This is a genomic window from Trichormus variabilis 0441 (assembly GCF_009856605.1).
GTDB classification, from domain to species: domain Bacteria; phylum Cyanobacteriota; class Cyanobacteriia; order Cyanobacteriales; family Nostocaceae; genus Trichormus; species Trichormus variabilis.
On record NZ_CP047242.1, the window covers coordinates 1,927,128 to 2,297,500 of the forward strand.

The following is a 370,373-nucleotide window of genomic DNA, read 5'->3' on the forward strand; positions in this document are numbered from 1 at the left end:
TCAAGTGATTCTAAATTATTTTTCTCTAAGAAGTTTTCTCCAAAAAGTAAGCTTAAATCTTCTGTATTATTTATAGTTTTCTCGGACTCTTCTTTATCTTCTTCCAGTGATAGAAAATCAGCAAGATCACTATCAATTGCTTCATCAGTACTTTCGCTGACATCCACACCTAAATTACTAGCATTATTAATATCAATAATTTCTTCTTGTTGCCATGTTTCATCGAGTTCTGGTGTCTCACCTTCAAACAAGTCAGCAAGAGTATTTAACTCAGCTAATCCTACTTCTGGCCCGTGGGTATGAATTTTATTAGTAGTATAGGTTGTTTGGTCTTCATGATCAAATGCAATATCCGTGTTCGCAATGCTTTCTGCTATGGCACTTTGAGGAGAAAGTTGGTCAGATATTTCAGTGAAACTAGTTACACTGTCTGTTGGTGATTCAATTAAAGGCGCACTAATTTCGTTATTAGTAATTGTCGGTTCAGATGTGGGGGTTATTGGTGTTATGAATGATTGACTAACAGCAGTGGGAACATCACCCAGTAAATTTTGTGCTACTTCTAACAAGGGCATTTCTGGAAAACCCCAGAGTGCTTCCAGTCGGTGACTAATTGTAATCTCAGATTCCCTACTTCGCAGAACTAATTCTTGAGCTTGTTTAATTTCTGTAATGACAATTTTAGCTAAAGTCAGATAGGTATTTTCTTGATTAGCGATCGCATTAGCTGCAGCTTTGCATAGATTACACCAGTTAGGCAAATTCCATGTTTTTCCGAGTTTGACTAACTGATTGCAGCAGTCTTGTAAATTTTGCCGAGATGCTGGTGTTGCTGGTTGCTTAAATAGTTGCAACATCTCCCTGAGAGTTTGTAAAACCTGGGCTTGAAACTCGCTCCACTGATCGCTATCTGTAGCAACAATGGGAGAATAGGTTGGTAAAACTGGAGAAGTTTTGGGGGTTGCTTCTGCTGGAGTTGCAACATCTTGGCGAAAGAATATTTCTGTGAGTGTACCCACACTATCTGCTGTGTTTGGCTTACTTACTGCATGATCACCAATTTCAGCAGTGCCACCTTTTTGTACCAGTTGTTCCAAATGCTCATGTAGCCATTGAAAAACTGGCTCAGTTTCCGACATCAAAGTATTAGCAACTTCTTCCGATAAACCGAACGGCCCGCTTAACTGTTCTAATAGCGCCTTTAGGGTATCAGAAACCCCAAGAAATAAGGACTCTAGTTTTTGGTCAACCTGAACCGGATTGTCTTTAAGAATTTTGAAACAATCTTCTAAACGATGGGAAGTGTGCTGAATGCTAGTTAAACCAAGCATTGCTGCTCCTCCTTTAATGGAGTGAGCCGCCCGGAAAACTTCGTTGATCATTTCCGGGTCGTTTAAGGTACTCTCAAGATTGAGCAACCCCTGTTCGATTGTATTCAGGTGGTCTCTCGCCTCTTCAATAAAGTAACCTAAAATCCTCTGTTGTTGTTCCGGCAGCATAGTTTTTTAGCCAATAGTCAATAGTCAATAGTCAACAGTCAACAGTCATTAGTCATTAGTCGTTAGTCAATTAAGTAAACTTTGGACTTTGGACTTTGGACTAGTGACTAATTACCTTGTTTCCATTGTTTCTACACGGAAACGTTCCACGGAAGAAATCAAATCACGGGACACACCAACCAGATTTTGCAGTGCGCCGGAAACTCTTTGTGCTTCTTGAGAAGTTTCTTGAGCCGTCAGTTCCACCGATTGCATTACCTGAGCCACAGCACGGGATGTTTCCGTCTGTTCTACGGTATCGCTGGTAATTGAGCGCACCAAAATATCGATGCGATTCGCTACTTGAATAATATTTTCGAGCGATCGCTTGGCTTCTTCCGCTAGTTTTGTGCCTTTAATTACCTGTTGTGTGCCTTCTTCCATTGCGGTCATTACTGAGCCTGTTTCGCTCTGGATTTGCATCACAATTTGTTCGATTTCCTTTAAGGATTTGGCTGATTTATCCGCTAATTGGCGGACTTCATCTGCCACAATTGCAAACCCCCGTCCGGCTTCTCCCGCCCTCGCTGCTTCAATACTGGCGTTGAGTGCGAGTAAGTTGGTACGGGAAGCAATTTGCGAAATCAAGGCGACAATCTTAGAAATTTCTTGGGAAGATTCTGCCAAGCGTTTTACCTTCCGGGTAGTTTCCGCGACAGTTTCCCGAATTTCCAAAATCCCCGCCACTGTGTTTTCCACTGCTTCCCCACCTTTGAGAGCGATCGTACTAGCATCACGCGCCACTTTCTCGGCTTCTCGCGCTGCTTCCGCCACCCGTTGAATAGAGTCAGTCATCACCTGTACAGAATTTAAGGTAACTCCCAACTCTTCTGCTTGGCGCAAAGCATCACTCGATAAGGCTCTAGCAAAGGTTTCCGAATTGGTTGCACCTTTGGTTACTTCCTTCGCTGCAACTTTTACCTGTTGTACGATGTCCCGCAGGTTTTGAATTGTCAGGTTAAAGGCATCGGCAACGGCTCCCAACACGTCGGCTGTCACTTCCGCTTGTACTGTCAAATCCCCTCTGGCTGCGCCTTCCACATCATCTAGGAGGCGAATTACTTGGCGTTGTAGATTTTCTTTGGCTTCTTCTTGTTCATCAGCTTTGCGTTGGGCTTCATTGGTGGTGGTGAAAATTACCCGCGCCATTTCGTTAAAGCCAGCCGATAACTGTCCTAGTTCATCGTTGGAATAGACTGTAGCTTGCACATTTAAGCTACCTTGACGGACAGCATCAAATTGCGCTTGCAAATCCTTGGTGGTGCGGCGGACTTGTTTGATAGTCACACTCCCCATGAATGCGGCTGTGGCAAAACCCGTCATCCCTGCTGCCAAAGACATCGCCCAACTTGTGTACCGCAATGATTCCCGTTGTTGGGGAGGAGCAATGTTAGTAGCGGTAAAGCTAACTGTTGCCACAACCAAAGCGGAGAAGACACCTACAACCCCACCAACCAACCAAGGTTTTGTGTCTAGGGAAGCGTTTTCTAATGGTGCTAACCAACCTTGCTCGACATTGATATTAGCTTCTACCTTGGGGACATCTGTTTGACTAAAGATTGGTACTGCTTCTTGGGAACCAGTAATGCTAAATAGCTCCTCATCGCGTTCTGTAGCATTGTTTGCAGTTTCTGCCGCTTTACCTCTAGGGATACTATTAATGTCTGTAGAACTGGAAAGCATCACATCACTAAAGCTGGAATCTGCTTCTGCCAGATCAAACCCAGGAATATTACCTAAATCATCAAATTCATCAAAGTCGTCTAAAAATTCGATATTACTTTTAGAGTTTTCTTTATTGAAGATAATGCTGGTATCTTCATCATTGGTTATACTTTCTGTTCCGAAAGCTGATTCAAATGCTTCAAAATCAAAACTCTCATCAACGTCAAAGTTATTCATCTCCTCTTTGAGGATATCTGGAGATGGTGATTTCATAGTAAAACCACTATTAACAGACGCGGGTGACTCTAATATTTCCTCTTGAGAAGCTATTTCCTGTAACCAGTTATTTGATTCTGGATGAGCAATATCATCTAGACTATCATCAGGCAAATTCTCTAGGGGTATGAAGCCATTCACAAGTTCTTCTTTATTTGGTGAAGAATTTTCTGGTTCTGGCTTGCTTTTATTTATGTCTAATTCATCTGTAGTATCTTCTTGACCATTTTCTATTAAGAATTCAGCTACAGAAGCTTGCCCAATAAAACTGTTTGTTGTGTCGAATTCGGCAAAAGGTGAATCGATATTACTTTGGTGATGGCCGACGACAGAATCTGGGTTATCGGTTGGCTCTTCTGTGCCAATCTCCAATAAATTATCAGTCTGCGGCTCTTCCAGGCTATCTTCCTGCCAGAACATCGGTAACTCTAGTTCCACTTGTTCTTGATGCGAGTTTGTCTTTTGCTCTTCTTCTTGCTCAAGGTTCAACGCAAAAGGATCATCACTAAAAGCTGGTATAGATTCTATAGATTCTGGGTTTTTATTAAAAGAAATACTATCTGTAGGTGTTTCAAAAGGATTATCTAAAGATAAATCCTCTGTGGTTACCAATGATTGTTGTGTTTCTAAAGCATTTAAATCGAAGTTATTGCTGTCAAAATCTTCAATAGACCCCAAATCTTCTAATTCTAATTCTGCTGATTCTTTAAAGGTAAATACACCCAAATCTATGGATTCGTTGTTGTGAAGATTCGCTGACTGCTCAGCGATTGATTTTGATTGTTGATATTGGCTAATATTTTCCAGACCACTTTGAGCAAATCCAATAAGTTCAAAGTCATCGGTTAACTGTATGACCTGTTCGTATTCTGCTGTTGCCACATCGTACTGCTGCAAAACATAGTAGATGTGACCCCGCAACAAATGAGAATTAGGGTCGTCTGGTACATTCTGCACAACCTGATCAACTAAACTGGCGGCAACTTCATATTTTTGTTCCGCGTAGGCTGTACAAGCCTGCTGATACTTTTCGAGGTATTCTTCTATACTTGCTGCCATTTGCTCCCCTCCCAATTTCATCCTGCCCACCTCGCACTCCGCAAAATTGCCATTTGGTCGAGTAGTCTTAGAGATTGGTTGTTTTTAGGCTCTAATAACCACTCTCCCCGCAAAAATGGAGCCATAGTATCCGGTATGCTTGTAGGTGGCATGAGATTTTGTACATCTAGCCAGTCCATACCGCCGATCGCATCCACAGCTAAACCCACAGTTGTGTCTTGCTCCTGAACTGCAATCACCGGAATTTCTGCTCTGTCTGTGTTTAAGGGAGTTGCTTCCCCTAGAAATTGACCCAAGTCTGCCACCCAAATTACTCGACCTCGTAAATTTAGAGTACCCAAAAGTAAAGGAGAAGCATTAGGAATCGGGGTGATTCTATCGGGACTTAGTTCCATCACCTCTCTAATACCAGTTGCGGGTAGTGCAAACTCCTGATGCGAGGGAATATAAAACCGTAGATGTAACTCACCTTCAGGACTTTCTACTTGTAATTCTGGGCGGAAATGGTCTTGACCACCGCCGTTTAAAAAGTCCGGTTTGCTGACCATATTGTTTTCATCCTTATCCTCGCAGTAGTTGTTTGACTGTTCCCACCAATTCGGTTGGTTGAAACGGTTTTGCTATGTAAGCATCCGCACCCTGTTTCATACCCCAGTAGCGGTCAAATTCTTCTCCTTTAGAAGAACACATCACTACCGGGACATTTTGGGTTTTGGGATCTGACTTTAATCGACGGCAAACTTCGTAGCCATTCATTTTGGGCATGACAATATCTAGGACTACGAGATCGGGAGGTTCTTCTTTGATTGCCTCTAATGCTTCTAATCCGTCAGTTGCATGGGTAACTGTTAAGCCACTGGCTTTCAGGAGGTCTGTAATCATCTCCCTCTGTGCAAGACTGTCTTCCACAATCAGAACTGTACTCATAAATGGCTATCTACCTCCTGATGTAGACGTTCCTGTTTGGAACATTCCCTGATCTCCCCACAAAAATTACTGTATAAATTAATTCTATTGTTTGGTTAATTGTCTTGATAATACTTTGTCTCGGAGTAGGTTGATTCTGTGATAACATCTTTTACCCCATATTTTACGGAATCAACAAGTCTAAATAGGGTATAGAGATGAGAGGAAAGGTGTCCCGCCACTTTGGTAATAGATAATTACGAATGGGTAATAGGCCTATTACCTATTACCCATTACCCATTACCAAATTCCCATCCCTTGGTGGGCGAGGATTTTAAGTATTTTTCTACAAGCATGAGTAATTCATCATCATTAAAAGGTTTTATGAGGTAATCTGTTGCCCCGGCCATCCTAGCTCTGATTTGATCTATAAATTTATCTTTACTACTCAACATAATCATCGGTATATACCGAAATACTTGAGATTGACGCAGCATGGCACAAATCTCATAACCATTTAGTTCGGGGGAAGAAATGTCACAGAAAACTAAATTTGGTCGGAGTTGAAAAATTAGACCTAAAGCTTCTAGGGGATTGGTTAACACGATTACTTCCGGTATAGTGTAACCCGTCGCTTCATATCCTCGTGTTTGCAGAATAGACTCTACAGTTTCACAAATACTTTTTGTATCGTCAATACAGAGGATTTTCGCTTTCTTTTGGTTTCCTGGCGTGTGGATGTTGATCGGACAATTATTTGCTTCTGGATGGGTTAGTTTTAACCAACCTTGTTGTACATATGGATAGATAACCTTGGCGACTGTCAAAATGTCTCGATTGAGATAACGTGCTAGTTGACGTAAGGTAGTTTTTCCATCAGCCCATTGCTGAAGTTTATTCATTGTGGCTTCTGGGAGTGATGAGTTTAAATGAACTCTGTCAGCTAATATTGGCAATTGTTCTGGTGACTGAATATAGGGATATAGCTCGTGCCATTGTTGTAATTGTTGGGTGGCTTGAGTGACTAATGGCGAAATCTCCCAGGTGCTTAATCGGGGAGCGATCGCTGTATCCTGACAAAACATAAACCTACCTTGGTGTAAACTCAATAAGTCAAATAATGTCTCACCAACCAAACGGTAGATAATATTTTCAGCTATTTGAGAATTAATAATATTCCGCTCTAATAACAGCCAAAGATATTCATATTCTGAGGAATTTAGTTTACCTAAGCTAGTCAGATATTGTTCGTCTAGACCCATTTCTACGCGATAATAACGCAAATAGCCGTCAATCCGCGAAAAATTAATATCTCCTTCTTGACAATAAATTATTTGCCCATTCAAAAAATATATCAGCCAATATTGTTGTTGGTAATTCCTAAAATAATCTGGCTCTTCTGCATCTTCTTTAGCATTTTGATGAGGCTTGTACAAGCTAGGTGCTTCAATCAAAAGTTGCCCAGTTCGCTGTCCCAATTCAATCAATTGCAGGATACTGCGAATATCGATTTCATGTAAACTTCCCTGCATTTAGTTTAGTCCAGAGTCAATAGTCAGTTGTCAGTTGTCAGTTGTCATGCACTATTAGTATTCTTCTTTTCCCCCTGCTCCCTTCCTGCTACTCTCCATTCCCTATATGTTTCTTTCACAACCAGTCTTAATCAGGTAATACATTTACTTATAAACTGTAAATTTTCTTAATAGAATTGAGATAAAGTTAGTGATAACACGGAAGTCATCATAACTGCCATCAGTACAAAATATTAGAGACAACAATCAATTCGCTGTTCTCAATATCGAAACGCTATATTTCGCTCCTATAAATAGTTTTGTTCGTCTGATTCTCCTCAATTTAGGTGAAATTAAGACAATTTAGCAGAATTATATAAGGTATATCTCAAAACATTGGCATCAAGTACACAAGAGGAAGAACGGTGTGCTGTATTTAGCAGAAGTACAAAAGCAGAAAGGTGGCTTACTGAGTGGTAGTTCCAAAACCGAATTAAAACTGCTAGCTTGTCAGCGAACCGACCAGAATTGGAGTACTGTGTCGGAAGAGGTAATTGCAGCAGAGGAAGCCAGCAAGTTAAACGATGGCGCACTGGTTTTGGTGGAACTCACACCAAATCGCCAAGTGCAAAGGATTCAGGAGGCTGGTAGGCCGCTCGTCAATATTTTGCAGAACTTTTCCCGACAGTTGGAAAAATATAAGCTTAAGGAAGACGAAATAGACCAGTGGAAAGAGTCGCTGACATTTCAGGCACAGGAGTTGAATCGCCGAGAAATGGATATGGAAGTGCGACTGGAACAATTACATGAAATGGAAGATGAGTTCCAACGCCTGGAAGCACAAAAACAGGAGGTGGACACATCCCGTGAACAAATTGAGCAATTACAAGCTGAAGTTGAACGCAATCGCCAAGAATTGGAAGGTGCTTGGGAGCATTTGCGGGGTGAGCAGCGCCGTTTAGAGGAACGCCTGCAAGAGGGGAATGTATTGGATGCAACTCAAAGTCAGGCGATGAGTGAGTTACTCGATCGCTTGTCTAGTCGCATTGCGCCCACAGAAACCGTCAGGGAACACCTACGTGTGGCTGTGGAATTAATCGAAAAACAGCAAGCTACTCTGAATCCTCACTGGCAAAATTTGGAACAACAAAAAACTTTAGTTCATCAAAAGCAAGAAGAAGCTGATAAATTGGCGCAAACATATAGCGATCGCCAAAACTCATGCAAACAAGCACAGGATTCTTTACAACAGCAAACTGCTCAATTAAAAGTTAATACAAACTCACTTATAGCCAAAGAAGAACATATTCGCTTTGTAAAAGAGCAGTTACAATCTCAAGATACTTTATATCAACAGGTTAATTTTTTGGCTGCTTCTTCTGGTAATGCGGTTCCCAGCCAGAAATTAGATGTGCAAGCTCTGGAGAATATGCCCTTAGATGAACTACAAAAGATAGTTCAAGATTTAATAGATAAATTGGGAATAGATTCTAGCTTTGTTCATGACCAAGAACAAGAACTGACATATAAACAACAAACCATAGAAGAACTGCAACAAAAAATTAACCAAGCATCTGGTCAGGATTTAGTTAATTTGCAACTTGAGTTGTCAGATGAACGAGACTTGTATCAGATGCTCAATCAAACTTTGGTTGGACAAAGACGTAATTTGTTAGCCAGGCAAAAGTTGATTCAGCAACACCAAAACGTACTACTACGGCGACAAGGACAACCTGTTCCCACCACAGAAGACGATAACAGCGTTGATTTTTCCCCAATTCTGCAACAAATCGAAACTCAAAGGCAAAAACAATCCCAGGAATTACAACAACTGGAACGAGAAATTGAACAAATGCGTTCTGCTATTGAGCTAGACCAAGGGATGATTGACAATCAAGCTCATGACCTCCAAGAAAAGCAGCAGGAACTGAAAACGATAGAATCTGATTTATTATCATTAAAAACAGCAACTGCTGAATGCTGGGGTCGGATAAATCTCTATCAAGAAGCTCTACAACCCATCCAGGATTGTGTAGATGAGTTAAGGCACAAACTACAAGGAATTGGAGAATCTTTGGCGCAAATCCAAGAAACAGGTGATTATCAACTCCAAACTATTACCGAGATTCGTCAGACTATCAGTAGTTTTATCTCTCAGCCTGAGTTGTTGGCATCATAAAAGGCAGGAGGCAGAATTAATTGTTGCGCCTTTCCCCATTTCTGAATAATATCCAATTGTCTTGGACTTGAGCGATCGCACCACCAGGGAAAGGATCTGTTTGCGAACGGTTGGGTGCTGTGATTAAGGCTGTTAATTTCTCGATATGCTCAAAATTAGGCGCATCAGCAAGTATTTCTTGTAATACCTGCCGCATCACCCGGCGTTGCAGTGCTAAGGGTGCTTTTTGCAATACCTGACGGTTAAGCCGTAATAGAAAGGGTGAAGGAGATGAGGGAGATAAAAATTCTTCCCCTACTTCCCATTCCATCGCCTTTTCCTTCAACTGCTGGGCGGTGCGTTCTAGATACTCAACGTCTGCTTGTAGCAGTTCGGCGGTTTGGGCTATGGCTAATTCGGCTTGGGGGTTAAAATTGGCTTGTAAGTAGGGAATTAATTCTTGACGGATGCGATTACGAGCATATTTTAAGTCTTGATTGGTGGAATCTTCCCAGATTGGTAGCTGAAACTCTTGACAAAATTGCTCTGTTTGTTTGCGAGTAATTTCTAATAATGGACGTACTAATAAAATATTTTCAGTTAGTGGGCGCTGCCAAGTCAAAGCTTGTAAGCCATCCGCACCAGTACCGCGCATTAAATTGTAAAGTAAGGTTTCAGCGCGATCGCTAGCTGTGTGACCTGTGACTATATATTCGTAATTGTATGCTTGAGCGATCGCACTTAAAGTCTCATAGCGCCACTCACGAGCTGTAGCTTCACTATTTATAGGTTTACTGGCTGTTTCTAAATAAAAAGACACACCCCAAGTTTCAGATAAATTTTTGACATGATCAGCATTAGCTTGAGAGTCAACACGCCAACGATGATCACAATGGGCAATACCTAACTCCCATCCCCATTTCAGTTGTAAATCTAACAATAATTTGATTAAACACAGAGAATCTTGTCCACCGGAAACTGCGACTAATAGCCTTTGATTGCGCTCAAATAAGTGACGCGATCGGATAGTACGATGTATCTTTGCATGAAGCTTAGTCCATACCATGTTGGTGTTGTCATGGAAGTGCCAATATTACAACATCATAGAATGTCGAACTGTGTTAATTTTTCGCTAATTTCTTCTAGTGGTGATTCGGGTTCATCAGGAGAAAATTCTAAAGCCAGTCTCACTTTGCCTTTCTTCCATCCTTGAGCCGTAAATTTTAATACTTCACAATTTATACCTAGAGTATATAAATTAGCTTCAGGTGTGCCATCTGCTCCAATATATTCTTTAATCGCCGTAATCAAATCACGAACTTTAAAAGTTTTAGCAATATCTAATTTATTAAATGTATCCGGTTCTATAGATACTACTTCATCATGGTTTAGTCTTTCAAATCCATCTCCCATAAGAAACTCCTGTGGCTAAATCTATAGTTCCTTTCCACAGATATAATGCTTTATCCGCAATAAATCATGATTTTGTAGATTTAGTGACAACTAATATAAATATTTATACTCAGTTATTTAATCAGATAGATTCTCCTCTCCAAGAACGAAGAGGAGAACAACGGATAAGTTGTTTAAAAAAACCACCCGTAGGAATGTAAACCTTTGCCCAAAAGATTGACACCAAGGTAACAAATCCAGACAACAACAAAGCCACTAGCAGCTAAAATTGCTGGACGACGACCTTGCCAACCACGGGTAATTCTGGCGTGGAGATAGGCAGCGAATACTAACCAAGTAATCAACGCCCAAGTTTCTTTAGGGTCCCAACTCCAGTAAGAACCCCAGGCTTCGTTTGCCCAAACTGCACCAGCAATAATCCCAATTGTCAACAGGGGAAATCCTAAACCAATGATGCGATAGCTGATGTTGTCTAGGGTTTCGGCTAGGCTGAGGCGTTGGGGCGAGAGGGTTTCGGTAGGTGTTAAGGTTGTTGCTTGAGGGGTAGTAGCTAAATTCAATACGGCTGTGTTACCGTTGCCGTTATTTTGGCTTTCCAAACGAGCAAAACCATTATTTTCTACTGGTGGTGTTGCTGGTTGAGAAACTAGTTCACCAGCTTTCATCAAGCGATAGCCGTTGGTACGATAGCCACCGTTACCGACAGAACTACCTTGTAACTGTATATTGTTACCACGAGTAATCACCAAGAAAGCGATCGCCAATAATGAACCTACCATCAAGGCCGAGTAACTCAACATCATAACGCTGACGTGCATCATCAGCCAGTTTGACTTCAGTGCAGGTACTAAGGGTTCTGATACCTGCATATCTGATGGCAATGTTAAGGTAGCAAAAGCCACAATTCCCATAGCCACAGGGGTAGTAAACACACCTACTAAACGACTGCGGCTAGAATTTTCAGCAATCAGATGAACAGTTGTAATTCCCCAAGAAAGGAAGAACAGCGACTCATACAAATTACTTAAAGGGAAATAACCAGCTTCGATCCAGCGTGCGCCCAGCAGGGTTGCTATGGACAAATTAGCGATCGCCATCCCAGCTGTTCCTAAAGCATTAATCGCTGGTAAACCCGGAAACGCTGCACCTATCCAATAAAGCAGCATTGTAAGGAATAAGACGGCAAAGGACGCGTTATCTAACCAGTTCTGGAGTGAAACCAGATTCATAAAATGTTCTCCGCAGTGGATTTTTGAAAATCATTTATCCTGACTTTTCTGATCCTATCTGCTCTAGGGAGTTCAAAATTCAAAATTCAAAATTCAAAATTAGAAATTTTTAGGCCTTAGGTATCTAGCATGGATTATGAAACCTAGTATTTTGCACTCTATACCTTGACTACGGATTGGTTACAGCAGCAGAATTATCAGCTTTTTTGAGTGTGAGAAAAATATCGTAGCGGGTGCTGCGATTATCGCTAACAGCAGTCGTCACACCGATGGAACGCGTTGCAGCTAACAAGGTTTGTTGCTTAGGTATCAGTCTTGGTAGGGGGAAGTTTTTTGCTGTCTGTTCCACATCCAAGTAAAACTGACCGTTGGTGGGATTCGGTTCTACTGGTACTGTTTGTTGAAATGCCAAACTATTAGCAAGGGTGTTATTGGGTTTGGGAACAATTTTATCGGTAATGGGAGCGCCTATTGATAGGAAGAAAACGTTTCCATCCAACCAACCGTGGGTAGCCGTGAGAGTTCCATAGGGGCTAATCCAATTAGTGATGGGTTTACCTGCTACGGTTGCGGGTTGAATTTGGAATTGGTATTGATTTTTCATCACCTCATCTAGCTGTTTAATGGCTGTTTCAGCTAGTTTGCGTCGGCTTTGACCATCGGAGGTATCATTTGCTTGGATCATTAACACCAAAGCCGCGCGAAAATCTTCCTGTGAACTTGGCTTGGGAGTACCTTGAATTAAAGATACAGCAAACTCTCCTCTCATCCACTTGAGTAAATCTCTTTCTAAGTCGAGATTCGTTAGTGATTTAACTCCACTCCGCAGTTGTTCTGGTGTCACTGGCGCAAGAGGATTACCTTGAGATGTTAAAACGTAGTCACTCCATAAGCGTTGTAAATCTCCCCCAGACAGCATCATAATGGTTTCTGCTGGTACACGATTTTGCATATTGCCAGCTTTATTTGTTACTGCCAATACACGCTGACTACGAGGATTGAGCCATGAAACTCCTTTGATGCGTATCCCTTCTGGCTCTAAAGTTACAGTCCCGGCTAAACCTTGGTTATTTTGCAGTTGTGCTAAAACTTGTGCTGGTAAGCGACGATTAGGAGCAATGGCGGCTATTTTTGCAGCGTTGGGGACATTTACATAAAACTGAGCCAAAGGCTGATAACTAGCTACTTTTGGGAAGTTTTCTGCAAAACCGCCTGTTGTTGCTAAGGTTGTCTTATTTCTATAAGCATCAATTGTTTTTTCTGTGACTTTAATATTGTCGGTAATGACAAGAAAACGCTCGTCTATTAAAGCTGCGGAGAAGTTTTCCCCCCTTGATCCTTCACTTTGTTTGATAGTAATCCCTTGATAGGTGCTATCTTTCCACTGGGCTTGATTGGGGTTTTTTGGTTGAGCGAAAATACTTTTGGCTTTTTGTGGGTTTCTTACTGGTAAAACCATAACCATCGACTGTTGGCTACTTGTTACCTCTGTATTGGTCGATACTGGTTTAATTGCTGATTTAACTACCTCAGGAGCTAAAATTGCTAAGGTCACTTCATCCCCTACCCAAGGTTGAATATCTTGCTCGAAGTTGTAACCTTGATTAGTCAGAAAGCGATCGCGTAATTGTAACAAATTTTGATTAACTATAGCTTGGCTTTCCTTTGTGCCAAATTTCTGCAATTTCTGCCATTGTTTAGGGTCTGTACTCAGAGAAACCGCAAATAAGGCATCTTGCGGAATAATATTTGCCCCTACTAACAAATTTCTCGAAAATGCTTCTCTCTGGCTAAATAACCAGTATCCTGCTGCACCACCACCAACTAATAACCCGGCTGCGGAAAGTGTCAGCACTAAAGATGGTTTGTTTCTTTTATTCATGGGAACAGACAAAATAGGCGGTGTCACGTCGCTTTGCTCCGAGTTCAAACTTCGTCCTGGAAAGTTCTGATCGCCTATGGCGGGGCGTACACTATTGATGGAAACATCCGCCCAAACTTTCCGCAAAATGCAAAATTAATAAATCATCCTGTAAATGAAATTAAAGGCTTATAAGTAATTCCAAATGAAAGGTATTTATCACACCAAGCATCCTGGCTTTTAGGTTTATCAGCTTTAGAAGCGTTTTAGTTTATCTTTTTTGCATCGTTAATTAAACCCTACACCTCTTACTTGCAAATGAGTTACTAGCCCAGTTATAACTTCACCGCTACAGCACGGTATCAACAAAATACTCAGTTCTAATCAACAGAAGTAAAATCAACATTTTCTATATTTTAAGCACAGTCAATTAGAGTAACATCTTTGTATAAAATTTTCCAAAAATTATCCTCAAATGTTCTTCTATGTTAGTGAAGCTCCTAGTGAAAAATTGGTTTTTTTAGGCACTCTTTAGAATATAACTAACAGCCAAAAGCCGCAAGCAATCAGTATCTTGTTTGACATTTAATGTCTATAACCAGATGCAAATTATATATTGTATTGAATTTTAATTAATTTTTAAATTTAATAACTACAAATTCCCCAGTAATGTCAAAGCTTTTATACCTTGACATTTATAGAACTTAGTTGCATCGGCCCCAAGTATTTTGTTAAATACGGAGAAAAAACTTCATAAATTAAGGTTAAAGGTTGACCGTGATGCCAAAACAGGTAATGGCGACCCCAAAAAGGGCCATCCACTCCAAAACCTGATTGCAGGGCCTGTGAATTTCCGTAATAAATTCCCCGCACATCTCGATACAACTCCGTGCGAAGACGAGCTAGACTTGCCCAAATAGGTAATGAACGGTTTTGCAAATACTCGTCTACATGACTGGCTTCCCACCATGACGTTGCATAGGCCAGTCGTTGGCCAGAGGCTGTACGTAGCCATACCTGTCGCCTCAGTCTTGGCGCTGGAACCGATTGGATTAAATCCGGCGCACTATCTAAATCCAGACCAATCAATGACATATCAATGACATCGACTTCTGTTGGCTCACCAGTGAGTAATTCTAAATGCCTTGTGGGTGAGCCATCACCTAAAAGTAGTAGTTGCCACGCTGGAGCCAGCTGAGTGTGAGGCAAACTATGTTTAATTACTTCTTCCCCACCTTGCCAAATTGGAGTGAGGCGATGCCATCCGGCTGGCAATGTTGAGTTGTTGCTTGGAGTAAAAGTAGCAGTCAATGTTCTTTACAAAAGTTCACCTATTTATATAAAAGCACAAAAAATTAATTAGTTGTTAGTTATCCGTTGTTAGTTGTCCGTTGTCCGTTGTTAGTAGGGGCGGGTTTACAAATATCTTCGCTCTTGGGCGATGATCTTCATAAACCCGCCCCTACAGTTGCCCCTCTTCCTCTCCTCCAGCCAATAATTAGAAAGGTCAGTAGTCAAAAATTTATCACTTTTGACCACTGACCTTTCTAAGATTGACTATAGTCACTAAAAAATGCGGATGGCGAGACTCGAACTCGCAAGGCAAAGCCACACGCACCTCAAGCGTGCGCGTATACCAATTCCGCCACATCCGCACGGGTTGTACAAGAAGATATACTAGCACAAAAAAATTGCATAAAACAAGGTAAAACTATATTTGCCAAACTTTATGGAAAATTTATTCTGCTAAATATACAAATTTCCCGAAGGAGGATACGAGACTAACAGAAATGTAGTATCGCCACAAGTGATATTAAAGGGGGTATGGGGGTTTTCTTCCCTTACACCCTTAAACCCTCACACCCCACCTCTATGAAAAATCTTGTTGGTAAGTTCGTTTCCTGCAATTTATTTAAAGATGAGCCTGGGGTATCTCCTGTCATAATTTGAGATGAAGCGATGCCTAAGGCGGGCTACGCCTAAGCGCTAAAAGCAACTTGGATGGGAGACAATTTCTATCTACTGGTACTGATACTGATATCGAAAACTAGAAAATGAAGTTTGACAAAATATTAATTGCCAATCGGGGAGAAATAGCGCTTCGCATTCTCCGCGCCTGTGAGGAAATGGGGATTGCGACGATCGCAGTTCACTCGACTGTTGACCGGAATGCTCTTCATGTCCAACTTGCTGACGAAGCGGTTTGTATTGGCGAACCTGCTAGCGCTAAAAGTTATTTGAATATTCCCAATATTATTGCTGCGGCTTTAACGCGCAATGCCAGTGCTATTCATCCTGGGTATGGCTTTTTATCTGAAAATGCCAAATTTGCGGAAATCTGTGCCGACCACCACATTGCGTTTATCGGCCCTACCCCAGAAGCTATCCGCTTGATGGGGGACAAATCCACAGCCAAGGAAACCATGCAAAAGGCTGGTGTACCTACAGTACCGGGTAGTGAGGGTTTGGTAGAGACGGAGCAAGAAGGATTAGAACTGGCGAAAGATATCGGCTACCCAGTAATGATCAAAGCCACAGCTGGTGGTGGCGGCCGGGGTATGCGACTGGTGCGATCGCCAGATGAATTTGTCAAACTTTTCTTAGCCGCCCAAGGTGAAGCAGGTGCAGCCTTTGGTAATGCTGGCGTTTATATTGAAAAATTTATTGAACGTCCGCGCCACATTGAATTTCAAATTTTGGCTGATAGTTACGGCAATGTCATTCACTTGGGTGAGCGGGATTGCTCAATTCAGCGCCGTAACCAAAAGTTACTAGAAGAAGCCCCCAGTCCAGCCCTGGACTCAGACCTACGGGAGAAAATGGGACAAGCTGCGGTGAAAGCGGCTCAGTTTATTAATTACACCGGGGCAGGTACTATCGAGTTTCTTCTAGATAGATCCGGTCAGTTTTACTTTATGGAGATGAACACCCGGATTCAGGTAGAACATCCCGTAACTGAGATGGTTACTGGAGTGGATTTATTAGTTGAGCAAATCAGAATTGCCCAAGGGGAAAGACTTAGACTAACTCAAGACCAAGTAGTTTTACGCGGTCATGCGATCGAATGTCGCATCAATGCCGAAGACCCAGACCACGATTTCCGCCCAGCTCCCGGACGCATTAGCGGTTATCTTCCCCCTGGTGGTCCTGGTGTGCGGATTGACTCCCACGTTTACACCGATTACCAAATTCCGCCCTACTACGATTCCCTAATTGGTAAGTTGATCGTTTGGGGACCTGATCGCGCTACTGCCATTAACCGCATGAAACGCGCCCTCAGAGAATGCGCCATCACCGGATTACCTACAACAATTGGGTTTCATCAAAGAATTATGGAAAATACCCAATTTTTACAAGGTAACGTGTCTACTAGCTTTGTGCAGGAGATGAATAAATAGGGTAATGGGTAATAGGGTTTTAATCACCCTCCGGGTGAAGCTCCTCACGTCGCTACCCTTCGGGTTCGGCAGTTCGCAACCGACGGAAACCGCCAGGACTGCGACTGCCTCACCGCTACGCTAACACCAGTTCTCTACGGTACTCCTCCGGAGAAGCTAGTTACGGGTCAGCGTCTCGTCAGTGAGGGAAACCATCCTACAGGACTGGAATCACCAATTATCAATACCCTAACTCATCCGCGCCAACATCGTCAGTAATCCTTGCTGGCCTAGAAGAACTTCTCGCAGCAGGCTAAAAATACCAACACATACAATGGGGGTGATATCAACACCGCCGATAGGTGGGATGATTTTTCGCAAGGGTATGAGAAATGGTTCAGTGGGCCAAGCAATTAAGTTGAAGGGCAAACGGTTCAGATCGACTTGCGGATACCAGGTCAGAATGATACGGAAAATAAACAGAAATGTCATCACTCCCAACACAGGGCCAAGAATCCAAACGCTCAGGTTAACACCAGTCATCGGTCTAAGCTACTATTTTGTGAATTTACAAAAAACTGCAACCAAAAGCTGAAAATTTTAAGCTTTGTAAAGCATTTTCTCTCCAATTCTAACTAAATGCGGCCACTTAATGACTGTGCATCAAAAGCAATTAGGCAAGAGGCAGGAGGCAGGAGAAGTAACTAATGACAACTGACAACTGACAACCGACTATTAACTATAGGCTTCTCAAGGAAGTAATACACCATTAGAATTATGATGAAGAGTGTAAAAAAAGGTTTAGATCCATGACGCCTTCTTTATCAAATTTTCTTTGGAGTTTGGCTTGGGGTACTTTAATTGTCGTTATCCCTGCTACTGTTGGTTTGATTTTCATCAGCCAAAAAGATAAAATCCAGCGTTCATAGTATTTGGGGAGTTGTTTAGACTCTCACAACTGTTTGTCTGTCAGCAGTCCCCATTCCACCGCAGGCGAAAACCCCTGCTATTGGAAGCAAGGTATACTAAGCTGGCAGACCCAAGCTTTTTTAGCTTTGGTTAAAAATCTCCACTCACAAAGAGATAAAGATTTTGTCAGTGATCTGTAATCAGTGGTCAAAAATGTTTTAAGAGCGCCAACAAGGAAGGTTTTAAAGCAGAATCAAAAGTAACTAGCAACTGACAAGTAACAACTGACACGCGTAGCGCAGTAAATAGCTTCAGAGCTTCTGGGTCAGATGCTTTGAAGCTTAAATATTATATTGTGATTGTTTAGAGTAGTGATTTTAAGTGTGACTCGCTAACATAGATTTGATATTGGGAAAAGAACAATGCTAAATTTTGGGCTGAACTCAGCCAGTGTTCTGGCTCAGGTGAATTTTGGAACGAACTCAGCCAGTATTCTAGGAATTTTCCTGGCTGTGGCTGGGGCAGCGCTGTATTTTCTCCGCACTGTGCGTCCGGAACTGTCAAGAGATCAGGATATATTTTTTGCAGCAGTGGGCTTATTGTGTGGTTTCATTCTTATTTTCCAAGGATGGCGGTTAGACCCGATTTTGCAATTTGGTCAGCTGCTTTTAGTCGGTACAACTGTATTTTTTGCGGTTGAAAGTATTCGTCTGCGGAGTATAGCGACTCAACAAGCGAAACGTAACACCCCGATTGTGGATGATGAACGACCAGTCAGCAAAAATTATTCTTACAACCGACGGAAATATGAGGCTGAGGTAGAAGACGATTATGCTCCTTTACCTTATGAAGATGAGGAAGAGGAAGAACGTCCAGTACGTGCCAGAATTCGTCCCAGTAGAGAAGACCGTTCCTCTCGTGATAACTATTATGAGGAACAACCGCCCCGCAAGGAACGCCGTAACACCACTGATAGACAGGAACCAACGGATAAACCACGCCGCCGTCCTACCAATCGCCCAACAACTAGAACGTCAGAAAGCTATGAACAAGAAGATTGGGGTTCTGCTTCCAGGCAAGTTGATGATTGGGAAAGTTCTAGTAGTGAAGTGAGAAGACCTTCTCGCCGGGGCAATAATAATCCCCGCCCAGAAGTAGATGAGGATGTGCAACCCAGACCGAGAAAGCGTCGTCCACCGGCGGATACAAGTTCTTCCCGTAGAGAACCTCAAGATGATGAAGCTATCCCAACTGATTACGTACCGTACAAACCCATAGATCAGTCAGATGAAGATTCAGAGAACTCGACAAATTTTGATGATATCTAAAGCACTCTGGATGGATGTAAGCTTATAGGCGACGGAAACCAGTAAAGATTTGAGGTGAAAAAATTTACTTCTCAGTTCTGGCTCCAAAGACCAATTCATTGGAGCCTAGTTTTTGGCTTGGCGAGTTTGCTTGGCTCTTGTGGTTCTGGTGATATCCCCCTTGGGCCTACTTCCCTCAATAGTCGCTACACAGAAGAGCAACCAGCCTTAAGTGGCAATGGTCGTTTTTTAGCATTTATTTCTAATAGGAATGGTGTTCATCAGTTACTTGTGTATGATTTACAACAACAAAGTTTTATTCGGACACCAGGATTAAACCGACCGGAGACAATTACCGAAAGTCCCAGTTTGAGCTACACCGGGCGGTACATTGTTTACATGACTAGTGACCAAGGTAGACCTGTTGTAGCTCTTTACGATCGCGCCATTCAACAATCACAAATCATTACCCCCACCTATCGCGGTTGGGTAAGGAATCCGGGTATTAGTCCAGATGGACGTTATGTTGTCTTTGAAACTGCCGCCCGTGGACAATGGGATATCGAAGTCTTAGACAGGGGGCCGAATATTGAGTTAGATATTCCGAATGGAGCAACAGTGAATCAGCCATCATAAGAGGGGGAGCAAAGGCGAAAGAAACTGATAATCCTGATCCTGGCTCAAAATTGAATCATTGAAGTTTTATTATTCCCTGAATTTTCAAGCTGTGATCTGAAAATTAAATTTGGGAAAGATGAAACTAGGTGTTTCATTTTTCTCAATATCTATGATAAGAAACTCTTATGAGCCGCCCAACCCTTCAGATTTGCCAGATTGTCACAACCAGCTACGCCTGACAGCACAGTATCAGAAAATATTGGTGAGAATTCTGGCTAAAATTCGCTCATCGGTAAACATAGAATCTTTGTGCCGGACTTCTTGTCAAGATATTTGTGGGCAATTGCAGATTGAGCGATTAGCTATTTACCGCTTCAACAGTGATTGGAGCGGTAGTTTTATCAATCGTTTTGGCTTTGCAGAACCACCTTGGGATAAACTCACTGCTTTTGGACAGGACTTGGTGTGGCAAGATTCCCATTTGCAAGAAACTCAAGGGGGGCGATATCGCAAAAATGAGCCGTTTGCTACGGCTGATATTTACGATGCAGGACACTCTCGTTGTCATATTGAGGTGTTAGAACAATTTCAGATTCGAGCATATGCGATCGCTCCGATTGTCGTTGGTGCAAAACTGTGGGGTCTACTAGCGGCCTATCAGCACTCTGCGCCTCGACAATGGCATCAAAACGAGGTGGAATTTATAGCCCAAGCCGCTAGCTATTTGGGTGTAGCAATGCAGCAGGAAGAAATCATCAAGGAAGCCAAACAACGTACAGTAGAATTGCAAGATGCTATTGCCAGGCAACGAGCTTTGATGGAAGTTGTAGGCAATATTCGCTCATCTATCAATACGGAAATTATTTTAAACACAGCTTGCCAAGAATTGTGCAAACTTCTGAAGCTAGAACGGGCAGCAGTTTATCGCTTTAATGAAGATTGGAGCGGTGAATTTGTCAGTCAATTTGGGATGGTAGAAACACAGTGGCACAGAATCAGCCCCTTTGGCAAAAATCTGGTTTGGGATGATACCTACCTCCAAGAAACCAAAGGTGGGCGTTACCGCCATAACGAAACTTTTGCGGTTAATGATATCTATGAGGCTGGACATACACGCTGTCATATTGACATTCTTGAGCAATTCAAGATTTATGCCTATGCTTTAGCACCAATTTTCATCGGTAAAAAACTGTGGGGACTCATAGCAGCTTATCAACACACTGGCCCACGAGAATGGGCAAATTATGAAGTGGAGTTTCTCGGACAGGTGGGCGCGCAATTAGGGGTGGCAATTCAGCAAGCGGAGAATTTAGCCCAATCGAAACAACAGGCTGATGCTCTGCAAAATGCGATCGCTCGGCAACGCGCCCTCACAGAAGTAGTGGGAAAAATCCGCTCTTCCCTAGATATTAATTTAATCTTGAAAACCACCTGCCAAGAAGTATGTAAAATGCTACGAATTGAGCGGGTAGGAGTTTATCGCTTTAATCCTGACTGGAGTGGTGAATTCGTCAGTAATTTCGGTATGGTGGAGGCGCAATGGGACAGCATTAACCCCTTTGGCCAAAATCTGGTTTGGGAGGACACCCACCTCCAAGAAACCAAAGGGGGACGCTATCGCAACAACGAAAATTTTGCAGTCAACGACATTTACCAAGTCGGACACTCACGCTGTCACTTAGATATTCTGGAGCAGTTTAAGATTCGAGCTTATGCCTTAACCCCAATTTTTGTCGGACGGAATCTGTGGGGACTGCTGGCCGCCTATCAACATTCTGCACCGCGCCAGTGGGATATTGTAGAAGTAGAATTTTTGGGACAAGTAGCTAGTCAACTGGGAGTGGCGTTGCAAAGTTCTCAAATGATGAGCCAAATTCAAACCCGTGCTGATGAACTGCAAAAATCGGCTGAACAGCGCCGAATTTTATTTGATTTGGTTGTCAAAATCCGAGAATCTTTGGATTTAGAGGCAATTTTGAAAAATACTGTGCAGGAAGTGAGGCGATCGCTGCAAGCAGACCGAGTCGGCATCTTTCGCTTTGATTCTGATCAGGGTTTTTGTAGTGGTGAATTTATTGCTGAAGATGTGTTACCCAAGTTTGATTCTGCTCTAGCTGTGAAGGTGCAAGACTATTGCTTCGGTGACCATTATGCACCTCAATATCGCCAAGGGCAAGTACAAGTAATTTCCGATGTCAACAGTGTTGGCTCTAAGGTACCCCATCTGGATGTGATTGAGCAATTCCAAGTCAAAGCTCAGATTATTGTGCCATTGATGGAAGGTGATAATCTGTGGGGATTATTATGTATTCACCAATGCACTCATCCACGTCATTGGGAAGAAGACGAATTGGAATTTGTCACTCAAATAGCAGCTCAACTCAGTGTGGCACTACATCAAGCTAACTTGTTCCAACAATCGAGCTTGCTTGGTGAGACTCGTGCAGAAGCAAATCAACTTGCCCAAACACTGAAGGAACTCCGCACTGCCCAAATGCAAATTATCCACGCTGAAAAAATGGCCAGTTTGGGGCAGTTGGTAGCAGGAGTTGCCCACGAGATTAATAATCCAATTAATTTTATTCACGGCAATTTAGAACACGCCCATCAATATACCCAAGAGTTGCTGCGTTATGTGAAACTTTATCAGCACTATCACCCCAATGCAGCTCCGGAAATACAAGAGTTTTTCCAGCAAGCCGAAATCGAGTTTTTATTTGAGGACTTACCTAACTTATTCCAGTCAATGCAGGTAGGTACTCAGCGCATTCAGGAAATTGTCACCTCTTTACGTAGCTTCTCACGCCTAGACGAAGCTGACTTCAAAACAGCAAATATTCATGAATGTATCGACAGCACTTTGATGATTTTACAACATCGCTTAAAGCCCTCCGCTGATAGCCACGCCATTCATGTGACCAAGGACTATGATGATTTACCTCTCATAGAGTGCTATCCCGGTCAATTAAACCAGGTATTTATGAATTTGCTGTCTAATGCCATTGATGCCTTAGAAGAACGGGAAGCCAAGCTATCTCCTGAAGTAATTGCCGCACATCCCAGCGAAATCCGCATTTATACATCTCTACTCAATCAAGACTGGATGAGTATTCGGATTACCGATAATGGACTCGGCATTGATGAGCAGATAATCCCCAGATTGTTCGATCCATTTTTTACTACTAAGATGGTCGGTAAAGGTACTGGACTGGGACTTTCGATCAGCTATCAGATTGTCACAGATAAACACAAAGGCAAGATTTACTGCCAATCAGAACTTGGTAAAGGTACAGAGTTTGTCGTCGAATTACCAATTCTTCAGGCAAAAATTAATCCATCAATAACGAAAGTCTGAGAATGTCTTGAATTTTGAATTGTTAACACTGGAGTTTAGACTAAAGACAAGCGATAGGAAAATAATACGCGTGACGAATGATTAAACGTATTTTTATATTTGCTTGTACAACCTTATTGGGTGGATGCTTTGGCTATCCTCGGTTGGTAAGTTACCCTTTCGATCCTGGGGGAAGGAGTATTAATAGTCTTGCTTCAGAACTTAATCCTCAAATTTCGGGGCGATATATTGTGTTTACAAGCGATCGCCGGGGTAGCCAAGATGTATATATGTTTGATACGCTGACTCAAAATTTGGTAGATTTGCCTGGGTTAAATGCTTTAGATACGATCGCCTCTCATCCCAGTGCTTCGGCAGATGGTCGTTATGTAGTATTTGCTGCTAGTCGCCAAGGACGATCAGCTATTTTTATTTATGACAGAGAAACACGGCAATTACGGAATTTGACAAATAATTTACAAGCAGAAGTCCGCAACCCCACCATTAGCGCTGATGGGAATGCGATCGCTTTTGAGTCTAGCAATAATGGCCAGTGGGATGTTTTAGTTTATAACCGTTCTGGGCAACCCGTGAATGTGCCTCAAGATCCCCGATGAAATGAGGGAGTTGTGAGTGGTGAAAAAAAATCCCTACTCCCTATGTTTTTTGAGGGTGTAGGGGTGTAGGGGTGTAGGGGAGAAATTTTTGAATTTTGAATTTTGTAGCTTTAGCTTCCCGTAGGGTATTTTGAATTGATTACTCCTTTTGTATCGATTCGATGAGCGATCGCACTTGGGCTGTCCCTTCAGATGCTTCAAAGGATAGAGGAAATTTACCTTTGGCAATCATTCGTAAACCCAGGGGAGCGAGGCTGAGTAATCCTCTGAGGTCTTTTAAATAGTTACCGACTACTTGTAAGCCAAATTGCCGTTCGTCAATCCATCCGCCTTCTTTGACTAGCTCTACTAATACCTTGCGGTGGCGAATTGAGCGGCTATCGCTGGCTTGTTTTTGGCTGAGTATTTCTTGCTTGATTTTGGTAATTTGCTCTAATGGGGCTACTTCCATTGGGCAAACTGAATCGCAGTAAAGACAACGGGTACAACCCCAAACACCTTTAGTGCCTTCGTTGTAACTTTCTAAGCGTTCGGCTGTGCTAGTATCGCGGGAGTCTGCAACCATGCGGTAGGCTTTAGCTAAGGCGTGGGGGCCGACGAAGTCGGGGTTGACTTCACGGGCATTGCATTCTGAGTAGCACGCACCGCACATAATACAATTACCAGTTTGATCGAGGCGCGATCGCTCATCTGGTGTTTGTAAAAATTCCCGTTCTGGTACTTGTCTGGCTGCTGTACTTACATAGGGAGCAACAGCTTCTAGATTATTCCAGAAACTATTCATATCTACGACCAAATCCTTAATTACTGGCATATTGCCTAAAGGAGCGATCGTAATTTCTGGAATGTTAGTTGCTTGATTAGCTGAAGATGATATTTTTTCTAATCTAGCTAGTTCACTACCTACATTTTCTTTACAAGCTAGAGCCGAACGGCCATTAATTCGCATGGCACAGCTACCACAAATAGTATTGCGGCAATTTTTACGAAATGCTAGTGTTCCGTCTTGCTCCCACTTAATACGATTAAGACAATCTAAGATAGTATTACCAGGGTCTGTCTCCATAAGGTAATTCTGCACAATAGGAGCAGAATTTTGTTGTTGACGAATGATTTTAAATAGAACTTCCATTGCTACCAACCAAAGTCTTAAAATTATCTCACCAACCTCGAAAATTTTGAGTCGGGGCTGGTGTTTGCAAAAATAGCCTAGTGTTAAGAGCTAGTCAGTCAACGAGCGACTGATTCTAGTTCCAGCATAACCATTAAAATTTTAATTGCAGCAACGCCATAGATGAGATTTGTGAGGTGGTCGCGGTTTGAATGCAAAAAAGTTAATTATATGCCCCTAATTGAATTTGCTGACTTTTTCAAATCCTCAGGCCGTTTCACAGCAAATGAGCTTCAGCTTCATCTAGCTTGAAAGAGGGTGTAGGGGTGTCAGGGTATATGGGTGTAGGGGAAAGATATCTTTCATCTATGACTGTGAAATTTTTTCATTGGGACTGCTTTATCCATAAAATATCCAAAGTTAAGGCTTTAATGATTCTTGATAATTCTTGATGTCAAGATATGCAAGAGCGATAAATGAAAAAATCTTAACTTAAAATAGCCATAATGAAGTACGTACACGAGAATAGTTAAAGTTTCCTTACCCGATTGAGGGACTTTTACTAAGCACTAGTAGGCATCATCCAGTATTTTTAACTTAGTCATACATGAATTTAGTAGATAGCTAAGGAGCAAAATCCCTCTTCCCTAGACCCTAACCTCTAACTTCTTTTCCACCAATAGGAAGCTGATTTGATTGGTGAAAAGATTTAAGCATCGTAGGGTGGACGATGTCTACCAAAACCATGCTACTGTGGGCAATGCCCACACCGCATAAATTTCAAAAATCAAGTGTAAATCCTATAGATCCCTATTTTGATTAGCTTGTACAACAAAGCAGAAAAATTTTTGCTTACTCCCTACTGGTTACTACCGACTTTCATAATCCTCACTAAAAGTTCATTTTTTGTTTGTATATACGCGTTAGAGCTGAGAATACACATCTAGTAGTGGCAAGAAAATGCTAGATAGATGTGGAGAGATTTATTCTTCCCATAGACAGACGTACAGAAAACACAATAATTTTTGTCTGGTGAGAATAAACTAGGACTTTCATTGTCTTGGCTTTTAGTCTCATCTCAATCAAGTGAATCTCAGGATATAACTCACTCGTCAAAACTACTCATCTAAATTTAGATTAATTTTTATAAGAGCCATAGTGCAATCATCACTCTAGCTTATAAAGCAGAAAGAAAATCGTCCCTGCTTTCTATTTTCATTAGCTTGGGCTTTTAGCTAAAAATTTATCTGCAAGTTAGATTTAAAAATAAACAACTATTTTGCTATTATTAGTCCATGCTAGTATTTAATATAAAATTACGAAGTCACAAAACCAGAATCAACAGCTGTATAACTGCTGCTACTACTGCTTGGTTTCTTCGTAATGTAGAGACATGAAATTTCTCGTCTCTACAAACAGGACACAGCAAAAAAGGGTGTATGTCCAGACCATATTCAAATACCATGCTGTCTGAAGCTGAAGAGGAAACATAGGGAAAACCTTACAACTCAAAAGCAACAAAGGCAAGCACTAAAAGTGGAGAACCTGCAATTTCTTTGGTCTACGACTAGTTTGTAGTAGAACCTGCACAATTTGTTAAAGTGGCGCAAATTTACACCACTACAGTAGTGCCAAAAGAGAAAAAAACTGCATTTCCAATGGCGAATCATGGTTAAAATTGCCGTAAAATCACTGAAATTAGTGCCTGTGAAACTCATAACCTCCTAATCTGTTGTGCTTAAACACAATAGAGGTATTTGAGGCTAATATCAGCAGGAATTCACCCTTGATTTTTAAAGTCTCCAGTAACTTTATGCAGATGCTAAAAAGTCAAATACTGGCATGAGACAACATAATTCATCAGTTTGGAGAGAGTAAGGAAATTTTGAGCGTAATGACTGAAACTGCAACCGCGCCTTTAACTGGAAAAGCACTGCTAGCTAAGGTAAAAGAACTTTCTACACTACCACGACGAGAAAGAGCTAAACAGTGCGGTTACTATACCGTTACTAAGAATAACCAAGTCCGGGTTAATCTCACAGATTTCTATGATGCTTTGCTATCGGCTAGAGGTATTCCTCTTAGCCCAGAAGCACCAAAAGATGGTCGTGGTCGTGAACCGACATACCGAGTTAGCGTTCATCAAAATGGTCAAATTGTCATTGGTGCTACTTACACCAAAGCAATGGGGTTAAAACCAGGTGATGAATTTGAAATTAGATTGGGATACAAGCACATTCACTTGATTCAACTCGGTGAAAGCGATAAAAAGCTCTCCCCAGATTTAGATATCGACGAATCTGATGAAGATTTGGATGATGAAGAGTAAATTCTCTGAGGGGGGATAAGTTAAAGTGATGACTTTTAACGTGTCCCCAATACCATAACAACCTGCTAAGCTGTCAGGCATTTAACTTGCACATACTTTCGTGTCGGCTGTTGAAAGTTGACGGTTAACTGTCAGCCGTCAACTGTCAACAAACTATACAAGTGACTATGTGATTTAAAGGTGTAATAGCTTATCACTGATTAAATAATTTTATCTAACGCAAAAATACGATTTATTCCTTGCAGAAGTGACTACTCTTAGTAGAGGCTTGATTCATAATACAAGAATTTATTCTGCAAATAGTCTACCGTGATTTTTGTGTTGAATTTGACAATTATCTTTACGCCATTCATTAACAATCTGCTGGCATTTATGAAAGATGCCCCGGCAATAACTGTTGTGATGGCGTTTTTTATCGCTTGGCTGGTGTGCTGGTTACCAATTGCAGCAGTGTCATTGAAATTACTTAATTGGCAACCGATAAAACCGTTGCAACCAGAGCAGAAATTACCATTAATGATATCGCTCTACTTATTAGCGCCTCTGGTGCTTTGGGGCGTGATTTGGTTAACTAATAGCTCTTTTGCAAATTATGGGATTGTCGGTAATTTTGCCCTATTGAGTTCCTTAGCACTAGGCTTTGGCTTAGGAGTTTTAAGTATAGTTATTTTGTTTACCTGTCAATTGTGGTTGGGTTGGTGCTATTTTAAAGAATCAAATATCAAGCAAATAGCATCTATTTCACTACCTATTTTATTGATAGCGTTATTGGTGGGAGGTATAGAAGAATTAGTTTTTCGTGGTTTCCTCTTAACAGAATTAGAAAGAGACTATTCTGTATGGGTAGCAGGAATACTTTCTAGCCTAATTTTTGCTGTTTTACACCTAGTTTGGGAGCAACGGGAAACTTTACCCCAGCTACCGGGGCTGTGGTTACTGGGAATGATGTTGGTGTTGGCAAGGATAAGCGATCGCGGTAACTTGGGTATAGCTTGGGGACTACATTCGGCTTTGGTATGGGCGATCGCTACTATAGATACAGCCCAATTAGTTACTTACACAGGTAAAGTCTCCGAATGGTGGACTGGGAAAAATAAAAAACCCCTAGCTGGGGTAACAGGAATTATATGCGTTTTGGGAACAACGTTAATTTTGTGGTTAGTGTGTGACAGTATATCTTTAATCTTGTTTTGAACCACACAGACACCTTTGTGGGTCGGAAAAATTATGAGATTTTTGAGTTTTTGAAAATACGATCGCGCCACAATATAGTACCAGCGCGATCGCTTCATGATCCATGTTTTAGCTAATGAGATGCAACTGATTGATAACAGCGTTGATTAGATGATGAGTGAGGGGAAGACTATCAATTACCATTCCCAGACACAACAGCATCATATAGGAAATAGAGTAGAGGAACAATTCTCTAGCTGTAGGGCGATCCTCTGGATTATGCAGCAAACGCCAGGATTTGCGGATAAATACTGCTCCTAGAGATATAGCGATCGCTGCATAAACAATACCACTAGAGTGGAGAGGATAAACCAGCAATAGGGTAGCGACGACTGTAATTAGTGTGTAATACCAAATTTGCTTAACTGTTGCGGCATTGCCTTCAACTACGGGGAGCATGGGGATACCGACTTTGGCATAGTCGTCACGAATCATCAAAGCCAGCGCCCAGAAGTGGGGGGGTGTCCACAAAAAGACGATAGCGAAGATTAACCATGCACTCCAGCTTAATGTGCCTGTGACAGCTGCCCAACCAACCAAGGCGGGAATTGCCCCAGCCGCGCCACCGATAACAATATTTTGGGTGCTATGACGTTTTAACCAGTGAGTATAGATTAAAACGTAAAAAATAATACCAGATAATGCTAATGAAGCGGCGAGGAGGTTGGCGAATACTGTTAGTAGGGTAAAAGAAAGTACGGCTAGAGCGATCGCAAAAATTAGCGCATCACGCACCTGTACTTTACCCGATGGCATAGGACGATGACGCGTCCGTTCCATGTCATAGTCAATATCCCGGTCATAAATGCAGTTAATTGTCTGGGCGCTAGCAGCTGCCAAAGTACCACCAGCCATAGTGACTAACAATAACACAGGGTCTACCTGTCCCTGTGCCGCAATCCACATACTCCCGGCTGTAGTAATCAACAACAAAGGAATAATACGGGGTTTAGTTAGTTGGTAATAGCTTTGAATTACCTGGAGAAAACTTTCGTGGTGGCGACGAGAGACATTAGTCTCAATCATTTTGAGTTTAATTCCTTATTTTCAACAACTTAATTGCAGCCCCAGTTGATATGGTGTTGCGTGAGGAGATTGGGCTAGGGCTAATTCATCAATGAAGGCATGGGAAGGATGAGTAAGAATTTCTTACTTCCCAATCCCCAGTCCCCAATCCCCAATCCCTCATCTCATTTGGGTATTTGTGGCAGTTGCTGTTAAACCAACCGTAGCCCAGTCGCGTAGTGCTAGGACGGTAAAAGCTACTAAAGTACCGAGCAGAGTAGCTCCTATCGCTTGGTGAGAGACTGTTAGAGGTTCGACTTGGAGATGTAGGCGGAAGGTGGCAAATCCCAAGAGGATTTGTAAAATTAACAATCCTCCTGCCATATTAGCTAATCGTCGCAAAGCAGGATGTAACGCTGGTGTCCGCCAGGAAATCAAAACCACTGCTAGGGTTGCTACTGTTGGCGGTACTAAACCAAAAATATGGCTGTACATCACATTGCAAAGTTGGGAACCACCAAAGCATTGGTGTAAAGCCCAACGAGAGCCGACTAAAGCGCCTAAGAGACTTTGTACGTAAACTAAAATGGCGGCTACTAAGCCCACCCAAGGCAGCTTACCAACGTTGCCTGTACCCTGATAGGGAGTGAGGGCTATGCCAATGATTAGTAGACTAGTGAAAAATAACAGCGCGGTTCCCATGTGGGCGGTGACGATATCAAACCGCAATAACTCGGTGACTGTTAGTCCTCCCAGAATGCCTTGAAAGACAATTAAGAAGAGGGCAAAAGTTGATGCCCAAGGTAGCCAGGAGGGTAAAGCACGGCGATGCCACCAGGATAAACCAAACAGAGCGATCGCGCTCAGGCCGATCAAACTCGCATCTAGTCGGTGGAACCACTCCAAGAACACTTGGAGATTCATTTGCTTGGCTGGGACTAATTCGCCATAACAGAGAGGCCAATCTGGGCAAGCTAGGCCAGCATTCATCACACGGGTGGCAGAGCCTATTGCCATCAAAATCAAGGTGGCTATAGACATTTTCCACACCAAGCGACGAATCATATCCTTGGGCTTTTGTTGCTCTGCTGCCGTTTCATTTTGTTGTTCTAGGACAAATTCGTTCATGAACGATACCTTCTGCCCGCCCTTGGTGAGCTGTTTAAAATTTTCTATTTTCATTACCTACCCATCTCCACCCTAGCGTATATAACCGGGTTTATTGATGAGCTTTTACTTATTACTTTGAACTACTCCAGGGCTTACTAGCCTGAAGCTTTAGGTATTTTTTAAGTTCTCGGAAATTGATTAATGTTCATGAATTTTCAATTGCTAAATTTTCCTTAAATTTTTCTAATTTTTGGCATCTACTCTTAGTCGTATCTAATAAATCTCTTTTACTCAAGATTATTAATGTAGTCGAAAAAATTAATAAAGATTTCAGACCATTAGGCTCAATATTTAATAGCCTAGATTACCTTAGTAAGTGAGATGCTTCGAGATAACGTAATCAATTCAATTAAGTGAGCCGTGAAAATTCCAAGTTCAATCTGGACATTACTAATAGGCATCGGGCTAACCCTGGCAAGCCTTTGGTACGGTCAAAATCATGGACTAATGCCAGTTGCCGCCTCCGATGAAGCGGATTTAGTGGATGGTCTTTTTAATACAATGATGACCGTTTCCGCAGGTATATTTTTAATTGTTGAAGGTGTATTAGTTTACTGTGTTGTAAAATATCGTCGGCGCGCTGGTGATCATGAAGACGGCCCGCCAGTTGAAGGTAATGTACCATTAGAAATACTTTGGACAGCGATCCCCGCAATTATAGTTATCGGTATTTCTGTCTATAGCTTTGAAGTTTATAATGACATCGGTGGTTTTGATCCCCACGCGGGTCATCAAGCGCCAATAACTCAGAGTTCTATGACAATGCCTGGGTCGGCGATCGCCGCCACGCTCAATGATACTCCTAACCTCAACCAAGAGAAATCTGATGAGGCGATGCAAGACCCAGCCACAGCAGCAGTCCGCAACGCCGACCAAATCCCCCAAAAACAGGATGCTCCTGGTTTAGGTATTGTGGCTCCAGGCATTGGCTCCAGTCCAGAGAAAGCTGGAAAACCACCAGAATTAGTAGTCAACGTCACCGGGTTACAATACGCTTGGATTTTCACCTATCCTGAATCAGGTATTACCACTGGTGAGTTACACGTTCCCATTGGGCGCGAAGTGCAAATCAATATGACAGCTAACGATGTCATTCATGCCTTTTGGGTTCCCGAATTTCGCTTGAAACAAGATGCGATCCCCGGTAGACAAACCGAGATGCGTTTCACACCGAAAACAGCAGGTGACTATACTCTTATCTGTGCGGAACTGTGCGGCCCCTACCACGGCGCAATGCGGACACAGGTAGTAGTTGAACCGGAAGAAGCATTTAAAAAATGGACACAAGAACAGCTAGCGGCTAACAGTGACACGCTCAATCAAGCTGTTGCGGTCAACCCTACAGACTTAACCCCAGAAGAATTTCTCGCTCCTTATACTAAGGAAATGGGAATTCAACCAGAGATGTTACATCACATTCACAAGTAGTCAAAAGTCCATAGTCCACAGTCAACAGTCCACAGCTATAGCTACTGACCAATGACTAAGCGCAAAGTCGAGCCACTGCGTTCCTGTCGCTCTGCGTCGGAAAGCAAGTGGCGTTGAGCGGAGGTTTCCTCCGAACAGAACTTTGTAAGAGATGACCAATGACTAATGACCAATGACAAATAACTATGACACAAGCTCAGTTGCAAGAAACTGCCAATATCCCGGCTCGTATTGAAGAACCAGGGGAAAGACATTGGCGAGATTACTTTGGTTTTAATACCGACCATAAGGTGATTGGGTTACAATACCTAGTCACTTCCTTCATTTTTTACTGCATTGGCGGCGTAATGGCTGACTTGGTGCGGACAGAACTACGCACCCCTGAAGTAGATTTTGTCAGCCCAGAAGTCTACAACAGTCTATTTACACTGCACGCCACAATCATGATTTTCTTGTGGATTGTGCCGGCAGGTGCAGGGTTTGCTAACTATCTGATTCCCCTGATGATTGGGGCCAGAGATATGGCATTCCCCAGATTGAATGCTGTGGCATTTTGGATGATTCCTCCGGCAGGATTGTTGCTGATTGCCAGTTTGGTTGTGGGTGATGCACCCGATGCCGGTTGGACTTCCTACCCTCCCTTGAGCTTGGTAACAGGACAAGTAGGCGAAGGTATTTGGATTATTAGTGTCCTGCTGTTGGGTACATCTTCAATTTTGGGGGCGATTAATTTTCTCGTCACCCTTCTGAAGATGCGTATCCCTAGTATGGGCTTCCATCAAATGCCTTTGTTCTGTTGGGCGATGTTCGCCACTTCAGCATTAGTTTTACTGTCAACGCCAGTACTCGCAGCCGGTTTGATTCTGCTGGCTTTTGATCTCATCGCCGGCACCACATTTTTCAACCCTACAGGTGGTGGTGATCCGGTGGTATACCAGCATATGTTCTGGTTTTACTCCCACCCGGCGGTATACATCATGATTTTGCCCTTTTTTGGCGCAATTTCTGAGATTATCCCCATACATTCGCGTAAACCAATTTTCGGTTATAAAGCGATCGCCTATTCATCCTTAGCCATCAGTTTCTTAGGGCTAATTGTCTGGGCGCACCATATGTTTACCAGTGGTATTCCCGGCTGGTTGCGGATGTTCTTCATGATCACTACGATGATCATTGCCGTACCTACAGGGATCAAAATTTTCAGCTGGTTGGCTACAATGTGGGGCGGCAAAATCCAGTTCAACAGTGCCATGCTATTTGCCGCCGGCTTTGTCGGAACCTTCGTGATTGGTGGTGTCAGTGGTGTCATGTTGGCAGCCGTGCCTTTTGATATTCACGTCCACGATACTTATTTTGTGGTGGCTCACCTCCACTACGTTTTGTTTGGTGGTAGTGTGTTGGGTATTTTCGCCGCCATTTATCATTGGTTCCCGAAAATGACGGGACGTATGATCAACGAATTTTGGGGTAAGGTTCACTTTGCCTTAACTATTGTGGGTTTAAATATGACCTTCCTACCCATGCACAAGCTGGGTTTGATGGGTATGAACCGCCGTATTGCCCAATATGACCCCAAATTTACCTTATTAAACGAAATCTGCACTTATGGTTCTTACATCCTTGCAGTTTCCACGTTCCCCTTCATTTTCAATGCAATTTGGAGTTGGTTATACGGCGAGAAAGCGGGTAACAATCCTTGGCGCGCTCTTACCTTGGAGTGGATGACTACCTCGCCACCAGCCATTGAGAATTTTGACAAACTCCCAGTACTAGCTACAGGGCCTTACGACTACGGTTTGGAAAAGGCTAGCGAAGGTGTACCCTTATCCGACCCTAATCCAGTTCTATCGGCTGGCCCCAACTCTGTTCTCAGAGCTGAGCCTGATGAGCCATATCCAACAATTGAGTCGTAGAGGGTAGGGGTGTAAGGGTGTAGAGGTTGATGAAACTATAGTTGAGTCATTCGTTTTACATTGCTCCCAATCCCCAATCCCCAGTCCCCAGTCCCCAGTCCCCAGTCCCTAATTTTTAAGATTCATGCAAAGTCAAACTATTGACCCAGCGAAAACGGAACTAAATCATCACCACACAGCCGAGGCGGTTGGTCATCACGAAGAACATCCTGATCATCGGCTATTTGGGTTATTTGTCTTCCTGGTTGCTGAAGGAATGATATTTTTAGGTTTGTTCGGAGCCTATTTGGCTTTCCGTTCAACTTTGCCTGTATGGCCGCCAGCAGGTACACCAGAGTTAGAACTTTTACTTCCTGGTGTCAATACTGTCAATCTAATTGCTAGCAGCTTTGTTATGCACAATGCTGACACTGCTATTAAGAAGAATGATACTAAGGGTATGCGTACTTGGTTGGCAATAACTGCAGCAATGGGTGCGATTTTCTTGGTCGGGCAAGTTTACGAATACACCCATTTAGAATTTGGGTTAACCACTAATTTGTTTGCTAGTGCGTTTTACGTGTTGACTGGTTTTCACGGACTGCACGTAACTATCGGCGTTTTGGCAATTGTAGCTGTGTTGTGGCGATCGCGCACTCAAGGTCACTACAGTAGTGAAAAACACTTTGGTATTGAAGCTGCGGAAATATACTGGCACTTTGTAGATGTAATCTGGATTATTCTGTTCGGATTACTGTACTTACTGTAAGTATTAATTATTTAGTTGTTCACTCCACGCGGACAACATAGAATTTAGCCCCCCCTCTGGGGGTTTTTTTATTGGTGCAGTACTTTTTTGAAGACTTGGTCAAATTTTAGCTTGTTTAACGCAGAGTGACGCTGCGGTTAGCGCTGAGGCACGCAGAGATTTTATTGCTAACGTTGGAGTCTACAAGTAATATTTTCTTAGGGTTTGCTGTTGATTTTTTAGATAAATGGAATCTCAAATACAAATAGAACAGGTCATTAAAACTCTGCAACAGGATTTACCGACACTGTTTGAGCAAGATATATCTTACGATATTTATACGCCAGATATTTACTTTCAAGACCCAGTAAACAAATTTAAAGGCAAATTTAACTACAGGATTATTTTTTGGACTTTACGGTTTCATGCCTGGTTATTTTTTACCGAAATATATTTTGATTTACACGAAGTAGGACAGTTGGATAAAGATACAATTTTAGCCAAGTGGACGGTGCGGGGGAGGTTGCGGGTTCCCTGGCGATCGCAGATTTTTTTTAATGGTTACTCAACTTACAAATTGAGGCAAAATAATTTAATTTATGAACATATAGATACTTGGGATCGCAAGCCAGGAGAGATTTTGCGGCAGTTTTGGATAAAGGGGTAAGGTAGGTAATTGGGTTTTAAATCTTGAATTTATTAGCCTGTCTCATCTAAAGGTAGAACATCGTGAAAATATTTATAGTCGATGTAGCGATGTCCATCAGATGTATGGTGAAAAATATCAACGAAGCGACTGTTCCATAAAATATTACTAGCCGTATAAGTATGACGGGCATGAACTACTTGGGCTACTGTTTCATCAATACCACTGACTGAAATCACTAGATTTGTGTTTGTTTGCATTAGCGACTCTGCTGACATTCCATATAAAGGGCTGAACTCATCTATGGGATGCAGTGCTAGCCAGCTTAATGTAAAACTAGGTGTCTGATTTCTTAATAGTTTTAAATCGTGGAAACGCCGAATAAATCCTCCTTCTGCTGTGATTTCATCACGCATTAAGTAAACTCGCATCTGGGCTTCTAAAATTAAATTGCGTCGCTGGTTAGCAGTGCGAAACATCAGCGTTGGTACACCATTGTACGGTGTGATGACTGCAACACGGCTAAATATGACACGGGCGGAAGGACGAGAAAAACGAGCAAATGCAAGTCCTGTCATAACAGCAATTCCCACCAAACCAATCATGGCTTCAATGGTGACAATAGTATTGGCATATAGTGTTTTAGGATACATTGCACCATAGCCAATGGATGCGAGTGTCTGCACGCTGAAGAAAAATAAATCCAAAAAAGAACCAGGTTTAGCATTGGCTATACAATCTCCTCCCAGCCAATAAGCTAGGGCGAATATGAGATTAATTGCTAGATAAGAAATACAAATTAGTAATAAAAAGCCAGTCCAAGGAATAGTTAGCAGTAAATGATAAGGATCTCGCCAGTAAGAATGCCATACACCCATGCCAATAATCTCAAATTGTCCGTTCTGAACTTTAATTTGGACTCTATCTGGTTGTTTCTTTGCAAGTCTCTTCAGTCGAAATTTCATCGGAAGTAGCCACAAGAACGGCAAATATTAGTATTATTACTAAATTACCGTTAATAGTCATGGTAAATTTTTTCTAGTCTGGTCAAGTAGTAAATGGGTAATTGGGAATGGGTAATGGGTAATTGATTTTAGCAATTACACCAATTTGAAAAAAGAATCGAACAGATACATAAGGACATACCCTTATTTTGCTTGGCTTTCCTAACGTGCGAATTTTGTTGGCGCAGCCTTGTTGTAGGCTAGGAGTAAATTTTGAATTGGTATTACCTATCAGCCATTACTCATTACCAATTCCCATTGCTACAACTTTAATCAGCAAATACACGTCCTAAAAATTCTACTATTTCCGCCCAAGCAGAGGTAGTCGCAGCAGAATCGTAGCGATAACCGTCATCGCGCATGAAGGTATGTTCTGCTTCATATAAAACTACTTTGTGAGGTACTTTAGCATCTTCAATGGCTTTAATTAAAATTTGGCGATCGCTTTCTGGTATGTGAGGATCAAGTGTACCCAGTACTAGCAATATTTCCCCTGTGATTTCCTTGACTCTGTGGATAGTATCCGCTACTCCTTTACCCAACTTACCACTGGGAATCCCTGTAGGGTAGCAGCAGGCGGAGGCTTTAACTTCGGTTTCAAAAGCTGCACGAAAGGCTAAGTGTCCACCTATACAAAAACCAAGGGTACCAATTTTATCGGCATTAACAGTGCTTTCCGCTTTGAGAAAATCAATTACAGCACGAGAATCTGCATCATATTCAGCGATCGCAGTTCGTCGCGCATTATCATTACCCCGCATTCTCCCAAGATCATCCGGTTCAATTACTAGTCCAATTGGCTCAAGACGATGAAAAATCTCTGGTGCTGCTACTACGTAACCAAATCCAGCTAAGTAGTTAGCTAGACGAATTATTGGGCTACCTAACTGATAAATATCACTATAAAATACAATACCTGGATAAACTCCTGCTGGTTTTGGAGATGCGACATAAACACGCATTAAACTGTCATCTACTCTCAACTCCACATTGCGCTTAGTGATTTGCACTGTTTTAGCTCCGTGTTATGTTTGCTTTCATTAGCTTTTACACCAGGGAATAATAAAATCTGGATTTCTGCATAACTTCCCATAACGTACTTGATGTATATATAAACAATTTGTCAATTATTTTTAATTATCAATTTAAAAGAAAATTCTGTTTGCTACTATTAATAACTAGACTTAAGGTAAAGTTAAGCACTTTGTATAAGCAATATAATATCTAAAGTCATGAAAAATATTAATTCTGTACAAAAACCACTCGGTGAAACAACAGATGTAGAAGTTTGGCTGAGTAGAGCCGGCTTAAAATTTGCAGACTTGGGTCATGATGATGCTAGTAAAGCGATTCGTAAGCAGTGGCGAGAGTATCAAGCAGCCGTACAGAAATGCTGCGTTACGCTGCATCAGCCACCAGAATGCGTTCAACTAAGTGGTGATTATGCCAAACTGAGAATACCCGGTAATAAATTAATCGCCAATGATGAAAGTGTCCTCAATTCATAGATAAGCTGTGGCACATTTAACTAGCACATCTTTTTGTGTTAACTGTTAGGTAAGTTGCGTGGTGGGATAATTCGCCCTTCGTAAAACTGCTTTTCGAGTTTGCTTAATCCCCGCCATATAACTGCAAAAGTAATTGGTGTGACTGTCTCAATGAGGATAGCCGGAATTGATGACGCGTCAAAAAATAGTGTGATTAAGGGAGTGCTTACCAATGAGATAACTGTAATTACTCCACTCCATAATCGTAGTTTCTGGATTTTAGCTAAAGCATTTCTACAACTGGCACATTTTATTGTGTGTGAATAGTATCTTTCTAAGAGTTGTTCTTTGGGTATGGCCTGCGAAAAAGCTTGTCCTGGAAATGGTTCAGCGTTGTAATTGTTCACCCACTGGCGCAGTTCAAACACAAAACTGTCAGCTTTGGTTGGTAGGTAAAACGCTTTTGTAAAGTTAGGACTACCCCCTTTGGCTTGGAGATATCTTTCTTGATAGTGGAGAAAAATTTGGTCGTCTTCTAAAACACCATTTTGTCCCAGATGATAGTACCAACGTGGTCTTAATTTAATAAAAATCCCTGGTAGTTTGGAAGGAAACTTAAAAGGAAACCGAGCAAATAAACGACACTCACCTTTACGAATAGGTGTAGCATAGACAACAGTTAAGATGCGTCCTCGTTCGCTGTTGATATCATGCCACATTAAAGCTGGTGCAACGAAAGTTGTAGATAATTCTGATTGTCCGGCTTTGATGCTTTGATGCCAAACACCTTTGAAACCATGTTTTCCAGATACAACTACCTCTAGTTCTAAGGGAGCAGCATTTTTCCGATTTCCTACAGTTTTGTGATGGGTGTAGGCTAAATGACTGGGGTCGAGTATGTTTTCTAAAAGTGTGAGGGCATCATAAGGCACATCTCTAAACGTATTTATGATGACCCAACCATCAGGAGATTCTTCTAATGGTTCAACTACAGGAATTTTAGTTTTGGCTGCGTTTTCTGGGTTGCCTATGTAAACAAATAACATTCCTTGGCGTTCTGTGGTCAGCCAAGATGTTACACAGGCGCGCTGGGAAGTCTCAGCTTGTCCGCCTTCTGGTTGTTGAGGTATGCGCTGACAACTGCCATCTCCAGCGAAACTCCAACCGTGATAGGGACACTCTAACAGTCCTTCCTCATTAATTCTGCCTTCAGAAAGTGGTGCTAAACGGTGAGGACATTGATCTTCAAACGCTTGCCAAGTCTGAGATTGCTGATCCCACCAAATGACAATATCTTTACCTAATAAGGTAAAAGCTGTGGGTTTCGATTTATCTAAATCTTCTAAGTAGTGGACTGGATACCAAGCTTCATGCCAATCAAAACTATGAGGGTCACTACCGCCTGGCAATATCTGTTCTAAAGTTGGGTTAGTGTTAACCATGAGTGTTAATTTATAAATATTCAATATTATTTACAAAATAGTACATTAAACTACAAATTTACGTGAATATTGTCTTGAGTGACACGATGTACTGTGTAGGATATGTACGCCGATATTGGCTCAATTATAAAGAAAAAATTAATATTTGTTCGTGCGTGTGAGCGATCGCCTTCGATGGCGTGAATCATTTCTACTTACTACTGGCTTCTTCCTGGGGTGAGATATTGGGATAGCTAAGTTAAACTTTCATAACCGTAGCGATCGCTTTTTTGGGAAAATTTACTGCACAATGATGACAGTGATCCGTTTTCAGTTGTCATTGGCCATTAGAGGCGACTTTTGTCCATAATTATTAGTTCTGCCTCCCTATCTGCACCCAAACCCTACAACCTGTTCCCATCTTCTAGCATTGGCAACTTCTCTCTTGAGTCCCATCTCTGCTTGACGATACTTTCATATATTACGAGATGGACATTTATAGCAATTTTAAGCTAAAGTTGTAATGAGTTTGTTTTAGAGTAAGGTGTGACGGAACAACCTATCAAGAAGCAGAAAAATTATTACCTCAAACTGTGATTACCGCACTACACAAAAGCCACAACACAGTTAGAGGTAAGGCATTGTTATTTAATATTTTCACATATATACAACAGCAATAACCATCAAACTGGGAAAGATCCCCAATAGTAAATAGACATAAATATGCAGCAACAGGCAATATCGACAAAACCAATTCGTTCTCTAGAAGATGCTCTTGAGCGTTGTCAGCTGTTGGGTATGCGCGTCAGTCGTCAGCGCCGTTTTATTCTGGAACTGCTGTGGCAAGCAAATGAGCATCTTTCTGCTAGAGAAATTTATGATCGCCTCAACCAACAAGGCAAAGACATTGGCCATACATCTGTATATCAAAACCTAGAAGCATTATCAACTCAAGGCATTATTGAGAGTATCGAACGTTGTGACGGGCGCTTATACGGTAATATTAGTGACTCTCACAGTCATGTTAATTGCCTAGATACTAACCAAATTTTGGATGTGCATATTCAACTTCCAGAGGCATTTATCCAAGAAGTTGAACAAAGAACGGGAGTGAAGATTACAGATTATAGTATCAACTTCTATGGATATCGGCATCCTCAAGAGGAAGAGTAGGGAGGCTGGGAGAAAATTGTACAGACGCGATTAATCGCGTCTCTTATAACTCACTTTTACCAAAAACCGTCTCATCATAGGTCTCGTGATCTAAAATTGTAGGCATAATTACTTCACCTTCCAAGCTTTCAATTAAGCCGGTATCGAGACTATTTTGATTCCAAAACTTAGTTTTCTCTTTGGTACTAGAAATACTAAGGTAATATTGCTTGGATAATAAACTTTTCACTACTTGAAATTGTTCTAGAGAAAATAATGCGCCGTGGAATTGGGCAATTTCTCTTTCAGCCTCCGTGAGGGGAACATCACATAAACAAGCATTGGTAAGATTGACGGTTTCCAAGCTGACATCGGTGAGATTTGCGCCGGCTAAGTTAGCACCAGCTAAATTTGCGTTATTTAAGTTAGCACCAGCTAAATTTGCATTCACCAATACAGCATCGCATAAATTTGCTTGTTCAAGATTTGCGCCAGTCAGGACGACTGACGATAAAAAAGCCCCTGAAAGGTTGATTTTAGCTAAAGATTGGGAACAGATGCGCTTTATGAGAGTGTTACTTCCAGAAAAAGAGGCTTTAGCTAACAACATCATCATTGTTTGGGGGTAAAACTCACTGACATTTGCTGGATTACCACAAGGACTAAAAGCAACTTGAATGTCTCGACAAATTGCAGCTAGCAATAAAAATACATTTATTCCCACATTTGTATTCACCTGCTCAACATTCACAAGATTTTGTAAGCTGTGAAAATAGGGTAGTGCTGTGTGGGCAATGCTTTCATCTAACCAACGTCCTTGACACCAACCACGCCAAAAAGATTCTAGTCGTCGTAATAAAATAGGTTTTTGCTGGGTTTGTAATGCGGCGATGACTAATCCCTCAATTTCTGGTGTAATAATGCCGTAGCCTAGTAAATTGTAGAGATGCTGGGCAACACTGCTAGGAGTATTGAAAATAAACGTTTCTGTTCCGTAAACATCTTCTTGGCACTGGGTTAGCCTTTGCAGTTGGGTTGCTACAGCTTCAGCACAGAGATATTCACCGATTTGTGAGTGGGAAAACTCTACTTTAACTGTTAGTTGTGCTTTGTCATTAGCTTGTGGCAACTGACTGCTAACACAATAACGGAAATATAAAGCCGGGAGAGTGTTTGTATTGAATTCTCCAGTTAAGGTAACTTGATGACGATCGCCATGTAAAATTTTGAGAGCGATCGCCTGCATTTGTGCAATCAGGTCTTGGGGATGGTATTCTCCTAGTAAATTGGTGATTGCTTCTGGTGTACGGTGAATATGAGCAGTTCCCGGACGTAATAGCATTGTCCTCATTCCCGCAGTCAACGGATACCCCAGCAACCATCGTTTTAGGCGAGAGTAAATTTCCCAATGGAGAGAAAACTTGGCATTTTTTTGCAATATTTCATCATCTAATAGTCCGTCGCGGTGGAAAACACCCAATAAATGCAACATTAATGGTTGACGTACTAAATGAGATAGTTCAGATAAGTGAGACTTATTAGCAAATAATCCTGCTTGTTTTAAGAATGTAAAAAAGTTTTGGGAAATGGGTAACGACTGGAATAATGCCCATTGTTGAAACCATTGTTTTAACTGGTTTACTTCTAAAGGTTGAATTTTAATAGTCCGCCATTGGAGGGGGATTTCTGAAGTAATTTCCTCTACTGTGTGAGAGCAACTAGTCAAGACAATTTTATGTTGTTCTTGGGATTGAAATTGGAGTAACTGTTGAATAAAAATTTGTTTATCTCTATTTCCCTGATGAGAAGAGGGAAGTTCATCTAATCCATCTAGTAATAAAACACACCGATTATTTGTTTGCTCTAACCAAGCGGATAAGTTGATATGAACATTGAATGTAAAACCAGAATTGAGGGTTTCCAGTAAACTTTTACCATATTTAATATCCCGCAACCGAATCAGTATGGGCAGCCAATGAGGATAAAGCTTTAATGCTACTTCTGCCGCCCAAATCTGACAAAAACTAGTTTTACCATAACCAGGTTCTGATTCAATTACAGCAATAGTTTCTAAATCAATAAGTTGTTTTTCTACCCATATTTTTAAATCAATAGACTGTCCATCATTAGGTTCTTGAGGTACACCAGATAAAGGGACATAAATATTCTTCAGGGCAAAATATTCCATCAATAATGGTGTACTGAGAGTTTGCAGCAAACTAGCGCGATACTTCTCTTTATATAAGTCAATATTTAAAACATCTTCTAAAGTTCCTATCCGGAAAAATTTTTGTAGCTGAGCTAAAGGTGCAGGGTTTTGAGCAATGATTTTTATCAGGTATCCGGGGAGAGAATTATCTAAACGCTGAGTTAATAATTTAGCTTCTAACTCCTCCGCACCATTGGCCATTAACCAGGCTACAGTAGCATGATTCATTTGTTGTACTAGTAATGAATCTGCCACGGAAATCAGCGCTTGTTCGGCTTGAGTATCAGTTAATTTACCAGGGGAGAGAGTTTTTAATAATCCTTGGAGTTGAGGATCTGAGATAATTATTGTGGCTAGTGCAGGTATTTTGGCACGATTTAGCCAAGGTCTTTTTAATTGTTCTTCTTGGAGTAAAACTTGTTCTAACGCCAATAGGTAAGCAATTTGGAATGCTAACCAAGTACCTTCATTACGTTTGAGGGCTTTTTTTTGGCTGAGGTGACGGAGAAGATGTTCGCTTAAAGAAGCAAGCACAGAAATTTCTTCCTCGACTGTGCCTAATGGTAATTGCAGCACTTCTGCTAACGTACAAATATCCAACGGCATCAGGCTTTTAAGTTCCATATCCTGAACGATACGATAGGCAATACCTGCCAGTTGCCCAGAAGCAAATGTTTTTATATCGCTGATTTCTATCTGGCGTTCTGCCAACCATTGCCGGAGACTGAGGTTCATTTAATTACATGGGTAATTGATGCTTATGGTAATTATCTTTCATTTATCAGTGGACGAAAACAGGTGACAATGAGGAGGGATTGCACTTTTTACGAGTTGTAACCAAGACAGTGCTGGTGTATTTGAGCAGACTATGAGCGATCGCCCTTTAAAGTTATTATTAGTTGATCAAGACCCCATTTTCCGCCTGGGACTACGGGTAGCATTGGAAGCCATGCCTAACATAGAGGTGGTATCGGAAGCACCAACAGATACAGCAGCCTTACAAATACTTGCGGAACTGGCCCAAATTAACCCCAATCAAGTGGACTTGGTAATTTTAGAATTAGGGAATAGTCGCTCAGTTGATAGTCAACAGCAAGGGTTACAACTTTGCCAGCAACTCAAAGCTACATACCCCACACTACCAACTTTGCTCCTGAGTGCGATTCCAGATGCAGGACTAATCATGGCAGCGAGGGCTGCTGGTGTACGCGGTTACTGCCCTAAAGGTACTCCCATTTCGCAATTAGTCACCGTTATAGAAGCAGTTGCGGCTGGTAATTCCTACTGGTTGACTGAAACAGTAAACCCAGAAATTACTCCCTCTATTGCTGCGGTTGCGCCTCGTTTACCCTTGGCTAAGTGGCGGCAAAATTTACATATATCAAGTGTGAATTATATTGATCATGCGCTGCAAGAAGTCACAGCACAATTACAAATTCCTGGTTTACCAATATTAGATCGGGCAGTTCTAGCCGGGAAGCGAAGAGAACTTTTAGCAAGTCGCTGGTTGCTCAATCAGGTACTAATTTTACCTCAGGAAAAACAACAGCTACCGTTAACTTCCTCAGTTGCCAAATCTCTGCCCATAGTACCCCCAGCAATACCTACAATTAGCGCCTCAAACTCACAACAAACATCACCATCACCCCCGCTTCTGAGTCCCAGAGCCTTACAAACCAATTTATTTGCATCCTGTATTAATAAACTGCAATTTCCTTTAAACAATGTTTCAGATTCAGTTTTAGAAATTGATATCTTTCGGGAAGATAAAAAACGAGAACTTTTATATCTAATTCTGCAAAAACTCGCTCAACAATTAGATGCTTTGCGTAATGCCCAAATTACAGTTAATCAGTTGGGGGAATTACAGCCTATAATCTTGCATGATTTATGGCAAGCAGTAATTACAGAATTTTTTGGCAAGTTTTCTAGAGTGCAAGTAGGCAAGCGTAATTTAGAAATTGTCACGGTATTATTACAGAATCCCGAAGTTGTACAAACAGCAATTCTGAATAAAATTCCTTTAGGATTAGAATTATTTTCTTATCTATTATTGCAAACAGATTTAAGAATAGATCATCATACTTATCCAGCAGGTAGCTCTGAAGCCAACTCCCATGCAGAAATATTACTAGAAAATTTGATAATTCAGGTAGCTAATGCTGTAGTCCAACCACTATTAAATTATTTGGCAGACATAGAAGAAATTAAGCAAAATTTCTATGTTAAGTCTTTAATGTCTACACGAGAACTGGAACGTTTTAGAAATGATTTATCCTGGAAATATCGATTAAATAACTATGTAACTGAAGCCAAAGCAATTTTTGAAAGCCGCTACGAACTACTTGTGTTTGCACCCCGTGGTATTGCTCAGATTTCCATTTATGCTCCCCGTAACGACGAACTAGCACAATTGTCTGGAGTACCTTTAGTAGTCACGTTAGGTTTGGAATTTCGAGATGCGATCGCTCCTCGTTTACAATCATTATTATCTGTCTTAGGCAGTGGCATTGTCTTTGTGCTAACCCAAATCATTGGTCGAGGTTTAGGCTTAATTGGGCGGGGAATTTTGCAAGGTATTGGTAGCGTATCTTTTGACAAAAATTTTAAACGTGATAGTGAACGACCGAAGTAGTTAACGCAATGTGCGACTTATTCTTAAAACCCCTCTCCAAACCTCTCCCCTGCAAGGATACTGTTGGCGAATTGATAGAGGGCAAAACCAATCATCACAAAATAGAAAATCAGGAATACTATGAGGCAGTGGGAGCAATTCGAGCAAAGTGAGAAACGCGAGTCTGACTGCGTGGGACATGTTGCCACCAATCCCACATCCGACTGAAGTTGATAGCAGCAGCAGTAATGACATGCTGCAAGAGAGTTTTGGCAAGACCAATGTAGCGACAACGGCGTAATTGGTAGCGACCAGTAGCTTGGGAAATCAAGCCTTCAACGCCAGCACGTTGGTGATAAATTTGTTGAAAAGATTCAGTTTTTTGGCGAATGCGAGCATCATGTAATGCAAGATGTAGTTCCTGTGGTTTGAGGGTCAGAAGACGCGGTAGTTTTTTGGAGCGAGTGCATTTTGAGCGACTTGAACAAAGCGAACAATCGGATTTGTCAAATTGTATTTTGACTACTGGATTGTCATGGCTATCGACAGTTGTACGCCAGGACTTACTTTGTTTACCCATTGGGCAATCAACACGCATCAAATCCCAATGAATAGTGAAGCAATTTTGCTCAAAGCCGGATTGTGCTGTTGCTTGCCAACTAGTTCCGGGGGGAACTTTTCCTACTAAATCAACATGAAAATGGGATTGACTATCGACTAAGTTTTGAGCATTGACATAGCCAGTATCGACAACATGTTCTTGTGGCAAAAGATTGTTCTGGTTTAAACGAGAATGAATTACTGGTGTCATCTCAACATCCGCACTTGTGGCCACGGACGTTTCCACATTGATAATTAAGTTTGGCAGTATGGGGTGACAAATTTCTGTCAGATGCAGATTATAACCAGTCCAGTTGATTTCTCGCTTGCTGGAATTGCGTGCATCAACATCGTAAGGAGATTCAATCTGTAGTCTATTTGGTGGTAAGTTATCTTGTTCTCGCCAATAGACTTGTTGCAATTGAATATAGTATTGTTGCACCCAAACTATACGTAATGTTTCCACTGATGGAATCTGCCACAGCCAATTACAAGTTGAGTCTGCATACAAAGCGGATAGCAAATGATGACCATCCTCACCAATTTTTCGCCTCAATTTCTCACGTTCGGCTTTTGATTTGGGCAAGCGGTATTGCTCAAATCTCAGGGAGTAACGTTCAAACCAATCAACGTCAACTCTCGATTTGAGCCAATCAGGGGCAAAATAAGCCAAGTCATTTAAGGTATGACGTAAAGTTTCTCCCACTAATTCCAAACGATTTAACTGTCGTACTGCGGCTAATACGTGAGTTGAATCAGTTCTGACACGGCCGCGATTTTTGAGCCAACCTAGTTCTTGGAAACGAGCTAGCATTTGGTTGAGTAACTCTCGCTCTCGTCCTGCTTTGATTAATCGCTGACGAAATTCTGAAAGTACTGAATAATCAAACCCTGGGTCATTTAATTCCAACGATAGTGCGTATTTCCAATCAATATGACCCCTCACTGCATCCGCCGCTTGTCTATCCGTTAAACCTTCGATAAATTGCATTACTGTCACTAATGCCAGTTGTCCTGCTGATATTCCACTTTGACCACAATCTGCGCGGTAAAGTTTGACAAAATCCTCATCCTTATATAACACTCCTATTTCATCCCGCATCTTCATATATATGTTCCCTTTGGGAAATGAATTCCGGGCTACTTGCGCTGTTGTTTCAGGAATCTGCGACATATCACGCGGGTGCAGGGTCATAATCTTTGTAGATGCTACGCTCAATATACTTATTCTCTTTTTTCCACTGTTCCAAACTCTTGAGGGGCTTAACCCCTCAATAATTCGCCAACAGTATCCTGCAAGGAGAGAGGCTTTAAAACCTTCATTTTTCTTTGAGCTTCCAAGATATTTAAGCCCCTCTCCGTGTCGGAGAGGGGTTTGGGGAGAGGTCATCGAACTCACCTTGAATTACAGCTAAATCTTCCGGTGTGTTGCAGTTGAATAATATCTCTGGGGTTGGTAGGGCTAAAACTTGTACAGAATGATGTTGTAACCACTGTTGAAAAGAGCGCCCACCTTGATGGATAAACTCTAATAACGGCGGTGAACAGCGACGGCGATAGAAACCACATAAAGGTTCCCAGCCTTTGGCGTGATGGGGCAATGTGGCGATCGCTTCCTCTGGTACACTATCAAGATTAGCAGCCCATTCTTGCAAAACCTCAACCCGTAATTTAGGTAAATCGCAAGCTAAAAGTAATACCCACTCAGATTTTACCTGAGCTAACCCTTGAGCAAAGCCAATCAAAGGCCCCTGAGTCCCCGCTTCTGGAATGAATTGACAACGCGGTAAAACTAAATGCTCATAGCGTTCCGGCCAAGGAGTGACAATATAAACAATTTCAGCACAACTGGCCGCAATGTTACAGACAAATTGCAACAACGGCACACCTTGAACAGTTATCAAAGCTTTATCCTGTCCCATACGGGAACTTTGACCACCTGCAAGAACAATAGCAGTTAAGTTATTCATGAATTGAGTCGTTTGTTATATCAATTCTCTATAAAATTGCGTCAAATAAACCATCCGTAGAGACGCGATTTATCGCGTCTTCTTCACCCAATTTTTGACCTCTCCCCCAACCCCTCTCCGACGCGGAGAGGGGAGCAAAGACAATAAAAGATTAGTATTAATTATCAAAAAAATAAAATTAGTGACGAAATTTATTTTTTTAATTATCAAAAACTCAGTTTCGTGACCAAATCAATTGCATTTGCCACCACACGAATTAGTTTCGTGACCAAATCAATTGTATTCGCCACCACACGAATTAGTTTCGTGACCAAATCAATTGTATTCGCCACCACACGAATTAGTTTCGTGACCAAATCAATTGTATTTGCCACCACACGAATTAGTTTCGTGACCAAATCAATTGCATTTGCCACCACAGGAATTGAAATCACCACCAAACAACTCTGATCGTCAAGAAATCAACACGAGCAAAAGCTGACAGAATTGACACTCAGCAAGAATCCTCATCTTTCCGTCATAATGGGATTGTGTTATGTGATACTTGCACCTGCTCATGAACGAACAGCGTTTACAGGCTTATTATCAGCTAATTCAAACCCTGCTAGATTGCCCTAGTGGGGAAGAACCAGAGATATTAGCAGCGAATACAGAATTGCTAGATGCTGACTTTGTGCAGGTGGTAGGATTAGCAGCAGAGCATTTTGCCCAGCAGGGAGAAGAAAATAGAGCCAATTGGTTGAGAAACTTAGCAACATATCTCACCACCCCAGAAACGCCCCCCATCACCGAAGCAGATATAGAGACTTACTCGCCATTTATCTTAGAAGTATTGCGAGCAACAGCAGAAAGTAACGGCAATCCTGAAGTAATTTACCTGTTGCTGGCAGCTAATACCGATAAACTAAATCGTATCTTTGCAGAATTACTGCGCCGTTGGGCAACAAATACCTTAGCAGAAGCAGAACCAGATACAGCAACATCCATCGCTAATGTGATTGGTAACTTTAGTAATCTGATTCAGCAATTTCCCTTGGGTAGCAAAGCCAACAACATGGAAATTGCCATTACTGGCTACGAAATCATCCAAACTATTTACACTCGCCCAGCCTATCCTGAAAAATGGGCAACGACGCAAAATAATCTGGCGACTGCTTACTCTGACAGAATATTAGGAAACAGAGGGGAGAATCTGGAGGAGGCGATCGCTGCTTATTCTGCGGCTCTGGAAGTTTATACCCGCACTGATTTTCCTGTAGATTGGGCTGGAACGCAAAATAATCTGGCGATTGCTTACCGTAACAGAATATTAGGAAACAGAGGGGAGAATCTGGAGAAGGCGATCGCTGCTTATTCTGCGGCTCTGGAAGTTTATACCCGCACTGATTTTCCTGAAAAATGGGCAACTATACAAAATAATCTGGCGACTGCTTACTTATACAGAATATTAGGAAACAGAGGGGAGAATCTGGAGAAGGCCATCGCTGTTTATTCTGCGGCTCTGGAAGTTTATACCCGCACTGATTTTCCTGAAAAATGGGCAATGACGCAAAATAATCTGGCGATTGCTTACTCTGACAGAATATTAGGAAACAGAGGGGAGAATCTGGAGCAGGCGATCGCTGCTTATTCTGCGGCTCTGGAAGTTTATACCCGCACTGATTTTCCTCAAAAATGGGCAATGACGCAAAATAATCTGGGGAATGCTTACCGTAACAGAATATTAGGAAACAGAGGGGAGAATCTGGAGCAGGCGATCGCTGCTTATTCTGCGGCTCTGGAAGTTTATACCCGCACTGATTTTCCTCAAAATCATGCAGAAACTTTGTTTAATCTCGGCATACTATACCAAGAAGAGAAACAATTTAACTTAGCTTACGATACCTTTGCCCAAGCAATAGCAACCGTCGAAGCTTTACGGGGTGAAATTAATGCAGGTGATAATTTAGGTGAAGAAGGCAAGCGCAAACAAGCAGAAGAATGGAATAAACTTTATAGACGCATGATAGAAGTTTGCCTAGCATTGGGCAAAGACACTGAAGCGATAGAATATATTGAACGCAGCAAAACCCGCTATTTAGTAGAACTATTAAGCAAAGCAGACTCAATCAATCAAAAAAATCTCCCTGATATAGACAGCAAAATCCGTTTTGCAGAAATTCAAAATCTTTTAGACGATGAAACAGTTATTATCCAATGGTATATATTTACTGATTGTTTTCGTGCCTTCATCATCACTAAAAACCATCAACCAATCATTTGGCAATCAGCCTCAGAAAATTTAGATAATTTAGAAGAATGGACTGATAATTATCTGCAAATCTACGGTGAAGATAAACAAAAATGGCGATATCAGCTAAACGAGCAACTAACCAAACTCACTCAAATCCTTCACCTCAATGAGATAATTTCTCTCATCTCCTCCCAATACAAAAAACTGATTGTCATTCCCCATCGTTATTTACATTTATTCCCACTCCATGCTGTACCCCTAGCTAATAAACACTCATCACAACCAGAATATTTATTTGATAGATTTCCTCATGGCGTAAGTTATGCACCAAGTAATCAACTTTTACGATTTACTCAACGGCGATTGCAAAAATTAGCCAACTTAGAATTAAATCCCTTCAGTAATTTATTTGCCATTCAAAACCCCACTAACGATTTAGCCTTCACCGATATTGAAGTGGAAACCATAGCCGCAGATTTTCAACCCCAACAAATCCTCAAACATCACCAAGCCACCAAAGCCGCATTAACAGCAACACCAACTAATGAAACCCTCAGCAATTCCCAATGGCTGCATTTCTCTTGTCACGGTTACTTTAACTTCCGTTCCCCCTTAAAATCTGGTTTACAGTTAGCCGATGCAGTAACCTCTAACATTCCCAGCACCATCAACTCATCACGCTACCTGAGAATTGACAACGAAACAGCAATAGATTTAGATAAATGCCTCACCCTAGAAGATATCTTTCAATTAAACTTAAATAACTGTCGCCTCGTCTGTCTGTCCGCTTGCGAAACTGGTTTTATTGACTATACAAATAGCAGCGATGAATATATAGGCTTGGCAAGTGGTTTTATTCGTGCTGGTGCAACTAACATGATTAGTAGTTTATGGGCAGTTAGCGACTTTCACACAGCTTTATTAATGATTAAATTTTATGAAAACTTACCACTTTATCAATATAATGTGTCCTTAGCCTTGAACCATACCCAAACATGGTTACGCCGAGCAACGCAATCACAAATTATAGACTGGGTGCAAAGTAAAACCAATATGCAAAACACACAACAGCAAAAAATCATTGGCTTTTTACAACAATATAAACCTGAACAACAACCATTTAAAAGACCAGAATTTTGGGCTGCTTTTTCTGCTATTTCTCCAGTTTAGTTTTTATCTTCTCAATAGAATAAAGATTAAATTAGTAGCAAATTAAACGCAGACAAACGTAGATTTTTACCCCTTCCTAACCTTCCCCTTGTAAAGGGTACGGTGTACACACAAGTCTTATAAAGTTGCCCAAAAACGTTTTGATCCCCCCTAACCCCCCTTAAAAAAGGGGGAACAAGAATCAAAGTCCCCCTTTTGAAGGGGGATTTAGGGGGATCAAACCACATTTTGCACCCAGCACAAAGAAGTGGGTAATAGATAGCTTTACAAGGGGGGGACTAATGTAATTAAAATCACAGTTAATCACTTTTGAAACATCCTCTTATATAAAATTTGGTATAACTTGTAAAATATCCTCAACAATTAACCAACTCAAAAACAAAAGCTATGGAACCAGATAAACTCATTCAAGCATTTACCCAAGTGGTGAGAAAGCAAGATTATGTTTTCTCGCCAGAAGCTATTGTAGCCATCCCCGAATTACTAAACAAACTTGCTCAATTAGAAACCCAACCACCAGATTTATTTGCAGAAGCTATTCGCCAATGGTATCTCGACTATGAAGATGTGAGAGACGCTGTATTAATTGAAGAAAGAGAAATTGAGAAAATCAGCAAAAGTAAGCCAGAAATCCAAGAAAATACTCAAGAAAATCGCTATCGAGTAGTACAAGATGAACTCAAGAAACTAGAAGAGAGAAAAACAAGCAATAGCCAAACCAAGCAACCATGAAAATTTATGCACCGAATATTCATTTATTCGCTTTTCAATTGTACAAAAGTGCCAGTAGTGACATAAACAATTCATCACCAGATAAAGACTTTCTTTGGCATCAGGCTAACGCTATAGCCAGCGCAACTTTACACCAATATCTACAACTCCATCAACGTCTTGATGTCAATAAAAACCCAGATAACCCCCGTGTCGATTTACTAAAAGACTCAGAAGTAATCGATGATAACTACGCTGTGGATTTGCAGGGTAACATTTCTCTCAACCAAACCCAAGACTTATTAATTAAAGGCTTTGCTCATCCCTTAAGAATATATGATAGTTACAGTTTATGGCTAAATCTCCGCCGTCCCGAAAAGGAAAATAACAATCAGACAGATGATGTAGACATTACTTTTTTACGTCAATTAAATCAAAATAATTGCTTCATAGTTCCCGCAAATCCTTTATTTCTTGGTCAAACTCTGCTAATTACTGGCTGGTTAACAGGCGCAAAAGACAGACAAATTATCCAGCAAATAGCCAATGAGTGTTTAAAATCTTTCTTACCTGATAACTATCCTCTACCACCATTCAACCGCCAAGGCGAGTTATTTGGTAGTCCAATTTTTGAATACGGTTTATTTAGCCAATTAACTAATTATCAACACGTTCTAATATGGTTATTTACTGACGAACAAGCAGGCGATAAATTCAATCAATGTTATCAAGAATTACTAGATTTATTTTTCTTCCGCACCAAAGCAGTTAAAGCTTATAAAGATAGTCGTCAAATATATCAAGAACTAGATTCAGCCTATAGAAAAGTCGAAGATACAATTGATAAAGTTCCCAAATTAGATGATACTCAATATGATAATAAAATCAACTTAAGTAACTTGAAAAACCAGTTAAAAGCTTTACCCCAAATATCATTAACATACACACGCTTACTACGAAACTTAGAAGAATATCAAAATACCATCGCTATCAATACTTATAATTATAACGAGAGACTACAACAAATTAAAAGCATCTTCGCCAATGAAGATATCAGCTTTCTAGAAACATTTAGCCAAAAAAACTGCGCTTATTTCCAACAACAAATTAATGGCGACTTGGGTTATTTTCGCCACGGCTCAGAATTGTTAGGTAAAGCCATAGACACAATTCGCGGTATTGTGGAAATAGAACAAGCAGAGCGCGATGTAGAACAAGCAAAACGCGATCGCACTCTAGAAACCACAATCCAAATAATAGGTATCGGCTTTGGTGGCGGCGCAATAGCTTCCGGTGTCATTGTTTCCCACATCGACAAAATCAAGCAACCCTTAGCCGCATTATCTCCTGATAACCAACCCCATCCCTTTTTCGCCTCGTCAATTCTCAGTATTCTCGCAGTCTTACTCTTTAGCGGCGTAGGCTGGTTCATAAGCTGGTTAATAACGAAATGGCGAAACTAGTCATTTACACCCTTTCTCCCCTATCCCCTATTTTGACTTTGCTGCACTTGCTGTAATAACTGTTCCACACTATTAGCCGATGGTAAACACTTCAAGCCTTGGCAAACTAAGCCCACACTATTGTCAGGTAAACTAGATACTACAGAGAATGCAACTGTGGGTAAGTATTGGGGAGTTAGAGAATTAATCTGCTCAATTGTGCTACGAATCAAAGTAGAGTTACGATACCAATCTAAAGCCGTGAACAAACTAGGACAAGCTTGCGGTGCGCTAGACATGACAGTTTTAAAAGCTTTTAACCCAGCCTCAGCTAAATCGAGATAGTGTAAATCATCGGTGAGTAATGACAGACGCACGAGATTAGCGATCGCCACACCGTTAGCTGAGGGTGTAGCATTATCCATATAGCTACGTTCTCGTATAATCAAATCTTGACTAGCATCACTCGCTGTATTAAAGTAACCACCAAGCTCTATACTCCAGAGAAACTCATCGAATTGTTGTTGTAGTGCGATCGCTTTTTCTAACCAAAATCTATTTTCAGGTGTGGCTGCGTGTAAATCTAGCAGCGCTTTAATAAATAAAGCATAATCTTCCGACTGAGCCAACACAGCCGCTTCCCCTCGATAGTTGAGTCTGTAGAACCGCCCATCAACAAATTGATTTTCTAAAATAAAGTTCGCCGCCTTAGCTGCTAGTTCCCCAGCCAAAGGTTGCTGAAATACCGCAGCAGCCCTAGCCAAACCAGAAATCATCAAACTATTCCAAGCCACAATCATCTTAGTATCCGTCACCGAAGGGATACGTCCTGGCCAGTGAGTAGTTTTTGCTTCCTGGTTGTCCTGTGCTGGTGGAAAAGTCTCTAGGGTATCCGCAGCACTACCATAACGAGCCACAAACAATTTTCCTAATGCAGTTTCTATAGTTGCGCTCAATTCCCATTGGTGTCGGCGTTGCAGTACGTTCTTACCTTCAAAGTTACCCTGAGGACTGACTGTAAATTGCTGTTGTAATTCCGTTAATTCTGTTGGTGTTAACAGTTGTTCTAACTCAGCATAACTCCAGACGTAAAAAGCACCTTCCTCTGGTTCTGTGTCCGTGGGAGTTGTGAAACTATCAGCATCTTGAGCCGCGTAAAAATAACCTGCCGGTGCAGTCATTTCCCTTTGCAGCCATGCCACAGTTCCAGTCACAGCCCTTGCAAAAGATGGCTCTTGGACTCCCGCACTCCATAAATTTGCTAGATACTCGACAATTTGCCCATTGTCATAAAGCATCTTTTCAAAGTGGGGAACAGTCCAAGTAGGGTCAACAGTGTAACGGTGGAATCCCCCAGCCACATGGTCATAAATCCCACCTAAAGCCAAATCTAGACCCCGTTGAGTCGAAATTTGCTCTCCCTCATATCGAGACGCAAAATTAAATCGAGTTCCCCGCAATGCTAATTCAGCATAAGGAATCATCGGAAAACTATTACCGTATTCGTTGCGAGTAATTACCCCTGTGTTAGTTTCCCAACCACTCCTTAATAATTCGCTTTCTTCAGCTTCTTGGGTAGCTTCCCCTTTTAATACCGCAGAGGTGAGGAGCGATTCCACAATCAAGGCTTTCCGTTGGCGCAAATCCTCTTTTTCCGTATCGTAATAGCGGCGTAGTGCTTCTAGTACTTGTAAAAAACCTGGACGATTGTACTTTGGTTCCAAAGGAAAATAAGTACCAGCGTAAAACGGGACTAAATCTTCTGGTGAAAGAAAGACATTTAAAGGCCAGCCTCCCTGACCACTCATCATCTGCAAAGCCTGCATATAAATGCTGTCGATATCTGGTCTTTCTTCCCTATCTACTTTGATAGGCAAAAAATTAGCATTCATATATTCGGCTATAGCTTGGTCAGAAAAAGCCTCACCTTCCATCACAGTACACCAGTGACAACTGGAGTAACCAATCGACAAAAAAATTGGTTTATCTTGTGATTTAGCAGTAGCAAGAGCTTCGTCACACCAAGGCCACCAATCAATCGGGTTTTCGGCGTGTTTGCGGAGGTAGAGACTCTTGGTTTGGGCAAGGCGATTAGTCATGATGCAGATGGTGGTAGTTGCCTTATTTGCCCAGTCTAGCTTGAATGAGTGATGAGTACTGAATTTATTCGCCCTCATCCCCTCAATGTAGGGAACGGAAAAAACTCACCAGAGATGCAGGGACTTCTGGCGTGGGTGTAACTGTTCTTGTTTGGATTTTACTATTTGGGTTAATTCCTGCTATCAGGTGGAGCAAGAAAGTGATGATGGCGGCTTGCACAAGTTTTTCTAGCATGGCAGGTCTCCCTCGGTTGATAGCATTACTCGTGAAATTAGTTAGTCTAACTACACCCCGTTATCTTGGTTTAACGGATTTCCATTAAATATCCAGTATCCTGGCTGATGAAAAAGCTAAAGAAATATTGAATATTGAGGATGCAGAACTGATTTAGGTCAAGATGGTGTTTTGTCCACCGTAGGCGATCGCCAAGCTACATAATGTGAGTAGCAAGCCTGAAAATCAGGTGGGCAATTGCCAACAAAGGTTGATTTTTCTTCCTCTAACGAGAAGAGCCACCTCTCTAGACGCATCTCACTATCAAAAGTGCCAAGAGGATGATGTGCATCTGCACTAGGAGTTAGGTACAGGGAACTGGGGACTAGGAGGAGCAGGGGAAGTAGGGGAAGCAGGGGAAGCAGGGAGTAAATGTCATCCCCAATCCCCAATCCCCAATCCCCAGTACCCAATTGATAAGATGGATGTAAATTAGCTACAAGCACGCTGCATGACTATTCCTATCGTTATTGAACAATCGGGTCGAGGCGAACGCGCTTTTGATATTTACTCACGGCTATTACGTGAGCGGATTATCTTTTTGGGTCAACAAGTTGACAGCAACTTGGCTAACTTAATCGTTGCTCAGTTACTGTTTCTGGACGCAGAAGACCCAGAAAAAGATATTTACTTGTATATAAATTCTCCTGGTGGTTCTGTAACTGCTGGTATGGGAATTTTTGACACTATGAAGCACATCCGCCCTGATGTCTGTACCATCTGTACAGGATTAGCGGCAAGTATGGGTGCTTTTCTCCTGAGTGCTGGGACTAAAGGTAAGCGGATGAGTCTACCCCACTCGCGGATTATGATTCACCAACCTCTAGGGGGCGCTCAAGGTCAAGCAACTGATATTGAAATTCAGGCGCGGGAAATTCTCTACCACAAGCGGCGGTTAAATGATTACTTAGCCGAACACACTGGTCAACCCATTGAGCGCATTGCTGAAGATACCGAACGTGACTTTTTCATGTCGCCCGATGAAGCCAGAGATTACGGCTTAATTGACCAAGTAATTGACCGTCACGCTGCTGGTAGTCGTCCAGTGGCGATGGTTAATCAGTAATCATTGGTCAATAGTCAATAGTCAATAGTCAATTTACTTGCTAACTATGGACTATTGACTTTGGACTATTGACTAATTTAGAACCCGGCAATTGGGTCTGGTTGAGATTCTAAGTGTTTGAGGAAGCTGTGTAATTCGTCTTCTGTTAACAAAGTACGTCCCCGCTTACCGTAGGTTTTGATTAAATATTCTCTTCCTTGTTCTGGTGTCCAACCCAAACGCTGCAATTCGACATCAGTTTTAGCAATTACATCTGATAAATCTACAGGCTCGGCTTTTTTCTTTTTCTTCCCCGTGCCGCCTGATATGCTGGTTACGTTCTCTTGCGGACTGTAGTTTCGGGGCGTGAATGGGGTGACATTACTATTAGCTATTTCCGTGATGGTAGGAATTTCTGGCTGTTGTGCTGTCAATGGAGGTAGGTCTTCAATTGGCGGTTCCAGTTCTGGTTCGTAATAGTTAATATCAGGTAATTTCTGGGGTAAATCGGGAATTGGGTTCTCAGTTTTACTACTTTTAGATGTTGTTGTTTTAACTGAAGTATTATTCAGTACCTCTTTGCTTTGATCGTTATTGTTAGCAATTGACCAATTATTTTTGCCAAAATCCTCATTTTGAATCGAAGTATAAGTAGACTCATGGGAGATAGGATTGGCCTGTACTTGAGATATGAGTTTTGGGGAAGGCGTTATTGATGCCTGTGGTGTATCTGTGATACCCAAAACGGTCAGCGCTCTAGTTCTTGCTTGGTCTTCGGCGGCTTCCACAGTTTCTGCTGCTGCCATACCAGTTGCGCGAGTGATACCTTCAATTTGAACGCTTGCCCGAACGATATATTTTCCCTGAAAAATTTGGACTAATTCAGAAATTAAACTGCCGTTGGGGTACAAGCTCTGGAATTGAGCCAACATAATACTGCCACCAAATCTAAATCTATTGAATAATGGGGTTGATGCTACCTGTTTACCCCAGCCACTGGTTACACTTTGGAGATTTTTGATCCTACCGAAGTTATCAACAAACTTTTGTGGGATGAGAAATCTTGGTAAATGTGACTAACTTTTTCCTTTAAGGTTTCTCTCTGGATATATTTTAATTTACATCCACTTACCTCGTATGTGGGTGAAAATATCCGTTGTCTTGAGCAAGAGCAAAGAATGTAACCACAAATTACGAATTATTACAATAGCTGAGTGTAGAGGTAATTTTTTGTTTTTCCTGACTAACTCTAAGTGAGTTGGCTATTAATGCTATACTGTTTACCCAATTCAATGTCCAGAACTATTTTCTGGAAGTGCGCTCTAAATCTACAATAATGGAGATAAGGTTCGCCCTCATTGCTTATTAAGCTGCTACCTAATTGTTACCGATTCTACATATGGGCAAATTGGGTGATTCAGCAGTTTCTCCTAGTAAAAATCAGAGTATCATGGCGTAAAAGTACCTTCAAGCTAGACAATCAAACACCTGTATTTTCCCTTACATAACGCTTTTGGTCAGTGTGGAGAGTAAATCTTAAAACCAGCCTCTCAAAACCAGCCGCGTAATTACCTGATGGGGCAAAATGTAAATCAGGCGTAGTCTCTGAGTTTGGTTAGATGAAGGAACCTAAGCGCAAGCTAACTCTGAGTTTGTCGTGCAGTGAGAAGTTCTTCAGAAGTTTACTCCTGCAAAGAAGTAACCTTACACGGAGCGACTTGTGAAGAAGCAACTTACTTTTCAATTGGGTTAGTTTCCTTTGTGGGGACTTCGGGAACCCAACTTGAGGGTAATTCGTGTCCAGCTAGTATCCGTAAGCCGTGAGGGTATACGGTAAAGAACCAAATTCAAGCAAAAATGATGTTTTGACCAAAGGTCGGTTCACTGCATGGAATTTTCAATCGCTACACTCCTTGCCAATTTCACCGATGATAAATTGGTGGCTCGCAAAGTTTTGGAAAAGAAACTGGGATGCGAGGACGAAGACAGTTTAGAAAAGCTCCACATCGCCCTGGAAGTGTTGGAGAGAATTGGGGTTTTGGCAAAAGAACGCGGGAAGTATCGCCGTATTTCCGAGGAAGGAATGATCGAAGCAAAGCTACGTTGTTCTAGTAAGGGCTTTTGCTTTGCCATTCAAGATGTGGAAGGGGCTGAGGATATTTATATTCGTGAAAGTCATCTGAGTAATGCTTGGAATGGCGATCGCGTATTGGTACGTGTTCTCAAGGAAGGCAGTCGTCGCCGTTCTCCTGAAGGAGAAGTTAAGCTGATTTTGGAACGTTCCAATCACACTTTACTGGCACGGATTAAGCAAGTAGAAGGCGGTTTTCGTGCTGTCCCTCTAGATGATCGGCTGCTGTTTGAGTTGAAAATTCAAGCCAACAAACTCAAACTAGAAGAGGCCATTGATCACCTCGCTCACGTCGAAGTACTGCGTTATCCTCTAGCCCAGTATCCGCCAGTGGGTCGTGTAGTCCAAATTTTGGGCAGCGATGCGGAAGCGGCGGCGGATATAGATTTAGTTACCTGTAAACATGATTTATCACGTAATTTCCCTGAGTCAATATTAGATGCAGCCGCTAAGTTACCCAAAAGGCTACTTAAAGCAGACCTAAAAAATAAACTAGATTTACGCAATCTATTTACCTTTACTATTACTGGCATCAATAGCGACACGAAGGTAATAGAAAATGCCATTAGTTTAGAGAAAACAATAGCTGGCAATTGGCAATTAGGTTTTCATATTGCTGATGTATCTCACTACGTCCAACCAGATGAACCTTTAGACAGGGAAGCAATCAAACGGGGTCGGTCGGTGTATTTGGGAGAATTGGTATTGTCCATGCTACCGGATACTGTAGCCGATCGCGCTTCCCTCGTAACTGGGAGCGATCGCCTAGCACTGTCTTTTTTAATTACGATTTCTTCCCAATCTGGAGAAGTTTTGGAATGGGAAATTCAGCCCAGTGTCATTAACGTAGATAGCAACATCAGTAAACAGCAAGCAGAAGCGATTCTCCAAGGTGCAGCCACGAAAAAAGACTCGCCACAGGTTATAGAACGGCTACAAAACTTAACTACGATCGGGCAAGCCATCAAGGAATCCCGTCTAGCCCGTGGTAGCTTACAGCTAAATCTGCCGTCGAATCACAACCCCTACTATGATGAGGGTAGTTTAGGAGCTGTACTGGTGAATGATTCCCCAGTGCGATCGCTACTGATGGAATTGGTGTTACTAGTTAATGAATTAATCGCTACCCATTTGAGTGCTTTAGGTGTCCCCGCTATCTGGCGCACTCAAGGCACACCAGATTCGGAAGATGTCCAAGAAATGCTGAAACTGGCAATTAATTTAGGGGTAGAACTAGCACTAGAACCAGATGTAGATATTGAACCCTTAGATTATCAACAGTTAACCAAGGCTTTTGCTGAGTCTCCCTCAGAGCAGGTGTTAACTTATCTTTTGCAAGATACCCTCAAGCCTGCGGTGTACAGTACTACCAAAGCCACCCACTTTGGTTTGGCACTACCACAATACACCCACTTCACAGCCCCTCTACGCCGTTATCCAGACTTGCTGATGCAGAGGGTGTATTATCAGTTACTAGAACACGGACGCGATCGCCGTAATACTAGAGTCAAAGAACGGGTTAACCTGCGCCACTCCTCCAGCCACTCCGAGATTAACTGGAATGTGTTAGCCCCAGAGTTGCAGCAGGAAATGCAAAGCGACTTGACCAGGGTGATTATCCAAATCAACGACAGGGAAAAAGAAGTCCAAGAAGCTGAAGCCGATTTAGCTGGACTGCAAAAAGCCCAACTGATGAAACAGCGTATTGGTCAAGTATTCCAAGGCGTAATTACTGGCGTACAATCCTACGGTTTCTTTGTAGAAATCGAAGTCCCAGCCGCCGAAGCTGCAACCAATCCGGGTGTACCTTTGCGCGTGGAAGGGTTAGTACACGTCAGTTCTCTCAAGGATGACTGGTATGAATACCGCGCCAGACAACAGGCACTCTTTGGCAGAAAAAATCGTGCTTCTTATAGATTAGGCGATCGGGTTTCCGTACAAGTCAAGAGTGTCGATTACTATCGCCAGCAAATCGATTTAGTCACTGTTGGTAGTGATGGTTTAGTTAAAAATTTAGGTGTCGGTAATGTCAATGGTGATATTTCCGATATTTACTTACCAAACGACCTGGAATCTGATGATTTAGACTCTTATGCAGATGAAGAATAAATTTTGTTAAGTATCTGGTGTCACAACATAACAAACCTCTGATTATCGGCGTATCAGGAGCATCTGGACTGATTTACGCCGTCCGCGCCCTTAAATATCTGCTCACCGCCGACTATGAAATTGAATTAGTTGCCTCTAAATCAACTTACATGGTTTGGCAAGCAGAACAGGAAACTCGGATGCCATCAGAACCAAAACAACAAGAGCAATTCTGGCGAGAACAAGCCGGGGTTGCTCTCTCTGGCAAACTGCGTTGCCATCCTTGGAGCGATGTAGGAGCCAATATCGCCAGTGGTTCCTTCCGCACCTCAGGCATGATTGTGATTCCTTGTAGTATGAGTACAGTAGCCAAGCTAGCGGGTGGTTTGAGTTCTGACTTACTAGAACGGGCGGCTGATGTGCATCTCAAAGAAGGACGTAAATTAGTTATCGTTCCCAGAGAAACCCCTTTTAGCTTGATTCACCTACGCAACTTAACCACCTTAGCTGAAACTGGAGTCCGCATTGTCCCCGCCATCCCTGCTTGGTATCACAACCCACAAACCATTGAGGACTTAGTTGATTTTGTTGTTGCTCGTACTCTAGACCAACTTGATATCGATTGCGTACCTCTAAAACGATGGGAGGGAGGTAAAGTGTAATTTATTGCGCTTAAGTGTGGGACGCTCCGCGAACGAGAGACGCGATTAATCGCGTCTGTACAATTGTTGAAAGGATCTGGTCTAATACCCCAACCTGCACAACGGTTGGGGTATAGGGATATAATTGAAAACCGCGTAGGCGAAGCCTCACCGCAGGCTATTACGAATTATTTTTATGGCTGTAATTCGCTTAACTTTATTAGTAACAGTACTAGGTGGACTAACACTTTTGTTAGTGCAGAATTGGTCGCCAGTTTTACCTCTGGTGTTTTTGGGGATGCGAAGCCAGCCGTTACCATTGGCTCTGTGGATACTGTTTAGTACAGTTGCTGGTGCTGCCACATCTTTATTAATAATTAGCTTATTTAAATTATCCAATTATTTTGGGGGGCAACCACGTCAAGTCCCGCCTAAATCAACCACAACCTCTAGCCGTAGTACAGCGAACCGCAAAGAAGAATTTACACCTCCCCCATCTAGCCAAGCACCGCCAAATAAAACTAACTACGCGGCTCGTGATGAATTTGATGATTGGGAAAGTAACGGTGCAGATGATGACTGGGATTTTGCAGAAAAGCCAGGGAATACACCAAGTACCAATTCTCAAGCTGATTCATTTCCAGATTCTTCAACTTATGAGCGTCCACAAAAACCTAAAAGCGCCTCTCAGTCAGGTTCTACATATTCCTACAGTTACCGAGAACCAAAAAACACCGCAGCAGGTAAGAGCGAATCTGTTTATGATGCTGATTACCGAGTTATTATTCCTCCATATCAGCCACCCAATAAAGAGGTAGCCAATGATGATGAGGATGATTGGGGTTTTGATGATGATGAATGAAAGTGCTATAAGTGCTGATTTGTGTTGGTTATAGCCGGATGTACAGCCAGATGTAATTCTCCCTGACACAGGCCAGAGTGCTTCTCTACAAGACGCTATTGCGAACGAGTCAGGAAACCTCCCTACTTTTACTTAACACCACATCGTTCACGAGATTCCTGCTTTACTTTTCCGTTCATAGCAGCTTCTTGCAAACTCATGAACGCGTTTAAATCTTCCGAATCATAATGAGTAGTCAGTAAGTAACGTAGCTGGTTTTCTGCTTCAACTGTGAGATAACCTGTTGTTAAAGCTTGTTGCACAACATCACGAATTCGAGTCATGGTTGATGCCTCATTACACACCACATTAATTAATTTGAGCTAACGACCTGAGAATATGCAGTATTGTTTATACCTAAACTGTCAATTTTGGTAAAGCTGTTTGATGCTCTTTTAACAGTAGTGTCGTCATTTTTTACACCTTTGTCTTTAAAAAATATTGATTAAAGCAAGTTAAATCTAAAGGTAAAAATATCGTTCATGTGCTGTATAAAACACCGTATTATGTCCAACTGAAGTGGCTCCGTAAAGGATAAAGTAAGGCTTGTTTATATTGACTGAACTTGGTTGATTAAAGTTTCAAAAAAGTTTTATTAAATTTCCTTTAAACCTAACCATACCTAATACATTACTACGAAGCCACCCCATGAAAGTTATTAAATTAGTTATAAATTTACCTGCAATCTATTTTGACTGTATGCAATAACTGTCAACAAATTTACCAAGTTATATTGAATACATATTTAATAGTAAAAATAACAGTTAGTATCGATGGCTAGATTAATTTATAGGGATTATAAACAGTTTAGAGTCAAAAAATTATACATATATATTAGTATCTAATAAAGGAAAGCCTCGGATATAATTAGAAAAAATTCTCAAGGAATAAGTATTCGCATAATTTTATCCCAGCAGAACTTATGAATATTCTTAATCAAAGTTTTAGCAGTATTGCTATAGAACACCTTTGTGATTCTTGAAATATATCTAGAGGAAGCACTGCACCTGTAAACTTTTCCTGTCCTTAAGGAGGTAGTAGATTGTGTTCCTTCTGTTACATAAACTGAAAATACTTTGATCCTTTTTCATGCGTTCTGGTGTATGCAGTTTATGATGGCTACTTATAAATTGTTAATGGCTTTTTCAACCAATTAAGGTCAAGAGACTTAAAAACGACCTGATTATATTACCTGGCGATCGCTAGTTTTTGCACCTACCCTAAAGCAGATATTAGATAAACTCATACGGGGATGGGTAAGGCTGATTGTATTATGGTTTCTTGGGCATCACTCATTCTACTGGGGTTGTTTTCAATCATCACACCAGATTCTGATACACAAAAACAAGTCGTCGCAAAATGGAGAATTAAGCAAGAATGAGTAGTTTATTGCAGGGAGTTAACCTATACTTAATCGGTATGATGGGCGCTGGTAAGACTACAGTAGGACATTTACTCGCCCAGGAATTGGGTTATGGCTTTTTAGATACTGATAATGTTATTGCCCAAGCTGCTAAAAAATCTATCAACGAGATATTTGCCGAAGCAGGGGAAGCGGGATTTCGCCAGATAGAAAGCGATGTGCTAGCGCAGGTTTGTTCCTATACTAAGTTGACTGTAGCGACAGGTGGGGGTATTGTGTTGCGACGAGAAAACTGGAGTTACCTACACCACGGTTTAATTGTGTGGCTAGATGTCTCAGTAGATATACTCTATGCACGTTTAGCGGCAGATACAACAAGACCACTTTTACAGGATGATGACCCTAAAGGCAAATTGCGATCGCTTCTAGAACAACGAACACCGCTTTATTCGCAAGCAGATTTACGCATCTGTGTCAATGCAGAAGAAACACCAGAACAAATTGCCAATAAAATTATGCAGGTCATTCCCAGCGTCCTGAAACAAACTACTGCTAATTAGTAATTCGTAATTTGTCATTCGCAATGAAAGCAACAATTACGAATTATACTGACTGCATAAATATATAAGTATCCACGGCTCCTCAATGATGGTCAACGATATTGAGTATATCAGGCAAGCTGAAGCTACTCGTGTGCAGGTACTAAGCGAAGCACTACCTTATATTCAACAATTTGCCGGTCGCACCGTTGTTGTTAAATATGGTGGTGCGGCTATGAAAGATAGCCACCTCAAAGACCAAGTTATCCGCGATATTGTTTTTTTATCCTGCGTTGGGTTGCGACCAATCTTAGTACATGGTGGCGGCCCGGAAATTAACAGTTGGTTAGATAAGCTGGGAATTGAAGCACAGTTTAAGAACGGTCTACGAGTCACCGATGCTCCCACAATGGATGTTGTGGAAATGGTGTTGGTAGGTCGAGTTAATAAAGAAATTGTCTCCCTAATTAACCAAGCTGGCGGCTTGGCAGTAGGACTTTGTGGCAAAGATGGTAACCTAATTACTGCCCGTCCCCAAGGCCAAGAGGGTATTGGCTTTGTCGGGGAAGTGAGTAACGTTAACATCAAAATTTTGGAAACTTTGGCGAGTAACGGTTATATTCCCGTCGTTTCTAGCGTTGCTGCCGATGACTCAGGACAGGCTTACAATATTAACGCCGATACTGTAGCTGGTGAAATTGCTGCTGCCTTAGGGGCAGAAAAACTGATTTTATTAACGGACACCAGAGGTATTTTAAAAGATTATAAAGACCCTGGAACATTGATTCCCAAAGTAGATATTCGGGAAGCCCGCGAATTAATTAATGGTGGTGTTGTTAGCGGTGGGATGATCCCCAAAGTTACTTGTTGTGTGCGATCGCTCGCTCAAGGAGTCAGAGCCGCACACATCATAGACGGCCGTATTCCCCACGCCTTACTACTGGAAATCTTTACTGATGTGGGTATTGGGACAATGATTCTCGGTTCTCAGTATAGTTAATTTGTAGGGGTATGGGTAATTGGTGAGTCCAGCCCTGTAGGCGGTGAATCCAGTGCTGTAGGAGGGTTTCCCTCCGTAGGCAACTGGTGAACCCGGAGGGGTTTCCCGCCGTAGGGGACTGGCGTTAGCGTAGCGGTAGCGACGTAAGGAGCGTCACCCGGAGGGTAAGTTGGTAATGGGGGCTAATCTTTCCCCCTACCCCCCACTCCCTATTTTCCAGTTAGTGCTGATCGGTGGGCAAAAGTGAGTACAGAAAGTTTAGAACTGGCTAAAACTCGATATCAAGCGGGTAAATTTGCTTTTGAAAATGGGCAATATCGAGAAGCGGTAGAAAATCTTGAAAAAGCCAGCGCCTTAGTCGCGCGTAACTCCCGCCTTGGGGGTGAAGTAGAAATTTGGTTAGTTACAGCCTATGAAGCGGCTGGACGTACTGAAGATGCGATCGCCCTTTGTCAGCAACTTCGTCGTCATCCCCACTCAGAAACTAGCCAACAAGCCCGACGTTTGCTTTATATCCTGCAAGCACCAAGATTGAAAAGACCCAGCAATTGGATGACAGAGATTCCTGATTTAGGCGCACTGTCTGACAATGAAGCCAAAACGCGTGTTATGGCCAAGCCACGTAAACCTACAGAAAAAAAAGCACCTGCTGAAGTTGAATTTGTTGATCTTTCTCAGGTAAATACCAAAGATAATCGCTTCATCTGGCTGGCCTTAATTATGATTGGTTTAACTATTTCATATCTGGTTTGGCTGGGTTTTTAGGAGCCAGGAAGTAGAAAACTATTGGCAACTGACAACTGATACACCAAGTGCCGTAACTTTTGAGGAGGGATATAGTAATGAATTATGTTAATGTTGGCAAAATTTTCCGGAAATTAAGCAAACAGCATAAGTTTTTTCTGCCAAACTTAAGTGCTAAAAATAAACTTCGTAAACCCATTTTTTTATTAGTGCTGTTAACATCACTCCTATTAACTGGCTGTGTGCAGTACGATGTGGGGGTGAATTTTGATAATTCTAATCATGGTCAACTGGTGCAGCATATCAAATTGGCAGATAGGCTGACTAGTTTTAGTGGTGATTATGTATACGAATGGTTAACTAGCATAGAACGCCGCGCCCGGAAACTAGAAGGCAATGCCAAACGCATTTCGCCAGAAGAAATCATTGTGACGATTCCTTTTAGTAATGGTCAGGAATTACAAACGAAATTCAACGAATTTTTTAATTCCCGCACCCATCAAACAAATGACACTGAAGCAGGTGGAGAAAATTCCGAATTTCCTAAGGTAGAGTCTAATTTGTTATTGGCACAAAATAACTTTCTTTTGGTAGTCAGAAATCAATTAATTTATGACTTAGATTTGCGATCGCTCTCTTTAATCGCCAATAAAGGTAATGTTTTAACAGATACTGGTTCCATTCTTGATTTAAAATTCGCCTTAAAAACACCTTGGGGAGCCAAAAGCATTGAAAGAACAGAAACGGCCGTTCCACCAGAAAAGCAAAGTGGACAGCTGGTATGGCAATTGCAACCCGGTGAACTCAACCATATAGAAGTAGTCTTTTGGCTACCCAGTCCTTTGGGTATTGGTGCTTTGTTAATTGTCCTGTTTGTTTGGGGTGGATTTTACCTGAGGTATAAATTTATGCCAGACCCCAAACTGCAATTAGCTAGCAAATCCGCCGTAGCAGAATAGGTGATGAGTGTTGAGTAGTTAGCGCACCATCTTATATTTTTGGTGGTACTCTACTCAGCATTCGCAACTAAGTAGAACGACTGGAAAAAACAAACCTATGTTAAGTGATGTAAAAATACTAGGTTTCAGTTCGTAGTCAGGATTTTAGCCCTTGTTTGAGAACTGAAGTTCTCACTACAAACCTTTAATTATTTACTCTTTTCTACTTATATTAAGGAGATAATCGGTGAATTTCCCAACTGTCATCATTTAAAAGAGTATAAAGCAGGCGATCGTGTAGGCGGCTAGAGCGTCCTTGCCAAAACTCTATCTGTGAGGGGATCACTCGCAAACCCCCCCAGTGGGAAGGTCTAGGAATCTCCTGATTTTCATATTTATGTTGAAATTCCTGCATCCTTTGCTCTAGAACTTCTCGACTGGCGATGATTTCGCTTTGATTTGATACCCATGCACCCAGTCGGCTATTAGCAGGACGACTGTAGAAGTAGTAGTCTGATTCGCTTTCTGAAACCTTCTCTACCCTACCTGAAATTCTGACTTGGCGTTCTAATTCTGCCCACCAAAAGACCAAAGCTGCTTGGGGATTTTCAGCTAGTTCTTGACCTTTCCGACTATTATAGTTGGTAAAAAAGACAAAACCCCGTTCATCAAAGTCTTTGAGCAGTACCATTCTCGCGGAAGGTTGACCATCTGGTGTACTTGTAGCGATAGTCATAGCATTGGGTTCTGGAAGTTGAGCTGCTAAAGCCTGCTCAAACCACCTTTTAAATTGTCTGAAAGGATTAGTATCAACTTCTACTTCACTTAAAGCCTCTAGGGTATAATCCTTGCGGAGGTCAGCTATGGTTCTATCCATAATGATTTAGTTCCTTTGCATCAATGCGCCGTTCTTCATCCCTTCAAAGTTTACTCATTTATGGTCTGAGCGGCCCGGTTATCGCTCTGAATGTCTGGCTATTGTCCGTACTTTTTCGGTATTTTCAAAGCCCTTTTACAATTCTGAGTCTGGCGGCGATTTTAGCTTTCTTACTAAATTATCCAGTAAAATTTTTTGAACGGGCGAGAATTACCCGTACTCAAGCTGTTGTTATTGTTCTGCTGGTCACCTTAACTTTATTCGGCATTCTGGCAGTTACTTTAGTGCCGATGCTGATTGACCAAACAGTCCAACTATTAAATAAGATTCCTGATTGGTTAACAGCTAGTCAAGCAAACTTAGAGCATTTTGAGAGATTTGCCAAGCAGCGACGTTTACCCCTTGATTTGCGGGTTGTGAGTAATCAAATAAACGCTAGCATTCAAAGTGTAGTGCAGCAACTGGCTTCTGGTGCGGTGGGATTAGCTGGAACATTGCTCTCAGGATTACTCAATTTTATATTAGTGGTAGTGCTGGCATTTTATATGCTGATATATGGCGATCGCGTCTGGTATGGTCTGATGAATCTACTACCATCTAAAATCAGACTCCCTTTAACCAAATCTTTGCAGTTAAACTTCCAAAACTTTTTCCTCAGCCAGTTATTGCTGGGGTTATTCATGATTGTCGCGCTTACCCCGATTTTCCTCATCCTCAAAGTACCCTTTGCTTTGTTATTTGCCATACTCATTGGAATTTCCGAACTTATTCCTTTTATTGGCGCAACTTTAGGTATTGGGTTAGTAACAATTTTGGTACTTTTGCAAAACTGGTGGTTAGCAGTGCAAGTGGCGATCGCCGCAATTATCATGCAGCAGATCAAAGACAATCTCTTAGGCCCCAAGTTACTGGGTAACTTTATTGGACTTAATCCTATTTGGATTTTTGTAGCAATTTTGATGGGATATGAAATAGCAGGTTTATTAGGAACACTAGTTGCTGTTCCTATTGCCGGCACCATTAAAGGAACTTTCGATACTCTTAAGGGTGGCAAGTCAGATGACTTTATGTCAACAGTCACTATTGACCATGACTCACCTAATAATGAATAGTTAATAGTCAATATTAGTATTCTGCACGCCCCGATCTTCTCCCTATCGGATTATTTCGCTGCATCACAAAACCTAAAGATACTCGTTTCATTATTAAGTACAAAACTAAAAGGATCACAAAACTAGCAGTAATAATAATCAAAGGCTGCTTTCCTAAAAGTTCTTCTATACCCCTAGTCAATACAGCATCTGGTTGAGTAATAAAATCCCAACTATTAAATCGCAGAAATCTACCCCAATAAATGCCGATCGCACACAACGCATGAGTGATTAATTCAACCTTTAAAATCCATTCGCTTTTCTCAATGCGGTGTAAATAATAACCTAAATTGATTAAAGATATAACATAAGCTTCAAATCCTGCTAAGATCACCAGCAAATAAACAGGAATTAGTACTAAGGTAATCATCCATACCGATTCAATGGTGCGAATATCGTGTATTAAATGAATTACATCAGTTAATAAATAAGGTGCGTTAGGTAAAAAAGCATAGAAAACTAAAAATCCTAGCCACCATAGCCAAGAGCGTCCGCTTCTGGTGCGGAACAGCCAAACACTCAAAAGCAAAGGTATAAAAGCCAAAAATAAATTCCAAGTCATCCAACGCATATTTATACTCAAGACTTGCAATACTCTGGCTAATAATTCTTCTTTCATAGCTGTTCGCTCTCAAAAGGTATAATTAGTCTGAATTTTATTTACTAGATAATTGTGTATTTTTATACACTTAAAAACACATAACAGTTCCCAGATGAATGAGAATATAAACTAATCACAAAATCGTGATCCAACGAAATTTTCCACCCTATAGTCTCTTTTCATAACTAATGCTTTAAATTGGTTTCAATTTCTTAGTTTATATTTGTTTTTGTGTGAGCAACATAGATGAATCCTGACAAGCCACAGTATAGCGATAAAATTATTAGTGGTAAAGCTCTTCTTGTAAAATAGTTATCAAGAGTTGTAGTACAAAATACTAAAAACTACGTAAAAGTAACGTCTAACAACCTCTCTTTATTTTGCTTCCAGGTTAATTACAATCTGCTAGTTTAAAATTCCTGAATTATCTGTGAAAAATTCATGATTCACCGTAATTAAAAGGGAAATTGAACAAAAGTAAGTGGTTTTATCAGTCACCTACTCAGGCTGATTGCAGTATTTATTTAATTCCTTAACTAAGGTATCTGCTTCTTTGCCAGTAGTATTTGCTACTTTTGTGAGAGCCGTATCAATTTCTGTTCTAGCCTTTTTGAGTTTTTCCTTACCTGTGGGTGATTCTTCCGCTAATTTAGCTGCACCAAGGGCCTTACCTGCTGTGGCGATCGCCTGACTAATATTTTGGAACACCTTGATGAAACCAGTTTGAAATTCCTTCAGATTTGGGTCTGTGAAACTAAGTTCTGCTAAAGAGGTTGTAATTGCTTCTAAATCCTTCGATAATTGTAAGCTTGTAATGACTTGTTGTCCTTTGTTTTGCTCAATCAGGGAATTTCCCGCATTCACCACCTGAATCAGTCGCTGACATTGGGTGGTTTTATCTTCAAAACAACCAGTAAGCAATACAGAGATAATTATACCAATAGGAATAATAAGATTATATTTGCGCCAAGCCGACATACATTCTCCCAATGACAATCGAATCTCGACAATCATAGCTAATAAAAAAACCCAGTTGTTGGCTCATCTGGGTTTTTCTAATTATCAAAATTATGAGGTAGTAGTAATTTCTGGCACAAGTTCGGTCACTAACTAACTTTAATCCGCGCCGAAATATCTATGAACCTGATGTTTTGAGCCAGTTTTGTTTGCGTTGCGACAATAAACCAAGACCAGCTATTAAACCAAGTCCTAGTACAGTAGAGGACTCAGGTACTGTTTTTGCTTCCTCGTATTCGTAGGTGACTGTGACACTAGCTTTGGCTAAAGTTTCTATACCACTGCTGATGTTACCAGAGCCGGTAACAACTGAATTAGCCAAAGCTGAGAATAAAAAGTCTATATTGCCAGTGCCAGTAAATGCTTGCAAAAACTGGGTATCAGTAAAGACTGAGGTTGTAGATTTTGTCGCAGCTAGAGTATTAATCTTCCTACCTGAAGCCCCAGCCTTATCGTCCGTACCGTCATAGGCTGCAACTTGGTAAGTATAAAGATTTTCTGGATCAAGCAACAACGGAGTTTGTGGTACAAGATCCGGTTGTGATAAAGAGAGGTTAGCATTTAGCTTTACTGTTATTGTAGAAGCGTTTCTGCTTTTGTTTTCAAACTCTGCATTTCCAGTTAAGTCGCCGACAAAATTTAGAGTTACTTTTTGGAGAGTACCAAGAGAAGAGTTAAACTTTTGTACCCCAAGAATAGAATTCTCGATATCTGTAGTCTCGAAAGCTGTAGAACTTGTGTAGCTGAGTGAGGCTGCACTAGCAGATCCAGCAGTAGCAATAATTCCAGCGAGGGTTGTAGCAGCACCTAGTGTTTTAAACAGTGTTGTTGTCATGGGTAAATAAGTTAGCTAAAAAAGAATTGCAATGATGACTAACTTATTTTTAACGCTGGAATCTTGTTTACCGGGTTGATAAATATACTTAAGTTTTTGTGAAGCTTTATCAACCTGTCAAATTGTTAGAATACATCCGGGTGATTCTTGCCTGGTAAACATTTCGCTTCTATCTTCACTAAGAATGTCTGCTAGTAAATTCTCGTAATCTGGCTATTTTATCAGTGTATTTGTATTTACTTATTGATCAATTTATAAGATATACGTAGTATCACGGTTTTGCTGGGAAATGCCTATTCCAGCACATCCAATTTTTTATTTAATAATTGATTCACGCGAAATTGTAATCGTTGTTGGAATTGTTTAGTACGTTGATAAACTAACTTACGTTCCTGACTGGAAACGCAATCAAATACTTTGTCATTTAATTTTTCCACAGGCTCAACAAAGTAATGTAAGCGAGTTCTCATAGCCCAAACACCCATTGAAGGGAAAACAATTAAAGCGAATATTAAAGGTGATATCGGTAAAAACGGTAGTTTAAACAGTTTGCGTAATTTTTTTAAATTAATCGTCCAAGGATGTAAAGATTCGCTACCGATACAGACCACAGGGAGAATGGGGATATGATAGCGATCGCTCAACTGTACAAAACTCAAATCAAACTTCTGTAGTTGGTAACGTTGTCGCCAGCCTTTACAAGGCCCCCGTATTCCTTCGGGCGCATATAACAGAATTTTACCCTGTGCTACGGCTGCCTCAAAATCACTCAAATCAGCCCGGACTGCACCCAAAACCTGCGACCATTTGGGAGGTAGCCACCACACCATCCAAGGATGTTCAAATAATGACCCCTCTGCTATTGGTTGGGCTACCCAACCTCTTGTTTGACCTAATAAATAACCCAAACTAATAAAATCCCAAGGGAAACACATCCCTGCATGATTCATCGCCACAATCATCGGGCCTGTTGATGGTAAATTCTCAACTTGATGCAATTCCCCACGGAAATAATGCTGCACAATTGGGGCTAAAATCTCTTCCCGAAAAGCCTGTTGATAATTGGGGTTAAATTCCTCAGCCTCTGTTCTGGGAGAACGACAACCCAGACGCAACCATCTACTGAACAATGCTACATAAAATCCGCAAGGAATTAAAAACAGCAGATATTCTAACCAATTCCATCCATCTGGGTCTTGATGATAATGTTGCCAGTGACGGTTAAATAAAATCAACCAGCCAGGAGGATACCACAAACAAAGCCAATCAAACCAGCTAAATTTATACCCCCGGTTGATATTCTGCTCTAAGTGAGTATTTATCAAACTTTCAGATGGTTGATTAATCACAAATACTTAATATTCAAGGATAAAAGTTTTATCAGGAAAACATCCTAGCCTGAAAAATTTATCATTTGTATCCGACCATAGACGTAAAATTTACTACATTTTACAGAAAATCAGGGTTTATGGATTATTGAATACTCCTATTACCAATTACCAATTACCCAACTCATACTTCCTCTTCCCAAGTACGCAATTGTAAATACACAAGAACCAAAGCCATAGCTAACAGTACTGTTGCGGCGGCGGCAGCGTAACCAAAATCGAATTGTCCGAAAGCTTCTTGGTAAATGTAGTAAACCAGTAAGTTGGTTGTATTTAAGGGGCCTCCACCGGTCATTACGTAAACTTGCTCAAAACTCCGCAATGTGAAAATAGCCGTGGTGACAGTGGCAAAGATTAAAGTAGGTCTTAATCCTGGTAGGGTGATATGCCAAAATTGTCGCCAACCATTGGCACCATCTAATTCTGCGGCTTCGTAGCGACTGGGGGGAATGGCTTGCAATCCTGCCAAGAACACCACCATATTAAACCCTAGTTGTTTCCAAATACTTAAAATAATTAGTACAGGCATTGCCCAAAATGTATCGCCTAACCAAGAAATTGCTGGGATGCCAAATATATTTAAAAATGCGTTTACCGGGCCAGAGGTTTGAAACAACCAACGAAAGCCTAACCCAGCAGCAACCAGAGAAATAATTGATGGCAGAAAATAGGCACTACGTAGCACCCCCCGCAAGGCCATAGAACGGTTCAATAAAACTGCCAGCCCCAAGGGAATCACTAAGCTGGGGATTACAGAAGCTACGGTAAAGTAGACGGTGTTGCCAATAACTTGCCAAAAATCAGGGTTAAGTAACAATCGCCAGTAGTTCTTGAAACCTACCCAATATGTACCTGTGGAAGTGAAACTACCAGCAGTAAAGCTTAGATAAAACAGATAGGCAATAGGCCACAGGACAAATAAACCCAACAAAATTACAGCCGGGGCAAGAAAAGTCCAAGCGGCGAATGTATCATTGTCTAACCATGACTTAGTGGATATTTTTGGCATTATAATTTTCCTCTCAGCTGTCTTGAAAATGGGTGTAAGAGCGTGTTTGAAAATTGGTTTATTGTGATTTTAGACACTTGTTGATCCCCCCTCACCCCCCTTAAAAAGGGGGGAACTAAAATCAAAGTCCCCCTTTTTAAGGGGGATTTAGGGGGATCTAAAATATTTGGCTACACCAATAGGGATTTTTCAAACATCCTCTAAGGGTGTAGGTAAAAGAAATTTACTCATGAGTAGCTAGCTTGAAAGTGCTGAGTGTATATTCTTTCCCCGTCTCCAGTCCCCATTCCCTAATTTTGAATTTTGAATTGTTTATGACCCTCCGCTCTGATTCTACCTTTAGCCTTGTTTCTCCCAGCATTAATACACACCAATTTTCTCATGGCGCTCCTGTGAAACTGGGGGTAATGGCTTCTGGTAGTGGTAGCAATTTTGAGGCAGTTGCTCAAGCTATTGAAGACCAGCAACTCAATGCCCAAATCCAAGTTTTAATTTACAATAATCCCACGGCTAAAGCAGCAACTAGAGCAGCTAATAGAGGAATAGAAACGGTTTTGTTAAACCACCGGGAATACAAAAATCGGGAAGTTCTTGATCAAAAAATTGTTGAAACTCTACGGCAATATGATGTGGAATGGATAGTTTTAGCTGGTTGGATGCGTGTGGTGACATCGGTTTTAATTGATGCCTTTCCCCGGAAGATTATTAATATTCACCCTAGTTTGTTACCTAGTTTTAAAGGCATTCACGCTGTGGAACAAGCTTTAGAGGCTCAGGTAAAAATTACAGGCTGCACTGTGCATTTAGTTTCTCTAGAAGTGGATAGCGGGCCGATTTTGATGCAGGCGGCCGTGCCAATATTAACCGATGACACAGCAGAAACACTCCACGCCAGAATTCAGATTCAGGAACACCGTATATTACCACAGGCGATCGCTCTGGCGACTCAAAATAATAGGACTTACGCATGAAAGCTAAAGATCAAGGGTTTGGAGAAGGGTATAGGGGTGTAGGGTATAGGGGTATAGGGGTATAGGGGTATAAATGTTTGAAACCCTTACACCCTTACACCCGGTCTCAACAGACAACCTGTGTGCGTAAGTCCTAGCTAATTTAGCGGAAGTGTTGTGTTCTAAGACTGGCGTAGTTTCCACAAACAACTAGAAACCAAATTGGTCATGATATGAGCCACAATTGGCACTAGCAAGTTACCACTCCACAAGGCACTATACCCCAGTATGACCCCAACAATGGTTGCCCAAATGACGTAAGGCCATTGTTGGGAACCACTCAGGTGCAGAATTCCAAAGCATAAACTAGAACCAATAACGGCGAAATGATCTAAGCCTAAAGCGGGTAACATAACACCGCGAAATAATAATTCTTCACTTAATCCTGGTAGTAACCCCAACCAAATTAAGTCAGGCCAAGCTAAGGGTTTCAGCACTAATTCTAAATAATAGTCGGCGCTTCTGCGGTATGCCTTCCAAAAACTATAAGCTAGCCCACTTAAAACAGTAATAATTAACCCTACACCAAGCCCCAGCAAAAAATCTCTTGGGTACCAATGCCATTCAAATAACAAAAAGTTCCCAAAGCGTAACCATAGTTTAGCAACTGTCCACAACAAGACGGCAGTTACACCCATCGCCACTAGCACTTGGGTACGTGTTAAGTATGGAATTTCTGGTTCTTGTTTTTGTTGTTCAACCACGGGTGTTTTAGGGGATTGGGGATTGGGGACTGGGGATTGGGGATTGGGGAGGAAGAAAATTGACTATTGACTATTGACTATTGACTACTGACAAAGAGACTTTGGATTAATGCCTGCTTTGTGAGCTACTATTAAGCCGACTGCTTCTAAATAAGATTTTACTTGTGTGGATTTAATTCCTAAGGCTTGGGCAGGGACTTGAATTTGGGTTTGATTTTCCTCTACAGTGATAATCTGGCATTGCTTTTGGCTTAGGCTGAGTAAGGCGCTGCTACCGCAGGCTGTTGCTGGCATGATAATAGCATCCACCTGCTCTGCCCAAATGTCTTCTAGGTGAGATTGGCTTAACTCTTTCTTTAATATAAATTGTGGTGCGCGGCTTAAACCTACGAGTACGCTCGGTAAGAAAGTATAACCTAGTTCTTCTGCCGCAGAACGGGGTGATAAGCCTGGATATGGGGGTTCTGGCGCTAAAGCGGGGGAATGGGCGCAAGGAATGTGAAAGTTTCTGACTACTAAATGGCTAATGACTGCTTCTGCACCAGCTATGGGGTCTACGCCTTTACCGTGGCGGTAGTTTTGTGCTGCTTCCTCATTCATATCATCAGGGAAACGGGCGACAATGGCGATCGCTTCTGCCCCATTTTTATTAATTAATATTTCCGCCGCTCGTAATAAACTATCGGGGTTGCCAATTGTCCCCCAACTTGCCCCTGATGGTGCAGTCCGTAATTCTACATTCAAGGGCGCATCTGTAATTACATGGTCTGTGATGGTTAAGCCTAAAGTTGCGCGCGCTGCATCGGCGGCTTGGAGGTGTCGTAGTCTTAAATCTGGCTCAATGCCTTGGTCTAAAAGTAACCCAATTTTATTATTGCGTACCGGACGCAAACCCCAGTATCCAGAGGCGAATTTATCAAGCCCATAACCTTCCACATAGAAAGAGTTAGGGATATTCCAGTATAAACTAGCACCGTTAATAACGTTGGGGTGAGTGATCAGGCGATCGCAAACCTGTGCTATTAATCTAGCAATAGGTAAAGCATCCCCCGCATATCCCCCAATCGCTGCACCAATACCAGTAGGTACAATCAAGATAGCAGTGTAAGGACGATTCATATTCAGTGCTGAGTTAATGTAGCTTAAAAATTATTGCGGATGGATGGGTTAATTTCCAATTGGAGACACTTTAACCCACAATATTTATCAATACTCAGCACTTAGGGACTTCCAGATAAAAAAATGTCCAAAATGTAGGGTGCGTCAGTGCGAAAAAACTTAGCTGTGACAAGAAATTATTCATGCTGACGCACCCTACTAACCTTCAATTTGGAATAATTTATTTTTTGGTGTTCCCTGAAAACTCCCTACTCAGCACTAGCAGTAGTAACCACAGCTTCTACTGTCGCCTTTTGCTGTTCATCATCTACAGCAGTAATCGCCCAACGCAGAGGTTCACCTTGCTTTTGCAACTCAGCCTCAATTGCTTGTTGCAACTCTGTGGGTGTTTCTTGGATGTCGATTTCTGCACTGATAAAATGAGTTGTCATCGCTGTCAATCCAGTTGATTTGTAGCTTCTAGAATAACCGATTTCAGCCGTATGCAAATACTGAGTTGATTTTATAGTTGGTGTAAACGGTAATGGGTAATAGCGAATAGGTAATTGTTTTTTACTATTACCTATTACCCATTACCAATTACCAAAATTATCTTACTTACCGAATTGCTTTTGATAAACAGTGTCTTCTTTTTCGGTTTCAATTTTCAAATCGGAACGAGGATAAGCTACACAAAGTAATGCGTAACCTTGTTGTTGTAGTTCTGGGCTAACCCCCATACCATCAGTTTGATCTACAGTTCCGGTAATAATTTGACCAGCACAAGTTGTACAAACACCAGCATGGCAAGAACTAGGTAAATCTAGCCCTTGTTCATCTGCAACTGATAAAATGGTTTTGTCTTCAGGAACTTGTAAAGTGTGGGTTTTGCCTTGGTGGAGAATCTCAACGGTGTATGTTTTAGACATATACAAAATCAGAGTGAAGCAAATGACAAATGAAATATCTTATCTTATAAATAGGTAGCCAATCAAATAGTGCAAGGGCAACACAAGAATTATTTGCAAATAGCTTTAACTCCGAAAGTAGCTATACAGTAATAATTATAAGTCCTTGCCAGACAAAAAAATAAAGTAAGGAATTTCACTTTCTTTTAGTTCTGCCGGGAAAGACTGATAAGGTGATATTCTCCTGCAACCTAGAGAGTGATTATAAAATTTGCCAACAGTTAAACCAAACATCTTGGAGTAAACAATGCTGGAATCATACCGTCAACACGTTGCCGAAAGAGCAGCACTAGGCATTCCGCCCTTACCGTTGGATGCAAAACAAACTTCAGAATTATGTGAATTGCTGAAGAATCCACCAAAGGGTGAAGAAGATACATTATTACATTTATTGCGCGATCGCGTTTCCCCTGGTGTTGATCCGGCGGCTTACGTCAAAGCTGGATTTCTCACCGCCATTGCCAAACAAGAAGTCAAAAGTCCCATCATTTCGTCCATAGACGCGGTGCAGTTGTTGGGAACAATGGTAGGCGGCTATAATGTGCAATCCTTAATCGAGTTGCTGCAATTCGCCACAGTATCCGTCTCTGACTCTTCCGAAACACCCTTAGTTATGGGTGGAGAAGGCAAAGAACCCATAGCAGCCTACGCCGCCGCCGCCCTCAGCAAAACCTTGCTGGTGTATGATGCTTTTCACGATATTGTGGAACTAGCAAAAACCAACCCCTACGCTAAACGGGTAGTTGATTCTTGGGCAGCAGCCGAGTGGTTTACATCTCGCCCCCAACTGCCAGAATATATTAACGTCACAGTCTTTAAAGTACCAGGGGAAACCAACACCGACGATTTATCCCCCGCTACCCACGCCACCACTCGCCCAGATATTCCCTTACACGCCCTAGCAATGCTAGAGTCAAGGCAACCTGGAAGCTTAGAAACTATTACTGAATTGAAGAAAAAAGGACATCCCGTTGCTTACGTCGGCGATGTAGTCGGTACTGGTTCTTCTCGCAAATCGGCGATTAACTCAGTTTTGTGGCATACAGGCGAAGATATTCCATTTGTACCCAACAAACGCGCTGGGGGGTATATTTTAGGTGGGGCGATCGCTCCCATCTTTTTCAACACTGCTGAAGATGCCGGTGCTTTGCCTATCCAGTGCGATGTCACCAAGTTAGAAACTGGTATGGTGATTACCATCTATCCCTACAAAGGCGAAATCACCAACGAAGACGGCGAAGTTATTTCTACCTTCACCCTCAAACCAGACACCATCCTCGATGAAGTCCGCGCCGGTGGACGCATCCCCCTACTAATCGGCCGTACCCTCACCGACAAAACCCGTCAAGCCCTTGGTTTAGAACCCAGCACTTTATTTATCCGTCCCCAGCCACCAGCAGACACAGGTAAAGGCTACACCCTAGCCCAGAAAATGGTAGGTAAAGCCTGCGGTTTACCAGGTGTCCGTCCCGGTACATCTTGCGAACCCATCATGACTACCGTTGGTTCCCAGGATACCACCGGCCCCATGACCCGCGACGAATTAAAAGAACTGGCTTGTTTAGGTTTCAGTGCTGATTTAGTCCTGCAAACCTTCTGTCATACCGCCGCCTATCCCAAACCCGTAGACATCAAAACTCACCACGAACTACCAGATTTCTTCTCTTCCCGCGCGGGTGTCGCCTTACGTCCCGGTGATGGTATCATTCACTCTTGGCTCAACCGGATGCTGTTACCCGACACCGTCGGTACAGGTGGCGACTCTCATACCCGCTTCCCCTTGGGTATTTCCTTCCCCGCAGGTTCCGGGTTAGTCGCCTTTGCTGGTGCGTTGGGTGTGATGCCCTTGGATATGCCAGAATCAGTTTTGGTACGATTCAAAGGCGAATTGCAACCAGGAATTACCTTGCGAGATATTGTCAACGCCATTCCCTACGTCGCCATTCAACAAGGTTTACTCACAGTCGAGAAGGAGAACAAGAAAAATATCTTCTCTGGACGCATCATGGAAATTGAAGGCTTACCAGACTTAAAAGTCGAACAAGCCTTTGAACTTACCGATGCTACCGCCGAACGTTCTTGCGCCGGTTCCACCATTAAACTGAGTGTTGAAACAGTCGCCGAATATCTGCGTTCCAACGTAGCCTTACTGAAGAACATGATTGCACGGGGTTATCAAGACTCCCGCACCCTCCTACGCCGTATCGCCAAAATGGAAGAATGGTTAGCCAACCCAGTGTTATTAGAAGGCGATGCAGATGCGGAATATGCAGCCATAATTGAAATTGATTTAAACGACATCAAAGAACCAATTGTCGCTGCTCCCAACGACCCCGATAATGTTAAGTTATTATCAGAAGTTGCTAATGACCCAGTACAAGAAGTATTCCTTGGTTCTTGTATGACAAACATTGGTCATTATCGCGCCACAGCCAAAGTTTTGGAAGGTGCAGGAGAAGTCAAAACTCGCCTGTGGATAGCACCACCAACCCGCATGGATGAACACCAATTAAAAGAGGAAGGTGTATACAGCATTTTTGGTGCGGCTGGTGCAAGAACAGAAATGCCTGGATGCAGTTTATGTATGGGAAATCAGGCGCGAGTTGCTGACGGAACCACAGTATTTTCTACCTCTACCCGCAACTTTAATAACCGCATGGGTAAAGGTGCGCGAGTGTATTTAGGTTCTGCTGAATTAGCAGCAGTTTGCGCGTTATTAGGTCGCATCCCCACAGTACAAGAATATCTTGATATTGTGGCAAGTAAGATTCATCCTTTTGCTGATAACTTATATCGGTATTTGAACTTTGATCAAATAGTCGGTTTTGAGGATGAAGGGCGGGTGATTTCTAAGGAGGAGCAAGCTTTGTTGCTATAGTTTAACTAGGGTGAGTCTTCATGGCTCACCTCTAATTAGATAAATTTCTTCCGGCTTATTAAGTTTACAAAGGAAGAGTTCCTTGTTTATCCGTTATTGCTTTTTGCCTCTCTTTTGAAAGATTTTTATTTGTGATTCCCATTTCTGTCAAAATAAAATCAGTCCAAGATTCTTGTTTACAGATTTTTTCGTAGTCTGGTGAGATAGATTTAAAATTTTGCTGACTGTATTTTTGAGCAAAACTAATTAATTTATTATTAGCTTCAACAAAGATTTTTTCTGATTCTTCAGTTTTATCAAGAATACGAAGTAATTCATTACAATATCTTTCAATTTCTTTTTTGTTTTTACAACTTACACAATCACCAGGAATAGCAAGATATTTAAAAATCATTAACAAATAATACTTAACCACTGTTGAGGTATCTTTCTTATTATAATTTCTATTAAATGATGGTTTTTTATACAGAGAGTTCAACTGATAAAACGCCCATGAACTTGTGTAATATGCTATTGGATAATGATCCTTGTGAAAAATATCACTTCCAATTCTATCAATTAACTTTTGATCAAAATATTTGACTTTATGAGGCTCATCTAAAAACATTGCGGTAAAACTTTTGATCTGAGGTTGGATCTTAATAATCCTAGTTTTAATAACGCTTTGATTAAAAAACTGTCCTGGTCTTCTTTCATAGTAAAGATATTTACTATGTCTCGGTTCTTGACTTTCATAACATTCTTCTAATTTTTTATTAAAATCAGATAAAGCTGCAAGTAATTCTTTTTTAACTTCTGTTTGGGAATTTGTTGCTTTTATTATTTTATTTCTGATATTGTCATCATCTGTTTCAATGATTCTAACAGGTATTATTATATCATCTATGTTAGGAAAGTCTTTACACATATCTAAAACATGACTGGTTTGACAACCATTAACAACCTGATAATCAATTAATTGGTATTTATCATCATCTATGATATTTAAATTGTGCGTAATAATTGTTATTCCATTATTTAGCAGTGGGAAAAGATTTACTTCTTCTGTTGATTTTAGAGTTTCTTTTATGGCTTCATTTATTGAATTATCTTCTCCTACTCCTAAAAAACCTCTAATATTATCATAAAAAATAACATCTCTAATATTTTTATCTTCATCCAAAATTATATTTTTAAACTGTTCAAAAGATACTGCTGTTATATAAGCTCTTTTTACTCCTGGAACTTTTAAAGTAAAATACTTACTGACTCTAATTGTAGCTTCGACTTGACGCTTGGTTTGTCTATATAGTTTTTCAATTTTGTCAGATCCCCATAGGTAAAAATTAATTCCTGACAAAAACCTTAATTTTTCTTCTAGTTCTTTAACAAGTCTTGCTTGTTTAAGTTTAATTGTAGAATCAGCATCTTTATGAGAAATACAAATATAGTATATATGACACTCTGGTTTCTTGTCTCGTGTATTTATAATATACTTTTTAAGTAAATAAGATGCTAGAGCAGCTTTTTCTTTAACCTGCTCACTTCTTGAATATATAGGTTGTATATCCCTATAATCAGCAAAGAAATCTTGTACTGCATCAATAGTTTTTTTAACAACTTCAAATTCAAAGCTATTTTTTAGTTTTGCTTGAACAAAAATGAATTTTAATTTCAAAGTTCTATTCTTGTTATCGCCAATAATCTGTTCTGCATCTTCTTCAGAATTAACTAAAACATCATCAATAAAAATACCTATACCATCTAATCCTGTGTCTTTAGTTTGTCCTGTGTGGACTTTAGTGACATCAAAGTCTTCTGTTCTACGATTGAAAGATGAAAACACACAATAATTAGCGAATAACTCAAAATCTGTGTATTCACCCTCTGATTCTATTTCATATTCTGTTAGGTATTGTTGAACGAAACTATTTATTACTGGGTCTATCATACCTTTGAACCTCAATATCTATACAAAAATACTTATAATTATCTATATCATACTTATAATATGCTTTTTGTTTTGAGGGGTATAAAAATGAATCTATCCTTATGTTAATGTACAATGTACAACATTTGACAGAGCGATCACATTCCTCCAACATCCCAAACCGACCTAACCCCCCGACCCCCTTCCCTACAAGGGAAGGGGGAGAAATTTAGCTCCCCTCTCCGCGTCGGAGAGGGGTTGGGGGAGAGGTCAGCCATAATGTATGAATCAACACCAGCCTCCATAATTCATACATGAATAATCCAACACCGAAAAAAGACCAAACTAACAATATAGTTATCGGACAAAGAATAAACCCAAATAAAATGCAGCTTGCTAAAGAATTTCGTCGCCAAATGACACCAGCAGAAAAAATTCTTTGGCAACATCTTCGCAGTAATCGTCTCAATGGTTTACACTTTCGTCGTCAGCAAATTATTGATGGTTTTATTGCAGATTTTTACTGTCACGCCGCTAGATTAGTGATAGAGGTGGATGGAAAAATTCATGAATTACAAGCTGAATATGATGCAGAACGTGACAGGGTTTTGTTAGCTAGAGGATTGCGTTTGTTGAGGATTAGAAATGAGGAAGTTGTACAGGAAATTGATCGAGTTTTGATGCTGATTGCTCAGGTTTGTGATGAAGAGACCTAACCCCCTAACCCCCTTCCCTACGAGGGAAGGGGGAAAAACTGCTGTCTTTTTCATGTTGAAGATTTAGGCGATCGCACTCAATTATAGATAAAATTCGTAAACTTAAATCCATTCCACCCCAAACTAATTTAACTCAACTGTGCCACCAGTTGATTTTCTAGCAAAGTATCATTAGTCAATAAATCTTCAACGGTGATACGTAAAAAGCGCTGTTCATCAACTTGAAACAAGATTTTAATACGATCGCTCCCCGGAAATCCTGGGGGTGTGAGTTGGGCTATGGTTCTTGCGCCTTCTTTGTCGTTGAGGGGTTTAACACTGGTGACACCAGTATCTAGGCGGCGGGTAATTAAGCGATCGCCATCAAAATATACTTCTGTTCCACCTGTCTCTGTACCTAACTCACCCAAGATTAATTCAATACTTGGTTGATTCTCCAAAGAAGCGCCTAAGACCAATTCTACTGGCTGAGTCATGGGGTAGCCTTGCCCAGCCTTAATAATTGAATGCCAACTGTGGCGTTGATTACGACGATCCCAATAGCGCACACCGTAGCTATGATAGAGAAAATCTTTGATTTCTACGCCTTGAGATAGTTGCAATGCACCTTGAGCGATCGCCTCAAATGGTTTTTCGCAACGGATTTTATCTGGCTGAAAATATTGCTTTACCCATGTCTGCACTGCGGGGAGTTGTACTGTACCGCCAACTAATAACACTGCGTTAATATCTGCTAATTCTATTCCTTGGCGGCGTGCTTGTTGTAATAAATTAGCCATTGCATCATCTAACTGCTCAAAAAAACTGTGTTCTTTGAGGATGCTTTCTAGAGTATCCCGATTTAATTCCAATTCGTAACTTTCAAAGTTTTCATCATCAAAATAAACTTCGCTGGCTTGGTTTTGGGTTGATAGTTGAATTTTTATCCTTTCTGCTAGTCGCGTTGTTAAAGGACTTACCGCCAATCCTTGAGTTTTGGTAAAGTAATCTACTAACCAATTATCAATATCTGTACCCCCTAAATTCTGCCCGGCTTTCGCCAATACACGGGCAGTTTTGGTTTTTTGTTTAGATTCTTCTGCTAGGGATTTATTACCCCATTTGAGTAAGAATCCTACAGGTTTAGTATTTGTTTGGGCGCTTTTATTTAACTGGACGAGGGATAAATCTAATGTCCCGCCACCAAAGTCAACTACTAAGAGAATTTCTTGGTCTGCTAAACCATAACCCAAAGCGGCGGCTGTGGGTTCATCTAACATCCGCACTTGTTCCACAGGTAGGGCTTGGCAGACTTGACCTAACCAATAACGATAAGCTTCAAAGCTATCAACGGGGACGGTTAATACTAGGGAATCTAAGCCGCCTTCTAGGGGTGCTAGTTGTTGAATAACTTCGGTGAGGAACCATTGTCCGACTTGTTCAAAGGTGACAATTTGCCCGTCTAGTTCTGGTAAAAAGCCTTGGATATCTGCCCCAATTCCTCGTTTGAAGCTGCGAAAGAATCGAGTATCACCTTTGAGGTCAAGACCGCGATCGCGTACTTGTTGCCCTATTAAGATTTTAGCTTGGTTGGCATCTTCTACATAAACCAAGCTGGGAATTAATGGGGGATTAAGGCTTTGCTGGATGGATAAGCCAGGTAAGGTGATGGTTTCTGGTTGTTGGGTGACGGGGTTCCAACGAGCAATTACAGTGTTACTTGTACCAAAGTCAATCGCGATCGCCATATTCTTTTATTATGTTCGCGCAAAGGCGCAAAGTCACAAAGTGCTTTTATATCAAAGAACTATTGTCCCATAAGCCACCATGAGCGCAAATGGTTGATCGCTACTTCTTTGTGTTTGGCTTCGACTTCTATCCACGGGGCTTGTCTATAGATGTTGGGCATATTGGTGATGAGATTGCTGTGTTTGCGATCATTGAAAGCTTGTTCGCCGTTGGAAATATGGACTAGTTGCCATTCTGGGTTTGTCCAGGTTTCTCTGGCGGCGGACAACATGGCGGCGACGCTGGGATGGTCGTAGCTATCTAGGTTTTCGTGGCAAATATGATGATGGGCATCAAAGACCATTGGTATTTGAGCTTTTTGGCACACGTTGAAGATTTCTTCAGCGCTGTAAGCGTATTCGTCGTTTTCTAAGGTCAATCGGTTTTTGATGTTTTCTGGCAGGTTGGCGATGACTTTGATCAGTTGTTCACTACGTTGAGATTTACCGCCATGAATGTTCATTAATGACCAAGGAGAACGAGGTAAGCCTAATAAGTCGAAAGTCCGGGCGTGTCGTTCTAAGATTTTGATACTAGTTTGGACGATTTCGGGAGAGTCGGAACTGAGGACTACATATTGATCTGGATGTAGTACCATTCTGATATTAAGAGCTTGCGATCGCTCACCAATTTTCCCTAAATCAGTGCTGATTTCTTCTAATATATTTGCCCCAATTTGGTCTTCCATATCGCTGAGGGGAAATAAAGCCGAGGAAATGCGATATAGGCGAAGATCATTTTCCTGACAAAATGTGAGGGCATCATGTAAGCACTGTAAGTTATGCAGATATATTTCTCTTAAGCTGCTTTCACGTTGAGCAAGAGAAAGTTGTAAATAACGTGTGCGCGTCATTGTCCGAAATCGCACTTTTTTATCAAATGTAATGCAAACCAGTCCTAACTCTGGTTGAGCGTTTTTTCGTAGCTGCGCCGTCTGAGGCAGGTTGTTTAACTGGGTTGCAGTCATTGAATTATCTATGGTTACCACTGTTTTATTAAACTTATTTTTTTCAATGCGTGGATAGTATCTAAAGCCTCAGGTTGGAGAGGCTATGAGATATAAATTTTGTACTCCCACAGTAAAAACATCTAACTGTTGGTAGAAAGCGTTTATAGCACTTCCTAATCTACTGAGGTACTGAGTAAACCGTTAATAAAATTTAGATGTATTTTTTAGTAATCCTGTCAAGCTTGTGAAATATTTATTAATATAAGTGTATCACCTAAAATAACCTGTACACAGCAGCATTTTTGTCAACAGTCACAAACTGTACCAGCAAAATAATAGGGTAATATGAAAGACCAACAACAGTCTGACTCTAAAGAATTTGTAGGTAACCTCAAGAATGGAATCTGGCTGTTTGGCCTCTCCTCTTGGGTATTTGGCATTACTGACCGCAGTATTGCTTCCTTTGCCGATGGTTATCTATCTGCATTGGATTTAACGCAACTTTTTACGGCTGCTACATTCTTCGTCGCCTGGCTATTTTTGAAGCCAACTTCTAAGGTTTAATCAGCTTGGAGTGCTTCACAGGTAGAACTGGTATGAAAAAATTCATTTATAAAAAAGGTAACTCTGAAAACTCAGAGTTACCTTTTTTTGGCTTTGAATCAAAAACAGAAATTAGGCAAACGCGGCTGTTTTTACATCGTTATTTGCCAAAATTTCTTGTAACTCATCGGCATCTACTGTTTCTTTATCAACCAGCATTTGCGCGATTTGGTCGAGGATGTGGCGGTTATTTACCAACACATCTTTAGCACGGGTATATGCTGTTTCTACTAGTTTGTGAACTTCTTCATCAATAGCAGCAGCAGTCTCTTCCGAGAAGTCACGCTCTGACATGATGTCACGACCGAGGAACATATTGCCTTGCTGACGACCGAGGGCGACAGGGCCGAGTTTATCGCTCATGCCAAATCGGGTAATCATCTGACGGGCTACACGGGCTACTTGTTGTAAGTCGTTGGAAGCACCTGTAGTAACTTCTTCATCACCAAAGATAATTTCTTCAGCAATCCGACCACCCAAAGCTACAGCCATCTGGTTTTCCAGATAAGCGCGGCTGTATAAACCTGTATCCATGCGGTCTTCGCTGGGGGTGAACCAAGTCAAACCACCGGCACGTCCGCGAGGAATAATGCTGATTTTTTGTACTGGGTCATAGTCGGGCATCAATGCACCAACTAAAGCGTGACCAGCTTCGTGATAAGCTACCAGGACTTTGCGTTTTTCGCTCATTACGCGGTCTTTCTTTTCTGGCCCAGCCAACACGCGGTCAATCGCGTCGTTGATTTCGTCCATCGAAATTTCGGTCAGGTTGCGCCGTGCTGCTAAGATTGCGGCTTCGTTTAGCAGGTTGGATAAATCTGCACCGGTAAATCCGGGGGTACGACGAGCGATTTTATCCAAGTCCACATCCTTAGCCAAGGTTTTACCACGGGCGTGAACTTTGAGAATTTCGCTACGTCCGCCGTAGTCGGGACGGTCAACAACAACTTGACGGTCAAAGCGACCAGGACGCAACAAGGCGGCATCGAGTACGTCGGGACGGTTGGTAGCAGCGATAATGATGATGCCAGTGTTACCTTCAAAACCATCCATTTCGGTGAGTAACTGGTTAAGGGTTTGTTCCCGTTCATCGTTACCACCACCTAAACCAGCACCCCGTTGACGACCGACAGCGTCGATTTCATCGATGAAGACGATACAAGGAGCGTTGGACTTAGCTTGTTCAAATAAATCGCGGACGCGGGACGCACCCACACCAACGAACATTTCTACAAACTCAGAACCAGAGATGGAGAAGAAAGGTACGCCTGCTTCCCCGGCTACTGCACGAGCTAGGAGGGTTTTACCTGTACCTGGAGGCCCTACTAACAAAACACCTTTAGGAATTTTCGCACCGACAGCAGTAAAGCGATCGGCGTTTTTAAGAAAGTCTACGACTTCGTTTAGTTCTAATTTTGCTTGGTCAATCCCCGCAACATCACCAAAGGTAACTTGGGTTTGTGGCTCCATTTGCACTCTGGCTTTGGATTTGCCAAAGTTCATGGCTTGGCTACCAGGGCCACTTTGGGCGCGACGGAGTAAGAAGAATAAGCCCACCAGAAGTAATACAGGGAAAAATAAGCTGCTTAATGCTTTAAACCAAAATCCTTCATCGGTTTGTGGCAAAACAGTAATATCAACGCCTCTTGCAGTCAGAGTATTAATTAATTCTGGATCGTTGACTAAAGTAACAAGTTTTTTACTAGGGTCATATTTGGGTGTGACTAGTGCCGTGGAACGGTCTGCACTCAAACTAACTCTTTCTACTCTGCCTTTTTCAACTTCTTGAATAAACTGGCTATAGCGCCATGATTCCCGACTTTGGGGTTGTTTTTCAAAAAAAGCTGTGCCAAGCGCAATTACAACAATAAATAGCAGCGCGTACAGCCCCGCATTTCTCCATCTTTTATTCACCGAGGTTTATCCTCCCGTATTTTTGTGCGTAGGGCATTATTAGAATTATGTTAACTTATCTTAACGTATACCAAAATGATACATCTGTCATGCTAAGAATAGTTCCCTAAGTTTTTGCAAGCGTGGATGGTAGGGATCATATTGTAACGATTCTGTGGGCTGGTAAACGGTATGTATGGGAATAACTTCCACCACACTATTAGTGTAGGCGATCGCTTCAAAACCGTTGACTAGCTCAGATGTCCAAGGCTCCTCCCGCACCGTTTGTTGATGAGTTTGCAGCCAGTGGATTAGCTGCTGTCGTCCAATCCCCGGTAAAATTCCCTCTGTTAAAGGTGGTGTCCACCAACTCCCATTTTGCCATCCCCAAAGGTTGCCTGTGGTGGTTTCTAGCCAATTTCCGGCTGTATTCACTAAAATTGCTTCTTGGGAGTTTAACTTTGCCGCATAAGTTTTAGCCATCCACGCACTCAGATAGTTACCAGTTTTATGAGAAGGCAAACTACGATATATTTCTGGTTCAGCAATGGTGCAAGATACGCCATATTTTTGGATTTCTAATAAATTCTGGGGTAAATACCTGCCAATTATCCATTCCCTACCATCAGGAAAAATAGTGATTCTGAGAACGGGGAAATGAGTTAACAGTATTTCTGCACCTTGGCGGATACGGTTCCAGTCTGGTTGTTCCCAAGCGAAAGATCGAATGGAAGTGTGGAGGCGATCGCAGTGTGCCTGCCAACTAGTTAAACTATGATCGAGAGAATGCCCATAAATTCGCAGTGTGGTAAAAATAGTTGCCCCATAAAGTAACCCAGGATCATAAATATCTAACTCCAAGGTTTGGGAATTAATTAGCTTACCGTTGTACCAGAACATTTTGGGGATTGAGGGAGTAGGGGGAGCAGGGGGAGCAGGGGGAGCAGGGGAAGCAGGGGGAGCAGGGGAGCAGGGGAAGCAGGGGAAGCAAAGAAGAATTACTATTGACTATTGACTATTGACCAATGACAACTGACAACTGTACAGACGCGATTAATCGCGTCTCTGACTAATCTTTTGGTGGAAACATAATCCTAGTAACCCCTTCAGGGGTAGTGATGAATTTTCCTCCTAACTTTTCAATTTCACTAATCGCTCTTTTACGTGTTGTGTCATCTACTTGATTATTTAATATCATTGCCCAAGTAGAAATTTGTGCATACTTACTGTTAGGATTTTGTTTAAGAAAATTAGCTGTCCTCAAAGATGTGAGGGCTATATGTTTGCTTTCTTCATCTGTATAGTTACTAGCCCAGCTTGCGGCGGTGGCAAAAGAATGTTGAGCAGCTTGAGCGTTTCCTAGAAAAAGTAACTCATCAATTCCTTTAAAGCGCCATACGTGATATGACTTTTCAGGAAGCTGAGGTTTTAGAGATTTTAAGCCTTTTTCCATCAATGCAATGGAGCGTTCTGGCATAGCAGCATAAAGAGAAATACTAGTGGAAAGGCTAATATAAACGTCTAAAAATCTTGGGTCACGCTCTATAATTACTTCAAAATATTCTGGACTGAGGCTGTAACCTGTTTTAGCTCTGATTTCTTCGTCGCCAAAATATTGTAAAAAATTTAAATATACCCAATTAGCCATTAAGTTATCGTAGCCAAAACTGGGTGTTTTTTTGAGTAAATTGAGTCTCAGTTTCTCTGCTTGAATATCTTTTTCCAGTGTTGCTAGAGAAGTGTCTTGTTGATTCTTCAGTACCTTTTGTAATCGCGGAGATTGTATCCAGCTAATGGTTAACGCACATAAGCAGACTACACAAGGAGCAAGAATAGATTGACGAGACAGTATCATGATATTTCTAGTTTTCTTTCCTATAAGTAGTTTGCCCGTAAAAACATTTAACTTTATATCAGTTTGAAAAAAGAATACAAACAATCTAGGACTTACGTATGAAAACGAAAGATCAAGGGTTTGGAGAAGGGTATAGGGGTATAAATGTGTGAAACCCTTACACCCTTACACCTGGTCTCAACAGATAACCCTTGTACGTAAGCCCTACAGTATATTTATTAGGGAACGGTCGTCAGCCTCTACAGTCATCTGGATGTTACAAAAATTAGGGAAAATTAGTATTATTTTTAGCTTGCTGTACGCTTAGTTCAGCAGGCGCTAATGCTTGGCTACGCTAATGGCACTCACCACGAGCTTGATCCCAAGATACCAATCCAAGATAGGATGGACGTTGATTTACGTATTCTTTTACATAATGCTTATGAAGCGCTATTGGTCACGTCTGCTTGCCCTTGTCCTAGTTGTAGCTATTGGTTTAGTAGGCTGCGGTAGTCCAGATAGTTTGACAGGTGATTATCGCCAAGATACTTTGGCTGTCGTCAATACGTTGAGACAAGCTCTAGAGATAACAGAAGATTCACCAGACAAAGCTGCACTCCAAGCAGAGGCTCGGCAAAAAATAAATGATTTTTCTGCTCGCTATCAAAGGGTTAACTCTGTTTCTGGTCTGAATTCCTTTACAACTATGCGAACAGCTCTCAATTCCCTAGCTGGACACTACAGTTCTTATCCGAATCGACCTGTACCACAAAAGCTTAAGAGTCGTTTAGAGCAAGAGTTCAAGCAGGTAGAGTCAGCACTAAAACGGGGTGCTTAACTATCTACTATCTTAGTTTGCACAGTCAAGAGTCAAAACTAGCGGCTCTTGACTAGAGTAATTAAAAATTCTAAATTTCTCAAATATTTACAATATTTATATGACTTACGCACCCAGATTTTCTGTTGAGGACGGGTGTAAAGGTAGGGGTGTAAGGGTGTAAGGGTTTAAAACATCTATTTTGAATTGATTTATACCTCTATACCCCTAATTTATTGCTGATTAGACCAACAAATATCCCATTGGTAGGATGTTGTTGCTTAGGTAGTTTTAATAATTTAACAGAATACAACATTTGATTACATAAACATAGGTTTTAGTATTCAAGCGGCAAAAGTTTTTTTTGGCGCATAAAATTTGATACATATTCATCCCAGTTACTTAAATTGGGATGAAGTTTGATTTGTCCTTTTGATGTCCAATATGTCTAACCGTCCCTTGAATCATGTAAGAATAAGATTACTTTACCGACAGCTAGTAACAGCAATTTTCACTAGCAGCCTTTTGCTTCCCTATTTGGGGATAGAACCAGTCCAGGCACAGGTAACAGAATTTTGCCAGATATCATCAACAGCAGCACAAACAAAAGAAAAGCTACGTTTATCGGCGCTCAAAGGCAATCAAGATGCGCGAAAACGCTATCAAGGACTAATCAAACAACAGGCTCAGGAATTACAAAAATGTCGTAGTCGCACATGGCCGAACATCCAAGCCGTATGGTTACGTTTATATCCTTGCGATATGAAACCAGGGGCTATAGACCAAATTATGGATCGGATGGTTAATCGTGGCTATAACGAAGTTTATCTAGAGGTATTCTACGATGGGCGAGTGTTGTTACCCGCATCTGCTAACCCGACAGTTTGGCCGTCTGTGATTCGCACAAAGGGCGCAGAAAAAGTTGATTTACTAGCTACAGCAATTCAAAAAGGACGACAACGGGGCTTAAAAGTCTACGGTTGGTTGTATACGAATAATTTTGGTTATAATTATGCACTGCGGCGAGATAGGGAAGGTGCGATCGCTCGCAATGGTAAAGGTCAAACTAGTTTATACGTTGTCGATAATGGGTCTCAAGTCTTCATTGACCCATACAACGAACAAGCCAAACGCGACTACTATCGCATGGTTCAAGAAATAGTCCGCCGTCGTCCAGATGGTTTGTTGTTTGACTATGTGCGTTACCCACGCCAAGCAGGTAGTAATTCTATTGCTACTAAAGTTGCAGATTTGTGGTTGTATACGGAGGCTACCCAAGCAGCTTTATTTCGTCGCGCCCAGAATAAGAAGGGGTTGGAGTTAATTCGTCGCTTTTTGAGCCAAGGTTATGTCACCCCAGCAGATATCAACGATGTTGATCAACTTTATCCTCAAGAGGGTGAACCTATGTGGCAAGGTCGCATTGTACCACCACAGCAGAAGTCATTAATGACACCCACAGCTAGACAACCAATTTTACAAATGGATTTGTGGCTATTGGCGATCGCTCATTCTATGCAGGGTATTATAGATTTTGTCTCTTTAGCTACCCACCCAGCCAAACAAATCAATATTCCTACTGGTGTTGTCTTTTTCCCTGATGGCAATCAAACAGTAGGACAAGGTTATGATTCTCGCTTGCAACCTTGGGATAAATTCCCTAATTCCTTACAATGGCATCCCATGTCTTATGCTACCTGCGGCAATGTCAATTGTATTGTGGAGCAAGTACAGCGAGTCTTAAGCATGGCTCAACCAGGGACAAAGATTATTCCGGCGTTAGCGGGGAACTGGGGAGAATCAGTCAGTAATCGTCCTCCCCTAGAAGTACAAATGCAGGCGCTACGACCATTTGCATCTAAACTCAAGGGTGTAAGCCATTTTGCTTATTCTTGGCAGTATCCAGAACATGATAGCGATCGCAAATCTTGCCGTAATTAATCATTTGTAATTGTGATAGATTTACCCACACCAATCACCTAGCTGTGTCGCTAAGAAATAGCGTACATGATCGACAAAGGAAACTCCTGATTGTCTGGTTCCATGTCCCATACCAGGGACGACATAACAATCACCATCGGGGAATTTTTGCGCGCAAGCACGAGCATCTTTTATTTTGACAATGGAATCATTAGCACCTACTAAAAAGCGGACTCGACGGTGTGAATCGACTTGTTGAATATAGTTCATGGGGTTGCAATCCCAAGCATATTCATCTTGATATTTAAGATTTTTCGTTAATCGTAAAAGCTGGAATAAAGGGGCTAAATCTGGCTGTAATCGTTGCAATAGTGATTCTGCTAATCCACCCAAGGGAGAGGCTGCTAAGTCTGGTAAAAATGGACGACCCCAACTTTTAGCGAAGGATGGGAGGTCTGCATGACCAATGGTTCCGAGTAATCTATCCCCTAAACTATTAGCGGTGAAAGCGTATGCAGACAGCAATACCCCCATACTCACTCCAAATAATGCCAGTCGTGAGTCAGTGAGTCCGTAGCGATCGCCACAAAATTCTCTGATTTTGCTAATATCACGGGCGGTTGTGCGAAAAATAGACAAAAATAGCGCCGTATCAAAGGGAATACCTCTGTCTATTAATGGCTTAATTTCGTTCTGTACTAAGGTTGTGGAGGTACGTACTAAGCTACGTTCCCCTGATAATGGTGGATCAAATAAAGCTACAGCAATCCCCATTTCTGTGAGTGTAGGGACAATGAAAGCATTCCAACCATAGGGCGCACACATCCCTTGCAAACCAATAACTAGGGGTGTTTCTTGTCGCGGTCGATGATGGGGAAGAAACACCGCCACAGGGAAGCCACTCAAGCGCTCATCAATATCACCTACTCCAGTATAAGGAAAAGGTTCATCGAACCAATAGCGATCGCCATTCACACCATTAAAATTAATCGTATCCGGGCTATAAATGGTCATAAGTAAATAACAGTAGTAATAACTAAAACTACTTAACTCAGGAAATACCAAAATATAAATTATCCAAAATTGATGGTTTGGTAGGGTGCGTCAGTATGAATACTTTCTAAGTATAGTTAGGTTCTATCACACTGACGCACCCTACACTCCTACAACCAATTACCAATTACCCATCACTTCGTTTCCATCCAGTTTTCCCCTGCACGTACATCAACCACTAACGGCACACTTAACTTAACTGCATTTTCCATCACTGATTTAATTTGTGGTTGTAATTCTGCCCATTCTTGGGGAGGAACTTCAAAGACTAATTCATCGTGGACTTGTAACAGTAACCGCGCTTGATATTTCTTGAGAACTTCATGAATCTGCACCATTGCGATTTTGATAATATCAGCACTAGAACCTTGAATAGGGGCATTAGCAGCAGACCGCAATAAACCAGCATCTTTAGCACCTAAATTTTTCAATTTGCTTAAATCAATATCTTCTGGGTTGCTACCTTTTAAGTTAAGCAAACTTGTGCTATCAAAATTAAAATACCGCCGCCGACCGAGTATCGTCTCAACATAACCAAGAGATATCGCTTGTTTTTTCACTCCTTCCAAATAAGCAAAGATTTTGGCGTAGCGTTCGTTAAATCTTTTAATAAATTCGTTCGCTACATTTTTATCTATTCCCGTTGAACGAGAAAATTTTAAAGAACCCATACCATAAATCACACCAAAGTTAATAGTTTTGGCTATTCTGCGCTCATCTGAATTGATATCATCTTTTTCAAAAACTAATTTGGCGGTGACTGTATGAATATCTTCATTCTGCTGATAGGCTTGCACTAATAACGGTTCTTGACTCAAATGAGCCAAAATTCGTAACTCAATTTGTGAGTAATCAGCCGCCGCCATTAACCAACCTGATTTTGGTAAAAATGCCTTGCGAATTTGCCGACTAAAAGCCGTACGAATGGGGATGTTTTGTAAATTAGGATTAGATGAAGATAGCCTACCAGTTGACGTTGCTGTTTGATTAAAATCTGTATGTACTCGTTGAGTGTCTGGACGTACCAATGCTGGCAAAGCATCTACATAAGTAGATTTTAATTTCGATAAAGTACGATACTCAGTAATGGCATTAACAAAGCCTGTTTCATCAACTTCTTGGAGTTTCTCTAAAGTTGCTGCATCTGTAGAGTAACCAGTCTGAATCTTCCGTGAATATTTAGTACTTAATCCCAATTTTTCAAACAATATATAACTCAATTGTTTGGGAGAACCTAAATTAAATTTTTCCCCAGCTAGTTCAGTTGCTTGTTCCTGTAATTTAGCTAAATCTATTTCTAATTGTTGGGATAATTCATGTAGATAAGCTGAATCAATCCGGACACCAGTATATTCTACTGTTGCTAAAACGGATTCTAGCGGCTGTTCTACTTCCCTAAGCAATTTATCCAAATTAGGAGTTTTGGCTAGTTCTTCCCGCAATTTAGCTACAAGTTGGAATGTGGCATAAACTTGTAAACAGCAATAATTAGCTACAGCAGAGATATTTATATCCGCGATAGTTTTACCTTTAGGAACTAAATCTACATAATTTTGAATTGTTAACCCCAAATAACGCTGAGTTAGGTCAGTTAAATTATGGCTAGTATCTGGATTTAAAACATAACTAGCCAACATCGGATCAAATACAACGCCAGTTAAATTAATTCCTTGAACTAGAAAAACTAAACGGTCAAATTTAGCATTTTGAAAAGTCTTCGGATAATCAGCACTTTCTAAAATCGGACGCAGCGCCGTAAGGACAATATCCTGACTTAAATTTTCCCCTTTTGTGTGAGCCAGGGGAATATAAGCACTAGCATCGGCTTCAGTTCCCCAGCAGCAGCCAATCCCTACCAAAGCCGCGTCCCGTGGTTCTAAGCCGCTAGTTTCCGTGTCCCAAGCAACGGGAGTTTCTGGGTTGGTGAATTGTTGTAATATCTGCACCAACTCTATGAGTTTGGCTTCAGTATTAATAATCCGTGGTTGAATTGGTGAAGCTGGTTGATTTTGTTGAATTGCTTGTGTTTCTTCAGCAGTGTAAAAAGCAATATCATCATCTTCAAATTTGGTGGTTTCTATCGCCGCTACTTCAGTTTTTTCTACTTCTACAACTGTGCCACCAAAGCGTCGCTGTAGGTCGTTGATTTGGGATAAGAAACGAGTAAATTCTAGTTTTTCTAAAATAGGAATGAGCAGGCTTTCATCAAATCCTACTAATTTACAATCTTCTAAATTAACTTCTAAGGGTACATCTACAACTATCTTTGCCAAAAATTGCGACTTAGCCGCATCTTCTTTTCCTTCTGCTAGTTTCTTCTGAGTCGCGCCTTTAATTTCATTTAATGCTTTGTACACTCCATCAAGGGAACCATAGGTACTAAGTAACTGAACTGCGGTTTTTTCCCCGATACCTCTCACACCGGGAATATTATCTGATTTATCGCCACAGAGGGCTTTAAAATCAACAACCTGAGTAGGTAAGACACCTAATCTTTCTTTAACTTGTTCAGTGCTAACTTCCGTAATGCTGTTGGTAGAACGTTTGAGCGCATCAGGACTGAAGTTTAAGACAGTGATTTCTTTTTCGGGATCTACTAATTGAAACAAATCGCGATCGCCTGTCAAAATTTTTACCTTATACCCCTCGGCGGTGGCTTTTTGTGCCAAGGTTCCTAAAACATCATCAGCTTCATAACCGGGGGCTGTATAAATTGGTAGGTTGAAGCCTTCCAGTAATTCATGGAGGTTTTTTAAATCAGGGACAAAATCCTCTGGCGTTCCGGGGCGATCAGCTTTATAGGTATCGTCGGCTTCGTGGCGGAAAGTTGGTAAACCCAAATCAAAAGCGATCGCCATTGCTTGCGGTTGTTGTGTAGCCATAACTTCCAGTAAAGACTTTAGAAAGCCAAAGCAAACACTGGTAGGAATACCTGTCTTAGTACGCAGCCCACCATCCCGTCCTTTAGCAAAGGCAAAGTATGAACGGAAAGCCAGGGAGTGTCCATCTACAAGGATGAACGTGGGGCGTGTAGTAGTTGTAGTTACAGAAGGAGAGTTTTCAGACATAGCCTTATTTTAGCCAAAAGCTTTACGCAAAAAGCAATACAAAAACTTGGATTAATATTTATCAAAGCTTCTCAACGCAAGATATAGTGCTTCTCGTTTGTATGGGATGCACTCTAACCTCTCTCCTCGCGTTGGCTGAGGTGTACACACAAGCACTATCTGTAATGCTTTTAAGCGTTATAGACCGCTTAACTTTCAGTAAATCCGACTAATTTAAGTAAAAATACAGAGGTTGAGCATAATTATAAAGCATAAATTATTAAGAGTAATAACACTTGTAAGCTAATACAAGAATGTAACTGAGTTATTAAAAAATACTGAGTCAAATCTCATATACGTGCATCCTAGTGTTTCTTTAACTACCGTAATTTATACATTTTTTAAATACTTAACAGAATCTCCCCTGACTAACAAAGTTATCTTTAACAAGGTTAGATCAGGGTGGATTACTTGCGTATTTATACATAATTAAGGTTGGGTAAACAATATTAAAATTACAAGCATATTGAGATTGATAACTGTATTAGCTTAATTTTTCTCATTACCAAGCATCTAACACCAAAAGTTATGAACCTAAAATTATATACTCAAACTAGCTCAAATCCAGCAGCAATCACCTCAAGCATTGTCTTTATTGATACGGCAGTTACAGACTACGAAAGTTTAATTGCTGGTGTTAAACCAGGTAATCAGGTCTTCATTCTTGACCCCAACATTGATGGGGTGGAACAAATCACCAGAGCTTTGCAAGGTTGGGAATATAACTCAGTTCACATTGTCTCCCACGGTAGCCAAGCCAGCTTACAACTAGGCTCAACTAGGCTGAATGCCGCTAACTTGCATACCTACACCACCCAATTACAACACTGGCGAGAAAGTTTATCCACAAATGCCGAAATTTTGCTTTACGGTTGCCAAGTGGCATCTGGGGAACAGGGGATGGAGTTTGTTAGACAACTACACCAGCTCACAGGTGCAAATGTTGCTGCTTCCACAGATAAAGTAGGCAGTAGCCAACAGGGGGGAAGTTGGGAATTAGATATCAATGTTGGGCATATATCTACAACATCAGCCATCACAACCGCAGTCCAAATAACTTATCCATCAGTATTAGTATCTTTTGACCCTGCTACTAACTTTGGTGTTGGCTCTGCTCCATTTATACCGACGGTAGGGGACTTCAATAATGATGGCAAGCTGGACTTGGCTGTTTCCAACTTTAATAGTAATAATGTCAGTGTTTTGCTAGGGCAAGGTAATGGCAGTTTCAGTCCAGCCACCAACTTTGGTGTTGCTCTTAATCCCATCTCAGTGAGAATAGGGGACTTCAATAATGATGGCAATTTGGACTTGGCTGTTGTCAATTTTAATAGTAGTAATGTCAGTATTCTGCTAGGGCAAGGTAATGGCAGCTTTGGTACAGCTACCAACTTTGCTGTTGGTTCTGCTCCCCAAGGATTGGCGCTGCAAGACTTGAATAACGATGGCAATCTGGATTTGGTTAGTGCTAATTCTGGCGGTAACAATGTGAGTGTGTTGTTAGGACAAGGCAATGGCAGCTTTGGAGCAGCTACTAACTTTGCTGTTGGTTCTTTTCCTCGTTCAGTAGTAATAAGAGACTTCAATAAAGATGGCAAGTTAGATTTGGCTGTTAGTAACGATAGTAGCAATACCATAAGTATATTGATAGGGGAAGGTAATGGCAGCTTTGGTACAGCTACCAACTTTGCTGTTGGTTCTCTGCCATTGACACTGGGAGTAGGAGACTTTAATGGTGATAACAATCTGGACTTAGTTGTTGCTAACCGAGGTAGCAATAATGTCAGTGTGCTACTAGGACAAGGTAATGGCAGCTTTGGTGCGGCTACCAACTTTGCCGTTGGCGCTAATCCTCGGTCAGTAGTAGTGGCAGACTTCAATGGTGATGGTAAGCAAGACTTGGCTGTTAGTAATCAAAGTAACAATAATGTCAGTATTCTGCTAGGGCAAGGTAATGGCAGTTTTGATACAGCCACCAACTTTGCTGTTGGTTCTGGTCCTTATTCATTAGCATTCGGAGACTTCAATAGTGATGGTAAGCCGGACTTGGCTGTTACTAACCAAAATAGCAATAATGTCAGCATACTACTGAATACTACTAGTTTTTCTTTTCCCCCCACAGTCGCCAACCCCATAACCAACCAAACAGGAACAACAGGCACTGCATTTAACTTCCAAATCCCAGCCAATACATTCAGTGACCCAGGAGACACCCTCACCTACACCGCCACTCTTGGCAATGGTGAACCCCTACCCAGTTGGTTGTCATTCAATCCCGCCACAGGTACATTCACTGGCAACCCCACCAAGAACAATGTGGGTAGCCTCACCATCAAAGTCACAGCTACAGACACCACAAACCTGAGCGTTGAGACTACATTTAATCTCTCAGTTGGTCTACCAGACAACATCATCAACGGTAACGGCAGCAACAACACATTCATTGCCACCACCGCCAAAGACGTATTTACTGGTGACGCTGGCTACGATAACTTTATTACCAACTTTGCCAACTTCCAACAAAATGACTCATTTGACGGCGGAGATGGCAGAGATGCCATTCTCATTCAAGGTGGTGCAAACACCGACACCATCACCTTTAATTTAACTAATCCCAGCAACCAACTAGCCAGCATCCCTGGCACAACTATCACCAACATAGAAACCTTTGACCTAAGAACCTTTGTTGGCACAGTCACTTTTATAGGTGGTAGTGGCAACGATACAATCTATGGTGGCGCTGGTGATGATAACCTCAATGGTGATGCTGGTGATGATAACCTCAATGGAGGTGCTGGTGATGATACCCTCATTGGTGGTGATGGTAATGATATCCTCACAGGTGGTAGTGGTACAAACACCCTGACTGGTGGTGCAGGCAATGACCGATATTACATAGATAACGCCAGCGACGTGATCACTGAAGATATCAATGGTGGTCAAGATGAAGTGTTTGCCACAGTCAGCTACACCTTGGCTGCTAACGTTGAGGCTTTAACCCTCAAAGGTACTGCTGTAAACGGCACAGGCAATGCGAGTAATAACAACATCCGTGGCAATAATCAGGACAATTTACTCGAAGGGTTAGATGGCAATGACAATCTTACGGGTAATGCTGGCAATGATGTGTTGATTGGTGGCAACGGCAATGATACCCTCAATGGCGGTATTGGCAATGATGTGTTGATTGGTGGCGCTGGTAGCGATCGCTTATTCGGTGGTGATGGTGCTGATACATTCGGTTTTGGTACTGGAAACGCCTTTAGTAGTGCTGGTTTTGGCATCGATACCATTGCTGATTTTGCCGTAGGTGTGGATGCCATTGAGTTAGATAAGGCAAGTTTCTCTGCCCTTACTAGTGTAGTTGGTGATGGTTTTAGTGTAGGTAGTGAGTTTGCTAGTGTCAGTAACGATACCTTAGTTGCTACTAGCAATGCGTTGATTGTTTACAGTTTGGGTAGCGGTCGCTTGTTCTATAACCAGAATGGTACTGCTGCGGGTTTGGGTTCTGGCGCTCATTTTGCCACTCTCTCCGGCGCTCCCGCCCTAAATGCTAGTGATTTTGTGATTTTTGAGTCTGGTAATTAACCACAGGTTTAGCGACGCTTTGAAAACCTGATTTTTTCCTAGAAAGCGAGGAAGATTTTTGCCCCTCTCCCCGACCCCCGACGCGGAGAGGTTCATCAAACTCACGTTAAGTCAGCATTATTTTCTTTTTTTTGCGATGAGGAGGGTTAAAAGCCCTCCTTCAATATCTGCGTTAGATCAATTATTGTTCTCAAAACATAAGAATCACAAAAATTATGGCTAACACCGCGCCTCTACTGAACAATACAGGTAATCTCACCTTATCTTTTATTACTGAAGATATTCCTGTTACTAGTAACACTGGTACTCTAGTGTCTGAAATCATCGGTAACTCTATAAGTGACCCAGATGCTAGTGCGCTAAAAGGCATTGCCGTTACCTTCGTTGATAACAGTAACGGTGTTTGGGAATATACCTTGAATAATGGAACTAGTTGGAATGCCTTTGGAACACCATTGCTAAATGCAGCACGGTTACTACCATCAAATGCAAATACTAAAATCCGCTTTCGCCCCAATGCTAACTTTAGTGGCTCTGCTGATATTAACTTTTACGCTTGGGATCAAACAACAGGTACATCAGGTAACACAGCGAATATTTTGGCTGGTAAAGGTGGAACAACTGCCTTCAGTACGGACTATGAAGGAGCCTCCATTACTGTTACCTCTGTTAACGACACAGCACCAACCCTCAACGCCGGGACTCTCACTCTAGCAACTATTAATGAGGATACACCTCTTGTGAGTAACCGGGGTAGTTTACTTGCTGACCTAGTGAGAGGATTAATTAGCGATAGCGACGCAAACCCCCAAGGAATTGCTGTCACAGGAGCAGATAATAGCAACGGTAGTTGGCAATATTCTCTTGATGGCGGTGCTAATTGGCTCAACTTTGGTGCTGTTTCTGATAGCTCAGCTACAGTACTACTTCCTAGTATCAGACTCTATGATGGTTCATTGATTGGCTCACCAACTTCTCAAGGCTGGCTCAAATTTGGTGCTTCGCCTGCTATTACTCTTCCTATACTAGGAAATGTGCTTGGGGTTGGTGGTACTCAGTCTCAGATTAGTGGTGGAACTCAATTAAATAGTAATACTACACCTGCTTCATCACTAGCTGGATTTACAGCCTCAACTGGGACATCCGGTTACAGTAATTACAATGGTTACGCCCCAGTTCTATTTAACCAGTCGTTTCCTGCACTTGACCCCGTAAAAGGCTTCACTATTAGTTTTGATGTGAAAATTAACAGTGAAACCCACACCAGTGATGATAATGGTGATGGCATTCAAGACCGCGCTGGCTTTAGCGTCATTGTTGTTACTAGTGACAAAACCAAAGCAATTGAGTTAGGTTTCTGGACAGATGAAATTTGGGCGCAGAATGCTAGCCCGTTATTTACCCACAGCACCACAGAACGGGCATTTAGAAACACAAGCACAGCAGTTACCCACTATAATTTGGTAGTTGAAAATAATACTTACAAGCTGTTTGCGCCGGATTCATCTACGCCGATTTTAAGTGGCAATCTCCGCGATTACACGGCATTCAACCACACCACTGCTGCACCTTCCCCAATCAATTCTTTACCTTTTGACCCTTACGAAACACCCAATTTCCTTTTCCTCGGTGACAATACAACCTCCGCTAGGTCTTCTATTGACCTCACACGGGTGGAACTGCAAACAAATACGAGAGTTCGCTTTGTCCCCAATGCTGACTATAATGGCCAAGCTAATCTCACCTTCCGCGCCTGGGATGGTTCTAATGGTGTAGCCAGTGGTACTACAGGAGTAAACGCTTCAGTTAATGGCAATGCCACAGCTTTTAGTAGCAATACTCAGACTGTCGGTATCACTATTAATTCTGTTAATGATGCACCGATAGTAGCCAATAGTATTTCTAACCAAACAGCTATAACAGGCACAGCATTTAACTTTCAAATCGCCGCTAACACATTTGCTGATGCAGACTCAGGCGACACCCTCACGTATTCAGCTACCCGCAGCGATGGTAGCCCTCTACCCAGTTGGTTATCTTTTGATGCCGATACGGGCAGATTTACTGGTACTCCTACCACGGATAATTTAGGTAGCATTAGCCTGAGAGTTACTGCTACAGATACAACCAACCTCAGTGTTAACACTATATTTAACCTAGAAATCAGACGGCCAGACAATATCATCAACGGCACCGCCAACAATAATACAATCATAGCTACCAGTGCCAAAGATATATTTGATGGTGGAGATGGAGGTGATATCTTCATTACCAACATCGCCAACCTCAGCCAAAATGACATTCTCAATGGTGGAAATGGACAAGACACAATCATTATTCAAGGTGGCATAAATACGGACACCATCAGCTTTGACTTAAGTAATGTCAACAATCAACTAGCCAGCATTCTTGGCACAACCATCACCAATGTTGAAACCTTTGACCTGAGAAGCTTTGCCGGCACAGTCACTTTTACAGGTGGTAGTGGCAACGATGTAGTCTATGGTGGCGTTGGTAACGATACCCTGACTGGTGGCGCTGGTGATGATAACCTCAATGGAGGTGCTGGTGATGATACCCTCATCGGTGGTGATGGTAATGATATCCTCACAGGTGGTAGTGGTACAAACACCCTGACTGGTGGTGCAGGTAATGACCGTTACTACATAGATAACGCCAGCGATGTTATTCAAGAGGGGGCGGGTGCTGGTCAAGATGAGGTTTTTGCCACAGTCAGCTACACCTTAGCTGCTAATGTCGAGGCTCTGACCCTCAGAGGTACTGCCATACAAGGTACGGGCAATAGCAGTAACAATAACATTAGAGGTAATAATGCTAACAACATTCTGTCTGGTGAAGATGGCAATGACAATCTTACAGGTAATGCTGGCAATGATGTATTGATTGGTGGTCGTGGTAATGATACCCTCAATGGCGGTATTGGCAATGATGAGTTGATTGGTGGCGCTGGTAGCGATCGCTTATTCGGTGGTGCTGGTGCTGATTACTTCAGTTTTGGTAGTCAGGGTAATCCCTTCAACAGTGGTGATTTTGGCATAGATACCATTGCTGATTTTGCAGTTGGCGTGGATGACATTAAGTTAGATAAGGTCAGCTTCTCTGCTCTAACTAGTGTGGTTGGCAATGGTTTTAGTGTAAGTAGTGAGTTTGCTAGTGTAAGTAACGATACCTTAGCGGCAACTAGCAATGGGTTGATTGTTTACAGTTTAGGTAGTGGTCGCTTGTTCTATAACCAAAATGGCAGCGCTGCTGGTTTTGGCACAGGCGCGCAGTTTGCGACTCTCTCCGGTACTCCTATTCTGAGTGCTGATGATTTCTTCATTTTCCAGTCTGTTCAGGAACCTGCTAAAAAAATAGCGTAAGTCCGATGATTACCAAAGAAGGGTTTAACGAACTTCTTAATTTTGGCAAATTTCTCTATTCACACTCCCGTTTTGTGACATAGTGGCGGTAGCGGAACATGGCTTCAAGTTGTGCTTGTATTAGCCAACCGCCAATAAATTCTATTGTCTCGCCACCGGGCATAACGTAGGAAACATCATCAATCAGCCTGGTTTTTCCATTTTCTGGCTGAAATTGATGGCGATGTATCCAAGATTCAAAAGGCCCGGATATTTGGGTGTCGGTAAACAAGCGATATTTGTCGCATTCAGTGTGACGCGCTAACCAAGTTAAAGGTACAGGGCCAAGAAATAATTTAAATTCTGTGATTGCGCCTACTTCTAATCCTCCCTCTCGGCGAACGACTCGTACTGGTTGCCAAGGTGGAGTCAGCAGTTGCAAAATATCCGGTCTTTCATGGAATTTCCAAACTACTTCTGGTGGCGCATTAATGACTGAGGTATGTTGAAAGTGCAGCATGGAAAGAAAAACCTAATATTCAACCTTCGTATTCTGTATCAATTTCGATGTCTAGGGTATCTTCGTCAACCCGCACATATAAGATATTGGGGCGACAACAAACCTGACAATCTTCAATATAAGATTGCTGTCCGCCAGCACTCAAGTCAATAAAGGTTAAGTTTGGTTCCCCACAATAAGCACAGTAAAATTCAGCTGTATTTTGCATTAATTTGTCAGTTGTCAGTTGTCAGTTGTCGGTGGTTTTGGGACTTGGTTTCGTACCTTGCTTATGAACTTACTACCTTGCTTTTTCAAAGTGCAGCAAATAATAATGTTCAAATATTCTTACTACTGACTACCAACCACTGACCACTGACCAGAACTAATTTAATGGCTGTAGTTCTTTGTGAAAATGGCTTGTGGCTTCAGCCAGATGTTTTAGTAGTGTAGACTGTGGCAAAGGCCCTTGCAAGTGGCTCCAAGGTAATATTTGCTCGGTTGACCAATCACTATGGACGTAAAATTCTAAATCGGGGATTTGTCCTTTGAGTTGCTTAAATGCGCGTTTGTAACTACCCAAGGAGTCGCCAAAGTCGCGGGTGAGTTCCAGAAGTTGAGAGATGCGGCGATCGCCTCTGGAGATTAAAGCCTGTATGATAGACCAGTTATAGCTTTCTGGGCGAAAATCTATCCCTTGGGGTTTTAACTGTTTCTGCAAAGATTGTAACCGCTTTTCTGCTTGCCGATTGACCCCATACCATTGAAATGGTGTATGGGCTTTTGGCACAAAGGTACTACAACCCAGTGTTAAGCGCAGTCCTGGTGCAGCTTTTTTTATACTACGCATCATGGTTACAGTTGCGTCTAAGTCTTCTGGTGTTTCCCCTGGTAGTCCCACCATGCCGTAGAGTTTCAAGGCTGTCAAACCGCCGGCTTTAGCATTGATGGCGGCTTGGATAATTTCGTCGTTATGTAGCTTTTTGTTGATGATTTGGCGGATTTTTTCTGAACCACTTTCTACTGCTATGGTAAGCGATCGCGTATCTCGTTTGGCTAAAGTTTTGGCTAACTGTTCTGTTACCGTATTCGTCCGCACCGAAGCGATACTCAGCCGTACATCGTCATACTTTGGCTGACTGATATAATCTAGCAACGTCTCAAATTCTGGATGCTGAGTTACAGATGCACCCAATAACCCCAACCGATTTGTAACTTGTAAACCTTTCTCAATCGCTGGAATTAAGGAATCTGTCAAACTAGCAGTCCTAAAAGGTAAGGTTAGATAACTTGCCATACAAAAGCGGCACATTTCTGGACAACTCCGCACCACCTCCACCATGAAGATATTTTCCCAAGCAGCTTTTTCTGTTACTACAGTCGAAGCTGACAGTGTATTTCCTCGATAAGTCTGCTTCTGTACCACTGGGGGAACTTCCAAGGAAATTGGCTTAATCGAACTTATGACCCCATCTGCTGCTTCATACTCAACCACATACAAACTTGGAACATAAATTCCAGGTACTTGTGCGAGTGCTTGCAGTTGATTTTGCCTAGAAGCATTCCTGACTTCCTTATAAGCCTCAATCAAATTACCCAGCAGATTTTCCCCATCACCCAGCAAAATTACATCAAAAAATTCGGCAAAAGGTTCCGGGTTCGCAGTGAGAACAGGGCCACCACCAAAAACGATGGGATGGGAATCATCACGCAAACTGGCGCGAATAGGAATTTGTAAAGATTCCAGGAGATTTAAAATATTGACATAATCCAACTCCCAAGAAATAGAAAAGCCGACAATTTCTGGTTCTCTAGGAAGTGGTTCGTAAGTATCGGTAAATAAACGACTCACCTGCACATCGCTACGCATTGCCAAAGTCGCCCATACTACCTGATAGCCCAAACTAGTGATACCCACTGTGTACTCATTTGGGAAGGAAAATATCAGTGGTATGGCGTTGGTTTCTGGTGTAGCAGGGGTAAATAACAGGCGTTCAGCGCTAAATAAAGAAGATGTCACAGGAGTTTTATCAAAATATATCTATCTATATTTAATTTTAAGCCATAGAATTATCATGTTAAAAACTAATGTAGTAGCATTGGCAAAGATCACAGGTAATTGTTGCAAAATAATTCCATAGATTAGCCATAAGAAAATACCAGTATTAAAGAATATCAGCATAATGAAAGATACATCTTTAGCTGATTTACTTTGCCATGTTTTAATCATCTGTGGCAAAAAAGAAAAAGTAGTTAATAAAGCGGCAGCGAAACCCAGAACTGTCACAAAATCCATGTAATATAACTCGATAAAATAGTGCTTTATTTTAGGCAAATTTGCCCTTATTCTCAACCATCCTACATTAGGAGACCACAAAATTACAATTTTTGCAGACAATCGCCTCATATAACGTGGGTAATAAGGCAAGAAAAACCCCCCTAACGTAGGGTGGGCATTGCCCACCAAAACCTGTATACAATGGAAACTTTTAAAGTGTCGTGAATAAATCTAGTAACCTATGCAGATAGACAGTATAGCAATGCAACCCAGGTTCTTTACAATTACCGTGAGACTTTGATGAGATAAGATTTAGCCCAAGAATAGCGTCTTGCATCTTTCCGTAGTAAATATTCTGCGGCTTCATGCCGTTTTATCTCATCTCTTGTACCGCGTAATACTCGTTTTATTTCATCATCGATATCTTCAGTTTTAGCACCACGTTGTATGGCTTGTTCAAACCAATAATCACCTTGGGAATAATCGTGACGATCATAAAAAATTGCTCCCATTAAAGTATAGGGTTGATAACTATCAGGATGATACTCCATAGCTTTTCTGGCACAATTTTCAGCATCGCCCAATTTGCTCATATCTCGAAATGCACCACCCCTAGTAACTAAAATTGCTGACTTTAGTTTGCTTTCTTTGATTTTGTCTAAACTCAAATCAGTCACTTTTAAAGACTGTTTTGGCTCATCTGCTTTGCGCCAATAACTGCTAGCTGTGGGAATATGCCATTTATTTCCAGTGCGTTGTAATTCTTGTTCATAAAACTCTGCTTCAAGCTTATAATGCGCAATAGCTATTTTTCCATGACGAGATAACTTTTCTTCTTCTTGCAGCTTAATTACTAACAAAGGATCTAATCTTTCTCCTTTCTCTAGTTTGAGCATAATTGTATAAAATGGTTCAATTGGCAGCAAGGGATCTACTAATCCATATGTTCTTTTCAGTTCTGCAAAGTGTTGTTGTTGAGCCAAATTAATGATATCGTCACGCCCATGACTCTTCAGCCATATAATTTCTAAATCATTAAGTAACTCTCCCAAATTTATCTTTAATTTCAGAGTAGAGATATATTTTTCATCTGCAATTTGTATAGTCTCAGTCAGCTTGCGTTTTTTCAGGAAGTTGATATCCTGATCAGATAGATAGTTCCCTCCCTCAATTATTTTTAAGACTTTATACAGATGACTTTTAGGCGAGGAATCACTATATTGATTGGCTTTATATTTAACTTTCAAGATAGCAAATTCTTGTGCTTGTTCCAACTCTTGAAGAATAGCAATTGTTTCGATGAATCCTTGCTGTTTTAACCACTTAATTTCTTGATCAATTAGCTTACCCTGAGCCTCAATTTTCAGGAGAATTTTATATAGAGTATCGGATAGAGATTTATCTTGATATTTACTAGCTTGATACTTAGATTTGAGCGCAGAAAATTCAGCTTCTTTTGCTGACTCTTGTTGTTTAAAAATTTCTACTGTCTCCCAAAGCTGGTGATTGATTAGCCAGTTATACTCATCATCATTTAACCTTTCAGATAAATCTAATTTTTTGAGTATTTTATATAATGTGTCATGAGGATATACGTTTTGATATTGATGGGCTTTGTATTTATATTTAAGATGGGTAAATTGTTTTATTTCTTGAGCAATGGTGTCTGTATCGGCGAGACCATTTACTCTCAACCATTGACTTTCTGAATCAGTAAGCAGATTTCCTGATTCCAGTTTTAAAACTATACAATATAGATTACTAGATTGCCAAGGAAGATTATGTTTTTTAGCTTTGTATTTAGACTTTAGCTGAGAAAATTCGACCTCTAAATTTATCAATTCTTGTTGTCTACGTTGCTGTTCTTTCTGGATAAATTTTAACGTTGTATCTAACTTAGATTCCCTCAACCAATTAAATTCTAAATCACTGAGTTCAATACCCAAGTCAGTTTTTCGTAAGATACAATACAATGGGCTACAGGAAGACGAATCTTGATATTCAGTCGCTGCGTATTTAGATTTTAGTGCAGCAAAGTGTTTTAAGCGATTTTGAGAATCTGGTTTCATTTTTATAGTACGTAGTAACGCAATTGCTTATGCGTATTTTTTAATACTATTAATTTACCCAGAAAAAAGGGCGAGTCAGACACCCACCCAGTAAAAAAGTACTATTTAAAATTGCAAAGGAATTGTCATAGCACCTTACACTGTCCGTGATGGCGTAACAAATGATCGCACAATACCAGCGCTACCATTGCTTCCACCATCGGGACTGCACGGGGTAGGACACAGGGATCATGTCTGCCTTTGGCGGCTAATAGGGTTTCTTCGCCTTCACGAGTAACTGTTTTTTGCTCTTTTCTAATTGTGGCTGTGGGTTTAAAAGCAACTCGCAAAATGATATTCTCGCCGTTGGCAATACCGCCTTGAATGCCACCAGAACGGTTGGTTACTGTGCGAATCTCACCGTTTTCATCAATATAATATTCGTCGTTATGCTCAAATCCTGTGAGTAGAGTACCAGCAAAACCTGAACCGATTTCAAAACCTTTGCTAGCAGGTAAAGACATCACAGCTTTGGCGATATCTGCTTCCAATTTATCGAATACAGGTTCACCCAAGCCTTTAGGAACATTCCGCGCTACGCATTCCACTACACCGCCGATAGAATCCCCTTGTCTACCTGTTTGTTCGATTAATTCAATCATGCGGTCTGCTAATTCGCCATCAGGACAACGAACAATGTTGCTTTCCACTTGGTCTAAGGTGACGGTATTGGGATCTACAACACCTTCCAAGTCTTTGATACGTTTGACGTAGCCTATAACCTCTACATTAGCAACTTGCCGGAGGATTTTTTTAGCGATCGCACCTGCGGCTACTCTACCAATTGTCTCCCGCGCTGAGGATCTACCGCCGCCTTGCCAATTCCGAATCCCATATTTAGCATCATAAGTTGCATCAGCATGGGAAGGACGATACTTTTGCGCCATCTCATCGTAATCTTGGGGACGAGTATCTTTATTTCGCACCAAAATTGATATTGGCGTTCCCAGAGTTTTGCCTTCATAGACTCCAGACAAAATCTCGCAGGTGTCTGCTTCCTTACGAGGTGTTGTAATCTTACTCTGTCCGGGTCGTCTGCGGTCTAACTCTAGTTGAATTTCCTCAGGAGAAATTTCGAGTAGCGGGGGACAGCCGTCAATCACAACCCCCACACCTCCGCCATGTGACTCGCCAAAAGTAGTGATCCGAAACAGATGTCCAAAAGTATTGCCCATGATCTTGAGGAAAAAGGAAGCGGCTTATGTATTGTACCTAGAGTTTTCGTAAAAATTAATCTTTGTGCTTGTACTTTTTTTTCGTAATATTGAGCAAAGAAGTTTCTTGACATTTATGCTATCTATATATTTTAGTAATGGGAAATGCTAAGGAAGCAGGGTTATGAGGAGTAAAATTAAGAAGTAATTATCCCCAATCCCCAATCCCCAGTCCCTATTTCCAAACTAGAAGCATCTAGCCATATATCTGTTAATAATAGAAAAGTAAGTTTTTTCAGGAATTGCGATGATTACTCCGCAGCAGGTTGAAGCAATGATCAAGGCGGAACTGCCAGACGCGCAGGTTCAGGTGCAAGACTTGACCGGTGGCGGCGACCATTATCAGGTGACTGTAGTCTCATCGCAGTTTGCAGGTAAGAGACTTGTGCAACAACATCAGTTAGTTTATGGTGCATTGCGGCAAGCTATGTCAACAGAAGCCATCCACGCCTTAGCATTGAAAACATACACTCCCGAAACTAGTCAATAGTCCATAGTCAACAGTAAGAAATCAATGACTAATGGCTAATGACTAACTAACTAATGACTAATAACTAATCACAAAACTAGGACATACAAAAGCCATGACACAGGAAACCAGCGAAAAAATTAGTAATTTAATAACACAAAATAAAATTATGGTTTTCATGAAGGGAACCAAATTGATGCCTCAGTGCGGCTTCTCTAACAATGTTGTGCAGATTCTCAATACTTTGGGTGTTCCTTTTGAGACTATCAACGTTTTAGAAGACCAAGAAATTCGTCAGGGTATTAAAGAATATTCCAACTGGCCGACAATTCCCCAAGTTTATATCAATGGTGAATTTATCGGTGGTTCCGATATTTTGATTGAACTTTACCAAAAAGGTGAGTTACAGCAATTAGTGGAAGTCGCTTTAGCTTCTTAGTATTCTGGGAAAAAGGGATTCAAAACCCTAATCATATACAAATGTAGTGGGAGTTCAATAAATTTGGATGAACCCCTCTCCATACCTCTCCCCGCTTCGGGGAGAGGCTTAAAACTCTGATTTTTTACTTAGTTATAGATTTTGAACAGCCTTCTCTGCGGGACAACACACCCTACCCACTGAGTAGTTTTATTTACGTACCTGGCTAACTAGGTGAGTGAGTTCTGGTAATATCAGTTTTTCCATACCTAAACGCACGGCGTTGCTGGAACCGGGAAGGGAGAAGATTAATTGATTTTGATATACGCCTGCAATAGCACGAGAGGCGATCGCTCGTGAGCCAATTTCTTGATAACTTAAATATCTAAATATTTCCCCAAATCCGGGTAGGGTTTTCTCTAATAGTTTTTCAATAGCATCATAAGTAGTATCTCTCGGTGCAATACCTGTACCACCATTAAAAATTACCGCATCTAAATTAGAATTCTGACTCAATAATGCCAACTGTGCTTGGATTTGTGCTGGTTCATCGGGAATAATTGCGTAGGTTTCTACAGTATAATTTGCATCGATTAGTAACTGTTGAATGAGAAGACCGCTTTTATCTGTCTCTGGGGTACGTGTATCGCTCACAGTAATAACCGCACAATTTACCGTTATTCCTGGTGTATCTGGATGAGGTTTTTCCATTATGTGTAGGGAGGATAAGTCAATAGTCAATAGTCAATAGTCCAAAACTCTCTTGACCGTTGACCGTTGACCCTTACGGGTTCGATAGTTGCTTTCCGACGCAAGGCGACAGGAACGCACTATCTCACTGTTGACCGTTGACTTTTAAGATTTACTGAATCCTAAATCGTTTTCTTGGGCGTAACGTTCCATAAATCTGATGAAACGCTCCCATTCTTGGGCTGATTTCATCACATAAACAGCCTCTACTCCTTCAGGTCTACCGTTGACAAATTTACCCTTAACCTCACGGGTGATAATTTCTCCTTCTTCGTCAATTAAATACATCCCGGTAATATCTTCAGTAGTACCTTGGTCTAAAATTTTAGGATTTGTAAAAATAAAAGTTGCTGTACCAGTGTCACCTGTGCGCGATCGCGTCAAACGTACTTCTGGAATTACTTCTTCATCGAGTCCTCTAGAAAACTGGATTTTTGCCATGATGTAAGTATTTAAAGTTTTATGATGCCAATTTAATATTCTCTCATCATTTAGAACTCAAAAGACTGCGGATTGGGGATTGGGGATTGGGGACTGGGGATTGGGGATTGGGGATTGGGGACTGGGGATTGGGGATTGGGGACTGGGTTAAAAACCCCTAAACCCCTTACACCCTTACACCCCTAAACCCTTACACCCCTAATTCATAACGGCTAATGCACCAGCGATCGCACTAGCGACTAGAGAAGAGAAAGCTGTACCAAATAGCCACCAGGCGGCGCTAGCAACGGTTTTTCTGGTTTCTTCTACTTGTTGTCTAGCTTGCTGTCTCACGGCTTTGATGCGTTTTTGTGCTTCTTGTTGGATGCGTCCGGCGCGATGTAGGACGCTATCCCGTGCGGCTTCGATTTGGTCGATGATGCGGTTAACATCTTCCCTGGAGATATCCTCACGGGAACTGAGAACTGCAACTAGGGTATCACGGTCAAATTGACTGAGGCGATCGCGTAAGGCTTCAAATCCAGCTTGTGGGTCATCAAATAATTTAGCAAAGTCCTGACGGATACCTTCATAGTTGAGTTCTGGACGATCCAGGGAGTTGAGATAGTTGCGAATCTTGTCAAAGACTTGGTCAATTGCTGACTGTAACTGATGCTGAATCTGCTGCACTTGCTCGGTAATGGTGTTGCGGACTGACTCAATTTGATCGGCGATGCGGTTGGCTTCTTCCTCTGAGATGTCTTCCCGTTGGGAGAGTAAAGCCACAATTGTTGCATGGTCGAACTTAGAAACGCGATCGCCTAAACTACCAATTCCCAAGCGTGGATCTCGCAAGAGTAATTGTAAATCGCTTTTGATTCCTTCTGGGTTCAGCTCCTCTTTGTTGGTTTGACGTAAATAATCTTCTAGACCGGCTTCAAAGTCTACAACCCTTTGAGTAGCACGTTTAGCAAAACGGCGGGGCGCTCTGATAATATCCCTAATAGCGTCTTGTAGTTGATCAATAATCCCATTAACTTGGTCTTCGCTCAAGTTTTGCTGTTGGCTGAGGATTTTGACTAAGGTTTCTCTGTCAATTTGAGATAACCGATGTCTCAACGCCACCGCACCTTCTTTCGGGTCAGTGAGTAAAGTTGCCAAATCTTGCCTAATACCTTCAGGGTCGAGTTCTTCTAGGTTAGTATTGCGGAGATAGTTGGCGATCGCTGTGGTAGTTTTTTCGTATTGTGCTTTAGTTTGGTCTACCACGGCTTGGGGTGCTTGTAGAACGCTATCTCTAACAGCTTCTACCTGATCGATAATTTGATTAATTTGCGCCTCACTTAAGTCTTGACGCTGATTGAGCAACTGTACTAAGGTATCACGGTCAAATTGAGATAAGCGCGATCGTACAAGATTAATTCCCACTTGGGGGTCTTCTAATAACACTCGCAAATCCCGCTTAATTGCGTCAGGATTTAACTCTTCTTTCTTGGTGTGACGCAGATATTCCTCTACCTTTTGCCATAGTTCATTGGCTTTGGTGGTTGCTTGTTCTTGGGTTTCTCTGGCTTGATTGAGAAAATTATCGCGGATGCCTTCGAGTTGACTAACAATATTATTAGCCTCTGCTTCACTGAAATCTTGGCGTTGCAACAATACTTGTACAAAGGCTTCTCGGTCAAATTCTTGCAAGCGAGTATTGATATCTGCAAACTCCTGTCCTGCTTCTGTTAACAAATTACCAAAATCTCGGTTAATTGCCTCAGAATTCAGTTCTGGTTTACCAGTAGCACGGAGATAATTTTCGATACGGCTGCGGATTTCTCTACCTTTTTCGACTTTCTCCGATTGCTGGACTGTTTCTAAAACTTGCTGACGGATACTCTCCATGTCTTGAGCAATTTCTTTCACCTTGGCTTCCGTCAGGTCGCCTCGTTGTGTCAGCCAGTTAGTAAAATCATTTGAGTTTAATTGTTCAATTTGCTGGCGGATATTTGTAGGATCTGCCTGTGGGTCGTAGATGACATCCGGAAATTCATTTCTAATAGTGAGGCGGTTGAAGTGCCAAGGAAAAGAATTGCGGATATAGTCTTCTACGTCTGTTTTGATCGTGTTATCACTTGGGGGTGAGAATCTGTGACTAATTTGCTCAGTAGTTTTCTCTCGAATCTGTTGCAATTGTTTGGTGATTCTCTCGACATCGATATCTTGAACTTTATCTCGTAACTGTTGCAGTTGATTGGTAATTCTGTCTACATCGATATCAGAAACATCTACCCGATCTAGTACTGCTGGTACGGCGGCGCTGATACCATATTTCACCGCTTGCTGCATCATCCCATTTCTACCATTACCGTTTTTCCTAGATGTCACTAGTTGTTGCAAACGTTCACCCAAATCTTCAGACTTTAACTCTTCTGGTGTGGCAGATTGCAGTAAATTAATTACTTGTTCTGTGGGATTTCTGCGATGGGAAACTTGCTGCCAAGCTGCTTGTAATTGGTCAGCAATTTGGTTGATATTAGCTGGGGATAAATTGGTGCGATCGCTAATTAAATCGACAAATGTTTGGCGATTCACATTTTGTAGTAAATCACTATCACCGAGGGATTGCCAATCTACATCAGCTAATATTTTGTCAAACTGACTGCGGATTTCGTTTAAGTTTAGTGGTGGTAATTGTAGTGCCGATAAAGAACTTTGCAGGGTATTTTTAATCGCATCCTGGTCAAAACCTGCGGTTAATTCGCGCCGGACTGCGGCTGTAATATCTTCTGCTGTGGATACCATTTGGCTTCTAGTTGTTGCTGCACCAATAGCGCTAGTAGCCGTCCCTGTTAGAGCTTGTAACCCTGAGCTAACTGTGCTGATAATTGAACCTAGAAAGGAACCTAAGGCGGAAGAACCCAACCAAATGATTAAAAAGAAGTAGGTAGACCAAATGACCACACCACTAATTACCCCTAAGGTTGTATTGGCGATCAAGCTCAATTTTACTGCTAAGAAAGTGGCTGCGAATAAAGCAATACTGGCTGTGACTATTGCCCAACTACCAACTTTTGCTTCTACTTCTCTAACTTGCTTACCAAAACTTTCTGAGTCGTCGTCATCATCACTATAGGGATTTCTGCCGTAAGTAGAAATGCCAACGGCAACAGAAAGATTAGTTAATAGTAAATGGAAGGCGATCGCCATCAGAGTACCAGCCAATAAAGCCACTAAAATTTTCGTCCCAGAAAAACTAATAGGGACTGCTGTAGGAGCTATTACTTCCGGCAATTTATTTGTGCCTGCTATTCCCAAGGAGAACCAGGAATAAATTAAAAAACTATCCAAATTGTAGAACATAGGATTCTTATACCTTACGTCCGATAGATGAAATACCCATTACTTTATAAAGGGCTTATCTCTTAGCTTAGTTATTGTTGGTAATGCTCTACACTTTCGCAGGTAATAACCACATTTATCAAAGGTTATATCTTTTGTTTAGCTATTCAGACAATGAAGATAATTATCTTTGCACTTATAAATATGGGCTAAGACTATAAAAGTCAGATTTGATTTCTACAAAAATCAAAATAGTAAACTGGGTATTTTCCAACCCACAAATAATTTGACAATGGAACAATTTATTTTTTTAACTTAATTGCAACCAGAAAACGGAATTATTCCAGAAGACGCTATAAATAATTTTTCTATCTACAAAAGGGCTTGTTTTATAAACTATTAATTCTTGATTTGGTTGCTATTTTAACCTTGGAAAATCATCTATATCTAATGACAGATCCATGAATTCAGCCAACAGATTGATGAAAATAATTGAGAAGACAGAGATAAATAGAAAGTAATGAAATCAATTATTTTCTAAAAAATTAATTACCTAATCTTGTCTTTTGTTGTTTGGAGAAATTAAACAATGGTAGTAGGTGTACATAGACGTGCTGTAGGCGTATTTTCTCATCGCCGAGATGCTGAACAAGCCCTCCACGAATTGAAACAATCCGGTTTTGCAATGGATAGAATTTCCATCATCGCTCAGGATGCAGACCGGGATGAAGAGATTGCTGGTAGCCCCGTGCGAGAGAAAGTAGGCGATAAGTCTGACGAGGGTGCCAAAACAGGGGCTATTACTGGCGGTGCTTTAGGCGGCTTGGGTGGTTTATTAGTTGGTCTTGGCACTCTAGCAATTCCAGGTATTGGGCCTATCATGTTAGCAGGAGCAACTGCGACCACCTTGGCTACAACCCTTGCTGGTGCTGGACTTGGTGCCGTGGCTGGTGGTCTATTGGGTGGGTTAATTGGTTTAGGAATTCCAGAGGAACGAGCTAGAGGCTATGAAGACCGTGTACGCCGTGGTCACTATTTAGTCATAGTAGACGGGACAGATGCAGAAATCGCCCAAGCAGAGGCAATCCTGCGTCGTCGCGGCATAGAAGACTACGATATCTATGATGCCCCTGGAACCGCAGCAGCAGCCACTGGCGTTACTCATCGAGATGTGGTTCCCGCAACAACCAGACAAAGAAGCAGAAGAGCGATCGGTGTATTCCCTCACCGTCGAGATGCAGAAGCCGCATTAACAGAATTGCGGGATGCAGGTTTCTCCATGAATCAAGTTTCCCTCATCGCCAAAGATAGCAGTGATAGCAAAACCACTGGTGCGAACCTCGGTCATGGTAATAAAGCCGACGAAGGAGCCAAGGCTGGAGCCGCTACAGGTGGAGGTTTAGGCGCTTTAGGCGGTCTATTAGTAGGATTGGGTGCTTTGGCAATCCCCGGAGTTGGGCCAGTCATTGCAGGTGGTGCAGCTGCTACCGCGATCGCCACAACTTTAGCAGGTGGCGCTCTCGGTGCAGCCGCAGGTGGAATTGTTGGCGGACTCGTGGGCTTGGGAATCCCTGAAGACAAAGCGCGAGTTTATAGCGATCGCTTCCAAAGAGGTGACTACCTCATCATTGTTGACGGTACAGAGACCGAAATTCAACACGCTGAGGCTATCCTCAAACGTCGTGGTATTCAAGAATACTCAGTTTTTGATGCCACCGATTTACATGATACACACCGCCGAGATGTTGATAGCACAATCACAGGCGATCGCACTTCCTCCACTGTAGGCGATCGTATTTCCTCTACTGTAGGTCACGACACAGAACCAAGCGTAGTGATTATTGATCACCGAGAAGAAAGAATCTAATCCCATTGATGAACTGAGGGACGTGATGTATCGCGTCTCTCAAGAACTAAACAAAATCTATCCTCTCTAAATTATTGATACCCGGAAATAAAGAAATGAAAAAGCTTACTCCTCTTCTAATTAGTTCTTTACTAGTTTTTGGTGCTGCGGCTTGTCAAGATGGTGCAAGAACCAGTCAATCCGCACCCGATACTCCCGCAGAAAATGTACAAGCGCCCTCGGCGGAAGCAACCCAAGCTGCTCAACAAGACGCTCAGAGCGAGGTTCGTAGAGATCAACTCAACTCTGACATCCGCGCCCGCGAACAACGCAACAATGCTACTGGCGGCGATGCACAAAGAGCTGAAGGTGATTTAGCTAGCGAAGTTCGTTCTAAATTAGAGGCAAATATACCTAATGGTGCATTAACAGTCCAAGCAGAAGATAATGGTACTGTCACTGTCGGCGGAACCGTCAACAACCAAGACCAGTTGGCTAAAATCGAACCTTTAGCTAAAGAAATTAAAGGTGTCACCAACGTAGTTGTCAAAGCAACTGTCGCTCCCCCAAACAGTTAAGGGACTTCCAGCTAAAAAATATCCAATCGCTTTGGTAAGCAGGGAAAGCAGGGGGTTCACAAGTGTATGTTTTTTACCAAGCAGTAAGTCATGACTTTGAGACTAACGAGAGAATCATCATTTCACTAACCCCTAAACCCCTACACCCTTATCCAAACCCTTGATTTTTCGCTTTCATACGTAAGTCCTATTTGTATCAGTAGTTAGGTGTACTAACTACTGAGAATTTTCGTTGACAACTGGTGATGGGAATGTTTATGTTTATTTACGTCTAGTAAATTAAAAAAGCTGTTGTAATTACCAACATATAAAAACTATGGAAACCGAACAAAAGCAACCGGAATCCTTAAATACCGAAGTATCTCAGGGAACAATCGCACTGTCTAGTGCAGGACAGAGCAACCTACCTCTATTACCACCAGCTACAGCAACTACTCCTGAGTGGCAGCAAATTACCAATCAAGTAACGGACTTTTTGGCAGAACTTCCCGAATATTTAGGTAGTTTCTATCAACAATACAGCCGCTCAATTCTCACCGTTTTGCTCATCTTAGCGGCACTCGTCACCTTAAAAGTAGTACTAGCTTTGTTAGGTGCAATCAATGGTATTCCCTTGCTAGCGCCGTTATTTGAGTTGATTGGCCTTAGTTACTCAACATGGTTTACTTTCCGTTATCTGATCAAGTCCTCAACTCGCCAAGAATTAACCGCCGAAATTAGGACACTGAAATCTCAAGTTTTTGGGGAATAAATTTCACCCAGATAGCTATCAGAAATCATCTGTAAACAAATAGAAACCCGATTTATGAAATTAAGTCGGGTATTTGCTATTCTTGGGAATTGTATATATCTAAAGAAAGAGGATTTTTCCGAATATTCTATTAAATCACTTCTAAAGATAGTCGATTTGTGATCTTGAAAAAGCATAATCTAGTTCTCGAAGTTTTAACAGATTTTTTAACGAGGACAGATTTATGACTAATGAACCAGTTAAAAGAGCGATCGATTCATCCGAACGGGCAGAGGTCGATATGTACGATAGAGGAATTGTACCTGCCGAAACCGCCGCACGCAAAGAAAGAGAAGGGGCATTATATAAAACACTTCCTACAGAAGAAAGGGAAGCTGACGCACCCACCGATGACCAAACAGATACCCAAAGTATTCGTACCACAGATGGTTACACAGTAGATAAAGAGGGTTTATTAAACAACTACGCTGTTGAACCAGAAATGTACTATGAAGTACCAGGTGATGCTAGAAAAGAAGCAGAAGAGGATACAGCATCACGGGTTCAAGAATTGGCAGAAGTTAACGAAGATAAGGAAGGAGAGTTAACAGAAAAAGGTGATAGTCGTGGTAGAGGGCCAGGATTAGTTTAAACTTTTAAATTTGGATTCAAACTATCATTAAAAACCCGGTTTGTTGGACAATCCGGGTTTTTTAGAATGTACACCCCGATTAAAAATACGGGAGCTTTACGCATAACAACCCTTAAAAGTTCAAGGACCTGGGTTACTGAAACGCGCAGCGACATAAAAAAAAGGCAGGAAGCCCTACCTTTAAACCCAAAAAGCATTTTGTAACCAAATACAAGAATAAATATGGCACACAGTTGTGGCAGCTATATTACAAAACTACGACGAGGTGATGAACAGTTTTAGCTAATTACGGCAGGAGTAGGACTCATGAGTCTACCATCTTCCATCTGGACAATTCGATCAGCAATATTGAGAATACGGTGATCATGAGTAACCATAAGGATTGTACTGCCTTTTACGTGAGCGAGTTTTTGCATTAAGTTAACCACATCTCGTCCCGATTGGCTGTCTAGGGATGCTGTCGGTTCATCTGCTAACACAAGCTGAGGATGACTGACTAAAGCACGGGCGATCGCTACCCTTTGTTTTTGTCCCCCAGATAGTTGATCTGGGTAGTAATGCAGATGGTTTCCTAGTCCCACCTGTTCCAAAATTTGGATTGCACGAGTTTCTAATTCTGCTAATTCAATGTATTGGTGTAGTTCTAACCCCATTTTGACATTTTGCAGCGCGGTTAAACTACCATGCAAATTATGCCCTTGAAAAATATAACCGTTACGCCGTCGCGCCTGTACCAATCTTTCCGCACTAGCACCGTACAATTCTTGTCCCAGCACTCGTAAACTAGCTGACTGGGATGATGTACGCTCCACCAAAGGCGATGAGCTACGCTCCACCAGAGGCGATCGCAATCCCCCCACTAAATTAAGTAAGGTCGTTTTACCGGAACCAGAAGGCCCAGTCAAGATAACGATTTCACCAGCACTAATTTCTAAGTTGATATTAAATAAAACTTGCTTACGCAGTGAACCATTACCAAAGTAGTGATCAAGATTCCGAACGGAAATGACTTTCAGCATAAATGGGTACTGGGGATTGGGGATTGGTTACTGGGTACTAAGGATGGGGTTTCCGCCGTGAGAGGGAGCCTACTTACTACTCAGCACTCAACAAGGGTTGAACTCCCTGCTACCGCCAACAGAATTTAAAACATCTCGGCTGGATCGGCGGCTTGAAGTTTACGGGTGGCGATCGCTCCTGAAATTGCACACATAATGATTGTGAGGATTAATACTTGCAATGCCCGGATGACTGTCATGTACATAGGTAAGTTTGTGGCAGTGCGAGTAAGGTGGTACAGTCCTAAGGAGACTGATAAGCCGGGAAGAAAGCCCAGTAATGCTAAAATTACGGCTTCTTCAAAGATCACACCTAGTAGGTAATAATGGCGATAGCCGATGGCTTTGAAGGTGGCGTACTCTCGCAAGTGAGTATTAACATCAGTAGACAAGACTTGATACACAATAATCACACCAACTACAAAGCCCATTGACACCCCAATGCTGAAAATAAATCCTATGGGGGAGTTAGTGCGCCAAAAATTATTTTCAAATTCGATAAATTCGTCGTGTGTCAGCACTTTTACATCTTGTGAGAGACGAGATTTTAAGGCTGCGGCTACCTGTTGGCGATTCGCTTTGGATTCCAACTGAATCAAACCAACACTGACACTAGAAGCTGGTTGTCGCGGAAACAAGCGCAAGAAGTTTTGATCGCTGGTAATCAAAGTACCATCAGCGCTGAAGGAAGCCCCTAATTTAAATAAACCAGTAATAGTCACCGTACGCCTTTCTAGTTCGGTTTTGACAGGTTGTCCTTGTTCTAGTTGGGCGATGGTTTCTTGGTAATCACCTCTAGACGCACGGTCAAATATCACGGTATCCGGTAACTTAATTTCTGATAGTTTTTGATTAACTTCAGGAAAGTCCACAGCCGGTCTATCGGGATTAATCCCAATGACCAAAATTTCCGTATCACGGCGTGTCTGGGGATTTTTCCACAGCATATTACTCACATACATCGCTTCCGCCGACTTCACCCCTGGGACATCCATTGCTTGGTAAAGTCGCCGACGTGAAAACATAGAAATGCGTTGTAAGTTCCGCGTTTGAGAACCGATGACAATAATATCAGCCTGCAAACTGCGATGTAATGTGGTGTTACTGTCATACAGCGCCGCTTGAAACCCAAGCTGCATAAACATTAGCAAGTCAGCAAAAGCAATACCTGACAATGCTACTAAAAGCCTACTTCTTTCATGGCTCAGTTGCAGCCATCCTAAAGGAGTTCGTCGCCGCAATTGTTGAAACATAAAAAATTGGGAATGAGTAGTGAGTGCTGAGTCCTAAGTAGTGAGTCATTAATTCTTAATTCCTAATTCCTAATTTTGAATTTTGAATTTTGAATTGATATCACAGTTCAATGACCGCTTTAATCTGCATATTTGTTAAATCAGCAGCTTTTTGGCTAGAAGTAGGATCTAAACGAATGTGGACTTCTACTACTCGGTTATCAATGTTGCTCGCAGGGTCAGTGTTGACTACATTTTGCCGCCGTATCTGTAAGCCTTTGCGTTCGACGGTTCCCTGCATTTCTACAGGTAAGTAATCACCGATAATTCTTACTTTTTGTCCTGGTTTGACTCGGCTAATATCACTTTCGTAGACTTCGGCGACTACGTACATTTGGTTTGTTTGTCCAATATCAACAATGCCATCAGTTGAGACTAATTCCCCTGGATGGGTGTGAATCTCAAACACTTGAGCATCTTGAGGTGATGACCCTCCCAACTCTTTTGGCCATCGCACGTAGGCTTGTTGTAAATGCACTTTTGCTTGGTTCACGGCGGCTATGGCGCGATTAACTTCGGCTTTAGCAGCTTCTACATCTACGCCACGAACTTCGGTGATTTGTGTTAACGTGGCTTTGGCTTGTTGCAGTTGTTGTTGGCTGGTGGTTTGGATGCGCTGCAAGTCCGCTTGGGCTTCTTGGAGGGTTTTTTGGGCAGTTTCTAAGTTTAAGCGCTTGCGATCGCCTTCAGACGCGGAAACGGCTCCTTGTTGATACAGTGCTTGATAGCGTTGGTTTTCGGCTGTGGCGTTTTTGACTTCGGCTTGCAATCGCGCTACAGTAGCTAGTTGTGCCGCAATATTACCTCTACCTTCCGCCTCTAACTTGGCAATTGTGGCTTGTTGTGCCGCAATTTCTCCGCCTTTCGCTCCAGCTTGGGTACGGTTAAGGTTGGCTTGGGCTACTTTTACTTGTTCTTGGGCTTCTTTTAAAGCCGCTTCTAAGCGATCGCGGCTATCTAAAATCGCAATTAATTGTCCCGGTTTTACCCTATCCCCCTCTTTGACTAACAATTGTTCTACCCGACTACCTTCACTGGATGTAGTCGCCGAGAGTTTAATCACTTTCCCCTTTGGTTCAATTCGTCCTAAAGCTGTAACCGTTTTTAGCTCTGGTAACAATGCCCCCGGTGCTTGTACCTTTTGGTTAGATGCTTCCCGAAAATTTAAACCTATATAAAAACTGATTCCTATGGCAACAAACGATGCAAAACAAGCTAAAAAAATCGCTGGACGTAAAATCGATTGAGGAGAAATTGAACGGTCGAGCTTTGAATTCTGCACAATCGCTTACCTTTGTAGCAATTTCAACTTCGCTGACTCAAATCGAATTTTATTAAGTTTGTCAGTTGTCAGTAGTCAGTTGTCAGTAGTCATTGGTCAATAGTCCATAGTCCATAGTTATTCTTCTCTGCTCCCCTTACACCCTTACACCCTTACACCCTTACACCCTTACACCCCGTCTATCTTCAATTTCATAACTGATACATCTACTCGATATCTGATCTGAGATATACAAAACTAAACTGTATAGTTATATAATATGATTATACTAAACCGATTAGTTTAGTCAATAGTTATTTTAGTCATTGATTTGGACTACAGACTCAATTAATACTTCTACGGATTATTGAAAAATGGCACGCCCAAAGATTGGGGAAACAGATCGTTCAAATTCTACCGATAAAGTCGAGAAGATTCTGCAAGGTGCGATGCAGGAATTTTTAGCCCACGGCTATGCTGCCACTAGTATGGATAAAGTAGCGGAAGCTGCTGGAGTTTCCAAAGCAACAGTATATAGCCACTTTCAGGATAAAGAAGGTTTATTTAAAGCATTAATAGAGAAACTGGCCAAAAAACGCTTTCAGAAAATTTTGGGAACCCAAGCCTTGCAAGGGGAACCTTATATAGTGCTGAGAAGGTTAGCGAAAACCGCCTTACATCAAATGATAGACGATCCAGAATATCAGTCATTTGAGCGCTTGTTGATTGGTGAGTCGGCACGTTTTCCAGGGTTAGCGCAAATTTTTATCGGTAGCATCGCCAAGCCAGCCATAGAAACCATTAGTAAATATATAGCTTCCCGTCCTGAACTCAACATCCCCGATCCAGAAGCCACAGCCAGAATTTTGATTGGATCATTAGTGCATTTTGTGATGACACAAGAGATTATGCACGGTAAAGATATTATGCCAATGGAGAGCGATCGCCTCATCGATGCCTTGACCCACCTCATTATTAACTGTGCCGAGTAAGCTTTTAATTTAGGATTTTTTTAGTAATTATGTACTATAATATACTGGTATTCAAAAGCTGAAATACAAATTTTCTATCGAACTACTGTATGTTAAATGACGGCAAAAAATCCCCAATAAACCAAGCTAACGCTCTTTATCGACATGGTGACGTTTTGCTGAGGCGGATTAATAGCATTCCCAATGCTGCCCAAAAACGAGTAGGTACGACTCTGGCTCATGGTGAAGTGACAGGACACAGCCATCGTATAAGGGAATCTCATGGTGTGCAGTTGTGGGTACATGGTAGCGAGATGTTTCTAGAAGTTAAACAAGCCAGTGCTACCTTAATTCATGAAGAACACCGAGCCATTGAATTACCCCAAGGGCTATACCGCGTTTGGAGACAACGGGAATACCGTCCTGATGCTTACGTAGAGGTAGAAGATTAATGCTGAACATGATGTCAGGGGGGCGTATCCCCAAGAAGCGATCGCCACAACCTCCCCAAGAAAATCATCAGCCTGTATCGCCGCAACTGGGGCGAAAACTCATCCTTGAACACCGTGCATGGGAGGGGATACGCGTTTTGGGGCATCTGGATTTAAGCGGTGCGACAGAGCTTTACAATCTACCAGAAAATCTCACCTGTGAAAGTCTAGATATTAGTGGCTGTGTAAACCTAGTCAATCTTCCCCCTGGTCTCCATGTCACCCGTTGGATTGAGTTGGCTGGAAGTGGAATTACAAGTTTAGGGGTGGGACATGGTTTCGTGTTGCGTTGGCGAGGTGTCGAGGTAAACGATTACATAGCCTTTGAATCTCAGTCCATCACCGGGCAAGATATTCTCAAAATAGAGAACGTTGAGTTACGGCGGGTGCTAATTGAGCGTCTGGGATACGAAACATTTTTACAGCAAGTGGGGGGATTAGTGCGCGATCGCGACAAAGATGCCGGTGGGGAACGTCAACTAGTCTACATCCCCTTTGAAGATGATGAAGCTCTCATGGTCTTAAAGGTCACTTGTCCCTCCACCGGACACATTCACATCCTCCGTGTCCCTCCCCAGATGCAGAGTTGCCATCAAGCAGCAGCATGGGTGGCTGGTTTTAACAACCCAGACGACTATCACCCCCTAATAGAGGCTTGATTGGGTGAAAAAGACGCGATAAATCGCGTCTCTAAAGTTGGTTTATTTGTCGCTTTCTTTATGCAAATTGGTATCAAAAACAGCTTGCCTTAACCAAGAAACTCCCTAGCCAAACTTGATATTACACTCCTAAATCCCTACGGGCAACGTGGATGAATACCGCCTTGAGTGCAAATGTAAGCTAGTTGTTTGCCATCCAGATTTTTAGCCTGAGAAAAATCTACCCCTTTAACTACCGCAGATACAGAACCTAATTCTGGGGTTTGTACGAATTGGTCTGCTGGGTCTTGTTTGTTGGGTGTGAGAATTGTGTCTTTAAAATCAGCACCGGCGACATTAGCTCCCCGCAAATCGACCAAACTTAAATCAGCATTGCGTAGGTTAGCGTTTTCTAGTTGAGCAGAGCGTAAGATTGCCCCTGTCATGCGAGTGGCGCTGAGGTCAGCATTGCTGAGATTTGCCCGTTCTAAATCAGCGCCGGAGAGGTCGGAACTTTGCCAATCAGTTTTAGTTAAGTTGGCAAAGGATAATTGAGCGCCTATGGCGATAACTCGACTAAGACGCGCACCGTAGAGGTTGGCTTCTTGTAATTTAGCATCACCTAAATCAGCCCCTGTCAAGCTGGCATTTTCTAAAACTGTACCCCGCAAATCAGCTCCTACTAATTGGGCGCTGCTGAGGTTAGCACCAATCAAGCGTGCATTAGATAAATTAGCTCTGTTGAGGGTGGCGCGGCTTAAATCGCTACGAGTCATGAGGACGCGGCTGAGGTTAGCATCAGTGAAATTGGCTTGTTTCATCTGGGCTTGACTTAAATCAGCGATCGCATCATCATAGGTGTCCAAGCGCCCATCATCACCGACACTGCGAAAACGGCTACCCTTAAAACTAGCTTGGTTAAGATTGGCAGATTTGAACTTAATGCCTGATAAATCAATATTGTCTAAAACCAAGTTAAAAAACGAACCACCCACAGTCCCGCTTTGGCCTAGTTGAGTCCGACTCAGGTCAAGGCCTAAAGTTTTACCACCATAAACATTGAGAATTTTATTAATTGTCTGCTGGTTAGTTTGTAAACGTTTTTGGCGAACTTCCCGTTCTGGGGATGCGCTACCAACAGAGTCTAATTCTGTCGCCAAAAACTGATTTTTGTTTTGTAATTCGGGGATGGCGGCGGTGCCTACGCTGGTGAGTGCCTGTTGGATGGTATCTATGAGAATAGGGTTAGTTTCCTTCACCATCATGTCCGTCAAAAATTGGATAGATTGGAAATCTTTCAGGCTACCCAAAGCCAAAATTGTCCTCTGACGGTCTTCAATGCTGGCTCCAGACTCAGGACTTAATTGTTTCACTAGTTCCAAGAACTGCTGACTGTTAATTTTCTGCGATTCCCGATTCCCTTGCTGAGTCTGAATATAAACTTGAGTCCCAATTAGAGTAGCTAGTACAGCCGTCATACTGGTGAGGGCAACACCAAATAAGGTGAGGCTGGGGTTTTGCTGCATCCGTCGCCACAAGGAAATCAAGTTACTGTTGTCCGTGGTGATGACTTCTGCTTGGGGATAGCTCATAGCCATTGCCGTTGTGGCTAAGGCAGTATTCCCTTCTTCAGGTTGAGGACTGATACCAGATAAACCTCCTCCACTGGGGGCTAAATCTGGGGATGCTACAGGGCGATTAGCATCGACTACATAAGTACCCGCCAACCAATCATGTAAGGCTTTCCGTCCCCGACGGGCGGGTAAAGCCAAAGCCTCACCTATGACCATTAACACTGCCAATGATGTAAACAAGCCCAAATTGGGAAAAGCAAAACTGTAGCGCCACAGAATGTAAGCAACAGACATGGGTACAGTCCAACGACCAATACCTTCACGGACGACAACGGCGGCTAAACCTGGGGGAGTACCTTCTTCATTGACTACCTTCACCCCAAACCAACGCTTAGGCAGAGTACTACCCGTTTTTGCTAGTAAGTATAATTGCCACCAAGAAAGAGCTGTGGGTGCTAACAAAGCTAACATCCATAGGTAGTTAGTCGGCCAAGCTACATTTCGTACACCATAGTCTGCCGGTAATGCCAAAGGTCTGGCGATCGCTCTTTCTACAACTACTAATCCTGGGTTGAGGGGTTCTCGATTAATATCACTTCTGGAATTGATATACGCCCCTAGACCAAAAGGAACCAAACCGGTGGCAGCCAATAAGGTAATTTCCGTTGCCCAAGCGGCCAAGCGCCTTGTAGCTAGGGGTAGTGAATTGGGTGTTGCTAAATTTTTGCTTGGTGGATTATTACTTTTTTTAACAATTGGAGTCGTCATTTTTAGATAATTCCCTTTAAGTTTATTCTTTTGCCGCATTCCGGCATCATTAACATAAGACTATTGCTTATTTTGAGAATTGCCAGATACCAAAAATTTGTATCCAAGATACACTAACCCGGCTAACAGCGCCAAAGATATTGCCGATACAACGACTTTTAACACCATTTGGGCGATCGCTATGCCTAATACTACCGACACACCCACAACTATGAGCTTTTTTGTCCCGGATAAGCCATTAAACCAGAGTTGTAATTTCTGAACACTAGCGTTCTGATTTAGCCAATTCAACGGCGAATTTTTTTCTGTCCCTGGAGACTGGGCATTCATCTCCGCCTCTAGCTGTCGGAGACGACGCTCTAAATCATCTTCTGGTTGAGGACTCATGAATCTTTTTTTACCTCAGTTAAGATATTTAACAACGGAATTTGGAATGAGAGAAATGTAAGAGGCTAGAAGCAAGGGCAATACCCTTCCGTGAAGGCAAGACTGTACCAGTTCCTAATTCTTACCCATCCCCATTACCCCTTATCCCCAGAGGGACTCCACCTTCCCCATTCCCTCTTTTCAATACAGCTATCCTATTAATTAGACACTTTATCTAATCTTTAACATTTAGCCATATATTCATTAAATTAGTAGATAAAATTTTATACAATCTATTTTGGAACATAGACGTAATAGCAACGTCTTTTAACTCAGACTATTTATTACATATATCGCTCTAAAAATAGTCGGGAGCATTAATTCATTATGAAGAAGTTTAGCCTATTTAAAGTTGTTCCCGCAGCTTTAGGGATGATTTTAGCATCAAGTCAAGCTAATTTAGCTCAAGTACCATCAATTCAGATCAATCAGAAATTGCCTTCAGATCCATTGGTCTTGAGTGGTCAGTCTGGTGGAACAGTCAAAAGCAATTGTGGCAATGTCGCTGCTACACCCAATCAAATGATTCAAGTTACAGAAGCACTACCTTATTTACGATTGACCGTGGAAGGTCAAGGTAAGCCCACATTATTGATTGATGGGCCTGGTGGGCGTTTCTGTGTTTTACCAGATACTTACTCAGGTAGTAAAGCTGAACTATCAGGTTATTGGCAGCCAGGAAGGTACTTGCTAAAAGTAGGGAATATATTACCAGGACAGCATAATTACAACCTCTCAATTTCCCAAGAAAAGCTGCCCAACAGCAGCAAAAGTATCCAGTCTCGGTAGAGGAGCAGGTTTGATCTGAGCGGAGTCGAAGGGGAACAAGAAAATTCTGAGTAATAGAACTTACCCATGAAAACGAAACATCAAGAGTGTGTTAGGCGCTGATTTCCCTGATGATTGCTCACAAAATAACTATCCTCGCACATAACGCACCGCCTCATAGAAGGTGCGTTACGGCTAAATTTTCTTGTCTCTAAATCCCAAATTCTTTCATAGCCGTAACACAACGGCAATATCCCAAATTCTTTCATAGCCGTAACACAACGGCAATAAAGCGGGAAGAAAATCTACACCGCTTTTTGCCTCCCCTACTTAAGATTTACTTTATAAATGGTCTCTTAGTGCCTGCTTTTAAAACTAGACAGACAAGCTTCTAGGTGTGGACAGTCTTCGCACTGCATTTCTTTACCAGGGTTAGGACATCCACAAGGAGGATTAACAAAACAATCATTTGGATTTGTGGGGAATAAATGCTTTTTGCATAGCAATTGTAAGGCGGCTTCATGTAGACAAAAAATACAATCTTGCACCATTCTCATCTCCTTATAAGGTGGAATTATGACGCTACTGACCACCTAATCCAAGCTGAAACTTGGTCTTCCACTACAAACACTCGTTTTTGCGAATTAGCAGTTTCCGCCACCAGCACTTTCAGTGTCACCGTATCTATATTGTTAATCAGGTAGTTTCCGTAACCAACAACTTTTCCCAAATGCCCAGTTTGTTGATTAAGTACATAATCTCCTGTGGAGAACATAACAGTATTACAACTTTTAAAAATAAATTCGACATACTATATTGATTCTGGATGAACAATTTAGTAAAAGCCTCATACTTGTAGATTGTTCTAATTGAAACCCCGGAAATATATTCCAGTTCTTGACTCTCTGCCCTTGGATATAATCAAGACTTACGCACCCAGGTTGTCTGTTGAGATTGGGTGTAATGATGTAAACGTCCGAACCCTTGATTGTTCGTTCTCACGGGTAAGTTTTAACCTCTGTGCAACTTTTTCCTCGTCTTTACGTCTCACACTGAGAATACCTAATTACCTATCGTAGATATTGCCTACGCCATACTACCTGCTACGCTCTATAACTACTTAGCCTAACATTTTCATGAAAACCCCATCATAATCGCTGCGAAACTTGCATTCATAGCTGATTAAATGGCGGATAACAGGAGCATATGCTGATAATCACTAATTATTGGTGAAATTAGCAAAAATACTCAATTTATTTTCAGTAAAATCACCCTTATTTAAATTAAGCTACTGAGTTTATGCTAGCGTTTCAAAGATTACTTGCTAGCCTCCGTTTTCTTATCTTATATTGCATTAATTTATAGCTAGATGTACTGCTGTGATTAATTTATAGGTAATTGGCTTTCTAAAGCACAGCATTTAATCTTTCAGTGGTGTACAATATATAATCCTTGCGAAGTATTGACTTTTTGGAGATTGTAATTATTCATATTGCATATTTTCACAAAAAGTTATAAATTATTAATCTGTAGGGGAAAATGAGTCTTTAAAACCAAATCCTAATTTATTCAGGATATGAGGAACTATTAAGACTTCATCTAAACCTTAAACAGCCCCAGGGATATGTTTTTATTTGGTAAAGCATAGTTCCAGCAATAATAATGGAACGACAGATAATCTAAAAATATATCTTTATAGTACGGTTTTTAGTAATTGCTTGATAAGTTGAGGTAATTAATTACAGTTATAGCTGTAACTTATCACAATCATCAGTGATTGCTAGCAAATTAATTGTGCATTCAGAATTATAAAAATCAACGGCTTTTAAAATTTATATTCGGTTGTTATCTCAATTGATGTAGGCTATTTAAACAATTATCTTTGCTATTTATGTGAAGGTAAGACTACCAAAGCGCATCTACCAACAATTCACACCCCCAATGGAGTTAATCTGGCGATGCAGAAGCTAAACGGACTGCTAACAAATGACATTATAGAAGAATCAGCATGGGAAGCTCTAGAAAAGTCAATTTTATATTATAAAGGTCGTCCAGTAGGGACGGTTGCAGCCTTTGATGCTTCTGTAGAAGCATTAAATTACGACCAATGTTTTGTGAGAGATTTTGTTTCATCAGCATTAATTTTTTTGATTAAGGGTAAAACAGATATTGTCCGCAACTTTCTAGAAGAAACATTAAAATTACAGCCTAAAGATAGACAGTTAGATGCTTATAAGCCGGGGCGGGGATTAATTCCAGCCAGCTTTAAAGTAGTCTCAGATAATGGTGAAGAATATTTAGAAGCGGATTTTGGTGAACACGCGATCGCACGCGTTACACCAGTTGATTCTTGTTTATGGTGGATTCTTTTATTGCGTGCTTATGTAGTAGCCACCAAAGATTTTTCTCTAGCATATCAGCCAGAATTCCAAACAGGTATTCGGCTAATTATGGAAATATGCTTGGCAAATCGTTTTGATATGTATCCAACATTATTGGTTCCTGATGGTGCCTGCATGATTGACCGCCGATTAGGTATTTATGGTCATCCTTTGGAACTACAAGTTTTATTTTATGCGGCGTTACGTGCAGCCCGTGAAATGTTAATTTGTCAAGGAAATCAAGATGTTGTGGAAGCAATTGATAACCGCCTACCGCTTTTGTGCGCCCACATCCGCCAACATTATTGGATAGATATTAATCGCTTAAATGCAATTTATCGCTTCAAGAGTGAAGAATACGGTAAAGCAGCCGTCAACTTATTTAACATTTATGTAGACTCTATTCCCTATTACGAATTAGATAAATGGTTGCCTAAAAAAGGTGGTTATTTAGCTGGTAATGTTGGCCCTTCCCAGTTGGATACTCGCTTTTTTGCCCTGGGTAATTTGATGGCGATTATTTCTGACTTAGCCACAGAGGAACAGTCACAAGCTATTATGACTCTCATCGAAGATAGATGGGAAGATTTGGTAGGAGATATGCCAATGAAAATCTGCTACCCAGCTTTAGAAGATGAAGAATATAGAATTGTCACAGGGTGCGACCCGAAAAATATACCTTGGTCGTATCATAATGCAGGAAGTTGGCCAGTTTTGATGTGGATGCTAGCAGCAGCATCTGTAAAAGCTGGGAAACCTTATATAGCAGGTAAAGCCATTGAAATTGCTCAAGCACGCCTTTTAGAAGATGAGTGGCCAGAGTATTACGATGGCAAAAAAGGACGACTCATCGGTAAACAAGCCAGAAAATATCAAACCTGGACAATAGCTGGCTTTTTATTAGCGGCGGAATTGATGGAAAATCCTTCTCATTTATCATTAATTAGCTTTGATAAACTACCATCAGAATTGGTTTCCAGGGCGTGTGAGTTTGAAATTGGCAGTGTAGATACTTCTATCTCTCTATAAATTTTTATCTACACTCATATGCTCTAAGATTTTATATGCGTAACCCCTTGTAATTGCCAGGGGTTTTTTTATGAGAAATTAGTACATCCATCTGAGCAAGGCTTCCAGAGCGATCGCCTCTGGCGGACAGGTACACTATCCCACAACCTCAAGCTAGATGACGAAACCAAGTACTAGGGTAATTTTAAGACTTGTGTGTACACAGTAGGTTTTATATACCCTTAAATCCTATATCCATTTCTACCTTTTGTTCTGTGGGAGTTGAAGCAATTGGAGATTTATGAGAAGTTTGACGGCTTTTGCTAACTTGGCTGAGAAAGATACCTAGCATAATCAAGCTACCACCAAGATATTGAGCCATCGTCGGGACTTCACCTAATATGAAATAAGCTGCCATAATACCTGCAATTGGTGTAAATGAAGCAACTAAGGATGCTGTGGAGACAGTAGAACTTTTCAACCCTATAATCCAGAATGACTGACCTACAACCACAATTACACCACCATAAAGAAACATCCATTGCCACAAAAATGGTGAGAAGACATCAGCAAAATGATCTCTACCATAGAGTAATAGAGCAATAAAGAAAAAGATAACGGTTCCCAGTGCAGTCCGAAAGATGCTGTAAATTCCTAAAGGGATATGAGTTAAATATTTTTTACCGATAATTGTAGAAATAGCTAAAGTGATAGACCCTAAGGCTACTAGCAATTCTCCTAAACCCAATTGCCAACCTCCCATATTCATCATGTCTGACCCCGGAGGTTGAAGGATAATAGTTAAGATAACACCAGTAAATGCGGCGATCGCTCCGATAAATTCCCCAAAACCGATCCGCTCTTTTAACAACCAAACCGATAAAGCCAAAGCAAGAGTTGGTTCTAAGCGTCCCACCAAAATCACATTATTCACCCCTGTGAGTGACAATGCTTGAAAAATTAAGCCAGGCGCTAGCGCTCCTGATAATATGGCTACTGCTGTTAAACCAAGCCAATCCTTCTTGGACAGTTGCGCTAAAGTAGCTTTGTTCCACTGTCTGTTATAGATGAGGAGCATCACCATCAAGGCGCATAAGTTCCCCACAAACAAAACATTACATAAAGAAATGGGATTGCGTCCATCAATAAAGTGACGAGCGCCAATTTCCGTGAGCTTCCGGGTAACTGCACTAGATGCACCAAAAATGAAGATGGCTAGCCAAAGATATACTTGTCCAGAAACTCTGTGGATTAGGCGACTTCGTCCTCTAAATTTAATCACAATCACATCACAGCAATATAAAGCATCATTCGCTATGGTAATTTACTTCAATCTATTTAAAAATTAGGTTTTGCTGAGAGTAGCCTTAAATCAAGATGTGATTTTGAATTATGGTGTAAGTTTCTGAAAAAACGCTGAGAATTAACTTAATAGAATTAATAGATAAACTCAGGAAAATCATGAATTGGTTTCAATAAGCTCTCAGTCCTCAGTGGGATAGTTTGGATGTTCGAGATAAGTCAAACATCCAGGAGTCACCAATGAAACTCGCGCCATTAATTACAACTTTTGCATTGACTAGTTTTTTAACGGTCTGGGATGCACCATTAAAAGTAATCAATCCTGCATTAGTTCAAGCATCAGCTCAAGAATTATCAGTAAGTCAGAAAATATCATTAGTTACTAAAAATAAGGGTCAGATTGGTGGTGGTGATCAGTTGCGTCGTTTCTTTTTCGGAGATTTGGAACCAATTGGAATTCAAGCAGGTGGCGCAGGCCATGTAGTTAACCTTTATAACAAAGCCAACAATGTGACATTCTCTTATTGTTCAACTTATGATGTAGTTGTTGCGGTTAAAAAAGGTAAGATCACTAAATTTGAACCTAATGAAGTGAAGTAGTTAGAGGGCTGTATAGAAAAAATAATCAACAGTCTTATTGCTGAATTAGGGAAAAATGGAAATAAGCATCATCCTTTTTCCCTTTAATTATTTTTTCATAAACTTTCCTCTTCAATTTTCATGAAGTTACTTGGTAAGTATAATCTTTATAAACTTCAAAATATCCCAGGGTCTGGAAAGTAGCTATAGGCAATCGTACACTTACTATAGTACCTTTTGTGATATCAGACTCAATAGATAATTTCCCATAATGAGCATGGACGATGCGTTGGACAATGGCAAGTCCTAAGCCAGTGCCGTGAGGTTTTGTAGAAAAGAATGGCTGAGTTAATTTTGATAAAATCTCTGGGGGAATTGGTTCACCACGATTACAAATATTTATACAGACTTCATCTGGCGATGAAATATTTACTTCCCATTGAACAACCTCTCCGGCTGAAATTGCCTCACAGGCATTGCGGATAGTATTAATAAATAACTGTTTAAGTTTATCTTTATCTGCTAATATTTTAACTGAAGTTGATGAGGGAATGAATTCGATTTTACGTGAGAGTGCTTCTGGCATTTGACGCACTAATATAAGTAACTCACTAATAAATTTATTAACCTCTAATTCACATATTTGTAAAACTTGAGGTTTTGCATAAAGCAAAATTTCACTTAGTAGATTATCTAAGCGACAAGCTTCACTAACTGCTAATGATAATCGCTCTTGAGCATCTGATGACAAAATTGTTTTTTGAGAATATTTTAATCCCATGATCATTGTAGTTAAAGGATTGCGAATTTCATGCACAATCATGGCTGCAAATTCACCAATAGCTGCTAGTCTTTCCTTTTCTACAAGCTTGCTTTGTGTTGCTTTTAATTCTGCTGTACGTTTTTCTACTTCCGCTTCCAAAATATGATTAAATTGGCACTGCTCCTTATATAAGCGATAATTATCAATGGCTGTAGCAGCACGTTCGGCAAATAATTCTGTAAACTGGATTTCTTCTGGACTAAACTCTCGTGATTCGTGATGAAATGAGCAAATAGTACCAATTACTTCGCCTTCAGCAGTCCGTAACGGTATCCCTAAATAAGCTCGGTAGCCTTCTGGAGGCTGACCATATTCTGGATGTTTACTTGTATCTTCTACTACTAAGGAGTTACCAGTTTCTATAACGGTGTTCGTTAGGGAACCATGTAGTGAATAAACGTGTTCGCCTACACCCATATTAATATTACTGGCTAGGACTTTCTCAAATCCTTGTTGACACAATGTGACTACCGACCAATCTACATTGAGTAACTTGCTGACTCCACAAGCAATGTTAAACAGATAGCCGCTTAGTTCTCCAGTCCGATAGTTTAAAGATGATAAAAGAGCGATCGCCAGACGCTCACGTTGCCACATTTGATTTTGCAAAAAAATTCCATCATCAATGGCTTTAACCATAAATACCTATAACAAACTTCGGGAAATTATTTTTGAAATATCTATGTTAAATTGCGGTGAGAAACTTCTGATTATCTCCTCAAGAAGATATCAGTTTTATAGATATAAGCACTGAGATATTTATAATTTTTTAACTAATTAAACAAGAAGTAACTCAGTGTCAAGACTAAATTAAAACTGAAACTGTTAAATGCTGGGTTTTAACAATACACTACTGATAATATAAAGCCCAAGGGATTATTAATCTTTTGTGAAGTTCATCAGTAGAGATAGAATGTAGGTATTGCTATAATGGCTTTCGGAATCATAGAAGTTTTTAGGAAATTCTCAGCTTAAATTAATTTAATCACTAAGTAATATATTTTAATTAATATTAAAGAGATAAAATATCGGATACTTAACCTGCATATTTGAATTTAGGAACAAAAGCCCACAAGGATGGTATTCCAGATATAAAACCCCTAGCCAGTGGCAACTGACACGCGCAGCACAAGGAAAATATTTGGTATTTTATTGGTAATAACTACCCTATTTACTTTAGTCTGCAAGAGCGGTAATTGTAAATCAGCTATAACTAAAGATGTAGGGGTTAACAGTCAAGCTAAATTTAACAGCTTGATTTTATTATCAAAGCCTTATTTGCTACTCAAAAACAGTGAATAACATTAAAAAAAATTGGATAAATATCGACCCATTTTCCCTACAGTTACGCCTAACAGTTGGTATGGCTTCCTTTTCAGCTTTGGTATTAGGTAGCCTGGCTACCTGGACAAGTTGGAAGATGCAGCAAATTTTAATTGATAGCCGTAAACATGAGGTAGAACAAATAGCCAAGCGTTTACCACAAGACCTGCAAATTTATAGCAGAATGATGCAACCTGAGATGAGTTTACAAAAGGCTATTAATAATTTTGCGAATACTAACACATTGATATGGTTTAAAAATTCTAACAATGAAATATTATCAAAAACTGAAAATTTAGATTTATTACCTGACTCTTTGGTAGCTAAGTTAATGAAATTGACTCAGATGCCGATTAAAGCGCAAGTTTATCAAATTGATCCCAGCTATTTTGTTGTATGTGGAACTTCTATCAAAGTCCAAGGTAAGTTGTTGGGTGAGTTATTTGTAGTCAAGGATATTACCCGCGAACAAACCATGTTTGTAGCAATGGTGCGTAATTTAGGTATTACTAGTATTCTGGCAATTATTATTCTGACTGTAGCGATCGCATTTTATATCAGGCGCTCTCTACAACCTTTGCGCCAACTCAGTCAAATGACTGCTGTGATTTCTGCTGAAGATTTAGGGCAAGCCCAATTATATCTTGATAATGCTCCTAGCGAAGTCAAGGAATTAGCACAAACCTTAACTATGCTTTTATCCCGTCTTGCCCAATCCTGGGAACAGGAGCGGGAATTTGTCAGTAATGTTTCTCACGAATTACGTACACCCTTAACGATTGTATATGGTTATTTACAAAGCGTATTGCGGCGGCAAAATAATTTAACCCCTCTTCAACAAGAAGCTTTAGAAATTGCTGCATCAGAAGCGGAAAGAACTATCCGCCTGTTACAAGATTTACTAGATTTAGCAAGAGCAGATAGCGGTTATTTATACTTTCAGATGAAAACTTATGTGCTGAATGACATAGTTGCAGAAATTGTAGTCATGGCTGAAAAGTATAGCGATCGCCTAATTACTATCGAGTCAACAATTTCCCCTATTGAAGTGAAAGTAGATTACAGTCGCTTTAAACAAGTATTACTGAATTTGATTGATAATGCTGTTAAGTATTCTGAAGCTGATACACCCATAACCTTTAAGTTAGATCAACTTCAAGACACAGCAATTATTCAAGTTTGTGATCAAGGTTATGGTATTCCTTTGCAACACCAAGCCCGGATTTTTGAGCGATTTTATCGTATAGATGAATCTCGCTCCCAGGCGACTGGCGGCTGTGGTTTGGGTTTATCGATTGTCAAAACGCTGGTAGAGGGTATGGGAGGTAGTGTTAGCGTGCAATCAAAGTTAGGAGAAGGGAGCATATTTACAATAATTCTGCCGAGATAGACAAAGTATGAATCAATTCAAAATACCCTACAGGAAGCTAAAGCTAGAAAATTAAAGACAGCCATCCACAAGTAGTGAGTTTTTCAACTTAATTTTCTTATGAAAAAGAAATTAAATATAAAATTTTATATTTAGTTATTGAATTTATTAACTATAGGATTACTATTTGATTTTTCAATTATATGTAAGGTGGGAAATGCACACTAAAACCCTGATATGGTGGGCATTAACCACCCTACAGATACTTACGTTTATTCAATGTTTAAATATGATTCCTATAATTAGTTAATGAAGTATATTTCTTTAACTCAAGAGTCAGATATCAGATAAATTTGACTTCTGATTCCTGACTCCTAATTGCTCACGTATATACTAATTCTTATCATAAATATCGATTCTGGCTGTACCAACAGGAATATCTCCTGTCAATCCAACCCTTCTAGCCGTCACGCCGTAAAGCAGTACGTCTTGACCTAAGCTATTTCTTCGTACACCTGTTAGTTCTACTTCTACAGAAGCACCAGATGTTACAGGTTCATCAAAAGTGATTGACAAATTTTCTTTACTAATCTCTGTTTTAGCGGAAATTGCTTTACCTGATTCATCCCTAATTCTCACTCCATTAAAACGTTCCATTTGACTTGGTAATGAAATCATGAGGTCTTGCAAAGACATACCTACTACTGCCAGTCGAATAAAGTGATTACCATTACGGACACCAGAGTTTGTAATATGGGGAACGTTAACATTCAGCGCCACCTGAGATAGTTTGTTGATATTTGAACCAGATTGTTCATGTTTTACAGGTGTAGCTATAGCTACAGCAGATGTAGAAAGAATAAGAGCAGATAAGCTACCGTAAATTAGACTTTTCATGATGCAATTTTCATTTTTAGGTGAATTACTTGCTTGGTGTTAATCAAGCAGTGTAATTAACAGATTGCTTCATAAAGATGAATTCAAGCTGATATATAAATTAAAGCAGTATGAAATTTGTTGATCAATAATCTTATAAAAATTAGCGTGGATTTGAGAAGTTAGAAATTTTCTCAGGAAAAACTTAAAATTTCTTCAGGAAAAACTCACTTTTATCGTGACAGTTTATGTTAGCCTGATCAATCAGGATTTTTTAGCAAAATTTATATACAAAATTTTCTATATGGATAAAGCACAAAGCTAAGTAGAACAGGGTAAATAATGAAATATTCGTAGTGAGAAATTTAGTCCTCAAACAAAGACTAAATTCATTACTAAGAAATGAAGCCTAGCATTTTTACATCACTTGACATAACTTGGTTTTTTCAAGTCGTTCCACTTATGTGTTTACAGGTATTTAGAGGTGGTTTTAAGAATAGTGGCTGTACTTCACTGAGTTGAGAAATATTGTATTAACCAATGTTTTGAAAGACTAATTTAGAAGCTGAAATTAATTTTATAGACGAGATTCGGAAAAAAATATCTCATGCCTTTAGGATATGAATCAATAATATTGAATGACTCGGTTACAGAGATAACACTGATAACCAAGAAACTTAAGTGTCGAGTTATTTCTTAATAAACCCAGAGTTAGTTTAAGAGTGCAATTTTCTCGGACAATCACCGATGATAGGAACAAAAATATGACAGCACACATTCTTTTGGTTGAAGATGAAGTTAAACTAGCGCGGTTTGTCGAATTGGAACTGAGTAGTGAAGGTTACAAAGTCAGTGTTGCTCATGATGGAATTACTGGACTCACCTTGGCGCGGGAGTCAACGCCTGATTTAGCGGTTCTTGATTGGATGTTACCAGGACTATCAGGTTTAGAAATTTGCCGCCGTCTGCGAGCAACGGGTAATTCAATACCTGTAATTTTGTTAACTGCCAGAGATGAAGTGAGCGATCGCGTGGCAGGATTAGATGCAGGAGCTGATGATTATGTAGTCAAACCCTTTAGCATTGAGGAATTATTGGCAAGAATTCGCGCCCATCTGCGCCGCACCCAAGAAACAGATGAAGATTTATTGCAGTTTGAAGACCTAAGTTTAAATCGCCGCACTCGTGAAGTGTTTCGGGGTAACAGAGCAATTGAATTAACAGCAAAGGAGTTTGATTTATTAGAGTATCTTCTTTCCCATCCCCGTCAGGTTTTTACCAGAGATCAAATTCTCGAAAAAGTTTGGGGTTATGATTTTATGGGTGATTCCAACATCATCGAAGTTTACATCCGTTATTTGCGGCTTAAGTTAGAAGAACACAACGAAAAGCGTTTGATTCATACAGTCCGTGGTGTAGGATATGCACTACGAGAATATCCCAACAAATAATTTCACCGTGGAAAACTTACCAATTAAGAATTTATAGTGAAAAAGTGACCAATCACTCAGATTTCCATTGACTACGAACACAAAATCATTAGCAGGGGTTGCTACTGTATTCCCTGACGATTCCAGCTTTTTCCCCTTGAACAGCTGGTATCTAATGTTGTGGCCTTAGTTAAAAGTTTGATGGTTGTAGATGAATATAGGAATAATTGAGCCTTACAGTGACGGATTTTTGGAAGTCTTACCAGAAGGTGAAAGCAGCGACTATTGGCAAATTGCCGCTATACACATCAATGGTCAAGCTTACTGCCCTACTCCTCAGCTTTATCGTTCAGAAAAACTAGCCTTAGCAAAAGCTGCAAAAATTTATGATTGGATAGCTGAACAAGAATCAGGCACGAGTGATGGGACTTACTATTGTTCTCCATTGCAACTTATTCTCTGGCAGCAATCTAAAGCATCTTAATTCACCTGTGGGTAATGCTAGAGACTATGTTTAAACCCAAAACCAGAGCAGCGAAAATTTAAGCCTAGTTGTACGTTAGGGTGTGCTTTATTTAAGCACACTATTTCTCGTTTATGAAGTAACTACTTCCGCTACTAGCTATGATTTCATTTTGATTTCTCTATTTGCCACAAACGATTTTTGAATTGGTATAATAAAAAGTGTTTGACACTCAATGGTGTAGTAAAATTTTGCAAGAGTTAATAGCAAAATTAATTATGATTCAATGGCTTTTACCTATAGGATTGCCCATATTTGCTTTAATAACGGGACTGATTAGTGAAAAATTTATAATTAATAAGTTTAAAAACTTCGTCTATAAAAAAGAAATACCCGGAAGCCATATAATTTTTAAGTCTCTGCAAGGTATGCTCCTAACTTGGTTCATACTTGCGGGCATTTTAGGAGCAGTTATCGCTGCTCCTTTGAAGCCAGATTTTACTAATTTATTGCAAAAAATTATTACAATATTTTTCTTATCTTCACTGACATTAGTTTTAGCTAGGTTAGTTTCAGGTTTCATCAGACTATACACTTATAGAACAGAAAGAGCTACAGCGTCTTTAATTTCTAACTTAGCCAAAGCTACTGTTTTAGTTTTGGGTTGCCTAATTTTGTTGCAAACATTGGGAATTGAAATTACACCCATTATTACAACTTTAGGAATCGGTGGTTTAGCAGTTGGTTTGGCGCTACAAGATACACTAGCAAATTTATTCTCCGGCTTTCATTTAATTATTTCTAAGCAAGTTAGAACTGGAGATTATGTCAAATTAGATGCTGGACAAGAAGGTTACGTTACCGATATTTCTTGGCGTAATACCACAATTAAAGAGTTTTCCAATAATGTAATTATTGTCCCTAATTCTAAACTGGCCTCGGCAATCTTTACTAACTATCATTTACCAGCTAAAGAAATCACATTAACAATGAACGTCGGTGTTAGTTATGATAGTTATTTAGATCAAGTTGAAAGAGTGACGGTAGAAGTTGCCAAAGAAGTTATGCAGGAGATTGCCCCAGAATTAAAAGAACATGAGCCATATATAAGGTTCCATACCTTTGGGGATTTTAGTATAGATTTTACATTATATATGCGTGTCAACGAATACTTTGACCAGCGTATTGGCAAACATTTATTTATTAAAAAACTACACAAACGCTATCAGGAAAATGGTATTTCAATTCCTTTTCCTGTGAGAAATGTGTATATTCAAGATCCCAATAACAATTAGAGAAGAGAAGCAAATAGTTGATATTTTGTTTTTTGTGCATACTTCTGCTGTTGTCATCGCTGATTAGTCAGGGTTGCATAACTGGCACAGGAAGCCAGTAAGACAAGATATTTTAGCGATCGCTTTGCAAAGTGCATGAAAATGATTATCATTTAAAAATGAATTTACCAATTATTACTGTTGTTGCCGGCCTTACTGGCAGTGGCAAAACTACCTGGATTTGCCAACAAATACGAAACACCACCTCCCATGAAAACATCATTTACTTTAGTCCTGGGACTGGTAAAGTTCCCATCGACCATACACGCATAGCAGCAGAATTCCCAAAAGTCAAAGTTTTCAGTGATGGGCAAGAAATCGAGTTTTTGTCCGAACTGGCAACAGCCGGAAATGCTTATATAGAAATAGGGTTTTATTTAGAATTAAGCGCTATCCAAACAATATTAGATAATTTACCTTATCAAGCCGTAGCTGTTTTACCAGCAAACCTCCCAAACTCTGAGTACCATACCTGGGCCAAAAAAATTATTATTGGTGCAGATATTAATGCCACCATCATACCCACCCAAATGTGGCGGGTACCCAGCAACGGTCAAGTGATTGACGAAGATAGTTTAAAAGAGTTTTGGTACGAAATTACTCATGGTGCTTATGGTGTAGTTAACCGTGCCAAGGGTATTTTTGATGTTGCTGATGGTAGGTCACTTTATGCAGATTTTGTCGCAGGTATACCTACGACTGATTTTCTGGAATTAGACTTACCCCGCCACTTAGCAGGCAGACCGCAAAGGTTTAGTGGTATAGAAGTATTGGGAAAAAACTTAGATGAGTCGGCAATGAGACAGACTTTGGCAGATTGCTATTTAACAGATGCAGCGATCGCACAATACCAAGAACAGGTAACACAAATTTTACTAGAGGAGGGTAGCGAGTGAAAATAGCAGTTATGTCCTGCATTCATAGCAACTATGAAGCCTTAGATGCAGTTTTGTTAGATATTGACCAACAAAAAGCCGACCAAATCTATTGTTTAGGTGACTTAGTAGGATATGGCCCATATCCTAATGCTGTCGTCGCACAAATTCGCTCATTAGATATTCCCACCTGTGTAGGCTGTTGGGATGAAGATATTGTGGAAGGTTTAAACTCCTGTGAGTGTAGTTACCCTTCACTGTTAGCGGAAAAACGCGGTAAACTCGCCCATGAGTGGACACATAAAGAACTCCATCAAGAAAACCAAGAATTTCTCGCTCAATTACCCCACACCTTACGTCAAGACAACTTGGTTTTCGTTCATGGTAGCCCCCAAAGCAACCATGAGTATTTATTACCAGAACTTGATGCTTTTGCCGCCTTAGAAAGAGTGTTTTCCACAGATGCAGATGTGCTATTTTGCGGACATACTCATGTACCTTATGTCCGTACCCTAGATGCAGGCAATTTACAAGTGTCCGTCAAAGGTGTGGGAATAGAACAGAAAGCAATTAACTTTTCTGCTTCAGTAAAACGAATTGTCAATGTAGGTTCGGTAGGAGAACCGAGACACGGGCGACCAAATGCCACTTATGCTATTTATGATACCGATACTCAAGAAGTAAATCTCAGAGAAGTACCTTACGACTATCAAAAAACCTGTGCCGCCATCATCGAACAAGGTTTACCTCCCATCTTTGCTTGGCGTTTAGCCCAAGGTTTGGAATATGCAGAAAGGGCTGATGACCCCACTCATGTTTGTACTCGATGAAGGGGATTGGGTATTGGAGATTGGGGACTGGGGACTGGGGACTGGGGACTGGTCAATAGTCAATGGTTTTCTTGTCTCCTTACATCCCTAGTGCTTTTTGCAAAAAATAAATTATGAAATCGAAGAATTTTTATGAATAAGTGGGCAATTTTAAGCGGGATTGAGGGTAATTTGGCAGCTTATGAAGCTGTGATGGCAGACATTAAGCGCCAAGGTGATGAAATACAAGCTTTATATATTTTGGGTGATTTGGTGGGGCCAAGACCAGAAGTAGAAAAAGTTGTAGAACGAGTCCGCAACCCACGAAACGGCGAGTTAGAACCTCTGGTTTGTAAAGGTTGGTGGGAAGAACAGTGCTGCATTTTGCATGGTCTTGGCCCTACTGGCGAGGCTGATGATTTGTTAGCGCAGTATGGCGGAGAAACGGTTAAGTTACTTTGGGATTCTGTTTCTCGTCAGACGGTGCAATGGTTAAGAACTCTAGATTTTGGTTTTTTTGAACTAGATTGTTTATTAATTCACGGTACGACTGTATCAATTGATGAAGCATTAACCCCCGATACTTCGCCAATTCAAATGCTTGACCGTCTGGCGAGAATGCAGGCAAGTAATTTATTTTGTGGTCGTTCTGGTTTAGCTTTTCAATATCACTTGCAAGCTGGTTCTGTAACTACAGGTATCACAACTCTTGATAATCCAAAATCACCTGAAACTATGACCATTTCTCCACGCCAGATAATTGGAGTGGGTAATGTAGGCAGAACACCAGGTGTAGCAACATATACTCTCTATACTCCGGCGACGAACTACGTAGAATTTAAAACTATCCGTTATGGTGTCGGTCAAGGATTTCAGCATAATTCCGTTAAAGCTATCTCATCTTAAAGTGCGTTATACCAAATTAAGATGAAGCTGTATAGAATAATTGAACGCAGATGCACGCAGCGAAAAGTTCTGTAGGAGGGTTTCCCTCCGTAGGAAACTTTTCAAGACAGAGAAACGCGGATAAATCAACGGATTTTATATTATGTGCAACCTCATATAAAATTGGTATTACAGATAAAAATATATCCAAAATGTAGGGTGCGCCAGTGCGATAGAACCTAACTATACTCAGAGATTATTCATGCTGACGCACCCTACTAAAGCATCAATTTCGGATAATTTATTTTCTGGTGTTGCTAAATTAACTATAGTCACATCAGATGATTTTGTATCTATCCTGCGTAGTAAATATATAAGTTTGATTTCTGTCTCCAGATTTATGAATTATTAGCAGACAGTGCTTATAGTTAAGTTCTTAGGTGAGGCTAAACCTAGTCACGCAAGTGAGGCTAAAAATCATGTTACTTAAATATTTGCATTTGCATTGTTTCTCAATCAATGATTGGTTCAATTGCAATTATCATACTGAATAAATCTTTATGCCAGATTTGGCTTTTTAAGATTCCCTAGATAGCACCGTAAATTTGGGGATTTTCATCTGATAGGCTTTGAAATTACGTATTTTTTTGGTAGAAGTAAATGGTCGAAATTTACTATAAAATTTTGACTGTTAACTCTAGATTAACCATAAGACAGTTAGGTAATACCAATTTGAAAAAAGAATGCGACAAATAAACCATTTGTAGAGACGCGATGAATCGCGTCTTCACCCAAGGATGTGTTGCAATCATTAATTAAATTGGTATAGTTAATAGCAGTTTGTTTGTATGTGGAGTATATGCACTATAAAGTGGTCATCTTGTCCGCCCAGTATCTCCCAGTCAGACTTGCAACAGCTCATTAAATTCATCTATTGTCTTGTGTATGAGTTAACCTAGTTCTGGAAAATATTCTAGACAACGGAACTGGAATAAAGTGAGTTCGACGGCTGAAAAAACCCCTCTCCGCTAGATGCGGAGCGACTTCCCCCGAAACGGAGAGAGGCTTGAAAACATTTATTTTTTGTCGATATGTCTGCTCTTTACTCTCCTCTCCGCGTCGGAGCGAAAAGTCTGTAGCAAGCAATATCCCGCAGGGTGCGGAGGCTTCCTCCGAACAGAACTTTTCAAGACAGAGGGGTTGGGGGAGAGGTCAAAAAGTTTTTTTGAACTCACGTTGAAACAGAATTTTTCGATCAGACTATATAGCAGATGACCACTTCTCTGTCTGGTTTTTCTACAGCTTCCTTTGTTGAATAAGGATATAGCTTTGCTCATGCTGCAAATTATTCTTGCGTGCAATGCAAACAAAATTGCCGATGTTTGTATTGTGAAAAAAGGGGTAGAGGAGGTGATAATAACTCGCTCAACGTAAGTGAGGTTTTTGAGAGAGTTTGAGCGTTCTCCTCTATATTTCTCTAAACGTCATCCACGTTAGAGATCAAAGAAAAGCAAGCACATCTCAAAGCACATTCTTTTCTTATTCCCCATGTTTTATTATAGCTAATCTGGAACATAAATTGGGGAGAGGATGAATCAATTCAAAATAACCTACGGGAAGCTAAAGCTACAAAATAAAAATGGTTGTATCAATCTGCAAAATAAACAAACACATCATTTAACAGCCTAATTTCTATCATATTCATCTACCAAGGTGCAGTATCGTGAACACCTTACGCCGCCAAGAAAATGATTTTTGGCATCGATCGCATCAGCCAATTCCCGAAGAACTTCCTACGTTAGAAGCTAACGAGTTTCTACCCCATATTGGGAAATGGACAAGTATCGGTGGGGTGGTTGTCTTCAGTATCTTTGTTGTAGGAGTTGCACTAACATCTGTTCTCAAGTACAACGTGACGGTGAAAGTGCCGGCGACTATTCGCCCTGTGGGAGAATTAAAGCTTGTACAGTCATTGGTTAGTGGCAAAATTCTCAAAATTGATGTTGCAGAAAATCAGATGGTGAATGAAGGACAAGCGATCGCCTACATTGATGATTCGCGTCTGCAAACCCAAAAGAGCCAATTACAAAACCTGATTCAGCAAAGTCAACTACAACTCAATAAAATCGATGCACAGTTGGGAGAAATCGATGCTCAAATTACAGCACAGACGAATTTAAACGATCGCACCACTATAGCCGCACAAGCTGAACTTAGTGGTACACAACGCAACTATGCAGATCAGCAAGTGAAAGCTACGGCGGATATGACACAAGCACAATCAGCCTTAACTTTAGCCAGAATCCAAAAAGACCGCCTGCAACGGGAAAAGCTGTTAACGGCGACGGTGCGAGAAACAGAAGCCGCTTTAAATTTAGCCAGGGTGCAAAGCGATCGCCTACAACGGGAAAAGCTCCTAAAAACTACCGTAGATGAAGCGGAAACAGGCTTAAAATTGGCGAGAGAACAACGCGATCGTTTACGGCGGGATAGGCTTCTCAGGACGACTGTGCAAGAAACAGAAACCGCCTTGAATTTGGCGAAGGCGCAACAAGAAAGATTACAGAGGGAACAACTCTTAGCTAAAACTGTGCAGGAAGCAGAAACCGCTTTAAATTTAGCCAGGGTACAACGCGATCGCCTACAACAAGATAAGGTACTTACTGCAACTGTCCAGGAAGCAGCCGCCGCCTTGAGTTTAGCTAGAGTACAGCGAGAAAGATTACAGCCGATAGTAGCATCAGGAGCGATCGCCCGTAGTTTCTTTGAAGAAAAAGACCAAGCCGTGATTTCAGCTGAGGCGAGGTTGGAACAAGCCAAAGCTAACGCTAAAAATCTCTTGGAAGATAAAGAACAAGCGGTGATTTCGGCGGAAGCGAAACTGGAACAAGCCAAAGCTAACGCCAAAAATCTCTTAGAGGAGAAAGAACAGGCTGTCAAATCGGCGGAAGCGAAACTGGAACAAGCCAAAGCTAACGCTAAAAATCTCTTGGAGGAAAAAGACCAAGGTGTAATTACGGCGGAGGCGAAACTGGAACAAGCTAAAGCCAACGCCAAAAATCTTTTAGAGGAGAAAGAACAAGCGGTGATTGCGGCGGAGGCGAAGCTAGAACAAGCCAAAGCTAACGCCAAAAATCTCCAAGAAGAAAAAGACCAAGCTTTAACAGTGGCGCAAACCAATCTCGCCAAGGCTAGAACCGAGATAAATCCCAATGATGCAAGTGTGACTGTAGCATCGGAAAGAATTAAACAAGAACAAGCCAGAGGTGAAGTTACTTTAGCCGCCTTGAAAAAAGAAAGAGAGACTTTGCTACAACAACGTTTAGAATTTCAAAAACAACTGGACAGAAACCGCAAAGAACTACAACAAGCCGAAAATGACCTAAACCAGAGTGTAGTCCGCGCACCCATCGCCGGGACAGTGCTGCAATTGAATTTGCGTAACCCCGGACAGGTAGTACAAGCGAGTGAGGCGATCGCTCAAATTGCACCTTTAAATGCACCAATACAAATCAAAGCTAACGTCCAGGCACAAGATATCAACAAAGTCAAACCCGGTCAACAAGTCCAAATGCAGGTTTCTGCTTGTCCCTACCCAGACTACGGCACTCTCAAAGGAACAGTCAAAACAATTGCCCCAGATGCCCTACCCGTAGCTAACAATAACCCGCAGACCACCACAGCTAAAACCGCAGCCTATGAAGTTATTGTAGAACCACAAACCCCATACGTTGGCAGAGGCGATCGGCAATGTCAACTCAAAACCGGAATGCAGGGTAAAGCAGATATCATTTCCCGCAGAGAAACAGTATTAAGGTTCATCCTCCGCAAAGCCAGATTAATTGCAGATTTGTAATTAGTCATTGGTCAATAGTCCATAGTCAATTTTCTTCCCCCTACCCCCCTACCCCCCTACACCCCTGCTCCTACAAAACTCCGCGTACCTCCGCGCTAGCCTCCGTATTCCTCTGCGTTTAAAAAAGCCACCAACTGATACAAAACAGTACTTAAATTACAAATCAATATGCTGAATCTCTTCAAACTCCGAAAAAATTACCCCTGTGTTTTACAGTTGAGTGAAGAAGATTGTGGAGCCGCTTGTATAGTTTCAATTTGTCGACAACACGGACGCTTTTTAAGTATGAATAAAAGCCGTGAAGCAGTAGGGACTGGACAACTAGGTACAACCTTATTAGGTCTAAAACGTGGCTCAGAAAATCTCGGTTTTAATGCCAGAGCCGTGAAAGCATCCCCCGCCATCTTAGACAGAATTAAAGAAATTCAACTACCAGCAATTATTCATTGGCGGGGATATCACTGGGTAGTGTTATATGGCAAAAAGGGAAGCAAATATATCATCGCTGATCCAGCAGTAGGTATTCGTTATATTCACAGAGAAGAGTTAACAGCCGCGTGGAATGGGGTCATGCTCCTAATGGAGCCAGATCACCAGCGCTTTTCTCAACAGCCCCACGACAAACCACAACCAGGCTTTACCCGCTTTCTTCAGCGCATCTTGCCCTATCATGGGCTATTGTCCCAGGTTTTTATGATCAACATTGTCCTGGGCGTATTGGCTTTAGGCTCACCAGTCCTGATTCAAATCCTCACAGATGATGTCTTAGTTCGTGGCGATACTCAACTACTAGCTGTGATAGCGATCGCTGTTATCATCATGAATTTATTTAGTAGTGGTATGCAGGTATTAGAATCTACAATGATTGCTCATTTTAGCCAACGCCTGCAATTAGGTTTAGTCTTGGAATTTGGACGGAGAATTCTGCAATTACCATTGACTTATTACGAAGCCCGTCGCAGTGGAGAGATTACCAGCCGACTTAGAGATATTAATGAAATTAATCAATTAGTCTCACAGGTTGTAGTGCTTTTACCTAGCCAATTTTTCATCGCTGTAATTTCCTTCGGCTTAATGCTTTTTTATAGTTGGCAGTTAGCATTAGCGGTAATACTCATCGGTGCATTGATGAGTTTAGCTACATTGCCGCTTTTACCAGTCCTGCAACAAAAAACTCGTAGTCTTTTAGTTTTAGGTTCAGAAAATCAAGGTGTATTAGTAGAAACTTTTAAAGGCGCACAAGTCCTGAAAACCACAAATGCTGCACCACAATTTTGGGATGAATTACAAAATCGTTTTGGTCGTCTGGCAAATTTAACATTTAGTACTATTCAAATTGGCATTATCAACAATACTATTGCAAAATTCCTTTCTGCTATCGGCGGTGTAGTTTTATTAGGACTAGGAAGTATTTTAGTTATCCAAGGAAAGTTAAGTATTGGTCAAATGTTAGCGATTAATGTACTACAAGTTAATGTGCTGACATTAATTAGCTCATTAGTAGGTTTAGTTGATGAATATTTTCGTTCCCAAACTGCTATATCTCGGCTTTTGGAAGTGATTGATGCTACTCCCGAAGTAGATAACACTTCTCAAAAACCATTCGCCCAAATCTCTAGTGATGCAGACATTCGTTTTTCCCATATTAACTTTCACCATCCTGGTAGAGTTGACCTATTAGAGGATTTTTCTCTCAAGCTACCAGGAGGACAAATTATTGCTTTGATTGGCAAGTCAGGCTGTGGTAAAAGTTCCTTAGCCAAACTCATGGCAGGACTATATCAGCCCAATTCTGGTAATATCCGCATCGGCTTTTATAATATTCAAGATATTGCCCTTGATTGTTTGCGGCAACAAGTAGTTTATGTACCTCAAGAACCTCATTTCTGGAGTCGTTCAATTTTAGAAAACTTTCGTTTAGGAAGTCCCCATATTTCCTTTGAAGAAGTCGTCACAGCTTGCCAAATTGCCGATGCTGACAGTTTTATTAGCCAACTACCAAATAAGTATCAAACAGTGCTAGGAGAATTTGGGGCTAATCTTTCTGGAGGACAAAAACAAAGACTAGCGATCGCCAGAGGTATTCTTAATAATCCACCAGTCCTAATTTTAGATGAAGCAACAGCCGGACTAGACCCAGTTAGTGAAACTCAAGTTCTTGATCGGTTGCTAGAATCACGACAGGGTAAAACCACAATCCTCATTACCCATCGTCCCAGCGTAGTCCACCGCGCTGATTGGATTGTATTACTCGATCAAGGAAAAATACAACTGCAAGGTACTTTAGAAGATTTCCTGTCCCAACAAGGAGAGCATCTAAAGTTTTTATCACTGTAAATATTATTTTACGTTATAAACAAGATAGCAAATCTTAATTTATCAAGAAAGACACAGCAAAACTAAAATTTTATTTATAAAGTAGTAATTAAATAAATTTATTAAGCACGCACTAGAGTTTGTAAGGTAGAAATTTTGACATTTAATGAATTGTATTGATAGCTAAAAACTCATAATTTAATAAAATTATCATAGGGATATAATTAATCATATCCCTATATTTTTTAGCCTGAATTTATATATGAATTATATTTTATTGTCAGAATATCATGAATCAAAAGTAGTAAAATTTGTTTTTACAAATACCACCGCAGCATAATTTAAATTAACAAGAAATATTTAATAATAAAAATATAGGTAATAACAAACCTATGTTGTACGTAAGTGAGGTAAAAGTTCATGTCAAACCAAATGCTAGCTTCTAATTTACTTGAAGATTTATCCTTAGATCAACAGCAATCTTTGGCTGGTGGTCAAACCTTTGATGATGGAGATGATGAAGGCGGAAGTACACGACTTGGCAGTGGTGAAACTCGCCGCTATCGAATTAGAAGTGTCAGCATCGTTAGTGTCCGTAAATTGTCATAGTTAGTGGTGAGTGGAGTGAACTGAAATAATCGGCTCAAAGCCTAATTGTATTTGAGCATTTCTGCACCATCTCCTATTTTCTGCTAAATTTTATGAAGCTAGGTACTTTTATTACCTAGCTTTCTTCACGGGTATTTTTCCATAAGAAAATGCACATATTTTTTAATTATTATCTCTATTAATTGAAGCCAAATAATTAATATACTCATGTAAAAAATAACCTCAATTAAAAGATGATTTACCATGAACCAAAAGCTAGATATTTAATCATATATTATCTAACTAAGGAGTAATTTAAAATATGTATGAATATTGAACAATTAAATTATGAGGTGTTAAACACCTATGTAATGAAGTGAGGTAATTAATTATGTCTAATCAAATCATCGCATCTAATTTGCTAGCAGATTTATCCATAGAACAACAGCAGTTTCTAGTGGGTGGTCAGCAAACAACTCAACCACCACAAGGTCAAGGTGGTTGTTCTGGTGGTGCGGGTTCTAGTGGTACTAATCAAGATAGCTGGGATCAAAATGGCTATGATCAGGAGGGAGGCGGCTCTGGAGGTGGTTTCAGTAGTCGCCGTCGCCGCTTGCGAGTAAAACTTTCTGGCTACGTCTATCTCAGATAAATTGGCAAATTTCAAAAGTAGGATCTGATTTGCCATTAAACTTACACTATTGTTCTCAAGGTAAATGTTCTCAAACCTTGTAGTCAGTATTTATAAGCTAATACAGTTCAGTTAAGGCAACAACTTAGACTGGTGTAGGTTGGGTGGAGGAACGGAACCCAACATTCTCAAGACTTTGTTGGGTTCCGCTATCGCTCCACCCAACCTACTATTCTCTTAACTGAACCGTATTGATTTATAAGCTCTGTTTCTTTCTTGTGCTGACTAGTGCAATCAGAACACTAACTATATGAGATGTTTGCTCAACAGCCAGTTCCTCGGAGAAACTGGCTTTTTTGAGTTTAAAAATTACATTTTGGAGATAAGAAAAATTTTAAGCCATATCCTATTTATAATAGGGGACAAAAATACTGTTTCCCACATAAAAATATAAGCTCATAGATGAAATATTATTTGTATATATATCTGCAATAGATATAGGAATACCATTAAAAATATCATACTTCTTAAGCAAGATTCTTAGTATTTTTATTTCCCCCTATAGGGGAGTTTAATTTGTCAGAATTATTCCTATAAATAAAATCAAAGGTATTACACATTTATGATTTTCGCCCATATTTGCGTAAGCCTTGTAGGCGTGTACAAATAATAGATAGAACAGAGGAAAAGAATCATGTCCAATCAAGTTTTGCAATCTGATTTACTCGTCGAACTATCTACAGAAGACCAGCAAAATCTAGCTGGAGGTCGCTGGGGTAGTTTCGGTGGTTTCGGTGGTTTCCGGGGTGGCTCTTGGTTTAGAGCAGGCAGGTTCTGGGGAGGTCGTTCTTGGTTCAGACCAGGTGGTTTCCGGGGTGGCTGGGGTGGTTACTGGAGATAATTGCCTGAAGCTCATCGATAGAAGCTTATTGATTATGATGACAAGTCTTGATTTATCTTAAATCAGACTTGTCTTTTTGCTATCTATATTAAAAATCACTACCCAATTGTCTGGGAATTATGCTCAATTTCTTGGGCTTCTAAAAGTCTAGTTTTTTCCCATATCCAATCTTGTAAAATCGGATTAACTAATTCAGGAGCTTCATCTTGAGGACAATGCCCTACACCTTCCAAGGGAATAAACTTGAGTACTTGAGGATAGTTGGCTAATTCTCGACCTAAGTCTACTGGTTCCCAAGGGTCATCTGTCCCCCACACAATCAATGCTGGACAAGGCAACAAAGGTAAAAGGTCTTCTGGTAGAGGGCCGGATGAATAAGAAGTAAAGGCAAGGAATACAGCCGCAGCACCAGGATCACTTGCTGGCACTGTCAAAATATCTACCAGTTCCTCTGTCACTGCCTCACTATTAACATAGGCTTGTAGCAGAATTTTTCTCACTGTTTTTGGTTGGGCGATTTGACGGAAAAAGAACTGACCAATTGCTTTAATAGATAGTACACGTTGCAGCATAGGTGCGCCAAAACGACGCGACCAAGGTAGAGTTTCCCGTTTGCGATCATGCAGTAATCGTAGAGAACAGTTGAGTAGGGCAACACTTAAACTAATTTCTGGATTGCTGACTGCTGCTTGCATGACTACAATACAGCCAATAGAGTTACCCACTAAAAAAGCTGGTTCACCGACAACCTCACGGCAAAAATCAGCTACTTGTTCTCCCCAAGTTTCTAATGTATATGCCATTTCCGTATCTGGTTGAGGTTTAGCTGAACCACCAAAACCAATTAAATCAATTGCATAAACACGGCAATTTTTCGCCAGGATGGGTATATTTTTTCGCCAGTGGCTCCAAGAAGCACCAAAACCATGTACTAGTACAACGGATGGCCCGGTAGTTCCTTGAGTTTGATAACAGATGGAAAAGCCTCGCCAAATCCAGGTTTTTGTAGAAGTAGAAGTATTCATGAGAATTTAAAAATAGCTGAAGATATTAAAGTAAAAGATTTTACCTGTAGAGTTAGAGGTTAGTTATTTTACTGAACAAACCCTGAGATACTCCTTCCTTATGGAACAACTCATAACCCTGAGAGAAACTCAGCTACGTATTAGTATTGTGTACAAAAGAACGGGAGCAGCAATGTCTACAGCACTGAGATTTTTTTCAGGTTAGAAATCAATAAACAGAAATTCCACAACAAGTGTGTGAAATTTTTTATTCCTCAATTTCTTATTCTTGATCGCCCATACCTTATTTTCAACTCAGAGCATGGATGCAATCAAGAGATTAATAAAAATTATCACGGAGAAGGCAGTAGAAAGAGTCTACCTTTGTACGTTTAACGTGGTAATTATTGATTGTCCTATTTATAGGCGAGTACAGGCTCGACTAATAAGATTCAAAAAAATTGACATATTATTAACTTGATATCATTACTTTATAGATATTATGTAATACTCTTTTTTGATGAACTTAATTTTGTACTTCATATTTTTATCATGGCTCATTAATAACACTATTTAAATATCTTTACACAAGATTAGGAAGTTAATACAAGATACTGAAATAAGTATCCGGATAAATTCAGTAGTTTTACAATTTACGGACTTGAAGTTAGCCCATAAGATATACTGGATATAAGGCATCTATTAATAGGTGAGTTAAACCTAAACAGTAAGGTTAAATTTCACCTGGATTTTTGTTCCTAGTGCAGGCTGGCTAAAGAAAATGACCATACTAGAAACAAGTAACACTCCTGTTGGTGGTTACGCGCCAGATTTTGAGTTACCAGGGATTGATAATCACGTCCATCATCTGAGTCGTTATTTAGATAATTTTCGCGCAGTTGGCGTAGTGTCTTTGGGCAATCACTGCCCTTATGTAAATTTGTATTTAGACAGGTTAAAAGCCATTCAAGGGGAATTTGGAGCTGAAGGCTTTATCTTAATTGGCATAAATGCTAGTGATATTACCGAGCCAAGTTGGTCAAGCTTAGAGAAAATGAAAGCCTTTGCCCAAAATCACAAGTTAAACTTTCCTTACCTGTGGGATTCTACCCAAGAAGTTAGCAGGAGCTTTGGCGCTACTAAAACACCGATCGCCTTCTTGATCGACAGTCATGGTATATTGCGATATAGAGGTCAGATTGACAATCATCCTCAAGAGCCATCATCTGTAGGTGAAGACTACCTGCGAAATGCGATCGCTGCTCTGTTTAAAGGCGAAGAAATCCCAGTACCTGAGACGGAACCAGTAGGCACTTCATTGATCTGGCATATATAGACATAGATAGTCATTGTACTGCTATCTTAAATTGGAGGCACTTGCAACTTTTTTGATAAAGCGGAACTTCATGGGAACGAATTACCGACGGGTTTTACTCAAACTGAGCGGTGAAGCCTTAATGGGCAACATGGGCTATGGGATTGATCCAGAAGTGGTCAAGGAAATAGCCCAAGAAATAGCGGAGGTGATAGCCACCGGCGTTCAAATTGCCATCGTCGTTGGCGGTGGTAACATTTTTCGTGGCGTGAAGGCAGCGTCGGCGGGGATGGACAGGGCAACCGCCGACTACATTGGGATGATTGCCACGGTAATGAATGCCATGACGCTGCAAGATTCACTGGAACGCATAGGAGTACAAACGCGGGTACAAACTGCGATCGCTATGCAGGAATTAGCCGAACCATATATTCGCCGTCGAGCCATCCGTCATCTAGAAAAGGGACGGGTGGTTATTTTTGGTGCTGGTTCCGGTAATCCCTTTTTTACAACAGATACAACAGCAGCATTAAGAGCCGCAGAAATCGACGCAGAAGTAATTTTTAAAGCCACCAAGGTAGATGGGGTTTATGATGCAGACCCCGAAGTCTATCCTAACGCCAAACGTTATAACAGTCTCACCTACGCCCATGTTCTCGCTCAGGACTTGCGGGTGATGGACAGTACGGCGATCGCCCTTTGTAAAGAAAATAATATCCCTATTCTTGTATTTGACCTAACAACGCGGGGTAATATTCGCCGCGCCGTTTTAGGAGAATCTATCGGTACCCTTGTGGGAGGTTCTTGTGAAATTAGCTGAAGCTGAAAGTAAAATGCAACATACTGTTGAGGCGACTCAACGGGCATTTAATACAATTCGTACTGGCCGCGCCAATGCCAGCTTGTTAGATAAGGTGTTAGTAGACTACTACGGTTCACCTACGCCCTTAAAATCCCTAGCAAACATCAGCACGCCAGACGCAACGACAATACAAATTCAGCCTTACGATAAGACCAGTTTAAATATTATCGAAAAGGCAATTTCTCTATCTGATGTTGGTCTAACACCCAGTAATGATGGTTCTGCCATTCGCTTGAATATACCACCCTTAACAAGCGATCGCCGCAAAGAACTAGTCAAACTGGCTGCTAAGTACGCGGAAGAAGGGCGTGTTGCTATTCGTAACATCCGCCGTGATGCCATAGACTCAATTCGTAAACAAGAGAAAAACGCCGAGGTTTCCGAAGATGAAGCCAAAGACCAACAAGACAAACTGCAAAAACTAACCAACAAATACACTGCCAGAATCGATGAATTGTTGGCAGAAAAAGAAAAAGACATCACCACTGTCTAAACAGTTTTCAGGCTGAAGAATCTCATGTTCTTCAGCCTTTTTTATCAGTAATACCAAATTAATATGAAGCTGCGCCAAATAAATGATATGGAGACGTTGAATGCAACGTCTCTACAGTACAGAATAAAGTGCATCTATGGCTACGCCAGGCAAGCTACATCCAGAAACGGTATAAGTCCTAACTGTTGACAACTCTCAGAAATTTTGAATTTTGAATTTTGAATTTTGAATTTTTTATGTACGACACCATCATCGTTGGTGCTGGGCCTGCGGGTGGCGCAGCAGCATATCATCTAGCCAAGAAAGGGCGTTCAGTATTAGTTTTAGAAAAAGAGTCTCTACCTAGATATAAACCATGTGGCGGGGGAGTGTCACCAATAGTTGCCGAATGGTTTGACTTTGACTTTAGCCCAGCAATTTCTCTGAAAGTAGACTCATTTCGTTTTACCTGGAACTTAGAAGACCCCGTAGAAGCGAAGATTGAGACTAAAGAACCAGTGTGGATGGTACGCCGAGAAGTTTTTGACCATTTTCTAGTACAGCAAGCGCAAAAACAAGGCGCAGAACTGCGGGATAATACAGAAGTTACAGGAATTGAGTTTAAGAGCGACTACTGGCAAGTTAACACCGCTAACGGCCCCGTTACTGGGCGCTATCTCATCGCTGCTGACGGTGCTAAAGGCCCAATGGCAAAATGGTTAGGCTTCAAAGAACGTAAACGCCGTTTAGCTGGTGCATTAGAAGCAGAAGTTCCCGCCCAAGTAAAAGATAAATCGACAATTCACTTCGAGTTTGGTTTAGTGAAAAACGGTTATATCTGGAACTTCCCCAAAGAAGAAGGTTATTCCATTGGAGTAGGAACCTTTATTGGTGGTCAACCCCAAGATTTTAAGAAAATTTTGGTTGAATACTCCCAATTATTTAACATAGATGTCAAAACTAGTAAGCAATATGGTCATCCAATTGCTCTATGGGATGGTAATCAAAAATTACACACTCAAAACGCTATTTTGGCAGGGGAAGCAGCTTGTGTAGTTGACCCCATGACGGCCGAAGGGATTCGTCCCTCAATTTATAGCGGTGTCATGGCCGCCGGAGCCGTTGATCAAGCACTTTCTGGTGATATCAACGCTTTGGAACAATACACCGAAATCATTCAGGAAAGTTGGGGTGCGGAAATGGCTTGGGCGCAAAAATTAGCAGGGGCATTCTATCGCTTTCCTAGCGTTGGTTATCAAGTTGGTGTCAAGCGTCCCACTGCACCCAAAGTTATGGGTAAAATCCTCTGTGGTGAAATGTCTTACAGCAGCGTTGCTGGTCGCGCTCTCAAGCGTCTAATCCCTGGCTTTAGAGGTTAGGGAATGCCAATTCAAAATTCAAAATTCAAAATGAAGAGAAGTAGGGTGGGCATTGCCCACCAAAAACCGGATATGGTGGGCAATGCCCACCCTACACCCATACACCCATACACCCATACACCCATACACCCATACACACCTACATTTTGGATACTTTCTTGCTACTTAGAAACCGTATTAGCTCTACGGTTAGGATGTGAATCTAATTGACGTTCGCCATAATGTAACAGTCTGCCTATAATTGCCAAACGATTTTCCCAGGCTCTGACTTGATAGCTATTTTCCATCTGTTGTTGACGCATCCAGACTCGAAATAGTGATTGAAAGCGAGTTAAATTAGCTTTGGCTGTGACTAACTTACTAGCAGAAGGTGCGGTTGCTAGTTGATTTAAAGCATTTTGCAGTAATTCTGCCTGGCTATAAAAATCAGAAATGCTTTTATTTGTTATCTGTTGTTTTTCATCCTGTAGAACTAATTGCCATTCACGTTTCAGACTCAGATATCGGGTCACAGCACTTTGGAATGGTTCACGATGAGGTAAAGGTTCACTAATTGCCGATTGTTGCTTTCCTTGAGTATTACTAAATAACTTGTGCAGCTCGTTATTTAAATTTTCGGCGGCGAACAGTGCATAACCACTCACTGGTAAATCCCTCACCAGTTGTAGTTGATCAAATGCACCTAATGTTGGTAAAGAAAGTAATCTGATTCCAGGGATTAATAAAGTAGAACCTAATTGTGTCGAAGTAATCCAAGGTTTTGCTAAAGTTTGGAAGCGCACCGTATCTTGGGCATAAGTCATGGGAATAATTAAATCTACATTTCCCTGTCTCGCCCAAACTTCCCAATGCTGTTGAATTTTTTGGACGCGTTCATATTCTGGTAGTGGGAAGACTGCAACTGACAAAATCAGGTTGCGGTGCTGCTGACGTAACATTTGGGAAACTTGGGCAACGAAGCTATCAACTTGCTGGGTACGGAATGTTGTCCACTGCTGCCATAGTTGTGTTTGACTAGGGGAAATCTTCATCGGATCTACACCTGTCAATTGTTGAAACTGGGTTCTGGCTGCTTTACCGTAACCGTAACTTCGTCCGGCTGCTGGGTCTTGGAAAGGGTAGCGAATATAGTCTAGCTGTAGACCATCGACTTTATATTTAGTAATAATCTCTTCGTAAAGTTTCAGCAAATATTGGCGTAATTCGGGATTGGCTGGATCGAAAAAAGGCTTGGTTTGACCAAGGGGAATCATTTGTCCTTGGTGGTCATAGTTTGCCCAATCAGGGTTAGCAGCTAAGACTGGCCCTGGATAATTGCTGGGAATATTCAGTAATTCATTATGACGCTGGTTTCCAGCAGCGAATGTCCAAACCCAAGCGTGTAATTCCATCCCGCGCTCATGTGCTAATTTCACACCAGAAGCTAAGGGGTCCCAACCGCGAATTAATGGGTTTTGCTGGGGTGCAACTTTACTGGGATAAATGGTGTAGCCAGCGTTGACTGTTTCAAAAAAGATAGTGTTGATTCCTGCTTGCGCCAAACGATCAAAAATTTTGGCTAATTCTTCTTCGCTACCTGCACGGACAATTGTTCCTCTGTCTAACCATACTGAGCGAATTTCGGCTGGTGCTAATCTGCGGTCTGTGGGAAACTGCTTCCACAAGTTTGTTCTAGTTACGAGCCATTGTTGACGAGCCAGAGCATAATTTTTATTGGCGATTAACTGAGGTAAGTTTTTGGCTACTACTCTGGCTTGTGCCAAAACTTGCTCTTTGTTAGCAATGGGAGTTAAAGAGGTGCTGGTAATTCGTGGGGTTTCAGCTTTCACAGACAGGGAGTTATTGCTATTTCCATCATTCACCATTGCGGCTAAATGGGCGCTTTCTACTCGTCCGATGAGGTTTTCTAGTTCTTGTTGGAGAGCGATCGCTTCACTACTACCTATTGGTGCATTAGAATGAGGCGCAACATCCCAATGTACCTGTTGTTCCAGTTGATCAATCGCTTCTTCAGTTGCGGGTGGTTTGGTTGCTGGTAAGGCTGGTTTAGGTGGAGTGATGGTTTGGGGGGCGATATTATTAGTTCTCTTCTGTTCCTCTGAAACAGTTGCTACCGATGTGGCACAATTGGACGCACCTCCGGTTATTTTTTTGGTGTTATTTCCTGACACATAACGAGTCACAGCAGCTTTGAGCCAAGAACTATCTAATTCTGCTGTGGAAGCTGCATCTGTTCCCCAGCGCCAGCCCAAAAAGGTAGCGCGTTCAGTGGAGACTACGGCGGCGGGATTCTCTCTGGAATTCCACACAGCTACAGTTTGACTAGCACCACTACTGGGTATGAGAACACCACCATGTACATTACCAAAAATTCCACCATTGTTTACCCAGCTATGATTTAGGGTTTTGGGGGGTTTGATTTCTTGTTTATCTTTGAGGCTAAATCCCCAATAGCCGCCTAAGAGGGTTTTTAATAATTGACGGACTCCTGGGGCTGAGAGACTGCCAACGGGGCCGCTTGCAATGATGTTACCGCCTTGGCTTTTCCATTCTTCCAAGGCGATCGCTTGGGTTGGTGTGAGGGTTTCGATATTCGGTAAAAATAACACGCGGCGATCGCCCCAATCTGCTGCATTACTCACACTTGCTAGGGGAATCACACAATATTCCACCCCAATATTCTGCAAGCGTTTGGTAATTCCTGCCCAATGCTGTGTATTGTCTGGACTTTGAACTACACTCAAAACGGGTTTTTCTACCGCCTTTGCTGTCAAAATATCAACACAATTAAAAATAACTAATTGCAGAGTAAAAATGAAGAATCCAGTTTTTTTAATTTGTAATCTGTGATGATCTTGATTGATTTTTTTGTGATTCTTCACTATTTCTCCCCACCACTAATTAATTATTATTTATTATTTATGAATTAAATCAACTCTGATTTACATCAGAAAAACAACTGATATTGCCTATTTAAACGCTAACACTATCAGTAATACAGGTCTTTATCAGTTCTTTTACCCCCGCTATTGGTATGATTTTGGTGTGTAATTTTTGGGCTACTTCCTCAACACTCATATCATCTAAAAAAACTAATTCTCCATGTTTGAGCATGACATTAGGTAGCAAAATGCCTCCACCTAAATCCTGTTCCTTTAAGTGTAAAAGTAAATCGTGTCCAGTAATTAACCCAGTAACACTAATAGTTTGTCCCCAGTAATCACTAGATAACGCACACATATTTATTTCTAATCCTTCCACCGCATTTAAGCTTTTGAGAATTGGTTGAAAGGCTTTTTCTACAGCATTACCAACCACCCAAGTTAACTTTTTGGGGTGGTTGATTTTTGTAGGTAATAATTCCGCCGCAGTCTCAGCAAATTGTTTGAGAAATAACCTAATTGAACCTACACCGTTATCAATTTGGGGGTATTCTTCGTACTCAGCCTCGCTAGGTAATTCCTCACCCGCAATCAAAAACCACTCATCGGCTAACCAAGCAACATTAGAACCAAATTGTCGGCGAAATTCCTGGGTTAGCGATCGCACCTGTGCAATCACTTCTTGGGCTTTTTCTCTTGTTACAGGTATAAGTTCGTCTTCTTCAGGGCGAAATCTTGTTAACCCGACTGGTACAACTGCCACTGAGGCAACGGTAGGCACATCCCCATCATGAAATGACGCTAAATCCCGTAGTGTTTGTTCCAGATGTTTGCCATCATTTATACCAGGACATACTACTACTTGGGCATGGATTTGTAGCCTTCTGGCTTGAAACCACCGCAACTGGTCTAATATTTGCGCTGCACGCTGATTTTTCAGCAGTCTAATTCTTACTTCCGGTTCCGTCGCATGAACAGACACATATAAGGGAGACAGGCGCATCTGTTCAATCCGTTGCCATTCCCTTTCCGGTAAATTGGTGAGAGTTAGATAAGAGCCGTATAAAAAACTTAATCGATAATCGTCATCTTTTAAATACAGGCTAGAACGCTTACCTGGGGGTTGCTGGTCGATAAAACAAAACGGGCAACGATTATTGCATTGAATTAGACCATCAAACAAGGCCGTTTCAAACTCTAACCCCAGGTCTTCGTCGTAGTCCTTCTCAATTTCGATATGATGAGTTTTGCCAGAAGCGTCTAAAACTTCCAATTCCAGAAACTCATCAGAGCATAAAAATTTATAATCAATTAAATCGCGGGGCTGTACACCATTAATAGCTACAAGCGCATCCCCCGCTTCAAAGCCAATCTCAGCAGCTATAGAATCAGGTAGTACTTTGGTGATACGGGCGGGAAGAATAGCAGCCATGAATCAAAAGCCAATATCTCATTAGAGTCACTACTAATGAATATAGACTAATGGCAGTAAGATTCAGAACACAGACAACTCCTTGCAAACAATCTTACAAAATTATTCGCACTGACGCGTTGTCAGTTGTCAGTTGTTAGTTGTCAGTTGACACGAAAAGACACGCAAGTTTAACGCCTGAAAGTTTACGAGGGATTGGGTAAAGATAAATTACCCAATCCCCAGTCCCCAATCCCCAGTCCCCAATCCCCAATCCCTAACTATTTTGCAAAATTCCGGCGCTAATCGCCCCCAAAATCGCTATACCAAACACTAACCGATACCAAATAAACACCCAAGTACTTTGAGTTTTAAGAAAACTCAGTAAGCCAGCGATCGCCATATATGAAAAAATAGCCGCAGAAATTACTCCCACAATTAAGGGAAGTGCTGCACCATCGGCTATACCTTCAGCGAAAACATCTTTTAATTCGACTAACCCTGCCAAGGTAATAGCGGGAATCCCTAGCAAAAATGAGAATCTGGCGGCGGTTTCTCGTTGTAAGCCCATAAATAACCCGCTTGTGAGGGTGGAACCGGAACGGGAAACACCGGGAATTAATGCTAGTGCTTGGGCTAAACCCATCAACAGCCCATCTTGCATTGTCAGATGTTCAAAATCTCGCTCACGTTTGCCTAATTTTTCCCCCACCCCTAACAACAAAGACATGACTATCGAGGCAACGGCGATCGCTCCTAAACTTCTGATAGGTGAACTATCAAAATCGGGGATAAGTTTTTTAATCAGCAACCCAAAAAAGACAATGGGTATGGTTCCTAAAATAATTCCTAAAGATAAACGTAAATCATAATCAGCGTAATCTTTCAAGGCGATCGCTCTTGTCGCGCCCTTAATAATTCTCGTCAAATCGCCCCAGAAGTACCACAGCACAGCCGCAATACTCCCCAACTGGATGATAGCCGTGAAAGCTACCCCTGGATCACCCCAACCAAGGGCGACTGGTACAACTTTCAGATGTGCTGTACTACTAATGGGTAGGAACTCAGTCATTCCCTGCACAAAACCTAAAACAATCGCCTGCAAAATATTCATTTGCTGCACCCCGCCACCTACTGAGTTAGGTGAGGCGCTAAAAACTTCCAAAGGAAACAGCACTACCGACAAAGCCGCCGATACTGCACTAACAAGCACGAACCATTGACGTTTGAATAAAGTCATTACTTTACCTGCGATCGCTGTATTACAAACAATTAAATAAACAAACAGCTAACTAGATAAGCTCCCAGGAAAATAACCCAACAAAGCATCTCATGTTCCAGCCTGCGGTGCAATAGTCATTAGTCAACAGCCAACAGTCAACAGTTCTCTCCTCCCCAACCGTGGTAGTATAAATATGCCCCCAGGGGGGATTATTGAGTATGGTATTTTGAGTAATATAAAGATTAGTAACAATTATTAAAACTTTGATTAATAATACTTTGGCATCTTACGCAACTTCTACCACTCCAGGGATTACGGAATTACCGCAAAGCGAAACTGGACAGAAGAATATTCAAGAATTGGAATCGACACTACAAGCATCTCCCTCATTACCTTTAGCTTTAGTGTCTAAACAAACCTGGCTAGTGTTTGCAGCAGCAGTGTTTTTAGTATCAGTACCAGTATTTATAGAAGCGCCATTAGTGCGATCTCTACCCACATTGAGTTTAGCGCTCACAGGATTTTGGGTGTGGCTCAGTTTTACTTTAATGTCTCGTCCAGCAACTTATGTATGGGGAGATTTACTTTTAGGCTTTAGCTGGAGTTGGTTAGCAGGGGGAATTTATTGGGGTTGGCTACGTTGGGAACCTTTGTGGCATTTACCAGTAGAGTCTATAGGACTACCATTTGCTTGTTGGTGTTTGTTACGCAACTGGGGCAAAGTAGGTAACTGGTTTTATTTAGGTTCCTTACTCGGCACAGTTTTAACAGATGTGTATTTTTATTTAGTAGATTTAATGCCCTACTGGCGGCAAATCATGGTAGTAGAACCCGAAAACGTGTCGCCCATTTTACAAGCAGCCGTTAGCCAAGTGCAAACACCTTGGGGTATATCATGGGCAGTTATTCTAGGTTTGGTGCTACTAATAGCAGGAACTTTACCCCTAACTAAAAAGCAGCGACACTGGTATGCTTTCGGCGGAGCAGTCCTAAGTACAATTCTGGTAGATAGCTTATTTTTAATAGCCGCCCTCACGGCATAAATCAATTCAAAATTCAAAATTCAAAATTCAAAATACCCTACGGGTTCGCGTAGCGTTCTCGTACCACTACGTGGAAGCAATCTACGCGTTAGCGTCTCCGAAGGAGAAGAGTAGGCTACGCCAACAAAATTCAAGACAGCTACCCACAAGAGGCTGTTTAGACTGGATGTAATTGTGTTAAACCCCTAAACCCCCACACCCCTAAACAAATATTGTGAGCATTAATAAGCTGTATATTAGTTTCTGATGGCTGCTGTGTGTTGATTAAGTCATTGGCTTCTCATAAACAGTAGAAACCTTGTACGCAAAGTCTCTACTATATATTGTTGAAGGCTGTTTGCTTAAAGCTGTTGTTTCAGTTTGATGGAAAGAGGTAAAAAAATCGTGAAAGGATTGGTGCGTTTATTAACAGTATTTAGTTTGTTGCTAGGCTGCTGGGGATGGTTGGGAACAACTCAAATTGCCCAAGCTGGCAGTTTACAAAGTTTTTTGGTTCCTCAAGTCCCAGTTTTGGCGATTGAATCGCAAAATCGGGCAGATGCCAAACTAGCAACAGAATTCGGTAAGAAAATCGATTTGAACAATACCAACGTAAGAGCTTTTCAACAATATCCAGGGTTATATCCCACTCTGGCTCGGAAAATTATCCAAAATGCTCCTTACAGCAAGGTAGAAGATGTCTTGGATCTACCAGGATTAAGCGATGGTCAAAAACAACTCTTACAGTCTAATTTTGACAAATTCACCGTAACAGAACTAGAACCTGCCTTCAACGAAGGAGACGATCGCTTTAACAACGGTATTTACAGATAACCCAATTTGTATTTCCCGTCAACAAGACTAACCCACTCTCTATCCCAGGGGGTGGGAGTCTTATTATTAAATCAGGGGATAGGTAATAGGTGATTGGTGATTGGTGATTACCCGTTATTCATTACCCATGACCCTTCGGGTGACGCTCCTTACGTCGCTACCGCTACGCTAACGCCAGTTCCCTACGGAGGGAAACCCTCCTACAGGACTGGACTCACCCATTACCCATTACCCAGATTTCTAACCTTGTCACAAATAGAGTTTCCTAGCCAATTTGATGTTTTAGTAGTCGGTGCTGGTGCGGCTGGACTGTATACAGCATTATGTCTGCCAGAATCCTTACGAGTCGGCTTGATTACCAAAGAAACTGTTGCTTTATCTGCTAGTGATTGGGCGCAGGGTGGTATAGCTGCTGCGATCGCCCCTAATGATTCTCCTTCTTTACATATTGAAGATACAATTCACGCAGGAGCGGGCTTGTGTGATGTTACAGCCGTAGAATTTTTGGCTCAACAAGCCCCCAAATGTATCAAATCTTTGGTGGACTTGGGAGTGGCCTTTGACCGACATGGACAAGCTTTAGCGTTAACTTTAGAAGCCGCCCATTCTCGTAACCGTGTTCTTCACGCCGCCGACACTACAGGTAGGGAAGTCACAACCACTCTCACCACCCAAGTATTACGTCGTCCAAATATCCAAGTAATTCAGCAAGCTTTGGCTTTGAGTCTTTGGCTGGAACCAGAAACCGGTCATTGTCAGGGAATCAGCCTCTTTTATCAAGGTGCAATTACATGGGTCAGGGCTGGGGCTGTAGTCTTGGCGACTGGTGGCGGTGGTCAAGTATTTGCCCAAACCACGAACCCGGCGGTAAGTACAGGTGATGGAGTCGCAATTGCATGGCGGGCTGGGGCTATTCTCCGTGACTTAGAATTTGTCCAATTCCACCCCACAGCCTTAACTAAATCAGGTGCAGACCGTTTCCTGATCAGTGAAGCAGTCCGTGGTGAAGGCGCACACCTTGTAGATGATGAAGGGCGGCGATTTGCCTTTGATTATCACCCGGCTGGAGAATTAGCACCCAGAGATGTGGTGAGTCGGGCTATATTTAGTCATCTACAACGCACTGCGGTCGATCCTGCTACAGCCTATGTCTGGTTGGATATGCGCCCCATCCCGGAAGAAAAGATTCGTCTGCGGTTTCCCAATATTGTTAAGGTTTGTCAACGTTGGGGTATAGATGTTTTTCACGAACCGATTCCTGTAGCCCCAGCCGCCCATTATTGGATGGGTGGTATTGCCACAGATTTAAATAATCAAACTAATATACCTGGATTGTATGCAGTGGGAGAAACCGCTAGTACGGGTGTACATGGAGCGAATCGTTTAGCGAGTAATTCATTGTTGGAGTGTATTGTCTTTGGGGCGCAGTTAGCAAATCTCACGCCAGCAGATTTGACACAGCACACAGAAACACCAGCCTTACCCACAAAAGAATTTAAGATTGATGCCAGCGAGTGGCAAAACCAGCAATCACAATTAACCATACTGCGAGAAAAGTTACCGCGTCTAGTTTGGCAAAGCGCTGGTATTTGTCGAGAACAGTCTACTTTATCTGTGGCGATCGCTACTGTAGAATCTTGGCAACAGGATTTTGCTGCGTTGCCTTTAAGCCAATTTTTCTTATCTCTACAACCCAACGAGCCAGTTAGCTTTAATTTCTCAGATACCGACCAACAACTACGACTTTGGGCAGAAACAGGCAATTTACTCGATGTTGCCTATTTAATTCTCAAAAGCGCTGCTTTTAGGACTGAAAGCCGTGGCGGACACTTCCGTTTAGACTATCCCGACTCAAATCCTGATTGGCAAGTCCACACCCTAGTACAAAAGCACCAATGGTGGCAATCTCTGATCATGAAATCTTAAATAATGCTTAAGTATATTCAACTAAGTGTTTAAGTTCCATATACTGACTTCCAATAGGCACAAAAAAATACTGATAGTGAATTGATATTTATCTCCAGGTAATCACTCTGGATTTAAGTTTCTCCCTGTATCACACGCAAATTACTGCCCCTACGAGACTACTTAGTCAAATAGTAAGTAACGTGCTTATTTGCTGATAAAACCCTACAAAAAATGAATATTTAGCGAGTACCGCTACCGTGTTGGCTATCTGGCCCACCATAATTTGGTGGAACATAAGATTCTTCCAAATCTTGTGCTTTTTGCTCAGATTGGCTAGGCATCGTGCTTATATCCCTAGAACTGCTAGCGAAGGAAACATGATTCTGATTTCCATTAGCATCCGCTACCTTGGGAATAATCAGGCTGGCACTAATGCAAAATATCACAACACCGATGATTGTCCAGTTGGTTTTCATAGGCTTGGGTAATTTTTTAAATTTCTGATTTATCTACAGGCTGTTTATTTTTTACAAACAGGAAAAAAGCTTTTCCCAAGAATCAAACGTTGGCTAATCTTATTGGTGAGACAGAGAAATACTTAACTAAAAGACCATCAAGAGTCGCATCCCTTCAAGAATTGACACAAAAAGGTACTCAATAGTTAAGCAATATAACCTACAGCCGGTTATTTACACCGGTCTTTGGTTATAGTTATTTCTACGTCAAAAGTTATATATGTTCATTAATTACCACAAGAGAAATATCAACATCATGTTTTTTTAATTATTTTTTAATAATTTATGGTGTAAATACTCACACTATCAGTAGTAATTTACGTAACATTACGCAGATTCATCTAAATTTCATCAATTCATGATCTTAAGAATGTGTAAAGTTTAGGGAGAAAACGACCATTATAGTCATTCTTTTTAAAAATTGGTTTGAGAAATATCAGTAAAATTTCATAATATGTCCGACCAAGACTAGTTGTGTCGTTCAATATCTAAGTAACTATCATGAACAACTGATAGCAGTTAAATTCAAAATACGAAATACTCTATGAGTAGTTCTACGCCTGTATGGCATTTCGGAGGAAAGGCTACGCCAACAAAACTCCAAAATGATTTGGAAGTTCCCTGCTCAGGACTCAGTATTTCCCCTATCTGCCAATTCAAAGCGATTTTTCCCTAAATGTTTGGCGCGGTACATGGCTGCATCCGCTTTTTTTAGCAATGTATCAGGATCTAAACTGGTTTCTGGGTAAATACTAATACCAATGCTGACAGAAACTTTAGTAGTACATCCGTTCAAAACAATTGGCTCAGTGATATTCGCTAGAATTTTTTCAGCGACTTTGGCTGCTACTTGCACGTTAGGTATCGCCTGTAGAATGACGGTAAATTCGTCGCCACCTAAGCGAGCCACTGTATCACTAGCGCGTAAAGAATTGCTGAGTCTTTGAGCTATCACCACCAACAAGCGATCGCCCATTTCGTGACCAAGGCTGTCATTAACCTGCTTAAAGCCGTCTAAGTCAATAAATAAAAGTCCAAGGGAGAAATTGTTATCTTTTGCCCAATTAATGGACTCGTAAAGTTGTTCCGCAAAATATTTACGGTTTGGAAGACCGGTCAAAGCGTCGTGATAAGCTAAATAACGCAAATGGTCTTCCTTCAGTTTTAATTCGTTATTAGAGCGAAACAACTCAGCTGCCGTGCGCTTGAGTTCTTCCTCCATCAATTTGCGCTGAGTAATATCTCTGATCACCCCAACTAAAAATAAATTACCGGCTGCATCCTTGTGGAGCGATCGCTTAGTAGCAATTAAATGAGTTTTTCCATAAGCATCAGTAAATTCTTCCTCATTTTCCTGAGGTTTTTGAGTGTCAAACACTAACTCATCTTGCTGTCGAAAAACATCAGCTTCATGTTTAGGGAAAAAATCAACATCTGACTTTTCAACTAAAAAACTCTCAGGATAACCAATAAATCGACAGTAAGCCTTATTTAAAACAATCCACTGATGTTGCTCATTTTTTACAAAAATTGGGTCAGCGATCGTATCAATTACTTGCTGTAAAAATTCTTTGGAACGCTTTAACTCTTCCTGCATATGAGCAAGATAATTAATCATCCAAATTACTGAACCAACCAAGGTCAGCAGTGCTGGAACTAATGGTATCCACCACCCTGATAAAAAAGCTAGATAAGCACTTAAAAAAAGCAAGCAGCAAGCAACAAATATCGCCACGATATTGGGAATTTTTCCCCGTATTCGCCATGCTGCTACTGCTCCTAAATATGACCAAGCAAAAATCCACAAGTATTCCCAAAAATCAGACCACACTTTTAATACAGGTCTTCCTTCCAAAGCCGCAGAAATTAACTGACTAATAAAATAAGCTTGCAGTTCAATCCCAGCCACAGGTTTTGCTGCTCTCATCCAACGACTTGAATAAGGAATAAATACAAAATCTTGGAGGCTAGGAGCAGTAGAGCCGATTAAGACAATGCGATCCTCTATCCAACTGCGCGGCACCTTATCATCTAGCACATCTAGCATACTAACCTTTTGGAAACCGCAGGAATCTAAAGACGAATTTCGACAACCTGGTTTAGGAAAATTAGACAGAATTTGAGTACCCTTGTCATCAGCTCTAACGTAAGCACCATCATTTTGTTCAAATCGAGGAAAAACTGACTTACCTAACTGTAAATACTCCGGGTTATTAGCTGCTTTTCTAGGAAAAACTTTCTCTGATTTTAAATATAATAAAGCTAACTTTAAAGCAAAGCTTTCATAATAATTTTCACCAATATGCCAGTACAACAAAATTCGGCGTACTTTGCCGTCTGGGTCATAGAGTAAGTTATTAAAACCTATTTGTTGGGAATTTAATTGTGGTGGTGGCGCAACTTTATAACTTTTATCATTTGATAATAATTGTGTACCGACTAAATTAGGTATTGTTTTATAAGTATCAACTAAATTTTCATGGCCATCTTTGGTTGGCAAATCTCGATAAATATCTAAACCAATAACACGAGGTTGATTGGCTTGTAATTTTTTTAATAAATTAGCAATGATGCCGTCAGGAATGGGAAATCCTTTATGTAAGGAAGCTTCATCAATGGCTACGATAGTAATGCGATTATCAGGCTGTTCGTTTGGTCTGAGGCGAAAAAATTGGTCTAATGCAGACAATTCTACGGATTGCAGTAATCCTATAGAACGCAGTATCAGGACACAAACCAAAACGACGGAAGCAGTAATTAATTCTCTTCGTCCTCGACTCAGCCATTGCTTTAGTCCCAGAATTAACCTCACAATAGGATTCCCTAGTTGCTTACTCATTCCCAATACCTAAGTGGGATAATTTTCTTGATTGCTGATAAATATTAACCCAAAATTTCCCAAGTCAGAAAAATCCTAATATTCAAGCTTTATCATCAGGAGAAAAACATAATTTTAGACACTCATTTTTTTATGATTATGAATGACACAACCTAAATATTGACTTGTTACAAATCAAGTAATTATCGAGCATAAATCCTGATAAACTACATTGATTTATCTGGAGGAATATATTAGGACTCATACTTGATTTTTGAAATACACGTAGGGGAGCCACTGCGTGGGAAGAAGAGTAGTCTGAGCGTCGGGTTCCTATATATATCTAGATAATATTTCTCCAGATAATATCGACTGGTATAGATAACAATTAATTGTATGATTGATATTGTATTATTCATAGACACAAGCCCAATCTAAGTACTGTTTGTCAATAGTATATTTTCACTTACTTAAAACTGCCATATTTTTCCTGAAAAAAAGCTAGGTTCAGTGGGTGTAAATCTTTAGGGAAGCAAGCTACGCCTCAGCATTCCACAAGGAAAGTCAGAGCAAAAATCCTTGCTTTCCAAGATATATAACTAGAAATCCCTCAGTTCTCATCGCATAAATAAAAAAGTCAACAGGTGATTTATGCTTATCAACCAGTTGACTGTTTTATTTGTCATATTTATTGGTGTCTGGACTGGGTGGAAATGATTTGTAGAAGTTACTTAAAGTACTTGAAGTTGCTTGGCCCTGTATAACCTGTGATTTTGGCTAATTCCGAAAGGTTCTGTACTCCACTATAGGTTTGACCATTAATAATCCAAGTGGGGAAACCCTGTATTTTTGCGGCTCGACACAATTCTGGCTGACCCTTGGGACTATCATCAGCACACTCTATCTTAATGTTGTCACTGATGATTTGGTAAGCATCTTTCCCAAAAAGTAGTTTCTGGTCATGGCAGTGAGGACACCAATAAGCCACATATTCCTTAGCACCTACCTTAACTAAATGCTGTGCTAAGGCAATTTCTGCCTCACCGGAAGTAGTATTAATTTCCCAACCAAATTCTGGGTTAGGATTGGTTTTGGGAACAAAAGGTGCTAGTTGTCCAGGAGGTATATTGGCAGAGGTAACATCCGGTTTATTAATACCTGCGTAAACTCCTAGAGTACCAATCAGGGTTACCATACCCACGATCAAAGCAGTAAATAAGATTTGTCCAATATCTTCCCAAGAACGCCCAACAATTGTTAGTACCAAAAGGCTAAGGGAAAATAAAGCCGAACTAATACAATAAAGGCACAGAGCTTTAATTTCAAATGCCAGTAAATACATTAAATAGCCACTAAAAACAGACATGGCGATCGCACCTACCAGCAGTAGCCACCATGTCACGTTTTCTAGTTGTTTGCGGTTGTTGTTTTCTCCACCTTTCCAAACAACAGGTGCTAATGCTAACACCAACATACTGGTGTACGCTAAAAACCCAAACAAGGCTAATGGTTGTCCTAAAATTGTTGCCCAGGGGCTGGAAAGTACGTCAGTACAACTCTTAACACCAGCTTGTGCTACACAAGCTGGGCTACCTCCTGTTAACTTTTCTATAGTTAGATAACCGGTATTGAGAGCGCCAAATCCGGCGATCGCGGCAATTATTAGACGCGACCATTTATGAATCCAAGGAGTAGAACGGCGGCGAATCATAAATTGCGATTGGGTATTAGGGATTGGGGATTAGGGATTGGAGACTAAAAGAATTCCCAGTCACCAGTCCCCAGCACTTACGAATGTATAGTGATTGAGGAAACCGATTTGCTCTCACCTTTAGAGTTCCAACTCCGATGAGCAGCTTCCACAAATTGACTGACGCGAATCGGGTCGATTGGTTGCTCGATTCGACCGTGGCGTTTGAGTGAACTAGAAACAATTACACCGTTGGCAGCCTGCAACAGTGTAGCAATATTTTCCCAACTCGCCCCACTACCAATAAATACGGGTGTGCCATTGGCAGCATCACAAGCTAATTCTAAATCTTCTTGATTGGGGGGACTACCAGTAGCCCAGCCAGACAAAATCACCGCATCTGCCAAACCCCTCTCGATAGTGTCTTTGACCGCCACAGTCAGATTGGGTGAACTCAGTGGTCTAGCGTGCTTGACTAAGACATCAGCCAGGATTTGCACATCACTACCCAATTCTCGCCGATAGCGCAATAATTCATGGGCTTCTCCCTCTATTAATCCTTGGTCTGTCGCCATCACCCCAGTGAGGACGTTGACACGAATAAACTGGGCGCGCACACAGCTAGCGATCGCCATCGCACTTTTGCCATCATTTCGCAACACATTTAAACCGATCGGCAATGTCACCAAATTCTGTATTCTCTGCACGACAACAGTCATGGCGCTAACAACGGCTGGATCAACCTGATTTTTAGTAAACGGCGCATCAAAAAAATTCTCTACAATAATACCGTCCACTCCGCCACTAGCCAGTGCTGTGGCTTCTTGTTCTGCCCGATCAATCACTGCTTTGAGGCTGCCTCCCCAACGGGGTGAGGTAGGCAGTGGGAGCAAATGAACCACGCCAATAATCGGTGTGCGAGTTTTAAATAGTTGATATAAGTCCACGTCTTTAACTATTGTCAGGGATTGGGGATTGGTACTGGGGGTTGGGTAATGGGGATTGGGTAATGGGGATTGGGTATTCAAAAAAATTTTCCCTCATTTCCCTCATCTTTCTTATCTCCCCCATCTTCCTGATCTCCCTCATCCCCAGCCCACATCATTAAATTTCGTTTTATGCAGGATATTTTACTACCTCCTCCTGAAGACAGAATTTGGCGCAAAACTTACCATAAGATATGTTAAGATAAAACCTGGCTACAAGAGGAGTTTGCCACTCACAACACGCAAGGCAGCTTCCCGTGGTTTAGGCACATCACCTGCGATTCATGTAGGTCAAGCCTGATCGTTAGGGTAGCATTACTGCTTTATTGGGCGTAGTCGCAAGTGCGATTTCCCTGAGGGTAGCGACTTCTCACAACCAGCCCTTTGGGCGGCTTCCCGATGGGTAAATTAACAACGCATACGCTGCGGTAATGTAAAATACCAATAGGCGAATTGTTAAAAAACTTAAAAGTGTCAGATTTATCTCAAGACACTAAAAATTACCCTGGGAAACAAACTAATAAAAACATCATAACACGACCTGAAATAGTCAAACTCAGGGTTAAAGGGCAGTTGTTGACCGTGGATGTACCCCACCAGATCGCTGTCAGTCAAGGGTGCGGAGGAAAAAAGCAAAACTATCGCGTTTTGTGTTTAATAACAAGAAAAGACTGGAAGTTTTTTTCAAAATATGGGTGAAAAGCCGACAATAGCAATTTCTCACTTGGGCTGTGAGAAAAATCGAATTGATACAGAACATATGTTAGGCCTGCTGGTAAAAGCAGGTTATGGTGTAGATACAAATGAAGAATTAGCCGACTACGTAATAGTCAACACTTGTAGTTTTATAGAATCAGCTAGGGAAGAATCTGTTAAAACCTTAGTAGAACTCGCAGAAGCCAACAAAAAAATTGTCATTACGGGCTGTATGGCGCAGCACTTCCAAACACAATTATTGGAAGAGTTACCCGAAGCAGTGGCCGTAGTTGGTACAGGAGACTACCATAAAATAGTTAACGTCATTGAGCGAGCAGAGCAAGGCGAACGGGTTACACTAGTTAGCGCCAAGCCAACCTATATCGCCGATGAAACGACCCCACGCTATCGAACTACTACCGAAGGTGTAGCCTACCTGCGAGTAGCCGAAGGGTGTGATTACCGTTGTGCATTTTGCATAATTCCCCACTTACGCGGGAACCAGCGATCGCGTACTATAGAATCTATAGTTGCTGAAGCCGAGCAACTAGTAGCCCAAGGGGTGCAAGAGATCATTCTTATTTCCCAAATCACTACCAACTATGGGTTGGATATTTATGGTAAGCCCAAATTAGCCGAACTATTGCGTGCTTTAGGGAAAATTAATGTACCGTGGATTAGGATGCACTACGCCTATCCCACTGGATTAACCCCGGATGTGATAGCGGCAATTCAAGAAACACCAAACGTCTTACCATATCTAGATTTGCCTCTACAACACTCTCATAGTGAAGTTCTTCGTAGCATGAACCGTCCCTGGCAAGGGCGAGTCAACGATGAAATCATCGAGCGCCTCAAGATAGCCATTCCAGGTGCTGTGTTACGGACAACATTTATAGTGGGCTTCCCTGGAGAAACAGAAGCACAGTTTGAGCATTTACTACAGTTCGTCCAACGGCATGAGTTTGATCATGTAGGTGTTTTCACCTTTTCCGCAGAGGAGGGAACCCCCGCTTACAAGTTATCAAATCAACTGCCCCAAGAGGTGATGGATGAACGCCGCGATCGCCTCATGGCACTCCAGCAACCCATTTCTTGGCGAAAAAATCAGCAGGAAGTCGGCAAAACAGTTGAAGTCCTGATTGAGCAAGAAAATCCTGAAAGTGGGAAATTAATTGGTCGTTCTGGCAGATTTTCTCCAGAAGTTGATGGTCAGGTCTACGTTGATGGCGAGGCGAAGCTAGGAACCATTATCCCTGTGAAAATTCACAGCGCTGATGAGTATGACCTGTTTGGTCAAGTTGTCAGTCATAACTGATAGCCGATCAGTAGTACAACGTTTCGGTTTACAAGTCTAAAAGCAAAAAAGCAAAATCTAGGAGAGTTGATGAACTTATCGTTTCCCGAACTAGGCATTTCCCAAGAACGCGTAGAACACTTAGAAAAACTTGGTTTTACAGCACCAACAAACATTCAAGCCCAAGCCATCCCCCAACTGTTGTCAGGACGTGATGTAGTTGGTCAATCACAAACAGGTACAGGTAAAACAGCAGCATTTTCACTGCCAATTTTAGAGCGGTTAGATCCTCAACAAAAAGCAGTACAAGCCATAGTTTTAACCCCAACCCGCGAATTAGCAATTCAAGTCCACGATGCAATGGCTCAATTCATTGGTAACAGTGGATTACGGACTTTAGCAATTTACGGTGGTCAATCAATTGACCGTCAAATGCTGCAACTCAAACGCGGCGTGCATATCGTTGTCGGTACACCAGGGCGGGTAATTGACTTGCTAGAACGGGGTAACCTGAAGCTAGATCAAGTCAAGTGGTTTGTCTTAGATGAAGCCGATGAAATGTTGAGCATGGGCTTTATTGACGATGTAGAGAAAATTCTTTCTCAAGCACCCCAAGAGCGTCAGACAGCTTTATTCTCAGCTACCATGCCACCATCAATTCGGATGTTGGTCAACAAGTTTTTGCGATCGCCCGTCACAGTCACCGTCGAGCAGCCAAAAGCCACCCCCAATAAAATCAATCAGGTAGCTTATCTCATCCCCCGTCACTGGACAAAAGCCAGAGCCTTACAGCCAATTCTGGAAATGGAAGACCCAGAAACAGCTTTAATCTTTGTCCGCACCAGACGTACAGCCGCCGAACTCACCAGCCAACTGCAAGCAGCCGGTCACAGTGTAGATGAATATCATGGTGACTTGTCTCAACAAGCACGGGAACGGTTATTAACTCGGTTCCGTAGTCGTCAAGTGCGCTGGGTAGTAGCAACCGACATTGCTGCACGCGGTTTAGATGTCGATCAACTATCTCACGTAATCAACTACGACCTACCCGATAGCGTCGAAACCTACGTCCACCGGATCGGTCGTACTGGTCGTGCTGGTAAAGAAGGTACAGCAATTACCTTAGTGCAACCATTTGAGCGTCGCAAACAGCAAATTTTTGAACGCCATGTCCGCCAAAATTGGCAATTGCTTTCCATTCCCACACGGGCGCAAATCGAAGCACGCCACATCCTGAAATTGCAAGAGCAAGTCAGAGAAGCCTTAGCTGGTGAGCGTTTAGCTTCCTTCTTGCCCATTGTCAGCGAATTGATCGAAAAATATGATGCTCAAGCGATCGCCGCAGCCGCACTACAAATCGCTTACGATCAAACTCGTCCCGCTTGGTTAAGCACGGATGCCGAAATCCCTGAAGAAGTCGCATCCACTCCCAAACCTAAACTAGGCGGCAAACGTCGTGAGTTTTCCGGTGACAGAGGTCGTTCCAACTGGAACAAATCAGACAATAACAACAGCGACGACGAAAGACGCGGTACTCCCAAACCAAAATTACGGACTAGCCGTCGTGAAACTTCCGCTACACCTAGCAATCCTAAGTTGGGTTCACCTGCTGCGAGAGAATCAGCTTCTTAGTCATTAGTCATCAGACTTTGGACTTAGCTAACATAGCTAACTGTTTTGATCAGCTTGTAGGAACATAGATATAAATGGATTATTTCTCATCTTATGTTCACAATCTCAGACTTAGAGCAGCTACAAGCTGAACATCCAGAATGGCAGATGGAACTGGTGGACGGAAGTATTTTGGTTATGGGGCCATCAGATTATATTTCAGAAGAAATAGGCGTAGAGTTTGCACGGCAACTAGCTAATTGGGTTCGCCCACGTAAGTTAGGACGGGTAACTGGTTCTAGCGCTGGTTTTATTCTGCCTAGACTGGAAACGGAAAATGGCATCGAAGCTGATATAGAAAAGCGAAATCTCCGCGCTCCTGATGTATCTTTTGTGCGTGCGGAGAGACTAAAAATTAGCAAGCGTGATTTTGTGGAATTAGTCCCTGATTTGATGGTAGAAATTAAATCTAAATCAGACCACATCAAGCCACTGGAAGAAAAAATTCAATTATTTTTACAACTAGGATGTACGGTGGGGATTCTCATCGACCCAGATAAATTAACATTAACCGTTTACAGAATTAATCAAGAGCCAGTAATTTTACAAAATAACGATAAATTGACATTACCTGATTTACTTCCAGGCTGGGAGTTAACGGTATCAGAAATTTGGCCGCCTGTGTTTGAGTGAGAAACCAGAGGTTAGAGACTAGAGATTAGGGATTAGAAGTAGCAGCAGAGGTACGGGAAGAAATTCAACCCAATCCCCAATCCCCAATCCCCAATCCCCAATCCCCAACCACTATTTCCAAGGACGACTAACTTTTTCTAACTCCTGAACTTCCTCATCATTTAATCTCCAACCCAAAGCGCCCGCATTTTGTCTGACCTGCTGGGCGGTTTTGACTCCAGCAATGGGAATCACATTACCTTGAGCGATTAACCAGTTTAGGGCAACTTGAGCAGGAGTGCGATCGTATTTTTCCCCTAAGCTGCGTAGTAAAGATATCACTGGTGCGATTTTTTGCAATCCCTCTTTTTTAAATCTTGGGTCTATACTTCTAGCACCAGTCGGAACTTCGGCACTTTCAGCAGAATATTTTCCTGTAAGTAAACCTTGCGCTAAAGGGCTATATGCCAAAATAGTTACATCTAGCTCACGGGCAGTTGCTACAATGCCCTCAGTTTCTATTTGGCGACTTAGTAAAGAATAGCGGACTTGGTTTACCGCCAAAGGCACACCCCTAGATGCTAATATTTGGTGAGCTTGGCGCATTTGCGACGCTGAGTAATTACTCACACCCACAGCAGCAATTCTCCCCCGCTTCACTTCATCGGCTAGGGTGTTCATTAAAGTTTCTTGACTTAACAAAAAAGTAAATGGCCAATGCACCTGATACAAGTCCACACGCTCAAGTTGCAGGCGTTTGAGGCTGTCTGTGATGGCATCAGAGACAGACTGACCTGAAAATCGCCAAGGTAAGGGGCCAAATTTTGTGGCAATTTGTACAGGTTTTTTTACCTGTTTTACAAATTGCCCTAATAATTCTTCTGATAGTCCTAGTCCGTAAACTTCTGCTGTGTCAAAAAAGGTAACACCAGCTTCTAAAGCGGTGGTGAATGCTTCTTGTAACTGTTCGGAGCCGTAGCCATTGCCATAATTCCAAAACAGTTTATCACCCCAAGCCCAAGTTCCAATACAAAGTGGTGTAACGGTAGGGCCATTTTTCCCTAAGGTAATTGTTTCCACGATCGCCAGATTTAATTTAGTTACATTTCTTTACTGTTTTAGTGTAACGCTGGCAAAGTGAAAGGTGTGGGGGTTTAGGGGTGTAAGGGTTTAGGGTGATGAGGCTATTACTCTTGCACCCTTTGGCCTTAAGCTACCTGAAAATTATCAGCTTCCTCCACTAGCTCATAACCATGAGTTAGCTTTTCAGTGGCTTTGTCAATCAAATCTAAACCTTGTTGGACTGTTTCAATTACGCTTAATTGTCCACGCAACTCAGCCGCACCGACAAAACCTTTAGCATACCAAGTCATGTGCTTGCGGGCTTGACGGACACCGCGATCGCCTTTATATTCCCATAAGGCTTGTAAGTGATCTCTAGCACATTCCAAACGTTGAATTGGGGTTGGTGCTGTCAGGAGTTCACCAGTCTTTAAGAAATGGTCAATTTCCCCCACCAAAAACGGATAACCTAAAGTCCCACGGGAACACATCACACCATCAGCACCCGTTTCTTCTAAACATTTCACCGCCGATTCTACGGAAAATATATCGCCATTACCAATCACGGGGATGGAAAGTATTTCTTTGACACGGGCTATCCATTCCCAACGGGCATTGCCATTGTAACCTTGAGCGCGGGTACGTCCATGCACCGTAATCATTTGCGCTCCAGCGTCTTCCATGCGCTTGGCAAAATCGAGAATGGTAATTTCTCTGTCATTCCAGCCAATCCGGGTTTTGACAGTGACCGGCACATTAACAGCTTTTACTACTTCCCGTACAATGGCTTCTGCAACTTCCGGCTGTCGTAGTAAAGAAGAACCTCCGCCGTTTTTGGTAATTTTATTTACCGGACACCCCATATTGATATCAATCGTATCAGCGCCTTCCGCAACGGCTTTGATTGCTGCTTCTGCCAAAAAATCGGGACGACAGTCAAACAACTGAATACTGATTGGTCGCTCGTTGGGGTCTACTTCCATAATTTTTGGTAACTGCTGGACGTAGTGTAAACCCGTAGCATTCACCATTTCTGTATACATCATCGAATCGGGTGCATAGCGACGTACTAGACGGCGAAACACCATATCTGTCACCCCCGACAAAGGCGACTGAAGAACACGGCTTTTAACTACAAACGAGCCGATGTTTAGGGGTTGGGAAAGTCTAGCTTTGAGGTTGGGGGACAGAGTAACCATAGAGGCAATTGAAAATACCAAATCAATCTTAACTGTTGACTGTTGACTGTTAACTGTTGAATGTTAAAAGTTGACGCTCATCAGTCATTAGCTCAATACACTTGTGCATCTGCTGACGCATTGTATCAACGTCAGCATGAAAGCGTCGTCCATGCCCTGGTAATACCCACTCAAATGAGTAATCAGCTAATCGGCGCATCGACTTAATTTGTTCTGCCCAAGAATACCAGCATACATCATGAAATGCGGTCAATTGTTGCCGAGTTTCCGACCATGCAAGATGATCACCCGTAAACAAGAACTTGTTTTTGTATAGTAAAACGGTGTGTCCTTTAGTATGTCCAGGAACGGGAATAATTAATACATCTGCTTGTAAAGTAAATGGTTCAGAACCAGTTAATTGGATTTCTAAATTCCGAGTTCCCTCAGAAATTTCATCGATGTGCAAGATACGCTGACACTGAAAATGTTCAGCAAACTTTTGATGATCAGCTACATCATCCTGATGAGTTAAATACATAAATTTAATTCCCCCTATCTCCTCTATTCGTTTTACTAGAGGCGGTGTAAATCGAGGAGAATCTACTAAAATATTTCCCTCTGGAAGTTGAATTAAATAGCTGGCAGCACCATAGGATTTTTCCGAATGATAGCCACAGTGATAAATATTCTCAGCCACTAAAAGGGGAAAACTTTCCTGGGCAACTTTGATATCTTTGGGTTTTTCAACGGTGCCAATAGAACTTGTAGGACAAGATAAAAGTGCTTGCAATGCTGCTAATCTTTCTGTTTCGTTTGTTGGTTGATGATATACTGCCGACATTTCATCAACACGATGAAAAACTTCTGGTGTCATCCAGCGACAGGTATCACAATCAATGCAGGTAGTATCTACATAAAAATCGCCGTTAGTATTTTGGGGGCGACGAAGATTTACATGAGCCATAGTACACCTCTGTTTGCCAACCTAATTACTATGTGAGTAATTAACCCTGATTTCACCAGCCTAACAAAAACAACCTCTAACTATCAGCATCACTAGTAGTTTGGCAGCCCGAAAAGCAGGGGGAGCAGGAAGAGAAGTCGCAAGGAGGGTTTCCTTCCGGGCGAACTTCGGGGGAGAAAGAGTTTATTCATCATCTTCATTTTCCAAATGAATAATTTAATTTCTGGAAGTCCCCAGAAGTTATTAGCCAAGTGGAGAGAGACAATTATTTGTGGGATGGGTAGAGCGATCGCTCTACCTGTGATCTTAATAAATTTTGTGTTCCGTTCCTTCACCCAACTTACTAGCGCGTCTCATCCACAAGTATCAAGAATTTATTGAAGAAGTTCCGAGTCTCATGCAGCATATTCGTAGGGTGCGTCAGACTACAGTTTTTCGCGATTTTCCGCAGATATTTGGTATTTAACGCACCTTACAGGAATTTTGGAATACAAGCTATTTAGTAGATATACTCCAGATATTAGTATTTAGCATAAAAATATTAGAAGATAACAACAGTATCTGTTGTAGTTAATGATTATCTGATAGTAACCATTTTAATGCTCTATGCAATCTCTACCTCAACTTCTCTGGCCACCATGCTTAGAGTCAGTTATTGACCTTTCGCCACTGACGGTTGAGCCGGAAATGCCATTGTCAGATGCAGTTTCCCAAATGGCAAAGCAAGGTGCTGCTATTGTTGTGGTTGCCAATACTCAGATATTAGGGTGGTTATCAGAAAGAGATGTGGTAAAGCTGGTAGCCTTGGGTGTTGACTTGCAAACAACCACAATTTCGCAGGTGATGAACACCTCAATCATATTTTTCCAGGTTGCTCAATTTGAGGATATTGGGGCAATTATTTCTCTGTTACGTCAACATCAATCGAGTTGCTTGTTAGTGGTTGATGAACAAGAGCAACTAATGGGAACAATTACCTCTGAAAGTATTTATCAAGCTCTGGGAGCAGCAACGGAGTTGAATAGCCAAGAAGAACTAGAAACCTCGCAACAAGATTTTCAGTTGCTAAAGTCAGCAGTAGTTAATCCTCTCGATGCAATTGGGGCTAGTGACGAGAGCCTTTGGCGTGTGGCTAATACTGCGCCAATATTAATTTGGATATCCGCTACAGATACGTCATGTATTTTTTTCAACAAAGCCTGGTTAGAGTTGACTGGCAGTACCCTAGAGCAAGAAATAGGTAAAAGTTGGTCAGAAAAGTTGCATCCAGAAGATTTACAAGGTTTTTTAGATGTTTACTTGTCAGCTTTTCATACTCATCAGTTTTTCTCCGTGGAATATCGACTACTAGGATTGAATGGAGAGTACCTTTGGCTACTAAATATTGGGGTTCCCAGATTTACATCTAATGGTGATTTTGCTGGTTATATTAATTCTTGTATAGATATTACTGAACACAAGCAATACTTTGCTGCATTAGAGGAGAGTACAAACAGACTCAAACTAGCGCTAGAGGCGACCAATACAATTTACTGGGAGCGAAATCTTAGTAATGACCAGTTATTCTTTCTAAATCCTGTTATTGAATTCGGAGATAGTGAGGAATTAACTCATAGCGAGGTTATGTCTTTTTTCCATCCAGATGACAGGGAAAAAGTGGATATGGCTGCACAAGAAGCGATCGCCAATTGTAGTTGTTTAGAAATAGAACATCGGCTGCCAGTAGCAGGGCAACCGTCTAAATATAAATGGTTTCTTTCAAAATCTACAATTCTCACGGATACAACAGGTAAACCCACTCGGATGATCGGCATTTCGATGGATATTACCGACCGAGTAGAAGCACAAGATGCACTAGAACAAGCCAACCAAGAGTTAGAACGGCGAGTAGCAGAGCGCACCTTAGCCTTGCAGAAAGCAAATAGACAACTGCTGGCGGAAATTGGCGATCGCCAAATCGCTCAAGAGCAACTACGGCAATCTCAACAAATGTTGCAGTTAGTCATAGATACGATTCCCCATTGTGTTTTTTGGAAAGATCGAAATTCCGTCTTTTTGGGCTGTAATCGTAAATTTGCCAAATTGTTAGGTTTTGATTATCCAGAAAATATTATAGGAAAAACAGCCCACGATTTTCTCGCCAATCTTCAGGATGCAGACTTACACCGCCAGAGCGATGTTAGGGTCATCGAAACGAATACCCCTGAGTATCACATAGTAGAACCCCTCCTGAAACCAAATGGACAAAAAATTTGGCTAGAAAAAAATAAAATTCCACTCCATGATCCTAAAGGTAACGTTGTAGGTATTCTTAGCACTTTGGAAGATATTACTGAACGCAAGCAAGTACAAGAAGCTTTAGAAAAAAGTGAAGAACGCTTTCGATTTTTAGCTGAATCTATCCCCCAACAGGTATGGATAGCTCGACCAGATGGCTACCTTGAATATGTGAACCGACGCACCCTTGAATACTTTGGTAATGTACCAGAAGCCATACTAGGCTGGAAATGGCAGCAATCGATACATCCTGATGATCGCAACCGTTGCTTGGAAATTTGGCAGCATTGTGTAGCCACTGGTGAACCCTTAGATGTAGAATTTCGCTGGTTAAGGACAACAGATCAAACCTATCGCTGGCACATAGGACGCGCCTTAGCACTACGCGATTCTCAAGGTAATATCATCAATTGGTTCGGGACAAATACAGATATTGATGATCGCAAACGGACAGAAGAAGCCCTGGCAGAAAGGGTAAAATTGTCAGACTTCCGCTCAGCAGTTGATACAATTCTCACTCAAAGTTACACCCTACAGGATTTAATGCACGGCTCTGCTGATGCAGTAGTTAAACATCTCAATGCCGCCTTTGCTAGAATCTGGATACTCAATAAACAAGAAAATTTACTGGAATTACAAGTTAGTTCGGGAAGATACACCCACCTAGATGGATCTCATAGATGTATACCAGTCGGTCAATGCAAAATCGGTTTAATTGCCCAAATAGGAAAGCCTCACCTCACCAATTCTGTACAAACAGATCCGCTTATCAGTAACCCAGATTGGGCCAAGCAAGAAGGAATAGTTGCCTTTGCCGGTTATCCCCTAATTGTGGAGAATGAGACATTAGGAGTGATTGCCATGTTTTCTTGCCAAGCACTCAGTGAATCTCATTTCCAAGCTTTGGGAATTGCAGCTAATCAGATCGCTATTGGTATCAAGCGTCAACAAACGGAAGCAGCTCTCAGGCATAGCGAAGAAAGGTTCCGCAACTTAGTTGAAACTAGTAGTGATTGGGTGTGGGAAGTTGATGAAAACGCTATCTATACTTACGTTAGTCCTAAAGCCAAAGATATTTTAGGTTACGAACCACAAGAATTATTGGGTAGAACTCCATTAGACATGATGCCACCAACAGAAGCAGAACGTGTCATGAAGATTTTTAATTCCATTATTGCAGCACAACAGCCCTTTAAATGTCTTGAGAACACCAATGTTCATCAAGATGGTCATTTAGTGGTTCTCGAAACTAGTGGAGTGCCGATTTTTGATGCGGTGGGGAAATTTTGTGGTTATCGCGGGGTGGATCGAGATATTACTGCTCGTAAGGAAGTAGAAACGAACTTATATCAAACTCAACAGCAATTACAAGTAATTTTGGATAACTCCCCAGCCATAATTTATGTCATGGATTTGCAAAACCGATTTATCTTGGTGAATCAACAATATGAAAAACTATTCCACACCACTCAATCTGAAATTGTAGGCAAAAGTGTATATGAGACTTGGCCTGATGATATTGCTTATCAATATGCCATTAACAACCGTCAAGTTATTACCACTGGTATGGCGATAGAAGTTGAAGAAATGGTTCCCCAAGAAGATGGTCTACATACATATTTAAGTATTAAGTTTCCTTTAAAAGACCGTAATGGCATCATTTATGCAATGTGTGGCATTTCTACAGACATTACAGAGCGTAAATTGGCAGAAGATTCACTTCTCCGTTTCCACAAAGCGATGGAAAGTACAAGTGATGCTATTATCTTTGGTGATATTTTGAATATCAGTAATTATGCTAACCCAAGTTTTCAGGAATTATACGGTTATAATCTAGAGCAATTACAAGCGGCAGGGGGGGTATGCACAATTTTCCAGGAGCCTCAAAAGCAACGAGAAATCATGGCTAGGGTGATGAAAGGGGAATCTTGGCGGGGTGAAGTGGCCATGCGATCGCGCGATGGCCATTTATTACAAGTTGATCTGAGGGCAGATGCCATTAGAGACAGCAATGGTAAAATCATAGGCACTGTATGTATCCATACAGACATAACCAAACGCCAGCAGGTAGAAGAAGGTTTAAAATTGCGCGATCGGGCGATCGATGCTAGCAGTAATGGCATCATTATTGCTGATGCTAGCACTCCCAACAGACCCATTATCTATGTGAATCCTGCCTTTGAGCGCATGACTGGCTACTCTTCAGACGAAGTGATAGGACAAAACTTCCGTTTATTCCAAAGTGCAGATATCGATCAACTAGGATTACGAGAACTGAGTACGGCCATGCAGGCAGGTAAGGCTTGCACTGTAGTTCTACGGAACTATCGCAAAGATGGCAGCCTCTTATGGAACGAGTTAAACATCTCCCCTGTTTATGATCAAACTGGTCAACTTACCCACTATATAGGCATTCAAACAGATATCACAGAACGTAAACAAGCAGAAACAGCACTACTTGTCAGCCAACAGCGACTACAATATTTACTGACATCTAGCCCGGCTGTGATTTATACCTGCAAAACCTGTGGAGATTTTGGCAGTATTTTTGTTAGTAACAACATCACCACCATAACTGGTTATGAAGCCCAAGAATTTATAGAAAATTCAGACTTTTGGTTCAATCATATCCATCCGGAAGACGCACCATCAGTCCTTAAAAAACTTTCCAGTGTCTTGGAAGCGGAAACTTACAAATTGGAATATCGATTTTTACACAAAGATGGCACATATCATTGGCTATATGACCAAAGAAGGGTGGTGAAAGATGACACAAAGAATCCAGTGGAAATGGTCGGTTACTTAATAGATATTACAGACCGCAAACAACTCGAAGAATACTTAAAAGTAGCACTCGAAAAAGAGAAAGAATTGAGCGAACTTAAATCTCGCTTCGTATCCATGACTTCCCACGAATTCCGCACGCCGTTAAGTACCATTTTATCTTCTTCTGAATTACTAGAACACTACCGCCACAAATGGACAGAGGAAAAACAACTCACTCACTTACATCGTATTCAAACTGCCGTCAAGCGGATGACGGAAATGTTAAATGACATTTTAATCATTGGAAAGGCAGAAGCGGGGAAACTAGAGTTTATGCCTAAACCCCTTGATGTCGTCGCCTATTGTCGAAATTTAGTAGAAGAAATCCAGCTAAACCTGAATAATAAGCAAGTTGATTTTATCAGTGAATATCAATCTATGTCATGTTGCATGGATGAAAAATTATTAGGACATATTCTTATTAACTTAATCTCCAATGCTATTAAATATTCTCCAGTCAATAGTAATGTTCAAGTTAAATTTTATTGTCGAGATCAATGTGCAGTATTTGAAGTTCACGATTGGGGTATTGGTATTCCAGCAGAAGATATTACGCACTTATTTGAATCATTTTATCGAGCGAAGAATGTTGGCAATATCTTAGGTACAGGGTTAGGATTAGCAATCGTTAAAAAATGTGTAGATGTTCACGAAGGGGAAATATCTGTTTCTAGTAACTCAGAAATTGGTACTCTATTTACTGTGAATATTCCTTTAAAACAACAATAAAAAAAGAGGTCAAAAATGATTAAAATTTTAGTAATTGAAGATGAAGAGTCGGTCAGAGAAAATATTTTAGATTTGCTACAAGCTGAAGATTTTCATACCGTGTCTGCTGCTAATGGACGCATTGGCATAAATTTAGCACTGGCAGAATTTCCTGATTTAATCTTGTGCGATATGATGATGCCGGAAGTTGATGGATATGGAGTATTGTCAGCATTACGCCAAGAACCATTAACGGCAACTATTCCTTTTATTTTCCTAACGGCAAAATCTGCCAAGGCAGATTTCCGCCAAGGTATGGATATGGGTGCAGACGACTACCTAACTAAACCATTTACCAGGGCGGAATTACTCAGTGCGGTGATGAATCGTTTAGAAAGGCAAGCCACTTTAAAAAAGTACTTAATAAATCAAAATGGTATTAAAATCTCATCTCCAAAAACGCAGTTGTTAGAGATGAGTCTACATAAAGTTATTCAACAACAGAAATTTCAAGAGTTTGAGGTGCAATATCAGCCTATCGTTGATATTGCTTCAGGGAAAATAGTCGCGGCAGAAAGTTTATTACGTTGGCACAGTCCCGAATTAGGCTTTGTTTCTCCTTCAGAATTTATTCCATTAGCAGAGTCTACAGGTTTAATTGTGCCAATTGGTCAATGGGTAATAGCTAATGTTTGTCACCAAATTAAAAGTTGGCATGATTCTGGAGTGGATTTCTTAACCATTTCTGTGAATTTATCAGCAATGGAATTTAATAAACCAGATTTAATTCAGAGAATTACTGAATCTTTAAAAACCAATAATATAGCACCACATTATTTGGAAATAGAATTAACTGAAAGCATGATTATGCAAGACCTAAATAGTGCAATTTTTACCATGAACAAATTGCAATCTCTAGGTGTTAGGCTCGCTATTGACGATTTTGGTACAGGTTACTCTTCTTTGATTTATCTCAAGAATCTGCCAGTTAATACACTGAAAATTGACAGATACTTCATTCATAATGTTGCTAAAGATAAACAAAAATCTGCTATTACCAAAGCTTTAGTAGAAATGGCACACAATATGAATATGCAGGTAGTGGCTGAAGGTGTAGAAACAGAATCAGAACTATACTTTTTAAAACAAAATAAATGTGATGCCATGCAAGGATTTCTCTTTAGTCGTCCATTACCAGCAGTAGAATTTGAAAATTTTCTGTGGAATAATAAACATCTGTCTGTATAAAAGATAGCCAAATGATTACCACTGTTAACCAAAAGTTAACTTGATAATTACTAAAATATAGTAGTAGTTGCTTTTTGGTAATTTTTCATAAACTAAAGATCAGTAATCATCCATACAAACTTATGCGATTATTAAAAATTTATTTTATTGGCCAATATGAATAAAATTCTGGTTATTGAAGATGATATCCATGTACGCCAAAATATCTTAGATTTGTTAGAAGGTGAAGGATTTAATATACTTGAAGCGCATAATGGACTCCTTGGTGTGCAATTAGCTCAAGAAGAAATTCCTGACTTAATTATTTGTGATGTCATGATGCCGGAACTAGATGGATATGAAGTCTTAAAGGTATTACGTCAATGTCCAGAAACAGCAATAATTCCTTTAATTTTTCTAACTGCTAAGTCTGATAAAAATGACTTCCGTCAAGGTATGGAGATGGGAGCAGATGACTATATCATTAAACCTTTTACAAGAGCAGAGCTATTAGCAGCTATTGCCTGTCGATTAGAGAAACATATCACAATTAAACAAGAGAATCAAAGAAAACTAGATAATCTGCGTAACAGTATTGCTTTATCTTTGCCTCACGAAATGCGAACACCTTTAAACGGGATATTAGGCTTTTCTCAAATTCTGATGGAAGAGAGTGATAGTCTTGATTCGCAAGCAATCCAGGAAATGGCAGAATCCATCTATCTATCTGGTGAACGTCTATTTAGCTTGATTCAGAACTTTTTAATGTACGCAGAGTTAGAAGTTATGGGAACTGACCCACAGCAAATTAAATTGCTGCAAAGTCAAACTACCATATTTCCTAATCTAACACTAATGGAAATCATTAGTGAAAAAGCTAAAAAAGCAGGAAGAGAAGCCGATTTACGGTTAGAATTACATCCTTGTAATGTAAGAATTTCCACAGCTAAGATTGCTAAAATTATAGAAGAATTATTAGATAATGCTTTCAAATTTTCCCCTCCAGGTAGCCTAGTTCAAATCAAAAATCAGGTTATTAATAATTGCTTAATCTTATCATTTATCGATCATGGACGAGGAATTACAGCAGCACAAATTGCTGAATTAGGAGCGTATCAGCAATTTGAGCGTAAACTTTATGAGCAGCAAGGTTCTGGATTAGGTTTAACTATTGCTAAACGCATAGCTGAACTACATGGCGGTAAATTAAAAATTCACAGCAAGCCACAAGAAAAGACTATTGTGCAAGTAGCACTACCATGTAGCCAGCGAAAAGAAGACTATTGTGACAATACTTACTATCAAAAATCGTCAATTATAGGCATCCGACTTGATCATTGAAAAAATTTAAGTAAAATATTTTGCTTTTAATTTGCATAGTCCATAGTGATATCTGTTGACTGTGAGGCAGTCGCTGTCTTCTCTACGTTCGCGGAGCGTGTCGGAGACGGAGGCTGCGCCAAGGCGGTTTCCGTCGTAGGCGGAATGCCTTCCCGTAGGGTATGCGAACTGCCTCACCCGGAGGGTTGACCGTTGACAGTCAACAGCACCGATTATGTAGTTATGCAATTTAGACGCGCATTACCTTATCTGTGGGGTGGTTATTGCCCGTTGCTTCCCTACGTGTACTTCAGAAATTAAGTATGAATTTTATTTTAGTTAAGTATTTGCAGCGAACACAAGATTAGAGGCTAATATGCTTACGGCAGGAGCCTTACACTGCATAATCTGGACTTTAGGGAAAACTGCACTAGCCAATTAGCTACTCCCTACTATCTGTAGTAAAAGCTTAAGCATTGCTCAGATTGCGATTGGCTCTTTGGGCAATGCCGTAAGCTAGTTGGGTATGTAGATTTGGCTGACTCAAGTTCTATTATGTACAACGGATGTTTGCGATCGCGTTGGGGTTTTTGTATAAGTTAGTATATAACTTGTATAATTTGTATAATAACGGACAAATTGTTGTCATGGCAAAGCGATCGCTCCAAGCCTCTGCTGAAGGTATTAGAAAAGCAAAGCAGGCTTTTAAGCGCAAAGGATGGACACAAGAATATCTGGCGGCGGAAGTTGGTTTAGAAACACGCCAGTCAATATGGAAATTTTTCACTGGTAAACCTATAGATCGTCACGTCTTTAATGATATTTGCTTTGCGCTGGAACTGGATACAGCAGAAATTTCCCAACAATCTGTTGAAAATTCTTTATATTTAGAAGGTGACGAATATAGCCTAATAGATATTAATATTCTGGTACAAAAACTACGCTCTATTCATCACGAAAAAATTCAGGCTCAATGTAGCACATTACATCTTTTAGATATTGCTAGACCAATTTCACTTAATGATATTTATATTGATGTCAACATCAGCGAGGAAATTTCTAGTAAAAGATGGTTAGATATTCAAGATTTACAAAAGGTGGGTTCTTATACAATTATTTCTCCCATTTTTGCACAACGAGACCAAAAATTAATCGGGGGTTTAGAAGCTCTAAAAAAATATTCTAAACTGATATTATTGGGAAAATTAGGCTCAGGTAAGACTACATTTTTACAATCAGTCGCTCTTAGTTGCAGTCAAGGAATATTTCAGCCAAATTACTTACCTATTTTTGTCAATCTCAAAAATTTTGCGGAAGATGCTAAAGACTCTCGGCAACTTAGCTTATTTAAATATATACTCGACCAGGTGATAAATTTTGGCATTACTGAAGGAGAATTGAAAACTGTATTATCTCATGGTAGAGCTTTAATTCTGTTAGATGGATTAAATGAATTTATCAGCCACAACTATGAAAAAAATATTAATAGAATTAACGGTTTCATCCAAAAATTTTATAAAAATCAAATAGTTATTACTTGCCGTACAGGCACAAATTATTCTAATTTTCATGGTTTTACAGAAGTAGAAATTACTGATTTTGATAAAACAAAAATTACCGAATTTGCTAATAAATGGTTCTTGATAGTCGCCAATAATTCTCCAGAAAAATCGAGATTTCTAGCACAAAAATTTGTACAAAGACTCGAACTAGAAGAAAATCATCGTCTTCTTGAGTTAGCTAACAGACCAGCCTTATTGATTCTTTGTTGTTTGGCATTCCAGTCTGCGACAGATTTCCCTTTTCATCATTTTGAAATTTATAAACAAGCATTGGATCTGCTTTTAGTACGCTACGATGACGTAAGAGGAATTCAAAACAATCAAACTGTGACTAATTTATCTCTGCTGCACAAAATCAAGCTACTTAGTCACATAGCAGCAATTAGCTTTCATCAAGGGGATTATTTTCTCACTGAAACAAAACTCCAGCAAGTCATCACTGAATATCTACTCCATCAAAGCAACACCATAACTGATACAGATGCTTTAGAACTGGAGAGTACTGCAATCATCAAAACAATTGAATTACAGCATGGTTTATTAGTTGAAAGAGCAAAAGGCATTTACTCTTTTTCTCATCTCATATTTCAAGAGTATTTTATAGCTAGAGAAATCGTAGCTAATGCTAATCATCAAACGCTGCAAGAGTTAGTTAGCCATTTATCTGAACAACGATGGCATCAGGTATTTTTGCTAGTTGTGTGGATGCTACAACCAGTAGATGATTTATTAAAATTAATCAAAGAAAAGATTGATAATATAGCTGTCGGAAATGGCAATTTATATCATTTTATGCAATGGGTAGAACACAAGTCTGCTCAAGTAGGTTATGTATACCATCCTGCCAGTGTACGTGCTTTTTATTTTAGTATAGCTTTACCTCCAGAGCATCCCTTAGCTTGTAACCAAGATTTAGCAATATCCTTAGAGCATCAGTTTACTGGTAGTTTGTCTATAGACTTAGCATTAGATTTGGCTTTAACTAATGCACTAACGGTGAGTATGACAATGACGGCTGATATATTTTTTGCTAGGTTATCTACTTTAAATTTAGCTCTAGACTTGAAGCACTTATTAGTCAATCAGGTGTCGTTAAATAATTCACTGCAAAATATTAGAAACCAGTTACCCTCTTCTAGTCAAGGGAGAGAATACTTAAAAGCTTGGTGGCTAGCAAATGGACAAGCATGGACTGAAGAATTACGAGATATGATGATTAATGAGCGTAAGATTGGACTTAATTGGCAGTTCGGAAAACAAGATTTACAAGATTTGCAACAGTATTGGGATGCCAGCAAATTACTAATAAATTGTCTAAAATTTGCTAGAGATATTTCACCTACTTTACGTTATGAATTAGAGACAAGTTTATTTTTAGCTAAACAATGTCAATTAAATGTAATTACGTAGGCCAAGTATGGGTAAAGAGAAGCTTTTGGATGCGGTAGACTTTTATACAAAGTAGAATATTGATTCTAGCTTTCTCCTTCTCCTGTCGGAAACGCTAGCGCGAACGGGTTCCGCTTACGGTAAGCTTGTTAGCCTTGGAAGATGAAACTATTTATTTTTAAAAATACTGTTTAGGGTATGGAGTCGCTACGAGTTCTGAGAAATACGGATATAAGCAATTTACCAATTCTGTCATTCTAGCTTATAACACTCGCTGCAACTCCATATAATCTCTGAAATGGAACGATGAAATCCAAAAATTCTTCAGATTAGAGGAGATGAGAATAGAAGGGAACCAACTTTAATGCTTGACTTTTGGCTAATTAAAGGAATAATGTTTTTTCACGCCGCTTTTAATTTCCCATATACAGGACATTCCCACAGGGAAGGTTACTAAATCGCCTTTACCCATTTGTACTGGTTGTCCGCCATGAGGCGTAACAATGACATCACCTTCTAAAAAGTAACAAGTTTCTTGAGTATCATAAGTCCAAGGAAATTTTGAGACTTCTTTTTGCCAAATTCCCCATTGGAAAACACCCAATTTCTGGAGTATTTCTGGACTAGGTTGATGCTCAATTTTGATTTCCATGTAGTTTGTTCTCGGTTCACAATTAGCAGTAGGACTGGATGTCTTCTCCACACTTATCTACTAAATAACACAAAGCACGAAAACGTAAACCAACAAATTGATCATACAGGGGATTGAGCTTACACATGGGGGGAATGTGGGCAATAATCCGACCAAATACTACGATGTCACGCTCAAAAGGACACTGAGCAGGAATCAATTTTGCGATGAAGTGAGCTAGCTTACGATTTTGTATTTCTAGTGCATCAATCCACTGACGTAAAGGTTGTAGTGGATCAATTTTAGATTGAGTATTTTTTTGCTGATTACCAATAGGCTGAATAACAGCAGACAGGACAATATGTTGCTCTTTTGTTTTTAGCACAGTCATAATATTTAATCTCCTTTGAGAGAATCAACTATTTGCCATTTTGCAACTTACCATACAATCTTTAACCTGAAATTATGAGGAATGTGTGAGGATTGACAATTAAAGCATTTAAAGAGCTAATTTTCAGGGATTTTGTAGGTAAATAGGGGGGACTGATTGTTATTTAAACTTAACTAGATTAGTAAGAACTGTCCCGTTAAATACAAAATAACAAAGAAAATATAAAAGTGGGATTTCTTTAACTTATTGATTGCTAATGTTTGAGATAGCAATCTCATATCTTAAATTTAAATCTCCAGTTCTGAAACTACACAGTACCCTAAGATGTACGTTTACCAGCAAAAATACTCTTTGCTGATGCTATAGCTATATTTCCTAAGGGTTAAACTATACGGATACCTGATTTTAGAGTATTGGGTATCAAATAAAATGTCTTATCGGTTACATAAACTGACCTGAATATTATTTAATAAGTTCCCAGTGATCGTCTGATAAGCATAAGCTAATGTACTTGTGTCTATTTTTTATCAAAACCTGAATAAACTGACATCCTCCATACCAGAAAATACCCTTTTTGAGAGTAAAACTAACAAACAAACACAAGAAAACTTGAAAATTAAAAGGGACAAAATATGTCTTAGAGGAATGGGGTGCAGAGGGAGAAGAGAACGGTTGACTAATGACTAATTAACAACTTGTCTTTGCCTCCTAAGGCTAGTAGCCATACTAGTACTACAATCCAGTGGATGAGGACGATCGCCCATAGAGAACCTGTCAAAGCATAGGCTATTGTACAGCACAATCCTAAAAGTCCGGTTAAGGTTAGGAATATGGGGTGAAAAAAGGTCGGAAATCCAACTTGGTAAAGGGTTTTGGCGTTTAGGGGATGGTAGAGAATAAACAGCAGTAAGATCAATCCTGCCCATAATGTCCATCCATACCAGTTGATTACTTCTAAGGGATGGGGAAGCAGTAATACGCGGAAAACTAATTCCTCGACGATCGCAGGTGTGATAATTACTCGTAATGCGATCGCTAGTTGGTGGAGAGGATTGGTAGAGGTAAAACACCAAGACAAAAAACCAGAACGCCAGCCTAAAGGTAAGGCGATCGCACTGTATATTAAGACTGTGATCCCCACAACTATCCAATCTCGTATTTCTGGCACAACCAAAGATGCCAGTAAGCGGTTTAACAAAATGGGTATAGGTGCAATGTTAGTAAAGGGTATGGTGATTTCTCCTAACCCTAATGTCGGTGCTACGGGGGCAATATCGGGGTTTTCGCCGCCGATTTGATTGGTGCGTAGAAACCAGAGTTTGGCACCATGTCTGAAAAATAAGGCGGCTATTTCATCGTGTGCCTGTCTGGGTACCATAGTCCGCCAACTTGTCAACGCGGCCCAAGGACTGCGATCAGCTACGCTGGGCGGAACGCCATCACGGAAAGTTTCTTTCCCATCTCCAATGCCCGTGAGATAATCTGCATGGCTTTTCCAGTCTGCACGGACGATCCCCAAGGGAGTTAATTGGCGTTGCAAGTCTGAACTCAATCTCACTAGTTGCCCAAAGCGTTCAGTTTGGGGATCATCGGGATGATTACTCAACCACTGCTGAATGGCTGAGTTTGAGGCTACTTGCTGAGTAATTACTTGAATGGCGATATATAGTGCTTGGCTGGCATCTTGGACGCAAGAAGTCGCCGGGGTAACCGTGGCGCTACCAGTGCCATCACCTGTGCGATAGCGTGCCATCATAATCTGCAATTGTCGCTGAAATTCTGTCACGGGAGAAAGCTTGATCCCGTCAAAATTGTAGTCTTGGGTAACTGGTGCAAACTTAATTAATACATCAGAAATGGGTCTTGTGGCTGCCCATCCCCATTGTAAGTTTCCCATGTAGTCTGCCCAAGAATGTCTCCCCGCAATGATCCCGTCTGAGTTATTGGCGTAAATTTGTTGATACTCAATGGCAAATTGTAATTCTTTGGTGATGGGATCACGAACTACTTGCGCTAGTCCAAAAGCGAAGTGTCCGGTGATTGTATATGCTGTGCTACCTTCACTCTTTTTACCACCAATACCACCAAAGTTATGCAGGACTATGGCGCGATCGCCTTCTTGCCAATTAGATGCGGCTAGTTGGTCTTGGTTGGTGCTGGGATCAAGTAAAACAGTCCGGATTGTACCTTTATCTTGGGGTGCAATCTGCCAATTCTGGTTTTTTATGTAGGTTAACCCCGGTTGTTGTCCTAAAACTACGTGTTGCGGCTGGATTTTTAAGAGCGATCGCGGTACTATCCCCTGAACCACAAAAATTCCTTGAGTATTCTTTGCGCCATAAATATACCAACCCGCTTGCCCGGCTGGGGATTTTTCTATTTCCCTGGGAGTAGAGGGTGGAATATTGCGTGTATCAATTACTTGTTGGGGAATCCGCACAGTTTCCTCCACCCCATTGAAGTCACCAGAAACTCGATTGTAATGACGCACGCGAAAAAAATCACTGGGACAGGAGGAAGTCCCAGGACAAAACGGTGACGCAGGATATTGACTACTAGCTGGTTCTGGATTGAGGATTTTTACCAAACCATAAAATCTGCCGGTCGCCATTACAGGTTCGTGGGCAATTTGCAGACGTAGCTGATTATCACTCCCTTTCACTAACTCACCATCATCTAAGGTGACGACCACATCATCCTTCGGCCTAGCACCAGCGAGGGATTGCAAAGGCCCTACTTGCAGACGACCATTCAGGCGAAATGGGTGAATAATCCCCTTGGCTTGGCTTTCCCTTGTTTCATCAGTAAAACTTATATCTTGTTGCACAGCTTGTACGTAAGACTGTGACTCTGGCTTGTTTAGCCATTCCAAACGCACAACTTTACCTACTAAATTTTGTGCTTCTGGTGACGCGTGTTGTATTTCCATCCATACCCAATCTGATCCCGACTGTATTTGCTGCTGATTTGGCAATACTAATCTACCTACCCATTTGTCCACAGGTTGATAAAGGTCGGGGTTGACAGTTTGATTTGGGGGATAAAACTGTGATTGATTGAAGTCTTGCTGTTTGTGAATGTCGTAATTGCTTGATGGTGTATGTTCCACCGTAGATGTTCGCGGGTAAAACAGCAAGACAGCGATCGCACTCAGTAGTAATAAAACAACGAACATCCCCAATCGTAATTTCGTCTTCTGTTGCAACCGTTGTTTGTTCGACGGTTTTTCGTTTTGCATTGCTGTCAAATCATACCTTGGAGATTGGTTATATCAGATATAGCTGTAGGTGTAAGACGATACTCAAGCTTTCCTGGCAGTTATGATACCAAAATTTCCAAATCCTCACCCGCAAGAGCATAGGGATTTTGGTCATGGGTAATTGGACTATTAACTGTTAACGAAGCTACTTGCGATAAAACTTTTATTTGTGATATTGAAAAACTACAAATACTGAATAAATTCAGAATTCTAAGTGTCTCATATATCGAGAATAATCTGATGTCTATATATTAGTACTTAAGCATATAGGGAAATGCTGAAACATAAAAACCTAAGATATAAAAATGGAATTAAATTTTCGATAATGTTATTAATAGTATTTGCAACGACACTGTAAGTTATTTTTCATACAGATATAACTTAAAAAAGATAACCAATTTAGGTGCTTGTGTAGAAAATAATGCCTAAATAAAAACAGTTGCTTCTACGTAAAAACTATGTTTATCAATGTTTTTCATAAAAATAAGAGTATTTTTTGTCACTAGTCATAAAAATGAAATTACTGTAAGCAGTCAAGTTCCCATTAGAGATTTATTAGATAAATTCCATTGATGGTATGAGTCACTGAGTGAATTATTTACTACATTCTTACTAGCAGTCTGAGCATTATTATGTTATACGGGTTAATGAGTAATTGTACAAATAGCAGAAAATTCTGCATTTTTGAATGCGATTTTAATCAGGGAATTTGTCATACAATTCCACAACCAATCTAGAAAATTTCGGCAAAATCATGGTTAACTCTGTCAATACCCGCCCCGAAATTTTATGGCGACAAGTTTGGGGATTAGCCGCTTTATTAGCTGCCATCATCTTCAGTTGGATGGCTTACAAGTTTTATCAACCGAGAATTTTAGAGGAATTGGAATTTGTCGGACTGGTTCGCTGGTTGGGGATATGGCAAGGGTTACTAATAGCTGTGATCGAACCGATGATTGGTGGGTTGTCCGATCGCATTCAGCAGCGTTTGGGTAGTCGTTTACCCATGATTAGTCTAGGGGTAGTCCTAGCTGGGGTTATTTTTGTAGCTGTATCACTGTTAGTTCAACAAAATTTACCCATAGGTATACGTTGGGTTGTGCCGATGTTGATGACTGTTTGGGTCATCGCCATAATTATTTTCCGCGCCCCAGCGATCGCACTTTTAACGCAATTTGCCCCTAAAAGCGAGTTACCCCAAGCGAATGCAGTATTAGTGTTCGTCTTGGGGCTAATAGGCGCTATCAGTCCAGTTTTGAACACCCTCCTCGACAACATGGGTGCATCTATCACCTTTCTTGTAGGGGCGATCGCTTTAATTTTGGCAGCATATATTCTGCAATTATTCACACCTAAACATTTGCTGCACATCTCTAGCTTCAACCTAGAACCAACAGCTAAAACTCCTGTACAGATGTTTATCCTGATTTTCATCATTGGCTTGGGAACAGGAATCGAACTTAACCTGCTTTTATCAATATTTCCCCAGGAATTACAAATACAACTACCCAACCTGACAGTAGAGTTTATTGCTTCTGCGATTTTGTTAGTCTCAGCGATCGTCTCTGTTCCTTTGGGCGATTGGACAACACAACTAGGCGCAAATAAATCTATGCTACTGGGTTTGGGTGCGATGACAGCCTTCATGGGTCTAGCCTTATTAAATGACAGCGATAAACTGGCGATCGCTTTCATACTAGCCTTTGGTATTAGCTTCAGTTTAGTTTTTATCAGTATGATTCCCTTGGTGTTAAGTAAGGTTCACCCCAGTCGTGCAGGTTTAGGTACAGGACTATATTTTGGTGGTAGTGCAGGCGGTACAGCTATAGTTTCTTTCCTCATCAAAGAACTAGGAAACACATCTATAGGTGCTTTTTTATTAGCTGAATTTGCTTTTGTATTAGTAGGTGTCTGTATTCTTTTAAGCAGAAGATTTCGTATATTACCTGATTAATTATTTGAAAAAGCCACAAACTCATATTTGATAATCTTCTTCCTGCATATAGAACTAGTATTTGATTTCTGAAATATACGTAGGGTGGGCATTGCCCACCCTACAGATACTTAGATATTTTCAAAAATCAAATATGATTCCTATATATTTCATAATTTTAGCAAGATGGGAATACTATTTTTAAATAACCCTTCATAGCCAGGACATCATCTCTCACAAGCTAGATACTACAGATACTTTGTTTTTTCATACATTTGACAACTTCAGAATAGTTACAAGTATATTTCAGTTTTTTCTATTGAAATTTCGTATAAACATACTCATAATTACCTTAAAAGTAATTATTGAAATAGAGTATGTTAAATAGGTGGATATCATACTTACTTATAGAAAAATACCCATTAACTTGGTAATATTCATATCTTTATTGATAAACTATTTATTAGTAAATAGAGTCAATGCTAAAACTCGAAAAAATATCGATTTAATTGTATATAGTAACAATTATGAAAGACGCTCAGAAGCAATAACTGTTAATTATTCGTTCAACTCCGCTCAAGATATTCGGGAGAATAAAAACATTACGCCAACCCTAGCTAACGAGCCAGTAAAAGTTTTTCCTAATCCCAATGAAATAAATCTTCCTACTCCAATTAATCCGCTCCGAAAACCAGATACTAACTCTGAGCAAGATAACACTCCTATTCAGCAAAATATCACTCCAACTTTACCTAAAAAAGATTTGGAGTTATTTATATTAAATGCACTAAGTAATAGCGCCACTAAATACCCTTGGATAATTGATCCTAGAGATAACTTTAGTTTTTATTCCTCGACTTTTAATCCTCTACAAGATACAAGATATATTGATTTATCAACCAAATTTTCTTCGGAAGACCCTGTAATTAACAGATTTACCTTTGCTGAGTTTCCTAAACAAGATCAACTTTATTGGATATTACCAGGTAATCGGGTCGTTGTAGAAACTAAAGGTTGGCAGAGTGGAATCGTATATCAAGGAGAATCAACAGATAGTGTCACGAGACAAACAATTAGATTAACTCAGAGACTTTGGGGTATGCAGGCGGTTTTTTCACTTCCCCAAGGTGTTCAAGAACTCATAGAAGAAATTGGGATTAACCAATTTACTGTCGAATCAGTTGCGGCAGAAGTTAATAATCCTGTGGGTGTTACTGCTGCTCCTATTAATATTAATGGAAGTAATGCAAATAATTCTATAACTTCTATTGTTCCCAGCATTTCATCAGTGACGACAGAAAAAGATCCTCTAATATTGCAAAATTTTCCCACAAGTGATTTACAGCCATTATTAGGAGAAGTAAGTCTGACTCGCGGAAGCGTAATTCCTGAAGAAACTTTGAAAAAAGCAGGCTTTGTGTGGGGAAATCCTTTAACTCGGCAAAGAACTAGATTTATTCCTATAATTACATCTACTCCAGGAATTAAAGTTGGTAACAGGGAGCAATTCGGTAACTTTGATTTATTCAATATTTTACTCAATAGCTCCATCAGTGAAAATCAGCGAAATTTATATTACTTAAATTCTTTATATTGGGTTTCTCTAGGCGAAAGACGCAGTAATTTAGGAATCAGGAATACAATTAATAAACATGACTGGCACAGACTTTATTTTAGCCGTTCTCATAGTCGGACACTATTAGAATATGACTCTTTAGAGCCTAAGGCGACCTATACTAATATTTCTAGTAATCCTGGAGTTTCCTTATCTTTGTCATTCTCTGAAATAAAAATAGACGAATTGCAAACAGCTAACTCTACACTAGGAATGTTAATCGGTGGTGTTTTTAACTTGATTGACTTTCCCCATTTAAATACAAGTTTGCAAGAAGCCCAAGAAAGATTATCTAGGCAAGAGAGTTTTGCAAATTTAGATTCAAAATCCACACCAGAACAAAGACGAAAAATTAACCAAGTACTGAATAGAACCTTATTTTTAAGTAACCGTACTAGTGGTTTAGAGCAAGTTTCAGGAAAATTGACTTTTCCTAGCACTATCACACCTAATAGTTCGAGTTTATGGCAAATTCGGACTGGTAATCATCAGCGAGCAGTTCAATTAATTGATGGAAAGCGTACTTGGAATGAAGGTAAAACTTTCATTTCTAAAGCCGACGTGTCTAATAATAGTTTTGGTCGTTTAACATCAGTTAATGTACCTTTTTCTTCACAACAGACACCTAACCGCTCCTTGGCTACGCGAGTGACTTTAACTGCTCCTGACGGTCAGCAGTATATTCAAGATTGGAACTCAGCAAATATAACATCTGTTCCTATCGATATTCGTGCGTTTGATATTGCTTTTGACCGCATTGAATTAAGCCAAGATGGTCAAATTAAGACTTATTTACAGACTTTTGGGGGATATTTATATTTACCCGCCATAGAAGCTTTATGGGCTGGTTCTTCTGGGAAATGGAATTACAGTCTTAGTTCTGGAATCTGGTTTAATTTGCAGGCAGATAGTGCATTTAATATCACTAATAATTTTGGTATTCAAGAACCAATGCTAGGTATTTACACTAATGGAGTGTTGAATTTTATCAACACTAATATAGAATTTGATGCAGATGGAAAAACCCGAAGTATTACTAACCACATTCCATCTTTGCAATTTTCCTGGAACAGCGCAGCTAATTCTCAGAATCCGGCTTACCTAAATTTAAGCTACTTTTTCTCTCACCAAAATAGAAACTTAAACTATTCTCTATCTACATCTCTTCTACTTTTAGATAATCAATCTAGTCTTACACCGCTAGGATTTATTCAGGGAAAATTGGGGTTCAATACAGGTTTAGAGTTTAATACTTCCGTAGAAATCAGGGATGAATTTTTCTATACATTTGATGGTCTAAAAAGAATAAATTCTCATTGGTCTGTTGGCACTTATTTACAAAATTTTAGAAATATTGACAAAGGCATAAGAAATCGAGTTTCTAATTTTTCTTATGGCTTGGTCATCCAGCATAATGTTCCTGGTAGTAATAACTTTTGGGAGTCTCGAATTGGAATGAGTGGAGACAGATTTGAGGTTCGTTTTGAAGGAGGATTTCGATTTTGATGTTGAGTTTATTTTGCTGTGTGTCAGTTGTCAGTTGTTTTACTTCTGTTTTAACACCTTCCTTGTAGGCAATCGAGAAAAACTCTATCCTCTTATGGGTCGAGCTTTTTTAGTGTTTTACTACAGAATAAAAAGATACTAGTTTTGACAAACCATAGTCTATCCAAATGAATAAAATCAGAAAATATGTGGAAATTACTGAAAATTTCCTGTATGATTGTTAGGGTTTGGTGATTTAATTTTTGAGAGACACCACGTAAAACGACTATAGGTCTAACTTCTACCTACGGAAAAAAAGACCAGCTTCCCACAGCTGGCCTAGTTGATTCTTTTAGCGTTGTCTTCTCATATAGAGTTAAAACCCGACTGCGTATTCCCAAAATGCAACGGGCAACTTTTCTTAACAATATTGTAACAGGCAACACAGTTTTTTTGAAAAAATTTACCGAAAAAAGATATACCCGGAGGTAATCAGCTTCTATCTTTCAGAATATTTCAACAATGTCAATGGGGGGAGATGAAGAGGTAGGGAGCAGCCTTTAATGGCTATTGAGTAGAGGTAAGAATTTTTCAATTAGTCCGATTGTCACTGCTGGTAGTTCCAATTGTGGGGTTAGTCCTACATTTTCCAATTCTTGAAACACTCGAATTGCTTGGGGATTCTGTTCGGACAAACGTCTGCCAATTTCTGGTCCAGTGAATTGAGACTTTTGCCCCCAAATAATGGCTGTGGGTGTGTTTAACTGTTGAATGTAGAGGGATAAATCAAAGCATAAGTCACCCCGAACGAATGATAATGCTGCATACTCAGCATTGGGCTGTTGGGCAGATTTTAGATAAGCTTCGACAATTTCGTCATATACTCGGTTAGCTTGGGCGAATTGCCGTTGTTCTAAGAAACTACGAATACCTGCACTACTAGCCACTCCAGTGCTGTATAGTAAACGATCCAGAAGAGGAATACTGACGATTTGAGCAAAAATACTGCGAGAATAGTTTTCGCCAAAGTCAGATAGTCCGGCTGGTGTGACAAGAATGAGCGACTTAAATAAATCAGGATGTGCGATCGCTACTCTAATTGTAAATGCTGCGGTGAGAGAAGAGGCGATCGCTGTCACTGGCCCCGTACAAGTCCGCTCAAAAAACTCTCGAATAGTCGTTAAATAATCTTCAATTAGATAATTGCGTTCTGGATGTTCCGATTCACCCCAACCAATTAAATCTGGCGCTAATACACGATACCCTGAAGCAAAAGCAGGATATACTTTCGACCACTCATAAGCAGAAGACCCGCCTCCAAAGCCATGCAGAAACACCAAAGTTTCTTGGTCATCAGTCTTCTTATTGTCCTGCCAAAGTGACCCAGTGGCAGTGTAATACGCCATCTTACCCAGTGAAGTAATTATAGAGCGTTGCTCAAATCCCGGTGCTTGAAACATAGTGTTAGTTATTAGTTATTAGTCATTGGTCAGTTGCCATTAGTTTTTCTTCTCCCTGATCTCCTGACTTCTGCCTCTGACACTTGCTATTATCGATGAACCAAGGATGATGACACCTCTAGCCAGCGTCAGATTAAGTAGATGTAAAATCACTGGCTTACTTGTAAAGATTCAGTAATTTTTTTTTCATCACGCAAAACATTTTTTGCCTATAACTACCGGATAGCAAGGTTTACTGAAATTTCCTTCTGGTAGCGAGGATCACTTAGGTAATATTTGGGGATCAATTTTTTGTGGTAGTCTACAGAAAACTTACGGATAAATCATGAGTGTGTAAAACTATCTGCAACGCTCATACACAATAGTTATGTTTTATTTGTTAACACATAAAACAAATAACTATCATTAGTTTTGTGATTCTCTAGGTAATGGTAAGGCGGGGTGTTGTGGTCAAGCAGGCTACTCTTCAAACAGATAAAGTACCAAGATTTGAAGATATTAAATTTGCACGTAATCAATTTGATGTGCAGAAACAAATTGTAGCTTCAGTTAAACGGAGCCAGTCGGAAGAAGGAATTGATGTTAGTACGATAGATGCACAAACCTGTCTATGTCTGAATTTAGAAGACTTAAAGTGCTTTGAAGTCGTAGAGCGTCAGTACGAACGTTGGGGAGTGATTTTTCATAATTCACTAGCTATACAACCATCAAACCCAGCGTTTCCAACTAATTCTGGCTTAACAGTATTGATGGGTGCGCCCAAAAGTGGATTTTTGGAAGCGACATTCTTGCGTCCTGTTAACCAAGTAAGCGCTTGTGTGACTAGTTCACAGAGGCTAGTACTTTCTGCTTACGATCGCGATCGCCAGTTATTAGCCCAAAGTATACTTCCCAGCGCCAATCTTGCCAACTCAGACTCGGCCTTACCTCCTAATACTTTATTATCGGTCACAGTTGAGAACATTCACTCTGTGACCTTTTGTGCATTTGATGGTCAATTTACTCTCAGTGAATTTCATTTCTTCGTTTAAAAACAACCCAGAACAATTTTTAGTAGCAAAATAGCTTGATCCACTTCAACCCAGGTATTCTTATAGAGTATTATTGATTGTCGATTTACAGTATTTGGTATTGGGAAAGCACGAATGCTTAGTGTGGTAAGACTGTGAGCTGATAAAACGTTATAAGTCCTGAGTAACGAGCGAAAATTCAGCCTCACCACTAGTAAACAGCCTAAGTCATCCTGTCCTTATACCAAGTACAACTTATACATTAGACAATCTTGTAATGTTAGGTAGGTAAACACTGTGGTAAAGGCTTTGTCTTCTTGGCAGCAATTAATCAACCAGATTCTCAACTGGCTGCTTCCAGAGCTTAAGACTAAAGCCACCAAGCGGCGCACTTTTCAGCATCTCTCAGAGCCAAGCAGTCTTCTAGGCTTGCTGATAATTACTGTAGCGATGCTGTTGTGGAACTGGAAACTACTATTAGCTCTGCTGGTTGGTATTGGCGTAATGTTATTAGTCTACTCAATGCAAAAATGGGACTGGCAATTACATTGGGTAGAAATTCAAAAGTTTTTTAGTGGCCCAAATCGGCGATTAGTCATAGCTGTAGGCGGTGGTGGACTAAGTACTGTCAGTACTTATATGGCCGCGTCAATTTTGGCTGACTCTCCTAGTCCTTGGATAGCTACTGGGGCGATCGCTCAAGGATTAGGCACATTGTTAACTATAATTTTACTTATATGGCAGCTTGTCAAATCTTATGCAGGTAAAGAAGAACAAAACTTAGAGCAGTTATTCCTTAATCTCACGGAAACAGACTCCTTAAAGCGGTTGGTTACTTTACGCCGATTAACTAAAATCATCACCACTCAACAAATTGATTCAGGACTGCAACGAGAAATTAGCCAATGCTTACAGTTACTACTGGCTCGTGAAGAAGAGCCAATAGTTAGAGAGGCGGCTTTAGATAGCTGGCAAGCCTTAGAGCAATCACAACCATTACAATCTAGTCCTTTGCCAACCCTGATACCTTTATCGACAAAAGTTAAAGCAAGAGTTTCTAATTTGTAATCAATTAGACAGGGAGCAAAATTAATTTATAGACGTTGTTAGGACTTACGCACTGAACCAAAAAAACCTTCTGAGGGTGGTCAATAGTCAATAGTCCACAGTCCAAAAACCTTGATTTTGACTATTGACAATTGACTATTGACAAAAAAGCCAGAAAAACACTGCGTAAGTCCTAGTTGTATACAAAGTCTGACTATTTACGGTACAATCTACCATCCCGAACCTGAACTATAGGCCGATTACACCGACGTACCAATTGCTCGTCGTGAGTAGTAACAATGACAGTTGCCCCAAAACCATTTAACTTTTGTAGAATCTGCATTACTTGCCAAGAGTTATCGGGATCGAGATTGCCTGTAGGTTCATCAGCTAATATTAAGGGCGGTGTTCCCACTATCGCCCGTGCAATACTTACCCGTTGTTGTTCTCCTCCAGAAAGTTGATCAGGAAAACAATCAGCCTTAGAAAGCAAACCCACTAATTTGAGTGTAGGTTCTAAGCGCCTATGAATTTCTTTGCGGGTGTAACCTTGAGCTTGCAAGACAAAAGTGACATTTTCCGCCACTGTTCGTTGGGGAATTAGTTTGTAGTCTTGAAAAACAATGCCAATACGTCGGCGTAATAATGATAAGCGATCGCCCCGTAAATTTGTGACACTACAGTCATTAACAATCACCTCTCCTTGGGTAGGTAACTCCTGGCCATACAAAAGTTTTAACAGAGTTGACTTACCTGAACCACTAGGCCCTGTAATAAATAAAAATTCTTTCTTTTTGATCTCTAAGTTAATATCCAGCAAAGCATGGCAACCATTAGCATAGGTTTTGGTCACCCCATTTAACTGCACCATATTACTGGTAGTAACACTTTCCTCTTGGGCTGGACTTGCTTTTTCATGAATAGTCTGTTCGGCAGAGACTGGATTCGTTAATACGGGCATTACTAAATTTTCCTTAGGCAATGGGCAACTGTTCACTGTAATGTTCATTCTCTCCCGCCTAGCTCGGCAGGTTTACCCTTTTCTGAACAGTATTAACTTAACGTGAACTCGACGGAACCTAACCCCAATCCCTTCCCTACAAGGGAAGGGGCTGAAAATCTATAACTGAGTACCAAATAATCAGAGTTTTAAGCCTCTCCCCGCGTCGGGGAGAGGTTTGGAGAGGGGTTCTTCCGAATTTATCGAACTCACGTTAACTTAAAAATAAGGATTCCCAAATCATGCCTGGGAATCCCAAAACCGAAACTCAAAATTAAAAATCTTGTAATCTTCAAAATGGCATAAGTACTATCATCTAAGTGAGAGAAGTACTAAATCGCACCCTTCATAGTCAAACGGTAAACAAAGGCTTTCACCGCAAACTGAGGCAGAGCCAACATTCGCCGCCAACGCCAAGGCTCTTTATATAAACGATATAGCCATTCCAAATTATTATTAGCCAACCAAGCGGGTGCGCGATCTTTACTTCCTGACCAAATATCAAAACTACCGCCAACACCAATCCAAATGGCTTGAGGACACAAATGACGATTTTGGGCAATCCATAATTCTTGCCGTGGAACACCCAAACCAACCAAAATTACTTGTGGTTGTAATTGGGCGAGAGTTTGTTGTAGTTGTTTTTCTTCTTCCCCAGAATGGTAACCGGAATGAGTACCTACTATATTCAAACTAGGTATTTTTTGCTGCCAATCATTCGCCGCTTGTGCGGTTACTCCTGGCGCTCCTCCATAAAAGAACACAGTTTTATCGGCTTGCTCTTGACCGATTGCTTTTAACAGCGTTTCCGCCAGTTCAATTCCCGGACAGCGTTGGACTTTTTGCCAACAAAGCCACCGCAAATACATCACCACTCCTGCACCATCAGGAATTACCAACTCAGCATTCTGAATTATGTTGTTCAAGGATGTATTTTGCTGTGCCTGCATCGTCATTTCTGCATTGAGTGTCACTACATGAGCGCCTTTCCCATGTCGCAGGCATTCCAGTAACCAACTCGGATAGTCACTCATTACATGAACTGGAATTCCCAGTACTAAAAACACTTTAGATGATGGAAACATAGCCCTTTAGCCTCACACCAGATTCTCTCGACGATAGTTTATCAAATTTTTTAATAGGTTGCCTCTAGGCTGATAGGGGGGGAATTTATCCAGATAAGCCTTCTAAGACAACTCCAGATGCAAAATAAAACCCTAATTTTGCTTATTTTGGATGATAAAAACAGCTTATACTGCTTAAGTAAGCTTTTATCATTGATTTTTAACAAATCGCTAAAAAAATTAACTTTGTTCTTTATTTTTAATGAAAAACCTACATAAGATAGTTAACAAACAAAACAAGCTAGTTTCCGTGAAAATATCTGAAAGATGAAAATTTTTTGCTGCAATCAACAACTCCAGAGCTAGCTGAGGGTTTGTTTATCTTGAGTCTGACACCTGCCAAAATAGAGACCAGATTAAATGTGTCAATTTAGACAGATTGCTGATATTTGAGGCACAGCTATCCGATTTGATGATTTAAGTGTAAGGTTTTCATGAGAGCGTGTATTAGTCATACACCCATGCACAAGACTACATGACGAAAAATTCTATATTTATTGTTGGGTAACTGCTGAAAACTGTATCTATGAAAAATTTTCGATAAATACGATTTTGAAGTTAAGCTAGCGTGACGGGTAGAAATTGACTATGAATAAAATTCGGATTGCGCTGATTGAAGATCATGATCTCACCCGTGTGGGTATTCGGACAGCACTGCTACAAAAAGAAGAAATTGAAGTGGTAGGAGAAGCTGGCAATGCGACAGAAGGACTAAATATGTTAAAAAAGGTACAACCAGATATTGCGATCATCGATATCGGTTTGCCAGATAAAGACGGAATTGAGCTAACAAAGGAATTAAAATCAATCAGTAACGGCGCAGACTTACCAACAAAAGTATTGATTTTAACCTTGCGTGATAACAAAGAAGCAGTTTTGGCAGCTTTCGCAGCTGGGGCTGATTCTTACTGTATGAAAGATATTAGGTTTGATAATCTACTGGAAGCAGTTAGGGTAACTTACAATGGCAACGCTTGGATTGATCCAGCGATCGCCAGAATTGTACTACAACAAGCACAACAACAGTCTCCAAAACCAGTAACCACCATAACAGAAGCGAAAAATTCTTTCATCAACTCAGAAACCGAAGATAACTTAGAGACTATCGACTCCTATACCCTGACGGAAAGAGAGTTAGAAGTATTACAGCTAATCGTCGAAGGCTGTAGCAATGCGGTTATTGCTGAACGCCTTTACATTACAGTCGGCACTGTAAAAACCCACGTTCGCAATATTCTCAATAAACTCTGCGCCGATGACCGCACCCAGGCTGCTGTCCGCGCCTTACGCTCTGGATTAGTGGGTTAAATTTACTAGCGACTTAAAGATTTACCAATAACTCTAAGAGTAAAGTTATACTTGTCTGGAAAGTAAGCTTTTCATCAAAGATTACTTTTGAGAATGCCTTTTGACGACTCAGTGAGATAACAGTTGCCATATCTCGCTAATTTTTAGTATCCGAAAAAGCAAGTCAAATATGACGGAAACTAAGGTAGAAAAACTGAAGCTCATGGTAGTAGACGATGAGCCAGATAACTTAGATTTACTCTACCGTACTTTTAGGCGAGACTTTCACGTATATAAAGCTAATCATGCCCGGAAAGCTTTGGAAATTCTAGCTCAAGAAGGCGAAATGGCCGTAATTATTTCAGATCAAAGAATGCCTGAAATGAACGGTACCGAATTTCTCAGCCTGACAGTAGAAAAATTTCCCGACACCATTCGGATTTTACTTACAGGTTTTACAGATGTGGAAGATTTGGTAGAAGCCATTAACTCTGGTCAAGTTTTTAAATACATCACCAAACCTTGGAACCCTGAACGCCTGAAAAATTTAGTTGAGCAAGCTACTGATACATATCGGTTGGTCAAAAAGCGCACCCACGAATTGCGTCGGTCTTTGCGGCGGGAATCTTTATTTAACGCGGTCACCACAGCAATTCGAGAGTCATTAGATTATGAGAGTATGCTGCAAAAAATTGCAGCTACTATTGGACAAACTTTTGAAGCTACTTGTTGTTTACTCAAACCAGTAGAAAACAATCGCCTCACTGCAAATCAATTTTATTATCGAAATCCAGCATACAACTTACCTGATAGCGCCTTTGATCCCACTACTTTAATTGCCCAAGTACTGGAAACCGGCCATTATCAAATTGCCCAAGATATATACAATGACAATCCCTGTAACTACTTGGTTGTCCCTCTATCTTACCAACAGCACTTATTAGCTGTCTTGGCTCTTTACCAGTGGGGACGAGAGCATCCTTGGCAAGACGAAGATATTCAATTAATTACGGGTGTGGCTGAACAAGCAGCTTTAGCCGTTTCCCAAGCAAAACTCTACCAACGCCTGCAAGAAAAACAACAGCAAATTAGTGCTGAGTTAGAAGTGGCGCGGCAAATTCAAAATAATCTACTACGCCAAACCCTACCGGATATCAAAAGCGCAAAATTACAAGCTTGCTGCTATCCTGCAAGAGAAGTAGGAGGCGATTTTTTTGAAATCTTTGTTCACCCCACCAAAGGTGATGTGTGGTTAGCAGTGGGCGATGTTTCCGGTAAAGGCGTACCTGCTGCTTTATTTATGGCTAGTGCAATTTCTGTATTAAGACGAGAATTAGCCCAAGAAATCCCAGCCGAACCCAATGTAGTTATACATAATCTCAATCATGCTTTGTGTGATGACTTAATTAGTAACAATTGCTTTATTACTTTTGTGCTAGCTCGTTATACACCTACTACTAGAGAGTTAGTCTATGCAAATGCTGGACACATTTATCCCCTGGTTTGGTCAAATCAAACCGCACCAGAAAAACCTAACTATCTTACAGTGAGAGGCATACCTTTAGGCATTTTACCGAAATGGCAGGCTAAGTCGGGTAGTTTGATTCTGGCACCCGGAGATACACTGCTGTTAGCCAGCGATGGTATCACGGAAGCAATGGTATCAAATAGTTTATTTGAAACAGTAAAAACCGTGGGTGGCGTTCAGCCAGCAACTCATTCTATGCTGAATCAAGATGGTCTGTGGCAACTCTTACAAAAAGAGCCTCAACCATTGTCTCTCAACCATTTACTATCACGTATTCAGGCAGATAATCACGTCCAAGAAGACGATCAAACTATACTCTCTCTGGAGGTTTTGTAAGTTATGAAAAGCGAGCTTCATGTACCAAGCGACTTGAACTATTTAAACATAGTGGAACACTGGTTATTGGGATGCTTGAAAATCCAGTTAGGAGAATCTGTTGATTGGTCAAGACAGTCCAGCCGGTTACGGTTAGCTTTAGTAGAAGCCTATTCTAATGTTGTGCGTCATGCCCATAAAGAGCAACCAAATTTGCCAGTCTTACTACGCTTGGAATTTAAAGAACGAGATATTGCTTTGGAAATTTGGGACTACGGCACAGGTTTTGATATGTCTACCTACTTCCCGCCCAACCCTGGTGATAGGCAAGAAGGTGGCTATGGTTGGTTAATTATGAATCGTTTAATGGATAAAGTAGAATATCAGTTACAAGTTGATGGAGCTAATTGTCTCAAGTTAGAAGCTACTATACCGGAATTAGCAAATAATTAAGGTTGGTTTGGTAATTTGAAAATCTGATTTGTAAACTGACTTATTTACTGGGAATTGTCAGCCCATAGTGCAGGCTATACCAATGAAAATCAAATACAAGTCATATATTTAAATTTGGCTGAATAATAAGGCCAAACTCTACTCCTTGCCATTAATAGTAATATTGGTAAATCTATAACTGGCTGATGTACATTTCTGATGAAGGTTATTGGATTTTTCTTGCCAAACTGATTTAATCAGTTATCTGGCAGGCATACTGCATCATAATTGAAATGTCTATCCGCTACATTTAAAATGCGAACTATTGCGGAAATTAATGAGAAAATTAACCGTAAAACGGCGATAGTCCTAACGGTTGAGGAATTAAAGGCAAGAGTTGTAGAAGTTGGTGTGAGTAAAGTTGCTCAAGAGGTTGACGTAGTTACTACTGGCACTTTTGAACCGATGGAATCAACTGGCGCTATTCTCAATCTCGGACACACTGATCCACCAATCAAAATTCGCCGTTGCTGGTTAGATGGTGTTCCAGCATACAGTGGTTTTGGGGCTGTTGATTTATACCTGGGTGCTAGCTGTGCTGTTGACGTGATGGACGGCGAAGAAGTCCGAGAACGTGGGGGCGGTCATGTCATAGAAGATTTAATCGCAGGTAAACCTATACACGTCAGAGCGCAAGGACAGGTAACTGACTGTTATCCGCGAGCGAGTTTTGAAACCACAATTACCCGCGACACGATAAATCAGTTTTATTTATTCAATCCGCGTAATCTCTATCAAAATTTTATCGTAGGTGTGAATGGAGGCGATCGCCCACTTCATACTTATCTTGGCCCCTTGCAACCACGTTTGGGTAATGCTGTTTACTCCAACCCAGGGGCAATTTCTCCCCTGTTCAATGACCCCAACTTACAACTCGTTGGTATTGGCACAAGAATTTTCTTAGGTGGTGGCATCGGTTATGTGGCTTGGGAAGGGACTCAACACTTTCCCTTACAAAAGCGTTTAGCTAATCAAACACCTATTGGCCCGGCTGCGACTTTAGCTTTAATTGGTGATGCCAAACAGATGGATGCTCGTTGGGTGCGGGGTTGTTATTTCAAAGGCTATGGCCCCTCGTTGATGTTGGGCGTAGGTATCCCACTGCCGGTGTTAAATGAAGAGGTTATAGAACACTGTGCAGTTCAAGACCAAGATTTAGTAGCGCCAATAGTAGACTTTTCCATTCCTCGGCGCGTTCGTCCTACATTTGGTTTGGTGAGTTACGCCCAACTCAAATCTGGGCGTATCACCATCGAGGGCAAAACAGTAAGAGCTGCTCCTTTGGCTAGTATGTTTCTAGCTCGACAGGTAGCCTTAGAGTTAAAACAGTGGATTGAAGCAGGTAGTTTCACTCTCACGGAACCAGTAGCCCCGATTCCCCAAGAACGTTCGTTTCTGCCTCAAGACCGTTGGACGGATTTTTAGGGATTGGGGATTGGGGATTGGGGACTGGGGATTGGGGATTGGGTGAAAATTTTGAAGTAAATTCTCCCCCTGCCCCCCCTGCTCCCTGTCCCCTTGCCCTACTCAGTCGGCTTAGGCTTCTTCACCGGCTTGGGAATCGGTGCTTTTGGTTGGGGTTTGGAAACCGCAGAAGTTTCGCCACCGACTTTCTTGACTGGGCGGGGCGTTTCTCCTGGTCTTCTGGGGGGGAATGGTTTTCTAAAACCACCACGGGGGCCACCACCGCCGCCGCCTTTAAACGGTGGTCGGCGTTTTTTGGGCAAGTCGGCGATCGCTTCTGCCGTTTGTACTACCAGAACGTCACCTTCTCGCTTGGCTTGGAAGTCCCAAAACTTCCCTACAGCTTTGGTGGTCAACACACCACGCAGTTTCAACTTGAAATATTTGGGCTTATCAGTTGGTTTACGTGGAGCCTGCTTAATTTTGACAACTAAGCTTTTAGCATCGAAAGACTGATAAACGACTTCACCACGAACAGAAAAACCACCATCAGGAATATTCGATGAAGGCGCTGGGGCTTTTGTAGCTGCTTCTGGTTCTTCGGGTATGGTTTCTTGTGAAAGCGTATCTTGCTCATCTTCTTCTGTCGAATGTTTAGCCAGATTTTCTGGTTCCCAAACACCGACGATTTGGATATGCAGAGTGTCGTTTTCTTGCCTTGTGCGGGGATAAACTACCCACAAATGGTCTTGTTCTAGGTCTAGATGATTTTTGACTAGGCTCATAATCCGACCCAGGAGGACGGCGTTGAGTTCTACGCCATCTGTAGTCAGTAAGATACCTTGGGTAAATTGTTCATCGCTGGCACGGTAACGACCCCGGACTAAACCAATGGCTCTGTATTGCATTGGTTCACTGGGAGGCGGAATTGGTTGCTGGCGATCGGCTAAGTTCTCATCTGAGGCAATCTCACTAGTGTTGAGTGATGAATTTTCAGGCTTAGAGGACTGGGGTGCTGCTATATGAATATTAGCGGCCGCCTCTGTTTTAGTTTGAGGCTGATCTGAGGCAAAAGAGTTGGAAGATTCAGGCGAAGGCATCAGGTCGGAAGTCATAAAAACTCCTTGCGGCGGAGACACATCCCAATTATGGGATTTTACTAAAGCATCGAGAAAGAGCGCTTGTGTGGCTGATGAAAGTATATTGGCTTTTCACAAAATCACACGAAAACGCTCTATATAATTTTAAAGACGCTAGACTCGTCATTCTACTCTAAATCTGTAATTTAGCGCCTTTACACTAGTTTCGGAAGCATATCACAGCTTCTATTCTGATGGCTCCTCCTAAAGTCATCACTTACTTTAGCAGTGCTAACTTGTGGTTTGTTATAAAATTCACAGGTATTTGACGGTATTCCGCAAACTTTGGAAATTTTTAACTTTCTAATTTGTATCGATAATAATGTGATTATAGATATGGAGGGCATTTAAATCGTGTCTCAACCGCGCAATCGGTGGATAGTTCAACTCATCTTGGCGCTGGCAGTTCTAGCTTTTGTGGGTGTTTCAGTTGTTCCTATTATTGGGGCGCTGAATGATAATACGTCACCCTCAAACCAGAATAGTGCTAGTAACCAAGGCAGCTCGCTCGCTTCTAATCAACAATCCAAATTGGCAGACGAAGTACGTGGATATGAATTGGTTTTACAACGGGAACCAGAAAATCAAACCGCATTGAAGGGTTTATTACAAGCACGGCTGCAACTTTTAGCGTTAAAACAAGGTAATGTCCAGGGGGTGATAGAGCCTCTGGAAAAGCTAGCCAAGCTTAATCCTAATCAATCAGAGTATGGAGTGCTATTAGCCCAAGCCAAACAGCAAATTGGTGACAAAGAAGGGGCAGCTACAGCTTATCGCTCCATTTTGGATACCAAACCCGGTGATTTAAAAGCTTTGCAGGGGATGGTAGTTCTTTTATTAGATCAGCAACGTCCAGAAGCTGCTGTTGGCTTGTTGCAAGATACCCTGACTAACGCTAACCAAGCCAACACCATCCAGCCGGGGAGTGTGGATGTAGTGGCTGTACAGGTGCTACTGGGTAATGTTCATGCTGCTCAGAAACGTTATCCTCAAGCGATTTCGGCATTTGACCAAGCAATTCAGAAAGATACAAAGGATTTTCGCCCAGTTTTGGCAAAGGCTATGCTGTTGAAGCAACAAGGAAAAGCAAGCGAGGCTAAACCTTTGTTTGATAGTGCTTTAGCTTTAGCGCCAGCTCAATACAAAGATGAGATTAATAAAGCAGCAACCGCATCTCCCACTCTCACGCCGACTGCACCTCCCGTTCCTACTCCTGAAAGTACTCCGAAGCAATAAAACTCTAACCCCCAATTTTCAGGGGGTTACTGATGAGTAGGATAAGAATTTTGAATGTTGAATTGTTACACTCCTTCAATAGCGGCGACAATACCAAAAATCAAAAATAGGCATCCGCCGGCAAAGGTGAGTTGACGTTCAGAAATTTTTCCGGCAATCATTTTGCCTCCAATGACGGCGATCGCTGCACAAATGGCATGACCTAAAATAGCTCCTATGGTGACACCAATGATGTTATTACCTGCGGCTAAGGCTATGGTAGCAATTTGGGTGCGATCGCCCCACTCGGCCATAAAAGTCAAGACAAAGGCTTCTAAGATAATTGATAAGGGCGTTTTTTGTTTTGGTAGCTGCAAATCTGCTTTTTCTACGGCTGCTTTGGCCTCTTCCATCTCTTCCATCACTTCAGCTTTATCTGCTGCCGCCGACATCTTACTAGCGTCATACAACAGTTTCAGACCAAAGGCAATAAATAAGGTTATTTCAGCGTAATAAATATACACTGGTGGCAATAGAGATGCAGCTTTGCCAAATAACACCGAGAGTATTGTCATTGCGGCTAAAGCGCCCACTACTCCTGTAAATACCCATCTTCGGGAATGGTGCATTGCCAAGATCATGGCGATGAAAAAAGTTTTATCGCCTAGTTCTGAAACTGTAATTAGTAATAAACCTGCGGTAAAAGCTGTTAACACTCTCTCAAGCTCCTGAAAAACGTTTACCGATGTGAAGCTTGATGAATGCCAAAAGACCCCACCAAGCCACATCTTGAATGTGAACTTAGTGAAGGTCTCGCTTCCAAATATTTTCTAGTTGTCATCTGAACCAGGCTCATCGCCAGTATGTTGATCCAGATGTACTGGCTTTTGCCAGCAGCTACTCCCCTTCTTATCAGAATAAGATTGTATAGCAATCCTACGTGAATTGTAAATATATTTTTAGCTGTTGAGTGCAAATATCAGGACATATCCACCAATGCCATACTTAACTGATGCCAGGGAAATTCGTGCCATAGTTGCTGGATATACTCAAGCTACTACTTTATGGATAGACACTGAGGTCGCTGACTATAAAAGTCGTAATCCTCGATTATCGCTGATTCAGGTATTAGATGATCCTGACGATATGAGTGGCGATCGCGTTTACCTTTTGGATGTACTTGATCAACCTGATTTAGTCGCTAATTTTGTTGAGAAAATTATGGTAAGCACCAATATTGAAAAGGTGTTTCACAATGCTAGTTTTGATGTTAAACTCCTGGGCAATAAACAAGCTAAAAATATTACTTGCACTTTAGAAATTGCTAAGAAAATACCTTATCATCTCTTGCCAGTACAAAATTATCAACTGCAAAGTTTAGCTACATTATTATGTAATTTTAACAATATTGATAAACAAGAACAGAGTAGTAATTGGGGACGGCGACCTCTCAGCGAAGAACAAATAGAATATGCTTATCTAGATTGTATTTATCTCGCTCAAATTCATCGGCGTTTATTAGACTTGCAAATAGAAAGTAACCCTGATCCAGCGACAGTAGACATAACAGCTATCAACTCACGCTTTTCCCAAATCGAGGAGCAGTGGAAATTGTTAAATTCTGAATATGAGCATCTACAAGAGCAATTAAAAAAAGCTATGCAGGCTCAAAATATATCAGAAACCTCTACTTATAAGCTCACAAGTCATCAACGCAAAGTTGTAAAAGTACAGTTTTCTGAATTGTCTAATCTAGTACAAAACCAAGATATTAGTTTAGATTTCCCAGTTACATTAACTCAGAAGCTACAAAAAGATTTAGGAGAAAATCTCGAACAACTATCTGTAGACATAGAGGAAAACACTTATTTACGGCTAACCCTGAAAAATCAGGATGATTCGTAACTATGAATAGCCTAAGAATTAGAGCATTTTTGAGCAGTATAGTCTTTCTTACCCTAGTGAGGCACAAACAACAAGAATTTAGGAATTTACGTCTAATGTGAAATAAAAGCGCAATTATACTGATTTTGCACAGTTGAACAGCCTCTCAATAGAGAATAATGCTCTCTCACGCCTAGTGGTTCAATTCACAAGCAAGTTATCATCATCAAGTAGTTTTAAACACTCTGTATGCCCAGAAAAATTTCTTTTGGCCTGATGGCATTATTTATTAGTGTTCAAGTTAGTGTTACCCAGCAACTAGTTAAAGCCCAAACCCCAACTGCACCTACACCCACCACAAAATCTATTTGCCCTGGGGAATTGGGAACAGCCATAGATACAATAGTCAATCGTCCCCTCTTCAATCGAGTGCGCTGGGGTATCTTAGTCAAACCTCTGTCATCTGTGCAGACTCTCTACAGCCGAGACGCTCAGAAATATTTTACTCCCGCTTCTAATGCGAAATTACTCACAACAGCTGCTGCATTACAACAACTAGGTGCAGACTTCCGCATTCGTACCTCAATTTATGAAAATGCCAACGGTAACTTCACTATTGTGGGTAGAGGTGACCCTAGCCTCAGTGATACTCAACTGCAAGCATTGGCAGAACAATTAAAACAGAAGGGTATCACCCAAATTAGACAGTTAATTGCTGATGATACTTATGTTCAAGGGGATATTGTTAACTCGACTTGGCAATGGGAAGATGTGCAATCAGATTATGGTGCGCCAGTTAATAGCTTTATTCTCAATCAAAATGTTTTTGGCTTAAAACTGACTCCTCAAACTGTAGGTAAAACTCCACAATTATCATGGAACGATCCCAATGAAGGCAGACAATGGTTAGTTATAAATAAATCTGTAACAGTGGCAGCAAACCAACCAAGCTATATTGAAGTTACCCGTGATTTAACAGGAAAAGTCCTGCGAATTCAAGGACAAGTAGCAGCCAATTCCACACCATATTTAGCAGAACTACCTGTAGTTGATCCTAATTATTATTTCTTGCGACGTTTACGTACTATCTTCACAACGGCAAAAATTAACTTGGGAACAACATTAGTTGCTAGTAGTACTAATAATCAACAAGAAGTAGCTGCGGTACAGTCGCCACCCTTATCACAATTACTGTTTGAAACTAATCAAAATAGTAATAATCTGTATGCTGAGGCATTGTTAAGGGCATTGGCTTTCAAACAACCTAGAGTGCAAAATAAAAGTACTGCTAATATTGGCTTAGATGTTATTAAAGTGACCTTAGATAAATTAGGAGTTGACCCAACAGGTTATGTTTTGATAGATGCTTCTGGTTTATCACGTCGTAATTTAGTCACCCCTGAGGCTTTAGTACAAACATTACAAGGAATAGCCAAAACACCAGCCGCCAATGTATATCGTGCCTCCTTACCTATCGCGGGGAAAAGTGGTACTTTGAGCAACCGCCTTCGTAATACTCCGGCTGAAGGCATCGTACAAGCTAAAACTGGTACATTAAGCGGCGCAATATCTTTATCTGGATACGTAAATAGCCCTCAATATGAGCCTTTAGCATTTAGTATTATGGTGAATCAATCGGAGCAGCCTGCAAGTGCTTTGCGCCAAGCCATTGATGAGATAGTTGTGTTATTGGCACAGATAAAGCGTTGTTAATTTGACTTTGGTGAAAATGGAAAGTTTGGTAGGGCATGTGAGTATAAATAATTTCTGGGTACAGTTAGATTCCATCGCACTGACGCACCCCAATACTGCTCGATTACACCTCAAAATCACTTCTATGTAGCCTAAGATTATAGTAGCGCGGCAAGCTTAAAATATTGGGTTGTTCAGTGTGAAAAAACCAAAACTTCATGATAATTGATTACTTAACCCAACAAATTAGACTAGACGCGCTACTAGCAGCCTGAAGATATCTGCTCAGTACAGTTACCGAACTTCACTATATTTGGTTACTTTTGTCACACTTTTTTCTTTTTGAGCATCTAAGATTGGATGTATAAGTTCAATCCATAAAATGCTCTTGTAGGATTTTTTATGAGTATTAGAGAAATTGAAATCCGTCAGTTAGAGTCAATAAAGGGGGGGATGGTTGAGTTCTTTACTCCTCAAACAAGTCATGAAACTATGTTGGTGCAAATCGCGCCAAATACTATAGATGATCTGTTCGTTCATAAATCACAAACTGACCAATTACTGGTAGTTAAAGGCCAAGTTGTACTTGTAACTTTAATCAACAAAAAATATAAGTATATTCCCTTAAGTGAAAACCATCCTATGGTAGTGACGATTCCTCCTGGGGTTCTGCACGGTGCAATTAATTTAAGTTCACAACCATGTTTATTGGTGAATGCTGTACTGCGTCATCGACCTCCTCAACCAAGGGACTATATTACTTGTTGTAGACCTTTCCCTTATGATTTGGATGCTGCGACTCTTGCGTTGAAGCAGTTGGAAGCAACAAAGAAAATAGAGGTTCTCGGTACGATACCTACACAGGTTGTTTAGAAAATTTGTCTTGTCATCATTTACGCCCACAGAGTATTTATAGCCCTTTATTTGCCTTAATTAAAACAGGGTCAACGATGAGCAAAGCTGAATCGTTGACTATTGGCTGGGAACTCAGCACTCCCTCACCCCTGCTTAAGTAGAGTACTTACCATTAATTTCCACATAACCCTCTGTCAAGTCGCAACCCCATACAGTAGCCACATCTGCACCAATATTCAAACTAACGTGAATATTGACTTTTTCTTGGGACATAATTTCTTTTAATTTCTCCAAGTTTTCCGCTTGGAAAGTATTAGGATAAACTTGCACTTCATCAAATCTAATTACCACCTGATCTGGATTAATATCCCGTTCATCTTCACATTTGCCTATTGCCATAGCTACTCTTCCCCAATTAGGATCTGCACCATACACAGCAGTCTTAACTAGTGGTGAGTTGACGATCGCTTTAGCTACCCGTTTAGCTTGAGCATAGTTAGCAGCTGAGTCTACAGTCACTTCAATTACCTTAGTTGCGCCTTCGCCATCACGGGCAATCTTTAACACTAACTCATGGGCAATTTCTTGCAACGCACCAGCAAATTCGGCTTCGGGAACTTCACCCGCTAAACCATTCGCCAAAATTACCGCACTATCACTAGTAGAAGTGTCAGTATCTATACTCAGACAATTAAATGTTTTATCTATGGTAGAGCGAAAAATTTGACGCAGTGTATTGACAGAAATTGCTGCATCAGTAAAAAAGAAAGCTAACATTGTCGCCATATTCGGCTCAATCATACCGACACCTTTAGCAATACCCACCAATTGGGCATTACCAACTTGTCGTGCAGCGATTTTAGATACGGTGTCAGTGGTCATAATACCGCGCGCAGCTAAGTCAAAATCAGCAGATGTCAGTTTTTGACCCATTCCTACCAAGCCAGCACGAATTTTTTCTATGGGGTAACGTCTACCAATTACCCCAGTGGAAGCGATCGCCAAATTTTCGGCAGCAATACCAGTTTCCTGTGCCACGAGTTGTATAATCTCCTCAGCATCAGCAGTCCCCACAGCACCATTGGCAACGTTGGCATTTTTGGAAATGATAATAATCCCTTGTGCTTGCCCATTCTGTAAATTTTGACGACTAATAGTCACACTAGGCCCTGCGAAAAGGCTTTGAGTAAATACGCCATCAGCTACACAAGGTACATCTGATCGTAAGAATACGAAATCTTCAGTGGTATCACGTATACCCAAGTTAGTAATAAAGGTACTAAATCCTTGAGGTGTGGAAGATGCAGTTAGTGACATTTTGATCTTTGGAGAGTAAAGAATCTAAGGACTGTTAGCGGTAGCGAGGTGTTAAGCAACTTGCTTGGTAAATAATACCAGCCCTAGCCTTCTCTGGGAGAGGCTAAGATTTGAACAAGGATGTAAATTTTTCAAACCCTACACCCCTACACCCTTACCCCCTCAAATCAAAGGTTCATGCTTCTAGACAGCAACTACTTCACGGTAAACATTTACAAAACAAGCTGATGTCTAAAATTACTGGTGTTTTATTTAGAAAGTTGCTGAATAAGTTAATGGCTTTTCTGCCAGGGAGAGGGGTTATAAAATCATAAAACCTCTTGTTAGAGTGAAATAGCTAGCAGCTGATTTTACACACAGAGCTACAGAGGAACGCAATGCTGATTTTTGAAGAGCATTTTCAAGACAATCGCTGTAGCTGGGTAACACGAGATAGTGAAGAGTGTAGCCTTTGCATGGACGTGAGTCATTATGTATTTGACCATAAACGTGCAGGTGATACATATTGGCTATCGTGGAACTCAGCCGAGTTTTTTTATGAGAGAACAAATTTTCATATTCATATAGTTCTAGAAAAAGCTGCTGGTGTAGATGATCACGGTTATGGTTTTGTCTGGGGATTGTCAGACGTTAGCAATTTCTTTGAGTTCGTGATTTCGGGCAATGGTCACTATCGTATCACTGAGATCAAAGATGGTAACTTTATTAATTACACAGATTGGAAAAGGTGCGATCGCATTCACCGTAGTGACTCAGTTAATCTGTTGGAAATTGCCCGTGTGGGTAATATGGTAGAGTTCTATATCAACAGTACCCTAGTAGATAAATTCCCCGCCGATAAGTTGGTTGATGTCTCAGGGAAAAATTTTGGTTTTGTGATTCATGACAAAATCAAAATGAAAGTTCATAGTTTAATTGTCAGCGCTCCCGATACAGAAAAAGAACCGGTTGGGGGTAATATTGATGCTCGTGATTCCAAGCAGGAGACAAAAGCCTCTTTTGTTGAGCATGACCCCCCAGAAAAGGATACTGTGGAGGCAGTTTTTGCAGACTTAAAGGCATTAGTTGGCCATGAGCAAACGAAGCATCAACTTTTCTCCTTAGCCAACTACTTGAAAGTACAAACGGAACGGAGAAAACGAGGACTAAAAATAGTAGACACTTCACTACACCTGATGCTTTACGGCCCTCCAGGTACAGGTAAAACGACCATCGCCCGTTTAGTAGGGCGTTTATATAAACAACTGGGATTTTTTCCACGGGGACACGTCGTCGAAACCGATCGCGCCGGCATCATTGGCGGTTATATTGGACAAACTGCCTTACGAGTGGAAAGTGCTGTACACCAAGCCATTGGTGGTGTTTTGTTCATTGACGAAGCCCACGCCTTAGCGGCTGAAGATACCCCTAACGATTTTGGCAAGGAAGCATTGCAGATATTAATTAAACGTATGGAAGATTACCGCGATCGCATGGCTGTAGTTGTCGCCGGCTACACTGATGAGATGGATCGCTTATTAGAGTTAAACCCCGGTTTTAAATCACGGTTGAATCGGTTATTTTATCTTGATCACTATACGCCCAATCAGTTGCTATTGATTTTTAAGAAATTCTGTCAAGACAACGGTTATATTTTAGACTCATCAGCCATTATCGTGCTGCAAGCCACCTTTGAGGTCGCCTATGCCAAACGTGACAAAAGTTTTGGTAATGGACGCTTTGCGCGGGCGCTATTTGAACGCAGCATTGAACAACAAGCTAACCGCATCGTCACTCATTTACAGGAGTTAGATGATTACGAAATTAACTTGATTCTTGCTGAAGATTTGTCTTTTATGTAATTGGTTATGAGTGCGCTATATATGGGGCGATCACTGTTAAATATTGTGGAGGCGATCGCAAAAATTTCAAGTTAGGATGAGATAAGCGAGAGAGATTTTATTGTCATGAATAAGAAGACTCAACTACTCGAAGTAATTGCAGCTTTACCAGAGGAATTAGTTGACCAAGCATTAAATTACGTGCAAATGTTGCAAAATCCGATTCAGATTACACCTGGAGTTTGCGGGGGACAAGCGCGAATTAGAAATACACGGATTCCCGTATGGACTTTGGTAGCATATCGTCAACAAGGTGCGCCGGATAAAGAATTATTGGCAAATTATCCTGGATTGACTGCGGAAGATTTAAGTGCAGCTTGGCATTACTACGAACAAAATCCCGAACAAATCGATCGAGAAATTGCCCAAGATGATTTAGTTTAATGGTATTACAATTTTACTCCAATGAAAATTTTCCCATCGCAATGGTAAACTTACTCAGATCGGAGGGACACGATGTATTAACTTCCTACGAAGCAGGTCAAGCAAATCAAGGGATTCCCGACGATGTTGTTTTGCAGTATGCCACAGCGACAGGTCGCATTTTGATTACGGAAAATCGCCAAGATTTTATCGATCTACATCGCACTGCACCAAATCATGGTGGCATAATTATTTTTAAACATGATCGTGATTATGCTGGGAAAGTCAGGGCAATAATTGATCTTTTGGATAAGGATAGTCGAACCTTAGAGAATCGTTTGTTGCGGGTTATGAAGCAAAATATAAAAGCGGTCGGACAGATTTTTTTCGTACAAGAGTATGGTAAAAGTTGATGGCGTGGTTTCTGGCTATCTCCTTTATTATACCTGCGCTCAATTTTTGGCATTCTCAAAATATTTGAGCGCAAGTCGCAACACTCAAGTGATGTTATCCCAAAAATAACTTATAGGCTGGGTTCTGGCTTTCATCCCAATACTGGTAGCCGAGGGAATCAAGAAATGCTTGCCATTCTTCCATTTCCTGCGGTGGAACCTGCATTCCTACCACGATGCGCCCGTAGTCTGAGCCATTGTTGCGGTAGTGGAACATACTGATATTCCAATTGGGACTCATGGAAGCAACGAATTTCATTAACGCTCCAGGACGTTCCGGAAATTCAAAACGGTAGAGTAATTCATTATGGGCTAGGGGAGAGTGTCCGCCCACCATGTGGCGCAAATGCAGTTTTGTCAGTTCATCATCTGTTAAATCAAGGATTTCAAAACCACATTCTGCAAAAGTCTCCACCATGTGGATTTTGTCAGCACGGTTTTGAATCTGCATCCCAATAAAAATATGGGCAATTTTTTCATCAGCAATGCGATAGTTAAACTCTGTCAAATTGCGTCTACCAATACATTCGCAAAACTTCCGCAGACTCCCAGGTGTTTCAGGAATTGTCACTGCAAAGATAGCTTCGCGGCGTTCACCAAATTCTGCCCGTTCTGCAACAAAGCGCAAACGGTCAAAATTCATATTTGCACCGCAGGCGACAGCGACTAAAGTTTGTCCTTGGATTTGTTCTCGTTCTACATAAGCCTTAGCGCCAGCGATCGCCAATGCCCCTGCTGGTTCTAAAATAGATCGGGTATCTTCAAATACATCCTTAATGGCTGCACAGGTGTCATCTGTATCCACCAAAATAATTTCGTCTACATATTCCTGACACAGTCGGAAAGTTTCTTCTCCCACCTCCCGCACTGCCACCCCATCAGCAAATAAACCCACCTGTGACAATCGCACCCGTTTACCAGCTTGCAAGGATTGGTTCATTGCATCAGCATCAACCGGCTCAACCCCAATAATTTTAATTTCTGGACGTAACCGTTTTACATAAGCCGCAATCCCCGAAATCAAACCGCCCCCGCCAATAGCAACAAAAATCGCATGAATAGGTTGCTGATATTGTCTGAGAATTTCCATCCCAATAGTTCCCTGTCCCGCAATTACATGAGGATCATCAAAGGGGTGAATAAATGTTAAACCTTTCTCTGCCTCCAACTGCCGCGCGTAGGCATAGGCATCATCATAGGTATCCCCATGCAATACCACCTCTCCCCCTCGTGCTTTAACTGCATCTACTTTCACCTGGGGAGTAGTAACCGGCATAACAATAATTGCTCTTGTCCCTAGCTGTTTTGCACCTAGTGCCACACCTTGGGCATGATTCCCCGCAGAAGCAGCAATTACACCCTGTGCTAGTAAATCGGGTGTTAGATTCACCATCTTGTTGTAAGCACCCCGCAGCTTAAAGGAAAACACAGACTGCATATCTTCCCGCTTCAGCAATAGTTTATTATTCAGTCTGGCTGAAAGATTGGGGGCATACTCCAGAGGTGATTCCTGGGCAACATCATACACACGAGCAGTCAGAATTTGTACCAGGTAGTCGCAAAGCATGGGGTAGATGAAGTGAGGAGGGCTAGATAAAAGATAATTTTACGTTAAGTTTGTCCCTATGCTTTGGCGATTATTAGCGATCGCTGGCTTTAAAGTTTCTCATGGGCGCTTGTGCGATCGTTGGAGTCTGTTACCGTATAAATAAAAACGAAAGATCAAGGGTTTGGAAAAGGCTGTAGTGGTGTAAATGTTTGAAACCCTTACACCCCTATACCCTTACACCCAGTCTCGACAGACAACCTGTTTGCATAAGTCTTATATAGATTGAGTAACACAAAATCGCCTCACAACATCCATAGGCAAAGATAATGTTGAAATCAATTATTATTTTTATTATTATTGGGCTGGTTATTATTTTGATTTTTATCAGTCCCATCCTGAAAAGTAAACGCAGATATCGGACTAAACAACGTCCATTCCCTCCGCTTTGGAATGCCATTATTGAAAATAATCTGCCTATTTACTTGCGCCTTTCTCCTGAAGAAAGGCGGCGGCTACAAGGGCATATTCAAGTATTTTTAGTAGAGAAACAATTTATTGGTTGTAGAGGCTTGCAGGTGACCGAAGAAATGAAATTAACAATTGCTGCTGTAGCCTGTTTGCTTCTACTTAATAAGCGAGGAGAATATTTCCCTAAACTGCATTCGATTTTGATTTACCCCACAACTTATTTTGTTACTCAAACCGTTGCCATTGATAATTATATTGTTGAAGAAAGGCGTGATGCCAGATTAGGAGAATCATGGACTAAAGACCAACTTATATTATCTTGGGAGCAGATACAATACGATATTCGCAACTGGCAAGATGGACACAATGTTGTTCTACATGAATTTGCCCACCAGTTAGATCAAGAAGATGGTAAAGCTGATGGTGTGCCTATTTTGCCAAACAAATCAGATTATCCCATTTGGTCTAAAGTGATGACCGCAGAATATAAACAACTCTGCAATGATGTTCAGGAAGGAAGAGAGACTAGAATAAATGCGTACGGCGCGACTAACCCCGCCGAATTTTTTGCTGTAGTGACTGAAACATTCTTTGAAAAACCACAGCAATTGCTAGAGAATCATCAATCACTTTATAATCTTTTAGAAGATTACTATAAATTAAACCCTATATATTAGATGTACATAAGAAATTAGTATAAGATTAGGACTCATTTAACTATGTTTAAATATTTTACTACTTTATTAAGTCTATCTTATCTAGAATGGGAGGATTTTTCACGTCTGATATAAAAATATTTTTTTGTTGCTTTTTCCGGCTCAAAAGGAAAATAAAAACAACAGAAAATATACCTGTTGAACAGATGCAACTACCAGCTAAAGGAGATTTCCATATAGCTATGATTGCGCCAGCTACCATTGATACCACACCAAGAGAAAATCCAAAGATTTGTTCTAAACGTCTCTCATACCTTTCTTGTTTGATATCAGAAATTTGCACATCTATCAGCTTTTCCCTCATTTTGTGTCTGTGTTCTTGTTCTCTCTCAGCCATAGCAAGAATTCGGTCAGATGTATTGGGAAGAATACTGTTGTATTGTTGAAGAACTATTGGGGGCGGAAGTGTCTCCATGAAATCTCTCAGTGCTGCATTTATTTGTTGCAACTGATTGTTATCATCTTCAGCCTCAATGTTAGTGTGTTCATTTTTTTCATCAAAATTCGATTCATTCATTGTTAGATAAATATTTTTATTTAGGGACGAATAAAACTCTATTTGAGTAATATGAAAATAGTTGATATTAGCTAGCAGTAAAGACTTTATTAATTATTACGGCGATCGCTCCTACTCATCCTACTCATTCTTTTCTTGCATCGCAGGTTTTCTTTGGATCATGCAAATATGCTGCGAGTTTTATCATTAAAATTCTAGCAATCAGCCATACTCCAGCATAGTCATGTACACTCACAAAATTTCTGATTTTTATTTTACGTAAATTTTATCAATAGCTAAGTAAAATTACGTGATTATTTTTTCTATGAATAGCCCCATATCTAATATTTACAAAAACTATAAAGAAAATTCTATATATTCGATATTCATTTAGGGCAGCATAATAAATAACCTCACACTGGTTTGTTTCTACTGGCTGGTGAATCAGGATGACAAGAATACCTGAGTGCCAATTTGCCAACTTTCAAACCCCACATTAGGATCTATGCAGTTAAATCAGAAGCTCTACTTATACTCAACCCTAGATAATTTTCGATTACTCAACAAAAATTACACCGCCAAAATTATGTTGGTGGCGTTTTTAGGGACTCACATCCCGCTTTTAACTTTACTCTTCAGTTTCGTCATTTCTAATTCTTACTCTTGGGAGATGACAATTAGAGTTTTGGTTATTGCTTTATTCGCTACGTTAATTGGTACGGTTGTTACCCTTTATGCACTTCACCATCTGCTTATTCCCGTCAATTTGACATCCGCTACCCTGCGAGACTACCTCAATAACAAAACCTTACCCAATCTGCCTACAGAATTTGTGGATGAAGCGGGTACTCTCATGGCAGATACATCCCAAACTCTCCACAAATTAGACGAGTTGATTGACTATATCAGCAATTATGACAAACTTACAGGCTTGCCTAATCGGGAGCTATTGCGGGAACGTGTTAATCAGGCTTTATCCCAGCAGTACAGCCAAAAAATGGTAGCTGTAATGGTATTGGGAATTGATGATTTTACTGGCATAAGTCATGCTTTAGAACATGAGCAATCCAATTTACTATTAAGAGCTGTAGGCCAGCGTTTGACCAGTTGTTTAGCTCAGAAGGACATTTTAGCTCATTTAAGTGGAGATGAATTTGCGATCGCCAGGGTAGAAATTCCTTCAATTGAAAGTATCGTTAAGCTTTCACAACTGCTATTATCTGCGCTCAATAAACCTTTCACTATCAAAGGTGACCAGATTCACATCACAGCTAGCATCGGCATCACAATTAATCAACCAGATAATCTTCATGATGTAGATCAACTTTTGCAGCAGGCTCATGTAGCTTTGTATCAAGCCAAGCAACAAGGGCGTAGCCAACACCAGTTCTATTCGCCAGAGATTAACGCCCAACTGCAAGAACGATTAGCCTTAGAGAATGAACTACATGGAGCATTACAGCGAAATGAAATAGTGGTTTATTACCAACCCATCATCGATTTACAGACTCAGCAAATCACAGCCGTTGAAGCATTAGTACGCTGGCAACATCCTACACGAGGTTTAGTATCTCCCGCCAAGTTTATTCCCATTGCTGAAGCCAACGGCTTGATTGTGGAAATTGGCGAATGGGTATTACGCACTGCTTGTCTGCAAAACCGCGCTTGGCAACTTGCAGGACTTCCACCAATACGGATGTCAGTAAACCTATCAGCTCGACAGTTTGAAGAATCAAATTTAGTAGAGCTTGTCGGTGAAATCATACAGGAGAGTGGTCTGCATCCATCATATCTGGAACTGGAAGTCACTGAAAGTTCTTTAATGGCAGACATTCAGCGCTCAGTAACAATACTCAAACAGTTACGAGAATTAGGTGTATGGTTAGCTTTAGATGACTTTGGTACTGGTTACTCTTCTCTCAACTATCTGAAGCGCTTTCCCGTAAATATGCTGAAAATTGATCGGTCATTTGTGCAGGATGTATGTTCTAATCCTGATAGTGCTGCGGTGACTAACGCTATTATTGCCCTAGCAAAAAGCTTACAATTAAAAATTACAGCCGAGGGAATCGAAACCCAACAACAGCTTAGTTATTTACAAAAGCGTGGGTGTCAAGAAGGTCAGGGATATTACTTTGGTATCCCTGCGCCTGCAAACGAAATTACGGAAATATTGCAACCAGAAGAGGCGAAAGAGGCAATGCTCTACGATAGGCCAGGGGTCATTGCAGTCTAATATTTAGCCTCTATATTACATATATCTTCAGACTCTTTGCTAAACAATTCTAATAAACCAACTGTACCCACAAAAAATGTATAGATGCCATATTGAATTGGCATCTTTTTTTTGCTACGAGCATAAAACGCGGCAATTATTCCTTCCAAAAAATGGCAGCTTACAGCAAAGCGCTCAACCCAGAAAATAGGATTTAAAATGCTGGGAATATTGCTATTAGTAACTACTGCATAAATATTCCATAGTTCCAAGCCAATAGCAGTGCTGATGAGAATTGTGGAGATAACTTTAATAATAGATGTGAGTGTTTGCTTTATATTCATTACATTTCTTCAATTTTGCATATATTATCTCACAATCTATATTGGCGATCGCTCAAACACTGCTATTTGAAAGAGGGCATAAAAATGTATCTCCCCTACACCCCTACACTCTTTTGAAGACTTGAAATGAGCTTCTATCCTAACCACTCAGGATTTTTGGCTGTACTGTCAAATTGACTAGTGGTTTTAAACAGTTCATACTCACCTTTGAGAGCTGCTTGGCGAGTCCGATTTAGCAGCGCTCTAACTTGTTCCTGGCTCATGGGTGTAAAAGTGCGTACCGCCTCGAAAGCCTGCTCTAAAATGGGCATACTCTCAATGCCTGTAATCACCGTTGAAGTTGGCAGATTCATGGCGTAATGCAGACATTCAATTGGTTTAACGACATTACTATTAAGAATTTTTTGGTCGCCCATTGATTTCATTCCCAGTACACCAATCCCATCTTGCACCAGTCTAGGTAAAACTTGCCTCTCAAAACTGCGAAAATGAGCATCCATCACATTTAACGGCATCTGTACCGCATCAAAACGGAAGTTATTTTGATTGGCAACTTCCAACATTCTCAGGTGTACTAAAGGGTCTTTGTGTCCAGTAAAACCGATGTAGCGAATCTTGCCAGCCTTTTGTGCTTCCACAACTGCTTCCATCGCACCACCAGGAGCAAAAATCCGGTCTGGGTCTTCCATGCGAATAACCTCATGATGCTGCAACAAATCAATACGGTCTGTTTGCAACCGTTTTAAAGATTCATCAATTTGTTTAGCAGCCGCCGCTTTTGTCCGACCGTCGATTTTAGTCATCAGAAAAGCTTTTTGACGATAACCATCCCGCAAGGCTTTACCCATGCGGATTTCACTACCGCCGTTATGGTAGTCCCAACTATTGTCCATAAAATTAATGCCGCGATCAAGAGCAGTACGGACGAGCCTAATACCCTCTTGCTCATCTTTTGGTCTACCAATATGATGACCACCCAAACCAATCACAGATATTTGTTCTCCGGTGCGTCCTAGCTGTCTGTAGAGCATCTCACCTTTTTTCATCTGAGGTGAAGTAGGCTGATTTTGCGCTAACGCTTGTTTAGCTAAACCTTGTGAAGCAAACACCCCAGCTACACCTAAACCAGAAGCAGAAACTACCTTTAGTAAATATCGTCTGCTAATATCCACAAATTTATCCTTTTGCCACAGTATGACTTGCCCTCATAGCTTTGCATTCTGCAAAATCTGGTGCTTCTAACTATTGAAAGAGAAAAGCGCTCAGGTAGAGATAGATTTGTGATACGAGAGGGGGACTAGAAAGTAAAATATCATCCTGCGTCTGAAAAATGCCGTACTCATATTACAAATAAATAATGTAGAGACGTTGTATGCAAAGTTTTTACAGTACGATATAAAGTGCATCTTCATCAAAAAATTGTATCACAACAAAGGTTTTAACAAACTAGATATTCTCACAGCTAACTTAAACCAAAAAGATTTTCTCTCATAATCCGAAAAATTCACAGGCACAGCAGCCGCAAAATCAGCTTGTAACATTTCCTCGACACTTTTAACAAATTGAGAATTGGCAACAAAACCCATAACTTCAAAGTTGAGAAAAAATGAGCGATTATCTAAATTAACCGTTCCTACACCTGCCATTTCTTCGTCGATGAGTATCACCTTCTGGTGCATGAATCCACGTTTATATCTATATAATTGAATATTCATTGCCTTCATCTCTGTGTAATAAGAAAAGGAACACAAATACACAAGTAAATGATCCGGTCGATTGGGTAAAATAATCCGCACATCTACACCGCGTAGTGCTGCCAATTTCAAGGCTGTCAAAGTGGAATCATCCGGCACAAAATAGGGAGTAGCAATCCAGAGACGAGTTTGTGCTTGATTGATGGTGTTGACGAAAAACAGTTTACAAGCTTTCAACTTATCTGCGGGTCCAGTAGGAAATACCAACGCTGTGTAATCGCTTTCATAATTGGGTTGCACTTGCCAGTTTACATCGATAACTTGACGAGTCGCCCAATACCAATCTTGTAAAAAACATCCTTGCAGACTTTGGACAGTGGGGCCTTGTAACATCATGTGGGTATCACGCCAAGGACTCAAGCGGGGATTTTTACCCAGATATTCATCACTAATATTCAAACCACCAATAAACGCCGTTCTCCCATCAACTACTAAAATTTTGCGATGGTTGCGAAAATTTAATTGAAAACGATTTCCTCTGCCTTTGGTAGTATGAAATGCACTCACTTGAATATCATATTTTTGCAGAGATTTAATATAAAGGTGAGAGATTTTATTAGAACCAATTTCATCATAAATTAAATAAACTCTTACTCCTTGCTTTGCCTTGGCAATTAGAGCATCTTTAAACTCATTCCCAGCTTTGTCATCAATAATAATGTAGGATTGCAGCAAAATATAACTATTGGCAGATGCGATCGCACTCAACATGGCTGCATAGGTTTGCTGACCATTAATTAATAATTTGGCATTATTACCAGATGTAAAAGGAATACCAATACAGGCTTCAGCTAGTAGTTGTAATGGTTCCAATTTTGCCGGAACTGCCACCTGAAATTTTGTAATTTCAATGTAAGTTTGACGAACAAATTGATAATGTTGGGTGTAAACTGAGCGGATGGCTTCAGAATATCCATGAAACTTAGTTCTGCCTAAAATCCAATATAAAGGAATAGCCAGCCAGGGAAAAGTTATTAACGAAATACTCCAACCCACATTCCGCAGGTAAGAGAGGAGATAAATGGTATTTTTGATGAATGACACCATCAGTATCAGAAATAAGAGTACAAGATATTGACCACTGCGGCATAGTGGCAGGGATAATAGACCAAATGTGTTTGGTAGAACAAATCAACCAAATACTAGGAACACACCAGCAAGAAATAGTCAGTCCAGGTCAAGCAATTAAAGCGATGATCCTCAACGGATTGGGGCTGTTAAGTGCGCCACTATACTTATTTGAGAAGTTTTTTGTTGGCAAAGCCACAGAACATTTACTAGGGGAAGGTATAAAAGCAGAACATTTAAATGATGACCGATTAGGCAGAGTCTTGGACAAACTGTATGAAGCCGGGTTAACACAAGTATTTGTGACAGTAGCATTGGCAGCAGCAGAGAAGTTTGGAGTGAAACACGAAAGTTTACACCTAGACTCAAGCTCGTTTCATGTACATGGAGAATATGCAAACAACTCAACAGCAAATGAAGCTTCCCCTGGACAGATAAAAATTATCAAAGGATACTCAAGAGATCACCGACCAGACCTCAAACAGTTTATTGTAGATTTGATGTGCAGTGGGGATGGGGATATTCCTCTGTACCTGCGAGTTGCAGATGGTAATGAAGCCGATTCGGCGATGTTTGCTCAAATCTTGAAAGAATTTCATCAACAATGGGAAATAGATGCGCTATTTGTGGCGGATGCAGCGCTGTATAGCCAAGACAATCTCAAACAAATGGATTCTTTGCGATGGATATCACGAGTTCCCGCAACACTGACGACAGCCCAAATGCTAATGGAGAATATAAGTCAGGAAGCTTTTGTTGATAGTGCAATGACAGGCTATCGGATAGCAGAGTGTGGCTGCGATTACGCTGGAGTCAAACAGCGTTGGCTGGTGGTGGAAAGTGAAGCTCGCACGGAGTCTGATTTAAAGCAACTCGAAAAACGTCTCATCAAGCAACTAGAGCAAGCGCAATCTCAACTACGGCAGTTATCACAACAAGAATTTGCTTGTGCCGCAGATGCGCTACAAGCAGCAAAGTGTTTTGAGACTCAGCAACGCTTTCATCAACTTGCCCATTTGGAAGTTATCGAACACAAACGCCACGCCAAATCCGGCAGACCGCGCAAAGATGCTCAACCACGACAGTCTCATTATCAAATTCGCGCTACTGTTGTCGCCAACGAGGTAGCCATTGCTACTGAAAAACAACGTGCTGGACGATTTATTCTGGCTACCAATGTCCTGGATACTTACCAATTGAGCAATGATGACTTACTCCAGGAATACAAAGCCCAGCAATCGACTGAGCGCGGTTTTCGTTTTCTCAAAGACCCTTTATTTTTTACCAGTAGCGTTTTCCTTAACTCTCCACAACGAGTTGCTGCTTTAGCAATGGTCATGGGTCTGTGTTTGTTAGTTTACTCCTTGGGACAACGGACTTTACGCCAAGCTCTTGCTCAAGCAAAACAGACTATCAATAATCAGTTGGGTAAACCTACTGCTTCTCCTACTTTGCGATGGGTATTTCAATGTTTCATGTCGATTCATCTAGTTACTCTTTCCGGCTTTGAGTACATTGCTAATCTTACTGATGAGCGTCGATGGATTCTTCAATTTTTTGGTGCGCCTTGCCGAAAATATTATCTTCTTACCTGATGCACCTGCGGAATGTGGGCTCCAAGCGATCGCCCCACGAGAAGAACGCACATTCATCACAGCATGGGCAGCATGGGCAATTCCCAAACCATGAACAACAACTGTAGCTGCACTAAAAAAAGCAAGGATGCTACTGTCTATCAGCATCTGAATTTATTATGTATCGACATAAGTAAATTCTGCCAGTAAAGGTTTGTGATCGGATGAACAAATTTCATCTAAAACCTTAGCACTAGCTGGTTTTTCACTCAAGCCACGATAAAAAATATAGTCTAGGGGGGGTGACAAAAGAAACCTTTTAATCTTCTTGTTTTCTTCAGGTGCAAAATGTGCTTCTCTTAAACCCAATCTAATTACAGTTTTCTCTACAAGGACTACTCGTTTACGACTCCAGGTATTGAAATCCCCAGCAAATATAATCGGTCCCCTATGGGTGGATATAGCTAACTCTAATTCGTGTAGTTGGGCTTTAAATTTATCTAAATCAACAAAATTGATCAGATGACTATTAATAGTTAAAAGTGTCTGTTGGTTATGAGATAAGGAGTATTCACTAATCAGTGAAACCTTGGGAGTTTTAAACACAGGCTCATGGTGTTTTGTCATGATAACTTTTTTATCGATCGCACTAATTTTAGCCGCAGTCAAAATACCTGAATAAGTTTGATGATGAGCATCGATAAAATTAGGTGCATAAGCCCAATTCATGTTTGTAAAGCCCATAATCTGTTCCACATTCACACCCATCCGGACTTCTTGTAGAAATATGAGGTCTGGCTGGTACAGCCTAAGGATTTTAAAAAAGTCTTGAAACCAAAATTTCTCAAAGTTATTTTTAGCAATATTCCAATTTAAAACTTTAATAGAATTACTGTTTAGTTCTGTTTGTAATCCCTGACCACTATCAATAGTTGATTCTTGCGTACGCCTAAATCTGTAATAAGGCAGAAATTGTCTGGCAAGAATAACTGCGTGTTCTTTGATGTCAGGCATGACTTTTATCTAGCTTAACTTTATTACATACTATCCAGTGGCGCAGTAACTTTTGCTCACAAGTATTGATGACTTATCTGTATCACTCTGTTATTACCTGCATTTGGTCTGTAACTGCTGGAAGAATACTCTCTATAAACAGATGTTTTTTATTTAAAAATGCTACATCATACTATGGTCGTATCTAGATTCGATAATTAATTAAGTGAGCCAAAACTCTTACCCATTACCCACCTCTACGAATCAATCAGTAAATTACATAGGAGTCTTATATGTCCGTTACCCAAGAAACTTGGACGCATGAATACATCATTACTAATGGCGTAAGACTACACTACGTGACTCAAGGAACCGGAAGATTGATGTTGATGTTACACGGCTTTCCTGAGTGTTGGTATTCCTGGCGACATCAAATCCCGGAATTTGCCCAACATTATCAAGTTGTTGCTGTGGACTTACGTGGCTACAACGATAGTGATAAGCCAAAAGAGCAATCCGCCTATGTCATGGATGAGCTTATCAAAGATGTGGCAGGACTCATTAAAGAATTAGGACATGAGAAGTGTATCCTAGTTGGTCATGATTGGGGTGGTGCGATCGCTTGGTCATTTGCATACGCCTACCCCGATATGCTAGAGAAATTAATCATTCTCAACTTACCCCACCCAGCCAAGTTTATTCAAGGTCTATACACTCCTCAACAGTTATTACGTAGTTGGTATATCTTCTTTTTTCAAATCCCTGCATTGCCTGAATTACTACTCAAATCTACAGATTATCAAGCAATTCCCAACACTATTCAAACCACAGCAGTTAATAAAAACGCCTTTACTCCAGATGACCTCAATACTTATAGAAATGCAGCTGCAAAACCAGGTGCGCTCACAGCCATGTTGAATTATTACCGTAACATTTTTTCCCACTCTTTTTTTAATAAAAGCTGGGGTGTTTTGAATGTGCCGACACTATTGATTTGGGGAGAGAATGATACTGCTCTCGGTAAAGGACTCACCTATGACACATCAACCTATGTCAAAGACCTGCAAGTTAAGTATATTCCCGCTTGTGGACACTGGGTACAACAAGAAAAGCCAGAATTAGTTAATCAGTATATGCGGAATTTTCTGATGATATAAAGTACCAAACACCATTATTACTGTGTACCATTTAGTAATATTCACACACTAAAAAGTTTTGATAAGAAACCTATACTAATTGGTACATTAACTTAAAAATATTTAACAGTAAATTAATCCAAGTATTTATGCTTATTCCTTTAGATATAAATCTCTGAAAACCAGAGCCAATCTAATATCCAATATCTAATCAAACATCTTTTACATTACAAACAAGTTGTGCTTTAAATCAACATTCTCCTGAATTTTAGTGAGATAATAGAAATGTGAGGTAAAGAACGGACGCAACCTAAATAGAAAGGGGGATAATTATGAAACTTAAGCTATTCGCGGCCCTTGCCTTAGCAACTCCCCTATTTTTGGCTAACTCAGTAACAGCTGGGAATCCGCAAGATCTACAAAGGTTATTATCAACTGGGGAATGTAACGGGTGTAATCTAACAGGCATGAACCTCAGTGGCGCTCATTTAATTGGTGCTGACTTACGAGGAGCAAATTTAACAGGTGCTAACCTTTCTGGCGCTAACCTCGAAGGTGCTGACTTAACTAACGCCAACTTAAAAAAAGCTAACTTAACTTCAGCCTACCTAACCAACGTCAATTTCAAAAAAGCTAACCTCAATGGGGCAAACTTGACTCGCGCCCATGTGATCGACTCTAATGTGTACGGTGCATCAATGGATAATCTCACCATCACCGATGCGGAAATTTATAATACTGCGATCGGTATTGGTGGTGAAGAAGCCCAAAATATTCCTGATTGGGATTAGGGTTGAACTAAGTAAGCTGGCTTTAAAAAACACAAAATGGGGTGGGTAGGTTTTGATTTGGGTGTCATCACCCACCCTTACAAAAGTGTCAAGACGACAATTAATACGCACTTGCGTTTAACAATATTCTTTGACAAAACATATATAGCTAAAGGCGAGACGTAGTGATATTGTCACTGCGTCTTTGTTTTGAGCATCAATAATGACCAATTATTTATTAGGACTCACCCATGAAAACTTACCTACTCTCAAGACATTGAGATGTCAAAAAATGTAAAGTAATATTTACAACCAATATGAAACCTGACAGAAAAAAGTGGCATCTCAAAAATCCTTAATCTGGGGCAAAAAGTTTAAAACCTCACAACTGCAAATCCTGTTAGCTGATAGTCTGACTATCTTTTGGGGAGATTGGTTAGATTTACGGGTACGCGTAGCCCAAGTAGCTGCATCTGGATTAATCTCACCACTAATATATATTTTGGCTTTTGGTTTAGGGCTGGGTAGCTCAATTAGGCCAGGTTCCGCCATCAGTGGCAATTACAATAACTATTTAGAATTCATCTTGCCCGGTATGGTAGCCCTATCTTCCATGACCATCAGCTTTGGTGGCACAACATTCTCAATTTGTGGAGATAGATTATTTACCAAAACCTTTGAAGAACTATTACTCACGCCCATACATCCCTTAGCACTGCAACTGGGTAAAATGCTGGCTGGAGTTGTGCGAGGTTTAATGACTTCCGGTTCAGTGATATTGGTAGCCCTAATCATCACTAGGAATTGGAATTTTCTTCATCCCCTGTTTTTGCTGTTGTTGATATTAAATTGTGCAGTATTTGCAGGTTTGGGTGTAATTGTGGGATTATCAGTGCGATCGCTCGAATCGGTAGGACTGTACAACAACTTCGTCATTATCCCTATGTCCTTTTTGGGTGCAACCTTCTTCGACCCCAGTACCTTACCAACAGCATTCCAAGTCGTCGTTTATTTATTCCCTTTAACTTATGCCAGTACGGGGCTACGCGCAGCCGCCAACTTGCCCTTATCTCAATTCCCTTGGTATAGCATACCTGTCTTACTAGTCATAGCGATCGCTCTTTCTCTTTGGGGTGCTTCTAAATTTGCCCACCAACAAGACTAAATAAAACTCTTTCCCAAACAAAGTTTTTCAAAGTTTATCTATTTACTAACCAACAAAACGCTAATCTTACTGGGTAACTGGATAAAAAGTAACCATGACCCAACCTTCCAACATTCGCAAGTTGTTGACCGATGCCAAACTAGGACTACTACCTTATCTAGATCAACGCTTAAAAGACATCGAAATCACCCTGAAGCAACAGGAAAATCTGCAATTACAGCCTTACGATATCCAACTGGGAGATTGTAAAACTTTAGCCGCTAACGAACCCAGACCCGCAATTACTCAGTCAATCTCCCTCAAATTTGTCCTGACTGGCAACACAAAAGATAAATTAGAACTATTCTTGTTAGCTTCCGAATTGCAAAACGATTTAGATGCAGCAATTTATGAGTGGAGTAACCGCGAGTGGCATCAATTTGAAAAACCCTTGAAACGACCAGTCACCCAAATTACAGGCGGTTTAGATTATGAAGTTTTAAAAGATGCAGATAATTCCTCTCAAATCACCCTTTACCGTGAATTTGACCTAATTTACCCAGTCAGTTTTTGAAGAGGTTCAGGAGTTGATCATCCTACTCCTCTAATACGCCACGACGTAAATTAAGTCACCTATTAGCAATGTCTAGAACTCTCCCAACAACATAATGAGAAATTGCCCCCTGTGGTGCTAGCCTGTAGACACTCTTAGAACCTATGCTGATTCGCCCTGCAACGCCAGCTGATGTCCCTGCTGTTTTACCAATGGTCGCCAAAATTTGTGCTGTGCATGAATCTTGGGATGCTGACAAGTATGGTTTTTTACCACAGCCTGAAAAGCGCTATCAAAGATGGTTGACCAGATTAGCGAATCAAGAAGGCAGTGTGTTTCTGGTAGCTGAAAACCGAGGACAACTAGTAGCTTTTGTTGCGGCGACAGTCGAGCAAGAAATACCAATTTATCGGACAAAAGAATTTGGATTTATTCACGATATTTGGGTTGAACCAGAATATCGCCAACAAGGTATCGCCAAACAAATAGTAGAGCTAACCATTGAACGCTTTCGGCAAATGGGAGTAGAGCAAATTCGCCTAGACACCGCAGCCATCAACGAAGCAGCCAGAAAATTGTTTATATCTTGTGGTTTTCGTCTCAGTACAATGGAAATGTTGATAACTTTGTGAGTGCTGAGTACTGAGTCGTGAGGAAAAAACTATTCCTTATCCCCAGTCCTCAATCCCCAGCCCCCAGTCACCTAAACAGCTTGATAACTAGCAGAGAATGTATCCTTCAGCGCCTTCCAACGGAAAGTGCGATCGCCTCCTCTCTCAACAACAACTTTCACTCTTGGTTCCAGCTTTGGCAAATCGGTTAAAAATTCCACTTCTTGATCAGATAGAATATGCCCTTCAATGATCCACAACACCAAACCCTTAGACTTTGGTGGCAGGTGTTCTAGCTGAGAACCAACAATTGGTGGCAGATAATATACATTCCCTACTGCTGCACCATTACCAGAGCTTTTTTTGCCCAGATGGGGAGGTCTTACCCCATGAACTCCTGTGAGATAGGCTGCTACGTCACCCAATCCCCTAGCAGTAAATTGCAGAGTTGTATAGCCAGCAGCACGCAACCGCCGCCGATATCGACCTTCAAAACCTCCTTCTAGAGGTACGTAAACTCCTACAGATCCAAATTTCTCTAGATCCCGAATTAAACCGTTACCAGTGGTAATTAGTGCCATAAATTTTTTGAGGTTTTGTCATATCCCACTTCCATATCTCTATTATTTACTGTGAAGTGAGAGATTCAGTGAGATCAGGAAGCTTATACTTTAAATAAGCTATACTCAATCGTGCTAACTTGACTGTACATAGCAGCCAAAAAAATTAATCTATAAATTTTCTAGACAATTATCATTGGATAGTTTATATTATTAGATTGTGACCAATCTGAACTATCAGGGTATCGTGTTGCGATCGCCTTGGGTTAGTATTAGCTTTAGCAGCTAATGAGTCTATTCTGGAAAAGAATAAACTAGCCGTAATGGATCAAAGACTGATAAACTAGAAAAGCTTTTAGGTCAAACCAAGAGTTGATGGCTAAATACTAAATTCCATCATCCCTAGACTACATTCACTCGTGTAGTCAAAGAACAAGCAAAACCTTAAGCTAAGGTTGAATTTGTTTAGTGAAGTAGAAACTGAGCAGTAATGTTGGCTTCATAGCATTACACAGTTTTCAGTTAAAGGATACTGAGCGGTAAAAACTGCTTAAGTCCACTACTACACGGCAGATGCCTCAAACTGGGAGATACCCTTCAGGTGCTGCCGCCAGAAAGTGCCTATGCAAACGCTTGGACGAAAGCGCTGCTGCACAAAGCGCAAAGCTGTAAGAGCTTGCCCTAATACCAGAAGCTATACCTTCCCTAGAGAAGTCGCTTGTGGCTGTTCTGGTAATTAAATGAGTGTAACTAAATAGATTCAGCAAACAAAGACACCGCCTGATTGTGTCCGGCAGAATTTGCAGTGGCATCAACCCCATACAAGTTCACAATTTCGTCCGTTCATCACCGGAAACCACACAGTGTGTCTAGAAAACCCGATTTCGTAGAAAGGAGAGCCAGTTACTGTGTCAGTAGGGATTCTCGGCACCAAGCTGGGCATGACCCAAATATTTGACGAAGCAGGAGTCGCAATTCCTGTCACAGTCGTACAAGTGGGTCCATGCGTTGTTACCCAAGTTAAAAGTAAACAAACCGACGGTTACGCTGCCATCCAAGTTGGTTATGGCGAAGTCAAACCCAAGGCCTTGAATAGACCCTTACTAGGGCATTTAGCTAAATCATCTGCCCCAGCATTACGGCATTTGAAAGAGTATCACACAGATAGCTCTAGCGATTATGCTTTAGGTCAAGAAATTAAAGCAGATATTTTTAGTGCAGGTGAACTTGTAGACGTAATCGGTACAAGTATCGGTCGCGGCTTTGCAGGCAACCAAAAGCGGAATAACTTTGGACGCGGGCCTATGTCTCACGGTTCTAAAAACCATAGAGCGCCCGGTTCCATCGGTGCAGGTACAACCCCAGGACGTGTCTATCCGGGTAAGCGGATGGCTGGTCGTTTAGGTGGTACTCGCGTCACCATTCGCAAACTGACCGTAATCCGCGTTGATGCAGAACGCAACCTACTGCTAATTAAAGGAGCTGTTCCTGGTAAACCAGGTTCCTTACTAAGTATTGTACCTGCTAAAAAAGTTGGGAAGTAGTCACAAGTCAATACTCAAATGTTAATGACAACTGACAACTAAGCAACTGATAAAGGACAGAAAAATGGTAGAGAGTGTAGTAAAAAATTGGCAGGGAGAGCAAGTCGGACAGAAAACGTTCGAGTTGCGGGTTGCCAAAGAAACAACGGCGGCGCACATCGTACACCGCGCCCTAGTTAGACAACAAACCAACGCTCGTCAAGGAACAGCCAGCACCAAAACCCGTGCTGAAGTCCGAGGCGGTGGTCGTAAACCCTGGCGGCAAAAAGGCACAGGTCGCGCTCGTGCAGGTTCCATCCGTTCACCATTATGGCGTGGTGGTGGTGTGATCTTTGGACCCAAACCCAGAGATTTCGATTTAAAAATGAACCGCAAAGAGCGGCGTTTAGCACTGCGGACAGCACTTGTCAGCCGTATAGACGATTTGATTTTAGTAGAAGAATTTAGCAACGAGCTATCCCGCCCCAAAACCAAAGATTTAGTGGCAGCATTCACTCGTTGGGGTGCAGAACCGGAAAGCAAAATATTGTTAATTTTGTCGGAATTTCCTGAAAACGTGTATTTGTCTGCTCGTAACATTGAGAACTTAAAACTCATTGCGGCTGACCAACTCAACGTTTATGACTTGCTGCACGCTGACAAAATAGTTGTCACCACATCAGCATTAGAAAAAATTCAGGAGGTCTACAATGGCTAAGTTTGACCCCCGCAACCTGCCCGATTTAGTGCGTCGCCCCATCTTGACAGAAAAAGCGACCATCATGATGGAGCAGGATAAATACACCTTTGAAGTGACTCCTAAGGCTACCAAGCCACAAATCAGAGCAGCAATTGAAGACCTATTTCAGGTCAAAGTTGTCAAAGTCAATACTGCATTGCCACCACGCAGAAAAAAACGTGTGGGTAAATTTATTGGCTTTAAGCCCCAATATAAGAAAGCGATCGTCACTATCGCCCCTGGGGACGTAGAGAAAATCAGACAAGTTCTATTCCCAGAGGTATAAACTATCATGGGTACTCGTTCTTACCGCCCTTATACCCCCAGTACTCGCCAGGTTACGATTTCCGACTTCGCGGAAATTACCAAAACCGAGCCAGAAAAGTCACTAACGGTATATAAACACAGGGCAAAAGGCCGCAACAACCAAGGTCGGATTACTAGCCGTCGCCGTGGTGGTGGACACAAAAGACTATATCGGATCATCGACTTTAAACGGGATAAACGTAGTATTCCTGCCACAGTCATAGCTATTGAATACGATCCCAACCGGAATGCTCGGATTGCCTTAGTTTCCTATGAAGATGGGGAAAAACGGTACATTCTGCATCCAAACAACTTAAAAGTTGGGACAGTAATTATTGCTGGGCCTGAATCTCCCATTGAAGATGGTAATGCTTTACCCTTGGCGAACATCCCCTTAGGTACAAGCGTTCACAACGTAGAGTTAAAAGCAGGTAAAGGCGGTCAAATTGTTCGCTCTGCTGGTGCTACAGCTCAAGTCGTAGCCAAAGAAGGCAATTACGTCACTCTCAAGCTACCTTCTGGAGAAGTCCGCTTGATTCGCCGGGAATGCTACGCCACCATCGGCCAAGTAGGTAACACGGACGCGAGAAACTTAAGTGCTGGTAAAGCCGGAAGAAATCGCTGGAAAGGTCGCCGTCCCAAAGTTAGAGGTAGCGTCATGAACCCAGTAGACCACCCACATGGTGGTGGTGAGGGTAGAGCGCCTATCGGTAGATCAGGCCCTGTAACTCCTTGGGGTAAACCTACCTTAGGTGCTAAAACACGCAAACCCAAGAAAGCCAGCAGCAAGTTGATTATACGCCGTCGTCGTAAGTCTTCTAAACGCGGTCGTGGTGGTCGTGAGTCTTAATTAGTGCTGAAGCGCGGTAGCGGGGCGTTCAGCCAAAATTCCAAGTTAAAAACTCACAACATAAACTCAAAACTTTCGCAATTATGGGTCGTTCTCTTAAAAAAGGTCCTTTCATCGCCGATCATTTACTCAGCAAAATTGAAAAGCTCAATGACAAAAATGAAAAACAAGTCATTAAAACTTGGTCAAGAGCTTCCACCATTTTGCCCTTAATGGTAGGTCATACTATAGCCGTCCACAACGGTCGTCAACACGTTCCAGTTTTTATCAGCGAGCAGATGGTGGGACATAAGTTGGGAGAATTCGCTCCTACTCGTACCTACAGAGGCCATGGTAAATCTGACAAAAAAGCAGGTAGGTAAGTTGTCAATAGTCAGTAGTCGGCTGTCAGTAGGTGAAAACAACTGACAACGAACAACTGACAACTGACAAAATTGGAGAAAATTATGGCTACTGATACTACTGAAGTAAAAGCGATCGCCCGCTTTATCAGAATGTCTCCCTACAAAGTACGTCGGGTACTTGACCAAATTCGGGGGCTTTCTTACCGGGAAGCGCTAATTATCCTAGAATTTATGCCCTATCGAGCCACTGAGCCAGTGTTAACACTGCTGCGTAGTGCTGCTGCTAACGCTGAACATAATGCAGGGTTAGACCGCGCCGAGTTAGTGATTACCCAGGCTTATGCTGATCAAGGCCCAGTCCTGAAACGTTTCCAACCCAGAGCGCAAGGTAGAGCCTACCAAATTCGCAAGCCGACGTGTCACATCACCTTGGCTGTGGCTGCTAACGCCGGTGCGAAATAAGTCCTAGACACAAAAAATTGCGTTAAAGTCAGAAATTTTAGAGGAAGCATTTGTGGGACAAAAAATTCATCCAGTTGGCTTTCGCCTGGGAATTACCCAAGAACACCAATCGCGTTGGTTTGCCGAACCTAGCCGCTATCCAGAACTTCTACAAGAAGACCACAAACTACGTCAATATATAGAACAAAAACTGGGTAGACTCGCACAAAATAACGCAGGTATTTCCGAAGTACGGATTGAACGGAAAGCCGATCAAATTGATCTAGAAGTGCGTACAGCTCGCCCAGGCGTAGTTGTAGGTCGTGGTGGGCAAGGTATTGAAGCATTGCGTACTGGACTACAAACACTTTTGGGTGGTAATCGCCAAATTCGCATCAACGTAGTAGAAGTACAACGAGTTGATGCTGATGCTTACCTGATTGCCGAATTTATTGCTCAACAGTTGGAACGTCGTGTTTCCTTCCGTCGGGTAGTGCGTCAAGCAATTCAACGCGCTCAAAAAGCTGGCATTCAAGGCATCAAAGTTCAAGTTAGCGGTCGCCTCAACGGTGCAGAAATCGCCCGGACAGAGTGGACACGGGAAGGTAGAGTACCTCTACACACCTTAAGAGCTGATATTGACTACTCTTACTGCACAGCCAAAACCGTTTACGGTATTCTTGGCATCAAAGTTTGGGTATTCAAAGGCGAAATCATCCCCGGACAAGAAGTAGCGGCACCACCGCCTTCAACCCGTGACCGCGACCGTGACCGTGGCGATCGCGATCGTGAACCCCGCCGTCGTCAACAACAACGCCGCCGCCAGCAGTTTGAAGACCGCTCCAACGAAGGATAGTCCACAGTCCACAGTCCATAGTCCACAGTTCAAATTGTTTGACTATTGACCATTGACTAATTGACTATTAACCATTGACTTTTGACTTTTGACAAACAATGTTAAGTCCAAGAAGAACTAAATTCCGCAAACAACAACGCGGGCGGATGGGAGGGTTAGCCCACCGGGGTAGCACCCTCAACTTTGGAGATTTCGCACTCCAAGCCCAAGAACCAGCTTGGATCACCTCTCGACAAATTGAGGCTTCCCGTCGGGCAATGACTCGTTATATCCGCCGGGGTGGCAAAATCTGGATTCGGATTTTCCCAGACAAGCCAGTAACCATGCGCCCAGCAGAAACCCGGATGGGTTCCGGTAAAGGTAATCCAGAGTTTTGGGTAGCTGTAGTTAAACCAGGTCGGATTTTATTTGAAATCGCCGGTGTTACAGAAGAAATTGCTCGTGAAGCGATGCGCCTAGCGGCTTATAAGCTACCAATTAAAACTAAGTTTATTGTGCGTTCTCAAGTTGTAGAGGAACAGGAGTAGGTTATGCCACTTCCCAAAATTTCAGAAGCTAGAGAACTAAGTGACGAGAGACTGGTTGAGGAAATCACTGCTGTCAAAAAACAACTGTTTCAGTTGCGCTTGCAAAAGGCCACCAGACAACTAGACAAACCTCACCAATTCCGCCATGCCCGCCACCGTCTAGCCCAATTGTTAACAGTAGAAGGAGAGCGGAAACGGGCAGCCGCAACTCAATCGCCTCAAGAATAAAAGTAGGAGATTATGGCAATCAAAGAACGCGTTGGCTTAGTAGTAAGCGACAAAATGCAGAAAACTGTAGTAGTCGCCATCGAAAACCGCGCTCCCCACCCCAAGTACGGCAAAATTGTAGTCAAAACTCGCCGTTACAAAGCTCACGACGAAGACAATAAATGCAAAGTGGGCGATCGCGTGCGGATTCAGGAAACCAGACCCTTGAGTAAAACCAAGCGCTGGCAAGTTGCAGAAATTCTCAACACCAAAGCTTAGTTGTTATAAAAATAACAACTTTATAAGGGAGACCAATTGTGATTCAACCCCAAACCTATCTTAATGTCGCAGACAATAGCGGCGCTCGTAAATTGATGTGTATCCGTGTCTTAGGTGCGGGTAACAGTCGTTACGGTTTCATTGGCGACAAGATTATTGCTGTGGTCAAAGATGCCACACCCAACATGGCTGTAAAAAAATCTGATGTTGTGGAAGCAGTGATCGTCCGTACACGCCATCACATCCGTCGTGATAGCGGTATGACCATTCGCTTCGACGATAACGCCGCCGTCATCATCAACAAAGACGGTAACCCCAGAGGCACACGGGTATTTGGCCCTGTAGCACGGGAACTACGCGACAAAAACTTTACCAAAATAGTTTCTCTGGCTCCGGAGGTGCTGTAATGCCAAGTAAAAAGGACACAACACCCAAGTTTCATAAACTGCACGTCAAGACTGGCGACACCGTGCAAGTAATTGCAGGTAAAGACAAAGGCAAAGTTGGCGAAGTGATTAAAGCACTGCCCCAACTGAGTAAAGTCATCGTCAAAGGTGTCAATATCAAAACTAAGCACGTCAAGCCCCAACAAGAAGGGGAATCGGGACGGATTGTCACTCAAGAAGCACCGATTCACAGTTCCAACGTCATGCTTTACTCCACCAAGCAAAACGTCGCTAGTCGTGTCTGCTACACTTTCACCGCCGAAGGCAAGAAAGTCAGGAAGCTCAAGAAAACTGGTGAAATTCTCGATAATTAGGGAATTAGCCGACTTGAGATTTTAGATATGGAATTAAATTTACAATCTAAAATCGGAAAATTAAAATTTCCCTGACAAAGCCCAGGGAGAATCAGGACAAAAAACTATGGCGACAACCAGACTCAAAACCTTATATCAAGAGACAATCATCCCCAAATTAACCCAGCAGTTCCAATACACTAATGTTCATCAAGTACCAAAATTGGTGAAAATTACCGTGAACCGGGGTTTAGGGGAAGCAGCTCAAAATGCTAAATCCCTAGAAGCATCATTAACCGAAATTGCTACTATTACTGGTCAAAAGCCAGTAGTCACACGGGCGAAAAAGGCGATCGCTGGCTTTAAAATTCGTCAGGGTATGCCTGTTGGCATCATGGTGACACTAAGAGGCGAACGGATGTATGCTTTCTTCGACAGACTGATTAGCCTATCACTACCTAGAATTAGAGACTTCCGTGGTATCAGCCCCAAAAGCTTCGACGGTCGTGGTAACTATACTCTAGGCGTAAGAGAACAGTTAATCTTTCCAGAAATCGAATACGACAGCATCGATCAAATCCGTGGTCTAGATATTTCTATCATCACCACAGCGAAAAACGACGAAGAGGGCCGCGCCTTACTCAAAGAATTTGGAATGCCCTTTCGCGATCAATAAGTTCATCTAAAGAGGGAACGATGGCGGCTAACGACACAATTGCAGATATGCTGACGCGCATCCGCAATGCTAACATGGCAAGGCATCAAACTACACTAGTGCCAGCTACAAAAATGACTCGTAGCATTGCTAAAGTGCTACAGGAAGAAGGCTTTATTGCTGAAATTTCCGAAGAAGGAGACGAAGTAAAACGTAACCTGGTGATTGCCCTGAAATACAAGGGGAAAAATCGTCAACCACTAATTACCGCCCTTAAGCGTGTAAGTAAGCCTGGGTTACGTGTTTACTCCAACCGTAAGGAATTACCAAGAGTACTAGGTGGCATCGGTATTGCCATTATTTCCACATCCAGTGGGATCATGACCGACCGCGAAGCACGGCGGCAAAACTTGGGTGGTGAAGTACTCTGCTACGTCTGGTAGTGATTAGTCATTAGTCATCAGTCATTAGTCATTTAGTACAAAACAAAGGACAACTGACAACTGACAACTGACAACTGACACAAGGATAAAAAAATCATGTCTCGTATTGGTAAACGTCCAATTACTGTACCAGCCAAAGTGCAAGTCACAATTGATGGCACCAAGGTTGTGGTTAAAGGCCCTAAAGGCGAACTGTCAAGAGAACTACCTGTAAACGTTAGTGTTTCTCAAGAAGGAGAAACCTTACAAGTAACTCGACGTGATGAAACTCGGACTTCTAGACAACTACACGGTTTAAGCCGGACTCTAGTTGCCAACATGGTGGAAGGGGTTTCTCAAGGTTTCCAACGCCGTTTAGAAATTCAAGGCGTGGGTTATCGCGCTCAAGTTCAAGGGCGTAACCTGATTTTAAACATGGGTTATAGCCATCAAGTCCAAATTGAACCACCGGATGGGATTCAGTTTGCTGTCGAAAATAACACCAACGTTATAGTCAGTGGATATGACAAGGAAATTGTAGGTAACACAGCAGCGAAAATCCGTGCCGTTCGTCCACCAGAGCCTTACAAGGGTAAAGGTATCCGCTACGCCGGTGAAGTGGTCAGACGTAAAGCTGGTAAGACTGGTAAGGGTGGTAAGAAGTAAACATGAAACTCACTCGTAGAGAATCAAAACAGCGTCGCCATAGACGCGTTCGTGGTAAAGTTCAAGGTTCTCCAGAACGTCCACGTCTGGCTGTCTTTCGCTCTAATGAGCATATTTATGCTCAAGTAATTGATGATACACAACATCACACACTGGTATCGGCATCAACCGTAGAGCCAGAGGTGAAATCTAGTTTGGCTTCCGGTGCAAACTGCGAAGCATCGTCACAAATTGGCAAATTGATCGCAGTGCGATCGCTCGAAAAAGGCATCACTAAAGTCGTATTTGATCGTGGTGGTAACTTATACCACGGACGCATCAAAGCACTAGCCGAAGCAGCACGCGAAGCTGGTTTAGACTTCTAATTTGTCAGTAGTCAATAGTCAGTAGTAACTGACAACTGACAACTGACAACTGACAACTGACAAAAAGAGAGCAATATTATGGCAACAGGTCGTCGTAAAGCGAACCGTACAAAAAAAGAAGAAACTAACTGGCAAGAGCGCGTAATTCAGATCCGGCGGGTGAGCAAGGTTGTTAAAGGTGGTAAAAAACTCAGCTTCCGGGCGATCGTTGTTGTAGGTAACGAACGCGGTCAAGTCGGAGTCGGGGTAGGTAAAGCCTCGGACGTTATAGGTGCTGTGAAAAAAGGTGTAGCCGACGGCAAAAAACACCTGATTGATATCCCCATCACCAAATCTAACTCCATTCCCCATCCTATTGATGGTGTAGGTGGCGGTGCTAAGGTCATGATGCGCCCAGCTGCTCCCGGTACTGGTGTAATTGCTGGTGGTGCTGTCCGGACTGTATTGGAATTGGCGGGAGTGCGTAACGTTTTAGCCAAGCAACTCGGCTCTAACAATCCACTCAACAACGCCAGAGCAGCCGTCAACGCCTTATCGACACTACGCACCTTAGCTGAAGTAGCTGAAGACCGAGGCATTGCGATCGAAAAACTCTACATCTAAGTAGTCATTTGTCCGATGTGGAAATGACAACTGACAACTGACAACTAACAACTGGCAACTTTTAGATTATGAGACTCAACGATGTTAAGCCCCAAAAAGGCTCGAAAAAACGCCGTCGCCGTGTAGGTAGAGGTATCTCTGCTGGCCAGGGTGCTAGTGCTGGTCTGGGTATGAGAGGTCAAAAATCACGTTCTGGTAGTGGTACCAGACCTGGTTTTGAAGGTGGTCAACAGCCATTGTACCGCCGGATACCCAAGCTGAAAGGTTTTCCTGTAGTTAATCGGAAAATTTACACTACGATTAATGTAGAGAAGCTAGCTGATCTCCCTGCAAATACAGAAGTAACTTTGGAATCTTTGAGAGCATCCGGTATTTTAACTGCTGTCAAAGGCCCATTGAAAGTTTTGGGTAATGGAGACTTAGGTGTAGCCCTCAACGTTAAGGCAGCAGCTTTCACAGGTCAAGCTCGGAGCAAAATTGAGGCTGCTGGAGGAAGTTGTGAAGTTTTAGGGTGATGCCCAACAGCGCACTTGAAAGCTAGCCAATTTGCTTCCAGCGCCTGGTTCACGATAAAGGTAGCACTCTATGATCAGTCGAGATAAAGCCCCAACGGCTCAAGAAACTTTTATGCAGATGGCACAAGCAGCTGGGCTGAGAGGCAGGCTGCTTGTAACTGTCGGTATTTTAATCCTGGTTCGCCTGGGTATATTTTTACCAGTACCAGGAATTGATAGAACTCGTTTTGCCGAAGCAATTTCGAGCAATAATGCCATATTCGGTTTATTGGATATATTTTCAGGGCGAGGACTTTCAACTTTGGGAGTCTTTGCTTTAGGGATTTTGCCTTTTATTAATGCGTCAATTATCATCCAATTACTGACTGCGGCAATACCATCTTTAGAAAATTTACAGAAAAATGAGGGCGAAGCGGGTCGGCGGAAAATTTCCCAAATCACTCGCTACGTAACTGTAGGCTGGGCAATTTTTCAGAGTCTAGCTTTCTCTGCTCTATTTCTCCAGCAGTTTGCTTTGCAACCAGGCCCAGTATTTGTAGCAGAAACAGCGATCGCATTGACTGCTGGTTCTATGTTCGTTATGTGGGCATCGGAACTGATCACAGAACGTGGTATTGGTAACGGAGCATCTTTGTTGATTTTTGTCAACATTGTCGCATCATTACCAAAATCCTTAGGTGACACCATTGACTTAGTGCAAGTTGGTGGACGAGAAATTGTTGGTCGCGTGATTGTGCTAGTGTTAGTATTCCTGGCAACAATCGTGGGCATTGTATTTGTACAAGAAGGCATCCGGCGCATCCCGATCATCTCGGCTCGTCGTCAAGTTGGTCGTCGGGTACTAGCAGAACAGCGTAGCTATTTACCCTTACGTCTCATCTCTGGTGGTGTTATGCCAATCATTTTTGCAGCAGCCATCTTGAGCTTGCCACTTTTGATTGCTAATTTCACCAAGAATCCAGAATTGGCTAACATTGTCAATACTTATTTGAGTCCAGGGGGTTCTGGATCTTGGGTATACGCTCTGGTGTACTTAATTTCCATTGTTTTCTTTAGCTACTTCTATTCTTCTTTGATTGTTAACCCTGTTGACGTAGCTCAGAACCTCAAGAAAATGGGTTCTAGTATTCCGGGTATTCGTCCTGGAAAGGCAACTAGTGAATACATCGAACGGGTAATTAACAGACTAACTTTTTTGGGCGCAATCTTTTTGGGTTTAGTGGCAATTATTCCTACCGCCGTAGAAAGAGCCTTAGGAGTACCGACCTTTAGAGGATTGGGTGCGACTTCATTGCTAATTCTGGTTGGTGTAGCAATTGAGACAGCTAAACAAGTGCAAACTTACGTTATTTCTCAGCGTTATGAAGGAATGGTGAAACAATAGTGACGCGACTAATCTTCTTGGGGCCGCCGGGGGCAGGTAAAGGAACACAAGCTCAAATTTTGGCTGAACATTTACATATTCCGCATATTTCTACTGGGGATATATTGCGGCAAGCCATGAAAGAGCAAACTCCCTTGGGAATCAAAGCTCAAAGCTATGTGGATAGTGGCGAGTTGGTTCCTGACCAGTTAGTGCAAGACTTAGTCGAGGAACGTCTTGAGCAAGCAGATGCTAAATCTGGCTGGATATTAGATGGTTTTCCTCGTAAAGTTACACAGGCGGCTTTTCTGGAAGAATTGCTGCAAAAAACTGGTCAAGGTGGTGAAAGAGTAGTCAATTTAGATGCCCCAGATGATGTTGTCGTCACACGGTTGTTATCCAGAGGCAGAAAAGACGACACCGAAGAGGTAATCCGTCGCCGCCTGGAAATCTACCGCAACGACACTGCACCCTTGATTGATTATTACAGCGATCGCCAAAAACTTTTGACCATCAATGGCGACCAGTCCCAAGAAGAAGTCACTCACGAATTGAAAGAAACTTTAGGTTCGTAACTAGCCCAAAAAATATAGGGGATAGAGGTTAGGGACTGTACCAAGTCCCCAGTAACCGATCCCCTGTTACCGAAGATGTTGTCAAATTTAGCTAAGATATATTAATAAACGGTTGATATATTTGTTGAAATGTGTTCTCTTGCAGATGAGTGCTGCAACCGAACAAAAAGTTGTTGAATTGAGGAAAAAACTTGTCTAAACAAGATTTGATTGAAATGGAAGGCACTGTTACTGAGTCCTTGCCTAATGCCATGTTTCGCGTTGACCTAGATAACGGCTTCAACGTGCTGGCACACATCTCAGGCAAGATTCGCCGTAACTACATCAAGATTTTGCCTGGCGATCGCGTCAAAGTGGAACTAACTCCCTACGACCTCACCAAAGGTAGAATTACCTACCGATTACGTAAGAAGTAGATATATGTAAGGAAGTCTACCATAAAACAAATTATTTGGGTGTTACCCATTTACTTAATTGCATAAAGTTTCCTGAAAATGCTATAATTTAATATTTGGAGTCAATTTTTAAAGGCATGAAAGTCAGAGCCTCAGTCAAGAAAATTTGTGAAAAGTGTAACGTGATCCGCCGTCGTGGGCGCGTTATGGTGATCTGTGTCAATCCCAAACACAAGCAACGTCAAGGATAACATTCTTTGGGCGTTGGAACTTGACGCTTACTAACATCATCATTAGCAACTCAGACGCGTCACAACCGCGTTTTTCCATCAGCAACTGCGAAAAAAATAGGGAGATATTCATCGTGGCACGTATTGCCGGAGTAGACCTTCCACGCGACAAACGCGTTGAAATCGGTCTAACCTATATCTACGGAATTGGGCTATCAAGGTCGCAAGAAATTCTAGCGGCTACAGGGGTTAATCCAGATACCCGCGTTAAAGACCTCAGTGATGCGGATGTAGCAGCCCTGCGAGGCGAAGTCGAAAGCAACTATCAAGTTGAAGGTGACTTGCGGCGCTTGGAAGCAATGAACATCAAGCGTTTAGTTGATATTGGTACATACAGAGGCCGCCGTCATCGGATGGGCTTACCAGTCAGAGGGCAAAGAACTCGCACCAATGCTAGAACTCGTCGTGGGAGAAGGCAGACAGTGGCCGGTAAGAAGAAGGCTCCTGGTAAGTAATATTTCTCTGCTTGCTATCAAAAGCAAGTTTTACCTTAGGTTAACTGAAATAATATGGCAAGACAACCAACGAAAAAATCCGGGAGTAAGAAGCAGAAACGGAACGTTCCCAACGGAATGGCTTATATCCAATCTACCTTCAACAATAGCATTGTCACCATCACCGATCAAAATGGAGATGTGATTTCTTGGGCTAGTGCGGGTTCTAGCGGTTTTAAAGGTGCTAAAAAAGGAACCCCCTTTGCAGCGCAAACCGCAGCAGAAAGTGCAGCCAGACGAGCTATCGACCAAGGAATGCGCCAAATTGAAGTGATGGTTAGTGGACCAGGAGCAGGTAGAGAAACTGCAATTCGGGCGCTTCAAGGAGCAGGGCTAGAAATTACCCTGATTCGAGACATAACCCCCATTCCTCATAATGGTTGCCGTCCGCCAAAGCGCCGTCGCGTGTAGGTCAAGACTTTTGTTCTCACCTGCAATTGCTTGGCAATTGGGGTGAGTGTTCAAGAACTTCCGACGGCTGGGACGACGACAAGCGTGTCAGCTCTTCCACCAGGGAGGGCTGCTATACTCCAAGTCAAGCAAAATATAGTGAATGCCTGCAAGCTAAACCAGTAAATCGAACTGTACCGCCACCAGATGTTGGCAGTTTGATACACCTAAGTTAGCCCAGGGCAATAAAGTAAATTCGAGAGGCAAAAAATTTGCCTGCTAGCAGCACCTTAATTAAGGGAGGCTACTCCGTGGCGCAGTTTCAAATTGAATGTGTAGAGTCTAATACAGAGGAAAGTCGGAATCATTACAGTAAATTTATTCTAGAACCTCTAGAACGTGGTCAGGGAACAACAGTCGGCAATGCGTTGCGGCGGGTTTTACTATCCAATCTAGAGGGAACAGCCGTAACAGCAGTGAGAATTGCAGGTGTTTCTCACGAGTTTGCTACAGTTCCAGGCGTGCGAGAGGATGTCTTGGAAATCATCATGCGGATGAAGGAAGTTATCCTCAAAAGCTATTCATCGCAAGCCCAGATTGGCAGATTACTAGTTAACGGCCCAACAACAATCACTGCATCACATTTTGATTTGCCCAGTGAGGTAGAAGTTATCGATCCTACCCAATATGTCGCCACTATTGCTGAGGGCGGCAAACTGGAAATGGAATTCCGCATCGAAAGAGGCAAAGGATATCGCACAGTAGAAAGAGGGCGTGAAGAAGCCACGTCTCTGGACTTTCTGCAAATTGACTCCATCTTTATGCCGGTGCGGAAAGTTAACTACAGCGTTGAGGAAGTGCGTGCAGATGGCTCCATTCCCAAGGACAGGCTTCTGTTAGAAGTTTGGACAAATGGTAGCATTTCTCCCCAAGAAGCTTTATCTTCAGCAGCTGGAATTCTAGTTGATTTGTTCAATCCGTTGAAAGATATTTCCCTAGAACCAACGGATACAAACTCCGACATTCCAGACGACCCCACTGCCCAAATTCCCATCGAAGAATTGCAACTCTCTGTACGAGCTTATAACTGTCTCAAGCGGGCGCAAGTCAACTCTGTAGCTGACTTGTTGGATTACACCCAAGAAGACTTGTTAGAGATCAAAAACTTCGGTCAGAAGTCAGCAGAAGAAGTCGTGGAAGCTTTACAGCGACGCTTGGGCATTACCTTACCCCAAGAAAGAAGCTCTAAACACAGCTAGTCTTACAATCGTTCAAAGTTCACTGTAGTATTGTTATGCGTCACCGGAATCGGGTCAAAAAACTTGGTAAACCAGCTGATCAGCGCCGCGCCCTGTTACGAGCGTTGACTACTGAACTCATCCGTCATGGTCGGATTACCACTACTTTGGTGCGTGCAAAAGTGGTACGAAGCGAAGTAGATAAAATCATCACCCTAGCAAAAGATGGCTCATTAGCAGCACGTCGTCGAGCCTTGGGTTACATCTACGATAAACAGCTAGTTCATGCGCTGTTTGAGCAAGTTTCTTCTCGGTATGGTAATCGTCAAGGGGGATATACCCGTATTCTGCATACCGTACCTCGTCGGGGAGACAATGCTGAGATGGCGATTATTGAATTGGTGTAGAGAAGGCCGGAGGTAGAGGCTAGAGGTAGAAGGGTAAATTCTTCGCCGAACACCTTGTACTTCAGTCTTCATGAAAAGATCCTATGTTAGATAGTCACCAGCCGAAACAAACTCAACGAGTAGCCTTGGTAGTGCAGTACCTTGGTACAAATTTTCATGGCTGGCAACGACAAAAACAGCATCGGACAGTTCAGGAAGAAATCGAAACAGCGATCGCTAAAATTCTCGGACATCATGTAACACTGCATGGTGCTGGGCGTACTGATAGCGGAGTCCATGCTGCTGCTCAAGTAGCCCATTTTGATGCTACAGGGTTAATTCCCCCACACAAGTGGGCATCAGTTCTCAATAGTTACCTGCCCAAGGATATATTGATAAAAGCTTCAGCAGCTGTAGGCGATCGTTGGCACGCTCGTTTTAGCGCCGCATACAGACGGTATCGCTATACAATTTATACTGAAGATCGACCGAACTTGTTCGTCACACCTTTCAGTTGGCATTATTATTATGCACCCCTAGATGAATCTCTCATGCAGGCTGCCCTTAAACCCCTGATGGGAAAGCATCACTTAGCAGCATTTCATCGTGCAGGCTCCAAGCGATCGCATTCTTGGGTAGAGGTACAAGCAGTAGAGTGTCATCGTAGTGGGCCGTTTATCCATATTGAAATTCAGGCTGATGGATTTTTATATGGCATGGTGCGACTGTTGGTAGGGATGTTAGTACAGGTAGGTTCCGGGCAACGAACTCTGGCTAACTTCACCGAACTCTGGAAAGAACAACGGCGGGAAGAAGTAAAACACGCTGCACCGTCACAAGGCTTATGCTTGTTACGAGTAGGCTATCCAGATTTTCCCTTTACCCCTGACGTTTGGTATGACACCATGCCAAAGTTAGTTATTGGTCAAGAGTCATTAGTCAAGAGTCATTAGTCAAAAGTTTTTGCTATGGACTATGGACTATTGACTATCAGACTCTGAAAAAAATGACAAAGGACAAATAAAAATGAGTAAAACCTATCTTCCTCCTCAAGAATCCCTTGAGCGTGATTGGTACGTAGTAGATGCTACGGACAAACGCCTGGGTCGCCTTGCCAGTGAAATTGCCATGATTTTAAGAGGCAAAAATAAGGCACACTACACCCCACACCTAGATACAGGTGACTTCGTGATTGTTGTAAATGCTGAAAAAGTAGCAGTTACAGGCAAGAAACGTACTCAGAAGCTTTACCGTCGTCACTCTGGTCGTCCAGGTGGGATGAAAACAGAAACCTTTGCTAAACTGCAACAGCGCTTACCAGAAAGAATCGTGGAACACGCTGTCAAAGGTATGCTACCCAAAAATAGCCTGGGTAAGCAGTTGTTTACCAAACTGAAAGTTTACGCTGGGCCGACTCATCCCCACGATGCCCAAAAACCTAAAGAACTAAACATTAATACAATCCCTGGAGCAGAAAGTTAATGGTGGTAGCAGAAGCAAATAGCGGTCGCGCCGTGTACTGGGGTACTGGTCGCCGTAAGTCCGCAGTAGCACGGGTACGCTTGGTTCCCGGTACTGGTCAATTGATTGTGAATGGCAAGCCTGGAGACTTGTATTTTCAATTCAACGCCAATTATTTGGGCGTTATCAAAGCTCCTTTAGAAACCCTGGGATTAGAAAACGAATACGACATTTTGGTAAAGGCGGAAGGCGGTGGCTTAACCGGACAAGCTGACTCAGTGCGTTTAGGGGTTGCTCGTGCTTTATGCCAACTAGATCCTGAAAATCGTCCTCCTTTAAAAACCGAAGGTTACTTAACTCGTGATCCCAGGGCTAAGGAACGGAAGAAGTATGGTTTGCACAAAGCCCGGAAAGCTCCTCAGTACTCCAAACGATAGACTGGGGATTGGGTACTGGGGACTGGGTATAAACTTGCTCATCTCTAGTCTCTAACCCCTAAAAAGCTATAATTTATATAGATTCACCACAAAAGGAACAATGGCTAAATCTGATATTCATCCCAAGTGGTATCCAGAAGCAAAAGTCTACTGCAATGGTCAAGTTGTGATGACCGTTGGTTCTACAAAACCAGAATTACACGTAGATGTTTGGTCTGGCAACCACCCATTTTATACTGGTACTCAGAAAATTATTGATACCGAGGGTCGCGTAGAACGCTTCCTGCGTAAGTATGGCATGAGCAGCACTCAAACTTCTGGCGAACAAAATAAAAAGTAGCGGTTTGGCTCTGCTGTTAACGACGACCCTGCATTTGCTGGGTCGATTGTCATTTTTTGCTGAGCCAATTTGTTATTTCTTTTAAGGAGCGTCGCACTTGTCATGGCTGAATCATACCTGCTGGAGAAACTGAAATCCGTTGAACAAACCTTCAATGAATTAACTCGTCGCCTAGCTGACCCTGATACTGCTAGAAACCCCGATGAGTATCAAAAAATTGCCAAGTCTCGTTCTTCTCTAGAAGAAGTTGTCAATACTTATGAAACTTGGAAAATAGCCCAGGAAGAATTAATAGGGGCGCGTCAAGTACTTAAAGAGTCAAATAGCGATCCGGAGTTGCAAGAAATAGCAGCTTTGGAAGTAAATGAATTAGAAGAAAAAATAAAATATCTAGAAACTCGCTTGAAGGTGTTACTTCTACCCCGTGACCCCAACGATGATAAAAACATCATGTTGGAAATCCGTGCTGGTACTGGTGGCGATGAAGCGAGTATTTGGGCTGGTGACTTACTGCGGATGTATTCTCGCTATGCTGATACTCAAGGCTGGCGGGTGAAGTTGGTGAGTGAGTCCCTTGGGGAAATGGGCGGCTTCAAAGAAGTGATTCTGGAAATTCAAGGTGACAGCGTTTACAGTAAGCTGAAATTTGAAGCAGGTGTTCATAGGGTGCAGCGTGTACCAGCGACGGAAGCTGGGGGAAGGGTACATACTTCAACTGCAACCGTGGCAATTATGCCAGAAGTGGATGAGGTTGAAATCCACATTGACCCGAAAGATATTGAAATGACTACGGCTCGTTCTGGTGGTGCTGGTGGACAAAACGTCAACAAGGTGGAAACTGCTGTTGACTTAATGCACAAACCGACGGGAATACGAATTTTCTGCACAGAAGAACGCAGTCAGTTGCAAAACAAAGAACGGGCGATGCAGATTCTGAGGGCGAAGTTGTATGAGATAAAGCTGCGCGAACAACAAGAAGAAGTTACCTCGATGCGGCGATCGCAAGTTGGAACAGGATCGCGATCTGAGAAAATTCGCACTTATAATTATAAAGATAGCCGTGCCACTGACCACCGTTTAGGTCAAAACTTTTCGCTGAACCCTGTTTTGGAAGGCGATTTAGAAACGGTCATCCAATCTTGTATTTCTCAAGACCAGCAAGAACGGTTGGCAGAGTTAGCAACTTCTAGTGCTGCTGGTTAATTATTAGCTTAATAAATTATGTTTAAACCGTCTGTGGGTAACAGGCGGTTTTTGTTTTGACTCACGTAGAGGCGCTAGGCGTTCCGCTTGTGGTAGGTGCAAAGAAGAGGGTACTGTATTTGCCCATAAGTGATAGAAATTAGACCTTCAAATTCTTCCTAATTGAAAGTTTGTTGCTTTTTAGAGTATCTACCATATACATAGCAGGAAAACTTCTTATCGAGAAGTTCAAAGAAATACCCTGATAATGGTAACTGTTCTCCTTTAAGTTTAAAAATTATTGTATTTAATTTATATTTTCCTTATTTTTTCCTAGAGAAACAAAGCTTTCAAAGTTTCCATTTACAGCTTTTTCCAATATAAGCACAAATCAAATTTTATTCAGAATATTGAAAACAGACAGCATTTTTATCGCCTATTTCAATAATTTCCAGATATCCTTTTTGAAATCATTGGCAATTCTCCTGATTTAGGCAGCCTCTACCGATTTTCGTCAGTGCAAATCAAACAAACAGCACTCAGGATTGATGCTGTGTTTGTGCCTACAGTTGAACATGATCATCTCATCTATTTTGTGGGAGTGCAGTTTCAAGCAAATGAAAAACTTTATTCACGACTGTTTGCGGAAATTTGTTGATACCTCCGTCAAAATCAACCATTAAATGACTGGGGTACTGTGATTTTATATCCAAGTAGGGGTTAGGTTTGACTTTGGAGCAAATAGCACAAACTTTAGATTTAGATATTGAAGAAGTGCGGCAAGCTACACAACAGCAGTCTCCTGACTCTCAAAGCGGTAATTAAACGAGATAACTTTACCCTTTCGTTTGGTAAGAGTTTCTTAAGACAAATTGTTGGTTAATTTTTGTTAATATTGGACACAGTATTGGTACTTCGTCCGCAACTAACCATAATTCCTAACTGAGAGAAACTTGATGCTGCGATTAGAACATATTAGTAAAATTTATCCTACAGGCGAAGTTCTCAAAGATATCAACTGGGAAGTGAAACCAGGCGATCGCATTGGTTTAGTCGGTGTCAACGGTGCGGGAAAATCAACTCAGCTAAAAATTATTACTGGGGAGATAGAACCGACGGCTGGGGAAATTATTCGTCCTGCTAGCCTGCACATAGCCTATCTTAACCAAGAGTTTGAGGTAGATCCAAGCCGCACCGTCAGAGAAGAATTTTGGACTGTATTTAAGGAAGCTAACCAAGTACAGTTAGCTTTAACCCAAGTGCAACATGATATGCAAACAGCGACTCCAGAGGAACTGGATAAGCTAATCGACAAATTGGATCGTTTGCAGCGTCAGTTTGAAGGTTTGGATGGCTATGGTTTGGAAGCACGCATAGGGAAGATTCTCCCAGAAATGGGATTTGAGCAAGAAGATGGCGATCGCCTCGTCAGCGCTTTCTCTGGTGGCTGGCAAATGCGGATGAGTTTGGGGAAGATTCTTCTGCAAGCACCAGATATCTTACTGCTGGACGAACCGACTAACCACTTAGATTTAGAAACTATTGAGTGGTTAGAAAATTATCTGAAAAAGCTAACCACACCGATGGTCATAGTCTCCCATGACCGGGAGTTCCTTGACCGCCTCTGCACCCAAATTGTGGAAACTGAACGCGGTGTTTCTAGTACTTACCTTGGTAACTACACATCGTATCTAGAACAAAAAGCCGAAAGCCAACTAGCACAATTGAGTGCTTACGAACGCCAGCAGAAAGAAATCGAGAAACAGCAAGCATTTGTTGATAGATTCCGCGCCAGTGCTACCCGCAGCACTCAAGCCAAAAGCCGAGAGAAGCAACTAGATAAAATCGAACGCATCGAAGCGCCTGTGGCTGGTGTAAGAACCTTGCATTTCCGCTTTCCCCCCGCACCCCGTAGTGGACGTGAGGTAGTGAAAATCAAGGATTTAACTCATACCTACGATGATAAGATTTTGTTCTTGGGTGCGAACCTCTTAATTGAAAGAGGCGATCGCATCGCTTTCTTAGGCCCCAACGGTGCAGGTAAATCTACCCTGTTGCGGATAATTATGGGTTTAGAACCACCTACAGAAGGTAGCGTGGGTATAGGGGAACACGGTGTGATTCCTGGTTACTTTGAGCAAAATCAAGCCGAAGCTTTGGACTTGAAAAAAACTGTTATGGAAACTATCCATGATGAAGTCCCTGACTGGAAAAATGAAGAAGTCCGCACGCTTTTGGGTAAGTTTCTGTTTACGGGAGACACCGTATTTAAACAAGTAGAAGCATTGAGTGGTGGAGAAAAGGCGCGACTAGCATTAGCGAAAATGCTTTTACGTCCTGCCAACTTAATTATTCTCGATGAGCCTACTAACCACCTAGATATTCCCGCAAAAGAAATGCTGGAAGAAGCACTACGAAATTATGATGGTACGGCGATAGTAGTTTCTCACGACCGTTATTTTATTTCTCAAGTAGCCAACAAAATTGTTGAAATTCGGGATGGTGAATTCCGAGTTTATCTAGGTGATTACCACTATTATTTGGATAAAATCGCTGAGGAAAAAGAAACGGCAAGGTTAGAGGCGATCGCTGCTGAAAAAGCTGCGAAAAAAGCCGCTAAATCAGCTAAATCTTCCGCTAAGAAGAAGTAAAATATTTCATTGATTGTTCATCGGTAATTGGTAATACGTGATTTTTCTTCGCAATTACCAATTACCAATTACCACTGCGATTATTAGTGTTTATCACAAAATATATTCAACAGTTACTAAGGTTAAAGAAAATCTAAAAAAAATGGATTTTTGTCATCAGAAAAGTTAATAAGCAGAAATTCACTTGCAGTGACGGGTAGCAGTGGTATCATTCGGGTATTACAAAAAGTAAAGGGCAATTTTATTATGACCAAAGCACCTGTTGCTCCTGTGGTGCTAGTCATTTTAGACGGATGGGGCTACTGCGAGGAGACGCGAGGAAATGCTATTGCTGCCGCCAAAACTCCGGTTATGGAAAGCTTATGGACGGCTTACCCGCATACCCTCATCCACACATCAGGGAAAGCCGTAGGATTGCCAGAAGGTCAAATGGGTAACTCAGAAGTTGGTCATTTGAACATTGGTGCTGGGCGAGTCGTGCCACAGGAATTGGTACGAATCTCCGATGCCGTGGAGGATGGTTCTATCCTCAGCAACTCAGCTCTTGTCAAAATTTGCCAGGAAGTTCGCAACCGGAATGGCAAGCTACATTTAGTAGGGCTTTGTTCTGAGGGGGGTGTACACTCGCATATCACCCATCTATTCGGACTACTTGACTTAGCCAAAGAACAGCGAATTTCTGAAGTTTGTATTCATGCCATTACTGATGGTCGTGACACCGCACCAACTGATGGTATAAACGCAATATCAGCCTTGGAAGACTACATCAATCATGTAGGAATTGGGCGTATTGTTACTGTTAGTGGTCGTTACTACGCGATGGATCGCGATCGCCGTTGGGATCGAATACAACGTGCATACGATGTGATGACCCAAGACGGTGCGGGTGATGGACGTAAGGCTGTTGATGTCTTGCAAGCATCCTATGCGGAAGGGGTGAATGATGAGTTTATCGTTCCCGTGCGAATTGCTCCTGGTACTGTCGAGTCAGGAGATGGGGTGATATTCTTTAATTTCCGTCCAGACCGTTCTAGACAGCTGACTCAAGCTTTTGTCAGCCCTGAATTTACAGGTTTTGCCAGACAGCAAATCAAACCACTGTCTTTTGTCACATTTACCCAATACGATTCTGATTTATCAGTATCTGTAGCCTTTGAGCCACAGAACTTAACCAATATTCTGGGTGAAGTCATCGCCAATCAGGGTTTAAATCAGTTTCGTACCGCCGAAACCGAAAAATATGCCCATGTCACCTATTTCTTCAACGGTGGCTTAGAAGAACCTTTTGCTGGGGAAGACAGGGAACTTGTCAGCAGTCCAATGGTAGCGACTTACGACAAAGCCCCAGCCATGTCAGCAACCGCAGTTACCGATACAGCGATCGCCGCAATTCAAAAGGGTATCTATTCCTTAATTGTAATTAACTATGCCAACCCAGATATGGTAGGGCATACTGGTCAAATAGAACCCACAATACAGGCTATTGAAACAGTTGATCGCTGTTTGGGTCGTTTGTTAGAAGGTGTGAGCAAAGCCGGGGGAACAACAATTATTACCGCCGATCACGGCAACGCCGAGTATATGCTAGATGAAGCAGGTAATTCTTGGACAGCTCACACAACTAACCCAGTCCCCTTAATTTTAGTGGAAGGCGAAAAAGTTAAAATCCCTGGATATGGTACAAACGTCGAACTACGTAGCGACGGCAAACTAGCCGACATTGCACCCACAATCCTCGATATTTTACAGTTACCCCAACCACCAGAAATGACAGGGCGATCGCTCTTGCAACCAGCAGAATATGATGTGCAGAGTCCTCGTACTCGTATCCCTGTAGGTCTTAATTAAGCTATGAGAGAATAGTTAACTGTTAACCGTCAACTGTTCTCTCATCAGCAAACCCTCCTTTTTTGAAACTTGTTATAAAAGAGATTGCTACCATGACAGTTACTAGTATTGTGCAAGCTATTTGGGCGCTTTCCGCCGTTGGTCTGATTGTCTTAGTTTTGCTCCATAGCCCCAAAGGTGATGGAATTGGAGCGATCGGCGGACAAGCCCAGCTATTTAGCAGCACCAAAAGCGCCGAAAATACCTTAAACCGTGTTACCTGGGCATTGACAGTCACATTTCTGGGTTTAACAGTGGTTTTAAGTGCCGGCTGGCTACCTAAATAAAATTACAGGGAGATAGGTATATGGGGAATAAAATTCAACACCCAAAACCTAACACCCTCAAGAATTTTCGATCAAAGCACTTACTAGCAGCTCTGGCATTATTTATAGGTACAGGGCTGCTCATTATTTTAACTAGCCTCCAACTTAGTAACGCCAACCCTTCATCCCCATCACCTCTCAAACCCCATCCTCTACCGTCTACCCTCGCACAATGGCAAGACAGCACCAATAGCGGTGATTACTTTTCTCAAGTTACAACTACTGATGTCGGTTATTTAGTGTGGTCACAATTTCCCGTGCGAGTTCATATCAAAAGACCACAACTAATGAACGCACAACAGGCACAAACATGGGTTGATAATGTTTTCACAACTGTGCAGGAATGGGCTAATTATTTGCCTTTGGTAATTGTAGAACAGACTGAAGTTGCCGATATTACCATTGAGCGCAAAACCCCACCTTTAGAAATAGGTAAAGATAAAATCCCCCGCGCCCGTTCTGCTCTCACCCGCTACGAATTATATACAAAGAATAATGTCTTATCACACCGCTTTACTATCCTATTGAGTCCTACCCAAACAGGTAACTATCTCCTAGCCGCAGCCCGCCACGAACTCGGTCACGCTTTGGGAATTTGGGGGCATAGTTCCTTACCAACCGATGCTTTATATTTTTCCCAAGTCCGCAACCCACAGCCAATTTCTCCCAGAGATGTCAATACTTTGAAGCGAGTTTATCAACAACCAACTAGTTTGGGTTGGGCTTTAGAAATTGCTCAAAAATAATATATTTTGTATTTATTTAGATTTTTTTTCTGCTTCCATTACTCAATCACACAGTGAAAAATTTGTTCAACCTTTAGATTTAAATTTGAGAATGTTGGGGATTCTATACGGTCATCTCCTCTAAATTGCTTACCGCGATATTCCCCTTCATCACTTAAAGAGTAAATTGTAATTGTTGGTTGTTTAGGGTCACCTATTAACTCCTTACTACCCAAAGCTGCATAATCCACAATCCAATATTCTTGGATACCCATCTCCTCATAGTCAGCCAATTTTTTATGATAATCATCTCTCCAATTCGTACTAACAACTTCAATTACTAATGGGATTGAATCTGGGTGACTAAGGATTGATTGTTTTTCCCACAATGCTTCATTGATCAAGTTAGAAAAATTGATTAATAAAACATCTGGATAGTAACCTGATGTTCTATTCTCTGGCTTGACTGTAGCATTTTTAGGTATACCGTAATTAAGTTTGAGACGGAGACACTCATAGCCTAGAATCATTGTTAAAAATGCCACTATTTGCTCATGTTGTCCTAGTGGTGGCGGCATTTGAATAATATTTCCATCGTGTAATTCATAACGAATGTTTTCTGGTTGTGTTACCAAAAAATCTAAAAATTCATCAAATGTAAATAATTTTTGTAGAGAAGATGTCATTGCTTCTAAGTTGGTTCAGGTATGGAATTTCTTAAGCTCCCCAACTGAGTTTTACTGGTTGCTGTGCTAAAACTTCACGATAAAGTTCTTCTAAATGAGTAATGTTCTTATCTAGTGTGTAGCGTTCTTCTACCCGCTTTCTGGCTTTTTGTCCCAATACGGTTGTTAACTCTGGATGGTCTTGGAATAGTGGTAAAAGGGTGCGTAATTGCGATCGCACAGTTTTGGTATTCATAACTACACCAGCCCCTTTCTCTAAAACTTCGCCATCTGCACCCACATCGGTTGCTAAACAAGCGAGTCCACAAGCCATACCCTCTAACAGCGATAAGGATAAACCCTCAACTAGAGAAGGTAAAATAAATACATCTGCACCTTGAAGAATTTGTATGCGTCGGTCTTCGTCAGCGACAAATCCCAACCAGATAATGCCATACTCAGAACCATAAAAGGGTTCTAAAGTAGCTCTCAGAGGCCCATCCCCCACCATTAATAACTTACTATCAGCCCCCATATTAGCTTGCTTCCAAGCTCTTAACAGGGATTCTACATTTTTCTCTGGGGCGATTCTTCCTTGGTAGACAAACAATCGTTCCGCTTGAAATTCTGTTTTCACCGCAGAAGACCCAGGGGAGTATTTGCTGGTATCCACACCATTGGGGATAACTGCGATATTTTTCTCCCGCACACCCATACTTGCTAATAGTTCTCGCTGAATTTGGGAAAAGACAATGACGCGATCGTAGTTACCCAAAAAAGGAGCGTATAGTTGATAAGCTAGAAGTTGTGTTCCTGATATCAGTTTTGCGCCTTTGCCTGCAAATGGAGTGTGAAATGTGGCAATTAGGGGCAAATTCAGTTGATCACAAATTTCTGGTAGAAAAAAGTCCAGGGGAGATAAAGTCAGAGACGCATGGACAATATCTGGCTTGATTTCCCGCAACGAATCAGTTAAAACCTTAGTTGCTTTGAACGTTGGAATTGTGTAGACCTGAGACTTATAAATGAAGGGTAGAGGAACTTCTTGGAATTTCGGCCAGTTGTCAGGTTCAGTTTCTTCTTGAGCAAAGTGGAGAAAACTGACTTCATGTCCCCTGTCTAGCAAGGCGTTTGTAACTTCTCTACTGTAAGTGACATTGCCACAAAAGGGTGATTTTTTTCCAATCCAAGCTATACGCATTCTTTACCGGCTATCAGAAGAGCGTGATTGATTATTTCTTGTGGTTTTTTGTTGTTTATCTTGTTGTACTTGCTGGCTATCTTGAAAAAGTGCGGTTAGCGGTAGCGGTTTTTGAGCCGCGTACTGAGTTTAAAGATTAACCTTTAAACTCTAGTCTCTAAATGCCTCTTCCATATATTCATCGGTTTAAGCAGTTGATGATGACTACTAAGTATATATCTTCACTTTTAACCAGTTCAAAAGCTAAGTTTTAGGTTGGCTAAACCAGATAATCTATAAGCTTAATTTGTCTTTTGGTTGTAGATGTACATTACACTCACAACCAATTATCCTGGCTCATCTCCAATTGATTCCCAGCAAGGTTTTAATAAATTTTCTGCACTCAGTTTAGCATGAAAGCAAAATCTATAATTAACCCCAAAATTAGGGAATTAATCACGAGAGTTATACCAAGTTAAGATACCTCCGGAAAATACGATCGCCGCTAATCCCAAAAAGACAGCTTGTAATCCTACAAAGGTTTCTGCCACACCTGCTAACGCCAAAGGTAGGGACAGAGCAATATTAATCACATTATTTTGCAGACCGAATACTTTACCACGCATTTCGGGCAAGGTTTCTGTTTGGATGGCTGTCTGCATGGGTATACCGATTAAAGAGCCAAAAATACCCAAGGATGTTACTAAAAGTAACACCAATCCTAGTTGTGTCGTGAAGATAGAAAGACCAACTAAGGATGCTGCCATACCTAAACAACCACACAGGCTCAGTTGAGTATAGGAGAAGCGTTGACCAAACTGACCCAAAATTGTCGCGCCAGCTGCAATACCAACGCCACCAGCCGCCAGTAAAAAACCGAATTGGGAAGCTTTGATATTAGGAATAATTTCTGCCATGCGTACTGCTAAAACAGTTAAGGCGGCAAAGACAGAAAATAAAATCATTAATTGTAATAGAGCATTACGGACGCGGTAGTTTTCTTTGAGGTAACGTAAACCATCGCGTAAGTCTGAAAATACGTGGGGAAATTCTGTTTCTGGTGCGTGGGTTTTTTCGTGAGTTACCAACAACAGCAAAATTATACTGGCGATCGCATAACTACCACCAACCAAAAGTTCTTTGCCAAAGCCATTATTACCCCCTAGTTGCGACCAAATACCATCGGCAACTGCCAGTAGTGGTTCTCCCACAGCAAAACCCACTATCACCGAAGCCATCATTGTGGTTGTGTATAGTGAATTAGCCGAAAGTAAATCCTGTTCTTTCACCACCAGGGGAATTGCGGCTTGTTCTGCTGGGGCAAAAAACTGTGTTAGTGTGGACACCAAAAATGTCACACCCAAAATGATGAGAAAACCTACTGGTAAAACTCCTATGGGTTGCCAATCATGAGTTAGCCACAGCAACAAAGGAATAGCTAAAACCAAAATACCACGCCAGGCATTTGTCGCTACTAATACAGCTTTTTTTGACCACCTATCCACAAATACGCCAGCCACAGAACCGAACAACACTGCTGGTATGGTAAAAGCCATCATCAATGCTGACACCCAACCGCTAATACTTTGATTACTTGCCTGGAACTGAGTATTAATCAAGGCGATCATTAATACCAAATACACCTTATCTGCCAGTTGACAAAAGACTTGTCCACCCCACAGCGCTAAGAAATTGGGGTTTTTGAATACAGCTAAAAACCCTTGATGTTCAATATCTCCAGAGTTGGCTTCCCCACCAGAACCAGAGTCATCTGTTGTTGCTTCTGGAGTAGTAACTACTGGTACACTCTGCCCATGACCATTAAACTCTAATATCTTTAACGGCTCTGAGGATGGTTTTTCTAGTTCATTGGGTAAATCGGTTTGGGGATTTTGCGAAATACCATTTTTCTCATTGGTAGGAACATCTTGGGGAGATGATTCCTGGCTATCTTTGTGATTGGGTACAGGATAGGGAACAGCACTTAAATGAGCCGGTGCTGTAGGATCTGATGCCCTATTCTGTCTTTTGGCGTGGCTTGGCGACAATGGCAGAATTTTTCTATCCAAATCAGACGGTTGCATCATGGTTGGCAGCAAAATAAGAGTCAATCAAAGTGGCGGAGCGAATAGGGCGACCTAAATGATACTGAGCATACTGACGCAAAATCTGCTCCACAGATAACCAGCTGGCATCACTGGTAGTGTTAATTTGCATTATCTCTGGTTGTGAGAGCTGTTGGAGCATCCCAAGTTCTACAGAATTTAACCGAGCAGAAATTACTGGTATTTCTTGCCGATGTACGACTGTTTGGTAAGCAGGAGTTACAGGATGAGGAAGTGACTTTTCTCTTGATTCTTTTTGAGCTTCTTTTCGCAAGCCTTCCCAAGCTTCCAAACAAACTATCCCCCCAGCCGCAATGCTAAAACCTACCCGCCAGTTGGGATCTACAAAATTAGGTGTTAGCAAGCGTTGAGTTAGACAACAAATTTGTACTTGTGGGGTAAGTCCAGCCAACGCTAAAAGGTGAAAAACTGCATGAGCTAAATAAGCGAGGACACCAAACGACTCTCCTTTGGGCAATTCTTCCAAGCGATGGAGATGTTCATTTAGTAATTCGTATAGTTCCTCTTGTGGTTGTTCACTTAAAGCCTGACAAAGAACTATTTCTGCTAGATATTGACTAGCAGCTAGCTTACCCAAATCTTTTGCCAGACCTGGATAAGTTTTGATGGTTTGAGCTTGAGTAATTTTATCAAGCGATCGCCCTTTCGCAATCAGTAGTTCATTGACTACAAACATCCCACTCCTACCGCCAAGGCTAGAGTTATATTTTCTTGACCCTGGAGCGATCGCCCGAATCAAACCGAATTCCTGTGTCAAAATTGTCACTATTCTGTCTGATTCTCCCATTGCTTGGGCTTTCAGATTAATGCCAGTTGCTTTATAAGTTTTATTCATTAGTCATTGGTCATTAGTCGTTGGTCATTAGTCGTTAGTCATCTCTTACAAAGTTCTGTTCGGAGGAAACCTCCGCTCAACGCCACTTGCTTTCCGACGCAGAGCGACAGGAACGCAGTGGCTCGACTTTGCGCTTAGTCATTGGTCGTTAGTGAAGACAAAGGGCAAATGACTTAGGACAAAAACAAATGACTATTCAACTTTTTCCGGGTTATCTCGCTGGTGGATTAAATCGATACCACGAGACGTACCTAATCTAGTCGCACCCGCTAATATTAAGTCTAAGGCTTGATTGAGGGTGCGAATCCCACCAGATGCCTTTATACCCACCCTTTCCCGTGTGATTTCTTTTAAAAGCCGCACATCTGCCACTGTAGCACCGCCATTCCAACCTGTATTGGTTTTTAAGAATGTGGCTCCTGCATCCATTGCTATATCGGCCGCGATTTTTTTTTCTGCATCCGTCAGTAAGTTTGTTTCCAAAATTACTTTAACTACTTGTCCAGTCTCTTCGCAAATTTCGGCAATTTCCCGGTGTACTGCTTCCGTATTACCAGATTTCAAGCAGCCCAAATTGATGACTACATCTAGCTCTGTGGCTCCATTCTCCACCGCTTCCAGTGCCTCATACAACTTGACTGAGCGAGTCGTAGCCCCAGTAGGAAAACCAATTACCGTACAAACCTTAGGTTTCTTGCCGTGGAGAAATTCTGCTGCTTGTTTTACATAAGTAGGATACAAACAAACCGACGCAAAATTATATCTGTCTGCTTGTTCACACCATTGGTCAACCTGCTCTGGAGTAGCCGTTGGCGTTAACAGGGCGTGATCGATAAATGGCGCAATATCAATGTTCGGATAGTCTGCTGCCATTGTTGCCTTTTGTTAGTGATTGATGATAAAGCTTTATAAAAAATTAATACCCTTTACATAAATTAAAGCACATCTGTTGCGAGTCTAGCTGGAAAAGTAGGTGTTCTTGAATTTTGTTTACCAAATCATTGAGTGTTAATAAAGCTACGCAAGTATTTTATTTAACTTGACAATGATTGGAGTTTCAGCATCATTCTAATTGTTTTTTGATACCAGTATTTAGGAAATCAAGAATAGACTCAGCCAACGCTTTGGATGCTAAATATGGCACACCATTACCAATAGTTTTAAACATATTAGTCAGTGACATATTTTCTGGTAGAGCAAACTTTGCAGGTAAAGACTGTATAGCCAAAGCTTCTGCTACAGAAATTCGCCGTATTTTGTAAGGGTGTAAATGCACTTCATTATTGCCATAGCAAGCTGTAGGAGAATAACGCCATCTATGTAGACGTTTAAAAGATTTCTTAGAATCATCCCCTTCTGCAACACTGGCAAATTTGCCAATACCTGCCCTTGGTTGAAAATAATTTTCAGAATTAGGATGGTTGATAACATTATTCTTTCTAAACCAGTATTCAACCGTCAGTTCTTGAGGAATATTATTAGGGCAAGGAACTAGAGAATTTTCTCTAAATGGTTCAAATTGAATCCACGGATAAGCAAACACTTTGTCTTTAGGATATAAAACTTTACTTTCCCAAGGAAAAAGAAATTCAAGCAGTTTCTGGTTATGACTATTGATGCCCCAAAAATCCTGAAAAAACTTTTTGCTGAAACCCAATAAAATTATTCTTTCTCTATTTTGGGGTACACCATATTCAATAGCATTTATTACCTGTTCTGTTAATAGATAGCCTGAAGCAATTAACTTCCTTTTTAAGTATTCAAAGAATTGACGATGTTTCTTAGTACGCCACAAACCTTTGACATTTTCAAATAAAAAGAAATCAGGCAAGTTTTGACAAATCAATTCTATATAAGCTGAAGAAAGCTTACCATTATCACCCAAATAACCTCTATTTTTGCCCCCAATAGAAAAATCAGGACAGGGAGGCCCGCCAATAAAACCCACAATATTATTAGATTTACGACAGTCTTGAACCAAATCTAACAGACGTTTTGCTGGGAAACCTTCCACCAACTTAGAAACATCTGCTGTGTCTCCTTGATAATATCCATATTGTGGTGTGGGTAAATTCAATATCTCCCTCGAATACCGATATGCTGCCATAAAAGGAGAAAAAATTTCATTCACATAGACAATATTAAAACCGCTTGTTTCAAAACCTAAATCAAGCAATCCTGAACCAGCAAAAAATGAAAATATTTGCGGTTTAACACTCATTCATGAATTGAATAATTTAATAGCATTAGGCGATTGAGTAGCTTATTACAAGCAATTATCAGAACTTGATATTAGTTAACAGCACAAAGACGCAAGATTTCTCTTAGCGCCTCTGCACTTACTTTGCGATAACCCCTAGCGGGGAATGTGCGAAGTTAACTCACAACTTCAACTGGCTGTACTTCTGGTAACAAACGCTTCACACCTTGCTTGACAAAACCTTGCAGAACAGCAACCTGCTGACTTTGTTGGAAGACATTTTGTAAGGTTTGGCGTAACTTATCTACGTTCAAATTACTTCCAGAATCTGAAGCGATTTCCTGTTGTTCAAAATATGCTGCTAGACTTAAAGCCGCCACTCTGGTGAGATAGGCCGCACTTACACCTTGAACTAAACCACCAGCCACAAAGGTAACGGCGTTACTTTTGAGAACAATACCAATGGCTTTAGTAGAAAGTTCCACTAAACCCAATTTCAGCATCAAACTTCCCATTGTTCCGGCTACAGTTTGCGCCTGTTCCAGGGAAAACTTCTGCTGATAGATATTACCCAAATCCATGACCATTTGAGCATTAATCGCCGCAGTTGCCAAAATATCTAATGCTGGGACTGGGTTAGCGAAGGCCGCAGCCGCAGCTATCCATTGATATTGTTCAATAACTGGGGTAGCGCGATCGCATCTTACCCCATTCAAGTAGTTTTTCGCCTCAGATTTTAGTAAGAAGGCTTGTCTTGCAGTGGTTGTCCACACCCATTGTTGACTTTGTTGTGCCAAAAGTCCGCTTAATTCCAGGGTTAACTGTTGAATATCAGGCGCTGGTTGTTCCATCCACTCTTGCACAACACCATCAGCTTCATGTTTCCGCACTTTGATGGGTAGAGGAGAAGCGGAAACAGCAACTACATGGTCTTGGACTCGCTGTTGTAGTGACAACAAAACACTAGCACGTTCATCTGGTAAATACTGGTCTTGTTTGTTAAAAACCAGGATTTTTGGTTGATTCAGCGCCTTTATTTGCTGTAATGCTTGGAATTCTGAATCTGTCAAATCACCGTTAGTCAAAAACAGGACAGCATCCGATTTTGCCGCTTCTGCCAGAATATTAGTATCTGCATGACTACCTAATTCCTTTAGCAGTGGCGCTGTTTCTTGGAAACGGATTGCTTGCTGCTTTTCTGGTGTGTAATTAGACTCCAGCACTTGAATTAACGTGCTTTTACCAACCCCTTGTCCACCAGTTACAGCTAGCCGAATTTCTTGTCTATCTAACTCTACCGACAATTGGGTAAGTTGATTCCGTAAGGTGCCTAAAGCTTGATGGTTCTCGGCTTCTTGCGCTAATTGATTGATTACGGCTTCAGTTTTAGCGATCGCACTTTCTGCCGTAGCTCTGTCAAAGAGCATACCATTTAGCTGCTCTGAACTATCTTTTGGCAGTTTGTGCTTGAACAACCACAAGCCACCACCCACAGCCAAGACACTTAATAAACTCAGTTCACCCAACTGCACTATCGAATGATGCCAACTTTGTAGCATCCACAAGGAAAAGGATAATCCTAATCCTCCTACTAAAATTGGTCGTTGCAACTTCACAACCATGATTCTCCGCGCTTTTTGGAAGATCCCAACTCAAGAATAGATCAAAATAAAACAAAACCCCACAATCTTCAAAGATTGTGAGGTTCTGCTGCTTATAAGTTGGTGGCGGGAAGTGGATTTGAACCACTGACCTTCGGGTTATGAGCCCGACGAGCTACCAGGCTGCTCTATCCCGCGTCGTTTTTCTTGACTTTTCAAGTATAACCCAAACTCAAAAGTTTGGCAACTATAAAAGCGATAATTCTCCAACGACCTCTAAACGCGTGTATTTGCCTGGGTTCATAAATTTTTCTGCCAAGCTTTCAGCAATGCTGGGAGTAATCCAACCCATTTGCTGGAGGAGGTGAATAGCAACGGCATATTTTGCCCGTTTAGCGCCGTCCATGACCTTAATTGTCAATCCCATCCCTTCACCAAGTCTGCCAATGCACTGTACGCCTTCTGCACCAGATTTACTTACTAGTTCCCCAGGAGTTAAACGCATCAGTTCCGTATCAAACTCTCTATCTCCTGCTACCATTGACGGGTGATGAGTCATGGCTCGGACAATGCGTTCCATATCTAGGTTGTTGCTGGCAGCTAGAAGCGCATATAAAGAAGAAATTTGACCTAATTGCAGTAAGTAAGTGGGTACGCCACAATCATCATGGGCGCTGATAAATTCTGCGGCTGGCATTCGCAATAACTCTGCAACTTTAGCCAGAACTAACTGCTGTACTGGGTGTTTGCGATCCATGTAATTGTTTAAGGGCCAATGGCGTTGTTGACAAATAGCCAACATTCCTGCGTGCTTACCAGAGCAATTATATTCAAGAGGGCTGCGTTTTCCTGGAGGAATCGGACACTGGAGTACAGAAGGGTCAAGGTCAGCACGCCACAGGATGTTGAAAGCCTGCCTTACTTGCTCAATTGTACCCTTGTGGGAACTGGTAATAATTGCTAGGTCGCGATCGCTCAAATCGTAGCGTTCCAGTGTCCCTGTAGTAGTGACTGCAAGTGCCTGAAATGGTTTGAGTGCTGAACGGACGAATGTAGCTGTTTCCGAGTTACCGGCAACACTAAGCACTCGTCCCCGTTCATCGCAAACAACAGCTTGGACTATATGCTTCGATTCGATAATACCTTCACGCAGCAACCGGACTTCCAGTGCTGGGGCTTGAGTGCGCTTTCCCATTGTCATGGGTTAATATTTATCTCTTTTTTTGTAAGTTGCCAGTTGTGAGTCGTCAGTTGATTACTGACTACTGACTCATGACTATTTAAAACAAATGCCAAACTATAGTACCAATAAGAAAGAGTCCCGCCAAGCCAGTGAAAGTAAATTGTAACCGTTGGAGAATGGGTTTGATTTCATAGGTGACAATCAAGCGATCGCGAGTCAGGACTTCTTGGGGCTTCATCCAAGTTTGACCATCGTACCAGCCTGATTCTTCGTAGAAAACAGTCATGCTGTAGAGGCGATCGCGCACATACAACCAGCCCAAGTATAGCCGTACCAAACTTAGGACTACTCCGACGCTGGCACCAGCAGCCCCACACAACAGAAAATGGATCAGTTGTTTATTTGGGGGAAAGCTAGCTGCTGCTACTGGCCCAGCCACCAGCCAGGATAAACTCCAAATCCAAATTAATTTTGTGGCATACTCCCGCCAATTTAAGGCGCAATCACGAAACAGCCAGGAGGTTTTTAACTCTTCGTACTCATTCAGTGGTTGTTGGTCTACGGGAACCGGACAATTTGCCAGCGACGACTTCATCATGTTGGGTTACCCTCATCCTCATCAGATTGTGGTAGGGGAATGCGTTCTGCATGAACCCAGAATGCTTCTAAATTATAAAACTCCCGTTCCTTTGGCATCATGATATGCACGATAATGTCACCGTAGTCTTGCAATACCCAACTGCCTTCAACTTTGCCTTCTGTCCGCAATGGCCGTCGTTGCCACTTAGTTTCTACTTCATGTTGGATTGCATCGGCGATCGCTCTCACTTGCACCTTAGAATAGCCAGTCAACATCACAAAGTAATCTGCTAAGTAAGAGACATCTGCTACTCTCAGCACTAGAATATCGCCAGCTTTGCGGTCTGATGCTGCTTCGGCAATGGTTAGAGCTAATTCTCCACTCGACTCAGTTTCAGCCTGTGGACTCCTAATAGCGTTCTTGGCTACCGACACGGATTGCAATGGTAAATTTCCTTGGAAATAATCAGACATTAAACCTCAGGTGCTTTATCCCTTTTGTTACGGTTTTTGAGAATTACTTACAAACAACAATTGAGCAGTAAATCTATCTATTGGTTTTTTTGAATACTAACAAAAAAACAGGTATCTATGAGAAAGGCTGAGAAATTGGCTGACGTCTTACCGTGTCAGCAAAGTACTGTTGCAGCTTATTTTTCTGTAGTGATAACTCTGGCTTCTGCTGCATTTGATACAAAATTACCTAATTTTACGTAATAGCTGTGTAACTTTGTTCTTGTATCTTGACTTGTGTACATGATCTACATGAAAGTTTAGAGATGTCATCGTCTCTTGACTCTAAGCCGTTCGCCTAATATGAGTATAGAGCATAAGCAATTTCATCTCTTCTTCCTCAAGCCTTATTTGTCCGATATATTGAATATCTTTCTCATTAAAGACGGCAAGATTTAAGTTCTATAGTAGGGGGGAAAATTCAGACACAAAAATAGGGCTAAGGAGATACAAATATCCTCAACCCCCAGAACTTACAACTAACTTTTATAACTGGAGCGTCTGCCACTTGGGATTCAGACTTCCTGCTTGGAAACTACTTTAGACGGGAGCGTTCGACCTTCTGTTGTTACTGAGTAAAATAAACTTTCGTATTGATTTAATGCCTGCTCAAAAGCATATTGTTCCACAGCGTACTTCCGGCTGTTGTAGCCCAAAGTTTTCGCTTTTTCGGGATGTTTGTATAAGTCTAAAATTGCCGTTGCTAAAGCCTGAGGATCTTCTGGGGGAACCACAATACCACCGCCACTTTGTTTAATTGCCTTGGCTGCGGTACCTTTATCAGGTACAGAAGCTATCAATGCCCTACCACTAGCCAATAAGACTTGAATCTTTGATGGCATATTAAAAGAAATCACATTTTTTTTCTGCACTACCAAACCAACATCCGCCGCCGCCAACATTTCTGGTAAATGTTCTCGTGGTTGAAAAGGTAGTAACAAGACGTTATCAGCACCGCAGTTTGTACAATACTTTTGCAGTCTTTCTAAACCTTTGGCCTCACCTGCAATTACAAAAGCAATTTCGGCGACATCACGCAACTTCGCCGCAGCTTGAATGACAGTTTCTAGACCTTGAGTGAGAGCGATATTGCCAGAGTAAAGGATAACAAATTTGTTGTGTAGATTATGAATATTCCGAAAATTATTATTGTCTTTTGGTAAGGGACGAATAAAATTTACATCAACCCAGTTGGGTATTTGTTCTATTTTGTCAGGCGATATACCTTTGGAGATGAGATTTTCTACAAAACCATCAGCAATAACGCTAATTTTAGTAGCATGACGATAGGCAAATTTTTCTAATAGGGAAAATACCTTAATTAGCCATTTGTTTTTCAGTAAACCAACATGAATGGCTGCTTCTGGTAATATATCTTGTAAATTCAACACCACAGGACAAGCACGCAACCATCCTAGTAAAGATGCTGGTATGCACACGGGTAGTGATGGTGAAGTTGACAAAATTACATCAGGCCGCCACCCGAAAAGGGCAGGTAAAAAACTCGTAACTACGAAACTAGCATCTAGTAATACTCGGTCTAATAATTTCGGTTGGGGACGAATCCACACGTAACTACGTTGGATTTTGACACCATTTTTATATTCTGTAAGATACCATTTACCCCGGTAAGCCTCGTAAATTCTCCGCTCAGGGTAGTTAGGCATAGCAGTGACCACACGCACTTCATGTCCTCGCTTGGCCAGTCCCTCTGCTAATTCCGTCATTAGGGGAGCTATACCAATTGGTTCTGGATAGTAGTTATATGAGTAAATTAAAATCCGCATAACAAATTAGTCAGAAGTCCCCTGGCTGGTTTGGATAACTAAAGCAAGGTCTAGATTGCTTATTGTTTGCAAGCATCTAATACTTAATTTTCCCCTTTATAGTATTTCTATGTCACTGGTTTTTCTTTGAAGATTCGGTAAAAATTGTTATTGCTCTCGTCAGTAAGATGTAATTGATTTTGTGCTTTTTCTTAAGTAAGCACTATGTATAATTTATTTATTCACTATAGACATAAACCTTATGGTTATCAATTAAATATTACTGTAACAACTACAACATATATGCAAATAATACCCGAAATTAGGGTAAATCACAGCTACCATTCTGTTTTGTGGACGTGATTGAACAGTATTTACACCCGAAGAAACTAGATAGAGATTTTAGCTAAATCTCCATATTGGCTGAGGTTTAAAATTTTTTGCTTATTTAAACTGGTTGTGCATCGTTGAAACTAAGCGACTAATTTTAAAGATTTAGTAAATTTGCCATTCCTGAGATACCGTTTTAAATATCGGTACAGCGTTTTAAAAATATTGCATCTCCTATTGGGAAGATTGAAATTATACCAATTCAAAATTCAAAGTAGCCTACGGCAAGGCTACACCAACAAAATTCAAAATTCAAAATTAATAATCAAGACAGGACAAGCTTTTGGGGCTGTATATCCGTCGCATTCTTTTTGCAAATTGGTATTATCTTTAACCTTGGGGAGAATTAGGAAGAGTAAATATCATGTTCATTTATGTGCGAATTACGGCAGTTTATCACGCACAGACACCAGGGTAAGATTTCAATAAATGCAATTTTTGCATCAGGGTAATTCTTTGTACTAGAGAATCTGTGATAAAAATTTGCGAGTGCGTTCTTCCTGGGGCTTGGTGAAGAAATTGTCAGGGCTAGCGGATTCGACTAGGTGACCGCTATCCATTAACACTACTCGGTCGGCGACTTCACGGGCAAACCCGACTTCATGGGTCACCACTACCATTGTCATACCATCGCGGGCTAGAGAGCGCATCACGTCTAGCACTTCTCTCACCATTTCTGGATCTAAGGCAGAGGTAGGTTCATCGAATAGCATAATTTTTGGTTGCATAGCTAAGGCACGGGCGATCGCTACTCGTTGTTGTTGACCCCCAGATAGCTGTCCTGGGTATTTATTTGCCTGTTCTAGAATTCCCACTCTTTCTAAGAGTTGCATGGCTAACTCTTCGGCTTGGGCTTTTTTCGCTCGCCGTACCCAAATTGGTGCCAAGGTGATGTTTTGCAAGACTGTTAAATGGGGAAATAAATTAAATTGCTGAAATACCATCCCTACTTCTCGTCGAATTGCGTCAATATTTCGCAAGTCGTGGCTGAGAGTAATGCCATCAATGGTAATTCTGCCTTTTTGGTATGCTTCTAAAGCATTAAATGTCCGAATAAATGTGGATTTTCCTGAGCCAGAAGGCCCCATTAAAACTACAACTTCTCCGCGATTTACTGTTAAACTGACACCTTGAAGAACATGGAATTTGCCATACCATTTGTGAACATCTTCAGCAATAATTATTGATGTTGTTTCTGCCATATAAATTAACCTTAGTTTACTTAATTATTTAGTTGTCTTTCTAATCGTCGGGAAGCAAGGGACATTGAGTAACAAAATAGCCAATAAATCAAGCCAATAAATAAATATACTTCTGCATAACGACCAATAAACTGAGGTTGCGCCAAAATCGAACGGGCTATACCTGTAAGTTCTACTAAGCCTACAAGCGATAATAAAGAAGTGTCTTTAAATAAACCAATAAATTGTCCGACGACGGCGGGAATTACTGCGCGTAAGGCTTGGGGCAAGACAATTAACAATACTACGAAAAATGTATTTAACCCTAGTGCTTTTGCGGCTTCAACTTGTCCACGGGAGACAGCTTGCAGACCACCGCGCACATTCTCGGCCATGTAAGCTGCACTAAATAGTACCAAGCCAGCGATCGCTCTCAACACTCGATCTAAACGGACATCGGCTGCAAAAAACAAAGGCAACATCACTTGTGCGAGAAATAAAATTCCAATTAGTGGAACTCCCCGAATAATTTCAATGTAAAGAATAGAAAACCAACGTACTACAGGCAAATTGCTAGTACGTCCCAAGGCCAGTAAAACGCCGATGGGAAAAGAAAGAACTATACTAATGGCTGCCATCAATAAGGTGAGTAGTAAACCGTTCCATAAGTTGCTGGATACAGGACGCAAACCAAAGCCACCACCAATCAACCACAGAATGATAGGAAACGACAACAACCAGATCAAGGAAAGCCACGGGGCGACTAAATTTGTCAACTTTGATCCAAGTATAAAACCAGGTATCAATAAAATCGCCGTCAACAGCAACCACAGGCGCGATGACAAATCTAGAGGGAAAAGAACTAATAGCAAGCCGACAATAAAAGCAAATAAGCCTACTTTCCGCCATGTCAACTTTTGCTGATTAAAGAAAACACCCGCAGTCACAGCACCTAAAGTAGAAGCGATCGCTAAAACAATCCAAACTCGCCAGTATTCAGTTTGGGGAAATCTGCCAACTAAAAATAAGCGTAAATTTACTTGAACAACTGCCCATTGTGCTTTGGTAGTTGCCCAAATGACAATCCCTTGGACTAGCCACAACAATAACGCCGAGCAGATAACAGTTAATAGGCTGTTATACCAAGTACTAAATAGATTTTTGCGTAACCAAGTTAGTTTAATCATTAGTCATTAGTCAAAGGTAATTCTCTCCCAGTCCTTATTACCTTTCTTTAATCTGTACGGTGCGATTAAAGGCATTCATGATGAGGGAGATAGTCAAACTGAGAGAGAGATAGGTGAGCATTAGGAGTAACATGACTTCTACTGCTTTTCCTGTTTGATTAAAGGTGGTGGAGGCGACAAAATAAATGTCGGGGTAGCCGATGGCGATCGCTAAACTGGAATTTTTGGTGAGATTGAGATACTGGCTTGTGAGTGGGGGAATGATGACTCGCAAGGCTTGGGGGAAAATGACTAGGCGCATGATTAAGCTGGGGTTTAATCCTAGCGATCGCCCTGCTTCCCATTGTCCCTTCGATACTGACTGAATCCCTCCTCGGACAATTTCCGCAATAAAAGCTCCAGTGTAAAAAATTAGCCCCAGCAGTAAAGCAGAAAACTCTGGTGAGAATGTAAACCAAGGTAGTTCTAGTCCATTTTGGCTCAGGCTAATAAATCCCCCAAGAGAAATTTTATTATCTGCTTTGGGAAGCCCTAAAAAAACTGCAAAGTACCAAAACAACAACTGTAAAAGTAATGGGGTATTGCGGAATATCTCTACATAAACTAAGGAAATGTTCCGCACTAACCAGTTATCAGATAATCTGGCAATTCCCGCAATGCTCCCAACAATTGTTGTCAGAATGACGCCAACAAATGCTATTCGTAATGAATTAATTAGTCCTACCCATAAAGCCAGACTATAAGTATCAGTTGGTTTATAAGCAATCAGCGTTTCGCCGATATCAAAAGAGGCTTGCTGCTTGAGAAAATCAAAGCCAAATTGAATGCCCAATCGTTGCAAATTGCGGTTGAGATTACCTAACAGGATAGTCACTACAAATGCAGCTAAAAATAAAGCAATCAATTGCCCAGCAATATACCAGAAGCGATTATCACGCCAAAAAGGAGGTTTTTCGTTGGTCATTGAAACTTTGCGGTGCAATTCTTGTATATATATAGTCCATAGTCATTTTTTTTGCACTCGTCTAGCGGAACGGTGGAGAGTATAATAATCCGCCTTTTGACCACAGTTGGTTTTGACCTCGTGCTAAATTAAGCTTTGTTTTGGGGCCGAGGTTGCGATCGTAAAGTTCGCCGTAGTTCCCTACGTGTTTGATGATTCTGGCGGCGAAGTCGTTAGTTAAACCAAGTCCTTGACCTAAATCACCTTCGGTTCCTAAAAAGCGTTTAACATCTGGGTCGTTACTAGTCGTAAATTGACCTAAATTTTGAGAATTAATCCCTAATTCTTCACCTTTAATTAGGGCATAAACTACCCAATTCACAGTATCACTCCATTTAGCATCACCTTTAGCAACTGCTGGTGCAAGTGGTTCTGAAGAAATAACTTCATCTAAAACCACATTATCCTCCGGTTTGGGTAGGGTTGTGCGTCTGGATACTAAGGCTGAACGGTCGGCGGTGATTGCATCACAACGTCCTTCAGCATAGGTGGCGAAGGTAACGTTAACGTCTTCAAACACAACTGGCTTATAGGTGATGTTGCGCTTCCGCATTTGGTCTGCTAAGTTCTGCTCAGTTGTAGTACCTGTTTGCACACATATGGCTTTGTCTTTCAGGTCTGCTAGAGATTTGATGGCGCTATTTTTGCGAACCATGATTGCTTGACCGTCGTAAAAGACTACAGGTGCAAATTCTAGACCAACTGAGGTAGCGCGGCTGAGTGTCCAAGTAGTGTTACGGCTGAGAATATCTACTTCGCCAGTTTGCAGCGCTGTAAATCGTTCTTTAGCGCTGAGGTTACGAAATTCTACTGCATCTGGGTTGTCAAACAAAGCTGCGGCGATCGCTCGACAAACATCTACATCAATACCGCTATACTCACCATTAGTTCCCACAAAACTGAATCCTGGGACTTCGCCACTGACACCGCAAATTAACTGACCACGATTTTTAATCGTATTCCAGCGATTTGCGACTAATGTACCTCCTGAATTAGTAGATGCGTCGGTCGTTGGCGCTGAATCTCCTCCACAAGCAGTAGTCGTAAAAATTAACGATGCTCCCAGGATAATAACTAATTTATTCATAAACATCTAAGTTAATGACCCTCCAAAAGTGTTGCTGAATACAATAAAGTTATGGCAACAAATTGATGTTTGTAATATAAGGCTTTTTGGGTACTGATAACCATTCTATTTAATTCATGAAATTGCTCATAAAAGCTAGTAATGGGTAGTACGACAAAAATAGTATGCAGGCTTATAATTGGTCAGACATATATTAAATTTTATTTTTAGATATTTGGATTCAATGCCTGATGAATATCAAATAAAATATCGCATCTTTCATTAATTGAGAAACCAGATAGGCTACTCATTTGAGAATTTGAGTACCTGAGAATTCGCCAAATTTCTGTAATATGAGAAATCTGGATATATCCACCAACAGATTTATCTAGTTGTAGTAAGACTTTCTGTATCCTGACGAAAAAGAGAGCAGCCATTATGTCAATTAATCCAGATGCCCCTAAAAGGTTACACTAGTCCTGGTGACAAATGCTCCACCATTTTTTCGAGAGGGTTTTATGGGAGCTAACCTCAAACAAATTGCTAATTACTTAGACAAATTAGGTTGGGACTACCGTCTTGAGGAAGAAGAAGACCGCATTATTACAGGTGTGGACGCTGACAACCTAGAAGACTTTCTCATAGTTGTCCAACTAGACGAAGAAGGAAAATTTTTTCGAGTATTTGCGCCGCAAGTTCTGGCTGGAGTACAAGACCATCCTTACAAGGGAGCTATCTTACAGACGATGCTAGCAATTTCTTGGGAAACGAAAATGCTGCAATGGGAATATGACCCGTCAGACGGTGAAATTAGAGCAATCATTGAGTTTCCCTTAGAAGACTCGATCCTCACCGAGAGGCAATTTCATCGGTGCCTGAGTGGATTAATTCAGATTGTGGACAATATAGCTATACCCCGATTGATAGAAGTGATGAAAACAGGTCATGATCCTGGGAATATAGAACTTGGTGAAAGAATATTATTGAGTATTCAGGAAGAAGCTCCTGGATTATTAGAAATACTAGAAAAAGCAATGGAAGCGCGAAAGAAGCGGGGTAGATTTCCTACAGAGTGAGACGCATCATCACTTAAATAGCTATCATTAACTGCATACACCACGATAAATGGAAAGGAGCGCTGAGGATAGAGGCCAGATGTTCAAACTTTTTACCCAGGACTCAGCACTCAATACTCTTCCAAGTCAGCTATACTCCAAAGTGATACCCTCACAATATACTGAAATTTTCTAGGGCTGGATTTTATGACATCCTATGCAACCTCCTCTGCTAAAGCGGAAATGAGTGAACTTCGGCGGTTGAAAGGCCTACTACCGCCAGAATTGCAGAGCTGGGTCACGGTTGAAGGTACAACTGAGGTCAATCCACCCCTGATCCGTAGCGAAGAAATTGGTAAAGACCAGGTAGAAATTCAAATTGACTTGGTTAAATGGGATGCTCTGGCAATGGATCAGCGTAATCTGCTATTTTGGCATGAAGTAGCCCGTATTCAAAATGACACAATTCCCAAAGATGGTTGGGAAATGGCAGCATTAGCCATTGGTTTGGGCGGTGCTGTGGGTGAGTTATGGGTACAGGATGGATTATTGTTGGTGTTGGCTTTGGCGCTGTGCGGTGTTTCTGGCTGGCGGCTGTATCAAAAGAATAATGGGGAAAAACAAATTAGAGAAGTGCTGGATGCGGATGAAAAAGCGATCGCCCTGGCAACTCGCTTCGGTTATAGTCTTCCCAATGCCTACAAAAGTCTTGGTAGCGCTTTAAAAACTCTCATTGATACTACTCCCAGTAAACGCCAACGCTCCCGCTATGAAGCCAGACTGTCGGCACTCAAACGCAGCGCTAACAAAGCAAAAGCTAAATCTAAAGCCACTGATGAAGACTAAGAAAAATACATGAAGTGGATAATAACCGCATAAATCTCTCTATTTTTGTGCCTCTGTGGTTGAAAATTTATTTAACCCCAGAGGCACAAAGGTAAAAGGCTACAAGATAAACTAATCTAGCCGCTCACCTCTTGCAGAGTGTATTGTACACAACGAAAAAACACTATATAGCCTTGGCCTTACAAAGTTTTTAATTTCATCAGAGAAATTTACAGAAATTTGTTGGTTTACTCTTCATAACTGATTTAACATTTTATGAGTCTGCGGCACGACGCGAACGTATTTTAAAAACCGTTTCATCGAAGTTTGCCACGTCAAAACATCTGCTGGAGCAGGAGCAAGCGCGGGTGTTTGGCTGAATTGATCAGACTCGGCTAGAGGCGTGACAGGCTGCAAAAATACAGGGATTTCAGGACTGACATCTGCTACAAGTAAAGCCGCACGTTCCAATTCAGCTAAGTCTGTGCGATGAGAGATAATTATTTTGACAAAAGTCTCTGATTGTGAATGACAAAGTTGAAGGAATTGGGAATGTGCTTGCCAATGAGATTCACCACTGACACTAGGGAGTTTCAAATCCATACCCACAGAGTCTAGATAGGGTAAAATCGTAGCCAATTGTTCTGGGCGATGTCCGCCAGTCTCTAGGTATATAGGTAAACCAGTGAGCGATCGCACTTTGGGCAAAAATTCCTGTAAAAAAGGAGCATGAAGAAGCGGTTCTCCACCGGTCAAGCTAATGCTATCGTGTAGACAAGGTAAATTTTGCCTTTCAACCCATTCGATGAGAGTGGTTAGAGGGACAGGATTTGGGTGACTTTCAAAATCTCGCAGTCCTGGCGATCGTTCTATCCTACAACTAGCAGGCGCATTCCATGTGTGGGCGCTATCGCAAAAGTGACAGCGCAAGTCACAAAAAGCAAAGCGAATAAAAATTTGACGTGTCCCGACATTCAGTCCTTCCCCTTGAATAGCAGAAAAGACCTCAACCAGGCGTGCAGTAGGTTCGGCTGTAGTTTTAGCAGTCATGGGTGTAATATGCGATCGCACTACGTCGATGCAACAACAAGTATGTTTTTTAGCTTCTTGTTCTATTGTGAATCTTTGTAGGCAATCTCTAGTCTGATCCTGAGTAACTAACTATGAGTCATTACTCCTACTGATTAACATAAGGTTAGGTAATTTTCTAGAACAAAATAATGTGTGGCAGATTAAATGTACATGGCAACCAAAGTGCAGAGCTTCATGACTAGCCAACCCACAGAGGTAAATTTTCTAGTTACCACCCTAAATGAAACCCTAATAGTGCAGGTTCCTGTCCGATTAAGCGTGCTGGAAGCAGTGGGCTTTAAGCAAACCTGCCAAGAATTAACCAAAGGAAACTCTCATCCCAAGGAAATCATTATTGATTTTCAACAAACTACCTTTATGGATAGCAGTGGCTTGGGGGCCTTAGTTAGTAACTTTAAAACCACTAAAGAAAAAGGAATTGTCATGATCCTGCGGAATGTCACTCCTCAGGTCATGGCAGTATTAAACCTCACCGGACTAGATAAAGTTTTTTCTATTGAACCCAGTAGCAATATATCCCCAACAGAAGCTGAGAATGCTTTAGATAATCAGAAAGCTTCTACTCGTAAAATAGAGCAACTACCTACCACTCATCCCTCTGTTGCATCCTGGACTAAACGATTTTTGGATATTATTGGCGCTTTAGTGGGTTTGGTAATCACGGGAATTTTGTGTATTCCCATTGTGATTGCAATTCAAATCGATGACCCAGGCCCCATTTTCTTTGGACAAATCCGTTGTGGTTGGATGGGTAAACGCTTCAAAATTTGGAAATTTCGCTCCATGTGTGTGGATGCGGAAGCGAAAAAATCTCAAGTTGAGAACCAGGTACAGGGGGCTTTTTTCAAGAATGAAAACGATCCTAGAATTACACGAGTAGGCAGATTTTTACGGCGTACTAGTCTGGATGAATTTCCTCAATTTTGGAATGTTTTGAAAGGAGATATGAGTTTAGTAGGGACTAGACCACCTACACCCGATGAAGTAGAACGCTATGAAGTACCAGAATGGCAACGTTTGGATGTTAAACCCGGTATGACTGGGGAATGGCAAGTAAATGGTAGGTCTAAAGTTCGTAGTTTTGAAGATGTAATTCGTCTAGATTTGCTATATCAAAAAAACTGGAGCTTGATGTATGATTTGAAGCTAATTTTCAAAACTGTAGCTATTCTATTTAATAGAAATAGTGGCGCTTATTAGCAGATTTATATGATTGGGTGACCAACAAAACCCATTGCTGCCATTAACTAAATACAATCATTTTGTAAAATCACCAAGAATCTCTGATGAGAATATCAGGGATTCTTATTTTTTATTAAAAATAATTTTGCAGTATTTAAGTAGGTTTTTATTTTATTGAAATTAATGCCAAGATGGCTTATGGCGAAACATGGAAGGCGATATTATTAATTAGTATTTGCAGGAATATCACAACTCGAACAATATTCATAAACTTTACGGAAATGCTGAATTACAAATTTATCTGCGTCCATTTGCAGTTATTTTTTTCTGCCTCTAATTCATTGGTATGATAATCACTACAGATTTTATTGGAAAATAATAGTATCAGGGCAATTATGATAACAATCGTTAAAAAAGTTCGCAACGAAATAATTAGAAAAATATATCGAATACCATTGTTTAGTAATACGGCTGATATTGCATATCAAACAGCGATCACTCAACATACTAATCATCTACCATATCTTGCAGACAGTGATTTATCTTTGGTTAAAAATCTTCAAGAAGAAGGGATTGTGATAACTTCATTAACAGAATTATCAATTCCCTCTACGATGGAAATGCTCCAAGCGGCAAAACTTTTGAAGACAAAAATACCGATAAATATTGCTGGAAATCAAAATGAATTTACTGTTCATGCTTCCTCTGAGCAAATTAGAGAGCATTCTAGTATTTTCTTCTGGGGACTTCAGGAGAGATTACTTAATATCGTAGAAAACTATCTTGGTTTGTCAGTAGCTTATCATGGTGCTTATTTTCGGCGAGATATTAACAATCAAGTGCGAAAAAAATCTCGATTATGGCATCTGGATAAAGAAGACAGGAAGATGCTCAAAATTATTATTTATCTTAACGATGTAAATGAAGATGGTGGGCCTTTTGAATATATCCCCAAGTCTTTGACTTCGCATATTTCTAAGTCTTTGAAATATGATGATACTTATATAAAGGATGAGACTATGGATCAGGTTGTATCTTCATCTTATTGGCAGCCCTGCACAGGAAAATCTGGGGCAGTGATTTTTGTTGATACTGCTAATATTTTTCATAGAGGAAAACTACCTCTATCTTCAGACCGATTGTCAATATTTTTCGATTACACTACTAGACAACCAAAACACCCATTTTATTGCAAGTCTTCTCTGAGCAACAAAGATTTATTGGCTGTTAGTGCAGAACTATCTGAAAATCAAAAACAATGTATATTTTGGCAGCACAATTATAATTAAATTTACTATTACTTTGAGTTTTTCACCATAATCACTTATACAAATAGGTTTACCAATATCTCAGTTACAGTACAGCCGTTAATGAATAATTGGGACGGTACGATAGCGATCGCCTAACTATAACATGGAGTTTCGACAAGCCTCACTTGTAACACATCTTTTAATTATTTAAGATGGCGGTAAAATTTATCACTAGTGATGTAAAAGAGTTAAATTATGGCTACCCTATTCATTCCGTGGATTCCGCCGATAGTTCCGCCATCTGTCCAGTATAATATTTTACTTTTTTAATAACTAACTGTAGCAACTGCTGTTGTAGTTTTGTGATTTGTCATGGTAGCATATGCTTCGTTGTTTTATTGGCTAACTTTTCTATACACAAATAGTAAGCACGCAAACTTTATGCAAGTCTAATATTAAGCCATATTAAATATTGATGGCATTTGGTAATGATTTAGTCAGACCAAACTGTATTGACAACTTTTGAACTTATGAAGAGGGAAAGAGGATAGGTTTTCACTACTCTTTACTCTGAAATCTCTAGTTTCATCAAAGTTTTGCAGAGACTTTTAAACAAGGAATATCTGATGACACCAACTCATAGAGAAAGCTATAAAATAGAGAAACTCAAGCTAACTTTTTTTGAATTCCCCCCGGCGCTTAAGTCTTTAAACTTTAGTAGTTTTGTCATTGGAGAGAGCTTATCTTTTTTTGGCTCTTGGATGACACAAATTGCCTTAGTATGGTTGGTTTATCAATTAACAAATTCAGCTATGTTAGTTGGAGTAGCTGGATTTACTAATCAAGCTGTAGGCTTATTTGTAACACCATTAGCCGGAGTTTTACTAGACCGATGGAATCTACGATATGTTTTGCTAACAACGCAAACAGTGTCTATCATCCTATCTTCAACATTAACCTTTCTTACCCTGAACAATCACATCAACGTTACGTGGATAATTCTGATTGGGATGCTTCAGGGAACTGTGAAAGCGTTTGACTTACCAGCACGTCAAGTTATTATTCCCAGACTGGTGGAAACCAAAGCAGATGTTTATAGTGCAATGGCTTCCCATTCATTCATGATTAATACTGCTAAGTTCGTCAGTCCAATGATTGGCGGTATATTAATTGCTCGGTCTGGTGCAGCTTCATGCTTTTTAGTTGATGCTATTAGTTACTTGCCATTTATATCAGCAATATTAACCATTGAAGTCAAGTCACTTCCTAATAGTTCATCTCATAAAAAAACACCTATCTGGGAACATCTCAAAGAAGGATTTGTTTTTGCCTATGAATTTGTGCCAATAAAATATCTTTTGATATTACAAATATTAGTTTGCTTTATGGCAATGACTTATGTAAACTTAACACCTATATTTGCAAAAGAAATTTTAAATGGTAATGCGGAAACTCTAGGATTTTTGATGACTGCTTCAGCTTTGGGTTCGATAGTATCCGGGCTGTATTTAATTTCGCGGAAGAAAGCTTTGGGCTTGGTGGAGATTATAGCGCGTTCCGCTATACTTTTAGGCTTAAGTTTAATAATGTTTTCTCGTTCAACAGTATGGGAATTCTCTCTGATTTTTATTTTTCTGATAGGGATGAACAATACTCTAACTCTAGCAGCACTCAGCAATTTTATGCAGTTAATTATTACTGATGAGAATAAAAGAGGTAGGGTAACTAGCATATTTACAACTGGTTTCTTGGGAATACTACCCATTGGAAATTTATTTTTTGGTGCATTAGCCAGTCAAGTTGGCGTGGCAAATGCTTTATTGTTTGGCGGTATTTGCTGCTTGATTGGGGGGTGTATATTTGCTAGACAAATATCCACTATTAAGAGAATAGTAAAACCCATATACGAAAGTGTGGCTTGAATTAGCCAATCTAGTGGATGATGAATAATATAAAAAAAGCTCACAAGTCATAAACATCTTGTGAGCGAATAAATTATTCAGTTACTTCTGGATAGTAAATAAAAAGGTGATTGGGTAACTGAATTGCAGTTAGTAGGTAAATTTTCTACCGATAATCTTGATTTTGAATACTCCGCAAACGAGCAGCGTCACGCATACCATATTCTGAGCGAGTAAAGCGATTTAGTTGCGCTTCAAAGAAGTCGCGGTTAGCTTGTAAATGTTTAGGATTGGGGTCATCTAAAGGATATAAAAGTGCTGTTCGCAATGCTTGAATTACGGCAGAGGTAACGTTGTACATTGAACGTTGGAAAGTAATTCCCAACTGAATCAACATATCTTCTTCCCCACGACAATATTTTTTGTAGTAATCAACAAGATATTGTGGTAAGAAGTGCAACATATCTTGCATGAGTAATGTGGGAGGAATACCCGCAGTTCCTACAGGAAACACATCAGCGTAAAGAATACCGTAGTGGAAGTCTTTTTGGTCAGCAGGTACTTGACCGGCTTGAGCGTTATAGGATTTAGTCCCACGGAAAGGGGCTGTGCGATAGAAAACGGCTTCTACATAGGGTAATGCGGCTTCGTATAGCCAGGTAAAACCTTTAGATTTAGGAATGATTTCGTAGCATTCACCACGGATATATACATGATGGTAAATTGGACGACCTGCGATCGCAAATATGCCGTTAACCAAAAAGTTCATTGCATCTGGAACACCCTTAAAGCCACCTTCATCATAGATATCCGACATTTCAAAGAACACTGGGGCCATGACTTCCCAGAATAAGCCCAAGTTAGAGTAGTAAGACATTTGGCGGCACTGTTCCAAGAACATATCCGGAAACAGCTTATAAAGCCCCAACATGACTGGGTTGCCTTGAAAATAAGCTTTAATTGCTCTATCAGCGTTAGCCTTATATTCTTCTGAGTCTAGGTAAGCGTCAAATTGGTTAACTGGCGCATACATCTTACGGTGCCAAAGCATAGCCTGCATACAAGCCTCGGCAAACTCCATGTTAATGCGATCGTGCAACAAATGATGCAATAATTTTGGCATCTTAAAGGTTTCACCCTTTTCCATAAATGCCAAAAGTTCTGGATGGGCTGTAGCTACACCTCGCCAAATTCTTAAATCAGCATCATCACCGGCGTAATGATTATGTAGGTCTAAATATTCTTGGGAAATGAAGTATTTAAAAAAGGGAAATGGGTTTAGAAATACTTGTTCAGCAATATAAAGTAGGTCGCGCCAGTAAAAATCCATCGGCACAGCATAAGCCTTATATATGCCGATGATTTGCATCAGGTTCTCTGGTGTATCTGGCAACATAGAACCGCCTGCTTCTAGGCGATAAATTATATCCGCAAATTCATGCTGAGAAGGAGGGATTTTTGTTGTGGGTTTTTCTGGAGTTTGTACCATCGTGATTTCCTAATCTTCAAGAAGGTTACTTAGTCAGATGTGGGTTTTGAGTAATTCTCTGGTTGACTACTTCAAAGCAACTTGCGAGATTACTGTTTTTTCCACAGGAGGAATCGCTGCGACCATTGCTGTAGTTGTGGGTTCACTCCACCGCACTAACCAAGTTGGTTGTACTCCTAGAAAGATGATTAAGGCTGCCAGAATTAAGGCTGGTGTTTTCTCTGACCAAAGAACTTTGGCGTAGTAGGCTTGGTTGTTATCGAGTCTGCCAAAACAGGTGCGGTTGAGGAGGATAACAAAATAAACTGCTGTTAGACCGCTAGATGCGACACACAATAAAGTAGAGAAAGGGAAGGCGGCAAAGCTGCCTTGGAAGACGATAAATTCGGCGATGAACCCTGTTAAACCGGGAATACCTGCGCTAGCCATGCCACTTAAAACTAGTAATGCACTAATCAGGGGTAAACCGCGAATTGGACTCATTAAACCGTTGAGTTTGTCTAACTCCCTTGTGCCAACTTTCTCTTCTATGACTCCCACCAAATGGAAAAGTATAGCCAAAATCAAACCGTGGCTGAACATTTGGGATACAGCACCCACGAGGGCTAGAGAAGTGCTGGCAGCACTGGCTAATAATACATAACCCATGTGACCGATGGAACTGTATGCTACCATGCGCTTGATGTCTTTTTGGGCGATCGCAATTACTGCCCCATAAATTGCACTCACAGCCCCCCAAATTGCTAAGGTTGGCGCGACAGTACTCCAAGTTTGCGGAAACATTCCTAGTCCAAATCGCAAGAGTCCATAAGTTCCTAACTTTGCCAACACGCCACCCAAAAGAATGGCGATTGGTGCGGAAGCTTCTACGTAAGCATCAGGCAACCAAGTATGAAAGGGAACCAAAGGAATTTTGATACCAAAGCCTAAGATGATTCCTACGAGTAGAATCAGTTGCAGTCCGGCAGAGAGATTTTGGGTAGATACAGCATCAAAGGCGAAACTGGAAGAACCCGTGAGCCAAACCATACCCAAGAATGTAGCTAGAATGAAAGCCCCAGAAACGGCGGTGTAAATTAGAAACTTAATCCCAGCGTAAGCACGTTTTTCTCCTCCCCAAATCGAAATTAATAAATAAAAGGGGATTAATTCTAGTTCGTAGAAGAGGAAAAACAGTAGTAAGTTTTCAGCTAAGAAAGCACCTGCAACTCCACCACTGACTAGCAGAATCATTGAGTAAAAAAGGCGGGGGCGTTCTGTTTGTTTGCTACTGCTGTAAATAGCAATCCAGGTGAGGAGGCTATTTAATACCAACATCAAAATTGATAACCCATCAACACCTAATTGATAACTCAAACCCAATGTCTCGTTCCAAGGGAGATATTCTTGAAACTGCATTCCTGGATAGCTGATATCAAATTTCAACAGAATAAACAGATTCCAGAGTAATACGATTCCTGCAACAGTTAAAGCTACTAAGCGAACACGGCTAGATTGATTGGGATTACTAGGCCAAAATCCGATAACTATAGCACTTAAAATTGGTATCCAAATTAGTACACTAAGCATAATACTTTTGTAAGTAGAATATCTTATTTGCCTGGGTGTGTCAGTTGTCAATTTTTTGCCACTGACAACTGACAACTAACTACTGACTAAATTACTTAAAACATCAAATCCAAAAACTGGAATCCCCAGAAAGGCCAAGTCACCCAAGCGCCCAAAACACCTACTCCTAAGAGAACAGTCAAGGCATAAAATTGGGTTTGTCCAGAAGTACTATATTTTAGACCTTCACCACCTAACAGTGAGAACAGACCAACAAAATTGACGATACCATCGACTACAAATCGGTCAATCATATCGGCAAATTTAGAAACTTGGGCGACACTGAAAATAATGGTTATGCGATACAGATTGGGGGTATAAAAATCGTATGCTAGTAGGTCTTGCAAACCTTTCCAAGGTAAGCGAATTGGTTTAGGAACAATGTTGCTTAAATAAATGACACTGCTAATACTGCAACCAAAAATGCTTGACCAAATTAACAGTAATGCGACATCTTTGTTGATATTTGCCCAATCAGGTAAAAGTGATAAGCTTTGCAAAATTAAAGGCAGATGTAAAACAAAGCCAAATAAAATCATCATTGGCAGTACCATCGGCCAATGAACTTCTGGCGATCGCTCAGTCATTTGTTTCGGTTTACCACCAAAAATCAAGCCAAATTCTCTCACTAAACTGAAGGCGGTTAAACCATTGACAGCTATGACAATTCCCACTAGCCAAGGATGAGTTCCCCATAAGCCATCGGCTAGTTTTAATAATGCCCAAAAGCTACCCAAGGGAGGAAATCCAATTAAGCCCAATGTGCCGACAATGAAGGCTAACCCAGAAATGGGGCGACGTGACCACAGTCCACCTAGTTGAGTCACATCTTGGGTAACACTGTTCCAAATAATGCCGCCGGTACTCATGACCAATAATGCCGCCGATACTGCATGGGTGAGTACTAATAACAGTGCAGCTTCATCTTGGCGTGCGCCTACGGCAATAAACACCAAACCCATGTAAGCGCTGACAGAATAGGACAAGCAGCGTTTAACATCAATTTGGGCGATCGCAATTAAAGAACCACCAATGGCTGTGACTGCACCAATCCCCACAATAAATGAGGAAACTAGAGGTGATAGAGTTAACACTGGTTGGAGTTTAATCAGTACCCATGCTCCACTGGCAACTACTACCGAGTTCCGTAAAATAGTACTCGGCATCGGGCCTTCCATCGCTTCATCTAACCACAGATGCAAAGGGAATTGGGCGCACTTACCCATTGGCCCGGCAACTAAAGCTAAACCTACTAGTGTAATAATTGTGGGGTCAACGTTGGCTGTTTCCGCCCATTGAGCTAGTTCTGGGTAATTCCAAGTTCCCGCTAGGGGCCATAATCCCAATACACCCATGAGTAGGAACAAGTCTCCCACCCGCTTGGTCAAGAACGCATCTCTTGCGCCACTGACTACTAATGGTTGGCTAAACCATAAACCAACTAGTAAGTAGGTTCCTAATGTGAGGATTTCTAGAATTACATAACTGAAGAATAGATTGTTGCATAAGGCTAAGGCACATAATCCCGCCTCAAATAATCCCAATAATGAATAGAAGCGTCCCCAACCCCAATCCATTTCCATGTAGCCGATAGCAAAAATTTGGGCAAGGAAATTCAACCCTGTAATTACTACCACTGCGCCTACACTTATAGAAGAAATTTCTATGGCAATGGTAAGGTCTAAACCAGCAGTAGATAGCCAAGGTAGAAATACTTCTGTGGGCGGATGATTCCAGGTGGCTTGTAAGGCGATCGCACTATGAACCAACGCCAAAAATGTCATTATTAAATTTACATAACCAGCCGGTCTTGGCCCCGTCTTGCGAATGATCCCCGGCGACCAAGGTATGGCTAATAGACCGCCAATTAGAGCATACAAAGGGACTAGCCAAACAGTCTCAAGGAGAAACTGAGCCATGAACTTACCTCTAGATTTGTCACAAAAAATTAAAGTATTTCGGAGTTAACTTGTATAAATCCGAATCAATACAGGTATCGTAAATAAGGCAAATTTATCTTTGCTTAATATTCTTCTTAGCTTACCGTTATCTCTATCAAAAAGGAATTACCCATCAAAATAAATCAACGATGTCTACTCTAATTAATTCTTATATGTCGAGGAAATCAATAATTATCATAGATAAAAATCTATGTATTTTATGAGACATTTGATAGGATTACAAGGATGCTATTCAAAGTTGTGACCATCCTGGAGTACCTGCGTGATGGTAACTTGAAGCAGACTAAGCACTTGGCTGAGGGGTTAAGACGCAAGGCGGATATAGAATAATTCGTAATACCCTATAGAAAGTAAACTACATATATTTAATAATGACGACTTACACTTTACAAGCGAGCCGGGAATGGTGGTCACAAAGATGGCTCGATTTATTAGATTCTTATCGCTTTAAAAAACGTTTAGAACGAGCGCGGATATATTCTCGTCAAGGTAATGTTTTGAGTATCGAGTTTAAAGGTGCAAAAGTATTAGCTAGAGTTCAGGGTAGTGAAGAGGAGCCTTATAAAGTATCCCTATCACTTGATCCATTTAGTGATGAGCAGTGGGGTTATGTAATTGAAACTATGTCCCAAAAAGCTGTTTTCGCTGCCAAGCTATTAGCAGGAGAAATGCCCCAAAATATTGAGGAAGTATTTACAACTAACGGGCTTTCATTATTTCCTTTCACTTTGTCTGATGTCCATAGTAAATGCTCCTGCCCTGATAAAGCCAACCCTTGTAAACACGTTGGTGCAGTATACTATCAATTAGGCGACAGATTTAGTGAAGATCCATTTGTATTGTTTCAATTACGTGGACGTAATAAGGAAAAAATTATCAGCGATTTACGACAACTACGTAATGCAAAAATTGAAACTAAAATAACAGCAGCATCTGAGCCTCAACAGCAAGTTACTCGAACTCAATCTAATATGAAATTGGATTCTTGCTGGCGATATCATGAACCACTTGAATCATCATTAGTTGTGATTGCTCCCTCAACTTCTGAAACAGTGTTAGATGTATTAGGAGCAGTTCCTCTAGTAAAAGATGAAGAAAGTTCAACAAATTTAAACTCTAGTGATGTAGTCATGAAATATTTAGCAACCCTGTACAAAGAAGTTGGACAGAAGGCTATGTTAGCGGCGATGAATGTGGGCAGTTAATAATAATTCGTAATTCAGAGGTTATTTATAAAGTAAAAATCAGATTTTTGTAGTGTTAGGCGCAGATTTCGATATGATTAGCCACAAAAAATAATCTCCACGCCTAACGCACTGTGTTATGTGGCGGTGCGTGATAGCAAAGCCATCACACAAAGGCAATCAAGCGGGAAGAATATCTACACCGCTTTTTGCCTTTATTGTCCAAACTCCAGTCTGGCTTGTTCTACTAACTCTGGTGTGACTATATCCTGTTCTGCTTGACGTGCTAACTGCTCAATTCTTGCTTGGGCTTGAGAGCGTGCAAAAAAGGGAATATTTTTCAACTTTGTCTTGGCTTCTGATGTCCAGCGCAAATTATCTGTAAAATTATGTTCGCTCATATCACTTACACCCCTTTCTTAATCAAAAAATTTGCTTGCCATTGCTATGTCAAACTAGCAATAAAAGTTAACTAAGATGACATTGAATTATCTGATCAATCAACGCTTATAAATCAGTTTCATATAAATCTGATTGTTTTACAATCAAGTACTCATCTATAATCAAAAGCTTCTTCTGGCGAACCTTTCCAACCACTGGCGCGTTTATCAATCTCCAGCAACACTTCTAACTGATCTGCTGTCAGACGGAAAACTACTGCCAATTCATTCCAGGAATGACGGAATTCTAGAACAGGCGTGTATCTACTTTAGCGGTGCCAATACCAACACTCACTAACAAATTCTTAAGCATAGATGTTGAACTCATAATTAAGTTAAAAAAATGTTCAGTAAAACCAAGTTTTACTTGTACTTGGTGTAATACTTATCAGGTTGTGCTGTGAGTTTTATGCTTTGTCTACCTTTGTAAAATCAAGTTTACTGGGGCAAAATAGAAAACATGACGATTGAATCCAATTCCTCAAATTCACCAACCCCAGAATCTACACCTGAACACGACTTGCAACCAGATGACTTTGATGGTGGTGCAGGTGAAAATCACTTAACCTCAGAAGCATTAGCAGCACAACAAGCTCTAGCTGCTATTTCTTCCTTACAATCACCGCAAAACACAGCCATATTGAAACAAGCCCGTTCTGGTTTTCAGCCACGTCCTCAACCTCCAGTTATAGTCAAACCCAGGGCGTTGTTGATTACTGTAGTGGGAATGGCCATTACTATTATTGGCATTGCACTCAATAGCTGGATTATTGGTGTCGTGGGTACGCTGCTGACATTGCTGCTATCTTTGGCGATGCTTTTGCCTTGGGTGTTGTATGTAATTGATGAGTGGTTTACATCCCAAGACAAAAATTTGTTTGTGGCTTTTGTGGGGCTAATAGTAGCGTTCGTTGGCTGCTTGCGGTTTAGTGGTGTGGGCGATCGCCTGCTACAGTGGGGACGAAAAGTCAACTGGGAAGCTTCTGGTACTCTGGCGGAATGGTTTGGTGCTTTGGGGCAAATTGCGATCGCCATTATTGCTGTTTACGTGGCGTGGCGACAATACGTCATTTCTAAGGACTTGACCATTCAACAAAACTTGTTAACTGTCCAGCAAAATATCATCACCCAACAACAAACCATCGATTCTTATTTCCAAGGGGTTTCCGATTTGGTTCTAGATGAAGAGGGATTACTCGAAGATTGGCCGCAAGAAAGAGCGATCGCCGAAGGTCGCACGGCTGCTATTTTTAGTAGTGTCGATGGTAGTGGTAAAGCCAAAATCCTCCGTTTTCTTTCCCGTTCTAAGTTACTCACCCCCCTAAAACGCGATCGCCGTTTGGGTAGAGCAATTCTCAACGGTGTTGGTGGTTACGCCGAAGACCGTCTAGAAGGGGTGCGCGTCATCGATTTAGGTGTGATGTTGGCGGGGTCTGACTTGTCTCAAACAGATTTACGTTGGACAGACCTCAGTGAAGCTAATCTTGTCCACGCCAATCTAAGCGGTTGTGATTTGGTCAAAGCTAACCTTTCCCGAACCATCCTCTATGATGCTGACCTCAGTAATGCTGACTTCAATGGAGTTCGTCTATTTTATGGCTCAGTGGAAAAAGCATCACCCCGCAGCCGCACCGAACCACCAGATTACAGAACAGGCGAGCATACTGGCGCTGTGGTCGAAAATGCCGACTTCAGCAATGTACAACGGATGTCAGAGGCTAACCGTTATTATTGCTGTGCTTGGGGTGGGGAAAAAACTAGAGCTACTATTCCTGGTGGTTGTGAGGGTATTCCTAACCTACTAGGCCGTTAATTTACAGTTATTTACTCGTTTTCAGGTAGAGTAAGAATCTCTACGCCATCTTCTGTAACTACGATGGTGTGTTCAAACTGAGCTGATAGCTTGCGATCGCGTGTTACGGCTGTCCACCCATCACCGAGCATTTCAACTTCGTAAGTCCCTTCATTAATCATTGGCTCAATGGTAAATACCATCCCTGGACGCAGGCGCTTGCCTTTCCCTCGTGTGCCGTAATGGGGTACATCTGGTGCAGTGTGGAAAATATTACTAATACCATGTCCCACAAAGTCGCGCACTACAGAAAAGCCCTGAGCCTCAGCATACTCTTGAATCGCTGCACCGATATCACCTATCTTTGCCCCTGGTTTGACTTCTGCAATCCCTAAATTGAGGCACTCTTGCGTTACCTCCACCAGCTTCTTGGTTTTGGGAGCAGCATTGCCCACAATAAAGGTTTTGGATGTGTCCCCGTGGTAGCCATCAACAATTGGTGTCACATCGATGTTAATAATGTCACCATCTTTAAGAATCTGCTTGGCGTTGGGAATCCCGTGACAGATCACTTCATTGACGCTGGTACAAATTGACTTGGGGAAACCCTTGTAACCCAGAGGAGCGCTTTTAGCTCCATGTGCTTGTGTCCAACGTTCAGCTTCGTCATTCAGTTCCAGAGTACTTACCCCTGGTTTCACCAATGGCTCAAGATGTTGCAGAAGTTTAGCCGCCAAGCGTCCCGCTTGCCGCATTTTTTCTATTTCCCGTTGGGATAAGATAACGATGAACTCGGTTTTCATGAAATTTAATTGAGCTTATCTGTCAAAAATATAGTTATTCCCATCTGTGCGGCTCTTTGAGCAGCATCAGCAACTCTTAGGGTATACAAGCTTTCTTCCGGGGTGACATACAAAGGAGTGCCATCCAAAAGATGGTCTAACACCATACTTGTGTCTTTGGCAAATAATCCCCGACGAGAACCCACTTCTATGGCTGTGCTTTCCCCTGATTGAATGAAAAATCCTGTGTCCCCGTCAAAAATTAAAGCACCATTATCACCATGAACTTCAAACTTGCGTTCTGGTTGCCACAAACTTTCACCTTTACCGTAAATCACTTGGGCTAATAATCCACTAGTAAAGCACAGTTGAGTCATACAAAAACAGGTTTGGTAGTATTCTGGTTCTATTTCCCAATACCGTTGATGGCAGTTAACTGTAAAGACTTTACCAAATAAATCGGTGAGACGATGCAGACGGGAAAGTGCGCCAATTAGGGGAAAGCCGAACATTTCATGGTTATAAGTCCACTTACGTGGTGCAGGGTTTTGAGGATTGACGGTGCTGTAGCGCACGTAAAAAAGATGACCTACTTTATCTAAATTTTGCTTTAAAGCTTGATGTAAGCCACCTAAAAGTTCAATGTGTTCGACGTGGAGTAATTTTTGCTGTGCTTTGGCTAAGGCAATCAGTTCTTCTGCTTCAGTTAAATCTACAGATAAAGGATATTCTACAATTACGTGTTTGCCGGCAGTTAGAGCAGCACGGGCGATCGCACCATGATCACGATTGATGGTACAAATAACCACTAAATCTATATCTTCTCGTTCTACTAACTGTTGCCAGCCAGTTATCGCTTCAGCCTGGTAATCTTGAGCCAAAGCCTGGGTTCGCTCCAGTGTACTACCCGCTATGGCGACTAGGTGCGATCGCTTATCCTCCAAAAAGGCTTCTGCCCGCAGTTTTGCTGCATACCCTGTGCCAACTATGCCAATACGTATTGTTGCTTCTGCCAAAGCTACCTCCGACTCCTATATAATCCTCACCAGTCCTGCTACCAAGCACAGTAATAAATTTTTATTTTTCAAAAAAAGCTAGGTTAACGCAGTACCAGCCTAACTGAAGGTTATCCCTGTTCCAGAACTTTTTTATCATATTCTTGATTCAAGCCATAAATTTTTCTAATAACTGTGGGTTTAACGTCTTTAAAGTATAAAAAAAACTTATTGTTATCTGCTAACTAAATTTCATTACTAATCGTGGTGGATTTCAAGTTATATACTTTGATTTTTCCCGTAGTATCAGAATTGAACTAAATTTAATTCTGTGGCTAATCCCCTGAGAATAGCCGCTAAGTTCTGCTTTAGCATAACTTATACTGCCGATTACAAAAGAGAGGATTACGGAAATGGCAACTTTTAAAGTTACATTGATCAACGAAGCAGAAGGAACCAGCAACACAATTGACGTTCCTGATGATGAGTATATTTTAGACGCTGCCGAAGAACAGGGTTATGACCTACCCTTTTCCTGTCGTGCAGGTGCTTGCTCCACCTGCGCCGGTAAACTAGTATCCGGTACTGTTGACCAGTCTGACCAATCATTCTTGGATGACGATCAAATCGAAGCTGGATATGTATTGACCTGTGTTGCTTATCCAACCTCTGATGTAACCATCCAAACCCACAAAGAAGAAGACCTCTACTAAGAGTCAAGTTAGCTTTAAAAATAGAGGCTAGAGGCTAGCAGCTACAGACTAGTCCCTAGCCTTTCTATTTTTTTTCATTAGGGAACAGTCTATTGGGACTGGGTGTAAGGGTGTAAGGGTATAGGGGTGTAATAGTTTCAAACATTTATACTCTTTTCAACCCTTGATATTTCGTTTTCATCCGTAAGTCCCACAAAAAATAAATTATCCAAAATTGATGGTTTGGTAGGGTGCGTCAATAGAAATCATTTCTGAGTGTATTTAGGCTCTATCGCACTGACGGACACTACATTTTGGATATTTTTTGATCTGAAAGTCCCTTAAAATTTGATTTCTTCATTCAGGCTTTGAAGTTGTGTACCAGGATAATAAAATTGGAGAATTTTGCTGTTAGACCAACCTAGTTTAGCTAAAGTTTGAGCGCCAGTTTGACTTAAGCCCACTCCATGTCCTAAACCACCACCAATAAAAGCGTATCCCCACAACTCTTCTTTGCCTTTGTTGAGAGGTACTATGTAAAAAAGCGTGCTTCTTGGCGCAGCAAAGGCACTACGCACTTCATCTTTGTGTAGGGTAAAAATGCCGATATCCGTCTTTACTGCTAGTTCCAGTATCCTTCCGCTTTCACTGCGATTGGTTATGGCCATTGCCTCGATGGTCTGGAATTTAGCATAAGGGCTATTTTTTGCCCGGAGAAACTTCTGTAAGTCTTTGACTATTTCATTGACAGGTGTTTCTTTATACCATCGAAACACATCCCAGCTACTTTCGTTAAATCCTTGTTGCAAGGTAATAAACCTCTGAAAATTCCTTTCATCTTTTAAATTTTGTTTGGAGAAATCCCAAATACTACTAGGTGCATCTACTACTGGCCGTAAGTAAGGCCGATCCTCTCCGTTCCAAACATCACTGAAAGAGGCAGTAATTCCGCCAGTGGTAGAAGAATAAAGAGCATCTATTAGCTCATTGTTATAGGTTAGTACCATACCTCTGGTGGCGGCGATCGCTTTGTCTGTTGTCTTATCTGTACCACCCAGCCCATAATAAACTTGGCAGTGAGTATTAGCACATAGTTGATAGTTGTCTATAGCGAATCTACGCAAATTTCTTAGAGCATAAGTCCGAGCTAAAATTGCTTGTGCTTCAACAGCAGCAGTTGGTGCATTAGTGCCAATTTCGTGGGGTACAACACCACGCAAATAAGTCTCTAATGATACTTCATTTACTAGCGTGTAAGTACCATAAGCATTCGGCTGAAAATTAATTTGCCCAGAATAAAGTCGAGAAGTGTTCAATTTTTCGCCTTTTTTCAACCGAATTAAGTTTTTAACTGTGCTAACCTCTACATAATTTGGGGTGTAGCGTGTACCATTCACAGTCCAACTTATTTTCGGTACTTTCGGCAAAACTTTTGTGTCAATGTAAGCCAAATCATTACTTGCGGCTTTTACGTTCTTGAATAACAAGCGGCGTAGTAAGGGGGTATTGTAAACATCCCGTTTTGCCCAAACTTGCCAACGATCCGGCTGGGCTATTTCTACCTCTATTCCTTGCTTACGCCAATTTTCAGCACTGTATTCCGCCGTTTCGTAGGTGCGATATGTACCTAAAACCACAACCTCTGCAATTGTTGGTTTGGGCAAAGCTTGCATCACTGTTTCTAACTGGACAGGTTTTTCCGTCAGGAGAACTCGCTCTTTGTTACCTTCGGCAAACTTGAGTTTTAAGCGATCGCCTGTTGTCGGTTCCAATTGCAGTTTAGCTGTAGACTCCTCCCCAAATCGCTGTACAATCCCAATTTTCAGTTCTAAATCCTTAAGTTTATCTTCAGTCGCCGATGCGCCTGTCAATCCCAATAAACAGAATGTCATCAGTACTGTGTAAGAAAAACGCCAGAACGGATGTTTCACTGATATCAGATTTTTCCCCTCTGTGCTTTGGCGCTCGGCTGGTGGCAATTGCTTTATAAACTGGTGGTTTTGTCGCATGAACGCTCCAATAATACCCTTACCGGTTTTGCTCTAGAAAGAGTTGCAAAACGAAGTCATAATGACTATGATTTATATAGAGATACGAAAAGGAACTAGTTGGGTTTACTCCTCATGGTTAGGGTACAAGAAATTCCATTAAATCAAATTCGGCGGCCATTGCCCCGTGGCAACGATCCCTATAAAGTACAAGCCCTAATGGAATCGATTGCGGCAATTGGACAACAAGAACCCATCGACGTTTTAGAAGTAGATGGACAATATTATGGCTTTTCTGGTTGCCATAGATATGAAGCCTGCCAACGTTTAGGTAAAGAAACCATTTTAGCTAGAGTTCGCAAAGCTCCACGTAGTGTTTTGAAGATGCACTTAGCGTAGAAAATAGTAAGAGGCAGGGGGCAAGAGCGAGAAACAGAGAAATATTTCCCCTTTTTCCCAGTCCTTAGTCCCCAATCCCCAATCCCCAATTAATAATAATTACTCAATTTGGAGACACACATGGCATCTCAAGGAACAATTAACAATGTAAATATCGGCATTGACGAAGCCAACCGGGCTAAAATCGCCGAAGGGTTATCTCGTCTGTTAGCTGACACCTATACGCTTTATTTGAAAACACATAATTTTCATTGGAACGTTACAGGGCCGATGTTCCAAACACTGCACCTGATGTTTGAGACACAGTATACAGAGTTAGCCCTAGCAGTAGACTTAGTTGCGGAAAGAATCAGGGCGCTTGGTTATCCAGCACCAGGAACTTACAGCGAGTACGCCAAACTGAGTTCAATTCCCGAAACTTCAGGAGTTCCCAAAGCTAAGGAAATGATTCGTTTACTAGTGGAAGGACAAGAAGCTGTTGTGAGAACAGCACGTTCTATTTTTCCTGTGGTAGATGAAGTCAACGACGAACCTACCGCCGATTTACTCACTCAACGGATGCAGGTACATGAAAAAACTGCTTGGATGTTGAGAAGTTTACTGGAAGAATAAGAGGCAGGGGGGCAGGGTGCAGGGGAGCCACTGCGGTCTTGGGGTCCCCCCAAGTGGAGCAAGTGGCGTAGCATGGGGAGAGAAAATTTACCCAGTACCCAATACCTAGTCCCCAATCTCCAGTACCTAGTAAGCAATGTCTGATTTCACGCAAAAGTTGCAAAATTTAATGCAACAGGCAAATATTTCTAATTTCAAAGCCTTGAGTCTTCAGGCTGGCGTTTCCGAATATCAAGTATTACGCCTGCGCCAAGGCAAGCTAGAACAAATGCGTTTGGATATATTGCTGAAGCTATCAAAAGCGTTGCAAATACCCTTGAGTGAATTATTATCGGCTTTTCTAGAATTAGATATTGAACACTCATCAGCCCCCAACCCCCAAGAAATTGCAGATTTAAAAAAAGAGTACGAGCGATCGCAGCTACAACTAGAACAGCAGCGAGAAATATTACAGCAACAGTTCCAGCAGTCGAGTTTACAACTGCTGGAACCTTTGTTATTACAATGGCCGACAGCTGCCCAGAAGGCGCGAGAGAATCCCGAATTAGCGGCTGTGAAAATCGTGCCTTTAGTAGAAAAACCTTTAGAAAAATTATTACAGGCTTGGGGGATAGAGGCGATCGCACCTGTAGGAGCGGAAATACCCTATGATCCTCAATTGCACCAATTAAAAGCGGGAACAGCACAACCAGGCGAAACAGTGAAAGTAACGCACATTGGCTATCTTCAAGGTGAAAAACTGCTGTATCGAGCCACAGTTAGTTTAGTTGAAAGATCATAGCGCTCTCGCCCTCAACCTACAATAGAAATACCTCTCCCGCTTGTCATACCATCATCATGAACAGCAAACCAATAACGGTGCAGTCTTTGTACACTGTCACTGATGAAGAACTAATGTTGATGAGTTCACAAAACCCAATATCCAGCCACAGCAATCTTGAGTGGTGAAGATGTTGTACCTGGGTTTACATTGGCTTTAGCAAAATTGTTGTAAGGGAATTATTGCTGATGACGTTATCAACTCAAGTATCTTTTCACCCGTCTTTGGATGAGTTTCTCAAATTACCAGAAACCAAACCAGCTAGTGAATATATCGATGGACGCATCTATCAAAAACCAATGCCCCAAGGAAAACATAGTATTCTTCAAACTCGTTTATCAAGCAATATTAATCAGGTAGGTGAACCTCAGCAAAAAGCTTTAGCATTAACCGAGTTACGCTGTACATTTGAGGGACGTTCCTTAGTTCCCGATGTTGCTGTGTTTGAGTGGTCACGTATCCCAACTGATGGAAATGGAGAGATTGCCAATAGGTTTGAAAGTTATCCAGATTGGATTATTGAGATTTTATCACCTGATCAATCGCCTAACCGAGTAATTAATAAGATTATTTTCTGTATTAACCAGGGAACAAAACTAGGTTGGTTTATTGACCCTAATGATAAATCTGTAATGGTATTTCAACCAAATAGACTACCAGAAGTGAAGTATGATACTGACATTTTGCCTGTCCTTGATGTATTAGGAAATTGTCAGGTAAACGCAGCAGATATTTTTAGTTGGTTGAAAGTTAAATAATGAAATCGACTATACAGTTATATCTGACTTATTAGCTGTATTAGTGACGCTACTATTTACAAAAAATTTTAAACTATCCTTTGTAATGCCCATTTATATGAGCCTTGACTATCTTTTCCTATACCAGATATTGTCTTACCATCTGATGATAAACTACCTTGATTTTCTGCCAATCTCCAATATCCTGATATTATCCTAATCTCTTTTATCTCCACTATATTAGTTTCATGGTTAACATTTCCTTCTATAGCAACCTTAGCTGTTCCATTCCAAAAATGTTTATGTATTAACGTACCATCAAAATAATCTTCTTTTTGGTGAGTAATTGATAGAGTTGCTTGTCCACTACCAAACTTACCTAGCCAAGTACCGAGCATTTCAGGAAAGTTTGCTGGATTATTTTCCAATAAAATTAACGCTAACCATTCTTGTATAGACTGAGGACGATTCTCAGGCTTAACTTCCATTCCTCTGAGAATAGCTTGATTTACTTGATCACTAATATGAGAACTGATATTTTTTGGTTCTACCAATGATGTACCAATAGCTCTGAGTGGAGCCATTGTAGGAACTTCACCTGTTACTAAAGAATATAATGTTGCTGCCAAGGCATAAACATCTGTATAAGCACCCCGTTTTGCTCTTTCCTCGTATTGCTCTATTGGTGCAAAGCCAGAAGACAAATATTCAGTGTGTTTCTGTGTCAAATTTGGACTAAATTGACGAGCTATACCAAAATCAATTAACACCGCTTCTGATTTACCAGAACGCAGCATGATATTCTGTGGCTTGATATCCCGATGCAGCAATCCATTGTTATGAACTACTGTTAGCGCTTCACCAATCTGATGAATGTAACGCAATGCTTCCGCTTCAGGTAAAACACCTTGATTTTCAACCCGACTGGCTAAATTTTCCCCGTCGATGTATTGCATCACAATGCACCACAAGGAATCCTCATTAATAACCTCATGGATTTGGACGATGTGGGGGTGACTACATTTAGCTAACTTGATAGCTTCATTCAAAAAATCTTGCTGAAACTTGGCAAAATCGGAATGGCGTTGCACTTGATCATTCAGAGTTTTGATAACAACCGAGCGTCCATAATTATCTCTAGCGCGATAAGTTATACCAAATCCGCCTTCGCCTAATTCTTGTTCAATAGTATACTTACCACCTTGCAATTGCTGCCCTGAAACCCAAGCCATTGTTTACAAGCCAATAAAATTAGTGTCAATTTTGGCACTGTTATTACATAAATGTCCTGAGAAGGATTGACTATTTATTTTGTGTAAACTCAAAATCCACTGAGTTTAATAAACTGCCTTATTTCTCCATCGCTGTCACATTTACAAAGACCTCTAGAATTGTGACAATTACGCTAGAATTATTAAAGCTTCTTTACAGAATTCGCAGATCATCCCCAATTCTGTTAAAACAGCCTAGACCAAGATGTAAATTGTAAAATTTCCCCTAGACTTCACTAAAAATCCTCTATGACGCTCCCAATTCGTAACGTCGCCATTATCGCCCACGTTGACCACGGCAAAACAACCCTGGTTGATGCTCTCCTCAAACAATCCGGCATTTTCCGCGAAGGCGAAGACGTTCCGGATTGCGTCATGGACTCTAACGCCTTGGAGCGAGAGCGGGGGATTACCATTTTGTCGAAAAATACAGCCGTTCGCTACAAAGAAACACTAATCAATATTGTTGATACTCCCGGACACGCCGATTTTGGTGGTGAAGTGGAACGGGTACTCGGCATGGTTGACGGATGTCTACTGATTGTTGATGCCAATGAAGGCCCCATGCCTCAGACAAGGTTTGTGTTGAAAAAAGCTTTGGAAAAAGGCTTGCGCCCCATCGTTGTTATCAACAAAATTGACCGCGCTAAGGCTGACCCCCACGTTGCAGTGGATAAGGTGCTGGATCTGTTCTTAGAATTAGGTGCAGACGAAGACCAGTGTGATTTTACCTATCTCTTTGCTTCTGGTATGGGCGGTTATGCCAAAGAAAGCATGGAAGCAGAGGCGGTAGATATGCAGCCCTTGTTTAATGCGATTCTGCAACACGTTCCACCACCAGTAGGCGACATCAACAAGCCCCTACAATTGCAAGTCACAACCCTAGATTATTCTGAATACTTGGGACGGATTGTCATTGGCAGAATTCACAACGGTACTATCCGCGCTGGTCAGCAAGCGGCTCTAGTCACAGAAAATGGCTCTATTGTCAAGGGCAAAATCACCAAGTTGATGGGATTTGAAGGGCTGAAGCGGGTAGAGATGGAAGAAGCAACCGCAGGCTATATTGTTGCGGTGGCTGGTTTCGCTGATGCTTACATTGGTGAAACAATTACTGATCCAACCGAACCCCAAGCTTTACCACTAATTAAGGTGGATGAGCCTACCTTACAAATGACCTTCTGGGTAAACGATTCACCCTTTGCTGGTCAAGAAGGTAAGTTGGTGACATCCAGACAAGTACGCGATCGCCTATTCCGCGAACTAGAAACCAACGTTGCTTTACGCGTTGAAGAAACCGACTCCCCCGACAAATTCCTAGTTTCCGGTCGTGGAGAACTGCACCTGGGTATCTTAATCGAAACCATGCGCCGAGAAGGTTTTGAGTTCCAAGTATCTCAGCCACAAGTAATTTACCGCGAAATCAACGGTCAACCTTGCGAACCTTATGAATTGTTGGTGTTAGACGTTCCTGCTGATGCTGTTGGTAGCTGTATCGAACGTTTGGGACAACGCAAAGGCGAAATGCAGGATATGCAGCCTGGAAGTGGCGATCGCACCCAGCTAGAGTTTGTCATTCCCGCCCGTGGTTTGATTGGTTTCCGTGGTGAATTCATGCGGATGACCCGTGGTGAAGGTATCATGAATCACAGCTTCTTAGATTACCGTCAACTCAGTGGTGATATTGAAGCCCGTAACAAAGGCGTTCTCATCTCCTTTGAAGAAGGCGTTTCTACCTTCTACGCCATGAAGAACGCAGAAGATAGAGGCTCATTCTTCATTACTCCTGGTACTAAAGTTTACCGAGGTATGATTGTCGGCGAACACAACCGTCCTCAAGACTTGGAATTGAATGTCTGCAAAACCAAGCAGTTAACCAACCACCGTGCGGCTGGTGGTGATGAATTGGTTCAGTTGCAAGCACCAATCGACATGAGTTTAGAGCGTGCGTTGGAGTACATCGGCCCCGATGAGTTGGTGGAAGTTACACCCCAATCTATTCGTCTACGGAAGATGTCGAAGAAATTGGCAAAACGGTAAATAAAGCGATCGTTTAATTGATTTGGAAAGCCCGCTAATGCGGGCTTTTTTAGTTGACGAGTTACAGCATTGTACAATTAAAATTGAATTTCAGAGTCGGTCTCTTTATTTTTAAGTACTTCATGCAGGAACTTATGGTGCCTATACCTGAACAAAAATATGAATTTTCTGAAATCAAAATTTTGAATGAGCGTATCACTGATCTTATTTTCTTTGATGGGAATATCTCCCAGTGGGTAACTGATACTTGCTATTTGTTAGCAGTAATTTTTGGAGAATCACATCATAGCATCAAAGATATGTATTTGCTTATTCAGTCTATAGAGTATGCCCCAGAGGAGTTGGCATCTGATATATATCGTCAAAATGAGTGGGGAAAAGTCAAGGATAACATTCTGAATATTCTTCAAATGTGCCAACAAGAACTGGAAATTCTTCACGCTCAAACTTATCGAAATGAAATCAGTGATTCAAGTTTATTGTCTGAGTATGTGAGTGTGACACGTATTCAAGAATTATGCGCGATCAAATCGGAGCGTGTTGATTTGAAGAAATTAATAAAGCTATGTGAAGAACTAAATATTGCTCATGCTAACAATCTTAATTTTTCTGTAGCAATGCTTGTGAGGGCAATACTAGATCACATTCCTCCTATATTTTCAAAGAGGACTTTTAAGGAAGTAGCCTCGGAATATGGAGGTAAGAGTTTTAAGGATACAATGCAACATCTTGAAAACGGTGCTAGAAAGATAGCAGACTCTCATCTTCATATTCCAATTAGCAAGAAACAAGCTCTTCCTACATCTGTACAGGTCAATTTTTCTCAGTATATAGATGTATTGCTTGGTGAAGTGATCTGTATACTGCAATCAGTAAAGCAAACAGAATAAAATTCTTTAGTAGGTTTACCGAGTATAAGAATATCAGTAAAGTTACGCAAAAATAGTGTGATTACAATCGCTACAACTCACACGAAATGTTATTACTGGAAAGCGATCGCCATTTAGCAGATATTATTACAGAAAGCGATCGCCTATCCATTCTCTAAGGAAGTTGAGAACAAAATGGAAGATGAATTACGTCCTGAGTACGACTTTGCTCAAATGCAGGAAGGCGTTAAGGGTAAATATGTTGAGAGATATCGTACACAAACCAACTTAGTGCGTTTAGATCCCGATGTTGCCCAAGCTTTCCCCAATGATGAAGCTGTGAATAACGCATTAAGATTACTAATCCAGATTGCCCAGCGTCAGAAACCCAACAATACTGTGCAGCAAACAGAATAACAGTTTTTGGTAGGGTTTAAGACGTTGAGTGAAGTGTTTTTTGTTGGTGAATGATGGCAATATCAAGCTATGACGATTAGCGATCGCTCAAAACTAATTAGGGTTTCAAAGTATACTCAAGATTAAAAGGTAGCTAAAACTAAAACTGAAGAAAAAGTTATATTCAAAATATTAGGTTTTGGGAAAGACTATCAATGCACCAAATTAATTTGCAAGAAGCTGAGACTCGCCTAGCGGAACTGATTGAAGAGGTGGCTAGTGGAGAAGAGGTCATCATCACACGCAACGATGGGACATCGTTTAAAATTGTGCCGATTGGAGAAGTGAAAGCATATCCAAAGTTCGGTAGTGCTAAGGGTTTAGTGAAAATGTCAGATGATTTTGATGAGCCATTGGCAGATTTTGAGGAATACGCTCCATGAGGCTTATGCTCGACACCCATACGTTTTTGTGGTTTATTGAGGGCATTTTAAGTCTCAGTGACACAGCAAAAAACCTCATTGAAGATCAGCGAAATCAAAGGTTTTTGAGCATTGCAAGTCTTTGGGAAATATCTATCAAAGTCAGTATTGGCAAGCTAGAACTGGATATGACTTTTACTGAGTTGGTTAGACAACAGGTTTATGGTAATGCGATTGAATTGCTTGAAATACAGCCAGAACATTTAGATGAGTTAGCAAAGCTGCCTTTTTACCATAAAGATCCTTTTGATAGGCTGATGATTTCTCAATCTTTGGTAGAGAGCATAACTATAGTTACTAAAGACAGTGTGTTTGAAAGTTATCCTGTGCAGATATTATGGTGAACTATACTGCGTTTATAAAAGTTATTAGTAAGAGTTAAGACTTTTAGTATAGTTTTTTGGTTGTAAATTATATTAGTACCAAACTATGAATTTTTAGCGATCGCAATTTAGCAGATATTATTACAGAAAGCGAGTGCCTATCCATTCTCTAAGGAAGTTGAGAACGAAATGGAAGATGAATTACGTCCTGAGTACGACTTCACTCAAATGCAGGCAGGCGTTAGGGGTAAATATGTTGAAAGATATCGTACACAAACAAACTTAGTGCGTTTAGATCCCGATGTTGCCCAAGCTTTTCCCAACGATGAAGCAGTGAATAACGCATTAAGATTACTAATAGAGATTGCCCAGCGCCAGCAAACTAACACTACTGTACAGCGAACAGAATAAAATTCCTCAGTAGGAGCTGAGACTGTTCAGGTTATTGAGCATAAAGCCATCAGTGAAGTTACTCAAAGGTAGTTTGATTACGCCACAACTCATACGAAAGGTTATTACTGGAAAGCGATCGCCCTTATCATAATATTTAGTCCAATTTTGAGTAAAAATTAAAAGGATTGAAAAAGGCAATTCTTATGACTATTCGTGAAACTACCATCGCAAAATTGCAGCAACTTTCCGAGCCACTCCTGCAAGAAGTGACCGACTTCATTGATTTCGTTATCCAAAAACATCAAGTTAAAATGACTGATAGTCAGCCTGATGAAAGGCTTGATGAAAAATGGTCACAATGGTTTGAAGCTGTGGATTGTCTGGATGTATCTCCATCTGAACCAGTCAGTAACTATCAGCAACTCTTACTCAATAAGTATCGGCAACAAGGGCTAGAGTTATGACCCTGTGTGATGCAGGAGTTTTATTGTGTTTAGTTGACCGCACTCAGCCTCAGCATAATGCTTGTAAAATCGCAGTGATACGTTTGGCAAAGCCGCTCATCACAACTTGGTCATGCCTTACAGAAGCTATGTATCTTGCCCTGCATCGTGGTGGATGGCAAATGCAAAAACAGTTAGGGCAACTTCTTTTAGATAAACTGCTGACGGTTTACGAAATTCAGGAGAGTGATTACAGCCGCTTATTGGCACTGATGGAGCAATATCGCGATCGCCCAATGGACTTAGCAGATGCAACGTTGGTTTTGACGGCTGAAAAGACAGGGAATCGTCAAATTCTTACCCTTGACTCTGATTTCTTGTTTTATCGAATTGGTCATCAAGACACCTTTGAAATCATTTCACTCTGAAGCCATGAGCTTCAGTGTGGTCAGGATATCTTTACTCTTCATCAATTTAGATGGTGCGTCAACGGATGTAACGCACCCAAATAAAGATTTAAGGGACAATTAGCACCGGACAAGGGGAAAGGTTAATCACGCGAGTTGTGACGCTATCAGTAGCGCCTTCCTCGGTTAAACCTAGTCCCCGGCAACCCATGATAATTAAATCAGCACTAATCTCATCGGCAACATCGCAGATGGTAAAGGCTGGTTTGCCTTGTTTTTCCACAATTTCTGAGGAAATACCTTGCTGCGAAAATAAAGCCTGGGCATCCCTGAGCAGTTTGGCAACGGCTTCGGGAGACACCATTGGATCAGCACTAGACTCGTCTGGGGAAGATTCTTCTACCACAGACAGCAGTATTAAGCGACTGCCATATTTCTGCACAACGTTGGTGACAACATCAGCAGCTTCCCTTGCTTCTCGGCTTTGATCGATGGGAAATAAAACTGTCTTGAACATCTCTGCACCTCCGCACCCCCGACTCCGGTAAAATCTTGATGGTTCTACTTTCAAAACAATAACAAAAAGGCAATCAGGAGGGTTTGGCTGTGTCTAAAAAAACTGTGGCTAGTTTATCTGCTGCTGATATTTCTGGTAAACGCGCTTTAGTGCGTGTTGACTTTAACGTGCCTTTAGACGATCAAGGCAACATCACAGACGATACTCGCATTCGTGCGGCTCTGCCAACCATCCAAGATTTGACGCAAAAGGGCGCTAAGGTCATTCTAGCAAGCCATTTCGGTCGTCCCAAGGGTGTAGATGAGAAATTGCGTCTTACCCCAGTAGCCAAGCGGCTATCTGAGTTGTTGGGACAAGAAGTTGTCAAAACTGATGACTCAATTGGTGATGAAGTTGCGGCTAAGGTGGCGGCGCTGCAAAATGGCCAGGTTCTTTTATTAGAAAACGTCCGTTTTTATAAAGAAGAAGAGAAAAACGATCCTGAATTTGCTAAAAAATTAGCTGCTAATGCTGATTTCTACGTAAACGATGCTTTTGGTACTGCACACCGCGCTCATGCTTCTACTGAAGGTGTGACTAAATTCCTCAGTCCATCTGTGGCTGGATATTTGGTTGAGAAGGAATTGCAGTATCTCCAAAGTGCGATCGAAAATCCCCAACGTCCTTTAGCAGCCATTATCGGTGGTTCTAAGGTTTCCAGCAAAATCGGTGTGATTGAAACCCTACTAGAGAAGTGCGACAAGCTGATCATTGGTGGTGGGATGATTTTCACCTTCTACAAAGCTCGTGGTTTGAATGTGGGTAAGTCGCTGGTGGAAGAAGACAAGCTAGAACTGGCGAAGTCTTTGGAAGCTAAGGCGAAGGAACGTGGCGTTAGCTTGTTGTTACCTACAGATGTGGTATTGGCAGATAACTTTGCGCCTGATGCCAATTCTCAAACCGTCAGCATTGACAACATCCCCGATGGTTGGATGGGTTTGGATATCGGCCCTGATTCTGTCAAAGTCTTCCAAGAAGCCCTTGCAGATACCAAAACCGTAATTTGGAACGGGCCTATGGGTGTGTTTGAGTTTGATAAGTTTGCTGCTGGTACAGAAGCGATCGCTCATACACTAGCAGAGATTGGCAAAACTGGCACAACTACCATCATCGGCGGTGGTGACTCGGTAGCGGCTGTTGAAAAGGTTGGTTTGGCTGATCAAATGAGCCACATCTCCACCGGTGGCGGCGCTAGCTTAGAGTTACTCGAAGGCAAAGTACTGCCCGGTATCGCTGCTTTAGATGAAGCGTAGGTAATTAGGGAGTGGGGAATAGGGAATAGGGCTAGGGAATGGAGCGAATCACCCCAACTTCTAACCCTTCATCTCTGACCCCAACCCCTAAACTCATGTAAGGAATATATGCAGCCAAAATGGTTAGAGTGGACGCAAAAGCTACAAGCTATTTCCCAAAATGGACTTACCTATTCAGAAAATCCATTTGATATCGAACGCTATAAACAGTTGCGGGCGATCGCCTCAGAAATTATGGCGACTTACTCAAATGTCGAAGATAGTTATGTTTTAGATTTATTTGCCCGTGAACTAGGTTACGCTACCCCTAAGGTTGATGTACGGGGTGCAGTCTTTCGGGATAACTCTATCTTGTTGGTCAAGGAACGCGCCGATGGTCTTTGGACTTTACCAGGGGGATGGGCTGATGTTGGTGAGTCACCTAGTGAGGTCGTTGTTAAAGAAGTCTTTGAAGAATCTGGCTATCAAACACGCGCCACTAAAGTACTAGCAGTTTACGACCGAGATAAACAAGGACACCCGCCGTTTCCCTTTTATATCTATAAGCTGTTTTTTCTGTGCGAACTTGTAGGTGGTTCTCCCACATCCAGTATTGAAACTGAAGAAGTTGGTTTCTTTGCTGAAGATGCTTTGCCCGATCTCTCTTTAGGACGCATCACACCAACCCAAATTCAACGCATTTTCCAACACTATCGCCAGCCCGATCTACCTACAGATTTTGATTAAGGGAATAGGGATAGGAGAAAAAGCAGGAGAGTAGATAACTCTTGACTATTGACTGTGGACTAATGACTAATGACTATGTATAAAAATTTAGCGATCGCTCTTTTCAGTTTGACCTTGACGACAGTCATACCAGATGCAGCATTCGGGGAAACTGTCATGCAGAAAGTTGCTCGTACAGGGGTATTAACTGCTGGCACTAGTAGAGATGCAATGCCCTTTGCCTATACTAATGCTCAGGGACAGTTGACTGGTTACTCTGTCGATATGCTGTCTGTAATCAAGCAACAGTTAGAAAAAGAATTAGGGAAAAAAATACAACTAAAATTAGTGGCATTAACTCCTGCACAAAGGATTCCCAAAATAGTTAATCAGCAAGTTGATATTGTTTGTGATGCTAGTAGTTTTACCTGGGAACGAGATAAAAAGGTAGATTTTTCTGTCAGCTATGGGGCTACTGGTACTCAATTATTAGTAAAGTCTGGTAGCAATCTTGGTTCCCCTGAATCGCTAATTGGTAAACGCATTGGTGTATTAGCACAAACTACCAATGAGCAGGCAATCAAGCGGGTACAACCCCAAGCTAAACTAGTTTATTTGAAAAGTCGTTCAGAAGGTTATACAGCTTTGCAAGAGGGCAAAATAGATGCTTTCTCATCTGATAGCATTTTGTTAGAAAGCTGGTTGCAAAAGGCAAAAAATCCCGATGATTTTGCGATCGTCCCTGATCGCCCTTATTCACGAGAGGGCATTGCCTGCATGGTTCCTGAGAATAATTCTAAATTTTTGGATGCAGTCAATTATTCTCTGGTGAAGTTTATGCAGGGATTTGTCAATGGTGATACTCGATATGTCACAACTTTTGATCGCTGGTTTGGGGCTAAGGGTGTCGTTTTGCTAAATCGGGATTTGCGCGATTTAATGAAAGAAACGATGCAGTTGTTTATCGAATTTCGGGAAGAAATTCCTCAACAAGAACTTTAACTTTTAGTTGGTAATAGGTGGTTGGTAATTGAGAAGAAATTTTCACCAATTACCAATTACCCATTACCTATGACCGTATTAGCCAACTGTTTGGCTGACTCTACTGGTTGATAAAGCGTATCTCGTTGTTGGTAAGGTCTACCTATGGAGGCGATCGCATTTTGCAAGGTTTCGACTTCCATACACGTACCACCTACAGCACCAGCCATTGTGGTGATGTGTTCTTCCATCAATGTACCGCCTATATCATTACAACCCCAATTTAAGGCTTCTGTCGCCCCAGCTAGCCCTAATTTGACCCAACTTGGTTGATGGTTGGCTATCCAATTACCTAAGTAAATTCTTGCGACTGCACCCAGTAATAAAGCATCGGCTAAAACTGGTTGATCGCGCCCGACACGACGGCGTAAAGATTTAGGTGCTTCTTGACCCACGAAAGGTAAGACAATAAACTCGGTAATTCGGGCTGGGTATTTTTGATTGGTGGCTATTTGTTGGAGCGATCGCAATTTTTCTAAATGCCCAATTTGTTGTTCTGGGGTTTCAATATGCCCTGATAATATAGTACTGGTCGTATGTAAGCCTAATTTGTGGGCTGTACTAATAATCTCTAACCAAGTTGCAGTATTAATCTTCTCAGGACAGAGTACGCGCCGCACTTGATCATCTAAAACTTCAGCTGCTGTTCCCGGCAAAGAATTAACGCCAGCATTTTGTAAAGCAGAGATGACACCAGCATATTCCAGACCATCCATTCTGGCGATAAACTGTACCTCTTGGGGTGAAAAAGCGTGTAGATGAATTTGGGGATATTCTTGCTTAATTGTTTCTAGCAATTTCAGGTAGTAAGGCAAAGATTTACCATCAATCTGGGCTTGTGGGTGCAATCCTCCCTGCATACAGATTTCTGTTGCCCCTCTCTGCACCGCGTCGTGGGATTTTTCCAAAATACCTGCCCAATCTAACCAATAAGCATCAGCATCTCCATCATTTCGCCGAAACGCACAAAAACTACAGTGCTGCTCACAAATGTTAGTAAAGTTAATATTCCGATTAATTACGTAAGTAACAGTATCCCCAGCTTGCTGTTGGCGGAGTTTGTCAGCTGTATGGCGAATAGAGGCGATCGCACCTGAGTCCGTTTGCGTTAGTAAGACTATTCCTTCTTGTGGTGATATATCATCCCCTAACAAGGCACGCTCAAGAATTACATCAACAGTTTTATAATTCACAGTAACTTAAAAATATCTCTACAAAATTTTGTACTTACGAGGCTACAAATACTTACTTTGTCGTTAATCACACCAAAAAATTATATAACTTTCACACTTTGGCTTAACAAGGTAATTTGCTGCATGGTATTGTAAATCATATTACTTATAACTACCCATTAGTATATTACCCATCTGGTAAATACTCACCATTCATCCTAAAGTTTTAACTTTCTCTTGTTTAATTTTAGTAGTAATTCTTCTGTAATTTTCAATATGAAATTACCAAAAATTAATCTACCTTTACTGATAATTTCATTGGGTATAATTTTTTCATTATACTTACTATCACGAGTGCCTGAGGATATTTATTTTAGCGGCGACGCTGGATTAAAAGCCCTACTAGCAAAGCAGTTTAGTTCTGGGAAGTTAAACTTTGATCTAGATTTATCAGTACCCTCATGGGTACGTAATCTCTGGGATAATGGGCTTTATCCTTTTGAACCACCCTTTAGTTATAAAATATCTAATCGTTACTACATTACTTTCCCCTTTACTTTTCCCTTAATCACAGCGCCTTTCCATGCCCTATTCGGTTATAGAGGTTTTTATATAGTACCCCTATTATCTACATGGATAATCTGGTTTAATTTTTATCGCATTTGCCAATTTTTCAAAATTAGTGTACTCACAACTTCTATAGGTATTACCACACTAATATTTGCTTCTCCACTCACCATGTATAGTGCTATGTATTGGGAACATACACTTGCAGTGAGTTTAGCTTTTGCTGGACTAGTAATTATTTTAAGTAAGGGTGAAGAAGGGTTTACTCAAAAAGATGCCCTAGTTAGTGGAATATTGATTGGTTTATCAGTCTGGTTTAGACCGGAGTTTCTTGCCCTAGTGGCAATTTTAATTCCCTTAGCTCTTTCTTCCTATAAAATTAAGCTAGGAAAAATCAGTATTATCAATCAGCATAAAATCTTATTTATTATTAGCTTGTTAGCAACGGTTTCCTGCTTTTTTATTATTAATAAATTAATTTATAATCACCCCTTAGGCGCTCATGCACTCCAAGTCGTAGAAGAATTTTCTCTTCAAGAACGGTTATCAAAAGCTCATAGGATTTTCGGTCGTCTGTGGAAAAATTTCCGAGAATACTTTCCTATTGTATATTTCACAATTATTTTTACTGGGTTGTCAGTGTTCTATAAATCTATAAAACTGACAGCCGCAATGAAAAAAATTGTTTTGATATCCATCCCCTTCATTTTTTTAGTACCTATACTTCTACCTAGTGATGGTGGTAAACAATGGGGACCTAGATTTTTGTTGATTCTGATTCCGCTACTGAGTCTACTAGCAGCATTTCTTTTAGAATCTACTTTATCAATTAGACAGTTTGGTATCAAATATATTAGTACTGGCATCTTCACAGCACTATTTATGATTGGTGTTTACGCAAATACATTTATGGGGATAAATTACAGCTATTTTACTGGAAACACAGAAGCTATAGATATCCGCAATTTTTTGCGCCAGGATGATCACAAAATTGTAGCCGTTGCTCATCAATATATTAGCCAAAGTTTTGAAGCTGCTTTTAAAAATAAACTATTTTTTCTTACAAAGAATTTAGACGACACCAGTAAGCTAGGTTTAGCTTTAAACGAACAAGGATATGATAATTTTGTTTACGTATGTGCTTCTTATGATCCATGTTTCTCTTCACCGACTATACCTAGTCAAATAAATATTTCTGCGACAGACAAACTTTTACGCGTTCAACTGAAAGAAGTGAAAAAGAACAAAAAGTATATCATCCAAGAAGCTGAGATTGTTCAGGTAAAAGATAATTGAAAATTAATTTGTACCTAGCCCTAATAAGGTAATCAGACTAACTAAAGTTAAGTAGGGTAGATCAATATGAATAGTTTCTGAGTATAGTTAGGTTCTATCACTCTGATACAAACTACTGGACTGACATGACTAAAATGATGCAATAGACTAGGACGAAATTAAACGCAGATGCACGTAGATATTGACGAAGTCTTCCCGCAGGGTACGCGGATAGAATTTCTGTTACTGCACTATTTTAGACTTGCCGCGCCACTATATCTTTGATATTTTTATCTGGAAATCTTTACGTAAGCTTTTTAAGTAAGAAAAGCTTTACTATTATTTTCACTTAATCATCAATACCTATGTGTATCTTCCAAAAGATGCAAAAGGTCTACTCAATGAGACTACTTAGTTAGCTTAAGGTTAAAAATCTAACTATGCTTAACAGTATTTATATTTAAACTAATATCAAAAACATATTTAACACAAATATTACAGTGGTCTGTAAATATTCTTGGTATCATCAGGACAACACCATATAAGCAAATATATTGATGAATCCTGGGTTCCCAGTTACTAAACTTAATAAACTAGTTTCTCTAGAAACTTTAGCATTAGCAGCGATCGCCATTGCCGTGCTATTACGTATAGTGAACTTAGGTAGCCGAGAATTTTGGTATGACGAAGTGCTATCTCTACTCCTGGCTACAGGCCAGAAAAGTGCATACCAGACTCCCAAAGATATACCAGTAGCCTTGGCTGAATATTTGCCGTTACTCACCTTACCTCTTGAATCGGGTTTTGGTGCAGTTATCTCCACCGTCAAAGAATTACTGTTGAGTTTACTGGGAGGAGAACCGCATCCACCATTATTTTATTTGAGTCAGCATTTGTGGTTGCGCCTTTTCGGTAATAGCGAAGCAAGCATGCGGAGTTTAAATACATTATTCAGTATTGGGGCGATCGCTAGTGCTTACAGTTTAGGTAAAGTTTTCATCGGACATCGTGGTGGCTTACTGCTGGCGGCGTTCCTGGGAATCAACCCCTTTTATTTATTCCACTCTCTGAATGTGCGGATGTATGCGCCTTTAGTTTTGTGGACAACACTCAGTGCTGCTGCACTTTTTCATCTGATTAAAGAATCTCCTAAGTCAAAGGCTAACCACAGCCTTCATCATCAGTTGTGGTGGAACATCCTATTTATTGGTTCCATAGCTGCTGGTTTGTTGACCTTTTATTTTTATTTATATTGGGTGATAGCTTTAGCCGTTTTAGTAGTTTATCTGGATAGGCAACATTGGTGGCAACATGGTTTGCGTTTAGGCGCAGGAGTGATGCTAACCATTCCTTGGATGCTGTGGGGGGGTATCAAACAAATCCGCAGTGCAGATTTGCAAAGATTTGGTAGTCTTAAAAATACTGGTTCAGCAATATTAACCCACTTGCAAGACACAACTCAGACCTTAGCGAGTAACTTAGTATTGGGGGACTGGGTAACGAGCTTGCCCACAATTAGTATAGTTATAGTTGGTTGTTTAGCGATCGCTTTCATCATCGCCTCTAGTCTGAAACTCTGGCGACAAGGTGAGCGAAAAGATTTGACTGTAGCTTTAATATTAGGAATTTTGCCCCTTTTAATAGCTTTAGGATTAGATATTGTCACCAAAAAGACTACTTTAAATTTTGGCGGCGGAAGAACCATGATTATTATTCTTCCTGGGTGTTTATTATTATTAACTTTGTGGTTAGAGAAAGCCTTGTCTTCACAATGGCGCACACTAGTAATTTCTAGTTTATTGCTGTTATATCTCACCATTGGTATCAGCGATTTTAGTTTACGACAACGCTCAATTTTTCATTCAGTCGCCGAAATCATCTCCCAACAGAAAGAACAACCAATCCTCATAGCCATGAATTCTAAAGCTTGGGGTCATGTTTTACGTTTAGCATATTACGCTCCTTCAAAAACCCCAGTGATGCTGTTAGCCGAACATCCTGCGGATTTAGCAACTTCACTAGAAAAAGTTTTAAAAAATGAAACCCAACAATATCCCCGGATTCTTTGGTTGGAAAGTGCAAATCCTGTATGGTCGAAATTAAAAACATCAGCACAGATAGAAACCGAACATCAGAAGATGCAGGAAATTTTATCAAAGCAGTTTCAACTAACAAAAACTCAAAATCTCACGGGTACAATGGACTTAGATAGTTTTACCCTAAAAGTTTACAATCGTTCTACCAATAGTTGAAATTTACAGAATATAATCATCAAAGACTGAATCAGAAATTTAAATTGTGTGGTTAACATATTTCTCAATGGCATTGATGGAATTATTGTCATATTCTCATCAAAATACATCAAAGCCATCGGGAAATTTTTCTTATTTAACCATTTATGTTTGTTGACTTTTAATAGATTTGAAAGCCTTTTATTCTCAGGGCTTTATTGAATACCAATTATCGATGAAGATGCGCTTAATTATTTGATAACTAGAAAATTATCATAAGGAAATCTCTGCGTACCTTGGCGTTAACCACCCTGCGGGTACTCCTGCGAAGAACTCGTAGAGTAGCCGAAGCGTCTACAGTGTTACTATGCGTTAAAAAGGCTAAAATTTGGCGCAGTTTTACAAAAAAACGGTATGAACTTTATATCTTAATCAAACTTGAATTTACATTATCTTGAAGTTTTAGATCGTATCTCATCAGTACATTCAGTAGTATTAATAATTTCAATTTAATCAAGACTTCAAAATTAGCTCTCAAGTCTAAAAAGCTTGTAAACCTTCCAGAATTTTATTAGTCATATTCACTGAATTACCGCATACTGAAGTAGTCATGGTAAAACTATGGTTGTTTAACTCTATTCACCACAACCCAATACTTGAATTAAGTAAATTTACTTATTCCTATTACCTATAGTAATCCGTTCTACTTTTTGTTGGCTTTGGTGCCAGCCTGCCCCATCAAGGAGAATAGGCTCATCCAAAAGCAATTGATTAATGACAACTAACCATTAACACTGACCGTACATATCAGTTCTATTTTTCACACCTCATTTAAATTTATGAAAATCAACATCGCCAACGAATTATTAACTGTTCCAACTGGCCTTTTACAAGTTTCTGATGTGCCACCTAATAGTGTCGGTACTGGTCATAGAGATATATTTTTTTCTTTAATAATCCCTACCTATAAAGAACGGGACAATATTGAAAATGTTGTCAAAATCTTGAGTCAAACTCTAGATGAATTTATCCCAGGAGATTACGAATTAATTGTTGTGGATGATGATAGTCCAGATATGACTTGGGAAGTTGCCCATTCTTTGACTGAAGAGTATCCCCAACTGCGGGTGATGCGACGACAACAGGAACGAGGGCTATCTTCCGCAGTTGTTCGTGGTTGGCAGGTGGCGAGAGGAAGTGTTTTAGGGGTAATTGACGGAGATTTACAGCATCCACCAGAAGTATTAACACAACTGTTGACGAAAATTACCCAGGGAGCAGATTTGGCATTAGCTAGCCGTCACGTAGATGGTGGCGGTGTCAGTAGTTGGAGTGTAGTCAGACGTTTCTTATCTCGTGGCGCTCAAGTTTTGGGGTTGATGCTGTTACCGGGAGTATTGGGAAGAGTTTCTGACCCTATGAGTGGCTATTTTATGGTGCGTCGCAGCAGCGTAGCCAGGGCAACACTCAACCCAGTGGGATATAAAATTCTGTTAGAGGTCATTGGGCGGGGTAATGTTAAAAATATTGCTGAGGTTGGTTATGTGTTCTGCGAACGCCAGCAGGGTGAAAGTAAAGTCACATGGAAGCAATATATAGACTATATTCACCATTTAGTCCGATTGCGTTTATCTACTGGGCGTGTAGGTCGAGTCCAGAAAAAAATGAATTTCCCCATAGATCGATTTCTGCGCTTTGCCTTGGTGGGACTGAGTGGAGTGTTTGTAGATATGGTACTGCTTTATTTACTCAGTGACCCCTCAACCTTGGCTTTGCCCTTGACTCGCAGCAAAATTATTGCTGGTGAAATTGCTATCTTCAATAATTTTCTGTGGAATGATGCTTGGACGTTTGCTGATGTGACCATGAAACAGCAGGAATGGCATCAACGCCTGAAGCGATTTGCTAAATTTAACGTTATTTGTTTGGCGGGATTGGTGCTGAATGTATTGGTGTTGAATTTAGTGTTTAATTTCCTAATTCCTAACCGCTACGTTGCTAACCTAGTGGCGATCGCCGTTGCTACTATTTGGAATTTCTGGGTTAACCTCAAACTTAGCTGGCGAGTCACTGACGTAAAATAGTCAGCGAACTTAAATTGGCGTGTGCGGTCTAATATATACAAATTGACACCAATTTAAAAAAAGAATACGACAGATATACAGCCCCAAATGCTTGTCCTGTCTTGACTTTGAATTTTGTACTCCTGCGGAGAACCCGAAGGGTATTTTGAATTGGTACGACTTGTTCTGCCACTTGGCTTTTCGCAAGGAATAGATTGGTTTGTATAATTGGCACTCTCAAGTTTCGACTCGCTGGTTTCATCCTTTACTTTTACTAACCTGGTTTATCATCGGTCTGGGCTTACGTTTTACCAACTTGACCGCCAAGCCTCCTTGGACTGATGAATTTGCTACTTTAGTGTTTAGCTTGGGGAATAGTTTTTTACCAGTACCCCTAGATCAGGCGATCGCACCTGATATTCTCTTACAACCCCTACAACCAAACCCAGCCTCTGGAATTGGGGACGTAATTCACAACTTAATTACGGAAGACAACCATCCACCACTATATTTTGCCCTAGTGCATCTGTGGATGAAGTTGTTTCCCAATCAAGGACAATTAGTCTCCCTATTGGCGGCGCGTTCATTTCCCGCTTTACTAGGGGCAGTCTCCATTCCCCTTACATATATCTTAGGTAGGTTAGCCTTCCGTTCTTCATTGGTAGGACAGTTAGCGGCTGGAATGATGGCAGTGTCACCATACGGAGTGTATTTAGGACAAGAAGCACGCCATTACACCTTAGCTATGATCTGGGTGATTGCATCCCTTTCCTGCTTAGTAATTGCCACACGCCACATTCAAAACCGCACATTATTACCCTTCTGGTTAATCATCTTGTGGGTGGGAATTAATGCTTTGGGGATTGCCACCCATTACTTCTTCACCCTGACTCTTTGTGCAGAAGCCTTGGTATTAATATTTTTAGCCTGGCAACAATCTACACAAACCAAAACTTTAGTATTTTTCTCACCCCTTTGGTGGCGCATCTATGCTGTAGCTGCTGGTACGGCTGTAGCTGGTTTAGTTTGGCTACCCAGTATTTTAGAAAATCGCTATCGCAGTAGTTTAACTGCATGGATTCAAGTTGATGGCATCGGCTTACACCTAATCAACCCAATTTTTCAAGCTTTCGCTGCATGGGTGACAATGATTATGTTGCTCCCAATCGAGTCATCACAGTTAGCAGTAGTGATTGCTTCCGGCTTGGTAATGCTAATTTTTGCTATTTGGGCCACACCGATTTTAGTTCGTGGGTTTAAATTCCAACTACAACAACCCCAAACCAGCTTGGCGATGCAAGTATTTATTGGGGTAGTTTTAGGAGCGATCGCTTTATTCTTTATATTGACTTATATTTTTGGTGTTGATATCACACGGGGCGCTCGTTACAACTTTGTCTATTTTCCCGCCGTCATTATCCTCGTGGGTGCTAGCCTAGCCGTCTGTTGGCGAACTAGCAAAAAAGCTGTGATGATCATCTGGCTGATGGGATTCGTCAGTGCTGTCACAGTTATTTGTAATTTGGGTTATCAAAAATACTACCGCCCTGATTTGTTAGTTCAAGTCATTCAACAAAATTCTCAGGTTCCAGTTCTCATTGCTACAACCCATAAAACCTTAGTCCAAACTGGCGAAATGATGGGGATAGCCAGGGAGTTAAAATTATCTACTTCACAAACTTCTACTCAGTTTCTCCTGGCTCATCAAGAAACAGACCCCAGCACTTCCACTGTTTCCCTAGAAAATACACTCAAACAACTGCCACGACCTTTTGATCTATGGCTCGTCAATTTCCACGCACCAACAGCAGCAGAAGTCAAGCAATGTTTAGCTGACACCAAACCGTTAACCGCCGTAGACGGCTATGAATACAAAATCTATCACTGTCGTTAGTCAAGGGTAAGGAGCGGGGAATAAAAACATTTTCTTTCCCCTATACCCCTACACCCTTACACCCCTAATTCTATTGGAGTATCTAAGCGATCGCAGCTGATAATGAATGGGTAACCGCTTGCTTCAAGAAATCCGCCTTATCGGTACGTTCCCAGGGTAAATCTAGGTCATTCCGTCCCAAGTGACCGTAAGCCGCGACGTCCTGATAAAAACGTCCGCCTCTTTCGCTTGGTAAGTTGCGTAAGTTGAAGCTGTGGATAATCCCTGCTGGACGTAGTTCAAAGTTATCTTTAACTAGTCCCAACAGAATTTCATCATCTACCTTGCCAGTCCCAAAGGTATCGAGAAAAATACTCACCGGTCGCGCTACACCAATTGCATAGCTCAACTGGACTTCACATTTTTCTGCCAACCCAGCAGCTACAATATTTTTAGCTACATAACGAGCCGCATAAGCCGCAGAACGGTCTACTTTTGTGGGGTCTTTGCCAGAGAAAGCGCCGCCACCATGTCGAGAATAACCGCCATAGGTATCGACAATAATTTTCCGTCCTGTCAAACCAGAATCGCCTTGCGGCCCACCGATGACAAACTTACCAGTGGGGTTAACTAAAAAGCGTGTCTCTTGATCTGGTTTAATTTCCAGGTCACCAAACACTGGTTCAACTACAGCAGTCCACAGGTCTTGTTTGATTTTGGCTTGTACTGCCGCTTCGTCGGTAATATCGCCGATGGTGGCTGTATGCTGGGTGGAAATCAGCACCGTATCAATGCCAACTGGGCGGCCATCTTCGTAAACGACGGTAACTTGAGTTTTACCATCAGGACGTAAATAAGACAATTCTCCAGTCTTACGGACTGCTGCTAGTCGGCGAGCAATACGGTGAGCCAAGCAAATAGGCAAAGGCATCAATTCTGGAGTTTCGTTACAAGCAAAACCGAACATGATACCTTGATCACCAGCGCCGATTTTATCGAACAGTTCTTCACTATCCTGTTCGCGGGTTTCTTGAGCAGTGTTTACACCTTGAGCAATATCTGGTGATTGTTCATCTAAAGCCACAATTACACTAGTGCTGCTAGCAGAAAAGCCATTATCAGCATTGGTGTAGCCAATTTCCGCAATTTTTTGGCGGGCAATATTGGCATAATTAACGTTAGCCTTAGTGGTGATTTCACCGGTGATTAACACCAAGCCAGTATTTACCACAACCTCAGCTGCCACCCGACTAGTAGGGTCTTGTGTCAGCAAAGTGTCTAAAATCGTATCAGAAATTTGATCGCAGATTTTATCTGGATGGCCTTCGGTGACTGACTCGGAGGTAAATAAATAACGTCGAGACAATTCGTATTCCTCCTAATGATAGTATTTTCACTGACTAAGCATTTGAGATATTTAGTCAAGCTACTAATTACTGAAATCATAACAATCTTGACACATCCAGCAGGGAGTATCTTGTTTTTTCGGGTAAAGTTACCCTATCTTTAAGTATTTATATTAGACAATTTTAATTTACCGAAATTATCAATAGGTTGAATATGTTTTCGTAGATACAAAAAAGGGGTACTCGTAAGTACCCCAGAAGTTTTGACACAAAAACTGCTGTATTAAACCTGAACTGCTAGTTTGGCTTCCTTTGCTGTCAAGCGCTCGTAAGCAGCACGCATTTTCAAACCTGTTAATACTTGGAAAAAACCAGTTCCGTTGTTAGAACCGGGATATTCACGGTGTTGGAGCAACAGCTGAGTCAACTCACCTTGATACTTAGTAGATGTATTGCTGAGGTGGGTTTCGATGTAGATTACTTCTTCGAGGTTGTCAAATTGACCATCTACCTCTAGAACTGAGACATAGCGACCGTAGTAAACATCGGAACCGTAGTATAACTGCATTCCTGGGTAAGAACAGGTGAGCTTACGTCCACAAGGAGTCCAGTTAATTGTTGAACCTTCATCAAACAAGTAAGCGGGTTCAAAACCTTCTTTTCCTTCCCGTTGTAGCATCCGCACCCGCAGGACTTTACGATCTGTATCATCCTTGATCAAGTTGGTGGGCAATACTTGTAGCACCACATCGGCGAATTCTCTTTGAGGTTCGATATATTTTTGGAAATCTGGCTTACGAGAATTGATAGCCGCTAGAACATCTTCGTAGCGATGACCTCTTTCTGCCATATCACGCTGGATTTTCCAAGCAATTTTGACTTCATCGCTGATGTCAAAATAGACGCTGAAATCGAGGAGCGATCGCACCCGTTCATCATATAAAGGGTGTAGACCCTCAACCACTACAATGTGATTTGGTTTTACTATTTCAGGTGGATCGATTAGGCCGGTTTCGTGGTTATAAATCGGCTTATTAATCGTTTGCCCTTCTTTGAGCGCTTTGATTTGCTCATACATCAGGTCAAAATTGTTGGCCCTGGGGTCGAGTGCGGTGATTCCAGTTTCTTTACGTTGTTTACGATCCAAAGAATGGTAGTCATCTAAACAGATGACTGTCATAAACTCTTCACCAAATAAATCTATCAGACGACGCAAAAACGTAGATTTACCGCACCCGGAGTCTCCGGCTACTCCAATCAGTACCACGCGTTCCGGCTTAGTTGTCATAAATCTCCTCAGATACTAAAGATGTGTCAATCAATAATTTTTCACACAGCAGAATGTGAAGCCAGGAGTTTACCCCATAGGTTTGTCCTGCGTTCTTGCTACTTAACAGCATTAAGTAATCATCCAGATAGGCCTACAACCGAAATTAACGACTGCAATCCTCTGAATATCCTTGATTTATAGCTGGTAAGTATTTAATCCTAGTGGTATAGCTGATTTTAACAGAATGGGGTATCCCATACAAGATTGATTGTCAAGAGAATCTACCGACTGAACAAACATACCAATGATGTAATTGTGGTTTCTAAAATTCCACTAATCACTACTCGTAATCTGTGTAGCAAACTCGTCTATTATTTTGTAAGTTTATATCATTCAGTCTATAAGGTATAAATTTTTTTTGCAGTGAATTTGGGAAGATTTTCGCTAACTTTTTATTTATACCCTCGTCCTAGCTAAAAATATTCTCGGCTGAATCTATCTCCAGAGCGAACCAGCAAGTTGTACAAAAAAGTTATGGGGATCATCTGATACAGATATATAGCCCTGAATTTAAGCATGATCCCAAGGTGCTGATATAGGTTGACAGATGTTTCACATCAAGTAAAACTTATGTTATGTATCTGACTGGGAAAGAGTCTGAGTGCTGGGTGCTGTAAAGCCCTGTGGGCCTAGTTGTGCTTAGAGCGGTAGCAAGGCGTGTAGTCGGTGCTGAGTGCTAAGTAAAAAGCACAGGTTTCTCATCTCTAGTTTATGTTCGCTTTTTCATCTGTCCTGGTGTACACAGTTCAGGGTGGCTGCTAATAACAAGTCTTCCCAAGAGCATTCATGTTTGCTAATTGCACTTGAATACAAGACTCAGCACTCAGGACTCAATACTAATTGCTCTTTCAAGGCAGGCGCATAACTTCACGAAAAAAAAGATTAAATTGATTCATTATTAACATTCTCCACGAGACTTATCCTCTAAGTTAGAAGGTGAACAGGTGTGTTTATTACTATGCCTGCACGTCTTGAGGAGAGTGTAACAACCAAGGCATTGATTGATAATGCTACTTTCTCAGAGTGCTAGTTTTAGTAACGAAAAATCCGATAAACTAAAGCTGGCTTGTGAAGAGAAAAGCTTTTTTGAGAAACGGTTAAGTTAAAGATCGGAGTGGTAGAAGGAATGTCTAATCAAGGTGCTTTTGAGGGTGCTGCCAACGTAGAATCAGGTAGCCGCGTCTTCGTTTACGAAGTGGTGGGTATGCGTCAGAACGAAGAAACAGATCAAACGAACTACCCAATTCGTAAAAGTGGCAGTGTGTTCATCAGAGTGCCTTACAACCGCATGAATCAAGAAATGCAGCGTATCACTCGACTAGGCGGCAAGATTGTTAGCATTCAAACGGTAAGCGCACTACAACAACTCAATGGTAAAACTACCATTGCAACAGTAACAGATGCGTCTAGTGAGACTGCTAAGTCTGAGGGGAATGGTAAAGCCACACCTGTAAAAACTGATAGTGGAGCTAAAGGCTTCGCTAAACCACCAGCTGAAGAACAGCTTAAGAAAAAAGACAACAAAGGCAACACCATGACTCAAGCGAAAGCCAAACACGCTGATGTTCCTGTTAATCTTTACCGTCCCAATGCTCCATTCATTGGTAAGGTAATCTCTAATGAACCACTGGTAAAAGAAGGTGGGATCGGTATTGTTCAGCACATTAAATTTGATCTAACTGGTGGTAACTTAAAGTACATCGAAGGCCAAAGTATTGGTATCATTCCGCCAGGTGTGGACAAGAACGGCAAGCCGGAAAAATTGAGACTCTACTCCATTGCCTCGACCCGGCACGGCGATGATGTTGATGATAAAACAATCTCACTTTGTGTCCGTCAATTAGAGTACAAACATCCAGAAACCGGCGAAACAGTTTACGGTGTTTGTTCTACTTACCTGACCCACATCGAACCAGGTTCAGAAGTGAAAATCACTGGACCTGTGGGTAAAGAAATGCTGTTACCAGATGATCCTGAAGCTAATGTCATCATGTTGGCAACAGGTACTGGTATTGCGCCCATGCGGACTTACCTGTGGCGGATGTTCAAGGATGCAGAAAGAGCAGCTAACCCAGAATATCAATTCAAAGGATTCTCTTGGTTAGTCTTTGGTGTTCCTACAACTCCCAACATTCTTTATAAAGAAGAACTGGAAGAAATCCAACAGAAATATCCCGATAACTTCCGCCTAACTTACGCTATCAGCCGGGAACAAAAGAATCCCCAAGGTGGCAGAATGTACATCCAAGACCGTGTAGCAGAACACGCTGATGAACTGTGGCAATTAATCAAGAATGAAAAAACCCACACCTACATCTGTGGTTTGCGCGGTATGGAAGAGGGCATTGATGCTGCTTTAAGTGCTGCTGCTGCGAAAGAAGGTGTTACCTGGAGTGATTACCAAAAAGACCTCAAGAAAGCTGGTCGCTGGCACGTAGAAACATATTAGGTTGGTCATTTGTCATTGGTCATTTGTCGGTAGCGAAATACAAACAACTGACAACTGATAACAAACAACTAACAAAATTGATGAATTTGTAGGGTGGGCAGTGCCGACCCTACAATTGTTTTGTATATAAATAGCTGAGAAATGAGTTCTTATTTCTGGGGATGATAACTCCGGACACAGGACTCAGGAATCAGCACTTAAAACTAAATTTGGTACAAAGTTTGTGGGTGTAAAGCTGGGAATCTTAGGATTAGGTACGGTAGGAACAGGGACAGTGCAACTGCTACAAGATGCAGTTGGTCGTCACCCTTTACTGCAAGAAATAGAAATATATCGGGTGGGAGTACGATCGCCTAATAAATCCCGCGATGTACAATTACAGCCGGAAGTTATAACCACAGATTTAGAGTCAATCGTCAATGACCCGGCAGTAGATATTGTTGTTGAGGTCATGGGAGGATTAGAACCGGCGCGATCGCTTATTCTCCAAGCCATAAATAATGGTAAGCACGTAGTCACAGCTAATAAAGCAGCGATCGCCCGTTTCGGGGCAGAAATTTTCACGGCTGCTAATCAAGCCGGAGTCTACGTGATGCTGGAAGCCGCCGTTGGTGGTGGTATTCCCGTAATTCAACCATTAAAGCAGGCTTTAAGTGTCAACAGGCTGCATACTGTTACAGGCATTGTTAACGGTACCACTAATTACATCCTGACTCGGATGCAAACAGAGGGTAGCGACTTCGGTGATGTATTAGCTGATGCTCAACGTTTGGGTTATGCGGAGGCTGACCCTACGGCAGATGTAGACGGCTTAGATGCAGGGGATAAAATTGCTATTCTGGCATCACTAGCTTTTGATGGGCGAATTAACTTAGAGGATGTGTATTGTGAGGGGATTCGCCAAGTCAGTAAGACAGATATTGCCTATGCCGAAAAATTGGGATTTGTGATTAAATTACTGGCGATCGCTAAAAATCAGGCTCAAGATGCCACTAAACTATCGGTAAGGGTTCACCCTACCTTCGTACCCAAAACACATCCCTTAGCCAGCATTAACGGCGTGTATAACGCCATTCTCGTAGAAGGAGAACCCATAGGTCAGGTGATGTTTTTTGGCCCTGGTGCAGGTGCAGGTGCAACCGCCAGCGCCGTCACCTCAGATATATTAAGTTTGGTAGCAGCGCTAAAAAGCAATACAACAGCCCCTAATCCCCTATTAACCTGTAGACACGAAGAATATAGCCAAGTTGCTCCCATCAGCGACCTTCTGACGCGATTTTATGCCCGATTCCTCACCAAAGACCAAGCTGGTGTAATCGGTCAATTGGGTACTTGCTTCGGTAATCATGGTGTGAGTATAGAATCAATCGTCCAAACTGGCTTTCAAGGAGAACTAGTAGAGATAGTAGTTGTGACTCACGATGTCAGGGAAGGTGAATTTCGCCAAGCCTTAGCAGAAATTCAAAATTTACCAGCTATTGACAGTATTCCTAGCATATTGCGGGTGTTGTAGTAAGTGGGATGGGCATTGACAACTGACACCAATTCTCTATGAAGTTGCACCAAATAAATGATGTAGAGACGTTGATGCAACGTCTCTACAGCCCAGAATAAAACACATCTATCTTCATTCAGAAACGGCATGACACGCACAGCGCAGTAAAAAAATGACCAAGCAGACTATGCTTGGTCATTTCTCTTATAAAACTGGTATTGGGCTGTGGTTAGTCAAAAATTAGACTATGAATCCTCTTGACCAACTACTTGGGATTTGAGAGTGGTAATTTCATGAGTCAGCTCCTGTCTAGTTGAAGCCTTCAATAAGTAGCGGTAGACAAACCAAGCAGAGTAACCGATACCAATCAATTCAAACGTTGGTGCTACTAAAGGAATATCATTCAAAGAATCTAAAACTGCTAACAGTACCTTAACTGCGACAATTGATGCCACAATTAAACCCACACTGACTAAGGGTTGTTTGTATTGATTAAAAAAGTTTCCTACGTAATCGGGAAGAGTCGCTAAAAAATCAGAAACTTGTTCTCCATATTTGCGCCATTCCTCTTGAGACTGTACAGGAGGCTGGAGTTTAGTAATAGTTCCTGTTTGGCTGTTGATTTCTGGCACTGTTGCCTCTTTTGACTGGGTTTGGGCGAATTCCGGTTCTTGCATTTTCACTTCCGTAAATTTGACAGTTGAGGTTCTCTATTAGGACAATGACAACCGAAAGGCTGTTGATTAGGCAATGCACAAGTGCATCAGACTGAGTTGGGGAACAGGGTTTGGTATCCTATTAACCATACTTGTCCCATAACATCTACTGCATCAACTACAAGGTAGACGGTCAGTAGGAAGATAGAAGTCAGAAAAATGCGGAATGTAATACAATCAGCACCTTTCTAAATTCTGTTTTCGTGGATCAACTGCAATCTTCAGGTTGTTATTATCCCAAACTGTGTCAGTTGCTCATAATCGTACTCATTTAAGTGCCAATTATGCAAAAATCACTCTACCTCTCATTTATATAAGCATAAACGCCAATTTTATCTGAATATTAAAGCTATCTTAAGCCGTGATGGTCTACGATTAACCATCGATCATCGCCAATTAGCCTATGGGTTCTCAACACTGATATTGAACAGAAATTCTTATAGGTTGAAATCAACTATAGGAATAGTACTTGATTTCTGAAATATACGTAGGGGAGCCACTGCGTTGGACGAAGAAAAATCTAAGCGGAGGTTTCCTGGCAGTCAAGCGAGTGGCCTTGGGCAACACCTACCCTACAGATACTTAGATATTTTCAATAATCAAGTCGGATTCCGATAGACATTGAGATTTTCTCATGGTAATACATCAAATATTAAATATTGTCTGAGAAGTAGCGGTCAATTACGTCAATAATCGGCATACTGAAATAGGGAGAGTAAATTAAATCAGTGAACAGCAAACAGTTATTAACATTCTCTTGCATTGATAACTCGTAACTTATTACTGTTAGAACAACTCTCGGCTTTTTCAGGTATGAAGGTCATAAGGCAAGAATGAGACGTAAATCTACTGGTAGATCAACTACTACATCTAAATCTCCTGGTTTCCAACCCTCCATATTTAACTTTGCCACCATTGCTATTTTGGGGGGAGTTCTTGTATTAGGAATTGGAATTGGTATTGCTTTTAGCTCTACAACCACCTTATCTTCATCAAATGTTGCCTCTCGTGAATTTATCGACACGAAAGCACCAAATCCAGAGATTTGCGTCCAGTATGGGGCAAGTGCAATGGTGATGGACGCTCGATTATTTGTGACTCTCAACCCATTTAATGTCTATGTTGCCCAACCTAGTATGCGGCCTGGATGTGTTCTGCGGCAAAATAACTGGGCGCTTTTGGAGCAACGTAAACTTGTCACATCTGATCAAGTTAGAGAATGTAAGAATCGTCTCAACACCTTTGGCTTTACAGGTAACTTAGATAGCGAAAAACCTGATATTAGGTGTATTTACCAAAATGAGTCTGCCCAAAACTTCTTTATGTCTCAACCGGGAGCCGTCGCACCATCTCAAGAAACAGAAAGATTTTAATGAGTTAGAACTGTTAATGGGTAATGGGTAAATTTCTTTATTGGCAATTATTGAGTTAACGTTTGCAGTTCCTTGGGGGATGCTACGCGTTGGCGCAGCCTCTCTTAGACAACGGCGTGAGCGCTCAGTCAAACGTTGACAATGATGGCAAAAGCCCATTACCAAACTTCAAGACTACAACACCTATACTTTAAATAGGCAGGTAAGAATAAATCATACAATCCTAAGTATAAGTAATATAAAACTATAGGACTACTATCTAGTTTGTGAATTATACATAGGGGAGCCACTGCGTTGGACGAAGACAATTCTGATCGGAGTTTTCCTATGTTGGCGCAGCCCACCGCAGGCATCAGAACTTTGGGATTTCCCGACAGTCACGCAAGTGGCGTTGGGCAATGCCCACCCTACAGATACTTAGATATTTTCAAGAATCAAGTCGGATTCCTATATCAATCACTTATCTAGCAAAAATATATGCCAAATCGTCGTTATCCTTCTCCATACTGGCGCTATCTCAGAGCTAGGTTATTAAATTTGGGCAAACCTAGTTTTTGGGGAACAGCAATTTTCTTATGTGTCGTGGGGCTAGTTCTTCAGCAATACTGGGCTAACCCGGATGTATCAACTAGCAATCCAGCAACTCAGAATCCTGTGGCAAAGGCTGATGACCCCCTCCTCTCGGAGGAAGATAAAGCTATTGCAGCAGATATTGATAATTTGCAGTCTTTGTTTGCTGAAACTGAGCCAATCATTACACCAACAAAGATAGCTAAATCGCAGGAGAATAAAAATAAAACTCCATTACCTAATACAGCCAACAAAACACAGACTATTGACAGCTCTAAAGCAAATTCAGGTGCCAATTTGGTTAACGGTCAATTGCCTACATCTGTTGGAAAAAGTATTTTTATATCAGAAGCAGAAAACTTATTGCGGTTTGGTGCGACAGATAATAATCAGTTGTTGGGATATAAGATGGGGAACGGTTCCACTGCACCTATAAGAGAAACTGCTAATTCTTCTATACTCAGTCCAGGTTTAGTTAATCAAATTAACGGTAGGCAAAACATTGACTCCAGCACTGTATTACCAACAGGAATGAGCCAATCGTCTAATCAGACCATGCCTAGTCTAAATAATAACCCTTCAGCCATCATCAACCCTACAAGCGTAACTTCCTATGGTGGAGTGATGCAGTCTTTTCCCAGCAGCACTCAACCTAGTCAAGGGTTTTCACCTGGCACGGGTTTAAACCCTGGCTCCAATTATACACAGCCAGGTGCTTACAATAACTTAAATAACGGTCAGTCTGTTCCACTAAACACGAGGTTAAATTCGGGAACGGGTTACATTCAGCCACTTCCTTACAATAACTTGAATAACAATCAGCCGATCGCACCCAATACAGGAGTCAGTTCGGGAACAGGTTATACTCAGCCAACTTTACCGAATCCTGCCAATAATTTGAATTATCTCCAAAATTTACCAAACCAAAATCAATCGACGTCAACCGTCCTGACTGGAACATCACCGATTATTGGCCCCTACTCTGTGCGAAATCCTCGCGCTAACGTTAACACAACCACAAATCCAGTAATTCCTGGTAATTACGGCAATTCACAACTACCCCAATCTAATTTTCCCAATAATGGCTTGCCTCAGGGGCAGAATATCAACGGCATTCAAAATAATGGTTACTCTTATCCTTAAAACAAGGTAAATTCTAGGTTTATGTTTAACTAAACCTGCTGAGAGTGATTAATTACCAGATCAGACCTTATCACCAGATACCGATAGCGGAATGTGGTGAGGCTCTAGTAGAGATTCCTTTGGAATTGTTTGCGTGGGAATCTCCCCATCCCTATGCAAAATTGGGGGCTGCTTACGGAGAATATTCACCTTATTTTTTGCGTCAGAGTGTTGTTAACTGTTTAACAAAAGCTCAAAGTTATTTAGAGTCGCTGCGTTCTCGCTGGCGCATCCAGATTTTTGATGCCTATCGTCCAGTAGCTGTGCAGCAATTTATGGTAGATTACAGCTTTGCTCTGGCAGTCGAGGAACGAGGGTTAATTGAAGCTGAATTAACGCCGCATCAACGTCAAGAAATTTGGCAAGCGGTTTATGAAATTTGGGCTGTACCGAGTTTGGATGAAAAAACTCCTCCTCCCCACAGTACGGGTGCAGCCGTGGACGTGACTTTAGTAGACGATAGCGGACAGGTTGTAAACATGGGTTCACCGATTGATGAATTGTCAGAGCGATCGCATCCAGATTACTATGCCAATAATGAGCAACCAGCAGCGCAGGAATATCACGCGCATCGTCAATTGTTGTGTGATGTGATGTTAAAAGCTGGTTTCCAACGCAATCCGAAGGAGTGGTGGCATTTTTGTTACGGTGATCAAATGTGGGCTTGGTTGAACAAGCAGCCTACTGCCCTCTATGGACGTGTGTTATAGTCCTGGGTTTAAGCGTCTTCGGGATTGAGTTGTCTTAGTTCGTCGGTGGTATATGTGCCGATGGGACTCCACACTAGATATGGAATCAATAATACAGATGCTAGTCCAGAAATGGGGAGTACGGCGATCGCCAACACAATACCTGCGATGAAACCGCTTAAGCCAATAATTTCTCCCGTTTTGAGACTGCGAAATCTCAACATTAAAGGTATATAAGTTACGGTGATGATTTCTACTAAAAGGTATAAACCCATTAGTAGCCAAGTGATGATACCGCCTGGATCGTGTTCCCAAACAACATAGGCGGAAGCCGCACCGCAAATAAAAATTACAGTCCAAATCAAGGGGATAAATTGCTCAAAAACTAGCCATCGGGGGCGACTTAATTGAGCAAACCATTTAACATCGCGGGGCGTAATGAAGAAACTCCCAACTGCGACTAAGAAAGTTACAGCCCCAATCACTAACCAAGAGGAAATCATACTTTTTCCTATCCCTACGCTTTTGTCCAGTCATATACTGACAGTTTGACAATCGCGGATAGGGGATTAATCAGTCGTTAGTAAGAAGATTAAGCATCTTGAGGATTGAGATGAGCCATTTGCCAAGTAGTGTAAGTACCGATGGGACTCCACAGCAAATAAGGAACTAGTAATAATGCTGCCCAACCAGAAATATTTAAGACGACCAGCGTTAAAATTATGCTGACAACTAAACCTGTACCTCCGACAATTGTACCTACCCGAAGACTGCGGAGCTTAGACATCACAGGTGTATATGCAATAGTTACAATTTCTAATAGCAGATATAAACCCATGATGATCCACGTTGTATTGGTTCCTGGGTTTTTCTCCCACACAATATAAGCAGACCAAGCACCACAGATAAAAATTACAGTCCAGATTACTGGGATTGCTGCTTCAAATGTTAGCCATCTGGGTCTTTGCAGGCGGTTGAACCACTTGCGATCGCTCGGTGTCATTACATTAGCAGCCAAGGCCACCAAAATAGCCACACCACCAATCACCATCCAAGATTTAATCATGCCCCTTATTCCTTAGCAAATGCTATGTATCGCTTAAATATGCCTTATTCTGCCTATATTTTGGCAATTAGAACCCCAATTACTCATCAATCCTAAGTTTGAGATAGACAACTTTATGTCTCCAGGCTGGAGGGGGGTTCTGTCTGTGGATGGGGGTATGTATACAAGAGGGGAAATATCGTGGTGGTTGGGGGATGAGCCAAGGAAATTGATATGGAAGCGGAATCAGAAATGCGATCGCCGACGGTGGGCGGAAGGTCATCGTCTACTGTAAGTGGAATGCCATCTGTAGCACCAACACTATACGGAATTGCCAATACAATTCGGCTCACAGGCTGGATTATCCTTTGGGTACAATTGGGGCTGGCTGTGGTAACTGGTTTAGTTTTACTATTTGCCTCCACTGGTCGCGGCTTTACCGATCAACCGAATGCAGGTTTAGGAATCGGGATATTTTGGGCTGTCTGTGGTCTTATAGCCTTGTTATTTAGCGTTTATTGGGATTTTCGTTACACCCGCATCGGGAAGCATTTAGCAAATCCTAATCCAGCTTTGCATCCAAGTAAGGCAGATACCAGCGCGGCTATTAGGCTAGGAATAATAGTAAGTTTAGCGGGAATATTACTAACCCTTGTAGGTGCTGGTGCAACCTTGGGTGTACTCATCGCAAAATCGATTTCTCAACCACCGGGAGTTGCCATTACTGACCCCAACAAAATTATCAGGGCGCTGGATGTATTTGTCATGGTAGCAAATATCAACGGTATTTCTGCCCATTTTGTCGGGGCGATCGCTTCAATTTGGTTACTTGAGCGAGTACATCAACACTAATTGGGAATGGGAGAGCAGCAAAGTAGTTCACTTTGTATCTCTAGAAAGATGCCAAAAATCTCACTCATTGTCAGTCTATACTTAGGAGTTAATGATCAATGACAAATGCCCCACGTCTTACTGGTAGATGATGAAGTAGCCCTATGTGAAAGTCTCGCTTATACCCTACAAAAAGAGGGCTATACAGTGACGACCGTCGCAGATGGACAGAGTGCAATTAAACAATTCCATAAACAAGTACCGGATGTAATTTTGCTGGACTTGATGCTACCAGAAGTAAGCGGAATGGAAGTTTGTTGGCGCATTCGGGCATTTTCCGACGTGCCAATAGTAATGTTGACAGCTAAAGATCAAGACATAGATAAAATTTGGGGTTTGGAAGCGGGAGCAGATGATTACGTCACCAAGCCATTCAACACCCGTGAGCTTTTGGCACGCATTAAAGCCGTGTTACGTCGTCGCGCTGGAGAGCAGCCAGCATGAAAGGCTGGTGGCCTGCTATTAAATTAAATACTATTCATTCCAAGTTGTTAGCTACTTATCTGCTGCTGATAGTCTTGGGGACTTCCTGTATGGCCAGCTATATTCTCTGGTCTTTCCATGTTTACTTTATGCGATCGCGACAAAGCGACTTAGAGAACTGGACAAATGCTTTGAGCGAGAGTGTAGCAGATGCTTTGGAAGAAAAAAATCTGCAACGCGTCAATCTATTAGTGCAGAGATATGGCGCACCACAAAACCTTACACTCCGTATTTTTAATCAGAAAGGTAGCTTGCTAGCCACTTCTGATCCCAATTTAGATCAACAAGTTCAAAACTGGTACGCAGTTCCGGGAATGGCTGAAGCTCTGCAAAAACGTCAATCCCAGGGGGTCGCTAAAGGTATTTTATCGCGTAAAGATCGCCTGTACGTTGCCAAACCCATTGTGCGGAACGGTCAATTCCTGGGTGTGCTGCGAATGTCAATTACTTTGGAGCAATTTCAGCGTCAGTTTGCAAGAGTGATTGTTAGTGTACTGGGTAGCTTGGCGTTAACTATCGTTTTATGCGCGTTGATTAGCACGCGCTTTGCTCGCAGTCTTTCTAGACCGATTGAAATTATGGGTAACTTCGCAATTCGGTTGGGTAGTGGTCAATTTGGCGATACCTTAACTATCCATGAGAATAATGAATTGGATCAGCTAGCGGTGGAACTGAACCGGATGAGTGAAAGATTAGCCTCTCTAGACCAAGAGCGCAGAACTTTTCTGGCAAATGTTTCTCATGAACTCCGCACACCTATTAGCAATGTTCAGGTGACAGTAGATGCACTGAAAGGGGGAGCTTACGAAGAACCTCAATTGCGCGATCGCTTTTTTCAAACAATTGAAAATGAAACTAAACGTTTATCACGACTGATTCATGACCTGTTAGATTTAGGACGCTTAGAAGCGGGGGTCAGCCAGCTAGAACAGCAAAATTTATCATTATCAGGTTTGATCAACCGTGCGGTTAATGCTATGGAACCTAGAATGCAGGCTGCTGGCGTATCATTGCAAGTTAAAGTAAGCGATTTACTCATCCAAGGTGATCCAGAACGCCTATTACAAGCCATTTTGAATTTACTGGATAATGCCATCAAACACTCACAACCTGATTCTCAAGTCTTGATTTCTGGCTACAGCGACGGTAAACAAGCAGTTATCAAAATTCAAGACCAAGGCAAAGGCATTCGGGAACAGGATTTACCCCGGATTTTTGAACAGTTTTATACAACAGATCCCTCACGCACAGGTAAAAGTAGCGGTTTAGGACTAGCGATTACTAAACGAATTATAGAAGCCCATCAAGGACGTATTACAGCCAACAGCACTGCCCATCAAGGGGCAACCTTTACCATTTATCTCCCGTTGCCAGCAAAAAATAACTAATTCTTCTCTGCTCCCCTTACGACCCTACCAATTCCAGACACAATTGACGAAAATGATCGCCCCGTGCTTCAAAATTGGGGTATTGGTCAAAGCTAGCGCAGGCTGGGGATAGTAAGACTACGGGTGCTTGATGGTGTTTAGCTAAGTCTAGCGATCGCCTTACCGCTTGTTCCATCGTCTCCACGATTTCATAATTGCTATAGCCGATTTCTTGTAGGCGTTGGGCAAATGCTGGTGCAGCGTTGCCAATGAGTAATACAGCTGATGTTTGCCCTTGGATTTTCGCTAACCAAGCTGCATCATCCCCTGGTTTGGCTTCACCACCAGCAATCAAAATCACTGGGCTTTTCACCGATGCTAGACCTACTTCCGCCGCATCGTAGTTGGTGGCTTTGCTGTCGTTGATAAAGTCGATGCCTTGCCAAGTGCAGATATGTTCCAAGCGATGGGCAACCCCTGGAAATTCTCGCACCGCCTTGTCAATGGCATTGGGGGGAATATCTGCTAAACGGGCTGCGGCTACTGCCATGAGGAGATTTTGCAGGTTGTGCGCCCCTACCATGCGTAAGGCTTCAGCTGCAACAATTCTTTGAGGCGAGGAGTTTGGCTGTAATTGTTCTACCACCCAGCCATCTTCAATATAAAAGCCTTTGTCACCAATTAGGTAATCTTTCCCTTTCACACTTGTCCAATAGGCATCCGGCCAATGACTTGCACCTATTTTAGATAGGTAAGCATCATCACCATTGAACACTTGTAGATGGGATTGACGTAATAACTTGGCTTTGATGTCGTAATAGTTTTCTAACGTTTTGTGGCGGGCTAGGTGGTCTGGGGTGAAGGTTGTCCAGATACTAATGTGGGGGGCTAAGGTAAGGGAAGATTCTATTTGATAGCTGCTCATTTCCCCAATTATCCAGTCTGGGGGCGTTGCTGCTAAGGCAACTTCACAAGCTGCATAGCCGATGTTACCGCAGGCGGGGGCATCGAATCCTGCTGCTTGAAAGATAGCGGCGATTAAGGCGGTGGTGGTGGTTTTGCCATTAGTGCCGGTAATTCCTACCCAAGGCAAGGACTTTAAATGTCGCCAAGCCAATTCCATTTCGCCGATAGTTTCTATGCCCAATTCTCGCGCTTTGACTAAGGCGGGAATGTCCCAAGGAACGCCGGGACTGACAACAATCAAATCAGGTAAAGCACCAGCAAAATCTAGCGAATACCCTAATTCAACTGTGATTTGTTCTTTAGCGAGTTCTTGTTGCTGTTTTAGGAGGGTATCGGAGGTATTGCGATCGCTTAGCACTACCTCCCAACCTTCCCGTTTCAACAATCTCGCCGCAGCAACACCGGACTTTCCTAATCCAACTACATGGGCTTTGGACATAGACTGTGGCAGAGTTCCCTGGTTAAGCACTCATAATGGTAGCGCTTAATGGGCAAAAATTACACCACTTTTTATTGCTTTATACTACAGATTTTTCACGATCGCCCCAAAGTCAGCTAGTACACGGGCATGATTCCGCAATAATCCCAGGATATTTAAACGATTGCGCTTGATTTCTGGGTCGGGGTCAATCACTAAAACGCTATCCGCCCCATCAAAGAAGTTACTCACAGTAGGCGCAATCTCCACTAACCCCGCTACTAACAATTGATAGTTGCGTGACTGTTGTGCTGCTTGCGTTTGGGGTACTAGCTTGAGCAAAGCATCGTAAAAAGCTGATTCGGAAGATTTTTGGAACAGTTCGGGACGCAGTACAGATGTGGGGTCTAGCTGTTGGGTATCCAAATCACCTTGGGCTGCTAGGCGTGTAGAACGGTTCACGGTTTCATAGATTTTATCTAGTGTACCGTCGCGGCGGATTTGTTGCAGATAAAGAGCGCGATCGCGCACATCTAGTAAATCCTGTAATGCTCGTTCTGTATATTCTGGGTCATTGTCTCCCAACACCGCATTTACGAGGTCGTAGTCGATTTGTTTTTCTTCTTGTAATAAGGTGCGGATGCGTTGTAAGAAGAACTCGTTTAGGGCTGTAATTAACGGTGCTTGGTCTTTGTTGTATTGGGTGGCAAATTCGGTGACTGTTTGTGCCAGTAAACTAGCTAAGTTAATTTGTAAATTAGCAGCCCAAGTAATGTTAATAACAGCGTTGGCGGCGCGGCGTAAAGCAAAGGGGTCAGATGAACCTGTGGGAATTAAGCCCAAGCCAAAGATACTCACTAAAGTATCGAGTCTATCTGCCAAACCGGCGACTTGACCTGTAAGGGTTTGGGGTAAGATGTCATCGGCTCCCCGTGGTAAATAATGTTCAAAAATTGCCGTGGCAACTTCTGGACTTTCTCCACTAGCTACAGCATACTTTTGTCCCATAATTCCCTGTAGTTCTGGGAATTCAAACACCATTTGGGTAACTAAATCAGCTTTACATAATAAAGTAGCTCTTTGGATATGTTGGCGATCGCTTTCTCCTAATTCAAGTTGACTGCTAATTTTTGCAGCAACCTTAACAATTCTCTCTACCTTGCCACGTAGAGATCCCAAATCTTCTTGAAAGGTGACTGTTTCTAATTGGGGTAAATAACTTTCTAAACTCTTGGATAAATCGGTTTTATAGAAAAACTGACCATCTGCTAATCTAGCCCGAATCACTCTTTCATTACCAACAGCAATCACATCTGATTTAGTGGGGTCGCCGTTAGAAACGGTGATGAAATAAGGTAAAAGTTCTTTATGATCCCCAGTTTTAAACACGGGAAAATAACGCTGGTGACTCACCATAACGGTGGTCGTGACTTCCGTTGGTAAGTTTAAAAATTCTTCTTCAAATTTACCGACCACAGGGGAAGGCCATTCTACTAAGTTAGTAACTTCCTCTAACAAATCTGGGTAAATTTCTGTATAACCGCCTAATTTTTGGACTGTAGTTTCTACTTGTTCCTTAATTATCGCTGCCCGTTCCTTAGCATCTACAGTTACATAACCAGAACGCAGTGTGTTGACATAATCACTGGCTTGTTGAATTGTAATTGGTGCGGGATGTAAAACCCGATGACCGTAGGAGATGCGATCGCTCTTCACTGTCAAGGAACCATTCACCAATTCCAGGGGTAAAATCGCCTCATCTAATAAAGTAACTAGCCAGCGAATGGGACGAGAAAACCTAACATCCCCATCACCCCAACGCATCAACCGCTTACCTTCTAGGTGATAAATCCATTGGGGGACAAGTTCAGTTAATATTTCTGCCACAGGACGACCGGGCGTTTTTTTCTGGACAAAGACAAATTCCCCCTTATCCGTGGGGCGTACCTCTAATGCCTCTAGCTCTACCCCTTGCTTTTTAGCAAAACCGACGGCGGCTGGAGTTGGTTGACCATCTTTAAAAGCTGCTTGAGCTGGTGGGCCTTTGATTTCCTCTTCCCGATCCGGCTGCTGGGATGGTAAACCTGTGATGAGTACTGCCAAACGCCGGGGAGTCCCGTAGACTTCTACAGATTCACTGGTGAGGCTATTAGCTGCTAAACTCTGGGGAATCCGCGATCGCCACTGAGCGATCGCACCACTGAGAAAGCTTGCAGGTAATTCTTCTGTTCCAACTTCCAATAAAAACCCAGGCATAGGACTCTATTTTTAACTTTGCGTAGCTTAACTTTATCAATTCCAACAGTTTACCTTGCGGTCAGGCTGACGAAGAAGGAACTAGGAAGTAGGGTGTAGGGGTATAAGGGTTTAGGGGTGTAGGGGAAAAAACTCTTACTCAGCACTCAGGAGGCAGTGAGAGAGAAGCGAACTTTTGACCATTGACCATTGACTCTTGACTCTTTCAATGAATAAGTATCGGGTATAACTGCATGATTAGAAAACTGCGTCGCTTTGCCAAAGTAGTCAATAAACCATACAAAGATGAGTTCTATCACTACCCTGGAACCATCCCTGGAACCATTATTATTGATGCAGATGCGCCACCACCGGAAATTGACTTGATTGACTATAATCAAACTGATTTTGTTCATCGGCGAGTTGCAACCCCGGAAGAATGCGTTCCCTATTTGGATACGGAGTCTGTGACTTGGGTAGATGTCCAGGGTTTGGGTAATCAAGACATCTTAGAGCGAGTGGGGCAAATTTTTGAATTACCGCCTCTGGTGTTGGAAGATGTGGTGAATGTATCGGAACGCCCCAAAACTGAGGATTATGACGACCAATTATTATTTATTGCCCGGATGGTTGTACCCAAGGAAAGAGAATCAGGGTTTTATAGTGAGCAAGTCAGTTTAGTCTTAGGTAAACATTACTTGTTAAGTATTCAGGAAGAACCGGAGCATGATTGCTTTGAAGGCGTGAGGATGCGAATTGAAAAAGGTAAAGGAAATATCCGTCGCCAAAGGGCAGACTATTTAGCTTATGCTTTGCTTGATGCAATCATTGATGGTTTTTTCCCCGTTTTGGAACGTTACGGGGAAGCACTTGAGGATTTAGAAGAAGAAGTAATCGTTAGTCCTACTCGCCAAACACTGCAAAAAATTTATCAAGTCAGGCGAGAATTACTACAACTGCGTCGCGCTATTTGGCCGCAACGAGATGCGATTAATTCTTTGATACGCGATCGCAGTCAACTAATTAGCCCGGAGGTGCAAATCTATCTCCGCGATTGTTATGACCATACAGTGCAAGTCATGGATATGGTGGAAACCTACCGCGAGTTAGCCTCTGGTTTGATGGATGTATACTTGTCAGCAGTCGGTAACAAAATGAATGAAGTTATGAAACTACTGACAGTGGTTTCATCTATCTTTATTCCCCTAACTTTTGTTGCAGGTATATATGGCATGAATTTCAATACGGAAAAATCACCCTACAATATGCCTGAGTTGAACTGGTATTGGGGTTATCCCCTGTGCTTAGGAGTTATGGGAGCGATCGCTTTTGCATTACTCTTTCTATTTTGGAAACGAGGTTGGCTAGAAAATTCTTCTATGATTGAGCGTGATTAATATTGAACTTTGCCAAGGGGTTGGGTAAGAAAAATTATTATATGGAGTTTATATATTAAGTATGACCAGGAGTACTGACCAAAATTTACTTGTCTTAACAATCTATATTATCGGTGTATCTTATATATTTAATCGCATGGTTGATGCCATTGACGATCGCATCAAATATGAGTTTAAAAAATCCGTAGTAGATGACCAACTAAAGGAGCAAGAGCTAGACGACAAAATTGGTATATCCTTTAAACTTGCAGCCTCTAACTCCTATGATGACGTTAAAGACCTCTCAATCAGCATTGAGAATAAATCTGATGATGTCGCTATTTATGTAGACTGGGACAATAGCTCTTTAGTAGTCGAACATTCCAAACAATCACGGCGCGTTATTAGAAAATCACCAGATTTAACCCGTGATTTAGCCGTACCACAAAGCCCTAGTTTAATTGTTCCAAAAAAGACACTAACAGAGTCAATTACAGCCGAAGATGTCTTCGAGCGTGACAAAGAAACCGGCACTTATTCAGCGAAAAAACCCTTAATTAATATTACAGGGTTACAAAAAGGCGGGCCACCCCAGAAAAAATTGCATAGCGAATTTATGAATAGAGGTAAGGAGTTAGACTTTTCCCTACAACTAGTACTGCGCGTAACTAAAGTACGTGCAGGTTTCGCTCCTGGGTCAGAATTTCCTCCCATATCCATTATTAATTGCCCCTTCACTATCAGAAAATTACCTTGGACTTACGCCCTACCCTGGAATAAAAAGAAATAAGCAAAACAGACACAAGACACCATCCAAGATTACACTGGAGCTAGGGAGAGAGTAGGCGTTGGCGGTTGCAGACCAGTTAGTTTAACTGATTTGAGGAAAGTCCGGACTCCCGAAAGACCAGACTTGCTGGATAACTTCCAGTGCGAGCGATCGTGAGGATAGTGCCACAGAAAAATACCGCCAAAACAATTCAAAATTCAAAATTCAAAATTCAAAATGAATAATTTTGGATTTTGAGTCTTAGTTATGAATTCAATTTTGGTAAGGGTGCAAAGGTGCGGTAAGAGCGCACCAGCAGTATCGAGAGGTACTGGCTCGGTAAACCCCGGTTGGGAGCAAGGCCGAAGGAACTATGGTTGGTCTTTTACCAGTTCCGTTATCAGAGAGCCGCTAGAGGCGTTTGGTAACAAACGTCCCAGATAGATAATCGCCCTCGTGTAAAGCAATTTACACAGAGAACAGAACCCGGCTTACTACCAACTCTCTCCTCTTTATTAGTCATTGGTCAATAGTCAATAGTTATGAGTTATTAGTCATTAGTTATTAGTCATTAGTCATTAGTCAAAAGAACGACCAATGACAACTGACAACTGACAACCGACAACTGACAACTGACAACTGACAACTGACAACTGACAACTGACAACTGACAACTAACAAATGACTCTTGTGTATCCCCGCCGACAAAGGCAACTTGAAAGTTTAGTAAGAAAATTAGGTCTGCCAACAACAGCACCCATTAAGTGGGAATTGCTGGATTTGGCATTGACTCATCCTACTGTGTCTGAATCAGCCAATTATGAACAGTTGGAGTTTGTTGGTGATGCAGTGGTAAGATTAGCGGCTGCTGTGATGCTATGGGAGACTTATCCTGATTGCCCTGTAGGAGATTTTGCGGCAATTCGTTCAGTATTAGTGAGCGATCGCATCCTCGCCCAGTTAGCCAGAGAATATGGTTTAGAATTACATTTATTGGTTGCTGGCAGTGCCACCAGTGACAAAATTGGTCAGGAGTCCCGATTAGCAGATGCTTTTGAAGCTGTTTTAGGTGCGCTTTATCTCAGCACTTCTAATCTAGAACTCATTCGCCCTTGGTTAGATCATCACTTTCGCCAACTAGCAGCCGAAATTCGCCTCGACCCCGCCAGACTCAACTACAAAGCCGCGCTACAAGAATGGACGCAAGCACAATTTAAGGTGTTACCTGAATATCGAGTCGTCGAAATTAATCAGGCAAACCGCACCCAAGAACGTTTTGCCGCCGAAGTTTGGTTACACGGTAACAAACTCGGTGAAGGTAAAGGACGCTCTATCAAAGCCGCCGAACAAGCCGCCGCCAAAGTAGCATTTTTGGCTATCACTCCTCCAGAAGAAATGAGTGGTCAATAGTCATTTGTCAATAGTCCATAGTCCATAGTCCATAGTCAAAGGCAATTACACGTAACTATTGACGCTTCATCATTTACCAGTGACTATTAACTAATAACAAACATAAGAGATAAGCTGATACGCACCCAGATTAAATATTCTTACGTCAGGGCTGTCCATAGTCAAGAGTCCAGAGTCAAAGGCTAGCTTTAACTGTGGACTTTGGACCTTTGACAACCTGAGTGCGAAGTATACAATTTAAATGCGTAATAGCTTAGTTCACCCAGCATATCTGTTATTAAGCTGTGTATAAAAAAACCAGTTTCCAATGACCAATGACCAATGACTATTGACTATTGACTATTGACTATTGACCAATGACTAAAATCGCTGTTATCGGGGTAGGACGCTGGGGAGTACATTTGTTGCGGAATTTTTTAGCACATCCGCAAGCGGAGGTCGTGGCAATAGTTGACCCCCATCCAGAAAGGTTAACGGTAGTCAAGCAGCAGTTTAATTTGGCTGAAAGTGTCCTGTTAACCACCCAGTGGTCTGACTTACAAACAGTGCCAGAATTAACAGCAGTAGCGATCGCTACTCCAGCTACCACTCACTACGCTTTAATTAAAGATGCTCTGGCTCAAGGCTATCATGTTCTGGCAGAAAAACCCCTAACCTTAGACCCTACAGAATGCCAAGAACTTTGCCAATTGGCAGAGCGACGGCAATTAATACTCATGGTGGATCATACCTATTTATTTCACCCAGCCGTTGAGGAAGGTCAAACTGTCATTCAGGCTGGTAAATTAGGTGAGTTACGTTACGGCTATGCTACACGCACCCATTTAGGCCCTGTCCGTCAAGATGTTGATGCCTTATGGGATTTAGCCATCCATGATATCGCCATCTTTAACAACTGGTTAGGTAAAGCACCTGTAAGTGTACAGGCGACGGGTACAGTTTGGCTGCAAGGTGAGGGGAAAGAGGCAGGGGGCAGGGGGCAGGGGGCAGGGGAGGCAGGGGGAGAACTGACTGCAAGATTTTCGCCCCAGTCCCCAATCCCCAATCCTCAATCCCCAGTCCCCAGTCCTCAGTCCCCAGAATTAGCCGATTTAGTTTGGGTAACGTTAACTTATCCAGATGGTTTTAAGGCGTATATTCACCTGTGCTGGTTGAATAATGATAAACAGCGCCGTCTGGCGGTGGTAGGAAGCCTTGGCACTTTAATTTTTGATGAAATGTCACCATCATCACAATTGACTTTATTGCATGGTGAATTTGAACGTCAGGGAAATCTATTTTTGCCTGTAAATCAAAGCCGAGAAGTATTAGAACTCAAAGCCGGCGAACCTTTACAACGAGTTTGCGATCGCTTTATTACTTCTGTTCTCCAGAATACACCCCCAAGCATTTCTTCTGGTTGGGTAGGTACAGAGTTAGTCAAAATTCTCTCTGCTCTAACTACATCTCTCCAACAAAGCGGCCAATCTGTTTCTCTTCAATAAAATTTATAATAATTTACACAACTACTACAACACGAAAAAAATTTAAAAACCCCTCTCCATCCCAGGTTTCCCAGGTGCGCCTCCGTTGGAGACTCACGTTAATTTAAAAGCATCATAGCTTAATCAATTAAGAATTACGAATTATGAATTACAAAAAGATTAACCCGCTCTAGATCAGTATACTCTTCTAACTCTGTTTTTTTAGAGCCGTAGTTTTCATTACAATCTAAAGGTATTGCTTCTGGATGGTTAGAGGAAAAGGAATCAGTTCCCTTAATTTCCTCATCTCCTTCTGAATTTTTCTGGTTTTTATTATTATCTGTGGCTGATAAACCTAATAAAGAGATGTCAATCAATGGCAAAGTAATATTAACTGTTGTACCTTGATTTATACCAGCACTCTCCAAAGTGATAGTACCACCCATAAGTTCAATTAAATTGCGTGAAATAGCTAATCCCAAGCCTGTACCTTCAAATTTTCGTGTGGTGCTACCGTTCACCATCACAAAGGGACGGAATAGTTTATGTTGTTGAGCAGGTTCAATTCCTAAACCGGTATCTGTAATACTAACCATCACTTGCGATTTACCATCAATTCGAGTTTGAATGGTTGTCGCAATACTAATACCACCTTCATCGGTGAATTTAGTAGCATTACCAATTATATTAATTAATACTTGTTTTAATTTAGCTGCATCCGCTTTTACGGGAATGGGTTCTGTGCCTAAGTTGGTTTTCAGTTGCAAGCCTTTTTGTTGAACATTGACTGACTGTAAATTGATTACTTCTAAAAGTGTTTGCCGCAAATCTAAAGGTTGGCTAACTACAGAAAGTTTCCCAGCCTCAATCTTAGAAATATCAAGTAGTTCGTTAATAATTCCTAGTAAATGTATAGCTGTTTCATCTGCACGCTGAAGAAATTCTATTTCTTCTTCTCGATTATCACACAAGCCATCCTTAACTAAACGTACGCAGTTGATAATGATATTTAAGGGGTTGCGTAATTCGTGAGAGGTGGTAGCTAAAAACTGACTTTTAACTTGGTTAGCACTTTTTGCGTCTTTCCATGCCGTCTCGATTTCTTCTGACCAAACTTTAAGCCTATCAACCATTTGGTCGATTGCTTGTGCTAGTTGGTTAAACTCCCGAATCTTGAAGTTATCGGGGACTCGTCTCGATGTATGGTGGCTATGAATGTTTAAAGCATAATCGCGCAATTCTTCCACAGGACTAGCTAGGTAAGGTGCTAGATACAAAGATGCTACTAAACTTGCACCAATTAAACCAACTGTTAAAACAATGAGGATGAGTTTGATTTCTTCTAAGCCAAATAGAGCATTTTCTACAGTTGTCACAGACATGACTATCCATTTCTGCTGTGGCTGTATTGTTGTGGGACTGTCAATTACTGTATAACCTGCTACTAATTCTTTTTTATTATTGAAAATTAAATTGATTGGCTCGTTACGTCCTGCAATGGCATTTTTGATGATGTTTTGTACTTGCTTTGCATCTGAGTGTTCTTTGATATTAGTTCCCACTAAATCAGATAAGGGGTGAGCTAATATTGTCCCATCTTCAGCAATGACTATGGTGGAACCAGTGAGTGAACCTGGTTGATTACGAGTTTGTTTATATAATGCTGACTGAAGATTTAAAGCATATCGCAATTTCCCAGACTTATCATATACGGGAGCAGTGAGTAGTAATTGTAATTGCTCTTGGGGATTACGTGGGCCTGTCACTCCAGGTTTTGGGGGGGCGATGCTTCTCAGTTCTACGCTATCGCTTGGTAGAAGCGGGCCAAATTGAGTAATTTCTTTTTTACCGCAGCTACTGGCAACGATTTCACCATTTTGCCAGTTAATTAGTTGCAAGCATTCAATATAGTTGGGTAGTGCTTGTACTAGCTGTGTCAGAAATGCTTCTATCTCTTCTGGAGAACCAGACTGTACAACTGTTGTGCGGCTGGCGGTTAGTAAGTTGGTTTTAAGAGTGGCGATCGCATTGAGAATTCTCTCTCCTCTGATGACAGCACTTTCTGTGAGATTTTGTCGCGCAGTTTTTAGTAAGCTAGAGCGTGCCTTATTCAACGCCGCTATCTGTCCAACAAACAACACCGGGACAAACAAGAGCAAAATCCTGGTTACTAAAATACGTCGAAAGGATGATTGACCGTTACTAGGCATCTAGCGTCTCACTTCGCAACTGCACATCACAACAGAAAACACGGGCAATTAAACTAGCTAAAGGAGACATTTATGAAGTTATCATAAATTTGTTATCAGGAAATAAAAGTATCAAATATTTAATATACAAAAAGCAATGTAATATACAAAAACTTAAGCAGAGTAGATGTAAAGGAAACTTGTGCTGCATATAGATCCAGTACCAAGTGACGCAATATCCCACGGGTAAGAGACTTCCCATTCAAAAATATCTCATCCTATTCCCAACTTTATGCAGGTGGAGGACAAGGCGTGGGGAGCAAAGGGGAGAGGGAAAACGTGATTGAATAATTTATGTTACGGAAGTCCCTAAGCTTGCGCCTACCCAGGAAGGGAAAATGCAAAATTTAAACAGCTTACAGATTATTTAAGCGTTTATGTAAAGTTATGATACTTTTGTTTCTGGCATCATTTCCGACGATCAAACCAACCTTATGGTGCAACACCGTCCTCATACCACAGTAGTTTTGGCAATGAGTGCAGATGGCAAGATAGCAGATTTTAGGCGATCGCCTGCTAGATTTGGTACCAGTGTCGATAAAACACATCTGGAAGAACAAATTGCTGCCTCTGATGCCGTTTTAATAGGTGCTGGCACTCTCCGAGCTTATGGTACAACATTGACCGTATCAGATACAGTTCTGCTGCAACAACGCCAACAGCAAGGCAAGCCTGACCAACCGATTCATATAGTGATTACACATTCTGCTAACCTCAATCCGGAAATTAGGTTTTTTCAGCAGCCAATTAGGCGTTGGTTAGTTACAACAAATTTAGGCAAGAATTTTTGGCAAGGACGCTCAGAATTTGAGCGAATTCTGGTTTTTGAAACTCCAACAGGAGAAATCGATACTATCACAGTCCTAAAACAACTAACATCACTACAAATAGCACGATTGTTAGTATTAGGTGGGGGAGCATTAGTAGCTTCTATGCTGGAATTGGATTTAATAGATGAATTTTGGCTTACCGTCTGTCCATTAATTTTAGGCGGTGTGACTGCACCCACACCTGTGGATGGTAAAGGATTCACATCACAACTAGCTCCCCATCTTCAACTTCTAGAAGTAAAAAAAGTGGAACACGAAGTTTTTCTCCACTATCAGCTACAACGGTAGATGAATTAAATTAGTCATTGGTCTATCTAATCCCCAATCTCCAATCCCCAAATATGGTTGAACAACTCAAGCCTCGCTATTCCAGCGTTTGGATTAACAAAATCGCTGAAGTACCCCAAGATGCTTGGGATGCTTTAGCTTTACCACTCAAAACTCCTTTTTTGGAGTGGGATTGGCTGAATAATTTGGAAACTTCTCACAGTGCTACAGCTAAAACTGGTTGGTTACCAAATCACTTAACACTGTGGCGAGATAGAACATTGATTGCTGTGGCTCCACTGTATATTAAAGGGCATAGCTATGGTGAGTTTGTTTTTGACCACCAGTGGGCAGAGTTAGCAGAGCGTATTGGGGTACAATATTACCCTAAACTCTTGGGTATGACACCATTCACCCCAGCCGAAGGTTATCGGTTTTTAATTGCCGATGGGGAAGATGAAGAGGAAATTACTGCCATGATGGTGCATGAAATTGACTCTTTCTGTGTCAAACATAATATTTCTAGTTGCCATTTTCTCTATGTTGATCCCCAATGGCAACCAGTGCTAGAAAAACAAGGGTTCACAGCTTGGTTGCACCATAGTTTTATTTGGGAAAATTCAGGTTTTCAGAATTTTGATGATTACTTGACGGTGTTCAATGCTAATCAACGTCGTAATATTAAGCGCGAACGTAAAGCTGTAGAAAAGGCGGGTTTACAACTGCAAGCCGTGACGGGTGATGCCATCCCTAAGTCTTTATTTCCTTTGATGTATCAGTTTTATGCTGATACTTGTGACAAGTTTGGTTGGTGGGGTAGCAAGTATCTAACAAAGCAATTCTTTGAGCAGTTACACCATAACTATCGCCATCGGGTCGTGTTTTTCCCTGCTTATCACGAGCAAGATCCCCGTCAGCCTCTGGGGATGTCTTTTTGTTTGTTTAAAGACGATCGCCTATATGGTCGTTATTGGGGCAGTTTTCAAGAAATCGATTGCTTACATTTTGATGCTTGCTATTATGCACCAATTGAGTGGGCGATCGCTAATGGTATTCAAAGTTTTGATCCTGGCGCTGGCGGAAGACATAAAAAACGTCGCGGTTTTCCGGCTGCACCTAATTATAGTCTCCATCGCTTTTATAATAGTCGTCTAGGACAAATTTTACGCCCTTACATTAATGAAGTGAATCAATTAGAAGAGCAGGAAATTGCAGCCATTAATGCAGAGTTACCTTTTAGTCAAAAGTAAATAGTTAGTTGTCAGTTGTCAGTTGTCAACGGCGCATAGTTTTCTTTTTTGCTTTTCCTGTTCCCAGATTTCTTCCTGCTGCTTGACTCTAAATACTGATGATTGCTGGTGATGGGTAACTAATAAAGATTTACACTTGATATGGAGTGTAAAATCCCTGAATAAAGAAATTTAATTTTTAAAGCTTATGGATTTGATAGTTGAAGATTTAGCTGCCCTAGATAATAAACTTTCTCAGCGTCATATTGACCTTGACCCAAACGGGTACTTCATTATCTATATAGATAAAACTGCTGGCTTGATTTATGCCAAGCATTTTACAAATATCATTGACGAACGTGGTTTAGCAGTAGACCCAGAAACAGGCAAAGTAATTCCTGCTAGAGGGAAGGTAGAAAGAACTTATACAACTGTTTTTGCTGGAAGAACAGCCAAGGAACTTTGTGTCAAAATTTTTGAAGAAACTCAGCCCTGTCCCGTAACTATGTTAGACCATGCGGCTTATTTAGGTCGTGAATTTGTCCGTGCTGAAGTCGCTTTGGTAGCAGGGCAAGAGTACGTGCAAGATTAAGTATGGAGTAAGGAGTAATAAGTAGGGATTAGAGCATCATTGAGAAAATCATTCTTCCCCTACTCTCTACTCCCTATCTCCTAAACCTAGCCTTCAGATGATGGTTGAACAGCTAGGTAAATGTAGTAAGTTGCCATTGGAATGATGGTAGCAGCAATTAAAAGTCCTACCACCCAAGCAGTGGCGTTACCTTTATCGGTTTCTCCGGCTTTTTTGAATGTGCCTTCTACTTGTACTTTGTCAACGATTTGTGGGGGGCCAGGATCAGGTTGACCAGAGAGAACAGCAACTAGGCGATCGCTGGCATCTAAAAATGCCTGATTATATTTATTACCGTCTCGTAAGGGTGCAGCCAAGGTTTCCTCAGCCACGCTGTTGGCAATGGCATCTGTGAGTAAAGGCTTGACTTCATCTCCAGTAATAATTGCAGTACCATTAGTCACGGTATCCAGTACTAACAAAATTTGATTTGCTTGAGCTTCTTTGTTAGGAAACCATTTTTCAAACAGTGCTTGACCAAAGCTTTCTGGTGTTTCCCCATAATCTAGGCGATGGATAGTCACAAATCTGACTTCCTTACCTGTTTGTTTTGCTAAGTTCTCTAAGCTGCTGCTAATTGCACCTTCATTGATTCGGCTAATTACGTCGCCTTGGTCTAATACCCATGTAGAATCACCTGCTGTCAGGTTTGGTATTTGATACACTCCTGAAGCTAGTGCGGGGGAGCTAGATAGCGATGCAGCTAGAATAATAGTCAAAAAAGGCAATATCAGCCGGATGAAGAGTTTTTTCATCCTAAAAACTTGTTGGAGGATATGTGTCATTGGATAATTCCATAAGTACGAATAGCACAAAAATACTACATAACTAATGTCAAGATCACCCTCTAAGGGGGGTTAGGGGTGAGCAACAAGTTATTAAAATCACATTTTACCACTTTTAAAACAACCTCTTAGAGAAGTCATTTATAATTTTTAATTACAAATTAAAAAGTACATTTAGCTAAAGTCGGAAAATCAAAATCCTTGAGCATTTCTAATAATTTAAATACAGATGGAATCTGGAGTGACTGAGGTCTAATAGCTACACAAATTACTTTTTCTAAAGGCTTTGGTAAACTATGAACTTGTACGCCTGGGGGAATTGGTATTGCTGCTAAATGAGGCAAAATTGCTGCTGTTAATCCTTGATGAACCATGTTAACAATCATGGAGTCTTCTGGAATATGACTGGTAATGTTGATAAAAGGTGCTAACTGTTTGAGGTTTTGATTAAGGGACTTTTCAGAAGCTGAATGAGACACTATGACTGGTGAGTATCTAGCGATATCTTCCCATGTGAGGTGGCAACTATTAACTTGGGCTTTTGGTGGTAGTAAAGCAATATATTCATCTCTGAGAATTTCCCATGTTGTAAATTCATCTCTAGTGGGTAAAGAAGTAACACCTATATCAGCACGACCTTCACGCAAACACTGTTCTACGTCAAGACAAGAAAGACATTCGATGATTGTGACATTAACTTCGGGAAATTGATCATGAAATTGAGCGATCGCTTTTGGTAATAAATGAGTGGCTACACAACGAAAAGCTGCGACTCTTACACAACCACCGTATAAATGTTTGTGGATGTTGGCTTCTTCCTGTAGCATTTCTAAGTGCTGCATGGCTTGGCGAATATGATGTAAAATTCGCTCTCCGACTGGTGTCAATACAGCGCCATGACGACCTCTGGCAAATAAAGGTATACCCAATTCTTCTTCTAAAGTAGCGATCGCATGACTAACCGCCGGCTGTGTCAGCTGTAATTCTAAAGCTGCTTCACTAAAATTACCACGCTCTGCTACTGCAACTACAGCGCGAAGTTGGGAAATCTTCATAGGGAATTAAACAGTTAACTTTTTCATAAATAATTAGTGATGGCTAATTAAGAAAGTCCCAGTTATCTTGGATTTCTGAAAACCATATTTAATTACTAATCGAAATATTGTTAAGCTTCTATTAGTTAGGCAAATGTTATATTTAATTCTATGGAAGCTTATATTGGTTGTCTACAGCCTCAAGACAGATAAACAGCAACCATTATCATATTTGGCAAAGATCATTTCCAGCAGCATTTGCAAAATATTTTATAAAAACTTGTAAAAATCATATTTCGATTTTCTCTATACTTTGTAGTAAACGCCTATTTTGAGGGTTTAGGTAAATGTATATCAGTAATCCTAAACAATACTTTCGATAGAGACACAAAAGAGAAATTACTAGATTTTAGGTAGATAAAATCACCAATATTATTTTATTAAAATGATGGGCAAGAATAAAAAAAGGAGTATGAGTTATGTCTGAAGAGAAAAAAGCAAAGTCTAATAGTCAAGATACTACAGCTTCTGGGGGCTACCAAACTCCCCTCAACGAAGAGATTCGTAAAACTGGCACTGCTGCTGAGTCTAACGCGAGAGATAGTGCTAAACCAGAATCACCGGGTGAAGATGATGTTGCTGGTAGCCCCAATCAAGGAACTGAATCACGATAATTGAGCTTAAATATTTCCTATAGAAATAGCCCTAGTGGTTTTTTGCATACTTGCCATAGTTGAAACTTGAGTTGGTAAATACATTAAAAAATGTATTTATCCGCTCTTTTTGTATTTTTGATTTTTCAGTTATAACTTTTCTCTCGATTAATCCAAACACCTCTTAACCCGGCTGCTTTTGCTCCTTGATAATCTTCTTCAATGCTATCGCCAATGTGCCATGCCTCTTCAGGAGAACTATTATGTTTTTCTAGAGCGATCGCAAAAATTTTGGGATCAGGTTTTGCTGCACCTACTTGAGTGGAAATAGTTACCGAAGAAAAGTAGTGACTCAAACCTAAGCTTTGCAAAACTGAGTACAGCCGTGAATCAAAATTAGACAAAACGCCTAATTCAATTCCTATATGTTGCCAATTGCTTAAGGATTGCACAACATCAGGATATATCACCCAAGGTTCCGCAGTCCCAAAGTGAATATATAGTTCACCAAAAAAGCTGGAAAAATCAGCAAATTGGGTCAGAACACCAGCACTTTCAAAGGTATTTAGAGCAATTCTACGCCACCACTCAAATTCACGTTGTGGTATGTCTTCAGCGTCAGCATCAGGAAAGATAGGTGGCGGCGACGCTTTAAAACTTTCCATAAATGCTTTATCCACAATATCCGGTGCAACTTCTACACCAAACTCTTGGGCTATTTGACTGTAAACTTTTCCGACACTACCCTTAACGCCGAAGAGTGTCCCCACAGCATCCACAAAAATAACTTTAGGCCTTTCCATTAAAGTGCTTGCAAATTATAAATGTTAGTCATTGGTCATTGACTTCCCTGCGCGAAAGTGTCCGCGCAAGAAAGTGCAATCCCTAATACTTAGTACCCTTTTCATTCACAGCATCCACTGCTGAGTAAATTGTTTCTATAATAGGACGTACAAGCCAGTTAAAACCAACTTTTAGTTGATGATCTAGGGTTGGTAATCTATACAAGTAGGCGAGACGGCGGGCAACATAAGCCAAAGAACCATCTAATTTAACTCCTAAACCTGTAAGGGTGGCGTTATCTGTACCCAGTGCTAACATCTCCCCTAACTGTTGGTAGCGGAAAGGTAATAGGGGGCGTTGAGTCAGAGAAGCCCAAATATTCCAAGCGGCGTAGTCTGCTTGTTGAAAAGCGGCTTGTGCGGTAGCAGGTACTTGCTGACCTTCAGCGTCAATACAGTCGGCTAAGTCTCCCAGAGCAAAAATGTCTGGATGGTCAAGAACTTGGAGAGTTGGTGTATTGGTGATTTGACCACGCTGGTTCTGTTTGAAAGGCAGACTTTTCACTACGTTTGTCACCCTTGTACCCACAGTCCAAATTACCAAATCTACGGGAATGGTATCCACTTGATTTTTGTACTCTAGGGAGATAGTATTTTGTCCTATTGACTCAACTTTGGTTTCTAAATCAATAAACACACCTTTTGCATCCAAAGCTTTCTTGGCAGCCTCGCGGTTAAAATCTGGGGAGGTGCGTAAAATTTGATCGCTGATCTCCACCAGACGGAAGCGTCCTCTTTCCCCTAGTCTATCTGCTAACTTACAAGCTAACTCAACACCACTATAACCAGCACCAACAATTGCGACACGGATTTTTTCTGCATCTGACTCTTCCAATACTCGCAGACGTTCTTCCAAGCGATAGGTATCAGCAATAGTACGGAAAGGATAGGCGTAGGATGTGGCACCAGGAACTAAGTCTAATGGTGTTTCGCCACCCAGTGTTAAAACTAAGCGATCGTAAGGGATTTCTGGTCCATCTTGCAGATGTACCCGTTGTTGGTCGATATCAATACCAGAAACAACTGCTTGATAAAAACGTATACCTGTACCTTCGAGAAGTTCAATAAAAGGGGGTGCAATTTCCCATGATTGCAGTTCTCCTGTGAGTAATTCGTACAATAAGGGGGAGAATAGAAAGCGATCGCTTTGATCTACCAGTACAATTTCTGGTTTTTGCTGAGTTTCCCAAGGTAATTGGCTTAAGCGTAAAGCTGTATAGAGACCGCCAAAGCCTCCACCCAGAATTACAATTCTCTTAGTCTGTTCGGTCATAAATTCTATGGGACATTCTATCCCAGTAAGGCAACTAACTCTCAGTGTAATGATTTATTTCCCTCAGTGACCATTAGTCGGCAATCCGAGTACTTTCCTTCATGCAGTTCATGAGCGAGTAATAACTTGACTTTCACAAACCCACGTTTCTCATAGCACCGAATAGCACGAATATTGTCAACACGGGGATCAATCACAATCAGAGCAGCTAAGAATACTTCAAAAATATACCTTACAACCATTCTTAATATTTCGGCACCAATCCCCCGATGCCAATAATTGGGTTCTCCTATAAACAAATCGATGCCATAGACCTTATCTGTATTATCTAGACAGTATTTTTGTTGATCTATCTCTGGTAAGTCGGCAACTGAATAGTACTGTAAATAGCCAATCTTCGTATTTTTATAACTGATAAGGCAAGGCTTAACTGGCTCGTTTCCTATAATGATGGGTTTGTATGTTTCTATAACCTTTTCTAAGTTAAAAGGATTATCTCTGCCTTCATAAAACTGTAGTATTTGCTCATCGGTCAACCATTTTGCTATTAACTGATAGTCTAATTCGCTATCTTCCATGAGACGAATACTCAGTTCATCTTTTTGAATCAACATAATAAAAAATCGTAATTCGTAATCTTCAGGCTTAATCCACTCAATTATAGAATTAGTGGTTTTCCATTGGTTGGAATCTAAAACCCTAAATAAGTTAATTACGAATTACGTTGGTTTTGGTTTTTACAACAAAAATCTACCAATAAATCTACGGAGGTGTTAGCCTAGCCGTAAATTCTTAGGGATGACAAATTATGTTTAGTTACCACCTGTTGTGATAGATTTATGATGTATTGCTGAGTCTTCGGCTTTTCTTTGCCATTGACCATTGTTACCTTGTTTGTACTCATTTCTCACACTATTCCAAGCAACATCAGCCGAACCTTCTTCACTCAAACCATCACTTTGAGCCGCATTAAAAGCTGCAAAGAAAATCTGTTGAGCGCGTTCTGGTAACTGTTCTCTAATGTCTTGAGGTAATTCACTTATTTGTTGATAAGGCATAATTCCACTCCACTCAATCTAACTTTAGTTTATGTTAAAAGATTGATTAGTAATTTTGCCTCTTTCTGTAAGTAGAGATGTAAAATACCCTTCTTGGGGATTAATCAAATAGACTTAAGTTCAGTTGAATTAAAATAGTGAGATTAATATCAATAAATCAAAAAGATTATCAGAGTATATCCATCCTATCCAATTCATGGATTTTAGTAAATTAAACGCTGAGGTAGAATGGCAATTTTCACGGTGTAAAATATGTTAATAAATTCTTTAAATATAAGATTAATTGCTCTTTTTATTAAAATTAAATTCCTCTAAAATAGATACGTGAATATTCAATTATTGATTAGACAAACAATGATTGTAAATGAATACCTCTAACATAGATACCTCTGCTGTAACTCATTGTTATAGATCATGTATTATTTAGAAAGTATAGTCGATGGGTATTAACCCAAAAAACAGACGCTTTAAAATCTAAAACTGACCTGCATCTCCTATGCCTCGCAAAACCTCATCCACATATCATACTACGGATACAACACCATTAGCTCTCTCTCAGCTACATATCCGCTTGGCAGGACTAGAAAAAGAACATCAAGCCTTACTGAAAAAGATTAAAAGTAAGCGCACTGAACTGAAAAATTTTATTGAACGGATGCGTTCTTTAGCAACAGAAACATTCCATCGAGCCAGTCCTGGATTTACCAAAATATCAGAGCTAGATAAAGAAATACACACTCTATTTGCAGAGATTTTTACTACTAGAAAATTCAGTAAACAAACTGAGAAGAAAGTAAAGGCAGTTTATCTTAATCTCCAGATGACTGGGATAATCAGTCCAAAATTTGAGAGCGGACAGCCAGAGATAGAACTCGATGAGACTTTTGATGAATCTCAGCAAGAAAATAAATCACGCCAAAGTCAATATGGACAAACACAACAGGAATTAGGATTTTCACCTGTAAATAGAACAGATGAATCGAGAAAAATTCGTCAGACATTTCTGAGGTTAGCTGAAATATTTCATCCTGATAAGGTAAAAGATAGTGAAACGCAGATAAATCATACAGAAATTATGAAGGAAATTAATAAAGCCTACCAAGAAGGCGATTTAGCAAGACTTCTGGAAATTGAGCACAAGCATCAGGTAGGGGAGCTTATTGATCATAATAGTGAAGATGATTTAACTAGAAAATGTAAGACTTTAGCACAGCAAAATGAAATCTTGATAACTCAATATGAAAATTTAAAGAAAGAACTACGTGTAGTGAAAAATACACCTGAAGGTGTAATGGTTTCCGACGCGCGCAAAGCGGCGAAACAAGGCATAGATCCTATTGCCCAAATGTTGGAATCGATGGAAATACAAATTAACTTAGTTACAGAAATTCGTGATTTTGTTAAGGATTTTAAAGCGCAGAAAATAACTATCAAAGAATTTCTTAATGGGCCAGAAAGTTTATCTTCCTTACAACAAGAAATGATGGAAGATATGCTTGAGCAAATGTTGTCAGAACTAGATGGTGTGATTATATTTTAAATTAACATCTTCTTGCCTATTTTCTTCAGTTACATTTTATTCATTTGAGAAAAATATAGACTCTCAGATATTGATCTGTCAGTTAAGTATATTAAATTTTGTATTTAGGTATGGAACTCATATTGGAACATTTTCATCCATTGTTGTGGTATTCCTAAATTAACAGTCAAAATCCCGATGAAAAAATCTCTATTTTTACTGTTCAAGCGTTTACTTCTGGCACTTTCTTTAAGTATTTTTATTTTGCCTACTATATGGGTAAATTCGCCAGTTTTGCCATTGCTAGCTAAACCTGAGACTCGGATTTTTGAGCAAGTTTGGCAAACAGTAAATGATAATTTTTATGATCCAAAAATGAATGGAGTCAATTGGCAAATAACTAAAGAAAAGTATAAGCCTGAAGTATTACAAGCCAAGTCGGATCAAGAGGTTGCTGCTATTTTCAATCAAATGTTGTCTGAACTCAAAACTTCCCACACCCGTTACTATACTCAAGATGATCTGGCTTACTATCAACTTTTAGGCATTTTTTATGGTCAAGGCATGGAGTTACCGAAGGAATTAAAAAAGTTTTTTCCTAACGGTAAATTTGAATACTCCGGTATTGGTTTATTTACTAAAGAAATCAATGGTAAGACTTTTGTTAGCTCTATTTTAGATGAAAGTCCTGCTGACAAGGATGGCTTAAAAGTAGGTGACCAGGTTATTAGTGTAGATGGTAATCAATATTACCCCATACGCTCCTTTGTGGGTAAAGCAGGGCAAACAGTCAAAATATTAATCCAGCGATCGCCTCAATTAAACAGTCGCCAAGAAATTACCATAGTACCGAAAATGTTTGATGCCAGCACAATGTTTTTGGAGGCTCAAATGGCTAGCATTGAGATCCTCAAACAAGAAAATAAAAAAATTGGCTATGTCCACATCTGGTCAAATGCAGCCGATCCGTATCAGCAACAGCTCCAGAATGAGCTAATCTATGGTCGCCTGAAAAACGCCGATGGGTTAATTTTGGATCTCCGAGATGGATGGGGAGGGGGAGATATTAGTTATCTCAACATTTTCACGGCTGAAAAAAGTCCCAGTGTCACTCACGTTCAACGTAACGGCCGACGATATACCTATAATTATCAATGGAAAAAACCTGTAGTGATGTTGGTAAACGAAGGAAGCCGCAGCAGTAAGGAAATTCTGGCGTTTAACTTTCAACAAAATCAGATTGGGCAAGTCATCGGCACTAAAACAACAGGAGCCGTGGTTGCTGGTCGTCCTTATATTATGCAGGATGGCAGCTTGGTTTACGTAGCAGTCGCGGATGTTTTTCTCAACGGTAATCAAAGATTAGAAGGTAAAGGTGTTACCCCAGATATTAACGTTCCATTTTCCTTGGAATATGCACAAGGAGTAGACCCGCAAAAACAAAAAGCAATAGAGACTCTACTTAAAGCATTATGATTTTCGCTGTCTCCTGCTGATTCTGCTTAGAGGATGAACAGTGTTTGTAAACACTTAGTAAATATTAGAGAAATATTCAAAACCCCGTGTAAACTTATACGCAATACAACAAACCCTTTAGACAACTAAACATAGCGCCTTATGTCAATTATTGCGCTCAGAGCATGGTATCTTCAGGATTATGAACCAATTTCTGAACTAGAAAAACGGCCGCCAGATATTCGTCTTAGTAAAAAAAGCTTGCTGAGAGCGGCATTACGTGCAGACTTTTTAGAAGATAGTGATGCGGTTAAACATTCCACTTGGTTTAGGCGGTATCTGGAGGGAGAAAATGTAGAATTTTATGTTGAAGGTAGTGGTAGCTACTGTGTAGCCAACATAGATTTAATTAGCCATGAAATTTATTTCACCAAGCAGACAGTTTTAGCTCAGTTAGAACCAACGATTTTCTTTTCCTATCAAACTGAATACGCCGATGCTAGTGATCTTCTCAGGGAAGGACTGCAAAAGAGTGTAGAAAAATTAAACTTGCGATCGCGTATCCCACTGACATTAGTAGAATCATCTCGCCCCAAAGACGCGCCCTTGCGTTTAAATCGCACTATTTTGAGAAAATTACGTAAAAGTTTATTGTTTATTGCAGACACTACACCTATTGCCAGCATTGATGGTCAACAAACACAACAATTAATTCCTAGCCCTAATGTTTGTGTAGAAATTGGCTACGCCATTCAAAGCAAGCGGACAGAACAAATCTTATTAGCACATCTGCAACGTCCAGATTATCAAGGAGAAGGGAAATTTCCTTTCGACCTACCCACACAACAAATCTTGCCATTTCGAGACAGCAAAGAACTAAATAAAATTCTCACAGGAGCTATTGAAACCCAGCTAACAAGATTCAAATTGTTTTAACTAATTGATAGTTTTACTGCATTCTGTCTATAGTCCGATACTGAATCGCTTCTGCTACATGATTAGGTTTTAGCTCGTCCTCATCTGCCAAATCTGCAATAGTCCGAGAGACTTTCAGAATGCGATCGCTTGCTCTGGCAGATAAACCCAGTTTTTTTATCGCCGCTTCTAATAAGCTGCGACTACCATCATCTAGTTTGCACCATGTTTGCAAATGACGACTCTGCATTTGGGCATTACAACGCAGATTAGGCTCTTTTTGAAAGCGATTAATGGCGCGATCGCGTGCTTTTTGTACCCTTTCCCGCACAGAAACGGACTCTTCTCCTGTAGGTTGTTGGGTGATTTCCTCTGGTTTCAAGCGATTGACAGCCACTTGCAAATCAATTCGATCCATCAACGGGCCAGAAAGCTTCGCCCAATACTGCTCTCGTTGTCTGGGGGAACAGGTACACTGTTGAATGGTATCACCGTAATAACCACAAGGACAGGGATTGGTACTCGCCACCAAAGTAAACTGTGCAGGGAAAATTACAGATTGTCTAGTACGAGAAATGGTGACATAACCATCTTCTAAAGGCTGGCGGAGAAATTCTAAAACATCACGTTTAAACTCTGTTAACTCGTCTAAGAAAAGAATCCCTCTGTGTGATAAGGAGATTTCACCAGGACGGGGAAAACCACCGCCACCGACCAGAGAAGGCCCGGAGGCTGAATGGTGAGGACTACGGAAAGGGCGATCGCGCACTAGGGAACCCCGATTTTTCAACAACCCAGCCACAGAGTGAATGCGAGTTACTTCCAAGGCTTCAGCAAAACTCAAAGGTGGTAAAATCCCAGGTAAGCGCCTTGCTAACATGGTTTTTCCACTACCAGGAGGTCCAACAAACACAAGATTATGTCCGCCAGCCGCCGCAATTTCCAAAGCACGACGACCATGAGCTTGTCCTTTTACGTCCTTTAAGTCGGCGATCGCATGAAATACTGGTGTGAGTTCTTGTGATTCCTCTAACTTTACTGGTTGATGCTTGCTAGGGTGATTTAATAAATCCACAACCTCAGACACATTCTTGCAGCCATACACAGCTAAACCCTCCACCACAGAAGCTTCTTGAGCGTTATCCACAGGTACAATTAAGCCTGCAATCCCCATTTTTTTCGCAGTAGCAGCGATCGGTAAAACCCCAGCTACTGGACGTAAGCTGCCATCGAGAGAAACTTCACCCAAAAAAAGATAATCTCCTAACAAGTCAGGGTTAACCTGTTCAGAAGCAGCTAAAATTCCTATACTAATGGGCAAATCGAAACAGGGGCCTTCCTTGCGTAAGTCTGCTGGAGTCAAGTTAATCACTATTTTCCGCATTGGAAAGGCAAAACCCGCATTTTTGAGAGTTGCTTTGACTCTTTCTTTTGATTCCTGAACGGCTGAATCTGGTAGCCCCAAAACCACAATTCCCGGCAAACCCCCCGATATATCGACTTCTACGCCTACTTTCACGGCATCGATGCCGACAATTGATGCACTCCAGACTCTAGCAAGCATTGGCTAAATCTTTCTTATGTGAACAATAACCCTTTAGAATCTCTAGCAGATGAGTTCTTATAACCGCATGAGTGAAACCACAGAGACCATTTTTAGTAAAATTATTCGCCGAGAAATTCCCGCCAATATCGTCTATGAAGATGATTTAGCCCTAGCTTTTACAGATGTACATCCCCAAGCACCAGTACATATCCTGGTCATTCCTAAACAACCCCTCGCCAAACTGTCTGATGCAGATTCTCATGACCACGCTCTTTTGGGACATCTTTTGTTAACCGCCAAACGTGTTGCCCAAAAAGCTGGACTGGAGAATGGCTATCGTGTTGTTATCAATAATGGCAATGATGGAGGGCAAACAGTTTACCACCTGCATTTACATATTCTAGGTGGGCGACTAATGGCATGGCCTCCTGGTTGATATACAGTTATTAATCGCGTCACTAGACGCGATTAATAGATAAAAATCAAGTACTACAAGACTTAATACTCTGTAAAAAATATGTCTAATTAAAGGAGTTATACCGTTTCTTGATGTAGCCTGCCTGGCGTAGCCATAGATGCACTTTACCCTGTACTGTAGAGACGTTGCATACAACGTCTCTACTTATATTTGGTGCAACTTCATAGAGAATTGGTATTAAATATCTAAAAACTAGCGTTCTTGCGTAATTACAGATACGCCATTACTTATACTGACTTTTTGAACTAAATAATTTTTACACGATGACAAAATATCTTTTGTCATTTGATTAGCGATACTTTCAAAATTCTGACTTGTTAATCCACATTCCATATCACCGTTCAAAGTAATAGAAACAGTGACAATATGAGGCTCATCTACTGGTTCTATTTTCCCTACTTCAAATTCTTCAGTCCAAGCTGGCAACTCTTCGCCTGTTTGCCGTCCATACACTTTTACTCTCTCAATAGACCCAGTACCTAAACTGGTAATTCCTTTATGCACAAATGCAACTAAGGATTGTTGATTGGGAACTTTGGTAGATTCCAGCATTACCTGCAAGCAAGCATCTTTCAGGAGAACTTTTGCCGTGATGCCTTTGGGCTTTAGGTGACGATTCATCAAAAATGCGATCGCCTGAGTATTGCCTCGTTTAGCAAGTTTTACAAGTTTTTCCTGTGACATAAGCAAGTACAGCCGAAAATTAAGCAATAATTTCTTTATTCTTAAGATTCCCTATTTACTAACGTAACCAACAATAGTTAAAAATTTCACAAATGTTTTAAATAGCTACGTACATTTATTGAAATTGCTAAAATTATTATTTACAACCAATTTTTATATATGCAGATTTACCAACCTCATCCTTGGCCGTTAACGGTGGAAGAAGCCATAACTATTCAAGAAGAATTAAGACATCAAGTAATTACACAAGACCAATTTACACAACCCGTGCAGTACGTCGCTGGTGTTGATATGGGTTTTGAAGCTGATGGCACAATTAGCCGTGCCGCAGTAGCAGTACTGAGTTTTCCTGATTTACAAGTTGTCGAAACTAGCCTAGCGTACCGTCCTACGTCATTTCCCTACATTCCTGGTTTTCTCTCTTTCCGAGAAATACCAGCAGTACTTGACGCTCTAGAAAAAATTCAAACAAAACCAGATATTATTTTATGTGATGGCCAAGGCATCGCCCATCCTCGAAGGTTAGGTATAGCTAGTCACTTAGGAGTACTACTGAACATCCCAACAATTGGTGTAGCCAAATCTCTATTAATTGGTAGACATGAAGAATTAGCAGACACCAAAGGCAGTTGGCAACCACTCATACACAGAGGTGAAATTATCGGTGCAGTTTTACGAACCCGTGTAGGAGTAAAGCCTGTGTATGTTTCCAGTGGACATAAAATCAGTTTACCAACCGCTATCGACTACGTATTGCGATGTACACCAAAATACCGCCTACCAGAAACTACTCGCGTAGCTGATAAACTAGCATCAAACCGATAAAGTCATCAAGCCAGCATATAAATTTTTTGAAGTTTGTTCTCAAAACTTGCTTGCGACTACTTACTCATGTTAGGAATCGCACAGAAGGAAGTTGAAGTAGCTAAACAAGAGTTACCCAAGTTAGAAAAATGAACGCACTAACTCTCCAGTGGCAAGACGGTGGTCAAAATAAAACTCAGCAAATTTACGAACAACAGCCAAGTAAAAATCCTGGCACTGTCCGCATTGGTCGAGATCCTCTCCGGTGCGATATCGTTTTAACTAACCCAACGGTATCGGGTCTGCACGTAGAAATATTTTTTCATTCTCAGCAGCAAAACTTTTATATCAGAAATTTGCGATCGCAAAATCCCCCACTCATAGATGGACAACAACTAATTCAAGGTGAAAAACCTTTAAATCAAGGCAGTATCATCTACTTAGGTCAAGCTCAACTTCACATCACAAATATTACTATTAACACCATCGCCGCCACTGTTTTATCCCTGCCGCAACCACCCATTGCCCGTCCTCAACCAGTTACACCTCCTCTACGTCAACAGCCATCACCATCACCGATACATCATCATCCAGCTACACCACCAGGAGTGTACGGTTTAGAGTGTCCAAAATGTCACCGTGTATCTTCACTGGAAAATCTGCCAGTCGGCTGTCCTTGGTGCGGCACATCTTTAGCCGCAGCAGTCAGCGTATTAGTAGCACCGAATTGACGATATCGACAATGGGAGATATCAGGGATAAAACACTACTGACAACTGACCAATGACTAATCCACAAATTCAATTGAGTTGGGAAGACCCAATAACTGGAGAACGGCGAGAACCAAAGTTAGATGTGCCTATTGCTTTTGGTCGAGAATTCGCGCGTTTACCTGCCGAACTGGACGGAAAGCGCGTTTCCAGAATGTTGCTCAACAGTGATCAAATTTCTCGTTACCATGCTCTCATTATCTGGGAAAATAACCAATTAATAGTAATTGACCAAGGTAGTGTCAATGGTACATTCATCAACGGTCAGCAACAAAAACGTAGTGTTCTGACTAGCGGTGATACATTGCAAATTGGCCCCTACATCATGATGGTGACACTCACAGTTCGTGTCACTGCGCCAATCACCAATCCTCCTTCATTAATTCAATTTAATCCCAATACCAATCTTCCTGATCCAAACTTACCAGCAACCCCCCCCATAACACCTTTAGGAAACAATTTTCCACCACCAGTATTTCAAGCAGAACAGGTTCCTGTACAAGCACTCCACGCTACAGGTCTGCCCGTAGATGAATGCGATTATCTAGCTGTTGGTGGAGGATTAGGCAGCTTTATTTGGACTGATTTATTGCGAATTAGTGGTGTCCGTGCGGAGAAAATTGTAGCCCTGGGGTTAGAAGCAGAACCTTACGCGCGTTATAAGCGCCTTTGCCTTAATTCCCAAATACCCTTACACGAAAGATTGCGGTCAAATTCTGATTCTTGCCCTGATAATATTTGGGGTTGGCCTAGTTATGCTTGGCGAGAAACTTGGCAGGACTTAACCAAAGGTAATTTAAACACAGCGTTCCGGTATTTGTGGCAGGTATTTGCTGAACCAACCTTTGCCGAAACTTACACTCCCCGTGCCAGCAACGTTTTCGACTCCATAGACAGGGAAGCCAAACGTATTAACTGGAATCAAATTTATCGCTATGGGCGAGTTAGATCAATTCGCAAAACCGATGACGGGAGATATTGTATAGCCTATTCTCGTGGGCAAGGCAATCATGCTTTTTTAGTGAGCCGTTATTTACATTTAGCTACAGGGTATCCAGCAATTCAGTTTCTCCCTGATTTGCAAGCTTATAGAGAGAAGTACCGAGATTTTAAATCTGTCGTCAATGCTTATGAAGCACACGACCATGTATATGAGCAATTAGAACACCAAGGTGGTACAGTCCTGATTCGGGGTCGCGGAATTGTCGCTTCACGCATCGTCCAACGCATTTATGAAGCAAGGCGCAAAAATCCTAATATTACAGTTTTGCACTTGATGCGATCGCCTAAACCCCAAGGCAACACATTTCAAAAAGCCACACGTCTAGTCAAAAACCATTACGAATTTCAACCATTCAACTGGCCAAAAGCCTGCTGGAGCGGTGAACTCCGCGTTATGTTAGAACAAGCCACTCCAGAAGAGCGCAAACGCTTACTAACAGACTGGGGCGGTACAACCACCGCCGACAGACAAGACTGGCAACGCATTACAGAACAAGGGTTAAGAGAAGGTTGGTATCAAATTACTTTCGGCGAAGTGTTGGGAGTAGAAAGAGATGCACAAAACCGTACTATCACCAAAATCCAAGAAAAAGGTTTTGGGGAAATGAAACTGACGGCTGATTTTATTGTTGACGCTACTGGTTTAGATGCCAAAGTGCAAGCTAATCCTTTGTTAGAAGACCTAGTAAAACAATACAACCTACCTTTAAACTATCTAGGACGCTTAACGGTCACAAATGATTTTGAGATCGCAGAAATGCGTCATGGTAAGGGACAAATGTATGCAGCCGGGGCAATCACTCTTGGCGGACCTTACGCAGCCGTTGATAGTTTTTTGGGCTTACAATATGCGGCTCTCGTTGCCCTTGACGGACTTGCCGCAGTCCGCGCGCCTGGTGTCCGCCGTTTAAATGCAGTCAGTTCTTTTAGCCAATGGTTAAAGTGGGTATTTAATCAGTCACCATCATAACCACGACAAAAATTTGTTGATGTAGTTGCTTTTGTACAGGTAAGTTACAGAAAGATTACCCTCAAATTCATATCAGTCTCCGCATTGAAGTCGATTGACGATTTATTAGTGCGTCACGACTCATTTAATTTAGAAATGCTATTAAATGCTATCGAAGGAAACCTATTTGAACTGTATGGGCTTTTTTGTGCTGGTGTAGGCGTGCCTGAAAAGCCTGTAGGTGGGGAGAAAGGGAGAGAGAAAAAAATTTTCGAGAAAAGAGTTGACAAGGGAGAGTAGGTTGGATATATTGGATAAGTGCCTGAGAGAGGGGCGCGACGAAGCGCCGCTCGGAGGGTGTCCGAACCTTGAAAATATTATAGTTTGAAAGCTAGTATACGACAATAGCCTGCGTCAAGAAAATAAAAAACACCAGGCTGAGGTGGATAAAGAGCAGTCAAAATGAGCTAAAAACAAACGATTCAAAACGGAGAGTTTGATCCTGGCTCAGGATGAACGCTGGCGGTATGCTTAACACATGCAAGTCGAACGGAATCTTCGGATTTAGTGGCGGACGGGTGAGTAACGCGTGAGAATCTAGCTCTAGGTCGGGGACAACCACTGGAAACGGTGGCTAATACCGGATGTGCCGAAAGGTGAAAGATTTATTGCCTAGAGATGAGCTCGCGTCTGATTAGCTAGTTGGTGTGGTAAGAGCGCACCAAGGCGACGATCAGTAGCTGGTCTGAGAGGATGATCAGCCACACTGGGACTGAGACACGGCCCAGACTCCTACGGGAGGCAGCAGTGGGGAATTTTCCGCAATGGGCGAAAGCCTGACGGAGCAATACCGCGTGAGGGAGGAAGGCTCTTGGGTTGTAAACCTCTTTTCTCAGGGAATAAGAAAGTGAAGGTACCTGAGGAATAAGCATCGGCTAACTCCGTGCCAGCAGCCGCGGTAATACGGAGGATGCAAGCGTTATCCGGAATGATTGGGCGTAAAGCGTCCGCAGGTGGCACTGTAAGTCTGCTGTTAAAGAGCAAGGCTCAACCTTGTAAAGGCAGTGGAAACTACAGAGCTAGAGTACGTTCGGGGCAGAGGGAATTCCTGGTGTAGCGGTGAAATGCGTAGAGATCAGGAAGAACACCGGTGGCGAAAGCGCTCTGCTAGGCCGTAACTGACACTGAGGGACGAAAGCTAGGGGAGCGAATGGGATTAGATACCCCAGTAGTCCTAGCCGTAAACGATGGATACTAGGCGTGGCTTGTATCGACCCGAGCCGTGCCGGAGCCAACGCGTTAAGTATCCCGCCTGGGGAGTACGCACGCAAGTGTGAAACTCAAAGGAATTGACGGGGGCCCGCACAAGCGGTGGAGTATGTGGTTTAATTCGATGCAACGCGAAGAACCTTACCAAGACTTGACATGTCGCGAATCTTCTTGAAAGGGAAGAGTGCCTTAGGGAGCGCGAACACAGGTGGTGCATGGCTGTCGTCAGCTCGTGTCGTGAGATGTTGGGTTAAGTCCCGCAACGAGCGCAACCCTCGTTTTTAGTTGCCAGCATTAAGTTGGGCACTCTAGAGAGACTGCCGGTGACAAACCGGAGGAAGGTGGGGATGACGTCAAGTCAGCATGCCCCTTACGTCTTGGGCTACACACGTACTACAATGCTACGGACAGAGGGCAGCAAGCTAGCGATAGCAAGCAAATCCCGTAAACCGTAGCTCAGTTCAGATCGCAGGCTGCAACTCGCCTGCGTGAAGGAGGAATCGCTAGTAATTGCAGGTCAGCATACTGCAGTGAATTCGTTCCCGGGCCTTGTACACACCGCCCGTCACACCATGGAAGCTGGCAACGCCCGAAGTCATTACTCCAACCATTCGTGGGGGAGGATGCCTAAGGCAGTGCTGGTGACTGGGGTGAAGTCGTAACAAGGTAGCCGTACCGGAAGGTGTGGCTGGATCACCTCCTTTTAGGGAGACCTACCCAACTGAGAATCGAAAGCACAGAGCAAATAGATGAACAGATGGTCTACTCTAGGTCGGTCGCAGATAGTGTCGAAGCTTTCAAACTATGATTTGGTTCGATAATGGGCTATTAGCTCAGGTGGTTAGAGCGCACCCCTGATAAGGGTGAGGTCCCTGGTTCGAGTCCAGGATGGCCCACCTGAAGCAAGTCAAAAGTCAAAAGTCAAAAGCAATAAACTAATTAATTTTGAATTTTGAATTTTGAATTGTGTTGGGGGGGTTTAGCTCAGTTGGTAGAGCGCCTGCTTTGCAAGCAGGATGTCAGCGGTTCGAGTCCGCTAACCTCCACATGAAAAAGCGAAAAGCCAGAAAGGAAGAATTCAGCAACTAACGGAAGTTAGACTGCTGGGTAAAACCTAGCCAGAACCTTGAAAACTGCATAAAAACGCGATTAGATTAGCAGGCAGACACAGACAAACTGTGAATGCAGGATAAGCCAATGAAAAAGTGGTCAAGCTAATAAGGGCTAATGGTGGATACCTAGGCACACAGAGGCGAAGAAGGACGTGGTTACCGACGAAATACTCCGGGGAGTTGGAAGCAAACTATGAGCCGGAGATGTCCGAATGGGGCAACCCTAAATACTACCTGTTGAATATATAGACAGGAAAGAGCCAACCCAGCGAACTGAAACATCTTAGTAGCTGGAGGAAGAGAAATCAAAAGAGATTCCCTGAGTAGTGGTGAGCGAAAGGGGAAGAGCCTAAACCAGTTGGTTTACTGACTGGGGTAGTGGGACAGCGATATCGAATCTAGAGATTAGACGAAGCAGCTAAATACTGCACCAGAGAAAGTGAAAGTCTTGTAGTCGAAAATTGAAGGATAGTAGCTGAATCCCGAGTAGCATGGGGCACGAGGAATCCCATGTGAATCAGCGAGGACCATCTCGTAAGGCTAAATACTACTGTGTGACCGATAGTGAACCAGTACCGCGAGGGAAAGGTGAAAAGAACCCCGCAAGGGGAGTGAAATAGAACATGAAACCATTAGCTTACAAGCAGTGGGAGTCCGATTAAACGGATGACCGCGTGCCTGTTGAAGAATGAGCCGGCGACTTATAGGCACTGGTAGGTTAAGACGAGAATGTCGGAGCCAAAGGGAAACCGAGTCTGAAAAGGGCGATAATCAGTGTTTATAGACCCGAACCCTGGTGATCTAACCATGGCCAGGATGAAGCTTGGGTAACACCAAGTGGAGGTCCGAACCGACCGATGTTGAAAAATCGGCGGATGAGTTGTGGTTAGGGGTGAAATGCCAATCGAACCAGGAGCTAGCTGGTTCTCCCCGAAATGTGTTGAGGCGCAGCGGTAATGATTATAGTCGGGGGGTAAAGCACTGTTTCGGTGCGGGCTGGGAGACCGGTACCAAATCGAGACAAACTCAGAATACCCGATGGACACATTGCCAGTGAGACGGTGGGGGATAAGCTTCATCGTCAAGAGGGAAACAGCCCAGACCACCAGCTAAGGTCCCCAAATCATCGCTAAGTGATAAAGGAGGTGAGATTGCCTAGACAACTAGGAGGTTTGCCTAGAAGCAGCCACCCTTGAAAGAGTGCGTAATAGCTCACTAGTCAAGCGATCTTGCGCCGAAAATGAACGGGGCTAAGCGATGTACCGAAGCTGTGGGATTAACTAAACATTAATCGGTAGGGGAGCGTTCCGTAGTAGGAAGAAGCAGTAGCG

319 protein-coding genes, 4 tRNA genes, 2 rRNA genes, 1 other RNA gene and 1 pseudogene (1 of these 327 only partly in view) are annotated in these 370,373 nt (G+C 41.4%); 191 read left to right on the forward strand and 136 right to left on the reverse strand.

Annotation, left to right across the window (positions count from 1 at the left end):
* Positions 1 to 149: 149 nt before the first annotated feature.
* The 5 genes and pseudogenes from GSQ19_RS30520 to GSQ19_RS07745 all read right to left on the reverse strand — a co-directional run.
* A pseudogene (locus tag GSQ19_RS30520) lies at positions 150 to 1,499 on the reverse strand (Hpt domain-containing protein); the annotation flags it as partial.
* A gap of 111 nt (positions 1,500 to 1,610) precedes the next feature.
* The gene (locus tag GSQ19_RS07730) at positions 1,611 to 4,538 is read right to left on the reverse strand and encodes a methyl-accepting chemotaxis protein (RefSeq protein WP_041456592.1); all 2,928 of its coding nucleotides are present in this window, start codon (positions 4,536 to 4,538) and stop codon (positions 1,611 to 1,613) included.
* Positions 4,539 to 4,555: 17 nt separating this feature from the next.
* Positions 4,556 to 5,086 (reverse strand): chemotaxis protein CheW, encoded by a 531-nt coding sequence (locus tag GSQ19_RS07735; protein ID WP_011317384.1) that lies wholly within the window; start codon positions 5,084 to 5,086, stop codon positions 4,556 to 4,558.
* A gap of 13 nt (positions 5,087 to 5,099) precedes the next feature.
* On the reverse strand, positions 5,100 to 5,465 hold the full coding sequence (locus GSQ19_RS07740; protein ID WP_010995103.1) for a response regulator transcription factor: 366 nt from the start codon (positions 5,463 to 5,465) through the stop codon (positions 5,100 to 5,102).
* Positions 5,466 to 5,737: 272 nt separating this feature from the next.
* Positions 5,738 to 6,976 (reverse strand): response regulator, encoded by a 1,239-nt coding sequence (locus GSQ19_RS07745; protein WP_011317385.1) that lies wholly within the window; start codon positions 6,974 to 6,976, stop codon positions 5,738 to 5,740.
* A gap of 406 nt (positions 6,977 to 7,382) precedes the next feature.
* Between GSQ19_RS07745 and hmpF the strand changes: the two genes are divergently transcribed.
* Complete coding sequence (gene hmpF, locus GSQ19_RS07750) at positions 7,383 to 9,134, forward strand: pilus motility taxis protein HmpF (RefSeq protein WP_011317386.1); 1,752 nt, start codon at positions 7,383 to 7,385, stop codon at positions 9,132 to 9,134.
* Between the two features lie 16 nt (positions 9,135 to 9,150).
* Here the strand turns inward: hmpF and tilS are convergent, their stop codons facing one another.
* The 6 genes from tilS to GSQ19_RS07780 all read right to left on the reverse strand — a co-directional run bounded on the left by tilS (position 9,151) and on the right by GSQ19_RS07780 (position 15,271).
* On the reverse strand, positions 9,151 to 10,179 hold the full coding sequence (tilS, locus tag GSQ19_RS07755; RefSeq protein WP_011317387.1) for a tRNA lysidine(34) synthetase TilS: 1,029 nt from the start codon (positions 10,177 to 10,179) through the stop codon (positions 9,151 to 9,153).
* Positions 10,180 to 10,214: 35 nt separating this feature from the next.
* Positions 10,215 to 10,526 carry a KGK domain-containing protein gene (locus GSQ19_RS07760; protein ID WP_011317388.1) on the reverse strand — a complete coding sequence of 104 codons (312 nt, stop codon included), beginning with the start codon at positions 10,524 to 10,526 and terminating at the stop codon, positions 10,215 to 10,217.
* Between the two features lie 173 nt (positions 10,527 to 10,699).
* The gene (ccsB, locus tag GSQ19_RS07765; RefSeq protein ID WP_011317389.1) at positions 10,700 to 11,755 is read right to left on the reverse strand and encodes a c-type cytochrome biogenesis protein CcsB; all 1,056 of its coding nucleotides are present in this window, start codon (positions 11,753 to 11,755) and stop codon (positions 10,700 to 10,702) included.
* Positions 11,756 to 11,924: 169 nt separating this feature from the next.
* Positions 11,925 to 13,664: a DUF3352 domain-containing protein gene (locus GSQ19_RS07770; RefSeq protein ID WP_104009876.1), complete on the reverse strand. Its 1,740-nt coding sequence runs from the start codon at positions 13,662 to 13,664 to the stop codon at positions 11,925 to 11,927.
* A gap of 633 nt (positions 13,665 to 14,297) precedes the next feature.
* The gene (locus GSQ19_RS07775; protein ID WP_011317391.1) at positions 14,298 to 14,927 is read right to left on the reverse strand and encodes a chorismate lyase; all 630 of its coding nucleotides are present in this window, start codon (positions 14,925 to 14,927) and stop codon (positions 14,298 to 14,300) included.
* Positions 14,928 to 15,190: 263 nt separating this feature from the next.
* A tRNA-Leu gene (locus GSQ19_RS07780) sits at positions 15,191 to 15,271 on the reverse strand.
* A 399-nt stretch (positions 15,272 to 15,670) separates the two neighbouring features.
* On the opposite strand from GSQ19_RS07780, the gene accC reads away from it, so the two are divergent.
* Positions 15,671 to 17,014, forward strand: a complete 1,344-nt coding sequence (gene accC / locus GSQ19_RS07785; RefSeq protein WP_011317392.1) for an acetyl-CoA carboxylase biotin carboxylase subunit — start codon at positions 15,671 to 15,673, stop codon at positions 17,012 to 17,014.
* A gap of 228 nt (positions 17,015 to 17,242) precedes the next feature.
* Here the strand turns inward: accC and GSQ19_RS07790 are convergent, their stop codons facing one another.
* Positions 17,243 to 17,536 carry a YggT family protein gene (locus GSQ19_RS07790; RefSeq protein ID WP_010995114.1) on the reverse strand — a complete coding sequence of 98 codons (294 nt, stop codon included), beginning with the start codon at positions 17,534 to 17,536 and terminating at the stop codon, positions 17,243 to 17,245.
* Between the two features lie 266 nt (positions 17,537 to 17,802).
* Here GSQ19_RS07790 and psbX point away from each other — a divergent pair, with 266 nt between their 5' ends.
* The 5 genes from psbX to GSQ19_RS07815 all read left to right on the forward strand — a co-directional run bounded on the left by psbX (position 17,803) and on the right by GSQ19_RS07815 (position 23,778).
* Entirely contained in the window at positions 17,803 to 17,922 is a 120-nt protein-coding gene (gene psbX, locus GSQ19_RS07795; RefSeq protein ID WP_010995115.1) for a photosystem II reaction center X protein, read from the forward strand.
* 402 nt (positions 17,923 to 18,324) lie between these two features.
* Positions 18,325 to 19,230, forward strand: a complete 906-nt coding sequence (locus GSQ19_RS07800) for a Ycf66 family protein (RefSeq protein WP_011317393.1) — start codon at positions 18,325 to 18,327, stop codon at positions 19,228 to 19,230.
* Between the two features lie 54 nt (positions 19,231 to 19,284).
* Positions 19,285 to 19,845 (forward strand): TolB-like translocation protein, encoded by a 561-nt coding sequence (locus tag GSQ19_RS07805; RefSeq protein WP_011317394.1) that lies wholly within the window; start codon positions 19,285 to 19,287, stop codon positions 19,843 to 19,845.
* Between the two features lie 151 nt (positions 19,846 to 19,996).
* Complete coding sequence (locus GSQ19_RS07810; protein ID WP_104009877.1) at positions 19,997 to 23,182, forward strand: GAF domain-containing sensor histidine kinase; 3,186 nt, start codon at positions 19,997 to 19,999, stop codon at positions 23,180 to 23,182.
* Positions 23,183 to 23,259: 77 nt separating this feature from the next.
* Positions 23,260 to 23,778: a TolB family protein gene (locus tag GSQ19_RS07815; protein WP_011317396.1), complete on the forward strand. Its 519-nt coding sequence runs from the start codon at positions 23,260 to 23,262 to the stop codon at positions 23,776 to 23,778.
* A gap of 139 nt (positions 23,779 to 23,917) precedes the next feature.
* On the opposite strand, the gene GSQ19_RS07820 is transcribed toward GSQ19_RS07815, so the two are convergent.
* Positions 23,918 to 24,910 (reverse strand): succinate dehydrogenase/fumarate reductase iron-sulfur subunit, encoded by a 993-nt coding sequence (locus GSQ19_RS07820; RefSeq protein WP_011317397.1) that lies wholly within the window; start codon positions 24,908 to 24,910, stop codon positions 23,918 to 23,920.
* Between the two features lie 1,873 nt (positions 24,911 to 26,783).
* On the opposite strand from GSQ19_RS07820, the gene GSQ19_RS07825 reads away from it, so the two are divergent.
* Positions 26,784 to 27,218, forward strand: a complete 435-nt coding sequence (locus tag GSQ19_RS07825) for an AbrB family transcriptional regulator (protein ID WP_011317398.1) — start codon at positions 26,784 to 26,786, stop codon at positions 27,216 to 27,218.
* 372 nt (positions 27,219 to 27,590) lie between these two features.
* Entirely contained in the window at positions 27,591 to 28,412 is an 822-nt protein-coding gene (locus tag GSQ19_RS07830; protein ID WP_011317399.1) for a CPBP family intramembrane glutamic endopeptidase, read from the forward strand.
* A gap of 108 nt (positions 28,413 to 28,520) precedes the next feature.
* Here GSQ19_RS07830 and GSQ19_RS07835 read toward each other — a convergent pair whose 3' ends face one another.
* Together GSQ19_RS07835 and GSQ19_RS07840 are read right to left on the reverse strand one after the other, a co-directional pair.
* Complete coding sequence (locus tag GSQ19_RS07835; protein ID WP_011317400.1) at positions 28,521 to 29,477, reverse strand: heme o synthase; 957 nt, start codon at positions 29,475 to 29,477, stop codon at positions 28,521 to 28,523.
* A gap of 159 nt (positions 29,478 to 29,636) precedes the next feature.
* Positions 29,637 to 30,584, reverse strand: coding sequence for a COX15/CtaA family protein (locus GSQ19_RS07840; RefSeq protein ID WP_041455971.1), 948 nt, complete (start codon positions 30,582 to 30,584; stop codon positions 29,637 to 29,639).
* A gap of 402 nt (positions 30,585 to 30,986) precedes the next feature.
* Here GSQ19_RS07840 and GSQ19_RS07845 point away from each other — a divergent pair, with 402 nt between their 5' ends.
* From GSQ19_RS07845 to GSQ19_RS07860, 4 genes are all read left to right on the forward strand, one after another.
* Positions 30,987 to 32,054, forward strand: coding sequence for a cytochrome c oxidase subunit II (locus GSQ19_RS07845; RefSeq protein ID WP_011317402.1), 1,068 nt, complete (start codon positions 30,987 to 30,989; stop codon positions 32,052 to 32,054).
* A gap of 185 nt (positions 32,055 to 32,239) precedes the next feature.
* A complete protein-coding gene (gene ctaD / locus GSQ19_RS07850; protein ID WP_011317403.1) occupies positions 32,240 to 33,967 on the forward strand; it encodes a cytochrome c oxidase subunit I in 1,728 nt (575 codons plus the stop codon).
* Positions 33,968 to 34,091: 124 nt separating this feature from the next.
* A complete protein-coding gene (locus GSQ19_RS07855; protein ID WP_011317404.1) occupies positions 34,092 to 34,715 on the forward strand; it encodes a cytochrome c oxidase subunit 3 in 624 nt (207 codons plus the stop codon).
* A 226-nt stretch (positions 34,716 to 34,941) separates the two neighbouring features.
* Positions 34,942 to 35,361 (forward strand): C6orf136 family protein, encoded by a 420-nt coding sequence (locus tag GSQ19_RS07860; RefSeq protein WP_011317405.1) that lies wholly within the window; start codon positions 34,942 to 34,944, stop codon positions 35,359 to 35,361.
* A 32-nt stretch (positions 35,362 to 35,393) separates the two neighbouring features.
* On the opposite strand, the gene GSQ19_RS07865 is transcribed toward GSQ19_RS07860, so the two are convergent.
* Together GSQ19_RS07865 and GSQ19_RS07870 are read right to left on the reverse strand one after the other, a co-directional pair.
* A complete protein-coding gene (locus GSQ19_RS07865) occupies positions 35,394 to 36,305 on the reverse strand; it encodes an ion channel (protein WP_011317406.1) in 912 nt (303 codons plus the stop codon).
* Between the two features lie 308 nt (positions 36,306 to 36,613).
* A complete protein-coding gene (locus GSQ19_RS07870) occupies positions 36,614 to 37,354 on the reverse strand; it encodes a dienelactone hydrolase family protein (RefSeq protein WP_011317407.1) in 741 nt (246 codons plus the stop codon).
* Positions 37,355 to 37,576: 222 nt separating this feature from the next.
* Between GSQ19_RS07870 and GSQ19_RS07875 the strand changes: the two genes are divergently transcribed.
* Positions 37,577 to 37,852, forward strand: a complete 276-nt coding sequence (locus GSQ19_RS07875) for a hypothetical protein (protein ID WP_011317408.1) — start codon at positions 37,577 to 37,579, stop codon at positions 37,850 to 37,852.
* 38 nt (positions 37,853 to 37,890) lie between these two features.
* Here GSQ19_RS07875 and GSQ19_RS07880 read toward each other — a convergent pair whose 3' ends face one another.
* Together GSQ19_RS07880 and GSQ19_RS07885 are read right to left on the reverse strand one after the other, a co-directional pair.
* Positions 37,891 to 39,273, reverse strand: coding sequence for an aromatic ring-hydroxylating dioxygenase subunit alpha (locus GSQ19_RS07880; RefSeq protein ID WP_011317409.1), 1,383 nt, complete (start codon positions 39,271 to 39,273; stop codon positions 37,891 to 37,893).
* 50 nt (positions 39,274 to 39,323) lie between these two features.
* Positions 39,324 to 39,461 carry a hypothetical protein gene (locus GSQ19_RS07885; RefSeq protein WP_153228516.1) on the reverse strand — a complete coding sequence of 46 codons (138 nt, stop codon included), beginning with the start codon at positions 39,459 to 39,461 and terminating at the stop codon, positions 39,324 to 39,326.
* 514 nt (positions 39,462 to 39,975) lie between these two features.
* Here GSQ19_RS07885 and GSQ19_RS07890 point away from each other — a divergent pair.
* Positions 39,976 to 40,425 (forward strand): Fur family transcriptional regulator, encoded by a 450-nt coding sequence (locus GSQ19_RS07890; protein ID WP_011317410.1) that lies wholly within the window; start codon positions 39,976 to 39,978, stop codon positions 40,423 to 40,425.
* A 43-nt stretch (positions 40,426 to 40,468) separates the two neighbouring features.
* Here GSQ19_RS07890 and GSQ19_RS07895 read toward each other — a convergent pair whose 3' ends face one another.
* The gene (locus tag GSQ19_RS07895; protein ID WP_011317411.1) at positions 40,469 to 43,348 is read right to left on the reverse strand and encodes a pentapeptide repeat-containing protein; all 2,880 of its coding nucleotides are present in this window, start codon (positions 43,346 to 43,348) and stop codon (positions 40,469 to 40,471) included.
* Positions 43,349 to 43,481: 133 nt separating this feature from the next.
* Between GSQ19_RS07895 and GSQ19_RS07900 the strand changes: the two genes are divergently transcribed.
* A complete protein-coding gene (locus GSQ19_RS07900; protein ID WP_011317412.1) occupies positions 43,482 to 45,248 on the forward strand; it encodes a DUF3685 domain-containing protein in 1,767 nt (588 codons plus the stop codon).
* A gap of 118 nt (positions 45,249 to 45,366) precedes the next feature.
* Here GSQ19_RS07900 and GSQ19_RS07905 read toward each other — a convergent pair whose 3' ends face one another.
* From GSQ19_RS07905 to GSQ19_RS07915, 3 genes are all read right to left on the reverse strand, one after another.
* Positions 45,367 to 47,022 (reverse strand): IS5-like element ISAva5 family transposase, encoded by a 1,656-nt coding sequence (locus GSQ19_RS07905; protein ID WP_041455935.1) that lies wholly within the window; start codon positions 47,020 to 47,022, stop codon positions 45,367 to 45,369.
* A gap of 151 nt (positions 47,023 to 47,173) precedes the next feature.
* Positions 47,174 to 47,797 (reverse strand): molybdenum cofactor guanylyltransferase, encoded by a 624-nt coding sequence (locus tag GSQ19_RS07910; protein ID WP_011317414.1) that lies wholly within the window; start codon positions 47,795 to 47,797, stop codon positions 47,174 to 47,176.
* Positions 47,798 to 48,003: 206 nt separating this feature from the next.
* Positions 48,004 to 48,234: a hypothetical protein gene (locus tag GSQ19_RS07915; RefSeq protein ID WP_104009878.1), complete on the reverse strand. Its 231-nt coding sequence runs from the start codon at positions 48,232 to 48,234 to the stop codon at positions 48,004 to 48,006.
* Positions 48,235 to 48,353: 119 nt separating this feature from the next.
* Between GSQ19_RS07915 and GSQ19_RS07920 the strand changes: the two genes are divergently transcribed.
* The 3 genes from GSQ19_RS07920 to GSQ19_RS07930 all read left to right on the forward strand — a co-directional run bounded on the left by GSQ19_RS07920 (position 48,354) and on the right by GSQ19_RS07930 (position 53,374).
* The gene (locus tag GSQ19_RS07920) at positions 48,354 to 51,200 is read left to right on the forward strand and encodes a CHAT domain-containing protein (protein WP_159368349.1); all 2,847 of its coding nucleotides are present in this window, start codon (positions 48,354 to 48,356) and stop codon (positions 51,198 to 51,200) included.
* A gap of 387 nt (positions 51,201 to 51,587) precedes the next feature.
* A complete protein-coding gene (locus GSQ19_RS07925) occupies positions 51,588 to 51,932 on the forward strand; it encodes a hypothetical protein (RefSeq protein WP_011317417.1) in 345 nt (114 codons plus the stop codon).
* Complete coding sequence (locus GSQ19_RS07930; RefSeq protein WP_011317418.1) at positions 51,929 to 53,374, forward strand: hypothetical protein; 1,446 nt, start codon at positions 51,929 to 51,931, stop codon at positions 53,372 to 53,374. The genes GSQ19_RS07925 and GSQ19_RS07930 overlap by 4 nt, the downstream gene beginning before the upstream one ends.
* Before the next feature lie 20 nt (positions 53,375 to 53,394).
* Here GSQ19_RS07930 and GSQ19_RS07935 read toward each other — a convergent pair whose 3' ends face one another.
* From GSQ19_RS07935 to GSQ19_RS07940, 3 genes are all read right to left on the reverse strand, one after another.
* A complete protein-coding gene (locus tag GSQ19_RS07935; RefSeq protein ID WP_041455973.1) occupies positions 53,395 to 55,452 on the reverse strand; it encodes a thioredoxin domain-containing protein in 2,058 nt (685 codons plus the stop codon).
* An 82-nt stretch (positions 55,453 to 55,534) separates the two neighbouring features.
* Entirely contained in the window at positions 55,535 to 55,687 is a 153-nt protein-coding gene (locus GSQ19_RS29695) for a hypothetical protein (RefSeq protein WP_185478864.1), read from the reverse strand.
* A gap of 158 nt (positions 55,688 to 55,845) precedes the next feature.
* Positions 55,846 to 56,172: a hypothetical protein gene (locus GSQ19_RS07940; RefSeq protein WP_011317420.1), complete on the reverse strand. Its 327-nt coding sequence runs from the start codon at positions 56,170 to 56,172 to the stop codon at positions 55,846 to 55,848.
* Positions 56,173 to 56,177: 5 nt separating this feature from the next.
* Here GSQ19_RS07940 and clpP point away from each other — a divergent pair, with 5 nt between their 5' ends.
* Complete coding sequence (clpP, locus tag GSQ19_RS07945) at positions 56,178 to 56,792, forward strand: ATP-dependent Clp endopeptidase proteolytic subunit ClpP (RefSeq protein ID WP_011317421.1); 615 nt, start codon at positions 56,178 to 56,180, stop codon at positions 56,790 to 56,792.
* 77 nt (positions 56,793 to 56,869) lie between these two features.
* On the opposite strand, the gene GSQ19_RS07950 is transcribed toward clpP, so the two are convergent.
* On the reverse strand, positions 56,870 to 57,703 hold the full coding sequence (locus GSQ19_RS07950) for a hypothetical protein (RefSeq protein WP_011317422.1): 834 nt from the start codon (positions 57,701 to 57,703) through the stop codon (positions 56,870 to 56,872).
* 956 nt (positions 57,704 to 58,659) lie between these two features.
* Between GSQ19_RS07950 and GSQ19_RS07955 the strand changes: the two genes are divergently transcribed.
* The 3 genes from GSQ19_RS07955 to GSQ19_RS07965 all read left to right on the forward strand — a co-directional run bounded on the left by GSQ19_RS07955 (position 58,660) and on the right by GSQ19_RS07965 (position 62,493).
* Positions 58,660 to 61,011: a ribonuclease R family protein gene (locus GSQ19_RS07955; protein WP_011317423.1), complete on the forward strand. Its 2,352-nt coding sequence runs from the start codon at positions 58,660 to 58,662 to the stop codon at positions 61,009 to 61,011.
* A gap of 17 nt (positions 61,012 to 61,028) precedes the next feature.
* Positions 61,029 to 61,652: a flavin prenyltransferase UbiX gene (locus tag GSQ19_RS07960; protein ID WP_011317424.1), complete on the forward strand. Its 624-nt coding sequence runs from the start codon at positions 61,029 to 61,031 to the stop codon at positions 61,650 to 61,652.
* A gap of 175 nt (positions 61,653 to 61,827) precedes the next feature.
* Positions 61,828 to 62,493: a LapA family protein gene (locus GSQ19_RS07965; protein WP_011317425.1), complete on the forward strand. Its 666-nt coding sequence runs from the start codon at positions 61,828 to 61,830 to the stop codon at positions 62,491 to 62,493.
* 128 nt (positions 62,494 to 62,621) lie between these two features.
* Here the strand turns inward: GSQ19_RS07965 and GSQ19_RS07970 are convergent, their stop codons facing one another.
* The gene (locus GSQ19_RS07970; protein WP_011317426.1) at positions 62,622 to 62,816 is read right to left on the reverse strand and encodes a hypothetical protein; all 195 of its coding nucleotides are present in this window, start codon (positions 62,814 to 62,816) and stop codon (positions 62,622 to 62,624) included.
* A gap of 1,093 nt (positions 62,817 to 63,909) precedes the next feature.
* Here GSQ19_RS07970 and GSQ19_RS07975 point away from each other — a divergent pair.
* The 4 genes from GSQ19_RS07975 to GSQ19_RS07990 all read left to right on the forward strand — a co-directional run bounded on the left by GSQ19_RS07975 (position 63,910) and on the right by GSQ19_RS07990 (position 67,137).
* Entirely contained in the window at positions 63,910 to 64,455 is a 546-nt protein-coding gene (locus tag GSQ19_RS07975; RefSeq protein WP_011317427.1) for a shikimate kinase, read from the forward strand.
* Positions 64,456 to 64,540: 85 nt separating this feature from the next.
* Positions 64,541 to 65,434 (forward strand): acetylglutamate kinase, encoded by an 894-nt coding sequence (gene argB, locus GSQ19_RS07980; protein WP_011317428.1) that lies wholly within the window; start codon positions 64,541 to 64,543, stop codon positions 65,432 to 65,434.
* Between the two features lie 243 nt (positions 65,435 to 65,677).
* Positions 65,678 to 66,199 (forward strand): tetratricopeptide repeat protein, encoded by a 522-nt coding sequence (locus GSQ19_RS07985; RefSeq protein WP_011317429.1) that lies wholly within the window; start codon positions 65,678 to 65,680, stop codon positions 66,197 to 66,199.
* Positions 66,200 to 66,276: 77 nt separating this feature from the next.
* Positions 66,277 to 67,137, forward strand: a complete 861-nt coding sequence (locus GSQ19_RS07990) for a DUF3153 domain-containing protein (RefSeq protein WP_011317430.1) — start codon at positions 66,277 to 66,279, stop codon at positions 67,135 to 67,137.
* 211 nt (positions 67,138 to 67,348) lie between these two features.
* Here GSQ19_RS07990 and pdxH read toward each other — a convergent pair whose 3' ends face one another.
* Entirely contained in the window at positions 67,349 to 67,993 is a 645-nt protein-coding gene (gene pdxH, locus GSQ19_RS07995) for a pyridoxamine 5'-phosphate oxidase (protein WP_011317431.1), read from the reverse strand.
* A 23-nt stretch (positions 67,994 to 68,016) separates the two neighbouring features.
* Here pdxH and GSQ19_RS08000 point away from each other — a divergent pair, with 23 nt between their 5' ends.
* Complete coding sequence (locus tag GSQ19_RS08000; protein ID WP_011317432.1) at positions 68,017 to 69,105, forward strand: AI-2E family transporter; 1,089 nt, start codon at positions 68,017 to 68,019, stop codon at positions 69,103 to 69,105.
* 13 nt (positions 69,106 to 69,118) lie between these two features.
* Here the strand turns inward: GSQ19_RS08000 and GSQ19_RS08005 are convergent, their stop codons facing one another.
* From GSQ19_RS08005 to GSQ19_RS08025, 5 genes are all read right to left on the reverse strand, one after another.
* Positions 69,119 to 69,763: a DUF1361 domain-containing protein gene (locus tag GSQ19_RS08005; protein ID WP_011317433.1), complete on the reverse strand. Its 645-nt coding sequence runs from the start codon at positions 69,761 to 69,763 to the stop codon at positions 69,119 to 69,121.
* Positions 69,764 to 70,243: 480 nt separating this feature from the next.
* Complete coding sequence (locus GSQ19_RS08010) at positions 70,244 to 70,759, reverse strand: hypothetical protein (protein ID WP_104009879.1); 516 nt, start codon at positions 70,757 to 70,759, stop codon at positions 70,244 to 70,246.
* A 121-nt stretch (positions 70,760 to 70,880) separates the two neighbouring features.
* The gene (locus GSQ19_RS08015) at positions 70,881 to 71,597 is read right to left on the reverse strand and encodes a choice-of-anchor E domain-containing protein (protein ID WP_011317435.1); all 717 of its coding nucleotides are present in this window, start codon (positions 71,595 to 71,597) and stop codon (positions 70,881 to 70,883) included.
* 293 nt (positions 71,598 to 71,890) lie between these two features.
* A complete protein-coding gene (locus GSQ19_RS08020; RefSeq protein WP_011317436.1) occupies positions 71,891 to 72,946 on the reverse strand; it encodes a lysophospholipid acyltransferase family protein in 1,056 nt (351 codons plus the stop codon).
* Between the two features lie 163 nt (positions 72,947 to 73,109).
* Positions 73,110 to 73,994 (reverse strand): carbohydrate ABC transporter permease, encoded by an 885-nt coding sequence (locus GSQ19_RS08025; RefSeq protein ID WP_011317437.1) that lies wholly within the window; start codon positions 73,992 to 73,994, stop codon positions 73,110 to 73,112.
* A gap of 314 nt (positions 73,995 to 74,308) precedes the next feature.
* Here GSQ19_RS08025 and purN point away from each other — a divergent pair, with 314 nt between their 5' ends.
* The gene (purN, locus tag GSQ19_RS08030; RefSeq protein ID WP_011317438.1) at positions 74,309 to 74,965 is read left to right on the forward strand and encodes a phosphoribosylglycinamide formyltransferase; all 657 of its coding nucleotides are present in this window, start codon (positions 74,309 to 74,311) and stop codon (positions 74,963 to 74,965) included.
* 161 nt (positions 74,966 to 75,126) lie between these two features.
* On the opposite strand, the gene GSQ19_RS08035 is transcribed toward purN, so the two are convergent.
* From GSQ19_RS08035 to GSQ19_RS08050, 4 genes are all read right to left on the reverse strand, one after another.
* Positions 75,127 to 75,708 (reverse strand): CPBP family intramembrane glutamic endopeptidase, encoded by a 582-nt coding sequence (locus tag GSQ19_RS08035; RefSeq protein WP_011317439.1) that lies wholly within the window; start codon positions 75,706 to 75,708, stop codon positions 75,127 to 75,129.
* 84 nt (positions 75,709 to 75,792) lie between these two features.
* Positions 75,793 to 76,827 carry a DUF3326 domain-containing protein gene (locus tag GSQ19_RS08040; RefSeq protein WP_011317440.1) on the reverse strand — a complete coding sequence of 345 codons (1,035 nt, stop codon included), beginning with the start codon at positions 76,825 to 76,827 and terminating at the stop codon, positions 75,793 to 75,795.
* Between the two features lie 248 nt (positions 76,828 to 77,075).
* Positions 77,076 to 77,258, reverse strand: coding sequence for a hypothetical protein (locus tag GSQ19_RS08045; RefSeq protein ID WP_011317441.1), 183 nt, complete (start codon positions 77,256 to 77,258; stop codon positions 77,076 to 77,078).
* Positions 77,259 to 77,420: 162 nt separating this feature from the next.
* Positions 77,421 to 77,735, reverse strand: coding sequence for a 2Fe-2S iron-sulfur cluster-binding protein (locus GSQ19_RS08050; RefSeq protein ID WP_011317442.1), 315 nt, complete (start codon positions 77,733 to 77,735; stop codon positions 77,421 to 77,423).
* A 286-nt stretch (positions 77,736 to 78,021) separates the two neighbouring features.
* Here GSQ19_RS08050 and acnB point away from each other — a divergent pair, with 286 nt between their 5' ends.
* Positions 78,022 to 80,652: a bifunctional aconitate hydratase 2/2-methylisocitrate dehydratase gene (acnB, locus tag GSQ19_RS08055; protein ID WP_011317443.1), complete on the forward strand. Its 2,631-nt coding sequence runs from the start codon at positions 78,022 to 78,024 to the stop codon at positions 80,650 to 80,652.
* Positions 80,653 to 80,716: 64 nt separating this feature from the next.
* Here the strand turns inward: acnB and GSQ19_RS08060 are convergent, their stop codons facing one another.
* Positions 80,717 to 82,582 carry an AIPR family protein gene (locus tag GSQ19_RS08060; protein WP_011317444.1) on the reverse strand — a complete coding sequence of 622 codons (1,866 nt, stop codon included), beginning with the start codon at positions 82,580 to 82,582 and terminating at the stop codon, positions 80,717 to 80,719.
* Between the two features lie 293 nt (positions 82,583 to 82,875).
* Here GSQ19_RS08060 and GSQ19_RS08065 point away from each other — a divergent pair, with 293 nt between their 5' ends.
* Complete coding sequence (locus GSQ19_RS08065) at positions 82,876 to 83,277, forward strand: endonuclease domain-containing protein (protein WP_011317445.1); 402 nt, start codon at positions 82,876 to 82,878, stop codon at positions 83,275 to 83,277.
* A 128-nt stretch (positions 83,278 to 83,405) separates the two neighbouring features.
* On the opposite strand, the gene GSQ19_RS08070 is transcribed toward GSQ19_RS08065, so the two are convergent.
* Both GSQ19_RS08070 and uvsE read right to left on the reverse strand, forming a co-directional pair.
* Complete coding sequence (locus GSQ19_RS08070) at positions 83,406 to 85,004, reverse strand: Hsp70 family protein (RefSeq protein WP_011317446.1); 1,599 nt, start codon at positions 85,002 to 85,004, stop codon at positions 83,406 to 83,408.
* Between the two features lie 59 nt (positions 85,005 to 85,063).
* On the reverse strand, positions 85,064 to 86,011 hold the full coding sequence (gene uvsE / locus GSQ19_RS08075) for a UV DNA damage repair endonuclease UvsE (protein WP_011317447.1): 948 nt from the start codon (positions 86,009 to 86,011) through the stop codon (positions 85,064 to 85,066).
* Between the two features lie 327 nt (positions 86,012 to 86,338).
* Here uvsE and GSQ19_RS08080 point away from each other — a divergent pair, with 327 nt between their 5' ends.
* Entirely contained in the window at positions 86,339 to 86,557 is a 219-nt protein-coding gene (locus tag GSQ19_RS08080) for a hypothetical protein (RefSeq protein ID WP_010995434.1), read from the forward strand.
* A gap of 111 nt (positions 86,558 to 86,668) precedes the next feature.
* On the opposite strand, the gene ftsH3 is transcribed toward GSQ19_RS08080, so the two are convergent.
* From ftsH3 to GSQ19_RS08095, 3 genes are all read right to left on the reverse strand, one after another.
* Positions 86,669 to 88,510: an ATP-dependent zinc metalloprotease FtsH3 gene (gene ftsH3 / locus GSQ19_RS08085; RefSeq protein WP_011317448.1), complete on the reverse strand. Its 1,842-nt coding sequence runs from the start codon at positions 88,508 to 88,510 to the stop codon at positions 86,669 to 86,671.
* An 87-nt stretch (positions 88,511 to 88,597) separates the two neighbouring features.
* Positions 88,598 to 89,389 carry an aminotransferase class IV gene (locus GSQ19_RS08090; RefSeq protein ID WP_011317449.1) on the reverse strand — a complete coding sequence of 264 codons (792 nt, stop codon included), beginning with the start codon at positions 89,387 to 89,389 and terminating at the stop codon, positions 88,598 to 88,600.
* A gap of 169 nt (positions 89,390 to 89,558) precedes the next feature.
* On the reverse strand, positions 89,559 to 90,344 hold the full coding sequence (locus GSQ19_RS08095; RefSeq protein WP_011317450.1) for a hypothetical protein: 786 nt from the start codon (positions 90,342 to 90,344) through the stop codon (positions 89,559 to 89,561).
* A 415-nt stretch (positions 90,345 to 90,759) separates the two neighbouring features.
* On the opposite strand from GSQ19_RS08095, the gene psb27 reads away from it, so the two are divergent.
* Together psb27 and GSQ19_RS08105 are read left to right on the forward strand one after the other, a co-directional pair.
* Positions 90,760 to 91,161: a photosystem II protein Psb27 gene (gene psb27, locus GSQ19_RS08100; protein ID WP_185479042.1), complete on the forward strand. Its 402-nt coding sequence runs from the start codon at positions 90,760 to 90,762 to the stop codon at positions 91,159 to 91,161.
* Positions 91,162 to 91,584: 423 nt separating this feature from the next.
* A complete protein-coding gene (locus GSQ19_RS08105) occupies positions 91,585 to 93,081 on the forward strand; it encodes a family 10 glycosylhydrolase (RefSeq protein ID WP_104009881.1) in 1,497 nt (498 codons plus the stop codon).
* A 21-nt stretch (positions 93,082 to 93,102) separates the two neighbouring features.
* Here GSQ19_RS08105 and GSQ19_RS08110 read toward each other — a convergent pair whose 3' ends face one another.
* Positions 93,103 to 94,074: an alpha/beta fold hydrolase gene (locus GSQ19_RS08110; protein WP_011317453.1), complete on the reverse strand. Its 972-nt coding sequence runs from the start codon at positions 94,072 to 94,074 to the stop codon at positions 93,103 to 93,105.
* Positions 94,075 to 94,247: 173 nt separating this feature from the next.
* Positions 94,248 to 97,181: a DNA polymerase I gene (gene polA, locus GSQ19_RS08115; protein WP_011317454.1), complete on the reverse strand. Its 2,934-nt coding sequence runs from the start codon at positions 97,179 to 97,181 to the stop codon at positions 94,248 to 94,250.
* A gap of 567 nt (positions 97,182 to 97,748) precedes the next feature.
* On the opposite strand from polA, the gene GSQ19_RS08120 reads away from it, so the two are divergent.
* Positions 97,749 to 100,808: an FG-GAP-like repeat-containing protein gene (locus tag GSQ19_RS08120; RefSeq protein ID WP_011317455.1), complete on the forward strand. Its 3,060-nt coding sequence runs from the start codon at positions 97,749 to 97,751 to the stop codon at positions 100,806 to 100,808.
* 215 nt (positions 100,809 to 101,023) lie between these two features.
* A complete protein-coding gene (locus GSQ19_RS08125; protein WP_011317456.1) occupies positions 101,024 to 104,191 on the forward strand; it encodes a choice-of-anchor Y domain-containing protein in 3,168 nt (1,055 codons plus the stop codon).
* Positions 104,192 to 104,246: 55 nt separating this feature from the next.
* Here GSQ19_RS08125 and GSQ19_RS08130 read toward each other — a convergent pair whose 3' ends face one another.
* The 6 genes from GSQ19_RS08130 to aroC all read right to left on the reverse strand — a co-directional run bounded on the left by GSQ19_RS08130 (position 104,247) and on the right by aroC (position 110,230).
* A complete protein-coding gene (locus GSQ19_RS08130) occupies positions 104,247 to 104,690 on the reverse strand; it encodes an SRPBCC family protein (protein WP_011317457.1) in 444 nt (147 codons plus the stop codon).
* Between the two features lie 19 nt (positions 104,691 to 104,709).
* Positions 104,710 to 104,898, reverse strand: a complete 189-nt coding sequence (locus GSQ19_RS08135) for a CPXCG motif-containing cysteine-rich protein (RefSeq protein WP_010994967.1) — start codon at positions 104,896 to 104,898, stop codon at positions 104,710 to 104,712.
* Between the two features lie 156 nt (positions 104,899 to 105,054).
* Positions 105,055 to 106,689 carry a B12-binding domain-containing radical SAM protein gene (locus GSQ19_RS08140; RefSeq protein ID WP_011317458.1) on the reverse strand — a complete coding sequence of 545 codons (1,635 nt, stop codon included), beginning with the start codon at positions 106,687 to 106,689 and terminating at the stop codon, positions 105,055 to 105,057.
* Between the two features lie 21 nt (positions 106,690 to 106,710).
* Positions 106,711 to 106,965, reverse strand: coding sequence for a SemiSWEET family sugar transporter (locus GSQ19_RS08145; protein WP_010994969.1), 255 nt, complete (start codon positions 106,963 to 106,965; stop codon positions 106,711 to 106,713).
* 266 nt (positions 106,966 to 107,231) lie between these two features.
* A complete protein-coding gene (locus tag GSQ19_RS08150; protein WP_011317460.1) occupies positions 107,232 to 109,016 on the reverse strand; it encodes a hypothetical protein in 1,785 nt (594 codons plus the stop codon).
* 125 nt (positions 109,017 to 109,141) lie between these two features.
* The gene (gene aroC, locus GSQ19_RS08155) at positions 109,142 to 110,230 is read right to left on the reverse strand and encodes a chorismate synthase (RefSeq protein WP_010994971.1); all 1,089 of its coding nucleotides are present in this window, start codon (positions 110,228 to 110,230) and stop codon (positions 109,142 to 109,144) included.
* 286 nt (positions 110,231 to 110,516) lie between these two features.
* Between aroC and GSQ19_RS08160 the strand changes: the two genes are divergently transcribed.
* Complete coding sequence (locus tag GSQ19_RS08160) at positions 110,517 to 110,759, forward strand: BolA family protein (RefSeq protein ID WP_011317461.1); 243 nt, start codon at positions 110,517 to 110,519, stop codon at positions 110,757 to 110,759.
* 94 nt (positions 110,760 to 110,853) lie between these two features.
* Positions 110,854 to 111,177 carry a Grx4 family monothiol glutaredoxin gene (gene grxD, locus GSQ19_RS08165; protein ID WP_011317462.1) on the forward strand — a complete coding sequence of 108 codons (324 nt, stop codon included), beginning with the start codon at positions 110,854 to 110,856 and terminating at the stop codon, positions 111,175 to 111,177.
* A gap of 189 nt (positions 111,178 to 111,366) precedes the next feature.
* Here the strand turns inward: grxD and GSQ19_RS08170 are convergent, their stop codons facing one another.
* The 3 genes from GSQ19_RS08170 to GSQ19_RS08180 form a co-directional block, all read right to left on the reverse strand.
* Entirely contained in the window at positions 111,367 to 111,870 is a 504-nt protein-coding gene (locus tag GSQ19_RS08170; RefSeq protein ID WP_104010008.1) for a MogA/MoaB family molybdenum cofactor biosynthesis protein, read from the reverse strand.
* Positions 111,871 to 112,011: 141 nt separating this feature from the next.
* Positions 112,012 to 112,347 carry a photosystem II reaction center protein Psb28 gene (gene psb28, locus GSQ19_RS08175; protein WP_011317464.1) on the reverse strand — a complete coding sequence of 112 codons (336 nt, stop codon included), beginning with the start codon at positions 112,345 to 112,347 and terminating at the stop codon, positions 112,012 to 112,014.
* Between the two features lie 198 nt (positions 112,348 to 112,545).
* Positions 112,546 to 115,677, reverse strand: a complete 3,132-nt coding sequence (locus tag GSQ19_RS08180) for a hypothetical protein (RefSeq protein ID WP_011317465.1) — start codon at positions 115,675 to 115,677, stop codon at positions 112,546 to 112,548.
* Positions 115,678 to 116,245: 568 nt separating this feature from the next.
* Between GSQ19_RS08180 and GSQ19_RS08185 the strand changes: the two genes are divergently transcribed.
* From GSQ19_RS08185 to GSQ19_RS08200, 4 genes are all read left to right on the forward strand, one after another.
* Positions 116,246 to 117,523 carry a general stress protein gene (locus tag GSQ19_RS08185; RefSeq protein WP_011317466.1) on the forward strand — a complete coding sequence of 426 codons (1,278 nt, stop codon included), beginning with the start codon at positions 116,246 to 116,248 and terminating at the stop codon, positions 117,521 to 117,523.
* Between the two features lie 95 nt (positions 117,524 to 117,618).
* A complete protein-coding gene (locus GSQ19_RS08190) occupies positions 117,619 to 118,080 on the forward strand; it encodes a BON domain-containing protein (RefSeq protein ID WP_011317467.1) in 462 nt (153 codons plus the stop codon).
* A 316-nt stretch (positions 118,081 to 118,396) separates the two neighbouring features.
* Positions 118,397 to 118,831 (forward strand): CAAD domain-containing protein, encoded by a 435-nt coding sequence (locus tag GSQ19_RS08195; RefSeq protein WP_011317468.1) that lies wholly within the window; start codon positions 118,397 to 118,399, stop codon positions 118,829 to 118,831.
* Positions 118,832 to 119,054: 223 nt separating this feature from the next.
* Positions 119,055 to 119,462, forward strand: a complete 408-nt coding sequence (locus GSQ19_RS08200) for a hypothetical protein (RefSeq protein WP_011317469.1) — start codon at positions 119,055 to 119,057, stop codon at positions 119,460 to 119,462.
* Between the two features lie 278 nt (positions 119,463 to 119,740).
* Here the strand turns inward: GSQ19_RS08200 and GSQ19_RS08205 are convergent, their stop codons facing one another.
* The 3 genes from GSQ19_RS08205 to GSQ19_RS08215 form a co-directional block, all read right to left on the reverse strand.
* A complete protein-coding gene (locus tag GSQ19_RS08205; protein WP_011317470.1) occupies positions 119,741 to 120,481 on the reverse strand; it encodes a DevA family ABC transporter ATP-binding protein in 741 nt (246 codons plus the stop codon).
* 125 nt (positions 120,482 to 120,606) lie between these two features.
* Positions 120,607 to 121,773, reverse strand: a complete 1,167-nt coding sequence (gene devC / locus GSQ19_RS08210; RefSeq protein WP_011317471.1) for an ABC transporter permease DevC — start codon at positions 121,771 to 121,773, stop codon at positions 120,607 to 120,609.
* A gap of 100 nt (positions 121,774 to 121,873) precedes the next feature.
* Positions 121,874 to 123,094, reverse strand: coding sequence for an ABC exporter membrane fusion protein (locus GSQ19_RS08215; RefSeq protein WP_011317472.1), 1,221 nt, complete (start codon positions 123,092 to 123,094; stop codon positions 121,874 to 121,876).
* A 353-nt stretch (positions 123,095 to 123,447) separates the two neighbouring features.
* On the opposite strand from GSQ19_RS08215, the gene GSQ19_RS08220 reads away from it, so the two are divergent.
* From GSQ19_RS08220 to GSQ19_RS08230, 3 genes are all read left to right on the forward strand, one after another.
* Positions 123,448 to 124,065, forward strand: a complete 618-nt coding sequence (locus GSQ19_RS08220; protein WP_011317473.1) for a TetR/AcrR family transcriptional regulator — start codon at positions 123,448 to 123,450, stop codon at positions 124,063 to 124,065.
* A gap of 89 nt (positions 124,066 to 124,154) precedes the next feature.
* The gene (locus tag GSQ19_RS08225) at positions 124,155 to 124,496 is read left to right on the forward strand and encodes a hypothetical protein (protein WP_011317474.1); all 342 of its coding nucleotides are present in this window, start codon (positions 124,155 to 124,157) and stop codon (positions 124,494 to 124,496) included.
* Positions 124,496 to 125,194, forward strand: coding sequence for a DUF6745 domain-containing protein (locus tag GSQ19_RS08230; RefSeq protein ID WP_011317475.1), 699 nt, complete (start codon positions 124,496 to 124,498; stop codon positions 125,192 to 125,194). Before GSQ19_RS08225 ends, GSQ19_RS08230 begins: the two co-directional genes overlap by 1 nt.
* Before the next feature lie 137 nt (positions 125,195 to 125,331).
* On the opposite strand, the gene hglK is transcribed toward GSQ19_RS08230, so the two are convergent.
* Together hglK and GSQ19_RS08240 are read right to left on the reverse strand one after the other, a co-directional pair.
* Complete coding sequence (hglK, locus tag GSQ19_RS08235) at positions 125,332 to 127,515, reverse strand: heterocyst-specific glycolipids-directing protein HglK (protein WP_011317476.1); 2,184 nt, start codon at positions 127,513 to 127,515, stop codon at positions 125,332 to 125,334.
* A gap of 60 nt (positions 127,516 to 127,575) precedes the next feature.
* Complete coding sequence (locus GSQ19_RS08240) at positions 127,576 to 127,902, reverse strand: hypothetical protein (protein ID WP_011317477.1); 327 nt, start codon at positions 127,900 to 127,902, stop codon at positions 127,576 to 127,578.
* 366 nt (positions 127,903 to 128,268) lie between these two features.
* Here GSQ19_RS08240 and GSQ19_RS08245 point away from each other — a divergent pair, with 366 nt between their 5' ends.
* The gene (locus GSQ19_RS08245) at positions 128,269 to 128,730 is read left to right on the forward strand and encodes a hypothetical protein (protein ID WP_011317478.1); all 462 of its coding nucleotides are present in this window, start codon (positions 128,269 to 128,271) and stop codon (positions 128,728 to 128,730) included.
* A gap of 553 nt (positions 128,731 to 129,283) precedes the next feature.
* On the opposite strand, the gene GSQ19_RS08250 is transcribed toward GSQ19_RS08245, so the two are convergent.
* Positions 129,284 to 129,484, reverse strand: a complete 201-nt coding sequence (locus tag GSQ19_RS08250) for a hypothetical protein (protein ID WP_011317479.1) — start codon at positions 129,482 to 129,484, stop codon at positions 129,284 to 129,286.
* A 1,183-nt stretch (positions 129,485 to 130,667) separates the two neighbouring features.
* Here GSQ19_RS08250 and GSQ19_RS08255 point away from each other — a divergent pair.
* Positions 130,668 to 132,119: a glycoside hydrolase 100 family protein gene (locus tag GSQ19_RS08255; protein ID WP_011317480.1), complete on the forward strand. Its 1,452-nt coding sequence runs from the start codon at positions 130,668 to 130,670 to the stop codon at positions 132,117 to 132,119.
* Between the two features lie 211 nt (positions 132,120 to 132,330).
* Here GSQ19_RS08255 and GSQ19_RS08260 read toward each other — a convergent pair whose 3' ends face one another.
* Positions 132,331 to 133,386 (reverse strand): DMT family transporter, encoded by a 1,056-nt coding sequence (locus GSQ19_RS08260; RefSeq protein WP_104009883.1) that lies wholly within the window; start codon positions 133,384 to 133,386, stop codon positions 132,331 to 132,333.
* Between the two features lie 254 nt (positions 133,387 to 133,640).
* Here GSQ19_RS08260 and GSQ19_RS08265 point away from each other — a divergent pair, with 254 nt between their 5' ends.
* The gene (locus GSQ19_RS08265; RefSeq protein ID WP_011317482.1) at positions 133,641 to 134,000 is read left to right on the forward strand and encodes a hypothetical protein; all 360 of its coding nucleotides are present in this window, start codon (positions 133,641 to 133,643) and stop codon (positions 133,998 to 134,000) included.
* Between the two features lie 118 nt (positions 134,001 to 134,118).
* On the opposite strand, the gene GSQ19_RS08270 is transcribed toward GSQ19_RS08265, so the two are convergent.
* Positions 134,119 to 135,441 carry an ATP-binding protein gene (locus tag GSQ19_RS08270; RefSeq protein WP_011317483.1) on the reverse strand — a complete coding sequence of 441 codons (1,323 nt, stop codon included), beginning with the start codon at positions 135,439 to 135,441 and terminating at the stop codon, positions 134,119 to 134,121.
* A gap of 655 nt (positions 135,442 to 136,096) precedes the next feature.
* Between GSQ19_RS08270 and GSQ19_RS08275 the strand changes: the two genes are divergently transcribed.
* On the forward strand, positions 136,097 to 137,515 hold the full coding sequence (locus GSQ19_RS08275) for a sensor histidine kinase (protein ID WP_011317484.1): 1,419 nt from the start codon (positions 136,097 to 136,099) through the stop codon (positions 137,513 to 137,515).
* A 372-nt stretch (positions 137,516 to 137,887) separates the two neighbouring features.
* Here the strand turns inward: GSQ19_RS08275 and GSQ19_RS08280 are convergent, their stop codons facing one another.
* Positions 137,888 to 138,391, reverse strand: a complete 504-nt coding sequence (locus tag GSQ19_RS08280) for a DUF2808 domain-containing protein (RefSeq protein ID WP_011317485.1) — start codon at positions 138,389 to 138,391, stop codon at positions 137,888 to 137,890.
* Between the two features lie 743 nt (positions 138,392 to 139,134).
* On the opposite strand from GSQ19_RS08280, the gene GSQ19_RS08285 reads away from it, so the two are divergent.
* The 11 genes from GSQ19_RS08285 (at position 139,135) to GSQ19_RS08335 (ending at position 152,458) form a co-directional block, all read left to right on the forward strand.
* A complete protein-coding gene (locus GSQ19_RS08285) occupies positions 139,135 to 139,821 on the forward strand; it encodes a response regulator transcription factor (protein WP_011317486.1) in 687 nt (228 codons plus the stop codon).
* Positions 139,822 to 140,011: 190 nt separating this feature from the next.
* Complete coding sequence (locus GSQ19_RS08290) at positions 140,012 to 140,284, forward strand: hypothetical protein (RefSeq protein ID WP_011317487.1); 273 nt, start codon at positions 140,012 to 140,014, stop codon at positions 140,282 to 140,284.
* Positions 140,285 to 140,541: 257 nt separating this feature from the next.
* Complete coding sequence (locus GSQ19_RS08295) at positions 140,542 to 141,558, forward strand: mechanosensitive ion channel family protein (RefSeq protein WP_011317488.1); 1,017 nt, start codon at positions 140,542 to 140,544, stop codon at positions 141,556 to 141,558.
* Positions 141,559 to 141,716: 158 nt separating this feature from the next.
* Complete coding sequence (locus GSQ19_RS08300) at positions 141,717 to 142,493, forward strand: GTP-binding protein (protein ID WP_011317489.1); 777 nt, start codon at positions 141,717 to 141,719, stop codon at positions 142,491 to 142,493.
* Complete coding sequence (locus tag GSQ19_RS08305; protein WP_041455977.1) at positions 142,490 to 143,302, forward strand: metallophosphoesterase family protein; 813 nt, start codon at positions 142,490 to 142,492, stop codon at positions 143,300 to 143,302. The genes GSQ19_RS08300 and GSQ19_RS08305 overlap by 4 nt, the downstream gene beginning before the upstream one ends.
* Before the next feature lie 132 nt (positions 143,303 to 143,434).
* On the forward strand, positions 143,435 to 144,187 hold the full coding sequence (locus GSQ19_RS08310) for a metallophosphoesterase family protein (protein ID WP_011317491.1): 753 nt from the start codon (positions 143,435 to 143,437) through the stop codon (positions 144,185 to 144,187).
* 1,702 nt (positions 144,188 to 145,889) lie between these two features.
* Entirely contained in the window at positions 145,890 to 148,022 is a 2,133-nt protein-coding gene (locus GSQ19_RS08315; RefSeq protein WP_011317492.1) for a beta-barrel domain-containing protein, read from the forward strand.
* Between the two features lie 168 nt (positions 148,023 to 148,190).
* Positions 148,191 to 150,359 (forward strand): peptidase domain-containing ABC transporter, encoded by a 2,169-nt coding sequence (locus GSQ19_RS08320; protein ID WP_011317493.1) that lies wholly within the window; start codon positions 148,191 to 148,193, stop codon positions 150,357 to 150,359.
* A 399-nt stretch (positions 150,360 to 150,758) separates the two neighbouring features.
* Entirely contained in the window at positions 150,759 to 150,947 is a 189-nt protein-coding gene (locus GSQ19_RS08325) for a hypothetical protein (RefSeq protein ID WP_011317494.1), read from the forward strand.
* 370 nt (positions 150,948 to 151,317) lie between these two features.
* Positions 151,318 to 151,578 carry a hypothetical protein gene (locus tag GSQ19_RS08330; protein WP_011317495.1) on the forward strand — a complete coding sequence of 87 codons (261 nt, stop codon included), beginning with the start codon at positions 151,318 to 151,320 and terminating at the stop codon, positions 151,576 to 151,578.
* A gap of 673 nt (positions 151,579 to 152,251) precedes the next feature.
* On the forward strand, positions 152,252 to 152,458 hold the full coding sequence (locus GSQ19_RS08335; RefSeq protein WP_011317496.1) for a hypothetical protein: 207 nt from the start codon (positions 152,252 to 152,254) through the stop codon (positions 152,456 to 152,458).
* 98 nt (positions 152,459 to 152,556) lie between these two features.
* On the opposite strand, the gene GSQ19_RS08340 is transcribed toward GSQ19_RS08335, so the two are convergent.
* Positions 152,557 to 153,483 (reverse strand): alpha/beta fold hydrolase, encoded by a 927-nt coding sequence (locus tag GSQ19_RS08340; RefSeq protein ID WP_011317497.1) that lies wholly within the window; start codon positions 153,481 to 153,483, stop codon positions 152,557 to 152,559.
* Positions 153,484 to 154,243: 760 nt separating this feature from the next.
* On the opposite strand from GSQ19_RS08340, the gene GSQ19_RS08345 reads away from it, so the two are divergent.
* From GSQ19_RS08345 to GSQ19_RS08360, 4 genes are all read left to right on the forward strand, one after another.
* Complete coding sequence (locus tag GSQ19_RS08345; protein WP_011317498.1) at positions 154,244 to 154,798, forward strand: thioredoxin family protein; 555 nt, start codon at positions 154,244 to 154,246, stop codon at positions 154,796 to 154,798.
* A gap of 70 nt (positions 154,799 to 154,868) precedes the next feature.
* Positions 154,869 to 155,597: a UMP kinase gene (gene pyrH, locus GSQ19_RS08350; protein WP_011317499.1), complete on the forward strand. Its 729-nt coding sequence runs from the start codon at positions 154,869 to 154,871 to the stop codon at positions 155,595 to 155,597.
* On the forward strand, positions 155,584 to 156,132 hold the full coding sequence (frr, locus tag GSQ19_RS08355; protein ID WP_041455978.1) for a ribosome recycling factor: 549 nt from the start codon (positions 155,584 to 155,586) through the stop codon (positions 156,130 to 156,132). The genes pyrH and frr overlap by 14 nt, the downstream gene beginning before the upstream one ends.
* 236 nt (positions 156,133 to 156,368) lie before the next feature.
* A complete protein-coding gene (locus GSQ19_RS08360; protein WP_011317501.1) occupies positions 156,369 to 157,490 on the forward strand; it encodes a geranylgeranyl reductase family protein in 1,122 nt (373 codons plus the stop codon).
* Positions 157,491 to 157,651: 161 nt separating this feature from the next.
* On the opposite strand, the gene GSQ19_RS08365 is transcribed toward GSQ19_RS08360, so the two are convergent.
* The 3 genes from GSQ19_RS08365 to GSQ19_RS08375 all read right to left on the reverse strand — a co-directional run bounded on the left by GSQ19_RS08365 (position 157,652) and on the right by GSQ19_RS08375 (position 163,023).
* Complete coding sequence (locus GSQ19_RS08365) at positions 157,652 to 160,372, reverse strand: glycoside hydrolase family 10-like protein (protein WP_011317502.1); 2,721 nt, start codon at positions 160,370 to 160,372, stop codon at positions 157,652 to 157,654.
* 91 nt (positions 160,373 to 160,463) lie between these two features.
* On the reverse strand, positions 160,464 to 161,804 hold the full coding sequence (locus GSQ19_RS08370; RefSeq protein WP_011317503.1) for a TIGR03279 family radical SAM protein: 1,341 nt from the start codon (positions 161,802 to 161,804) through the stop codon (positions 160,464 to 160,466).
* Positions 161,805 to 162,060: 256 nt separating this feature from the next.
* Positions 162,061 to 163,023, reverse strand: coding sequence for an undecaprenyl-diphosphate phosphatase (locus GSQ19_RS08375; protein WP_011317504.1), 963 nt, complete (start codon positions 163,021 to 163,023; stop codon positions 162,061 to 162,063).
* A 245-nt stretch (positions 163,024 to 163,268) separates the two neighbouring features.
* Between GSQ19_RS08375 and GSQ19_RS08380 the strand changes: the two genes are divergently transcribed.
* The 3 genes from GSQ19_RS08380 to nadB all read left to right on the forward strand — a co-directional run bounded on the left by GSQ19_RS08380 (position 163,269) and on the right by nadB (position 166,787).
* Positions 163,269 to 164,048: a DUF3120 domain-containing protein gene (locus GSQ19_RS08380; protein WP_011317505.1), complete on the forward strand. Its 780-nt coding sequence runs from the start codon at positions 163,269 to 163,271 to the stop codon at positions 164,046 to 164,048.
* Positions 164,049 to 164,432: 384 nt separating this feature from the next.
* Positions 164,433 to 164,861 carry a photosystem II complex extrinsic protein PsbU gene (gene psbU, locus GSQ19_RS08385; protein WP_041456602.1) on the forward strand — a complete coding sequence of 143 codons (429 nt, stop codon included), beginning with the start codon at positions 164,433 to 164,435 and terminating at the stop codon, positions 164,859 to 164,861.
* 246 nt (positions 164,862 to 165,107) lie between these two features.
* Complete coding sequence (nadB, locus tag GSQ19_RS08390; protein ID WP_041456603.1) at positions 165,108 to 166,787, forward strand: L-aspartate oxidase; 1,680 nt, start codon at positions 165,108 to 165,110, stop codon at positions 166,785 to 166,787.
* 221 nt (positions 166,788 to 167,008) lie between these two features.
* Here the strand turns inward: nadB and GSQ19_RS08395 are convergent, their stop codons facing one another.
* From GSQ19_RS08395 to btpA, 4 genes are all read right to left on the reverse strand, one after another.
* Positions 167,009 to 167,245, reverse strand: coding sequence for a hypothetical protein (locus GSQ19_RS08395; protein WP_011317508.1), 237 nt, complete (start codon positions 167,243 to 167,245; stop codon positions 167,009 to 167,011).
* Positions 167,246 to 167,909: 664 nt separating this feature from the next.
* Entirely contained in the window at positions 167,910 to 170,123 is a 2,214-nt protein-coding gene (locus GSQ19_RS08400; RefSeq protein WP_011317509.1) for a CHASE2 domain-containing protein, read from the reverse strand.
* A gap of 706 nt (positions 170,124 to 170,829) precedes the next feature.
* Positions 170,830 to 171,813, reverse strand: a complete 984-nt coding sequence (locus tag GSQ19_RS08405; RefSeq protein WP_011317510.1) for a vitamin K epoxide reductase family protein — start codon at positions 171,811 to 171,813, stop codon at positions 170,830 to 170,832.
* Between the two features lie 77 nt (positions 171,814 to 171,890).
* A complete protein-coding gene (btpA, locus tag GSQ19_RS08410) occupies positions 171,891 to 172,739 on the reverse strand; it encodes a photosystem I biogenesis protein BtpA (protein ID WP_041456604.1) in 849 nt (282 codons plus the stop codon).
* 730 nt (positions 172,740 to 173,469) lie between these two features.
* Here btpA and rimO point away from each other — a divergent pair.
* The 3 genes from rimO (at position 173,470) to GSQ19_RS08425 (ending at position 177,075) form a co-directional block, all read left to right on the forward strand.
* A complete protein-coding gene (gene rimO / locus GSQ19_RS08415) occupies positions 173,470 to 174,792 on the forward strand; it encodes a 30S ribosomal protein S12 methylthiotransferase RimO (RefSeq protein ID WP_011317512.1) in 1,323 nt (440 codons plus the stop codon).
* 69 nt (positions 174,793 to 174,861) lie between these two features.
* The gene (locus tag GSQ19_RS08420; RefSeq protein ID WP_011317513.1) at positions 174,862 to 176,403 is read left to right on the forward strand and encodes a DEAD/DEAH box helicase; all 1,542 of its coding nucleotides are present in this window, start codon (positions 174,862 to 174,864) and stop codon (positions 176,401 to 176,403) included.
* A gap of 93 nt (positions 176,404 to 176,496) precedes the next feature.
* A complete protein-coding gene (locus GSQ19_RS08425; protein WP_011317514.1) occupies positions 176,497 to 177,075 on the forward strand; it encodes a Uma2 family endonuclease in 579 nt (192 codons plus the stop codon).
* Between the two features lie 111 nt (positions 177,076 to 177,186).
* Here GSQ19_RS08425 and GSQ19_RS08430 read toward each other — a convergent pair whose 3' ends face one another.
* From GSQ19_RS08430 to GSQ19_RS08440, 3 genes are all read right to left on the reverse strand, one after another.
* The gene (locus GSQ19_RS08430; protein WP_011317515.1) at positions 177,187 to 178,134 is read right to left on the reverse strand and encodes an aldo/keto reductase; all 948 of its coding nucleotides are present in this window, start codon (positions 178,132 to 178,134) and stop codon (positions 177,187 to 177,189) included.
* A gap of 128 nt (positions 178,135 to 178,262) precedes the next feature.
* Positions 178,263 to 179,315, reverse strand: a complete 1,053-nt coding sequence (dusB, locus tag GSQ19_RS08435; protein WP_011317516.1) for a tRNA dihydrouridine synthase DusB — start codon at positions 179,313 to 179,315, stop codon at positions 178,263 to 178,265.
* Between the two features lie 49 nt (positions 179,316 to 179,364).
* A complete protein-coding gene (locus GSQ19_RS08440; protein ID WP_011317517.1) occupies positions 179,365 to 180,261 on the reverse strand; it encodes an MBL fold metallo-hydrolase in 897 nt (298 codons plus the stop codon).
* Between the two features lie 207 nt (positions 180,262 to 180,468).
* Between GSQ19_RS08440 and GSQ19_RS08445 the strand changes: the two genes are divergently transcribed.
* From GSQ19_RS08445 to GSQ19_RS08465, 5 genes are all read left to right on the forward strand, one after another.
* Entirely contained in the window at positions 180,469 to 180,642 is a 174-nt protein-coding gene (locus GSQ19_RS08445; protein ID WP_153228462.1) for a hypothetical protein, read from the forward strand.
* 225 nt (positions 180,643 to 180,867) lie between these two features.
* The gene (locus GSQ19_RS08450) at positions 180,868 to 186,093 is read left to right on the forward strand and encodes a PAS domain S-box protein (RefSeq protein WP_011317518.1); all 5,226 of its coding nucleotides are present in this window, start codon (positions 180,868 to 180,870) and stop codon (positions 186,091 to 186,093) included.
* 15 nt (positions 186,094 to 186,108) lie between these two features.
* Positions 186,109 to 187,320, forward strand: a complete 1,212-nt coding sequence (locus GSQ19_RS08455; RefSeq protein WP_011317519.1) for an EAL domain-containing response regulator — start codon at positions 186,109 to 186,111, stop codon at positions 187,318 to 187,320.
* 156 nt (positions 187,321 to 187,476) lie between these two features.
* Positions 187,477 to 188,640 carry a hybrid sensor histidine kinase/response regulator gene (locus tag GSQ19_RS08460; RefSeq protein ID WP_011317520.1) on the forward strand — a complete coding sequence of 388 codons (1,164 nt, stop codon included), beginning with the start codon at positions 187,477 to 187,479 and terminating at the stop codon, positions 188,638 to 188,640.
* Positions 188,641 to 189,185: 545 nt separating this feature from the next.
* Positions 189,186 to 191,591, forward strand: coding sequence for an NACHT domain-containing protein (locus tag GSQ19_RS08465; protein ID WP_011317521.1), 2,406 nt, complete (start codon positions 189,186 to 189,188; stop codon positions 191,589 to 191,591).
* Positions 191,592 to 191,949: 358 nt separating this feature from the next.
* Here GSQ19_RS08465 and GSQ19_RS08470 read toward each other — a convergent pair whose 3' ends face one another.
* The 3 genes from GSQ19_RS08470 to GSQ19_RS08480 all read right to left on the reverse strand — a co-directional run bounded on the left by GSQ19_RS08470 (position 191,950) and on the right by GSQ19_RS08480 (position 195,830).
* Complete coding sequence (locus GSQ19_RS08470; protein ID WP_011317522.1) at positions 191,950 to 192,222, reverse strand: cupin domain-containing protein; 273 nt, start codon at positions 192,220 to 192,222, stop codon at positions 191,950 to 191,952.
* Positions 192,223 to 192,244: 22 nt separating this feature from the next.
* The gene (locus GSQ19_RS08475; RefSeq protein ID WP_011317523.1) at positions 192,245 to 192,592 is read right to left on the reverse strand and encodes a Mo-dependent nitrogenase C-terminal domain-containing protein; all 348 of its coding nucleotides are present in this window, start codon (positions 192,590 to 192,592) and stop codon (positions 192,245 to 192,247) included.
* A 676-nt stretch (positions 192,593 to 193,268) separates the two neighbouring features.
* Complete coding sequence (locus GSQ19_RS08480) at positions 193,269 to 195,830, reverse strand: CPBP family glutamic-type intramembrane protease (RefSeq protein WP_011317524.1); 2,562 nt, start codon at positions 195,828 to 195,830, stop codon at positions 193,269 to 193,271.
* Between the two features lie 775 nt (positions 195,831 to 196,605).
* Between GSQ19_RS08480 and GSQ19_RS08485 the strand changes: the two genes are divergently transcribed.
* Together GSQ19_RS08485 and GSQ19_RS08490 are read left to right on the forward strand one after the other, a co-directional pair.
* Entirely contained in the window at positions 196,606 to 197,805 is a 1,200-nt protein-coding gene (locus GSQ19_RS08485) for an MFS transporter (protein WP_011317525.1), read from the forward strand.
* 427 nt (positions 197,806 to 198,232) lie between these two features.
* A complete protein-coding gene (locus GSQ19_RS08490) occupies positions 198,233 to 200,905 on the forward strand; it encodes a hypothetical protein (RefSeq protein ID WP_199312723.1) in 2,673 nt (890 codons plus the stop codon).
* 539 nt (positions 200,906 to 201,444) lie between these two features.
* Here GSQ19_RS08490 and GSQ19_RS08495 read toward each other — a convergent pair.
* Entirely contained in the window at positions 201,445 to 202,344 is a 900-nt protein-coding gene (locus GSQ19_RS08495; protein ID WP_011317527.1) for an alpha/beta fold hydrolase, read from the reverse strand.
* 428 nt (positions 202,345 to 202,772) lie between these two features.
* On the opposite strand from GSQ19_RS08495, the gene GSQ19_RS08500 reads away from it, so the two are divergent.
* Entirely contained in the window at positions 202,773 to 203,375 is a 603-nt protein-coding gene (locus tag GSQ19_RS08500) for a hypothetical protein (RefSeq protein WP_011317528.1), read from the forward strand.
* Positions 203,376 to 203,651: 276 nt separating this feature from the next.
* On the forward strand, positions 203,652 to 204,422 hold the full coding sequence (locus GSQ19_RS08505; RefSeq protein WP_011317529.1) for a hypothetical protein: 771 nt from the start codon (positions 203,652 to 203,654) through the stop codon (positions 204,420 to 204,422).
* A gap of 193 nt (positions 204,423 to 204,615) precedes the next feature.
* On the opposite strand, the gene ftsE is transcribed toward GSQ19_RS08505, so the two are convergent.
* Both ftsE and GSQ19_RS08515 read right to left on the reverse strand, forming a co-directional pair.
* Entirely contained in the window at positions 204,616 to 205,362 is a 747-nt protein-coding gene (ftsE, locus tag GSQ19_RS08510) for a cell division ATP-binding protein FtsE (protein ID WP_011317530.1), read from the reverse strand.
* A gap of 371 nt (positions 205,363 to 205,733) precedes the next feature.
* A complete protein-coding gene (locus GSQ19_RS08515) occupies positions 205,734 to 206,486 on the reverse strand; it encodes a WecB/TagA/CpsF family glycosyltransferase (protein WP_011317531.1) in 753 nt (250 codons plus the stop codon).
* A gap of 627 nt (positions 206,487 to 207,113) precedes the next feature.
* Here GSQ19_RS08515 and GSQ19_RS08520 point away from each other — a divergent pair.
* The 4 genes from GSQ19_RS08520 (at position 207,114) to GSQ19_RS08535 (ending at position 211,572) form a co-directional block, all read left to right on the forward strand.
* Positions 207,114 to 207,833, forward strand: coding sequence for a response regulator transcription factor (locus GSQ19_RS08520; RefSeq protein WP_011317532.1), 720 nt, complete (start codon positions 207,114 to 207,116; stop codon positions 207,831 to 207,833).
* A 169-nt stretch (positions 207,834 to 208,002) separates the two neighbouring features.
* Positions 208,003 to 209,676 (forward strand): SpoIIE family protein phosphatase, encoded by a 1,674-nt coding sequence (locus tag GSQ19_RS08525; RefSeq protein ID WP_011317533.1) that lies wholly within the window; start codon positions 208,003 to 208,005, stop codon positions 209,674 to 209,676.
* Positions 209,677 to 209,679: 3 nt separating this feature from the next.
* Positions 209,680 to 210,108, forward strand: a complete 429-nt coding sequence (locus tag GSQ19_RS08530; RefSeq protein WP_011317534.1) for an ATP-binding protein — start codon at positions 209,680 to 209,682, stop codon at positions 210,106 to 210,108.
* Between the two features lie 294 nt (positions 210,109 to 210,402).
* Positions 210,403 to 211,572 carry a homocysteine biosynthesis protein gene (locus GSQ19_RS08535; RefSeq protein ID WP_011317535.1) on the forward strand — a complete coding sequence of 390 codons (1,170 nt, stop codon included), beginning with the start codon at positions 210,403 to 210,405 and terminating at the stop codon, positions 211,570 to 211,572.
* Between the two features lie 98 nt (positions 211,573 to 211,670).
* Here GSQ19_RS08535 and GSQ19_RS08540 read toward each other — a convergent pair whose 3' ends face one another.
* Positions 211,671 to 212,666 (reverse strand): hypothetical protein, encoded by a 996-nt coding sequence (locus GSQ19_RS08540; RefSeq protein WP_011317536.1) that lies wholly within the window; start codon positions 212,664 to 212,666, stop codon positions 211,671 to 211,673.
* Positions 212,667 to 213,044: 378 nt separating this feature from the next.
* On the opposite strand from GSQ19_RS08540, the gene GSQ19_RS08545 reads away from it, so the two are divergent.
* Positions 213,045 to 213,926, forward strand: coding sequence for a tetratricopeptide repeat protein (locus GSQ19_RS08545; RefSeq protein WP_011317537.1), 882 nt, complete (start codon positions 213,045 to 213,047; stop codon positions 213,924 to 213,926).
* Positions 213,927 to 213,991: 65 nt separating this feature from the next.
* Here the strand turns inward: GSQ19_RS08545 and GSQ19_RS08550 are convergent, their stop codons facing one another.
* Complete coding sequence (locus GSQ19_RS08550; protein ID WP_010995867.1) at positions 213,992 to 214,621, reverse strand: TMEM165/GDT1 family protein; 630 nt, start codon at positions 214,619 to 214,621, stop codon at positions 213,992 to 213,994.
* A gap of 280 nt (positions 214,622 to 214,901) precedes the next feature.
* On the opposite strand from GSQ19_RS08550, the gene GSQ19_RS08555 reads away from it, so the two are divergent.
* From GSQ19_RS08555 to GSQ19_RS08565, 3 genes are all read left to right on the forward strand, one after another.
* Positions 214,902 to 215,810 (forward strand): ribonuclease D, encoded by a 909-nt coding sequence (locus tag GSQ19_RS08555; RefSeq protein ID WP_011317539.1) that lies wholly within the window; start codon positions 214,902 to 214,904, stop codon positions 215,808 to 215,810.
* 228 nt (positions 215,811 to 216,038) lie between these two features.
* Positions 216,039 to 217,502, forward strand: coding sequence for a D-alanyl-D-alanine carboxypeptidase/D-alanyl-D-alanine endopeptidase (gene dacB, locus GSQ19_RS08560; RefSeq protein WP_011317540.1), 1,464 nt, complete (start codon positions 216,039 to 216,041; stop codon positions 217,500 to 217,502).
* A gap of 381 nt (positions 217,503 to 217,883) precedes the next feature.
* Complete coding sequence (locus tag GSQ19_RS08565; RefSeq protein WP_011317541.1) at positions 217,884 to 218,354, forward strand: hypothetical protein; 471 nt, start codon at positions 217,884 to 217,886, stop codon at positions 218,352 to 218,354.
* Positions 218,355 to 218,489: 135 nt separating this feature from the next.
* Here the strand turns inward: GSQ19_RS08565 and argJ are convergent, their stop codons facing one another.
* The gene (gene argJ, locus GSQ19_RS08570; protein ID WP_011317542.1) at positions 218,490 to 219,653 is read right to left on the reverse strand and encodes a bifunctional glutamate N-acetyltransferase/amino-acid acetyltransferase ArgJ; all 1,164 of its coding nucleotides are present in this window, start codon (positions 219,651 to 219,653) and stop codon (positions 218,490 to 218,492) included.
* A gap of 377 nt (positions 219,654 to 220,030) precedes the next feature.
* Between argJ and GSQ19_RS08575 the strand changes: the two genes are divergently transcribed.
* From GSQ19_RS08575 to GSQ19_RS08585, 3 genes are all read left to right on the forward strand, one after another.
* The gene (locus GSQ19_RS08575; RefSeq protein ID WP_011317544.1) at positions 220,031 to 221,494 is read left to right on the forward strand and encodes an AAA family ATPase; all 1,464 of its coding nucleotides are present in this window, start codon (positions 220,031 to 220,033) and stop codon (positions 221,492 to 221,494) included.
* A gap of 105 nt (positions 221,495 to 221,599) precedes the next feature.
* Positions 221,600 to 221,917, forward strand: coding sequence for a DUF433 domain-containing protein (locus GSQ19_RS08580; RefSeq protein ID WP_011317545.1), 318 nt, complete (start codon positions 221,600 to 221,602; stop codon positions 221,915 to 221,917).
* Between the two features lie 41 nt (positions 221,918 to 221,958).
* On the forward strand, positions 221,959 to 222,309 hold the full coding sequence (locus GSQ19_RS08585) for a DUF5615 family PIN-like protein (RefSeq protein WP_235622526.1): 351 nt from the start codon (positions 221,959 to 221,961) through the stop codon (positions 222,307 to 222,309).
* A gap of 94 nt (positions 222,310 to 222,403) precedes the next feature.
* Here GSQ19_RS08585 and ilvA read toward each other — a convergent pair whose 3' ends face one another.
* Complete coding sequence (ilvA, locus tag GSQ19_RS08590; RefSeq protein ID WP_011317547.1) at positions 222,404 to 223,915, reverse strand: threonine ammonia-lyase, biosynthetic; 1,512 nt, start codon at positions 223,913 to 223,915, stop codon at positions 222,404 to 222,406.
* Between the two features lie 308 nt (positions 223,916 to 224,223).
* Here ilvA and GSQ19_RS08595 point away from each other — a divergent pair, with 308 nt between their 5' ends.
* Positions 224,224 to 225,042, forward strand: coding sequence for a M90 family metallopeptidase (locus GSQ19_RS08595; RefSeq protein ID WP_011317548.1), 819 nt, complete (start codon positions 224,224 to 224,226; stop codon positions 225,040 to 225,042).
* A 58-nt stretch (positions 225,043 to 225,100) separates the two neighbouring features.
* Here the strand turns inward: GSQ19_RS08595 and GSQ19_RS08600 are convergent, their stop codons facing one another.
* A complete protein-coding gene (locus GSQ19_RS08600) occupies positions 225,101 to 225,598 on the reverse strand; it encodes a DUF2335 domain-containing protein (protein WP_011317549.1) in 498 nt (165 codons plus the stop codon).
* 484 nt (positions 225,599 to 226,082) lie between these two features.
* Here GSQ19_RS08600 and GSQ19_RS08605 point away from each other — a divergent pair, with 484 nt between their 5' ends.
* On the forward strand, positions 226,083 to 227,813 hold the full coding sequence (locus GSQ19_RS08605; RefSeq protein WP_011317550.1) for a putative bifunctional diguanylate cyclase/phosphodiesterase: 1,731 nt from the start codon (positions 226,083 to 226,085) through the stop codon (positions 227,811 to 227,813).
* On the opposite strand, the gene GSQ19_RS08610 is transcribed toward GSQ19_RS08605, so the two are convergent.
* The 3 genes from GSQ19_RS08610 to cls all read right to left on the reverse strand — a co-directional run bounded on the left by GSQ19_RS08610 (position 227,810) and on the right by cls (position 230,937).
* The gene (locus GSQ19_RS08610; protein ID WP_011317551.1) at positions 227,810 to 228,136 is read right to left on the reverse strand and encodes a hypothetical protein; all 327 of its coding nucleotides are present in this window, start codon (positions 228,134 to 228,136) and stop codon (positions 227,810 to 227,812) included. The genes GSQ19_RS08605 and GSQ19_RS08610 overlap by 4 nt on opposite strands.
* A 134-nt stretch (positions 228,137 to 228,270) precedes the next feature.
* The gene (locus GSQ19_RS08615) at positions 228,271 to 229,308 is read right to left on the reverse strand and encodes an aldo/keto reductase (RefSeq protein WP_011317552.1); all 1,038 of its coding nucleotides are present in this window, start codon (positions 229,306 to 229,308) and stop codon (positions 228,271 to 228,273) included.
* Between the two features lie 252 nt (positions 229,309 to 229,560).
* The gene (cls, locus tag GSQ19_RS08620) at positions 229,561 to 230,937 is read right to left on the reverse strand and encodes a cardiolipin synthase (protein WP_104009884.1); all 1,377 of its coding nucleotides are present in this window, start codon (positions 230,935 to 230,937) and stop codon (positions 229,561 to 229,563) included.
* Here cls and GSQ19_RS08625 point away from each other — a divergent pair.
* Positions 230,928 to 232,553 (forward strand): IS1634-like element ISAva4 family transposase, encoded by a 1,626-nt coding sequence (locus GSQ19_RS08625; protein WP_011317554.1) that lies wholly within the window; start codon positions 230,928 to 230,930, stop codon positions 232,551 to 232,553. The genes cls and GSQ19_RS08625 overlap by 10 nt on opposite strands.
* Positions 232,519 to 232,647, forward strand: coding sequence for a hypothetical protein (locus GSQ19_RS30245; protein ID WP_255449137.1), 129 nt, complete (start codon positions 232,519 to 232,521; stop codon positions 232,645 to 232,647). Before GSQ19_RS08625 ends, GSQ19_RS30245 begins: the two co-directional genes overlap by 35 nt.
* Before the next feature lie 62 nt (positions 232,648 to 232,709).
* On the opposite strand, the gene GSQ19_RS08630 is transcribed toward GSQ19_RS30245, so the two are convergent.
* Complete coding sequence (locus GSQ19_RS08630; protein WP_011317555.1) at positions 232,710 to 233,546, reverse strand: endonuclease/exonuclease/phosphatase family protein; 837 nt, start codon at positions 233,544 to 233,546, stop codon at positions 232,710 to 232,712.
* A gap of 272 nt (positions 233,547 to 233,818) precedes the next feature.
* Here GSQ19_RS08630 and GSQ19_RS08635 point away from each other — a divergent pair, with 272 nt between their 5' ends.
* The 5 genes from GSQ19_RS08635 (at position 233,819) to GSQ19_RS08655 (ending at position 237,760) form a co-directional block, all read left to right on the forward strand.
* Entirely contained in the window at positions 233,819 to 234,682 is an 864-nt protein-coding gene (locus GSQ19_RS08635; protein ID WP_011317556.1) for an alpha/beta fold hydrolase, read from the forward strand.
* Positions 234,683 to 234,993: 311 nt separating this feature from the next.
* Positions 234,994 to 235,452 carry a pentapeptide repeat-containing protein gene (locus GSQ19_RS08640; RefSeq protein ID WP_011317557.1) on the forward strand — a complete coding sequence of 153 codons (459 nt, stop codon included), beginning with the start codon at positions 234,994 to 234,996 and terminating at the stop codon, positions 235,450 to 235,452.
* Positions 235,453 to 235,768: 316 nt separating this feature from the next.
* Positions 235,769 to 236,596 (forward strand): ABC transporter permease, encoded by an 828-nt coding sequence (locus GSQ19_RS08645; protein WP_011317558.1) that lies wholly within the window; start codon positions 235,769 to 235,771, stop codon positions 236,594 to 236,596.
* Between the two features lie 94 nt (positions 236,597 to 236,690).
* Positions 236,691 to 237,149, forward strand: a complete 459-nt coding sequence (locus tag GSQ19_RS08650; RefSeq protein WP_011317559.1) for a hypothetical protein — start codon at positions 236,691 to 236,693, stop codon at positions 237,147 to 237,149.
* Positions 237,150 to 237,292: 143 nt separating this feature from the next.
* Complete coding sequence (locus GSQ19_RS08655; RefSeq protein WP_011317560.1) at positions 237,293 to 237,760, forward strand: GNAT family N-acetyltransferase; 468 nt, start codon at positions 237,293 to 237,295, stop codon at positions 237,758 to 237,760.
* Positions 237,761 to 237,831: 71 nt separating this feature from the next.
* On the opposite strand, the gene ndhN is transcribed toward GSQ19_RS08655, so the two are convergent.
* Positions 237,832 to 238,320 carry an NAD(P)H-quinone oxidoreductase subunit N gene (gene ndhN, locus GSQ19_RS08660; RefSeq protein ID WP_011317561.1) on the reverse strand — a complete coding sequence of 163 codons (489 nt, stop codon included), beginning with the start codon at positions 238,318 to 238,320 and terminating at the stop codon, positions 237,832 to 237,834.
* Between the two features lie 887 nt (positions 238,321 to 239,207).
* Here ndhN and rplC point away from each other — a divergent pair.
* The 36 genes from rplC (at position 239,208) to GSQ19_RS08845 (ending at position 262,497) form a co-directional block, all read left to right on the forward strand.
* On the forward strand, positions 239,208 to 239,843 hold the full coding sequence (gene rplC / locus GSQ19_RS08665; RefSeq protein WP_011317562.1) for a 50S ribosomal protein L3: 636 nt from the start codon (positions 239,208 to 239,210) through the stop codon (positions 239,841 to 239,843).
* Between the two features lie 64 nt (positions 239,844 to 239,907).
* Positions 239,908 to 240,540 (forward strand): 50S ribosomal protein L4, encoded by a 633-nt coding sequence (rplD, locus tag GSQ19_RS08670; protein WP_011317563.1) that lies wholly within the window; start codon positions 239,908 to 239,910, stop codon positions 240,538 to 240,540.
* Positions 240,533 to 240,847: a 50S ribosomal protein L23 gene (locus GSQ19_RS08675; protein WP_011317564.1), complete on the forward strand. Its 315-nt coding sequence runs from the start codon at positions 240,533 to 240,535 to the stop codon at positions 240,845 to 240,847. The genes rplD and GSQ19_RS08675 overlap by 8 nt, the downstream gene beginning before the upstream one ends.
* 6 nt (positions 240,848 to 240,853) lie before the next feature.
* Positions 240,854 to 241,717: a 50S ribosomal protein L2 gene (rplB, locus tag GSQ19_RS08680; RefSeq protein ID WP_010998350.1), complete on the forward strand. Its 864-nt coding sequence runs from the start codon at positions 240,854 to 240,856 to the stop codon at positions 241,715 to 241,717.
* 83 nt (positions 241,718 to 241,800) lie between these two features.
* Positions 241,801 to 242,079 carry a 30S ribosomal protein S19 gene (rpsS, locus tag GSQ19_RS08685; protein ID WP_011317565.1) on the forward strand — a complete coding sequence of 93 codons (279 nt, stop codon included), beginning with the start codon at positions 241,801 to 241,803 and terminating at the stop codon, positions 242,077 to 242,079.
* A gap of 84 nt (positions 242,080 to 242,163) precedes the next feature.
* On the forward strand, positions 242,164 to 242,523 hold the full coding sequence (rplV, locus tag GSQ19_RS08690) for a 50S ribosomal protein L22 (protein WP_010998348.1): 360 nt from the start codon (positions 242,164 to 242,166) through the stop codon (positions 242,521 to 242,523).
* A 52-nt stretch (positions 242,524 to 242,575) separates the two neighbouring features.
* The gene (gene rpsC / locus GSQ19_RS08695; RefSeq protein ID WP_011317566.1) at positions 242,576 to 243,358 is read left to right on the forward strand and encodes a 30S ribosomal protein S3; all 783 of its coding nucleotides are present in this window, start codon (positions 242,576 to 242,578) and stop codon (positions 243,356 to 243,358) included.
* A 98-nt stretch (positions 243,359 to 243,456) separates the two neighbouring features.
* Positions 243,457 to 243,885 carry a 50S ribosomal protein L16 gene (gene rplP / locus GSQ19_RS08700; RefSeq protein ID WP_010998346.1) on the forward strand — a complete coding sequence of 143 codons (429 nt, stop codon included), beginning with the start codon at positions 243,457 to 243,459 and terminating at the stop codon, positions 243,883 to 243,885.
* 3 nt (positions 243,886 to 243,888) lie between these two features.
* Positions 243,889 to 244,113, forward strand: coding sequence for a 50S ribosomal protein L29 (rpmC, locus tag GSQ19_RS08705; RefSeq protein ID WP_010998345.1), 225 nt, complete (start codon positions 243,889 to 243,891; stop codon positions 244,111 to 244,113).
* 12 nt (positions 244,114 to 244,125) lie between these two features.
* Positions 244,126 to 244,371 (forward strand): 30S ribosomal protein S17, encoded by a 246-nt coding sequence (gene rpsQ / locus GSQ19_RS08710; protein WP_010998344.1) that lies wholly within the window; start codon positions 244,126 to 244,128, stop codon positions 244,369 to 244,371.
* Between the two features lie 38 nt (positions 244,372 to 244,409).
* On the forward strand, positions 244,410 to 244,778 hold the full coding sequence (rplN, locus tag GSQ19_RS08715; RefSeq protein WP_010998343.1) for a 50S ribosomal protein L14: 369 nt from the start codon (positions 244,410 to 244,412) through the stop codon (positions 244,776 to 244,778).
* The gene (gene rplX / locus GSQ19_RS08720; RefSeq protein WP_011317567.1) at positions 244,778 to 245,131 is read left to right on the forward strand and encodes a 50S ribosomal protein L24; all 354 of its coding nucleotides are present in this window, start codon (positions 244,778 to 244,780) and stop codon (positions 245,129 to 245,131) included. The genes rplN and rplX overlap by 1 nt, the downstream gene beginning before the upstream one ends.
* Before the next feature lie 106 nt (positions 245,132 to 245,237).
* Positions 245,238 to 245,786, forward strand: a complete 549-nt coding sequence (rplE, locus tag GSQ19_RS08725) for a 50S ribosomal protein L5 (protein WP_011317568.1) — start codon at positions 245,238 to 245,240, stop codon at positions 245,784 to 245,786.
* A gap of 20 nt (positions 245,787 to 245,806) precedes the next feature.
* A complete protein-coding gene (gene rpsH / locus GSQ19_RS08730) occupies positions 245,807 to 246,208 on the forward strand; it encodes a 30S ribosomal protein S8 (RefSeq protein WP_011317569.1) in 402 nt (133 codons plus the stop codon).
* Between the two features lie 96 nt (positions 246,209 to 246,304).
* On the forward strand, positions 246,305 to 246,853 hold the full coding sequence (gene rplF, locus GSQ19_RS08735; RefSeq protein ID WP_011317570.1) for a 50S ribosomal protein L6: 549 nt from the start codon (positions 246,305 to 246,307) through the stop codon (positions 246,851 to 246,853).
* 2 nt (positions 246,854 to 246,855) lie between these two features.
* Positions 246,856 to 247,218, forward strand: coding sequence for a 50S ribosomal protein L18 (gene rplR / locus GSQ19_RS08740; protein ID WP_011317571.1), 363 nt, complete (start codon positions 246,856 to 246,858; stop codon positions 247,216 to 247,218).
* Positions 247,219 to 247,296: 78 nt separating this feature from the next.
* Entirely contained in the window at positions 247,297 to 247,821 is a 525-nt protein-coding gene (gene rpsE / locus GSQ19_RS08745; protein ID WP_010998337.1) for a 30S ribosomal protein S5, read from the forward strand.
* A gap of 68 nt (positions 247,822 to 247,889) precedes the next feature.
* Positions 247,890 to 248,336 carry a 50S ribosomal protein L15 gene (rplO, locus tag GSQ19_RS08750; RefSeq protein ID WP_011317572.1) on the forward strand — a complete coding sequence of 149 codons (447 nt, stop codon included), beginning with the start codon at positions 247,890 to 247,892 and terminating at the stop codon, positions 248,334 to 248,336.
* A gap of 70 nt (positions 248,337 to 248,406) precedes the next feature.
* Entirely contained in the window at positions 248,407 to 249,720 is a 1,314-nt protein-coding gene (secY, locus tag GSQ19_RS08755) for a preprotein translocase subunit SecY (protein ID WP_011317573.1), read from the forward strand.
* The gene (locus GSQ19_RS08760; RefSeq protein ID WP_011317574.1) at positions 249,720 to 250,274 is read left to right on the forward strand and encodes an adenylate kinase; all 555 of its coding nucleotides are present in this window, start codon (positions 249,720 to 249,722) and stop codon (positions 250,272 to 250,274) included. Before secY ends, GSQ19_RS08760 begins: the two co-directional genes overlap by 1 nt.
* 191 nt (positions 250,275 to 250,465) lie before the next feature.
* A complete protein-coding gene (gene infA / locus GSQ19_RS08765; RefSeq protein WP_006276978.1) occupies positions 250,466 to 250,690 on the forward strand; it encodes a translation initiation factor IF-1 in 225 nt (74 codons plus the stop codon).
* A 116-nt stretch (positions 250,691 to 250,806) separates the two neighbouring features.
* Positions 250,807 to 250,920 carry a 50S ribosomal protein L36 gene (gene rpmJ / locus GSQ19_RS08770; protein ID WP_010998333.1) on the forward strand — a complete coding sequence of 38 codons (114 nt, stop codon included), beginning with the start codon at positions 250,807 to 250,809 and terminating at the stop codon, positions 250,918 to 250,920.
* Positions 250,921 to 251,033: 113 nt separating this feature from the next.
* Positions 251,034 to 251,414: a 30S ribosomal protein S13 gene (gene rpsM / locus GSQ19_RS08775; RefSeq protein ID WP_011317575.1), complete on the forward strand. Its 381-nt coding sequence runs from the start codon at positions 251,034 to 251,036 to the stop codon at positions 251,412 to 251,414.
* 54 nt (positions 251,415 to 251,468) lie between these two features.
* Complete coding sequence (gene rpsK, locus GSQ19_RS08780; protein WP_010998331.1) at positions 251,469 to 251,864, forward strand: 30S ribosomal protein S11; 396 nt, start codon at positions 251,469 to 251,471, stop codon at positions 251,862 to 251,864.
* A gap of 290 nt (positions 251,865 to 252,154) precedes the next feature.
* The gene (locus GSQ19_RS08785) at positions 252,155 to 253,102 is read left to right on the forward strand and encodes a DNA-directed RNA polymerase subunit alpha (RefSeq protein ID WP_011317576.1); all 948 of its coding nucleotides are present in this window, start codon (positions 252,155 to 252,157) and stop codon (positions 253,100 to 253,102) included.
* A 35-nt stretch (positions 253,103 to 253,137) separates the two neighbouring features.
* The gene (gene rplQ, locus GSQ19_RS08790) at positions 253,138 to 253,488 is read left to right on the forward strand and encodes a 50S ribosomal protein L17 (protein ID WP_010998329.1); all 351 of its coding nucleotides are present in this window, start codon (positions 253,138 to 253,140) and stop codon (positions 253,486 to 253,488) included.
* 83 nt (positions 253,489 to 253,571) lie between these two features.
* On the forward strand, positions 253,572 to 254,420 hold the full coding sequence (gene truA / locus GSQ19_RS08795; RefSeq protein ID WP_011317577.1) for a tRNA pseudouridine(38-40) synthase TruA: 849 nt from the start codon (positions 253,572 to 253,574) through the stop codon (positions 254,418 to 254,420).
* A gap of 73 nt (positions 254,421 to 254,493) precedes the next feature.
* The gene (rplM, locus tag GSQ19_RS08800; RefSeq protein WP_011317578.1) at positions 254,494 to 254,949 is read left to right on the forward strand and encodes a 50S ribosomal protein L13; all 456 of its coding nucleotides are present in this window, start codon (positions 254,494 to 254,496) and stop codon (positions 254,947 to 254,949) included.
* Positions 254,949 to 255,365, forward strand: coding sequence for a 30S ribosomal protein S9 (gene rpsI, locus GSQ19_RS08805; protein WP_010998326.1), 417 nt, complete (start codon positions 254,949 to 254,951; stop codon positions 255,363 to 255,365). Before rplM ends, rpsI begins: the two co-directional genes overlap by 1 nt.
* Before the next feature lie 100 nt (positions 255,366 to 255,465).
* Positions 255,466 to 255,705, forward strand: coding sequence for a 50S ribosomal protein L31 (gene rpmE, locus GSQ19_RS08810; RefSeq protein WP_011317579.1), 240 nt, complete (start codon positions 255,466 to 255,468; stop codon positions 255,703 to 255,705).
* Positions 255,706 to 255,807: 102 nt separating this feature from the next.
* Entirely contained in the window at positions 255,808 to 256,908 is a 1,101-nt protein-coding gene (gene prfA / locus GSQ19_RS08815) for a peptide chain release factor 1 (RefSeq protein WP_011317580.1), read from the forward strand.
* A 451-nt stretch (positions 256,909 to 257,359) separates the two neighbouring features.
* Complete coding sequence (locus tag GSQ19_RS08820) at positions 257,360 to 257,545, forward strand: DUF2887 domain-containing protein (RefSeq protein ID WP_390816875.1); 186 nt, start codon at positions 257,360 to 257,362, stop codon at positions 257,543 to 257,545.
* A 298-nt stretch (positions 257,546 to 257,843) separates the two neighbouring features.
* Positions 257,844 to 259,538, forward strand: a complete 1,695-nt coding sequence (locus GSQ19_RS08830) for an ABC-F family ATP-binding cassette domain-containing protein (protein WP_011317581.1) — start codon at positions 257,844 to 257,846, stop codon at positions 259,536 to 259,538.
* Positions 259,539 to 259,784: 246 nt separating this feature from the next.
* Positions 259,785 to 261,386: a 2,3-bisphosphoglycerate-independent phosphoglycerate mutase gene (gene gpmI, locus GSQ19_RS08835; protein ID WP_011317582.1), complete on the forward strand. Its 1,602-nt coding sequence runs from the start codon at positions 259,785 to 259,787 to the stop codon at positions 261,384 to 261,386.
* A gap of 92 nt (positions 261,387 to 261,478) precedes the next feature.
* Positions 261,479 to 261,712: a preprotein translocase subunit SecG gene (gene secG / locus GSQ19_RS08840; RefSeq protein WP_011317583.1), complete on the forward strand. Its 234-nt coding sequence runs from the start codon at positions 261,479 to 261,481 to the stop codon at positions 261,710 to 261,712.
* Positions 261,713 to 261,732: 20 nt separating this feature from the next.
* Entirely contained in the window at positions 261,733 to 262,497 is a 765-nt protein-coding gene (locus GSQ19_RS08845; protein WP_011317584.1) for a peptidase, read from the forward strand.
* A 38-nt stretch (positions 262,498 to 262,535) separates the two neighbouring features.
* Here the strand turns inward: GSQ19_RS08845 and GSQ19_RS08850 are convergent, their stop codons facing one another.
* The 17 genes from GSQ19_RS08850 to GSQ19_RS08930 form a co-directional block, all read right to left on the reverse strand.
* A complete protein-coding gene (locus tag GSQ19_RS08850; protein ID WP_011317585.1) occupies positions 262,536 to 263,162 on the reverse strand; it encodes a Uma2 family endonuclease in 627 nt (208 codons plus the stop codon).
* Between the two features lie 31 nt (positions 263,163 to 263,193).
* Entirely contained in the window at positions 263,194 to 264,342 is a 1,149-nt protein-coding gene (locus GSQ19_RS08855) for a glycosyltransferase family 4 protein (protein WP_011317586.1), read from the reverse strand.
* A gap of 431 nt (positions 264,343 to 264,773) precedes the next feature.
* Positions 264,774 to 266,408 (reverse strand): MFS transporter, encoded by a 1,635-nt coding sequence (locus GSQ19_RS08860; RefSeq protein ID WP_041455985.1) that lies wholly within the window; start codon positions 266,406 to 266,408, stop codon positions 264,774 to 264,776.
* Positions 266,392 to 267,282, reverse strand: a complete 891-nt coding sequence (gene recO, locus GSQ19_RS08865) for a DNA repair protein RecO (protein ID WP_011317588.1) — start codon at positions 267,280 to 267,282, stop codon at positions 266,392 to 266,394. Before recO ends, GSQ19_RS08860 begins: the two co-directional genes overlap by 17 nt.
* A 192-nt stretch (positions 267,283 to 267,474) precedes the next feature.
* On the reverse strand, positions 267,475 to 268,155 hold the full coding sequence (gene deoC, locus GSQ19_RS08870) for a deoxyribose-phosphate aldolase (RefSeq protein WP_011317589.1): 681 nt from the start codon (positions 268,153 to 268,155) through the stop codon (positions 267,475 to 267,477).
* A gap of 190 nt (positions 268,156 to 268,345) precedes the next feature.
* Positions 268,346 to 269,503, reverse strand: a complete 1,158-nt coding sequence (locus tag GSQ19_RS08875) for a DNA cytosine methyltransferase (RefSeq protein WP_011317590.1) — start codon at positions 269,501 to 269,503, stop codon at positions 268,346 to 268,348.
* Between the two features lie 155 nt (positions 269,504 to 269,658).
* Positions 269,659 to 271,104 (reverse strand): YcjF family protein, encoded by a 1,446-nt coding sequence (locus GSQ19_RS08880; protein ID WP_011317591.1) that lies wholly within the window; start codon positions 271,102 to 271,104, stop codon positions 269,659 to 269,661.
* A 100-nt stretch (positions 271,105 to 271,204) separates the two neighbouring features.
* Positions 271,205 to 271,281: transfer RNA gene (locus GSQ19_RS08885), tRNA-Met, on the reverse strand.
* Positions 271,282 to 271,330: 49 nt separating this feature from the next.
* Entirely contained in the window at positions 271,331 to 272,284 is a 954-nt protein-coding gene (locus GSQ19_RS08890; RefSeq protein WP_011317592.1) for an asparaginase, read from the reverse strand.
* A gap of 79 nt (positions 272,285 to 272,363) precedes the next feature.
* A complete protein-coding gene (locus GSQ19_RS08895; protein WP_011317593.1) occupies positions 272,364 to 272,864 on the reverse strand; it encodes a CGLD27 family protein in 501 nt (166 codons plus the stop codon).
* Complete coding sequence (rsfS, locus tag GSQ19_RS08900; protein ID WP_011317594.1) at positions 272,861 to 273,319, reverse strand: ribosome silencing factor; 459 nt, start codon at positions 273,317 to 273,319, stop codon at positions 272,861 to 272,863. Before rsfS ends, GSQ19_RS08895 begins: the two co-directional genes overlap by 4 nt.
* A gap of 554 nt (positions 273,320 to 273,873) precedes the next feature.
* Positions 273,874 to 275,145, reverse strand: coding sequence for a glycosyltransferase family 4 protein (locus tag GSQ19_RS08905; RefSeq protein ID WP_011317595.1), 1,272 nt, complete (start codon positions 275,143 to 275,145; stop codon positions 273,874 to 273,876).
* An 830-nt stretch (positions 275,146 to 275,975) separates the two neighbouring features.
* Positions 275,976 to 276,716 carry an amino acid ABC transporter ATP-binding protein gene (locus GSQ19_RS08910; RefSeq protein ID WP_011317596.1) on the reverse strand — a complete coding sequence of 247 codons (741 nt, stop codon included), beginning with the start codon at positions 276,714 to 276,716 and terminating at the stop codon, positions 275,976 to 275,978.
* Positions 276,717 to 276,736: 20 nt separating this feature from the next.
* Entirely contained in the window at positions 276,737 to 277,882 is a 1,146-nt protein-coding gene (locus GSQ19_RS08915) for an amino acid ABC transporter permease (RefSeq protein WP_011317597.1), read from the reverse strand.
* 37 nt (positions 277,883 to 277,919) lie between these two features.
* On the reverse strand, positions 277,920 to 278,846 hold the full coding sequence (locus GSQ19_RS08920; RefSeq protein WP_011317598.1) for an amino acid ABC transporter permease: 927 nt from the start codon (positions 278,844 to 278,846) through the stop codon (positions 277,920 to 277,922).
* A 61-nt stretch (positions 278,847 to 278,907) separates the two neighbouring features.
* Positions 278,908 to 279,972: an amino acid ABC transporter substrate-binding protein gene (locus GSQ19_RS08925; RefSeq protein ID WP_104009886.1), complete on the reverse strand. Its 1,065-nt coding sequence runs from the start codon at positions 279,970 to 279,972 to the stop codon at positions 278,908 to 278,910.
* Positions 279,973 to 280,178: 206 nt separating this feature from the next.
* Positions 280,179 to 280,388 (reverse strand): hypothetical protein, encoded by a 210-nt coding sequence (locus GSQ19_RS08930; RefSeq protein WP_153228354.1) that lies wholly within the window; start codon positions 280,386 to 280,388, stop codon positions 280,179 to 280,181.
* Positions 280,389 to 280,469: 81 nt separating this feature from the next.
* Between GSQ19_RS08930 and GSQ19_RS08935 the strand changes: the two genes are divergently transcribed.
* Positions 280,470 to 281,027, forward strand: a complete 558-nt coding sequence (locus GSQ19_RS08935) for a hypothetical protein (RefSeq protein ID WP_011317600.1) — start codon at positions 280,470 to 280,472, stop codon at positions 281,025 to 281,027.
* Positions 281,028 to 281,213: 186 nt separating this feature from the next.
* Positions 281,214 to 281,852, forward strand: a complete 639-nt coding sequence (locus GSQ19_RS08940; RefSeq protein WP_011317601.1) for a DUF3318 domain-containing protein — start codon at positions 281,214 to 281,216, stop codon at positions 281,850 to 281,852.
* A gap of 234 nt (positions 281,853 to 282,086) precedes the next feature.
* On the opposite strand, the gene GSQ19_RS08945 is transcribed toward GSQ19_RS08940, so the two are convergent.
* The gene (locus tag GSQ19_RS08945; RefSeq protein WP_011317602.1) at positions 282,087 to 282,881 is read right to left on the reverse strand and encodes a 7-carboxy-7-deazaguanine synthase QueE; all 795 of its coding nucleotides are present in this window, start codon (positions 282,879 to 282,881) and stop codon (positions 282,087 to 282,089) included.
* Between the two features lie 192 nt (positions 282,882 to 283,073).
* Between GSQ19_RS08945 and GSQ19_RS08950 the strand changes: the two genes are divergently transcribed.
* The 3 genes from GSQ19_RS08950 (at position 283,074) to GSQ19_RS08960 (ending at position 287,277) form a co-directional block, all read left to right on the forward strand.
* Positions 283,074 to 284,123 carry an anti-sigma factor antagonist gene (locus GSQ19_RS08950; RefSeq protein ID WP_041455989.1) on the forward strand — a complete coding sequence of 350 codons (1,050 nt, stop codon included), beginning with the start codon at positions 283,074 to 283,076 and terminating at the stop codon, positions 284,121 to 284,123.
* Positions 284,124 to 284,500: 377 nt separating this feature from the next.
* Positions 284,501 to 285,394, forward strand: coding sequence for a phytanoyl-CoA dioxygenase family protein (locus GSQ19_RS08955; RefSeq protein WP_011317604.1), 894 nt, complete (start codon positions 284,501 to 284,503; stop codon positions 285,392 to 285,394).
* Positions 285,395 to 285,981: 587 nt separating this feature from the next.
* On the forward strand, positions 285,982 to 287,277 hold the full coding sequence (locus GSQ19_RS08960) for an MFS transporter (protein ID WP_011317605.1): 1,296 nt from the start codon (positions 285,982 to 285,984) through the stop codon (positions 287,275 to 287,277).
* 145 nt (positions 287,278 to 287,422) lie between these two features.
* Here the strand turns inward: GSQ19_RS08960 and GSQ19_RS08965 are convergent, their stop codons facing one another.
* The 3 genes from GSQ19_RS08965 to GSQ19_RS08975 all read right to left on the reverse strand — a co-directional run bounded on the left by GSQ19_RS08965 (position 287,423) and on the right by GSQ19_RS08975 (position 292,272).
* The gene (locus tag GSQ19_RS08965; RefSeq protein WP_011317606.1) at positions 287,423 to 288,745 is read right to left on the reverse strand and encodes a CO2 hydration protein; all 1,323 of its coding nucleotides are present in this window, start codon (positions 288,743 to 288,745) and stop codon (positions 287,423 to 287,425) included.
* A gap of 66 nt (positions 288,746 to 288,811) precedes the next feature.
* Positions 288,812 to 290,314: an NADH-quinone oxidoreductase subunit M gene (locus GSQ19_RS08970; protein WP_011317607.1), complete on the reverse strand. Its 1,503-nt coding sequence runs from the start codon at positions 290,312 to 290,314 to the stop codon at positions 288,812 to 288,814.
* 95 nt (positions 290,315 to 290,409) lie between these two features.
* Positions 290,410 to 292,272, reverse strand: a complete 1,863-nt coding sequence (locus GSQ19_RS08975; protein WP_011317608.1) for an NAD(P)H-quinone oxidoreductase subunit F — start codon at positions 292,270 to 292,272, stop codon at positions 290,410 to 290,412.
* A 413-nt stretch (positions 292,273 to 292,685) separates the two neighbouring features.
* On the opposite strand from GSQ19_RS08975, the gene GSQ19_RS08980 reads away from it, so the two are divergent.
* Positions 292,686 to 293,519 (forward strand): SWIM zinc finger family protein, encoded by an 834-nt coding sequence (locus GSQ19_RS08980; protein WP_011317609.1) that lies wholly within the window; start codon positions 292,686 to 292,688, stop codon positions 293,517 to 293,519.
* Between the two features lie 194 nt (positions 293,520 to 293,713).
* Here GSQ19_RS08980 and GSQ19_RS08985 read toward each other — a convergent pair whose 3' ends face one another.
* Both GSQ19_RS08985 and GSQ19_RS30525 read right to left on the reverse strand, forming a co-directional pair.
* Positions 293,714 to 293,899, reverse strand: coding sequence for a PCP reductase family protein (locus GSQ19_RS08985; protein WP_011317610.1), 186 nt, complete (start codon positions 293,897 to 293,899; stop codon positions 293,714 to 293,716).
* Positions 293,900 to 294,051: 152 nt separating this feature from the next.
* A complete protein-coding gene (locus tag GSQ19_RS30525) occupies positions 294,052 to 294,162 on the reverse strand; it encodes a sporulation-control protein Spo0M-like protein (RefSeq protein WP_011317611.1) in 111 nt (36 codons plus the stop codon).
* A gap of 236 nt (positions 294,163 to 294,398) precedes the next feature.
* Here GSQ19_RS30525 and GSQ19_RS08995 point away from each other — a divergent pair, with 236 nt between their 5' ends.
* Complete coding sequence (locus GSQ19_RS08995; protein ID WP_011317612.1) at positions 294,399 to 295,751, forward strand: pentapeptide repeat-containing protein; 1,353 nt, start codon at positions 294,399 to 294,401, stop codon at positions 295,749 to 295,751.
* A gap of 11 nt (positions 295,752 to 295,762) precedes the next feature.
* On the opposite strand, the gene map is transcribed toward GSQ19_RS08995, so the two are convergent.
* Together map and GSQ19_RS09005 are read right to left on the reverse strand one after the other, a co-directional pair.
* On the reverse strand, positions 295,763 to 296,533 hold the full coding sequence (gene map, locus GSQ19_RS09000; protein ID WP_011317613.1) for a type I methionyl aminopeptidase: 771 nt from the start codon (positions 296,531 to 296,533) through the stop codon (positions 295,763 to 295,765).
* A 5-nt stretch (positions 296,534 to 296,538) separates the two neighbouring features.
* Positions 296,539 to 297,528: a Gfo/Idh/MocA family protein gene (locus GSQ19_RS09005; protein ID WP_011317614.1), complete on the reverse strand. Its 990-nt coding sequence runs from the start codon at positions 297,526 to 297,528 to the stop codon at positions 296,539 to 296,541.
* 392 nt (positions 297,529 to 297,920) lie between these two features.
* On the opposite strand from GSQ19_RS09005, the gene petF1 reads away from it, so the two are divergent.
* Positions 297,921 to 298,220: a ferredoxin PetF1 gene (gene petF1, locus GSQ19_RS09010; protein ID WP_011317615.1), complete on the forward strand. Its 300-nt coding sequence runs from the start codon at positions 297,921 to 297,923 to the stop codon at positions 298,218 to 298,220.
* Between the two features lie 320 nt (positions 298,221 to 298,540).
* Here petF1 and GSQ19_RS09015 read toward each other — a convergent pair whose 3' ends face one another.
* Positions 298,541 to 300,208: a SpoIID/LytB domain-containing protein gene (locus tag GSQ19_RS09015; protein WP_011317616.1), complete on the reverse strand. Its 1,668-nt coding sequence runs from the start codon at positions 300,206 to 300,208 to the stop codon at positions 298,541 to 298,543.
* 114 nt (positions 300,209 to 300,322) lie between these two features.
* On the opposite strand from GSQ19_RS09015, the gene GSQ19_RS09020 reads away from it, so the two are divergent.
* The 4 genes from GSQ19_RS09020 to GSQ19_RS09040 all read left to right on the forward strand — a co-directional run bounded on the left by GSQ19_RS09020 (position 300,323) and on the right by GSQ19_RS09040 (position 302,776).
* Positions 300,323 to 300,586, forward strand: coding sequence for a ParB N-terminal domain-containing protein (locus GSQ19_RS09020; RefSeq protein ID WP_010998285.1), 264 nt, complete (start codon positions 300,323 to 300,325; stop codon positions 300,584 to 300,586).
* 120 nt (positions 300,587 to 300,706) lie between these two features.
* The gene (locus tag GSQ19_RS09025; protein WP_011317617.1) at positions 300,707 to 301,198 is read left to right on the forward strand and encodes a Dps family protein; all 492 of its coding nucleotides are present in this window, start codon (positions 300,707 to 300,709) and stop codon (positions 301,196 to 301,198) included.
* 136 nt (positions 301,199 to 301,334) lie between these two features.
* The gene (gene grpE / locus GSQ19_RS09030) at positions 301,335 to 301,979 is read left to right on the forward strand and encodes a nucleotide exchange factor GrpE (RefSeq protein WP_011317618.1); all 645 of its coding nucleotides are present in this window, start codon (positions 301,335 to 301,337) and stop codon (positions 301,977 to 301,979) included.
* 227 nt (positions 301,980 to 302,206) lie between these two features.
* Positions 302,207 to 302,776 carry a Uma2 family endonuclease gene (locus GSQ19_RS09040; RefSeq protein ID WP_011317619.1) on the forward strand — a complete coding sequence of 190 codons (570 nt, stop codon included), beginning with the start codon at positions 302,207 to 302,209 and terminating at the stop codon, positions 302,774 to 302,776.
* Positions 302,777 to 302,844: 68 nt separating this feature from the next.
* Here the strand turns inward: GSQ19_RS09040 and GSQ19_RS09045 are convergent, their stop codons facing one another.
* Positions 302,845 to 303,987 (reverse strand): serine/threonine protein kinase, encoded by a 1,143-nt coding sequence (locus GSQ19_RS09045; RefSeq protein ID WP_011317620.1) that lies wholly within the window; start codon positions 303,985 to 303,987, stop codon positions 302,845 to 302,847.
* 288 nt (positions 303,988 to 304,275) lie between these two features.
* Here GSQ19_RS09045 and typA point away from each other — a divergent pair, with 288 nt between their 5' ends.
* The 8 genes from typA to GSQ19_RS09085 all read left to right on the forward strand — a co-directional run bounded on the left by typA (position 304,276) and on the right by GSQ19_RS09085 (position 309,400).
* The gene (gene typA, locus GSQ19_RS09050) at positions 304,276 to 306,066 is read left to right on the forward strand and encodes a translational GTPase TypA (RefSeq protein ID WP_011317621.1); all 1,791 of its coding nucleotides are present in this window, start codon (positions 304,276 to 304,278) and stop codon (positions 306,064 to 306,066) included.
* Between the two features lie 134 nt (positions 306,067 to 306,200).
* Positions 306,201 to 306,956 (forward strand): hypothetical protein, encoded by a 756-nt coding sequence (locus GSQ19_RS09055; RefSeq protein WP_011317622.1) that lies wholly within the window; start codon positions 306,201 to 306,203, stop codon positions 306,954 to 306,956.
* Between the two features lie 174 nt (positions 306,957 to 307,130).
* On the forward strand, positions 307,131 to 307,352 hold the full coding sequence (locus GSQ19_RS09060; RefSeq protein WP_011317623.1) for a hypothetical protein: 222 nt from the start codon (positions 307,131 to 307,133) through the stop codon (positions 307,350 to 307,352).
* Positions 307,353 to 307,546: 194 nt separating this feature from the next.
* The gene (locus GSQ19_RS09065; protein WP_011317624.1) at positions 307,547 to 307,774 is read left to right on the forward strand and encodes a type II toxin-antitoxin system Phd/YefM family antitoxin; all 228 of its coding nucleotides are present in this window, start codon (positions 307,547 to 307,549) and stop codon (positions 307,772 to 307,774) included.
* Between the two features lie 5 nt (positions 307,775 to 307,779).
* Positions 307,780 to 308,157: a type II toxin-antitoxin system VapC family toxin gene (locus tag GSQ19_RS09070; protein WP_224311606.1), complete on the forward strand. Its 378-nt coding sequence runs from the start codon at positions 307,780 to 307,782 to the stop codon at positions 308,155 to 308,157.
* A 168-nt stretch (positions 308,158 to 308,325) separates the two neighbouring features.
* Positions 308,326 to 308,547 carry a hypothetical protein gene (locus GSQ19_RS09075; RefSeq protein ID WP_011317626.1) on the forward strand — a complete coding sequence of 74 codons (222 nt, stop codon included), beginning with the start codon at positions 308,326 to 308,328 and terminating at the stop codon, positions 308,545 to 308,547.
* 185 nt (positions 308,548 to 308,732) lie between these two features.
* The gene (locus GSQ19_RS09080) at positions 308,733 to 308,993 is read left to right on the forward strand and encodes a DUF2281 domain-containing protein (RefSeq protein WP_011317627.1); all 261 of its coding nucleotides are present in this window, start codon (positions 308,733 to 308,735) and stop codon (positions 308,991 to 308,993) included.
* On the forward strand, positions 308,990 to 309,400 hold the full coding sequence (locus tag GSQ19_RS09085) for a type II toxin-antitoxin system VapC family toxin (protein WP_011317628.1): 411 nt from the start codon (positions 308,990 to 308,992) through the stop codon (positions 309,398 to 309,400). Before GSQ19_RS09080 ends, GSQ19_RS09085 begins: the two co-directional genes overlap by 4 nt.
* Before the next feature lie 88 nt (positions 309,401 to 309,488).
* Here the strand turns inward: GSQ19_RS09085 and GSQ19_RS09090 are convergent, their stop codons facing one another.
* A complete protein-coding gene (locus tag GSQ19_RS09090) occupies positions 309,489 to 309,896 on the reverse strand; it encodes a universal stress protein (protein ID WP_011317629.1) in 408 nt (135 codons plus the stop codon).
* Positions 309,897 to 309,985: 89 nt separating this feature from the next.
* Between GSQ19_RS09090 and GSQ19_RS09095 the strand changes: the two genes are divergently transcribed.
* From GSQ19_RS09095 to GSQ19_RS09105, 3 genes are all read left to right on the forward strand, one after another.
* Positions 309,986 to 311,188 (forward strand): phosphoglycerate kinase, encoded by a 1,203-nt coding sequence (locus tag GSQ19_RS09095; protein ID WP_011317630.1) that lies wholly within the window; start codon positions 309,986 to 309,988, stop codon positions 311,186 to 311,188.
* Between the two features lie 108 nt (positions 311,189 to 311,296).
* Complete coding sequence (locus GSQ19_RS09100) at positions 311,297 to 311,914, forward strand: NUDIX hydrolase (RefSeq protein WP_011317631.1); 618 nt, start codon at positions 311,297 to 311,299, stop codon at positions 311,912 to 311,914.
* A 75-nt stretch (positions 311,915 to 311,989) separates the two neighbouring features.
* On the forward strand, positions 311,990 to 312,895 hold the full coding sequence (locus tag GSQ19_RS09105) for an amino acid ABC transporter substrate-binding protein (protein WP_041455994.1): 906 nt from the start codon (positions 311,990 to 311,992) through the stop codon (positions 312,893 to 312,895).
* Positions 312,896 to 312,951: 56 nt separating this feature from the next.
* On the opposite strand, the gene cofH is transcribed toward GSQ19_RS09105, so the two are convergent.
* On the reverse strand, positions 312,952 to 314,127 hold the full coding sequence (cofH, locus tag GSQ19_RS09110) for a 7,8-didemethyl-8-hydroxy-5-deazariboflavin synthase subunit CofH (RefSeq protein ID WP_011317633.1): 1,176 nt from the start codon (positions 314,125 to 314,127) through the stop codon (positions 312,952 to 312,954).
* Positions 314,128 to 314,382: 255 nt separating this feature from the next.
* Between cofH and GSQ19_RS09115 the strand changes: the two genes are divergently transcribed.
* The 4 genes from GSQ19_RS09115 (at position 314,383) to GSQ19_RS09130 (ending at position 322,136) form a co-directional block, all read left to right on the forward strand.
* Positions 314,383 to 315,969 carry an LA_3751/LA_3752 family putative glycosyltransferase gene (locus tag GSQ19_RS09115; protein ID WP_011317634.1) on the forward strand — a complete coding sequence of 529 codons (1,587 nt, stop codon included), beginning with the start codon at positions 314,383 to 314,385 and terminating at the stop codon, positions 315,967 to 315,969.
* A 536-nt stretch (positions 315,970 to 316,505) separates the two neighbouring features.
* Positions 316,506 to 318,200: a glycosyltransferase family 39 protein gene (locus tag GSQ19_RS09120; protein ID WP_011317635.1), complete on the forward strand. Its 1,695-nt coding sequence runs from the start codon at positions 316,506 to 316,508 to the stop codon at positions 318,198 to 318,200.
* 818 nt (positions 318,201 to 319,018) lie between these two features.
* A complete protein-coding gene (locus tag GSQ19_RS09125) occupies positions 319,019 to 320,263 on the forward strand; it encodes a glycosyltransferase (protein WP_011317636.1) in 1,245 nt (414 codons plus the stop codon).
* 199 nt (positions 320,264 to 320,462) lie between these two features.
* Complete coding sequence (locus tag GSQ19_RS09130; RefSeq protein ID WP_011317637.1) at positions 320,463 to 322,136, forward strand: glycosyltransferase family 39 protein; 1,674 nt, start codon at positions 320,463 to 320,465, stop codon at positions 322,134 to 322,136.
* An 82-nt stretch (positions 322,137 to 322,218) separates the two neighbouring features.
* Here the strand turns inward: GSQ19_RS09130 and metK are convergent, their stop codons facing one another.
* Positions 322,219 to 323,481 carry a methionine adenosyltransferase gene (metK, locus tag GSQ19_RS09135; protein ID WP_011317638.1) on the reverse strand — a complete coding sequence of 421 codons (1,263 nt, stop codon included), beginning with the start codon at positions 323,479 to 323,481 and terminating at the stop codon, positions 322,219 to 322,221.
* A gap of 263 nt (positions 323,482 to 323,744) precedes the next feature.
* Complete coding sequence (locus tag GSQ19_RS09140) at positions 323,745 to 324,749, reverse strand: phosphoribulokinase (protein ID WP_011317639.1); 1,005 nt, start codon at positions 324,747 to 324,749, stop codon at positions 323,745 to 323,747.
* Positions 324,750 to 325,917: 1,168 nt separating this feature from the next.
* Between GSQ19_RS09140 and cpcD/petH the strand changes: the two genes are divergently transcribed.
* Entirely contained in the window at positions 325,918 to 327,240 is a 1,323-nt protein-coding gene (gene cpcD/petH, locus GSQ19_RS09145) for a bifunctional rod-capping linker CpcD/ferredoxin--NADP reductase PetH (protein ID WP_011317640.1), read from the forward strand.
* A gap of 223 nt (positions 327,241 to 327,463) precedes the next feature.
* Entirely contained in the window at positions 327,464 to 328,753 is a 1,290-nt protein-coding gene (locus GSQ19_RS09150) for a homoserine dehydrogenase (protein ID WP_011317641.1), read from the forward strand.
* Between the two features lie 227 nt (positions 328,754 to 328,980).
* On the opposite strand, the gene GSQ19_RS09155 is transcribed toward GSQ19_RS09150, so the two are convergent.
* Entirely contained in the window at positions 328,981 to 329,412 is a 432-nt protein-coding gene (locus GSQ19_RS09155; RefSeq protein WP_011317642.1) for a CAAD domain-containing protein, read from the reverse strand.
* A gap of 872 nt (positions 329,413 to 330,284) precedes the next feature.
* On the opposite strand from GSQ19_RS09155, the gene GSQ19_RS09160 reads away from it, so the two are divergent.
* From GSQ19_RS09160 to GSQ19_RS09170, 3 genes are all read left to right on the forward strand, one after another.
* Entirely contained in the window at positions 330,285 to 330,824 is a 540-nt protein-coding gene (locus tag GSQ19_RS09160) for a DUF3172 domain-containing protein (RefSeq protein ID WP_010998257.1), read from the forward strand.
* A gap of 477 nt (positions 330,825 to 331,301) precedes the next feature.
* The gene (locus GSQ19_RS09165) at positions 331,302 to 332,537 is read left to right on the forward strand and encodes a hypothetical protein (protein ID WP_011317643.1); all 1,236 of its coding nucleotides are present in this window, start codon (positions 331,302 to 331,304) and stop codon (positions 332,535 to 332,537) included.
* Between the two features lie 59 nt (positions 332,538 to 332,596).
* Entirely contained in the window at positions 332,597 to 333,286 is a 690-nt protein-coding gene (locus GSQ19_RS09170; RefSeq protein ID WP_041456610.1) for a M15 family metallopeptidase, read from the forward strand.
* An 8-nt stretch (positions 333,287 to 333,294) separates the two neighbouring features.
* Here GSQ19_RS09170 and GSQ19_RS09175 read toward each other — a convergent pair whose 3' ends face one another.
* Both GSQ19_RS09175 and GSQ19_RS09180 read right to left on the reverse strand, forming a co-directional pair.
* Positions 333,295 to 333,768, reverse strand: a complete 474-nt coding sequence (locus GSQ19_RS09175) for a TspO/MBR family protein (protein WP_011317645.1) — start codon at positions 333,766 to 333,768, stop codon at positions 333,295 to 333,297.
* 89 nt (positions 333,769 to 333,857) lie between these two features.
* Positions 333,858 to 334,331, reverse strand: coding sequence for a TspO/MBR family protein (locus GSQ19_RS09180; RefSeq protein WP_011317646.1), 474 nt, complete (start codon positions 334,329 to 334,331; stop codon positions 333,858 to 333,860).
* A 213-nt stretch (positions 334,332 to 334,544) separates the two neighbouring features.
* On the opposite strand from GSQ19_RS09180, the gene GSQ19_RS09185 reads away from it, so the two are divergent.
* From GSQ19_RS09185 to GSQ19_RS09195, 3 genes are all read left to right on the forward strand, one after another.
* A complete protein-coding gene (locus tag GSQ19_RS09185; protein ID WP_011317647.1) occupies positions 334,545 to 335,162 on the forward strand; it encodes a DUF3611 family protein in 618 nt (205 codons plus the stop codon).
* 105 nt (positions 335,163 to 335,267) lie between these two features.
* On the forward strand, positions 335,268 to 335,645 hold the full coding sequence (locus tag GSQ19_RS09190; RefSeq protein ID WP_011317648.1) for a response regulator transcription factor: 378 nt from the start codon (positions 335,268 to 335,270) through the stop codon (positions 335,643 to 335,645).
* Positions 335,642 to 337,072: a sensor histidine kinase gene (locus GSQ19_RS09195; RefSeq protein ID WP_011317649.1), complete on the forward strand. Its 1,431-nt coding sequence runs from the start codon at positions 335,642 to 335,644 to the stop codon at positions 337,070 to 337,072. Before GSQ19_RS09190 ends, GSQ19_RS09195 begins: the two co-directional genes overlap by 4 nt.
* A 16-nt stretch (positions 337,073 to 337,088) precedes the next feature.
* Here the strand turns inward: GSQ19_RS09195 and murD are convergent, their stop codons facing one another.
* Both murD and glyS read right to left on the reverse strand, forming a co-directional pair.
* A complete protein-coding gene (gene murD / locus GSQ19_RS09200) occupies positions 337,089 to 338,456 on the reverse strand; it encodes a UDP-N-acetylmuramoyl-L-alanine--D-glutamate ligase (RefSeq protein ID WP_011317650.1) in 1,368 nt (455 codons plus the stop codon).
* An 84-nt stretch (positions 338,457 to 338,540) separates the two neighbouring features.
* Entirely contained in the window at positions 338,541 to 340,691 is a 2,151-nt protein-coding gene (gene glyS, locus GSQ19_RS09205) for a glycine--tRNA ligase subunit beta (RefSeq protein WP_011317651.1), read from the reverse strand.
* A 233-nt stretch (positions 340,692 to 340,924) separates the two neighbouring features.
* Here glyS and corA point away from each other — a divergent pair, with 233 nt between their 5' ends.
* The 5 genes from corA (at position 340,925) to GSQ19_RS09230 (ending at position 345,709) form a co-directional block, all read left to right on the forward strand.
* Complete coding sequence (gene corA, locus GSQ19_RS09210; RefSeq protein ID WP_011317652.1) at positions 340,925 to 342,067, forward strand: magnesium/cobalt transporter CorA; 1,143 nt, start codon at positions 340,925 to 340,927, stop codon at positions 342,065 to 342,067.
* A 61-nt stretch (positions 342,068 to 342,128) separates the two neighbouring features.
* Positions 342,129 to 342,836, forward strand: a complete 708-nt coding sequence (locus GSQ19_RS09215; RefSeq protein WP_011317653.1) for a hypothetical protein — start codon at positions 342,129 to 342,131, stop codon at positions 342,834 to 342,836.
* A 47-nt stretch (positions 342,837 to 342,883) separates the two neighbouring features.
* An RNA gene (rnpB, locus tag GSQ19_RS09220) (RNase P RNA component class A) lies at positions 342,884 to 343,325 on the forward strand.
* A gap of 171 nt (positions 343,326 to 343,496) precedes the next feature.
* The gene (gene rnc / locus GSQ19_RS09225; protein ID WP_011317654.1) at positions 343,497 to 344,225 is read left to right on the forward strand and encodes a ribonuclease III; all 729 of its coding nucleotides are present in this window, start codon (positions 343,497 to 343,499) and stop codon (positions 344,223 to 344,225) included.
* A 356-nt stretch (positions 344,226 to 344,581) separates the two neighbouring features.
* Entirely contained in the window at positions 344,582 to 345,709 is a 1,128-nt protein-coding gene (locus GSQ19_RS09230) for a Gfo/Idh/MocA family protein (protein ID WP_011317655.1), read from the forward strand.
* A gap of 134 nt (positions 345,710 to 345,843) precedes the next feature.
* Here GSQ19_RS09230 and GSQ19_RS09235 read toward each other — a convergent pair whose 3' ends face one another.
* Entirely contained in the window at positions 345,844 to 347,898 is a 2,055-nt protein-coding gene (locus tag GSQ19_RS09235; protein WP_153228497.1) for a sensor histidine kinase, read from the reverse strand.
* Between the two features lie 473 nt (positions 347,899 to 348,371).
* Between GSQ19_RS09235 and GSQ19_RS09240 the strand changes: the two genes are divergently transcribed.
* From GSQ19_RS09240 to GSQ19_RS09250, 3 genes are all read left to right on the forward strand, one after another.
* Positions 348,372 to 349,055: a RibD family protein gene (locus GSQ19_RS09240; protein ID WP_011317658.1), complete on the forward strand. Its 684-nt coding sequence runs from the start codon at positions 348,372 to 348,374 to the stop codon at positions 349,053 to 349,055.
* 53 nt (positions 349,056 to 349,108) lie between these two features.
* Positions 349,109 to 350,284 carry a GNAT family N-acetyltransferase gene (locus GSQ19_RS09245; RefSeq protein ID WP_011317659.1) on the forward strand — a complete coding sequence of 392 codons (1,176 nt, stop codon included), beginning with the start codon at positions 349,109 to 349,111 and terminating at the stop codon, positions 350,282 to 350,284.
* Between the two features lie 187 nt (positions 350,285 to 350,471).
* On the forward strand, positions 350,472 to 350,855 hold the full coding sequence (locus GSQ19_RS09250) for a DUF4346 domain-containing protein (protein WP_011317660.1): 384 nt from the start codon (positions 350,472 to 350,474) through the stop codon (positions 350,853 to 350,855).
* A gap of 86 nt (positions 350,856 to 350,941) precedes the next feature.
* On the opposite strand, the gene psb32 is transcribed toward GSQ19_RS09250, so the two are convergent.
* Entirely contained in the window at positions 350,942 to 351,679 is a 738-nt protein-coding gene (gene psb32 / locus GSQ19_RS09255) for a photosystem II repair protein Psb32 (RefSeq protein ID WP_011317661.1), read from the reverse strand.
* Between the two features lie 161 nt (positions 351,680 to 351,840).
* Positions 351,841 to 352,734, reverse strand: coding sequence for a LysR family transcriptional regulator (locus tag GSQ19_RS09260; protein ID WP_011317662.1), 894 nt, complete (start codon positions 352,732 to 352,734; stop codon positions 351,841 to 351,843).
* A gap of 458 nt (positions 352,735 to 353,192) precedes the next feature.
* Here GSQ19_RS09260 and GSQ19_RS09265 point away from each other — a divergent pair, with 458 nt between their 5' ends.
* Positions 353,193 to 353,387, forward strand: coding sequence for a hypothetical protein (locus tag GSQ19_RS09265; protein WP_011317663.1), 195 nt, complete (start codon positions 353,193 to 353,195; stop codon positions 353,385 to 353,387).
* A gap of 125 nt (positions 353,388 to 353,512) precedes the next feature.
* Here GSQ19_RS09265 and GSQ19_RS09270 read toward each other — a convergent pair whose 3' ends face one another.
* The 4 genes from GSQ19_RS09270 to GSQ19_RS09285 all read right to left on the reverse strand — a co-directional run bounded on the left by GSQ19_RS09270 (position 353,513) and on the right by GSQ19_RS09285 (position 356,539).
* On the reverse strand, positions 353,513 to 354,169 hold the full coding sequence (locus tag GSQ19_RS09270; protein WP_011317664.1) for an HAD-IA family hydrolase: 657 nt from the start codon (positions 354,167 to 354,169) through the stop codon (positions 353,513 to 353,515).
* A gap of 82 nt (positions 354,170 to 354,251) precedes the next feature.
* Positions 354,252 to 355,481, reverse strand: coding sequence for an NAD(P)/FAD-dependent oxidoreductase (locus GSQ19_RS09275; protein ID WP_011317665.1), 1,230 nt, complete (start codon positions 355,479 to 355,481; stop codon positions 354,252 to 354,254).
* Positions 355,482 to 355,522: 41 nt separating this feature from the next.
* Complete coding sequence (locus GSQ19_RS09280; protein WP_011317666.1) at positions 355,523 to 356,095, reverse strand: GNAT family N-acetyltransferase; 573 nt, start codon at positions 356,093 to 356,095, stop codon at positions 355,523 to 355,525.
* A 198-nt stretch (positions 356,096 to 356,293) separates the two neighbouring features.
* Positions 356,294 to 356,539, reverse strand: a complete 246-nt coding sequence (locus GSQ19_RS09285; RefSeq protein ID WP_011317667.1) for a ChaB family protein — start codon at positions 356,537 to 356,539, stop codon at positions 356,294 to 356,296.
* Between the two features lie 496 nt (positions 356,540 to 357,035).
* On the opposite strand from GSQ19_RS09285, the gene GSQ19_RS09290 reads away from it, so the two are divergent.
* The 3 genes from GSQ19_RS09290 (at position 357,036) to GSQ19_RS09300 (ending at position 360,449) form a co-directional block, all read left to right on the forward strand.
* Positions 357,036 to 358,079, forward strand: coding sequence for a J domain-containing protein (locus GSQ19_RS09290; protein WP_011317668.1), 1,044 nt, complete (start codon positions 357,036 to 357,038; stop codon positions 358,077 to 358,079).
* 177 nt (positions 358,080 to 358,256) lie between these two features.
* Positions 358,257 to 359,534 carry a S41 family peptidase gene (locus tag GSQ19_RS09295; RefSeq protein WP_011317669.1) on the forward strand — a complete coding sequence of 426 codons (1,278 nt, stop codon included), beginning with the start codon at positions 358,257 to 358,259 and terminating at the stop codon, positions 359,532 to 359,534.
* A 141-nt stretch (positions 359,535 to 359,675) separates the two neighbouring features.
* Positions 359,676 to 360,449, forward strand: a complete 774-nt coding sequence (locus tag GSQ19_RS09300; RefSeq protein WP_011317670.1) for a hypothetical protein — start codon at positions 359,676 to 359,678, stop codon at positions 360,447 to 360,449.
* A 13-nt stretch (positions 360,450 to 360,462) separates the two neighbouring features.
* On the opposite strand, the gene GSQ19_RS09305 is transcribed toward GSQ19_RS09300, so the two are convergent.
* Positions 360,463 to 361,992 (reverse strand): YifB family Mg chelatase-like AAA ATPase, encoded by a 1,530-nt coding sequence (locus GSQ19_RS09305; protein ID WP_011317671.1) that lies wholly within the window; start codon positions 361,990 to 361,992, stop codon positions 360,463 to 360,465.
* Between the two features lie 67 nt (positions 361,993 to 362,059).
* Between GSQ19_RS09305 and GSQ19_RS09310 the strand changes: the two genes are divergently transcribed.
* Positions 362,060 to 362,410 (forward strand): histidine triad nucleotide-binding protein, encoded by a 351-nt coding sequence (locus tag GSQ19_RS09310; protein WP_041456001.1) that lies wholly within the window; start codon positions 362,060 to 362,062, stop codon positions 362,408 to 362,410.
* Between the two features lie 234 nt (positions 362,411 to 362,644).
* Here GSQ19_RS09310 and GSQ19_RS09315 read toward each other — a convergent pair whose 3' ends face one another.
* Positions 362,645 to 363,136, reverse strand: coding sequence for a hypothetical protein (locus tag GSQ19_RS09315; protein ID WP_011317673.1), 492 nt, complete (start codon positions 363,134 to 363,136; stop codon positions 362,645 to 362,647).
* Positions 363,137 to 363,295: 159 nt separating this feature from the next.
* Here GSQ19_RS09315 and nfi point away from each other — a divergent pair, with 159 nt between their 5' ends.
* The 8 genes from nfi to GSQ19_RS09355 form a co-directional block, all read left to right on the forward strand.
* Positions 363,296 to 363,961, forward strand: coding sequence for a deoxyribonuclease V (nfi, locus tag GSQ19_RS09320; protein ID WP_011317674.1), 666 nt, complete (start codon positions 363,296 to 363,298; stop codon positions 363,959 to 363,961).
* Between the two features lie 128 nt (positions 363,962 to 364,089).
* On the forward strand, positions 364,090 to 364,671 hold the full coding sequence (locus tag GSQ19_RS09325) for an FHA domain-containing protein (protein WP_011317675.1): 582 nt from the start codon (positions 364,090 to 364,092) through the stop codon (positions 364,669 to 364,671).
* A gap of 52 nt (positions 364,672 to 364,723) precedes the next feature.
* Complete coding sequence (locus tag GSQ19_RS09330) at positions 364,724 to 366,682, forward strand: FHA domain-containing protein (RefSeq protein ID WP_011317676.1); 1,959 nt, start codon at positions 364,724 to 364,726, stop codon at positions 366,680 to 366,682.
* 84 nt (positions 366,683 to 366,766) lie between these two features.
* Complete coding sequence (locus GSQ19_RS09335) at positions 366,767 to 366,961, forward strand: hypothetical protein (RefSeq protein ID WP_041456003.1); 195 nt, start codon at positions 366,767 to 366,769, stop codon at positions 366,959 to 366,961.
* Between the two features lie 184 nt (positions 366,962 to 367,145).
* Positions 367,146 to 368,634: ribosomal RNA gene (locus GSQ19_RS09340) — 16S ribosomal RNA — on the forward strand.
* 118 nt (positions 368,635 to 368,752) lie between these two features.
* Positions 368,753 to 368,826 (forward strand) — tRNA-Ile (locus GSQ19_RS09345).
* Positions 368,827 to 368,903: 77 nt separating this feature from the next.
* Positions 368,904 to 368,976: transfer RNA gene (locus GSQ19_RS09350), tRNA-Ala, on the forward strand.
* A 161-nt stretch (positions 368,977 to 369,137) separates the two neighbouring features.
* Positions 369,138 to 370,373, forward strand: a 23S ribosomal RNA gene (locus GSQ19_RS09355) (it continues 1,594 nt past the right edge of the window).
* Together the 16S and 23S rRNA genes with 2 tRNA genes alongside form the textbook arrangement of a ribosomal RNA operon.

Coding starts and splice junctions, on each gene's coding strand:
- GSQ19_RS07730 (WP_041456592.1), bottom strand. CDS start 4,538: ATGGCAGCAAGTATAGAAGAATACCTCGAAAAGTATCAGCAGGCTTGT.
- GSQ19_RS07735 (WP_011317384.1), bottom strand. CDS start 5,086: ATGGTCAGCAAACCGGACTTTTTAAACGGCGGTGGTCAAGACCATTTC.
- GSQ19_RS07740 (WP_010995103.1), bottom strand. CDS start 5,465: ATGAGTACAGTTCTGATTGTGGAAGACAGTCTTGCACAGAGGGAGATG.
- GSQ19_RS07745 (WP_011317385.1), bottom strand. CDS start 6,976: ATGCAGGGAAGTTTACATGAAATCGATATTCGCAGTATCCTGCAATTG.
- tilS (WP_011317387.1), bottom strand. CDS start 10,179: ATGGTATGGACTAAGCTTCATGCAAAGATACATCGTACTATCCGATCG.
- GSQ19_RS07760 (WP_011317388.1), bottom strand. CDS start 10,526: ATGGGAGATGGATTTGAAAGACTAAACCATGATGAAGTAGTATCTATA.
- ccsB (WP_011317389.1), bottom strand. CDS start 11,755: ATGAATCTGGTTTCACTCCAGAACTGGTTAGATAACGCGTCCTTTGCC.
- accC (WP_011317392.1), top strand. CDS start 15,671: ATGAAGTTTGACAAAATATTAATTGCCAATCGGGGAGAAATAGCGCTT.
- GSQ19_RS07790 (WP_010995114.1), bottom strand. CDS start 17,536: ATGACTGGTGTTAACCTGAGCGTTTGGATTCTTGGCCCTGTGTTGGGA.
- psbX (WP_010995115.1), top strand. CDS start 17,803: ATGACGCCTTCTTTATCAAATTTTCTTTGGAGTTTGGCTTGGGGTACT.
- GSQ19_RS07800 (WP_011317393.1), top strand. CDS start 18,325: ATGCTAAATTTTGGGCTGAACTCAGCCAGTGTTCTGGCTCAGGTGAAT.
- GSQ19_RS07810 (WP_104009877.1), top strand. CDS start 19,997: ATGATAAGAAACTCTTATGAGCCGCCCAACCCTTCAGATTTGCCAGAT.
- GSQ19_RS07815 (WP_011317396.1), top strand. CDS start 23,260: ATGATTAAACGTATTTTTATATTTGCTTGTACAACCTTATTGGGTGGA.
- GSQ19_RS07820 (WP_011317397.1), bottom strand. CDS start 24,910: ATGGAAGTTCTATTTAAAATCATTCGTCAACAACAAAATTCTGCTCCT.
- GSQ19_RS07825 (WP_011317398.1), top strand. CDS start 26,784: ATGACTGAAACTGCAACCGCGCCTTTAACTGGAAAAGCACTGCTAGCT.
- GSQ19_RS07830 (WP_011317399.1), top strand. CDS start 27,591: ATGAAAGATGCCCCGGCAATAACTGTTGTGATGGCGTTTTTTATCGCT.
- GSQ19_RS07835 (WP_011317400.1), bottom strand. CDS start 29,477: ATGATTGAGACTAATGTCTCTCGTCGCCACCACGAAAGTTTTCTCCAG.
- GSQ19_RS07840 (WP_041455971.1), bottom strand. CDS start 30,584: ATGAACGAATTTGTCCTAGAACAACAAAATGAAACGGCAGCAGAGCAA.
- ctaD (WP_011317403.1), top strand. CDS start 32,240: ATGACACAAGCTCAGTTGCAAGAAACTGCCAATATCCCGGCTCGTATT.
- GSQ19_RS07855 (WP_011317404.1), top strand. CDS start 34,092: ATGCAAAGTCAAACTATTGACCCAGCGAAAACGGAACTAAATCATCAC.
- GSQ19_RS07860 (WP_011317405.1), top strand. CDS start 34,942: ATGGAATCTCAAATACAAATAGAACAGGTCATTAAAACTCTGCAACAG.
- GSQ19_RS07865 (WP_011317406.1), bottom strand. CDS start 36,305: ATGAAATTTCGACTGAAGAGACTTGCAAAGAAACAACCAGATAGAGTC.
- GSQ19_RS07875 (WP_011317408.1), top strand. CDS start 37,577: ATGAAAAATATTAATTCTGTACAAAAACCACTCGGTGAAACAACAGAT.
- GSQ19_RS07880 (WP_011317409.1), bottom strand. CDS start 39,273: ATGGTTAACACTAACCCAACTTTAGAACAGATATTGCCAGGCGGTAGT.
- GSQ19_RS07885 (WP_153228516.1), bottom strand. CDS start 39,461: ATGATTCACGCCATCGAAGGCGATCGCTCACACGCACGAACAAATATT.
- GSQ19_RS07890 (WP_011317410.1), top strand. CDS start 39,976: ATGCAGCAACAGGCAATATCGACAAAACCAATTCGTTCTCTAGAAGAT.
- GSQ19_RS07895 (WP_011317411.1), bottom strand. CDS start 43,348: ATGAACCTCAGTCTCCGGCAATGGTTGGCAGAACGCCAGATAGAAATC.
- GSQ19_RS07900 (WP_011317412.1), top strand. CDS start 43,482: ATGAGCGATCGCCCTTTAAAGTTATTATTAGTTGATCAAGACCCCATT.
- GSQ19_RS07905 (WP_041455935.1), bottom strand. CDS start 47,022: ATGACCCTGCACCCGCGTGATATGTCGCAGATTCCTGAAACAACAGCG.
- GSQ19_RS07910 (WP_011317414.1), bottom strand. CDS start 47,797: ATGAATAACTTAACTGCTATTGTTCTTGCAGGTGGTCAAAGTTCCCGT.
- GSQ19_RS07920 (WP_159368349.1), top strand. CDS start 48,354: ATGAACGAACAGCGTTTACAGGCTTATTATCAGCTAATTCAAACCCTG.
- GSQ19_RS07925 (WP_011317417.1), top strand. CDS start 51,588: ATGGAACCAGATAAACTCATTCAAGCATTTACCCAAGTGGTGAGAAAG.
- GSQ19_RS07930 (WP_011317418.1), top strand. CDS start 51,929: ATGAAAATTTATGCACCGAATATTCATTTATTCGCTTTTCAATTGTAC.
- GSQ19_RS07935 (WP_041455973.1), bottom strand. CDS start 55,452: ATGACTAATCGCCTTGCCCAAACCAAGAGTCTCTACCTCCGCAAACAC.
- GSQ19_RS29695 (WP_185478864.1), bottom strand. CDS start 55,687: ATGCTAGAAAAACTTGTGCAAGCCGCCATCATCACTTTCTTGCTCCAC.
- clpP (WP_011317421.1), top strand. CDS start 56,178: ATGACTATTCCTATCGTTATTGAACAATCGGGTCGAGGCGAACGCGCT.
- GSQ19_RS07950 (WP_011317422.1), bottom strand. CDS start 57,703: ATGTTGGCTCAATTCCAGAGCTTGTACCCCAACGGCAGTTTAATTTCT.
- GSQ19_RS07955 (WP_011317423.1), top strand. CDS start 58,660: ATGGAATTTTCAATCGCTACACTCCTTGCCAATTTCACCGATGATAAA.
- GSQ19_RS07965 (WP_011317425.1), top strand. CDS start 61,828: ATGGCTGTAATTCGCTTAACTTTATTAGTAACAGTACTAGGTGGACTA.
- GSQ19_RS07970 (WP_011317426.1), bottom strand. CDS start 62,816: ATGACTCGAATTCGTGATGTTGTGCAACAAGCTTTAACAACAGGTTAT.
- GSQ19_RS07975 (WP_011317427.1), top strand. CDS start 63,910: ATGAGTAGTTTATTGCAGGGAGTTAACCTATACTTAATCGGTATGATG.
- argB (WP_011317428.1), top strand. CDS start 64,541: ATGATGGTCAACGATATTGAGTATATCAGGCAAGCTGAAGCTACTCGT.
- GSQ19_RS07990 (WP_011317430.1), top strand. CDS start 66,277: ATGAATTATGTTAATGTTGGCAAAATTTTCCGGAAATTAAGCAAACAG.
- pdxH (WP_011317431.1), bottom strand. CDS start 67,993: ATGGATAGAACCATAGCTGACCTCCGCAAGGATTATACCCTAGAGGCT.
- GSQ19_RS08000 (WP_011317432.1), top strand. CDS start 68,017: ATGCGCCGTTCTTCATCCCTTCAAAGTTTACTCATTTATGGTCTGAGC.
- GSQ19_RS08005 (WP_011317433.1), bottom strand. CDS start 69,763: ATGAAAGAAGAATTATTAGCCAGAGTATTGCAAGTCTTGAGTATAAAT.
- GSQ19_RS08010 (WP_104009879.1), bottom strand. CDS start 70,759: ATGATTGTCGAGATTCGATTGTCATTGGGAGAATGTATGTCGGCTTGG.
- GSQ19_RS08015 (WP_011317435.1), bottom strand. CDS start 71,597: ATGACAACAACACTGTTTAAAACACTAGGTGCTGCTACAACCCTCGCT.
- GSQ19_RS08025 (WP_011317437.1), bottom strand. CDS start 73,994: ATGCCAAAAATATCCACTAAGTCATGGTTAGACAATGATACATTCGCC.
- purN (WP_011317438.1), top strand. CDS start 74,309: ATGACCCTCCGCTCTGATTCTACCTTTAGCCTTGTTTCTCCCAGCATT.
- GSQ19_RS08040 (WP_011317440.1), bottom strand. CDS start 76,827: ATGAATCGTCCTTACACTGCTATCTTGATTGTACCTACTGGTATTGGT.
- GSQ19_RS08045 (WP_011317441.1), bottom strand. CDS start 77,258: ATGACAACTCATTTTATCAGTGCAGAAATCGACATCCAAGAAACACCC.
- GSQ19_RS08050 (WP_011317442.1), bottom strand. CDS start 77,735: ATGTCTAAAACATACACCGTTGAGATTCTCCACCAAGGCAAAACCCAC.
- acnB (WP_011317443.1), top strand. CDS start 78,022: ATGCTGGAATCATACCGTCAACACGTTGCCGAAAGAGCAGCACTAGGC.
- GSQ19_RS08060 (WP_011317444.1), bottom strand. CDS start 82,582: ATGATAGACCCAGTAATAAATAGTTTCGTTCAACAATACCTAACAGAA.
- GSQ19_RS08065 (WP_011317445.1), top strand. CDS start 82,876: ATGAATAATCCAACACCGAAAAAAGACCAAACTAACAATATAGTTATC.
- GSQ19_RS08070 (WP_011317446.1), bottom strand. CDS start 85,004: ATGGCGATCGCGATTGACTTTGGTACAAGTAACACTGTAATTGCTCGT.
- uvsE (WP_011317447.1), bottom strand. CDS start 86,011: ATGACTGCAACCCAGTTAAACAACCTGCCTCAGACGGCGCAGCTACGA.
- GSQ19_RS08080 (WP_010995434.1), top strand. CDS start 86,339: ATGAAAGACCAACAACAGTCTGACTCTAAAGAATTTGTAGGTAACCTC.
- GSQ19_RS08090 (WP_011317449.1), bottom strand. CDS start 89,389: ATGTTCTGGTACAACGGTAAGCTAATTAATTCCCAAACCTTGGAGTTA.
- GSQ19_RS08095 (WP_011317450.1), bottom strand. CDS start 90,344: ATGATACTGTCTCGTCAATCTATTCTTGCTCCTTGTGTAGTCTGCTTA.
- psb27 (WP_185479042.1), top strand. CDS start 90,760: ATGCTTATGAAGCGCTATTGGTCACGTCTGCTTGCCCTTGTCCTAGTT.
- GSQ19_RS08105 (WP_104009881.1), top strand. CDS start 91,585: ATGTCTAACCGTCCCTTGAATCATGTAAGAATAAGATTACTTTACCGA.
- GSQ19_RS08110 (WP_011317453.1), bottom strand. CDS start 94,074: ATGACCATTTATAGCCCGGATACGATTAATTTTAATGGTGTGAATGGC.
- polA (WP_011317454.1), bottom strand. CDS start 97,181: ATGTCTGAAAACTCTCCTTCTGTAACTACAACTACTACACGCCCCACG.
- GSQ19_RS08120 (WP_011317455.1), top strand. CDS start 97,749: ATGAACCTAAAATTATATACTCAAACTAGCTCAAATCCAGCAGCAATC.
- GSQ19_RS08125 (WP_011317456.1), top strand. CDS start 101,024: ATGGCTAACACCGCGCCTCTACTGAACAATACAGGTAATCTCACCTTA.
- GSQ19_RS08130 (WP_011317457.1), bottom strand. CDS start 104,690: ATGCTGCACTTTCAACATACCTCAGTCATTAATGCGCCACCAGAAGTA.
- GSQ19_RS08135 (WP_010994967.1), bottom strand. CDS start 104,898: ATGCAAAATACAGCTGAATTTTACTGTGCTTATTGTGGGGAACCAAAC.
- GSQ19_RS08145 (WP_010994969.1), bottom strand. CDS start 106,965: ATGGATTTTGTGACAGTTCTGGGTTTCGCTGCCGCTTTATTAACTACT.
- GSQ19_RS08150 (WP_011317460.1), bottom strand. CDS start 109,016: ATGAAACCAGATTCTCAAAATCGCTTAAAACACTTTGCTGCACTAAAA.
- aroC (WP_010994971.1), bottom strand. CDS start 110,230: ATGGGCAATACTTTTGGACATCTGTTTCGGATCACTACTTTTGGCGAG.
- GSQ19_RS08160 (WP_011317461.1), top strand. CDS start 110,517: ATGATTACTCCGCAGCAGGTTGAAGCAATGATCAAGGCGGAACTGCCA.
- grxD (WP_011317462.1), top strand. CDS start 110,854: ATGACACAGGAAACCAGCGAAAAAATTAGTAATTTAATAACACAAAAT.
- psb28 (WP_011317464.1), bottom strand. CDS start 112,347: ATGGCAAAAATCCAGTTTTCTAGAGGACTCGATGAAGAAGTAATTCCA.
- GSQ19_RS08180 (WP_011317465.1), bottom strand. CDS start 115,677: ATGTTCTACAATTTGGATAGTTTTTTAATTTATTCCTGGTTCTCCTTG.
- GSQ19_RS08185 (WP_011317466.1), top strand. CDS start 116,246: ATGGTAGTAGGTGTACATAGACGTGCTGTAGGCGTATTTTCTCATCGC.
- GSQ19_RS08190 (WP_011317467.1), top strand. CDS start 117,619: ATGAAAAAGCTTACTCCTCTTCTAATTAGTTCTTTACTAGTTTTTGGT.
- GSQ19_RS08195 (WP_011317468.1), top strand. CDS start 118,397: ATGGAAACCGAACAAAAGCAACCGGAATCCTTAAATACCGAAGTATCT.
- GSQ19_RS08200 (WP_011317469.1), top strand. CDS start 119,055: ATGACTAATGAACCAGTTAAAAGAGCGATCGATTCATCCGAACGGGCA.
- GSQ19_RS08205 (WP_011317470.1), bottom strand. CDS start 120,481: ATGCTGAAAGTCATTTCCGTTCGGAATCTTGATCACTACTTTGGTAAT.
- devC (WP_011317471.1), bottom strand. CDS start 121,773: ATGTTTCAACAATTGCGGCGACGAACTCCTTTAGGATGGCTGCAACTG.
- GSQ19_RS08220 (WP_011317473.1), top strand. CDS start 123,448: ATGGCACGCCCAAAGATTGGGGAAACAGATCGTTCAAATTCTACCGAT.
- GSQ19_RS08225 (WP_011317474.1), top strand. CDS start 124,155: ATGTTAAATGACGGCAAAAAATCCCCAATAAACCAAGCTAACGCTCTT.
- GSQ19_RS08230 (WP_011317475.1), top strand. CDS start 124,496: ATGCTGAACATGATGTCAGGGGGGCGTATCCCCAAGAAGCGATCGCCA.
- hglK (WP_011317476.1), bottom strand. CDS start 127,515: ATGACGACTCCAATTGTTAAAAAAAGTAATAATCCACCAAGCAAAAAT.
- GSQ19_RS08240 (WP_011317477.1), bottom strand. CDS start 127,902: ATGAGTCCTCAACCAGAAGATGATTTAGAGCGTCGTCTCCGACAGCTA.
- GSQ19_RS08245 (WP_011317478.1), top strand. CDS start 128,269: ATGAAGAAGTTTAGCCTATTTAAAGTTGTTCCCGCAGCTTTAGGGATG.
- GSQ19_RS08250 (WP_011317479.1), bottom strand. CDS start 129,484: ATGTTCTCCACAGGAGATTATGTACTTAATCAACAAACTGGGCATTTG.
- GSQ19_RS08255 (WP_011317480.1), top strand. CDS start 130,668: ATGCAGAAGCTAAACGGACTGCTAACAAATGACATTATAGAAGAATCA.
- GSQ19_RS08265 (WP_011317482.1), top strand. CDS start 133,641: ATGAAACTCGCGCCATTAATTACAACTTTTGCATTGACTAGTTTTTTA.
- GSQ19_RS08270 (WP_011317483.1), bottom strand. CDS start 135,441: ATGGTTAAAGCCATTGATGATGGAATTTTTTTGCAAAATCAAATGTGG.
- GSQ19_RS08280 (WP_011317485.1), bottom strand. CDS start 138,391: ATGAAAAGTCTAATTTACGGTAGCTTATCTGCTCTTATTCTTTCTACA.
- GSQ19_RS08285 (WP_011317486.1), top strand. CDS start 139,135: ATGACAGCACACATTCTTTTGGTTGAAGATGAAGTTAAACTAGCGCGG.
- GSQ19_RS08290 (WP_011317487.1), top strand. CDS start 140,012: ATGAATATAGGAATAATTGAGCCTTACAGTGACGGATTTTTGGAAGTC.
- GSQ19_RS08295 (WP_011317488.1), top strand. CDS start 140,542: ATGATTCAATGGCTTTTACCTATAGGATTGCCCATATTTGCTTTAATA.
- GSQ19_RS08300 (WP_011317489.1), top strand. CDS start 141,717: ATGAATTTACCAATTATTACTGTTGTTGCCGGCCTTACTGGCAGTGGC.
- GSQ19_RS08310 (WP_011317491.1), top strand. CDS start 143,435: ATGAATAAGTGGGCAATTTTAAGCGGGATTGAGGGTAATTTGGCAGCT.
- GSQ19_RS08320 (WP_011317493.1), top strand. CDS start 148,191: ATGCTGAATCTCTTCAAACTCCGAAAAAATTACCCCTGTGTTTTACAG.
- GSQ19_RS08325 (WP_011317494.1), top strand. CDS start 150,759: ATGTCAAACCAAATGCTAGCTTCTAATTTACTTGAAGATTTATCCTTA.
- GSQ19_RS08330 (WP_011317495.1), top strand. CDS start 151,318: ATGTCTAATCAAATCATCGCATCTAATTTGCTAGCAGATTTATCCATA.
- GSQ19_RS08335 (WP_011317496.1), top strand. CDS start 152,252: ATGTCCAATCAAGTTTTGCAATCTGATTTACTCGTCGAACTATCTACA.
- GSQ19_RS08340 (WP_011317497.1), bottom strand. CDS start 153,483: ATGAATACTTCTACTTCTACAAAAACCTGGATTTGGCGAGGCTTTTCC.
- GSQ19_RS08345 (WP_011317498.1), top strand. CDS start 154,244: ATGACCATACTAGAAACAAGTAACACTCCTGTTGGTGGTTACGCGCCA.
- pyrH (WP_011317499.1), top strand. CDS start 154,869: ATGGGAACGAATTACCGACGGGTTTTACTCAAACTGAGCGGTGAAGCC.
- GSQ19_RS08360 (WP_011317501.1), top strand. CDS start 156,369: ATGTACGACACCATCATCGTTGGTGCTGGGCCTGCGGGTGGCGCAGCA.
- GSQ19_RS08370 (WP_011317503.1), bottom strand. CDS start 161,804: ATGGCTGCTATTCTTCCCGCCCGTATCACCAAAGTACTACCTGATTCT.
- GSQ19_RS08375 (WP_011317504.1), bottom strand. CDS start 163,023: ATGACTTTATTCAAACGTCAATGGTTCGTGCTTGTTAGTGCAGTATCG.
- GSQ19_RS08395 (WP_011317508.1), bottom strand. CDS start 167,245: ATGAAAACCAACTGGACAATCATCGGTGTTGTGATATTTTGCATTAGT.
- GSQ19_RS08400 (WP_011317509.1), bottom strand. CDS start 170,123: ATGAGTAAGCAACTAGGGAATCCTATTGTGAGGTTAATTCTGGGACTA.
- GSQ19_RS08405 (WP_011317510.1), bottom strand. CDS start 171,813: ATGATTCGCCGCCGTTCTACTCCTTGGATTCATAAATGGTCGCGTCTA.
- rimO (WP_011317512.1), top strand. CDS start 173,470: ATGGGTGAAAAGCCGACAATAGCAATTTCTCACTTGGGCTGTGAGAAA.
- GSQ19_RS08420 (WP_011317513.1), top strand. CDS start 174,862: ATGAACTTATCGTTTCCCGAACTAGGCATTTCCCAAGAACGCGTAGAA.
- GSQ19_RS08425 (WP_011317514.1), top strand. CDS start 176,497: ATGTTCACAATCTCAGACTTAGAGCAGCTACAAGCTGAACATCCAGAA.
- dusB (WP_011317516.1), bottom strand. CDS start 179,315: ATGGTTACTCTGTCCCCCAACCTCAAAGCTAGACTTTCCCAACCCCTA.
- GSQ19_RS08440 (WP_011317517.1), bottom strand. CDS start 180,261: ATGGCTCATGTAAATCTTCGTCGCCCCCAAAATACTAACGGCGATTTT.
- GSQ19_RS08445 (WP_153228462.1), top strand. CDS start 180,469: ATGAATAATTTAATTTCTGGAAGTCCCCAGAAGTTATTAGCCAAGTGG.
- GSQ19_RS08450 (WP_011317518.1), top strand. CDS start 180,868: ATGCAATCTCTACCTCAACTTCTCTGGCCACCATGCTTAGAGTCAGTT.
- GSQ19_RS08455 (WP_011317519.1), top strand. CDS start 186,109: ATGATTAAAATTTTAGTAATTGAAGATGAAGAGTCGGTCAGAGAAAAT.
- GSQ19_RS08460 (WP_011317520.1), top strand. CDS start 187,477: ATGAATAAAATTCTGGTTATTGAAGATGATATCCATGTACGCCAAAAT.
- GSQ19_RS08465 (WP_011317521.1), top strand. CDS start 189,186: ATGTTTGCGATCGCGTTGGGGTTTTTGTATAAGTTAGTATATAACTTG.
- GSQ19_RS08470 (WP_011317522.1), bottom strand. CDS start 192,222: ATGGAAATCAAAATTGAGCATCAACCTAGTCCAGAAATACTCCAGAAA.
- GSQ19_RS08475 (WP_011317523.1), bottom strand. CDS start 192,592: ATGACTGTGCTAAAAACAAAAGAGCAACATATTGTCCTGTCTGCTGTT.
- GSQ19_RS08480 (WP_011317524.1), bottom strand. CDS start 195,830: ATGCAAAACGAAAAACCGTCGAACAAACAACGGTTGCAACAGAAGACG.
- GSQ19_RS08485 (WP_011317525.1), top strand. CDS start 196,606: ATGGTTAACTCTGTCAATACCCGCCCCGAAATTTTATGGCGACAAGTT.
- GSQ19_RS08495 (WP_011317527.1), bottom strand. CDS start 202,344: ATGTTTCAAGCACCGGGATTTGAGCAACGCTCTATAATTACTTCACTG.
- GSQ19_RS08500 (WP_011317528.1), top strand. CDS start 202,773: ATGGTAAGGCGGGGTGTTGTGGTCAAGCAGGCTACTCTTCAAACAGAT.
- ftsE (WP_011317530.1), bottom strand. CDS start 205,362: ATGCCCGTATTAACGAATCCAGTCTCTGCCGAACAGACTATTCATGAA.
- GSQ19_RS08515 (WP_011317531.1), bottom strand. CDS start 206,486: ATGTTTCCATCATCTAAAGTGTTTTTAGTACTGGGAATTCCAGTTCAT.
- GSQ19_RS08520 (WP_011317532.1), top strand. CDS start 207,114: ATGAATAAAATTCGGATTGCGCTGATTGAAGATCATGATCTCACCCGT.
- GSQ19_RS08525 (WP_011317533.1), top strand. CDS start 208,003: ATGACGGAAACTAAGGTAGAAAAACTGAAGCTCATGGTAGTAGACGAT.
- GSQ19_RS08530 (WP_011317534.1), top strand. CDS start 209,680: ATGAAAAGCGAGCTTCATGTACCAAGCGACTTGAACTATTTAAACATA.
- GSQ19_RS08535 (WP_011317535.1), top strand. CDS start 210,403: ATGCGAACTATTGCGGAAATTAATGAGAAAATTAACCGTAAAACGGCG.
- GSQ19_RS08540 (WP_011317536.1), bottom strand. CDS start 212,666: ATGACTTCCGACCTGATGCCTTCGCCTGAATCTTCCAACTCTTTTGCC.
- GSQ19_RS08555 (WP_011317539.1), top strand. CDS start 214,902: ATGCCATACTTAACTGATGCCAGGGAAATTCGTGCCATAGTTGCTGGA.
- dacB (WP_011317540.1), top strand. CDS start 216,039: ATGCCCAGAAAAATTTCTTTTGGCCTGATGGCATTATTTATTAGTGTT.
- GSQ19_RS08565 (WP_011317541.1), top strand. CDS start 217,884: ATGAGTATTAGAGAAATTGAAATCCGTCAGTTAGAGTCAATAAAGGGG.
- argJ (WP_011317542.1), bottom strand. CDS start 219,653: ATGTCACTAACTGCATCTTCCACACCTCAAGGATTTAGTACCTTTATT.
- GSQ19_RS08575 (WP_011317544.1), top strand. CDS start 220,031: ATGCTGATTTTTGAAGAGCATTTTCAAGACAATCGCTGTAGCTGGGTA.
- GSQ19_RS08580 (WP_011317545.1), top strand. CDS start 221,600: ATGAATAAGAAGACTCAACTACTCGAAGTAATTGCAGCTTTACCAGAG.
- GSQ19_RS08585 (WP_235622526.1), top strand. CDS start 221,959: ATGGTAAACTTACTCAGATCGGAGGGACACGATGTATTAACTTCCTAC.
- ilvA (WP_011317547.1), bottom strand. CDS start 223,915: ATGCTTTGCGACTACCTGGTACAAATTCTGACTGCTCGTGTGTATGAT.
- GSQ19_RS08595 (WP_011317548.1), top strand. CDS start 224,224: ATGTTGAAATCAATTATTATTTTTATTATTATTGGGCTGGTTATTATT.
- GSQ19_RS08600 (WP_011317549.1), bottom strand. CDS start 225,598: ATGAATGAATCGAATTTTGATGAAAAAAATGAACACACTAACATTGAG.
- GSQ19_RS08605 (WP_011317550.1), top strand. CDS start 226,083: ATGCAGTTAAATCAGAAGCTCTACTTATACTCAACCCTAGATAATTTT.
- GSQ19_RS08610 (WP_011317551.1), bottom strand. CDS start 228,136: ATGAATATAAAGCAAACACTCACATCTATTATTAAAGTTATCTCCACA.
- GSQ19_RS08625 (WP_011317554.1), top strand. CDS start 230,928: ATGACACCATCAGTATCAGAAATAAGAGTACAAGATATTGACCACTGC.
- cls (WP_104009884.1), bottom strand. CDS start 230,937: ATGGTGTCATTCATCAAAAATACCATTTATCTCCTCTCTTACCTGCGG.
- GSQ19_RS08630 (WP_011317555.1), bottom strand. CDS start 233,546: ATGCCTGACATCAAAGAACACGCAGTTATTCTTGCCAGACAATTTCTG.
- GSQ19_RS08635 (WP_011317556.1), top strand. CDS start 233,819: ATGTCCGTTACCCAAGAAACTTGGACGCATGAATACATCATTACTAAT.
- GSQ19_RS08640 (WP_011317557.1), top strand. CDS start 234,994: ATGAAACTTAAGCTATTCGCGGCCCTTGCCTTAGCAACTCCCCTATTT.
- GSQ19_RS08650 (WP_011317559.1), top strand. CDS start 236,691: ATGACCCAACCTTCCAACATTCGCAAGTTGTTGACCGATGCCAAACTA.
- GSQ19_RS08655 (WP_011317560.1), top strand. CDS start 237,293: ATGCTGATTCGCCCTGCAACGCCAGCTGATGTCCCTGCTGTTTTACCA.
- ndhN (WP_011317561.1), bottom strand. CDS start 238,320: ATGGCACTAATTACCACTGGTAACGGTTTAATTCGGGATCTAGAGAAA.
- rplD (WP_011317563.1), top strand. CDS start 239,908: ATGGTAGAGAGTGTAGTAAAAAATTGGCAGGGAGAGCAAGTCGGACAG.
- GSQ19_RS08675 (WP_011317564.1), top strand. CDS start 240,533: ATGGCTAAGTTTGACCCCCGCAACCTGCCCGATTTAGTGCGTCGCCCC.
- rplB (WP_010998350.1), top strand. CDS start 240,854: ATGGGTACTCGTTCTTACCGCCCTTATACCCCCAGTACTCGCCAGGTT.
- rpsS (WP_011317565.1), top strand. CDS start 241,801: ATGGGTCGTTCTCTTAAAAAAGGTCCTTTCATCGCCGATCATTTACTC.
- rplV (WP_010998348.1), top strand. CDS start 242,164: ATGGCTACTGATACTACTGAAGTAAAAGCGATCGCCCGCTTTATCAGA.
- rplP (WP_010998346.1), top strand. CDS start 243,457: ATGTTAAGTCCAAGAAGAACTAAATTCCGCAAACAACAACGCGGGCGG.
- rpmC (WP_010998345.1), top strand. CDS start 243,889: ATGCCACTTCCCAAAATTTCAGAAGCTAGAGAACTAAGTGACGAGAGA.
- rpsQ (WP_010998344.1), top strand. CDS start 244,126: ATGGCAATCAAAGAACGCGTTGGCTTAGTAGTAAGCGACAAAATGCAG.
- rplX (WP_011317567.1), top strand. CDS start 244,778: ATGCCAAGTAAAAAGGACACAACACCCAAGTTTCATAAACTGCACGTC.
- rplE (WP_011317568.1), top strand. CDS start 245,238: ATGGCGACAACCAGACTCAAAACCTTATATCAAGAGACAATCATCCCC.
- rpsH (WP_011317569.1), top strand. CDS start 245,807: ATGGCGGCTAACGACACAATTGCAGATATGCTGACGCGCATCCGCAAT.
- rplF (WP_011317570.1), top strand. CDS start 246,305: ATGTCTCGTATTGGTAAACGTCCAATTACTGTACCAGCCAAAGTGCAA.
- rplR (WP_011317571.1), top strand. CDS start 246,856: ATGAAACTCACTCGTAGAGAATCAAAACAGCGTCGCCATAGACGCGTT.
- rpsE (WP_010998337.1), top strand. CDS start 247,297: ATGGCAACAGGTCGTCGTAAAGCGAACCGTACAAAAAAAGAAGAAACT.
- rplO (WP_011317572.1), top strand. CDS start 247,890: ATGAGACTCAACGATGTTAAGCCCCAAAAAGGCTCGAAAAAACGCCGT.
- secY (WP_011317573.1), top strand. CDS start 248,407: ATGATCAGTCGAGATAAAGCCCCAACGGCTCAAGAAACTTTTATGCAG.
- rpmJ (WP_010998333.1), top strand. CDS start 250,807: ATGAAAGTCAGAGCCTCAGTCAAGAAAATTTGTGAAAAGTGTAACGTG.
- rpsK (WP_010998331.1), top strand. CDS start 251,469: ATGGCAAGACAACCAACGAAAAAATCCGGGAGTAAGAAGCAGAAACGG.
- rplQ (WP_010998329.1), top strand. CDS start 253,138: ATGCGTCACCGGAATCGGGTCAAAAAACTTGGTAAACCAGCTGATCAG.
- truA (WP_011317577.1), top strand. CDS start 253,572: ATGTTAGATAGTCACCAGCCGAAACAAACTCAACGAGTAGCCTTGGTA.
- rplM (WP_011317578.1), top strand. CDS start 254,494: ATGAGTAAAACCTATCTTCCTCCTCAAGAATCCCTTGAGCGTGATTGG.
- rpsI (WP_010998326.1), top strand. CDS start 254,949: ATGGTGGTAGCAGAAGCAAATAGCGGTCGCGCCGTGTACTGGGGTACT.
- rpmE (WP_011317579.1), top strand. CDS start 255,466: ATGGCTAAATCTGATATTCATCCCAAGTGGTATCCAGAAGCAAAAGTC.
- prfA (WP_011317580.1), top strand. CDS start 255,808: ATGGCTGAATCATACCTGCTGGAGAAACTGAAATCCGTTGAACAAACC.
- GSQ19_RS08830 (WP_011317581.1), top strand. CDS start 257,844: ATGCTGCGATTAGAACATATTAGTAAAATTTATCCTACAGGCGAAGTT.
- gpmI (WP_011317582.1), top strand. CDS start 259,785: ATGACCAAAGCACCTGTTGCTCCTGTGGTGCTAGTCATTTTAGACGGA.
- secG (WP_011317583.1), top strand. CDS start 261,479: ATGACAGTTACTAGTATTGTGCAAGCTATTTGGGCGCTTTCCGCCGTT.
- GSQ19_RS08845 (WP_011317584.1), top strand. CDS start 261,733: ATGGGGAATAAAATTCAACACCCAAAACCTAACACCCTCAAGAATTTT.
- GSQ19_RS08850 (WP_011317585.1), bottom strand. CDS start 263,162: ATGACATCTTCTCTACAAAAATTATTTACATTTGATGAATTTTTAGAT.
- GSQ19_RS08855 (WP_011317586.1), bottom strand. CDS start 264,342: ATGCGTATAGCTTGGATTGGAAAAAAATCACCCTTTTGTGGCAATGTC.
- GSQ19_RS08860 (WP_041455985.1), bottom strand. CDS start 266,408: ATGATGCAACCGTCTGATTTGGATAGAAAAATTCTGCCATTGTCGCCA.
- recO (WP_011317588.1), bottom strand. CDS start 267,282: ATGAATAAAACTTATAAAGCAACTGGCATTAATCTGAAAGCCCAAGCA.
- deoC (WP_011317589.1), bottom strand. CDS start 268,155: ATGGCAGCAGACTATCCGAACATTGATATTGCGCCATTTATCGATCAC.
- GSQ19_RS08875 (WP_011317590.1), bottom strand. CDS start 269,503: ATGAGTGTTAAACCGCAAATATTTTCATTTTTTGCTGGTTCAGGATTG.
- GSQ19_RS08880 (WP_011317591.1), bottom strand. CDS start 271,104: ATGGTTGTGAAGTTGCAACGACCAATTTTAGTAGGAGGATTAGGATTA.
- GSQ19_RS08890 (WP_011317592.1), bottom strand. CDS start 272,284: ATGACAATGGGAAAGCGCACTCAAGCCCCAGCACTGGAAGTCCGGTTG.
- GSQ19_RS08895 (WP_011317593.1), bottom strand. CDS start 272,864: ATGATGAAGTCGTCGCTGGCAAATTGTCCGGTTCCCGTAGACCAACAA.
- rsfS (WP_011317594.1), bottom strand. CDS start 273,319: ATGTCTGATTATTTCCAAGGAAATTTACCATTGCAATCCGTGTCGGTA.
- GSQ19_RS08905 (WP_011317595.1), bottom strand. CDS start 275,145: ATGCGGATTTTAATTTACTCATATAACTACTATCCAGAACCAATTGGT.
- GSQ19_RS08910 (WP_011317596.1), bottom strand. CDS start 276,716: ATGGCAGAAACAACATCAATAATTATTGCTGAAGATGTTCACAAATGG.
- GSQ19_RS08915 (WP_011317597.1), bottom strand. CDS start 277,882: ATGATTAAACTAACTTGGTTACGCAAAAATCTATTTAGTACTTGGTAT.
- GSQ19_RS08920 (WP_011317598.1), bottom strand. CDS start 278,846: ATGACCAACGAAAAACCTCCTTTTTGGCGTGATAATCGCTTCTGGTAT.
- GSQ19_RS08925 (WP_104009886.1), bottom strand. CDS start 279,972: ATGAATAAATTAGTTATTATCCTGGGAGCATCGTTAATTTTTACGACT.
- GSQ19_RS08930 (WP_153228354.1), bottom strand. CDS start 280,388: ATGGCTGCTCTCTTTTTCGTCAGGATACAGAAAGTCTTACTACAACTA.
- GSQ19_RS08935 (WP_011317600.1), top strand. CDS start 280,470: ATGGGAGCTAACCTCAAACAAATTGCTAATTACTTAGACAAATTAGGT.
- GSQ19_RS08940 (WP_011317601.1), top strand. CDS start 281,214: ATGACATCCTATGCAACCTCCTCTGCTAAAGCGGAAATGAGTGAACTT.
- GSQ19_RS08945 (WP_011317602.1), bottom strand. CDS start 282,881: ATGACTGCTAAAACTACAGCCGAACCTACTGCACGCCTGGTTGAGGTC.
- GSQ19_RS08950 (WP_041455989.1), top strand. CDS start 283,074: ATGGCAACCAAAGTGCAGAGCTTCATGACTAGCCAACCCACAGAGGTA.
- GSQ19_RS08955 (WP_011317604.1), top strand. CDS start 284,501: ATGATAACAATCGTTAAAAAAGTTCGCAACGAAATAATTAGAAAAATA.
- GSQ19_RS08960 (WP_011317605.1), top strand. CDS start 285,982: ATGACACCAACTCATAGAGAAAGCTATAAAATAGAGAAACTCAAGCTA.
- GSQ19_RS08965 (WP_011317606.1), bottom strand. CDS start 288,745: ATGGTACAAACTCCAGAAAAACCCACAACAAAAATCCCTCCTTCTCAG.
- GSQ19_RS08970 (WP_011317607.1), bottom strand. CDS start 290,314: ATGCTTAGTGTACTAATTTGGATACCAATTTTAAGTGCTATAGTTATC.
- GSQ19_RS08975 (WP_011317608.1), bottom strand. CDS start 292,272: ATGGCTCAGTTTCTCCTTGAGACTGTTTGGCTAGTCCCTTTGTATGCT.
- GSQ19_RS08980 (WP_011317609.1), top strand. CDS start 292,686: ATGACGACTTACACTTTACAAGCGAGCCGGGAATGGTGGTCACAAAGA.
- GSQ19_RS08985 (WP_011317610.1), bottom strand. CDS start 293,899: ATGAGCGAACATAATTTTACAGATAATTTGCGCTGGACATCAGAAGCC.
- GSQ19_RS08995 (WP_011317612.1), top strand. CDS start 294,399: ATGACGATTGAATCCAATTCCTCAAATTCACCAACCCCAGAATCTACA.
- map (WP_011317613.1), bottom strand. CDS start 296,533: ATGAAAACCGAGTTCATCGTTATCTTATCCCAACGGGAAATAGAAAAA.
- petF1 (WP_011317615.1), top strand. CDS start 297,921: ATGGCAACTTTTAAAGTTACATTGATCAACGAAGCAGAAGGAACCAGC.
- GSQ19_RS09015 (WP_011317616.1), bottom strand. CDS start 300,208: ATGCGACAAAACCACCAGTTTATAAAGCAATTGCCACCAGCCGAGCGC.
- GSQ19_RS09020 (WP_010998285.1), top strand. CDS start 300,323: ATGGTTAGGGTACAAGAAATTCCATTAAATCAAATTCGGCGGCCATTG.
- GSQ19_RS09025 (WP_011317617.1), top strand. CDS start 300,707: ATGGCATCTCAAGGAACAATTAACAATGTAAATATCGGCATTGACGAA.
- grpE (WP_011317618.1), top strand. CDS start 301,335: ATGTCTGATTTCACGCAAAAGTTGCAAAATTTAATGCAACAGGCAAAT.
- GSQ19_RS09040 (WP_011317619.1), top strand. CDS start 302,207: ATGACGTTATCAACTCAAGTATCTTTTCACCCGTCTTTGGATGAGTTT.
- GSQ19_RS09045 (WP_011317620.1), bottom strand. CDS start 303,987: ATGGCTTGGGTTTCAGGGCAGCAATTGCAAGGTGGTAAGTATACTATT.
- typA (WP_011317621.1), top strand. CDS start 304,276: ATGACGCTCCCAATTCGTAACGTCGCCATTATCGCCCACGTTGACCAC.
- GSQ19_RS09055 (WP_011317622.1), top strand. CDS start 306,201: ATGGTGCCTATACCTGAACAAAAATATGAATTTTCTGAAATCAAAATT.
- GSQ19_RS09060 (WP_011317623.1), top strand. CDS start 307,131: ATGGAAGATGAATTACGTCCTGAGTACGACTTTGCTCAAATGCAGGAA.
- GSQ19_RS09065 (WP_011317624.1), top strand. CDS start 307,547: ATGCACCAAATTAATTTGCAAGAAGCTGAGACTCGCCTAGCGGAACTG.
- GSQ19_RS09070 (WP_224311606.1), top strand. CDS start 307,780: ATGCTCGACACCCATACGTTTTTGTGGTTTATTGAGGGCATTTTAAGT.
- GSQ19_RS09075 (WP_011317626.1), top strand. CDS start 308,326: ATGGAAGATGAATTACGTCCTGAGTACGACTTCACTCAAATGCAGGCA.
- GSQ19_RS09080 (WP_011317627.1), top strand. CDS start 308,733: ATGACTATTCGTGAAACTACCATCGCAAAATTGCAGCAACTTTCCGAG.
- GSQ19_RS09085 (WP_011317628.1), top strand. CDS start 308,990: ATGACCCTGTGTGATGCAGGAGTTTTATTGTGTTTAGTTGACCGCACT.
- GSQ19_RS09090 (WP_011317629.1), bottom strand. CDS start 309,896: ATGTTCAAGACAGTTTTATTTCCCATCGATCAAAGCCGAGAAGCAAGG.
- GSQ19_RS09100 (WP_011317631.1), top strand. CDS start 311,297: ATGCAGCCAAAATGGTTAGAGTGGACGCAAAAGCTACAAGCTATTTCC.
- GSQ19_RS09105 (WP_041455994.1), top strand. CDS start 311,990: ATGTATAAAAATTTAGCGATCGCTCTTTTCAGTTTGACCTTGACGACA.
- GSQ19_RS09115 (WP_011317634.1), top strand. CDS start 314,383: ATGAAATTACCAAAAATTAATCTACCTTTACTGATAATTTCATTGGGT.
- GSQ19_RS09120 (WP_011317635.1), top strand. CDS start 316,506: ATGAATCCTGGGTTCCCAGTTACTAAACTTAATAAACTAGTTTCTCTA.
- GSQ19_RS09125 (WP_011317636.1), top strand. CDS start 319,019: ATGAAAATCAACATCGCCAACGAATTATTAACTGTTCCAACTGGCCTT.
- GSQ19_RS09140 (WP_011317639.1), bottom strand. CDS start 324,749: ATGACAACTAAGCCGGAACGCGTGGTACTGATTGGAGTAGCCGGAGAC.
- cpcD/petH (WP_011317640.1), top strand. CDS start 325,918: ATGTCTAATCAAGGTGCTTTTGAGGGTGCTGCCAACGTAGAATCAGGT.
- GSQ19_RS09155 (WP_011317642.1), bottom strand. CDS start 329,412: ATGCAAGAACCGGAATTCGCCCAAACCCAGTCAAAAGAGGCAACAGTG.
- GSQ19_RS09160 (WP_010998257.1), top strand. CDS start 330,285: ATGAGACGTAAATCTACTGGTAGATCAACTACTACATCTAAATCTCCT.
- GSQ19_RS09165 (WP_011317643.1), top strand. CDS start 331,302: ATGCCAAATCGTCGTTATCCTTCTCCATACTGGCGCTATCTCAGAGCT.
- GSQ19_RS09175 (WP_011317645.1), bottom strand. CDS start 333,768: ATGATTTCCTCTTGGTTAGTGATTGGGGCTGTAACTTTCTTAGTCGCA.
- GSQ19_RS09180 (WP_011317646.1), bottom strand. CDS start 334,331: ATGATTAAATCTTGGATGGTGATTGGTGGTGTGGCTATTTTGGTGGCC.
- GSQ19_RS09185 (WP_011317647.1), top strand. CDS start 334,545: ATGGAAGCGGAATCAGAAATGCGATCGCCGACGGTGGGCGGAAGGTCA.
- GSQ19_RS09190 (WP_011317648.1), top strand. CDS start 335,268: ATGCCCCACGTCTTACTGGTAGATGATGAAGTAGCCCTATGTGAAAGT.
- GSQ19_RS09195 (WP_011317649.1), top strand. CDS start 335,642: ATGAAAGGCTGGTGGCCTGCTATTAAATTAAATACTATTCATTCCAAG.
- murD (WP_011317650.1), bottom strand. CDS start 338,456: ATGTCCAAAGCCCATGTAGTTGGATTAGGAAAGTCCGGTGTTGCTGCG.
- glyS (WP_011317651.1), bottom strand. CDS start 340,691: ATGCCTGGGTTTTTATTGGAAGTTGGAACAGAAGAATTACCTGCAAGC.
- corA (WP_011317652.1), top strand. CDS start 340,925: ATGATTAGAAAACTGCGTCGCTTTGCCAAAGTAGTCAATAAACCATAC.
- GSQ19_RS09215 (WP_011317653.1), top strand. CDS start 342,129: ATGACCAGGAGTACTGACCAAAATTTACTTGTCTTAACAATCTATATT.
- rnc (WP_011317654.1), top strand. CDS start 343,497: ATGACTCTTGTGTATCCCCGCCGACAAAGGCAACTTGAAAGTTTAGTA.
- GSQ19_RS09230 (WP_011317655.1), top strand. CDS start 344,582: ATGACTAAAATCGCTGTTATCGGGGTAGGACGCTGGGGAGTACATTTG.
- GSQ19_RS09235 (WP_153228497.1), bottom strand. CDS start 347,898: ATGCCTAGTAACGGTCAATCATCCTTTCGACGTATTTTAGTAACCAGG.
- GSQ19_RS09240 (WP_011317658.1), top strand. CDS start 348,372: ATGGTGCAACACCGTCCTCATACCACAGTAGTTTTGGCAATGAGTGCA.
- GSQ19_RS09245 (WP_011317659.1), top strand. CDS start 349,109: ATGGTTGAACAACTCAAGCCTCGCTATTCCAGCGTTTGGATTAACAAA.
- GSQ19_RS09250 (WP_011317660.1), top strand. CDS start 350,472: ATGGATTTGATAGTTGAAGATTTAGCTGCCCTAGATAATAAACTTTCT.
- psb32 (WP_011317661.1), bottom strand. CDS start 351,679: ATGACACATATCCTCCAACAAGTTTTTAGGATGAAAAAACTCTTCATC.
- GSQ19_RS09260 (WP_011317662.1), bottom strand. CDS start 352,734: ATGAAGATTTCCCAACTTCGCGCTGTAGTTGCAGTAGCAGAGCGTGGT.
- GSQ19_RS09265 (WP_011317663.1), top strand. CDS start 353,193: ATGTCTGAAGAGAAAAAAGCAAAGTCTAATAGTCAAGATACTACAGCT.
- GSQ19_RS09270 (WP_011317664.1), bottom strand. CDS start 354,169: ATGGAAAGGCCTAAAGTTATTTTTGTGGATGCTGTGGGGACACTCTTC.
- GSQ19_RS09275 (WP_011317665.1), bottom strand. CDS start 355,481: ATGACCGAACAGACTAAGAGAATTGTAATTCTGGGTGGAGGCTTTGGC.
- GSQ19_RS09280 (WP_011317666.1), bottom strand. CDS start 356,095: ATGTTGATTCAAAAAGATGAACTGAGTATTCGTCTCATGGAAGATAGC.
- GSQ19_RS09285 (WP_011317667.1), bottom strand. CDS start 356,539: ATGCCTTATCAACAAATAAGTGAATTACCTCAAGACATTAGAGAACAG.
- GSQ19_RS09290 (WP_011317668.1), top strand. CDS start 357,036: ATGCCTCGCAAAACCTCATCCACATATCATACTACGGATACAACACCA.
- GSQ19_RS09295 (WP_011317669.1), top strand. CDS start 358,257: ATGAAAAAATCTCTATTTTTACTGTTCAAGCGTTTACTTCTGGCACTT.
- GSQ19_RS09300 (WP_011317670.1), top strand. CDS start 359,676: ATGTCAATTATTGCGCTCAGAGCATGGTATCTTCAGGATTATGAACCA.
- GSQ19_RS09305 (WP_011317671.1), bottom strand. CDS start 361,992: ATGCTTGCTAGAGTCTGGAGTGCATCAATTGTCGGCATCGATGCCGTG.
- GSQ19_RS09310 (WP_041456001.1), top strand. CDS start 362,060: ATGAGTGAAACCACAGAGACCATTTTTAGTAAAATTATTCGCCGAGAA.
- GSQ19_RS09315 (WP_011317673.1), bottom strand. CDS start 363,136: ATGTCACAGGAAAAACTTGTAAAACTTGCTAAACGAGGCAATACTCAG.
- nfi (WP_011317674.1), top strand. CDS start 363,296: ATGCAGATTTACCAACCTCATCCTTGGCCGTTAACGGTGGAAGAAGCC.
- GSQ19_RS09325 (WP_011317675.1), top strand. CDS start 364,090: ATGAACGCACTAACTCTCCAGTGGCAAGACGGTGGTCAAAATAAAACT.
- GSQ19_RS09330 (WP_011317676.1), top strand. CDS start 364,724: ATGACTAATCCACAAATTCAATTGAGTTGGGAAGACCCAATAACTGGA.